At 68.0% G+C, this 455,561-nt stretch carries 427 protein-coding genes, 7 tRNA genes, 2 pseudogenes and 1 riboswitch (1 of these 437 running past the window's edge); of the genes and pseudogenes, 148 read left to right on the top strand and 288 right to left on the bottom strand.

The annotated features are described in order from the left end of the window. A protein-coding gene (locus OSC27_RS14345) for a sugar porter family MFS transporter (RefSeq protein ID WP_267182149.1) crosses the window boundary here: on the bottom strand, nt 1–860 show its 5' portion. It extends 538 nt beyond the left edge of the window; 860 of the gene's 1,398 nt are visible here — the first part of the coding sequence; it begins with the start codon at nt 858–860; its stop codon lies beyond the left edge, outside the window. 196 nt (nt 861–1,056) lie between these two features. Then, nucleotides 1,057–2,070 carry a sigma-70 family RNA polymerase sigma factor gene (locus OSC27_RS14340; RefSeq protein ID WP_267182148.1) on the bottom strand — a complete coding sequence of 338 codons (1,014 nt, stop codon included), beginning with the start codon at nt 2,068–2,070 and terminating at the stop codon, nt 1,057–1,059. Between the two features lie 216 nt (nt 2,071–2,286). Here OSC27_RS14340 and OSC27_RS14335 point away from each other — a divergent pair, with 216 nt between their 5' ends. Both OSC27_RS14335 and OSC27_RS14330 read left to right on the top strand, forming a co-directional pair. Further along, the gene (locus tag OSC27_RS14335) at nt 2,287–2,868 is read left to right on the top strand and encodes a TetR/AcrR family transcriptional regulator (protein ID WP_267182147.1); all 582 of its coding nucleotides are present in this window, start codon (nt 2,287–2,289) and stop codon (nt 2,866–2,868) included. 47 nt (nt 2,869–2,915) lie between these two features. Continuing rightward, on the top strand, nt 2,916–3,368 hold the full coding sequence (locus OSC27_RS14330) for a hypothetical protein (RefSeq protein ID WP_267182146.1): 453 nt from the start codon (nt 2,916–2,918) through the stop codon (nt 3,366–3,368). An 82-nt stretch (nt 3,369–3,450) separates the two neighbouring features. Here OSC27_RS14330 and OSC27_RS14325 read toward each other — a convergent pair whose 3' ends face one another. Continuing rightward, a complete protein-coding gene (locus OSC27_RS14325) occupies nt 3,451–3,702 on the bottom strand; it encodes a hypothetical protein (protein WP_267182145.1) in 252 nt (83 codons plus the stop codon). A gap of 156 nt (nt 3,703–3,858) precedes the next feature. Here OSC27_RS14325 and OSC27_RS14320 point away from each other — a divergent pair, with 156 nt between their 5' ends. Further along, nucleotides 3,859–5,004 (top strand): Vms1/Ankzf1 family peptidyl-tRNA hydrolase, encoded by a 1,146-nt coding sequence (locus tag OSC27_RS14320; protein WP_267182144.1) that lies wholly within the window; start codon nt 3,859–3,861, stop codon nt 5,002–5,004. An 87-nt stretch (nt 5,005–5,091) separates the two neighbouring features. On the opposite strand, the gene OSC27_RS14315 is transcribed toward OSC27_RS14320, so the two are convergent. From OSC27_RS14315 to OSC27_RS14295, 5 genes are all read right to left on the bottom strand, one after another. Further along, complete coding sequence (locus OSC27_RS14315; protein ID WP_267182143.1) at nt 5,092–5,451, bottom strand: TraR/DksA family transcriptional regulator; 360 nt, start codon at nt 5,449–5,451, stop codon at nt 5,092–5,094. Nucleotide 5,452: 1 nt separating this feature from the next. Then, complete coding sequence (locus tag OSC27_RS14310; protein ID WP_267182142.1) at nt 5,453–5,809, bottom strand: hypothetical protein; 357 nt, start codon at nt 5,807–5,809, stop codon at nt 5,453–5,455. Between the two features lie 67 nt (nt 5,810–5,876). Continuing rightward, complete coding sequence (locus tag OSC27_RS14305; protein ID WP_267182141.1) at nt 5,877–6,539, bottom strand: esterase/lipase family protein; 663 nt, start codon at nt 6,537–6,539, stop codon at nt 5,877–5,879. A gap of 104 nt (nt 6,540–6,643) precedes the next feature. Further along, nucleotides 6,644–7,450, bottom strand: a complete 807-nt coding sequence (locus OSC27_RS14300) for a family 1 encapsulin nanocompartment shell protein (RefSeq protein WP_267182140.1) — start codon at nt 7,448–7,450, stop codon at nt 6,644–6,646. Nucleotides 7,451–7,507: 57 nt separating this feature from the next. Next, complete coding sequence (locus OSC27_RS14295) at nt 7,508–7,897, bottom strand: hypothetical protein (protein WP_267182139.1); 390 nt, start codon at nt 7,895–7,897, stop codon at nt 7,508–7,510. A gap of 219 nt (nt 7,898–8,116) precedes the next feature. Here OSC27_RS14295 and OSC27_RS14290 point away from each other — a divergent pair, with 219 nt between their 5' ends. From OSC27_RS14290 to OSC27_RS14260, 8 genes are all read left to right on the top strand, one after another. Further along, nucleotides 8,117–8,596, top strand: coding sequence for a hemerythrin domain-containing protein (locus OSC27_RS14290; RefSeq protein ID WP_267182138.1), 480 nt, complete (start codon nt 8,117–8,119; stop codon nt 8,594–8,596). Next, nucleotides 8,593–8,940, top strand: coding sequence for a hypothetical protein (locus OSC27_RS14285; protein ID WP_267182137.1), 348 nt, complete (start codon nt 8,593–8,595; stop codon nt 8,938–8,940). The genes OSC27_RS14290 and OSC27_RS14285 overlap by 4 nt, the downstream gene beginning before the upstream one ends. 87 nt (nt 8,941–9,027) lie before the next feature. Continuing rightward, a complete protein-coding gene (locus tag OSC27_RS14280) occupies nt 9,028–10,425 on the top strand; it encodes a 3' terminal RNA ribose 2'-O-methyltransferase Hen1 (protein ID WP_267182136.1) in 1,398 nt (465 codons plus the stop codon). A gap of 2 nt (nt 10,426–10,427) precedes the next feature. Continuing rightward, nucleotides 10,428–12,968 (top strand): polynucleotide kinase-phosphatase, encoded by a 2,541-nt coding sequence (locus OSC27_RS14275; protein WP_267182135.1) that lies wholly within the window; start codon nt 10,428–10,430, stop codon nt 12,966–12,968. Nucleotides 12,969–13,040: 72 nt separating this feature from the next. Continuing rightward, nucleotides 13,041–13,529 carry a nucleotidyltransferase family protein gene (locus tag OSC27_RS14270; RefSeq protein WP_267182134.1) on the top strand — a complete coding sequence of 163 codons (489 nt, stop codon included), beginning with the start codon at nt 13,041–13,043 and terminating at the stop codon, nt 13,527–13,529. Then, nucleotides 13,526–13,846 carry a DUF86 domain-containing protein gene (locus OSC27_RS14265; protein ID WP_267182133.1) on the top strand — a complete coding sequence of 107 codons (321 nt, stop codon included), beginning with the start codon at nt 13,526–13,528 and terminating at the stop codon, nt 13,844–13,846. Before OSC27_RS14270 ends, OSC27_RS14265 begins: the two co-directional genes overlap by 4 nt. Before the next feature lie 452 nt (nt 13,847–14,298). Next, nucleotides 14,299–14,631 carry a DUF4234 domain-containing protein gene (locus OSC27_RS14545; RefSeq protein WP_416348862.1) on the top strand — a complete coding sequence of 111 codons (333 nt, stop codon included), beginning with the start codon at nt 14,299–14,301 and terminating at the stop codon, nt 14,629–14,631. Between the two features lie 94 nt (nt 14,632–14,725). Then, nucleotides 14,726–16,288 (top strand): DUF4041 domain-containing protein, encoded by a 1,563-nt coding sequence (locus OSC27_RS14260; RefSeq protein WP_267182132.1) that lies wholly within the window; start codon nt 14,726–14,728, stop codon nt 16,286–16,288. Nucleotides 16,289–16,344: 56 nt separating this feature from the next. On the opposite strand, the gene OSC27_RS14255 is transcribed toward OSC27_RS14260, so the two are convergent. Then, nucleotides 16,345–16,947, bottom strand: coding sequence for a TetR/AcrR family transcriptional regulator (locus OSC27_RS14255; protein WP_267182131.1), 603 nt, complete (start codon nt 16,945–16,947; stop codon nt 16,345–16,347). 109 nt (nt 16,948–17,056) lie between these two features. On the opposite strand from OSC27_RS14255, the gene OSC27_RS14250 reads away from it, so the two are divergent. After that, nucleotides 17,057–18,076 (top strand): aldo/keto reductase, encoded by a 1,020-nt coding sequence (locus tag OSC27_RS14250; protein WP_267182130.1) that lies wholly within the window; start codon nt 17,057–17,059, stop codon nt 18,074–18,076. A 469-nt stretch (nt 18,077–18,545) separates the two neighbouring features. Here OSC27_RS14250 and OSC27_RS14245 read toward each other — a convergent pair whose 3' ends face one another. From OSC27_RS14245 to OSC27_RS14225, 5 genes are all read right to left on the bottom strand, one after another. After that, nucleotides 18,546–21,914 carry a DUF499 domain-containing protein gene (locus tag OSC27_RS14245; RefSeq protein ID WP_267182129.1) on the bottom strand — a complete coding sequence of 1,123 codons (3,369 nt, stop codon included), beginning with the start codon at nt 21,912–21,914 and terminating at the stop codon, nt 18,546–18,548. A gap of 82 nt (nt 21,915–21,996) precedes the next feature. Beyond that, nucleotides 21,997–22,923: a hypothetical protein gene (locus OSC27_RS14240; RefSeq protein WP_267182128.1), complete on the bottom strand. Its 927-nt coding sequence runs from the start codon at nt 22,921–22,923 to the stop codon at nt 21,997–21,999. Beyond that, the gene (locus OSC27_RS14235) at nt 22,916–25,747 is read right to left on the bottom strand and encodes a DUF1156 domain-containing protein (protein WP_267182127.1); all 2,832 of its coding nucleotides are present in this window, start codon (nt 25,745–25,747) and stop codon (nt 22,916–22,918) included. Before OSC27_RS14235 ends, OSC27_RS14240 begins: the two co-directional genes overlap by 8 nt. A gap of 94 nt (nt 25,748–25,841) precedes the next feature. Next, on the bottom strand, nt 25,842–27,455 hold the full coding sequence (locus OSC27_RS14230; protein WP_267182126.1) for a DUF6119 family protein: 1,614 nt from the start codon (nt 27,453–27,455) through the stop codon (nt 25,842–25,844). Nucleotides 27,456–27,554: 99 nt separating this feature from the next. Further along, the gene (locus OSC27_RS14225; protein WP_267182124.1) at nt 27,555–31,004 is read right to left on the bottom strand and encodes a helicase-related protein; all 3,450 of its coding nucleotides are present in this window, start codon (nt 31,002–31,004) and stop codon (nt 27,555–27,557) included. A gap of 729 nt (nt 31,005–31,733) precedes the next feature. Here OSC27_RS14225 and OSC27_RS14220 point away from each other — a divergent pair. The 10 genes from OSC27_RS14220 to OSC27_RS14175 all read left to right on the top strand — a co-directional run bounded on the left by OSC27_RS14220 (nt 31,734) and on the right by OSC27_RS14175 (nt 42,294). Then, nucleotides 31,734–31,976, top strand: coding sequence for a hypothetical protein (locus OSC27_RS14220; RefSeq protein WP_267182123.1), 243 nt, complete (start codon nt 31,734–31,736; stop codon nt 31,974–31,976). A 331-nt stretch (nt 31,977–32,307) separates the two neighbouring features. Continuing rightward, nucleotides 32,308–35,034, top strand: a complete 2,727-nt coding sequence (locus tag OSC27_RS14215) for an AAA family ATPase (RefSeq protein ID WP_267182186.1) — start codon at nt 32,308–32,310, stop codon at nt 35,032–35,034. Nucleotides 35,035–35,541: 507 nt separating this feature from the next. After that, nucleotides 35,542–36,705: a tyrosine-type recombinase/integrase gene (locus OSC27_RS14210; protein WP_267182122.1), complete on the top strand. Its 1,164-nt coding sequence runs from the start codon at nt 35,542–35,544 to the stop codon at nt 36,703–36,705. Nucleotides 36,706–36,763: 58 nt separating this feature from the next. After that, nucleotides 36,764–37,888 carry an ImmA/IrrE family metallo-endopeptidase gene (locus OSC27_RS14205; RefSeq protein WP_267182121.1) on the top strand — a complete coding sequence of 375 codons (1,125 nt, stop codon included), beginning with the start codon at nt 36,764–36,766 and terminating at the stop codon, nt 37,886–37,888. Nucleotides 37,889–37,895: 7 nt separating this feature from the next. Continuing rightward, nucleotides 37,896–38,435, top strand: a complete 540-nt coding sequence (locus OSC27_RS14200) for a hypothetical protein (protein WP_267182120.1) — start codon at nt 37,896–37,898, stop codon at nt 38,433–38,435. A 185-nt stretch (nt 38,436–38,620) separates the two neighbouring features. Continuing rightward, nucleotides 38,621–39,082 carry a hypothetical protein gene (locus OSC27_RS14195; RefSeq protein ID WP_267182119.1) on the top strand — a complete coding sequence of 154 codons (462 nt, stop codon included), beginning with the start codon at nt 38,621–38,623 and terminating at the stop codon, nt 39,080–39,082. Between the two features lie 3 nt (nt 39,083–39,085). Beyond that, nucleotides 39,086–39,562, top strand: coding sequence for a hypothetical protein (locus tag OSC27_RS14190; RefSeq protein WP_267182118.1), 477 nt, complete (start codon nt 39,086–39,088; stop codon nt 39,560–39,562). After that, nucleotides 39,559–40,113 (top strand): hypothetical protein, encoded by a 555-nt coding sequence (locus OSC27_RS14185; protein WP_267182117.1) that lies wholly within the window; start codon nt 39,559–39,561, stop codon nt 40,111–40,113. The genes OSC27_RS14190 and OSC27_RS14185 overlap by 4 nt, the downstream gene beginning before the upstream one ends. Beyond that, nucleotides 40,110–41,474: a hypothetical protein gene (locus tag OSC27_RS14180; RefSeq protein WP_267182116.1), complete on the top strand. Its 1,365-nt coding sequence runs from the start codon at nt 40,110–40,112 to the stop codon at nt 41,472–41,474. Before OSC27_RS14185 ends, OSC27_RS14180 begins: the two co-directional genes overlap by 4 nt. A 157-nt stretch (nt 41,475–41,631) precedes the next feature. Further along, on the top strand, nt 41,632–42,294 hold the full coding sequence (locus tag OSC27_RS14175; protein ID WP_267182115.1) for a hypothetical protein: 663 nt from the start codon (nt 41,632–41,634) through the stop codon (nt 42,292–42,294). Nucleotides 42,295–42,671: 377 nt separating this feature from the next. Here OSC27_RS14175 and OSC27_RS14170 read toward each other — a convergent pair. Continuing rightward, nucleotides 42,672–42,743 (bottom strand) — tRNA-Arg (locus OSC27_RS14170). 60 nt (nt 42,744–42,803) lie between these two features. Between OSC27_RS14170 and OSC27_RS14165 the strand changes: the two genes are divergently transcribed. Further along, the gene (locus OSC27_RS14165) at nt 42,804–42,980 is read left to right on the top strand and encodes a hypothetical protein (RefSeq protein ID WP_267182114.1); all 177 of its coding nucleotides are present in this window, start codon (nt 42,804–42,806) and stop codon (nt 42,978–42,980) included. 47 nt (nt 42,981–43,027) lie between these two features. Here the strand turns inward: OSC27_RS14165 and OSC27_RS14160 are convergent, their stop codons facing one another. The 3 genes from OSC27_RS14160 to OSC27_RS14150 all read right to left on the bottom strand — a co-directional run bounded on the left by OSC27_RS14160 (nt 43,028) and on the right by OSC27_RS14150 (nt 45,716). Further along, nucleotides 43,028–43,525, bottom strand: coding sequence for an HNH endonuclease (locus OSC27_RS14160; RefSeq protein WP_267182113.1), 498 nt, complete (start codon nt 43,523–43,525; stop codon nt 43,028–43,030). A gap of 403 nt (nt 43,526–43,928) precedes the next feature. Then, nucleotides 43,929–44,816 (bottom strand): C40 family peptidase, encoded by an 888-nt coding sequence (locus tag OSC27_RS14155; RefSeq protein WP_267182112.1) that lies wholly within the window; start codon nt 44,814–44,816, stop codon nt 43,929–43,931. A 207-nt stretch (nt 44,817–45,023) separates the two neighbouring features. After that, entirely contained in the window at nt 45,024–45,716 is a 693-nt protein-coding gene (locus tag OSC27_RS14150; RefSeq protein WP_267182111.1) for a metal-dependent transcriptional regulator, read from the bottom strand. Nucleotides 45,717–45,871: 155 nt separating this feature from the next. Here OSC27_RS14150 and serC point away from each other — a divergent pair, with 155 nt between their 5' ends. After that, a complete protein-coding gene (serC, locus tag OSC27_RS14145) occupies nt 45,872–46,984 on the top strand; it encodes a phosphoserine transaminase (protein ID WP_267182110.1) in 1,113 nt (370 codons plus the stop codon). Between the two features lie 28 nt (nt 46,985–47,012). Further along, entirely contained in the window at nt 47,013–47,246 is a 234-nt protein-coding gene (locus tag OSC27_RS14140) for a DUF2530 domain-containing protein (protein ID WP_267182109.1), read from the top strand. A 117-nt stretch (nt 47,247–47,363) separates the two neighbouring features. Here the strand turns inward: OSC27_RS14140 and OSC27_RS14135 are convergent. Next, nucleotides 47,364–47,765, bottom strand: a pseudogene (locus OSC27_RS14135) (DUF3027 domain-containing protein); the annotation flags it as partial. Beyond that, entirely contained in the window at nt 47,758–48,138 is a 381-nt protein-coding gene (locus OSC27_RS14130; protein ID WP_267182108.1) for a cold-shock protein, read from the bottom strand. The pseudogene OSC27_RS14135 and the gene OSC27_RS14130, both read right to left, overlap by 8 nt. Nucleotides 48,139–48,192: 54 nt before the next feature. Between OSC27_RS14130 and OSC27_RS14125 the strand changes: the two genes are divergently transcribed. From OSC27_RS14125 to OSC27_RS14115, 3 genes are all read left to right on the top strand, one after another. Beyond that, nucleotides 48,193–48,468 carry a hypothetical protein gene (locus OSC27_RS14125; protein WP_267182107.1) on the top strand — a complete coding sequence of 92 codons (276 nt, stop codon included), beginning with the start codon at nt 48,193–48,195 and terminating at the stop codon, nt 48,466–48,468. 32 nt (nt 48,469–48,500) lie between these two features. Then, nucleotides 48,501–50,402, top strand: coding sequence for a helicase-associated domain-containing protein (locus OSC27_RS14120; RefSeq protein WP_267182106.1), 1,902 nt, complete (start codon nt 48,501–48,503; stop codon nt 50,400–50,402). A 113-nt stretch (nt 50,403–50,515) separates the two neighbouring features. Further along, nucleotides 50,516–52,156, top strand: a complete 1,641-nt coding sequence (locus OSC27_RS14115; RefSeq protein WP_267182105.1) for a DNA repair helicase XPB — start codon at nt 50,516–50,518, stop codon at nt 52,154–52,156. 22 nt (nt 52,157–52,178) lie between these two features. Here the strand turns inward: OSC27_RS14115 and OSC27_RS14110 are convergent, their stop codons facing one another. From OSC27_RS14110 to folE (OSC27_RS14095), 4 genes are all read right to left on the bottom strand, one after another. After that, nucleotides 52,179–52,925, bottom strand: coding sequence for a pyrimidine reductase family protein (locus OSC27_RS14110; protein ID WP_267182104.1), 747 nt, complete (start codon nt 52,923–52,925; stop codon nt 52,179–52,181). After that, the gene (folP, locus tag OSC27_RS14105) at nt 52,918–53,844 is read right to left on the bottom strand and encodes a dihydropteroate synthase (RefSeq protein ID WP_267182103.1); all 927 of its coding nucleotides are present in this window, start codon (nt 53,842–53,844) and stop codon (nt 52,918–52,920) included. Before folP (OSC27_RS14105) ends, OSC27_RS14110 begins: the two co-directional genes overlap by 8 nt. Nucleotides 53,845–53,914: 70 nt before the next feature. Next, nucleotides 53,915–55,138: an NAD(P)/FAD-dependent oxidoreductase gene (locus OSC27_RS14100; RefSeq protein ID WP_267182102.1), complete on the bottom strand. Its 1,224-nt coding sequence runs from the start codon at nt 55,136–55,138 to the stop codon at nt 53,915–53,917. Between the two features lie 77 nt (nt 55,139–55,215). Next, a complete protein-coding gene (gene folE / locus OSC27_RS14095; protein ID WP_267182101.1) occupies nt 55,216–55,842 on the bottom strand; it encodes a GTP cyclohydrolase I in 627 nt (208 codons plus the stop codon). A 113-nt stretch (nt 55,843–55,955) separates the two neighbouring features. Between folE (OSC27_RS14095) and OSC27_RS14090 the strand changes: the two genes are divergently transcribed. The 4 genes from OSC27_RS14090 (at nt 55,956) to OSC27_RS14075 (ending at nt 59,969) form a co-directional block, all read left to right on the top strand. Further along, nucleotides 55,956–56,822, top strand: a complete 867-nt coding sequence (locus OSC27_RS14090; RefSeq protein ID WP_267182100.1) for a helix-turn-helix transcriptional regulator — start codon at nt 55,956–55,958, stop codon at nt 56,820–56,822. Nucleotides 56,823–56,841: 19 nt separating this feature from the next. Continuing rightward, on the top strand, nt 56,842–57,534 hold the full coding sequence (locus OSC27_RS14085) for a response regulator transcription factor (protein ID WP_267182099.1): 693 nt from the start codon (nt 56,842–56,844) through the stop codon (nt 57,532–57,534). Nucleotides 57,535–57,564: 30 nt separating this feature from the next. Further along, entirely contained in the window at nt 57,565–59,280 is a 1,716-nt protein-coding gene (locus OSC27_RS14080) for a sensor histidine kinase (RefSeq protein WP_267182098.1), read from the top strand. 398 nt (nt 59,281–59,678) lie between these two features. Beyond that, complete coding sequence (locus OSC27_RS14075; protein ID WP_267182097.1) at nt 59,679–59,969, top strand: WXG100 family type VII secretion target; 291 nt, start codon at nt 59,679–59,681, stop codon at nt 59,967–59,969. Between the two features lie 121 nt (nt 59,970–60,090). Here OSC27_RS14075 and groL read toward each other — a convergent pair whose 3' ends face one another. From groL to OSC27_RS14055, 4 genes are all read right to left on the bottom strand, one after another. Next, the gene (gene groL / locus OSC27_RS14070; RefSeq protein ID WP_267182096.1) at nt 60,091–61,713 is read right to left on the bottom strand and encodes a chaperonin GroEL; all 1,623 of its coding nucleotides are present in this window, start codon (nt 61,711–61,713) and stop codon (nt 60,091–60,093) included. A gap of 195 nt (nt 61,714–61,908) precedes the next feature. Further along, nucleotides 61,909–62,112: a cold-shock protein gene (locus OSC27_RS14065; RefSeq protein ID WP_267182095.1), complete on the bottom strand. Its 204-nt coding sequence runs from the start codon at nt 62,110–62,112 to the stop codon at nt 61,909–61,911. A 114-nt stretch (nt 62,113–62,226) separates the two neighbouring features. After that, the gene (locus OSC27_RS14060) at nt 62,227–62,796 is read right to left on the bottom strand and encodes a LytR C-terminal domain-containing protein (protein ID WP_267182094.1); all 570 of its coding nucleotides are present in this window, start codon (nt 62,794–62,796) and stop codon (nt 62,227–62,229) included. Nucleotides 62,797–62,813: 17 nt separating this feature from the next. After that, on the bottom strand, nt 62,814–63,116 hold the full coding sequence (locus OSC27_RS14055) for a DUF3263 domain-containing protein (protein WP_267182093.1): 303 nt from the start codon (nt 63,114–63,116) through the stop codon (nt 62,814–62,816). Between the two features lie 245 nt (nt 63,117–63,361). Between OSC27_RS14055 and msrB the strand changes: the two genes are divergently transcribed. Next, the gene (gene msrB / locus OSC27_RS14050) at nt 63,362–63,781 is read left to right on the top strand and encodes a peptide-methionine (R)-S-oxide reductase MsrB (RefSeq protein WP_267182092.1); all 420 of its coding nucleotides are present in this window, start codon (nt 63,362–63,364) and stop codon (nt 63,779–63,781) included. A 75-nt stretch (nt 63,782–63,856) separates the two neighbouring features. Here msrB and OSC27_RS14045 read toward each other — a convergent pair. Together OSC27_RS14045 and OSC27_RS14040 are read right to left on the bottom strand one after the other, a co-directional pair. Continuing rightward, nucleotides 63,857–63,929 (bottom strand) — tRNA-Thr (locus OSC27_RS14045). A gap of 70 nt (nt 63,930–63,999) precedes the next feature. Beyond that, nucleotides 64,000–64,935, bottom strand: a complete 936-nt coding sequence (locus OSC27_RS14040; RefSeq protein ID WP_267182091.1) for a DsbA family protein — start codon at nt 64,933–64,935, stop codon at nt 64,000–64,002. A gap of 306 nt (nt 64,936–65,241) precedes the next feature. Between OSC27_RS14040 and OSC27_RS14035 the strand changes: the two genes are divergently transcribed. Then, a complete protein-coding gene (locus OSC27_RS14035; RefSeq protein ID WP_267182090.1) occupies nt 65,242–66,339 on the top strand; it encodes an ABC transporter ATP-binding protein in 1,098 nt (365 codons plus the stop codon). A gap of 70 nt (nt 66,340–66,409) precedes the next feature. Beyond that, the gene (locus OSC27_RS14030; protein ID WP_267182089.1) at nt 66,410–67,702 is read left to right on the top strand and encodes a DUF4032 domain-containing protein; all 1,293 of its coding nucleotides are present in this window, start codon (nt 66,410–66,412) and stop codon (nt 67,700–67,702) included. Between the two features lie 8 nt (nt 67,703–67,710). On the opposite strand, the gene rlmB is transcribed toward OSC27_RS14030, so the two are convergent. The 4 genes from rlmB to OSC27_RS14010 are packed head-to-tail and all read right to left on the bottom strand — an operon-like array spanning nt 67,711 to nt 71,900. Continuing rightward, the gene (rlmB, locus tag OSC27_RS14025) at nt 67,711–68,724 is read right to left on the bottom strand and encodes a 23S rRNA (guanosine(2251)-2'-O)-methyltransferase RlmB (RefSeq protein ID WP_267182088.1); all 1,014 of its coding nucleotides are present in this window, start codon (nt 68,722–68,724) and stop codon (nt 67,711–67,713) included. Beyond that, nucleotides 68,721–70,178, bottom strand: coding sequence for a cysteine--tRNA ligase (gene cysS / locus OSC27_RS14020; RefSeq protein WP_267182087.1), 1,458 nt, complete (start codon nt 70,176–70,178; stop codon nt 68,721–68,723). Before cysS ends, rlmB begins: the two co-directional genes overlap by 4 nt. A gap of 18 nt (nt 70,179–70,196) precedes the next feature. After that, the gene (gene ispD / locus OSC27_RS14015) at nt 70,197–71,357 is read right to left on the bottom strand and encodes a 2-C-methyl-D-erythritol 4-phosphate cytidylyltransferase (RefSeq protein ID WP_267182086.1); all 1,161 of its coding nucleotides are present in this window, start codon (nt 71,355–71,357) and stop codon (nt 70,197–70,199) included. A gap of 60 nt (nt 71,358–71,417) precedes the next feature. Then, entirely contained in the window at nt 71,418–71,900 is a 483-nt protein-coding gene (locus OSC27_RS14010; protein WP_267182085.1) for a CarD family transcriptional regulator, read from the bottom strand. 176 nt (nt 71,901–72,076) lie between these two features. On the opposite strand from OSC27_RS14010, the gene OSC27_RS14005 reads away from it, so the two are divergent. After that, on the top strand, nt 72,077–72,640 hold the full coding sequence (locus OSC27_RS14005) for a hypothetical protein (protein ID WP_267182084.1): 564 nt from the start codon (nt 72,077–72,079) through the stop codon (nt 72,638–72,640). A 187-nt stretch (nt 72,641–72,827) separates the two neighbouring features. Here OSC27_RS14005 and OSC27_RS14000 read toward each other — a convergent pair whose 3' ends face one another. After that, nucleotides 72,828–73,508 carry a response regulator transcription factor gene (locus tag OSC27_RS14000; protein WP_267182083.1) on the bottom strand — a complete coding sequence of 227 codons (681 nt, stop codon included), beginning with the start codon at nt 73,506–73,508 and terminating at the stop codon, nt 72,828–72,830. Continuing rightward, a complete protein-coding gene (locus OSC27_RS13995; RefSeq protein WP_267182082.1) occupies nt 73,505–74,668 on the bottom strand; it encodes a sensor histidine kinase in 1,164 nt (387 codons plus the stop codon). The genes OSC27_RS14000 and OSC27_RS13995 overlap by 4 nt, the downstream gene beginning before the upstream one ends. A 140-nt stretch (nt 74,669–74,808) precedes the next feature. Here OSC27_RS13995 and phoU point away from each other — a divergent pair, with 140 nt between their 5' ends. Next, nucleotides 74,809–75,462 carry a phosphate signaling complex protein PhoU gene (phoU, locus tag OSC27_RS13990; protein ID WP_267182081.1) on the top strand — a complete coding sequence of 218 codons (654 nt, stop codon included), beginning with the start codon at nt 74,809–74,811 and terminating at the stop codon, nt 75,460–75,462. Between the two features lie 55 nt (nt 75,463–75,517). On the opposite strand, the gene OSC27_RS13985 is transcribed toward phoU, so the two are convergent. Continuing rightward, nucleotides 75,518–76,285, bottom strand: coding sequence for a phosphoglyceromutase (locus OSC27_RS13985; protein ID WP_267182080.1), 768 nt, complete (start codon nt 76,283–76,285; stop codon nt 75,518–75,520). Between the two features lie 1,016 nt (nt 76,286–77,301). Here OSC27_RS13985 and OSC27_RS13980 point away from each other — a divergent pair. Beyond that, the gene (locus tag OSC27_RS13980) at nt 77,302–78,114 is read left to right on the top strand and encodes a class I SAM-dependent methyltransferase (protein ID WP_267182079.1); all 813 of its coding nucleotides are present in this window, start codon (nt 77,302–77,304) and stop codon (nt 78,112–78,114) included. Here OSC27_RS13980 and OSC27_RS13975 read toward each other — a convergent pair. From OSC27_RS13975 to OSC27_RS13965, 3 genes are all read right to left on the bottom strand, one after another. Further along, complete coding sequence (locus OSC27_RS13975; protein WP_267182078.1) at nt 78,111–79,232, bottom strand: YgfZ/GcvT domain-containing protein; 1,122 nt, start codon at nt 79,230–79,232, stop codon at nt 78,111–78,113. The genes OSC27_RS13980 and OSC27_RS13975 overlap by 4 nt on opposite strands. Continuing rightward, nucleotides 79,232–79,918 (bottom strand): FABP family protein, encoded by a 687-nt coding sequence (locus tag OSC27_RS13970; RefSeq protein WP_267182077.1) that lies wholly within the window; start codon nt 79,916–79,918, stop codon nt 79,232–79,234. The genes OSC27_RS13975 and OSC27_RS13970 overlap by 1 nt, the downstream gene beginning before the upstream one ends. 180 nt (nt 79,919–80,098) lie before the next feature. Then, nucleotides 80,099–80,392 (bottom strand): hypothetical protein, encoded by a 294-nt coding sequence (locus tag OSC27_RS13965; RefSeq protein ID WP_267182076.1) that lies wholly within the window; start codon nt 80,390–80,392, stop codon nt 80,099–80,101. A gap of 126 nt (nt 80,393–80,518) precedes the next feature. Between OSC27_RS13965 and OSC27_RS13960 the strand changes: the two genes are divergently transcribed. From OSC27_RS13960 to pstB, 8 genes are all read left to right on the top strand, one after another. Continuing rightward, nucleotides 80,519–81,214, top strand: a complete 696-nt coding sequence (locus OSC27_RS13960) for a response regulator transcription factor (protein ID WP_267182075.1) — start codon at nt 80,519–80,521, stop codon at nt 81,212–81,214. Beyond that, nucleotides 81,183–82,211 (top strand): mycothiol synthase, encoded by a 1,029-nt coding sequence (mshD, locus tag OSC27_RS13955; protein WP_267182074.1) that lies wholly within the window; start codon nt 81,183–81,185, stop codon nt 82,209–82,211. The genes OSC27_RS13960 and mshD overlap by 32 nt, the downstream gene beginning before the upstream one ends. Beyond that, nucleotides 82,211–84,388 carry an RNA degradosome polyphosphate kinase gene (locus tag OSC27_RS13950; protein WP_267182073.1) on the top strand — a complete coding sequence of 726 codons (2,178 nt, stop codon included), beginning with the start codon at nt 82,211–82,213 and terminating at the stop codon, nt 84,386–84,388. The genes mshD and OSC27_RS13950 overlap by 1 nt, the downstream gene beginning before the upstream one ends. Then, entirely contained in the window at nt 84,385–85,320 is a 936-nt protein-coding gene (locus OSC27_RS13945) for an NUDIX hydrolase (RefSeq protein WP_267182072.1), read from the top strand. Before OSC27_RS13950 ends, OSC27_RS13945 begins: the two co-directional genes overlap by 4 nt. A gap of 133 nt (nt 85,321–85,453) precedes the next feature. Next, nucleotides 85,454–86,566 carry a phosphate ABC transporter substrate-binding protein PstS gene (pstS, locus tag OSC27_RS13940; protein ID WP_267182071.1) on the top strand — a complete coding sequence of 371 codons (1,113 nt, stop codon included), beginning with the start codon at nt 85,454–85,456 and terminating at the stop codon, nt 86,564–86,566. Between the two features lie 42 nt (nt 86,567–86,608). Further along, nucleotides 86,609–87,547 carry a phosphate ABC transporter permease subunit PstC gene (gene pstC, locus OSC27_RS13935; RefSeq protein WP_267182070.1) on the top strand — a complete coding sequence of 313 codons (939 nt, stop codon included), beginning with the start codon at nt 86,609–86,611 and terminating at the stop codon, nt 87,545–87,547. Between the two features lie 32 nt (nt 87,548–87,579). Then, nucleotides 87,580–88,671: a phosphate ABC transporter permease PstA gene (pstA, locus tag OSC27_RS13930; protein WP_416348866.1), complete on the top strand. Its 1,092-nt coding sequence runs from the start codon at nt 87,580–87,582 to the stop codon at nt 88,669–88,671. A gap of 17 nt (nt 88,672–88,688) precedes the next feature. Beyond that, entirely contained in the window at nt 88,689–89,468 is a 780-nt protein-coding gene (gene pstB, locus OSC27_RS13925) for a phosphate ABC transporter ATP-binding protein PstB (protein ID WP_267182068.1), read from the top strand. A gap of 247 nt (nt 89,469–89,715) precedes the next feature. Here pstB and OSC27_RS13920 read toward each other — a convergent pair whose 3' ends face one another. Continuing rightward, nucleotides 89,716–90,345, bottom strand: coding sequence for a DNA-directed RNA polymerase subunit beta (locus tag OSC27_RS13920; RefSeq protein ID WP_267182067.1), 630 nt, complete (start codon nt 90,343–90,345; stop codon nt 89,716–89,718). 16 nt (nt 90,346–90,361) lie between these two features. Between OSC27_RS13920 and OSC27_RS13915 the strand changes: the two genes are divergently transcribed. Then, nucleotides 90,362–90,434, top strand: a tRNA-Lys gene (locus OSC27_RS13915). Nucleotides 90,435–90,499: 65 nt separating this feature from the next. Here the strand turns inward: OSC27_RS13915 and OSC27_RS13910 are convergent. Then, nucleotides 90,500–91,966: an MFS transporter gene (locus OSC27_RS13910; RefSeq protein ID WP_323374146.1), complete on the bottom strand. Its 1,467-nt coding sequence runs from the start codon at nt 91,964–91,966 to the stop codon at nt 90,500–90,502. A 139-nt stretch (nt 91,967–92,105) separates the two neighbouring features. Between OSC27_RS13910 and OSC27_RS13905 the strand changes: the two genes are divergently transcribed. Continuing rightward, a complete protein-coding gene (locus OSC27_RS13905; RefSeq protein ID WP_267182066.1) occupies nt 92,106–92,870 on the top strand; it encodes a TetR/AcrR family transcriptional regulator in 765 nt (254 codons plus the stop codon). A 140-nt stretch (nt 92,871–93,010) separates the two neighbouring features. Beyond that, a complete protein-coding gene (locus OSC27_RS13900) occupies nt 93,011–93,574 on the top strand; it encodes a YceI family protein (RefSeq protein WP_267182065.1) in 564 nt (187 codons plus the stop codon). A gap of 159 nt (nt 93,575–93,733) precedes the next feature. On the opposite strand, the gene OSC27_RS13895 is transcribed toward OSC27_RS13900, so the two are convergent. Together OSC27_RS13895 and OSC27_RS13890 are read right to left on the bottom strand one after the other, a co-directional pair. Continuing rightward, a complete protein-coding gene (locus tag OSC27_RS13895) occupies nt 93,734–94,660 on the bottom strand; it encodes an aldose 1-epimerase family protein (RefSeq protein WP_267182064.1) in 927 nt (308 codons plus the stop codon). Nucleotides 94,661–94,683: 23 nt separating this feature from the next. Further along, nucleotides 94,684–95,508 carry a DeoR/GlpR family DNA-binding transcription regulator gene (locus OSC27_RS13890; RefSeq protein ID WP_267182063.1) on the bottom strand — a complete coding sequence of 275 codons (825 nt, stop codon included), beginning with the start codon at nt 95,506–95,508 and terminating at the stop codon, nt 94,684–94,686. A 116-nt stretch (nt 95,509–95,624) separates the two neighbouring features. Between OSC27_RS13890 and galT the strand changes: the two genes are divergently transcribed. Continuing rightward, nucleotides 95,625–96,746 carry a galactose-1-phosphate uridylyltransferase gene (gene galT / locus OSC27_RS13885; protein ID WP_267182062.1) on the top strand — a complete coding sequence of 374 codons (1,122 nt, stop codon included), beginning with the start codon at nt 95,625–95,627 and terminating at the stop codon, nt 96,744–96,746. Further along, a complete protein-coding gene (gene galK / locus OSC27_RS13880; RefSeq protein ID WP_267182061.1) occupies nt 96,743–97,903 on the top strand; it encodes a galactokinase in 1,161 nt (386 codons plus the stop codon). The genes galT and galK overlap by 4 nt, the downstream gene beginning before the upstream one ends. Before the next feature lie 66 nt (nt 97,904–97,969). Here galK and OSC27_RS13875 read toward each other — a convergent pair whose 3' ends face one another. From OSC27_RS13875 to OSC27_RS13860, 4 genes are read right to left on the bottom strand one after another with little or no spacing between them, the layout of a single operon-like run. Next, nucleotides 97,970–98,932: a GNAT family N-acetyltransferase gene (locus OSC27_RS13875; protein WP_267182060.1), complete on the bottom strand. Its 963-nt coding sequence runs from the start codon at nt 98,930–98,932 to the stop codon at nt 97,970–97,972. Between the two features lie 43 nt (nt 98,933–98,975). Next, nucleotides 98,976–99,665: a PIG-L deacetylase family protein gene (locus tag OSC27_RS13870; RefSeq protein ID WP_267182059.1), complete on the bottom strand. Its 690-nt coding sequence runs from the start codon at nt 99,663–99,665 to the stop codon at nt 98,976–98,978. Continuing rightward, a complete protein-coding gene (locus tag OSC27_RS13865) occupies nt 99,658–100,656 on the bottom strand; it encodes a MurR/RpiR family transcriptional regulator (protein ID WP_267182058.1) in 999 nt (332 codons plus the stop codon). Before OSC27_RS13865 ends, OSC27_RS13870 begins: the two co-directional genes overlap by 8 nt. Next, nucleotides 100,653–101,888, bottom strand: a complete 1,236-nt coding sequence (locus OSC27_RS13860; protein WP_267182057.1) for a DUF1343 domain-containing protein — start codon at nt 101,886–101,888, stop codon at nt 100,653–100,655. The genes OSC27_RS13865 and OSC27_RS13860 overlap by 4 nt, the downstream gene beginning before the upstream one ends. Nucleotides 101,889–101,987: 99 nt before the next feature. On the opposite strand from OSC27_RS13860, the gene murQ reads away from it, so the two are divergent. From murQ to OSC27_RS13845, 3 genes are all read left to right on the top strand, one after another. Further along, a complete protein-coding gene (murQ, locus tag OSC27_RS13855; protein ID WP_267182056.1) occupies nt 101,988–102,935 on the top strand; it encodes an N-acetylmuramic acid 6-phosphate etherase in 948 nt (315 codons plus the stop codon). After that, the gene (locus OSC27_RS13850; protein WP_267182055.1) at nt 102,935–105,880 is read left to right on the top strand and encodes an FAD-binding and (Fe-S)-binding domain-containing protein; all 2,946 of its coding nucleotides are present in this window, start codon (nt 102,935–102,937) and stop codon (nt 105,878–105,880) included. The genes murQ and OSC27_RS13850 overlap by 1 nt, the downstream gene beginning before the upstream one ends. Before the next feature lie 99 nt (nt 105,881–105,979). Then, a complete protein-coding gene (locus OSC27_RS13845) occupies nt 105,980–106,519 on the top strand; it encodes a gamma carbonic anhydrase family protein (RefSeq protein ID WP_267182054.1) in 540 nt (179 codons plus the stop codon). A 214-nt stretch (nt 106,520–106,733) separates the two neighbouring features. Here the strand turns inward: OSC27_RS13845 and OSC27_RS13840 are convergent, their stop codons facing one another. From OSC27_RS13840 to OSC27_RS13810, 7 genes are all read right to left on the bottom strand, one after another. Then, nucleotides 106,734–107,615 (bottom strand): bifunctional methylenetetrahydrofolate dehydrogenase/methenyltetrahydrofolate cyclohydrolase, encoded by an 882-nt coding sequence (locus tag OSC27_RS13840; protein ID WP_267182053.1) that lies wholly within the window; start codon nt 107,613–107,615, stop codon nt 106,734–106,736. Nucleotides 107,616–107,618: 3 nt separating this feature from the next. Next, complete coding sequence (gene glyA / locus OSC27_RS13835; protein WP_267182052.1) at nt 107,619–108,944, bottom strand: serine hydroxymethyltransferase; 1,326 nt, start codon at nt 108,942–108,944, stop codon at nt 107,619–107,621. 85 nt (nt 108,945–109,029) lie between these two features. After that, nucleotides 109,030–109,158: riboswitch (ZMP/ZTP riboswitch) on the bottom strand. Nucleotides 109,159–109,189: 31 nt separating this feature from the next. After that, on the bottom strand, nt 109,190–110,092 hold the full coding sequence (locus OSC27_RS13830) for a carbohydrate ABC transporter permease (protein WP_416348865.1): 903 nt from the start codon (nt 110,090–110,092) through the stop codon (nt 109,190–109,192). Nucleotides 110,093–110,097: 5 nt separating this feature from the next. Next, on the bottom strand, nt 110,098–111,093 hold the full coding sequence (locus OSC27_RS13825) for a carbohydrate ABC transporter permease (protein WP_267182050.1): 996 nt from the start codon (nt 111,091–111,093) through the stop codon (nt 110,098–110,100). Next, nucleotides 111,090–112,484, bottom strand: a complete 1,395-nt coding sequence (gene ngcE / locus OSC27_RS13820; RefSeq protein WP_267182049.1) for an N-acetylglucosamine/diacetylchitobiose ABC transporter substrate-binding protein — start codon at nt 112,482–112,484, stop codon at nt 111,090–111,092. The genes OSC27_RS13825 and ngcE overlap by 4 nt, the downstream gene beginning before the upstream one ends. Nucleotides 112,485–112,658: 174 nt before the next feature. Further along, nucleotides 112,659–113,429, bottom strand: a complete 771-nt coding sequence (locus OSC27_RS13815) for an SIS domain-containing protein (protein WP_267182048.1) — start codon at nt 113,427–113,429, stop codon at nt 112,659–112,661. Beyond that, nucleotides 113,426–114,364, bottom strand: coding sequence for a MurR/RpiR family transcriptional regulator (locus OSC27_RS13810; protein ID WP_267182047.1), 939 nt, complete (start codon nt 114,362–114,364; stop codon nt 113,426–113,428). The genes OSC27_RS13815 and OSC27_RS13810 overlap by 4 nt, the downstream gene beginning before the upstream one ends. A gap of 157 nt (nt 114,365–114,521) precedes the next feature. On the opposite strand from OSC27_RS13810, the gene OSC27_RS13805 reads away from it, so the two are divergent. Further along, nucleotides 114,522–115,517 (top strand): N-acetylglucosamine kinase, encoded by a 996-nt coding sequence (locus tag OSC27_RS13805; RefSeq protein WP_267182046.1) that lies wholly within the window; start codon nt 114,522–114,524, stop codon nt 115,515–115,517. Here the strand turns inward: OSC27_RS13805 and OSC27_RS13800 are convergent. Both OSC27_RS13800 and OSC27_RS13795 read right to left on the bottom strand, forming a co-directional pair. Next, nucleotides 115,504–116,460: a 1-phosphofructokinase family hexose kinase gene (locus OSC27_RS13800; protein ID WP_267182045.1), complete on the bottom strand. Its 957-nt coding sequence runs from the start codon at nt 116,458–116,460 to the stop codon at nt 115,504–115,506. The two genes, OSC27_RS13805 and OSC27_RS13800, sit on opposite strands and share 14 nt — an antisense overlap. Beyond that, the gene (locus OSC27_RS13795; protein ID WP_267182044.1) at nt 116,457–117,488 is read right to left on the bottom strand and encodes a carbohydrate kinase family protein; all 1,032 of its coding nucleotides are present in this window, start codon (nt 117,486–117,488) and stop codon (nt 116,457–116,459) included. The genes OSC27_RS13800 and OSC27_RS13795 overlap by 4 nt, the downstream gene beginning before the upstream one ends. A 161-nt stretch (nt 117,489–117,649) precedes the next feature. Here OSC27_RS13795 and OSC27_RS13790 point away from each other — a divergent pair, with 161 nt between their 5' ends. Further along, entirely contained in the window at nt 117,650–118,717 is a 1,068-nt protein-coding gene (locus tag OSC27_RS13790; protein WP_267182043.1) for an amidohydrolase family protein, read from the top strand. Nucleotides 118,718–118,831: 114 nt separating this feature from the next. On the opposite strand, the gene OSC27_RS13785 is transcribed toward OSC27_RS13790, so the two are convergent. From OSC27_RS13785 to OSC27_RS13775, 3 genes are all read right to left on the bottom strand, one after another. Beyond that, nucleotides 118,832–119,461 (bottom strand): hypothetical protein, encoded by a 630-nt coding sequence (locus tag OSC27_RS13785; protein ID WP_267182042.1) that lies wholly within the window; start codon nt 119,459–119,461, stop codon nt 118,832–118,834. Nucleotides 119,462–119,612: 151 nt separating this feature from the next. Next, complete coding sequence (locus tag OSC27_RS13780) at nt 119,613–120,530, bottom strand: class II fructose-bisphosphate aldolase (protein ID WP_267182041.1); 918 nt, start codon at nt 120,528–120,530, stop codon at nt 119,613–119,615. Between the two features lie 167 nt (nt 120,531–120,697). Then, nucleotides 120,698–122,011 carry an MFS transporter gene (locus tag OSC27_RS13775; protein WP_267182040.1) on the bottom strand — a complete coding sequence of 438 codons (1,314 nt, stop codon included), beginning with the start codon at nt 122,009–122,011 and terminating at the stop codon, nt 120,698–120,700. Nucleotides 122,012–122,157: 146 nt separating this feature from the next. On the opposite strand from OSC27_RS13775, the gene purU reads away from it, so the two are divergent. The 3 genes from purU (at nt 122,158) to nagA (ending at nt 124,824) form a co-directional block, all read left to right on the top strand. Then, on the top strand, nt 122,158–123,033 hold the full coding sequence (purU, locus tag OSC27_RS13770) for a formyltetrahydrofolate deformylase (protein WP_267182039.1): 876 nt from the start codon (nt 122,158–122,160) through the stop codon (nt 123,031–123,033). 210 nt (nt 123,034–123,243) lie between these two features. Next, complete coding sequence (locus OSC27_RS13765; RefSeq protein ID WP_267182038.1) at nt 123,244–123,597, top strand: YrdB family protein; 354 nt, start codon at nt 123,244–123,246, stop codon at nt 123,595–123,597. Between the two features lie 54 nt (nt 123,598–123,651). Further along, a complete protein-coding gene (gene nagA / locus OSC27_RS13760; protein WP_267182037.1) occupies nt 123,652–124,824 on the top strand; it encodes an N-acetylglucosamine-6-phosphate deacetylase in 1,173 nt (390 codons plus the stop codon). A 37-nt stretch (nt 124,825–124,861) separates the two neighbouring features. On the opposite strand, the gene OSC27_RS13755 is transcribed toward nagA, so the two are convergent. The 6 genes from OSC27_RS13755 to OSC27_RS13730 form a co-directional block, all read right to left on the bottom strand. After that, complete coding sequence (locus OSC27_RS13755; RefSeq protein ID WP_267182036.1) at nt 124,862–125,647, bottom strand: glucosamine-6-phosphate deaminase; 786 nt, start codon at nt 125,645–125,647, stop codon at nt 124,862–124,864. After that, a complete protein-coding gene (locus tag OSC27_RS13750) occupies nt 125,640–126,554 on the bottom strand; it encodes an ROK family protein (RefSeq protein ID WP_267182035.1) in 915 nt (304 codons plus the stop codon). The genes OSC27_RS13755 and OSC27_RS13750 overlap by 8 nt, the downstream gene beginning before the upstream one ends. Then, the gene (locus OSC27_RS13745) at nt 126,551–128,161 is read right to left on the bottom strand and encodes a glycoside hydrolase family 3 protein (protein ID WP_267182034.1); all 1,611 of its coding nucleotides are present in this window, start codon (nt 128,159–128,161) and stop codon (nt 126,551–126,553) included. The genes OSC27_RS13750 and OSC27_RS13745 overlap by 4 nt, the downstream gene beginning before the upstream one ends. After that, nucleotides 128,158–128,994: a carbohydrate ABC transporter permease gene (locus OSC27_RS13740; RefSeq protein WP_267182033.1), complete on the bottom strand. Its 837-nt coding sequence runs from the start codon at nt 128,992–128,994 to the stop codon at nt 128,158–128,160. Before OSC27_RS13740 ends, OSC27_RS13745 begins: the two co-directional genes overlap by 4 nt. Then, nucleotides 128,994–129,962 carry a carbohydrate ABC transporter permease gene (locus OSC27_RS13735; RefSeq protein ID WP_267182032.1) on the bottom strand — a complete coding sequence of 323 codons (969 nt, stop codon included), beginning with the start codon at nt 129,960–129,962 and terminating at the stop codon, nt 128,994–128,996. The genes OSC27_RS13740 and OSC27_RS13735 overlap by 1 nt, the downstream gene beginning before the upstream one ends. A gap of 87 nt (nt 129,963–130,049) precedes the next feature. Beyond that, complete coding sequence (locus tag OSC27_RS13730; RefSeq protein WP_267182031.1) at nt 130,050–131,393, bottom strand: extracellular solute-binding protein; 1,344 nt, start codon at nt 131,391–131,393, stop codon at nt 130,050–130,052. A gap of 361 nt (nt 131,394–131,754) precedes the next feature. Between OSC27_RS13730 and OSC27_RS13725 the strand changes: the two genes are divergently transcribed. The 3 genes from OSC27_RS13725 to OSC27_RS13715 are packed head-to-tail and all read left to right on the top strand — an operon-like array spanning nt 131,755 to nt 133,227. Next, nucleotides 131,755–132,207 carry a GNAT family N-acetyltransferase gene (locus OSC27_RS13725; protein WP_267182030.1) on the top strand — a complete coding sequence of 151 codons (453 nt, stop codon included), beginning with the start codon at nt 131,755–131,757 and terminating at the stop codon, nt 132,205–132,207. Between the two features lie 33 nt (nt 132,208–132,240). After that, the gene (locus OSC27_RS13720) at nt 132,241–132,555 is read left to right on the top strand and encodes an MGMT family protein (RefSeq protein WP_323374141.1); all 315 of its coding nucleotides are present in this window, start codon (nt 132,241–132,243) and stop codon (nt 132,553–132,555) included. Nucleotides 132,556–132,594: 39 nt separating this feature from the next. Then, complete coding sequence (locus OSC27_RS13715; protein WP_267182029.1) at nt 132,595–133,227, top strand: GntR family transcriptional regulator; 633 nt, start codon at nt 132,595–132,597, stop codon at nt 133,225–133,227. A gap of 381 nt (nt 133,228–133,608) precedes the next feature. Here the strand turns inward: OSC27_RS13715 and OSC27_RS13710 are convergent, their stop codons facing one another. The 11 genes from OSC27_RS13710 to mdlC all read right to left on the bottom strand — a co-directional run bounded on the left by OSC27_RS13710 (nt 133,609) and on the right by mdlC (nt 144,906). After that, nucleotides 133,609–134,592 (bottom strand): VOC family protein, encoded by a 984-nt coding sequence (locus tag OSC27_RS13710; protein WP_267182028.1) that lies wholly within the window; start codon nt 134,590–134,592, stop codon nt 133,609–133,611. An 18-nt stretch (nt 134,593–134,610) separates the two neighbouring features. Next, nucleotides 134,611–135,681: a 4-oxalomesaconate tautomerase gene (locus OSC27_RS13705; protein ID WP_267182027.1), complete on the bottom strand. Its 1,071-nt coding sequence runs from the start codon at nt 135,679–135,681 to the stop codon at nt 134,611–134,613. Beyond that, the gene (locus tag OSC27_RS13700) at nt 135,678–136,475 is read right to left on the bottom strand and encodes a DUF1932 domain-containing protein (RefSeq protein WP_267182026.1); all 798 of its coding nucleotides are present in this window, start codon (nt 136,473–136,475) and stop codon (nt 135,678–135,680) included. Before OSC27_RS13700 ends, OSC27_RS13705 begins: the two co-directional genes overlap by 4 nt. Next, complete coding sequence (locus OSC27_RS13695; protein ID WP_267182025.1) at nt 136,472–137,179, bottom strand: 4-carboxy-4-hydroxy-2-oxoadipate aldolase/oxaloacetate decarboxylase; 708 nt, start codon at nt 137,177–137,179, stop codon at nt 136,472–136,474. Before OSC27_RS13695 ends, OSC27_RS13700 begins: the two co-directional genes overlap by 4 nt. Before the next feature lie 5 nt (nt 137,180–137,184). Next, a complete protein-coding gene (locus OSC27_RS13690; protein WP_267182024.1) occupies nt 137,185–137,913 on the bottom strand; it encodes a PIG-L deacetylase family protein in 729 nt (242 codons plus the stop codon). A 215-nt stretch (nt 137,914–138,128) separates the two neighbouring features. Continuing rightward, nucleotides 138,129–138,923, bottom strand: coding sequence for an ABC transporter ATP-binding protein (locus OSC27_RS13685; protein WP_267182183.1), 795 nt, complete (start codon nt 138,921–138,923; stop codon nt 138,129–138,131). Between the two features lie 43 nt (nt 138,924–138,966). Then, entirely contained in the window at nt 138,967–139,740 is a 774-nt protein-coding gene (locus OSC27_RS13680) for an ABC transporter permease (RefSeq protein ID WP_267182023.1), read from the bottom strand. Continuing rightward, on the bottom strand, nt 139,737–140,540 hold the full coding sequence (locus OSC27_RS13675; protein WP_267182022.1) for an ABC transporter permease: 804 nt from the start codon (nt 140,538–140,540) through the stop codon (nt 139,737–139,739). Before OSC27_RS13675 ends, OSC27_RS13680 begins: the two co-directional genes overlap by 4 nt. An 86-nt stretch (nt 140,541–140,626) precedes the next feature. Further along, the gene (locus OSC27_RS13670; protein WP_267182021.1) at nt 140,627–141,580 is read right to left on the bottom strand and encodes an ABC transporter substrate-binding protein; all 954 of its coding nucleotides are present in this window, start codon (nt 141,578–141,580) and stop codon (nt 140,627–140,629) included. Nucleotides 141,581–141,738: 158 nt separating this feature from the next. Further along, on the bottom strand, nt 141,739–143,289 hold the full coding sequence (locus OSC27_RS13665) for an aldehyde dehydrogenase family protein (protein ID WP_267182020.1): 1,551 nt from the start codon (nt 143,287–143,289) through the stop codon (nt 141,739–141,741). A 15-nt stretch (nt 143,290–143,304) separates the two neighbouring features. Next, on the bottom strand, nt 143,305–144,906 hold the full coding sequence (mdlC, locus tag OSC27_RS13660) for a benzoylformate decarboxylase (RefSeq protein ID WP_267182019.1): 1,602 nt from the start codon (nt 144,904–144,906) through the stop codon (nt 143,305–143,307). A 106-nt stretch (nt 144,907–145,012) separates the two neighbouring features. Between mdlC and OSC27_RS13655 the strand changes: the two genes are divergently transcribed. After that, nucleotides 145,013–145,927: a LysR family transcriptional regulator gene (locus OSC27_RS13655; RefSeq protein ID WP_267182018.1), complete on the top strand. Its 915-nt coding sequence runs from the start codon at nt 145,013–145,015 to the stop codon at nt 145,925–145,927. 420 nt (nt 145,928–146,347) lie between these two features. Here the strand turns inward: OSC27_RS13655 and OSC27_RS13650 are convergent, their stop codons facing one another. From OSC27_RS13650 to OSC27_RS13640, 3 genes are all read right to left on the bottom strand, one after another. Further along, a complete protein-coding gene (locus tag OSC27_RS13650) occupies nt 146,348–148,162 on the bottom strand; it encodes an ABC transporter ATP-binding protein (RefSeq protein WP_267182017.1) in 1,815 nt (604 codons plus the stop codon). After that, complete coding sequence (locus tag OSC27_RS13645; RefSeq protein WP_267182016.1) at nt 148,159–149,997, bottom strand: ABC transporter ATP-binding protein; 1,839 nt, start codon at nt 149,995–149,997, stop codon at nt 148,159–148,161. The genes OSC27_RS13650 and OSC27_RS13645 overlap by 4 nt, the downstream gene beginning before the upstream one ends. A 425-nt stretch (nt 149,998–150,422) precedes the next feature. Continuing rightward, the gene (locus tag OSC27_RS13640; protein WP_267182015.1) at nt 150,423–151,667 is read right to left on the bottom strand and encodes a dimethylarginine dimethylaminohydrolase; all 1,245 of its coding nucleotides are present in this window, start codon (nt 151,665–151,667) and stop codon (nt 150,423–150,425) included. Between the two features lie 214 nt (nt 151,668–151,881). Here OSC27_RS13640 and OSC27_RS13635 point away from each other — a divergent pair, with 214 nt between their 5' ends. Beyond that, nucleotides 151,882–152,361: an Lrp/AsnC family transcriptional regulator gene (locus OSC27_RS13635; protein WP_267182014.1), complete on the top strand. Its 480-nt coding sequence runs from the start codon at nt 151,882–151,884 to the stop codon at nt 152,359–152,361. 15 nt (nt 152,362–152,376) lie between these two features. Here OSC27_RS13635 and purH read toward each other — a convergent pair whose 3' ends face one another. The 3 genes from purH to OSC27_RS13620 are packed head-to-tail and all read right to left on the bottom strand — an operon-like array spanning nt 152,377 to nt 155,882. Continuing rightward, nucleotides 152,377–153,969, bottom strand: coding sequence for a bifunctional phosphoribosylaminoimidazolecarboxamide formyltransferase/IMP cyclohydrolase (gene purH, locus OSC27_RS13630; RefSeq protein WP_267182013.1), 1,593 nt, complete (start codon nt 153,967–153,969; stop codon nt 152,377–152,379). Further along, nucleotides 153,966–154,559: a phosphoribosylglycinamide formyltransferase gene (gene purN, locus OSC27_RS13625; protein WP_267182012.1), complete on the bottom strand. Its 594-nt coding sequence runs from the start codon at nt 154,557–154,559 to the stop codon at nt 153,966–153,968. The genes purH and purN overlap by 4 nt, the downstream gene beginning before the upstream one ends. 39 nt (nt 154,560–154,598) lie before the next feature. After that, on the bottom strand, nt 154,599–155,882 hold the full coding sequence (locus OSC27_RS13620) for a DUF6350 family protein (protein ID WP_267182011.1): 1,284 nt from the start codon (nt 155,880–155,882) through the stop codon (nt 154,599–154,601). Between the two features lie 662 nt (nt 155,883–156,544). Between OSC27_RS13620 and OSC27_RS13615 the strand changes: the two genes are divergently transcribed. Next, the gene (locus tag OSC27_RS13615) at nt 156,545–157,198 is read left to right on the top strand and encodes a UdgX family uracil-DNA binding protein (RefSeq protein WP_267182010.1); all 654 of its coding nucleotides are present in this window, start codon (nt 156,545–156,547) and stop codon (nt 157,196–157,198) included. A gap of 272 nt (nt 157,199–157,470) precedes the next feature. On the opposite strand, the gene sucD is transcribed toward OSC27_RS13615, so the two are convergent. Continuing rightward, on the bottom strand, nt 157,471–158,373 hold the full coding sequence (sucD, locus tag OSC27_RS13610; protein ID WP_267182009.1) for a succinate--CoA ligase subunit alpha: 903 nt from the start codon (nt 158,371–158,373) through the stop codon (nt 157,471–157,473). 60 nt (nt 158,374–158,433) lie between these two features. Continuing rightward, nucleotides 158,434–159,603 (bottom strand): ADP-forming succinate--CoA ligase subunit beta, encoded by a 1,170-nt coding sequence (gene sucC, locus OSC27_RS13605; protein ID WP_267182008.1) that lies wholly within the window; start codon nt 159,601–159,603, stop codon nt 158,434–158,436. Between the two features lie 272 nt (nt 159,604–159,875). Between sucC and OSC27_RS13600 the strand changes: the two genes are divergently transcribed. From OSC27_RS13600 to OSC27_RS13585, 4 genes are read left to right on the top strand one after another with little or no spacing between them, the layout of a single operon-like run. Then, complete coding sequence (locus OSC27_RS13600; RefSeq protein WP_267182007.1) at nt 159,876–160,961, top strand: cupin domain-containing protein; 1,086 nt, start codon at nt 159,876–159,878, stop codon at nt 160,959–160,961. Further along, the gene (locus OSC27_RS13595) at nt 160,958–161,806 is read left to right on the top strand and encodes a fumarylacetoacetate hydrolase family protein (RefSeq protein WP_267182006.1); all 849 of its coding nucleotides are present in this window, start codon (nt 160,958–160,960) and stop codon (nt 161,804–161,806) included. Before OSC27_RS13600 ends, OSC27_RS13595 begins: the two co-directional genes overlap by 4 nt. A 4-nt stretch (nt 161,807–161,810) precedes the next feature. Beyond that, nucleotides 161,811–162,563 carry a maleylpyruvate isomerase family mycothiol-dependent enzyme gene (locus OSC27_RS13590; protein WP_267182005.1) on the top strand — a complete coding sequence of 251 codons (753 nt, stop codon included), beginning with the start codon at nt 161,811–161,813 and terminating at the stop codon, nt 162,561–162,563. 38 nt (nt 162,564–162,601) lie between these two features. Beyond that, nucleotides 162,602–163,063: a MarR family winged helix-turn-helix transcriptional regulator gene (locus OSC27_RS13585; protein ID WP_267182004.1), complete on the top strand. Its 462-nt coding sequence runs from the start codon at nt 162,602–162,604 to the stop codon at nt 163,061–163,063. A gap of 12 nt (nt 163,064–163,075) precedes the next feature. On the opposite strand, the gene OSC27_RS13580 is transcribed toward OSC27_RS13585, so the two are convergent. Genes OSC27_RS13580 through OSC27_RS13555 form a run of 6 tightly spaced genes read right to left on the bottom strand, consistent with a single transcriptional unit; the run spans nt 163,076 to nt 168,137 of the window. After that, on the bottom strand, nt 163,076–163,567 hold the full coding sequence (locus OSC27_RS13580) for a MarR family winged helix-turn-helix transcriptional regulator (protein ID WP_267182003.1): 492 nt from the start codon (nt 163,565–163,567) through the stop codon (nt 163,076–163,078). Further along, entirely contained in the window at nt 163,567–164,592 is a 1,026-nt protein-coding gene (locus tag OSC27_RS13575; protein WP_267182002.1) for a branched-chain amino acid ABC transporter permease, read from the bottom strand. The genes OSC27_RS13580 and OSC27_RS13575 overlap by 1 nt, the downstream gene beginning before the upstream one ends. Continuing rightward, nucleotides 164,589–165,443, bottom strand: coding sequence for a branched-chain amino acid ABC transporter permease (locus OSC27_RS13570; protein ID WP_267182001.1), 855 nt, complete (start codon nt 165,441–165,443; stop codon nt 164,589–164,591). The genes OSC27_RS13575 and OSC27_RS13570 overlap by 4 nt, the downstream gene beginning before the upstream one ends. Further along, on the bottom strand, nt 165,440–166,126 hold the full coding sequence (locus tag OSC27_RS13565; protein WP_267182000.1) for an ABC transporter ATP-binding protein: 687 nt from the start codon (nt 166,124–166,126) through the stop codon (nt 165,440–165,442). Before OSC27_RS13565 ends, OSC27_RS13570 begins: the two co-directional genes overlap by 4 nt. Continuing rightward, complete coding sequence (locus OSC27_RS13560) at nt 166,110–166,883, bottom strand: ABC transporter ATP-binding protein (protein ID WP_267181999.1); 774 nt, start codon at nt 166,881–166,883, stop codon at nt 166,110–166,112. The genes OSC27_RS13565 and OSC27_RS13560 overlap by 17 nt, the downstream gene beginning before the upstream one ends. Nucleotides 166,884–166,925: 42 nt before the next feature. After that, nucleotides 166,926–168,137, bottom strand: coding sequence for an ABC transporter substrate-binding protein (locus OSC27_RS13555; protein ID WP_267181998.1), 1,212 nt, complete (start codon nt 168,135–168,137; stop codon nt 166,926–166,928). 197 nt (nt 168,138–168,334) lie between these two features. Between OSC27_RS13555 and OSC27_RS13550 the strand changes: the two genes are divergently transcribed. Genes OSC27_RS13550 through OSC27_RS13530 form a run of 5 tightly spaced genes read left to right on the top strand, consistent with a single transcriptional unit; the run spans nt 168,335 to nt 172,253 of the window. Further along, complete coding sequence (locus tag OSC27_RS13550) at nt 168,335–169,525, top strand: thiolase family protein (RefSeq protein ID WP_267181997.1); 1,191 nt, start codon at nt 168,335–168,337, stop codon at nt 169,523–169,525. Between the two features lie 51 nt (nt 169,526–169,576). Further along, nucleotides 169,577–170,050: a MaoC family dehydratase gene (locus tag OSC27_RS13545; RefSeq protein WP_267181996.1), complete on the top strand. Its 474-nt coding sequence runs from the start codon at nt 169,577–169,579 to the stop codon at nt 170,048–170,050. A gap of 2 nt (nt 170,051–170,052) precedes the next feature. Then, complete coding sequence (locus OSC27_RS13540; protein WP_323374155.1) at nt 170,053–170,955, top strand: SDR family NAD(P)-dependent oxidoreductase; 903 nt, start codon at nt 170,053–170,055, stop codon at nt 170,953–170,955. Further along, nucleotides 170,952–171,368: an acyl-CoA thioesterase gene (locus OSC27_RS13535; protein ID WP_267181995.1), complete on the top strand. Its 417-nt coding sequence runs from the start codon at nt 170,952–170,954 to the stop codon at nt 171,366–171,368. The genes OSC27_RS13540 and OSC27_RS13535 overlap by 4 nt, the downstream gene beginning before the upstream one ends. An 18-nt stretch (nt 171,369–171,386) precedes the next feature. After that, nucleotides 171,387–172,253, top strand: a complete 867-nt coding sequence (locus tag OSC27_RS13530) for a fumarylacetoacetate hydrolase family protein (RefSeq protein WP_267181994.1) — start codon at nt 171,387–171,389, stop codon at nt 172,251–172,253. 65 nt (nt 172,254–172,318) lie between these two features. Here OSC27_RS13530 and OSC27_RS13525 read toward each other — a convergent pair whose 3' ends face one another. The 4 genes from OSC27_RS13525 to OSC27_RS13510 form a co-directional block, all read right to left on the bottom strand. Further along, complete coding sequence (locus OSC27_RS13525; protein ID WP_267181993.1) at nt 172,319–173,536, bottom strand: FAD-dependent monooxygenase; 1,218 nt, start codon at nt 173,534–173,536, stop codon at nt 172,319–172,321. Further along, complete coding sequence (locus OSC27_RS13520) at nt 173,526–175,580, bottom strand: acetate--CoA ligase family protein (protein WP_267181992.1); 2,055 nt, start codon at nt 175,578–175,580, stop codon at nt 173,526–173,528. Before OSC27_RS13520 ends, OSC27_RS13525 begins: the two co-directional genes overlap by 11 nt. A 68-nt stretch (nt 175,581–175,648) precedes the next feature. Next, nucleotides 175,649–176,578, bottom strand: coding sequence for a PaaX family transcriptional regulator C-terminal domain-containing protein (locus OSC27_RS13515; protein ID WP_267181991.1), 930 nt, complete (start codon nt 176,576–176,578; stop codon nt 175,649–175,651). A 53-nt stretch (nt 176,579–176,631) separates the two neighbouring features. Beyond that, the gene (locus OSC27_RS13510) at nt 176,632–177,144 is read right to left on the bottom strand and encodes a MarR family winged helix-turn-helix transcriptional regulator (RefSeq protein ID WP_267181990.1); all 513 of its coding nucleotides are present in this window, start codon (nt 177,142–177,144) and stop codon (nt 176,632–176,634) included. 73 nt (nt 177,145–177,217) lie between these two features. Here OSC27_RS13510 and OSC27_RS13505 point away from each other — a divergent pair, with 73 nt between their 5' ends. Beyond that, nucleotides 177,218–178,444, top strand: coding sequence for an acyl-CoA dehydrogenase family protein (locus tag OSC27_RS13505; protein ID WP_267181989.1), 1,227 nt, complete (start codon nt 177,218–177,220; stop codon nt 178,442–178,444). A 38-nt stretch (nt 178,445–178,482) separates the two neighbouring features. Continuing rightward, on the top strand, nt 178,483–180,078 hold the full coding sequence (locus OSC27_RS13500; RefSeq protein WP_267181988.1) for an acyl-CoA synthetase: 1,596 nt from the start codon (nt 178,483–178,485) through the stop codon (nt 180,076–180,078). A 53-nt stretch (nt 180,079–180,131) separates the two neighbouring features. Here the strand turns inward: OSC27_RS13500 and OSC27_RS13495 are convergent, their stop codons facing one another. The 17 genes from OSC27_RS13495 to OSC27_RS13415 form a co-directional block, all read right to left on the bottom strand. Next, the gene (locus OSC27_RS13495; RefSeq protein WP_267181987.1) at nt 180,132–181,361 is read right to left on the bottom strand and encodes a sensor histidine kinase; all 1,230 of its coding nucleotides are present in this window, start codon (nt 181,359–181,361) and stop codon (nt 180,132–180,134) included. Continuing rightward, the gene (locus OSC27_RS13490) at nt 181,358–182,017 is read right to left on the bottom strand and encodes a response regulator transcription factor (RefSeq protein ID WP_267181986.1); all 660 of its coding nucleotides are present in this window, start codon (nt 182,015–182,017) and stop codon (nt 181,358–181,360) included. Before OSC27_RS13490 ends, OSC27_RS13495 begins: the two co-directional genes overlap by 4 nt. Nucleotides 182,018–182,252: 235 nt before the next feature. Beyond that, nucleotides 182,253–183,281 carry an FUSC family protein gene (locus tag OSC27_RS13485; RefSeq protein ID WP_267181985.1) on the bottom strand — a complete coding sequence of 343 codons (1,029 nt, stop codon included), beginning with the start codon at nt 183,279–183,281 and terminating at the stop codon, nt 182,253–182,255. A 46-nt stretch (nt 183,282–183,327) separates the two neighbouring features. Then, entirely contained in the window at nt 183,328–185,847 is a 2,520-nt protein-coding gene (locus OSC27_RS13480) for an ATP-dependent helicase (RefSeq protein WP_267181984.1), read from the bottom strand. Between the two features lie 141 nt (nt 185,848–185,988). Next, nucleotides 185,989–187,050, bottom strand: a complete 1,062-nt coding sequence (locus tag OSC27_RS13475; protein ID WP_267181983.1) for a glycerophosphodiester phosphodiesterase family protein — start codon at nt 187,048–187,050, stop codon at nt 185,989–185,991. Between the two features lie 455 nt (nt 187,051–187,505). After that, on the bottom strand, nt 187,506–188,327 hold the full coding sequence (locus OSC27_RS13470; protein WP_267181982.1) for a Bax inhibitor-1/YccA family protein: 822 nt from the start codon (nt 188,325–188,327) through the stop codon (nt 187,506–187,508). A 75-nt stretch (nt 188,328–188,402) separates the two neighbouring features. Further along, the gene (locus OSC27_RS13465; protein ID WP_267181981.1) at nt 188,403–189,077 is read right to left on the bottom strand and encodes a hypothetical protein; all 675 of its coding nucleotides are present in this window, start codon (nt 189,075–189,077) and stop codon (nt 188,403–188,405) included. 12 nt (nt 189,078–189,089) lie between these two features. After that, on the bottom strand, nt 189,090–191,066 hold the full coding sequence (gene acs, locus OSC27_RS13460) for an acetate--CoA ligase (RefSeq protein ID WP_267181980.1): 1,977 nt from the start codon (nt 191,064–191,066) through the stop codon (nt 189,090–189,092). A 12-nt stretch (nt 191,067–191,078) separates the two neighbouring features. Continuing rightward, the gene (locus tag OSC27_RS13455) at nt 191,079–191,711 is read right to left on the bottom strand and encodes an acetate uptake transporter (RefSeq protein WP_267181979.1); all 633 of its coding nucleotides are present in this window, start codon (nt 191,709–191,711) and stop codon (nt 191,079–191,081) included. A 108-nt stretch (nt 191,712–191,819) separates the two neighbouring features. Continuing rightward, entirely contained in the window at nt 191,820–192,137 is a 318-nt protein-coding gene (locus tag OSC27_RS13450) for a hypothetical protein (protein WP_267181978.1), read from the bottom strand. Between the two features lie 40 nt (nt 192,138–192,177). Next, nucleotides 192,178–193,749 carry a glutamine-hydrolyzing GMP synthase gene (gene guaA, locus OSC27_RS13445; RefSeq protein ID WP_267181977.1) on the bottom strand — a complete coding sequence of 524 codons (1,572 nt, stop codon included), beginning with the start codon at nt 193,747–193,749 and terminating at the stop codon, nt 192,178–192,180. A gap of 88 nt (nt 193,750–193,837) precedes the next feature. After that, nucleotides 193,838–194,365: a DUF3817 domain-containing protein gene (locus OSC27_RS13440; RefSeq protein WP_267181976.1), complete on the bottom strand. Its 528-nt coding sequence runs from the start codon at nt 194,363–194,365 to the stop codon at nt 193,838–193,840. 4 nt (nt 194,366–194,369) lie between these two features. Beyond that, nucleotides 194,370–195,164 (bottom strand): SURF1 family protein, encoded by a 795-nt coding sequence (locus OSC27_RS13435; protein ID WP_267181975.1) that lies wholly within the window; start codon nt 195,162–195,164, stop codon nt 194,370–194,372. Nucleotides 195,165–195,208: 44 nt separating this feature from the next. Continuing rightward, nucleotides 195,209–196,630, bottom strand: coding sequence for a cation:proton antiporter (locus OSC27_RS13430; RefSeq protein ID WP_267181974.1), 1,422 nt, complete (start codon nt 196,628–196,630; stop codon nt 195,209–195,211). A gap of 2 nt (nt 196,631–196,632) precedes the next feature. Continuing rightward, on the bottom strand, nt 196,633–197,172 hold the full coding sequence (locus tag OSC27_RS13425; protein WP_267181973.1) for a cation:proton antiporter regulatory subunit: 540 nt from the start codon (nt 197,170–197,172) through the stop codon (nt 196,633–196,635). 83 nt (nt 197,173–197,255) lie between these two features. Further along, complete coding sequence (locus tag OSC27_RS13420) at nt 197,256–198,980, bottom strand: glycerol-3-phosphate dehydrogenase/oxidase (protein ID WP_267181972.1); 1,725 nt, start codon at nt 198,978–198,980, stop codon at nt 197,256–197,258. Nucleotides 198,981–199,076: 96 nt separating this feature from the next. Continuing rightward, nucleotides 199,077–200,195, bottom strand: a complete 1,119-nt coding sequence (locus tag OSC27_RS13415; protein ID WP_267182182.1) for a GuaB3 family IMP dehydrogenase-related protein — start codon at nt 200,193–200,195, stop codon at nt 199,077–199,079. A gap of 90 nt (nt 200,196–200,285) precedes the next feature. On the opposite strand from OSC27_RS13415, the gene OSC27_RS13410 reads away from it, so the two are divergent. Then, nucleotides 200,286–201,434, top strand: a complete 1,149-nt coding sequence (locus tag OSC27_RS13410) for a MalY/PatB family protein (protein ID WP_267181971.1) — start codon at nt 200,286–200,288, stop codon at nt 201,432–201,434. A 79-nt stretch (nt 201,435–201,513) separates the two neighbouring features. On the opposite strand, the gene guaB is transcribed toward OSC27_RS13410, so the two are convergent. The 3 genes from guaB to groES all read right to left on the bottom strand — a co-directional run bounded on the left by guaB (nt 201,514) and on the right by groES (nt 204,650). Further along, complete coding sequence (gene guaB / locus OSC27_RS13405) at nt 201,514–203,016, bottom strand: IMP dehydrogenase (protein WP_267181970.1); 1,503 nt, start codon at nt 203,014–203,016, stop codon at nt 201,514–201,516. Between the two features lie 137 nt (nt 203,017–203,153). Continuing rightward, entirely contained in the window at nt 203,154–204,149 is a 996-nt protein-coding gene (rarD, locus tag OSC27_RS13400) for an EamA family transporter RarD (RefSeq protein ID WP_267181969.1), read from the bottom strand. A 204-nt stretch (nt 204,150–204,353) separates the two neighbouring features. Continuing rightward, complete coding sequence (groES, locus tag OSC27_RS13395; protein WP_267181968.1) at nt 204,354–204,650, bottom strand: co-chaperone GroES; 297 nt, start codon at nt 204,648–204,650, stop codon at nt 204,354–204,356. Between the two features lie 162 nt (nt 204,651–204,812). Between groES and OSC27_RS13390 the strand changes: the two genes are divergently transcribed. Continuing rightward, nucleotides 204,813–206,003: a THUMP-like domain-containing protein gene (locus OSC27_RS13390; protein WP_267181967.1), complete on the top strand. Its 1,191-nt coding sequence runs from the start codon at nt 204,813–204,815 to the stop codon at nt 206,001–206,003. 93 nt (nt 206,004–206,096) lie between these two features. On the opposite strand, the gene OSC27_RS13385 is transcribed toward OSC27_RS13390, so the two are convergent. From OSC27_RS13385 to OSC27_RS13345, 9 genes are all read right to left on the bottom strand, one after another. Further along, nucleotides 206,097–206,612, bottom strand: a complete 516-nt coding sequence (locus OSC27_RS13385) for a DUF4190 domain-containing protein (protein WP_267181966.1) — start codon at nt 206,610–206,612, stop codon at nt 206,097–206,099. 166 nt (nt 206,613–206,778) lie between these two features. Further along, the gene (locus OSC27_RS13380) at nt 206,779–207,171 is read right to left on the bottom strand and encodes a DUF4190 domain-containing protein (RefSeq protein ID WP_267181965.1); all 393 of its coding nucleotides are present in this window, start codon (nt 207,169–207,171) and stop codon (nt 206,779–206,781) included. A gap of 90 nt (nt 207,172–207,261) precedes the next feature. After that, a complete protein-coding gene (locus OSC27_RS13375) occupies nt 207,262–210,396 on the bottom strand; it encodes an alpha-mannosidase (protein ID WP_267181964.1) in 3,135 nt (1,044 codons plus the stop codon). Between the two features lie 25 nt (nt 210,397–210,421). Further along, complete coding sequence (locus OSC27_RS13370) at nt 210,422–210,577, bottom strand: hypothetical protein (RefSeq protein WP_267181963.1); 156 nt, start codon at nt 210,575–210,577, stop codon at nt 210,422–210,424. Beyond that, entirely contained in the window at nt 210,559–210,807 is a 249-nt protein-coding gene (locus OSC27_RS13365; protein ID WP_267181962.1) for a hypothetical protein, read from the bottom strand. The genes OSC27_RS13370 and OSC27_RS13365 overlap by 19 nt, the downstream gene beginning before the upstream one ends. Before the next feature lie 33 nt (nt 210,808–210,840). Further along, on the bottom strand, nt 210,841–211,152 hold the full coding sequence (locus OSC27_RS13360) for a transcriptional regulator (RefSeq protein WP_267181961.1): 312 nt from the start codon (nt 211,150–211,152) through the stop codon (nt 210,841–210,843). A 106-nt stretch (nt 211,153–211,258) separates the two neighbouring features. Next, nucleotides 211,259–211,471 (bottom strand): hypothetical protein, encoded by a 213-nt coding sequence (locus OSC27_RS13355; RefSeq protein WP_323374136.1) that lies wholly within the window; start codon nt 211,469–211,471, stop codon nt 211,259–211,261. Between the two features lie 661 nt (nt 211,472–212,132). Further along, nucleotides 212,133–212,492: a type II toxin-antitoxin system RelE/ParE family toxin gene (locus OSC27_RS13350; protein ID WP_267181960.1), complete on the bottom strand. Its 360-nt coding sequence runs from the start codon at nt 212,490–212,492 to the stop codon at nt 212,133–212,135. Further along, nucleotides 212,492–212,779 (bottom strand): type II toxin-antitoxin system ParD family antitoxin, encoded by a 288-nt coding sequence (locus OSC27_RS13345; protein WP_267181959.1) that lies wholly within the window; start codon nt 212,777–212,779, stop codon nt 212,492–212,494. The genes OSC27_RS13350 and OSC27_RS13345 overlap by 1 nt, the downstream gene beginning before the upstream one ends. A 75-nt stretch (nt 212,780–212,854) precedes the next feature. Here OSC27_RS13345 and OSC27_RS13340 point away from each other — a divergent pair, with 75 nt between their 5' ends. Continuing rightward, complete coding sequence (locus tag OSC27_RS13340) at nt 212,855–213,112, top strand: CopG family transcriptional regulator (RefSeq protein WP_267181958.1); 258 nt, start codon at nt 212,855–212,857, stop codon at nt 213,110–213,112. Further along, on the top strand, nt 213,109–213,486 hold the full coding sequence (locus tag OSC27_RS13335; RefSeq protein ID WP_267181957.1) for a PIN domain-containing protein: 378 nt from the start codon (nt 213,109–213,111) through the stop codon (nt 213,484–213,486). Before OSC27_RS13340 ends, OSC27_RS13335 begins: the two co-directional genes overlap by 4 nt. A 21-nt stretch (nt 213,487–213,507) precedes the next feature. Here the strand turns inward: OSC27_RS13335 and tsaD are convergent, their stop codons facing one another. From tsaD to glmS, 7 genes are all read right to left on the bottom strand, one after another. Beyond that, nucleotides 213,508–214,584 (bottom strand): tRNA (adenosine(37)-N6)-threonylcarbamoyltransferase complex transferase subunit TsaD, encoded by a 1,077-nt coding sequence (gene tsaD / locus OSC27_RS13330; RefSeq protein WP_267181956.1) that lies wholly within the window; start codon nt 214,582–214,584, stop codon nt 213,508–213,510. Next, nucleotides 214,581–215,174 (bottom strand): ribosomal protein S18-alanine N-acetyltransferase, encoded by a 594-nt coding sequence (gene rimI, locus OSC27_RS13325; RefSeq protein WP_267181955.1) that lies wholly within the window; start codon nt 215,172–215,174, stop codon nt 214,581–214,583. Before rimI ends, tsaD begins: the two co-directional genes overlap by 4 nt. Beyond that, entirely contained in the window at nt 215,174–215,794 is a 621-nt protein-coding gene (tsaB, locus tag OSC27_RS13320) for a tRNA (adenosine(37)-N6)-threonylcarbamoyltransferase complex dimerization subunit type 1 TsaB (protein WP_267181954.1), read from the bottom strand. The genes rimI and tsaB overlap by 1 nt, the downstream gene beginning before the upstream one ends. A gap of 10 nt (nt 215,795–215,804) precedes the next feature. Continuing rightward, nucleotides 215,805–216,284, bottom strand: a complete 480-nt coding sequence (tsaE, locus tag OSC27_RS13315; protein WP_267182181.1) for a tRNA (adenosine(37)-N6)-threonylcarbamoyltransferase complex ATPase subunit type 1 TsaE — start codon at nt 216,282–216,284, stop codon at nt 215,805–215,807. 62 nt (nt 216,285–216,346) lie between these two features. Beyond that, nucleotides 216,347–217,483, bottom strand: coding sequence for an alanine racemase (gene alr / locus OSC27_RS13310; protein ID WP_267181953.1), 1,137 nt, complete (start codon nt 217,481–217,483; stop codon nt 216,347–216,349). After that, nucleotides 217,480–217,839 (bottom strand): holo-ACP synthase, encoded by a 360-nt coding sequence (locus OSC27_RS13305; RefSeq protein WP_267181952.1) that lies wholly within the window; start codon nt 217,837–217,839, stop codon nt 217,480–217,482. The genes alr and OSC27_RS13305 overlap by 4 nt, the downstream gene beginning before the upstream one ends. 46 nt (nt 217,840–217,885) lie before the next feature. Then, the gene (glmS, locus tag OSC27_RS13300) at nt 217,886–219,736 is read right to left on the bottom strand and encodes a glutamine--fructose-6-phosphate transaminase (isomerizing) (RefSeq protein WP_267182180.1); all 1,851 of its coding nucleotides are present in this window, start codon (nt 219,734–219,736) and stop codon (nt 217,886–217,888) included. A 145-nt stretch (nt 219,737–219,881) separates the two neighbouring features. Here glmS and coaA point away from each other — a divergent pair, with 145 nt between their 5' ends. Beyond that, entirely contained in the window at nt 219,882–220,838 is a 957-nt protein-coding gene (gene coaA, locus OSC27_RS13295; RefSeq protein WP_267181951.1) for a type I pantothenate kinase, read from the top strand. 178 nt (nt 220,839–221,016) lie between these two features. Here the strand turns inward: coaA and glmM are convergent, their stop codons facing one another. The 4 genes from glmM to OSC27_RS13275 form a co-directional block, all read right to left on the bottom strand. Continuing rightward, a complete protein-coding gene (gene glmM, locus OSC27_RS13290) occupies nt 221,017–222,378 on the bottom strand; it encodes a phosphoglucosamine mutase (protein ID WP_267181950.1) in 1,362 nt (453 codons plus the stop codon). Nucleotides 222,379–222,400: 22 nt separating this feature from the next. Continuing rightward, the gene (rpsI, locus tag OSC27_RS13285; RefSeq protein ID WP_267181949.1) at nt 222,401–222,898 is read right to left on the bottom strand and encodes a 30S ribosomal protein S9; all 498 of its coding nucleotides are present in this window, start codon (nt 222,896–222,898) and stop codon (nt 222,401–222,403) included. A gap of 48 nt (nt 222,899–222,946) precedes the next feature. Then, entirely contained in the window at nt 222,947–223,393 is a 447-nt protein-coding gene (gene rplM / locus OSC27_RS13280; RefSeq protein ID WP_267181948.1) for a 50S ribosomal protein L13, read from the bottom strand. A 166-nt stretch (nt 223,394–223,559) separates the two neighbouring features. Further along, on the bottom strand, nt 223,560–224,555 hold the full coding sequence (locus OSC27_RS13275) for a tRNA pseudouridine synthase A (protein WP_267182179.1): 996 nt from the start codon (nt 224,553–224,555) through the stop codon (nt 223,560–223,562). Nucleotides 224,556–224,700: 145 nt separating this feature from the next. On the opposite strand from OSC27_RS13275, the gene OSC27_RS13270 reads away from it, so the two are divergent. After that, nucleotides 224,701–226,797, top strand: a complete 2,097-nt coding sequence (locus tag OSC27_RS13270) for an acyltransferase family protein (RefSeq protein ID WP_267181947.1) — start codon at nt 224,701–224,703, stop codon at nt 226,795–226,797. 324 nt (nt 226,798–227,121) lie between these two features. Here OSC27_RS13270 and rplQ read toward each other — a convergent pair whose 3' ends face one another. The 12 genes from rplQ to OSC27_RS13210 form a co-directional block, all read right to left on the bottom strand. Further along, nucleotides 227,122–227,796 carry a 50S ribosomal protein L17 gene (gene rplQ / locus OSC27_RS13265; RefSeq protein WP_267181946.1) on the bottom strand — a complete coding sequence of 225 codons (675 nt, stop codon included), beginning with the start codon at nt 227,794–227,796 and terminating at the stop codon, nt 227,122–227,124. A gap of 49 nt (nt 227,797–227,845) precedes the next feature. Then, entirely contained in the window at nt 227,846–228,838 is a 993-nt protein-coding gene (locus tag OSC27_RS13260) for a DNA-directed RNA polymerase subunit alpha (RefSeq protein WP_267181945.1), read from the bottom strand. Between the two features lie 185 nt (nt 228,839–229,023). Beyond that, a complete protein-coding gene (rpsK, locus tag OSC27_RS13255; RefSeq protein ID WP_055821293.1) occupies nt 229,024–229,422 on the bottom strand; it encodes a 30S ribosomal protein S11 in 399 nt (132 codons plus the stop codon). Between the two features lie 44 nt (nt 229,423–229,466). Further along, the gene (gene rpsM / locus OSC27_RS13250; RefSeq protein WP_267181944.1) at nt 229,467–229,841 is read right to left on the bottom strand and encodes a 30S ribosomal protein S13; all 375 of its coding nucleotides are present in this window, start codon (nt 229,839–229,841) and stop codon (nt 229,467–229,469) included. A gap of 206 nt (nt 229,842–230,047) precedes the next feature. Continuing rightward, on the bottom strand, nt 230,048–230,161 hold the full coding sequence (gene rpmJ, locus OSC27_RS13245; protein ID WP_267181943.1) for a 50S ribosomal protein L36: 114 nt from the start codon (nt 230,159–230,161) through the stop codon (nt 230,048–230,050). A 107-nt stretch (nt 230,162–230,268) separates the two neighbouring features. After that, a complete protein-coding gene (gene infA / locus OSC27_RS13240) occupies nt 230,269–230,490 on the bottom strand; it encodes a translation initiation factor IF-1 (RefSeq protein ID WP_021759551.1) in 222 nt (73 codons plus the stop codon). Between the two features lie 187 nt (nt 230,491–230,677). Continuing rightward, entirely contained in the window at nt 230,678–231,826 is a 1,149-nt protein-coding gene (locus OSC27_RS13235) for a mannitol-1-phosphate 5-dehydrogenase (RefSeq protein ID WP_267181942.1), read from the bottom strand. Continuing rightward, entirely contained in the window at nt 231,823–232,263 is a 441-nt protein-coding gene (locus OSC27_RS13230) for a PTS sugar transporter subunit IIA (RefSeq protein ID WP_267181941.1), read from the bottom strand. Before OSC27_RS13230 ends, OSC27_RS13235 begins: the two co-directional genes overlap by 4 nt. A 41-nt stretch (nt 232,264–232,304) precedes the next feature. Then, entirely contained in the window at nt 232,305–233,816 is a 1,512-nt protein-coding gene (locus OSC27_RS13225; protein WP_267181940.1) for a PTS mannitol transporter subunit IICB, read from the bottom strand. A 31-nt stretch (nt 233,817–233,847) separates the two neighbouring features. Then, nucleotides 233,848–235,500, bottom strand: a complete 1,653-nt coding sequence (gene ptsP / locus OSC27_RS13220; RefSeq protein WP_267181939.1) for a phosphoenolpyruvate--protein phosphotransferase — start codon at nt 235,498–235,500, stop codon at nt 233,848–233,850. Between the two features lie 20 nt (nt 235,501–235,520). Further along, on the bottom strand, nt 235,521–235,784 hold the full coding sequence (locus OSC27_RS13215) for an HPr family phosphocarrier protein (RefSeq protein WP_267181938.1): 264 nt from the start codon (nt 235,782–235,784) through the stop codon (nt 235,521–235,523). A 43-nt stretch (nt 235,785–235,827) separates the two neighbouring features. Beyond that, nucleotides 235,828–236,223 carry a PTS sugar transporter subunit IIB gene (locus OSC27_RS13210; RefSeq protein ID WP_267181937.1) on the bottom strand — a complete coding sequence of 132 codons (396 nt, stop codon included), beginning with the start codon at nt 236,221–236,223 and terminating at the stop codon, nt 235,828–235,830. Nucleotides 236,224–236,365: 142 nt separating this feature from the next. On the opposite strand from OSC27_RS13210, the gene OSC27_RS13205 reads away from it, so the two are divergent. Next, nucleotides 236,366–238,288, top strand: a complete 1,923-nt coding sequence (locus OSC27_RS13205; RefSeq protein WP_267181936.1) for a BglG family transcription antiterminator — start codon at nt 236,366–236,368, stop codon at nt 238,286–238,288. A 108-nt stretch (nt 238,289–238,396) separates the two neighbouring features. Here OSC27_RS13205 and map read toward each other — a convergent pair whose 3' ends face one another. The 56 genes from map to OSC27_RS12925 form a co-directional block, all read right to left on the bottom strand. After that, nucleotides 238,397–239,227, bottom strand: a complete 831-nt coding sequence (gene map / locus OSC27_RS13200; RefSeq protein WP_267181935.1) for a type I methionyl aminopeptidase — start codon at nt 239,225–239,227, stop codon at nt 238,397–238,399. A gap of 7 nt (nt 239,228–239,234) precedes the next feature. Further along, complete coding sequence (locus OSC27_RS13195; RefSeq protein WP_267181934.1) at nt 239,235–239,840, bottom strand: adenylate kinase; 606 nt, start codon at nt 239,838–239,840, stop codon at nt 239,235–239,237. After that, nucleotides 239,837–241,156 carry a preprotein translocase subunit SecY gene (secY, locus tag OSC27_RS13190; RefSeq protein WP_267181933.1) on the bottom strand — a complete coding sequence of 440 codons (1,320 nt, stop codon included), beginning with the start codon at nt 241,154–241,156 and terminating at the stop codon, nt 239,837–239,839. The genes OSC27_RS13195 and secY overlap by 4 nt, the downstream gene beginning before the upstream one ends. Before the next feature lie 117 nt (nt 241,157–241,273). Continuing rightward, nucleotides 241,274–242,071: a 50S ribosomal protein L15 gene (gene rplO / locus OSC27_RS13185; RefSeq protein ID WP_267181932.1), complete on the bottom strand. Its 798-nt coding sequence runs from the start codon at nt 242,069–242,071 to the stop codon at nt 241,274–241,276. Beyond that, complete coding sequence (gene rpmD / locus OSC27_RS13180) at nt 242,071–242,256, bottom strand: 50S ribosomal protein L30 (protein WP_267182178.1); 186 nt, start codon at nt 242,254–242,256, stop codon at nt 242,071–242,073. Before rpmD ends, rplO begins: the two co-directional genes overlap by 1 nt. Next, entirely contained in the window at nt 242,256–242,975 is a 720-nt protein-coding gene (gene rpsE / locus OSC27_RS13175; RefSeq protein ID WP_323374128.1) for a 30S ribosomal protein S5, read from the bottom strand. The genes rpmD and rpsE overlap by 1 nt, the downstream gene beginning before the upstream one ends. Continuing rightward, on the bottom strand, nt 242,972–243,343 hold the full coding sequence (gene rplR, locus OSC27_RS13170) for a 50S ribosomal protein L18 (protein ID WP_267181931.1): 372 nt from the start codon (nt 243,341–243,343) through the stop codon (nt 242,972–242,974). The genes rpsE and rplR overlap by 4 nt, the downstream gene beginning before the upstream one ends. Before the next feature lie 2 nt (nt 243,344–243,345). Continuing rightward, entirely contained in the window at nt 243,346–243,882 is a 537-nt protein-coding gene (rplF, locus tag OSC27_RS13165) for a 50S ribosomal protein L6 (RefSeq protein ID WP_267181930.1), read from the bottom strand. 7 nt (nt 243,883–243,889) lie between these two features. Next, on the bottom strand, nt 243,890–244,288 hold the full coding sequence (rpsH, locus tag OSC27_RS13160; protein WP_267181929.1) for a 30S ribosomal protein S8: 399 nt from the start codon (nt 244,286–244,288) through the stop codon (nt 243,890–243,892). Nucleotides 244,289–244,417: 129 nt separating this feature from the next. Continuing rightward, a complete protein-coding gene (gene rplE, locus OSC27_RS13155) occupies nt 244,418–245,011 on the bottom strand; it encodes a 50S ribosomal protein L5 (protein ID WP_267181928.1) in 594 nt (197 codons plus the stop codon). After that, a complete protein-coding gene (gene rplX, locus OSC27_RS13150) occupies nt 245,011–245,373 on the bottom strand; it encodes a 50S ribosomal protein L24 (protein ID WP_267181927.1) in 363 nt (120 codons plus the stop codon). Before rplX ends, rplE begins: the two co-directional genes overlap by 1 nt. A 3-nt stretch (nt 245,374–245,376) precedes the next feature. After that, the gene (gene rplN, locus OSC27_RS13145; protein ID WP_267181926.1) at nt 245,377–245,745 is read right to left on the bottom strand and encodes a 50S ribosomal protein L14; all 369 of its coding nucleotides are present in this window, start codon (nt 245,743–245,745) and stop codon (nt 245,377–245,379) included. A 35-nt stretch (nt 245,746–245,780) separates the two neighbouring features. Further along, nucleotides 245,781–246,098: a 30S ribosomal protein S17 gene (gene rpsQ / locus OSC27_RS13140; protein WP_267181925.1), complete on the bottom strand. Its 318-nt coding sequence runs from the start codon at nt 246,096–246,098 to the stop codon at nt 245,781–245,783. Beyond that, a complete protein-coding gene (rpmC, locus tag OSC27_RS13135) occupies nt 246,098–246,454 on the bottom strand; it encodes a 50S ribosomal protein L29 (RefSeq protein ID WP_267181924.1) in 357 nt (118 codons plus the stop codon). Before rpmC ends, rpsQ begins: the two co-directional genes overlap by 1 nt. Next, nucleotides 246,454–246,873: a 50S ribosomal protein L16 gene (gene rplP, locus OSC27_RS13130; protein ID WP_267181923.1), complete on the bottom strand. Its 420-nt coding sequence runs from the start codon at nt 246,871–246,873 to the stop codon at nt 246,454–246,456. Before rplP ends, rpmC begins: the two co-directional genes overlap by 1 nt. A gap of 2 nt (nt 246,874–246,875) precedes the next feature. Beyond that, nucleotides 246,876–247,646, bottom strand: coding sequence for a 30S ribosomal protein S3 (rpsC, locus tag OSC27_RS13125; protein WP_267181922.1), 771 nt, complete (start codon nt 247,644–247,646; stop codon nt 246,876–246,878). Further along, on the bottom strand, nt 247,646–248,011 hold the full coding sequence (gene rplV, locus OSC27_RS13120) for a 50S ribosomal protein L22 (RefSeq protein ID WP_267181921.1): 366 nt from the start codon (nt 248,009–248,011) through the stop codon (nt 247,646–247,648). The genes rpsC and rplV overlap by 1 nt, the downstream gene beginning before the upstream one ends. Before the next feature lie 25 nt (nt 248,012–248,036). Further along, a complete protein-coding gene (gene rpsS, locus OSC27_RS13115) occupies nt 248,037–248,318 on the bottom strand; it encodes a 30S ribosomal protein S19 (RefSeq protein ID WP_267181920.1) in 282 nt (93 codons plus the stop codon). 9 nt (nt 248,319–248,327) lie between these two features. Continuing rightward, nucleotides 248,328–249,167, bottom strand: a complete 840-nt coding sequence (rplB, locus tag OSC27_RS13110; protein ID WP_267181919.1) for a 50S ribosomal protein L2 — start codon at nt 249,165–249,167, stop codon at nt 248,328–248,330. Between the two features lie 26 nt (nt 249,168–249,193). Then, complete coding sequence (rplW, locus tag OSC27_RS13105; protein WP_267181918.1) at nt 249,194–249,493, bottom strand: 50S ribosomal protein L23; 300 nt, start codon at nt 249,491–249,493, stop codon at nt 249,194–249,196. Next, entirely contained in the window at nt 249,490–250,176 is a 687-nt protein-coding gene (gene rplD, locus OSC27_RS13100; RefSeq protein WP_267181917.1) for a 50S ribosomal protein L4, read from the bottom strand. The genes rplW and rplD overlap by 4 nt, the downstream gene beginning before the upstream one ends. Before the next feature lie 3 nt (nt 250,177–250,179). Next, nucleotides 250,180–250,839, bottom strand: coding sequence for a 50S ribosomal protein L3 (gene rplC / locus OSC27_RS13095; RefSeq protein WP_267181916.1), 660 nt, complete (start codon nt 250,837–250,839; stop codon nt 250,180–250,182). Nucleotides 250,840–250,863: 24 nt separating this feature from the next. Continuing rightward, nucleotides 250,864–251,172 carry a 30S ribosomal protein S10 gene (gene rpsJ / locus OSC27_RS13090; protein ID WP_005050520.1) on the bottom strand — a complete coding sequence of 103 codons (309 nt, stop codon included), beginning with the start codon at nt 251,170–251,172 and terminating at the stop codon, nt 250,864–250,866. A gap of 583 nt (nt 251,173–251,755) precedes the next feature. Next, nucleotides 251,756–254,347 carry an LPXTG cell wall anchor domain-containing protein gene (locus OSC27_RS13085; protein WP_267181914.1) on the bottom strand — a complete coding sequence of 864 codons (2,592 nt, stop codon included), beginning with the start codon at nt 254,345–254,347 and terminating at the stop codon, nt 251,756–251,758. 389 nt (nt 254,348–254,736) lie between these two features. After that, nucleotides 254,737–255,930 (bottom strand): elongation factor Tu, encoded by a 1,194-nt coding sequence (gene tuf, locus OSC27_RS13080; RefSeq protein ID WP_267181913.1) that lies wholly within the window; start codon nt 255,928–255,930, stop codon nt 254,737–254,739. Between the two features lie 111 nt (nt 255,931–256,041). Further along, a complete protein-coding gene (fusA, locus tag OSC27_RS13075; RefSeq protein ID WP_323374110.1) occupies nt 256,042–258,156 on the bottom strand; it encodes an elongation factor G in 2,115 nt (704 codons plus the stop codon). A 129-nt stretch (nt 258,157–258,285) separates the two neighbouring features. Beyond that, nucleotides 258,286–258,756 (bottom strand): 30S ribosomal protein S7, encoded by a 471-nt coding sequence (gene rpsG, locus OSC27_RS13070; RefSeq protein WP_267181912.1) that lies wholly within the window; start codon nt 258,754–258,756, stop codon nt 258,286–258,288. Beyond that, complete coding sequence (gene rpsL / locus OSC27_RS13065) at nt 258,756–259,130, bottom strand: 30S ribosomal protein S12 (RefSeq protein WP_086991139.1); 375 nt, start codon at nt 259,128–259,130, stop codon at nt 258,756–258,758. The genes rpsG and rpsL overlap by 1 nt, the downstream gene beginning before the upstream one ends. 306 nt (nt 259,131–259,436) lie before the next feature. Beyond that, a complete protein-coding gene (locus OSC27_RS13060) occupies nt 259,437–260,273 on the bottom strand; it encodes a hypothetical protein (protein ID WP_267181911.1) in 837 nt (278 codons plus the stop codon). A 29-nt stretch (nt 260,274–260,302) separates the two neighbouring features. Continuing rightward, on the bottom strand, nt 260,303–260,980 hold the full coding sequence (locus OSC27_RS13055; RefSeq protein ID WP_267181910.1) for a hypothetical protein: 678 nt from the start codon (nt 260,978–260,980) through the stop codon (nt 260,303–260,305). Then, nucleotides 260,977–261,609: a hypothetical protein gene (locus OSC27_RS13050; RefSeq protein ID WP_267181909.1), complete on the bottom strand. Its 633-nt coding sequence runs from the start codon at nt 261,607–261,609 to the stop codon at nt 260,977–260,979. Before OSC27_RS13050 ends, OSC27_RS13055 begins: the two co-directional genes overlap by 4 nt. Before the next feature lie 64 nt (nt 261,610–261,673). Beyond that, entirely contained in the window at nt 261,674–262,966 is a 1,293-nt protein-coding gene (locus OSC27_RS13045; RefSeq protein ID WP_267181908.1) for a putative T7SS-secreted protein, read from the bottom strand. A gap of 18 nt (nt 262,967–262,984) precedes the next feature. Continuing rightward, a complete protein-coding gene (locus OSC27_RS13040) occupies nt 262,985–263,314 on the bottom strand; it encodes a hypothetical protein (protein ID WP_267181907.1) in 330 nt (109 codons plus the stop codon). Between the two features lie 112 nt (nt 263,315–263,426). After that, nucleotides 263,427–263,723 (bottom strand): WXG100 family type VII secretion target, encoded by a 297-nt coding sequence (locus OSC27_RS13035; protein ID WP_267181906.1) that lies wholly within the window; start codon nt 263,721–263,723, stop codon nt 263,427–263,429. Nucleotides 263,724–263,792: 69 nt separating this feature from the next. Further along, a complete protein-coding gene (locus tag OSC27_RS13030; protein WP_267181905.1) occupies nt 263,793–268,325 on the bottom strand; it encodes an FtsK/SpoIIIE domain-containing protein in 4,533 nt (1,510 codons plus the stop codon). Nucleotides 268,326–268,453: 128 nt separating this feature from the next. Further along, complete coding sequence (locus tag OSC27_RS13025; protein WP_267181904.1) at nt 268,454–268,942, bottom strand: DUF6121 family protein; 489 nt, start codon at nt 268,940–268,942, stop codon at nt 268,454–268,456. A gap of 31 nt (nt 268,943–268,973) precedes the next feature. After that, entirely contained in the window at nt 268,974–270,002 is a 1,029-nt protein-coding gene (locus tag OSC27_RS13020) for a hypothetical protein (protein ID WP_267181903.1), read from the bottom strand. Between the two features lie 357 nt (nt 270,003–270,359). After that, nucleotides 270,360–271,121, bottom strand: coding sequence for a type 4a pilus biogenesis protein PilO (locus tag OSC27_RS13015; RefSeq protein ID WP_267181902.1), 762 nt, complete (start codon nt 271,119–271,121; stop codon nt 270,360–270,362). Then, nucleotides 271,118–271,783, bottom strand: coding sequence for a hypothetical protein (locus tag OSC27_RS13010; protein ID WP_267181901.1), 666 nt, complete (start codon nt 271,781–271,783; stop codon nt 271,118–271,120). The genes OSC27_RS13015 and OSC27_RS13010 overlap by 4 nt, the downstream gene beginning before the upstream one ends. Then, a complete protein-coding gene (pilM, locus tag OSC27_RS13005) occupies nt 271,780–272,829 on the bottom strand; it encodes a type IV pilus assembly protein PilM (RefSeq protein ID WP_267181900.1) in 1,050 nt (349 codons plus the stop codon). The genes OSC27_RS13010 and pilM overlap by 4 nt, the downstream gene beginning before the upstream one ends. A gap of 27 nt (nt 272,830–272,856) precedes the next feature. Further along, nucleotides 272,857–273,696: a prepilin peptidase gene (locus OSC27_RS13000; protein ID WP_267181899.1), complete on the bottom strand. Its 840-nt coding sequence runs from the start codon at nt 273,694–273,696 to the stop codon at nt 272,857–272,859. Continuing rightward, on the bottom strand, nt 273,693–275,291 hold the full coding sequence (locus OSC27_RS12995) for a ricin-type beta-trefoil lectin domain protein (protein WP_267181898.1): 1,599 nt from the start codon (nt 275,289–275,291) through the stop codon (nt 273,693–273,695). The genes OSC27_RS13000 and OSC27_RS12995 overlap by 4 nt, the downstream gene beginning before the upstream one ends. Beyond that, nucleotides 275,288–275,920 (bottom strand): type II secretion system protein, encoded by a 633-nt coding sequence (locus OSC27_RS12990; protein ID WP_267181897.1) that lies wholly within the window; start codon nt 275,918–275,920, stop codon nt 275,288–275,290. Before OSC27_RS12990 ends, OSC27_RS12995 begins: the two co-directional genes overlap by 4 nt. Then, entirely contained in the window at nt 275,913–276,557 is a 645-nt protein-coding gene (locus OSC27_RS12985) for a type IV pilus modification PilV family protein (RefSeq protein WP_267181896.1), read from the bottom strand. The genes OSC27_RS12990 and OSC27_RS12985 overlap by 8 nt, the downstream gene beginning before the upstream one ends. Before the next feature lie 82 nt (nt 276,558–276,639). Beyond that, a complete protein-coding gene (locus OSC27_RS14475; RefSeq protein ID WP_323374109.1) occupies nt 276,640–277,092 on the bottom strand; it encodes a prepilin-type N-terminal cleavage/methylation domain-containing protein in 453 nt (150 codons plus the stop codon). Nucleotides 277,093–277,269: 177 nt separating this feature from the next. Further along, nucleotides 277,270–278,496, bottom strand: coding sequence for a type II secretion system F family protein (locus tag OSC27_RS12975; RefSeq protein WP_267181895.1), 1,227 nt, complete (start codon nt 278,494–278,496; stop codon nt 277,270–277,272). After that, the gene (locus OSC27_RS12970) at nt 278,496–280,112 is read right to left on the bottom strand and encodes a type IV pilus twitching motility protein PilT (protein WP_267181894.1); all 1,617 of its coding nucleotides are present in this window, start codon (nt 280,110–280,112) and stop codon (nt 278,496–278,498) included. The genes OSC27_RS12975 and OSC27_RS12970 overlap by 1 nt, the downstream gene beginning before the upstream one ends. A 64-nt stretch (nt 280,113–280,176) precedes the next feature. After that, the gene (locus OSC27_RS12965; protein WP_267181893.1) at nt 280,177–281,847 is read right to left on the bottom strand and encodes a GspE/PulE family protein; all 1,671 of its coding nucleotides are present in this window, start codon (nt 281,845–281,847) and stop codon (nt 280,177–280,179) included. Nucleotides 281,848–282,145: 298 nt separating this feature from the next. Continuing rightward, nucleotides 282,146–286,024, bottom strand: a complete 3,879-nt coding sequence (locus tag OSC27_RS12960) for a DNA-directed RNA polymerase subunit beta' (RefSeq protein ID WP_267181892.1) — start codon at nt 286,022–286,024, stop codon at nt 282,146–282,148. A 47-nt stretch (nt 286,025–286,071) separates the two neighbouring features. Beyond that, a complete protein-coding gene (gene rpoB / locus OSC27_RS12955; RefSeq protein WP_267181891.1) occupies nt 286,072–289,563 on the bottom strand; it encodes a DNA-directed RNA polymerase subunit beta in 3,492 nt (1,163 codons plus the stop codon). Nucleotides 289,564–289,973: 410 nt separating this feature from the next. Beyond that, nucleotides 289,974–291,569, bottom strand: coding sequence for a mannitol dehydrogenase family protein (locus OSC27_RS12950; RefSeq protein WP_267181890.1), 1,596 nt, complete (start codon nt 291,567–291,569; stop codon nt 289,974–289,976). A 197-nt stretch (nt 291,570–291,766) separates the two neighbouring features. After that, a complete protein-coding gene (locus OSC27_RS12945) occupies nt 291,767–292,711 on the bottom strand; it encodes an ABC transporter permease (protein WP_267181889.1) in 945 nt (314 codons plus the stop codon). Next, a complete protein-coding gene (locus tag OSC27_RS12940; protein WP_267181888.1) occupies nt 292,711–293,652 on the bottom strand; it encodes an ABC transporter permease in 942 nt (313 codons plus the stop codon). The genes OSC27_RS12945 and OSC27_RS12940 overlap by 1 nt, the downstream gene beginning before the upstream one ends. Next, a complete protein-coding gene (locus OSC27_RS12935) occupies nt 293,649–294,791 on the bottom strand; it encodes an ABC transporter ATP-binding protein (RefSeq protein WP_267181887.1) in 1,143 nt (380 codons plus the stop codon). Before OSC27_RS12935 ends, OSC27_RS12940 begins: the two co-directional genes overlap by 4 nt. A gap of 2 nt (nt 294,792–294,793) precedes the next feature. After that, on the bottom strand, nt 294,794–296,020 hold the full coding sequence (locus tag OSC27_RS12930) for an ABC transporter substrate-binding protein (protein WP_267181886.1): 1,227 nt from the start codon (nt 296,018–296,020) through the stop codon (nt 294,794–294,796). A gap of 46 nt (nt 296,021–296,066) precedes the next feature. Continuing rightward, nucleotides 296,067–297,149 carry a LacI family DNA-binding transcriptional regulator gene (locus OSC27_RS12925; RefSeq protein WP_267181885.1) on the bottom strand — a complete coding sequence of 361 codons (1,083 nt, stop codon included), beginning with the start codon at nt 297,147–297,149 and terminating at the stop codon, nt 296,067–296,069. Between the two features lie 271 nt (nt 297,150–297,420). On the opposite strand from OSC27_RS12925, the gene uxaC reads away from it, so the two are divergent. Together uxaC and manD are read left to right on the top strand one after the other, a co-directional pair. After that, entirely contained in the window at nt 297,421–298,854 is a 1,434-nt protein-coding gene (uxaC, locus tag OSC27_RS12920) for a glucuronate isomerase (protein WP_267181884.1), read from the top strand. Between the two features lie 83 nt (nt 298,855–298,937). After that, a complete protein-coding gene (gene manD, locus OSC27_RS12915) occupies nt 298,938–300,170 on the top strand; it encodes a D-mannonate dehydratase ManD (RefSeq protein WP_267181883.1) in 1,233 nt (410 codons plus the stop codon). 98 nt (nt 300,171–300,268) lie between these two features. On the opposite strand, the gene OSC27_RS12910 is transcribed toward manD, so the two are convergent. Then, a complete protein-coding gene (locus tag OSC27_RS12910; RefSeq protein WP_267181882.1) occupies nt 300,269–300,559 on the bottom strand; it encodes a GIY-YIG nuclease family protein in 291 nt (96 codons plus the stop codon). Nucleotides 300,560–300,813: 254 nt separating this feature from the next. Continuing rightward, nucleotides 300,814–302,358, bottom strand: a complete 1,545-nt coding sequence (locus tag OSC27_RS12905) for a UxaA family hydrolase (RefSeq protein WP_267181881.1) — start codon at nt 302,356–302,358, stop codon at nt 300,814–300,816. A 265-nt stretch (nt 302,359–302,623) separates the two neighbouring features. Here OSC27_RS12905 and OSC27_RS12900 point away from each other — a divergent pair, with 265 nt between their 5' ends. Genes OSC27_RS12900 through OSC27_RS12890 form a run of 3 tightly spaced genes read left to right on the top strand, consistent with a single transcriptional unit; the run spans nt 302,624 to nt 305,339 of the window. Next, entirely contained in the window at nt 302,624–303,727 is a 1,104-nt protein-coding gene (locus OSC27_RS12900) for a LacI family DNA-binding transcriptional regulator (protein ID WP_267181880.1), read from the top strand. A gap of 14 nt (nt 303,728–303,741) precedes the next feature. After that, nucleotides 303,742–304,398, top strand: coding sequence for a bifunctional 4-hydroxy-2-oxoglutarate aldolase/2-dehydro-3-deoxy-phosphogluconate aldolase (locus OSC27_RS12895; protein ID WP_267181879.1), 657 nt, complete (start codon nt 303,742–303,744; stop codon nt 304,396–304,398). Beyond that, entirely contained in the window at nt 304,395–305,339 is a 945-nt protein-coding gene (locus OSC27_RS12890) for a sugar kinase (RefSeq protein WP_267181878.1), read from the top strand. Before OSC27_RS12895 ends, OSC27_RS12890 begins: the two co-directional genes overlap by 4 nt. Nucleotides 305,340–305,361: 22 nt before the next feature. Here the strand turns inward: OSC27_RS12890 and OSC27_RS12885 are convergent, their stop codons facing one another. The 3 genes from OSC27_RS12885 to OSC27_RS12875 form a co-directional block, all read right to left on the bottom strand. Then, on the bottom strand, nt 305,362–306,090 hold the full coding sequence (locus OSC27_RS12885) for a response regulator transcription factor (RefSeq protein WP_267181877.1): 729 nt from the start codon (nt 306,088–306,090) through the stop codon (nt 305,362–305,364). After that, on the bottom strand, nt 306,087–307,328 hold the full coding sequence (locus OSC27_RS12880) for a sensor histidine kinase (RefSeq protein ID WP_267182175.1): 1,242 nt from the start codon (nt 307,326–307,328) through the stop codon (nt 306,087–306,089). The genes OSC27_RS12885 and OSC27_RS12880 overlap by 4 nt, the downstream gene beginning before the upstream one ends. Nucleotides 307,329–307,508: 180 nt before the next feature. Then, a complete protein-coding gene (locus OSC27_RS12875; protein WP_267181876.1) occupies nt 307,509–308,018 on the bottom strand; it encodes a hypothetical protein in 510 nt (169 codons plus the stop codon). Between the two features lie 168 nt (nt 308,019–308,186). Here OSC27_RS12875 and OSC27_RS12870 point away from each other — a divergent pair, with 168 nt between their 5' ends. The 4 genes from OSC27_RS12870 to OSC27_RS12855 all read left to right on the top strand — a co-directional run bounded on the left by OSC27_RS12870 (nt 308,187) and on the right by OSC27_RS12855 (nt 311,810). Continuing rightward, the gene (locus OSC27_RS12870) at nt 308,187–309,059 is read left to right on the top strand and encodes a spermidine synthase (protein ID WP_267181875.1); all 873 of its coding nucleotides are present in this window, start codon (nt 308,187–308,189) and stop codon (nt 309,057–309,059) included. A gap of 58 nt (nt 309,060–309,117) precedes the next feature. After that, complete coding sequence (locus OSC27_RS12865) at nt 309,118–310,323, top strand: PQQ-dependent sugar dehydrogenase (protein ID WP_267181874.1); 1,206 nt, start codon at nt 309,118–309,120, stop codon at nt 310,321–310,323. A 230-nt stretch (nt 310,324–310,553) separates the two neighbouring features. Beyond that, nucleotides 310,554–311,087, top strand: a complete 534-nt coding sequence (locus OSC27_RS12860) for a hypothetical protein (RefSeq protein ID WP_267181873.1) — start codon at nt 310,554–310,556, stop codon at nt 311,085–311,087. A 228-nt stretch (nt 311,088–311,315) separates the two neighbouring features. Beyond that, nucleotides 311,316–311,810, top strand: a complete 495-nt coding sequence (locus OSC27_RS12855; protein WP_267181872.1) for a SprT-like domain-containing protein — start codon at nt 311,316–311,318, stop codon at nt 311,808–311,810. Nucleotides 311,811–311,840: 30 nt separating this feature from the next. On the opposite strand, the gene OSC27_RS12850 is transcribed toward OSC27_RS12855, so the two are convergent. From OSC27_RS12850 to OSC27_RS12840, 3 genes are all read right to left on the bottom strand, one after another. Continuing rightward, complete coding sequence (locus tag OSC27_RS12850; protein ID WP_267181871.1) at nt 311,841–312,143, bottom strand: DUF427 domain-containing protein; 303 nt, start codon at nt 312,141–312,143, stop codon at nt 311,841–311,843. Between the two features lie 26 nt (nt 312,144–312,169). After that, nucleotides 312,170–312,952 carry a 2-phosphosulfolactate phosphatase gene (locus OSC27_RS12845; RefSeq protein WP_267181870.1) on the bottom strand — a complete coding sequence of 261 codons (783 nt, stop codon included), beginning with the start codon at nt 312,950–312,952 and terminating at the stop codon, nt 312,170–312,172. A gap of 89 nt (nt 312,953–313,041) precedes the next feature. Then, a complete protein-coding gene (locus OSC27_RS12840) occupies nt 313,042–313,491 on the bottom strand; it encodes an EVE domain-containing protein (protein WP_267181869.1) in 450 nt (149 codons plus the stop codon). Nucleotides 313,492–314,017: 526 nt separating this feature from the next. Between OSC27_RS12840 and OSC27_RS12835 the strand changes: the two genes are divergently transcribed. Both OSC27_RS12835 and OSC27_RS12830 read left to right on the top strand, forming a co-directional pair. Next, entirely contained in the window at nt 314,018–315,547 is a 1,530-nt protein-coding gene (locus OSC27_RS12835; RefSeq protein WP_267181868.1) for a DEAD/DEAH box helicase, read from the top strand. A gap of 228 nt (nt 315,548–315,775) precedes the next feature. Then, a pseudogene (locus tag OSC27_RS12830) lies at nt 315,776–316,522 on the top strand (sigma-70 family RNA polymerase sigma factor); the annotation flags it as partial. Nucleotides 316,523–316,615: 93 nt separating this feature from the next. On the opposite strand, the gene OSC27_RS12825 reads toward OSC27_RS12830, so the two are convergent. After that, nucleotides 316,616–317,308, bottom strand: coding sequence for an ANTAR domain-containing protein (locus tag OSC27_RS12825; RefSeq protein ID WP_267181867.1), 693 nt, complete (start codon nt 317,306–317,308; stop codon nt 316,616–316,618). A 317-nt stretch (nt 317,309–317,625) separates the two neighbouring features. Continuing rightward, the gene (locus tag OSC27_RS12820) at nt 317,626–318,663 is read right to left on the bottom strand and encodes a glycosyltransferase family 9 protein (RefSeq protein ID WP_416348861.1); all 1,038 of its coding nucleotides are present in this window, start codon (nt 318,661–318,663) and stop codon (nt 317,626–317,628) included. A 99-nt stretch (nt 318,664–318,762) separates the two neighbouring features. Between OSC27_RS12820 and OSC27_RS12815 the strand changes: the two genes are divergently transcribed. The 5 genes from OSC27_RS12815 to OSC27_RS12795 are packed head-to-tail and all read left to right on the top strand — an operon-like array spanning nt 318,763 to nt 323,459. After that, the gene (locus OSC27_RS12815) at nt 318,763–319,377 is read left to right on the top strand and encodes a D-glycero-alpha-D-manno-heptose-1,7-bisphosphate 7-phosphatase (protein ID WP_267181865.1); all 615 of its coding nucleotides are present in this window, start codon (nt 318,763–318,765) and stop codon (nt 319,375–319,377) included. After that, nucleotides 319,374–320,447 carry a glycosyltransferase family 9 protein gene (locus OSC27_RS12810; RefSeq protein ID WP_267181864.1) on the top strand — a complete coding sequence of 358 codons (1,074 nt, stop codon included), beginning with the start codon at nt 319,374–319,376 and terminating at the stop codon, nt 320,445–320,447. Before OSC27_RS12815 ends, OSC27_RS12810 begins: the two co-directional genes overlap by 4 nt. Then, nucleotides 320,444–321,466 (top strand): glycosyltransferase, encoded by a 1,023-nt coding sequence (locus OSC27_RS12805; RefSeq protein WP_267181863.1) that lies wholly within the window; start codon nt 320,444–320,446, stop codon nt 321,464–321,466. The genes OSC27_RS12810 and OSC27_RS12805 overlap by 4 nt, the downstream gene beginning before the upstream one ends. Beyond that, nucleotides 321,463–322,722 carry a glycosyltransferase gene (locus OSC27_RS12800; RefSeq protein ID WP_267181862.1) on the top strand — a complete coding sequence of 420 codons (1,260 nt, stop codon included), beginning with the start codon at nt 321,463–321,465 and terminating at the stop codon, nt 322,720–322,722. Before OSC27_RS12805 ends, OSC27_RS12800 begins: the two co-directional genes overlap by 4 nt. A 38-nt stretch (nt 322,723–322,760) precedes the next feature. Further along, the gene (locus tag OSC27_RS12795; RefSeq protein WP_267181861.1) at nt 322,761–323,459 is read left to right on the top strand and encodes an SDR family oxidoreductase; all 699 of its coding nucleotides are present in this window, start codon (nt 322,761–322,763) and stop codon (nt 323,457–323,459) included. A gap of 83 nt (nt 323,460–323,542) precedes the next feature. On the opposite strand, the gene OSC27_RS12790 is transcribed toward OSC27_RS12795, so the two are convergent. The 4 genes from OSC27_RS12790 to OSC27_RS12775 all read right to left on the bottom strand — a co-directional run bounded on the left by OSC27_RS12790 (nt 323,543) and on the right by OSC27_RS12775 (nt 331,077). Next, nucleotides 323,543–324,691, bottom strand: a complete 1,149-nt coding sequence (locus OSC27_RS12790; RefSeq protein WP_267181860.1) for a glycosyltransferase family 9 protein — start codon at nt 324,689–324,691, stop codon at nt 323,543–323,545. 67 nt (nt 324,692–324,758) lie between these two features. Continuing rightward, nucleotides 324,759–327,317: a family 78 glycoside hydrolase catalytic domain gene (locus tag OSC27_RS12785; RefSeq protein ID WP_267181859.1), complete on the bottom strand. Its 2,559-nt coding sequence runs from the start codon at nt 327,315–327,317 to the stop codon at nt 324,759–324,761. After that, nucleotides 327,314–329,785, bottom strand: a complete 2,472-nt coding sequence (locus OSC27_RS12780) for a glycoside hydrolase family 3 N-terminal domain-containing protein (RefSeq protein WP_267181858.1) — start codon at nt 329,783–329,785, stop codon at nt 327,314–327,316. Before OSC27_RS12780 ends, OSC27_RS12785 begins: the two co-directional genes overlap by 4 nt. A 2-nt stretch (nt 329,786–329,787) precedes the next feature. Next, nucleotides 329,788–331,077 (bottom strand): MFS transporter, encoded by a 1,290-nt coding sequence (locus OSC27_RS12775; RefSeq protein WP_267181857.1) that lies wholly within the window; start codon nt 331,075–331,077, stop codon nt 329,788–329,790. A gap of 129 nt (nt 331,078–331,206) precedes the next feature. Between OSC27_RS12775 and OSC27_RS12770 the strand changes: the two genes are divergently transcribed. The 6 genes from OSC27_RS12770 to OSC27_RS12745 all read left to right on the top strand — a co-directional run bounded on the left by OSC27_RS12770 (nt 331,207) and on the right by OSC27_RS12745 (nt 334,906). Next, complete coding sequence (locus OSC27_RS12770) at nt 331,207–332,169, top strand: LacI family DNA-binding transcriptional regulator (protein ID WP_267181856.1); 963 nt, start codon at nt 331,207–331,209, stop codon at nt 332,167–332,169. Between the two features lie 131 nt (nt 332,170–332,300). Further along, the gene (locus OSC27_RS12765; RefSeq protein ID WP_267181855.1) at nt 332,301–332,681 is read left to right on the top strand and encodes a MerR family DNA-binding transcriptional regulator; all 381 of its coding nucleotides are present in this window, start codon (nt 332,301–332,303) and stop codon (nt 332,679–332,681) included. Nucleotides 332,682–332,696: 15 nt separating this feature from the next. Beyond that, on the top strand, nt 332,697–333,044 hold the full coding sequence (locus OSC27_RS12760; RefSeq protein WP_267181854.1) for a thioredoxin family protein: 348 nt from the start codon (nt 332,697–332,699) through the stop codon (nt 333,042–333,044). Between the two features lie 92 nt (nt 333,045–333,136). Next, nucleotides 333,137–334,159, top strand: a complete 1,023-nt coding sequence (locus OSC27_RS12755; protein WP_267181853.1) for a zinc-dependent alcohol dehydrogenase family protein — start codon at nt 333,137–333,139, stop codon at nt 334,157–334,159. A gap of 193 nt (nt 334,160–334,352) precedes the next feature. Beyond that, nucleotides 334,353–334,517 carry an NAD-dependent epimerase/dehydratase family protein gene (locus OSC27_RS12750; protein WP_267181852.1) on the top strand — a complete coding sequence of 55 codons (165 nt, stop codon included), beginning with the start codon at nt 334,353–334,355 and terminating at the stop codon, nt 334,515–334,517. Further along, nucleotides 334,514–334,906: a DoxX family protein gene (locus OSC27_RS12745; RefSeq protein WP_267181851.1), complete on the top strand. Its 393-nt coding sequence runs from the start codon at nt 334,514–334,516 to the stop codon at nt 334,904–334,906. Before OSC27_RS12750 ends, OSC27_RS12745 begins: the two co-directional genes overlap by 4 nt. Before the next feature lie 90 nt (nt 334,907–334,996). Here OSC27_RS12745 and OSC27_RS12740 read toward each other — a convergent pair whose 3' ends face one another. Continuing rightward, on the bottom strand, nt 334,997–335,185 hold the full coding sequence (locus OSC27_RS12740) for a hypothetical protein (protein ID WP_267181850.1): 189 nt from the start codon (nt 335,183–335,185) through the stop codon (nt 334,997–334,999). A gap of 190 nt (nt 335,186–335,375) precedes the next feature. Continuing rightward, nucleotides 335,376–336,359, bottom strand: a complete 984-nt coding sequence (locus OSC27_RS12735; RefSeq protein WP_267181849.1) for a hypothetical protein — start codon at nt 336,357–336,359, stop codon at nt 335,376–335,378. 282 nt (nt 336,360–336,641) lie between these two features. Here OSC27_RS12735 and OSC27_RS12730 point away from each other — a divergent pair, with 282 nt between their 5' ends. The 3 genes from OSC27_RS12730 (at nt 336,642) to OSC27_RS12720 (ending at nt 340,904) form a co-directional block, all read left to right on the top strand. Further along, nucleotides 336,642–338,033 (top strand): aldehyde dehydrogenase family protein, encoded by a 1,392-nt coding sequence (locus OSC27_RS12730; protein ID WP_267181848.1) that lies wholly within the window; start codon nt 336,642–336,644, stop codon nt 338,031–338,033. 145 nt (nt 338,034–338,178) lie between these two features. Continuing rightward, nucleotides 338,179–339,735: a D-glycero-beta-D-manno-heptose 1-phosphate adenylyltransferase gene (gene rfaE2, locus OSC27_RS12725; RefSeq protein WP_416348860.1), complete on the top strand. Its 1,557-nt coding sequence runs from the start codon at nt 338,179–338,181 to the stop codon at nt 339,733–339,735. Next, entirely contained in the window at nt 339,732–340,904 is a 1,173-nt protein-coding gene (locus OSC27_RS12720) for a glycosyltransferase family 2 protein (protein ID WP_267181847.1), read from the top strand. Before rfaE2 ends, OSC27_RS12720 begins: the two co-directional genes overlap by 4 nt. A 6-nt stretch (nt 340,905–340,910) precedes the next feature. Here OSC27_RS12720 and OSC27_RS12715 read toward each other — a convergent pair whose 3' ends face one another. Further along, nucleotides 340,911–341,720, bottom strand: coding sequence for an HAD family hydrolase (locus OSC27_RS12715; RefSeq protein ID WP_267181846.1), 810 nt, complete (start codon nt 341,718–341,720; stop codon nt 340,911–340,913). A gap of 91 nt (nt 341,721–341,811) precedes the next feature. Here OSC27_RS12715 and pip point away from each other — a divergent pair, with 91 nt between their 5' ends. Together pip and OSC27_RS12705 are read left to right on the top strand one after the other, a co-directional pair. Next, nucleotides 341,812–342,765, top strand: coding sequence for a prolyl aminopeptidase (pip, locus tag OSC27_RS12710; protein ID WP_267181845.1), 954 nt, complete (start codon nt 341,812–341,814; stop codon nt 342,763–342,765). A 253-nt stretch (nt 342,766–343,018) separates the two neighbouring features. After that, entirely contained in the window at nt 343,019–344,716 is a 1,698-nt protein-coding gene (locus OSC27_RS12705; protein WP_267181844.1) for a RecQ family ATP-dependent DNA helicase, read from the top strand. A gap of 3 nt (nt 344,717–344,719) precedes the next feature. Here the strand turns inward: OSC27_RS12705 and OSC27_RS12700 are convergent, their stop codons facing one another. Both OSC27_RS12700 and OSC27_RS12695 read right to left on the bottom strand, forming a co-directional pair. Next, nucleotides 344,720–344,917 (bottom strand): hypothetical protein, encoded by a 198-nt coding sequence (locus OSC27_RS12700; protein ID WP_267181843.1) that lies wholly within the window; start codon nt 344,915–344,917, stop codon nt 344,720–344,722. Between the two features lie 113 nt (nt 344,918–345,030). Continuing rightward, nucleotides 345,031–345,642 (bottom strand): NUDIX hydrolase family protein, encoded by a 612-nt coding sequence (locus OSC27_RS12695; RefSeq protein ID WP_267181842.1) that lies wholly within the window; start codon nt 345,640–345,642, stop codon nt 345,031–345,033. 189 nt (nt 345,643–345,831) lie between these two features. On the opposite strand from OSC27_RS12695, the gene OSC27_RS12690 reads away from it, so the two are divergent. Beyond that, the gene (locus OSC27_RS12690) at nt 345,832–346,584 is read left to right on the top strand and encodes an alpha/beta hydrolase (protein WP_267181841.1); all 753 of its coding nucleotides are present in this window, start codon (nt 345,832–345,834) and stop codon (nt 346,582–346,584) included. A gap of 132 nt (nt 346,585–346,716) precedes the next feature. On the opposite strand, the gene OSC27_RS12685 is transcribed toward OSC27_RS12690, so the two are convergent. After that, the gene (locus OSC27_RS12685) at nt 346,717–348,057 is read right to left on the bottom strand and encodes an APC family permease (RefSeq protein WP_267181840.1); all 1,341 of its coding nucleotides are present in this window, start codon (nt 348,055–348,057) and stop codon (nt 346,717–346,719) included. 375 nt (nt 348,058–348,432) lie between these two features. On the opposite strand from OSC27_RS12685, the gene OSC27_RS12680 reads away from it, so the two are divergent. The 4 genes from OSC27_RS12680 to OSC27_RS12665 all read left to right on the top strand — a co-directional run bounded on the left by OSC27_RS12680 (nt 348,433) and on the right by OSC27_RS12665 (nt 356,866). Next, nucleotides 348,433–353,268: a DNA glycosylase AlkZ-like family protein gene (locus tag OSC27_RS12680; protein WP_267181839.1), complete on the top strand. Its 4,836-nt coding sequence runs from the start codon at nt 348,433–348,435 to the stop codon at nt 353,266–353,268. Nucleotides 353,269–353,272: 4 nt separating this feature from the next. Then, on the top strand, nt 353,273–354,049 hold the full coding sequence (locus OSC27_RS12675) for a DNA-formamidopyrimidine glycosylase family protein (RefSeq protein WP_267181838.1): 777 nt from the start codon (nt 353,273–353,275) through the stop codon (nt 354,047–354,049). 128 nt (nt 354,050–354,177) lie between these two features. Further along, nucleotides 354,178–355,932 (top strand): class I adenylate-forming enzyme family protein, encoded by a 1,755-nt coding sequence (locus OSC27_RS12670; RefSeq protein WP_267181837.1) that lies wholly within the window; start codon nt 354,178–354,180, stop codon nt 355,930–355,932. 37 nt (nt 355,933–355,969) lie between these two features. Continuing rightward, nucleotides 355,970–356,866, top strand: a complete 897-nt coding sequence (locus OSC27_RS12665; protein ID WP_267181836.1) for an aminoglycoside phosphotransferase family protein — start codon at nt 355,970–355,972, stop codon at nt 356,864–356,866. A gap of 13 nt (nt 356,867–356,879) precedes the next feature. Here the strand turns inward: OSC27_RS12665 and OSC27_RS12660 are convergent, their stop codons facing one another. Then, the gene (locus OSC27_RS12660; RefSeq protein WP_267181835.1) at nt 356,880–357,569 is read right to left on the bottom strand and encodes a LysR family substrate-binding domain-containing protein; all 690 of its coding nucleotides are present in this window, start codon (nt 357,567–357,569) and stop codon (nt 356,880–356,882) included. Between the two features lie 35 nt (nt 357,570–357,604). Between OSC27_RS12660 and OSC27_RS12655 the strand changes: the two genes are divergently transcribed. Continuing rightward, complete coding sequence (locus OSC27_RS12655) at nt 357,605–358,003, top strand: DUF5997 family protein (RefSeq protein WP_267181834.1); 399 nt, start codon at nt 357,605–357,607, stop codon at nt 358,001–358,003. A gap of 121 nt (nt 358,004–358,124) precedes the next feature. Here the strand turns inward: OSC27_RS12655 and OSC27_RS12650 are convergent, their stop codons facing one another. Further along, nucleotides 358,125–359,189, bottom strand: coding sequence for an SDR family oxidoreductase (locus OSC27_RS12650; RefSeq protein ID WP_267181833.1), 1,065 nt, complete (start codon nt 359,187–359,189; stop codon nt 358,125–358,127). A gap of 201 nt (nt 359,190–359,390) precedes the next feature. Here OSC27_RS12650 and OSC27_RS12645 point away from each other — a divergent pair, with 201 nt between their 5' ends. Further along, the gene (locus tag OSC27_RS12645) at nt 359,391–359,759 is read left to right on the top strand and encodes a hypothetical protein (protein ID WP_267181832.1); all 369 of its coding nucleotides are present in this window, start codon (nt 359,391–359,393) and stop codon (nt 359,757–359,759) included. Between the two features lie 198 nt (nt 359,760–359,957). On the opposite strand, the gene OSC27_RS12640 is transcribed toward OSC27_RS12645, so the two are convergent. Genes OSC27_RS12640 through OSC27_RS12620 form a run of 5 tightly spaced genes read right to left on the bottom strand, consistent with a single transcriptional unit; the run spans nt 359,958 to nt 365,679 of the window. Then, nucleotides 359,958–361,067 carry an enolase C-terminal domain-like protein gene (locus tag OSC27_RS12640; protein ID WP_267181831.1) on the bottom strand — a complete coding sequence of 370 codons (1,110 nt, stop codon included), beginning with the start codon at nt 361,065–361,067 and terminating at the stop codon, nt 359,958–359,960. Between the two features lie 7 nt (nt 361,068–361,074). Continuing rightward, complete coding sequence (locus OSC27_RS12635; protein WP_267181830.1) at nt 361,075–362,910, bottom strand: thiamine pyrophosphate-requiring protein; 1,836 nt, start codon at nt 362,908–362,910, stop codon at nt 361,075–361,077. A 5-nt stretch (nt 362,911–362,915) separates the two neighbouring features. Further along, complete coding sequence (locus OSC27_RS12630) at nt 362,916–364,550, bottom strand: GMC family oxidoreductase (RefSeq protein ID WP_267181829.1); 1,635 nt, start codon at nt 364,548–364,550, stop codon at nt 362,916–362,918. After that, a complete protein-coding gene (locus OSC27_RS12625) occupies nt 364,547–365,212 on the bottom strand; it encodes a gluconate 2-dehydrogenase subunit 3 family protein (protein WP_267181828.1) in 666 nt (221 codons plus the stop codon). The genes OSC27_RS12630 and OSC27_RS12625 overlap by 4 nt, the downstream gene beginning before the upstream one ends. Beyond that, nucleotides 365,209–365,679, bottom strand: a complete 471-nt coding sequence (locus OSC27_RS12620) for a hypothetical protein (protein WP_267181827.1) — start codon at nt 365,677–365,679, stop codon at nt 365,209–365,211. Before OSC27_RS12620 ends, OSC27_RS12625 begins: the two co-directional genes overlap by 4 nt. A 136-nt stretch (nt 365,680–365,815) precedes the next feature. On the opposite strand from OSC27_RS12620, the gene OSC27_RS12615 reads away from it, so the two are divergent. Then, nucleotides 365,816–366,790, top strand: coding sequence for a DUF72 domain-containing protein (locus OSC27_RS12615; RefSeq protein WP_267181826.1), 975 nt, complete (start codon nt 365,816–365,818; stop codon nt 366,788–366,790). A 244-nt stretch (nt 366,791–367,034) separates the two neighbouring features. Here the strand turns inward: OSC27_RS12615 and OSC27_RS12610 are convergent, their stop codons facing one another. Further along, entirely contained in the window at nt 367,035–369,596 is a 2,562-nt protein-coding gene (locus OSC27_RS12610) for an ATP-dependent DNA ligase (RefSeq protein WP_267181825.1), read from the bottom strand. A 191-nt stretch (nt 369,597–369,787) separates the two neighbouring features. Here OSC27_RS12610 and OSC27_RS12605 point away from each other — a divergent pair, with 191 nt between their 5' ends. Continuing rightward, complete coding sequence (locus OSC27_RS12605) at nt 369,788–370,816, top strand: Ku protein (protein ID WP_267181824.1); 1,029 nt, start codon at nt 369,788–369,790, stop codon at nt 370,814–370,816. A gap of 11 nt (nt 370,817–370,827) precedes the next feature. Here the strand turns inward: OSC27_RS12605 and OSC27_RS12600 are convergent, their stop codons facing one another. After that, the gene (locus OSC27_RS12600) at nt 370,828–371,799 is read right to left on the bottom strand and encodes a DNA topoisomerase IB (protein WP_267181823.1); all 972 of its coding nucleotides are present in this window, start codon (nt 371,797–371,799) and stop codon (nt 370,828–370,830) included. Nucleotides 371,800–371,960: 161 nt separating this feature from the next. Here OSC27_RS12600 and OSC27_RS12595 point away from each other — a divergent pair, with 161 nt between their 5' ends. The 3 genes from OSC27_RS12595 (at nt 371,961) to OSC27_RS12585 (ending at nt 374,451) form a co-directional block, all read left to right on the top strand. Next, on the top strand, nt 371,961–372,761 hold the full coding sequence (locus OSC27_RS12595; protein ID WP_267181822.1) for an SDR family NAD(P)-dependent oxidoreductase: 801 nt from the start codon (nt 371,961–371,963) through the stop codon (nt 372,759–372,761). 27 nt (nt 372,762–372,788) lie between these two features. Next, the gene (locus tag OSC27_RS12590; RefSeq protein ID WP_267181821.1) at nt 372,789–373,628 is read left to right on the top strand and encodes a glucose 1-dehydrogenase; all 840 of its coding nucleotides are present in this window, start codon (nt 372,789–372,791) and stop codon (nt 373,626–373,628) included. Nucleotides 373,629–373,713: 85 nt separating this feature from the next. Further along, nucleotides 373,714–374,451, top strand: a complete 738-nt coding sequence (locus OSC27_RS12585) for a glutamine amidotransferase (RefSeq protein ID WP_267181820.1) — start codon at nt 373,714–373,716, stop codon at nt 374,449–374,451. An 89-nt stretch (nt 374,452–374,540) separates the two neighbouring features. Here the strand turns inward: OSC27_RS12585 and OSC27_RS12580 are convergent, their stop codons facing one another. The 7 genes from OSC27_RS12580 to melA form a co-directional block, all read right to left on the bottom strand. Beyond that, nucleotides 374,541–374,954, bottom strand: a complete 414-nt coding sequence (locus tag OSC27_RS12580; RefSeq protein ID WP_267181819.1) for a hypothetical protein — start codon at nt 374,952–374,954, stop codon at nt 374,541–374,543. A 294-nt stretch (nt 374,955–375,248) separates the two neighbouring features. Further along, nucleotides 375,249–375,926, bottom strand: a complete 678-nt coding sequence (locus tag OSC27_RS12575) for a hypothetical protein (protein ID WP_267181818.1) — start codon at nt 375,924–375,926, stop codon at nt 375,249–375,251. A 148-nt stretch (nt 375,927–376,074) separates the two neighbouring features. Next, nucleotides 376,075–376,968: a carbohydrate ABC transporter permease gene (locus OSC27_RS12570; RefSeq protein ID WP_267181817.1), complete on the bottom strand. Its 894-nt coding sequence runs from the start codon at nt 376,966–376,968 to the stop codon at nt 376,075–376,077. Next, the gene (locus tag OSC27_RS12565) at nt 376,968–377,930 is read right to left on the bottom strand and encodes a carbohydrate ABC transporter permease (protein WP_267181816.1); all 963 of its coding nucleotides are present in this window, start codon (nt 377,928–377,930) and stop codon (nt 376,968–376,970) included. The genes OSC27_RS12570 and OSC27_RS12565 overlap by 1 nt, the downstream gene beginning before the upstream one ends. Before the next feature lie 3 nt (nt 377,931–377,933). Further along, nucleotides 377,934–379,265, bottom strand: a complete 1,332-nt coding sequence (locus OSC27_RS12560) for an ABC transporter substrate-binding protein (protein ID WP_267181815.1) — start codon at nt 379,263–379,265, stop codon at nt 377,934–377,936. A gap of 34 nt (nt 379,266–379,299) precedes the next feature. Then, nucleotides 379,300–380,181, bottom strand: coding sequence for an SIS domain-containing protein (locus tag OSC27_RS12555; protein ID WP_267181814.1), 882 nt, complete (start codon nt 380,179–380,181; stop codon nt 379,300–379,302). 116 nt (nt 380,182–380,297) lie between these two features. Continuing rightward, a complete protein-coding gene (melA, locus tag OSC27_RS12550) occupies nt 380,298–381,605 on the bottom strand; it encodes an alpha-galactosidase (protein ID WP_267181813.1) in 1,308 nt (435 codons plus the stop codon). Nucleotides 381,606–381,704: 99 nt separating this feature from the next. On the opposite strand from melA, the gene OSC27_RS12545 reads away from it, so the two are divergent. Continuing rightward, nucleotides 381,705–382,517, top strand: coding sequence for a DeoR/GlpR family DNA-binding transcription regulator (locus OSC27_RS12545; protein ID WP_267181812.1), 813 nt, complete (start codon nt 381,705–381,707; stop codon nt 382,515–382,517). A 31-nt stretch (nt 382,518–382,548) separates the two neighbouring features. On the opposite strand, the gene OSC27_RS12540 is transcribed toward OSC27_RS12545, so the two are convergent. Next, nucleotides 382,549–384,582, bottom strand: a complete 2,034-nt coding sequence (locus OSC27_RS12540) for an aldo/keto reductase (RefSeq protein WP_267181811.1) — start codon at nt 384,580–384,582, stop codon at nt 382,549–382,551. Nucleotides 384,583–384,711: 129 nt separating this feature from the next. Between OSC27_RS12540 and OSC27_RS12535 the strand changes: the two genes are divergently transcribed. Together OSC27_RS12535 and OSC27_RS12530 are read left to right on the top strand one after the other, a co-directional pair. Then, nucleotides 384,712–385,689 (top strand): LacI family DNA-binding transcriptional regulator, encoded by a 978-nt coding sequence (locus tag OSC27_RS12535; protein WP_267181810.1) that lies wholly within the window; start codon nt 384,712–384,714, stop codon nt 385,687–385,689. Beyond that, nucleotides 385,686–386,270 carry a YdeI/OmpD-associated family protein gene (locus OSC27_RS12530; protein ID WP_267181809.1) on the top strand — a complete coding sequence of 195 codons (585 nt, stop codon included), beginning with the start codon at nt 385,686–385,688 and terminating at the stop codon, nt 386,268–386,270. Before OSC27_RS12535 ends, OSC27_RS12530 begins: the two co-directional genes overlap by 4 nt. A 19-nt stretch (nt 386,271–386,289) precedes the next feature. Here the strand turns inward: OSC27_RS12530 and OSC27_RS12525 are convergent, their stop codons facing one another. The 3 genes from OSC27_RS12525 to OSC27_RS12515 are packed head-to-tail and all read right to left on the bottom strand — an operon-like array spanning nt 386,290 to nt 388,262. Beyond that, a complete protein-coding gene (locus OSC27_RS12525) occupies nt 386,290–387,144 on the bottom strand; it encodes a DsbA family protein (RefSeq protein ID WP_267181808.1) in 855 nt (284 codons plus the stop codon). A 36-nt stretch (nt 387,145–387,180) separates the two neighbouring features. Then, entirely contained in the window at nt 387,181–387,822 is a 642-nt protein-coding gene (locus OSC27_RS12520) for a winged helix-turn-helix transcriptional regulator (protein ID WP_267181807.1), read from the bottom strand. 5 nt (nt 387,823–387,827) lie between these two features. Continuing rightward, nucleotides 387,828–388,262, bottom strand: coding sequence for a VOC family protein (locus tag OSC27_RS12515; RefSeq protein WP_267181806.1), 435 nt, complete (start codon nt 388,260–388,262; stop codon nt 387,828–387,830). Nucleotides 388,263–388,427: 165 nt separating this feature from the next. On the opposite strand from OSC27_RS12515, the gene OSC27_RS12510 reads away from it, so the two are divergent. Continuing rightward, entirely contained in the window at nt 388,428–389,090 is a 663-nt protein-coding gene (locus tag OSC27_RS12510; RefSeq protein WP_267181805.1) for a CDP-glycerol glycerophosphotransferase family protein, read from the top strand. A gap of 114 nt (nt 389,091–389,204) precedes the next feature. Here the strand turns inward: OSC27_RS12510 and OSC27_RS12505 are convergent, their stop codons facing one another. Next, on the bottom strand, nt 389,205–390,800 hold the full coding sequence (locus OSC27_RS12505) for an FAD-dependent oxidoreductase (RefSeq protein ID WP_267181804.1): 1,596 nt from the start codon (nt 390,798–390,800) through the stop codon (nt 389,205–389,207). A gap of 138 nt (nt 390,801–390,938) precedes the next feature. Here OSC27_RS12505 and OSC27_RS12500 point away from each other — a divergent pair, with 138 nt between their 5' ends. Next, nucleotides 390,939–391,514: a TetR/AcrR family transcriptional regulator gene (locus OSC27_RS12500; protein WP_267181803.1), complete on the top strand. Its 576-nt coding sequence runs from the start codon at nt 390,939–390,941 to the stop codon at nt 391,512–391,514. Nucleotides 391,515–391,543: 29 nt separating this feature from the next. Here the strand turns inward: OSC27_RS12500 and OSC27_RS12495 are convergent, their stop codons facing one another. After that, nucleotides 391,544–392,098 (bottom strand): TetR/AcrR family transcriptional regulator, encoded by a 555-nt coding sequence (locus tag OSC27_RS12495; RefSeq protein WP_267181802.1) that lies wholly within the window; start codon nt 392,096–392,098, stop codon nt 391,544–391,546. A 125-nt stretch (nt 392,099–392,223) separates the two neighbouring features. Between OSC27_RS12495 and OSC27_RS12490 the strand changes: the two genes are divergently transcribed. From OSC27_RS12490 to OSC27_RS12480, 3 genes are read left to right on the top strand one after another with little or no spacing between them, the layout of a single operon-like run. Beyond that, entirely contained in the window at nt 392,224–393,303 is a 1,080-nt protein-coding gene (locus OSC27_RS12490; protein WP_267181801.1) for a hypothetical protein, read from the top strand. Continuing rightward, nucleotides 393,245–393,826, top strand: a complete 582-nt coding sequence (locus OSC27_RS12485) for a helix-turn-helix transcriptional regulator (protein WP_267181800.1) — start codon at nt 393,245–393,247, stop codon at nt 393,824–393,826. Before OSC27_RS12490 ends, OSC27_RS12485 begins: the two co-directional genes overlap by 59 nt. Before the next feature lie 42 nt (nt 393,827–393,868). Then, the gene (locus OSC27_RS12480) at nt 393,869–394,060 is read left to right on the top strand and encodes a hypothetical protein (RefSeq protein ID WP_267181799.1); all 192 of its coding nucleotides are present in this window, start codon (nt 393,869–393,871) and stop codon (nt 394,058–394,060) included. 104 nt (nt 394,061–394,164) lie between these two features. Here the strand turns inward: OSC27_RS12480 and OSC27_RS12475 are convergent. Further along, nucleotides 394,165–394,254, bottom strand: a tRNA-Ser gene (locus OSC27_RS12475). Nucleotides 394,255–394,330: 76 nt separating this feature from the next. On the opposite strand from OSC27_RS12475, the gene OSC27_RS12470 reads away from it, so the two are divergent. Continuing rightward, a complete protein-coding gene (locus OSC27_RS12470; RefSeq protein WP_267181798.1) occupies nt 394,331–395,149 on the top strand; it encodes an SGNH/GDSL hydrolase family protein in 819 nt (272 codons plus the stop codon). Here the strand turns inward: OSC27_RS12470 and OSC27_RS12465 are convergent. Then, the gene (locus tag OSC27_RS12465) at nt 395,094–396,017 is read right to left on the bottom strand and encodes an alpha/beta fold hydrolase (RefSeq protein WP_267181797.1); all 924 of its coding nucleotides are present in this window, start codon (nt 396,015–396,017) and stop codon (nt 395,094–395,096) included. The two genes, OSC27_RS12470 and OSC27_RS12465, sit on opposite strands and share 56 nt — an antisense overlap. A gap of 149 nt (nt 396,018–396,166) precedes the next feature. Between OSC27_RS12465 and radA the strand changes: the two genes are divergently transcribed. Next, nucleotides 396,167–397,531, top strand: a complete 1,365-nt coding sequence (gene radA, locus OSC27_RS12460; protein WP_267181796.1) for a DNA repair protein RadA — start codon at nt 396,167–396,169, stop codon at nt 397,529–397,531. Nucleotides 397,532–397,606: 75 nt separating this feature from the next. Here the strand turns inward: radA and OSC27_RS12455 are convergent, their stop codons facing one another. From OSC27_RS12455 to OSC27_RS12425, 7 genes are all read right to left on the bottom strand, one after another. Further along, nucleotides 397,607–398,731, bottom strand: a complete 1,125-nt coding sequence (locus OSC27_RS12455; RefSeq protein WP_267181795.1) for a hypothetical protein — start codon at nt 398,729–398,731, stop codon at nt 397,607–397,609. After that, on the bottom strand, nt 398,724–399,602 hold the full coding sequence (locus OSC27_RS12450; RefSeq protein ID WP_267181794.1) for a hypothetical protein: 879 nt from the start codon (nt 399,600–399,602) through the stop codon (nt 398,724–398,726). Before OSC27_RS12450 ends, OSC27_RS12455 begins: the two co-directional genes overlap by 8 nt. A gap of 4 nt (nt 399,603–399,606) precedes the next feature. Beyond that, on the bottom strand, nt 399,607–400,911 hold the full coding sequence (locus tag OSC27_RS12445; RefSeq protein ID WP_267181793.1) for a putative T7SS-secreted protein: 1,305 nt from the start codon (nt 400,909–400,911) through the stop codon (nt 399,607–399,609). Continuing rightward, nucleotides 400,908–401,228 carry a hypothetical protein gene (locus OSC27_RS12440; protein ID WP_267181792.1) on the bottom strand — a complete coding sequence of 107 codons (321 nt, stop codon included), beginning with the start codon at nt 401,226–401,228 and terminating at the stop codon, nt 400,908–400,910. The genes OSC27_RS12445 and OSC27_RS12440 overlap by 4 nt, the downstream gene beginning before the upstream one ends. Before the next feature lie 179 nt (nt 401,229–401,407). After that, nucleotides 401,408–402,058, bottom strand: a complete 651-nt coding sequence (locus tag OSC27_RS12435) for a hypothetical protein (protein ID WP_267181791.1) — start codon at nt 402,056–402,058, stop codon at nt 401,408–401,410. A gap of 115 nt (nt 402,059–402,173) precedes the next feature. Further along, a complete protein-coding gene (locus tag OSC27_RS12430) occupies nt 402,174–402,686 on the bottom strand; it encodes an amino-acid N-acetyltransferase (RefSeq protein ID WP_416348859.1) in 513 nt (170 codons plus the stop codon). 323 nt (nt 402,687–403,009) lie between these two features. Then, nucleotides 403,010–405,535 (bottom strand): ATP-dependent Clp protease ATP-binding subunit, encoded by a 2,526-nt coding sequence (locus OSC27_RS12425; RefSeq protein ID WP_267181790.1) that lies wholly within the window; start codon nt 405,533–405,535, stop codon nt 403,010–403,012. Nucleotides 405,536–405,855: 320 nt separating this feature from the next. Between OSC27_RS12425 and OSC27_RS12420 the strand changes: the two genes are divergently transcribed. Genes OSC27_RS12420 through OSC27_RS12410 form a run of 3 tightly spaced genes read left to right on the top strand, consistent with a single transcriptional unit; the run spans nt 405,856 to nt 407,587 of the window. Beyond that, nucleotides 405,856–406,536, top strand: coding sequence for a hypothetical protein (locus tag OSC27_RS12420; RefSeq protein ID WP_267181789.1), 681 nt, complete (start codon nt 405,856–405,858; stop codon nt 406,534–406,536). Further along, a complete protein-coding gene (locus tag OSC27_RS12415) occupies nt 406,536–407,333 on the top strand; it encodes a hypothetical protein (protein WP_267181788.1) in 798 nt (265 codons plus the stop codon). The genes OSC27_RS12420 and OSC27_RS12415 overlap by 1 nt, the downstream gene beginning before the upstream one ends. Then, nucleotides 407,330–407,587, top strand: a complete 258-nt coding sequence (locus OSC27_RS12410) for a helix-turn-helix domain-containing protein (RefSeq protein ID WP_267181787.1) — start codon at nt 407,330–407,332, stop codon at nt 407,585–407,587. The genes OSC27_RS12415 and OSC27_RS12410 overlap by 4 nt, the downstream gene beginning before the upstream one ends. 3 nt (nt 407,588–407,590) lie before the next feature. Here the strand turns inward: OSC27_RS12410 and OSC27_RS12405 are convergent, their stop codons facing one another. The 3 genes from OSC27_RS12405 to OSC27_RS12395 form a co-directional block, all read right to left on the bottom strand. After that, nucleotides 407,591–408,034 carry a hypothetical protein gene (locus OSC27_RS12405; RefSeq protein ID WP_267181786.1) on the bottom strand — a complete coding sequence of 148 codons (444 nt, stop codon included), beginning with the start codon at nt 408,032–408,034 and terminating at the stop codon, nt 407,591–407,593. An 86-nt stretch (nt 408,035–408,120) separates the two neighbouring features. Continuing rightward, the gene (gene cls / locus OSC27_RS12400; protein WP_267181785.1) at nt 408,121–409,584 is read right to left on the bottom strand and encodes a cardiolipin synthase; all 1,464 of its coding nucleotides are present in this window, start codon (nt 409,582–409,584) and stop codon (nt 408,121–408,123) included. 70 nt (nt 409,585–409,654) lie between these two features. Then, nucleotides 409,655–409,834: a hypothetical protein gene (locus tag OSC27_RS12395; protein WP_267181784.1), complete on the bottom strand. Its 180-nt coding sequence runs from the start codon at nt 409,832–409,834 to the stop codon at nt 409,655–409,657. Between the two features lie 58 nt (nt 409,835–409,892). Here OSC27_RS12395 and OSC27_RS12390 point away from each other — a divergent pair, with 58 nt between their 5' ends. Further along, on the top strand, nt 409,893–410,810 hold the full coding sequence (locus OSC27_RS12390; RefSeq protein ID WP_267181783.1) for a cytochrome c oxidase assembly protein: 918 nt from the start codon (nt 409,893–409,895) through the stop codon (nt 410,808–410,810). A gap of 39 nt (nt 410,811–410,849) precedes the next feature. On the opposite strand, the gene OSC27_RS12385 is transcribed toward OSC27_RS12390, so the two are convergent. From OSC27_RS12385 to OSC27_RS12360, 6 genes are read right to left on the bottom strand one after another with little or no spacing between them, the layout of a single operon-like run. After that, nucleotides 410,850–410,984 carry a hypothetical protein gene (locus tag OSC27_RS12385; protein ID WP_267181782.1) on the bottom strand — a complete coding sequence of 45 codons (135 nt, stop codon included), beginning with the start codon at nt 410,982–410,984 and terminating at the stop codon, nt 410,850–410,852. 5 nt (nt 410,985–410,989) lie between these two features. Then, nucleotides 410,990–412,504 carry a lysine--tRNA ligase gene (gene lysS / locus OSC27_RS12380; protein WP_267181781.1) on the bottom strand — a complete coding sequence of 505 codons (1,515 nt, stop codon included), beginning with the start codon at nt 412,502–412,504 and terminating at the stop codon, nt 410,990–410,992. Next, the gene (gene panC, locus OSC27_RS12375) at nt 412,501–413,400 is read right to left on the bottom strand and encodes a pantoate--beta-alanine ligase (RefSeq protein WP_416348864.1); all 900 of its coding nucleotides are present in this window, start codon (nt 413,398–413,400) and stop codon (nt 412,501–412,503) included. The genes lysS and panC overlap by 4 nt, the downstream gene beginning before the upstream one ends. A gap of 17 nt (nt 413,401–413,417) precedes the next feature. Then, entirely contained in the window at nt 413,418–414,176 is a 759-nt protein-coding gene (locus OSC27_RS12370; RefSeq protein WP_267181779.1) for a Rossmann-like and DUF2520 domain-containing protein, read from the bottom strand. Beyond that, nucleotides 414,173–415,837, bottom strand: coding sequence for a PH domain-containing protein (locus OSC27_RS12365; RefSeq protein WP_267181778.1), 1,665 nt, complete (start codon nt 415,835–415,837; stop codon nt 414,173–414,175). The genes OSC27_RS12370 and OSC27_RS12365 overlap by 4 nt, the downstream gene beginning before the upstream one ends. Nucleotides 415,838–415,893: 56 nt before the next feature. Next, nucleotides 415,894–416,478, bottom strand: coding sequence for a PH domain-containing protein (locus OSC27_RS12360; RefSeq protein WP_416348858.1), 585 nt, complete (start codon nt 416,476–416,478; stop codon nt 415,894–415,896). Between the two features lie 93 nt (nt 416,479–416,571). Between OSC27_RS12360 and OSC27_RS12355 the strand changes: the two genes are divergently transcribed. Next, on the top strand, nt 416,572–417,192 hold the full coding sequence (locus OSC27_RS12355) for a biotin transporter BioY (protein WP_267181776.1): 621 nt from the start codon (nt 416,572–416,574) through the stop codon (nt 417,190–417,192). A 30-nt stretch (nt 417,193–417,222) separates the two neighbouring features. Here the strand turns inward: OSC27_RS12355 and OSC27_RS12350 are convergent, their stop codons facing one another. The 8 genes from OSC27_RS12350 to tilS form a co-directional block, all read right to left on the bottom strand. Further along, entirely contained in the window at nt 417,223–417,690 is a 468-nt protein-coding gene (locus OSC27_RS12350) for a DUF3180 domain-containing protein (protein ID WP_267181775.1), read from the bottom strand. Then, the gene (gene folK / locus OSC27_RS12345) at nt 417,687–418,325 is read right to left on the bottom strand and encodes a 2-amino-4-hydroxy-6-hydroxymethyldihydropteridine diphosphokinase (RefSeq protein WP_267181774.1); all 639 of its coding nucleotides are present in this window, start codon (nt 418,323–418,325) and stop codon (nt 417,687–417,689) included. Before folK ends, OSC27_RS12350 begins: the two co-directional genes overlap by 4 nt. Continuing rightward, a complete protein-coding gene (folB, locus tag OSC27_RS12340; RefSeq protein ID WP_323374108.1) occupies nt 418,322–418,813 on the bottom strand; it encodes a dihydroneopterin aldolase in 492 nt (163 codons plus the stop codon). The genes folK and folB overlap by 4 nt, the downstream gene beginning before the upstream one ends. After that, entirely contained in the window at nt 418,810–419,610 is an 801-nt protein-coding gene (folP, locus tag OSC27_RS12335; protein ID WP_267182171.1) for a dihydropteroate synthase, read from the bottom strand. Before folP (OSC27_RS12335) ends, folB begins: the two co-directional genes overlap by 4 nt. 116 nt (nt 419,611–419,726) lie before the next feature. Further along, entirely contained in the window at nt 419,727–420,308 is a 582-nt protein-coding gene (gene folE, locus OSC27_RS12330) for a GTP cyclohydrolase I FolE (protein ID WP_267181773.1), read from the bottom strand. Between the two features lie 23 nt (nt 420,309–420,331). Further along, nucleotides 420,332–422,338, bottom strand: a complete 2,007-nt coding sequence (gene ftsH / locus OSC27_RS12325) for an ATP-dependent zinc metalloprotease FtsH (protein WP_267181772.1) — start codon at nt 422,336–422,338, stop codon at nt 420,332–420,334. Nucleotides 422,339–422,497: 159 nt separating this feature from the next. Then, nucleotides 422,498–423,052 carry a hypoxanthine phosphoribosyltransferase gene (gene hpt / locus OSC27_RS12320; RefSeq protein ID WP_267181771.1) on the bottom strand — a complete coding sequence of 185 codons (555 nt, stop codon included), beginning with the start codon at nt 423,050–423,052 and terminating at the stop codon, nt 422,498–422,500. A gap of 47 nt (nt 423,053–423,099) precedes the next feature. Continuing rightward, nucleotides 423,100–424,320, bottom strand: a complete 1,221-nt coding sequence (tilS, locus tag OSC27_RS12315) for a tRNA lysidine(34) synthetase TilS (protein ID WP_267181770.1) — start codon at nt 424,318–424,320, stop codon at nt 423,100–423,102. 269 nt (nt 424,321–424,589) lie between these two features. Here tilS and ppa point away from each other — a divergent pair, with 269 nt between their 5' ends. After that, nucleotides 424,590–425,081, top strand: a complete 492-nt coding sequence (ppa, locus tag OSC27_RS12310; protein ID WP_267181769.1) for an inorganic diphosphatase — start codon at nt 424,590–424,592, stop codon at nt 425,079–425,081. A 164-nt stretch (nt 425,082–425,245) separates the two neighbouring features. Here ppa and OSC27_RS12305 read toward each other — a convergent pair whose 3' ends face one another. Both OSC27_RS12305 and OSC27_RS12300 read right to left on the bottom strand, forming a co-directional pair. After that, a complete protein-coding gene (locus tag OSC27_RS12305) occupies nt 425,246–426,544 on the bottom strand; it encodes a C40 family peptidase (protein WP_267181768.1) in 1,299 nt (432 codons plus the stop codon). Then, on the bottom strand, nt 426,537–427,802 hold the full coding sequence (locus OSC27_RS12300) for a peptidoglycan DD-metalloendopeptidase family protein (protein WP_267181767.1): 1,266 nt from the start codon (nt 427,800–427,802) through the stop codon (nt 426,537–426,539). The genes OSC27_RS12305 and OSC27_RS12300 overlap by 8 nt, the downstream gene beginning before the upstream one ends. Nucleotides 427,803–428,327: 525 nt before the next feature. On the opposite strand from OSC27_RS12300, the gene OSC27_RS12295 reads away from it, so the two are divergent. The 3 genes from OSC27_RS12295 (at nt 428,328) to OSC27_RS12285 (ending at nt 428,672) form a co-directional block, all read left to right on the top strand. Beyond that, nucleotides 428,328–428,400 (top strand) — tRNA-Glu (locus tag OSC27_RS12295). Between the two features lie 33 nt (nt 428,401–428,433). Continuing rightward, nucleotides 428,434–428,510: transfer RNA gene (locus OSC27_RS12290), tRNA-Asp, on the top strand. A gap of 86 nt (nt 428,511–428,596) precedes the next feature. Beyond that, nucleotides 428,597–428,672 (top strand) — tRNA-Phe (locus tag OSC27_RS12285). Between the two features lie 90 nt (nt 428,673–428,762). Here the strand turns inward: OSC27_RS12285 and OSC27_RS12280 are convergent. From OSC27_RS12280 to OSC27_RS12250, 7 genes are all read right to left on the bottom strand, one after another. Continuing rightward, nucleotides 428,763–430,796, bottom strand: a complete 2,034-nt coding sequence (locus OSC27_RS12280; RefSeq protein ID WP_323374106.1) for a glycoside hydrolase family 127 protein — start codon at nt 430,794–430,796, stop codon at nt 428,763–428,765. Next, nucleotides 430,786–432,792: a TIM-barrel domain-containing protein gene (locus tag OSC27_RS12275; protein ID WP_267181766.1), complete on the bottom strand. Its 2,007-nt coding sequence runs from the start codon at nt 432,790–432,792 to the stop codon at nt 430,786–430,788. Before OSC27_RS12275 ends, OSC27_RS12280 begins: the two co-directional genes overlap by 11 nt. A 69-nt stretch (nt 432,793–432,861) precedes the next feature. Further along, nucleotides 432,862–433,680: a carbohydrate ABC transporter permease gene (locus tag OSC27_RS12270; RefSeq protein WP_267181765.1), complete on the bottom strand. Its 819-nt coding sequence runs from the start codon at nt 433,678–433,680 to the stop codon at nt 432,862–432,864. Then, nucleotides 433,677–434,654 carry a carbohydrate ABC transporter permease gene (locus tag OSC27_RS12265; RefSeq protein ID WP_267181764.1) on the bottom strand — a complete coding sequence of 326 codons (978 nt, stop codon included), beginning with the start codon at nt 434,652–434,654 and terminating at the stop codon, nt 433,677–433,679. The genes OSC27_RS12270 and OSC27_RS12265 overlap by 4 nt, the downstream gene beginning before the upstream one ends. A gap of 50 nt (nt 434,655–434,704) precedes the next feature. Continuing rightward, nucleotides 434,705–435,964 carry a sugar ABC transporter substrate-binding protein gene (locus tag OSC27_RS12260; RefSeq protein WP_267181763.1) on the bottom strand — a complete coding sequence of 420 codons (1,260 nt, stop codon included), beginning with the start codon at nt 435,962–435,964 and terminating at the stop codon, nt 434,705–434,707. A gap of 91 nt (nt 435,965–436,055) precedes the next feature. After that, the gene (locus OSC27_RS12255; protein ID WP_267181762.1) at nt 436,056–437,060 is read right to left on the bottom strand and encodes a LacI family DNA-binding transcriptional regulator; all 1,005 of its coding nucleotides are present in this window, start codon (nt 437,058–437,060) and stop codon (nt 436,056–436,058) included. A 110-nt stretch (nt 437,061–437,170) separates the two neighbouring features. Beyond that, nucleotides 437,171–437,707 (bottom strand): TetR/AcrR family transcriptional regulator, encoded by a 537-nt coding sequence (locus OSC27_RS12250; RefSeq protein WP_267181761.1) that lies wholly within the window; start codon nt 437,705–437,707, stop codon nt 437,171–437,173. Nucleotides 437,708–437,824: 117 nt separating this feature from the next. On the opposite strand from OSC27_RS12250, the gene OSC27_RS12245 reads away from it, so the two are divergent. From OSC27_RS12245 to OSC27_RS12235, 3 genes are all read left to right on the top strand, one after another. Next, a complete protein-coding gene (locus OSC27_RS12245; protein ID WP_267181760.1) occupies nt 437,825–438,754 on the top strand; it encodes an SDR family NAD(P)-dependent oxidoreductase in 930 nt (309 codons plus the stop codon). Between the two features lie 170 nt (nt 438,755–438,924). Beyond that, a complete protein-coding gene (locus OSC27_RS12240; RefSeq protein WP_267181759.1) occupies nt 438,925–439,908 on the top strand; it encodes a cation diffusion facilitator family transporter in 984 nt (327 codons plus the stop codon). Between the two features lie 484 nt (nt 439,909–440,392). After that, entirely contained in the window at nt 440,393–441,937 is a 1,545-nt protein-coding gene (locus tag OSC27_RS12235) for a sugar transferase (protein ID WP_267181758.1), read from the top strand. Nucleotides 441,938–442,101: 164 nt separating this feature from the next. On the opposite strand, the gene OSC27_RS14540 is transcribed toward OSC27_RS12235, so the two are convergent. Next, nucleotides 442,102–442,719 carry a hypothetical protein gene (locus tag OSC27_RS14540; protein ID WP_416348857.1) on the bottom strand — a complete coding sequence of 206 codons (618 nt, stop codon included), beginning with the start codon at nt 442,717–442,719 and terminating at the stop codon, nt 442,102–442,104. A gap of 45 nt (nt 442,720–442,764) precedes the next feature. Here OSC27_RS14540 and OSC27_RS12230 point away from each other — a divergent pair, with 45 nt between their 5' ends. From OSC27_RS12230 to OSC27_RS12215, 4 genes are read left to right on the top strand one after another with little or no spacing between them, the layout of a single operon-like run. After that, complete coding sequence (locus OSC27_RS12230) at nt 442,765–444,051, top strand: hypothetical protein (RefSeq protein ID WP_267181757.1); 1,287 nt, start codon at nt 442,765–442,767, stop codon at nt 444,049–444,051. Next, nucleotides 444,039–445,526 carry a polysaccharide biosynthesis tyrosine autokinase gene (locus OSC27_RS12225; RefSeq protein WP_267181756.1) on the top strand — a complete coding sequence of 496 codons (1,488 nt, stop codon included), beginning with the start codon at nt 444,039–444,041 and terminating at the stop codon, nt 445,524–445,526. The genes OSC27_RS12230 and OSC27_RS12225 overlap by 13 nt, the downstream gene beginning before the upstream one ends. A gap of 17 nt (nt 445,527–445,543) precedes the next feature. Next, nucleotides 445,544–446,419 (top strand): hypothetical protein, encoded by an 876-nt coding sequence (locus OSC27_RS12220; protein ID WP_267181755.1) that lies wholly within the window; start codon nt 445,544–445,546, stop codon nt 446,417–446,419. Between the two features lie 5 nt (nt 446,420–446,424). After that, nucleotides 446,425–447,912, top strand: a complete 1,488-nt coding sequence (locus OSC27_RS12215) for a lipopolysaccharide biosynthesis protein (protein ID WP_267181754.1) — start codon at nt 446,425–446,427, stop codon at nt 447,910–447,912. A 10-nt stretch (nt 447,913–447,922) separates the two neighbouring features. Here OSC27_RS12215 and OSC27_RS14535 read toward each other — a convergent pair whose 3' ends face one another. The 7 genes from OSC27_RS14535 to OSC27_RS12180 form a co-directional block, all read right to left on the bottom strand. Further along, nucleotides 447,923–449,062: a Coenzyme F420 hydrogenase/dehydrogenase, beta subunit C-terminal domain gene (locus OSC27_RS14535; protein WP_416348863.1), complete on the bottom strand. Its 1,140-nt coding sequence runs from the start codon at nt 449,060–449,062 to the stop codon at nt 447,923–447,925. Nucleotides 449,063–449,160: 98 nt separating this feature from the next. Continuing rightward, the gene (locus OSC27_RS12210; RefSeq protein WP_267181753.1) at nt 449,161–450,270 is read right to left on the bottom strand and encodes a polysaccharide pyruvyl transferase family protein; all 1,110 of its coding nucleotides are present in this window, start codon (nt 450,268–450,270) and stop codon (nt 449,161–449,163) included. Beyond that, nucleotides 450,267–451,205 carry a DUF6492 family protein gene (locus tag OSC27_RS12205; RefSeq protein WP_267181752.1) on the bottom strand — a complete coding sequence of 313 codons (939 nt, stop codon included), beginning with the start codon at nt 451,203–451,205 and terminating at the stop codon, nt 450,267–450,269. The genes OSC27_RS12210 and OSC27_RS12205 overlap by 4 nt, the downstream gene beginning before the upstream one ends. A 59-nt stretch (nt 451,206–451,264) precedes the next feature. Continuing rightward, nucleotides 451,265–452,041: a CDP-alcohol phosphatidyltransferase family protein gene (locus OSC27_RS12200; RefSeq protein ID WP_267181751.1), complete on the bottom strand. Its 777-nt coding sequence runs from the start codon at nt 452,039–452,041 to the stop codon at nt 451,265–451,267. Further along, nucleotides 452,038–453,267, bottom strand: a complete 1,230-nt coding sequence (locus OSC27_RS12195; protein ID WP_267182169.1) for a DUF1972 domain-containing protein — start codon at nt 453,265–453,267, stop codon at nt 452,038–452,040. The genes OSC27_RS12200 and OSC27_RS12195 overlap by 4 nt, the downstream gene beginning before the upstream one ends. 237 nt (nt 453,268–453,504) lie before the next feature. Continuing rightward, nucleotides 453,505–454,677, bottom strand: a complete 1,173-nt coding sequence (locus OSC27_RS14470; RefSeq protein ID WP_323374101.1) for a glycosyltransferase family 4 protein — start codon at nt 454,675–454,677, stop codon at nt 453,505–453,507. After that, nucleotides 454,674–455,561: alkaline phosphatase family protein (locus tag OSC27_RS12180; RefSeq protein WP_267181750.1), on the bottom strand; the 888-nt coding region annotated here is incomplete at its 5' end. The genes OSC27_RS12180 and OSC27_RS14470, both read right to left, overlap by 4 nt.

Below are 455,561 nucleotides of genomic sequence, written 5' to 3'. Positions count from 1 at the left end.
AGACCGGTGTCTGAGAGGATCGTCGGAGCGTAGTAGATGACGGTGTTGACACCGACGAACTGCTGGAAGATGGCCAGGCCCAGCCCGACCCACAGCAGCGGGCGGATGTTCGCCTTCAGCAGGTCCTTGACCTTGGTCGACTTCTCTTCCTCGTCGGCCTTCTTGATGGCGTCGATCTCACCGTCGATGTCCGCCTCCGGGTCGCTGCCGCGCAGGCGCTTGAGCACGTCACGCGCCTCCTTCTCGCGCCCCTCACTCATCAGCCAGCGCGGGGTGTGCGGCACCGTGAGCATGCCGATCGCCAGAGCGGCGCCCGGGATGAGGGCGACTCCGAGCATCCATCGCCAGTCGCCCGGCACGTCTTTGAACAGGAAGTTCACGATGTAGGAGAGAAGGATGCCGGTGGTGACGGCCAGCTGGTTGAACGACACGAGCCCGCCCCTGATGCGCGGCGGCGAGACCTCGGAGATGTACAGCGGCGCCACGAACGATGCCGTGCCGACAGCGAGCCCCAGAACGAAGCGGAACCCGATGAGCATGGGCACGTTGATGGCGAAGGCGCAGCCCAGGGCGCCGACCACGTAGACACAGCCGGAGATGACCTTGGTCCACTTGCGGCTGATCTTGTCGGCGAGATAGCCCGAGATGAGCGCGCCGAGGATGGCGCCGAGCAGAAGCACGGAGACGATCCACTCCTGAGCGGTGTCACCCGCCTTCAGATCCTTCTTGATATAGAGGAGCGCGCCCGAGATCACGCCGGTGTCGAACCCGAAGAGAAGCCCGCCGATCGCCGCAATGATCGAGATGCGCACGAGGAGCCCGTTGCCGCTGGCTCTGATTCCTGAGATGAAGCCGCTCATGTTCCGCTCCTAACGCCCGTCACTCTGGTGGTTGTCGCCTGAGACTTTTTCACGCTACGCGCGAGGCGGAAATCTCGCCGGTCGCTCTCGCCGGTGGCTCGCGCCGCTCCCTCTCGCCGGCAGCGAGCACGGCGAGGGCGGGGCGCCCCCGAGCGCCCCGCCCCATCCGCTTCACACCTCATTCGTGAGGCGTCGTTCAGTCCTGCAAGTAGCCCTCGAGTTCGGGGCAGTTCAGCATGCGCAGGGCGCGTGCCTCGATCTGGCGCACGCGCTCCCGCGAGACGCCAAGCGCGTTGCCGACCTGTTCGAAGGTCATGGGCGTCTTGCCGTCGAGCCCGTAGCGGAAGCGCACGATGTCGGCCTCGCGCTGCGGCAGGGCCGCGACGCGCTTGTGCAGCTCGTCGTTGCGCACCCCGATGCTGACGATCTCGGCCACGGCCTCGGCGTCACCGTCTTCGATGAGATCGCCCAGTTCGGATGCCGCGTCGTCGCCCGTCGGCGCATGCAGAGAGACGGGCTCACGATCCACGCTCAGCAGACGCCGTACCTCTGCGACCTCGAACCCCGACTCCTCGGCCAGTTCCTCGGCGGTGGCGTCGCGCCCGAGCTCAACCGTGAGCTCACGCTTGATGCGGGCCAGCTTGTTGATCTTCTCCATGGTGTGCACTGGAACGCGGATGAGCCGCGAGCTGTCGGCCATGCTGCGCGTGATGGACTGTCGGATCCACCACATGGCGTAGGTCGAGAACTTGAAGCCCTGCGTGAAGTCGAACTTCTTGACTGCACGGTCGAGGCCCAGGTTGCCCTCCTGGATGATGTCCATCATGGGCACGCCCCGGCCCGAGTAGCGTTTCGCAACGCTCACCACGAGCTTCAGGTTGCAGCACACGAATCTGCGGTGCGCCACCTGCCCCTCGTGTACGAGCTGCTCAAGCTCTCCTCGCAATTCATCGTCGACATCGGGCTGCTCATTCAGCTTCTGCTGCGCGAAGAGGCCGACCTCGATGCGCCTCGCGAGGTCGATCTCCTCCTCTGCGGTGAGGAGCGGGTAGCGGCCGATCTGCTGCAGGTAATCGCGGACTCCATCGACGGAGCCGACTGCGCCTGACGAGGATCTCGTGGACCGGGCGGTACGGGGCGCCGGGGCGCCGACCGCCGACATCAGCGGGGTCTTCTGGTAGTGCTCGTTGATCAATGCGGTGTTAGACATGCCCTTGCCTTTCCTGCGCTGTGGAGACTGTTGTGATCTCGGTATCAAGCGTTCTAACCTTGTGGGAGAGAACGCCCTCTCTACATCAGTTGTAACTCCCCCCGTGTACCTCAAACAAGGGGATTGTTTTGCCCCCTTCTTCTGTGGTATTGCATTCCAGCTGGGAAATCAAGCACCGTTGCGAGTCCCCGCCCGTGGGGTACCGTGTGAGGCATCATGCAAGACTCAACCCGACCTCAGGCACGGGAGAGGATTCTGCAGGCGGCGTACGACCTGTTCTCCCAGCGCGGGATACGTAGCGTGGGCGTGGATCAGCTCATCGCGCAGTCCGGCGTCGCCAACGCAACCTTCTACCGGCACTTCCCTTCAAAGGACGATCTGGTTCTCGAGTTCCTCAAGCGCCGCGAGCAACTCTGGACCATGGACACCATCGTTCAGCAGGCGTTGCACCGTGAAGGCGAGCCGCGAGAACAACTGCTGGCGATCTTCGACGTTCTCGACGAATGGTTCCACCGCCTCGACTACGAGGGCGACACGTTCATCAACGTGCTGCTCGAGATGGGGCCGGAGCACGCGATCGGCAAGGCCAGCCTGCGGCACCTCGACACCGTGCGGCGCATGATCTGCGAGCGCGCGCATGAAGCGCGCATCCGCGAGCCCGAGGAATTCGCGTGGTCGTGGCAGATCCTCATGAAGGGCGCCATCATCGCCGCACGCATGGGCAATGTGGAGGCGGCCAAGCAGACGAAGACCATGGCTGCCCTGGTGATTGACAGCCGAGAGATCCTGCCCGACTGAACGACGCGCGACAACCTCAGCGGCATGATCAGGTAAGGAGGAACACCATGAGCAACCCCACCTTCGACGACCCGTCTCGCGGTGAGCGCAACGAGAACGTCGAGAGCATGGACCCGGATCTCAATACCAACGTCGACGATCTCGACGATGACATCGAACGTGACATCGACGACGAGCTCGCCGAAGAGGTCGACGACGAGGCCGGCGTGGACGAGCCCCTGAAGAACGACCGCATCGCCAACGACGAGCGGGAGAACGAGCTCGTCACGAACGACGCGGTCGCGGGCGAGACGGTGCTGCCTGGCGAGGGTTCGGGCAACCGCGGGCCCACCGGCGGCTCACCTCGCGAGGGAGAGCCGAACTTTGGGCCCGAGGCACCAGGCGCCGGCTCGATTCGGCTCGGCGACGACGACACCGCTCCCGCTGAGGCGCAGACCGTGCAGCAGGAGGACGAGCGCGAACACGAGCACAAGGGCCGAGGCGACGGCGAACTCGGCTGACCGCTCAGCGGGTTGAGGAGCGCCGCAGTCGCGGGGCTTCGAGACGGTCGGCTTCGCCGACCTCCTCAACCCGCGTTCACGCTCAGCGGCCCAGATCGACCTCGGGGTCGATGTCGTCTCCCGCAGAGGTCGCACCCGCGTCATCCGGCCCACCGGTGCCCGGCAGCACCTGCACGTCATCGCCGTCGTTCACGTCGTCGCGCTCGGCCTGCCTGTCGGCGCTCTCGTGCTGCAGCCGCTTGGTGTCGCGCCCGCTCGACGGGCTGTACGACGTGTCCTTCTCGGTCTGCGACTCGTCGCCGATGCCGTCGTCGTTCTGCGTGTGATCGGTCATGCCTCGCACGGTACGCCGTCGCCAGCACGCGGGGAAGGCTCGGACGCGGCTGGTTGCGAGCCCACGCGCCGCGAGTAGCGTGACAAACGCCGCCGAAGAAGATCAGGAACCGACGCGTTCAACGAAACCGTAGCGATCGACGAAAAGGTGAAATTCATGGCCGCACACTCCGCAGACGAGACCACCCTGAGCGAGCTGCTGCGCTCCGGGGGCAACTGGTCGCAGGTCTACCTCGACGTCTCCCTCGACGTGGAGGACCCACCTCAGCGCAGCCACCTGCAGTGGCGCACCATGCGCGACGGGCTGGTCGACGCGGGCGCACCCGGCGAGGACGTCGCCGCGATCGAGGCGGTGCTGGCCGAGACGCCGGGAGTGGGCAGCCCCGTCTCCCGCTACATTCTCGCGAAGAACGGCGAGATCGTGCTGAGCGAGGTCCTGCCCGGCCCGCAGGTGCAGGACAACACCATCGGCTACGGCCCGGTGCCCGACCTCGTGCCGCTTGTGAGGCACCGGCGCGCGCTGAGCCCATACATGATCGTTGAGGCAGGCCGCGACGGCGGCCGCATCCGTGTATATGGAACGCGGGGGCCGGATGCTGTGGTGGACACCACGACGGTCGGCCGCGGCGACAGCCTCAACAAGGTGCAGGCGGGTGGCTGGTCCAACCCGCGGTACCAGCACCACACCGAGGAGATCTGGAAGCAGAACGAGGCGGAGCTCGCCGACGAGGTGAACGCGCTCGTGTTGGTGCATCGGCCGCGGCTGCTGCTGCTCGCCGGTGACGTGCGCGCCGTGCAGTTGCTCGAGGGTGAGCTGTCGGCCGCCAGCCGAGACATTCTCTCGACCGTGTCGACGTATACGCGACCTGCCGGCGCCTCCGACCACGAGCTGCGCAGCCAGTTGGCTGCCGAGCTGGCGACGCTGGCCGACGACGAGCGGCGGCGGGCTCTCGACCGTCTCGGCGTGCAGGAGGGAGACGAGGGTTCGGGCGCGCAGGTCGGCGTGGGGGCCGTCGTGCACGCGCTGCAGCAGGGCCAGGTCGACACGCTGCTGCTCGACGTGCAGGCGCTCGGCGACCGGCACCTGCTCGCATTCGACGCCGAGCCGTGGCTCGCGAGCGTGCCGGAGGAGAGCCTCGGCGCGACGATTCTCGACAAGGTGGCGGCGCCCGTCGCGCTGGTTCGGGCGGCGCTGCTCACCGACGCCGACATCGTGTTCACGGATGCGCGCGACCTGCCCGAGAAGAGCGAGGTCGCGGCGGTGCTGCGCTGGCCAGCGGGGCCGCCGGTGCCCGGCACGTGAGCTGATGCGGAATGAGGAGCGCGAAGCGCGTCTCGAATTCCGGGCGCTGGGTTTCGAGACGGCCGCTACGCGGCCTCCGGGGCCCGCTTAGCGGGCGTCGCGAGCGCACGTGATGCAGAGCTCGGCGGTGGGGCGGGCCTGCAGTCGCTCGGGCGCGATCGGCCCGCCGCAGCGGGCGCACACGCCGTAGGTTCCGGCGTCGATGCGGGCGAGGGCGGCGTCGAGCGCGGGGATCTCGGCAGCGGCATCCGCTTGCAGTCCCGCAACACGCGACCACTCGAACGACATCGTCGGCCCCTCGGGGTCGTGTTCGTCGTCGGCTGACGCGCTCGAGCGTTCCGAGCGGATGCGGCGCATCGCCTCCTCGAGTTCCGCGCGCTTGCCGACCGCCTCGCGCCGTCGCGCCGTCAGGAGCGCCCGGAACCGCTCGCGTTCCGGCTCCTCCACCTCAGCTCATGTCGCTCGTGGGGCTGCCGGTCGCGGTGCTTCCCGGCGAGAGGGCGCCATCGGGCGCATCCGCTCGCGTGTTCTTCTCGTGACCGCCGGCTGCCGAGTCGCGGCGCGAGTCGGGGTCGCCGCCCTGCCCTGCGTCGTCTGAGTCGTCGTCCGGGTCGATCATCGACGTTCCGGGCGCACTCACGCCGAGCGGCGGAGTGCTCGTGTCATCGCCGGAGCCCGAGCCGCCCTCGCCGTGCGGTGCTCGGTTGCCGCCGGGAAGGACACCGGGCAGCACATCGGTGTCGGGGTCGGCCGGGTGCGCATCGGGGGTGACGGGCAGTTCGTCGTCGTTGGTCGGATCGCTCATGGCTTCACGCTACGCGTGAGCGACCTGTCGGGTAAGGCGAGTGCGGTCTCGATACGCGGCGCTGCCGCTACTCGAGAAGCGGGGCACCACGCTGCCCGTCGAGAACCCGCTCGAGCACGCGGTGCAGCCGCGCATCCGACAGAATGCGAAAGTGCCCGGGAACGGGCAGGCACACGTTGACCGCACCATCGAGCCGGCTGCCATCCGGTATCAGGTAGTCGTCGATGCCGAACACCGAGGTGATGCGCGCGTTGGCGTCGCGGTTGCTCGCCAGGGTGCGGGTCGTCTCGTCACCCGGCGCGAACTCGCGCAGCGTGGCTGTCGGGGCGTGCATGGCGTAGCGCGAGCCCGAGAACGGGGTCGAGACGGCGATGGTCATGTCGATCAGCTGCGGCGCGTTGACCATGAGGTACTTGGCGATCAGACCGCCTTTGCTGTGCGCCACGACCGCGATCGGGCCGAGGCCGCGGCTGACAATGAAACGCTCGACGACGGATGCTGCCTGCCGCACCTGCGCCCGATTGTGCCCCAGTTGCGGCACCACGTAGACGGGGTGCCCACGCTCATGCAGAAGCGTCGCGATCGGCCGCATGAAGTGCCACGTCTCGAAGACGCCCTGTAGTAACAGCACGGCACGGCGCTGGGCGACTCCCGGCGCCGGCCGCTCGTACATGCCGGGGTCGTCCCTCGAGAAGGTTCCCTCGAGCTGCGCGCGGCTCGCGTAGAGCATGTCGGCGGCCCAGCCCGCGAGGCGCCGCCAACGCGGCAGCGACGGTGGCGAGGCCGGTCTCCGCGGCTGAACCGATGAGGGGGTAGGCATGCCCGCGCTGGCGGTTACTCTGCGGCGAGCGCGATCGCCGCCTCGGGCGTTGCGACCCTGAAGCTGAAGCTCTCTTCGAGGTAGAGGTCGATGCTCGTCGCGTCGTGGTTGGCGTAGCCGATGGAGAGGTCCTCGCCGGATTCGAAGAGGAAGTCGCCGCCGCGGATGCTCACGACCACGCCGCCCGTGATGCCGGGCACCCACACGATCGGGCCGTCGAGAATCTTGTGCAGGTGAGTGAGAACCGGGTAGCCGCCGCGCTCGCCGCCCTCGATCACGTCGACCCAGTCGGCGGGGCCCACCGCGAGCCCGTACGGGCCGCCGATGCCGCTGCGCTTGAGGGTTGCCACGCCGCTCGCCACCTGCTGAACGTAGCGTGCGGGGTCGGCCTCGTGCGGCACCGGGTCGTGCGGTGATGCCTCAGTGATGCCGGTGATGCCCAGCTCGTCCCAGCCGTGGAAAACGGCCGCGTTCTCGACGGCCGCCATGCGCAGCGCCGCCGCGTCGAGGGCGCTGAGATCGGGGTCGACGGATCCGCGGTAGTGGTTGGCCAGCTCGTGCCGGCTGATCGAGAAGTCGGCGCGCACCTCGGCCAGGGGCAGCACCTGGCGCTGCCGGGCGATGACCGACTCGGCCGGCGCATCCACCACATCGCCGACGCGACCCAGGTTGGTGGCGGAGTACTGCCAGCCGAATGGGCCGTCGAAGTCGACGAGCTTGCGGGCGCCGAGCGCGACGGTGAGGCGCTCGGTGGCTTCGTCGTCGAGCAGCTTCCAGCCGGCATCCGTGATCGGTGCCTGGTTTCTGAGCAGATGGCTCATGCGTGTCGCTCCCTCTTCCTCGTCGCTTTAGTCCTCGTCGCTTCAGTCCTCGTCGCTTCAGTCTTCGTCGCTTCGCAGCGAGCCGATGCCGAGCGACGGCCCGCCGTCTTCTCCCCCGCCTGCCGGCGACTCGCCGCCCGCCGCGGCCTCGGCCGCCTCGCCGTTCGCCACAATGTCGCCACTCTTGAAGAGAATGCCCTGCGCGGTCTCGCGCCACAGCGGCTTGGCGCGGAACAGGAACTCGAGCTCCATGCAGAAGTGCTTGTACTCCTCGCCCAGGGAGTCGACCATGATGGCCTTCGCCACCTCGTCGCCCTCGACGGCGATGCGCTGCTCGTACCAGCCGATCGCCTCGGCTTCCTCAGAGAGGCTGGCGCACATGCGGGCGAAGGTGCGGGTCTCGGCAGAGAGTTCCGATGGTGGCTCGTGGTACTGGTCGGTCGGCATTCTCACTCCCCTTGGGTCGCGGTGAGGCGGCGGCCACCGCCCTTCTGCTGACACTACGCCGGGCGCTCGAGGGCAACAACGCGTGGGGCGTGACGGTGAGCGGATGGCCAGCTGCGCGCATCCGAGTCTCCGGCCTCTGCGGAGCGCTACTCTGGGTTTGGGCGATAAAAACTGATCGCTCTCCTTTCAACTCAGCTACGAGATCGAGGAACGTGACGCATGAGCACCCTGGCCGAGGCCCTGGAACGCGAACACCGCGACATTGACGGTGGCATCGAGCAGTACACGGCGCGTTTGGCGGCCGGCACCAACGACGTCGAGCCGCTGAAGCGGGCGATGGCGGGGCTGCGTCGCCACATCTACCTCGAAGAGCAGTTCCTGTTCCCGCCGCTGCAGGCCATGCTCATGATGCCCGTCATGGTCATGCTCAAGGAGCACGGCGAGCTGTGGCGCTCCATGGATTCGCTCGACGTGCTGCTGGCCGCGCCGCCCAGCGACGACGCGCTGCTCGAGGCCTGTCGCGAGCTGCTGGCCCAGCTCGACCGCCACAACTCGAAAGAGGAGCCCATCATCTACACGCGGGCCGACGACGTGCTGTCGGCCGAGGCGAGTGGCGAGCTGAGCGCGTTTCTCGATGAGGGGCGGATGCCGGAGGGCTGGTCGTGCGCGAAGGCAGCTGCCGGCCCGTCGTTGCCGTGACCAGGGAACGCCTCACGGAATTGCCTGCGTCGGCCGCCCTCGCGCGTCGCCGGCCGGGCGGAGCGGCAATGCCGGCCAAGGCCCACGCCCTCGAGGGCAACGCCCTCGGCATCGTGCACGGCGAGGGAACCACGGAGGAGAAGCTGGGCCGCCTCGTGGGCCTGGTGCCCATGGCGCTCGAAGTGGTCGACGAGGCGCGGGACACGATCGCCCGGCTGCGCGAGGAGAACGAGGGACTTCGAGCGGAAGCCGAGCGGCTGCGCGCCCAGGCCAGCCGCCTGCGCGAGGAGAACACGAGGCTGCGCGCCGAGAACGAGCAGTTACGCGCAGGGAACGACAGCTAGGTCGCCTGCGGCCTGTGGATAACCGCGACGCACGGTTTCCGTTCCCGTAGAGTTGCGGCACCCTTCCCCTCTCCTCATCGGAACGTCGTGCTCCTCACCATCACCTACTCGGGCCCCAACGCGAGTGATCTGGGGTACCTGCTCCACAAGCATCCCGGCAAGGTACAGAGCTTCGACGTGAGCGTGGGCGAGGCGCACGTCTTCTACCCCGAGGCAAGCGACGAGCGCTGCACCGCGGCCGTGCTGCTAGAGGTCGACCCGATCGCGCTCGTGCGCAACAAACGATTCGGCGGCAGCGATTCGTTCTCCCTCGGGCACTACGTCAACGACCGCCCCTACGCCGCCTCGTCCATGCTCGCGGTGGCGATGGGCAAGGTCTTCCGCACGGCGATGACCGGGCGCTGCGACGCGCGGCCGGAGCTTGTCGCGACGCCCATCCCCCTCGAGATCGGCCTGGCGTCGGTGCCGAGCAAAGGTGCCGATCGGCTGGCCACGAGACTCTTCACGCCGCTCGGCTGGCAGGTCGAGGAGACGGCCATCCCCCTCGATACGCAATTCCGCGAGTGGGGCGACTCGCGCTACACGAACCTTCGGCTGCACGGCACTCTCACCCTGGCTGAGGCCCTGCGTCAGCTCTACGTTCTGCTTCCTGTACTCGATGACTCGAAGCACTACTGGGTGAGCGACGATGAGGTCGCCAAGCTCCTGCGCGCCGGCGAGGGGTGGCTGGCCGAGCATCCCGATCGCGAGCTGATCACGCGCCGCTACCTGGCGCACCAGCGCACGATGATCGCCGATGCGACCGAGCGACTCGTCGAGGTGGGCGACGTGGAAGCGGCAAGCGCCTCGGCTGGCAGCACGGCTCACGGCACGGCCGCGCCGACCCCGCTCTTCTCCCTGCGTGCCGAGGCGGTGCTGGCCGCGCTGAGGGAGCTCGACGCCCACCGCGTCGCCGACCTCGGCTGCGGCGAGGGCGCGCTGCTGAAGCACCTCATGGCCGACCCCTCTTTCACCCAGATCCTCGGCGCCGACGTCTCGCACCGGGCGCTCGGCCTCGCCGAGGAGCGGCTGCACCTGCGCGACCTCAGCGATCGCCAGCGGGCTCGGGTGAAGCTCATCCGGTCATCCATCACCTACCTCGATGACCGCATGGCGGGCTTCGACGCGGTCGTTCTCATGGAGGTGATCGAGCACGTGGACCTCGACCGACTTTCGGCGGTCGAGGCATCCGTCTTCGCTCATGCGAGGCCGGGCGCGGTCATCGTCACCACGCCCAACTCCGAGTACAACGCCATGTACCCGACGCTCAGCGAGGGCGGCTTTCGGCATTCCGACCATCGCTTCGAGTGGTCGCGGGCCGAGTTCGCGGAGTGGGCGCAGGGCGTCTGCGGCCGCAACGGCTACAGCGTTGAGTTGCGCCCGGTCGGCGAGAACGACCCGGTCGTCGGCACCCCCACCCAGCTCGCACTGTTCAGAAGGGCCTGACGATGCCAGAACTCGCCATACCCGACATGTCGCTGGTGGTGCTCATCGGCTCGAGCGGATCGGGCAAATCCACGTTCGCACGCGAGCATTTCGGGCCGTTCGAGACCCTCTCGAGCGACTTCTTCCGCGGGCTCGTGTCGAACGACGAGAACGACCAGGCATCGACCGCCGACGCGTTCGAGGCGCTGCGATTCGTCGCAGGCAAGCGTCTGGACGCCGGGCTGCTCACCGTCGTCGACGCCACCAACGTGCAGCCGGAGTCGCGCAGGGCCTTCGTTCGGCTCGCTCGAGAGCACGACGTTCTGCCGGTCGCGATCGTGCTCGATGTGCCCGAGCGCATCTGCGTCGAGCGCAACGAGAGCCGCACCGACCGCCGGTTCGGCGCCAACGTGATCACGCGCCAGCAGGCCCAATTGCGACGCTCCCTGAAGTCGCTCGGCAGAGAGGGCTTCCGTCGCGTGCACGTGCTGCACGGCGTCGACGAAATCGCCGAGGCGAGCATCACCGTTGAGCCGCTGCTCAACGACCGCCGTTTCGAGGCGGGCCCGTTCGATGTCATCGGCGACATCCACGGCTGCCGCTCCGAACTCGAGACGCTGCTCGTCAGGCTGGGCTACGCCATTGAAGCGGATGCCGCGGGCCGGCCCATTGACGCGTCAAACCCCGACGGGCGTCGCGCCGTCTTCCTCGGCGACCTCGTGGACCGCGGGCCGGATACCCCCGGCGTGCTTCGCCTCGTCATGGGGATGGTGGGCAACGGCCACGCGCTCGCCGTCCCGGGCAATCACGAGGACAAGCTGGTGAAGGCGCTGCGCGGCAAGAAGGTGCAGACCTCGCACGGGCTTGCCGAGACCCTCACCCAGCTCGCGGGCGAGTCGGAGGAGTTCCGTGCCCAGGTGGAGCGATTCGCCGACGGCCTCGTCTCCCATCTGGTGCTCGACGGCGGCGACCTCGTCGTTGCCCACGCGGGCTTGCCCGAGTCGTACCAGGGCCGCGCCTCCGGCCGAGTCCGTGCGTTCGCGCTCTACGGCGACACGACCGGCGAGACCGACGAGTACGGTCTGCCGGTGCGCTACCCATGGGCCGAGGACTACCGCGGCAGCGCCACCGTTCTCTACGGCCACACGCCAACACTCGAGGCCGAGTGGGTGAACAACACCATGTGTCTCGACACCGGCTGCGTGTTCGGCGGCAAGCTGACGGCGCTGCGATACCCGGAGCGCGAGGTGGTCTCCGTGCCGGCCGAGCGCGTCTGGTACGAGCCGGTCAAGCCGCTGGCCGCACCGGCCACGGCCGATGCACCCGCGCGCGCCGCGGGGCTGCTCTCGATCGACGACGTACTCGGCAAGCACATCGTTGAGACCCGCACGCATGGGCGCATCGGCGTGCGCGAGGATTACGCGGCCGGCGCACTCGAGGTCATCAGTCGCTGGGCCATCGATCCCCGCTGGTTGCTCTACCTGCCGCCGACGATGAGCCCGCCGAGCACATCCGGCCGCGAGGGCCTGCTCGAGCATCCGGCGGAGGCCTTCGCGGCGTACCGAAAAGAGGGCATCTCCGACCTCATCTGCGAAGAGAAGCACATGGGCTCTCGGGCCGTGGTTCTGCTCACCCGAAACGCCGCTCGTTTCGACGCACCCGAGGGTTGGCGCGGCATCGTGCACACGCGCACCGGTCGCCCGTTCTTCGACGCGCAGCGTGCCGACGAATTTCTCGCTCGGCTCGATGCCGCATTCGAGAACGCAGGCCTGTGGCATGAGCTCGACACAGACTGGGTCATGCTGGATGCGGAACTGCTGCCGTGGTCATTGAAAGCCGGCGACATGATCCGCGGGCAGTACGCCTCGGTCGGCGCTGCTGCGACGGCCGCGTTGCCCCGGGCCGTGGCGGCACTGGAGCAGGCGGCGTCACGCGGCATCCCGGTCACGGAGCTTCTCGAGCGAACGCGTTCACGCGAGAGCAACGCCCGCGGCTACGTGCACGCCTACCGCAACTACAGTGCCCCCGCCGATGGGCTCGAGGGCGTGCAGTTGGCGCCGTTCCAGGTGCTCGCGACCGAGGGCAAGACGCACTCGGATGCCAGCCACCGGTGGCACCTCGACGTTGCCGATCGGCTCGCTGCCGTCGAACCGGCGCTGGTTCGCCCCACGCGATCGCTCGTCGTCAACCTCACCGACGACGCGTCGGTCGCCTCAGCGATCGAGTGGTGGCAATCGTTGACGGCGGAGGGCGGCGAGGGCATGGTCGTCAAGCCGCTCGCGAACCTCACCCGCACGGCGAAGGGCGTGGTGCAGCCGGGCATCAAGGTTCGCGGCCGCGAATACCTCAGGATCATCTACGGCGCCGACTACACCGAGCCGGAGAACCTCGGCCGGCTGCGCGACCGCAACCTCGCGCACAAACGGTCGATGGCGCTGCGGGAGTATGCGCTGGGGCTGGAGGCGCTCGATCGACTCGTTGCTGGCGAGCCGCTGTGGCGCATCCACCAGGCGGTCTTCGCGGTTCTCGCGATGGAATCGGAGCCGGTCGACCCGCGCCTCTGACGACACTTTCGCGCAGCGCCCAGAGTAGTGCAGTACGCGACGCGTCCCTTATCCGGTGATAGCATTTGCTATATGACGAGTGCGGCTGATACCTCAGAGCAACTTCGGGCCGATGGCCGAGCTGCGGACGAGCTGCATGAGCGGTCTCGGTTCCTCCTCGTCCAAGCGGTCCGCAAGGGCGCTGCCGCCGGGTTGTCACAACGCGAGATTGCGGATGCCGTTGGACGCAGCCAGCCCGAGGTGTCTCGCCTGTTGCGGTTCCATGGAACATCTGAGCTAGGTCGGCGGGTGGCCCGCAACCGCAAGAGCATTCTCAAGCGCGCCTCCGCGCATGGCGTGCGGAACGTACGCATATTCGGAAGCGTCGCTCGAGGAGTCGACGGCCCCCAATCCGACATAGACTTCCTCGTTGATGTACCTGCTGGAACGAGCCTGTTCTCGCTCGCTCGTCTGGAGAATGAGCTTGCAGAGTTGCTTGGCAGAGATGTCGACGTCGTGCCGGCAGGCACTCTTAGATACAACCTGTCCGAGCGCGTGCTAACCGAAGCAGTACCGCTGTGAAGAGATCAGACGAAGAGCTGGTTCGCGACGCCTTGGAACACATTGCCAAGCTGCGACGACACCTTTCACGGAGCAGCCTCGATGACGAGACAGTTGCGGATGCGGTAAGTCTCCGCCTCGCCGCCGCTATCGAATCCGTCTCGGAAACTAGCGACGAATTCCGCAAACGTACCTTCGGGAGCGACTGGAAGATCATCTGGGCCACCCGCAACCGCATTGCGCACGGCTACGCCTATATCGATCTGGCCATTATTCGTGACACCGTCGAACAGGATCTTCTCGAGTTCGAGCGTCGGCTCACCGACGCGATCAATTAGGTTTGCCAGCCGCAGAGGTGGCTGCGCAGTGAGCTGCGCTGCTGCCTGGGGCAGCGCGTCAGTCGACGTGACCGCATTCCGGGCACGACCACGTCTGTCCGGACTGACACAGCACGGTTCCGCACTCGGGGCACAGCTTCAACGCGTCCATGCTTCAAGCCTCGCACCGCCTCGCCCAAAACGCCAGAATGCACTGGATCGACGCGAGCTGGTCTTCACCGGCCGAACTGGCGCCGCGCGGCATCCGAGAGCCACGCCTCGTAGCGTTCCATTCTCCAGCCGCTCCGGAGCACGAGCTGCTGGTGACTCTCGGGTGACCACGGGAACGACAGCGTCGCGGGCGGCCAGATCGCCCCTGTTCCAGCCATTAAAACGAGAACGGCCCCTATCCGAGGGCTTCCTAAACTTCCCTCATCCTCGATACTGTCCAAGCAACTACCGACGGGATCCATATGAAACGCCGAAGCGCCGCAGCCGTGTTCTTTCTTCCGATCATCACGCTCGGGATCTACTGGTTGGTTTGGCTTGCGAAAACCCGTGGCGAGCTAAAAGGGCAGGGCGCGGCCGTGCCGACGACTTGGCTGTACATTGTGCCGATCGTCTCATTTTGGTGGTTGTGGAAGTTCTCCGCTGGGGTCACTCGCGTCACGGGCGGAAGCACTGGCGCATCATTCGTGCTCCTGCTGCTCTTGGGATCGCTCGGCGGAGCCATCGTTCAATCCGGCATGAACAGGCGTAGCGACACGACTATGAGTAGCACCGGACTCGCCACTGCCTCAGTTTGAACGTCAAAGGTCACGAGGTGCTCAAGCGTGTTTCCTCTCAACTAACGGAGGCCGCCGACGCTAGCATCGGCTGACGAGCGAGGGAGTTGTAGCCATGAGCGCCGGAGCGAACTGGTATGAAAACCCGGACGACCCGACCACTATCCGCTACTGGGATGGCTCCGCGTGGACGGATCAGATTCGGCCTAAAGTCGGGGCATCATCTGCTCCAGCTGGTTGGTACCCGGATGCAGAACGGCCTGGAGGCGAAAGATGGTGGGACGGCGCCAGCTGGACCACCAAACGTACGCTTCCCGAAGCCGCAGCCCCTCACAAAGCTGAAAAGCCAATAGAGCGACTCAGCAAAGCCGACGCCCGTCACCTTGCAACCGAACTCACTGCTAAGGTCGCAGAGCTTCAGTCCATCATCGACAAGCATGGATTGCGCTCATTCGCCGACATCGACGCCTACCGCGCCGAGCAGGAGGCTCAGCTCGCTGATGAACGTGGCCGCGCAGAGGCGGCAACCATGGCAGCACAGTCCGCCGCAAACCTGACGCTAGCGACAACGGAGAGCCGCCTGGCGGAGGTGCAGCGCCAACTCGACCAAGCCCAGCAGCAGCTCGACGAGATCAATCGACAACGAGCGGACGTCACAGACGTCGTCTCCCTGCAGGAAGTCGGCCTATTCGACTACGAGCACCCAGCTCAGTCATCCGCCGCCCTTGCAACGGAATTGGAGAGCATTAGGTCGCGAATCAAGAATCTCGTTCGCGAAAAGCGCGCTGTGACGACCACGAACGGATTCACTTTCAACAATTCCGCAGCTCAAGGCAAGAAGTTCATCAACGACATGACCAAGGTGCTGCTACGCGCATACAACGCAGAAGCGGAGAACGCAGTCAAAGCCACCAAGGCGGGCAACTTGTATTCAGCCCAGACACGCCTGACGAGGGCCGCCGAGCAGATCGCGAACGGGGGCAAGATGATCCAGCTTCGGGTCACGGACGAGTACCACCGCCTCCGCCTTAAAGAACTCGAACTGGCCAACACGCATCTCATGGCGCTACAACGCGAGCGGGAACTGGAGAGAGAGCGTCGCGCAGAGCTACGAGAGCAGCAGAAGGCCGAGGCCGAGCTCCGTCGCGAGAAGGAACGCCTAGAGAAGGAGCGCGCCCACTACGTCTCCACGCTTACTGCTCTCGAGGCTAACGGCGACGCCGAGGGCGCGGACCGCATCCGTTCCCAACTCTCTGACGTCGAGCGCGCGATCAACGATGTCGACTATCGCGCTGCGAACATACGCGCCGGTCACGTCTACGTGATCTCCAATATCGGTGCTTTCGGCGAGAATATAGTCAAAATTGGCATGACACGCCGCCTCGAGCCGATGGAGCGCGTCAACGAGTTGGGAGACGCCTCGGTCCCGTTCCGTTTTGACGTCCACGCGCTCTTCTTTGCTACTGACGCCGTGGGCATTGAGAGCTACCTCCACAAGCGGTTCGCTGAACAGCGCGTCAATAGGGTCAACCTCCGACGCGAGTTCTTTCGCGTTACCCCTGCTCAAGTTCTAGAAGCCTTGAAGGAACAAGCGGTCGAGGTGGTCGAGTTCACCACTGAACCGGCGGCTCCCGAGTACCGCGCAAGCACTGGGATGCCCGCACTACACTCCGCGTGATCACTCCTTGGGCAGGCTCTCGCGCCTAATGATCAGTAATCCGTGCGGTCGGGGAACTATAACGAGCGGGATTCTGGGCGGGCGACGGTAACCCCGTCGAGCAGCACGTCGATCATCCTGCCGGCACGGCCGTCGGCGTCGCCCGGGTGGTCATCGGCGAGCCTGGCGAGCGCTTGGATGAGGTCCTCCGCCCGAACATCCGGCCGGATGGTGCCGTCCGCCGCTCCCGCATCGAGGATGCGCTGCAGCCTCGGGGCGAGCGCGCCGAGGAACTGTCCAGGCAGGGGCGCATAGGCCGGATCGCCTGAGTGCAGCGCGCTCGCGAAGCCGCGCTTGGTCGCGACGAAGCGACCGAGGCTTGCTGCCCACAGCCGCAGCGCTTTGGCCGGGGGATGAGCGGCGGCGAGCCGTTCGGCCTCGCTAGCTGTGGCGTCGAGTTCGCGGCGGAACACCGCGATGATGAGGTCGGAGCGCCGGGGGTAGTTGCGGTAGATCGTGCCGACGCCGACGCCTGCGCGGGCACCGATCTCGCGCATCGGCGCGTCGACACCAAGCTCGGCGAACGCCGACTTGGCCGCCTCGAGCACGGCCTCCGTGTTGCGCATCGCGTCGGCACGCTTGCGCCGCTGTGGTGCGGGGCCTTCGACGGGCACGGTCATGGAGATCCTTGGGGTGATAAACGGAACGATGTTCCGTATAGTTATGGACGAGTGTTCCGCTTAGTCGATCCTACCGCGGTCGACACCCGGGCACCGACTGGAGGAGACCATGAAGTACCGTCCACTCGGCCGCACAGGCATCCACGTCTCGCCCTTCGCGCTCGGCACGATGATGTTCAGCTCGTTCGCCGACAACGACCAGGACGACGTGAACCGGATGATGGGCCGCGCCCTCGACGCCGGGATCAACTTCGTCGACACCGCCGACGCCTACGGCGACTCGGAGGAGATGGTCGGCCGAGCGCTCAAGGGGCGCCGCGACGACGTCGTGCTCGCTTCGAAGTTCGCACGCCCGATCGGCGAGGACGTCAACCACCGCGGCGGATCGCGCCGGTGGATCATGACCGCTGTCGAGAACTCGCTGCGCCGGCTGCAGACCGACCACCTGGACCTGTACCAGATGCACCGTCCCGACCCAGAGACCGACATCGAGGAGACACTCTCCGCACTCACCGACCTGGTCCGTAGCGGCAAGGTCCGCGCAATCGGGTCATCAGACATGCCCGCCTCGGAGATCGTGGAGGCACAGTGGTCCGCGGAGCGCCGCGGGCTTGAGCGCTTCCGGGTCGAGCAGCCGCACTACTCACTCCTCGACCGCACGGTCGAACGCGAGGTGCTTCCCGTCGCGCATCGGTACGGCATGGGAACCGTGATCTGGAGCCCTCTCGCCAGCGGCATGCTGACCGGCCGGATTCGTCGCGGGCAGCAGACCGACCTCCGCCGCGTCGGAATGTTCGCCGCCCTCCGGGACGAGCGCCGCATCGACATGGTCGAGCGCTTCATCCCCTTGGCCGAGGAGGCCGGTATCCCGCTCACCCACATGGCTCTCGCGTTCGTCATCGCCCACCCCGGCGTGACTGCGGCCCTGATCGGCCCGCGCACAATGGAGCAGCTCGACGACCTTCTCGCCGCGGCCGACGTGGAACTCTCCGACGACCTCCTCAACCGGATTGACGAGATCGTCCCGCCCGGCACCGGCGTCGGCCGCATGGACCAGGAGTACAACACGCCCCCGATCACCACTGCGACACTGCGCCGCCGGCCGGTACAGGAGCGTGGGGCATCGTGAGCGAGCGGGGCGGCTCTCCCCAATGCATTTCGACGCTCAGCCACGCAGAAATTAGTGACCGCGCAGACACCTACCAACCGATACCAGCGGTTTCAGTGCACCCGGAAGGTGCCCCTGGAGGGACTCGAAAACTGCGACCACCCTTTAAGCGCCGCCGCAGTGATGCCAAAATCCGCGGAATTCCGCGCTTTACGACCCCATGGAGATGACTGCGATCACATAGGAACTCACCCGATTGTGGGCAAATTGTGGGCAAATTGTGGGCAAAAACGGAATTCATCGAGCTCCGCTTAATGTGATGTCTCGGGACGTCGAGCTCCGCTTAAGCGTATCGGTCTACTGGTTCTCCTTGGCCTCCTAAACGTCGGCCCCAACTCATGTGCGACCCCACCGACTCGGATCGCCAACGCCTCTTCGCCGGGGGCGCTAGCTCCCGGCCCCCGACGAGCAGGCTGTCTGACGTCGATCGTTACTCCGCCTCGAACTCGTTGGTCGTGAACTTCAGCGTGGTGGCGTTCTCCCTGATGGTGCGGAGCTGCTGCTCGGTGAAACCGTCGGAGTGCACGGCATCGATGGAGAGCGAGATAGTGAGCTTCGCGCCGGATGCGGCGAGATTGGCGAGTACCTCGGTGGCGATCTTGGCGAAGTCCGCGGAGTAGCGTTCAGCGTTGATTGGTGCGCTGCCGACGTACCGGGTCGACGAAGGCTTCTTCGCCGGGGTGGGTGTAGCCGTCGCGTTGCCACCCGGTGAGGCCGCTCTTGCCTCGGCCGTCGCGGGAGCGTCCCCCCCAGCTTCGGATGCAATGCTGGTCGTCGTCGCCGCGACATCCTCGGCGCGCTGCGCTTCGGCGGGGGCGGGCTTGACGATCAGGGTGGCGTCGGTGATGGGGGCGCGTCCTGTGTCGCCGGGTAGCCAGAGGCCGCTGTAGCGGTCGGTCGCGTTGTCGTAGCGGTCGGCGAGGGCGAAGCTCTCGCTCTGCCATAGCAGCGGCTGGTTGTCGATGGCGTCGATGAGCACTTCGCGGGAGCGCAAGCGCGGCATGTAGGGGTACTGCGCGTATAGGCTCCACAGGTCGCCGACTGTTATGTGGCCCGCCGACCAGGCTGCGGGCACCTTCGTGTCGAGCGCGAGCCGGATCGAGCGTGCGGCGTGCTGGGTCGAGTACGCGCCCGCGCTGCCGAGCTTCTTGCCGACGCGCTCGGCGAGCGAGCCCGCCTGCCCCTCGGCCTTGACCTCTTCCAGCTCGAAAGGCGAGCCGGGGTCGGGTGCGACGGGGTTGAGCACCCACTGGTAGGTCAACGCGAGACGGTCATCGACGGTGCGGCCGAACTGGTCGCGCTTGTCCGTGGCCTGGGCGAGCTGTTGCGGCGTGAGGTTCAGCTCGTTCGCCTTCTCCGCGATCTCCTTCCACGCCAGGTACGAGCGAACGGATTGGTCGAGTTCGGCCAGGCGCTCCTCGTCGGGCGCGAGGAACACAACCATGTTGCGGTTCACCCGATTCGCCGTGCCGCGCCGCTCGGTCGCCTGCTGGGCGAAGTCGTGCGCGGGCGAGTCGCCCTTTTTGCGGCGGTGAGGGAACCTCGGGTGCAGAATGACGAGCCGGGCCTGATCGGTGTCGGGGATGTCGCCGGAGTCGGTCGGGCCGACGTGGACGCCTGCGAAGTCCGACCGTGCGCGTTCCTCGCCGCGCAGCCGCTTCACGATCTCGGCCCACACATCCTCGGGGTGCAGCGCCTCGGCGGCGTCCTTCGCACGGCGGGTGATGTTTGCGTGGGTGTCGTACCAGTGCTTGCCCGCGGACGAGTAGTAGTAGGTCGTCCGGTCGCCGAGCTGGGTGAGCGCGGAGTGGAAGTTTCCGACGACGTCGCCGGGGACGGCTGTGCCGATGAACACCCGCTGTGTATCGATGCCCTTGTGGGCGGTGCCGATGGTCGGTGCCGCGCCGAAGAAGACAGTGCGGGCTAGACGCTTGGTCACCGACCGCTGGCCGAGCACCGGTTTGTCGCTGTCGATGCGGGCGGGTTCGGAGTTGGCGCCGTCCACGTCGGCGTCGATGACGGCCTTCCATGAGTCCTGGAGGTACTGCGTCAGCTCGGCGTTCACCGAGGCGACCGACAGCGGGATCGAGCCGGGAAGGATCAGCGGTCCCTGGTCTTCGCCGACCCACAGCGCGTGGATGACGGCGTTCATCAGCCGTAGCACGCCTCGGGTGCGCTGGAACCGCTCCAGCGACGACCAGTCCTCGTAGAGCCGGTCGAACAGCTCCGGATGCAGAGGGTAGGTCTGCTGGATGCGCCGCGCGTACTGCGGGTCGCGGGCCTCTTTCGGGAACTCCCCCCCGTTGACCTGGTAGAAGTCGCTGAACGCCTTCGCGGTCGCGGCGATCTGAGCGAGCGCCTGCGCGTCCTCCGACTCGAACAGGCGCTGCTTCACGATCCGGTACGCTTCGTCGCTCGAGGCCGGCCGCCACTGGTCCGCCACCCGACGCACGACGTTCTGAAGACGCTTGAGCGCCTCCATGCCGTTCGATCCGCCGACTTCCTCGGCCGCGCCCGCGACTTCGCCGCTGTCGTCGCCGTCGTGCGACGCAGGGATCGAGATTGCCAGCAGCACGCCGGGGGTCGACTTCGCGGCCTCTGTCAGCGACTGGGCGAAGGTGAATTGGGTGTCGAAGGTGCCGCCCGCGAGATCCTCGCGGCCGTAGAGCTGCCGGGCGTAGGCGACCCACTCGTCGATCAGGATAACGGCGGGCGCGTACTTTGCCAGCAGTACGTGCAGGTCTCCCCCGGGGTTCGTACGCTTTTCGTCGTGTTCGCGCACGATCTCATACGCCTCACGCCCGCCGAGCTGCCAAGCCAGCTCACCCCACAGCGTGTTCACGCGGGTGCCGTCGTCCTTCGTCTCACCCTGCGGTGCGAAGTGGTTGCCGACGAGCGCGACCCGGCTAGCGGTGATGCCCTCCGCAGGGTAGCCATTGGCCGTCAGCAGCTCTTGAGCCTCCTGCGGGAACTTAGCGAGCGGCAGACCGCCGGCCAGGTGCCATAGCGCAAGCATCGAGTGGGACTTGCCGCCGCCGAAGTTGGTCTGAAGGTTCACCACGGGCGAGGCGTTCGTGTCCCCGGCCAGTCGCTTGACCGCGCGGCCGACCAGGTCGCGCAGACCTTCCGTGAGGTACGTGCGAGCGAAGAACCGTGCCGGGTTGGAATACTCCCCGCTGGTCGCCGCCGGGTCGCGAGCGACCTTGTAGAGGTCAGCGGCGAACTCGCTCGACTGGAAGTTGCCTGTGGCTACCTCGTCGCGCGGCTTCAGCACCTGCCGCCAGGGGGCTAGCCCCGACGCACCGGGCACCACCGTCGACGACTTCAGCGCCCGCGTGTCTTGCTTGTCAGTCGCGATGCGTCGCAGGTCGAGCCGGATCGCGTCCACCTTGTCAGCCGCATACGCCTGCCCCACCGCGGCCAGCAGCAGCCGGGCGTAGTCGAGCGCCCGCAGCGCCGCGTCATCATCGAACGAGGCGTTGTGCGCCCACTGATTTCGCGTCTCGCGCAGCAAGCTCGCATATGCCTCGTGCTCGCGCGTGACCGCGCCCTTGAACGGGTACCAGCCTTTCTTCACACGACCGGTGAGGCCCTCGGTGAGCATCCGAAGCTGCAAAGCAGGATCTTCCCGGCTGTATGCCTTGCCAGAAATGCCCTTTTCTTCGTCGGCGAGCTTGACCACCAGCGCCCAGTCGGACTCCCCGATCTGCGGCTCCAGCACCTCCGCGATGAATGGGTCGAGCGCCTCCGCCAGAATCTCGAACATCCGTCCAATGCGGTCACGATTTGATGTCGCCACTTGAAAGCCTCCTGGTTTCCTAGGCTACCGAGGCCAGAAGACTTCTGGCGGACGCAGGGCTCGCCGTCGGCGTGGCGCGAGGCTAGGAGTTCGGCCCCGCGACATGTGCGCGAGCACTTTCGGCGCCCTCGTCGGTATCCGGGTGATAAACCCAGCCTGTTTCGACCGACCAATGGAATACGTCGAGGCCGTTCGCAAGCCAGAGGTCAGTGACGCCATCGATTGGCGTGAACGTACCCCAGGTGAAGAGGCTCGGCGACAGCGCCAGCAGGTCACCGTTCTCACCGCTCCCGGCGATCGGGAGATAGAGATGGCTCCTGGGAGCGGCGAGCGTTGCGCTCTCGGCGCGCAGCTTTTCGACATGTCGGGCGATGTTCCCGTCAGTGGCCAGGTACTCGGAGAGCCGGTCCAGGTAGGGCGTCTCGGGGCGCTCGGCGATCTCTGCGTTGGCGCTGCTGAAGTACACGCCAGCGGGCCTCTCATCGCTTAGCGGCCAGGCGCTCAGCCCCGACCCCAGCTCGACTGTTCCCACCTCCGGGTCGGCGCTCCCAAGCAGCCCTGCCCAGACGGATGCCCGCTGTTGGAGATCGCGCTGGCTCGACGGCAGCTCGATGAAACGCTCGAACTGGAGCCCCCAGGGGTGGGTTCCGCTGTACGCCGCGTGGATGGCCGGAACGATGCGATCGCTCATCGTGACGAGCCGCCGCATGAACTCCGGATCGGTCGTCTGCATGACCTCGGCGGCCTCCAGGTAGTCGCCCTCTCCCCAGAGCACGAAGTCGACCAGACGCTGACCTGCCTCGGCACCGTCGCGCGGCTCCGGCCAAAGCCTCGTGTGCGCGGCGAGCGCCCATGCCGCCTCAAGTTCGCCGGAACGCAGCCCGGTCAGCGACTTGAGATGCGCATCGAGGCTCCGGATACGCGGGCCGTTCCCGAACGCTCGCAGACCTTCCGGGAAGGACCGACCGACGGCGCACCAGCCCTTGAGCAGATTGCGGGGCTCAGTCATCAAGCGCTTGGAAGTCGAGCGTCGCCGCGGTGCTGACTGGCACAGCCAACCGCCTAGAGTCGAGTAGCTCCGACCACGATGTGGCAATGCCGTTGAACGAGATGGCGTCTTTCGTCCAGCCGTTCTTCTCGGCGACCTGGAACAGCAGGTACGCCAGTTCCTTCACGAGGTCGAGGTCAACCGCGCCGTCGGATCGTCGGCTTGCGTTATGTAGGAATGCCCCCGCAGCTGGGATGCCAGTCGTCTCCTGGATACGGATCGTGTGCTGAAGTGCTTCCCAAGCGGACGTGTGCTGGTCGGAGGCTACGTCGTAGTCGTCCGGCAGATCGGTCGGGCGGTAGAGCTCCACCTTGCCGGCACGTGCGCTCAGGATGCCCTCGCGCTCCATCGCCGAGACAGCCGTGGCGCGCGCGCGAGCTAGGTTTTCGGCGTCACCGAACGCCCCTGCGTCGTAACCGTTGCTTCGATACCAGGCTATGGCGAAACGGGTGGTCGGGTCGAAGTCGCCTTCCTGCTCGGTCAGCAACTCGTCGAGCACCTCATTTATGCGCGCGAGAGCCGAACGCACCGACATTTCCGATCCGTCCGACTCAATGACTTTCGCGTATCGCGAGAAGACGGCCATGCCAGGCCCGATGGCCGACTGCGGGAGATCAACTGGTGCGATCCCGCCTTGCTGGAGCTCGCGGAGTGCCGGCCCAAGTTCGCCCTTCATCGCCGCGATGAAGCCACGCCGGTCGGTAATCGTTGCGTCGTCGGGGCGGGGGCGGAGCGCAAGCACAACCGAGGATGCAAGAGCGTTGGTGCCGATGCTCGTCATCCGACCAGCACGTTCGGACCGAACGGGCCATGTGGCCGTCACCGTCCACCCGGCGCGCACCATCGAGCCCAAGATGGTCTCCCATCCGGTAGATGCCTGACCCAGGACATCGGACTCCGCCTGCTTGAATGCGTAATACACAGCGATGGGGAATTCATCCCCTGCCGAGTCACGGGCGTGCCGAAAAACGGATTCAAAGCCAACTTCAAAGAACTTCTTCGCCCCGTCCGCACCGCCTTGCCGATATGGGTTGGCCACCAGTTCTTCAGCCTTGGGCACAAGCATGGTTCCGAGCAGTACTGGATGAATATCGCGTAGAGATCGTCGCAACCAGACGTAGAAGAAGTCTGATAGATCCGAGTAGCTGATGTTGTCGTAGTACGGCGGATCAGTTGTCACCAGGCCTGCGAGTGGTCGCGACGCGGCATCTGCTTGTGTGACAACTGAGGTTGCGCTTGCAGGAAGAACGTCGATGACTCGAGTCACCGCACGAACCATGATCGACAACCCGCCTGACGAACTACCGAGTGGATTCCCCTCTGCGAAGTCCCAAGCCATAGGCAAGGCCTGACGGGTGAAGACGTGAGCGACGATCTCCATCTGAGGCTGATTCGCCCATGTCGACAAGCTGGATTGGTAGTCGGTCATTCTGGACACGGCAAACCCGAGATAGGTAGCGACCGCGTCGGCGTAGGCTTCCGCACCGCCACCCCCCTGCTCAAGGCGGACGCCGTCAGGCAGACCTGCTGCGCGGGCGTCAGCGAGTACTCGCTGACGCGCCTCTACGACGAGGTCGCTAAATGTCGTGAGAGCCGTCAATTGCCGATTCGTGAACAGCGAGTCGAAAGAGTCAAGTCCGTATGACGGTGTCCACAAGTTGCGGGGATCATTGCCGAGCTTCTGATCCGGCACATCGTGCGGCCTTGCGACGTCCGCTGCCATTCTTTGTTCCTCGGAAGGAGCGACGTAAATCCGCTGACGATTCCCCTCAGCTACGGTCGCTATGAGGGCGGTTCCAAGACGACCCGCTAGTCCCTCGCCCTTGATGAAGTCGGTCGAGACGGCGGTTGCACAAGAAACACACACCGCACCCTTCCGGCCCGACATGGTGCCGTCAGCGTCCCCTGTCGGGCCGGCGTTTGCATCGTGTCCGATCCCGAACTCTACCCGTCCCTCAATTACCCGCGGCACGACGTAGGCTTCCTTGCCCTTCTTCTTGCCGAGCCACCACGTGCGCACGAGCGGCATCTCGATGCCGCACGCGGGGTTCGGGCAGGTGACGGTCCGCGCCCAGATCCAGGCGATCACGTTGGCCTCCCCGCCGCCCGGCAGCTTCGCCTTCGGGTAGAGGTGACCGATGCGCTTCTGCGCCTCATCGCGCATCCAGTGGCCATACCTACGCACGTCTTCCGCAAGGCCAGTCGCCTTCGGCCAGTCCGTACGCGTGTCAGCTGCGCCAGTGAACACCGGCTCGCGTCCCGCGAACTTCGGGGGAATCTCAATGAGCGCCTTGTTGATGAGGACCGCTACCGGGTTAAGGTCGCTCGCGTGGGATTCCAAGCCGAGGCGCTGGGCCTCCAGTGGGATGGTGCCACCTCCGGCGAACGGGTCGAGGATCGCAGGCGGGTTGCCATTCGTGGACTTCAGAATCTCGGCGCGCACGGCGTCGAACAGCGCCTCATCACCCAAATTATCCCAATCGACCATGCGCGTGATGAGGTCGAACAGTCGTTCGCGTTCCTCCTTGATGCGGTGGCCGGCCCAGCCTTCGGGGTCCTCGTAGCCCCGCTCGCGAGCCTCGGCGAGAAACTCGTCTTCTCGTACCGAAGGGTCGTCCACGAGCTGCGCGAACAGCACCGCTCGCGCCGTCGCCAGGGGTCGACGCGCCCACCACAGGTGGAGCGTGCTCGGGTGGCCATGACGGATCGACTTCTCGCGCGCCGACTGCTTGTTGATTTCGTCGAGCGGGATCGAGACCTCGATCAGCTTGCGCTTGACTGCCACTGGACTCCTCTCAGACGCGCTCTCACGCTTGTCATACTGCGACTTTCAACCCTACCGGCGGCGTAGGACAGCGCAGCGCGGTCCGGGGTGACGGCTACATCGACGGCACTGTTTCGACGGGCACCCGCGAGACAACGACAGTTGGGCCGAGGCTCTGTATCTGTTTGGCTGTCTGCATAAGGTTGAGCTTGCTGAAGAACGGCAGCCAACCAGCGCCAGTTCCCTTGGAGTTCGTCAAGACCGCGAAATGCACCGTATAGCGTGCCCTGTCAGGCCGGCCGTCGGAGCCCGGAACGAGCTCGAGCCATCGGGCCGAATCTTCACCCGCAATCTCGCCGAGTTGCAAGCGCACGGAATCTCGGAACGCACCGTCTCCAATGAGAGTGTTAGCTGAGATGTTGCCCTGGGCAAAGAGATGGCTACGCGTGGCCGACCGCGACTTGCGCTTGACATGGATGAGCTCAGCACCCACCGACAGAAGGTCGCAGAACTCGATGGAGCTTGTGGCGTCCGCAGCGCGAGCAAGCTGCTTATCGAGTAGGAGCAGGTCGGCCGACTGTCTTGCGACTCGTTCGTTGTAGGCGCCTTCGCTTTCACTCCTGTATGCGGGCGGCAGCGTGGTCTCGGCTTCGGGCAGGGATTCGAGGTAATTGTCAACCGCCGAAACCAGCGTCGCTGCGACTTCGAACCATCGGCCTTCGATCAGCGCGAAGAGCTTGCCATCGAAGTCTTGCTCCGAGACCAGTGCGTTATAGAGGCTCCAGCGGGTGTCGAAATTACCCGACTTGATCCACCCCACCTGTACTCGGCGAGACTTGAGGTGCTCCAGGCTGAGGTCGCCTCGTTCGTCGCCGAGTACCTCAAGATACTCGTCGAGGTCGAGGTCTTCGAACTGGCGTCGGCCAGCTCCGCCGATCTTGAATCCGGAAATCTCGTCCCAGCCGAAATTCTCCGGCATCGCGAGATGAGTCCTCGTTGTGTCGCCCGCCTGAAGCTGAACGACGAGCAGCGCATCGAGCGCCGCGATGTTGCTTGGATCTTTCACCTCGGCGAGGTGGTCGATCCACTCGAAGCGCGCCTTGTACGCGTCATCCTCGTAGGCAACGAGCAGTTCGGCGAGCAGAATCGGCAGCTCCTTCACCGCGAGCTTCGTGGTGAGAACGAGCGCATCCGATCCCGTGATGGTCCGCCCCAAAGACTCATCGGAGGGCTTGCCAGTGACAGCGCGGAGAAGGTCCCGAACGGCATCAACGCCGAAGTTTGAGAGTTCGGCGTTCTTGCTCGTCTGCGTAGTCTTCGAGACCACCATGTCCTCGAAGGTCTTAGTGTCGAGACTGCGGATCTGCTGGGTATCGATGCGGTTGAGCGCGACTTTGAGCCCGAATCGGCGCTCGATCTTCGACGGGTCAAGGAAACTGCGTCCGAACCCGAAGCTAAGCGCGAAGTAGCGGTCGGCAGCATTCAGGATTAGGAGACCTGATGCCGAGGCCGTCCTCACGTCGAGATTCGATTCCAGAACGGGTGAGACGTACTTCGCCCACTCCGGAAACCGAGGCTGGTTGTATTTCGAATAGAAGATCCCACTGAATCCCGCCGACGCCGAGACATCCTGCTCGGTGAAGGGCTGCTCGCCGCCAGTGTCGAGGGCATCGCCCGGCTCCATTACGTCCGTTGTCAGCAGAAAGATCGTTAGTCTCTGGCTCCCCATTGCGCCGCCCCTTGCTGTCTTTGCACATACTCCCGATGGTCGTCGACTCGCCCAGTCCAGCGCGCCGCAGCACCGTTGTGCACCCTCGAGCGAACGTTATCAGAACGGCTGCCCGCCGCGAGCCCACCAGTCGTTCCAGGAGAGGTTCTGAGAGACGACATCGAAATCGGTGAGCCAGGCGGGCTCGACACCCTCGAACGCGTTGCTGATGTAGCGCACCTCGTCGTGCTTCGCGCCCCTGGCGCTGACGCGCACGAGCGCGAGGCGGTGGTCGGGCGCGGCGTTAAGCGCGGTGAGCACCTCGGTGCGAGTGATTGTGAAGGTGTCGGCACCCTCGATGCGAGCTTTGACCTCGATGCGGATGCCCGCGCCTTCGACGGGTCTGGAGAGAACGTCGAAGCCGGGATTGTTGTGGGCCTGCTCCTCGGGGTCGCGGCCGAGGGCTCGCTCGATTCCGAGCACGGCGTCGACGCCACGACGCTCGACCTCGGCGCGGGCCAATGCACTCGCGGCCACATCGCCGGGAGCGCCAGGCTCAGCAGCAGCCGGCATGATTAGGGCGATGGCGGTGATGCGCGGCGCCATGGGCGACATAGCGAGCTGCCGGTCGATGAGCGCGAGCCGGGACTCGCGGCGCTGCTCTAGCTCCTCGGCGCGGCGGCGCAGGGTTTCGGCGGAGAAGCGCACCTTCTTGCCGGCGGCTGCATCCGCGTCGGTCCTCAGCGCTTCGGTGTAGAGACGGTTGACCTCGCGGGTCAGCCGGGTCGCGACGCGCTCGCGGACGCGCTCATACTCATGGGTGCGACGGGTTGTCACGTCGGCGGCGAACTTTGGGAGTTGCTCGGCAATGACCCAGGAGACGGCGTCCTTCTCGCGCTGTGTGAGCCACGGCGGGCTCGTGCCCTTGGTGCGCTGCACTTCATCCGCGGGCGCATAGTCGAGGTACGGCGCCGGGCCGGCCTCGCGAACGGCGCCGTCGGCGTCGACGACCGAGTAGCCGAACCGCTTGCTGACAGTCTGCCCGGTGGAGTCGCGCACTTCGTTGAGCACGCCGACGAGCAGGGTCGGCTCGGTCACCTTGTCGGAGGTGAGAACGGTGCCGCGGTCGAGTGCAGGACGGTACTCGTCGATGACAAGCTGCAGTGTGGCGTCGTGCAGCGGATGGCCGGGTGCGAGCAGTTCAGCGCGAGGCGTGCCCTGCACGCCGATGGTGGCGACGTCAAACGTGATGCGCTCGTAACGGCGGGCGACGGGCGCGCGCCCAGCCCGTTCCCGGATGCCTGCGGGGACGTGGGTGATCTCGTAACGGCCCTTCTCCCGCCGCTCGATGCGCCCGCCTGCACGGTCGAAGGCTTCCAGGAAGGCGTCGCGGATGAAGTGCGGCTGGAGGCGTTTGGCCCTCGCATCCTCCATCTGGCGCCGCAGCGCCTCCAGGTCAGTCGGCGCAAGTGCTTCGCTAGCGAGGGCTTCGTCGTCGAGCAATTCCTGAAGCCCGGCAGAAACGCCCTCGTCGATGACCTCCCACATCTTCGCCTTCACATCGGGCTGCTCTCCGTAGCGGATCGCTTCGCGCAGCACGCGAGTCAGCGACAGGTCACCGAGGGAGGTGCCTAGCACGTTGAAGATCTCGCCATCGTAGGCGGCGCGCTGCTCCTCGATCTTGTCGAGCAGGCGTATGAACACCTCGCCCTCGCGGGTGTCCTCAGCGACGAGGTTCCACAGCCGGCACACCTCGGTTTGCCCGATTCGGTGTATGCGGCCGAACCGCTGCTCGATGCGGTTGGGATTCCACGGCAGGTCGTAGTTGACCATCAAGTGCGCGGCCTGGAGGTTCAGCCCCTCCCCCGCGGCGTCGGTGGCGATGAGGATCTGCACCTCGGGGTTCGAGGTGAACTCAGCCGTTACACGGCGTCGCTCGTAGCGGGGCACCGCGCCGTGGATGGTGACCACGGCCTCGCGTTTGCCAAGGAGTTGGGTTATGCGCCGTTCCAGGTAGTTGAGCGTGTCGCGATGCTCGGTGAAGACGATGAGCTTGCGCGGCTTACCGTCGGGCGTCGTGAGCACCTGGCTCTCGATAACACCGCGAAGCTCGCGCCACTTCACGTCCTGCTGCGAATCCAGCAGCCTCCGAGCGTGCTCGGCGAGCCGCCGCAGATCGGCAATTTCGGTCTCCAGCTCGGCCGCGGTGCGCGCCGCAGTCGCGGCGTCGACGAGCTCCTCTTCGGCTTCCTCTAGCTCGGCGGCGTCCAGCTCATCGGTGTCGAAGAAGCCGTTGTCGGGGTCGTCGCCGAGCAGCGAGGCGGGGGCATCGCGGGGCAGAGCTTCGAGGATGCCGTCGAGAAGGCCGGCGCGAGTGCGCTCTAACCGGTCGGTGCGGCGGCGAAGCGACTGGAAGATCGCCTCGGGGCTCGAGGCGAGGCGACGCTGGAGGACTGTGAGCGCAAACCCGACGGTGTTCTTCCGCTTGCCTTCCAGCCTGTCGGCGAGGTTCATCCCGTTGCGGACGTACTCGGTCACCTCCTCGTAGAGGAACTGCTCATCCGGCGACAGCCGGTACGAGGCCGTCTCGGCGATCCGCTCGGGGAACAGTGGACGCCCCTCGAAGGTGACGAGCTTCTCCTTCACCATTCGACGCATCAGCCCGTCGGCCGTGCCGGCCTGCGCGTGCCGGTCACCGGGGCCTGCGAATCGGTCACGGTCGAGCAGCGAGAGGAAGGTCTGGAAGTCCTGTTCCTTGCCGTTATGCGGGGTCGCCGTCATGAGCAGGAAGTGGCGGGCGCGCTCACTCAGCAGCTCGCCGAGCTGGAATCGCTTTGACGCCTTCAGCTCGCCGCTGAACCACGACGCGCTCATGCGGTGCGCCTCGTCCACGACCACGAGGTCGAACTCGGCCTGCTCAACTTGCTCCAGCAGTACATCGTTCCGAGCGAGCTGATCCATGCGTGCGATGAGCAGACGCTTCTGCTCGAACACGTTTTTGTCTGGCGCTGTGTTCTCCGCGCCGGGCGCGAGGATCTCGAACTCCAGGCCAAACTTCAACGCCAGCTCGTCCTGCCACTGCTCCACCAATCCACCAGGGGCTACGACCAGACAAGTGCGCACATCGTCCCGGAGGATGAGCTCCTTGATATACAGCCCGGCCATGATCGTCTTGCCCGCGCCGGGGTCATCGGCCAGCAGAAAACGCAACGGCGTGCGAGGTAGCAACTCGCCATAGACCGCGCGGATCTGGTGGGGCAGCGGCTGCACATCGCTCGTAGCCACCGCGAGCATCGGATCGTGCAGTCCCGCTAGCATGATCCGCTGCGCCTCGGCAGCCAGTCGGAAGTCGCGCGGATCCGCATCGAACGGACGGCCGGACTCCAGGTGCGGCGCAATCCTCTCCTCATCGGCGCGGAAGAGCACTACCTGCCCGAGCGCGCCGTTGTCGTCCCGATAGGTAACTTCGACCGCGTTCGCCCCGTGCGTCTGCGCCGCCAACACTGTCACGGCGCGCCCCGGCACGATGCCTGCCAGCCGCGCAGTCGCGGCGATGTCTTCTAGCCGCACGGCGACCCTTCCGACTCGAAACCCGACTTCGAGACTATCGACAAGCACCGACGTTGCTGACTGCTAACTATCAGTTGTCACAAATCCGTTCCTCGCGCCCATCGACGCACAAGCAGGTGAAGGGTCGGAGCGAAGCCAGCTAGACCAAGTGCAAGAGATAGATGCGAGGACCAACGCAAAAGATAGAGGTGGAGATCAAGCAAAGGGACAGGGAAACCCAAGACCGAGAGATAAGACCAAGAGCCAATGCACGTAGGCACTTAAGTGGAACGGCCGCGCGGGCCCGGTTCCCAAGGCGTCTCATGTCAACTTGGTTGCGGCGATGTACGCGGTGCTCGGAGCATAATCTCCCGGGTTGCGGGACCACCTGCGCGCGGCCGAAGGAGTCTACCTGCGGCCGGGGAGATCTCATCTGTTGCTGATCATCGGCTCCCCGCGCGCGAGCCAGCTGTCACATTCGTTTCGGCCCTGGGCTCTGGTCGAAGACGCCGCCCGCGGCGCTGTCCTGCTGATGTTTGAGGGCCTTTCCGCCGCCCGATCGTAGCTCCCTCCCGGTGCTCCGTGCCGGGCTTTCGCGGCGTATCCTCCTCCGCTTCGCTCCCCCGCTACTCCACGGTCCCGGCACTACACACCTCCCACTCGCTCTCGATCACCCGCCGGAAAGGCACTCAACAACGATCGACCTTGGGAGTGAGTGAGATGCGGGTATTCATAATCGACACCAGAAACATGGCACTGGAACTGCAAGGCGGACTCATCGGCGTAGAAGGAACGTCGAACCCGACAGCTGCTGAGAAGCAGGAATGCATAGAGACCGTCAGCCAGTACGCGATCAACGGGTGGGCGGTCGCCGGCAACCCCAAGACGCCGATCGGATGGCTCGCCGCGCTCACCGCCGAGACCGCGTGCGTCCCCTTCGTCAACCTGACCAGACTCGCCGCGCACGCACAGCCCGAAGGAGAACCGGCTTAGCTCGCGGCGGCATCCCGCCGGAGTCTTTGCGGCGAACGGGTTCCAAAGAATTTGGGTTTTGCGCGTCGAAACCGGCTTGGAAACACAACGTGTAGGTATGAGGGCATTCGATCCGGAGGCAGTACCGCAGCGCAGCTCACCGGCGTGCCGGATGCGCTCGGTCGCCCACCGTTCCCGGAGGGAGCGGATTGGGGAAAAGCAGCAGCGCGCGCCAAATGCGCGCCAAAACGCCCGCCGAACCGGAAGTAGTAAGTAGAGGGCCATTTCGGACAAAGGATGAGCCTGCTCGATTTCGGAAGCCCGAAACGACGGGTGTGGGAGGTGAGTGCAGATGCGAGGCGGGGTAGCCAGATGGAAACGGGGACAGCAGTCCCACGGCGTCAAGCAAGCCGTCAGCTACGCCTTCAGCGGTGTATGTGACGCCACCCTCACCGCCAAGACCGCCGACGGCGTTATCGCCGCCGCCGGCTACGCCAACGCGGTGATGACCCGGTACATCATGCAGAACGGCGCCATCCGCGACGACCTCCTCACCCGCGACCAACTCAAGGACTGGGTCGACGGACTCGACCCCCTCACCGGGGAGCGCCGCGGGCGGGATCTCGAGTCGCCGGTCGCGGATCTGATTCTGGACGCGACGATCAACGCCCCGAAGTCGTTCTCGATCGCCGCCATGCTCGACCCCGACCTAGCCGCCGCCTACGAAGATCTCCAAGACCGGTTGCGGGACAGGATCATCAAGCTGTGGCAGTCAGAGCTCAACGCCCGCCGCGGCAGGGGCGGCGCCATCCGTGAGGACCTGGCGCGGATTGAGGTCGTCGAGCTCCGCCATGAACGCTCACGGTTCTTGGATCCGCACAAGCACCGCCACCTCTGGCTGAACGTCAAAGTTCAAGGCGTGGACGGCAAGTGGTCCAACATCGACACCCGGGTCGCGTTGCGGTTCCAGAATGTGATCAACGCCGAAGGCGACCTCGCCTCCCGCACCGACCCAGCATGGATAACTGAACTCGCCTCTAAAGGGTTCACTCTCAACGAGGACGGGGAGATCGCGCAGCTGCAGCACTTGGTGCGGCCCCTGTCGAAACGGTCCGCGCAGATCGAAGCCAACAAGCTCGCTCGTACCGCCTGGTGGAAGGAACAGCACCCGGGCCAAGAACCCTCCCACGATGTGCTCAGCCAGATCGACCACTGGGCGTGGGCCGTCGGCCGACCCAACAAACCAGGCGAGCTGAACGAAGAAGACTGGGCCGCGCTCGTCCGCGAAGAACTACATACCGCCGACCCTGGCCTCGGCATGAATCGCTCGCCGGCGCCGGTATCTACTGTCGGCGTCCAGGATCTCGACCTCGAGTTGCTGGCAGCGAAGGCGGTTGTCGACGCGGACGCCCGCTCGACCGGCACCGGTGGCCGCTTCAGCATGATGGACGTGTGGGCCGGCGCTGTCCGCGCGATCGCCGCAACCGGCGTCGTCGCTGACCGAGACGTGCTCATGACGCTCGCCGAGGGAGTCGTTGCGCACTCGCACACCGTGACGCTGATCTCCGAACCGGACGCCCCAAGACACGTCAAACACCTCATGGCGGTCTCCACCGCCACGTTGAAGGCCACCCTCGCCCAAAAGGTCGACGCCTTCTCCGAACCCGGACAGATCCTCAACCCTGAAGAAGTCTCCGCAATCGGTCGCGCAATCGAACCCAGGCGCGATCTGGACCGCGGGCAGCTCCATGGTGCCGCAGCTGTCGGTGGCACGTCCCGCAACGTCGTTGTTTCCGGCGCGGCGGGCACCGGTAAGACCACGATGCTCAAGGTTGCCGGCGCTGCTCTGCGTCGACGCGGCCGCAACATGATCATCGTCGCCCCAACCAAGAAGGCTTCCGCTGTCGCGGGACGCGAGACCATGAGTTCGTCCTCGTCGCTCCACCAGCTGCTTCACGATTTCGGATGGCGCTGGGCGACCGATGCGTCTGGCGCGACAGTGTGGAACCGGCTATCGATCGGTGAGAAGGACGCATCTGCTAACACGGTGTATGGCGGTCCAAGGATCCGCATCCATCCAGGTGACCGAATCGTCGTCGACGAGGCCGGCATGTTGGACCTCGAGGCCGCGTCCGCACTCCTGGACGTCGTGCACGCCACCGGCGCCGGACTCGCTCTCGTCGGCGACCAGCAACAAGCCCTGCCAGTCGGTCACTCCGGCGCAATGGCGCTCTTCTGGCACCGTTCCCCAGACCGCGTGGAGCTCGCGACCACCCATCGCTTCAACGACCCAGCCTGGGCGGACCTAACGCTTCGGCTCCGTCACCCTGACAGCGACGGCGAAAGGTACGGCGTCGCCGAGGACCTCATCCGAACGGATCATGTCGTGATGACCGATAACGACGTCGCCGCGCGCGAGGCGATGGTCGAAGGATGGTTGGATGCCGCACGGAATAGAGAGACGATCGCGCTAGTCACTGCAACACATGCCGAAGCGCAGGAGATCAGCGAAGCGATCCAACGCCGACGGGTCGAGGCCGGGGCGGTTCACGCCGACCAAGCGCTCACGGGGCAATCGGGCCAGGTTATTTTCGTCGGTGACGTAGTCCAGACCCGACGCAACGACAGCGCTTCTGACGTGCAGAACCGCCAGAACTGGATCGTTAAGAGCATCGGCAACGACCACGCGATCCTCGCCGCGAGCACCGACACGACTGATCTGAGAAAGGTCAGCATCGGCTATGCCGAGTCGCACATCCACCTCGCCTACGCCACAACGGTCTACGGCGTTCAGGGCGAGACGACTGACCGCGCCCTTGTCGGACCGAGAGTCGACGCCGCTGGCCTTTACGTCGGTCTCACTCGAGGGAAGCGGCACAACGCCGCGGTGCTGGTGGCTCCGACCGCGGACTCCGCGAAGTCCCAGCTGGTCGAGATGATGCAACGACGGCCGACGGAAGAGACCATGGGGAAGTCGCGAGCGGCAGCGCAGGCCGAGCTCCGGCGGGCTGCCCAGGACTCGGCCGGACTGATCGTCACTGCACCCGATGGCCGACGCACCGCGGTTGGCCTCAGATGATCAAGCCGAATTGTCTAGCCAACCAAGCCCGTCGCACACCACTCGCGGCCGACCAAATTGACTCCGTCCAGAGTCCCCCCTTCAGGATCGAAACCGAAGATCGCGATGCCAAGTTCGTCCGCCCTCACCCGAGCGATGGGACTCACGCCGTGGCGAGCGAAGATCAACCCCCAACGACCATCCGCTGCGGTGACCGCAGCCGCACGCTCAACGAGCTCCACTTCCAAGTTCCCGCGCTTGTTCTCGACCCAGCCGAGATAGCGAGACCCATACAGTTCGCATGTCTCCCGCGATTCGTTTGTTGCCACGACTGCGTCCGTCGCACCCAGGAAGTACATCCATTCGCGGCAAAGCTCGACGGCTTCAACGTCCGTCGCTCCTTGCGGTCTCGGCTCAGGCGTATCTCTCATAGCTCCAGAGTGCACCCGTCCTCAGATAACCGGGCATCTGGATCGCATTCCGCAGCCCGGCCGCGCTTCGTCGGTGGCGAGGGTTAGGTTTCTGCGAGTGGGAAGCATCGACGCTTATGAGTCGGCCAAAGGCCGGCGCTATCGCGTGCGCTGGCGCGACCCCGAACATCAGCAGCGCGAGAAGCGCGGGTTCCGCACCAAGCGCGAAGCGGAGCTCTACAACGCAACCGTCGAAGTGGCGATGATGAAGGGGACTTACTTCGAGGCGTCTCAATCCAAAATCACTGTAGGTGAGCTCGCCGAGGAATGGCTCGCCAACAAGGAGCAAGCCCTGAAGCCGTCAAGCTTCTCCCCCATCCGCATCGCCTGGCGCGTCTACGTCGAGCCGCGCTGGGCGGCGACACCGATCGGCGCGATCCGCCCATCCGCAGTCGAAAAATGGATCCGAGAACTGAGCCAGGGCAAAGCTGTCACGGTGCGTGTCCGCAAAGGCAACGCCGGTAAGCCACGATCGGCCGGCGTCGTGCTCCGCGCGGTCGGGATCCTCGCCGGGATCCTCGACGTTGCGGTACGCGACGGCAGGATTCCCGCGAACCCGGCGCGCGGCGCGAGCAACCTCCCGAGGAAGGCAAGCAAAAAGCGTCGCAGGTATCTGACCAACGAGGAGGTCTTCCGCTTCGCCCGCGCTGTACCTGACGACAAGCGCAGCGTCCTCGTGCTGACACTGGCCTACACCGGCGTCCGTTGGGGCGAAGCCGTCGCGCTCACCGTCAACGACATCGACCTAGAACGTTGCCGTCTGGCCATCCACCAGACCGCCACCGAAGTGGACGGGCTCATCCATGTCGGACCGCCGAAAAGTTGGGAAGCCCGTTCGGTACCCTTTCCTGCGTTCCTCGCCCCTCGCCTCGGGTGGCTGGTCGCCGGACGGAAGCGTGATGACCTCGTCTTTCCCGCCCGCGCCGGCGGTTACCTAGCGCGACCCGACACGGCCTGGAATCGGCAGTCCTGGTGGCTGACCGCACTGCGCGATGCCGGACTCGAGCACATGACGCCGCATGATCTCAAACACACCGCCGCGAGTTTGGCCGTGAGCGCCGGCGCCAACGTCAAAGCACTTCAGCGCATGCTTGGGCACAAATCAGCGGCGATGACGCTCGACACGTACGCCGATCTCTTCGAGGACGATCTGGGGTCGGTCGCCGAGCGGCTCCACGAGCGTGTCCTGTCGGAAAGCGGAGGAAGGCTGTGGAGCGACTGAGGTTTAGACTCGCTAGCACGAGATTGTGATTTTCGCAATTCTCTGCGAGGATGGATGCATGGCCGAGGACGAAGTAATCGCGCGCGTCAACGAAGTAATCGATCGCTCAAGCCTCAGTAAGAAGGACTTCGCGAGTGCAATCGGGATTGATGGCCCAAAGCTTGCCAAATCGTTGGCCGCAAAACGCCGATTTACGTCGCTAGAGTTGGCGCTTGCTGCTGAGCTCGGCAACACGACTGTCGATTGGCTGTTGAAGGGCGAATCCACGCGCGAGCTCATCCTCGCCCATCGAGCCGCCGAACATGCGATTGAGGCAAGTGATCTTGTCGGGCGAGAGACGATCGAAATGCTCGTCGAGAAGCTTGAGGGCCTTCAGTTCTTAGGCCGTCCGCTCCCGGTCCCGCCGCTTCCAGCCAAACCCACAGATGGTGGATACGTGAAGCAGGCCCAACAGCTCGCAGACCAGTATCTCCACGAGCTCGGCTCCCCTCTCGGGGGGCTAACGAACAACGAACTGATTGGGTTAATCGAGGAGAGCTTCGGCGTCGACGTTGTCGTGACGGAGCTACCAGAAGCTTGCGATGGGCTGTCCTTCTCGGATGGTGGCGTTCGCGCCATCGTCCTTGCCACCTCGGAAGCGCCGTTCCGGCAGCGATATACGCTTGCCCATGAGCTTGCCCATCTTGCTTTCGGCGACTCGCAGGACCAGGTGATCGAGGAACGGCTCGGATCGCACAAGTCACAAGCGGAAAGCCGCGCAGACTCGTTCGCGGCGAGCTTTCTGGCACCGCGCGCCGAGATCGTCAAACGAATCGCTGGAAAATCCGCCGTTGATGCGTTTGACGACCTTGTGCTGCACTTCCAGATGTCGCCAATCGCAATGTCGTGGCGACTGCTGAATGAGCAATTGATCTCACAGGAAGACCAGCGAAAGCTTGGTTCCCAGACAGCACGCGCCACAGCAATGCGTGCCGGCGAAGCGGCGGAGCACACAAATCGCGCGCGCCTCGCGAGCATAGCGAGGCCAGCACAGCGGCTAGTGGATGCTTATCTAGACGCCTATAGGGATGGGGCGACGACGCTACGGCCCGCAGCGAATCTGCTCGGGAAGCCCGCCGAGCAGCTCGAGGAATACTTCCTCGACGCCGTATCAGCAGACGACGGCGCTTTTCATTACGTCTAGGTAGCCCGTGCCGTTCCTATTTCCCGACAACTCGGTCATCGTCTGTTTTGCCCAGGCCCAAGGGTTGGAAGTCCTCGAGCAGTACCTGCGGGGCAATGGCCGCGTCGTGGAAGCGGTGTCCCGGGAGATCACTAAATCCGCAGCTCATGTCCCTGGTTTGAGGACCTTGGATCAAGATGCGTGGTTCGGAGACCCAATACCCGTCGTGGGCGCAGCGAACGTCCGCGCCGTAGAAGGCATCCGTGTGGCAGTCTTCGGCGGCGGCAAAGCCAAGCCCCTTGAGCACCTGGGCGAGAGCCAGACTCTACATCTACTTCGGGCTGATGAGAATTATCGGGACTCGATCTGGCTCACCGAAGACCGGGAAGCGTTCCGCTTCGCTCAACGTCAACACATCACCACTCGCGACACCTTCGGGATCCTTTGCGACATGGTTGGTTACCTCGACCTGTCGATCGAGCGGGCATACGAAATCGCTCAACACATCCTCGACGCTGGTGAGCCCATGCTCCACGAACCGAACTCCCCCCGCGACTTCCTTCTCTGACAGTTCCGCGGCGCTCGACCATCAGGACAGAGATCTGGCTTACTACCTCGGTCAGACCGAAGCGCCCCCGTGATTAGCGTCGCGAGAAACGTTACCCGTCCTTCTGGTTTGCGATTATCGCAATCATCCGATAGCCTTGCGATTATCACAACAAATAGGGCAAGCCCACAGAAAGGAGTCGCACGATGCGACTGCATGTTCACACTGGCCACGATGCCGAGGTCCGCACAATTCCCGACGCGGCCGAGGGCAGCTCGCTCGCCGATCATGTCCAGGTTACGGTCGATCTACTCGTCTTCAAGGTTGACGATGAGGGGCCCGAGCTCGACCCCAGCGCACGACTCTCTGACCTCTTCGACGGGCCCTCGGGGCGTGTTGTGACGCACCCCGGACGCCAGATCACTGTGGTGGTTGACTACGCTGGCGCTTCGGCGACGCTTACTGTTTCGCCCGGCACCCGCCTCAGCGCTGTCCGTGACCAGGCAATTTCTCAGCTGGGCATCGACTCCGCTTCGGCAGCTGACCTGGGGCTGCGCGCAGCGGGAGGTGCCGAGGACCTGCCCCTGGACAAGCCGATCGCGTCGATCGCAAAGGGCGCGGACCATGTCGACCTCGAGCTGATCGCGCTCGTTCGACCACAGGGCTGAATCGTGACCGACACCGTCGATCCGGCGCGGGCGGCAATCGAGGAGGACCTGCAGTCAGTACCGTTTCTCGATGGTGTCGAGAAACGGTACTGGCGGGTCGTTAGAGTCGATTTCCCCATGCTCTTGGTCGCTGTCACTACCGGCGATGGCCGCGAGCTTGGAATGCGACTAGACGTGTCCGGCTACCCAACTGATGCGCCTGCCGGCACGCCTTGGAACATCGGGACTAACGAGCCTCTGGAGCTAGCTGCCCTCCCGAGCGGATCGGCCGCACAGACTGTCTTCCGCTCGGAGTGGTCCAGGATCAACGGATGGACGCCCTATATGGCCACAGAACGACTGCTGATCCAAGGGGACCACCCGCAGTGGGGCTCGCAGCATCCTGAACGAGCATGGAATCCGAGCAGGACTATCACGTTCTATCTCTCCGAGCTGCACAAAGAACTTCGTTCCTGCACGATGCCGGAGACGGCTGCATGAATGACGCCACACCATTGCCGCTAATAATGTCCCCGCGGCGCTTCCGCCAAATGCTCAAAGAGCTACACCGGCGCGGACAGAACCGGCGTGAATCCGGCGCATTTCTACTCGGCCGCCGAAACGCCAAGCCGGTCGCGGGTGGGCGCGAGGTGACGAAGATTTACTACTACGACGACCTCGACCCAGAGAGCCTGACCGGCGGCATCACGATGCATGCCAGCGGCCTAAGCCTGTTGAACCAGCGGTGCCGCGCAGACCAATTGAGGGTCATCGGCGACATTCACACCCACCCGAGCACGCATGTCCGGCAGAGCGCCATCGATTCGAACCATCCCATGATCGCGTTGCCAAACCACGTCGCGTTGATCGCCCCCAATTACGCGTCCGGGAAGATTTCCCCCACTGACCTCGGCGCGCATCAGTTTCTCCGGGGCGGCCAATGGGACATCGCTTATGGCAACGACACGACTCGGATGCTTCGGATTCGACCCGCGGCGATCCTATTGCTGGCCCGCCTACACCGAGCCCTCCTTGAAAGGGGAACACGATGAAAATCCTCGATGCTGACGAGATAAGCCGCGTAGCCTTGCTTCACCTCGCGGACGGTTCGGCGCATTCCCTTGAGGATGCCGAGCACCTCGTCAGCAACCGCCAACTCATCATCTGCCCAGCACCGGCTACGATCACCACAGCGGAGGGGCAGGCCGCAGTTCTCACTGCCGCCGCGACCGGTGTACGGACGTTCGGCTCCGTCCTCGTAGATCTGCCCGGAGATGCGGACGTACATGACGGAGTCCATCGCGGGCGCCTGCTCAGCGACGCACTCAGCGATATAGGCGCCACCTTAGGATCGAGCGCGCATAGCCCCAACGTGACCGCGATCGTCTTCGGTTTCGACCCAGCCGATGTTCCGGCAATCTCGGCCGGAGTGATCCTCCATGCAAGTTGGGACGGCTGGACTGCGATCGTCTCGCCTCATGCGGAGCCCGTGAATTCATGCGGGAACGTGCTGGCCGCGGTCGCAGCGGCCGCTCTCGCTGTCGCGGAAGCCTTCGCGCATTCACGTGCGATCTCTGGCAGCGACGCCGGTTACCGCAAGATGGAATTGAACCTGCTCGGACCGACCGCCAGGTCAGCTCCGGAACTTCGCTTCGCCCCGGCGGCGTGGTGGCTAGTCGGGCTCGGGCACCTGGGACAGGCGTATGCATGGGTGCTCTCCCACATCCCGTATGCCGATCGAGCGTCCGTTGAGGTAACTGTGCAGGATGTTGATCGCACAGCTCCCGCCAATCACAGCACGAGCGTGCTTACCCCCCACGGCTCCAAGGGCGAGCTCAAGACACGGCTGGTGGCCGCGCGGCTTGAGGACGCCGGATTTCGCACCAGGATCATCGAACGCCGGCTCGACGCCGACTTTCACGTACGCGACGATGAAACCCATATCGTTGCCCTGGTTGGCGTCGACAACTTGACTGCAAGGCGAGCCCTCTCCGCTGTGGGATGGTCTCTCACGATTGACATGGGCCTGGGTGCTCGAGCGCACGACCACACTTCAATAAGCATGCATCGCTTCCCCGGATCCAACACGAGCGAGAACGTGCTCGCCTGGCTTGATCGGGGCGATGCCGTTATCGCCGTTCCGTCAACTCCTGGCTTCGATCACCTCAGTCGCAACTTCGATGATTGTGGAGTCGTCACTCTTGCAGGCAAGGCCATCGGCATCCCGTTCGTCGGGGTCATCGCCGCTACCCTCGCCGTCGCCGAGGCTGTAAAGCAGTTTCACGGTGTCCCCGGAGCAGAGGTCGCGAGCATCGACGTGGCGACCGGACGGCATGTGTCCGCGCCGGCAATCCGTCACCCGCGTATTGCCCAAGCCACGTTACGACAGTCGTCGTCAGCGGTTCGGACATGAAAGGCTTCCCTGCCATCGCCGCCCAGGCGGCCGGTGCAGCGCAAGTTCGACGGCCATCGACCCAATTGGTAGACGCAGCGGCTCCAAGCCATGTGCTCTCCGGGTTTGGAAGAGCCAGCTCGAATACAAGTCGTTTCGTCAGCAAGAAGGGCCATTCGTGAGAAGCATCGTCGATCGGTGGCGGGAAAGCCGAACACGGAATCGTCTCGGTCACGTAGCCGCGCGCGTCGTGACGTGGGTACACGACATACGCTTCGCGGACCCCGCTCAACGGGCAGCGATCGACCATGTCTACGACGATCTAAGGAACATGGACGACCGAATCCAGCGTTATATGTCAGCATCCGAACAAGTCCGGCACCAGGTTCGCCGCGAGTTGCAGCAACGGATCGAGCGCACCCGACCGGGTAACACCTCACCTGCGGTTATCGCCACACTCACCATTCTCGGCACGGCCATCACGCTGCTGTTGACCTACGTGCTCGGCCTGTTGAACGGCTGGTTCGTACTTGCGGCCGCCGCAACCGACCCCTCTACCGGTCAGACCAACGGTATAAACCAAAGCCAAGTAACGACCCTGCTAGGCGGCACCGGGAATGTCGTACTTCTAGCCGGAATCGGTCTAGCGTTCGTTTCGTGGATCGTCGTCTCGACCGCGCGAGACCGCGACCGTCTTCGCGCGACGCACCTGGTATGGCTCGACACCTACACGGATGTCGAGGTAACCCTCAAAAGGTCCAAGCGCTCGATCCAGTCCTGGTTGCATGCAAGGATGATCCGGACTCAGCCCGGAGCGCCGCCGAGCGGGCCGATGCGTTAGTAACCACGGCTTAAGTAACCCGCCGGTACTCAATTGATGAATGGCAGGCAACTGGGCTTCCTCGCCAACACCGAGTCGCCTTCGGATGGCGTTTTGGCGAATGCGCGTGTCAGGAAGAGCCATCAAACGCTCGACGGGTCTTAGGCAGATGGTGGTTGGTCGCGGACGATGCCGAAAGTTCTGGAGTTGCGACACTCCGAACGAAGCGAGCAACGCTATGACCGTCGTTCGGATCCAGTGACACGTTCAGGAAACGTTAAGAGTTCCTTAGAGTTTCTAACGGCTTGTGTGGGCAAATTGTGGGCAAATCGGGAAAGCGGCCGTTTCTCGCTCTTCCGAAATCCGCGCTGACCAGCGTTTTCGGCGCACCCCAAAGGTGCCCCTGGAGGGACTCGAACCCCCAACCCTTTCCTTAGGACGGAACTGCTCTTCCATTGAGCTACAGAGGCTGACCCGTCGAGTTTAGCGGACGGGTGTGCGAGGCAAGCGAACGCTCGTAGCGTGAGGGCATGGAACGCGATGAGGACAAGTCGACCATGGATGAGCGGCTCACCGGGGTGAGGGATCCGAAGGATCCGGATGGGCTGTTGACCGTGGAGCAGGCGGAGGATGCGGCCGAGCCGGAGCAAGGGGAGAAGGGGGTCGGTGAGAGTAGCGATGGGGTGCCTAGCGAGCCGACGGGGTAGGGGGCGCTGGGTTTCGAGACGGCCGCGAAGCGGCCTCCTCAACCCGCTCAGGCGGCGGGGGCCAGGTAGTCGCTCCACTGGGGCTGGGGGGCCTCGACGCCGCGCACCATCCACGGCAGGTCGCGCGGCATCCGCGGTTGTGACAACAGGCGCCAGCCCATCTCGGCGGGCGTGCGGTCGCTCTTCACGTTGTTGCAGCGCAGGCAGCACGCGACGAGGTTCTCCCAGCTGTCCGCCCCGCCACGCGAACGCGGCACCACGTGGTCGATCGTCGTCGCCGACCCGCCGCAGTAGGCGCACTGGTGCGCATCCCGCCGCAGTACTCCGCGTCTGCTCACCGGAACGTTCCTGCCCCGCGGCAGCCGCACGTAGCGCGTCAGCAGAATGACCGACGGCCGCTCGTACAACCCAGACGACCCCATGACGGGATGCGCGAGGTCGCTCTCGATGATCGTGGCCTTGTGCGTCATCACCAGCACGATGGCCCGCTTGAACGACACGACGGCGAGCGGCTCGTAGCCCGCGTTCAGAACCAGTGTTCGCATTGTCACCTCTCGAAACGGCTGGGTGGCTCCCAGGTATTCGGTGTTACGACAACGCTCGAGGCGCGGCAGCGGCAAAAAGAAAGGGCCCTGTCGACAGACAGCGCCCTTGTGAAGCCACGACAGCGTCGCAGCGTATTTGCACACAGAACCGATGGTCTTGATGCGACGGATGCCGCACAAACCCACGCACGCCCATGGTGTGGGCGGTGTGAATCTCGACCATCAGTACCCTGCCGTTCCTCTTACGGTGTCAAGGCCTAAAGGGTAACGCAGAAAACTGTGGCGGCGCACCCGAGGCGCGCCGAGGGAAGACAGCCATCGAGTCGGGGCATATGTGGGGTCGCCGCGCTGAGAGCCCACAATTTGGCCCGAGCCATGGCCGCGATCCGACGCGGCCACCGCGTCAGATGCCGATGCGGACGATGTAGTAGTTGCTGGTCCAGATGGGGCGAATCGAGACGTCGCCGCCGGTGCGGGGAGCGTCGAGAATGTTGCCGTTGCCCGCGTAGAAGCCGTCGTGGCCCGGCATGATCACCAGGTCGCCCGGCACGGCGTCGGCGAGCGAGATGCGCGTGCCCATGTTGCCCTGCGCCGTCGAGGAGTGCGGCATCGAGACGCCGAACTGTGCGTAGACGAACATGACGTAGCCCGAGCAGTCGAAGCCGGCCGGCGTCGAGCCGCCGTACACGTACGGGGTGCCGATGTACTGCTTGGCCACCGAGAAGACCGAGGCGAGGCTGAAGTTGGGGTAGGGCGGGTTGGCCAGGAAGTCGGAGACCGACGGGCCCGAGTACGCCTTGGCGTAGCTGGCGAGCTGCACGGCGGCCTTCTTGCGCGCCTCCTCGGCCTTCGCCTGCGCGAGGTCGGCCTCGCTGGTCGCGCTGACGGCGTCGCGCGTGACGACGGGCTCGGCGACGTCACGCGAGACCGCGAGACCCTGCGACTGGGCCTTCTTCAGGCTGGCCTCGGCCTGCGCCTGGGCCTGGTCTGACGAGTCATTGGGGTTGAACGCGTACGCGGGCAGAGCCATGGTGGCGACGAGACCGGCGGCGAACGTCATCACAACAATGTTGATGATGCCCCGGCGGCTCTTCTTGCGGCCGCGCGGCGCAGTGCCGGCACGAGCAGCGGATGCCGCGGGCACGGCCACGGCGGAGTGCGACCGCTTCGCGGAGCGCATCGCGTCTGCCCTCAGCGAGCGACGCGTGACGACGGTCGATGAGGCGTTGTTCGAGGTGCCGTTCGGGTTGTTCTGGTTCTCGTCCGAACCATTGGTACCTGCACGTGCCAAGGGTGACCTCCAGCGCCTCGACAGCACTAGGGAGCTGCCCCGTCTTAAGTGGTGTTGCTCGGCTTCGCGTCACAAGAGACGGGGAATGAGACGTCTTGTGACGGGCCCTTCGGCCGGCTTCTGACCTGTGGGCTCGTTCGAGGATACGGGACGCAGACCCCGTTTGTCACACTTTTCGACCGATTTCTAACAAATCGGTAACGGTCGCTACTCGGTGACGAAGATGTGCGCGGCCAGCTCGTTCGGCAGCTCGAGACCCTCGTCGAACCCGTCGATCTGCACGAGCACGTACGATCCGACAGCGGTGAAAGTGCCGGTGGAACCTGGAAAAACGCCGGCCTGGCGCAGCTGCAGCAGCAGCGCAGGGTCGATCTGCGCCGGCTCCCCGATGCGACGGATGCTGGCAGTTACCGCAGAGTCCGTTCCCTCGACCAGGCTCACCAGACTGCAGACACCGTGAGAGAAGACTCCTGCCGGCTCGTCGCCCAGCTCTTCGAGGCCGGGAATGGGGTTGCCGTAGGGCGATTCCGTGGGGTGGCCGAGCATGTCGAGCAGCTTGCGCTCCACCTGCTCGCTCATCACGTGCTCCCAGCGGCACGCCTCGTCGTGCACGTACTCCCACTCGAGGCCGATCACGTCGCTGAGCAGGCGCTCGGCGAGGCGGTGCTTGCGCATGACCGTGATGGCCTTGCGCCGGCCGCCCTCCGTGAGCTCCAGGTGCCGGTCGCCAGAGACGACCACGAGGCCGTCGCGCTCCATGCGGGCCACCGTCTGCGAGACGGTCGGGCCGGAATGACCGAGACGCTCCGAAATGCGAGCCCGAAGCGGGATGACGTTCTCCTCTTCGAGCTCGACGATCGCCTTGAGGTACATCTCGGTCGTGTCGACCAGGTCCGTCACAGCGCCTCCCTACGGTTCCGTGCGTGCCAATTCATAGGCAAGCCTATCTTGGCCCGCCATCCGCTCGCGGGAAGGCCGCTGACGAGGGCTCCCGAGCGCCCGGGAGCCTGCTGCGGCTGCTCTTTCGAGCACCGTCGCTCCCCTAGACTCGAGGCATGCCGGACGTGACGATTCCCCCTCACCTACTGCCCGCCGACGGTCGATTCGGCTGTGGCCCGTCCAAGATCCGCCCGGAGCAGGTGGCGTACCTCGCCGGTCCCGGCGCGGCCGTTCTCGGCACCTCGCACCGCCAGGCGCCCGTGAAGAATCTCGTCGGCCGCGTGCGCGAGGGCACGGCGCAGCTGTTCGCCCTGCCCGAGGGCTACGAGGTCGTGCTGGGCAACGGCGGCTCCACCGCGTTCTGGGATGCCGCGGCGTTCGGCCTCATCGAGCAGCAGAGCCAGAACCTGTCGTTCGGCGAGTTCGGCCAGAAGTTCGCGAAGGCGGCCGGCGCGCCCTGGCTGCGCGCGCCCCAGGTGATCAGCGCGCCCGCCGGCTCCAGAAGCGAGCCCGAAGCCGCCGAGGGCATCGACGTCTACGCCTGGCCGCACAACGAGACCTCGACGGGTGTCATGGCGCCCGTGCGCCGAGTGCACGGTGACGCGGATGCGCTCACCGTCATCGACGCCACAAGCGCCGCCGGCGGCGCACGCGTCGACGTGGCCGAGACCGATGTCTACTACTTCGCCCCACAGAAGAACTTCGGCTCGGATGGCGGCCTCTGGTTCGCCCTCATGTCGCCGGCCGCGATCGAGCGCATCGAGCGCATCGCCGCGAGCGACCGTTACATTCCCGAGTTCCTGAGCCTGAAGAACGCGGTCGACAACTCGCGGCTGAAGCAGACGCTCAACACGCCCGCGCTCGCCACGCTGCTGCTGCTCGAGAACCAGGTGGACTGGCTGAACGCCAACGGCGGCCTCGAGTGGGCGGCCTCGCGCACGGCCGAGTCGTCGTCGGCGCTCTACGAATGGGCCGAGGGCGTCTCCTACGCGACCCCGTTCGTCGCCGACCCCGAACACCGCTCGCAGGTCGTCGTCACGATCGACTTCGATGAGAGCATCGACGCGGCCGCGATCGCGGCCACGCTGCGCGCCAACGGCATCGTCGACACCGAGCCGTACCGCAAGCTCGGGCGCAACCAGCTGCGGGTCGCGACGTTCGCGTCGATCGAGCCAGACGACATCCGCTCGCTCATCGCGTCGATCGAGTACGTGCTGGAGCAGCGCTGAGCCCCGTCACGCGTGGCAGGCTGGACCCATGAGGATCTGGCTTCGAGACAGCGAGCGCCGGCCTGACCCGGAGCCGGTGCAGACCGACGACCGCAAGGCCGTGATCGTGGGCCTATGCCTCTGGCTGCTCGGCCTCGTCGCGCTGCTCATCTTCGGCGGCGGCCTCTACGGCCACGACCGTCTGTGGTGGGTCACCAGCGACCTTGTCGGCATCGCCCTCGGCGTCATCGGCCTCGTCTACCTGAGCGTCAAGCGCCGGTAGGTCGTCGGCGTCGAGCGGCTCGTCGCTCTCCAGCGGCTCGTCGGCGAGTTCGTCGATGTCGACGCCGTCGATGTCTTCGCCGTGCAGGTCTTCGAGCTCGTCGGCCTCATCGTCGTCATCAGCGTCGTCGTCATCGTCGGAATCGTCGTCGCTGTCGCTGTCGCCGTCTGCTTCGGCCTTGGCGGCCTCCTGCGCCGCCTGGTACTCGGCGAGGCGGTCTGACCACGGAACCCACTCGGGCGCGAGCAGCGCGTGCTCGCCCGGCAGCAGCTCGGCCTCGAGCACGGTCGGCTCGGATTCGTCGTCGGCGCGCGCCAGCGTCACCGTCCAGTGCCAGCCCGGGTAGCCGGGCAGCGCGCAGTCGAACTGCAGCGACAGCACGCGCTCGCCCTCGACGATGTGCCCGGCGGGCGCGCCGATCGCGTCGCCACTGGTGATCTCGAGCAGGGCGTCTCTGGCCACGGACACGGATGCGAGCAGCACCTCGTCGGGAACGACGCTCGACGGCGCCTCAGGCATCCAGATCATCCGCAACCCTGCGCAGCAGCGCAGCGATCTTGCGACCGTGCGCCGCCTCGGGGTACTTGCCCCGGCGCAGGCTCGTTCCCATGCCGTCGAGCAGCTTCACGAGGTCTTCCACGATGACGGCCATGTCGTCGGCCGACTTGCGGTTGCGCTTCGCGAGGCTCGGCGGCGTGTCGAGAACGCGCACTGAGAGGGCCTGGGCACCGCGCTTGCCTTCGGCGATGCCGAACTCCAGCCGGGTGCCGGCCTTCACGACGACGCCTGCGGGAACTGCGGAGGCGTGCAGAAAGACTTCCTGGCCGTCATCAGAGCTGATGAAGCCGAAGCCCTTCTCGTCGTCGTAGAACTTGACCTTGCCGGTAGGCATGGGAACCTCTTTCAGTGGGGGATCTCGTGACCAACCTCAATTATCCTTGATTTCGTGACCCAAGAGACCGATACCGGCGCAACCCGGCTGCAACGCACGCTCGCCTACATCTTCGCCGCCCTCATCGTGGTCTCGCTCGCCGCCGTCATTGCCGTGCTCATCGGCACCGCGGCGGGGGTCGGGCCGCACGACGGATTCAGCCAGGCACCATGGCCGGCGGTGTTCGGCGTGCTCATGGTGGGCTTCCCGCTCGCGTTCATCGCGCTCATCGCGCTCATCGTCGTCAGTTCCCGTCAACGCGCCCGCGACAACCGCCCGTCGAAGCGCTGATCGCCCCTGGTGAGCACAACGACGGAACTGTCGTGACCAACACGCTCGCGCTCGCCGCCCGGCTGCGCGCGCTCGACGACGACGCGCTGCACAGCGCGATCGGGCGAAGGGCGGCGGCGGCCACCGGCATCCGCGACTTCTTCGATCTTGCCGAGGCGTTGCTGCAGCCCGACTCCATTCAGCGGGCGCTGACCCCGCTCGACCGGTTCACGCTGGCGGCGCTGGCGGCTGCCGCGCAGCTCGGCAGTGCCGCGATCGACGAGGTGTCGGCCCTGCTCGTCGAGTGGGGGGCGAGCCCGCAGCCGAACCGGTCGCAGGTGGAGACGGCGTTGGGGGCGGCATCCGCTCTGCTGCTTGTCGACATCGACGGCGAGGGCGGCGCGAACGTGAGCGTGTACGAGCAGGTGCGTGCGCAGCTGGCCTCGTGGCCGGAGCACGACCTGCCGTCGGGCGAGCAGCTCGCCGGGGTCGCCGCGCCCGTGCTGCTGACGGCGCTGCCCGCCGCGCCGCAGGAGACGATCGACCGGCTCGGCGCCGAGCGCGCGTTCGATGCCGTCACCGCGGTCACCGAGCTGATCAGCGAGCTCATGCGGGAGCCGGCGCTCGAGTTGCAGAAGGGCGGGCTGGCGCTGCCGTCGGCGAAACGCCTGGCGACGGCGCTCTCGCTCGACGTGACGGCGGTCGCGCCCATGCTCTCGATCGCCCGCAGGGCGTGCCTCGTCACGCTGCGCGAGCGCAGCTGGCTCGCGACGGCGGCGACGACCGATTGGCTCGCGCTGCCGACCAGGGATCGCTGGGCTGCGCTGGCTGGCGCGTGGCTGGGTGAGCTTCCCGAGCAGATTCGGGCTCTGCTCGCTCGTCGATCCCGCTCGGGCTGGGGCGACGGGCTGCGCGCCCTCATCGAGTGGAGCAGCCCCGCCGCCGGTGACACGCTCGGCAAACGGCTCGACGAGTTCACGCGCGATGCCGAGATGCTCGGGCTCGCTGACGGTGCGGTGCCGAGCACGGCGGGCATCCGGCTGCTCGACCACGGCGTCGACGCGGCGGCCGAGAGCCTGGCGGGCCTCCTGCCCGATGAGGTCGACAAGGTGTACGTGCTGCAGGACCTCTCGATCGTCTCCCCCGGCCCGCTCGACCCCGCCGTCTCGGCCCGACTGCGCACATTCGCCGACGTGGAGGGGCGCGCGCTCGCCTCCACGTATCGGGTCTCCGAGTCGAGCATCAACCGGGCGATCGCGGCGGGGGCGCACGCGGCGGGCCTGCTGTCGTTCCTCGACGGGATTTCGCTGAGCGGCATTCCGCAGCCGCTCGAATACCTCGTGACCGAGACGGCCGAGCGGTTCGGTCGGGTGCGCGTGGGTCCGCTCGACGAGTCTGACGCGACGACGGTGGCGGGTGGGCGCATCCATGCCCGCAGTTATGTGCGCAGCGCGGATGCCGGCCTGCTGAGCACGCTCGAGGTCGACCAGTCCCTCTCGGCGCTCGGCTTCACCCGGGCGGGCGAGGGGCGGCTCGTGAGCCGTTTCGCCAGGGACGACGTCTTCTGGGCGCTCACCGATGCCCGCTACCCCGTGGCGGCCGAGAGCGCCGAGCGGGCGATCGTGCCGCTGCGGCGTGTCACGATCGCACCCGAACAGGCGGCGGCGGATGCGCGCGACGAGAAGGTCGACGAGTTGGTGCGGCGGCTGCGCGCCGCCGAGGCGGAGTCTGGGCCGGATGCCGAGCGCGCCTGGCTGCGCCGTCAGCTCGACATCGCCGTGAAGGCGCGCGTGGCGCTCACGGTGAGCGTGGCGATGCCAGACGGGCGCGAGGTGCAGTACACGCTCGAGCCCACCGGCGTCGGCGGCGGGCGGTTGCGGGGGCGGGATCGGGCGGCGGATATCGAGCGCACGCTGCCGCTCTCCAGCATCCGTTCCATTGAGTCGGCAGACTGAGCCGAAACGTCGGGCGTTCAGATCGGCCGAGTGCGCCGGAGCGGCAGGGCTCAGGTCGGCCGACCAGGCCGGAGCGTCGGGCGACTCAGCTTGCCCGAGTAGACTTGGCGGTTATGTCTGACGGCCCCCTGATTGTGCAAAGCGACCGCACCGTTCTGCTGGAGGTCGCACACCCGCAGGCCGAGGACGCCCGGCACGACCTCGGCGTCTTCGCGGAACTCGAGCGGGCGCCGGAGCACATTCACACGTACCGCATCACGCGGCTCGGGCTCTGGAACGCCCGCGCGGCCGGGCACACCGCCGCCGACATGCTCGGCACGCTCGAGCGGTACTCGAAGTTCCCGATTCCGCAGACCGTGACCGTCGACGTGACCGAGACGGTCGCGCGCTACGGGCGGCTCGTGATCGAGCGCGACGACGAGGGCGCGCTCGTGTTGCACTCCGACGACCTGGCGGTTCTGACCGAGGTGGCGAGTGCGAAGCGCATCGCTCCCCTGCTCGTGGAGCGGCGTGACGACACGTCGTTCTTTGTCGAGGCGTGGGCGCGCGGGCAGCTCAAGCAGGAGCTCGTGAAGCTGGGCTGGCCGGCCGAGGATCTCGCGGGGTACACGCCGGGCACACCGCATCCCATCGACCTGGTGCAGGAGGGCTGGCACCTGCGCGACTACCAGAACAAGGCGGTCGATAACTTCTTCGACGGCGGCTCCGGCGTTGTCGTGCTGCCCTGCGGCGCGGGCAAGACGCTCGTGGGCGCAGGGGCCATGGCGCGGGCGGGCACGACCACGCTCATTCTCGTCACCAACACCGTCTCGGCAAGGCAGTGGCGCGACGAGCTGCTGAAGCGCACGTCGCTGACGCGCGAGGAGATCGGCGAGTACTCGGGCCAGGTGAAGGAGGTCAAGCCGGTCACGATCGCGACCTACCAGATTCTCACCGCCAAGCGGAAGGGCGAGTACGCCCACCTCGCGCTGCTCGACGCGCTCGACTGGGGGCTCGTCGTCTACGACGAGGTGCACCTGCTGCCCGCGCCGGTGTTCAAGCTCACCGCCGAGCTGCAGGCACGTCGGCGGCTGGGCCTCACGGCCACGCTAGTTCGAGAGGATGGCCGCGAAGGCGACGTGTTCAGTCTCATCGGGCCCAAGCGTTTCGACGCCCCCTGGAAAGAGATCGAGTCGCAGGGCTTCATCTCGCCGGCCGCCTGCTACGAGGTGCGGGTCGACCTGCCGCAGTCCGAGCGGCTGTCGTACGCGGCGGCCGCCGACGACGAGCGGTATCGGCTGGCGTCGAGCGCGCCCGCGAAGCGTGACGTGGTGCGCCAGCTCGTTCGCCGGCACGCCGGCGAACGCATCCTCGTCATCGGTCAGTACCTGGACCAGATCGACGAACTCGCCGAAGAACTGAATGCCCCGAAGCTCACGGGGGCGACACCGGTGGACGAGCGCGAGCGGCTGTACCAGGAGTTCCGGGAGGGCACGACGCCGGTGCTCGTGGTGTCGAAGGTGGCGAACTTCTCGGTCGATCTGCCGGAGGCGACGGTGGCCATTCAGGTCTCGGGCTCGTACGGCTCACGGCAGGAGGAGGCGCAGCGACTCGGCCGGCTGCTTCGGCCGAAGGAGTCGGGGCTGTCGGCGAACTTCTACACGCTCGTCGCGCGCGACACCGTAGATCAGGATTTCGCGCAGAACCGCCAGCGGTTTCTCGCCGAGCAGGGGTACAGCTACACCATTCTCGACGCGGACGACATCGCGGCCTGAGCGCGCGTCGCACGCTGCCCGCCTACTCGCGCAGGTAGCGCAGCAGCAGGGTGTCGGCCGAGGCGAGCACGTGCGCGAGCCGCATGCCGAGCGGCGCCGCCTGGCTGCCGTCTGTGATGCGCTTCGCGGTGCCGCCCTCGAGCTGCGGGCTGAGCGTGAGGCACAGTTCGTCGACGGTGCCGTCGGCCACGAGCGCGCCGAACAGGTGTGGGCCGCCTTCGCAGTGGATGCGCCCCAGCCCGCGCGCGACGAGCTCGGTGATCATGGCGCGCGTGTCGACGAGGGCGTCGCCGCACGTCACGACATCAGCGACCGCCTCGAGCGCCCGGCGCCGGTCCGCGGCGGCCGCCGCGCCGGTGAACACGATCGGCCGCACCGGTGCGTCGGCGAACACCGGGCTCTCGGGGTCGAGATTGAGCGTGGCCGAGACGAGCGCGAACGTCGGCTGCGCGTGCCGGCCGTGTTCCGTACGCCAGCGGGCGGATGCCGCATCCACCCTCATCGCCCCATACCCCTCGATGCGCACCGTGCCGGCACCCACGACCACCACGTCGCACAGGCGGCGCAGGATATCGAACACGCGGTGGTCCGCGTCGTCGCTGAGGCCGGCCGAGCGCCCCTGATGCGTGGCCGCCCCGTCGAGGCTCGCGACGAAGTTGACCCGGGTCCAGGCCTCCCCCGCGGTCTGCTCGTCGTACCAGTCGGCCAGGTCATCGTCGGTTGCGGGGCCGGCGGCGGGCGTCGGCCACACGCGCGTGATCTCACTCATTTGCGTCTCCCATGTTGTGCCGCGTGTATGCGGGCTGGCGGAAGCCGAGGATGGCCTCGGTCATGCGCACGGCCGCGACCGACTCGCGCACGTTGTGCATGCGCACGATACGGGCGCCCTGCACGATGCAGAACACGGCGGCGGCGAGGGAGCCCTCGAGCCGGTCGCCGCGTTCGGCGTCGAGCGTCTCGCCGATGAAATCCTTGTTCGAGACGGCGGCGAGCGCGGGCAGCCCGAGCGCGGCGATCTCGGCGAAGCGCCGCGTGAGCTCCAGCGTCTGCAGGGTGTTCTTGTTGAGGTCGTGGCCCGGGTCGACGATGATGCGCTCTGCCGGCACGCCGAGGCTCACGGCCAGCTCGACGCGGGAGTGCAGGAACGCGGCGATCTCGCCCGCCACGTCGTCGTAGTGCGGCCTCGGGTACTGGGTGCGCGGGCTCGCGAGGCTGTGCGTGATCACGAGCGTCGCCTCACTGTCGGCCACCGCCTCGGCGAGCGCGGGGTCGTGCAGGCCCGTCGTGTCGTTCACCACGTCGGCGCCGGCCGCGATGGCACGCCGGGCGACCTCCGCCTGGAACGTGTCTACCGAGATCACCACGTTGCTTACCGCGCGGAGCCCCTCGATCACGGGCAGCACGCGCGCGAGCTCATCCTCGACCGGCAGCGCCGGGCCCGGGGAGAAGGGCACGCCGCCGATGTCGACCCAGTCCGCCCCCTCGGCCTCGGCTCGCGTGGCGGCCTCGATCGCCTTCTCGAGCGCGAACGTCGCGCCGCGGTCATAGAACGAATCCGGCGTGCGGTTCACCACGGCCATCACCGCCACCTGCCGCTCGAAGTCGAACGTGCGGGCGCCGATGCGCCGAATCGGATGCGCGAGCGCAGGCAGATACACGGCTGCCTCGCGGCGGCGTTCGTCGGTCATGCCTCCATGCTGCCCCACTGCGTGTCAGATCTCGCGTTCGGCGTCGCCAGGGACCGTCTCTGGCCCCGCCTCAGACCTCGCCGAGCGGCACGTTCGCGTCGCGCAACCGGGCGGCATCCACCTGGCGACCCGAGCGGATCAGCGCCTGCACATCCTCATTCACGTCCCACACGTTCACGTTCATGCCGGCGACGACCCGGCCTTCGCGAAGCCAGAACGCGATGAACTCGCGGGTCTCGAGATCGCCGCGGTAGACCACGTCGGCGCCGACCGTGAGCGGAATGTAGCCCGAGTACTCCATGCCCAGGTCGAACTGGTCGGTGTAGAAGTACGGAATGTCGTCGTACGACACGCTCTGGCCGAGCATGGCCTTCGCCGCGGCCTTGCCCTGACCGATCGCGTTGGCCCAGTGCTCGCTGCGCAGCCTGTCGTTCAGCACCGGATGCCACGTGTTGGCCACGTCGCCTGCTGCGAACACGTCCGGGGCGCTCGTGCGCAGAGACGCGTCCGTCAGGATTCCGTTCTGAACGTCGAGACCGGCCGCCAGGGCCAGGGAGGTCTCGGGGATCGCGCCGATGCCCGCGACGACGATGTCGGCGGGGAGGCTGCCGGCATCCGTCTGAACGCCGGTCACATGGTCGTCGCCCTCAATCGCCGTCACCGAGCCGGGCAGGCGCAACTCGACCCCGTTGTCGGTGTGCAGCCGGGCGAAGACGGCGCCGAGCTCGGGGCCGAGGGCGGATTCGAGCGGAACGTCACCCGTGCCAACCACGACCACGTCGTTGCCGTAGCCGCGCGCGGCCGCGGCCACCTCGAGGCCGATCCAGCCGGCGCCGACGATGACGACGCGGCGGCCGCCCTCGGCGAGCGCCGAACGCAGCCGCTCGCTGTCGTCGAGGGTGCGCAGGTGGTGCACGCCGGGCAGCTCAGCACCCGGTACGCTCAGCCGCCGGGCCGAGGCGCCGGTCGCCAGCAGCAGCCGGTCGTACTCGTGCGCCGTGCCGTCGGCAAGCTCGATGCGGTGCGCGGCGGGGTCGATCGCCGACACGCTCGTGGCGGTCACGAGGTCGATGTCGTGCTCGGCGTACCAGCCTTCGGCGTTAACGAACGCGGTCTCGGCCTCCGCCTGGCCGGTGAGGTATTCCTTCGAGAGCGGCGGGCGAATGTAGGGCTGATGCGCCTCACCCGCATACAGGCGGATGCGGCCGTCGAACCCCTCCTCGCGCAGTGTGGCGGCGGCGGTCGCGCCTGCGAGCCCGCCTCCGACGATCGTGAAGGTCTTCGTCTCTGCCATGGTGTCCACTCCCTGTTCTGTTCGTGTCTCGTCGTCTCCGTCGCCCGCCGCGGTCAGCGCCGTCGCGTGCGCCGCCGTCAGCCGCGCACGCCCGCCATCGCGAGAAACTCGGCACGCCTGGCCTCGTCGTCACGCAACGCGCCACGCAGCGCGAGCGTCGTCGTGCGCGCTCCGTGCGAGCGGACCCCGCGCACCGACATGCACTGGTGCTCGGCCTGCAGCACCACTCCGACGCCCTTCGGCGACAGCAGGCCCATCAGCTTGTCGGCGACCTGGACCGTGAGCCGCTCCTGCACCTGCAGGTCGCGGGAGAAGTACTCGAGCATGCGCGGCAGCTTGGAGAGCCCCACGATGCGCTCGCCGGGCAGGTACGCGATGTGCGCGACGCCGGTGAACGGAAGCAGGTGATGCTCGCACAGCGAGTGGAACGGGATGTCGCCCACGAACACGAGTTCGTCGTATGCCTGGTCGTTGGCGAAGGTCGTGGGCTGGAACGCCTCGGGCGTGAGCAGCTCGGCGAACGCATCCGCCACTCGGCGCGGCGTCTCGGCGAGATGCGGCGAGGCGGGGTCTCGGCCGAGGGCGACGAGCAGGTCGGCGACGGCCGCCGCGGCCGCCACCCGGTCGATGCGGCCGGTATCGAAGGGCGGCAGCGCGTGCAGCCCCGCACGCTCCGGCTGCGTCTCGGCGATGCTCAGTGACATGGTTTCGGTCCTCCCCGTGACAGCGCCTCGCCGCCACAGCCCTTGATGCCGACGTTAGGCCCGCTCAATTCTTTTGTCAAGCAATCTTCATTTTAGAGAGCTACACTGAGTACATGAGTTCCACGAATTCAGGATCGACGGCTGCAGGGCCAACGCGCGCGCCGTCGAACCGCGCCACGAATGCCGGCTCAGCGAATGCCAGACCAGCGGGTGCCAGCTCAGCGGGTGCCAGCTCCGCGGGTACCAGACCAGCGGGTGCCAGCTCCGCGGGTACCAGCTCCACGGATGCCGGATCCACGGATGCCGGGCTGCGCGCCGCCGCCGCCCTACGCGACCCAGCGAGGGCCGCCCTCTACGCCTACATCTCGGCCAGCGACGACGCCGTCGGGCGCGACGAGGCAGCGGGCGCCGTCGGCCTGAGCCGCGGAACGGCGGCCTTCCACCTCGACCGCATGGCCGACGACGGTCTGCTCGACGTCGAGTTCCGGCGACTCAGCGGCCGCACAGGCCCCGGCTCCGGCCGCCCCGCCAAGCTCTACCGCCGCGCGAGCGCCCCCATCAGCGTCTCGCTGCCCGCCCGGCGCTTCGACATCGTCGGCGAAGTGCTCGCCGAGGCGATCGAGCGAGCGGATGCCGCGGGCCTGCCCATTCGCACGGCCATCCAGCAGGTGGCCGCTGAGATCGGCGCTGACGCGGCAGCCGATTCACCCGACCTCACCGCCGCCCTCGAGGCGAGCGGCTACGAGCCGCGCACCGAGGCCGGCGGCGACGTCGTCTTCGGCAACTGTCCCTTCCACGAACTGAAGGCGAACCACACCGAGATGGTGTGCCACCTCAACGTCGAGCTCGTGCGCGGCATGGCCACGCAGAGCGGATGCGGGTGCCACGTCGAACAGGATCCTTCTGCCGGTCGATGCTGCGTCCGCATCCGCAATTCTGAAATGGCGCGCACCGACGACGCACAGGAGCAATTCAGCTAACGCGCAGATACTGGGTCGCATGAACGCTGGACCCCGCATTCTCATCGTTGACGACGAGCCCAACATCCGCGACCTTCTGACCACCAGCCTCCGCTTCGCCGGTTTCGCCGTGCGCGCGGTGGCGAACGGCGCCCAGACCATCTCCGCGGTCCTCGAAGAGGAACCCGACCTGATCATCCTCGACGTCATGCTGCCGGACATGAACGGCTTCGGCGTCACGAAGCGGCTGCGCGGCGCCGGATACACGGCGCCCATCCTGTTCCTCACGGCGAAGGACGACACGGAAGACAAGATCACCGGCCTCACCGTCGGCGGCGACGACTACGTGACCAAGCCGTTCAGCCTCGACGAGATCGTGGCCCGCATCAAGGCCATTCTGCGACGCACGATGCAGGCAGACGAAGACGCGGTGATCCGCGCGGGCGAGCTCACGATGGACCAGGACACGCACGAGGTCTTCGTGGGCGAGACGCCCATCGAGCTGAGCCCCACCGAGTTCAAGCTGCTGCGCTACCTCATGCTCAATCCCAACCGGGTGCTGTCGAAGGCGCAGATCCTCGACCACGTGTGGGAGTACGACTTCAACGGCGACGCGGGCATCGTCGAGAGCTACATCTCGTACCTGCGGCGCAAGGTCGACGCGCACTCGAGCGAGCCGCTCATCCAGACCAAGCGCGGCTTCGGTTACATGCTCAAGGCCGCCAAGGCTTAGCCCAGCATCCGCGCCTAGACTGACCTGGCTATGCATGAGTCACTGGTCGAGAAGTGGAACTCGGTCTCGCTGAGGACCAAGATCACCGGAGTCACGGTGCTCATGCTCACGCTCGGCCTGCTCGTCTCCGGCATCGGCACCATGGCCATGCTGAAGCCCGTGCTGATCAACCAGCTCGACTCGCAGCTGCAGGTCGCGTCACAGCCGAACAACCTCAACTCGTGCCTTGCCTCGACGACGAGCGGCAGTGACAAGGTGGCCTCGAACGGCACGTCGTGTGCGTACTTCGTGGCGCTCTACGACGCCGACGGCCAGCTCATCGCGCACAACTGGAAGAACGAGCCGGCGTCGTCACGACCGGTGATCGACAAGAGCATCGATCTCATCACCGGCCGCGCCATGAGCCGGCAGGGGTTCGACCTCATGAGCGGCGACGAGCAGACCGTGTACCGGGCGGCGGCGACCATCGTGCCATTGAACTCGCCCGAGGGCGCGAACGGCACGGCGGTCGTCGCCGCGCCCACGCGGCAGATCGACACGGTCATGTCGAGCTATCTCGCGATCTTCCTGGGCTTCGGCATTCTCGTCGTCACGGTAGGCGCGGCGCTCACCCGCATGCTGGTGACGACCACATTCGTGCCGCTGCGCGAAGTCGAGCGGATGGCCGCAGAGATCGCCGATGGTGACTTCAGTCAGCGGCTGGCCGGCGCGACCCCCAACACCGAGGTCGGCCGGCTGAACCGGTCGCTGAACACGATGCTGAACCGCATCGATCGGGCGTTCCGTGACCGCGCGCGCACGATCGAGCAGATGCGCCGGTTCGTGGGCGACGCCAGCCACGAGCTGCGCACGCCGCTCGTCTCGCTGCGCGGGTACGCCGAGCTGTACCGCATGGGGGCACTGCAGACGCCGGAAGAGGTCGCGCAGGCGATGGATCGCATCGAGCGTGAGGCGATCCGCATGGGTGTGCTGGTGGAGGATCTGCTCGAGCTCGCGCGGCTCGACGAGACGAAGCCGCTCGAGCTGGCGCCGGTCGATCTGGTGCCGATCGCGCGCGATGCCGCGCTCGATGCCATGGCCTCGTCACCCGAACGGCGGGTGACGGTGCTCACGCCGGAGCCGATCATGGCGGCTCCCCCGCCCCCGCTCGAGGTTGAGGCCGCCCCGCCCGCGGACACCAAGCCGCAGAGCAGCGCGAGCACGGCGACCGGGCCCATCGCCTTCGCCGGGGCGACGCTGGCCAGGCTGCGAAGCCGCAGGCCGCGCAAGCAGGACACGGGCGAGGTTCAGGTGCCGGCGCCCGCCACCGCACCGCCGCCGCCTCCCGCTGATCCGGCCATCGTTCTCGCCGAGGAGAACAAGATTCGGCAGGTCGTCACCAACCTCATGGGCAACGCCATGCGGTTCACCGACGCCGACAGCCCCATTGAGATCCGCGTGCAGGTCAACCATCAGACCGACCGAGCCGTGCTCGAGGTCATCGACCACGGCGAGGGGATCCCGCCGCAGATTCGCGAGAAGATCTTCCAGCGGTTCTGGCGGGCCGACACATCGCGTGCACGCGAGACCGGCGGCAGCGGCCTGGGGCTCGCCATCGTCTCCTCCATCATCGCGGCGCACGACGGCACGGTCGAGGCCGACGAGACGCCGGGTGGCGGCGCGACGTTCCGCGTGAGCCTGCCGCTCGCCGCATCGCCCGACCCGCAGCCGCAGCAGCTCTCCCCCGAGCGCTCCCCCGCGGCCTGAGTGCCGCCCTCGCCGCCTCCGGGCGCCGCTCCGCGCCTGCGCGCCCGCCCGCGCTCTTCACCCATCGTGCGCGCCCGCTCCCGGCGTGCCCGCTGCCCTCCCGGCCTGCATTCCTGCCTGCGCGCCCACCCTCCTGCCGTGGTCCCTTCGCGCGAACGAAAACGACGGTGATACTGCCTGATTTGGTCCCCAGCACCCCATTTCAGCGGATGCCGGGCGATATCACCGTCGTTTTCGTTCACCGCGGCCAGCGGTCGCTGGGCTGGGCGGTCGGTTCGCGTGTTCGCCCTCCACCAGGACGGATGCGCTCGCGGTGTCCACCGCTTCGCCAACGGTGCGGACGAAGCGTGCCGGCCATTCCTAGGGTCGAAGGCACACACCCCGAGAGAGGAACCGTTATGAGCAGATTTCAGGTCGACAGCGAGGCCGTACTCAGCACCACGGGCGCCGTACGCGGCTCGATGGACCGCATCAGGGCCGAGGTCGGCGGGCTGCACGGCCAGCTGACCAACCTGCAGGGCGCGTGGACCGGCCAGGCCGCCACCGCGTTCCAAGCCGTGATCACCGACTGGAACGCCACGCAGCAGCGCGTCGAGGAGAGTCTCGCCGCGATCAACCACGCGCTCGGCCAGGCCGCGCAGCAGTACGCCGAGATCGAGGCGGCGAACACCCGGCTCTTCTCGCGCTGACGGGTGCGGCGCACCCCGGCAGCGCGTCGCCACGCCCACGTCGCACGCGCCAATCCACGGCCCGAGCACGACGAAGGGGCGCCTCCTTGCGGAGACGCCCCTTGCGTTGTTCGGTTCGGACTTAGAAGTCCATGCCACCGGTCGGGTCACCGGCAGGAGCGGCAGACGCCTTCTCCGGCTTGTCGGCGACGACGGCCTCGGTAGTGAGGAACAGACCGGCAATCGAGGCCGCGTTCTGCAGAGCGGAACGCGTGACCTTGGCGGGGTCGATGATGCCCTGCGCGATCAGGTCGCCGTACTGGCCGGTGGCCGCGTTGAGACCGTGGCCGGCCTCCAGCTCCTTGACCTTGGCGGCGACGACGCCCGGCTCGAGACCGGCGTTGAGGGCGATCTGCTTCAGTGGCGCCTCGATGGCGACACGCACGATGTTCGCGCCGGTCGCCTCGTCACCCTCAAGCGAGAGCTTGCCGAATGCCACGTTGCCCGCCTGCAGCAGAGCCACGCCACCACCGGCGACGATGCCCTCTTCAACCGCAGCCTTCGCGTTGCGAACGGCGTCTTCGATGCGGTGCTTGCGCTCCTTGAGCTCCACCTCGGTGGCGGCACCGGCCTTGATGACCGCAACACCGCCGGCGAGCTTCGCCAGGCGCTCCTGCAGCTTCTCACGGTCGTAGTCGCTGTCAGTGTTCTCGATCTCCGCACGGATCTGGGCAACCCGGCCTGCGATCTGCTCGGCGTCGCCCGCACCCTCGACGATCGTGGTCTCGTCCTTGGTGATGACGACCTTGCGGGCCGAACCAAGAAGGTCGAGCGTGACGTTCTCGAGCTTGAGGCCGACCTCTTCGCTGATGACCTGGCCACCGGTGAGGATGGCGATGTCCTGCAGCTGCGCCTTGCGGCGGTCGCCGAAGCCCGGGGCCTTGACGGCAACCGACTTGAAGATGCCGCGGATCTTGTTGACAACCAGCGTGGCCAGAGCCTCGCCGTCGACGTCCTCGGCAATGATCAGCAGCTGCTTGCCCGCCTGGATCACCTTGTCGACGATCGGCAGCAGGTCCTTGATGTTCGAGACCTTCGAGTTGACGATCAGGATGTACGGGTCTTCGAACACGGCCTCCTGACGGTCAGGGTCGGTGACGAAGTACTGCGACAGGTAGCCCTTGTCGAAACGCATGCCCTCGGTCAGCTCGAGCTCGGTGCCGAACGTGTTCGACTCCTCGACCGTGACGACGCCTTCCTTGCCCACCTTGTCGATGGCCTCGGCGATGATGGCGCCGATCTCGGAGTCGGCGGCGGAGATGGATGCGGTGGCCGCGATCTGCTCCTTGGTCTCGACCTCCTTGGCCTGGTTCGTGAGCTCGGCCACAACGGCCGCAACGGCCTTCTCGATGCCCTTGCGCAGGCTGATCGGGTCGGCGCCGGCTGCGACGTTGCGCAGGCCCTCGCGCACGAGCGCCTGAGCGAGCACGACCGAGGTGGTGGTGCCGTCACCCGCGACGTCGTCAGTCTTCTTGGCGACCTCCTTGACGAGCTCCGCGCCGATCTTCTCGTACGGCTCTTCGAGCTCGATCTCCTTGGCGATGGAGACACCGTCGTTCGTGATGGTGGGAGCGCCCCACTTCTTCTCGAGCACGACGTTGCGGCCACGCGGGCCGAGCGTCACCTTGACCGCGTCGGCCAGGATGTTCAGTCCGCGCTCAAGGCCGCGTCGGGCCTCCTCGTCGAAAGCAATGATCTTTGCCATGGTTGTTTCTCGTCCCTCCCGGACGTTACGCGAAAGATTCAGTCCAATTAGCACTCCTCTAGAGCGAGTGCTAAATAGATTCTGGCACTCAGCCTATGAGAGTGCAAGATGGCGAGATGCCGGCGCCCTCTCACTGTTGGAGAAGACACCGGCATCGCGCGGTGCGGCCAGGAACGTCAGCCGCGCGGCGGACTCTCAGGCCAGGCGAACCGACTCTGCCTGCGGGCCCTTGGCGCCGCTGCCGACCTCGAAAACCACCTGCTGGCCCTCTTCAAGAACCTTGTACCCGCTCATGTCGATTGCGGAGTAATGAACGAAAACGTCCTGCCCCCCGTCGTCGACCGTGATGAATCCGTAGCCCTTTTCAGCGTTGAACCACTTCACGGTTCCGTTCGCCATAAATTACTCCCAGTGATCTGCATCTTTAACGCGCGCGACTGACGTGCGTGAAGCAGATCATAGTGGAGCCGCGTCACGCGAAAACAGCACATGACGCAATTGGTACACGCGCGCCTACCCGCCCGCGTAGTCCGACCCGACGACCACCGTCAAAGCGGCCCCGCTGTCGACATAGGCATCCGTCTTCACGATGCTCACCTTGGCGCCTTTGAGGGACTTCGCCGCACCCAGCGCCGCACCCTCGTTCGCGTCGTCTGAGTAGTACACAACCGTCTTGGTGATGTCGTTCTCGCTCGCGTTTCCGCGTGAGGCGATCGTCCAGCCCGCAGCCGAGAGCTGGTTGGCCACGTCACCGGCGAGCCCGGTCGTCGGCGTGCCGTTCAGCACCATGACGCTGAGCTTCGGGTCGATTGTCGGCGTGATGGTCGGCGTCGGCGTGCTCGTGGCGGTGGCCGTCGGCGTAGAGTCCGAGCCGAAGAAGCCGAACCCTTTGGGAACGTTGATGGAGTTGTTGACCTGCAGGATCCAGACGACGCCGATGCCCACCAGAATCACCGTCGCGAGAGCGGCCCAGGCGAAGCCGATCCAGCCGCGGCCCCGGCGCGCGGGTGCACGGTGAGCGCCGATGCGCGAGTGGCGCTCCGGCGCGGTGTCGAAGCGGTCTTTCGGGTATCTATGTGCCATTGCGGTGGGGCGAATCCTTATTCGTCAGGCGTGAGCGAGCGCGCGGCCCGGGCAGCGACTCGGGCGTGTCGCAACCGCTGCAGCCGCTTGACCAGCATGGGGTCGAATGCGAGCGCAGCCGGGCGGTCGATGAGCGCTCCGAGCACTTGATAATAGCGGGCCGCCGAGAGGCCGAACTCCTCGCGGATCGCCTTCTCCTTCGCGCCGGCGTGCTGCCACCATTGGCGCTCGAAGGCGAGGACCGACCGCTCGCGTTCCGAGAGCTCCGGCTCTGCGGCAGCGTGCTCGGCTTCGGGCAGGTGGCGCGTGGCGTGTGCCATTCGTTCCCACCTCTCGCTACGAGTCGGACTCCCGGACGATTTCTGCCTCCGGGTCAGGCACATCATATGGGCGGGCGGCTGTGTGCGCACCGAAGGGAGCGGGCAGGTCGCGAATGGGCGCCATCCGCTCGATTGATGCGTGTGTGGCCTTCGTAACGGCAGGTCACGGGGAATGTCAGATCCTCGACGCGCGTTTAGGCTGAGGGCGGGGTGCGTGTGCTCCGCAGGCGATGGAAGGGAATGCCATGAACGACGGTGCGATCAAGAGCGGTGGCGTGACGAAGACCGACGAGGAATGGCGCAAGACCCTCACGCCCGAGCAGTACGCGGTACTGCGCGAGGCCTCGACCGAGCGGCCCTGGACGGGCGAACTGCTCGACGAGCATCGAGCCGGCCTTTACACCTGTGCGGCGTGCGGTGCCGAACTGTTCAAGAGCGGAACGAAGTTCGATTCGGCATGCGGATGGCCCAGCTTCTACGAGTCGGTGCGGCCCGAGGCGGTCACGCTTACCGAGGACCGCAGCCTGGGCATGGTGCGCACCGAGGTGCGTTGCGCCAACTGCAATTCACACTTGGGCCACGTGTTCGACGACGGCTTCGGAACGCCCACGGGCGACCGCTACTGCATGAACTCGATCTCGCTGGACTTCAAGCCCGCCGAGTGAGCGGGCAGCGGTTGAGCGGGCACTGGTTGAGCGCGTGCCGACTGTCGAGGCTGTCGAGAGCCGAGTGAGCTGAAGAGCCGGCCACGGGACTCGAACCCGTAACCTTCGCTTTACAAGAGCGGTGCGCTACCAATTGCGCCAGGCCGGCAGGGGGAACACCCCATCATAATCGAGCGGCGGTCGCCGAAGTCAGTTCTGCGTCTCGGCGGTCGCGGAAGTCAGTCCTGCGGCTCGGCGGTCGCCGTCGGCGTCGGCACGGGTGAGGCGGTCGAGGCCTGGTACGTCTCGCCCGAGGCCTGAAGCACGAACGACTTGAAGTCCCTCGCGCTCGTCAGAGAGCCCTTGTAGTGCTTGCCGTTCACGATGACGAGCGGAGTCGCATCGAGCTTCGACGGCTTGAGATCGGAGTTCGGGATAGGCCCGGCCACGGCCCGGTCCGTGGCGGCTTGCACCCACGTCTTGAATCGCCCGTCGTCGATGCAACGCTCAATGGAGTGTCTGTGCGACGCACCCGACTTGGTCACGTACGACTTCAGCTGGTCGTCGGTGAGACCTGAGCTGCTCTCCTTCGGCTGGTGCTCGAACAGCAGCAGGTGGAACCGGTAGAACGAGTTCGGCGCCTTGTCCGCCACGCAGGCAGCCGCGTTGGCCGCACGCAGCGAATAGCGCGTGCCAGACGAGAGGCTGCTCAGCAGGGCGATGGGGTGCACCTCCACGGTCACGGCACCGGACTTCGCAAGCTCCCCGATCTCCTTGCCGTTCGCACGCGCGAACTGCCCGCACGTGCGGCAGAAATAGTCCACGTAGAGACGAATGGTCACGACGCTTCCCGTCGCGTCCGGCGTCGACGCGACCGGCTCTGCGGTCGGCGGCAGCGCCTGCGTCTTCTTAGCCTTGAGCCCCGAACCGATCACGATCCCGTCGCTGGCCATGTTCTTCGGGCCAGAAACCGGCGGCCGCACCGAGCCGACGATGATGATGGCGATGATCGCAAGCGCGGCGACGACCGCAACGGCGATGCCGCCCTGCAGGATCGCGCGCCCGCGCTTCTCCTTCTTCTTCTGCTTCTCGCGAAGCGTGCGCGCCTTGACTCTGGCTGCCTCGCGACCCCGGTTCTGGTTTTCGCGGTCGTCGCTTGGTGAGGCGTTGGTCATGGACCCTCACTTACGACGAGAACGGGATGAACGAGAAAAAGGGGGATCGCCTGCACGATGCAAACGCAACAAAGATACTAAGTCGGCATTCTGGGAATCAACCAGACGGCCGCTGTATGGCAAGCGGATGCGGCGCAGAGCGGCACCCCCGCACGCCGCCGCCGGCGCCCCCACCCCCGAATAGGCGGCGCCCTGCACATGCCCTACTATGAAGGTGATCACGAGGCGTTCGCGCAGCGCGATCGTATAAATCCATTCACTACGGATCGTCCGGCACGTACCTGCCGGTGAAGGAGTAATACCGCCATGGCTACCGTCAGTTTTGACAAGGCAACCCGTCTCTACCCGGGTTCCACCCGCCCCGCCGTTGACCAGCTCGACCTTCAGGTCGCAGACGGCGAGTTCCTCGTTCTCGTCGGCCCCTCCGGCTGCGGAAAGTCCACATCGCTGCGCATGCTCGCCGGTCTCGAAGAGGTCAACGAGGGCAACATCTTCATCGGCGACCGCAACGTCACCGACGTGCCGCCGAAGGACCGCGACATCGCCATGGTCTTCCAGAACTACGCGCTCTACCCGCACATGACGGTCGCCGAGAACATGGGCTTCGCCCTGAAGATCGCCGGCGTGCACAAGGAGGAGCGCGCGAACCGCGTTCTCGAGGCGGCCAAGCTTCTCGACCTCGAGCCGTACCTGAACCGCAAGCCGAAGGCCCTCTCCGGTGGCCAGCGTCAGCGCGTCGCCATGGGCCGGGCCATCGTGCGCAGCCCGCAGGTGTTCCTCATGGACGAGCCGCTGTCTAACCTCGACGCCAAGCTGCGCGTGCAGACCCGTACGCAGATCGCCTCGCTGACCCGCCGCCTCGGCGTCACGACCGTCTACGTCACGCACGACCAGACCGAGGCGCTGACCATGGGCGACCGCATTGCGGTTCTCAAGGATGGCGTGCTGCAGCAGGTCGGCACCCCGCGCGACCTGTACGCGCAGCCGCAGAACGTGTTCGTCGCCGGCTTCATCGGCAGCCCGGCTATGAACCTGTTCACGGCCGGCCTCACCGAAGGTGGCGTCAAGTTCGGCACCGCCGTCGTTCCCGTCGGCCGCGACACCCTTGCCGCCGCCAGTGGCAACGAGGTCACCATCGGTATCCGCCCGGAGGACGTGGTCGTCGCGAACGCCGAGGGCGAGGGCCTCAAGGTCACCGTCGACCTCGTCGAGGAACTCGGCGCCGACGGTTACCTGTACGGCCACAGCGAGATCGACGGCAAGCGCACCGACTTCGTCGCGCGCGTCGACGGTCGCGCCCACCCGAACGCGGGCGACACCGTGTACATCAGCCCGAAGGTGGGCCACCTGCACATGTTCGACGCAGAAAGCGGCAGCCGTCTCGGCGGCGCGGTCGTCGACTGACACCCGTTTCACCTCGCCGGTCGGGTTGCACTCATGGTGCAGCCCGGCCGGCATTAACGTTTAAGGCATTATGAGCGGCTCACTGAACATCACCTCGGCCACGGCCGACCCCGCCCTTCTCGACCTGCCGTGGAATGTGCCGCTCGACGACTGGCCGAAAGACCACATCGCCCTGCTTCCCAAGGGCATCTCGCGACACCTCGTGCGCTTCGCCAACCTCTCCGGCTACGTCATCGCCATCAAGGAGACCACGCTCGAGATGGCCCGGCGCGAGTACGAGATGCTGCGCACCCTGCAGCGCCTCGACATCCCCTGCGTCGACCCCGTCGCCGTCATCACGAACCGCACCGACGACGAGGGCGAAGAACTGAAGTCCGTGCTCGTCACGCGCCACCTCAAGTTCTCGCTGCCCTACCGCGCGCTGTTCTCCCAGACGCTGCGACCCGACACGGCCAACCGTCTCGCCGACGCGCTGGCCGTGCTGCTCGCCCGCCTGCACATCGGCGGATTCTTCTGGGGCGACGTCTCGCTGTCGAACACCCTCTTCCGTCGTGACGCCGGCGCATTCGCCGCCTACCTCGTCGACGCCGAGACCGGCCAGCTCTATGACGGCGGTCTCTCGAACGGCCAGCGGGAGAACGACCTCGAGATCGCGCGCGTCAACATTGCGGGCGAGCTCATGGATCTCGCGGCGGGCGGGCGGGCCGACGAGGATCTCGACCCCGTCGCCATCTCTGAGGGCATCGTCGCCGCCTACCACTCACTGTGGAAGGAGCTGACCGCCCGCGAGTCGTTCCCCACCTCCGAGCGCTGGCGCATCGCCGAGCGCGTGAACCGGCTGAACGAGCTCGGCTTCGACATCGAAGAGCTGGCGATCAAGACCGACGACAACGGCACGACGGTGCGCATTCAGCCCAAGGTGGTGGATGCCGGGCACCACCAGCGTCGTCTGCTGCGACTCACCGGGCTCGACGTGCAGGAGAACCAGGCCCGCCGCCTGCTCAACGACCTCGACTCGTACTCGGCGACCCTCGGCAAGGTCGGCAGCGACGAGGAGGCCATGGCGCACGAGTGGCTGATCCGCGTGTTCGAGCCCATCGTGCGCGCGATCCCCGCCGAGCTGCGCGGCAAGCTCGAGCCCGCCGAGGTGTTCCACCAGTTGCTCGATCACCGCTGGTACATGTCACAGAACGAGGGCAGGGATATCCCGCTGGCCGAGGCCGTCACCTCGTACGTCAACGATGTGCTGCGGCACCGCCGCGACGAGGCCACCGTGATCGGCCCCGTCACCGAGGCCGTCACCATGCCGAGCGACCTGATCGACGACGACGAGGATGCGGGCGACTGGCGAAGCCGCGTGTGACCCGCCTTCTACTCGGCTGAGCGGATGCGCGCGATCTCGTAGAGGGTGACGCTCGCGGCGATGCCCGCGTTCAGCGACTCGGTGGCCGCGCTGATGGGGATCGACACGATCGCGTCGCACGTCTCCGTGACCAGGCGTGAGAGGCCCTTGCCCTCGCTGCCCACGACGATCACGACGGGCTGGTCGGCGAGCTCGAGCCCGGGCAGCGACACGTCGCCGCCACCGTCGAGGCCGAGCACGAACACGCCCCGCTGCTTGAGCGCCTTGAGTGTCTGCGTGAGGTTCGGCGCCATCGCCACCGGTGTGCGCGCGGCGGCGCCGGCCGAGGTCTTCCACGCCGAGGCCGTCATGCCGACCGAACGCCGCTGCGGCACGATCACTCCGTGACCGCCGAATGCCGCGGTCGAGCGGATGATCGCGCCCAGGTTTCGCGGGTCGGTGATGCCGTCCAGCGCGACGAACAGCGGCTTCTGCCCCCGCCGCAGCGTCTCGTCGAGCAGCTCGAGCGGGTGCGCGTACTCATACGGCGGCACCTTGAGCGCCAGCCCCTGGTGCACCGCGTCGCGGCCGGTCATGCGATCGAGCTCAGGCCGCATGATCTCGAGAACCGGGATGCCGCGCCCCGTCGCAATCGACAGGATCTCTTTCACGCGGTCATCCATCTCGATGCGCGCCGCCATGTAGAGGGTCGTGGTGGGGATGTGCGCGCGAAGCGCCTCAAGCACCGAGTTGCGGCCCGTCACCAGTTCCGCCTCGTCGCCCGTCGCCCGCTTTCGGGGCGCGGGGCGCTGGGCGCCGCGCGCATCCGTGCCGGAGTTGGAACGTGCCCGGCCGCCGCCCGCCGCCGTGAGACGTTCCTGGGCGGCCTTGCGCTTGCCTGCCGGGTGGTAGGTGCGCTCCTCGGCCTTCGGGGTGGGGCCGCGGCCCTCGAGCGCCTTGCGCCCCTGACCGCCCGAGCCGACCTGCGGGCCCTTCTTGCTCTTGCGCACGGCACCGGCGCGGGGCTTGCCTGGGTTCTTCACGGTTCAACGCTCCAATGTGCACCCGAGGGGGTGTCTTCGATGGTGATTCCGGCCGCAGCGAGCTCGTCGCGAATGCGGTCTGCCTCGCCCCAGTCGCGGTCGGCGCGGGCCCGCTGGCGTGCAGCGAGCCTGTGTTCGACGAGTACGCCGAGGGCGGCATGCGCTGGCGCATCCGCCTGGGATGACCACTGCGGCGAGAGCGGGTTGATGCCGAGCACCTCGGTCATGGCGACCACGGCGCCCCGAGCGGATGCGGCCGCCGCCAGCTCCTCGCCATCGAGCGCCGCGTTGCCTGCCCGCACGGTGTCGTGCAGCACGGCGAGGGCCTCTGGTACGGCGAGATCGTCGTCCATCGCGTTCGCAAACGCGTCAGGGACCATCTGGGCGCCGGTGCCGGCGAACCGGGTGCCGGCCAGCCGGCGGTCGACGCGCTCGAGGAAGCCCGAGATGCGCTCGAGCGCCGCCTCGGCCTCGACGAGCGAGTTGTCGGTGAAGTCGATGGTCGAGCGGTAGTGGGCGGAGCCGAGGTAGTAGCGCACGACGATGGGCCGCGCCTTCGCGAACAGGTCGGCGGCGTAGACCGAGTTGCCGAGGGATTTCGACATCTTCTGGCCGTTCACGTGCACGAGCCCGTTGTGCACCCAGTAGCGGGCGAACCCGTCGCCGGCGGCCGCGGACTGCGCGAGCTCGTTCTCGTGGTGCGGGAAGCGCAGGTCGAGCCCGCCGCCGTGAATGTCGAAGGTCTCGCCGAGGTAGCGCACCGACATGGCCGAGCACTCGATGTGCCAGCCGGGGCGACCGGGGCCCCACGGGCTCTGCCAGGAGGCGGAGTCGGGCTCATCCGCTTTGCGCCCCTTCCAGAGGGCGAAGTCGCGCTCGTCGCGCTTGGCTCGCGGGTCGGCGTCGTCGGCGGCTTCCATGCGGTCCGGGCTCTGCCGGGTGAGTTCGCCGTAGGCCGGCCAGCTGGTGATGTCGAAGTAGACGTCGCCCGAGCCGTCGCCGGCGGCGTACGCGTGACCGCGCTCGATCAGGCGCGCGATCAGCTGCTGCATCTCGGGGATGTTCGCCGTCGCCCGCGGCTCGTAGGTGGGCGGCTGCACGCCGAGCGCCTGGTAGCCGGCGGTGAACTCGAGCTCGATGCGGTACGCGAGCGCCCACCACTCCTCGCTCGCGCCGCGCCCACCGCCCTGCGCGTCAGCCTCGGCGGCGGCCGCGCGGGCTCCGGCCAGAATCTTGTCGTCGATATCGGTGACGTTGCGCACCATGGTCACGTCGTACCCGCGATGCACCAGCCAGCGCCGCAACTGGTCGTAGACCAGCGCCGAGCGCAGGTGCCCGATGTGGGGCGACGACTGCACCGTGGGCCCGCAGACGTACAGACCCACGCGGTCGGGAATGAGCGGGATGAAGTCCCGCAGGGCCTGTTCCCTGGTGTCGTAGAGTCGCAGCGTCACTCCCCTAGCTTATTTGGCTCAGGGCAGGCGGCGGATGAGCGCCGACGCGATCGCGGTGACTCCCGCGCCGCTCCCCGTGAACCCGAGCCCATCAGTGGTCGTCCCGCTCACGCTCACGGGTGCACCCAGAATCTCCGAGAGCGCCTGCTCGGCTTCGTCGCGGCGCGGTGCGAAGCGGGGTCGCGTACCGACCAGCTGAACGGAGACGTTGCCGATGCGGCATCCGTTTGTCTCGAGCAGGCGGCGCGTCTCGACGAGAAACACGTCGCCATGCGCGTTCTCGAAGCGCGGGTCTGCCGTGCCGAAGACGCTGCCGATGTCGCCGAGGCCGGCCGCCGACAGCAGGGCGTCGACGATGGCGTGCGCCACCGCGTCGCCATCGCTGTGACCGGCGAGGGCGGGCTCGCCAGGCCAGGCCAGGCAGGCGAGGCGCAGCTCCCCCTCACCGCCGAAAGCGTGGGTGTCGGTGCCGAGGCCGATGCGAGTCGTGACGCGCTCGGCCAGCAGGCCCTCGGCCCGCTCGAGGTCCCAGACGGTGGTGATCTTGAAGGCGAGGGGATCGCCCTCGATCACGCGGGCCGGGTGGCCGGATGCCGCGGCGAGCGCCGCGTCGTCCGTGTACTCCGCATCGGCGGCGTCGTACGCGGCGCGCAGCTGGGCGTACGGGAAACCCTGCGGCGTCTGCACGGCGGAGAGCGCGGATCGGTCAACGGTCGCGAGGATCGTGCCCGCGGCATCCGTCTGCTTGATCGTGTCGGTCACCGGCAGGCCGGGGACCGCGGGGCCGGCCGTGTCACGTACTGCCGCGAGAACGCGGGCGAAGAGCGAGGCGGGAGCCAGCGCGCGGGCGGCGTCGTGCACGAGCACCGTCTCGGTGTCTGGGTCGACGAGCGCCAGCCCTGCAGCGACCGACGACTGGCGGGTCGCGGCGCCCGAGATGACCGTGACCGGCGAGGCATGGGCAGCGGATGCCGCAAGCGATCGCGCCTCGTCAAGGCGACCCGGCGGTGCGACGACCACCAGCTGCGCCGGCTCGCCCAGTGCGGCTGCGCCCTCGACCGCCCGCTCCAGCAGCGTGCGGCCGGAGAGGCGCACGAACGCCTTCGGCTGGCCCGCGCCCAAGCGCACGCCGTCACCCGCGGCGACGATGATGACAGCGACGCGCGGGAGTGGGGTCATGCCCTCTAGGGTACGGGGCTCAATACGCGCTTCGCGCTACTCGACCACCGTCGATACTGACTAGGAGGCAAGAACCTCGTCGAGAACGGTCGAGGCCTTCTCTTCGTCGGTCTTCTCGGCGAGCGCGAGTTCGGAGATGAGAATCTGGCGCGCCTTGGCGAGCATGCGCTTCTCACCAGCAGAGAGGCCGCGATCCTGATCCCGGCGCCACAGGTCGCGAACGACCTCGGAAACCTTGATGACATCGCCCGAGGCCAGCTTCTCGAGGTTCGCCTTGTAACGGCGCGACCAGTTGGTCGGCTCCTCGGTGAACGGCGCGCGAAGCACCTCGAACACCTTGTCGAGACCCTCTTTACCGATGACGTCACGAACGCCCACGAGGTCGACGTTGTCGGCCGGAACCTCGATAGTCAGGTCGCCCTGAGTGACATTGAGCTTGAGATAGAGCTTCTCTTCGCCCTTGATGATTCTCTTCTTGACTTCGGTGATCGTTGCGGCACCGTGGTGGGGGTAAACGACTGTCTCGCCAACCTCGAAAAGCATAGATTGAAGTCCCTTCAGCAACCTCCAGAATACCACAGCCGATCGGTGGTAAGGTTCGCCCTTCCCTCGCGGGCGGGCGGGAGCGCCTCTCATGCGTACGCTAAACTCAAAGCGAATTCTGCGCCGACGAAGGGCCGAGGAGGCCGTGGCGCGAACACCTATTCTTGGAGGGTCTCGTGAGGGGTCGTGTTGCGGCATCCATCGTTCTGGCCGCTGGACTGGTGCTCGGCACCGCCGGCTGCAACCTGATCGCACCGCAGGCCACCACGAAGAAGTACGACTCGAGTGACGGCGTGAACGGCAATGTCGGCGTCATCGGCGTGCGCAACGCCATGTTCATCGTGAACGACGACGACTCGGCCGCCAATCTCATCGTCACCCTCGTGAACACGAGCAACAAGAGCCACCGCGTCGAGATCCAGTCGCCGAACGACAGCGGCTCAACGAGCGAGTACGTGACCGTCGAGGCGCAGTCTTCGCGCAAGGTCGGCGAGGCCGGGCACCCCAGCCTCGTCATTCGTGACTTCGACACCAAGCCCGGCGCGCTGCACAAGGTGTTCTTCCAGTACGGCGACCAGACCGGCGTGCAGCTGAGGGTGCCCGTGCTCACGAACGCGCTCGAGGCGTACTCCACGCTCACGCCGAGCCCGAAGCCCACGCCGACCGAGACCCCGACCCCCGTCGAGACTGCGACCGACACACCGCAGCCCACCGACACCCCCGCTCCCACCAACGGCTGACCCCGCCAGGTACCAACGGCTGACGCCGCGTATGCACTGACTGCCGCCGTCGACAGGTACCAACGGCTGACCCCCGTGTGCACTGACTGCCGCCGTCGACCGTGGGTGTTCGCGACGAGATCGCGTGGTGGAGCACTGTGTCTCGTCGCGAACAGCCGCTTTCGGCGTTCGCAAGGTGCCCACGCGCTCAGCCGTTGAAGCGGTAGCCGAGTCCTCGCACGGTCACGAGCCGCTCGGGCACCGCCGGGTCGCGTTCAATTCGTGAGCGGATGCGCTTGACGTGCACGTCAAGCGTCTTCGTGTCGCCCACGTAGTCGCTGCCCCAGACGCGGTCGATCAGCTGGCCCCGCGTCAGCACCCGACCGGCGTTGCGCAGCAGCAGCTCGAGCAGCTCGAACTCTCGCAGCGGCATCGCCACCTCGACGCCGTCGACCGTGAGGGTGTGGGCGGCGACATCCATGCGCACGCCCGCCGCCTGGAGAATCGCCTCATCGTCGCGCTCCGGCTCGCCATGCCGGCGCAGCACCGCGCGGATCCGCGCGAGCAGCTCTCTGCTCGAGTACGGCTTGGTCACATAGTCGTCGGCGCCCAGCTCGAGGCCGACCACGATGTCAACCTCGGAATCCTTCGCCGTGAGCATGATGATGGGCACCGCGGAGCGCTCGCGAAGCTGCCGACAGACCTGCACTCCTGGCAGGCCGGGCAGCATGAGATCGAGCAGAACGAGGTCGGGCTCGCGCGCGTCGAACGCCGATACCGCCGCCAGGCCGTCGTCGACGCCCTCGACCTCGTACCCCTCCCGCTCGAGCAAGTAGGTGAGCGGCTCCCTGATGGCCGCCTCATCCTCCACGAGCAGTATGCGGGTCATGCGTCTCCCTCGATCACGGTCGCGGCCGGGCGAGGCGCGGCGGCAGCCAGCGGCAAGCGGATGGTGAACGTCGAGCCCTCACCCGGCTTCGACCACACGCTCACCTGCCCGCCGTGCTCCTGCACGGCGTGCTTCACGATCGAGAGCCCGAGGCCCGTCCCACCGGTCTGGCGCGAGCGGGCCGGATCGACCCGGTAGAAGCGCTCGAAGATGCGACTGTGCTCGTGCTCGGGGATTCCCTCGCCCTGGTCAGTGACGGCGATCTCGATGGCGCCATCCGCTGCCTTGACGCCGATGCCCACGCGGGAGTCGTCTGGCGAGTGCTGGATGGCGTTCACGATGAGGTTGTGCACTGCGGCGACGAGCACGCGTTCAACCCCGTAGACCGCGGTCTCGGGGATACGGCCCGCGACGAGGGAGATGTTGCGCGCCGAGGCGGCGACACCGTTGGCCTCGATGGCGGCGGCGACCACTGCTGCCACGTCGACGCGGCTGGGGTCGGTCAGGGCGTTCGCCGACTGCAGCCGGGAGAGCTCGATGACGTCTTCCGTGATGCGCTTCAGCCGCTGCGTCTCGTCAGCGAGGTGCTCGGCGAACCGCCGCACGCGCTCGGGGTCCGCGGCCGACCCCTCGATGGCTTCCGAGAGCAGCGCGAGCGAGGCGATCGGGGTCTTCAGCTCGTGACTGATGTTGGCGATGAAGTCGCGGCGCACCTCATCGAGCCGCACCGATTCGGTGCGGTCGTCGGCGAGCAGCAGCACGTAGCGGGAGCCGAGGCCGGCCGCCCGCGCGTGCAGAATAACGCTTCCGTGACCGAGGGGACCGCGCGCCAGCTCAAGCTCGCGCGTGAGTGTCTCGCCGCCCGAGCGCACGTCGTCGACCAGGCCGGCGAGCTCCGCGTGCACGAGCCGGTCGTCCCAGACGAGGGCGGCGGCGTAGGCGGCGGGCGATGCCGCGGCGACGTTGTTCGACGCGTCGAGCACGACGGCGGGCGACTCGAGCGCATCGAGCATGTGCCTGACTCCGTCTGGCACGCCAGAACTCGCGACGCTCGCGGCGTGCGAGCCGCGCCCCGACGCGAGGTTCAGGAGTACCACGAAGCCCGCGCCGACGATGAGCCCGAGCGCCGCTGACAGAAGCACCAGGCCGGTGGAGTCCATGGGGCAAGCGTAGCCAAGGCGACACCCTCTCTTATGCCGAAAGGGCGGCTGCTGGGGCATCCTTCAGTCAGAATTCACCCGGGCGGCACCGACTGTTAACCTTGCGCGGGCAGCATGGGGTGCAACGGGAGGAGAGGCGCATGCGGGACGTGTTCCAGCAGGAGCTCGGCGAGGTGCAGGAGCGGCTGGTCGAGATCGCCGAACTCGTGGCGTCGTCGATCCGCGACGCGACGCGGGCGTTCAGCGAGTCGGACGTGGCGCTGGCCGAGGGCGTGATCGCGCGGGACAACCAGATCGACGAGCTGGCTGTGCTGCTCGACGAGCTCTCCATTCAGATCCTCGCCAGGCAACAGCCGGTGGCACGCGACCTGCGCATCGTCGTCAGCGCCCTGCGCATCAGCGCATCACTCGAGCGGATGGGCGACATGGCGGAGCACATCGCCCAGCTGGCCCGGTACCGTTTTCCCGAGAAGGTCGTGCCGAAGAGCCTTCGGTCGACGTTTGCCGAGATGGGCCGGCTCGACGTGGTGATCGCCGAGAAGCTCGTGGAGCTGCTGCGAACCCAGGACTTCAGCCTGGCCGAGCAGATTCGCAACGACGACGACCTCATCGACGACCTGCACGTGAGCGTGTTCGACAAGGTGCTCGGCGAGACGTGGAAAGGCGAGGCGGTCGACACGGTGGATGCGACGCTCGCCTCGCGCTACCACGAGCGGTTCGCCGACCACGCGGTCTCGATCGCGAAGAAGGTGCAGTACCTGGGCACCGGCGACTGGGTTCCCGAAGACGCCTGACGCTGTGCCGCCCTCGGTGATCGAGTAGGCGGCGCAGCCGCCGTATCGAGATCCCCTACTTCGTGCCCTGCGCCGCCACGGCGGCGGCACCCGCCGCTGCGGCCTCGGGGTCGAGGTACTCCCCCGGGCCACGAGGGTTCAGGTCTTCGTCGAGTCGATAGACGAGCGGGATTCCGGTGGGAATGTTGAGGCCGGCAATGTCGTCATCGCTGATGCCCTCGAGCTGCTTGACCAACCCGCGCAACGAGTTGCCGTGCGCGGTCACCAGCACGGTCTTGCCCGCCTTCAGGTCGACCGCGATGTCCGACTGCCAGTACGGCAGCATGCGCTCGATCACGAGCTTGAGCGACTCGGTGCGCGGCAGGTCGTCACCGAGGCCCTCGTAGCGCTCGTCGTGCGCCTGCGAGAACTCGCTGTCGTCGTCGAGCGGGGGCGGCGGCACGTCGAACGAGCGCCGCCACGTCTGGAACTGCTCCGGCCCGTACTGCTCGAGCGTCTGCGCCTTGTCCTTGCCCTGCAGCGCGCCGTAGTGCCGCTCGTTGAGCCGCCACGACCGCTTGACCGGAATCCACAGCCGGTCGGCCACGTCGAGCGCGATGTCGGCCGTCTGGATCGCCCGCGACAGCACCGACGTGTAGAGAACATCGGGCTTCAGCCCGGACTGGGCCAGCAGTTCACCCGCGCGCTTCGCCTCAGCCACGCCCTGCTCGCTGAGCCGAACATCGACCCACCCCGTGAAGAGGTTCTTCTGATTCCACTCGCTGTTGCCATGGCGCAGCAGGATCAGGGTGTGAACGGCGGGCTTCGAAGAGGGCTCGGACATGGCATCCAATCTACCGGGTGCAGCAGAGAGCGGATGCGCGGGCCGCTCCTTGCGCCCGCTCACGCGACGAGCGAGCTGATCGCAACCGGCAGTCCCACGGCCGCGATACCGTTGATGGCCACCAACGACACGAAAGCCGTCCGCCACGATCGCACCAGAGCAGCGTGAATTAGGCGCCCGACACCCTCACTCCATACTCCTATTGCCGCTCCCACAATAGGAGCGACACCTAAGCTTCCGTCGATGGCAAAGCCCGCGATTGCAAACGGCACGGCTAAGAGGGAGCCTCCGAGTGCAAACACAAGAGCCTGCGCCAGTGCCGGAACTCGCCGAGCGTCAAGGGCACGAAGGAGCCAGTAGCCGACAGTCGACGCAAGGAGCGCCCCTGCGATGCATCCGTAGAACGTGTAAGTGAGCAGGCTTGAAAAGAATCCAGGAAAGCTGGGTCCAGGTGCAGCCAAGAGCCCGAACGCTCCGAGAAAGACCGTCAGCTCTACTGATGCTGTCAGCGCAAGTCGAGTTCGCATCTGAGTGGAAAAGCGATGCTCCTGCGTTCTTGTCATCGAGTCTGTGCTGCTGAGAAACTGTCGTTAGTGCAGCCCCCCCGACAAGCAATCGAATCCCTGATTGTCCCTTTGGAAGAGCTTCACCCATTGAGAGTAGATGTCCAGATTGTCGAATCGAGCGTATCCCTCGTGGTTAGGCACTGGGTATCGCGATGCTACAACCTCAACTGTTCCGCTTCGGTAGAAGTTGATGTTTGCGTTGTAGCTCGCCACACCGATAGAAACGATGGCGCGCTTGTACTTGAGTTGAATTCTCGACATTGAGGCCCCCGGTCTTCGATAGTTCGGCTCTGAACTCATCGATTCATTCTCACCTGATCGACGTCCGCCAAGCTCACTACATGTCGCGCTCGGAGTCAATGACAAAGCACCCGTATATCTACCCAAAGCGATTTAGGCCAAACATTCCGTTGCGCTGACACGCACAACTCGATTTGCGAGGATGGAGGGATGAGCGTCGGTACCGTCACGCGCGGCACAACGAACACGAACCGGCTGCGCCGCGTGGACCGCTGGCTCGCCGCGCAGCCCGTGCTGCGCCGGGCCGCGGACCCGCTCATCGTCGACCTCGGTTACGGGGCCAGCGCGGTCACCACGCTCGAGCTGCATCGGCGCCTCGCCCGGGTCAGGCCCGACGTGGAGATCGTGGGCATCGAGATCGAGCCATCACGCGTCGAGACGGCACGCGACCAGCTCGAGGAGGTACGCGCCGCCGGCACGAGCTTTGCGGCCGATGCGCGCATCCGCTTCGCTGTGGGCGGGTTCGAGGTGCCGCTGCCGGGCGGGCGGCGGGTGGCGGTGATCCGGGCGCTTAACGTGCTGCGCCAGTACCCCGAGGGCGAGGTGGCGGCGGCCTGGCAGCTGCTGCTGTCGCGGCTGCAGCCGGGCGGCGTGCTGATCGACGGCACGTGCAACGAGATCGGCCGGGTGGCGAGCTGGATCGACGTGACGGCTGACGGGCCGCAGCACCTGACCCTCTCGCTGCGGCTCGCCGACCTCGAACGGCCGTCGATCGTGGCCGAGCGGCTGCCGAAGGCGCTGATCCACCGCAATGTGGAGGGCGAGCGGGTGCACGCGTTCCTGGCCGAGCTTGACCGCCAGTGGCAGTTCAACGCCGCGCTGGCGACGTACGGCGCGACGCAGCGGTGGATCGCGAGCGTTCAGGCGATGAAGGACGCCGGCTGGCCGATCTCAGGCGGCCGCCGTCGCTGGCGTCTGGGCGAGGTCTCCGTCGCGTGGGCGGCGGTGGCGCCGGCAGGCTAGCGGGGCGGGCGGGTGACCGCGCCGAGGCGGGGCAGGCGCGGCACGTTCGCCTCGGCGCCCGCGGTGGGTGGCACGATGGGCTGCTGGGCGGCGGCCACGGTCACGTCGTCGGCGTCGATGAAGAGGGTCGCCGCGGCATCCGTGGTTCGCTTGATGACCGCCAGGGCGATGGGCCCCAGCTCGTAGTGGATGGCGCTCGACGTGACGGTGCCAACCCCGCGCCGCTCGCCGTCGCGCTCGAGCCAGACCTCGCTGCCGGCGGGCGGCAGCACGCCCTCGGAGCCGTCGAGGTGCAGCATCACCAGGCGCCGCGGAGGGTGCCCGAGGTTGTGCACCTTCGCGATCGTCTCCTGCCCCCGGTAGCAGCCCTTGTTCAGGTGCACCGCCGTGCGCAGCCAGTCGAGCTCGTGCGGGATCGTGCGCTCGTCGACCTCAGTCGCGAAGCGCGGCCGCCAGGCGGCGATGCGCAGGGCCTCGAACGCCAGCAGCCCCGCAGCGGATGCCTCGCCGGCGCTCACGCGCCCGGCGAGGTCGCCCAGCGCCTCTCGCGGAATGAGCGTCTCGCGCCAGCTCCACCCCGCGGCGGGGTGCTCGTCGGGGGCCGCATACTGATGGCCGCCCGCGACGACGGATGCCCAGGGGTCGCGCCAGCTTGTTGTCGCCGCGACCGGCAGCTCAGCGAATGACCCGATCGTCGCGAACTCGTCGCTGCGGTCGGCGAGCTCGACGCGCAGCATGAACCGCATCGAGTCGAGCCAGGCGAGAAGACCGGCGGCCTCCTGCCGCTCGACAAGCACCCACAGCAATTCGCCGTCGTCGATGAGCTTGAGCGCGTACTCAAGGCGGCCGGTCGGCGCGAGCAGCAGCGTCTCGGCGCTGTCGCCCGGCCGCAGACTCTTCAGGCTCTGGCTGCTCATGGAATCGAGCCAGGTCAGGCGGTCGGGGCCCGTGATGGTGAGCACCGCGTGGTGCGAGAGATCGACGAACGCCTCCCCCGCCGCGAGTCGACGCTGCTCGAGAAGCGGGTTACCGTAGTGCGCGGCGACGCCGGCATCGCGGCCGGTGCCCTGCACCGCGCCGGGCAGCGCGAGGAGCGGGTTCGTCGTCTGGTCGGTCATCAGTCGACCTTCGCCAGGCGTGCGGAGGCGTGCGTGCGCAGGTCCTGACCGAGCGCCGCGATGTCCCACGCCCAGAGCAGGTGGCCCTCGACCAGGCCGTACAGGCGAGTTGCCGCCGAGTACTCCTTTGCGCTCGGGCTGCGTAGCACGGCGTCGGTGGCGAGGTCGATGCGCGGGCCGGCGATCTGGCCGAGGTACAGCTCGCTCACGCCGTCCGGGTGCACGAGCGAGACCTCGATGTCGAAGCCGCCGGAGGCGTTGCGTAGCGTCTCCACGGACTCGGCGTTCGTGTATGGGCGCTCGCCCACGCCGGGCAGCATGGCCGGTCCCGCATCTGCGTCGGTCAGCGGCCGTGCGAGCCGCCAGTAGCCGCTCTCGGCGGCGAGGTGGCGGGCCGCGGCGGAGTCGTCGCCGAGCTCGAGGGCGGCAGCGGTGTCGCCCGGCTCGGTGGGTTCGGCGGAGGGCGCGGACGCGGCATCCACTTCGTCATCGCCGATCAGCCACGTGGACGAGCTGTAGTTCAGGTACGGCTGGCCGTCGTGACTGAAACTCACGCGCTGGCCGAACTCACGCTGGATGCGCCGCTCACCCACGAGATAGTCGAGCACGCCCGTGCCCTGCCACACGCCGAGCAGCCACGAGAGCGGCACCAGCTCGGCGGGCAACCCGGTGGGGATCTCGATCATGGCGTGCGCCAGCCGCTACCGCTGCCCCTGGAAGAGCCGGTAGACGACGAGCACCGAGACCGCCGCGATGGCGAGCGTTGCCAGCCCGAGAAGGCCGACGAAGAGAAGCTCCAGCGTGACAAGCATGGCCCCAGTCTATGCGACCGGCCGACGACGCGACGGATGCCGGTGGCGGGCCCCTCAGCGCGCCGCGACGAGCGCGAGCACCGCCGCCGCGACCGCGAGCACCACCACGGCGCCCGAGACGCTGCCGACGAGCCGGCCGACGAAGCCCTGCTTCTGCTGCGTCGCGAGCTGCACGCACATGGCGCAGACCATAGAGCCAGCGAGCGCGAGGCCCAGCCAGGTCGTGTCGTCTTCGGTCGGCGAGAACAGGCCGATCGCGACCGCGGCGAGGGCCGCGAGCACCCAGATCAGCACGATGCTCGCCCAGCGCCGGGCCGGGGTCAGCGTCGCGATCTGCGTCTCGGTCATGCCTCCATTCTGCCTGACCGGGGCGTTGCGCGGCCGCCGGTGAGGCCCGGATTGCGGCGGGCGGGGCCGCCGACGGGGCCGCTCTGGCCGTCCGATACACTGACTTACGCACATCAGGAGGCCGCCGTGGCGCAACTATTGATCCTGACTTCTGCGCCAGACGCGGAGGTTCTGCCCGGTCTCGCCCTGCTCAGCCACAGCGTCCGCCAGATTCCCGCCAGCCCCGCCTCGCTCGTGAACGCACCGTCGTGCGACCTGATCTTCCTCGACGCCAGGCACGACCTCGCCGGCGCCAAGTCGATGTGCAAGCTGCTGACGACGACCGGGTTGACCGCCCCGCTGCTGCTCGTGATCACCGAGGGCGGGTTCGCCGCGCTCACCGCGGAGTGGGGCGTGAGCGACGTCGTGCTCGCCGACGCTGGCCCTGCCGAGATCGACGCGCGCGTTCGCCTCGCGCTCGGCCGCCAGTCGATGGGCGACGACCAACCTAAGATCCAGACCTCCGGCGTGACGATCGACGAGGCCAGCTACTCGGCCAAGGCGCACGGCCGCACGCTCGACCTCACGTTCAAGGAGTTCGAGCTGCTGCGGTTCCTCGCCACGCACCCCTCCCGCGTCTTCACTCGCGAGCAGCTGCTGAGCGAGGTGTGGGGGTACGACTACTTCGGCGGAACGCGCACGGTCGACGTGCACGTTCGCCGCCTGCGCGCCAAGCTCGGCGACCTGGAATCGGTGATCGGCACCGTGCGCAACGTCGGTTACCGCTTCAACGTGCAACTCGATGAGGAAAATGAGCGCGTCACTCCGCCTGTCGGTAGCTGACCTCGGGCAGCCGGCGGCGGCATCCGCTTTTCATTCAGTAGCGGATGCTGCGCAGCTCGCCGACGGCGCCGACCCCTTCAACGAGCAGGCCCGCCTCGACGTGGCCGCGGGCAGGCGCGCGCCCGTGCTGCTCAGGGTCGCGGGCGGGGACGGCGCGACGGCGGGCGGCGATGGCGCGACGGCGGGCGGCGCGACGGTTGGCGGCGAGACGGTTGGCGCCGCGATCGCCGGCGACGGCGCGCTTGACCTCGTGGTCGACCCGCGGTTCCGCGGTCACGGGTACGCCACGGCGGCCCTCGAGCAGTTGCTGCCGGATCACCCCGGTGACCTCGTGGCGTGGTCGCACGGCGACCATCCCGCCGCCCGTGCCCTCGCGCCGCGCTTCGGCTTCGCGCTCGTGCGCACTCTGCTGCAACTGCGCCTGGCCCGGCTGCCCGCCGCGTCGACCGCCGCCCGATCGAAAACGACGGAGATTTTGCCGGGTACGGGGGCAGAAGGGGGCACGGATGCCGCATCCGCTTCACTTTCTCCGTCGTTTTCGATCGGGGCGTTTCGGCCGGGGGCCGATGAGGGCGAGTGGGTGCGGCTGAACGCCCGGGTGTTCCACGCGCATCCCGAGCAGGGGCGGGTGAGCGAAGCCGACCTCGCCGACCGCGAGGCCGAGCCGTGGTTCGACGCGGGCGACTTTCTGGTGGCTCGCGATGCCGCCGGTCGCATGGTCGGCTACAACTGGCTCAAGATCGAGCCCGGCAGCGACGAGGGCGAGATCTACGTGATCGGGGTGGATTCGGCCGCCGCGGGCAAAGGGCTCGGCAGGCGGCTGCTTGAGGCGGGCCTCGCCCGATTGTCGGCACGCGGATGCCGGTCGGCCACCCTCTACGTGGAAGGCGACAACGAGCCCGCACTGCGCCTTTACCGCTCCAGCGGCTTCATCGACCACATGATTGACGTGCAGTATCGACGTGCAGTTTCAGCGCACGATGCCATGATGTTGTGATGGACGGCGAGAACATCATGCTCGATTCGGGCATGGCGAGCGATTTCGACGACGACTTCGCCCCCTTCGTGTACGAGAACGATCCGACGCTGCCGGAGGATCGGTACCTGGACCGCGAACTGAGCTGGCTGGCGTTCAACCAGCGCGTGCTCGAACTCGCCGAAGATCCCGACGTTCCCATTCTCGAGCGGGCCAACTTTCTCGCGATCTTCGCCAGCAACCTCGACGAGTTCTTCATGGTGCGCGTGGCCGGCCTCAAGCGGCGCATTCTCACGGGACTCGCCGTGCCGACCAACGTGGGCCGCGCGCCGCTCGACGTTCTCGCCGACGTGAGCGACAAGGCGCACGAGCTGCAGGCGCGTCACGCCAGGGCGTACCAGGACTCGGTGAAGCCGACCCTCGCCGATGCCGGCATCGAGATCGTGAGCTGGGAGAGCCTCGACGACGCCGACCGTGTGCAGATGCGCGAGATCTTCTCGAGGCGGATCTTCCCGGTGCTCATGCCGCTCGCGGTGGACCCCGCGCATCCGTTCCCCTATATCTCGGGCCTCTCGCTCAACCTTTCCGTGCGCGTTCGCCACCCCAAGACCGGCAAGGAGCAGTTCGCCCGGCTCAAGGTGCCGCAGATGCTGCCGCGGTTCATGCGCATCGACCAGCGCGAAAGCGTCGACCAGATGCGCTTCATCATGCTCGAGGACCTGATCGCGAACCACCTGGGCGACCTTTTTCCGGGCATGGAGGTGCTCGACCACCACATCTTCCGTGTGACGCGCAACGAGGATGTCGAGGTCGACGAGGATGAGACGGAGAACCTGCTGCAGGCGCTCGAGAAGGAGCTGCTGCGCCGCCGGTTCGGACCGCCCATTCGCCTCGAGGTGACCGACGACATGGACGAGGTCACGCTCGGGCTGCTCGTGCGCGAGCTCGACGTGAGCGAGCAGGAGGTGTACCGGCTGCCGGCGCCGCTCGACCTCGGCGGCCTGTTCGACCTGTCGAAGATCGACCGGCCAGACCTGCACTACCCCACGCACGTGCCCACAACCGCGGCGGCCCTCATGGCGCGCGAGCCCAACGCCAAGCCCGACGTCTTCGCCGCCGTCGCCCGGCGCGACGTGCTGCTGCACCACCCCTACGAGTCGTTCGCGACCAGCGTGCAGGCGTTCCTCGAGCAGGCCGCCGCCGACCCCAACGTGCTCGCCATCAAGCAGACGCTGTACCGCACCTCGGGCGACAGCCCCATCGTCGAGGCGCTCATCGACGCCGCCGAGTCGGGCAAGCAGGTGCTGGCCCTCGTGGAGATCAAGGCCCGCTTCGACGAGCAGAACAACATCTCGTGGGCGCGCAAGCTCGAGAAGGCAGGCGTGCACGTCGTGTACGGCCTCGTCGGGCTGAAGACGCACTGCAAGCTGGCGCTCGTGATTCGCAACGAGCCGGGTGGGCTGCGGCACTACAGCCACATCGGCACCGGAAACTACAACCCCAAGACGAGCCGCGTCTACGAGGATCTCGGGCTGCTGACGGCCGACGACCAGGTGGGCAAGGATCTGACCCGTCTCTTCAACGAGCTGAGCGGCTACGCCATCGAGAAGAAGTTCAAGCGGCTGCTCGTCGCGCCGCTGCACCTGCGCAAGGGGCTGCTGAAGCGCATTCAGGTGGAGACGCAGAACGCGCAGGAGGGGCTGCCCAGCGGCATCCGAATCAAGCTCAATTCGATCGTCGACGAGGCGATCATCGACGCGCTCTACCGGGCGAGCAACGCGGGCGTCACGGTCGACCTGTGGGTGCGCGGCATCTGCGGGCTGCGGCCGGGCGTGCCGGGACTCAGCGAGAACATTCGGGTGCGATCGATCCTCGGCCGCTACCTCGAGCACTCGCGCATCTTCTCGTTCGTGAACAACGGCGACCCGCAGGTGTACATCGGCAGCGCCGACATGATGCACCGCAACCTCGACCGACGCGTCGAGACGCTCGTGCGCCTCACCGATCCGGGCCAGATCAGGGAGCTCGACGCGCTCGTCGACCAGGCGTTCGACGAGAACGTGTCGGCCTGGTCGCTCGACTCCGACGGCGTCTGGAGCCGGCACAGCAAAGACGAGGCTGGACACCCGCTCGTGGACCTGCAGAATAGGCTCATGCAGCAGATCACGCACCGGCCGCGCACGGGCAGCCGCCGGTGACGACCGCAATCTACGCCGCAGGCGCCGTCTGCTGGCGCATCGTGGGGGGCAAGCTCCTCGTTCTCGTGATCCACCGCACGCGCTACGGCGACGTGACGATCCCCAAAGGCAAGGTCGACGCGGGCGAGACCCTGCCCCAGACCGCGGTGCGCGAGATCAAGGAGGAGACCGGGCTGTCGGTGACCCTCGGCGTGCCGATCGGCGTCTCGAACTACCGCCTCGAGAGCGGTCGCGAGAAGTTCGTGCACTACTGGGCGGCGCAGGTCGATGACGATGCGGTTGCACGGTCGACTTTCGTGCCGAACGGCGAGGTCGCCGCGCTCGAGTGGGTGAGCATCAAGAAGGCCCGCAAGTACCTCACGTACGAGCACGACGTCGAAATCATCGACAACTTCGCCACGCTTCTCGACGACGGCGTCACCGAGACCTTCGCCCTCATCGTGCTGCGGCACGGCAAGGCCACCCCGGCAGGCGAATGGTCGGGAACGGATGCCTCGCGGCCGCTCACCGATCGAGGGGCCAAGCAGGCGGCAGGCAACGTGCCCACCATCGCCGCGTGGAACCCGCGGAAGCTCATCACGAGCACGGCGGTGCGCTGCGCCGCGACGGTCGCGCCTCTCGCGGCGGCCTTCGGGCTGAAGCCGGTGCGCGAAGAGGGCATCAGCCAGGACGCATATGAGAACGGTGCCGCAACCGTGCGCGAGATCGTGGGCAAGCGCGTGCGTAAGCGCCGCACCGTGGTGCTGTGCTCGCACGGGCCGGTGCTGCCGGTGATCCTGCGTGAGATCGCGCTCGCCACGGGCACGACGAGTGGCCCGTATCTGCGCGAGGCGGCGGCGCTCGAGACCGGCGCGTTCTCGGTCGTGCACCTCTCGGCCACCAATCCCAGCTCGGGCATCATCGCCATCGAGACGCACAGCCCGCGGCTGTAGCGCCACAACCTTCTCCTCCTGTTCACCTCCGGTTCACCGGCGTGCGCAACGCTGGTAACGCCTCGGGAATAGCGTCGCAGACGGGCCGACCCGGCCCACCTGCACACGATCCCCAGGGAAGGGAACAGCCACAGTGACATTCACTCGCTTCACCGCATCGGCCCGCATCACCGCACCCGTCGCCGCGCTGGCGATCGCCACGATCGCGCTCAGCGGATGCGCGGCGAACGAGCGCGGTACCGGCGCGGCCGACGCCGCGCCGGCATCCGCTCTGAAGGGCACGCTCAGCGCCGTCGGCTCGTCGGCGCAAGGAGCCGCGGAGACCGTCTGGGCCGCCGGCTTCCAGACCGACAACCCCGACGTCACGGTCAACTACGACCCGCAGGGCTCCGGCGCAGGCCGCAAGTCGTTCATCTCGGGTGCGGCCGATTTCGCCGGCTCGGACGCGGCGCTTAGCGACGACGAGCTCGGCGGCGACTTCGCCCTGTGCACGCCGGGCTCGGGCGCCATCGACCTGCCGGTGTACATCTCGCCCATCGCGGTCGCGTACAACGTGGACGGCGTCAGCGACCTGCGCCTCGATGCCGACACCATCGCCGGCATCTTCAAGGGCTCGATCACGCGCTGGAACGACAAGGCGCTCACCGCACTCAACCCCGACGCGAAGCTGCCCGACGCCGCCATCACAGTCGTGCACCGTTCCGACGACTCCGGCACCACGCAGAACTTCACCGAGTACCTCGCGGCCAACGCGAAGAGCGTGTGGGATGCCCCCGCCTCGCAGACGTTCCCCTACCAGGTGGGCGACGCGGCCAAGGGCACCTCGGGTGTCGCCGACGCCACGAAGAGCGCGTCGAACAGCATCACGTACGTCGACGAGTCCGGCTCAGCGGGGCTCAGCATCGCCCAGCTCAAAGTGGGTGACGCGTTCGTGACGATCAACGCGAAGGGCGCCGCGGCCGTGGTCGCCGCCTCGCCACTCAAGTCAGGCCGCGCCGACCACGACCTGGCCGTCGACATCGACCGCACCATCACCGACGCCGACGCCTGGCCGCTCGTGCTCGTCAGCTACGTGATCGCCTGCCAGCAGTACAAGGATTCGGCGAAAGCCGACCTGGTCAAGGCGTACGCGGGCTACCTTGCCACGGATGCTGCGCAACAGGCCTCCGCCGAGCAGACCGGTTCGGCGCCGCTCAGCGCGGAACTCGCGACGAAGGTTCAGGCCGCCGCCGCGAGCATCAAGTAGCACGACAACCCCACGCGAAGACCCAACGAGATCGAGAGGCCCATGACGACTGACACGGCACGCCGCGGCGGAATTCGCCTGGGCGATCGGGTCTTCGCTGGCAGCGCCGCGACCGCGGGAGCACTGATTCTCATCGTGCTCGCCGCGGTCGCGGTGTTCCTCATCGCGCAGAGCCTGCCCGCCCTCGGCGCCGGCCCCGGCGAGCTTCCAGGTACGGCGCAGAACTTCTGGGTGTACGTCTGGCCGCTGGTCTTCGGCACGATCTGGTCGGCGTTTCTCGCGCTCCTGGTGGCAACGCCGCTGTCGATCGGCATCGCCCTGTTCATCTCGCACTACGCGCCGCGCCGGCTGGCGCAGGCGCTCGGCTATGTGATCGACCTGCTCGCGGCGGTGCCGTCGGTGGTCTTCGGGCTCTGGGGCATCGTCGTGCTGGCGCCGTTCGTGCAGCCGATGTACTCGTGGCTGGTGGCGAACCTGGGCTGGATTCCTCTCTTCGCGGGCCCGGTTTCGGGCACAGGGCGCACGGTGCTGACGGCATCCGTCGTTCTGGCGGTCATGGTGCTGCCGATCATGACGGCGATCTGCCGCGAGGTCTTTCTGCAGGCGCCGCGGCTGCACGAGGAGGCGGCTCTCGCGCTGGGGGCGACGCGGTGGGAGATGATCCGCATGGCGGTGCTGCCGTTCGCGCGGGCAGGCATCGTGTCGGCGATCATGCTTGGGCTCGGCCGCGCGCTCGGCGAGACGATGGCGGTGGCCATGGTGCTCTCGCCCGCACTGGTGGTCAATATGTTCCTGCTGACCTCGATCAACCCGAACACGATCGCGGCCAACATCGCGCTGCAGTTCCCTGAGGCGACAGGCGTCTCGGTGAACGCGCTCATCGCGTCGGGGCTCGTGCTGTTCCTCGTGACGCTCGGCATCAACATGATCGCCCGATACATCGTGGGCCGGCGCCGCGCCTTCTCGGGAGCCAACGCATGACGACCACGACCAGCACGCCTAGTGCCACGACGATGCCGGGCGCGGGCGCGGTCGCGGCGCGGCGCGGCGGCCTCTATGCGGCGGCTCGGCTGCCGCGCGGCACCGCCTGGGCGACGCTCGCGGCGAGCTGGCTGGTCACGGGCGGCCTGTTCGGCATTCTCGACGCCGCGGGCGCGAGCGACGGCTTCAACCTGGTGGGCACCATCTTCTTCGGCACCGTGCTCTTCGACGTCGCCATCTGGAGCCTCGCCCTGCTGGTCGAGGGCCGAAGGCGGGCACTCGACCGGCTCGTGACCTCGCTCGTCTCGACCGCGTTCGTGATCGCGCTGCTCCCCCTCGTCTCGCTCGTGGCGACCGTGCTGCAGAACGGCCTCGCCCGGTTCGACACCGCGTACTTCACCGAGTCCATGCGCAATGTGATCGGCGCGGGAGGAGGAGGCCTGCACGCCATCGTGGGCACGCTCGAGATCACCGGCATGGCGACGCTGATCTCGGTTCCGGTCGGCCTGCTCGCGTCGATCTACCTCGTGGAGTACGGCCGCGGGGCGCTGGCGCGCGGCATCACCTTCTTCGTCGACGTGATGATGGGCATCCCCTCGATCGTCGCGGGACTTTTCGCGTTCGCCCTCTTCGCCCTGGCCACCGGCAACCCGGGCATTCGCAGCGGCTTCGTCGGGGCGGTCTCGCTGAGCGTGCTCATGATCCCGGTGGTCGTGCGCTCGAGCGAGGAGATTCTGCGCCTCGTGCCGAACGAGCTGCGCGAGGCCTCCCTCGCCCTCGGCGTGCCGAAGTGGCTCACGGTGCTGAAGATCGTGCTGCCCACCTCGATCGCCGGGCTCGTGACGGGCGTCATGCTCGCCATTGCGCGGGTGATCGGCGAGACGGCGCCGCTGCTCATCGTGGCGGGATTCACCGCCAGCATGAACTACGACCTCTTCTCGGATCGCATGATGACCCTGCCGGTCTTCGTCTACACGCAGTACACGCAGGCTGCGGGGCTGCATGCTCAGGCGGCGGTCGACCGCGCATGGGCCGGCGCGCTTACGCTCATCATCATCGTCATGGTGCTGAACCTCGCCGGCCGCGTCATCGCCCGCATCTTCGCCCCCCGTTACGGCCGTTAGCCCAAGGAGCCTCACCGTTGTCCAAGCGCATCGAAGTCACCGATCTCGACGTCTACTACAGCCGCTTCCTCGCGGTGCAGAACGTCTCGCTCACCATCGAGCCCCGCACGGTGACGGCGTTCATCGGCCCGAGCGGCTGCGGCAAATCCACCCTGCTGCGCACCCTCAACCGCATGCACGAGGTCGTGCCGGGCGCCCGCGTCGAGGGCCGCGTGCTGATCGACGGCGACGATCTCTACGCGCCCGACGTCGACCCGGTTCTCGTGCGCAGGCAGGTGGGCATGGTGTTCCAGCGCCCCAACCCGTTCCCCACCATGTCCATTCGCGAGAACGTGCTCGCGGGCGTTCGTTTGAACAATCGACGGATGCCGCGGGCCGACGCGGATGACCTGGTCGAACGTTCCCTGGCCTCTGCCAACCTGTGGAACGAGGTGAAGGACCGGTTGAACCTGCCGGGCTCGAGCCTGTCGGGCGGCCAGCAGCAGCGCCTGTGCATCGCGCGCGCGGTGGCCGTCGCGCCCGACGTGCTGCTGATGGACGAGCCGTGCTCGGCACTCGACCCGATCTCGACGCTCGCGATCGAGGATCTCATCGAGGAGCTCAAGCAGCAGTACACGATCGTGATCGTGACCCACAACATGCAGCAGGCCTCGCGCGTCTCAGACCGCACCGCGTTCTTCAACATCTCTGGGGCTGGCACCCCCGGCACGCTGATCGAGTACGACGACACCGCCACGATCTTCTCGAGGCCGTCTGTGCAGGCGACCGAGGACTACGTCTCGGGCAAGTTCGGCTGAGTCGACGCTGCACTCACAGCGCCACGCCCCGGGCGTTACGCAGTTCTCGCGTGACGCCGCTCTCGCGTGGAGATGATGGTGGCCAGGCCGCGGAACGCCTCTCGGCGCGAGGCCGCTCGAAGCGGCGAATATTGGAGCCCGGGGTTACCACGGCCCGGCCACGCCCAGTGTAACCGAGCGAGCCGTTCCTGCATTCCCGGATGCTCACGGGACTCTCAGGGTCAGGTGACGCGGGCAACGTGGGCCGCTATTCGAGGGAATCGCTGCGCCAGAGGCGCGCGCATCCGGCAAGCTCGTTGGCGGTCTCGGAGAAGCGCAGGGCGCGCGTAGTGAGCTCGGCGGAGCGAGCGGGTTCGGTGACGTCGTGGTCGTCGGCGATGCTCGCGCAGCCGGCGGCGACAACGCGGCAGAACGCGGCGGCCCTCTCGAGCGCGATGGCGAAGTCGCCCTCGAAGGCGCCGCGAAGGATGCGGTCGGCGAGCTCGGTGATCTCGGCAGGGCCGGTGGGGATGGGGGCTCCGGCGACGACGGGATCGATGGTGGTGCTCACCTCGGTGCCCCGCTGGAAGAGGTAGCTGGTGGCCTGCGGGTCCTGTCGGATCAGCACGCGCAGCAGGTAGATGCGCCAGAGCGCGCCCGGGAGCGAGCGGGGCAGGGAACGCGACCAGAGTTCGGCGATGGCATCGATGCCGTGCTCGTCGGTGAACGTGACGAGCCGGCCGACGACGGCCTCGGTGGGGTCGGCGCGCACGCGGGCGAGGAGCGCCTGCGCGGTCTCGTGTGCGATGCGGCTCGTCTCGGCGGGGTCGTCGCCGCCGTGGAACGCCTCGAACCGGCCGCTGGGGAACTGAGTGGGCTTGTGGAAGTTGTCAGGCATGTAGATTTAAGCTTACGGGCCTGTAGCTCAGTTGGTAGAGCATCGGACTTTTAATCCGCGGGTCGAGGGTTCGAGCCCCTCCGGGCCCACCGTCGCAGTGAGTTCCCGGGAGTTGCTTGAGGACGCACGAGGCAACTGGTGACGGTGATGCCGCTCAGCCCCGCTCGGCAGCGGCGGGTCGAGTCCGAGCGATCCCCCAGGCCACGAGAGCCGCGGCCAGCACCGTGAGCACGAACCCCGCCGTCGACACTCCCGACTGGAATTGCGTGGCTTGCACGTGGCTCCAGTTCGATGCGGTGATGCTTCCCGCGAACAGCGCGGCAAGGATGGTGCCTGCTGCCGCGATGCCCACACCGTTGGCCACCTCGGTTGCCGTGTCGGAAAGCGCCGCGCCGATCGTGGTGCGGTTCTCGGGCAGTCCACTGAGCACATTCGTGGCGGCGACGACGCCGACGACGCGAAGACCAGCGGCCACCAGCGCGAGTGCGACCGCGATCCACACATATCCGAAGCCGTTGAAGAGGCTGTAGATGGCGAGGCCGGCCACGACAGCGATGGCGCTCAGCCATGCCGCTCGAACCAGCCCGATCCATCGCACGAACGGATCGACGAATGCGCCGCCTGCGATCAGAACGGCAACCTGCGGCAGCATTCCAATCGAGGCGAGCGCCGGCGGCCAACCCCACTGAAGCTGGAGTTGCAGCGTGACCAGGTAGCCCAGCCCGGCCGTCGCGAGCCCCGCTGCCGCCTTGAACGCCAGTCCGCTTGAGACCAGGGGGTGCGCGACGAGCTTGAGGTCGAGCAGCGGATAGCGGGCCGACCGCTGCCTGAGCACGAAGAGGATCAGGCCGGCGACGGCGGCGGCCGTGGCCGCCCACGGCTCCCACGAGGCGACGCCGGACTCCACGAAGAGCGTGGGTGCGACAAGCGCAAAGACGATCGTCGCCGTGCCGAGAGCGGCCCCGAGCACGTCGATCGGATCGCGATGGAGGTCGGCAGCAGCATCCGCTGCGATGCCGAGACGAATGCCGACGATTGCCAGCGCCGCGATCGGCACGTTCACGAGTAGCAGCACCTGCCAGGGCGCGAATGCGAGCACCAGGCCGCCCACGGTCGGGCCGATCGCGAGCCCGACGAGCCCAACGGTGGAGATGAGGGTGATGGCACGAACGCGAAGTCGATCGGTGTCGAACAGCCGGAAGGCGAGCGCCATCGACCCTGGCGTCGTCATCGCGGCGGCGGCCCCCATGACAGAACGGACGGCGATCAACTGCCCCTCTGTGCTGACGAACAGGGTCGCAAGGCTGGCGACGCCGAGCAGGGCCAGGCCGATGAGCATGATGCGCCGTCGGCCGAAGCGATCGGCGACGGCGCCGAAAACCAGCATCAGGGAGCCGAACACGATGGAATACGAGCTCGTCACCCACTGGAGGCCCGTGGTCGACGCGTGCAGGTCATGGCCGATCGTCGGCAGAGCGACGTTCAGGATCGAGTTGTCCAACATCTCGAACAGGAAGACGGCGGAGAGGCCGGCGAGAGCCATCCAGGCGTCCCGCAGCGTCCGAGGCCGATATCTGCTCTGAAGCTCCGTTGCCGCGGCTTCGTCGTTCTGGGTGATCATGTTCACTCCTTCTCTGCGGGTGATCTACCAAGCGGTAGGCGATCGACTTCCGAACACCGCTCGATTCTCGAACGTCGTTCCGATGTCGAACACCGTTCTACGCTCAAACGCCGTTCGTGTCAACTGCTAGAGTGACGACATGGCCGAGAAGAATGCGAAACGCGGTGACGACTCCCGCCAGCGCTGGATCGCTCAGATCGCTGCGCTCGAGAATCCACCGACCCCGGCTCGCTCTCGCAAAGCCCCCCTCACCGTCGAACGGATCGTGCACACCGCCCTTGAGCTCATCGAGGCCGAGGGCTTTGAGGCCGTGACGATGCGGCGTGTTGCCGCGGCCCTGCAGACCGGCGCGGCATCGCTCTACGCTCACGTTCGCAACAAGGCCGCGCTCGACGACCTGCTGATCGGAGAGCTGTGCTCTCACGTGATGCTGCCGGAGCCGGACCCGAAGCAGTGGCAGGCGCAGATCATGAACGTCTGCGGGCAATTGCGCGATCAGTTCCTGCGGTACCCGGGCATCGCGACTGCGGCGATGGCAGCGACACCGACCAGCCTGGAAACGCTTCGAATCAACGAGGGGCTGCTGACGCTTCTGCTGGCGGGAGGCGCTCCCCCTCAATTCGCCGCGTGGGCGATCGACGCCGCGTATCTCTACGTCGCCGCATACAGCCTGGAGGCGTCACTGCGCAGCAGGCCGGGGAATGGCGAAGAAGGAGGCGACCACGACAACGAACACGAACACGACAACGACAACGACGAGATCGTCGAGCGGCTGCGCATGCTGCCGACGAGCCTCTTCCCCAACACCGTCGCGCACGCGCGGGAGCTCAGCACAGGAGACGGGCACGAGCGTTTCGACTTCACCCTTGGGCAGCTTTTCAGGCTTCCCTCCTCGGCCGAGTAGGTCTTTCGTCGGTGCGATCGCGTCGGTGCGATCGCGCTTTCCGCGCATTTTGCGTCGGCGGGAATAGCCGGGATATCTATGCAGTTGCATGCATCGAGGGCGCGGCCCTCACCTCCACTTCTAACCTTCGAGGAGAATGCATGTCTGAGACCACACTCACCACCACGATTCCCGGCTACCGCGCCGGCACCTGGACCATCGACCCGGCGCACAGCGAGGTCGGCTTCAGCATTCGGCACCTCATGGTGAGCAAGGTCAAGGGCCGTTTCGCCGAGTTCGATGCCACATTCGTGACCGGCGAGGACCCGCTCGACTCCAGCGTCACCGCCCACGCCACGGTCACTTCGGTCGAGACGCGCGACGCCAACCGCGACGCGCACCTGCGCACGGGCGACTTCTTCGAGGCCGAGACCTACCCGACCATCGACTTCGTGTCGACCGGCGTGCGCGAGAACAAGGGCGACTTCTTCGTCGACGGCGACCTGACCATCAAGGGCGTCACCAAGAAGGTCACCTTCGCCTTCGAGTTCGGCGGCTTCGCCCAGGACCCCTACGGCAACTACAAGGCCGGCGCGACCGCCACGACCGAGATCAACCGCGAGGACTTCGGCCTCACCTACAACGCCGCCCTCGAGACCGGCGGAATGCTGCTCGGCGACAAGGTGACCATCACCCTCGAGCTGCAGGCGACGCTCCAGCAGTAGTCGCAGCAGGTTTTAGCGAGCGGATGGCGGGCTCGGCGCACAGCGCCGGGCCCGCTTTGCGTGGGCTGGGTTTCGAGACGCCGGCCTGCGGCCGGCTCCTCAACCCGCGTTCAGTCGGCTCCTCAACCCACGTTCAGTCGGCTCCTCAACCCGCGTTCGTCAGAAGCCGGTGTGGCGCATGCCCCAGCGCACGGTCCATGTGTCGCCCGGCTCCAGCCACGTGAGCGAGCGGCCGGTGTTCAGCGCGTTCGTCGGGGCCGTCATGGGCTCGATCGCGATCGCCACCTCGCCGTCGGCGAGCGTGGGCAGGCTGCGCGAGGTGAACACCTGCACGTAGCCGAAGTGCTCATCGCTCCACATCGAAACCGTGCGGCCGTCTGGCGCGGTGAGCGTCTGCTCGCCGCGGCCATCCGTGATCGTGACGTCGGCCCAGCCGTCGTCGAGCGTGAGGTCGCCGACCCGCTTGCCGCCGCGCAGGTCGTACTTCGTGCCCTCGACCGGGTGCTCGCCCACGATATTGAGGCGGTCGTCGACCTCGAAGTGCGTGTCGGCGCGCACGGTGATCGTGAGGTCGGCCGTGGGCACGTCGCCGATCTTGAAGTACGGATGCGTCCCCACGGCCACCGGCGCGGCCTCGGTTCCGGCGTTCGTGATGGTGTGCGTGACGGTCAGTCCGTCGTCGACGATCTCGTAGGTCACGGACGTGTCGAGCAGGAACGGGTAGCCCGCCTGCGGGAACACGGTTGCGTGCAGCGTGACCGCCGACGCGCTGCGCTCGCCCGCCGTGTACGGGCTGTACCGGAGCAGGCCGTGGATCGCGTTGTCGCGGTCCGGCTCGGTGAGATCGAGCTGCTGCGTCTGCCCGTTCAGCTGCCACCGGCCGTCTTTCACGCGGTTCGGCCAGGGCACCAGCACGATGCCGACGCCCGACGGCGGAGTCGCGTTCTGCGGGTACGGCTCGGTCAGGTCGACGCCGCCGAGCGTGAACTGCCGCAGCGACGCGGCGACCTCGGTGATGACCGCGCGGGCCTCGCCTGCGGGCGTCTGACGGGTGAGTTCGAACTGTTCTCCGGTGGGTGCACGCATTCGCCCAGCTTAACCCTCTCGTCTCAGTCGCGGCGGTCGCCATCGGCAGTGGCGACGAGCACCTCGAGGCCCGCCTCGCGCAGTTCACGAACCTGATCGAGTGGCGCGGATGCGCCCGTCACGAGCGCGCTCAGCTCCCCGAGAGCGGCCACCCTGCCGAGGCTCCGCGACCCGACCTTGCTGCCGTCGGCGACCACCACCGCGCGGGCCGCGCTGGCGACCATCAGCCGCTTGAGCTCGGCCTCGGGCAGGTTGACGTTGGTCACCCCATAGCGGGCCGAGACGCCGTTGCAGCCGATGAACGCAATGTCTGCGGTGACCCTGGCGAACAGCGTCGAGGCAAGCGGGTCGACGAGCGAGTGCTGAAGCGGGCGCAGCGTTCCGCCGGTCACAACGACCTGCAGGCGGCCGATCGCCTTCTCGAGTTCGAGGGCGAGGGCGAGGCCGTTGGTGATCACGGTGAGGTTCGTGAGGTCGTCGCGGGCCACGATCTCCCGCGCGAGGGCGGCCGTGGTGGTGCCGACGTCGAGAATCACGCTCATGCCCGACTCGATCAGGTCGACCGCGCCCCGCGCGATCGCGCGCTTCTCGGGCGCGGATGCGGCGAGCGATTCCTCGAACGACGACTCGCGCTCGGCGGTCGGCGAGCTGACGACGACGCCGCCGTGCACCCGGCGGATGGGCTCGTACTCGATCAGCACGTCGAGATCGTTGCGGATCGTGACATCCGACACACCGAATCTCTCGCCGAGCTCGCTCACGGTGGCGAACCCGTCGGCGACAATGCGCTCGAGCATGCGGCTGCGACGAACGGATGCCGGCAGTTGCTGTTCGTTCGCATCAGGCATGGCCCGATCTTCGTTCTCTTTCGTTCTCTTGTCAATACGTAAATGTGCGACGCTCGAGGCGGGGCGAATGTGTAGAATCGCTTTCACATTCGCAAGCGAACGGCAGGGGAACACCGATGGGAAAGATCACCCGTCACTCGACGACACTGGCCGACGGTCGCGAGCTCATCTACTTCGACGACGCCGACAGCACGCTCGGCCCCGATCGCAAGCCCGACCTGCGCGAGCTCGACCCGCGGCCCGCCACGGCAACCATGCGCCAGGACCCGCTGACCGGCGAATGGGTGTCAATCGCGGCAGCTCGACAGAACCGGGTGTTCCTGCCGCCCGCCGAACTCGACCCGCTTGCGCCGGCCTCGCCCACCAACCCCTCGGAGGTTCCAGACAACTACGACGTCGCCGTCTTCGAGAACCGCTCCCCCTCGTTCGGTCCGCTGCTCAACGACGAGAACGCGCCACAGGGCCTTGACGACCTCGCCGAGATCGGCCTCGGCCGCACCCGCACCTCGGTGGGCCGCTGCGAGGTCGTGTGCTTCAGCCCGAAGCACGAGGGCGCGTTCGGCAGCCTCTCGGTCTCGCGCGCGCGAACCGTGATCGAGGCATGGGCCGATCGCACATCCGCTCTCAGTGCCATGGAGGGAATCGAGCAGGTGTTCCCGTTCGAGAACAGGGGCGAGGCGATCGGGGTGACGCTGCGTCATCCGCATGGCCAGATCTACGCGTATCCATACGTGACGCCGCGCACGAGCCGGCTCATCGACTCGATCGAGTCGTACGGGCCGACGCTGTTCGACGACATTCTCTCGTTCGAGCGAGGCGGCGAGCGGCTGGTACTCAGCGGTGAGCACTGGAGCGCCTTCGTGCCCTTCGCCGCGCGCTGGCCCATCGAGGTTCACATGCTGCCGCACCGTCACGTTGCCGACTTCGCCGAGACGAACGAGGCCGAACGCGACGAGCTTTCGGCGCTTTACCTGCGGCTGCTGCGCGGCATCGACGCGCTCTACGACACCCCGACCCCCTACATCGCCGCATGGCACCAGGCACCGGTGCGCGTGAAGCGTGACGAGATCCGCCTCATGCTGCAGCTGACGAGCCCGCGCCGCGCGGCGGATAAGCTCAAATACCTGGCCGGAAGCGAGGCCGCGATGGGCGCGTGGATCGGCGATGTGCCGCCCGAGAAGCAGGCGGCGATGGTACGCGAGGCCATCGCACGAGCAGACGAGGAGAACCCGGTATGAGCGACCTGCGTGACGAGGTACAGGCCGGGTTCCAGCAGCGCTTCGACGAGGCCCCCGACGGTGTCTGGTCGGCGCCGGGCCGCGTGAACCTGATCGGCGAGCACACCGACTACAACGACGGTTTCGTGCTGCCGTTCGCCATCAACAGGCGCACGCTTGCGGCGCTTCGGTTGCGCGACGACCGGCGCATCAGGCTCGCCACCTCGTTCGCCGACGACACGGTCGAGATCGAACTGGACACGCTCGCACCGAAGACGATCGACGGATGGGCCGCATACCCGCTCGGGGTGGCCTGGGCGCTCGGCCAGGGCAACGCCGACCTCGGTGCGGTGCCCGGCTTCGACCTCTACCTCGACTCGGACGTGCCCGTCGGCGCGGGGCTCTCGTCGTCGGCTGCCATCGAGTGCGCCGTCGCCGTGGCCCTCAACGACGTATGGCGCCTCGGCCTCGACCGCCGCGCGCTCGTCGACGCCGGCCACCGCGCGGAGAACGACTTCGTGGGGGCACCCACCGGCATCCTCGACCAGTCGGCATCGCTGCTCGGCCAGGCCGATTCCGCCCTCTTCATCGACTGCCGCAACTTCGACACCGAGGTGATCCCGCTCGGCCTCGAGGCGGCCGGCCTCGACGTGCTCGTCATCGACACGCGCGTGAATCACGCGCACGCGGATGGCGGCTACGCCTCCCGGCGCGCGTCATGCGAAGCCGGTGCGGCGGCGCTCGGGGTCGCCTCGCTGCGCGAACTCACGAAAGACGACCTTCTGCGCGCGCGCGACACCCTCGACGGCGAGACGTACCGCCGGGTGCGCCACGTGGTGACCGAGAACGACCGCGTGCTCGAGACCGTGCGTCTGCTGCGCACCGAGGGGCCGGCCGCGATCGGCGACCTGCTCGATGCCTCACACCGCTCGCTGCGCAACGACTTCGAGGTGTCGGTGCCCGAGCTCGACCTGGCCGTCGAGACGGCCCAGAACTACGGGGCGCTCGGCGCGCGCATGACGGGCGGCGGCTTCGGCGGATCCGCGATCGCGCTCGTGCCGCGGCACCTCATCTCGCACGTGAAGGTGGCCGTCGACGGCGCCTTCGCCGAGCACGGCTACGCGCATCCCGACATGTTCACGGTGGTCGCAGACGAGGGCGCGCGACGCGACGTGTAGCGGCGACGGCGACGCCGGCGGCGGCGGCGGCATCGGCACCGGCGCCGGCGCCGATAGCGCTCAGGGTCAGCGCGTCGAGAGCGAGCGCTGCATGACGTGGAACGTGCGCGTCGTCGTGTAGCCCGCCTGACGGTAGAGCCAGCCGGCGGGGCTCTGCTCGTCGGTCCACAGGAACCAGGCGCTGTGCGCGCCCTCGCTGCGCATCTGCGCCATCGTGCGATGCAGCAGGATCTTGCCGAGGCTGCGCCCGCGCTGACCCTCGTCGACGCCGAACGGCCCGAACCGCTCGATGAGCCCGCCGTACGAGCCGTAGGTGGCGAAGCCGACCACGGCGCCCCCCGCGTCGCGGGCGAGCAGCACGCGTTCGGGGTGCCCCTGATGCAGAACCGACTCGCGCATGACCTGGCCCCAGTCGGGCGCCAGCCGCTCGGCCGCGAAGGCGATCGCCTCCGGCAGGTCGCCGTACCCGGCCGGCGCGAACGAATACCCCTCGGCCTCGCGCGCGCTGATCAGCTCACGCACCTCGTCCGGCATCCGGTAGGCGGCGATGCTGAGATCCATGGCGGATGCGGTGTACAGCACCTCGAAGCCGGCTCGCGTCAGCACCCGCATCGCCCGCGGATACCGCTGCTCGTCGAGGCCGGGCAGGAAGTACGCCGGGGCGTACCCGGAGAAGTTCGCCCAGGTGGCGCCGCGCTCGGCAAGCCAGGCGAGCGCCGCCTCGAGAAGTGCCGAGCCGATGCCGCGGCCCTGCCACTCGGGGTGCACGTAGAAGAAGCTGATCCAGCCGCCGTCTGCAGGGATCGGCGTGGCGGCACCGCGGGAGACGACGGCATACAGGGCGCCGACGACTCGGCCGCCTGCGACGGCCACCATGAGCCCGCCGGGCTGAAAGTTGACGTCGAGCAGCACGTTCTCGGCGAAACGGTCGACGCCGACAGCATCCGTCGGCGCTGCCAACGCGAGGCCCGCAACGAGCTGCCCGAGGTCGTGCGGCTGAAACGGCCGCAGCTGCCAGTTCTCTTGCATGTGAGTGCCTCCTCGCACTGCTCCGGGCTCTTCTCGACGGCTCTCAGAGCCTCGCCATAGCGGGCTCGCTCGCGGCGAACGCGACCGCCCGCGGTACGTCGTTCAGGCAGCCGCGCGTGATCTGCTGCGCGCTGTAGAAGTCGATGTAGCGGAAGCCGTACGTCTCGCCGCGCGCGAACGCCTGGCCGCTGATGCCCGCAAGCCAGCGCTCGTATGCGTCGGCTGAGATCGCGGCGATCGTGTCGGCTCTGAAGCCGTCGGCGTCCTCCCAGTTCTCGGTGTACAGCAGCCGCGCGACGCCGTGGCGCTCGCTCGTGTCGGTCTGCCAGCCGGGCAGCCCGGCGAGGTAGCGGGCGCGGTCGGCGATCCATGACGCGTTCTCGTGGTCGGTGTGGATGCTGCGCTTCCAGTGCGCCAGCACCATGCTCGGCCGATAGCTCCTGATGAGCCGGGCGACGCGGCCCGCGACCGCATCGTCGGCGCGCAGCATCCCATCGGACTCGTCGTCGAACACCTCGAATCTCGCGCCGATCGCCTCGGCCAGGGCTGCCCCCTCGGCGATCTTCTGCCGCCGGTACTCGTCGATCGGCAGCCGCGGGTGCCCGCGCTCGCCCGGGGTGAGGGCCAGCAGCATGCTCTCGCCGCCGTCGAGCACGTTCTGCGCCAGGTACGGGCCCGCCGCCAGATCCATGTCGCCGATGTGGGCGCCGATCGCCAGGATCCTCTCAGCCATGTCGTTCCTCCTCGGGTGCCGTGGTGCCGCGTCTCGCCGGCTCGGTCGTGGTGGTGCCGCGCCTCGCCGGCTCGGTCGTGGCGGTGCCGCGCCTCGCCGGCTCGGTGGTGGTGCCGCCGCGCCGCAGTGGCTCGGTCGCCTCGTGCGTGGCCTTCAGCGCGAGGGTCGTCTCGTCGTGTCGGCGCTGCGCCACGCCGACGAACAGGCAGTCGACCAGCGTGAACTGCGCGGTGCGGCTCGCCATGGCGGCGGCCCGAAAACGCGTCTCACGCGCCGCCGTGAACAGCGCGATATCGACAGCGGATGCCAGGGGCGAGCCCCGCCCGTTGGTGACGGCGAGCGTGGTCGCGCCCGTGGAGCGCGCCAGGCGCACGAGCTCCACGGGTTCGAGCGTGGTGCCGCTGTGTGAGAAGGCCACCACCACATCCTCGGGCGTGGCGAGCGACGCCACCGCCATCGCGTCGTGCGCGCCGGCAAAGGTGAACACGGTGCGGCCGATGCGCAGCAGTTTGGCCTGCAGATCCTGGGCCGGCAGCGCGCTGGCCCCGATGCCGAAGACGATCACGCGCCGCGCTCGGTCCAGCGCATCGACGGCGAGCGCGAGCGCACCGACGTCGAGGCCGCCTACCGTCTCTTCAATGCTGAGCCGCTGCGAGAACGCCACCTTCGCGATGGCGTCGGCGAGGTCGTCGTTGTGGCTGATATCCGAGCCATAGCGCTCGTCACCCGCCACGCTGCCCGATGCGGCGCGTTGGGCCCGTTCGCGACCGAGCTCGGCGGCGAGGGCGATGCGCAGGTGCGCGTAGCCGGCCATCCCCATGCTGCGACAGAAGCGCACGACCGAGGTCTCCGAGGTTTGGCACAGCCGGGCCAGCTCGCTGATGGTCTTCTCCATGACCAGTTGCGGGTCGGCGACGATCGCGTCGGCGACGCGCCGCGACGAGGGCGGCAGCGCGTCAGCGCGAGCCTGAATGGTGCTCTGGATGCTCAATACAGCCGCACCGCCTCGGGCACCTCGGGGGCGACGGGGCTCGCCTCGAGCAGCGCGGCGAGCGCGGCGGCCGGGTCGAGCGGATGCGCGCCGACGCCGCCCGCGCCCGCGTCGCCACCGCCGCCGACCGCGCCGGCGGCGCCGAGGCTCTGCCGCAGAGCGTCGCTGCCCCACAGCAGATCCATGAACGGCCTCTCGCCCGGCGTCGCTGCGGGCAGAACGCGCAACTCCCCCGGGTACAGCCGGGCCAGCTCGCCCAGCATCACGACCGCCGTGGCGAGCGGGTCGAACGCCCGCTCGTCAGTGATGTGCAGCTGCACCCCGCGAACGCGCTCTCCGGCGCCCTTGCTGAACGTGGGCACGAAGACGACGTCGCGAAAGAGCACGCCGGGCAGCGGCGTCTGGCGAAGGGATGCCGCGAAGCGCGCATCCGCCCATGGTGCCCCGATGAGCTCGAACGGGTGCGTCGTGCCGCGCCCCTCCGACACGTTGGTGCCCTCGAACAGCACCGTGCCCGCGTAGGCGAGCACGCTCGCGGGCGTGGGCAGGTTGGGCGAGGGCGACACCCAGGGGCGGATGCTGCCTGCCGCCCCCGCACCCCGCTGCCAGCCGTGCACCGTGATCACCCGCAGCTCGAGCTCGTGGCCGGCCCGCGCCGGCACGTGCTGCTCGGCGAACAGCCGGGCGAGCTCGCCGAGGGTCAGCGCGTGCAGGAACGGGATCGATACGCGGCCGACGAAGCTTGAGCACGAGGGGTCGAGGCCGGGGCCGCGCCGCCCCAGACCCGCGAGAGGGTTGGGGCGGTCGAGCACCGTGACGGGCAGGCCGACGCGCGCGGCCGAGACCATGAGGTCGAAGAGCGACCAGACGTAGGTGTAGCTGCGCACGCCGATGTCCTGCAGGTCGACGAGCAGCGCGCTCACGCCCGAGTCGCGCAGCAGGGCGTCGAGCGCCGCTCCCTCGACGCCGTACGTGTCGTGCACGGGCAGCCCGCTCGCCTCGTCGATGCCGCTCGTCTCGCTCGCGCCCGCCTGAGCGCTGCCCCAGAGGCCGTGCTCGGGCGCGAAGAGAGCCGTGATCGACAACCCGGCGGCGCGAAGCGCGTCGATGCTGCGCGAGAGGTCGGGCATGGTGCCCGTGACATTGGTGACGAGGCCGAGCGCATCGACCGGCCCGCGCAGCAGGGAGGGGTCGCGGCGAAGGCGGTCGGCTCCCGTTCTCACCTCGATCATGCTGCGAGCCTAGGCAGTGGCCGCGCGTTGGTCAATCATTTACACTGGCGTGAGCGAAGCCGTCATTCAGCTACGCACGGTCAACGGAGAGGTTGCCAGATGGGCCAGAGCGACGATCGGGCGCAGCTGCGCTCGCAGCTGGCCGGGCTGTCGACTGAATCGGTCAACGACGAGCTGCGCGATCTCGACACTCTCCCGACCTCGCAGCTCGTTGCGTCGATGAACGCGCAGGACGCCGAGGCGCCCGTCGCGGTCGCCCGGGAGTCCCAGAACATCGCCACCGCGATCGACGGCATCAGCGAGCGCCTCGCGCACGGCGGACGCCTCATTTACGTGGGCGCCGGCACTCCCGGCCGCCTCGGCGTGCTCGACGCGAGTGAGTGCCCCCCGACCTTCGGCACCGACCCCTCGCTCGTCGTCGGGCTCATCGCCGGCGGCGACGCTGCGCTGCGCACCGCCATCGAGAATGCCGAAGACGACGGCGCCGCGGCGATCCGGCAGCTGAGCGAACTGCGGTTGAGCCACGCGGATGCTGTCGTCGGCATCTCGGCGTCCGGTCGCACCCCGTACGTGGTCGCTGCCCTCGGGCACGCCCGCGAGGTCGGCGCCTTCACCGTCGGCGTCGCCTGCAACCGTCACTCGCCCGTGGGTGAGGCGGCCGAGGTGCGCATCGAGGTCGAGGTCGGGCCCGAGTTCATCACGGGTTCCACGCGCCTGAAGGCCGGCACCGCCCAGAAGCTCGTGCTCAACATGATCAGCACCATCACGATGGTGCGGCTCGGCAAGACGTACGGCAACACCATGGTCGACCTGCGCGCCACCAACGAGAAGCTGCGTGCCCGAGCGGAGGCCACCGTGATGCGGGTGGCGGAAGTCGACGCGGCACCCGCCGCACGCGCGCTCGCCGAGGCCGACGGCTCGCTCAAGGAGGCGATCATGATGCTGAGAACCGGCCTGCCTTACGCCGAGGCGCGCGCCGTGCTCGCGGCCCATGGCGGGTATCTGCGCCGTGCGATCGAGGCGGCGCAGCGCAGCGGGGAGGCGTGATGAGCGCGGCCGGCGCCCTGCGTTCGAGCCTGGCCGAGGCCGCGGGCACCGACGCCGTCACCGACCGCGAGATCGACCGACTCGCCATGGCCCACGACGCGTCGCACTACCTGCTCGTGCCGGACGCCGTCGTCACGCCGACCTCGGCCGACCAGGTAGCGCGCATCATGGCCGCCGCGGCGCGGCTCGACCGACCTCTCACGTTCCGCTCCGGCGGCACCTCGCTGAGCGGACAGGCGCTGACCGACAGCATCCTCGTCGACACCCGCTCCCGCTTCCGCGGCATCGAGATCCTCGACGGCGGCGAGCGGGTGCGCGTCGAGCCGGGGATCACCGTTCGGCAGGTCAACGCGCACCTGGCGCGCCACGGCCGCCGGCTGGGGCCCGATCCGGCAAGCGAGATCGCGTGCACCATCGGCGGCGTCATCGCCAACAACTCCTCCGGCATGGCGTGCGGCACCGAGCTGAACACCTACCGAACCCTCGAGTCCATGGTCGTGGTGCTGCCGAGCGGCACCGTCATCGACACCTCCGCCCACGATGCGGATGCGCGCCTCGCCGCCCTCGAGCCCGATATTCACGCGGGCCTCACCCATCTGCGCGACCGCGTGCGCGCCGATCCCGCGTCGGTGGCCACTATTCGGCGTCTCTTCTCGATGAAGAACACCATGGGCTACAGCCTCAACGCGTTCCTCGACTTCGACGCACCCGCCCAGATTCTGGCGCATCTCCTGGTCGGCTCCGAGGGCACGCTCGGCTTCGTGGCCTCCGCCGTCTTCCGCACGGTTCCGATCCTGCCGCGCGCCGCGACCGGGCTGCTCACCTTCCCGAGCCTGTCTGCAGCCACGGCCGCGCTGCCGCAACTGGTCGAGACGGGCCTGGCAACCATCGAACTGATGGATGCCGCGTCGCTGCGCGTCGCGCAAGCCGACCCCGGTGCGCCCCGATGGCTTGCGCAGCTCCAGGTGCACGAGCACGCGGCGCTGCTGGTCGAGCAGCAGGCGGGAGACGACGAGACGCTTGAGCGCACGCGTGCGGAGACGGCATCCGTCGCCCGTGGCCTCGAACTGGCCACGCCCTTCGCACTCACGACCGAACCCGAGACAAGGGCCGCGCTCTGGCACCTGCGCAAGGGGTTGTACACGGCTGTGGCGGCGAGCCGGCCGAGCGGCAGCAACGCGCTGCTCGAGGACATCGCGGTGCCGGTGCCCGCCCTGCTCGCCACGTGCCGCTCGCTCACCGGGCTGTTCGCGGAGCACGGCTACCGCGACAGCGTGATCTTCGGCCACGCGAAGGATGGCAACATTCACTTCATGCTCGCCGAGCGGTTCGACGACGCGAGCATGCTGCGGCGGTACCGCGCGTTCACCGACGACATGGTCGACATGGTGCTTGAGGCCGGCGGCGTGCTGAAGGCCGAACACGGCACGGGGCGCATGATGGCACCCTTCGTCGAGCGGCAGTACGGCGCGGAGCTGTACGACGTGATCCGCTCGGTGAAGACGCTGATCGACCCCGGTGCGCTGCTGAACCCCGGCGTCATCGTCGCCGCCGACGGCGCTTCGTACACCGACGATCTGAAGACGGCACCGAGCGTCGAGGCCGAAGTGGATCGCTGCGTCGAGTGCGGCTATTGCGAGCCGGTGTGCCCCTCGAAGGATCTGACGATGACGCCGCGGCGGCGCATTGTGATCCGCCGCGAGATCGCCGCCGCTGAGGCGCGCGGCGATACCGGCCTGGCGGGCCGGCTGCGCCAGGACTACCAGTACGACGGCGTTGACACGTGCGCCGTCGACGGCATGTGCCAGGTGGCCTGCCCGGTGCTCATCAACACGGGAGACCTGGTGCGGCGGCTGCGGGCCGAGCAGAGCGGGTCAGCCCAGAACAGCGGATGGGCCGCAGCCGCCGAGCACTGGGACGCCGCCGGGCGCGCCATCGGCACGGCGCTCACTGTGGCGAAGGCGCTGCCCGCGCCGGTCGTGACCGCGGCAACGCGGGTGGCACGCGCGGCGCTGGGTGCCGAGAACGTGCCGCTGTATGAGGCGGGGCTACCGGGCGGTGGCGCGCGGCGCAGCCGGGTGGCGCGCTCGCGTGGCGCATCCGTGCTGGCGCGCTCGCGTGGCGCATCCGTGATGGGGCCCGCTTCTGGCGACGCCGACGCGGCAGGCTTGGGGCAGGTGGCGCCGGTCGCTGTCTACTTCCCCGCCTGCATCGGCACCATGTTCGGGCCGGCCGAGGGCGGCGAGGGCGTGATGCCGGCGCTGCTCTCCCTCTGCGAGCGCGCCGGGGTGCGGCTCGTCATTCCCGACGGGATCGACGGCCTGTGCTGCGGCACCCCCTGGAAGTCGAAGGGCATGCTCGATGGCTACCGCAGCATGACCGAGCGGGTTCTTGAGCGACTGTGGGCGGCGAGCGGCAACGGCGCCCTGCTTGTCGTGTGCGACGCATCGAGTTGCACCGAGGGCCTGGTGACGATGCTGCGGCTGGCGGCCGATGGCGGCGGCGACACGCGTGCTCGCTTCTCCTCGCTGCGGTTCGTCGACTCCGTCGACTTCGCCGTCGAGCACCTGCTCGACCGGCTGACCGTCACGAACCCCATCGACTCGCTCGCTCTGCACCCCACGTGCTCATCGACCCAGCTCGGCAGCGTGGCCGCCCTGCAGACCATCGCCGAGACGATCAGCGACGACGTGGTCGTGCCCGTGGAGTGGGGCTGCTGCGGCTTCGCCGGGGACCGCGGCCTGCTGCACCCCGAGCTCACCGCGTCGGCTACGGCGGCCGAGGCGGCAGAGATCGCAGCGCGCGACGTCGCCGAATACGCATCGACCAATCGAACCTGCGAGCTGGGGATGACGGGCGCCACCGGGCGCCCGTACCGGCACGTGCTCGAGCTGCTCGAGCGGGCGACGCGGCCGAACGTGGGTGTTCGCGACGAGGGTGAGTGATCCACCGCCCACATTCGTCGCGAACACGCGTTCTCGGCGACGTGGCCGGCCACCGGCATCCGCTCGGTTGGGGCTTGTGACGCTCGGTAGGCTGTCGGCATGACCGTCGACGCTCAGGCCCGCATCATCTCCCTCGGCGAGAAGGGCAGCCCCTCGGTCGCCGAAAGCGCCTGGGTGGCGCCTGGGGCCGTGCTGGTGGGCAACGTGAGCCTCGGCGAGCGCGCGAGCGTCTGGTACAACTCGGTGCTGCGGTCGGAGGGCGTACCGATCGCGATCGGCGCCGATTCGAACCTGCAGGACACCGTGTCGTGCCACGTCGATGTCGGATTCCCGCTGACGCTCGGGCGCGGTGTGTCGGTGGGGCATGGGGCTGTGCTGCACGGCTGCACGATCGAGGGCGACGTGCTCATCGGCATGGGCGCCCGCGTTCTCAACGGCGCCGTGATCGGCGCGGGCTCGCTCGTCGCCGCCGGCACCGTGGTGCTCGAGGGCAGCCGCATCCCACCGCGATCACTCGTGGCCGGCGTGCCGGGCAAGGTGCGGCGCGAGCTCACCGACGATGAGGTGGCGGGCATCCGCCACAACGCCGAGGTCTACCGGGAGCACACGGCTCTGCACCGCGCCGCCAACGCCGGTTGAGGAGCGCGAAGCGCGTCCCGAAACCCGCTCCGCGACCGAACGCTGGTTGAAGAGCGCGAAGCGCGTCTCGAAACCCGCTCCGCGACCGAACGCTGGTTGAAGAGCGCGAAGCGCGTCTCGAAACCCGCTCCGCTTCTCAACGCGAGGGTTTCGAGACGGCCGCGACGCGGCCTCCTCAACCCGCACAACGGGCTCCTCACTCGGCCTCGGTGCTCTACGCAGTGAGGCGCTCCGCGGCCGTCACCACGTTCTCGAGCAGCATCGCGCGCGTCATGAGGCCGACGCCGCCGGGCACGGGCGAGAGGTACCCCGCCACCTCGGCGACCGCCGGGTCGACGTCGCCCGCGAGCTTGGCCTTGCCGCTCGGCGCCGTGCCCACGCGGGTTACGCCCACATCGATCACCGCCGCACCCGGCTTCACCCAGTCCGGCTTGACGAGCCCCGGCTTCCCGACCGCGGCGATCACCACATCGGCACGCCGCACCTCGGCCGCGAGGTCGGCCGTGCGCGAGTGCGTCAGCGTCACGGTGGCATCCACGCCCTTGCGCGTCAGCAGCAGGCCGAGCGGCCGGCCCACTGTGATGCCGCGGCCGATCACCACCACGTGCTTGCCTGCGAGCGGCACGTCGTAGCGACGCAGCAGCTCGATCACGCCGGCGGGCGTGCATGGCAGCGGCGTGGCGATCTCGCCCGAGACGCCGAGCACGAGCTTGCCCAGGTTGGTGGGGTGCAGGCCGTCGGCATCCTTGGCCGGGTCAACGCGCTCGAGCATCTCGTGCTCGTCGATGCCCGCCGGCAGCGGCAGCTGCACGATGAACCCGGTCACCGCCTCACTGGCGTTCAGCTCATCGATGGCGGCGCGCACGTCGTCCGCACTGGCGCTGGCGGGCAAGTCGATGCGGATCGACTCGATGCCCACCTCGGCGCAGTCGCGGTGCTTTCCGCCCACGTACGACACCGAGCCGGGGTCGTCGCCCACGAGCAGGGTTCCGAGGCCGGCACGGATGCCGCGCTGGCGCAGCACCTCCACGCGCGCCGCGAGCTCGTTCTTCATCACGGCGGCCGTCGCCACGCCGTCAAGGCGGATCGCGGTCATCGGCTACCTCACGCTCGAATCGAGCTCGACAGCCGGCTCCGGCTGGCCGAACGGGTTCAGCCCGGCGTACAGCGGGAACGCCTCGGTCAGCGAACGCACGCGGGCACGCAAGCCGGCGATATCGGGCTCAGGCTTCAGCGCGGCGGCGATGATGTCGGCGACCTCGGTGAACTCCGGGTCACCGAAGCCGCGGGTCGCCAGCGCCGGCGTGCCGATGCGCAGGCCAGAGGTCACCATGGGCGGGCGCGGGTCGAACGGCACCGAGTTGCGGTTCACGGTGATGCCCACCTCGTGCAGCACATCCTCGGCCTGCTTGCCGTCGAGCGGCGAGTTGCGCAGGTCGGCCAGCACTAGGTGCACGTCGGTTCCACCGGTGAGCACGTCGACGCCGCCGGCCTTCGAATCCTCGGCGGTCAGCCGATCGGCGAGGATTCTCGCGCCGCTCACCGTGCGCCGCTGCCGGTCCGCGAACTCCTCGGTCGCCGCAAGCTTGAACGCGGTGGCCTTCGCCGCGATCACGTGCATGAGCGGACCGCCCTGCTGGCCAGGAAACACGTTGGAGTTCAGCTTCTTGCCGAGATCCGTGTCGCGGGAAAGAATGAAGCCGCTGCGCGGGCCGCCGATGGTCTTGTGCACGGTCGATGAGACGACGTCGGCATAGGGAACGGGCGACGGATGCAGCCCCGCCGCGACCAGGCCCGCGAAGTGCGCCATATCGACCCACAGCCGCGCGCCCACCTCGTCGGCGATCTCGCGGAACGCCGCGAAGTCGAGCTGGCGCGGGTATGCGGACCAGCCGGCGATGATGACCTGCGGCCGGTGCTCGAGCGCCTTCTCGCGCACCACGTTCATGTCGACCAGGAACGTCTCGGGGTCGACGCCGTACGCGACCGCGTTGTAGAGCTTGCCGGAGAAGTTGAGCTTCATGCCGTGCGTGAGATGCCCACCGTGCGCGAGCTCGAGGCCCAGAATAGTGTCGCCCGGGGTCGCGATGGCCGAGAGCACGGCCGCGTTGGCCGACGCGCCGGAGTGCGGCTGCACGTTCGCGAACGCCGCGCCGAACAGGCTCTTGGCGCGCTCGATGGCGAGCGACTCGGCGATGTCGACGAACTCGCAGCCGCCGTAGTAGCGGCGGCCGGGGTAGCCCTCGGCGTACTTGTTCGTGAGCACCGAGCCCTGCGACTCGAGAACGGCGCGCGGAACGAAGTTCTCGCTCGCGATCATCTCGAGGTAGTCACGCTGACGGCCGAGCTCCAGCTGCAGCACCTCGGCGATCTCAGGGTCGACCTCGGCGAGCGGCGCGGTGAAGGTGGAGAAAGTGTCGTTCAAGACGGGGCTCCTTGTGTCTGACGGGCGCGAACGGCTAGTAGTTCCGTTGGCGAGCGTCGATTTTCTCGACGCCACCAACGCTATCCGTTTCGGCCCAGGCGCGCGGCCGATCTCGCCCTCGTGAACTCAAGGGTCAGCGTCGTTCCCCGATGGTGAACCATCTACGGGCGGCCTCCTTGCGGCCACCGCCCATACGCCAGTCGCGACAGGCAAATCATATCAACGGATGCTGGCGCATCCGCCTGTCACTTCATGGTTCCGGCCGACACCGAACCCTGCAGCTGGCGCTGGAAGAACACGTACACGATGAGCACGGGAACGACCGTGATGACGACCGCCGCGTAGAGCGCGCCGAAGTCGATGGAGTAGCCGGCCTGCGATGCGAACGACGCCATGCCCTGAGTGAGCACGTAGTGGCTCTGATCGGAGTTCAACGCCACCGGCAGCAGGAACTGGTTCCAGAGGCCGAGGAAGTTGAAGATCGCGACCGATGCCATGCCGGGCCTGGCCATGGGCAGCATGACCTGGAAGAACGTGCGCCACTCGCTCGCACCGTCGACCTGCGCCGCCTCGTAGATCTCATCTGGCAGGGTCTGGAAGAACGAGTACAGGAAGAAGACCGTGAACGGCAGCGCGAAGGCCACGTAGGTCAGGATGAGGCCCGGCAGTGTGTTCAGCAGCCCGATGTTGCGCAGGATGAAGAACAACGGAACGATCGCGAGAAACACCGGGAACGTGAGCCCGGCGAGCATGAGGTAATAGATGGCTCGCGCGCCGAAGAACCTGAACCGCGCCAGCACGTATGCGCACATGGCCCCGAGGATCATGACGATCACCAGCGCGCAGCCGACCACGATGAGCGTGTTGACGAAGTAGCTGCCGATACCGGCGCCGTTCCACGCGTTGACGTAGTTGTCGAGGTGGAAGCTCTTGGGCGGGGCGAATGGCGAGGAGAGGATCTCGTCTGTCGTCTTGAACGACGACATGAGAACCCACACCAGGGGAACGACGACGATGACCAGCCAGATGATCAGCAGGGTGTGTGAGGATGCGGCGACGGCGACGTCGCCTCGGGACTGCTTCTGCGACCGGCCGCCGGGCGCCACAGGGGTCTGGGCCGGGCGATCGGTCACGGGGCTTGTGGTCACGGTCATCATCGACCTTCCTCACGGCCTCGGCTGAGGCGAACGACGATGAATACGATCGCCGCGAACAGCAGGGTCACTGCGGCAAGCACAACACCCATGGCCGTCGCGTAGCCGAACTGGCCCTTGCGGAAGGCCGTGTTGAACAGCTCCTGGCTGATGACGAGCGTGGTGTTCGCCGGGCCGCCCGCGTTCGGGAACAACGCCGACATGTAGACGAAGGAATCCAGGGCGGCGATGCCCAGATAGATGTATGCGGTCTGCACGCTGTCGCGGATAAGAGGGATCGTGACCGACATCGCCGTGCGGAACCGGCCGGCTCCGTCGAGCCGCACCGCCTCGTACGTCTCGGCGGGGATTCCCTTGATGGCGGCGACGAACAGCACCGTGTAGAAGCCGATGAAACCCCAGATGATCACCCACATCGAGGCGGGCATGGCGGTCGTGACGTTGCCGAGCCACGGGAAGTTCTCGAACTGGTGCAGCCCGATCGAGGTGAGGAACCCGTTCAGCAGGCCGGAGGAGGGGTCGTACACCTGCGCCCAGATGAGGCCGATGACGATCGCGGGGATGCAGTACGGGAAGAACGAAACGGCACGGTACAGGCCGGCACCCTTGATGCCGCGCACGGTGCCCTTGCTCGGGCCGGCCACCGTGACGACGCTCGCGATGATGAGGGCGATCGCGATCGTGACGAACGGCACGATCACACCGAGCAGGATGCAGTTGATGACGGCACGAATGAAGGTGTCGTCCTGCAGCAGCCTCTCGAAGTTCTTGAGCCCGACGAAGTCCATGCTCGGCGAGAAGCCGTTCCAGTCCGTCATCGAATAGTAGAGCGCCTGCACGAACGGCGAGATCACGAAGATCAGGAAGATCGCCAGGGGGACTCCGAGGAACACCACCATGAAGCTGACCTTGTCGAAGGTCAGCTTGCGCCGGTGGCGCCGGGGGGCGCGCTTGACTGCGCCCCCCGGCGTCACGGTGTCGGTCGAACTGGTCACTTGTTTGCCGCGGCCTTGTCCGTGATCTGCTGCAGGCCCGTGGTGAGGCCGGCGGCATCCGTTCCCCCGGAGAGGAACGAGTTCCACACGACCAGCTGGTCCTGGTTGAGGCCGTAGAGGTCGACGAACTGGTAGTTGAAGACGTTGTCGCCAGCGCCATCCAGCATCTTCGTCTGCGACACCAGCGCGGTCGAGCCGAAACCGTCGTCGGGAACGAGGCCCTTGACGATCGTCGGCGCCAGACGCGTCTTCGAGAAGTTCGTGGCCGCATCCTTCGACAGCATGGCGCGCAGGATCTCCTTGCCACCCGCCACGTTCTTGCCCTGCTTCGGAACGATGTATGGCTCACCGGCGGCGCTTCGCAGCGCCTCGTACGGCATCTTCGAGCCCGAGGTGACCGTCGGCTCGGGAGCGCCGGTCATCTTGAAACCGTCCTTCGTCGCCTTCTTCATCTCGTTCTCGATCCAGCCGCCCGAGGGGTACAGGATCGCCTGCTGATCGTTGCTCCACTGCGCCTGCGCCTTGGTGAACTGGGTTCCCGCGCCGCCGGGCACGAAGTAGCCGGCCTTCACGATCTGTTCCAGCGCCTTGAACACGCCCTGGATCGCCGGGTGCGACCAGCATTTCGGGTCGAGGCTCTCCAGAGCGTTCAGAACGTCATCGCCACCCTCCTTGATGGCCGAGTCCATGGCCATGGTCTGGTAGTAGGTCGCCGCTTCCTTGCCCCAGACGAAGAGGTACTTGCCCTTCGTCTTCGCCTTGGCGCCGAGCTCGATCGCCTCGTCCCACGTCTTGGGCGGCGTCCATCCGTTCTCCTGGAACAGACTCTCGGAGTACCAGAGGGCGTAGACCGTCATCACGTAGTTCAGCGCAAGGAACTTGCCGTTGAACGTGCCGGGATCCTTGACGTGCGGGTACACGGTGTCGGAGATCTTCGTGCCCTCGAGGTTGTTCGACGCGAGAACGTCGTCGAGCTCCGAGAGCTGGTCGAGAATCGTGTTGAACCCGATTGCGCCGGCGCCCGAGTTGTCGATGAGGTCGGGCGGGTTGCCGCCGACGAAGCGCGGCTGCAGCTGCTGGCCGATCTGCGTCGACGGGGAGACCTTGGCCTTGACCCCCTTGTGGTTCTTCTCAACGATGTTCGCCGCGAAGGTCACGTAGTCGTAACCGTAGCCACCGTTGAAGATGACCGCGTCGACCGTGGAGTTGTCGGCGAGACCGAAGGGGTTCTTGGCCGACTTCTTGCCGGTGGCGCCCCCGCTTCCGTTGTCGCCGCCACCTCCGCCGGCGGCGCACGACGCGAGCGTGGCGCTGAGCGGCACGCCGACACCGAGCACGAGAGCTCCCCGCAGGAAGTCGCGCCGGACCATGGGCTTGTCTTGGATTGTCATGTGTTGCTGCCTTCCGTTCGTGGCGTCATTGCCGTGATCGCGACCGGTGTGTCGCGGCCTGACATCTGGTGCGTGAGGTTTGTTGCCTTTCTTGCCTTTCTTGCTTCCTGTCTGACTGAGAGTGCGTAGCGTGTGCGCCGGTTACGTGTAGTGGTTGTCATGAGGTCTCGCGTCTCATGCCGTCCGCGTGATCTTTCCGCGGTAGAGCTCTTCGAGCGCCCTGTTGTGCTCGTCGCCACCCGGGATGTTCGCCGAGATGTAGAGCGGTGGGGTGACGCCGCGTTCCGCAATGCGCTCCGCGGTGCCGATGGTGAGCAGCTGGGCGATGAAGGCGGCGGTGATCGACGACACGGCGCCGACCGGGGTGCCCCCGGCCAGTTCGAGCGTCGCATCGCCGAACGGCGCCAGGTTGTCGATGACGACGTCGGCGACGTCGGCGAGACGCTTGCCACTGGGGTGCTTCGGCTGCACCCGGTTGGTGTGCTCAAGGCTCGTCACGGCGATGAGCTTGTGGCCCCGCTCCTTGACGAGCAGCGCAAGGCCGACGATGGAGCCGTTGACCCCCGAGTTCGAGGCGATCAGAAACACGTCGTCTTCGCCCACGGGCGACAGCGCGAACAGCTCATCGACGATCGCTGGGTCGCGTTCAAGCTCCGAGCCGCCCAGGATCTCGGGGCTCTTGCTGCCCCAGACGACGACGTCGCGCAACGCGATCTTGTTGGTGGGAATCAGCCCGCCGGCCCGACCCGCGATCTCCATGGCGAACGCCTCGGAGTGCCCGGTGCCGAACGCCTGAATGATTCCACCCTTGTCGATGGCCTCGACCATGAGGTCGATCGCGTCATCGAACGCACCCGACTGCGCCTGCGCAGCGAGCTCCTGCACACGCGGCACCACCTCGGCCAGGTAACGCCGGGTGAGGTCGGAAAGAGCGGACTCTGTCATTTCTTCTCCTGAGCGGCCACGACGATGCGCGCGCGATGCGCGCGCCTGTGTCCGGATACGGCGACGGCCGAGGCCGCCAGGTTCGACGTGGTCTGCGTGAAGTTCTCCTGTGCCACAAGCAGGTACAGCAGGTCGAGCACAAGCAGCTGCGCGTGCTTGGCCGAGAGATCGTCCGGCTGCAGAAAGCGTTCGTAGACCGAGGTGATGATGCTGAGATCGGCGATCTCGGCCAGAACCGACTTCGGGTTGTTGCTGATCGCCACGGCGAGCGCGCCGGCGTCGCGAGCCTGGCGCAGCATCTGGATCGTCTCTTCGGTCATGCCCGTGTTCGAGATGCCGATGGCCACGCAGTCGTCGCCCTGGATCGCGGCGCTCGTGAGCCCCGCGTGCACCTCTGACCAGTGGTGCGAGTTGATGCCGATGCGGTAGAAGCGCGCCTGCAGTTCCTCGGCCAGCGTCGAGCTGCCGCCCACCCCGTAGATGTCGACGTGCCGGCCGGAGGCGATGCGCATGGAGATGTTCTGCATGACGGCGAGGTCCATGGTCGCCGCGGTCTCCTGAAGAGAGCGGATGTGCGCATTCAGCAGCGTGCTCAACACGTCGCGCGGGGCATCATCCGGCCCGAACTCCCGCCCGATGTCGGCCTTCCACGTGTCTCGCGCCGAGGCCCGCCCCATGTCGGTGGCGATGCTCACGCGGAAGGGGACGTACCCCGAGTAGCCGAGCAGTCGGCAGAAGCGCGTGACCGTGGCGGGCGAGGTACCGGCCTTCAGCGCCAGCTCGCCGATCGACATCTCGAGCGGGGCGTGCGGGTGCTCGATGAGCACGGTCGCGATCTTGCGCATCGTGCCTGACATGGAGGGCAGGTGCGTGAGGATGCGGTTGGCGACCCAGCTCGCTGGGGCGCCATCATCCACAATCGGCGACACTGCCACTTCTGAGACTCCGTTTCAGCTCCGGCGGAGAATTTCAAAATTCACTCTCATCTATTCGGTGCACGGTGTCAAGAGCTTTCGCGCAATCGTTGCCTGCGCGTTACGAAGCTCACCGCGGTACTGTCGATCGACCACGACAGGGACGAAGGGCGGTCGCGTGCAGCACATTCTCGCCATCGACGCGGGCGGCACTCACACCAGGGCAGTGCGAGCGGATGCCGCGGGCCACTGCCTCGGCTACGGAGTCTCGGGCCCGGGCAATCCCATCTCCGCGGGCACGGAAGGCGCGCTGGCTTCTTTCACCGAGGCGGCGCTTCAGGCGAGCGGCGGCGGGAACGTGCCACCGTTCGCGCGCATCGTGTTCGCGATGGCAGGACACGGCGCCGGACTCCCGCTCGAACGCATCAGCGCGTCGCTGGCTGCGGTCGGCATCCACGGGCCGGTCAGCGTCGAATCGGATCTGCTGGCCATGTTCTGCTCCGGCACGCCCTCGCCCGACGGGTACGCGCTGGCCGCTGGCACCGGCTCGGTCGCCGCGCGCATCGTGGGTCACCGCCTGGATCGCGTAGCCGACGGCACCGGCTGGCTTCTCGGCGACGCCGGCAGCGGCTTCTGGATCGGCCGGCGCATCGCCCGCGCGGCCGTTGCCGACCTCGACGGCCTCGGCCCGGCGACGGCGCTGACCGACCTGCTGCTCGCCGAGCTCGGCCTCGGGCGCACCGGCGGGCGCGCCACGGGCAGGCCGCGCGAGCTGCTGCAGCTCATCGAGGCGCTCTACGCGCTGAGACCGGTGCAGCTCTCCCGGTTCGCCCCGCTCGCGTTCGCCTCTCGAGCGGATGCGGTCGCAGCATCCATTCTGCGTGACGCCGCCGCTGAGCTCGCCGCCTCGCTCCGCGCCGTGCGGGAGGAGGGGGTGACCGGCCCGCTCACGATCGGAGGCAGCGTGCTGAGCGCGCTGCTGGACACCGGGGCGCTGAACGCCGAGGCGCTGGGCGCGGGCGGTGCCGGAGGTGGCGATGGCGGCTCGCCGATCCGCGTGCGCGACGGGGCGGTCGGCGCGGTGGTACTCGCGCTCGTCCGCGGCGGGGTGCCGGTCGACCAGGGTGTCTTCGATCGCATCGTCGCCGACGTGGAGCGGCTCAGAGCGCCGTAACCTCGAGCTCCCCCGCGATCTCGCGCGCCTTGTCCGCGTCGAAGACCGCCGCACCGGGCGCCAGCGCGTTGGCCGTCGCGCACGCCGCCGCGAGCCGCAGTGCGTCGGGCAGCGCGTTACCGTGGTCGAGGGCGGCGACGAGGCCGCCGAGGAACGAATCCCCGCTGCCGGTGGGGTAGTGCCCGCGACGCGCGCTCGGCTGCACGCGCCAGGCGGCGGCGCGGCCGGCATGAGCGGCGGCACTGCGCGAATCGAGTGCCACCGAGCCGTGCTCGCCATCCGTGATGATGACGATGCCTCCCGTGCGGCGCTGCACCTCACCGGCGGCCTCCACGAGGTCGAGGGAGCCGTCGGCCGCAGCCACGAGCTCCATCGCCTCGGACCGGTTCACCTTCACGACATCGGGCCGCGCGTCGAGCGCCGTCGCCAGGGCCGGGCCGTGGCTGTCGATGGCGATGCGATGCCCGCTCTCGTGCGCGAGCCGCACCACGCGATCGAGCCCGCCATCGGCGAACGCCGCGGGCATACCGCCGGAGACCAGCACCCACCCTTCGCCGCCCGCCAGCACCTCGCGCACGCTCTCGATCGCCGCCTCGCACTCGGCCGCGCTCACCTCGGTCGGATGCTCGTAGATCTCGGTCAGCAGTCCACTCGTCGCAGAGGCCACGGTGACGCAGGTGCGGGTCGGCATCGCACCCTGCACGACATGCGTGCGGATGCCGGCAGCCGCCAGTTCACGCGCGATGAATGCGCCGGTGTCGCCACCCAGCATGGCCACCGCGCGCACGTCGGCGCCCACCGTGGCCGCCGCCCGCACCGCGTTCAGCGCCTTGCCTCCAGGCAGACGGTGCACCGCGGTCGGCCGGTGGATGCGGCCCTCCTCGAACGCGTCGACAAGGTACATCACATCGACCGCCGCGCTGAGCGCGACCGCCGTGATCATGCCTGCAGCCCGGCCTCGAGCCCACTCTCGAGCCCGCTGTCGAGCCCGCTGTCGAGCCCGTCGTGCAGCCTCGCCTCGAGCTCGCCTCGCGTGGCCTGCGCGCCGGTGCCGCCGACGCCGAGCGTCGAGAGCGAGCCGGCCACCGTGGCCCAGCGCAGTCGCTGAGCCTCGCTGCCGACGCCCGCCACCAGGGCGGCGAGGTAGCCTGCGTCGAAGCTGTCCCCCGCGCCGGTCGTGTCTGTGACGTCGACGACCAGGCCGGGCGCGCGCTCGAGCCGACCATCCGGCCCCACGCTGAAGCCGCCGTCTCGGCCGGCCTTCACGACCACGCGGGGACCGAGCGCGGCGAGGTGCCGCGCGTGCTCGATGTCGTCGGCGCCGCCCGCGCCGCCGAGGGCCAGCGAGATCGCCCGCAGCTCCTCGAGGTTGGGCATGAGAATGTCGAGCTGCGGCAGCACCGCGTCGAGTCCGGCCCACTGCTCGGCGGGGTCCCAGTTCGTGTCGAGGCTCGTCGTCACTCCCCGCGAGCGCAGCCGCGCGAGCAGCGCCGGTAGCTCGGCGGCAAGCGGCGCGAGCAGAAAGTATGAGGCGAAGTGCACATGCCCAGCGGATGCGGCAGCGGCCTCCACGGCCGCCGCCGTCAGCGCCGGGATCGCCCCCGTGAGCGTGAGGATCGCGCGGTCGGCCGGCGCCGACAGGATCACCGAGACGCCTGTGGGAGCCTCCGGGTGCACGATGACGGCGCTCGTGTCGACGCCCGCCTCAGCCAGTCGCGCCAGCGTGAACCGACCGAATTCGTCGTCGCCGACGCAGGCTGCGAGCGCGGTTGGCACTCCGAGGCGCGCCAGCCCGTGTGCAACGATGCCGGCCGAGCTGCCAAGCGTGAGGTCGGCGGCGCTCAGCAGCTGCTCGGCCTGGCCGAAGCGGGGCACGACGTCACCGCGCAGTACGAGGTCGACATTGGCGTCGCCCGCTACGAGAATCCGCGGCGGCTCGGCCGCGTCACGGTCGGTGCTCTGCGCGTTCATGCTCTCCATTCTCGCCGCCCGGCACTGCGCCGCCGCGATGCGGGCATCGACGGTGCGCCGCCCCTATATCTGTGCAATAGTGCATCCAGAACTGTTCATATGACAACAAACGTGCGATTACCGCTCACTTAAAGTGAGCGCTCGTGAGAAAGGTACCGCGGATGCCGCAGCCCGACTGGTCCCGAATGGCGACCCTGCCCCTCACCGCCTGGCACCCGCGCAGCCAGCTCTCGTTGCCGGCGACACCTGTTCCGCGCAGCGCCGTGCCCGCCATCGACATCCACAACCACCTGGGCCGCTGGCTCAGCGACGGCGAATGGATGATCGACGACGTCGATGCCCTGTTGCGGGTCATGGACGAGCGAAACATCCAGGCCATGGTCAACCTCGACGGCATGTGGGACGACGAGCTGCGCGCCAACCTCGACCGCTACGATCGGGCGCACCCCGGCCGCTTCCTCACGTTCTGCCAGCTCGACTGGGAGCAGCTTGCAGAAGGCGCGGGAGAAGAACGGCTTCTCGCATCCCTCGAGGAGAGCGCAGCGCAGGGCGCGCGCGGGGTGAAGGTGTGGAAGAATCTCGGGCTCAGGGTGCACGACGAACAGGGGCGGCTGGTCATGCCGGACGACCCGCGGGTGGTGCGGGTGCTCGGCCGCGCCGGCGAGCTGGGGCTGCCCGTGCTCATTCACACGGCCGACCCGAAGGCGTTCTTCGAGCCCGTCGACGAGAAAAACGAGCGACTTGACGAACTGCTCGTCGAGCGCGATTGGTGGTTCGGCGACACCGACCGGTTCCCGACGTTCGAGACGCTCCTGGCCGCGCTGCGCGCGCTCGTGCTCGCCACCCCGGGCACGACCTACATCGGCGCGCATGCGGGCTGTGCCGCAGAGGATCTCGACCTCGTCGAGGCGCTCATCGCCGACGCGCCGAACTTCACGATCGACATCGCCGGGCGCGTGGCCGAGCTCGGCAGGCAGCCGCGGCGGTTCCGGCGCCTCATCGAGGCATGGCCCGACCGGGTGCTGTTCGGTACCGACATCTACCCGATCACCTCGGAGCAGTTCGAGCTGCACTTCCGCTTTCTCGAGAGCACCGACGAGGCCTTCGAGTATGCGCCCGGTGAGGCGGTGCCGCCGCAGGGCCGCTGGACGGTCTCGGGCCTCGGCCTCGACGCACCCGAGCTCGCCGCGATCTACCATGACAACGCCGCCCGCGTGCTCGGCCTCTAGGCGATCTTCCCCGCTGACGTTGTGGGCGCGGTCGATGGGTTGCTTGCCTACCGAGTGCGGCATGGCATCGCGCCTTTACCAGGCAGCGAGCGGTAACGAACCAGAGGCGACCGGTTACCGGGACTTCAGAGATTTCCGGCTATACAGCTGTCGGTCCGGAAGTATGCAGCCTTCGATCAGGAAAATGGCTCCGATTATGAGAAGGGCAACGGCCAAGACCTCAGCGGCATGAATCGTGGACAGGAAGATGGCTATCCCGATAACGGGCACCACGGACATTGCGCTGGCGGCGGCATAGACGATCGCCACGATCAGAAACACGGTACTCGCAACGCGTGAGACGACTCGAGCACGTGTCACCTGTATTGCTGCTACCAGCCCCACCACGGCAAAGAATACCGAAAGGCTGTTCCCGATGATGATCGCTGCGGACATAGCACCGTGATCAACGACGATTTGAGTGAAGGCCCACAGCACGAGGTTCCGGAGACCGAAGAGGATCAGGGCGATTTTGCCGGTGGCTGAGCGCCCGACAACGCCTGAGTTCTTACCCACGCCCATAGCCAGGAGGATCATGCCGGCTAGCACGATGATGGCCGCCGTCGCTGAGGGGCCCGAATCGGAGAAGTTGAGTGGAGCCCGCACGTGGGACGCTCCGAGGATCCAGAACCCGCCCCCGACGAGGAGACCAACTCCACCGGCAATCCTTGCGACTCGGCTGCGCACGGCGGAAGTCGTGTTCATAGGAGATCCCTCCTTCGGTCTGCTCTGGTCCCTCAGATCCAACTCGGTTCATGCGGTGACTCACTTGGTCTGAAATGTTGTCTTAGAAACCTGGTGAGTCTACCCTGAGGAGGTTACCGTAAGCCCTGTTGAAGGTGGGTTCTGACCCGCCCTACAGTTTCGTATCTCGCGAATAGCCTTCGAGACCGTCGACTGCGGCAAGCCCAGGTGATACGCGATGGGGTACTGCGATCACCCCGCACAGGTGCTCCACCAGCTCGGCCACCGCCTCGCGGGCTGGCCCGAGATACCTACGCGGGTCAGTGAGGGCGGCGTCGCCGTCGAGCACACGTCGCACCTCGGCACTCCAGACGACATTCAGAGCGGTACCAACGTTCACCTTGCGGATGCCGGCTGCCACCGCCCGTCGCAGGTCGTCGTCGGCCACCCCCGACGAGCCATGCAGCACGAGCGGCACGGGCACGGCAGCGGCCAGTCGCGCGATGAGCTCGAGGTCGAGGTGGGCCGTGCGGGTCGTCATGGCGTGCGACGAGCCGACCGCCACGGCGAGCCCGTCGACCCCGGTGGCCGCGACGAACGCCGCTGCCTCGCGAGGGTCCGTGCGCACGCCGGGGGCGTGCGCACCATCCTTGCCGCCGACCTCGCCGAGCTCCGCCTCCACCCACAGGCCCGCCGCGCGCGCGCGCACCGCAGCCTCAGTCGTCGCCCGCACGTTCTCGTCGTACGGCAGCGTGGAGGCGTCGATCATGATCGAGCCGATTCCGGCGGCGCTGCCCAGGTCGATGGTCTCGTCGATGAGCGCAGGCTCGCGCACGTGATCGAGGTGCAGGGCGACGGGCACGGATGCCGCTGCCGCCAGCTCGCGGCAGGCCGCGACGAGCGGGCGCATCCGCCTGCCGTGGTACACGACGGCGTTCTCGCTGAGCTGCAGCAGCACGCCGGTGCCCGCCCGCTCGGCGCCCGCGACGATGCCCTCGGCGTGCTCCAGGGTGATGACGTTGAAGCCGAGCACCGCCGTGCCGCGAACGACGGCCTCATCGACGAGGTGCCGGGTGCTGACGGCGCTCACTGCGCGGCTCGATACGGGCGCGGGCGGGGGCGGGGGCTGGCGTTCAGGCGTGTACTCATGCCCCGATCTTCGGCCACAGTGATCGAATCGTGCAATGTTCTGCGCGATATCGCACCAAACCGATCAGTTGCGATGAGCGAGCGCACGGCTGCGGGACTGGGAGACTGTCAGGCGCGGCGGGCCCTCGCCGATCGTGTGGTCGCGAGGACGATGACGAGCGAGAGGCCGAGGATGCCCGCGAAGACCCAGGCGAGACCGCCGAGGCCGGTGATGCCGAGAAGCACGGCGCCGAGCAGCGCTCCCCCGCCGATGCCCACGTTGAACGCCGTCGTGTAGATCGCGCTCGCGGTGTCGCGGAACGCCGCCGACGAGGTGTGCAGCAGGCGGGTCTGCAGCAGCGGCGGGATCGCTCCGAAGCCCAGGCCCCACAGCACCATCGCGCCGATCGCGACGAACGGCATGCTCGCGAACGCAGCGAGCGTCGCGACGGCGGCCCCCGTGACGAACACTCCAACGATGAGGGCGCTCGTGGGGCGCCGCCCGAGAACGCCGGCCAGTAGCAGGCCGGCCGCGCCCGCGATCCCGTAGAGGAACAGCAGGCCGCTCACGTCGCCGTCGGCGACGCCCATCTGCTGGATCATGAACGGCGCGATGTAGGTGTAGAAGCTGTATTGGCCGGTCATGATGACCGCCGTCACCACGCAGACGACGAGCACGGCGCCGAAGGTGGGGTCGAGGCGCGCGCGGCCGCGTGACCTGGCGGGCACGCTGGCGGCGGCGGCATCCGCTGTGCTGTCGGAGTCCGTGCGGCTGTCGGAGACCGTGCCGCCGTCGGAGGCCGTGCCGCTGTCGGAGACCGTGCCGCCGCCGGTGCCCGCCTCGCCCGCCCTCGCGATGCGGGGCAGAAAGCGCCAGATGAGCACGGCCGCACCCACCATGAGTCCGCCGACGATGGCGAACGCGAGGCGCCAGCCGAAGACGTGACCGAGCGCGGTGCCGACCGGCACGCCGAGCACGATCGCGACCGTGCCGCCGCCGAGGGTGATGGCGACGGCGCGCCCGATCTGCTCACGCGGCACGAGGTGGCCGGCATAGGCGCCCACGAGCGCCCAAAACAGCCCGTGTGCGATGCCGCCGAGAACACGCGAAGCGACGACGAGCTCGTAGGTGGGGGCGAGGGCGGTGAAGACGTTGCTGATCGCCAGCACGGCAAGGATCGCCATCATGAGGCCGCGGCGATCCCAGCGGCGGGTCAGCGCCGACAGCGGTGTGCTGGTCACAACCACGGTGAACGCGAAGATCGTGACGAGAATGCCGATCTGCGGCTTCGAAGCATCGAGCGAGCGGCTCATGTCGGGCAGCAGGCCGGCAGGCAGCATCTCGCTCGTGACCGAGAGGAACACGGCCGAGGCGAGCACGATGAGACCGGCCCACGGGAAGCGGGTGGCGGCGCGCGGCTGCCGACGTTCAGTGACTGTCATACGTGAGTGGCCAACGTACGGCGTTCCCCGCTCATTCCGCGCGACGCGGAATCGGGAGCGGGTCGACTACGCGCTGATGTGCGCGCCCAGGGCCGAGCGGGATCCGCCGACCACGCCCAGTCTACGCGATTCGGTACGCTGATCAGGTGAGTTCCGTCAGCGGCAGTACCACCGCATCCACCCACTGGGTTCTGACGCTCGTCTGCGCCGACCAGCCCGGAATCGTGCACGCAGTCAGCGGGGCCATCGTGTCGTCGGGCGGCAACATCACAGAGAGCCAGCAGTTCTCGAGCGCCGACACCGGGCGCTTCTTCATGCGTCTCCAGGTGGAATCGCCCGCCGAGCGAGACGAGATCGAGGCGGCGCTGGCCCCCGTGACTCGCCGGTACGACATGACGTGGAGCCTCGACGTCGTCGGCCGCCGCATGCGCACGCTCGTTCTCGCCTCGACCGCCGCGCACTGCCTCAACGACCTGCTGTTCCGCCAGCGTGCCGGCCAGCTGCCCGTCGAGGTGCCGCTCGTGCTCTCGAACCACGACAGCCTGCGCGAGCTGGCCGGCTTCTACGGAGTGCCCTTCGAATCGAGAAGCATTACGGATGCCGCGGGCAAGGCCGCGTTCGAACGTCGCATCCTCGACGTGGTCGACGAGCACGACATCGAGCTCGTCGTGCTCGCCCGCTACATGCAGATTCTCTCCCCCGAGCTGTGCGAACGGCTGGCGGGGCGGGCCATCAACATTCACCACTCATTCCTGCCGGGCTTCAAGGGCGCGAACCCGTACAAGCAGGCGCACGCGCGCGGGGTGAAGCTCATCGGTGCGACGGCGCACTTCGTGACGAGCGACCTCGACGAGGGGCCCATCATCGAGCAGAACGTCGTGAGAGTTGACCACAGCCGCACAGCGTCTGAGCTCGTCTCCATCGGCCAGGATGAGGAGAGCCGCACGCTCACCCAGGCCGTGCGCTGGTTCGCGGAGCACCGGGTGCTGCTCGACGGGGCGCGCACGATCATCTTCCGCTGAGTTCCGACGAACCCACCACTCTGTGCATCTATTCAGGAGGAATTGCACGACACACCGCTGCAGCCGAGTGCGGTGACGGCGTGTCGCGCGATTCCTCCTGCAGAACTGCACTGTTGGGGCGAGACGGGTTTCGAGACGGGCGCTTCGCGACCTCCTCAACCCGCGTCTGAGCGGGCCAGGCTGTGGCCGAGCCGCCGATACGATGGAAGCGTGAGTGAGACGCGCGCCCCGGCATCAATCGGAATCAACGACGTCGTGCGGTTCGTGCTCGAACTGTTCGCGTTCGCCACACTCGCGTTCTGGGGCTTCGTGGCGTGGCCGCTGCCGTGGAACATCGTGGTCGGCATCGGCGCACCGGTGATCGCCATCGTGCTCTGGGCGCTGTTCCGCTCGCCCAAGGCCGTGTTCCACATCGACACGTTCGGGCGGGCGATCGTCGAGATCATCGTGATGGCCGCGGCCGCGCTCGCCTGGTGGGATCTCGGTCAGCCGATCGTCGCGCTCGTCTTCGCCGTCATCGCGATCATCAGCGGAATCGTGAATGGCCTCAAGGAACTGAGCTGAGCCGCCGATCGATGGCACGCGACACCAGGCGGCAACACGACGAGGGAGTCTGACATGAATGACACGACCGACGTGCAAACCGGCATCCTCATCCACAGCGCACGCAAGCTCGACGTCGACGGCATCGTGGACGACTTCTGGCTTGCAACCGACGGCGACCGCATCACCGCCACGGGCGACGGCGTCGGCTGGCACGCGCACCGCGAGGGCCGCACCGAGCTCGACGCGCACGGCCACTGGCTCACCCCGGGCTTCATCGACCTGCACTGCCACGGCGGCGGCGGCCATGGTTTCGACGACGGCCCCGAGGAGATCCTCGGCGGGCTTGCTACCCACCGCGCCCACGGCACCACCCGGTCCGTCATCAGCCTGGTGACGAACCCGCTCGCTCAGCTGCGTGAGAGCCTCGGCTACATCGCCGACCTCACCGAGCTCGACCCGCTCGTACTCGGCTCCCACCTCGAGGGTCCGTTCCTCTCGATCGAGCGCCGTGGCGCGCACAACCCGGCGTTCATTCGCGACCCTGGCCCCGAGATGCTCGACGAGCTCATCGGCGCCGCCCGCGGCACGCTGCGCCAGATGACCATCGCACCCGAGCGGCCGAACGCCATCGAGTCGATCGAAGTTCTCGTCGAGGCCGGCGTGGTCGCCGCGGTCGGCCACACCGAGGCCGACGACGCGCAGACCCGGCGGGCCTTCGACGCGGGCGCTCGCCTGGTGACGCACCTCTTCAACGCGATGGAAGGCATCCATCACCGCAACCCCGGCCCCATCATCGCGGCCTTCGAAGACGAGCGCGTCACGGTCGAGCTGATCCTCGACGGCATGCACGTGCACCCCGATGTCGCCCGCGTGGTCTTCGGACAGGCGAAGGGTCGCGTGGCGCTCATCACCGACGCCATGGCTGCAGCGGGGGCGGATGACGGGGACTACCAGCTCGGTTCCCTCAATGTGACCGTGACCGACGGGCGCGCCCTGCTTTCCGGCACCTCGTCGATCGCCGGCTCGACGCTGACCCTCGACACGGCGCTGCGGCTCGCGGTGACGAAAGCAGGCGCCGAGCTACCGGAAGCGGTCGCCGCGCTGACCCACACGCCCGCGCGCGTGCTCGGGATCGACCACGAGTTCGGCCGACTGCGCCCTGGATATGCCGCCGACGCGGTGCTGCTCGACCACGAGTGGAACGTGCGCGGCGTCTGGGCCGCGGGCGCCGAGATCGCCGCGTAGGGCGAGCGCTAACGCTCGTCCCGCGTCACGTACGCCCTCAGAGCCCCTGCCAGCGCGGCTTGTTGTTCCACGCGTAGCGGTAGTAGTCGAGGTTCTGCAAGCGGCCGGCCGCTGCCTCGTCCACGATCACCGTCGCGTGCGGGTGCAGCTGGATCGCGGTGCCGGGTGAGCTGGCGCTGATGGGCCCTTCGACGGCGGAGGCGACGGCATCCGCTTTGCCTCCACCGAACGCGAGCAGTAGCAGGTGCCTGGCGCGCAGAATGGTGCCGAGGCCCTGCGTGATGCAGTGCATGGGCACGTCATCGGGCGAATCGAAGAAGCGCGCGTTGTCACGCCGCGTCTGGGCGGTGAGCGTCTTCACGCGGGTCGCCGAGGCGAACGACGAGCCCGGCTCGTTGAAGCCGATGTGGCCGTCGGTGCCGATGCCGAGAATCTGCACGTCGACTCCGCCGGCGCGCTCGATGGCGAGTTCGTACTGCTCCCCCGCATCGCTGATGGTCTCGAGCGCCCCATTCGGCACGTGGATGCGGTGCGGGTCGAGCCCGAGCGGCTGCACCACCTCACGTGCGATCACCGACCGGTAGCTCTCGGGGTGCCCGGCGGGCAGGCCGACGTACTCGTCGAGGGCGAAGCCACGCAGGCTGCTCACGTCGATGCCGCGAGAGCGAACGCCCTCGGCGAGCGCGCGATACACCGGCAGCGGCGTCGAGCCCGTCGCGAGGCCCAGAACCGCGTCTGGCTTCGCCGCAATGAGATCGAGGATGCTGCCTGCCGCCAGCTCGCCCGCCCGTGCTTCGCTCTCGACCACAACCACTTCAGCCAACGGTCACTCCTTCTTCGACGGTACCGACCAGCCCCGCACCGATCGCGGCCACCGGCACGCCCTCGGGGATGAGCCGCAGCCGATCGGCGAGGTGCAGGGACGCGAGGAACGCCGACGACGACGCCCATTCCGCGAGCACGCCCGAGACGCCGGCGACGAGCGCATCACCCAGGTGGCTGAGGCCGCCACCGATGACCACCGTGTCGACATCGACCGTGAGCACGAGCACGCGCACGGCCGAGGCGATGCCCTCGAACAGCCGCCGGGCGACGATGAGCGCCTCCTCGTCGCGCGCGAGCGCCGCCGCCATGAGCGCCCGGGCCGGGTGCTCGTCGTCGGTGCGCCACAGACGGGCAACTCCCGAGCCCGACGCGACCGTCTCGAGACAGCCGTGCTGCCCGCACGCACACAGCACACCGGCCGGGTCGATGGGAATGTGCCCGATCTCGCCGGCGGTTCCGTACGCGCCGCGCCACAGACGGCCGTTCACGACGAGGCCCGCGGCGAGCCCGGTGCCGAGGTTCAGGTACGCCATGGAGCCCTCGAGGCCGAGCACGTGGTAGGCGCCGAGAGCCGCCGCCTTCACGTCGTTCTCGACGACCGTGGCCACGCCGAACCGCCGGCTGACCGCACCGCCGAGGTCGAGCGATTCGACACCGAGGTTGACCGCGTGATGCACGAGGGAGCCGCCCTCAACGAAGCCCGGGATGCCGATGCCGATCGACTCGAGCGCGGCCGCATCCGTTCCGGTCAGCTCGCACACCTGCACGATCGAGGCGATGGCGCTGGCGGTCACGGCCTCCGGGCCGAAGCCGGTGGCGAGGCGGATGCGCGTGCTCGTCGTACCGTCGTCGAGCACGGCGACGGCGTCGGTCTTGGTGCCGCCGATGTCGATGCCGAGCCTCACGAGGCCGCCCCGGCGAGCCACTGAAGCACCGCGCGGCCGACGAGGCGTGACGCGCCGAAGGTGGCGACGTCGGCGTACGCACGATCGTCGGAGGGCCACCCCATGTCGACCACAAGCACATCGTCCCGCGTCGCCCGCAGCGCGTCAACCGTCTCGCGCACGAACGCGTGCCGATGATTGTCGCGGCCGATCACCAGCACCGGCGCGTCTGGGCGCCCCACGCCCTGCGGCGCCTGCGCCAGGCAGGTCACAACGGGGTTCGCGGCAAAGAGCGCCGACGCCGTGCTCGCGGGATCGCCGACGACCTCGGCGAACGGGCCCCACGGAGCCGTTCCCACCGCCACATTCACCTCGGATTCCATGCGGTACACCACGTAGCCGCCGGCAGCAGCGCGACGCCAGGCCTCGGCTCGTTCGCCGATGTCGAAGGCGTCCAGCACCGCCTGCGCGTCCACCGCCGTCTCACCGTCGCTCTCGAATGCCGCGTCCTTCCCCAGGGCCTCACCAGCGGATGCCGCCCCGGCCACAGCCGGGCCGGTCACGGGCCGCTCCCGTCGTGCGTACGCGAGCGCGTCGGCGAGCCCGTGTACGCGAGCCGCCGCGTCGGCGACGCGTGCGGCATCCAGAGCACCGCTCGCGACCGCGGCGAGGACAGCGTTCTCGATGTCACCCAGCTGCTCGTCCGTGTTCTTCGTGCCGATGCACAGCAGGTCGCAGCCGGCAGACAGCGCACGCGCCGCCGCCGCGGGAATGCCGATGGTGCCGCTCGCCCCGCGCATGTCGAGAGCGTCGCTGACGATGACGCCGTCGAAGCCGAGCTCGTCGCGCAGCAGCCCCTGCAGGATGCGCGGGCTGAGGGTGGCGGGGTTCTCGGCGTCGAGCTGCGGCAGCAGAATGTGGGAGGTCATGATCGTGCGCGTTCCCGCGGCGATCGCCGCCTGGAACGGCTTCAGTTCGCGCTCGCGAAGCTCGGCAAGCGAGCGGTCGACGACGGGAAGCGCGAGGTGCGAATCCTGCGCGGTGTCGCCGTGGCCCGGAAAATGCTTGGCACTGGCGGCGACGCCCTGCGACTGCAGCCCGCGCACCCAGGCGGCGCTGTGCCGGGAGACGGCGTCGGCGGTCGCGCCGAAGCTGCGCACGCCGATCACGGGGTTCAGAGGGTTCGAGTTGATGTCGACGTCGGGGGCGAAGTCGACCGTGCAGCCGGCCTCGCGCAGGGCGTGACCCACCTGCCGGGCGACCGCCTCGGTCGTGGCCGCATCGTCGAGGCGGCCGAGCACGGCGTTGCCAGGGTAGGGCGAGCCGGTCGCGAAGAAGAGGCGGGTGACGTCGCCGCCCTCCTCGTCGATGGCGATGACGGCGCGCGGGTTGGCCTCGAGAATCGCATCGGTCAGGGCGCGCAGCTGCGGCACCGAGACGATGTTCTCGCCGAAGATGCACACGCCGCCGAGGCCGTCACGCAGCCGGGCGGCGAGCCAGTGGGGCAGCGTCGTTCCGGCAAAGCCGGGCAGCAGCGTGGCGGCCACGAGGCGTCGGAACGCGGGCTCTGTCGTGTCTGGGGTGTCGGCGGCGGCGCCCATCCGCTTGTCGTTCGTACTCGCGCTCACCCCTTCACCGCCCCGCTGACGAGGCCGCTGGTCATGCGGCCCTGAACGAACAGGAAGAAGATGATGACGGGAACGGCAACGAGGGTGGAAGCGGCCATGACCTGGCCCCAGTCGATGGCCTTGCTCGCGCTGGCCTGGATGAAGCCGCGCAGCCACAGCGGCAGCGTCGCGCTGGCGTTGTCCGGCAGCAGCACGAGGGCGACCGTGAACTCGTTCCACGCCTGCAGGAACGCGTACACGCCGGATGCCACGAGGCCGGGCGCGAGCAGCGGGAACGTGATGCGCATGAACGCCTGCGTGCGGCTGAGGCCGTCGACCATGGCGGCCTCCTCGAGGTCGGCGGGGATTCCGGCGACGAAGCCGCGCAGCATCCAGATGGTGAACGGCACGACCGAGGCGATGTAGATGACGCTCACGCCGATGACCGTGTTGAGCAGGCCGAGGCCAGCCATCATCTTGTACTGGGCGATGAAGAGGCCCTCGGCCGGCAGCATCTGCACCAGCAGAATCGCGAGCACGAAGGCCGTGCGGCCGCGGAAGCGGAACCTGCTGATCGCCAGCGCGGCGAGGAACGCGAAGAGGAGGCACACGACGACCGTGATGAGGGCCACCGTCACGCTCATGCCGAGCGCGGGCAGGAACGTGCCGCCCGCGAAGACCTGCGTGAAGTTGTCGAACGAGCCGCCGAAGGGCAGGAACGTCGGCGTGAGCAGCTGCAGCTGGGCGTTCGGCAGCATCGACGAGTTCACCATCCAGTAGACGGGGAACACCCAGATGAGGGCGACGACGACGCCGAGCACGCCGAGCAGCGTGCGGCGGGTGCGGGCGGGCATCAGGCTCCTTCCTTCAGCATTTGTCGAACGTAGAACCAGCTGAGCGCAATGGTGATGATGAGAACGAAGACCGACACGGCCGAGGCCATGGCGAAGTCGCTCGAGCCGGTTCCGAGCTGGTAGATGTAGGTGCCGAGCAGGTTCGTCTCACTCGCGATGGAGCCGCGATCCTGCAGCATCTTGATCTGCGTGAACACCCGCAGATCCCAGATGATCTGCAGCAGCATCACGATGGCGATGACCGGCCGCACCATGGGCAGAATAATGCCGCGCAGCCGCTGCCAACCGCTCGCCCCGTCCATCTGGGCCGCCTCGAGCACCTCGTCCGGCACCTGGGTGAGGCCCGCGAAAATCGAGAACGCCACGAACGGCACGCTCATCCAGACCACGATGATGAGGGCGACCGCGAAGAACGAGAGGGGGTTGGCGAGCCAGTTGTGGCCCTCGAAGTCGAGGCCCATCCGGGTGAGCAGCCAGTTGACCACGCCACGGCGCCAGTCGAACAGCCAGGTCCACACCGTCATGGCGGCGACGATCGGCATCGCCCAGGCGAGCAGCATCGAGACCTGCAGAATGACACGCACCACCCGGCCCACGGCCTTCATGAGCAGCGCCATCAGCACGCCGACCACCATGGTGATGGCCGCCGTCAGCAGGCAGAAGAGAACGGAACGGCCGACCACGGTCCACATATAGGGATCGGTGACGAGCTTCGCGTAGTTCTCCAGCCCGACGAACGGGGCGGGTTTGCCGAACTGCTGGGCGAGCCCGAAGCTCTGCATCGACGTGATGATCTGCCACACGAGCGGGTAGCCCATGGCGGCGGCGAGCACCACGATGGAGGGCACGAGCAGCAGCCAGGCCGTGAGCGTGAGCCGGCGTCGCCCTCGGCGAGCCGGCGCATCCGTTCTCTGCAGCTGACCGGATGCTCGGGGCGGGGTCGTCGCCGGCAAGGTGTCGATGGCCATGGCGCGACCTCCTTTCGCGTGCGATGAGTATGACGGATGGTGCCGGCCGGGCGATACCCGGCCGGCACCCGCGGAATGCGTCGAACGCTAGTTCTTCGCGTTCAGCATCGGCGTGATCTTCTCGTCGTACTGCTTGGCGAGAGCGGTCAGGTCGGGCGCGCCCGCAATCTTGCTGAAGAACTCCTCGAGCACCTTCGATGCCTCGACCGACGCCCAGCCGGGAGCGGCCGGGGTGAGCTTCGAGTTGGAGGCCGACGCGATGAGCGCCTTGGCGAACTCGTCGTCACCGAGGGAGGAGACGTACTTCTGGTTGGCGGGGCCGAGGCCGTTCTTGCCGAGCAGCTCCTGGTACTTCTTCGAGAAGATGATCTTCATCAGCGTCTTGGACAGACCCGGGTTCTTGGTCGTGGCCGAGATGCCGATGTTGGAGCCGCCGGCGAACACGGGAGCGGTGTTTCCGTCGTTGCCGGGCAGGGCGAAGACGCCGAACGTGTTGTCGTCCCAGGTGCGGGTGACCTTGCCGTCGTCGCCGGTGCCCTTGACACCGATGGACCAGTGCGCCCAGCTCGGGGCCATGATCGTCGCCGCCGACAGCGAGACGGGAGTGGCCTTGTCGCCCTCCTTGGCCGCCGGAATCTCGTCGTCATCGTTCAGGTAGATGTACTGGTTGCTGTCCTGCGCATCGTTCGGCGCCTTCGAGGCGTCCTTGTAGATCGCCTGCAGCTGCTCGAGACCCGTGAGCGTCTTGGGGTCGTCGAGCGTGGCGACCCACTTGTCGCCCTTCTTCTTGGCGATGTCGCCACCGTTGGCGAAGATCCATGAGATGCCATCGCGCCAGTCCTGGCCGCCGAGGTAGAAGCCCGAGAGGGTGGGCTCTGCCTTCGCGATGGTGGCGACATCCTTGTTGAACTCGTCAAGGGTGGTCGGCGGCTGCGTGATGCCCGCCTTCTGCCAGACATCCTTGCGGTAGAACACGTAGCGCGAGCCGAAGTAGTAGGGCAGGGTGAAGTTCTTGCCGTCCACCGTGCCGGCGTCGACGAACGACTGCAGCAGGTCGCTGCCGCCGAGCTCCTTGTACATGTCGGAGATGTCGAGGAACGCGCCGACGTTCGTGAAGGTCGGCGACTGGGTGTTGCCGATCTCGGTGACGTCTGGCGTGTTGTTGGCGTCGGGCAGCGCCGTCGTGAGCTTGGTGACGAGGTCTCCCCAGTCCTGCTGCTGGATCTTCAGCGTGGCGCCGGTCTCCTTGGTGAACTCGGTCTTCAGGTAGTCGCGCAGGGCGTCGGGGGTGTCAGAGCCGGCGAGCCAGAGCGTGATGGTCTTGCCCTTGCCGTCAGTGCTGGCCTTCTCGGCCGGCGTGCTGGAGCATCCGGCGAGAACGAGGGCGGAGGCCGTCGCCAGGGCGGCGATGCCTGCGAGCTTTCTCTTCATTGCTGTTCCTTTCAGGTGGCGATGTCTCACGAAGTGTGCGTGCGCAACACCGTTGGTGCGGTTGTACGGGCGGAAGGCGGCGCTTCGGGTGCGGCCCCGCGCATCCGCCCGTTCTTGTTTTGTTAGTAAAGCTTACGAACAATCAAAGCGCAAGTGCTTCTCGCTTCGGTGCGCCCATAACTCCGGCAGGACGGGCAGCTGCCCGGAAGGACGGGCCTGCCACGGGCCTGCCACGGGCCTGCCTCCGCGAGGCGCTGGCGTCCTGCAGGAGTTATGCGCACGCGGTAGCGCGCAGGCACGCTGGGCCGCGGCTTGTGAACTCTCGGGTGCACCTGCGGCGGTACTCCGTTACCCTGATGCCATGGCGGAGATGAAACTTGAAGAGTTGTCGGCGTCGAACATCGTGGCGGCGAACAGCCTCACTCTGAAACCGGGGCAGGAACAGTTCGTGGCTCCCGTTTCGTACTCGGCAGCAGCATCCGTCGTCAATCCGAACACCTCGTGGCAACGCGTCGTCACGATCGACGACGAGGTCGTGGGCTTCATTCACGGCAACTTCGACCCCGACAGCGAGCACGAGGAATTCCGCGCGTGTCTGTGGCGCATCAACGTCGACGCCGACGCTCAGGGCAAGGGCGTCGGCACGTTCGCGACCCGCGCGCTGGCCGAAGAGGCACGCAAGCGCGGCTTCGACCGCGTCACCGTCATCTGGGAGCCGGGCGAGGAGGGCCCTGAGGCGTTCTTCCACCGAATCGGGTTCACGGATGTCGGCGAGACCCAGTACGGCGAGACCATCGGCGCGCTCACGCTCTGAGGCGTGGGTGCCGCCGCGTGAGCCCTGACCACCGTGAACCCTGACCACCCGTTCGTCGAGCAGGTGCTCGGCGTGGTGGAGGAGATCCCGGCCGGGCGCGTCATGACCTACGGCGGCATCGCGGCCGTGCTCGGCTCGCGGGCCTCGCGTCAGGTCGGGCAGGTCATGGCGCGCTACGGCAGCGACGTGCCCTGGTGGCGGGTGATCCGTTCTGACGGCAGGCCGCCCGAGTGCCACGAGGGCCGCGCGCTCGAGCACTACCGCGAGGAGGGCACGCCACTTCGAACCGCGGATGCCGGCTACCGCATCGATCTGCGCGTGGCGGCCTGGTCGCCGCACGCGCTCTGACGCCGCGCCTGTTCCCGCTTCGGCGATAGCATCGAGACGATGAACGAGGACGTGGTCTACGAGAAGGTCCGCGACGCCATCGCGTCGGGCCGGCTGCACCCCAACGAGCGCCTCGTCGAGGCCGACCTCACCGCGGCGTACAACGTGTCGCGCTCCGCGGTGCGCACCGCCCTGGTACGCCTCGAGCAGGAGGGACTCGTCGAGCACGAACGCAACCGCGGCGCGAAGGTGCGGCTCATCGACGAAGACGAGGCCGTCGAGATCTACGAGACCCGCAGCGCCCTCGAAGCCCTCGCCGCGCGCAAGGCCGCCGAGCGGGCGACAGCCGACGACGTGCAGAGGTTGCGCGACCTGTTGCTGCGCATCGGGCAGCATCTCGACGACGGCGAGCTCATGGCGGCATCCGATCTGAATATGAGCCTGCACGCGGCGATCCTCGACATCGCGGCCCACCGTACGGCGCTGCGGCTCGTCTCCACGCTCAACTCGCACCTCGTGCGGTACCACTATCGCACGATCATGCAGCCCGACCGGCCGCGGCGCTCGTTCGAGGAGCACACCGCCGTCGTCGACGCGATCGCCGCCCACGACGCGGATGCGGCCGAGTCAGCCATGCACTCGCATTTGCGCACCGTCACCGCCACGCTGCGCGAGCCGCTGCCGCCGGAGTAGGTCGCGCTCGCGAGTTCGCCCTCGTGCTCGCGAGTTCGCCCTCGTGCTCGCGAGTTCGCGCTCACCGCGGCGTGCTCGCCCTCACCGTGCGTGCTCGCCCTCACCGTGCTCGCCCTCACCGTGCTCGCCCTCACCGTGCTCGCCCTCACTGTGGGCGCGCTTCAACAGGAGGAATCGCACGGCACGCCGATGAGAGCGCGCACTCTCAGCGCGTGTCGCGCGATTCTTCCTGAATTGGTGCAGGGTCTGCTGCAGAGGCTGGATTGGCGCAGAGCGCGACCGTTCGCGCAATGGCGCGGGTTTCGAGACGCGCTTCGCACTCCTCAACCCGCCTCGAGGCGACACACAGTGGCGCGGGTTTCGAGACGCGCTTCGCACTCCTCAACCCGCCTCGCTGGGGGCGTCGTCGATCACCGGGGTGCCATGCGTGTGGAACGTCTCGATGGTCTTCAGCCCCCACGCCTGCCCCTTCGCGCGCTCGGCCGGCGACCAGGTGACGGGCTCCCAGTCCGGCTGCAGGATAAGGCGCGCACCGGGGTTGTGCAGCTCGATGCGGTTGCCGCCTGGCTCCCACACGTACAGGAAGAACCCCTGCTGGATGGTGTGCTTGTGCGGACCCGTCTCGATGTGCACGCCCGCCTCGAGGAACACGTCGGCTGCGCGCAGGATGTCCTCGCGCGTGTCGGTGGCGAACGCCACGTGGTGCAGCCGGCCCTTCGCTCCCAGCCAGTCCTTCGTGTAAACGAGGTCGTACGACTTGTTGCACACCGAGAACCACACCCCGTCGTAGCCGCCGTCGTCGCGTGAGATGCGCTCGGTGCAGCGGGCGCCCAGCTGGTCCGAGAGAAACGCCGTGACGGCGGCAACGTCGTTTGTCAGATAGTTCACGTGATCGAGCCGGCGCACGTTCGCCCCGCGCCCGGGGAACGCCGCGGCCTGGTTCTTGAGCTTCGGGGTGTCGGTGTCATCCGGTTGATAGCGGTCGACGTCCCAGTACACGCCCATCTGGTGCCCGTCCGGGTCGTCGAACAGGTAGACGCGGCCGAGCCCGTACTCGCTCTCGCTGAAGCCCCGACCGTACCCGGTCGCCTCGATCGCCTCGACGAGGCGGTCCATCGCCGGCTGGCTCGACGCGCGCACGAATGTGCGGCCGACCCCGGCCGACTCGCGCTGGATGAGCCGCACCGTGTAGCTCTGGTAGTCGTCCCAGGTGTGCAGCCACACGGAGTCCGCGTCGCGGCGCACCTCGCGCAGCGCCATCTGGTTCACGAAGAAGTCGCGGCTCGCCTCGAGCACGGGCGTGTAGAGCTCGACCGGGCCGATGTGGGCGATATCGCGCGGGCGCGCGGGGTCATGTTCGATCATGGGTCTCCTTCGGGCGAATCATTCGGCTCCTGACCGGGGCCACACCGTGCCGTCGAACAGCTTTCGTGCAGTGCGGATGACGGCGCTGCGCGCCACCCGCGGCGAGCCGCCGTTCGTCTCGAGCTCGATCTCGACGTCGAAGAACCCGGTCGGGTGCTCGATTCGCACCCGCGATCCCGTGCGAGCACTGCCGAGAACCCCGCCGCCCACCGAGCCAGGAACGAGTGCGCCCGCCGCGACCGAAATGGCACCGACGACGCCGATGGAGGTATGTACGCGGCGCGGAATGAACGTGCGGGTGGCGATGTCGCCGCCGTTAGAGGCGGGCGAGACGATCGAGATCTTCGGCACCGTGGTAGCGCTGACGTCACCGAGGCCCATGGCACTGCCCGCCGCCAGCCGCAGCGCCTCGACGCGCCCGCGCAGGGCCGCATCGCCCTCCAGCTCGGCCGGCGTCTCGTCACCCGCGATCCCGAGCGCGTCGGCGGTGACGAGCACCACCGGCATCCCCGCGTCGACGCAGGTAACCGTGAGCCCGGCGAGAACGTCTGTCGCGTGCCCGGTGGGCAGCAGCGGGCCGGATGCCGGCGGGAACTCCAGCGACACGGCGGCGGCCGCGAACGGCACGCCCGAGATACGCACGTCGCCGGCGTACTCGACGCGCTCGCCGGGGGTGGCCACGTGCGCGATGGCGGTGCCGCCGTGGCCGTTCATGACGCGGATGCGCACATCCGTCGTCTGATCTCTTGCTTCAACGAGCCCGCGCTCGATCGCGAACGGCCCGACGCCCGCGAGCAGGTTGCCGCATGTCTGGCTGTCGCTCACGATGGGCTCGTCGACCTGCACCTGCAGAAAGAGGTAGTCGACGTCGGCTCCCGAGTCGGCCGAGGCGCTCACCACCGCGACCTTGCTCGTGAGCGGATGACCGCCACCGATGCCGTCGATCTGCCTCGCGTCGGGCGAGCCGAGAACCCGCAGCAGCAGGTCGTCGCGCTCTGCCCGGTCGCCGGGCAGGTCGTCGGCGAGAAAGTATGCGCCCTTCGAAGTACCGCCCCGCATGAGCATGCAGCGGATTCCGTCGGCGCTCATAGCGCGCTCCCGCGTGGAATTCCGGTCTCGCCGACGCGCTCGAGCACCTCGACGGTGGCGCGGGTCATGGCCGCCTCGACGCCGGCCCCCTCAACCAGTTCGACGGCGGCCTGCATCTCGTGAACGCGGCGCACGCTGTGGGTGAGCGTGCCGTCGAGCAGGCGGGTGAGCAGTTCAGGCGTGATGTCGGTGAGGGTGGAGCGGATGTGCTCGGTGTACCACTCGAGCTCGCCCGTCGCCTCGGCCGCGCGCAGCGATTCGACGAGCAGCGCCGTCATGCCCTTCATCACGATGCTGCGCAGCAGCTTGCGCGTCGCGGCTTCGCCCGCCTGCGCGCCGACCACCGTGACCTGCATGCCGAGGGGCGTCATGGCGTCGGCGAATGCGGTGGCGCCCGGTCCCGACGCGAGCAGGGGCGTGGCAGAGCGGCGGGCGGGCACGGTGGCGACGAACACGCCGTCAACGAAGCGCAGGCCGGCAGCCTCGGCGGTCGCCGCCAGACGGCGCTTCAACGCGGGGCTCGAGCTGGAGAGGTCAGCGTAGATCGTTCCCGCCTGCGCGACCCCGGCAGCGGAAGCGAGCGCGCCCTCGGCGTCGTGCCCGGCGGTGAGCGCGATGATCACGTCGGCATCGGCGACGGCCATGGCACCCGAGGCCGCGCGCTCGTAGGCACCAGTCGGCCGAGTGACGAGCGGGTCATAGCCCGAGACGGATGCCGCGCCCGCGAGGTCTTCCGCGACGATCGACCCGGCCTCGCCGAGGCCGAGAAGCGCGATGCGCAGCGGCTCGCTCACGGCTGCCCGCCGCTCTCGTCGAGCCGGTCGACGTACTCGACGCCGAGATCGGCGAGCAGGGGGCGCAGGTTGTAAAGGTCGAGGCCCAGCGCTCCCGCCTCGAAAACGGCACGCTTCTCCTCCTCTTTCGCGGCGCGTGCCTCGGCCGCGGCGCGCACGGCCGCCGCCTCGGCGCGCGGCACGCACACGACGCCGTCGTCGTCTGCCACGATCACGTCGCCCGGCACGACCGCCTGACCCGCACACACGACGGGCACGTTGACCGAGCCCGGTGTCGCCTTCACCGTGCCCTGCGCGTGCACCGCCCTCGACCAGACGGGAAAGCCCATGGCGCGCAGCGTGGCAATGTCGCGCACGCCGGCATCGATGACGATGCCTCGCACGCCGTGCGCCTTCAGGGAGGTGGCGAGCAGGTCGCCGAACATGCCATGCACCGAGGGCGAGGTCGTCGTGACGACGAGAATATCGCCCGGCCGGCATACCTCGACGGCGGCGTGGATCATGAGGTTGTCACCGGGATGCGACGAGACGGTCACGGCGCTGCCGGCAATGGCGACGCCCTGCTGTCGGGCCGCGACCTCGGGCCCGACGAGCCCCGTGCGGCCAGCCGCCTCGTGCACCGTCGCGACGCCTGCCGTGGCGAGTGCGTCGATGTCTGCGGCATCCGCTCTGCTGATCTGCCGAACCACCACGTTGCGAGCCATGTCGGTCAGTCCAGTTCGTTCGTGACCTGCGGGTACACCCGTTCATACGCCTCGGCGTATGTATCGACGGGAAGGCCCAAGTTCGGGCCGCTGTTGCGCTTGGCCTGCACCCCGCGGCGCCTGCCGAGGTCGGTGTAGTACTCGATGAGATGCCCCTGGGCGCTCATGACGTTCATGGCGTCCACCTTTCTCTGCCACACAGCGGTGATGTCAAGCAGCACGTTTGGCTTGAAGTCGCAGACCTCGCTCTGGTGCGGTTCGAAACAGAAGACGGGCGGGGCTCCGATGACCTCGCCCGGCCCGGCCACGCCGGGAGCCTGGGCGAGAATGCGGGCCCTGCGGGCGATCTCGCCGGCGGTCGGGTGGTCGACGTTGTACGGGTCTTTCGGGGCGTGGGTCAGCACCGCGGCCGGCTGCAGCTCGCGGTAGAGGTCGATCAGCTGCTGCAGCAAGCCGTCGCTCTCGGGCAGCGGGTAGTCGCCGGCGTCGAAGAACCGCACCTCGGCGCCGAGGGCGGCAGCGGCGGCCTCGCCCTCCTCGCGGCGGGCGGCCTTGATCTCGTCGAGCGTCTTGCCTGCGCGCCACAGCCGCGCGGATTCGCCCCGCTCGCCGTAGCTCAGGCACGCGATGACGGCGCGGCGTCCCGCCTGCGAAGCGAGCGCGAGGGCGCCTCCCGCACGCCACACGAAGTCGCCGGGGTGCGCGGTCACGGCGAGCAGGGGTGCTGTTGTCATGCGAAGGCTCCTGAAATGAAGTGGGGCGGATGAGTCGGCCGCTTCGCGTCCTCCCCCATCCGTTCCTCCACGCTACAAAGTGCTAACAAGATTGTCAACAATCGTCCGGCCCGGCCGAGGAGCGGGTTGAGGAGGCGCGAAGGGCGTCTCGAAACCCCGTCGCCGCGCTGGGTTTCGAGACGACCTTCGCGGTCTCCTCAACCCGCATGCAGGGCTCACTTGACGCGGACCGCGCCCGTCTGCGCCTTCGACTTCGCCAGCTGGATCTGCTCGTATACGTGCCCGCGCAACTCGCCGAAGCGCGCGCTGGAGCGTGTGCTGAGCTGGTCGCGCTCATCCGGCAAGTCGATCGCCAGGTCCTCCTGCACCACGGTCGGCGAGTTGGAGAGCACGATCACGCGCTGGCCCAGGTACACCGATTCGTCGATGTCGTGCGTGACGAAGAGGATCGTCACCCCCAGCTTCTTCCAGATGCTGCGGATGAGGTCTTCGAGGTCGGCACGCGTCTGCGCGTCGACGGCCGCGAAGGGCTCGTCCATGAGCAGCACCTGCGGTCGATAGGCCACCGCGCGCGCGATCGCCACGCGCTGCTGCATGCCGCCGGAGAGCTGCCACGGGTAGCTGTCCGGCACGTGCCCGAGCTCGACCGCGGCGAGCGCCTCGTTCACGAGCGTCTCACGCTCGGCGCGCGGCACGCGCTGGTTCTTCAGCGGCAGCTCGACGTTGTCGCGCACCGTCATCCACGGGAACAGGCTGCGCCCGTACTCCTGGAAGACGACGGCCATGGCCTTCGGCGGCTCGGTGACCTGCTTGCCCGCAAGCGTGACCGTGCCCGCGGTCGGAGCCAGCAGCCCCGAGATGCACTTGAGCAGGGTGGTCTTGCCTGCACCCGACGGCCCGACGATGCACACGAGCTCGCCCGCGTCGATGTCGAACGTGAGGTTGCGCACCGCCTCGATCTCGCCCGCGTCGACCTGATACACCTTCTTCAGGCCGGAGACCGAGAGCATGGGCGCTCCCGCATCGGGTTCTGCGCCCCTGTCGACGGATTCTCTAATTGTCACGTTGTACCTCTCTCAATCCGTGGTACCAGCGCAGCACCCGGCGTTCGACAAGCTGGAAGATGGCGGAAAGTCCGATGCCGACGAGACCGAGCACCGCGATGCCGCTCCACATCTCGGGCACCGCGAAGGCGCGCTGGAACAGAACGATCGTGAAGCCCAGGCCGGCCGATGAGCCGAACATCTCGCTGATCACCATGAGGATCAGCCCGATCGACAGGCACTGCCGCACGCCCGTCATGATCTGGGGGCTCGCACCGGGCAGCACGAGGTAGCGCAACCGGGCCATGCCGGTGATGCGGTACGTGCGGCTCGTGTCGCTGAGCACCTGGTCGACCGCGCGCACGCCCTCGACGGTGTTGAGTAGAACGGGCCAGATGGCGCCCGAGATGATGACGACGATCTTCATCTGGTCGTTGATGCCGATGAGCAGCATGAGCAGCGGAACCAGCACGGGCGGCGGCACCGCGCGGAAGAACTCGAGCAGTGGCTCGAAGAGACTACGCAGCCAGCGGAACGAGCCGATCAGCACACCGAGCACGACACCGAGCACGATGGTAGCGGCAAGGCCGATGAACAGGCGGATGATGCTCGGCATGAAGTCCGTGAAGAACCGGTTGCTTATCCACACCCGCCAGAACGTCTCGACGAGCTTTCCCGGCGTGGGCACGTAGAAGTTCGTCGATCCCAGCGTCGCCGCCCACCACACGAGAATGAGCAGGATCGGCAGGCCGAGGAAGTACGCGATGCGCTTTCCCGTGCTCATACGACCACCTCGCTTCGCACCGAGGCGTGCCATTTCAACACGCGCTTCTCGAGAATGCGCACACCGACGTTGATGAGAACTCCGATCATGCCGGTCGCCAGAATGAGCGCGTACATCTCGACGACCGCGCCGCCCGACTGCGTGAGCCCGATCTGGTAACCGAGGCCCGGGCTGCCGATGATGAGCTCCGCTGTGATCGCGAGAATCAGGGCGACAGCGGATGCGAGGCGAATTCCCGTCATGAGGTACGGCAGCATGGTGGGCCACACCACATACCTCATGCGGGCGAGGCGCCCGAGACCGTAGCTTCTGGCCGTGCTGTCGGCGACCGGGTCGACGTCGGCCACGCCATAGAGCACCTGGAGCAGAACCTGCCAGAACGACGCGTAGACGACGAGCAGCAGCGACGACTCGAGCTTGGCGCCGAAGAGCAGCACCGCAAGCGGGATGAGCGCGACCGACGGGATCGGCCGCAGAAACTCGACGGTGGAGTGGGTGGCCCGGCGAAGGAAGGTACTCGAGCCGATGATGAGGCCGAGAACCACCGCCGCCACGATGGAGATGGCGAGGCCGAGCGCCCACGCCGTCATAGTCTCGCCCACGTCGTGCCAGAAGCCGCCCTGGCCGAGGTACTGCCCGAGGGAGACGAGCACCGTGCTCGCTGGCGGCAGGAACTTCTCCTGCACCAGGCCGAGCCGGGGCACCGCCTCCCAGGCGACGAGGAACAGCAGGATGCCCGCGGCACCCAAGAGGGGACCGGTCACCCGCCTGCTCGGCATCCTGCTGTTCGTACTCGCCATCGGGTACTACGCCTTTCTTACGACAGTTCGATCGAGCCTAGGTCAACAGGCCCAGCCACGCGCGGTGGTGCGGGCCCGGCACAGGCCTAGGGCAGCAGCTTGTCCAGGTCAGGCGCCTTGCTGATCGTGCCGTACTTCGCGGCCGCCTCGCCCAGCTTCTTCAGCGCGTCCTTGTTGAAGCCAGAGGAATAGGTGGGCAGCACCATGTCCTTCAGCATGTCGGCCGACATCTTCGTGTACGTGGTGATGATCTGGCGCACCTCATCCGGGTGCTCCTGCGCGTAGTCGAGCGACTTGTTCATGGCCTTGGTGAACGCCTTCACCAGCTCGGGCTTGTTCTTGATCGTGTCGCCCTTGGTGAAGTAACCGGCCACGTCGAGCTTGGGATCGAAGCCCGAGAAGTTGAACGTGATGACGCGGTAGTCCTTCGACATGGAGCCGAGGTACGGGTTCACGGTGGCCGCATCCACCTGCTTGTTGGCCACGGCAGCCTCGGCGTCAGGGAACGCGACCTCGACGAACTTGATCTTGGACGAGTCGCCGCCGTCCCGGTCCACGATGGCACGAATGGTCGTGTCGTTGATGTTCGCCAGGTTGTTCACGGAGACGCGCTTGCCCGACAGGTCGGCGGCCGTCTTGATCGGCGAATCCTTCGGCACGATCACCGCTTGGAAGCCCGGGTCGCCCGTAGCCGCGTTGCCATTCGCCACGTACGAGAGGTCGAGGCCCTTGTCCTCGGCGACCATGACAGACACGTAGTTGCCGAAGGCGAAGTCGTACGTGCCCGAGACCACGCCGGGAACGGCGGCCGCACCGCCGGTTGTCGGCTGGATGGTGAGGTCGATTCCCTCGTCGGCGAAGAAGCCCTTCTCCTTGCCGAGGTACGCGGGTGCCGTGTCGGGAATGGGAATGACGCCGAGCGTCACCTTTGTCGGCTCGCTCTTGCTCGGGCCCTTATCGTCGCTGTTCGATCCGCCCGTACCGCCCGATGAGCAGGCGCTGAGCGCGAGTACGGCGGCAGCCACGATGCCGATCGTCATTGATCTTCTCATTGTGTGTCTTCTCTCTTGTGTGATTAACGCGTGTCACTCTTGCCGCAGCGGGTGCCTGTGGAGCTGTGTGGCATCCGTCACGCTTGTGTCGCCAGGCCGCGCCGAAGGAGACGCTGCACTAACGCTATAAATCCGCAACATGATTGTCAACAATCTTGCCCTGCGGTCTCGGCCCCGGGGAAGTGCCCAAGGTCGGCCTTCGCCCGCGTCGTGCGCCAGCGCACCGTCGTGAACATGTCGACGTTCGACTCCCCGCCGAAGCGGCCGCCCGAGCCCGATGCTCGCACCCCACCCATCGGCGCCCACGGGTTGTCGTTGATCGGCTGACCGTTGATGTGCACCATGCCAGAGCGGATGCGGTCCGCCACCCGGTTCGCACGGTCAATCGAGGCGCTGTGCACCGAGGCAGAGAGCCCGTACTCGGTGTCGTTGGCGATACGCACCGCCTCGTCGTCCCCGGCCGCCGTGACCACGACGGCCACAGGGCCGAAGATCTCCTCGGCGTAGGCCCGCATGCCGGGACGGACGCCCGCGAGAACCGTCGGCTGCACGAATTGGCCGCGCACCTCGCCGCCGGCCACGACCGTCGCGCCGTTCGCCCGCGCATCCTCGATGATCTCGGCCACGCGCTCGGCCTGCGCCCGGTTGATGAGCGGCCCGAGGTCCACCTCGCCCTGGGCCGGGTCGCCGACGCGCAGCGACCTGGCCCGCTCGGCGAGACGGGTGACGTAGCGCTCTGCCACGGACTCGTCGACCACGTGCCGGCCCGCCGCCATGCAGATCTGGCCCTGGTGCAGGAACGTGCCCCACGCGCCGGACTCCGCGGCACCCTCGACGTCTGCGTCGGCGAGCACCACGTGCGGGCTCTTGCCGCCGAGCTCCAGCGCCACCTTCTTCAGCAGCGGAGCCGTCATCGCCGCGATCTGGCGACCCACCCGGGTCGAACCCGTGAAACTGACCATCGAGACATCCGGATGCTGCACCAGCGCCTCGCCCACGCTCGGCCCCCGCCCGGGCACGACCGAGAACACGCCGGCGGGCAGGCCCGCGAGCTCCAGCACGCGGGCGAGGAGCAGGCCGCCGCTCACCGGCGTCTGGTGATCCGGCTTGAGCACGACGGCGTTGCCGAGCGCGAGCGCCGGTGCGACCGAGCGCATCGCAAGCACGAGGGGCACGTTCCAGGGGGTGATGACGCCGACGACGCCGTGCGGCACGCGTTCGGCCACGCTCGCGTCCTCCCCCGTCGTCGGCAGAATGCGGGTGTGATCGGCGCGCGCCAGGTCGGCGGCGGCCCTGAACTCGTCGAGCGCCTGCGCGATCTCGGACTGCGCCTTCGGCACGGCACTGCCCGCCTCGCGCACGAGCCAGCGCACGTACTCCTCCCGATGGGCCTCGAGCACGTCGGCCGCGTGCTCGAGCACGCGTGCGCGCTGCTCGGGCGCATCCGCTGCCCAGGCGCGTTGCGCGCCGACCGCGAGCGTGACGGCGTTGTCGAGTTGCGCCCGCGAGGCCTCGGCCAGCCGCGCGAGCGTCTCGCCTGTCGCCTTGTCTTCAACCGTCAGGCTCTCGCCCTCGCCCGCGGCCCAGCCGCCGATGTAGACGCCGCTGTCATCGCCTGCCGCGCGCAGCGTCGCTGCCGCGCCCTGCGTCGCTGCCGTGTCGTGCGTCGCGCCCGTGCCCTGCGTGGTGTCCGTCATGATTCTGCTGCTCCTTCACTCGAAGGGATTGGTGGTCGATGTGGGAATCTCGATGAGCGTGGGGCCGTCGCTCGCGAGAGCCTCGGCGAGCGCCGCTTCGAGCTCGTCACGGCTTCGCGCCCGGCGCGCCGCCACCCCGTAGCCCTCGGCGAGCGCGCAGAAGTCGATTCCGTCGAGATCGAGCCCGGGCGCATCCGGAACCCCCATGACACCGGCGAACGATTTGAGCGCGCCATATGTACCGTTCTTGAGCACCAAGAAGACGACCGGCGTGCGGTAGGTCGCGGCGCTCCACAGGGCGGTGATTCCGTAGTTGGCCGAGCCGTCGCCGATGATCGCGACGACACGGCGGTCGGGATGCGCGAGCTGCACGCCGACCGCCGCGGGCATGCCGAAGCCCAGCCCGCCCGCAGCCGGGAAGAAGTAGCTGCCGGGCCGGCTGATGTCGATGCGCTCCCAGAAGACGCTGGTGGTCGAGGTCGATTCCTTGACGTAGATCACGTCGTCGGGTGTGCACTCGTTGAGCACGTCGAAGACCTCGGCAGGGTCGAGGCTCGTGCCATCCGTCGCCCTGGCAGCCAGAGGCGCGATCGTGCGCGGGTCGGGCATCGAACGGCCGTCGGCCTCAGACAACGTGGCAAGAACCGAATCGAGGATGGCGCGAACATCGCCGATGAGGGCGTCACCCATCGGCGCCCTCGCCGCCTCGTCCGCGTCGGAGGTGAGGTGCACGAGCTCGGCACCCGCCGGCAGATACTCCCCCGGCTCGTATTGGTGGTAGCGGAACACGGGAGCCCCGGCGACGATGACGAGGTCGTGGCCCGCGAGCAGCTCGCTGATGCCGCGAACTGACGCGGGGAGCACGCCGCGGAACGACGGGTGCCTCGTGGGGAACGGGCAGCGAGAGGCGGAGGGCGCGATCCAGGCCGGCATGCGCAGCCGCTCCGCCAGGGCGACGGCGAGGTCGTTTGCGCCGGTCGCGTCGATGTCTTCGCCGACCACGAGCACGGGGTTCTGTGCGCGAGAGAATCGGTCGACCAGTGCCGCGACCTGGGCGGCCGACGGCGAGGCGGCCTCGCTCACCGTCCGCAGCGCGACGTGCGCGCTCTCACCGGTGGCCTCCCGCGCCCAGTCGTCATAGGGAATCGAGACGTACACGGGGCCGCGGGGGTGACTCGTGGCGGCGTGAACGGCCTGAGCCATCACGCGCGGCACGTCTGAGGCCGAGGCGGGCTCAGCGCTGAAGCGAACGAGCGGTTTCGGCAGCTGCGCGGCATCCGTGTTGGCGAGCAGCGGCTCGACGCCGATGGTGGCGCGCACCTGCTGGCCCGCCGAGATGACAAGGGGGCTGTGCGAGGCCCACGCGTTGGCGAGGGCGCCCATGGCGTTGCCGGTGCCGGCCGCGGCGTGCAGGTTGACGAACGCGGGCCGGCCCGTGGCGAGCGCGTAGCCGTCTGCCATGCCGACCACCACGCCTTCGTGCAGGCCGAGTATGTAACGGAAGTCGGCGGGCAGCCCGGCGAGAAAGTGCAGCTCATTCGACCCCGGGTTGCCGAAGACGGTTGTGAGCCCGTGGGCCCTCAAGACCTCGAAGGTCTCGTCACGTACGCTCGACATCCATCGTCCTTTGCCTCGTTGCTGTGCGGCCAGCTTAGGAAGACAAGTAAAAACATTCAAATCAATCTTTCGCCCCTGCTGTATAGATGTTCTCTATGATTGCGGCATGACGGGAATGGACCTCAACCTCCTTCGCACCTTCGTAGCGATCCACGAGACGGGCAGCCTCACGCAGGCCGCAGACGCGCTCACGGTGACCCAGCCGTCGGTGAGCTACGGCCTCGCCCGGCTGCGCAGCCGCTTCGACGACCCCCTGTTCATTCGCCGCAAGCACGGCATGCAGCCGACGGTTCTCGCGGACGAGCTCTACGGCGTCTTCAAGCAGTCGCTCGTGCGCATTGACACCACGCTCGACAGCACCGCAGCCTTCGACCCCGCAACCTCACGCCGGCGGTTCCGCATCTGCCTGACCGACGTGGGCGAGATGATCCTGCTTCCACCGATTCTCGAGCGGATGGCGGCGCAAGCGCCGCACGTCGAGCTCGAAGTCGTGCCCATGCAGATCGATCTCGTGCCGGAATGGCTGGCCGTTGGCCGCGTGGATGCGGCGATCGCGAGCACGCAGCTCGCCGGCGACCTGAAGAGCGACACGGTGCTCATGCACGAGAGCTACTGCGTGCTGGTGCGCGACGACTTCCCTCTGGCGGATGGGCGGGCGATGAGCATGGAGCAGTTCCTGGCTGCCCGGCACGCCGTCGTCACGCAGGGCTCGGGCCACTGGCTGGCTGAGAACGCGATCGAACAGCTGGGGCTCGTGCGGCGCTCGACCGTGGTGCTGCACCACTTCTCGGTGCTGCCGCACCTCATCGAGCGGTGCGGACTCGTGGCCATCGTGCCGCGCGGCGTCGCCGACTCGGTGATCGAGCGCTGGCCGCTGGCCGCGGCGGAGCTGCCGTTCGAGGTGCCGTCGTTCCCGGTGAAGCTGTACTGGCAGGTGCGCGACCGCGAGTCCCCGGCGATCCGCTGGTTCCACGAGACGATCATCGCCGCGCTGCGCGCCGACGCCCCCGTCGAGGGTTGAGGGCGCCGGTTGAGGGAGCAGGTCGAGGGAACGGGTGAGGAAGCGGGTTGACAAGTAGGTTGTCGAGCGGATTGAGGAAGCGGGCCGAGGAAGCGGATTGAGGAAGCGGGCTGAGGAAGCGGATTGAGGAAGCGGGCTGAGGAAGCGGGTTGAGGAGCGCCAAAGGCGCGTCTCGAAACCCTCCCCCTGCACGTCAACAGGAGGAATCACGCGACGCGCCGCTCGCGCCCGCCGCTCGGCGGGCGCGTCGCGTGATTCCTCCTGAATTAACGCACGCTTGCTCGGATAGAGGGTTTCGAGACGGCGCGTAGCGCCTCCTCAACCCGCGCTCTCGGCGCGTAGCGCCTCCTCGACCCGCGCTCTCGGCGCGTAGCGCCTCCTCGCCCCGCGCTCTCGGCGCGTAGCGCCTCCTCAACCCGGCTACACGAGCGAGTCGCGCCAGGCGGCGTGCAGCTGTGCGAACCGCCCCGTGCCCGCGATGAGTTCCTCCGGCGTGCCGTCCTCCACGATGCGCCCGTGCTCCATCACGAGCACGCGGTGCGCGATCGCCACCGTCGACAGCCGGTGCGCGATGATCACCGCGGTGCGGTCGGCGAGCAGCGTCTCGAGCGCCTGCTGCACGAGCCGCTCGCTCGGGATGTCGAGCGAGCTCGTCGCCTCGTCCAGAATGAGCACGGCCGGGTTCGCCAGGAACGCCCGCGCGAACGAGATCAACTGCCGCTGCCCCGCCGAGACCCGCCCGCCGCGCTTGTTCACGTCGGTGTCGTAGCCATTCGGCAGGCCCTGAATGAACTGGTCGGCGCCGACAGCGCGCGCGGCGGCCTGGATCTCATCAAGCGTCGCATCCGGTTTGCCGATGGCAATGTTGTCTGCCACCGACCCGCTGAACAGGTACGCCTCCTGCGTGACCATCACGATCGCGCGCCGCAGGTCTTTGGGGTGCAGCTGCCGCAGGTCCACGCCGTCGAGCGTCACGCTGCCGCTCGACGGGTCGTAGAACCGCGAGATCAGCTTGGCCAGCGTCGACTTGCCTGCCCCCGTCGAGCCAACGAGCGCGATGGTCTGGCCCGCGGGAATGTCGAGCGTGAAGTCCGGCAGAATCTCGCGATCCTTCTTGTACGCGAACCGCACGTCGTCGAAGCGCACGTGCCCGTGGGCTTCCCACAGATCGACCGGATGCGCGGGGTCCGGCACACTCGGCGCCTCTTCGAGCACCCCCGAGATCTTCTCCAGGGCCGCCGCCGCCGACTGGTAGGAGTTGTAGAACATCGCCATCTCCTCCATCGGGTCGAAGAAGCGGCGCGTGTACAGCAGGGCGGCGAGCAGGGCGCCGACGGCCAACTGCCCGTCGGCCACCCGGAAGCCGCCGATGAGCAGCACGATGCCCACCGTGACGTTGCCGATCATGACGAGGCCCGGATCGAAGATGCCGAACAGCTGGATCGTGCGGTTGTTCACGTCGCGGTAGTCCTCGACGAGGTCGCCGAACTCCTTCTCGTTGCGCTTCTCCTTGCGGAACGCCTTAACCGCGCGGATGCCCGTCATGGTCTCGACGAACTGCACGATCACCTTCGCGCTTGCCACGCGCGAGACGCGGAACAGGCTCTGCGACCGCTTCTGGAACCAGCGCGTGAGCAGCGCCAGCGGCACGAGCGAGCACAGCAGCACGACGCCGCTCACCCAGTCGAGCGTGAAGAGCGCGATGGCGAGGAACAGCATGTACAGGAACCCCTGCACCAGCTGGTTGATGCCGGAGTCGAGAAGGTCGCGGATGGAATCCAGGTCGCTCGTCTGCCGCGAGATGATGCGGCCCGACGTGTACGACTCATGGAACTCGAGGCTCAGCCGCTGGGTCTGCAGGAACACGCGCTTGCGCAGGTCGATGAGGATCGCCTGGCTGATGCGGGCCGAGAGCACCTGGTACCACGCGATGAGCGCGGCCCCGGCGATGCCCGCCGCCAGGTACGCGACGCCGGCGAAGGCCAGCGGCATCCAGTCCTGCTTGAGAAGGGCGGGCAGGCCTTTATCGATGCCGAATGCGATGAGCATCGGCCCGACCACCTGCGAGGCCGTGCTCACCACGACAACAAGCATGCTGAGCACGACCCGCAGCCGAAGCGGGTGCAGCAGCGAGCCGAGCAGTCTCAGGGAGCGCTGGCGGATCTGCCGCGACTCCTGCTTCGTGAAGTCGTCGCGTTCCTCACCCTCGACGCCGAGTACGGTTGCGGTGCTCACAGGTTCACCTCCTGCATGATCTGCTGGTCCTGTTCGTCCTCCAGGCTGGAGATGACGAATCGATAGTGCTCACTCGTGGCAAGCAGCTCGCTGTGCGGGCCCACCGCCGTGATGCGGCCGTTCTCCATCAGGGCCACGCGGTCGGCGAGCATGACGGTCGACGGCCGGTGCGCCACGATCAGCGCGGTGGTCGACGCGAGCACGCGGCGCAGGGCCGCCTCGACGAGGGCCTCCGTGTCGACGTCGAGCGCCGACAGGGGGTCGTCGAGAACGAGAACGGTCGGATTCGCGGCCACCGCACGAGCGAGCGCCAGGCGCTGCCGTTGCCCGCCCGAGAGGCTGAGGCCCTCCTCGCCGACCTTCGTGTCGACGCCGTCGGGCAGGTCGTAGACGAAGCCCGCCTGGGCGATCTCGAGCGCCTCGGTGAGCAGCGCATCCGCTTCTGGCGATGAGAGGTCGAGGCGGTCGCGGCCCAGCAGAACGTTCTCGCGCACCGAGGCCGAGAACAGGGTCGCATCCTCGAACGCCATGGCGATGCCCGCCCGCAGTTCCTGCCGGGGCAGGTCGCGCACGTCGACGCCGTCGAGCCGCACCGAGCCGCCCGTCACGTCGTACAGGCGCGTCGTGAGCGCCGTCAGCGTGGTCTTGCCGCAGCCGGTGAGGCCCACGAGCGCCATCGTCTCGCCGGGCTCGACCCTGAGGTTCACGCCGTTCAGCAGGTCGCCGAAGCGCTCGGGCGAATCCTTGTACCTGAAATGCACGTCGTCGAAGACGAGCTCGCCGCGCGGGTTCTCGATGTGCTTCGGCTGCTCGGGGTCGACGATGGTGTTGACCTCGTCCATGACCTCGAAGAAGCGGTCGGCGGCGGTTCGGGTGTCGAAAGTCATCGAGAGCAGGAAGCCGATCGACTCGACCGGCCAGCGCAGCACCGTGGCGGTCGCGAAGAACGCCACGAGGTCGCCCGTGGTCAGCTCGCCCTGCGCCACGAACCACACGCCCACGAAGAGGCAGATGCCGAACGCCACGTCGGGGATCAGCAGCAGCCACAGCCACAGGTTCGCGATGGCCTTCGCCTTCTCGATCTCGGTGCCGCGCAGCTGCTCCGCCTGCGACGCGAAGTTCTTCAGCGCGTACTTGCCGCGGCCGAAGGCCTTGAGAACGCGGATGCCGTGCACCGACTCTTCGACCGATGTCGCCAGATCACCCGCCTGGTCCTGGCTGCGTCGGGCGATGGTCGAGTACTTGCCCTCGAAGACGAAGCCGAAGATCCACAGCGGCACCGAGCAGACGAGAAAGATGACGCCGAGCACCCAGTTCCACGAGACCAGCACGGCGAAGCCGATGACGATCGTGACCACGTTGACGGCGAACAGCACCATGCCGAACGACAGCCAGCGGCGAATGAGGTTCAGGTCGCTCACGGCGCGCGAGAGCAGCTGGCCGCTCGGCCAGCGGTCGTGGAAGTTCACCGGCAGGTCCTGCAGCCGGGCGTAGAGCGCGTTGCGCATGTTCGCCTCGATATGCGTGCCGGGCGTGAGCACGAACCATCGGCGAAGGGCGATGAACACCGCCTCTGCGGCGCCGAGGCCGATCACGATGGCGACGGCCGGCCACACCTGGGCCGAGTCGCCCGTCGCCAGCGGCCCGTCGACGAGCCAACCGAGCACCTGCGGGATCGCGAGCGCGACCAGGCTCGCGAGCAGCGCGGCGATCATGCCGAGCACAAAGCGCGAGATGGCCTGACGGGCATACGGGAAGATGCGGGCGAGCGTGCGCATGGTGCCCGGCCGCTGGGTGGGAGACGGTTGGCGTTGCTGGTGCGCGGAGGCAGACATAGGTGAACCGTGTTCTGTCGATGATGAAGATGAAGAAGAGATTGCCGCCTGCGGTCACTCAAGGGTGCCGATCAGAGCGGTATTCGAGAGGTCGGATGCGCGTCGCGCGCGAGCCGACAGTCGGTTACGGCGCGTCGCGCCGCCTGGGTGGGCCGGTGCGGTCAGCCGGCCGGGACGATGGTCGGGCCGCCGTAGACAGCGCCCCGAACCGCAGACACCGCGGTCTGGAACTTCTCTGTCTTATACATGGCGCATCTCCCGGTTTCGCTCATCCCCACAGCGCGGCACCTCCGTCGCGCGGCGGCCGCGGCGACGCCCTCGGGGCGTCTCACTCACGGCAGCCCTACAGGCTATACCTGAGAATGTTTCGTGCGCAAGAAGTGAGCAGACGAAATGATGGGCAACGTGCTCGCCCGAGAAGGATCTCAGCCCAGGCGCACCGAGAGGGCGTCGACGCTCGCGCCGAGCTTCTCGAGCTCGCTCACGTCGACCGTGACGACCGTGTATCCGAGCTCTGCGGCGAGCGCTGACGTGGCGGGCGACGCGGCCGAGACAAGCACCGTCGCCTCGTCGAGGGCGATCAGGCGCGGCGCTTCCGTAACCTCTGCGGGCAGCGGCAGGAAGCGGGCGAAGACCGAGGGGGCGCCGACGAGCGAGGGCGAGCCGATGACCGTGCCGTCCGGCAGGGCGGCGACGGCATCCGTCAGCTGTGCGGTGCCGGAGAGCGGAACCGCCACCACACTCAGCCCCAGGGGCGCCGCGATGGCGCGCAATGCGGCGACGCCCTGCGCGTTCGTGCCCGCACCGACGCCGACGTAGACGAGACTTCCGGCGACCAGAACGTCGCGGCCGTCGAGCGTCGCGGGCGCCTCGATGCGTTCGATGGCGAGACCGTTTTCACGCAGACGCAGCTCGATCGCGGCGCGCTCGCGGCTGCGCGCATCCGTGCCGGGGTTGGTCATGACGGCGACGTCGCCGAGCACGACGGCCAAATCACCCACGAACATGGCGTGGGCCTCGTCGTCGGCTGCCTCGACCTCGAGAACCGACCAGCCGGCGGCCGTGAACGCGGCGACGTAGGAATCCCACTGCTGGTCAGCGGCGTCCTGTTCGATGGCGGCGCCGGCCGCCTCGTTCGAGGCCAGGTTGCCGGCAGGCAGGCGCACATACGCCACGCGCTGCACCGCGGCACGCCCACCCGACGTGACGGCGCGGTACACGAGCGGGCCGAGAAGCGTCGCGGCGACGGTGGTCGTGACCCAGAAGATGAGGTTGATGCCGACGAGTGTCTGCACGATCTGCCACAGCAGGTCGCCGGTGACGGTGCCGCCGGAGCCCGAGACCATGAGCACCGTGCCGATCACTGCACCGAGCACGCCGCTGGCCACGCCCGCGATCAGGGCGAAGTACCAGCGCGTGAACGAGCGGATCACCGCCGCAATGAGAAGCAGCACGGCGGCAATGACGGTGGCGAGCGCGAAGTAGTCGCTGAGGCTCGCGAGCGCCTGCACCGATGCCCCATTCGCGGCGAAGAGCATGAGCACGGTCACGGCGTACGCTGCGAACGCGACCACCACGGCCGTCGCGACGGAGGCGATGAGGTGGCGTGCGAGGCCGGGCGCCTCGGCCTGGGAGCGGAACGCGGGCGAGGGCATGGCGGTTTCGGTCACGCTGCGACATTACCGGACGCCGCCTATGAGCGGGCCGAGCCGACAACGGCGAGCGGATGCCGGTGCACGACGCCGAGAGCACCGCCAAGCCGAACCGCCCGCACCGCCGAGCCGAACCCTCCGCGCCGCCGAGCCGAACCGCCCGCACCGCAATAGGCTCGAGAGTCAACGGCGCTGCTGTGCGCCGCGTCTCGAACGCATTGGACGGGGTACCATGCCGACGCTTGATGGAACCGATCGACGCATTCTGCTGGCCCTCGAGGACGACCCGCGCATCCCGGTCGTGCTGCTCGCGCAGCATCTGGGCCTCGCCCGGGGAACCGTGCAGGCCCGGCTCGAGAAGCTCGCAGCCGCCGGCGTGCTTCTGCCCAACAGCGTGCGCGTGCCGCCCGAGCTGCTCGGCCGCCCGCTGCGCGCCATCATCACGGCCGAGCTCGATCAGATGGAGTTCACGGGTGCCATGCGTGCGCTCGCCCTCATTCCCGAGGTGCTCGAGTGCGCCGCGATCTCAGGGCAGAGCGACCTGTTCCTTCAGGTCGTCGCCCGCGACCCCGACGACATGTACCGGGTGAGCCAGGAGATCCTGGCGTGCCCCGGCATCCGTCGCACCTCGACCTCGCTCGTGATGCGCGACCTCATCCCGTTCCGCACGACGGCGCTGCTCGACTCGCACGAGACGCCGCGGGTCGAGTAGTCGCGCCTCGCCGAATCAGTGGTAGAAGTGGCGCTCGCCCGTGAAGTACATGGTGACGCCGGCTTCTTTCGCCGCCGCGATCACGTCTTCGTCGCGGATCGACCCGCCCGGCTGCACGATGGCGCGCACCCCGGCAGCGGTCAGCACCTCGAGCCCGTCGGCGAAGGGGAAGAAGGCATCGGATGCCGCAACCGACCCCGACGCCCGCTCGCCCGCGCGCGTCACCGCCAGCGTGCACGAGTCGACCCGGTTCACCTGGCCCATGCCAACGCCGACCGACGCACCGTCGCTCGCCAGCAGAATGGCGTTGGACTTCACGGAACGGCAGGCCCGCCATGCGAACTCGAGGTCTGCGCGCGTGGCGGCATCCGCTTCGTCGCCGCTGACAAGCTGCCAGCCGTCTGACGAGAACGTGTCGAAGTTGTCGCGGGTCTGCACCAGAAGGCCGCCCGAGATCTGCTTGAGCTCGGTGCGGGCGCGCCCGTAACCTTCCGGCAGTCGCAGGATGCGCAGGTTCTTCTTGGTCTTCAGCAGTTCGAGCGCCTCCGGCTCGAAGTCGGGCGCGATGAGCACCTCGGTGAAGATGCCCTTGACGGTCTCGGCCATCTCAAGCGTGACGGTGCGGTTGGCGGCGATGACGCCGCCGTACGCCGAGACCGGGTCGCACGCGTGCGCCTTGCGGTGGGCGTCGGCGATGGTCTCGCCGACCGCGATTCCGCACGGGTTGGCGTGCTTGATCACGGCGACGGCCGTCTCGCTGAAGTCGTAGGCGGCGCGCAGGGCGGCGTCGGCGTCGACGTAGTTGTTGTACGACATGGCCTTGCCGTGCAGCTGCTCGGCCTGGGCGATGCCGGGCAGGCCGGCGCCGTCCTGGTAGAGCGCGCCACGCTGGTGGGCGTTCTCGCCGTAGCGCAGAATGCTGGCGCGGCTCCAGTAGCCGGCGAACCAGGTGGGGAACCCGGTGCCGCCGTCATCGGGGGCCACTGCCTCGCCGAGCCAGCCGGCGACCGTCACGTCGTACGAGGCCGTGTGCCGGAACGCCGCGACCGCGAGCGCCTTGCGCTGCTCGAGCGTGGTGCCGCCGGCCTTCAGCGCAGACGCGATCTCGCCGTACCCGCTCGGCGAGACCACGACCGCGACGTTGGCGTAGTTCTTGGCCGAGGCGCGCACCATGGCGGGCCCGCCGATGTCGATCTGCTCGACGGTGTCGTTCTCGCCGGCACCGGATGCGACAGTCTCGGCGAACGGGTAGAGGTTGACGACGACGAGCTGGAACGGCGCGATGCCGAACTCGGCAAGCTGCTGCTCGTGCGAGGCGAGGCGCAGGTCGGCGAGCAGGCCTGCGTGCACGACCGGGTGCAACGTCTTCACGCGGCCGTCGAGCATCTCGGGAGAGCCGGTGAGTGCCGCCACGTCGGTGACATCGAAGCCCGCGTTGCGAATGGTCGACGCGGTCGAGCCGGTCGACACGATCTCGACGCCCGCCGCGTCGAGGGCCGCAGCCAGCTCGACGAGCCCGGACTTGTCGCTCACCGAGACGAGGGCGCGCGTGATGGGAACGACATCGCGTTCCCGATAGAGGGCGGGGTCGTGGCTGGGGGCGCTCATCTGGCGGCTGGCTCCTTCAGGTCGATGCGTTCGGTGGCAATGTCGCGAACGGCCTGGATCAGCAGGCGTCGTTCGACGGGCTTGATGCGCTCGTGCAGGGAATCTTCGGTGTCGCCGGGCAGAACGGGAACGCGTTCCTGGGCGATCACGGGGCCATCGTCGATGCCGTTATCGACGACGATGATGCTTGCGCCGGTACGCTCGACGCCGGCGGCGAGCGCATCCCTCACGCCGTGGGCGCCTGGAAACTCGGGAAGGTACGCGGGGTGGGTGTTGATGAGTCGCGGTGAGAGTGCGTCGACGACCTCGGGCGGCAGCAGGCGCATGAGCCCGGAGAGCACGACGAGCCCGGGCTGGAACCGCTGCACCTCGGTCAGTAGCGCATGCCCCCACTCGTCGCGGCCGGCGAAGTCGCGGTAGCGCACGACGAAGGTGGCGATGCCGCGCTCCTCGGCGTGCTGCAGGCCGGCGGCGTCGCGATCGGCGCCCACGGCCACGACGTGCGCCGGGTAGTCGGCCTGCTCGCAGGCCTGAAGAAGGGCCTGCAAGTTGGACCCCTGCCCCGAGATGAGCACGACGACCGAGAGCACGACTCCAGCCTAGTGGTGCTCAGATGAGCAGCAGGAACGTCACGCGGATGCCGGGCGAGACGCACCCGATCTCCTGCCCTGCAGCCCGATCGCCATGCCGACCGCGACCTCCACCGCGACGCAGGCGCCGACCAGCCACGGATTGGGGCCCACACTCGCCAGTCGCCCCGGCCCTGCCGCGCCGCCCGACCACCACGCCAGCAGCGCGAACGCCGCGCCCGCGACAACGCCACCGCCGCATGCCGTCAGCAGCGCCCAGCCGAGCCCCCGCCGGCTGCCCGGAACCGGCGCGAGACGGCGAGCAACCAGGCCCCCGGCGGCGAACCCCGCCAGCACAGGCACGATCACGCCGAGGAACCCGAAAAGCAGCTCCCCCTGGGGCAGCGCACCGAAGACCGGGAGCCCCGGAACCGGCCCCAGCTGCGTGCCGAGCGGGCCGACCGCTGAGCCGGTGCCGATGGCGAAGCCCGGCCCGGCAAGCCAGCTGGCGGTGAAGATCACCAGGTTCGGCAGCAGGGCGAGCTGCGCGAGGGTGAGCACCACTCCCCCGAGCACGCCCGCGTGCAGCCCCTCATACAGCCCGATCACTGCGCCGAAATGGGTCACGATCATCAGCCCCGTCACGACGGACGCGGCCGCCAGCAGCAGCGCGGCCGCCGCCCCGCCGCCGCGAAGCGAGGCGGCCAAGGCGTCTTGGTTCGCGGGGGTGAGGCCCGAATACCAGGCACGGATGCGGCCCGCGGGGGCATCCGCTGGGAAGGGGGCGACGCGCTCTGACGCAACCATGCCGGGCTGCGCGGCGACCCGCCTGCGGGTGTCGGAGAGGGCGGAGCCGACCAGGCCGGCGACCACCCCGAGCGCGAAGACGAACGGGGGTAGCAGCATGCCCTGCCAGTCCGAGGCGGAGACCGCGCCGTTGTCGGCGGTGAGGGTGATGGCGGCGCCGAGAGCACCGTAGACGATGACCGCGGTGACGCCGCCGAGCACGGGGCTGCCCTCGATGGCGGCGCGCCTGCCGGTGCGGGCGCCGAGCAGCACGGCGAGCATGCTGAAGCCGAGCAGGGCGATGGTGCCCGAGAACGAAGCGGATGCGCCGCTCAGCCCGAGCGACGTGGCAAGCGCGGCGGGCAGCGTGATGGTGAGGTCGACGCCGTGGCCGAGGAGCCAGATGTCTGCCGACGCGTGCCAGAAGACGGACCAGTCGGTCGCACCGAACTGCACCGCCCAGAGCACCGTGAGCGGCACGAGCGCGATGCCGATACCAATGGCCACCGCGATGAGCGCGTCAAGCGCGGCGAGCAGGGCGACGGTTATGCGGTTCATCTTCGGTGCGAGCCTACCCGGCGGTGCGGGCGGGGCCGGTTCGCCGCGCAGGTGGGGCCGGTTCGCCGCGCAGGCGCCGCGCACCTCGGCCGAGCAGCGACGAACGACGGAGCAGTGACGCCGGAGCAGCAGCGACGGCGGAGTAGTAGCGACGGCGGAGTAACCACGAAGGAGCAACCACGAACGAGTAACCACGAAGGAGCAACGACGAACGAGCAACCACGAACGAGCAACCACGAACGAGCAACCACGAACGAAAACGACGGTGATTCTGTCGATTCGGGCACGCGTGGGCCGCCCTCGAACCGTTTCGGCGAGAATGACCGTCGTTTTCGTTCGGGTGAGCCGAGCGTTCGGGGAGGCGGACAGTCGTAGGTCCTGGCAGCCGATGCGCGGCCGCGGATCCGATGCCGCCCTCGCAGGACCGATACGCGCTCGCGGGACCCGATACATACTCGGGGGACCCCTCGTATGCGGTCCCCCGAGCCGGTTTCGGGTCCCGGGAGCAGAGTGTAGAGGTGAGGTGAGGTGAGCAGAGTGCAGAGGTGAGCGGAGCAGAGTGCAGAGGTGAGCGGAGCAGAGTGCAGAGGTGAGCGGAGCAGAGTGCAGAGGTGAGCGGAGCAGAGTGTAGAGCTGGGGTGAACAGCACAGGGAGGGTGAGCATGGCCGACGAGGAGCGACCGGGCGCGCAGTTGTGGGTGCCTGACAAGCACACGGTCTCCGCCCTGCGCGAGGCGGCACCAGACTGCCGCGGCTGCGAGCTGTGGAAGAACGCCACTCAGGTAGTGTTCGGCGTCGGCTCACCGCGCGCTCGGCTCATGCTCGTCGGCGAGCAGCCGGGAGACCGGGAAGATCGCGAGGGCGAGCCGTTCATCGGCCCGGCCGCGCGCGTGCTTGATGACGCCCTCGACGCCGCCGGCATCGACCGCGACGACGTCTACCTCACGAACGCGGTCAAGCACTTTCGCTTCTCGCCCGCCTCACGTGGCAAGCGGCGCATCCACGAGAAGCCGGCAGTGGCGCACATCGAGGCGTGCCACCCCTGGCTCGCTGCGGAACTCGATGCCGTGACGCCCCGGCTCGTCGTCGCTTTGGGCGCAACGGCCGCGCGGTCGCTGCTCGGCCGCACCGTTCGCATCACCGCAGAGCGCGGCCACGTGATCGAGGGGCCGGCCACGCATGCGGGCGAGCCGACGCGCGTGCTCGTAACGACGCATCCGTCTGCCCTGCTGCGGTTGAAGGGACACGGCGGGTGGGATGAGGCGTTCGACGCCTTCGTGGCCGACCTCGAGGCCGCCCGTGCCCATCTCGGCTGACCCACCTGCCCCCGGGCACGGCGAAAGTGGGTGTTCGCGACGAGATCGCACGGTGGGCGTGCATATCTCGTCGCGAACACGCACTCTCGGTGGCGATCGCTGGGTTTCGAGACGCGCCGTCGGCGCTCCTCAACCCGCTGCGGCGACCCACTGCGGCAACCCGCTGCGGCAACCCGCTGCGGCAACCCACTGCGGCGACCCACTGCGGCAACCGGCAGCGGCGACCCCCTCAGGCGGCCTGCTGCAGGGAGGCGGGGGGCACCAGGGGGGCGCTACAGAGCCGCGTATGCCTCACGCAGCAGCGCGGCGGTCTCGCTGGGCGTCTTGCCCACGCGCACACCGGCCGCTTCGAGGGCCTCCCTCTTGGCCTGCGCGGTGCCCGCCGAGCCCGACACGATGGCGCCGGCGTGGCCCATGGTCTTACCCTCGGGGGCGGTGAACCCGGCGACATAGCCGACAACCGGCTTCGTCACGTTGGCCTTGATGAAGTCGGCCGCGCGCTCCTCGGCGTCGCCGCCGATCTCGCCGATCATGACGATCGCCTTCGTTTCGGGGTCGGCCTCGAACGCGGCGAGCGCGTCGATGTGCGTCGTGCCGATGACCGGGTCGCCGCCGATACCGATGGCCGTGGAGAAGCCCAGGTCACGCAGCTCGTACATCATCTGGTAGGTCAGCGTGCCCGACTTCGAGACGAGCCCGATGGGGCCGGCACCCGTGATGGTCGCCGGCGTAATGCCCACGAGCGATTCACCGGGCGTGATGATACCGGGGCAGTTCGGGCCGATGATGCGGGTCTTGCCGCCCTTAGCCTTCGCGTGCGCCCAGGCCTCGGCCGCGTCCTGCACCGGGATGCCCTCGGTGATCACAACGAGCAGCGGGATCTCGGCATCGATCGCCTCCACCATGGCGCTCTTGGCGTGTGCCGGCGGCACGAAGATGATCGACACATCGGCGCCGGTCTGCTGAATCGCCTCGACGACGGTGCCGAACACGGGCAGCTCGACGGCCGAACCATCTGCCGCCGTGTGCGAGACGGTCGTTCCGGCCTTGCGGGCGTTGACGCCGCCCACGACCTGCGTGCCGGCCTTCAGCATGAGCGCGGTGTGCTTGGTTCCCTCACCGCCGGTGATGCCCTGCACGATGACCTTGGAATCCTTGTTGAGGAAGATTGACATGTTTCTAATCCTTCACGTTGTTTCGGTTGCAGGTGTCGAGACGCTCGCGGCGCTCGCTCCTCAACCAGCCACCGATGCCAACTCGGCCGCCTTGTCAGCGCCCTCATCCATGGTCGCTGCCAGGGTGACGAGCGGATGCGCTGCCTCGGCCAGAATGCGCCGCCCCTCTTCTACGTTGTTGCCGTCGAGCCGCACCACGAGCGGCTTGTTCGCGTCGTCGCCGAGAATCTCGAGCGCCTTGACGATGCCGTTCGCGACCGCGTCGCACGCGGTGATGCCGCCGAAGACGTTGACGAACACGCTCTTGACCTGGGGGTCGTTCAGGATCACGTCGAGGCCTGCCGCCATGACGGATGCCGAGGCGCCGCCGCCAATGTCGAGGAAGTTGGCGGGCTTGACTCCCCCGCGCTTCTCGCCGGCGTATGCGACGACGTCGAGCGTCGACATGACGAGGCCTGCGCCGTTGCCGATGATGCCGACCTGACCGTCGAGCTTCACGTAGTTGAGACCGGCTGCCTTCGCCTTCGCTTCGAGCGGGTCGGCGGCAGCAGCATCCTCAAGCGAGGCGTGGTTCTCGTGCCGGAAGTCGGCGTTCTCGTCGAGCGTGACCTTGCCGTCGAGGGCGATGATGTCGCCCTCCTCGGTGAGCACGAGCGGGTTGACCTCGACGAGCGTCGCATCCTCACCCTTATAGACGTCGTACAGCTTCACGAAGACGGGGGCGACCGTGCCGACCAGGTCGTCGGGGAAGCCGGCGGCGCGGGCAATCTCGGCGGCCTTCGCGTCGTCGATGCCGGTCTGCGGGTCGACCTCGACGCGGGCGAGCGCTTCGGGCTTCTCGACCGCGAGCTGCTCGATCTCCATGCCGCCCTCGACACTCGTCAGCGAGAGGTAGGAGCGGTTGGCCCGGTCGAGCAGCACCGAGAAGTAGAACTCGCGAGCGATGCGTGCACCGCCGGCGACCATGACGCGGCGCACCACGTGGCCCTTGATGTCGAGGCCCAGGATGTCGCGGGCCGCCGCCTCGGCGTCCGCTGGCGTCTTCGCGACCTTCACGCCGCCGGCCTTGCCGCGGCCACCCACCTTGACCTGCGCCTTCACCACCACGACGCCGCCGAGCTTCTCGGCCGCCTCGCGCACCTCCTCGGGGGTGTCCGCGATGATCCCGGGCAGTACGGGAACGCCGTACTTCTCGAACAGATCTCTGGCCTGATACTCGTAAAGATCCACACTTATCCTTTTCCGCTTGTGGCGTCACACTTGTGGCGTGCTGTGGTGAGCTGTCGGTACCTCGAGGCGAGCGGTCGAACGCGAGATAGCTCGACGTCGAGAGAATTCGCCACCTAGCACTCTACCGACACTCGCTTGACGGTGACGGGCCGCTCTTCCGCTCCGTGGAATTGCGCTGAGCCATTCGGGTCTGGCGCATGGCGGCCGAAGTCAATATAGTTGGCACACTGACTATCTCGTGACGCAGGCGTCACCCCAGAGAGGAAACTGCAATGCAGCAGATGGACGGCACCGCCGATACCCCGGAACTCGAGCAGCTCTACCGCGACTTCGACGCGAATAACATGTCACCGCTCTGGACGCAGCGCGACGACCTCATGCCGATGACTCCCTCGCCGAAGGCGATCCCGTACGTCTGGCGCTGGAAGACGCTGTACGACATCGCCCGGCGCTCCGGCGACCTCGTTCCGGTCGGTCGCGGCGGCGAGCGCCGCGCCATCGGGCTCGCCAACCCGGGACTGCCAGGCACCGCATATGCCAGCCCCACGCTCTGGTGCGCCATCCAGTACCTGGGTGGTCATGAGACTGCCCCGGAACACCGTCATGCACAGAACGCGTTCCGCTTCGTCGTCGAAGGCGAGGGCGTCTGGACCGTTGTCAACGGGGACCCTGTGGCGATGCGCCGCGGCGACCTGCTGCTGACACCCGGCTGGAACTTCCACGGGCACCACAACGACACCGCGAACCCCATGGCCTGGATCGACGGGCTCGACGTGCCGTTCTCCAACTACACCGATGTCGGCTTCTTCGAGTACGGCTCCGAGCGGGTGACCGACGAGGCCTCGCCAGACGTCTCTCGTGCCGAGCGCCTATGGGCGCATCCGGGCCTGCGCCCGCTGTCGGCTCTGGACGACCGCACCAGCTCGCCACTGTCTGCATACCGCTGGGAGCACACGGATGCGGCGCTCCGCGAGCAACTCGCGCTCGAAGACGAGGGGTACCCCGCAACCGTCGAGCAGGGGCACGCGGCGATTCGCTACTCGAACCCGACGACCGGCGGCGACGTCATGCCGACGCTGCGCTGCGAGTTCCACCGCCTGAGGGCAGGGGCCGAGACGCCTACGCGGCATGAGGTCGGGTCGTCGGTCTGGCAGGTGTTCGAGGGCGAGGGCAGCGTCGTGCTCGGCGGCGAGGAGCACCGGCTCGAGACCGGCGACATCTTCGTGGTGCCCAGCTGGGTGCCGTGGTCGCTGCACGCCTCCACGTCGACGACGTTCGACCTGTTCCGGTTCAACGACGGGCCGATCATCGACCGCCTGTCGTTCACGCGCAGCTACGTTCCCGAGGAGCAGAAGTGAGGCTGGGCACGCTGCGCCTCGCGGGCAGCGCAGCCCCCCGCGACACCGTCGCCGTGCGCATCGACGATGACGCCGCCGTCGAGATCACCGGGTTCACCGACATCGGAGCCCTGCTTCGCGCACCCGGGTGGGAGGATGCGGCGCGGGGCGCATCCGGTCCGTCGCATTCTCTCGGCGAACTGGAGCCAACCGATTGGGCGCCTGTCGTGCCCCGCCCGGGAAAGATCGTGTGCGTCGGGCTGAACTACGCGAACCACATTCGTGAGATGGGGCGCGAGCTCCCCGAGTTCCCCACGCTGTTCGCCAAGTATCCGGAGGCGCTCATCGGGCCGTACGATGCAATCGAGCTGCCGCCGGAAGCGGCCGATGCGGTGGACTGGGAGGGCGAGCTGGCCATCGTGATCGGTGCGTCCGCGCGGCGCACCCCGGCAGCAGAGGCCGCCGAGGCGATTGCCGGCTACGCCGTGATCAACGACGTGACCATGCGCGATTTCCAGTACCGCACGCCCGAGTGGTTTCAGGGCAAGACGTTCGAGGGCACCACTCCGTTCGGGCCGCACCTCGTCACCCGCGACGAATTCTCACCCGGGCCAGAGCTGCTCACCGACGTCGACGGGGAACTCGTGCAGCACACGCCCACCGACGACCTGGTCTTCGGGCCGGAGGCGCTCGTCGAGTACATCTCGAGCATCTTCACGCTGAACCCCGGCGACGTGATCGCCAGCGGCACCCCCGGCGGCGTCGGCCACGCCCGCAAGCCCCCGCGCTATCTGCGCGACGGCTCGGTGCTGACGACGACGATCGACGGCATCGGCACCCTCACCAACCCGGTTCGAAAGGCATAGCGCCATGGTCGCACGCACCGACAAGGTGACCGATCCCGGCATCGCGGCGGACCTGCTGCTCGCCCGGCGCGGCAGCGCCTACTTCTCCCGCAAGCTCAACGAGCTGCACGATGACGAGTACGACGGGCCGTCGCTGCTGCCGGGGTGGAGCCGACGGCACGTCATCGCGCATGTCGGCTACAACGCCCGGGCGCTCACCCGGCTCACCGAATGGGCGGCGACGGGCGTCGAGACGCCCATGTACGCATCCCCTGCCCAGCGCAACGAGGAGATCGAGTTCGGCGCGACGCTCAACGTTCTCGCGCTGCGCAACCTCTCGGACCACGCCATCGTGCACCTCAACGTCGAGTGGCGCGATCTGCCGGCCGAGGCGTGGAGCAACCAGGTGCGAACCGCCCAGGGGCGCGTCGTGCCGGTGTCGGAGACGGCATGGATGCGCGCCCGCGAGGTCTGGCTGCACGCGGTCGACCTCGACAACGGCGGGCGCTTCGAGCACTTCCCGCCAGAGTTCGTCGACCGGCTTCTCGCCGACATCACCGGCAATTGGTCGAGACGCCAGAGCGCGGAAGGCGTCCCGTCCCTGCGACTGCAGCCCAGCGACCGCGACGCGGCCCTGACGGTCGGCGATCAGGACGCCGACCCGGTGTCATTGACGGGCACGGCCGCGCAGCTCGCGCGCTGGGCATCAGGGCGCGGCACGACCGGGGTTGTGACCGTGGGCGGCGGTCCCACGCCAGCGGCACCGCGCTGGTTGTGACCGGGCGAGATCGCCGCGCCATGCGACAATCGTCGCCTATGGGCTCCCTCGACCTCACCACCTTCACCGGCTTCCTCATCCGCCGCGCGCAGCAGGCGCACATGGCAGCGTGGCAGCGCGAGGTCTCCTCCGACGTCACGAGCGTGCAATTCGGCGTGCTCAACCTGCTGCACGACTCCCCCGGCTCCAGCCAGAAGGATCTCTGCACCGCCCTCGACGTCGATCGCTCGACCATCGCTGACATCGTGGCACGCCTGCAGTCGCGGGCGCTCATCGAGCGCGTGCGCGACACGCAGGACAGGCGCCGCAACATCCTGCACCTCACCGAGCGCGGCGAGCGCGAGTGGCTCGAGCTGATCCCGCGCGTGTACCGGGTTGACCAGGTGCTGACCGACACCCTGGAAGACAGCGATCGCGCCGAGCTCCAGCGCCTGCTGACGCTCATGCTGCAGGCGCCCAAGGTACGCAAGGTCATGCGCGAGAGCCCGCATCCGCTCTGACCTCGCCTCGCGTCAGTGCGCCTGCACGCCGCCGATCGCCACGCGGCAGTACCGCAGAGCGCGCCGAAACGCCGCGATCTCGCTGTCATCAAGCCCCGCGACCATGCGCCGTTCGATGTCGGCGACCGGCTCACGCAGGCGATCGAGCACCCTGGCCCCGTCGTCGGTGAGCGAGAGCAGGTACTGCCGTTTGCTGGCCGGGTCGCGCAGCCGCTCGATCAGGCCGCGCTCGTCGAGCGCGTTGACCATCTGTGCCGTGGTCTGGGCGCGCACGAAAGAGTTGCGCGCGAGTTCCGCCGACGTCAGGCCCGGGTGCCGCTCGAGCACCGTGAGCGCCGTGTACTGCAGCGACGTGAGGCTCTCCGCCGAGACGACCTCGTCAAGCTGTGAGCGCACGGCCAGCTCGAGCTGCTTGGTCAGGTACAGCAGCGTGACGCCGCCCGCGGACCTCTCGCCCACATCGCCTCCGAACCCCGGCGCATCCGCCGCACCTGTCTCAGTCATTATCCCTGCACGGATGCCCAGGGCTCGACCGCCACGTCGGTCGGTGCGGCCGCATCCGCACGCCGGTCACGCCGCCGGCGCATCGCCTGCGCGATCGTCGGCACGATGCCCTTCGGAATGAAGAGCAGCGCGAGGATCAGCACGAGGGCGTACGCGCCGTACTGCAGCACGGGCCCGGTCGTCGCCGGAAGGCCGGGCTGGTTGCTGACGGCGTTGAGCACCTGCACGAGCAGCGAGACGAGCACCGCGCCGATGACGCCGCCCCAGAGCGAGCCCAGGCCGCCGATGACCGCCATGATGATGTATGCGATGGAGGTGGCGACGGGGAACGACTCGCTCGAGACGTAGGGCGTGAAGAACGCCATGATGCCACCGGCGAGGCCCGCGAACGCCGCGGACAGGGCGAAGACCGCGAGTTTGGTGCGCAGAACAGGAACACCGGATGACGCTGCCGCCGACTCGCTGCCGGCCAGCGCCCGCACGCCCCGCCCGAAGCGGCTGCGAATGACGTTACGGGAGATGAGGAGCGCAAGCGCGAGCACCGCCAGCGACAGGTACACGTAGGGAAGCTGCCCGCTGATCACCGCGTCGCCGACCCCGAGCGGGGGAACGCCGAAGATGCCGAGGCCGCCGCCGAAGAACGGCACCGTCGCGATCACCGCCTGCACGATGAGCAGCAGCGCGAGGGTGCCGAACGCGAGGTAGTGCCCGCGGAGGCGCAGCAGCGGCAGCCCGACGATGTAGGCGAACACCGCGGCGAGGATCGGTGCGCAGATGAGGGCCAGAAGTGGTGGAAGGCCGAGCCGCACCGTCATCACCGCGACGGTCAGGGCGCCGACGGCCACGAAGGCGCCGTGGCCGAGCGACGCCTGGCCGGCGTAGCCCATGAACAGGGAGAGCCCGGTGACGATCACGGCCGCGAGGATCATCTGAATATAGAAGGAGAGGTCGGGCAGGAACAGCGGCACGACGAGGGCGATGACCGCCGCCACGCACACCACGAGTGCCGGAATGCGTCGAGTCATTTCGCCTCCTCCGCCGACAGGCTCTTGTATCGCACGATCATGATCGCGAGCATCATGAGCAATGCCACCTCTGTTTGATAGGAGCCGCTCAGATAGCCGGCGACGAGCTGCCCGACCACACCGAGCACGATGCCGCCGAGAAGCGTGCGCCACACGCTCACCAGCCCGCCGAAGACCGCGGCGGCGAACCCTCCGAGCGCGAGCGGCAGGTCAGAGGCGAACGAGACGGCGTTGGTGGGGGCGATGAGCACACCGGCGAGGCCGCCGAGCACACCGGCGATGCCGAACGACAGGAATCCCATCCAGCGCACATTGATGCCGACGAGACGGGCCGCTCTCGGGTTCGAGGCCGCGGCCGTCAAGCCCTTGCCGACGTACGAGCGGTCGAAGAACAGGCTCAGCACGACGAACGCGATGACGGTCACGACAACGACCAGAAGACGCTGTGTCTCGATCCTCGCCCCCAGCACATCGGTCGCGCCGCCGATACCGGGCGGCGAGATCGGATTCTGCCCCCAGAACAGAATGAAGAATGCGGCTGAGAGGGTAGAGAGCCCGAGCGTGATCAGCAGGGAGATCAGCGGCGGAGTGCCTCGCTTTCCGGTCGCGATGAAGCCGAAGATCAGGCCGATGACGCCCGCAGACAGCACCGCGACGATCTCAGCAATGCCGTGGGGCAGGGCACCCTTCAACAGGGTGGAGGCGATCAATCCACCGAAGACGGCCAGCGTGCCCTGAGTGAAGTTGACCACGCGGGTCACTCGATGCACGACGACGAACCCGCTGCCGATGAGCGCGAACGCGCAGCCGATCGCCACGCCGGAGACGAGGTACGTGATGAAGTCGTTCACGAGGCATCCTCTCGTCGTGGGGTGCCGCCGACTTCGCCGCCGAGGTATGCGTCGCGCAACGCCGGGTCCAGAGCCAGCTCGGCGGATTCGCCGGAAGCAACGATGCGCCCGGCCTCGAGCACGTACGCCCGCTCGCACAGCCGGAACGCGAGCGCGATTTCCTGCTCGATCAGCAGGATCGTCGTGCCGTGCTCCCGATTGAGCTTCTGCAGGTGATCGGCCAGGCCCGCCACCACGAGCGGGGCCAGGCCGAGGGAGAGCTCGTCGATCAGCAGCAGTTCCGGCTTGGCCATGAGCGCGCGGCCCACGGCGACCATCTGCTGCTGGCCGCCGGAGAGCGTTCCCGCCTTCTGGCGGCGCAGTCGCTGCAGGTCGGGAAGCATCTCGTAGATCGGTGCGGGGTCGCGATCCTTCGACTTCCAGGCTCCGAGGCGCAGGTTGTCCTCGACAGACATGTCGGCGAACATCTGTCGCCCCTCCGGCACCTGAGCGCTGCGCGCGTCGAGGCGGATGCTGCCGGATGCGACGGGCACGACGCCGCTGATGGCATTCACCAGCGAGGACTTGCCAGCGCCGTTCGGGCCCACGAGAGCGACCATCTCACCGCGCTCCACCGACAGACTGACGCCATCGACCGCGACGGCCGAGCCGTAACGAATCACCACGTCATTCAGCGTCAGCATGCGCAGCCTCCCCACCGAGGTAGGCGTCAATGACGCGTTGATTGCGCCGGATCTCGGCCGGGGTACCCTCCGCGATCACCTCGCCCAGATCGAGAACGGTGATCTTGTCGGCAAGGCGCATGACCATGGAAACATCGTGCTCGATCAGCATGATGGTCATCCCCTCCCTGTGCAGTTCTGTGATGAGCTCGGAGAGGTCCTCGCGTTCTGCGGCTCGCAGCCCCGAGGCCGGCTCGTCAAGCAGCAGGAGCCTGGGCTCCCCCATGAGTGCTCGCGCGACCTGCAGGCGGCGCTGCTGCCCCAGGGGCAGGGCCTCGGCATCCCGCTCGGCCCACGCCGCAAGCCCGACGCGGCCGAGAGCCGCGAACGCCCGCTGACGGATCCCCCGCTCCTCGTTCCGTTGCGACGGCAGGCGAAGGGCCGCCGCCACCGCCCCGGCGCGAGTGGCCGCGTTCGCGCCCACCATCACGTTCTCGAGCACACTCATCTCGGGAAACAGCCGTGCGCCCTGGAACACGATGGCAATGCCGAGTCTCGCCCGGCGGTGCACGGGGAGACGATCCACCCGCGCACCGCCGAACTCGATGCTTCCTGCGTTCGCCCGCAGGTGCCCGCCGATGAGGTTAAACAGTGTCGACTTGCCGGCACCGTTCGGCCCGATCACCCCGCGCAGCTCCCCCTCGGGAACCGTGACACTCACATCCTTGGTGGCATAGACGCCGCCGAAGGCGCGTGAGAGAGAGGTAACAGTGAGCACCGTGCGTCCTTTCGAATGTCCCGCTGTCGTGCGAGGCCGCGCCTACTTCGGCAGCGACGTGGCGAAACGGTCCTTCGTGAAGTCAGACGCCGTGAACTGGCCGTCCTTCACAATGACCACCGCGAGAGCATCCGTGGTCAGCCCCGTGTGGTTCGACGGGCTGTACCTGAAGTGCCCGTTCACGGTGAGCACGTCGATGTTCTCCAGCGCGTCGCGAATGGCCTCGCGGTCACTGGAGCCGGCCTTCTTGATCGCTGCCACCGCGAGCTGAATGCCTGCGGCACCGTCGAACGCGAACTGCGGCGGGTACACGCCGTCGTTGTTCGCCTTGTACGTGTCGGCGAAGTCATCGATCATCGTCTTGAACGGTCCGGCCGGCATCGCCGCGCCCGCCACTCCGGCAGCGCTCGCGATGGCGACGCCCTCAGCGGCGGCTCCCGCCGGCTGTGTGTACAGGGTTGTCGCCTCGGAGCCCGTCATGAAGAGCTTGATGCCGCCAGCCGCGGCGACGGCCTTCGTGATGATCACGGGCGCTGGTCCCGAACCCCAGATCAGCAGGCCATCGGCGTGCGAGTCCTTCACGTGCGTGATCAGCGGCGTGAAGTCGGTGGCGCTCGAGTCGTATGGCTCGTCCATCACGACGTCGATTCCGGCCTTCTTCGCGGCCGCCTTCGTGGCGTCGTTTCCGGTGGTTCCGTACACGTCCTTACCGTCGAAGCCGATCGCGAGCGTCTTGAGCCCCGTCGACTTCAGGTAGTCCACCATCTCCTGCGCGTACAGCTCAGGGGTGGCGGGAACCGTGAAGGCGTACTTGTTGCTCCCGTTGGCGAAGGCGCTCACCGGCCCGAGCGCGAGGATCGGCATCTTCGCGCTCTCCGCGCTGGATCCGACGGCGACGGAGGCGCTCACATTCGACGAGCTGAGCACGATGGAGACGTCCTTGTCGGCCGCCATCTGGTTGAACAGCGTCACGGACTGCGTCACGTCGGTCTTGTCGTCCTGAACCGTCAGTTCGATCTTGCGGCCGTCGACGCCACCCTTGTCATTTATGGTCTTCACCATCTGTTCCGCGGCCGTCTTGTCGCCGGCGCCGAGCGCCGCGTAGCGCCCGGTCAGCGGGATGACCATGCCGATCTTGATCGGCCCGGTCTCCGCCTTCGGGCTGTCTGACGTGGTGCCGCCTTGCCCTGACGAGCAACCGGTGAGTGCGAGTGCGGCCGCGACCGCGGCGGCGAGGAGGACCTTGTGCTTCATTGCAGACTCCCTGTGTTTCGGCGCTGAAAGTGGGTGGTGTGATGCAGATCACCTGATATTCAGGAAACCTGTTGGTTGATTATGGGTCGTTTCCACATTTTCGTCAACCATTGACAGTTGCAACTGACAGGGAACCTGATAATCTTCAAGAGCGCGGCACCGTCGGTACCGCCGTCAGTGACGACACGGGAGATGCGATGCGGTTCACGAATGCCTTCGTTCCCATGGGCTTTGCCTGGGCAACACCGTTCGCAAAATGGCAGGGACCGCTCGCCAATCTGAACAGCCTCGACATGGCGGAAGACGTGACCCGGCGTGCACTCGAGGAGCGCGGCCTTCCGGCGAGCGAGATCACCGAGTGGGCGCTCGGCTGCACGGTCCCGCAGCCGACGGGCTTCTTCGGGGTTACCGTCATCTCGCGCCGGCTTGGAGCGGGCGACTACGCCGGGCCGTGGATCTCGAGGGCGTGCGCCACCTCCGCTGCCGTGATCGAGCACCTGGCGGCCCAGGTCGAGCTCGGTGCCCACGACACGGCCATCGGGGTTCTCACCGACCGCACGAGCAACGGCCCGCTCATGGTCTTCGCGAGCCAGACCACCCCCGGTGCCGCGCCGGTGACCGAGCACTGGGTCAACGACCCCATGAAGCTCGACCCGACAACGGGCCAGGGCATGAATGCCACCGCCGAGAACACGGCGGCCGACGCCGGCTTCTCTCGCGCGCAGGTCGACGATCTCACCCTGCTGCGCTATGAGCAGTACACGGCGGGCCTCGCGGGCGATCGAGAATTCCAGAAGCGTTATATGGTTCCGGTGCGCATCCCGGGCCGCAAGGGCGACACCTGGCTCGAGCAGGACTACGGCATCTTCCCCACCACCGCTGAAGGCCTCGCCGCTCTGAAGCCGGTGCAGGAGGGCGGCGTCGTCACCTTCGGCTCCCAGACCCACCCAGCGGATGGCGCCGCCGGCATCGTGGTCGCCTCCCGCGACCGCGCGCGCGAGATCGGCCAGGGTGGCGCCAGCGTGCAGATTCTTGCCACCGGCTTCAGTCGGGCGCAGCCCGCGTACATGCCCAAGGCGCCGGTGGGCGCGGCGCGGCGAGCGCTGTCGGATGCCGGCATGGAGATCTCCGACGTCGACCTCGTCACGAGCCACAATCCCTTCGCCGTCAACGATCTCTGGTTCTCGAAAGAGACCGGGTTCCCCCTCGAGAAGATGAACACCTACGGATCTTCTCTCATCTTCGGGCACCCGCAGGGCCCGACCGGCGCGCGCTCCGTGGCCGAACTCATCCACGCACTGCACCAGCGCGGCGGCGGCGTCGGGTTGTTCACCGGATGCGCCGCGGGCGACGCGGCCGGAGCCGTGCTCATCAGGGTCGGCGACTAGGCCGACTCGATTCTCGCCAGACACATCCCCAGAATGAAAGAGGAAGCATCCGTGAGTACTGAGACCGCCGTCGCGAAGACGCAGACGACCATCGCCGGCCTGAAAGACCTGGTGGGCACCACCATCGGCCCCTCGAGCTGGCGCACCGTGACGCAGGAGCAGGTGAACCAGTTCGCCGACCTCACCGGCGACCACAACCCGGTGCACATCGATCCCGCTTTCGCAGCGAACACGCCCTTCGGCGGCACCATCGTGCACGGCTACTTCACCCTCGCGCTCGTCGTGCCCCTCATGGACGAGTACATCGAGGTCACCGACCTCGGCACCGGCATCAACTACGGGCTCGACAAGCTGCGCTTCCCCGCCCCCGTGCTCGTCGGCGCACGCATCCGCGTCTCGTCGGTCGTCGCAAGCGTCACCGATGTCGCCGGCGGCGTGCAGGTCGTCTACGAGAACACCTTCGAGGCGGAGGGCCAGGCCAAGCCGGTCGCCGTCTCGGTCATGATTGTGAGGTACTACGCATGAGCATTCGACTCGACGGCAAGGTCGCCATCGTCACGGGCAGCGGGCAGGGCCTGGGGCTCGCGTATGCCAAGGCGCTGGCTGCGGCAGGAGCATCCGTCGTCGTCAACGACGTGAACCCCGAGACGGCCGCCACTGCGGTCTCCGCGATCACGGATGCCGGTGGCAGGGCCGTTTCGGTCGTCGCCCCCGTCGGCCCCACCGAGACCGCCGAGCGGCTCGTCGCGACCGCGATCGACGAGTTCGGCCGCCTCGACATTCTCGTGACCAACGCGGGCGTGCTGCGCGACACCGTCTTGTGGAAGATGAGCGACGACGACTTCGACCTCGTCATCCAGACCCACCTGCGCGGCACGTTCACCACCGCCCGCGCCGCCGCAATCCGCATGCGTGAGCAGGGCGAGGGCGGCCGCATCATCGTCATCGGCTCCCCGGCCGGCGAGCACGGCAACTTCGGTCAGACCAACTACTCGGCGGCAAAGGCCGGCATCGTGGCGATGGCGCGTACCTGGTCGCTCGAGCTCGCACGAGCGAACATCACGGTCAACGCCGTGGTGCCGACCGCGCTCACCGCCATGACCGCGACCATCCCGATCTACAAGGAGGTCTTCGCGGACTTCGAGGCAGGCAAGCCCCTGCCGAAGGTGGTGCGTCAGGAGCACGCGCTCGGCAGCCCCGACGACGTCGCTCCGGCCCTCGTGTGGCTGGCCTCGGACGACTCGGCCGACGTCACCGGTCAGGCCATCGGGATCGGCGGAGACAAGCTCTCGCTTTACTCGCACCCCGACGAGATCGTTCTGCAGTACCAGGAGGGCGGCTGGAGCCCGGAGGCCATCTCGAGCGCGTGGCCTGACGGCTTCGCGGGTCACCTGCAGTCCTCCGGCATCGTGCTGCCGCCGCTCGAATGACCGACACCGCGCTGCCGACGCCGGGCAACCGGCGCGTGAGCGTGCCGCTACGGGTGCAGTGGGTCGACACGGATGCCGGCGGCCGCATCCACTTCACGGCGGCGTTTCGCTGGGCCGAGCTGGCCGAGCACGAGCTGCTGCGCGCGGTGGGTGCAACGGATCTCACCCAGTTCCCACGCCGACACGTCGAGGCCACGTTCCACCGCCCGCTGCGCTTCGACGACCAGTTCGAGCTGCAGATCGAGGCCACGCGCGTCGGCTCGTCGTCAGTCACTTATGCCTGGCGGGCCATGCGCGACGACGCCGTCTACTTCGAGGGCACGACCGCGGCCGTGCACGTGGATGCCGAGGGCACGCCGACGCCCATACCCGACTCCGTGCGAGACGCCCTCACCGCGCCCCTCGCCGACTAGCTCACGAAAGGCACCGTCATGCGACTCGCCACCAGCCAGGACTCCCGCCTGCTCGTCATCGAGCAGGAGAACGCCATCGACGTCACCGCAGCCCTCGGGCTCGAGAACACCGGGAGCGGCGGCCCGCTGCTCGCCCTCCTCGAATCAGGCGCGCAGCACCGGCTGACCCAGCTCGACCTTTCCGAGCTTCCACTGCTCCCGTTGGCGGATGTACAGCTCGCCGCTCCCCTGCCCCGACCGGGCAAGATCGTCGGCGCCCCCGTCAACTACCTCGACCACAAGATCGAGATGAGCGAGCAGAAGACCATCGCCGAATACGGGGTGTTCCTCAAGGCGAACTCCTCCGTGATCGGCCCTGGCGACGACATCCGCCTGCCGTACAGTGACATGCGCACCGACCAGGAGGGCGAGCTGGGCATCGTGATCGGGCGCACCGCCCGTAACGTCAGTGCAGCGGATGCCCTCGACTACGTCTTCGGGTACTCGCCCATCCTCGACATCACCGTTCGTTCCACTGAGGACCGCTCGACCCGCAAGTCGTTCGACACCTTCTCACCGATGGGGCCGTGGATCACCACGGCCGACACGGCGGGCAACGCCGACGCGCTCGACCTCACCTGCTGGGTCGGCGGGGAGGAGCGGCAGCGCACAAACACGCGTGAGCTGATCTTCAGCATCGCCGACCTCGTCGCGTACACGAGCCATGTGATGACGCTGCACCCCGGCGATGTGATCGCCAGCGGCACGCCGGCCGGCGTCGGCCCCATCGTTGCGGGCCACCGCGTGGTCGTCGAGATCGAGGGTCTCGGGCGGCTCGACGTGGGGGTGAGCGACGAGGGCGCCATCCGCTATGCCGATCGCCCCGGCGCGACGCGTAACGCGTAACGCGTAACGCGCAACACTCGTACGCCGAGGCAGCCTCGCCCACGCTCGCGCTCGGGTGGGGTGACTCAGTATCGGTAGACCGTCTCAGCCGTCGGCACCCCACGCGGCCCGTACGGCGCCTTCTCGAGCCACGCGGAGGCCTCGGTGTCTTCCGGGGCGCGCTCGGCGGCGGCGGCAATGCGCGTGGCCGTGGCGTCGTCCGGGCGCAGGTGAGTGAGGGCCTCGGCCGCGGCGCCGCGGTTGAACAGCGCGGCGGCACGGCGAGCACGGCTGAACGACTCGACGGCGCTGGCGGCGAGCGCCGGGTTGGTTGCGCAGAGGGCGGTGTTGACGGCCAGGGCGGCGCTCTCGGCGTCCGGTACTCCGGAGTTGAGGCCGCGGGCGCCGAACGGGGCGAAGAGGTGCGCAGCCTCCCCCACGAGAAGCACTCGGCGAGCAGGGTCGGCGAAATCGTGCGCCACGAGCTGCATGAACTGGTACGTGGAGACCCACGTGATGCGCTCGGCGTACGCGGGCGGCATCACCTTCGCGAGCCAGGCCTTCACGCTCTGCTCGCCGCTGAACTGCTCAGGGTCGTCTTCGGGCAGGCACTGCAGGTCGACGCGCCACCCGCCCGCGAACGGCACGATCAGAATGTTCCGGCCGCCGACGGCCGGGTGCTCGTAGTGGAAGATCCGTTCCGTGGTGAGCGCCGGCTTCTCGAGCTCGGCCACATCGACCACGACGTACCAGCCGTCGTCTTTGTCGCCCTCCATGCGCGCGCCGATCTGCTTGCGCACGACCGAGCGCGCGCCATCCGCCCCGATCACATACTCGGCGTGCCAGGTGGTGCCGCCGTGCGTCGTGATCGTGACCCCGGCATCGCCCGACTCGACGCCTGTCACCTCCTGCGACCACTCGAACTGCACGCCTGAAGCGATGGCCCTCTCGAGCAGGTACTTCTCAATGTGCACCTGCGGCAGGCTCGTGAAATGCGGCCGCGTGCCCGGTGCGGGATCGGGGTAGGTCTTCGCGTAGACCTCTTTGCCGCGATGGAAGGTGCGCTGCGTGTTCCAGTAGTCGCCGTGCTCGCTGAGCTCGTCGGCGAGACCGGGGCTGAGCCGGTCGAGCACATCGAGCGTGTTGGTGTGCGTGAAGATGGCGCGGCTGCCGGGGCGGCCCCGGCCCTCGGCGCCTGCCTCGAGCACCGTCACGTCTCGGCCCAGCGCGCGCATCGCGAGCGCGGCGGTCAGGCCGACGGGTCCGGCGCCGACGATCAGGGTTTCGCGGTGTTCAGTTGGCATGATTCTCCTGCGGTGCTGTCACGACGAGGGCGTCGAGAACGGTGGGGCCGGCGCTCGTGAGGCGCACGGGGTTGAGGTCGATCTCCTGAATGTCGTCGTGGCGCGCCATCACGTCGCCCACGGCGACCAGCACCCGGGCGAGCGCGTCGCGATCCACGGCCACACCGCCGCGGTGGCCGGCACGGATGCTCTGCGGCAGCCGGTCGATCGCGTCCAGCGCCTGTTCACGGCCGAAGGGCGCGACCGTCAAAATCGGCTCGCCGCCCAACTCCACGTCCACCCCACCGACGCCCAGCAGCACGACCGGGCCGAACGCGGCATCGCGCGTCGCACCGACGATCAGCTCGACACCACGCTCGGCCTGCGCCTCGATGAGGTAGCGGCGAGCGCCGGGTGCGCCCGGAATGCGGTCGATCGTTTCGAGCGCCTGCGCGAGCTCGGCCGCGGTACGCACGCCGACGTGCACGCCGCCGACATCCGACTTGTGGGTGATGGCGGCGTCGAGCACCTTCACGACCACCGGGCCACCGAGTTCGGCGAGCGCCCGCTCTGCGGCGGTGTGGTCGGCGGCAACGCGACGGGCCGGCAGCGTGAGGCCCTCCGCCTCGAACAACTGCTTGCTCTCGTTCTCGTCGAGAACATGACCGAGCGGGCGACCATGCTGCCACACGTCGTGCTCGGCGACCGCGTATCGCAGCCGCAGCCGCGCCCTCGCGTCGTCGACAACCGCGGCCGCACCGCGCGCGAGCGCATCCGGTGAATCGAAGAGAGGTATGCCCATGGCGCTCAGCGCCGCTCGGCGCCCGTCGAGCGCGGCGATCGTGCCGCCCGAGGCGAACAGGGCCGGAACGGCGGCGCCGGCGAGCGCACCGGCCGGGTCGAGCGCTCCCGGCTCGTCGAGGGCGTAGACCGCGAGCAGGTCGATCGCGGGATCGCCGGCGACCGCGGTGACGATGGCGGGGAAGGTCTGCCCCGGGCGGCCCGTGTCGACCGGGTTCTTCTGGTACGTGAGCGGCGGCAGCAGGTGAGAGACGGCGGTGAGCGTCGCGGCCGCGAGGGTCGGTACGGCGACGTGCCGCGAGGCGAGCGAGTCCGCGATGATGAGGCCGGGGCCCGCCTGGCCGGTGATCACGCCGACGCCGGGGGCCTCGACGGCAGGCAGCCGCACCTGGCTGAGCGCGGTCAGCGCGTCGACAAGCTCCGTTGGCGTCTCGACGACCACGGCGCCACTCTGCGCGAGCGCCTGCCGCGCAACCTGGTACGAGCCGGTGAGGGCGCCCGTGTGCGACTTGGCGAAGTCGCCCACGTCGTTCCTGCCCACCTTGAGCACGACGATCGGCTTGAGTTCGGCGACGCGGCGCACGGCCGCCATGAGGGCCCGGCCGTCGCTGACGCCTTCGATATGCAGCCCGACCGCCGTGGTCGCGTCGTCGGCGGCGAAGTGGTCGAGAACGTCGACGAAGCCGACGTCGACGGCGTTTCCGAGGCCCGCGGCGATCCGCAGCCCCACGTTCGCGCGGGCAAGCATGAACGAGAGCGCCAGGTTGACGCCGCCGCTCTGCGCCACAATCGACACGCCGCCGGCCGCCAGCTCCGTGACCGACGGCATGAAGTTGGCGCAGACCGCGTCGGCCGCGTTGATGAAGCCCGAGGTATTCGGGCCGAGAACACGGATGCCGGTGGTGCGGGCGATCTCGGCGACCCTGTTCTGCAGCGCCTCGCCTTCCGCACCGCTTTCGGCGAAACCGCCCGAGCAGATGACGGCGCCGCGCACGCCCGCGGCCGCGCACTGCTCGAGAGCGGCGGGAACCGCAGCAGGCGGCACGACGAGCACGGCGAGGTCGGGCGCCTCCTCGACGTCGCCGACGCTGGCGTACGCCGTGTGGCCGAGGACCTCACCAGCCCGCGGGTTGATCGGATACAGCGGCCCGGCGAAGGTCGACAGCGACTGCATCATCGCGTATCCGGCCTTCTCGGGCGACGCACTCGCGCCGATCACGGCGACGCTCTTCGGCGCGAAGAGCGGGTCGAGAGTACGAGTCATGGGGATGCTGCTCCTGCCGCCGTCGGTTAGATGACACTATCATCAACGCTCGGCACGGCAAGTGTCAACTATTGAATTCCGGAGACCGTGTGCGCACTCACGTGCTCGGCGAATTCGGGCGCGTGGCACGAGACGATCTCACGCACGCGGGCCGCGGCGGGCTCGCCGAGACCGTCGTACACGCTACGGAAGAGCGCCCGCGCATCCGCTCTGGGCCACTCGCGCGGCAGGAGCTCGTCAGGCAGCTCGGGGTCGGCGTTCGGCATCCAGCGCCACTCGTCCATGACCCGGGTGCGCGCCTGAAGCGCCTCGGACCCGGAAACGTCGCCGGCGGCGAGCCGGGAGCGGATCGGCCGCATCCGCTCGATGAACGCCAGATACTGCTCGCGCACGCCCGAGAGGTCCCAGGCGTCGATCGGTCGCCCGTACTCGGTGCCGGAGGCCAGTTCGGGCCCGACGAGAACCGTGGCCGCACCGACGCTCAGCTCCTCGAGCACCGACGTGGCCTCGCCGGCCCGCGAGCGCGGCGACACCCAGACGCCGTCATACAGCGGCGCGAAGCCGAGCCAGCGCAGCCGCACGCGCAGCTGATGGCGGCGGGTGCGCTGCTGCTCGGGAACGGAGAACGCGACACAGGTCCACTGGCCATCCCAGGGCTGCGGGTCGGCGCCGAACGACACGATGCGCTCGAGGCCCGTCGTCAGCACGTGCCTGGCATGCTCGGTGAGCCGATAGAAGGTGCGCCGGCCCTCCTTGTTCGACGAGAGCAGGCCTCGCTTCGAGAGCCGGCTCAGGGCGGCGCGCGCGCCGGTCTGCGTGATGCCGAACTCGGAGAGCAGATCCACGAGCGCGCCCGAGGGAACGATCGCGCCATCAGACATCCAGTAGTCGCCGAGCAGCGTCAGCAGAAGATGCTGGGGGTGCTGGGAGTCGGCAGAGCCCGAATCGGCGACGACGGCCTGCGCCGTCGAATCCGGAACCACGCGTGCGGAAGCCACGAGTGGAGCCTATCGCCGGGCATCTGCTGATTTCGGATGCCGGGGGCCGCCCCTCACGCCTCGCTCGCGCCGAACACCAGGGAGCGCAGGATCTGCCGCAGTGCCTCGCGCTGCGCTTCGGAGAGCGGACCAAGCGAGATCTCCTCGGCCTCGCGGGTGAGCGCGGCCGCCTTCTCGCACAGCTCTTCGCCACGCGACGTGCCGCGGATCACCTTCGTGCGCCGGTCTTTCTTGTCGACCACGCGGCGAACAAGGCCGCGCGATTCGAGCTCATCCACGAGCGCGACCACCTGGCTCGGGTCGAGGTCGAGGAAGTCGGCGAGCATGCGCTGCGACGGTGAAATGCTGCTGCACGCCAGCGACAGCACCGCGTAGTGACGCACCTTCAGACCGAGTGGCGCCAGCATCTGGTTGGCCCGCCGCGTGCCGTTGGCCGCCGCCTTGACGGCGAGGAACTCGATCTCGTGCGCGAGGTCGCAGTCCACGATGTCCTGCGCATCCCCCTGAACCACGGTCGACGACTGCGCCATCCGCTCGCCCCCACTCGTAATGATTGAAATCGACAACAGTTGAATTATATTAGCTATTGCGATAGTTGTCGGCGATCTTGGTTCGGCGCGTGCAGTGAAGGAGCTGTTCATGAAGAGTGACGCGTACGGCGAGCGCCTCTATGACGCAGACCTCTACGACTTCGCACGCGTGCTGCCCGGCACCGAGCGGGATGCGCTGCGGCGATTGCGCGCGGTTCTCGACCAGCGGGTCGCCCCACTGCTCGCCTCCTCATGGGAGCGTGGGGAGTTTCCCCGCGAAATCATCGAGCCGCTCGTCTCGCTCGACCTCATGGACCCGAACCGCGACTCAGGGCGGGTCAGCCCGCTGTATGCGGGGTTTCGCAACTTCGAGCTGGCTCGAACGGATGCCTCCATCGCCACCTTCTACAACGCTCAGTCCGGTCTGTTCCGCACCGCGGTCGCGCTGGGTGGGTCGCCCGGGCAGGCGCAGGAGTGGGACCCGCTGATCCGGCGCTGGGAGCTGACGGCAGCCTTCGCGCTGACCGAACCGAACCACGGATCCGATATCGCCCGCGGCCTCAGCACCACGTGCCGACGGGCGGGCGACACCTGGACGATCGACGGCCGCAAACGCTGGATCGGCGCGGCCGACACCGCCGCGAACCTGCTCGTGTTCGCCAGGGATGCGGCCGACGGCGAGGTGAAGGCCTTTCTCGTGCCGCGTGACGCTGACGGCGTCTCGCTCACCCGGATCGAGGGCAAGACATCGCTGCGCATCATGCAGAACTTCGACATCGAGCTGACCGCCGTGACGGTGGACGACCACTGGCGCCTGGGCGGCATCTCGTCGTTCGCCGACGTCTCCGCGTGCCTGAGAGCCATGCGCTCGGACGTGGCGTGGATCGCCACCGGGGCCGCGTGCGGGGCGTTCGAGGCGGCGCGACGCTACGTGCTCGACAGAGAGCAGTTCTCCTCGAGCCTGGCCGGTTTCCAGCTGGTGCAGGAGAAGCTCGCGCTCATGGCCGCCGACGTGACGGCGAGCCTCGCCCTCGTCACAAAGCTCTCGCAGCAACAGGCAGAGGGGATCTGGCGCGACGAGAACTCCGCCCTCGCGAAGATGTTCACCGCGAGAGCGCTTCGCACGACCGCCGCACTCGCCCGCGAACTGTGCGGCGGCAACGGGATCACCCTGGAGACCGACGTGGCCCGCTTCCATGCCGACGCCGAGGCGATCTATTCGTACGAGGGAACGCAGGACATCAACGCGCTCATCCTCGGGCGGGCGCTGACCGGGTACAGCGCATTCACCCGCACCCCGCTGCGGGGCGCGGCCGCAGCATCCGCTGCGTCGTAAGACGAGAGAACAGTGTGACCATCGTGGAGAGGGATTCGATGAGGAATCAGGGTCTGGGCATCTGGATCGAGGGGCGCAGGGTCAAGTCGGCCGGGCTGCCCGCGCTCATCCACCGCGAGCGCGTCGTCACGTACGACCAGCTGGCGAGCCGCGTGGCACGGCTCGCCGACGCGCTCGTCGCCCGCGGCGTCGGCTTCGGGGATCGCGTGGCCTACCTCGGCAACAACCATCCAGCGTTCGTCGAGACCCTCTTCGCGTGCGGGCTCGTCGGCGCCGTCTTCGTGCCGCTCAACACCCGGCTGGCGGCGCGGGAGATCGCGTACATGCTGACCGACTCGGGCGCGCGCGTGCTTGTGAACGCGCGCAGCCTGGAGGATGTCGCGGCGGCCGCCGCCGCTGACGTACCAATCGAGCTCCGCATCATCGTCGACGACACCGACACCGGCGTGACGGGAACCGACGGCGCCAGCGGCAGCGTCGACTACGAACCCCTGCTGCGCAGCGGCGCCGCCAGGCTGCCGGACGCCCCGGTGACCCACGACGATGCCGCCATCATCATCTACACCTCCGGCACGACGGGCCAGCCGAAGGGCGCGGTGCTCACGCACGGCAACGTCATCTGGAACAGCCTCAACGTGCTCGTCGACTACGACATCACCAGCACCGAGCGATCCCTGATGATCGCTCCCCTCTTCCACGTCGCATCCCTGGGCATGGGCTGCCTGCCGACCCTGTTGAAGGGCGGCACGGTCATTCTGGAGGAGAAGTTCGAGCCCGGCCGCGCGCTCGCGCTCATCGAGAAGCATGGGGCGACCGCCGTCAGCGGAGTGCCGACCACGTTCCAGATGCTGAGCGAGCACCCCGACTGGGCGTCCACCGACATCTCGAGCCTGCGCAACCTCACGTGCGGCGGGTCAGCGGTGCCGATGCGTGTGCTCGAGGCGTTCGAGAAGCGCGGCCTGTCGTTCTCGGGCGGCTACGGCATGACCGAGACGGCTCCCGGGCTGACCTCCCTGCAGCCGCGTTACTCGCGCCTGAAAGCCGGCTCCTCGGGGCTCCCGCACTTCTTCTCCGCCATGCGCGTTGTGAACGAATCCGGGGCAGACGCGGCGCCGCACGAGCCGGGCGAGATCCTGGCCCAGGGGCCGAATGTGATGCGCGAGTACTGGAACCGGCCCGAGGCGACGGCCTCCGCGTACACCGACGACGGCTGGTTCCGCACCGGCGACGTGGGCTACGTCGACGACGACGGATTCCTGTACATCTCCGACCGCATCAAAGACATGATCATCTCCGGCGGCGAGAACATCTACTCGGCCGAGGTCGAGGCCGCCATCATGCAGCTCACCGAGGTCACGGGCGCCGCCGTCGTCGGCATCCCGGACGAGCGCTGGGGCGAGGTGCCGCACGCCATCCTGACGCTGGCGGCCGGAGCCGAGCTCGACGCCGAACGGTTCCGGCACCACATGGTCGAGCATCTCGCGAGGTACAAGGTGCCCAAGTCGTACCAGATCGTCGATGAGCTGCCTCGCACCTCGAGCGGCAAGATCCAGAAGCAGGTGCTGCGCGCGACGCTCCCGGCAACCGCGATCGTGGTCGTGCCGAACGGCGTTCAGAGCGCGCCCACCGCCTGACTCCGCCTGATTCGCGGGCGGTCACGGGCGGATGCGCGACTCCGGCGCCGTCGTCAGCCTCGGTCTGCGAGCATGACCTGACGCGGCATGGGCACGGCGGCCCGCACCCGCGCGCCACCGGCCGGCCCGTTCGCCAGCGTCAGCTCCCCGCCGAGAGCGCGGATGCGGTCTGCGAGCAGCCCGAGGCCGTTCAGCGTCGGCTCACCGTCTGGCAGACCGGGGCCGTCATCGTCGATCGTGAGCTCGACCACGCCCGGCTTCGGCCGCGCGAAGGCGACCTCGAGTGCCGAGGCGTGCCCGTGCCGCAACGCGTTGGAGATCGCCTCCTCGAGCACGCGAAGCAGCAGCAGCCGGCGGCCGACGCGGTCGGCGTCCGCCTCGCCGACGCCGTGCAGGGAGCGCAGCTCCTCGGCCACCGTGAACTTCACGGCGATCTCCGGCGGCACCCGGCGCAACATGATGCGCGCCGCCTGCACCGCCCCCACCTGCACACCGGCCGGGTAGAGCATCTGGCTGAGCTCGCGCACATCGACCTCGCGCATGCGGTCGAGTTCGTCGGCGAGCTGCCTCAGCTCGCGCACCGCGTCTGCCGCGGGGTCGTGCACGCCGTGTGCGGCATCGCCCTCGGCACCCGGATGCACCTCAACCAGCGTTCCCGCCAGGTCGCCGACCCTCGCCGCGAGCAGCACGAGCCGGTTCTGCAGCGTGCCGTGCAGCCCTTCGGCCAGCTGCCGGCGCACCCGCAGCTCTTCGGACTGCAGAGCCGAAAGCGCCGCCGCCGCCCGCAGCCGCTGGTTCATGTTCGCCAGCTCCTGGTAGCGCAGCCGTCTGGCGGAGGTCACGAAGATGAGGCCAAGAGTGAGGCTCAGCGCGATCACGACGACGCCGGCACCGAAGTCGATCGACAGCAGTCGCAGCGTGTCGTTGCTGTAGAAGCCGAACAGCAGCTGCGCCGCGGCCCGCACGGCCGCGCCGCCGATGGCGATGACGGCGAACGCGGCGACGAGGCCGGCTCCGCGTCTCCGCTCTGGGGCGAACAGGGCGGCCAGCAGGAGCGCCGCGACCACGCACGCCGCGTTCGCGACGAGGCGGGGCACGAGGGTGTTTGCGCCGGCATCCGCTTGGTAGTCAAAGTCTTCGCTCATGCGGTAGATCGTTGCGGTCTGCACCGCGGCGCCCATCGCGTAGAGGCTCATCACGGCACCCGAGGTGAGCAACAGTATGAAGCGCTCGCGACGAAGCGAGAGAGCGGATGCCGCTGGTGGCTCCGTGCGGTCGCTCATCGCGCCGTTCCTCGAGCCGTGTCTTCGATGAGCCGCAGCACAGCGGCGACGCGGGAGTTGTGCGCCGGCGGCAGGTCGAGCGCCGCGTAGATGGCGCCGAGATGGTTCTCGACCGAGCGGGCGGAGAGGCCGAGCTGCTCGGCGACGCCCTGGTTCGAGAGGCCACGGGCGACCAGTGTGAGCACCTCGTATTGGCGGGCGCTGAGCGAGGCGAGCGCCGAGCCGGCGCGCACGGTCGCGGCCTCGACAAGGGTCGGGTCGAGCACGACCTCGCCGCGGGCCGTCGCACGGATGGCCTGCAGCAGCGTCTCAACGGAGGTGGCTGACGACTTCGAGAGGTAGCTCCAGCCGCGGCGCACGTCTTCCGGCAGGTCGAGCAGCAGCTCCATGACGTCCTGGCTCGAGAGCAGCACGATGCCGATGTGCGGGTCGGCACGGCGAAGGGCGACGCCGAGGCCGACCCCGTTGCCGTCGGGCAGCTCGACGTCGAGCAGCGCGACATCCGCTCCTCCTGGCTTGATGCGCCGGCGCGCCTCCGCGGCGCCGGCCGCTTCGGCGACGACGCGCATGCCGGACTGCGTGTTCAGGAGACCGGCGAGCATCTGCCGGTAGAGCGGCTGGTCTTCGACGACGGCCAGTCGCAGTTCGTGGGTCATGGATCTCTCCCCGTGAGCGGGAAAACCCCTACCGACAAGTCGGTGGTGTTTGTCACTATTGTTGCGCGCCCCGTAGGCGGGCGTGGTTCCTGCCCCGGCGGAAGGCGAGAGGGCTGACCCGAACAGCGCGCTCACCCGTGAGACGCCAGAGCAGGAACCACGCGTTGAAAGCGTACGTCATGCGCGCCCTCTCGAGGTGTCGCGCCGCGCTTCCGCGGCGGTTCGACGAACCGGTTCAGGCTCTGACGGCACGGCCGCGGTCGAGGGCTCGCGTCGCGAGAACGATCAGCAGGCCGATGCTCGCGCCGAGCGCGGTTTCGATCACGCGATCGAGCAGCAATTGCGGCACAGGCACGGGCGTTGCCAGATGCGAGACGCTGATGGCCAGCGGCGTGATGAAGAGGAGCGCCGCCCCATAGTGCCGGCCCACCAGGATCTCTGCGCCGAATTGCGCCAGGGCGATCACGATGACCACCACGAGAGGCGGCGGGCCCGGCAGCAGCACGAGCGCGGTCACCACGACGCCGAGCGCCGTGCCGACGATGCGGTGAACCGAGCGCGCGATGGAATGCGCCGCCCGCGGCGGTGGCAGAACCGCGACCACGCTGACCACCGCCCAGTACGAGTGACCGGCCCCGATCAGGGTGGCAAGCCAGCCTGCGACGATCACGCCGACGAGGTTCTGCGCGATTGAGAGCCAGAGCCGCCCGTCGCGCCAGGCGGCCGGCCGGTAGCGCGAGCGGCGCGGCAGCGTCTTGAACAGGGTGGGTCGGCGCACCCCGGCGGTGCGGCGCAGCATCCACCCCGACATGACGAGCAGCCAGGCGAACGTCGCCGAAGCGATGGCGAGCAGGATGCGCCACCCCAGCTCCGCGGTCGGCGTCGGCTGCAGCGAGCACACCGTGAATGCGAAGACGAAGAAGATGGGAGTGGGCGGGAACAGGCCGAACGTGGCGGCCGCGAGCATGCCGAGCGTGATCACCACGAGCAACGACACGGCGACGACGAGGATCGGCGCGTGCACGGCGGCCATCGACGCCCCGAACGCGATGCTCACGACGAGCCCGATGCCGGCGCAGGTGACGGTGCGCAGGCGCGTGCGGTATGGCTCGCTGCGGCCGTAGAGCGCGGTCATGCCGCCGAACGAGGCGTAGGCGGCGAGGTCGATGCGCCCCAGAACCAGCAGCACGACGAGCGGCAGGCCGGCGGCGACCGCGGCGCGCGTCGCGACCTCGACGTCAAGCGCCCGCAGCAGCGGCCTCATGCGGCTGCGTGCGGGAGACTCACGCGGCTCACGAGACTCACCAGGCTCACAAAATCTTCTCGATCGGAGCTATCTTGATGAGCAGTTTCTTCGACCCGGCCGTCTCGAACTGCACGTGCGCGACGCGCTTGTTGCCCTCGCCCGTCACCTGGTTGACGCGCCCCTCACCGAAGTCGGTGTGGCGGATGCGGTCACCGGCCGTCAACTCGAGGGCGCTGTTGTCGCGCACCACCCCGGTGACACGGTTCGGCCACTCCGCCTTGGGCCGGCCCGGGGCAAGCGCCGGCGCGTCACCGCTCGACCGGCGGCCCTCGGAGCCGCCGCCGCGCCCGTAACCCGACCCGCCGCCGGCACCGCGCCGCGCGTTCAGGGCCCGCGGCTGCGTGCCGCCCCGGCTCGTGGCCATGCCGGGCGACTGCTTCCAGTCGATGAGATCGGCTGGGATCTCCTGCAGGTACCGGCTCGGCATCGCGACGGCCGTCTCGCCGTACTGCGCCCGTGTCATGGCGAGCGAGATGTACAGCCGCTGGCGTGCCCGGGTGATGCCGACGTAGAACAGCCGTCGCTCCTCGGCGGGCCCGCCGGGCTCGGTCGCCGACATGCGGTGCGGCAGCAGGTCTTCCTCAACGCCGGTGAGGAACACGGCGTCGTATTCGAGGCCCTTCGCGGTGTGCAGTGTCATGAGCGAGACGGTGCCGCTGGCGTCGTCGATCTCATCGGCCGCCGCCACGAGCGTGACCTCGGTGAGGAAGTCGATGAGGGTGCCGTCTGGGTTGTTCTTGGCGAACTCCTTCGTGACCGCGATGAGCTCTTCCACGTTCTCGGCGCGCGCCTCATCCTGCGGGTCACGGCTGGCGCGCAGTGCGTCGATGTACCCGCTCTTCTCGAGCAGAAAGGTGAGCACGTCGGCGGGCGGCTTGGTGCCGCCGGGCGCATCCGGGTCGATCATGGCGGCGGCCTCGTCGAGCAGGGCCGCGAGCTGCAGAATTGCACCGGTGACTTTGGGCCCGAGGCCGAGGGCCGAGGCATCCCTCATGGCCTGTCTGTAGGTGACCTGGTTGTCTTCGGCCCAGTTGTTCAGCTGGGTCTCGGTGGCGGGGCCGATGCCCCGCTTGGGCGTGTTGAGGATGCGGCGCAGCGCCATGGGGTCCTGCGGGTTGGCGACCGCGATCAGATAGCCCATGGCGTCCTTGATCTCGGCCCGCTCGTAGAACTTGGTGCCGCCCATGATGCGGTAGGGCAGCGCCGAGCGGATGAAGATCTCCTCAAGCGCACGGGTCTGCGCGTTGGTGCGGTAGAAGACGGCGATGTCACGGTAGTCGGTGCCGGCGTCGTGCAGTTTCTCGATCTCGTCGGCGACGAACTGCGCCTCGTCGTGGCCCGAGTAGCCGGTGAAGCCGATGATCTTCTCACCGTCGCCGACCGAGGTCCACAGGTTCTTGTCTTTGCGGTCGAAGTTGTGCGAGATGACGGCGTTGGCGGCCGAGAGGATGTTCTGGGTGGACCGGTAGTTCTGTTCGAGAAGCACCACCTTCGCGCCAGGGTAGTCGCGCTCGAACTCGGAGATGTTGCGAATGTCGGCTCCGCGGAACGCGTAGATCGACTGGTCGGAGTCGCCGACGACGGTGAGCGACGCGGGCGGGATGCGGCCCGCGGCATCCTGCATGCTGCGAACGTGCAGCCCCTGCGCCTCCATCTCGTCGGCGAGGTCGGGCTCGACCGGCCGCGTCAGCTCGCGGATGAGCGAGTACTGCGCGTGGTTCGTGTCCTGATACTCGTCGACGAGAATGTGCCGGAACCGCCGCTGGTACAGGGCCGCGATCTTCGGAAACGCACGGAAGAGGTAGACCGTCTCTGCGATGAGATCGTCGAAGTCGAACGCGTTGGCCCGCCGCAGCTCCCTCGTGTACTGCCGGAAGATCTCGAGGAACATGACCTCTTTGGGGTCGTTCAGGTTGGCGTTGCGCGCATACGTCTCGACGTCGCTGAGCTCGTTCTTCAGCTTCGAGATCGTGCCGGCGACCGACGCCACCGTGAAGCCGAGCGTGTCGGCCTCGAGCGACTTGACGATGCGCTTCAGCAGCGCCCGCGAGTCGCCGGAGTCGTAGATGGTGAAGCTCTGCGTCTTGCCGATGTTCTCGGCCTCGCGCCGCAGAATGCGCACGCACGCGGAGTGGAACGTTGAGATCCACATGCCCTGAGCCGACTGGCCGATGAGCTGCTGCACACGCTCGCGCATCGCGCTCGCGGCCTTGTTCGTGAACGTGATGGCGAGGATCTGGCTCGGCCACGCCTCCTGCCCGTAGAGCAGGCTCGCGACGCGATGCGTGAGCACGCGCGTCTTGCCGCTGCCCGCTCCCGCGACGATGAGCAGCGCCTGGCCCCGGTATTCGACGGCCTCGCGCTGTTCGGGGTTCAGCCCCTCAAGCAGAGCATCGGATGCCGTGCCCGGCGCCTGCGGCCCCGCGCCCGGACCGCGGCCCGCCCCCGCCGTTGGAGACACGATGATCGGGGTCGACGACGATCGTTGTTGCGTTGTGGAGCCGGCGGCCGGGAGATCGCTCATATCGGGGTCAATTGTAGGCGGTGCCCCTGACACCGCTGCGGGCGGAGGAGCGTCAAAGGGCATGCGGGCTGAGGAGCGCCGAAGGCGCGTCTCGAAGCCACCCCGTGAGCACGGGGTTTCGAGACGGCGCTTCGCGCGTCCTCAACCCGATTCGTCGCGGGCGGCGACGGCCAGGTCGGGCTGGTCGGCGAACACGCCGTCCACGCCGAGACCGAGCACGAACTCGAACTGCCCGCGCCAGTCTCCGATCGCCGCCTCTCCGTCGCCCGAGCGGAAGGGCTCGGCGAGAAAGCGGTTCTCCGCCCGCAGTGTCCAGCAGAACACTCCGAGACCGACGGCGTGGGCGTCCGCGACGACAGGCGCAGGTTCGAGGAGCACCGGCATGGCGGGCCCGCCCCCGGCATCCGATTCGTCTGTGTTGCCACCCTGCACGAGCAGGCGCGCGTTCACGCTCACGCCGTGCACCTTCTTGTCACCCTCACCCGCCGCAATCGACGCGAGCCCGGCCGGGGCGATGTCGCGCGCGTAGCCGACCGCTGCCGAGCCGTCGCGCGCCACCCGGTCGGCGGGCGCCCCGCTCGCCTCGATCAGGTACACGCTCTCGCTCGCCACTCCCCGCCGCCGCACATCGGCGAGCGCGCTCTGCTCGAAGCATTCGACGATGAGCGCGTCCTGCTCCCAGCCCGAGTCGGCGAGTTCGGCGGCGAAGAGCTCGTCGAGCGGCAGGCCGAGGCCCGCGAAGTAGGTGGGGTGTTTGATCTCGGCCACGATGCCGATGGGTCTCTCGGCGCGCAGCGCCGCCGCATCCGCTATCTCGAACAGCTCGGAAAGCCGCAGGATCGGGTAGCAGCCGTCGAACGAACGGCTCAGAGAGCGCAACTCGCCCAACCGTTCTCGGGCGCGCAGGGTCGCGAGTTCGGCCCAGGTGAAGTCCTCGGTGAACCAGCCGATCACCTGCTGCCCGTCGATCTCCTTGGTCGTGCGGCGGTCAGCGAACTCGGGATGCTGCGCAACATCCGTCGTCGAGGAGATCTCGTTCTCGTGCCGAATCACAAGCACGCCGTCGCGCGTCGCCACGATGTCGGGCTCGACCGCATCGGCGCCCAGGGCGTAGGCGAGCTCGTAGGCGGCCCGCGTGTGCTCGGGGCGATAGCCGCTCGCCCCGCGGTGCCCAATGACCAGAGCAGACGGATGCTGTGCCATCCCCCGATCCTACGCAGCGCCTCGCATCACGCGCCCTCGCCACCACCGCCACTCTCGCCGCCGCCCCCGCGAACGAAAACGACGGACATTCTGCTCAGAATCGCGATTTCAGCCCCAGATCCGCACGTTCCAAACACTTTCACCGTCGTTTTGGTTCGGGCAGGACCGTGAAGAGCGGATGCTGCGGGTGCCCCCGGCCGAGTCGGGCCACTTTGCGGGTGCTCGCGCCGCAGACCCGCGGTTCGCCCCGAGTCGATGCAGACGCGCGGCGGCGGGGCAGTATTCTGCTCGGCCAGCCGTGGCCGGGAGTAGTCGTGCGCACGCACGGCGGCGGGGCAGCGTTCTGCTCGGCCAACCGTGGCCGGGTCTGGCGGGCGCGCCCGAAGGGCGCGTGGGATGGCTGGCCGAGCAGAACGCTGCCCCGACGCCACCCCCGCCCCAGCGCAGGCGGGACCCTAGTTGCGCGAGATTGCGAACATGCGCAGGAACTCGATGTACAGCCAGATGATCGTGACCATCAGCCCGTATGCCCCGTACCACCCGAACGCGCGCGGCGCCCGGTTGGCCACACCGTTCTTGATGAAGTCGAAGTCGAGCACCAGCGAGTACGCGGCCATGAGCACCGCGAGTACACCGATCACGATGCCGAACGGAATGCCGAGGCCCGGGATCGGCGCCGAGCGCAGCCCGAACGCCATCGAACTCGTGTCCACACCGCCGAAGATCATCAGGCCGACGTTCACGAGGCTGAACACCGCGTAGCCGATCATGGCCACCAGGAAGATCTTGGTCGCCCGCTTCGAGGCCCGCACCTTGCCGCTTGCGAACAGTGCAAGCGTCACGCCGAAGACCACGAGCGTGGCGAGCACGGCCTGCATGACCACGCCGCCCCACGTCTCCTCGAAGAAGCGGGAGATGCCGCCGACGAACAGGCCCTCGGCCGCGGCATACGCGATGATGAGCGGCGCGGACGGCTTCTTCTTGAACGCGTTGACCAGCCCGAGAACGAGCCCCACGACCAGTCCCGGCAGAAGCAGGATCGGCGCGAACCAGCCCACGCCCGCGGCCAGCAGCAGCACGATGAACAGAACGACCGTCTTGCCGATCGTGTCTTCGTACGTCATGCGGTCGGTCTCGGCAGCGGTCGCCGCCGGCGCGTTGTAGAGCTCCTGCAGCCCCTCGGCACTCGAGAGCTGCGTCGACTGCTGGGCGAAGGCCGCGCCATTGCCGGGGCGGAACGCCGGGTTGTTCGAGAGAGCGGGGTTACGCGATGCCATGGTTCCTCTGTTCTCCGGGCCGTCACGGCCACTATGCACGAATCGGCCGCGTGCGAGGCGGCCGTTCACCTCAATCTAGCCGATTCCGTCTTCAGTTCCGCTGACAGTTTTCGGTGCACCGGTCGCGATGTCGGGGCGATGGGTTTCGAGACGCGCTTCGCGCTCCGGGGCCCGCAAATCGGCGACGGTTTCGAGACGCGCTTCGCGCTCGTCAACCCGCCGGAACGCGGCGTACCCTCGCGCCGCCCACGCGCACGCCACCGTGAGCAGTGCCGCGACAAGGTACGCGACCCATGCGTACTCGTACTCCACGACCATGCCGCCCGGCACCAGCCCGCTCACACTGACCCCGAGCGCGATCGGCACGAGCAGCAGCAGGTAGGTCCCTCCGGGGCGGCGGCGCACGAGCAACCACCCCCAGAGGATCACGGCGAACGCGCCGAGGTACCCACCGCCGGCGAGCAGCAGGCAGGAGGCGCCGACGGCGGGGAAGATGGCTGCGAGCCTGCGCCATCCGCTGGTCGGAATCACGACCCAGCCCACGCCCTGCAGCAGCGTTCCCCAGGCGAGGAACTCGAGGCTATACGCCGTGGTGACCTGCACGAGGGTGATGCCGACCGCAATGGCGGCAATGCCGACGAGAAGGCGCGGCCGGTAACCGCCCCAGCGCAGCGACCGGCGGGAATCGGGCTCGATCCAGCGGCCGTGCCCCCGAGCACTGGGCTGCGGGGGCACGGTCTGCTGGGTCACGCCACGATTATCTCAGTCGTCGTGCGCGCCCGTGCGCATGCCCTCCTGAATGAGATCCATGACCGACGAGTCGGCCAGCGTGGTGACGTCGCCGATCTCGCGGTGCTCGGCAACGTCGCGCAGCAGGCGCCGCATGATCTTGCCGCTTCGCGTCTTCGGCAGCTCCGGCACGACCATGATCTGCCTGGGCCTTGCGAGCTTGCCGATCTCCTTGGCCACGTGCTCGCGCAACTCGGCCACGACATCGGGCCCGCCGTTTCCGGCCTCACTGCGCAGGATCACGAACGCCACGACGGCCTGCCCGGTCAGCTCGTCCGAGGCCCCCACGACGGCCGCCTCCGCGACCTTCTCGTTCGAGACGAGCGCCGACTCGATCTCCGTCGTCGACAGCCGGTGGCCCGAGACGTTCATCACGTCGTCGACACGGCCCAGCAGCCAAATGTCGCCGTCCTCATCCTTCTTGGCGCCATCGCCTGCGAAGTAGAGGCCGGGGAACCTGGACCAGTACGTGTCGATGTAGCGCTGGTCATCGCCCCAGACGGTGCGCAGCATGGCAGGCCACGGCTCGGTCAGCACCATGTAGCCGCCCGACCCGTCTGGCACCGACTTGCCCGCGTCATCGACCACATCCGCCGACACGCCCGGCAGCGCCTTCATGGCCGCACCCGGCTTGCCCGCCGTCACGCCGGGCAGCGGGCTGACCATGATCATGCCGGTCTCGGTCTGCCACCACGTATCGACCACCGGAGTCTTGTCATGGCCGATGTGGTGCCGGTACCAGACGTACGCCTCAGGGTTGATCGGCTCGCCGACCGACCCGATCAGCTTGAGGCTCGACAGGTCGTACTTCGCCGGCACCTGGGCGCCCCACTTCATGAGGGTGCGGATCGCGGTGGGCGCGCAGTAGAGCTGGGTCACCTTGTACTTGTCGATGATCTCCCACCAGCGGCCCTGGTGCGGCGAGTCGGGCGTGCCCTCGTACATGACCGAGGTCGTGCCGTTGGCGAGCGGCCCGTACACGATGTAGCTGTGGCCGGTGACCCAGCCGATGTCGGCCGCCGTCCAGTACACATCGGTCTCGGGCTTGAGGTCGAACACCGCCCACTGCGTGTACGCGCAGCCCACCATGTACCCGCCGGTCGTGTGCAGAATGCCCTTGGGCTTGCCGGTCGTACCCGAGGTATACATGACATACAGCGGATGCTCGGCGTCGAACGCCTCGGCCTCGTGCGTGGTCGACGCCTTCTCGACGGTGTCATGCCACCACACGTCGCGTCCTTCGACCCACTCGACGTCGTCGCCGGTGCGCTTCACGACGAGAACGGTGTCGACGTCGGCTCCGTCGGCGATGGCCTGGTCGACGGCCGGCTTCAGCGGCGAGGTGTTGCCCTTGCGGAACCCGCCGTCGGCCGTGATGACGACCCTCGCTTGGCAGTCATCGATGCGACTGCGCAGCGCGTCGGCCGAGAAACCGCCGAAGACGACGGTGTGCGGGGCGCCGAGCCGGGCGCACGCGAGCATCGCAACGACGGTCTCGGGGATCATCGGCATGTAGATGGCGACGCGGTCGCCCTTCTTCACGCCCAGCTCCGTGAGCGCGTTCGCGGCCTGGCACACCAGCGCCGTGAGCTCCTGGTATGTGATGGTTCTGGTGTCGCCGCGGTCGCCCTCGAAGTAGTAGGCGACGCGGTCGCCGATGCCGGCCTCCACGTGCCGGTCGAGGCAGTTGTACGCGGCGTTGAGCTTGCCGCCCACGAACCACTTCGCGAACGGCGCGTTCGACCAGTCGAGAGTCTGCGTCCACGGCTCGTTCCAGCTGAGTCGCTTCGCCTGCTTGTCCCAGAACGCGAGACGGTCTTCGGATGCCTCGGCATACGCATCCGCTTTCACATTCGCCTGCGCGGCGAACGTGTCACTCGGCGCAAAGCGCCGGTTCTCGCGGAGAAGGTTGGCGAGGGTGGGTTCGGGGGTCGTTGCTTCGTCAGTCATTGTGCGCCTTTGCTACTTGCTTGCAGGACCGACGGGGAGGACGATCCTCTTGAACGTGAAGTTTGTTACCGTTGCGAACGAACCATACCAAGCTAGCAGCGCGGTAAGGATACCGAGGTAACCGCCGAGCATCGACAGGCCCTTCACCCCCGCGAAATCGCCGAACGCCAGGGCGAAGTAGGTCAGGGTCAGGAAGACGAAGACGAAGAAGACGATCCAGTTGGTGCGGAACGCTGCGATGGTCATATAGAGGGTGAAGATGCCCCACGCCAGAAGGTAGAGGCCGACCGCGGCGCCGGCGTCGCTGCCGGGCAGCTTGACGAACGTCTCAAGGTACCAGAATGACAGCCAGAACGCTCCATATGAGCTGAACGCCACGGCGCCGAACGTGTTGCGGTTCGCGAACTCCCACATGCCGGCAAACAGCTGCGCCACGCCGCCGTAGAACAGAGCGAGACCGAGAACAGCACCGACCGCGCCGCCGGCGACCCAGCCGGCGTTGACGACGCTCAGCACGAACGTCGTGAGCGCGAAGGCGCCGAGTCCGAGGCCTGCCGGATCGCCGAACCCTGCGACGACTGCGGTGGCGGGAGAGGCGGGCGCCTCAGGGACGACCGGAAAACCGGTGCGGGAATCATTCGACATCGTTGTCAACTCCTTCTGCGATCGGCCCTTGCGCCGGTCTGCGAGTGTCACGCTACTCTCTCGGGGGTCAGTCAGAAAAGACCCAGATTCGTCAGCACGAGCGCGTGATCACGTCGCCACCCGGCTCGCGCCCGCAATGATGAGAACGCAGACGAGAGCGGATGCCGCGAGGCATCCCATCCCGATCGCCATGACGGCGAGTCGACGCCGCCCCGGCCCGATCGCGAGCCGGGCGATCACCATGGCGGCGTAGAACACGACGACGGCGATGAGACCGCCGATCGCGACCCCGGGCGCGGCGCTCCACAGCAGCGCCACGAGCACGCCGGCGCAGATGATGCCGAGCAGCCCGCCCATCACCAGCCAGCGTGCGCCGCCCGACGTGGTCAGCGCCGCCTGCTCCCGCACCCTCGTTCGATCGCGCATGCGGCCCACCGTACCCGCTGACCGATCGGGCTGCGCCCCGCTACTCCCACTCGATGGTGCCCGGCGGCTTCGACGTCACGTCGAGCACCACACGGTTGACGCCCTCGACCTCGTTCGTGATGCGGTTCGAGATGCGCGCAAGTACGTCGTAGGGCAGGCGCGTCCAGTCTGCCGTCATCGCGTCTTCGCTCGACACCGGCCGCAGCACGATCGGGTGCCCGTAGGTGCGCCCGTCGCCCTGCACCCCCACGGAGCGCACGTCGGCGAGCAGCACCACCGGGCACTGCCAAATTTCGTCGTCGAGACCGGCGGCCGTCAGCTCGGCGCGAGCAATCGCATCCGCCTGTCGCAGCAGCTCCAGTCTCTCTTCGGTGACCTCACCCACGATGCGAATGCCGAGGCCCGGGCCGGGGAACGGCTGGCGCCCCACGATCGCCTCGGGCAGCCCCAGCTGGCGACCGATGGCCCGCACCTCGTCTTTGAACAGGGTGCGCAGCGGCTCGACGAGCTCGAACTGCAGGTCTTCCGGCAGGCCGCCCACGTTGTGGTGGCTCTTGATGTTGGCGGTTCCGCTGCCGCCGCCCGACTCGACGACGTCGGGGTAGAGCGTGCCCTGCACGAGGAACCGAATGGGGTCGCCCTCCTCCGCCGCCTCGGCGATGAGGTCGACCTGCGCCTGCTCGAACGTGCGAATGAACTCGCGCCCGATGATCTTGCGCTTCTCCTCCGGGTCGCTCACGCCGGCGAGCGCGCCCAGGAAGCGCTCCCGCGCATCGACCGTGACCAGACGGATGCCGGTGGCCGCGACATATTCCTCCTCGACCTGCCTGCGCTCATCCTGCCGCAGCAGCCCGTGGTCGACGAACACGCACACGAGTTGGTCGCCGACGGCCTGGTGCACGAGCGCGGCCGCGACGGCGGAGTCGACGCCGCCGGAGAGCCCGCAGATGACCTTGCCGCCGCCGACCTGCGCACGGATCTGCGCAACCTGGTCGGCGATCACGTTGCCGCTGTTCCAGTCGGCCGGGATCCCGGCCGCGCGGTGCAGGAAGTTCTCGAGCACCTGCTGCCCGAACGGCGAGTGCTTGACCTCGGGGTGCCACTGCACGCCGTAGAGCCGGCGCTCGTCGTCGGCGAACGCGGCGACCGGCGTCGAGTCGCTTGACGCGAGCACGCGGAACCCGGCCGGCGCCTTCGCGACCGAGTCGCCGTGGCTCATCCACGCGGTCTGCTGCGCCGGCTGGCCGTCGAGCAGCACCCCGGCCCCCGTCACCGACACGTCGGTCGAGCCGTACTCGCGACGGCCGGTATGCGCGACCTCGCCGCCGAGCGCGGTCGCCATCACCTGGAAGCCGTAGCAGATGCCGAGCACGGGCACGCCCAGCTCGAAGATGCCGGTGTCGAGGCTCGGCGCCCCGGCCTCGTACACACTCGACGGGCCGCCCGACAGCACGATTCCCGCCGGGCGCTTCGCCGCCACCTCGTCTGCGGTGATGGTGTGCGGCACGATCTCGGAGTAGACCGATGCCTCGCGCACCCGCCGCGCGATGAGTTGCGCGTACTGGGCCCCGAAGTCGACGACGAGCACCGGATGCGCGGCGGCATCCGTCACCGCGGTGTCGACACCGTGCGTGCCGCTCTCGGCAGGCGCGCTGCTCTCGGAAGGAGTGCCGGTCTCGGAAGGAGTGCTGCTCTCGGCGCTAATGGGAGGCCTCCACTTTCATCTTCTCCTTCGCCTCGCGCGAGGCGAGGTAGTCGCGCACCTGGCGCGTGATGATGTGCTCAACGATGAACGACATGAACGGAATAACCCCGCCGAGTGCGATCTGCACGAACTTGGTGAACGAGAGTCGCATGAGGCTCCACAGCCGGAAGTCGGCGAAGAGGTAGAGCACGTAGAGCCAACCATGGGCGATGAGGATGCCGGTGGAAAGGTCGATGCCGTGCAGGTTGTGCACGAGCGGGTTGTACTGCACGAACTGCAGCACGCCGCCGCCGGGCACGAACGCGTAGAGCGAGTAGCCCATGCCGTACTTGACGATCATCTCGGCCACGAGCAGCAGCAGCATGATGCCGGTGATGTACGCGGTGACGCGGTAGAGCCGCAGCGCACCCGGGATCTTCGGCACGTCGACGGTGCGCGGGCGGGCCGACGACGCCGACGAGAGCTGGGTGAGAATGCGGCGAAGAAGGGACGCGTCCTCGTCGGATTCGGGTGTGCGCGGCATGGCCTCAGTCTACTTTCTCGTCGATGTCACCGGATTGGGCGGCCGCCTCCTCGGCGTCCTCGATCTCGCGTTCCCACACGTCGCGAACGATGCGGTACCAGAGATACAGGGCGAAGCCGGCGAAGACCGCCCACTCGACCGCATAGAAGATGTTGAGCCAGTTGAGCGTCGTCTGCTCGATGGGCGGCGGCGAGTAGATCTCGTCGAGCCCGGCGGGCGGGTGGTGGTCGACCACATAGGCCGAATACACGTCGGCGCCGTCGACCCCCGACCAGCGGTTGTAGAGCGCGGCAACCGACATCTGGTTCAGCGTCTGCGGGTCCAGGCCCTGTTTGGGCGTCTCGGGTGCCTCTGTGGGAAGCAGCCGCCCCGTCAGCGTGACCTGCTCGGCCGGCTGCGCGTTCAGCTGTCGGATCACGGCAGCGGCCTCGTGCTTTGTGGGCGCCCACCCTCGGGCGACGGCCAGCGCGACCGGCTTGCCCGCGGCATCCGTGTCGTCAAGCGCGAAGTGCGCTGCCACCCAGTAGCCCGTGGCCGAATGGTTGAGCCGCTGCTCGATGATCTGGTAGTCGTGCGGTACATATGAGCCCGTGGCGCGCACCAGCTGCCCTGTCACGTCGTCGCGGATCGGCCCGTTGGGTTTCGCCACGGCGGAGAGCGGCTTCACGTGCTCGGTCGGCAGCACCGTGGGCTGGCCCGACTCGATGGCCCGGCCGAGTTGCCACTGCCCGAGCCAGGCGAATCCGGCGGCGACGACCATGGCGAACACGAGCGCGCCGATCCACTGGGGGCGCAGCATGGTGCGAAGCAGGCCCCGCTGGGCCGCCGGTGTCTCGTTGATCGTCAGTCCTGTTCTCTCTTGCGTTGCTGTGTCTGAGCGCCGCTTGGCGCGTCGCCCTCGACACGAGCCGCGGATGCGTCGCGGCCGCCTGGCGCCCGCTCCGTCGACGTGTGCGGCTGGCTCTGCCGCATCGCTTCCTCGATGACGCGATCCACGGCGGCCCGCGTCTGCTGCCCGTCGGAGGAAGCGGCGGTCGCGGCGTCGACCAGGGCGATCTCCTCATCGAGCATCGGATTGCGGGGCTTGGCCGGTGCGGCAGGGGCGCCCCGTCTCAGTAGACCACCGATCCGCTCGGAGTTCGCTGCGAACAGCGGCCCGAGCACGGCCATGATGAGCACGTACAGGCCGGCGAACGGCGTGAGCCGGCCGTCGAGGCCCGCCGCGAGTGCGAGGGTGGCGAGAATCAGGGTGAACTCGCCCCGGTTCACGAGAATGCCGGCGGCGTTGATGCCCTCGACGACGCCGAACCGATGCAGCTTGGCGATGAGCAGACCGGTGACGAGGTTGAGCACGAACGTCATGCCGACGGCGATGAGTACGACGCCGATCACCTGCGGGAACTGGGCGACGTCGAGCTCGAGGCCGAAGTTGAGGAAGAAGAAGGCGGCGAAGACGTCGCGCAGCGGTACCGTGACGCGCTCGATGCGGGCGCGGAAGCGCGTGGCACCGAGCACGAGGCCGATGAGGAACGCGCCGATAGCGTCAGTCACGCCGATGATCTCGCCAATGCCGGCGAACAGCACCGCGAGACCGAAGAACAGAATGGTGAACAGCTCGTCGTCTTTGGTGCGCACGAGCCTCGAGACGACTCGCCCGCCCCATCTCGCAACCGAGAACATCACCACCAGGAACAGGAACGAGATGGTCAGCTGCACGACGATCGGCCACGGGTCGCTCTTGCCGCTGAGCACGACCGAGACGATCGCCAGGTAGATGGCGATGAAGATGTCGCCCACGACCGTGACACCCAGGATCATCGGGGTCTCTTCGTTGGGGAGGCGCCGCAGCTCGATCAGCAGCTTGGTGATGATGGCGCTCGACGATGTGCCCGTCATGCCCGCGATGACGAGCGCCTCTCTGGTGCCCCAGCCCACCATCATGCCGAAGGCGAACCCGATGCCGACGTTCAGCAGAATGTAGAGCCCGCCCGAGATCATGAGCTTGCCGGCGTTGCCGAAGAACTCCTCCTGGTCGAACTCGAGCCCGAGGCTGAACAGCAGAAGCACGAGCCCGAAGATCGCGATCAGCTCGATGTAGTGGGCCTCGAAGTTGAGGGGGAACCAGCCGGTGTGCGGGCTCGCCAGCAGCCCGACGAGCATGTAGATCGGGATTGCGGGAAGGCCGATCAGCTTGCCGAGACGCCCGAGTACATACGCGACGAGCAGCAGGATGCCGAGGACGATGAGGTCTTCACCGGGGCTCATGCTCAGATCCCGGGCGGCGCGTCGGTGGAGATCGCCGACGTCGCTGTCGGGAGTTCGCCTGTGCGGTAGAACGTGAACGCCTTCGCGACCTTCTCGGGCGAGCCGGCGACCACGAGCGTGTCGCCCGGGAACACCTTGAAGTCCGCCGACGGCGCGGGGTTCGCCGATTCGCCGCGAACGACGGCCACGACGGTGAGACCGACGAAGCCGCGGTCGCCCGGCTTGCCCAGCGTCTGCCCGGCGATGTGGTCGTCATAGTCGACCGTGAACCAGTCGATGGAGAGCCCGGGAATCTGATCGAGTGCGGTCAGCGACTCGGTGATCTGCGTGCCACCGAGCAGCTCGGCGAGCGTGTGCGCCTCGTCTTCGTTCAAACGAAGGGAGACTTTCGTGACGTCGGCGGTGTCGGTGTCGTCAGAGAAGCTGATGAGGTCGCTGTGACCCGAGCGGTGGGCGATGACGCCCACCTTTCCTCCGTCGTCTGTGACGAACGTATGCAGAACCCCGACCCCGGGGAGCTTGACCCGTCGAACATCGACCATGGTTCACGTCTCCTTGCGGCTCGATTGCTCCTCGACAATCCTATCGAAGCCGCGGGGAACGCCCGGGGTGCGTCACTCGGAGATCACGTCGACTGGATGTCGGGAGCCTCCAGCCGCACGCGCTCGGCCGACTCGTCGTCGGGCTGCTGCTGGCTCGCGCGCTCGGCCGCGACCCGCTCGAGGTAGAAGGCCACCTCGCGGTCACGCCGCTCCTCGTCCCACCCGAGCACCTCGCCCATCAGCTCGGCTACCACGGGGGCGGCGGAGACGCCCCGATCCCATGCCTCGATCGAGATGCGGGTGCGCCGGGCGAGCACGTCGTCGAGATGCATGGCGCCCTCGTGCGACGCCGCATACACCACCTCGGCGCCGAGGTAGTCGTCGGCGCCCGGCAGCGGATCCGCGAGCTCGGGGCGCTGCTGGATGAGCTCGAGCAGGTCCTCCGTGAGCGTTCCGTATCGGTTGAGCAGGTGCTCGACGCGTGCCGGGTGCAGGCCGGAGCGCGACGCCAGCCTGGCGCGCTTGTTCCACGCCGCCTGGTATCCCTCGGCGCCCACGAGCGCCACGTGCTCGGTCGTCGACTCGGGGATCTTGCCGTCGATGGCGGAGACGGCAGCGTCGATCGCATCCTTCGCCATGACCCGGTACGTGGTCCACTTGCCGCCGGCGATCACCACAAGCCCCGGCACGGAGTGCGCCACCAGGTGCTCGCGTGAGAGCTTGGAGGTCTCCTCGGATTCGCCGGCGAGCAGCGGACGCAGGCCCGCATACACGCCCTCGACATCCTCCCGCGTGAGCGGCACCGCCAGCACCTGGTTGACGTGCTCGAGCAGGTAGTCGATGTCGGCGGCGGTCGCGGCCGGATGCGCCTTGTCGAGATGCCAGTCGGTGTCGGTCGTGCCGATGAGCCAGTGCCTGCCCCAGGGAATCACGAACAGCACGCTCTTCTCGGTGCGCAGAATCAGCCCCGATTTCGATTGGAAGCGGTCGCGCGGCACGACGAGGTGAATGCCTTTCGAGGCCCGCACCTTGAACTGCCCGCGCTCGCCCACCATCGACTGCGTGTCGTCGGTCCACACGCCGGTCGCGTTCACCACCTGCTTGGCATGGATCTCGAACGTCTCGTCGGTCAGCAGATCCCGCGCCTCGACACCCACCACGCGCTCACCCACCTTGAGGAACCCCTCGACGCGCACACGGTTGGCGACGTGGGCGCCGTAGTAGGCCGCCGTTCTGGCGAGATTCGCGACATAGCGTGCGTCATCCACCTGCGCGTCGTAGTAGGTGATGCCGCCGATGTACGCGTCACCCGACAGGCTCGGCACCAGCTTGCGCACCTGGGATGCCGAGAGGTGGCGGTGGTGCGGAACGCCCGGCGAGCGCCCTCCGGTGTACGAGAAGGCGTCGTAGAGCAGCATGCCTGCGCCGATGTAGGCCCGCTCGATGAGCCGCTGCTTGAGCGGGTAGAGGAAGCGCACGGGCTTCACGAGGTGCGGGGCGATCCGCTGCAGCAGCAGACCGCGTTCGATGAGCGCCTCGCGCACCAGGCGGAAGTCGAGTTGCTCGAGGTAGCGGATTCCGCCGTGCACGAGCTTGGAGGAACGGCTCGACGTTCCCGACGCCCAGTCCCTGGCCTCGATGAGCCCCACCGTGAGCCCGCGCGTCACGGCATCGACCGCCGAACCCGTGCCCACGATGCCTCCGCCGACGACGAGCACGTCGAGCTCGCCCTGCTTCAGCGCGGCAATCGCGTCAGCCCGCTCGCTCGGGCCCAGCTTGGACGAATAGGTGACAGGCTCAGGCGTCATCAGCGCTCTCCCCACACTTGGTGCGGCGGGGAGGCGAGCACCGCCGAGACTTGCGAGCCCCTGCTCGGGAGCCTCCGGGGCCGTCTACCTCAGAGGCTAGCCCACGTGGTAGGGAGCCACCACTACCTCGACCCGCTGGAATTCCTTGAGGTCCGAGTAGCCGGTCGTCGCCATCGAGCGGCGCAGCGCGCCCATGAGGTTGGCGGTGCCGTCGGCGACCGGGGCGGGGCCGTACAGCACGCCCTCGAGGGAGGCGACCTGGCCCACCTGAACGCGGTTGCCGCGAGGCAGCTGGGAGTGGTGCGCCTCGGCGCCCCAGTGCCAGCCGCCGCCCGGCGCATCCGTCGCCCGAGCGAGCGCAGTACCGAGCATGACGGCGTCGGCGCCGCACGCGATGGCCTTCACGATGTCGCCGGAGGTTCCGAGGCCGCCGTCGGCGATGACGTGCACGTAGCGGCCGCCCGACTCGTCGAGGTAGTCACGGCGGGCACCGGCGACATCCGCTACCGCTGTTGCCATGGGGGCATGGATGCCGAGGGTCGCCCTCGTCGTCGATGCCGCGCCGCCGCCGAAGCCCACGAGCACGCCGGCCGCGCCCGTGCGCATGAGGTGCAACGCGGCGGTGTACGTGGCCGCGCCGCCGACGATGACGGGAACGTCGAGCTCGTAGATGAACTTCTTGAGGTTGAGCGGCTGCTGCTCGCTCGAGACGTGCTCGGCCGAGACGGTCGTGCCGCGGATGACGAAGAGGTCGACGCCGGCCGCGACCACGGTCTCGTACAGCTCCTGCGTGCGCTGGGGCGAGAGGGCGCCCGCCACCGTCACGCCGCCCGCGCGGATCTCGGCGAGCCGCGCGGCGACGAGCTCGGGCTTGATCGGCTCGGCGTAGAGCTCGCGCATGCGCGCCGTGGCCCGCTCGCCCGGCAGCTCGCGGATCTCGGCGAGCAGCGGCTCGGGGTCTTCGTAGCGCGTCCAGAGACCCTCGAGGTCGAGCACGCCCAGGCCGCCCAGCTGGCCCATCATGATGGCCGTCTTGGGGCTCACGACCGAGTCCATGGGTGCCGCGAGCACGGGCACGTCGAACTGGTAGGCGTCGATGGCCCAGGTCGTCGAGACGTCTTCAGGATTGCGCGTGCGGCGGCTCGGCACGACCGCGACGTCGTCGAACGAGTAGACCCGGCGGGCGCGCTTGGAGCGGCCGATCTCAATTTCCATGCTCACCCGGCCAGCCTACCGGTGTGCGAGCGGGCCAAGCCTTGTCGGCAGCAGGTGCGCGAGTGACCCTCGACAGGGCAGGCTGGGGCTATGGAGATGAACGCCGACCCACTCGAGAAGCTGCGTACGCGCACGAGCGAGAAGTGGCGCGAGTTCGGCGACGACGTGCTGCCCCTCTTCGTCGCCGAGATGGACTACCCGCTGGCCGAGCCGGTCGCGGACGCGCTCGTCGCGGCGATCGGGCGCAGCGACACCGGGTACGCGGGCGCCGGCAGCGACCTGCCGGACGCCTTCGCCCGGTTCGCCCTCGACCGCTGGGGCTGGCAGGTTGACCCGGCGCAGGTCTCCACGACGACGGATGTCAGCGTCGTCATCGTCGAGGCGTTGCGCCTGGTGCTCGAGCCGGGCGACGGCGTCATCGTGATGCCGCCCGTCTACCCGCCGTTCTTCGACCTGCCGCGCGAGGCCGGCGGCACCGTTGTCGAGGTTCCGCTCGTCGACGACGGCCACGAGTCCTCGATCGATCTCGAGGGAATCGAGCGGGCTTTTTCGACGGGCGCGCGGGCGGTGCTGCTGTGCAGCCCGCACAACCCGCTCGGCCTGGTGCACTCGCGTGAGCAGCTGACCGCTCTCGCCGAGATCGTGGACCGGCACGGCGGCTTCGTCGTGAGCGACGAGATCCACGCCCCGCTCACACACCGCGACGCGCGCTTCACGCCGTACCTCACCGTCTCGGATGCCGCGCGCGAGCACGGCATCGCCGCCGAGTCGGCGAGCAAGGCCTTCAACCTGGCCGGCTTGAAGTGCGCCATGTTCGTCACAGCAGGCGAGCGGATGGCCCGGCTCGTGCACGCCCTGCCAGAAGAGGTGCACTTTCGTACCAGCCTCTTCGGCCGCATCGCGAGCACGGTCGCCCTCACCGAGGCGACGGGCTGGCTCGACAGCGTGATCGACGCGATCGAGCTGAATCGTCGACTGCTGACGGGCCTGCTCTCGGAACACATGCCGTCCGTGGAATATCGCGAGCCGCACGCCAGCTACCTGGCCTGGCTGGGCCTCGAGCCTCTCGGCTGGGGCGACGATCCGGCGCGCCGCGCTCTCGCGGATGCTCGCGTCGCTCTGAGCAACGGCCCGACCTTCGGCGCAGAGGGCCGCGGCTTCGCCCGCCTGAACTTCGCGTGCTCCGCGGACGTGCTGCGCCAGGCGATCGAGCGCCTGGCAGCAGCATCCGCTCGCTAGCCCGCTCCCCTGCCCTGCCCTGCCCTGCCCTGCCCTGCCGTCTCTCACGCAGCAGGAGCGGACGGCAGCGGGCGACCGGTCAGCGGCGGTAGTTCGGGGCCTCGACCACCATCTGGATGTCGTGGGGGTGCGACTCCTTCAGACCGGCGGGCGTGATGCGCACGAACTTGCCGCGCTCGCGCAGCTCGGGGATCGTGCGGGCTCCCACATAGAACATGGACTGCCGCAGCCCGCCCGTCAGCTGGTAGGCGACCGCTGACAGCGGCCCGCGGTAGGGCACTTGGCCCTCGATGCCCTCGGCGATGAGCTGCTCGTCGCTCGGCACATCCGCCTGGAAGTAGCGGTCACGCGAGTACGAGGTCTTCTTGCCGCGGGTCTGCAGCGCGCCGAGCGAGCCCATGCCGCGGTACTTCTTGAACTGCTTGCCGTTCACGAACACGAGGTCGCCCGGGCTCTCGTCGCAACCGGCGAGCAGCGAGCCGAGCATGACGGTCTCCGCACCGGCGACGAGCGCCTTCGCGATGTCGCCCGAGTACTGCAGGCCGCCGTCGGCAATGACCGGCACGCCACTCTCGCGAGCGGCGAGGGAGGCCTCGTAGATGGCAGTGATCTGCGGCACCCCAACACCCGCGACGACGCGTGTGGTGCAGATGGAGCCCGGCCCGACGCCCACCTTGACCGCGTCGACACCGGCGTCGATCAGCGCCTGCGCCCCGCTACGGGTCGCCACGTTGCCGCCGATGATGTCAACGTGTGATGCCCGCGGCTCGGCCTTCAGCCGGCGCACGATGTCGATCACTCCGGCGCTGTCGCCGTTCGCGGTGTCGACGACGAGCACGTCGACGCCGGCATCCACCAGCGCCATTGCGCGGTCCCACGCGTCGCCGAAGAAGCCGATCGCGGCGCCGACCCGCAGCCGGCCCTCGTCGTCCTTCGTCGCGTTCGGGTACTGCTCGCTCTTGTCGAAGTCTTTGACCGTGATGAGCCCGCCGAGCCGGCCGTCGGCATCGACCAGGGGAAGCTTCTCGATCTTGTGCTCGGCCAGAATGGCGATGGCCCCGTCGGGGTCGATACCGATCGGGGCTGTGATGAGGGGCGTGCGCGTCATGACGTCGCGCACGAGGGTCGTCGACTTCTCGAACGACGAGACGAACCGCATATCACGATTCGTGATGATGCCGACCAGTCTGCCGTCGCCCTCGACCACCGGAAGTCCGCTCACCCGGAACTGCCCGCACAGCGCGTCCACATCGGCGACAGTGGCGTCTGGCGTGGTGGTCACCGGGTTCGTGATCATGCCCGATTCGCTGCGCTTGACCTTGTCGACGTGCGCCGCCTGGTCGTCGATCGAGAGATTGCGGTGAAGAATCCCGATGCCGCCGTTGCGCGCCATGGCGACGGCCATGCGCGACTCGGTCACGGTGTCCATGGCCGACGAGAGCAGGGGCGAAGCGACCGTGATGCGCTTCGTGAGGCGAGACGATGTATCCGCCTCACTGGGAATGACGTTGGTATGCCCTGGCAGCAGCATCACATCGTCATAGGTCAAACCGATGAAACCGAACGGATCCGTCTGATCCATTTCACCCCTTGCGCGTCGAGTCGGTGGATACTCCATGCTAACGGCAGAACGCTTGGCGTATTCCGAGCCGTCGCCCCGGATGCCCGGTGGTCGAGTAGCGCCGCAGGCGCGTGTCGAGGCCGGATGCCGCAGCCCGCCTACTCCGGCAGCGGATCCGCCGTCGGGGTGCCGCCCGGCTCGCACCCGTCGGCTGCGACCCGCCCGGCGCGACGCTGCCGCCGCATCGAGCGCACCATGTCGAGCGTGAGGATCACGAGCGCCAGCCACACCAGCGAGAACCCGAACCAGCGCTCCGGCGGCATGGACTCGTGCAGCAGGAGCACCCCGACGAGGAACTGGATGAACGGCGCGAAGTACTGGATGAGCCCGAGGTAGATGAGCGGCAGGCGCCGCGAGGCGGCGGCGAACAGCAGCAGCGGCACCGCGGTGATGACGCCGGTGCCGAGCATCGCAATGGTGTGCCACGTGCTCACCGTGCCGAACACGATTCCGCTCGTGGAGCCGACCACGATCAGCTGGATCACCGCGACGGGCGCCAGCCAGACCGTCTCGAGCGTGAGCCCGGAAACGGCGTCGACCGTGCCGCCCACCTGCTTCTTCACGAGCCCGTAAAGGCCGAACGAGAACGCGAGCACGAGCGCGATCCACGGCAGCGAGCCGTAGCCGACCGCGAGCACCACCACCGCGAGAATGCTGATGCCCACCGCGATCCACTGCGTCATGCGCAGGCGCTCTCGCAGCACGATGACGCCGAGGAACACCGTGACGATCGGGTTGATGAAGTAGCCGAGCGCCGCCTCGACCACGCGCCCGGATTCCACGCCGATCACATACGTCTGCCAGTTCACGTAGATGAGGGCCCCGGCCAGCCCCATGATGAGCACGACGCGCGGGCGACGCAGCACGCCGACGAGAGCGCGCCAGCTGCGCGTCACGGCGACGATGATCGCGCAGAACACGAGCGAGAACAGCACCCGCCAGGCGACGATCTCGAAGGCACCGGCCGGCTGCAGAATGATGAAGTAGATCGGCAGGAAGCCCCAGAGGCAGTACGCGCCGATCGCGTAGAGAATGCCGGAGCGCGCGGGGGCGGCAGCGGACACGCTCTGGGCCGACTCGGTGCTGCGCGTCACCGACCAAGCCTAAGCCAGGGCGCGCGGCTCGAGGTGCGCTGCTCGAGACCCGCGGCTCGAGGCGCGCTGCTCTGCGGGCGCTGCACAGGCGCGCTGCTCTGCGGGCGCTTCACAGGCGAGCGGATGCGGCGCAGCATCCGCTCGCTTAAACGAACGGAAGCCCGGGGTGACTCACCCAGGGCTTCCGTTCGTCGCTACAGAGCTTTAGTGCTCGACGACCGCGAGAACGTCGCGGGCCGAGAGCACCAGGAACTCGTCGGCGCCGAACTTGACCTCGGTTCCGCCGTACTTGGAGTAGAGCACCTTGTCGCCGACCTTGACGTCGAGCGGCACGCGGTTGCCGTTGTCGTCGATGCGGCCGGGGCCCACCGCGACGACCTCGCCCTCCTGGGGCTTCTCCTTCGCGGTGTCCGGGATGACCAGACCGGATGCAGTGGTCTGCTCAGCCTCGACCTGCTTGATGACGATGCGATCCTCGAGCGGCTTGATGGAGACCGACACGGTTGACCTCTTTCTTAGACGAAGACTGGAGTTAGCACACTCACACCGAGAGTGCTAAGTAAGAGTTTAGAACGTTCGTTGGCACTCCTGCAAGGCGAGTGCCAACGAACCGGGCGGCTGGCGCGAACCGGGTGCCCGGCTTCGTCGCGATAGGTTGGCGGCATGGAGAGAGCCGAACTGGTCGAGTTGCTGTCGCCCGAGGGGTTGCGGCTGCTCGACTCGCTGCCGCCGTACGAATCGGCGGCAGACGTCGTGCGACTCGTCACGACGCTGCGCAGGCAGGGCCACTCCCCCTCGCTGGTCGCGACGGTGCTCACGCAGGCCCGGCTGCGCCAGCGCGCCCTCGACAAGTTCGGCGACTTCGCCCGCCGCATGCTGTTCACCGAGGCCGGCCTCGAGCAGGCCACCCGGCTGCGGGTCGCGGCGCTGCACGCAGGGCGATTCCGCGACGCGGGCCTCACGCACGTCACCGATCTCGGCTGCGGCATCGGCGGCGACGCCATGGCCATGGCCGCGCTCGACCTCGACGTCACGGCCGTCGACGCCGACGAGGTCACCGCCACCGTCGCCAGCTACAACCTCGCGCCGTTCCCCCGCACGCGCGTGCTGCACCAGAGCGCCGCCGACACAGACCTCAGCGCAGCGGATGCCGTGTGGCTCGACCCTGCGCGTCGCACCTCCGGTCACACTGACACCCGGCGGCTGAACGATCCGAGCGACTTCTCGCCGCCGCTCGACTTCGCGTTCGGCCTGGCCGACCGGCTGCCGGTCGGCGTCAAGCTCGGCCCCGGCCTCGATCGTGCGCTGATCCCGACCGAGGCGGAGGCGCAGTGGGTGAGCGTCGACGGCCAGGTGGTCGAACTCGGCGTGTGGTTCGGCCCGCTGCGACGCGCGGGCGTTCGCCGTGCCGCCCTGGTGATCAGCGCAGACGGCACGGCCGAGCTGACCGCCGCCGCCGACAGCGACGACGAGCCCGTCGGCGCCCTCGGCGAGTACCTCTACGAACCGAATGGCGCCGTGATCCGCGCGAGACTCATCGGCGACCTCGCCCGCAGTCTCGGCGGCCGCATGATCAGCGAGGGCATTGCCTGGCTGACGACGGATGCCGCCGCCCTCACCCCGTTCGCCACCGGTTTCCGTGTGCTCGAGGAGCTGCCGTTCGCCACGAAGGAGCTCGCCCGGGCCCTGCGCACGCGCGACATCGGCACGCTGGAGATCAAGAAGCGCGGCGTCGACGTCGACCCGGCCGCGTTGCGCAAGCGGCTGGCGCTGACCGGCTCGCAGAGCGCGACCGTCGTGCTCACCCGGGTCGCCGGCCGGCACACGGCGCTGCTCGTCGAACGCCTCGGCTGACAGGACTCACTCGTCGAACGCCTCGGCCGACACGACACGAAGGGCCGGGAGGGTGCGTTTCGCGCCCCACCCGGCCCTTGCTGTGCTGAGGGATCAGTACGTGTACGAGTTGTTCAACGCGCCCGAGGCGGCAATGATGACCCAGAACACGAACCCAAGCACCGCGATCACGAGGCCGACGAAGCCCAGAATGATGCCCGTGAGCCACATGCCCTTTGCCGTGGGCTCCTTCTTCTTGCCCAGGAAGCCGAGCACGACGGCGGCGGCAGGGATGAACAGCTGCATGATCGAGCCGACGAACGGGATGAACACGACCCAGAAGCCGAGCAGCCCGACAATACCGGCGAGGAGCGAGATGATGCTCAGCACGGGCGCCTTGCGGGGCGCGGGCGCCTGGGCGTACGGGTTCTGAGGCGCGCCGCCGTACGGCTGGCCATACGGCTGCTGGTCGGCACCGGGAGCGGCCGGCTGGCCGTACGGCGTTCCCACGGGCGGCGCGGCCGGAGCCTGCGGCGGGGCGACCGGAGCCTGCGGTGGCGTGGGCGGAACCGGCCCGCCCTGGCCGGGGCCGCCCGGCTGCTCCTCGTTGGGGACGTTCGGATCGGTCATCGACCAATCTCCTCTCGGTGTGTGAGTGCTCGTGCACGAACGCATGATCGTTCCGGCATGAACACTGTTGCCTTCGCGCCCATAGTGACACGGCCCCCGAGGGGCGTCAATGGAGAGGACTCCCCATGGCGGTCAGCCGACGACGGCGGTGCGCCGCGGCATCCGCTCAGGAATTCACGTAGCTGTGCTCGAGACCGCCTGTGGTTCCGAGCAGGAACAGGGGAATGAACAGGGCGATGATCCATACGGCGATGGCGATGAGCCAGAAGGCGCAGCCCACGTAGCCGATGATGAGGCCGGCCACCGCCATGCCGTGGCCCTGCTCGGCGGTCTTGCGGATCTGCGAGAGCGAGATGTGGCCCGTGATCACGGCGCCGATGCTGACGCCGACGAGCGAGAGCACGAGGGTGATGATCGAGAGCACGTTGGTGGGGCGAGGCGGGGCGTAGCCGTACGGCGCCTGACCGTATGGCTGGGCCTGTCCATACGGCTGCTGCTGCCCGTACGGCTGGGCCTGCGTGGAGGGCTGCGGGGTCTCGGGCGGGGGAACGGAGCTCATGCACAGAGACTATCGGCCGCCTGCCCGCGCGGGAAAGCCGCTGTGCATGCCGGCTTCCGACACGACGAGCGGATGCGCCCCGCCGCGCCCTCACCCGACTCGCGCGCGCAGCGTCACGAGCTGGAACGGCCGCAGCGCGAGCGATGCCGTCGCACCGTCGACGGCAGTGAGCGCCGGCGGCTGGGATAGCTCTCGCTCGAGCAGGTCGGTCTCGACGATGTCGCCACCCGCCGCCGCGTCGATCGTCACCGTCGCCGCGGTGCGCCTGCCGTAGGCCTCGTAAAGCCGCACGATGATGTCGCCCGAGCGGTCCTCGGCGAGCTTCACCGCCTCGACGAGCACGCCGTCGCCCTGAACGCGAACGAGCGGATCGACGCTGCCCCCGCCGCTGCGCAACGGCAGATTCAGGCGGTAACCCTCGCGCACCGCATCCGCTATCTCGGCACCCGCAACGAGCGACGAGCGGAACACGTGCTCGCCCTGATCGGCCTCGGGGTCGGGGTAGAGCGGCGCCCGCACGAGCGATTGGCGCACGAGAACCATGGTGCCGCCGCCTGCGCGCGGGTGCCGTGTGATGTCGTGGCCGTACGTTGCGTCGTTGGCGAGGGCCACGCCGAAGCCGGGCTCGCCCACGTGCACCCAGCGGTGCGCGACGGTTTCGAAGCGGGCGGCATCCCACGACGTGTTCTGGTGGATGGGCCGCCGCACGTGACCGAACTGCACCTCTGAGGTGGCGGAATCGGCGTGCACGTCGAGGGGGAACGCGAGCTTCAGCAGCTTCTGCCGCTCGTGCCAGTCGACGCGTGTGGTGATCTGAAGCGCCGCGTGGCCGGCCTCGAGCGCGAACTCCTGGCTGATGCGCGACGCCCCGAACTCGCGGTCGACGCGAACGGCCACCCGCTCCGGCCCCTCTGCGACCACCTCGAGCGCCGCCGGCTCGCCGAGCGCCTGGCCGTGCCGGCGATAGTGCTCGTCGATGTCCCACGCGTCCCACTGGGTCGGCGTATCGCGGAACACCTGCAGCTCGGCGGCCGCCTCGCCCGGCGCGATCGCCTCGCGACCGCTCGCCAGATCAACGGCAGAGCGGATGCGCCCCGACCCGTCCAACTCGACCCGCACGCGGTCGTTCGCCATCACGAGCCCATCCCCCGCACGCTCGAGCCGTACGGCGGCGCCGCCACGCTCGGCCGCGCCCGCGCCCAGCGGTGGCACCCCGTCCACCTCGAACGGCGAGGCGTTGTACCGGGCGCTGCGGGGCGCGTCGCCGGTGGCCGCAGGGTCGCCGCCACCGGCATCCGCTGCCTCTGGGCTCGAGCCCTCGGCGAGCGCGCCGATCGCCCGCGCGATGACGCGCTCGAGCTGCTCGGCCACGCGCGCGTAGGCAGCCTCGGCGTCGCGATACACCCAGGCGATCGCGGTGCCGGGCAGGATGTCGTGGAACTGCCCGAGCAGCACCTGCCGCCACGCCTCCTCGAGCTCGTCGTACGGGTAGGGGGCGCCGAGCCGCACGGCCGCGGTCGTCGCCCACAGTTCGGCTTCGCGCAGCATCCGCTCGCTGTCGCGGTTGCCGCGTTTGGTGCGCGCCTGCGAGGTGTATGTACCGCGGTGGAATTCGAGGTAGAGCTCGCCCGACCACACGGGCGGGTTGCGGTACTCGGCTCGCGCCTCGTCGAAGAAGCGCTTCGGGGTCTGGATGCGCACGGCAGGCGAGCCCTCGAGCGACGCGGTGCGGGCGGCGGCCGCGAGCATCTCTCGCGTCGGCCCGCCGCCCCCGTCGCCGTAGCCGAACGGCACGAGCGACGAGTTCGCGGCGCCCTTGTCGGCGAAGGTGCGTTCGGCGTGGGCGAGATCGGCAGCCGAGAGGTCGGAGTTGTACCTGTCGACCGGCGGGAAGTGCGTGAAGATGCGGGTGCCGTCGATGCCCTCCCACTCGAAGGTGTGGTGCGGGAAGGCGTTGGTCTCGTTCCACGAGATCTTCTGAGTGAGGAACTCGGTGATGCCGGCGGCGGCCATGATCTGCGGCAGGGCGCCCGAGTAGCCGAACGAGTCCGGCAGCCAGCCGGTGCTCGAAGCGACGCCGAAGGTGCGCAGAAAGTAGCCGGAGCCCATGACGAACTGGCGCGCGAGCGCCTCGCCGCCCGGCATGTTGGTGTCGGATTCGACCCACATGCCGCCCACCGGGATGAAGCGCCCCTCGGCCACGCGCTGGCGAATGCGTTCGAAGAGCTCGGGGTACGCCTGCTCGACCCACGCATACTGCTGGGCAGAGGAGCACGCGAAGACGAAGTCGTCGTGCTCGTCCATGAGGTCGAGCACGTTCGAGAAGGTGCGGGCGCACTTGCGAATGGTCTCGCGCGTCGGCCACAGCCACGCCGAGTCGATGTGGGCGTGCCCCACTGCGGTGATGCGATGGGCGCCGGATGCCGCGGGCGCGGCCAGCACTCCCGCGAGCGCCGCCCGTGCCGTCACCGCCGTGCCCGCCACGTCGTCGGGATCGACCGCGTCGACCGCACTCTCGAGTGCGCGCAGGATCTGCGCGGCTCGCGTCGAATCGCGGGGCAACTCGCCGAGCAGGCCCCGCAGGCTTCGGATATCCGCGTCGAGCCGCCACACGGTCTCAGCGCGCAGCGCGAGGTCGATCCGACGCAGCACGTAGATCGGTGCGGTGCCCGCGGTCGCCTTGTCGCCCATGGGTGTGGGCGCGAATGCCCAATCGCTGCCCATGTCGGGGTTCGAGGCCGCCTCGATGTAGAAGTCGATCGCGTCGCCGCTGGGGCCGAGCGTTTCGAGCGCCTCGAGCGCCTCGAGCGTCTCGACCGCCTCAAGCCGAATGTGCCTGTTCAGGGGCTCGACCGCCTTCACGATGCGGCCGTTTCGCGTGTACACGAGTCCCTCCGCCTGAAAGCCGTCCTTCACCGACGAGAAGCCGAGGTCGACGATGACCTCGGCACGCAGCCCCTCGGCTCGCAGCCGTTCACCTCGCCACTCGGCCGGCACGCTCCCTGTCACGTGGAACCAGGTCGTGCCCCACGGCTTGCCCCAGGCGGTGCCTGTGGCGAATGGCTCGAACCGCTGGGGCACGGCCTCGGCGAACGGCACCGGCTCGTCGGGAACCTCCCATGCCGTCACTTCGAGCGGCCGGGCCTGCCGGTACAGCGCAGGCTCGATCCGCTCGCGCACGAACCGGGCGACGCGCTTTTCGACGAGTTCCGCATTGTGATGCACGGGGGTCCCCTTGATTGAATGAACGCTACGTGAAGCTCTCCCCAGCATCCGGTCGCTGCAGCCGCGTCGACCATTCGATCAGACGCGCCTTGATGCCGGTTAGCTGGTCGGCATCCACGCCGTACCGACTCACCTGACGTTCCGTGAGCTCACGCACCCTATTCAGCTGCGCGGCGAACATGGGTCGCTCGAATCCTGCATCCCGCTCGGCGACGAGCTCAGATACCCGGCGTCCTGCAATGCCTTCGTTCCCCGCTCGATGGCTCGGGCGAAGCTCTCCAGACCGACACGTGACGTAAACAGATCGACGTCTTCCGTCGGCCTCGACGTCACGCCATGCTCGCGGATCGCGCCCGAGCCGGCCAGGGCGAACCCAGCGTCGCCGACAATGGAAAGCAACAGCCGGGTCACGTCCCGCTGGTGCTTGGTCGAATCAGCCAATGGTCAGACGGCCAATTCAGGAAATCGGGACTCCCACGCCGCGCGGCAACGTGCCGGCAGACGTAACGACGGCCACAACCCTAATAGCAAGCCGGCGTTCAGCAACTCGGCTTGTTGGGCAGCGGTTCCCTCTCGCACGATCGCCTGATACGCCATTGATCGGTCATCAACCGCATCGAGGTTCATGGCGGGCTCTGGACCCCAGTAGATCGAGTGTGGCAAGAGCATCCATCCGGATGCCGGCCCGCGCAGTTCGGCGAGTGACGAAGGCACGTCGTAGGGGATGACGTCCTGGAACAGCACGCGATCGCTCATCTGGCTCGCCCTCCCCTGCTCACTGCTTGCATCTGATGTCGCCATTCTACCGGCGGCACAGCGCCCAGAACTTCGTGGCGTGCGTCCTGAGACACGAGTGGCGAGCTCAGCTCGCGGGGTACTGCTCCTTCGCGAGCAGGCGCGCGAGGTGGGTCGCGTTGGCCGCCATCGACGCCGTGGTGCTTGCGACAGCATCCGGTGTCTTGTCGAGGTCGTTGTAGTTCACGGTCTTCATGGCCTCGCCGTTCCAGTAGTTGCCGGCCTGCGCGGGGATCGTTATATGCGTTGATTCGGAACCCGACGCCGACCTGGGGAACATAGCCGCCGGGCCACACACATCCGGAGCCAGTGCCGACGTTGTACGCGATCGGTCCGCCAGGCTTCCCGAGCGCTGGCGGAGGCGCGACGACGGAGATGTGGGCGCTTCTCACGCCTAACCATGGCCCGGTGGTCCAGTTTGTGTAGCAGTAGGCGTGCGAGTAGTAGTTGACGGATGTCGGGTTCGGCCAGTAGTCGCTGGTGTAGAACGCGGCGCCTGGTGCGACGTTCCCGTCGGATGGCGCCTGCGAATACGTGTTGTACAGGTCGTAGTGGGTTGATGTCCCGGCCGGGCATACCGCTCCGGATGGGCCGGTCGAGATGGTGAATCGTGGTCCGGCGACGGCGGATGCTGGCACGCTCAGCCATGGCGTGCCGGGTGCGGTCGTAATCGCGTGCACCGCTTGGGCGTGCGCGGCTGCCGGTGACGGGCCGACGTGGGTCGCGTTGGTGCATCGTGTTTGTGCGTTGACCTCGAACAGGGATCCCTGGTTCAGGCCACGCGACATGGATTGTGAGCCGCCCCACCCGGACCAGCCGGACCATCCGCCGTTCATCGCGCTCTGGTACCGGTACTGCAGGGTGGTGCATGCAGGGCATCCGGAGCCGGGCCGCGCGGCGACACCGGTGGGATCGCTTCTCACGGCATGACCCGCGGGCGGCTAGTCCCAAGCGTGTTGTGGATCGACGTGTCGTCGCAGTTCCATCGCGTCATGAAGCAGTCGGCCGATGACGAGCACGTCGCCGTCGCGACGACAGAGGAGGAAGTGTCGCGGTCGGTGGACGGTCTTTCCGGGGGCGCGCGTGCGGCTCTGCGCCAGATGCCAGGAGAACACGCCGTCGCCCAATTCAGGTCGCAGGGTATGCCCGATGTTGTCGGTGCGCGACGCGGCGTCGCGGATGTCAGTGGCGATCAGTACCTCGTAGCGGTTTCGTGCTTCCATGCCGAACTGTTCCTGGGACCATGCGAGGATCGCGACGATATCGGCCTGGGCGGCATGAGTGAGGCGATATTTCGCCATCACAGGGCGGGGTGATCCTGCGCCGCGCGGAGGCCGAGTTGCCCGATGAAGTCGTCGAGGTTCTCATCGGCAATGTCGTCGTAACGCCCCCCGGCGAGATCTGACCAGCCTTTTTGAGCCGCATCGCGCAGCGCAGCAAGCTTGGCCGCATCCTCCATCTCCTGGCGTTCCAGGAGCCGAAGACCTTCGCGCAGCACTTCGCTGGCATTCTGATAGCGCCCGGACTGCACCCACGACTCGACGAGTTCGTGCTGGTGTTGACTCAGAACCACGTTCCTCGTTGCCACGGCAACCACCTCCATTGGCAGTTTATGCCATCACACACTGTTCGGAAGGCTCGTCGTGTGATGTAACATTACATCATGCTGCGCACTCAGATTTCGCTCACCCCCGAGGAGCGTCGACTCCTTGACGCAGAGGCGGCGCGCACGGGGCGCTCGATTTCCGCGCTCATCCGTGATGCCGTCACCAAGACATACAGCCCTGCACGGTCTGTCGAAGATGACCTGCGGGCGATCGATGCGGCACACGGGATCTGGAATGGGCGCGAATTCGATGGCGAGGGCTACGTCGAGAACCTTCGCTCCGGCAGTCGGCTGGGCGAAGCAGCCGACACATGACGGTCGTCGTCGACACCTCGGTCATTATCGATGTTCTCCGAGGCAATCCGGCCGCCGTCAGGGTCCTCCATGACGCGCGCTCTGCCGGCCCACTGCACGCAAGCGAGATGACCCGTCTGGAAGTGCTGGCCGGCATGCGGCGCAGCGAGGAAGACGCTACACGAGGGCTTCTCCGGGTTTTCACCTGGCACCCGCTGGGCGAGCAGCTCGCCGAGATCGCGGGCGAACTCGGACGGCAGTGGTTGCCTTCTCACCGCGGAATCGATTCCGCAGATCTCGCTATCGCCGCGACGGCACTCGCGCTTGACGCTCGATTGCTCACGCGAAACGTCAAGCATTTTCCGATGTTCGCGACCCTGTCGTCACCGTATTGAATCGGCAGGAGTAGCGCTGAACTACTCGCCGGCCGCCACCTGGATCTCGGTGACGGGCAGCGTCGAGTCTGCGCCAAAGTCGAGGCCGGAAGGCTCGTGCCCCGCCATGATCAGTTGCGCGCCGAGCGCCGCGATCATCGCCCCGTTGTCGGTACAGAGCGATAGGGCGGGGATGCGCAGGGCGATGCCCGCCGCCGCGGTGCGCTCTGCGGCGAGCTGCCGCACGCGGGCGTTCGCGACGACGCCGCCGCCGAGCAGGAGCCGGGGCACGCCGCGCTCCACGCACGCGTTCACAGCCTTCGTCAGTAGCACGTCGGCGACGGCCTCGCGGAAGCTCGCGGCGACGTCTTCGGCTGGCACCGGCTCACCGGCATCCTGCCTCTGCTCCACCCACCGGGCGACGGCCGTCTTCAGGCCCGAGAACGAGAAGTCGTAGCGGTGCTTCGCCATGTCTTTCGGCAGGCTGAGGCCGCGGGGGAAGCGGATGGCCTTCGGGTCACCCTCGGCCGCCAGCCGGTCGATCTGCGGGCCGCCCGGGTATGGCAGTCCCAGAACACGTGCCACCTTGTCGAAGGCCTCCCCCGCCGCGTCGTCGATGGTCTCGCCGAGCAGCTCGACGTCGCTCACCAAATCGCGCACGTGCAGCAGCGACGTGTGCCCGCCCGAGACGAGCAGCGCGATAGTCGGCAGCTCGATGGAGCGGCCCGGGCCGCCGTCGGCATCGAGCAGGTCGGCGCCGACGTGGCCGACGAGATGGTTGACGGCGTAAAGCGGCTTGCCGAGCGAGAGGGCGAGCGCCTTGGCCGCGCCGACGCCCACCATGAGGGCGCCCGCCAGGCCGGGGCCGCTCGTCACGGCCACCGCGTCGATGTCGGCCAGGCGGATGCCCGCGTCCGCGACGGCCGCGTCGAGCGCGGGCACCAGTTCCTCGAGGTGTGCGCGCGCGGCAACCTCGGGCACGACGCCGCCGTAACGGGCGTGCTGCTCCATTGACGACGAGATGGTGTTGGCGAGCAGGCGGGTGCCGCGAACGATGCCGATGCCGGTCTCGTCGCACGAGGTCTCGATGCCGAGAACGAGGGGCTGCTCGCGGTTCATGCGCGAGCCTCCGGGCCGCTGGCCGTGGAGGCCGTCGCCGCGTGCGCGGTGGCGTCGTGCGCCGTCTGCGCGCTTGCGTGCGCTGCCGCGTGCTCGTTGCTGGCCACGGTCGTTACCGGCTCAGGGATGCGCAGCCGCATCACGATCGCGTCGATGTTGTCCGGCTGGTAGTAGCCGCGCCGTACGGCGAGCTTCTCGAAGCCGAACGAGTGGTAGAGATGCTGCGCCGGCGGGTTGTCGGCGCGCACCTCGAGGAACAGGTCCCGCACGCCGCGACGGCGGGCAACGTCGACCAAGTGGGCGAGCATGGCGCGGCCGAGCCCACGCCGCCGCGCCGTCTCGGCTACCGCGATGGTCTGGATGTCGCCGTCGGTACCACCTCGCGGGGCGAGGAGGCCCGCGTAGCCGGCCACCGCATCCGCCTCTTCTGCGTCGAACGCCACGATGTAGCGGGCGTGCTCGTTCGCGAGCTCGGCGGCCATGGACTCACGCGACCAGGCGTCACTCGTGAACGTCGCCGTCTCGATGCCCATGATGGCGTCGAGGTCGTCGGGCGTCGCGTAGCGCAGCTGCCAGATGGTGTCGCGCATCAGCTATTCACCCGCTTCGGGCCGGTCGAGAGCGTGACGTCGGGCGAGCGCAGGTAGAGCGGCTCCTCTCCCGCGAACGGGCGGCCGTGCGCGTAGAGGCTCTCGGCGAGCATGCCGAGCGCGCCTGCCGAGACGGTCGCGGCATCGAATCGCGCGAGGCCGGCGTGCGGCACGTCGTCGGGCTTGGCGAGGCCGGGGCCGTCCTCGCGAAGCGGCAGGCCGACGTCGTCGACGCCGACGTAGGCCGACCAGTAGAGTTCGCGACGCCGGGCGTCGGTGACCACGAGCAGGCCGCCGTGCGCGCCGTCCCGGTACTTCTCGAAGGCGATCGCGTCGTGGCTCACCACCGGTATGACCGGCTTGCCCGCACCGAGTGCGAAGGCGCGCGCCGCGGCGATGCCGACGCGCAGACCGGTGAACGGCCCGGGCCCCATGCCGACCGCGACCCCGGAGAGCGCCGACACAGCGACGCCCGACGCGTCGAGGCATTCGCGGATCAGGGAGCCGATGACCTCGGCGTGCCGCATCGTGTCGGCAACGGATGCCTCGGCGAGAACCCCGCGGTCACGATCGACGACCGAAACGGCCGATCCTGCGGAGGTGTCGATGGCGAGAAGCACGTCTTCCAGCCTAATTGCCCGAGCGCCAGCGGGGGCCGTGCCCGGTGATGGTGACGGTGCGGGGCTCGGGAGCGTCAAGAGCGACGTCGGCGCCTGTGGCGCCGGTCGGCCGCGCGATCGCGACGTCGAGCCACGACTCCGCGACGCCGTCGAGCAGCCCATCGCCCCACTCCACCACCGTGATCGAGCGGGCGAAGTCGATGTCGAGGTCGTCGAGTTCCATGGCGCTGCCGAGCCGGTAGGCGTCGACGTGCACGAGCGGGGCACCGCCCACGAGGCTCGGATGCGTTCGGGCAAGCACGAAGGTGGGGCTCGTGATGGGGGTGCGCACGTTCAGGCCCTCGCCCAGCCCGCGGGTGAGGGTGGTCTTGCCCGCGCCGAGCGGGCCGGTGAGAACGACGAGATCGCCGGGCTCCAGCCAGGCGGCGAGGCGGCGGCCCAGCTGTTCCATCTGCTCGGGAGTGGCGACGGTGTTGGCCCCCTGCGGCATCCGCTCGTCCCGCGCGCCTTCGTCGCGCATCCGCTCGTCGTGCGCGCCCTCGTCGTGCCCGCTCATCGGCCCACGTACCGCCGCTCGACGCGGGGGCCGATGCGCGTGACGATCTCGTAGTTGATGGTGCCGGCCGCGCGCGCCCATTCCTCAACCGCGGGCACCCCGGTCGCCGGATCGCCGAAGAGAACGGCCGCGTCACCCACGCTCACCTCGGCGTCACCCACATCGAGAACGAACTGATCCATGGCCACGCGCCCCGCGACGGCATACGTTCGACCGTTGACCCACACGGCACCGCCATTGGATGCCGCGCGCGGAATACCTTCCGCGTAGCCGAGGGGAACAAGCGCCAGCGTCGTCTCCCGTGATGTGCGGTACGTGTAGTCGTACGAGACGCCCGCGCCCGCCTCCACGCGACGCACCGCGGCAATGCGGCCGCCGAGCGTCATGGCCGGGGTGAGGCCGAGCGAGGCCGAATCCGCGTCATCGAAGGGCGAAAGCCCGTAGATGCCGATGCCGAGTCGCACCGTGTTGTAACGCGCCCGCGGCAGGCGCAGCGCGGCGGCCGTCGCGGCCACGTGCACCAACTCGGGGGCGAGCCCGGCCGCGCGGGCCACACCCAGCCCGGCATCGAAACGGTCGAGCGCCCGGTTGTCGTCCTCTGCCGACGCGTTCGAGAGGTGGCTGAAGACGCCCCGCACCCGAACGACGCCGGTCCGCTCCAGCGCGGCCGCCTCAGCGCACACGGCCGCCCAGTCCTCGGGCGAGACCCCGTTGCGGCCGAGCCCCGTCTCGAGTTTCAGGTGAACGAATGCCGGCGGCCGGTCCACGACCGCACCGCGCACCCGCTCGGCCGCATCCGCCGCCTGCCGCAGCTGCCGTGCCGAGGAGACGCCGATGTCGATGCCCGCGGCGACCGCCTCGCCGAAGTCGGCATCGGGTTCGTGCAGCCAGGCGAGGATCGGGGCGTCCACGCCGCCAGCCCGCAGCTCAAGCGCCTCTGTCACATCGGCGACACCGAGCCAGTCGGCGCCCCCGGCGAGCGCCGCCTGCGCGCTCGGCACGGCGCCGTGCCCGTACCCGTTGGCCTTGACGACGGCCATGGTGTGCTCGGTGCCGATGGTGCGGCGCAGCTGCTGCACGTTGCGGCGAATCGCCGCGAGGTCGATGCTCGCCTCGCGGAACCCGCCGCTCACGGCGCATCCCGTTCGGCGACAACGAAGGCGCAGGCCACGCCCGCGTCGTGCGTCATGCTCAGGTGCAGCCGGGTGATGCCGCGAGCCGCGAGCAGGTCGGTGAGCGCGCCGTGCGTGCGGAACCCCGGGTCGCCCTCGGCGTCGGCGACGACCTCGACGTCGTGCCAGTGCACGCCCTCCGAGCCGCCGAGCGCCTTGATGAGGGCCTCCTTCGCCGCGAAGCGCGCGGCAAGCGAAGGAAGCGGTCGTTCGCGTTCGGCAGCGACGAAGAGACGCTCGGAGAGGCGCGGCGTACGCGAGACCGCGCGGTTGAAACGCGCGAGATCGACGATGTCGATCCCGATGCCCGCGATCACGCGCTGCCCCTTCCTGGCCGTCGGCGCTGCCGCCGCACCGCCTCGATTACTCGACCGTGACCGACTTCGCCAGGTTGCGCGGCTGGTCGACGTCGAGACCCTTGGCCGCGGCGAGCTCCATGGCGAAGATCTGCAGCGGAATCACCGCGAGCAGCGGCTCGAACAGAGGCGCTGCGAGCGGGATCGCCACGACCTCGTCGGCGAACGGCAGCACCGCGGCGTCGCCCTGCTCGGCGATGGCGATCACGCGGGCGCCGCGCGCGCGGATCTCCTGGATGTTCGAGACGACCTTCTTGTGCATCTCCGCGGAGCCACGCGGGCTCGGCACCACGACGAAGACGGGCTGACCCGCCTCGATGAGCGCGATCGGGCCGTGCTTCAGCTCGCCCGCGGCGAAGCCCTCGGCATGAATGTAGGCGAGCTCCTTGAGCTTCAGCGCGCCCTCGAGGGCGATCGGATACCCGACGTGCCGGCCGAGGAACAGCACGGCGCGGGAATCGGCCATCCATTTGGCCAGGGGCTCGATGACTTCGGAAGCCTTGAGCGTCTGCGCGAGCTTGGCCGGAATGGCCGTGAGCTCGTCGGTCGCGGCGGTCAGCTGGGCCTCGCTCATGGTGCCGCGCACGCGCGCCAGGTGCAGGCCGAACAGATAGAGGGCCGTGATCTGCGCAACGAACGCCTTGGTCGAGGCGACCGCGACCTCGGGGCCGGCGTGCGTGTACACGGCGGCATCCGACTCGCGGGGAATCGTCGCGCCCTGCGTGTTGCACACCGAGACGGCCACCGCGCCGGCCTCCCGCGCGTACTTGACAGCCATGAGCGTGTCCATGGTCTCGCCGGACTGGCTGATCGAGATGACCAGCGTCGTGGGCGTGAGCACCGGCTCGCGGTAGCGGAACTCGTGGCTCAGGTCGACCTCGACGGGCACGCGCGACCATTTCTCGATGGCATAGCGGCCCACCATGCCGGCGTAGGCGGCGGTGCCGCACGCCACGATGATGATGCGGTCGATTCCGGCGAGCACCCCGTCGCCCAGGGCGTCGAGCTCGGGCACACTCACGTGGCCATCCTCGATGCGGCCGCGGATGGTGTTGGCCACCGCCTCGGGCTCCTCGCTGATCTCCTTGGCCATGAAGCTCGACCAGCCGCCCTTCTCGCTGGCCGAGGCGTCCCAGGCGACATCGAACGCGTCGACCTCGACGCTCTCGCCGGCGAAGTCGGTGACGGTGACCGATTCCGGCGTGATGGTGACAATCTGGTCCTGCCCGATCGCGACCGCACGGCGGGTGTGCTCGACGAACGCGGCGACGTCGGAGCCGAGGAAGTTCTCGCCGTCGCCCAGCCCGATCACGAGCGGCGAGTTGCGGCGAGCGCCGACGACCACGCCCGGCTGCTCCTGGTGGGTGGCGAGAATGGTGAACGCGCCCTCGAGCCGCCCCACGACGCGCCGGAACGCCTCGACGAGGTCACCCGTTGCCCGGTACTCACGACCGAGCAGAATGGCCGCGACCTCGGTGTCGGTCTCGCTCTCAAACGTCTCGCCGGCAGCGAGCAGCTCCTCTTTCAGCGCCGCGAAGTTCTCGATGATGCCGTTGTGGATCACGGCGAGCCTGCCCTCGTCGCCCAGGTGCGGGTGCGCGTTGACGTCAGTCGGGCCGCCGTGCGTCGCCCAGCGCGTGTGGCCGATGCCGGTCGCGCCGTCGCCGATCGGGTGCGCGCGCAGCTCGTCGGTCAGCGCCGACAGCCGGCCCGCCTTCTTCGCCACGTGCAGGTCGCCGGCGGGGTCGATGACCGCGACGCCAGCCGAGTCGTAGCCCCGGTATTCCAGCCGCTTGAGCCCGCCGAGAAGCACCTCGAGGGCTCGCTCATGACCCACGTAACCCACGATTCCACACATGAATACAGAGTTTAGACGTACGGGCGGCCGGCTCTCTGACGATTGCCTGATGCGCGAATGCTCGAGCCCAGACACGAGCGGATGCGCGAGCGACGCGCGCATGCCCGGCAGGGCATGCGGCATCCGCCCCATAGAATGGTCGCCTATGGCTGAGACAGGCTCAGGCGCCGACAACGGCCAGACCACCCCGTTCGTCGAGATCGGGCGTGCGGAATGGTCAGAGCTGGCGCAGAGCGCACCACTGCCGCTCACCGAAACCGAGCTGGTTCAGCTGCGCGGGCTGGGCGATCCGCTCGACATGCGCGAGGTCACCGAGGTGTATCTGCCGCTCAGCCGACTGCTCAACCTCTACGTCTCGGGCACGAAGGCGCTGCACAGGGTCACGAGCGACTTCCTCGGCGAGCGGGCGAAGAGCACCCCGTTCGTCATCGGCGTCGCGGGCTCGGTCGCGGTCGGCAAGTCGACCATCGCGCGCCTGCTGCGCGAACTGCTCGCTCGGTGGGAGGAGACCCCGCGCGTCGAGCTCGTCACGACCGACGGGTTCTTGCTGCCGAATGCCGAGCTCGAGCGTCGCGGACTCATGGAGCGCAAAGGCTTCCCCGAGTCGTACGACCGGCGGGCCCTGCTGCGTTTCGTGACCGCCGTGAAGTCGGGGGCACCCGAGGTGCGTGCGCCGTTCTACTCGCACCTGAGCTACGACATCGTGCCGGGGGCGCAGGTGGTCGTGCGCCAGCCCGACGTGCTCATCGTCGAGGGGCTCAACGTGCTGCAGCCGGCGGGTGGCGGCGGCAACCGGCTGGCCGTGAGCGACCTGTTCGACTTCAGTGTCTACGTGGATGCGCGCACCCGCGACATCGCCACCTGGTATGAAGAGCGGTTCCTGAAGCTGCAGCGCGGCGCGTTCGCCAACCCGAAGTCGTACTTTCACCGCTACGCGAGCTTGACGGAGGCCGAGGCGCGCGAGCGCGCGAGCGAGATCTGGCGCAGCATCAATGAGCCGAACCTCGTGCAGAACATTCGGCCCACGCGCTCGCGCGCCAAGCTCGTGCTGCGCAAGGGCGCCGATCACACGGTGAGCTCGGTCCTCCTCCGCAAGCTCTGAGAGAGTGGGTTGAGGAGGCGCGAAGCGCCGTCTCGAAACCCCTGCGCCGCACGATTTCGAGACGCTCGCTGCGCGAGCTCCTCAATCTCCACGCAGGTTGAGGAGGCGCGAAGCGCCGTCTCGAAACCCCTGCGCCGCACGATTTCGAGACGCCCGCTGCGCGAGCTCCTCAATCCGCTCAGGAACCGAGGGCGCCGCGCACCACGTCCGCGAGGCGGTGCGCGATGCGGTCGCTTGTCTCGGTGGCCTCCGCCTCGACCATCACGCGCACCATCGGTTCAGTTCCGGATGGCCGCAGCAGCACGCGACCGGATGCGCCCAGCTCGCGCTCGGCATCCGCCACGGCGGCGGCGATCGTCTCGTCGCCCTCGAGCCGGTGGTGGTCGACGTCGCGCACGTTCACCAGCGTCTGCGGGAACACCGTCATGACCGACGCGAGTTCGGCGAGGCTCTTGCGGGTGCGTGCCATCTGGCTCACGAGCTGGATTCCGGTGAGGATGCCGTCGCCCGTGGTGGCGAAGTCGCGCATGATCACGTGGCCGCTCTGCTCGCCGCCCAGCGAGTACTCGTGCTCGTTCATCTCCTCGAGCACATACCGGTCGCCCACCTTGGTCTGCACGGTGCGGATGCCGTGCTGCTCCATGGCGACGCGCAGGCCCAGGTTGCTCATGACGGTGGTCACGAGCGTGTTGTCCCGCAGGGCGCCTCGCTCCGCCATGCCGAGCGCGAGAATCGCCATGATGCGGTCGCCGTCGACGATGTTGCCCTCGGCGTCGATGGCGAGGCACCGATCGGCGTCGCCGTCGTGGGCGATGCCGATATCCGCTCTCGCTTCGACGACGGCGGCGGCGAGGCGATCGAGGTGCGTCGAGCCCACGCCATCGTTGATGTTGAGGCCGTCCGGCTCGTCACCGATGATCGTGAGCCTTGCGCCCGCCACGCGGAACACCTCGGGCGAGACGCCGGCGGCGGCGCCGTTGGCGCAGTCGAGCACGACGTGCAGGCCGTCGAGCCGGTGCGGCAGGCTGGCGAGCAGGTGCAGTACGTAACGGTCTTCGGCGTCGGAGAAGCGGCGGATGCGACCCACGTCCGCGCCCGTCGGCGTGAGGTTGGGCAGGCCGAGGTGCTCCTCGATGCGGTCCTCGACGATGTCGGGCAGCTTGCGGCCACCGCGCGCGAAGATCTTGATGCCGTTGTCGGGCGCCGGGTTATGGGATGCCGAGACCATCACGCCGAAGTCGGCGTCGATGTCGGCGATGAGGAACGCCGCCGCCGGGGTCGGGATGACCCCGGCGTCGAGCACATCGATGCCTGAGGAGGCCAGCCCGGCCGCGACGGCGGCCGAGATGAACTCACCCGAGATGCGCGGGTCGCGAGCAACGACAGCCGTGGGCCTGCGGCCCTCGGCCCGGCGCGCCTCCGCGCTGCGACCCTGCGTGAGCACGACCGCTGCCGCCTGGGCGACGCCGAGCGCGAGGTCGGCGGTCAGCGGGCCGTTGGCCAGGCCGCGAACGCCATCCGTTCCGAAGAGTCGAGGCATGGATCGGTACGCCGGGTGCCGATCAGCGCTTCGAGAACTGAGGAGCCTTGCGCGCCTTCTTGAGACCGGCCTTCTTGCGCTCCTTGACGCGGGCGTCACGGCTGAGGAAGCCGGCCTTCTTCAGCGATGCGCGGTTGTTCTCAGCGTCGATCTCGTTGAGCGCACGCGCGATGCCGAGGCGCAGCGCGCCGGCCTGGCCCGAGGGGCCACCGCCGGTGATGCGGGCGATCACGTCGTAGCTGCCGAGCAGGTCGAGCACCTTGAACGGGTCGGTGATCAGCTGCTGGTGCAGCTTGTTGGGGAAGTAGTCGGCGAACTCACGGCCGTTGACCGTGATGGTGCCGCTGCCGGGAACGAGGCGCACGCGGGCGATGGCCTGCTTGCGGCGGCCCACGGCCGCGCCGGGAACGTTGAGTACGGCGCGGGGGGCCTTGGTCTCGGCCGCCGCCGGGGTCTCGGTTGAGAAGCCCTGTGCTGCGTCGGCCTGGGGAGTGTCGAGCTGGTCTGCGATCTTCGCCACGGTGGTGTGAATCCTTTGTCTAGAGTCTGTGTCTGCGGTGCCGGGCGCTTACTGCGCGACCTGCTCGAAGGTGAACGGCTTCGGCTGCTGTGCAGCGTGCGGGTGCTCCGGGCCGGCGTAGACCTTGAGCTTGGTGAGCTGGGCGCGACCGATCGAGTTCTTCGGCAGCATTCCGCGAACGGCCTTCTCGACGGCGCGAACCGGGTTCTTCTCGAGAAGCTCGGCGTAGCTGACGGCGCTCAGGCCGCCCGGGTAACCCGAGTGGCGGTATGCCTTCTTCTGCTCCGCCTTGGCGCCGGTGAGGGCGACCTTGTCGGCGTTGACGATGATGACGAAGTCGCCGGTGTCCATGTGGTTGGCGAAGGTGGGCTTGTGCTTGCCGCGAAGCAGGATCGCCGTCTGGCTGGCGAGACGACCGAGCACGACGTCGGTCGCGTCGATGACAATCCAGTCGCGCTGGATCTCGGCTGCCTTGGGGGTGTAAGTGCGCGTCACGATAGTGGCTGCTTTCTCATGTCGAACGGAGGTGTTCGTGAATCCCACTCCATGGCTGTTCGAGCGGCGATGCCGTCGAGCGAACCGGCGGAGGGCTCACGTTCGTGTGTCGCGCCACAGGAGCGCAGACACCAAGGGTCTATGTTACGGCACCCTCAGGCACCGGTCAAACTACGGATGGCAGCACGCGCAGAGCGCGCGTCTGCGCTGCCCGCGCGGCCAGCGCGTCATCCGGCGGATACCCGACCTCCATGAGGGTGAGCCCACGCGCGGGCATGACGGTGAACGCGCTGGTGCGCTCGGCGACATCCCGCAGCAGAACCACGTCACGCACCTCGAGCTTGCCCTCGCCCACCGCCACGCATGCGCCGACGAGCGCACGCACCATGCTGTGGCAGAACGCGTCCGCCTGCAGCCTGGCCACGAGAACGCCGTCGTCGTCGCGGCTCCAGCCGAACTCCTGCAGTGTCCGGATCGTCGTGGCGCCCTCGCGTGGCTTGCAGTACGACGCGAAGTCGTGCAGGCCGACGAGGCTCGCCGCCGCGGCGTTCATCGCGCCGGCGTCGAGCGCGGCCGCGTGCCACGCCGTGCGATGCCGATCGAGCGGGTTCCGGCCCGAGACGGCGTCGGCAATGCGATAGCGGTAGCGGCGCCACACCGCGGAGAATCGCGCGTCGAAGCCGTCGGGCGCGAATGAGCCGCGCGTGACCACCACGTCTGAATAGGCGCCGAGCACCCCGTTGAGGCGGTGCGCGAGCACGTGGGCCGCATCACTCGGCGTCGCAACGTTGGGCGCGATCCGCTCTTCCGGCGCCGCCTCAGCCCGCTCGCCCGTCGACGGGTCGGCAGCCTCGGCCCGCTCGCCCGTCGACGCACCGGCCGACTCCCCCGCCGGACCGCGGTCCCGAGCCCCGGTGCCACCCCGCCGCCGCAGGGCGCCGAGCTGTGCGGGGTCGAGGTCGACGTGGGCGACCTGACCGACGGCGTGCACTCCGGCATCCGTACGCCCCGCCACCGTCAGCGTCGGCGTCGGCTGCAGCCGGCGGAATATGGTCGCCAGCGCTTCCTCCAGTTCGCCCTGCACGGTGCGCAGATTCGGCTGGCGGCCCCAGCCCCGAAACCCGGTGCCGTCATAGGCGATGTCGAGACGGATGCGCCGCAGCGCCCGGTCGGCGGCAGCATCCGTCGCCTCAGCGCCCCGCGCCCGCGCCTCGCTCCCAGCCCGCTCCTCGCTCACGGTAGTCAGTCTAAAAGGTCAGGAACGGTTGTTATCGTGGAGTCTCCTCACCGCCTCGCCCCACGTATTCATGACGACTTCTTCGCGCGCCCTCGTCGCCGGCAGTGCCCTGCCGCGCCCGGCTTCCGCGCACCCCAGACGGCACCTCGCCGGCCTCGACGGGCTGCGTGCCCTCGCGGTGATCGCGGTGATCGTCTACCACCTCTTCCCGGATGCGCTGCCGGGCGGGTTCATCGGCGTCGACGTGTTCTTCGTGATCAGCGGGTTCCTCATCACCTCGCTGCTGGTGGACGAGCGGGACCGCTCGGGGCGCATCAGCCTGCGACGGTTCTGGTCGAGGCGAGCCAGACGCCTGCTGCCGGCACTCGTCGCCCTCGTTCTTGCCTGCTGCACGGCCGCGTGGGCGCTCGGCGGCGATGTACTCGTGGGCATCGGCAGGCAGGTTATCGGGGCCGCGACCTTCAGCAGCAACTGGATCGACATCGTCTCGGGCGGCAGCTACTTCTCTCAGGACGCGCCCGAGCTGTTCCGCAACCTCTGGTCGCTCGCGGTCGAGGAGCAGTTCTACCTCGTGTGGCCGCTCATCATGATCGGGCTGCTCGTGCTGCGCGCTCCGTGGCTGCGAGCGGGTCTGGTTGCCGCGCTCGGTGTGGCGTCGGCGGCCGCGATGGGCCTGCAGTTCGTGGTCGGCGACGACCCCACCCGCGTCTATTTCGGCACCGATGCGCACAGCTTCGGCCTGGCCGTCGGTGCGACGCTCGCCCTCTGCCTCGGGCGCCTGCGGCCGTTCGACCTCGACGCTGGAGAGACGCGGGTGCAGGAGTTCGTGCGCCGGCGCCTGCCCATCGTCGGCGTTCTCGCCCTCGCCGTCGTCGGCTTCGCCGCATGGTGGCTGCACGATGACGCGGCGCTCACCTACCGCGGCGGCCTCATGGCCGTCAGCATTCTCACGGCACTCGTCATCTGGGCCTCCGTGACGCCGCGTTCCAGTCTTGGGCGCGCGCTCGACATCGCACCTCTGCGCGTCATCGGCGAGCGTTCGTACGGCCTGTATCTCTGGCACTGGCCGGTGCTGCTTCTCGTCGGTGCGGCGATGGGGCTGCCGCCGAGTAGCCGCGGCGAGGGCCGGCTGGCGGCGGGCGTGCTCACAATCGCGATCACGGCCGGCGCCGCGTTCCTCTCGTATCGCTACCTCGAACAGCCGATCCGTCGGCGCGGCCTGCGCCGCTCCGTTCGCGCGCTGCTTCGGGTTCTGCGGGCCCCCGCGCGCCGGCCGCTTGCGGCGGTGTGCGCACTGGTGCTCATCGCGGGCCTCGCCGGCACCACGGTCGCCGTCGCCACCGCTCCACGCATGACGCAGGCACAGGCGCTCGTCGAGAGAGGCATGAGGGCGATTCACGACCATCAAGCGGATGCGCCGGCATCCGCTCGCCACGGAACCTCGCCGGGCGATCGCGGTGCCGGCTCCCCCAGCCCCGGCGCAGGCGCCTCGAGCGCGGCGCCGACGCCAGGAACGGGCGGCGCGGCGTCGCAGACTGACGCTGCCGCCGACGGCCATCATCCGCTGCCGCCCGGCACCGACATCTCGGCGATCGGGGACTCAGTGATGCTCGCCTCGACGCCGGAGCTCGCCGAGACGTTCCCGGGCATCTCGATCGATGCGGTCGTCTCGCGCCAGATGCGAGCGGCGCCAGACCTGGTGCGCGCGATGGCGGCTGCCGGCACGCTGCGGCCGGTTCTGGTTCTCGGACTCGGCACGAACGGGCCGATCTCTGAGCAGTCGCTCGATGAGGTGAGCCGCGCCGCCGGCCCCGAGCGCAAGATCGTTCTCGTCACAGCGCAGGCGCCGCGCAGCTGGACGGACGGTGTCAATTCGGCCCTCGTCGACTTCGATCGTCGGCGCCAGCAGGTGGCTGTCGCGGACTGGCACGCGGCCATCGCGAGCCACATCGACCTGCTCGCCCCCGACCAGATCCACCCCGGGCAGGCGGGCGGGCGCATCTACGCCGCCACCGTGCGAGACGCGCTGCAGCGGCTGGTCGACCAGCCACCGGCGCGCTGGTTCCTGATCGACCCGCACGTGCCGGCCGCGCGTCCGGCCTCTGCGGCGCCCACCTCAACGCCTGCTCCCACTCGGCCCCAGACACCCGCCCCGCCCGCCGGCTGAGGCGAGCCGGGCCGTGCTGCTCGCGCCCGAACGCCTGCCCACCCGCCGGCCAGCCGCAGCCGAGCGTGCCGTCCACCCGAGCACCCGCCCCGCCCGCCGAGCACGCCACCCACCCCGAGCACGCCACCCGCCCGCCCGAGCACGCCGCACACCGGCCCGAGCGCTCGCGAGCGGCCAAAAATTGCCCTCAAAACGTGAAATGAGGGCGACTTTTGGCCACTCACGGCTTCGGGGGCGGTTTGGCGGCCAGCGAAGCGCGGCAACCGAGCGGATGCGAAAAGCCCCGGCCGCCAAGGGCGGTCGGGGCTTTTCGTTCGGCTGGTGTTACTCGGCCGCGGGCTTCGCGTCTTCGGCAGCGGCATCCGCCTCGGCGGCGTCCGCGTCAGCGGCGGCGTCGGCCTGCGCGGCCTCCACCGGAGCCTCCTCGACGGGGGCGTCGGCCTCAGTCGCGGCGGCGGCATCCGCATCAGCGGAATCCGCGGCGGCACCCGCAGCGTCCGCGTCAGCAGCACCAGCGGCATCCGCGTCACCAGCAGCAGCAGCATCCGCGGCAGCTGCGGCCTCGGGCTCAGCCGCGGCCTCCTCGGCCGGCTTCTGGGCCTTCGGCGCGGCGGCCTTGGCCGGCTTGCGCTTGGGCGCCACGGGCTCCAGAACGAGCTCGATCTGCACCATGGATGCGTTGTCGCCCTTGCGGAACCCGAGCTTCGTGATGCGGGTGTAGCCGCCCTCACGCTCGGCGACGAGCGGCGCGATCTGCGTGAACAGCTCGTGCACAACCGTCTTGTCGCCGATGGTGGCAAGCACGCGGCGGCGCGAGTGCAGGTCGCCGCGCTTGGCGAACGTGATCAGCCGCTCAGCGATCGGGCGCAGGCGCTTGGCCTTCGTCTCGGTCGTCTTGATCGACTTGTGGGTGAACAGGGCGGCGGCCAGGTTGGCGAGCAGCAGGCGCTCGTGGGCAGGACCGCCTCCGAGGCGGGGACCCTTGGTCGGCTTAGGCATTGGTTTTCTCCAGTACTAAAGGTGGTCAGTCAGGCGGGGATACCAGCGCCTAGTTGGTCTCTTCTTCTTCGTAGCCGCTGTAGAAGTGCGCCCCGTCGAAACCGGGAACCGAGTCCTTCAGCGTCAGGCCCATCTCGGTGAGCTTGTCCTTGACCTCGTCGACCGACTTCTGACCGAAGTTGCGGATGTTCATCAGCTGCGTCTCTGAGAGCGACACGAGCTCCGAGACGTTGTTGATGCCCTCACGCTTGAGGCAGTTGTACGAGCGAACCGAGAGGTCCAGGTCTTCGATCGGCATCGACAGCTCAGAGCTGAGAACCGCGTCGACCGGCGCCGGGCCGATCTCGATGCCCTCAGCCTGATTGTTCAGCTCGCGCGCCAGACCGAACAGCTCGGTCAGGGTGCGGCCTGCGGATGCGATTGCATCGCGCGGGCTGATGGCCGGCTTGGTCTCCACGTCGACCACGAGGCGGTCGAAGTCGGTGCGCTCACCGGCACGCGTGGCCTCCACGCGGTAGGTGACCTTGAGCACGGGCGAGTAGATCGAGTCGATCGGGATCTGACCGGCCTCGCTGTACTCGTTGCGGTTCTGGGTCGCCGAGACGTAGCCGCGGCCGCGCTCGATGGTCAGCTCGACCTCGAACTTCGCCGAGTCGTTGAGCGTCGCGATGACGAGCTCGGGGTTGTGGATCTCGACACCCGCGGGAGCGGAGATGTCGGCCGCCGTCACCTGACCGGCACCCGTCTTGCGCAGGTACGCGGTGATCGGCTCGTCGTGCTCGCTCGAGACGACGAGACCCTTGATGTTCAGGATGATCTCGGTGACATCTTCCTTCACACCGGGAACGGTGCTGAACTCGTGCAGCACGCCGTCGATGCGGATGCTGGTGACCGCAGCGCCCGGGATCGACGAGAGCAGGGTGCGGCGCAGGGAGTTGCCGAGGGTGTACCCGAAGCCGGGCTCGAGCGGCTCGATGATGAACCGCGAGCGGAACTCCGAGATGTTCTCTTCGGCGAGCGTTGGACGCTGTGCAATGAGCACTGTTGATTCCTTTCGGCCAAGTGTCCGCTATATGACACTTGCGTGAGTGAGGTATTGAGTTATGAAAGCTGGGTGGGTTGAGGAGCGAGGTACGAGGGTCTCGAAACCGCGATGCTCCTCCTGTCGGCGCAGAGGCGTTTCGAGACGCTCGCTGGCGCTCGCTCCTCAACCAACATGAAGAGCGTTCAGACGCGACGACGCTTGGGCGGCCGGCAGCCGTTGTGCGCCTGCGGGGTGACGTCGTTGATCGAGCCGACCTCGAGGCCAGCGGCCTGAAGCGAGCGGATAGCGGTCTCGCGGCCCGAGCCGGGGCCCTTGACGAAGACGTCGACCTTCTTCATGCCGTGCTCCTGCGCCTGGCGCGCGGCTGACTCGGCGGCCAGCTGTGCGGCGAACGGGGTCGACTTGCGCGACCCCTTGAAGCCAACTCCACCGGAGGACGCCCAGCTGATGACCGCACCGGTGGTGTCGGTGATCGAGACGATGGTGTTGTTGAAGGTCGACTTGATGTGGGCCTGGCCCACGGCGATGTTCTTCTTTTCCTTCTTGCGCGGCTTGCGAACGGCCGACTTGGGTGCTGCCATGATTTCTCCTGAATCCTAAGGGCGTGAGGACGCTGGCCGGGGGCCTAGCGCGCCTTCTTCTTGCCGGCCACGGTGCGCTTCGGGCCCTTGCGGGTACGAGCGTTGGTCTTGGTGCGCTGACCGCGAACCGGGAGGCCCTTACGGTGGCGGATACCCTCGTAGCTGCCGATCTCGACCTTGCGACGGATGTCGGCGGCGACCTCGCGACGGAGGTCACCTTCTACCTTGAAGTTGCCCTCGATGTAATCGCGAAGGGCGATGAGCTGGTCGTCGGAAAGATCCTTGACGCGGATGTTCCCGTCGATCGCGGTGTCGGCGAGGGTCTTCAACGCCCTCGTGCGGCCAACACCGTAGATGTACGTCAGTGCAACTTCCACGCGCTTCTCGCGCGGGATGTCGACGCCGGCTAGACGTGCCATAGTGGCTTCTCCTGTGAGTGAGTGGAGGTAATGGACGGCTCCGGTGCCAAGGCCTCCAACCTTGGGTGTCCCTCGCCAAGGCGAGTTCCTGGTGCCGCTCTGTTCGTATGTTCAGTTATGAAATCGAGTTGTGCAATCCACGGGACCGGACGACCCGGACGGTCGTCCGCGTCACGGCTGCGAAGGCCAGAAATGACCTTCGCTGATCAGCCCTGACGCTGCTTGTGGCGTGGGTTCTCGCAGATGACCATCACGCGGCCGTTGCGGCGGATGACCTTGCACTTGTCGCAGATCCTCTTGACGGAGGGCTTGACCTTCATGTTCTTTCCTTTTCGCTGTCCTCGTACCCGCGTCCCCGTGGTCGAGTAGCGCGCATAGCGCGTGTACCGAGACCCAGGAGCAGGCCGTTACTTGTGCAGCAGACGTATTACTTGTAGCGATAGACGATCCGGCCGCGGGTCAGATCGTAAGGGCTCAACTCCACGATCACGCGGTCCTCAGGAAGGATGCGGATGTAGTGCTGGCGCATCTTGCCCGAAATGTGGGCGAGAACCTTGTGACCGTTGGTCAACTCAACGCGGAACATCGCGTTGGGCAGAGCTTCGACCACTGAGCCTTCGATCTCAATGACACCGTCTTTTTTGGCCATAGCCTCACTGTCGCTAAAAGTTTTTGTCTGCTGGTCATGCGGGGATTGTGGCGCTTCGTTCGGCCCGAGGCATCCGAAGACGGCGGGCGCACGCAAACGTGCACAAAGCACCAAAGATCAATCTTATGCCTCTGCCCCCATACTCGCAAACCGAGCGGAGCACAACCCGACAGGCGGCGCGCCGGGCTCAGGCCGCGGCGCGGGCGGCGGCCACGACATCGACGACGCGGTCGAAGAGCGGATGCTGCGCATCCAGCCCGGTCACCTGCTCAGTGAAGGCACGCGGTGAGGCGCTCACCAGGAGTGCACGAAGCTCGACGCTCTCGAGGTCGCTCTCCACGTCGAAACGCAGGGCGGCGCCGATGGCACGAAGGAGGGCGTCGACACCGAGGTTCCTCTCGGCGAGCTCGGCCGCCGGACCGACGAACCGTTCGTGCCGAGAGAGCTTGCGCAGCGGCTGCCGGCCGACGCGCTCCGGAGTGTCCGGCAGGTGCGGGTTCGCGAACCGGGCGAGGTTGCGATCGACGTACTCCTGCTGCACCGCCTCAGCGAAGCCGTGCTTGGCCACGAGCAGCGCCTTCGTCTCACCCAGCACGGCGCGCACCTCGTCGGCGACCGACGGGATCGTCATGGCCTCGGCGAGCGTCGCGGCTCCCGCTGCGGCCGCGTGATACGCGAGGGTGGCGTGACCCGTGTTCACGGTGAAGAGCTTGCGCTCGATGTACGGCGCGAGGTCGTCAACGAAATGAGCGTCGGGGATGAGCGGTGGTGCGCCGTCGAACGGGCCGGCCTCGACCGCCCACTCGAAGAAGTCCTCGACCGTGACGTCGAGGCCCGCCGAGGGGTCCTGGTTCGGCACGATGCGATCGACGGCGGTGTTCGCGAAGATCGCGCGGCCGGTGACGGCCGCGGCATCCGCCTGCGCGTTCTCGAGAACGTGGGCCTTCAGTGCGTCGGTGGCGTTGATGGCGTTCTCGCACGCCATGACGGTGAGCGGCGGCAACGAGGAGTCGCGCGCCAGGATGCCGGAGGCGATGACCGGCGCGATGAACCGCAGAATGTTGGGGCCAACCGCACAGGTGACCACGTCGGCCGTGGCGACCTCGGCCACCACATCGCTCTCGTGGGTGGAGCTGTTGAGCGCCCGGAAGCCTGTGACACTCCAGTCGCGCGAGTTGGCGCCGACCTCGTGCACCCGGTACGAGTCGGCGGCGGCGAGCGCGTCGATGAGCTGCTCGTTGACATCGGCGAACACGAGATCGTAGCCGGCCTTGTGCAGGATGAGCCCGACGAAGCCGCGGCCGATGTTGCCTGCGCCGAAGTGAACGGCCTTCATGACTCGTTGACGTCGCCGAGCAGGGCGAAGATCTCTTCGGCCGAGTCGGCGTCGAGCAGCTTCGCGACCTCGTCCTCGTCGCTGAAGATGATGGCGATCTTCGACAGGATGTCGAGGTGGCCGTTCTCCTTGCCGGCAATGCCGACCACGAAGCGCACCTCGTTGCCGTCCCAGTCGATGGGAGACGGGTAGCGCACGAACGAGAGCGCGGAGGCGAGGATCGTCTCCTTGCCCTCGTTCGTGCCATGCGGAATGGCGAGGTAGTTGCCCATGTAGGTGGAAACAGAAGCCTCACGTTCGAGCATGTAGTCGACGTACTCGGGTGTCACCGCCCCCGCGGCCACGAGCGCTCTGCCCGCTTCGCGGATGGCGTCGTCGCGGCTCGTCGCCGTGCCCGTGACGCAAATCGACCCGAGTGACAATACGTTCTCGCTCATGAGGCTCCTGCCCTTCTCTTCACCTATTCCTGAAGCATGCCCTACTGGTCGTGCTGCTGCTTGACCAGTTCCACGATCTCGTCATACCTCGGCGAGTTCATGAAGTTGTCGACAGAGACATGCCGAGCGCTCGGCGTGTACGGCTTCGCCCGATCTGTCAGATCCTTGTGCGTGACCACGAGGTCGAACTCGTCCTCGAGGTTCGCGATCGACTTATTGACGACCGTGACATCGCTGATGCCGGCCTTCTTGATCTTGTTTCGCAGAACGGATGCGCCCATCGCGCTCGAGCCCATGCCGGCGTCGCACGCGAACACGATGCTCTGCACCCGCTGCTCGGTCACCGTCGCGGTGCCCTCGGCCACACCGGCGGCCCCGGCGACCGTCTCGCGGTCCTCCTCACGCAGGTTGCCAAGAACCGAACTCTTCTTGCCCTTGTTGGCCTCGGTCTGCGCCACGGCGGCGCCGAAGGTGTCGGCGTTGCCGGCCGCCTCGGCCGCGAGGTCCTTCTTGCGGCTTGCACGCAGGATGATCGCCGCGATGATGAACGACACCGCCGCCGCACCGACCACCGAGAGGATCACGCCGACGTAGCTGTCGCTCGCCGTGTTGATGAGAACCGCGATGATGCTGCCAGGAGAGGCAGGAGCGCGAAGGCCCGAGCCGAACGCCACGTTGATCGCCACACCGGTCATGCCACCGAAGATGACCGACAGCACCAGGATCGGCTTCATGAGCACGTACGGGAAGTAGATCTCGTGGATGCCGCCGAAGAACTGGATGATGATGGCACCCGGCGCGCTGGCCTTCGAGAGGCCGACGCCGAAGACCGAGAACGCCAGAAGCAGACCGAGGCCGGGGCCGGGGTTCGCCTCGAGCAGGAACGCGATCGACTTGCCGGTCTTGTCGACATCCTGAATCCCGATGGCGTCGAGCACGCCGTGGTTGATGGCGTTGTTCAGGAACAGCACCTTGCCCGGCTCGATGAAGATGCTCACGAGCGGAAGCAGGCCGGCGTTGATCAGCCAGTGCACAGCCTCGGAGAGAATATTGCTGATCCACGTGACCGCGGGCGAGATTCCCAGCCAGGCGAGGATCGCGAGAATGGCCCCGAGGATGCCGGCGGAGAAGTTGTCGACGAGCATCTCGAATCCGGGCTTGATCTTGCCGTCCCAGATCGCGTCGATCTTCTTCATGAGCCACGCGGCGATCGGGCCGACGATCATGGCGCCGATGAACATGGGGATGTCGGCGCCCACGATCACGCCCATCGTCGCGATCGCGGCGACCACGCCGCCTCGCGTGCCGTAGACCATGCGGCCCGCGGTGTTGGCGATGAGCAGCGGCAGCAGGTACGTGATCATCGGGGAGACCATGCTGCCCAGAGCCTCGTTCGGCGTCCATCCGGTGGGGATGAAGAACGCCGTGATGAGGCCCCAGGCGATGAAGGCCGCGATGTTGGGCATGATCATGCCGCTCAGGAAAGCTCCGAAGCGCTGGATGCCGACTCTGGCTCCACCGCCCGCTTTCGTCGCTGGGGACGTCGTTGTCATGATGTGATGCTCCATTTCATCAGTGGTACTGCTATCGGGTGAGTGCCGCACGCACGGCGGCGTGTGCTTCCTCCGCACTCGCGGCAGCGAGAGCGACGGACGACAGGTTCCTGGCCTCATCGAGCGAGACCGCGGCCAGCTGGGCGCGCACGTCGGCGAGCGCGGCCGGCGACATCGACAGGCTCGTCGCGCCGAGCCCCACGAGCACGACGGCCAGAAGCGGATCGGCGGCCGCCTCGCCGCAGATGCCGACGGGCTTGCCGAGCCGCGCACCCGCCGCACCGACCTCGGCGACGAGGCGCAGCACAGCCGGGTGCCAGGGGCTCTGGTACGACGAGACGGTGCCGAGCATCCGATCGGCGGCCATTGTGTACTGCGTGAGGTCGTTCGTGCCGATGCTCGCGAAGTCGCACACGGCGAGCACGCGCTCGGCCAGCAGCGCCGCCGCGGGGATCTCGATCATGACGCCCGCCGTCGCGAGGCCGAGCTCGTGGGCGAGGTCGGCGAAGTACGCGGCCTCCTCGACGGTGGCGACCATGGGGGCCATGACCTGCACGTCGGCCTCGTTCGCCGCCGCAGCCTCGGCCAGCGCCGTGAGCTGGTCGCGCAGAATCTGCTCGCTCGCCCGCAGGGACCGCAACCCGCGCAGGCCGAGAGCAGGGTTCTCCTCGTGCTGGTCGTTCAGGAACTTCAGGGGCTTGTCGGCCCCGGCGTCGAGGGCCCGCACGACGACCTTGCGGCCGCCGAACGCGGCGAGCACCTGGGAGTACTGCTCGCGCTGCGCCTCGACGCTCGGCGCCTCGGCGGCGTCGAGGAAGAGGAACTCGGTGCGGAACAGGCCGACACCCTCCGCACCCTTCGCCACCGCATCCGCCGCACCTGCCGCGCTGCCAAGGTTGGCCAGCAAGGGCACCGGCGTGCCGTCGGCGAGAGCGCCCGGTGTCACCGGCGCCTCGGCACGCGTGCGGCGCTCGGCGATGGCCCGCTCAGCCTCGTCGCGCCGCGCGTCGTCCGGGTCGACTGTGACCAGCCCGGCCGCGGCGTCGACGACCACGGTCGCGCCCTCCTCGATCTGCAGCGCGCCGGATGCGCCGACGACAGCGACGATCGACTTCTCCCGGGCGAGAATTGCGGTGTGCGAGGTCGGCCCGCCATCGCTCGTGACGAGCGCGAGCACCTTGTCGAGATCGAGCAGCGCGGTATCCGCCGGCGCCAGATCGCGGGCGACCAGCACGAACGGGGTCGGCGACTCGGGCACGCCGGGGGCCGGAACGCCGCACAGGCGCGCGATCACGCGCTGCGAGACGTCGTCGAGGTCGGTGGCTCGCTCGGCCATGTAGCCGCCGAGGCCGACGAGCATGTCGCGAAAGCCGGCGAACGCCTCGAACACGGCGCGCTCCGCCGTCGAGCCGCCCTCGATGCGCGCGTTGACATCCTCGAGCAGCGACGGGTCAGCGGCCATCATCGCCTGCGCCTCGAGCACCTCCTTGGCGGCACCGCCCGCCTCAAGACCCCGGGCGGTGATGTGCTCGCTCGTCTCGCTCAGCGCCGTCGCCGCCCTCGCCTTCTCCTCGTCGGCGTCGGCCGTGCGCGGCTCGTTCCGGGGCTCGGGCAGAGGCTCCGGCATCCGCAGTACCGGCCCGAGCGCAACGCCCGTGCCGATCCCTGATCCCTGGTAGTCCATTCTCACCGTCTCCGCTCGCGTCAGGCGTCGTGGTCGGTCGTGAGCAGACCGACCAGCTCGTCGAGAACCGCCTCGGCGTTTTCGCCGTCGGCGCTCAGGCGCACCTCGTCGTCCTTGTCGATGCCGAGGGAGATGACACCGAGGATGCTCGCGGCGTTGACCGCCTTCTCGCCCTTGCCGATCTCCACGGGCATACCCGCCCGCGCCACCGCCTGCGTGAACAGCGACGCAGGCCTCGCGTGCAGTCCGTGAGCGGATGCGATGCGAACCGTTCGTTCAGCCATGATGTACTCCCTCGTGTAGCCGGTATGGTGCAGCGTTTACCGTCTACTCTGCCCTGCTTGTGTGGTCGGGGCCGCTGGCGCGGTCGCCGTCGTCGTGGTTGTCACTGTTCTCGTCGTTGTCGTCGAGGTCGGCGCTCGCGATCAGTCCGTCCGCGATCGAGAGGGCCTCCTCGTCGCCGCCCGGCCCGTAGATGGTGGCCGGCAGCAGAGCCGTGTACGCGTGCCGCTCGTGCGCCCGCTCGGTGATCTCATCGAACTGTGCACCGAGCTGGGGCCCGACGAGCAGCACGTCGCCGTCGGCGAGCCTCAGCAGGTAGTCGGAGGCCGTCGCGGCCTGTGCGCTGAGGCTCAGATGCGCGGCACCGGCGCGTCGGTTGATGCGGTGGGCGAGGAACGTGCTTGACGCTCCGGCGCCACAGACGACGATGATCTTCGTCATGGGCGCCTCCTCGCGTTGATCGGTCATCTCATGATGCGTGAGGGTGCGGCGGCGTCTCCAACAGACCTTCTTCCGCACCCCCGGAAGGGGGTGTGCGGGCACGCCGGCGGCCCAACGTGGTTAACTCGTCGCAGGGAGAGCGATGAGCGACAGACATGACCGCCTGCTGGAGCACCTCTCGCAGGCCGACGGCTGGCTCACCGCTGCCGAGTTGGCTGGCCGGCTGGGCGTGACGACGCGCAGCGTGCGCAGCTACGTGACCGCGGTGAAGTCGATGGCCGCGCCGCTCGAGGTGATCGAGTCGTCGACGGAGGGCTACCGCCTCGACCGAGAGTCGTACGCGGCTTTCCTCGCACAGGCTTCTGGCCGAGAGGCCTCGCCTGATACACCGCAGGAGCGCATGTACCACCTGACGAGGCGGCTCGCTGACGCGCCCGAGGGCCTCGACGTGCACGACCTCTCGGACAGCCTGTTCGTGAGCGAGTCGACCATCGAGGCAGACCTGCGCAAGGTCAAAACCCTCGCCGAAGAGTGCCGTCTCTCGCTCGTGCGACACGGCAGCACCGTGACGCTCGCCGGCGGCGAGTACGACCTGCGGCGCATGCTGAGCCGCATCTTCCGGGACGAGAACGCGCAGCGCTTCGTTCGCCTCAGCAGCATTCAGGAGGAGTTCACCTCGGTCGACCTCGGCGCGTTCAAGACCGACCTCATGGCGATGCTCGACGAGAACGGCTACTTCGTCAACGAGTACGGCGTCGACAACGTGCTGCTGCACGTGGCCATCGCGGTCGACCGGGCAGCCATCGCGCCGTCAGGGCCGGGGCGACCTCGGGCGGAGGTGCCGCCGCGCGTGGTGGAGATCTCGGGGCAGCTCGAGGCGCTCATCCGCCGCCATTTCGCGGTGGAACTCAGCGGTGCCGACCTCGACTACCTGGCCATGCTGCTGACGACGCGGGTGGTGACGCCCGGGCACGGTGCACCGGTGCAAACCGTCGTCGACGAATACGTCACCCCGGAGCACCTTGGCGAGGTGCGGCGCATCGTGAAGCGCGTGAACGAGGAGTATCTCGTCGATCTCGACGACGAGGATTTCATGGTGCGGCTCTCGCTGCATGTCGCGAACCTCATCGCCCGCGCCAGGGACGACAGCTTCTCACGCAACCCGATGACGCGGTCGATCAAGACCGGTTTTCCCATGATCTACGAGCTCGCGGTCTTCATCGCGAGCGAGCTGCAGGGCTACGCGCACATTGATGTGAACGACGACGAGATCGCCTACATCGCCCTGCACGTCGGCTCGTACCTCGAGCGGCAGGCGCGGCGTCGCGAGCGTGTCACCTGCGCGATCGTGTGCCCCAACTACTACGACATGCACGTCGATCTTCGCCGGCGCATCGAGGAATCGCTCGGCGACGAGCTGCAGGTCGAGATCGTGATCACCCGCACCGACGTCGAGTGGGCGCAGCTGGCCGCAGACCTCGTGGTGACGACGCTGCCGGGGGCGCCGATGAGCGACCGGGTGGTGGTGATCCAGCCGTTCCTGACGCAGGCCGACGTCGAGGCGCTGCGCCGGGCCGCCGCACGTGTGCGGCGCATCCGTCACCGGGCCAGGATCAAGGAACAGCTGCTGCAGTTCTTCGACCCGTCGCTGTTCCTGCGCAACTTCCACGCGGAGGACGACGCCGCCATGATCCGTGCCTTGGGCGAGCGGATGCGCGTGGCCGGCATCGTCGATGATGCGTACATCGAGTCCGCGGTCGCCCGCGAGGCCCTCTCGTCGACCGCCTTCACGGACGACCTGGCCGTGCCGCATTCGATGACGATGACGGCGAGCCGCACCGCCATCGCGATCGTGGTGAACGAGCAGCCCATGCCGTGGGGCGAGAACCGCGTGCACGTGATCGCGCTCATCGCGTTCAGCGCGAGCGGGCGCAGCGCGTTCCAGGCGGTGTTCGACCAGTTCGTCGACGTGTTCTCGGACCGCGACGTGGTGCGGCGCATCATCGCGCGCGCGGTCGACTTCCCCACGTTCATCGAGGAGCTCGTGCGCGGCATCGACAGCTGAGCGCGCGGCCGGTCTCGCTACGCGCGTGCCACGCTACTCGACCACCGGGGTCGATCACTTTTCGCCGGTCGACTAGCTCGTGCCGCGAGCGCGTCGAGACCCGAGCGGTTAGGCCACGGGAACGGGCGTGATGCCGAACGGCGCGAGCCCCGCGGCGCCGCCGTCAGCCGCCGTGAGCACCCAGATGCCGTCCTTGTGCACGGCAACGCTGTGCTCCCAATGGGCGGCCGCGCCACCGTCGTCGGTCACGACGGTCCAACCGTCCTCGCGCACCGAGGTGTCCGGGCTGCCGATCACGATCATCGGCTCGATCGCCACCACGAGCCCGGGCCGCACCTCGGGCCCCTTCTGACGGACCCGGTAGTTGAACACGGGCGGGTCCTCGTGCATGCGCCGGCCGATGCCGTGCCCCACGTAATCGGTCAGGATCCCGTAGTCGGACTCGCCGCGCACGGAATCCTCGATCGCAGCGCCGACCTCATTCAGGTGCGAGGCGCGGGAGAGCGCGGCGATGCCATGCCACAGCGAGCGCTCGGTCACGTCGTTGAGACGGTTGCGCTCGGCGACGACCTGCGGATGCGCGGGGTCCGGCACGACGAAGGTGCGCGCCGCGTCGCCGTTCCAGCCCCCGAGGATCGCCCCGCTGTCGATCGAGACGATGTCGCCCGGCTCCAGCACGCGCTCGCCGGGGATGCCGTGCACGACCTCCTCGTTGACCGAGGCGCACACGGTGTGGTGGTAGCCGGGCTCGAGCATGAAGTTCGGTGCGCCGCCGCGGGAACGGATGGCCTGCTCGGCCAGCGCATCCAGCTCGGCCGTCGTGACCCCCGCGCGGATCGCCCCAGCCACCGCGTCAAGCGAGGCTGCCGTGGCCAGGCCCGGCTCGAGCATGAGGCGAAGCTGGGCGGGCGACTTGTAGATCGAGTGACGCAGGCTCACGACGCCCCTATCGCGTGGCGCCGATGCCACGCGCGGTAAGCGCGTCGGCGATGCGGCCCGAGACGTCATCGAGAGTGCCGAGACCGTTGACCTCGGCGAGCAGGCCGCGGGTGCGATAGACGTCGACGAGCGGCGCCGTCTCGCGGCGGTAGATGCCCTGCCGGTGCCGGATCGCCTCCTCGGTGTCGTCGGAGCGGCCCTGCTCGTGCGCCCGATGCGTGAGCCGACGAACCAGCTCGTCTTCGTCTGCCGTCAGCTGGATCACGAGGTCGAGTGCGGTTCCGGCCTTCTCGAGCAGCTGGTCGAGGAAGTGCACCTGCTCGAGTGTGCGCGGGTATCCGTCGAGCAGGAACCCCGTCTGGGCATCGGGCTGCTCGAGTCGCGAGGCCACGAGCGCGTTGGTCAGCTCATCCGGAACATAGTCGCCCGCGTCGACGATGGCCTTGACCTTGACGCCGAGTTCGGTCTGCTCCCTGATGTTCGTGCGGAAGATGTCGCCCGTCGAGATGCTCGGGATGCCGAGCAGGTCGGAGACCTTCGCCGCCTGGGTGCCCTTGCCTGCCCCCGGCGGACCGACGATCAGCAGGCGCGCGCCGCTTCGAGCGGCACTCATCGAAGCAGCCCCTCATAGTGCCGCTGTTGCAGCTGCGAATCGATCTGCTTCACGGTCTCGAGGCCGACACCGACGATGATCAGAATGGACGCGCCGCCGAACGGGAAGTTCTGGTTGGCGCCGATCATGACGAAGGCGATCAGTGGGATGAGCGCGATCAGGCCGAGGTAGATCGAGCCGGGCAGCGTGACCCGGGTGAGCACGTAGTCGAGGTACTCGGCCGTGGGTCGGCCCGCGCGGATTCCGGGAATGAAGCCGCCGTACTTCTTCATGTTGTCTGCGACCTCTTCTGGGTTGAAGGTGATCGCGACGTAGAAGTAGGTGAACCCGATGATCAGCAGGAAGTACAGCAGCATGTACATCGGGTGGTCGCCCTTGGTCAGGTAATCGTTGATCCACTGCACCCAGGGTGCGGGCGATCCCTTTGCGGGCTGGTTGAACTGGGCGATGAGCGCCGGCAGGTACAGCAGCGACGAGGCGAAGATGATGGGGATCACGCCCGCCATGTTCACCTTGATGGGAATGTACGTGTTGTTGCCGCCGTACGTTCGCCTGCCCACCATGCGTTTGGCATATTGCACGGGGATGCGCCGCTGCGACTGTTCGACGAAGACGACGAGGCCGACGACGATGAGGCCGATCGCGATGACCACGACCAGCACCTCGGGGCCCTGCACCTGCTCGATGGCCCAGAGCGAGGTGGGGAACTGCGCGGCGATCGACGTGAAGATCAGCAGCGACATGCCGTTGCCGATGCCCTTCTCGGTGACGAGCTCGCCCATCCACATGATGACGCCCGTACCCGCGGTCATCGTGATGACCATGAGGGTGACGGCGTACCAGGAGTTGTCGGTGATGAGGCCGCTGCAGACCTCCGAGTTGCTCGAGCCGAAGAGGGCGCCGCTGCGGGCGACCGTGATGAGGGTGGTCGACTGCAGGATGCCGAGCGCGATGGTGAGGTAGCGGGTGTACTGGGTCAGCGTGGACTGGCCGGCCTGGCCCTCTTTGTACAGGGTCTCGAAGTGCGGGATGACCACGCGCAGCAGCTGCACGATGATCGACGCAGTGATGTACGGCATGATGCCGAGCGCGAAGACGGAGAGTTTCAGCAGGGCGCCGCCGCTGAACAGGTTCACGAGCTGGTAGAGACCCGCCGTATCCTGCGAAGCGCTGAGGCAGGCCTGCACGTTCTGGAAGTCGACGAATGGCGTCGGAATGAAGGAGCCGAGGCGGAACAGGGCGATGACCAACAGCGTGAACCCGACCTTGCGGCGAAGATCGGGGGTGCGGAAGATCCGTACGACGGCGCTAAACAAAGGGCGTCCTGCTTTCCTTTAAGAAGTCAGTCGGGTGACCTGACGTGACGGCCACCCGACTGCACTACTTTACGGCGGCGACCGGAGGGGTTGCTCCGGCCACCGGTCGTGTCAAGTTCAGTTGACGGAACCGCCGGCGGCGACGATCTTCTGCTCCGCAGAGCCGGAGACCTTGTCGACCGCAACGTTCAGCTTAACGGCAATGTCGCCTGACCCGAGAACCTTGACCTTCTCGTTCTTGCGAACGGCGCCCTTCGCGACCAGGTCGCCCACCGTGACGTCGCCGCCATCGGGGTAGAGCTCCGCGAGCTTCTCGAGGTTCACGACCTGGTACTCCACGCGGAACGGGTTCTTGAAGCCGCGAAGCTTCGGCGAACGCATGTGGAACGGCAGCTGGCCACCCTGGAAGCCGGGGCGCACCTGGTAGCGCGCCTTGGTTCCCTTGGTTCCACGGCCGGCGGTCTTACCCTTCGAGCCCTCACCGCGTCCGACGCGGGTGCGCTCCTTCTTGGCGCCGGGCGCCGGGCGAAGGTGGTGCACCTTGAGCACGTGCTCACGGGTCCCCGCCTCGGGGTCGGGCGCCGTGGCGGCCTTCGACGCGGCCGGCTGAGAAGCGGCAGACGACGCGGATGCTGCGGCAGCATCCGTCTTCGTCGAGTCGCTCTTCTTCGCGGTCGCCTTCGCAGCGGTCGCCTTCGCAGTCGGAGCCTTCTCAGCGGCAGCCTTGGCCGGCGCCTTCTCGCTCGCGTCGGCCGCCTTGGCAGGCGCCTTCTTCGCGGCAGTCTTCGCCGGAGCCTTCTCGGCGGCGGCCTTGGTCGCCGGCGTCTTCTCGGCGGCGGCCTTGGCGGTCGTCTTCTTGGCGGCGGCGGGCTTGGTCGCAGCCTCTGCGGCGTCGACCTTCTTCTCGTCAGCCATTAGTCAATCTCCTCGACCTTCACCAGATGCGCGACGGTGTTGACGTATCCGCGGTTCTGCGGGTTGTCCTCGCGAACAACGACGTCGCCGATGCGCTTGAGCCCCAGGCTGCGAAGCGTGTCGCGCTGGTTCTGCTTCTCACTCACTTTGGACTTGATCTGGGTAACCTTCAGGCGCGCGGCCATCATGCACCTGCCTTCGCGGTTGCGGCGGCTTCGGCCGCCCGTGCCTCGGCCTGCAGCAGCTTGGCCGGTGCGACGCGGTCGTAGTCGAGACCACGACGGGCGGCGACGGCGCGGGGCTCTTCGAGCTGGCGCAGCGCCTCGACGGTCGCATGCACGATGTTGATCGTGTTCGACGAGCCGAGCGACTTGCTCAGCACGTCGTGGATGCCGGCGCACTCGAGCACGGCGCGCACGGGGCCACCGGCGATAACACCGGTACCTGCTGCGGCCGGGCGAAGCAGAACGACGCCGGCTGCCGCCTCACCCTGCACGGGGTGCGGGATGGTCTTTTCGACGCGCGGCACGCGGAAGAAGTTCTTCTTCGCCTCTTCGACGCCCTTCGAGATCGCCAGGGGCACCTCGCGGGCCTTGCCGTAGCCGACGCCGACCAGGCCGTTCCCGTCGCCGACGACGACGAGCGCGGTGAAGCTGAAGCGACGACCGCCCTTCACGACCTTCGACACGCGGTTGATCGTGACGACGCGCTCCAGGAACTGGCTCTTGTCTGCGTCACGACCGCCACGGTCGCGTCCCTGGTTGCGATCGCGACCGCCTCCGCGGCGACCGTCACGCGCCGAGTCGCGACTCGTCGTGTCGGTGCCCGCGGCGGTCTCCACCGGCTTCTCTGCAGTGGGCTGCTCTGCGGCCACGTCCTGCTCCTTCTTGGTTTCTTCGCTCACAGGTTCAATCCGCCCTCTCGAGCTCCCTCGGCGACAGCAGCCACGCGACCCGCGTACTTGCTGCCACCACGGTCAAATACGACGCCGTCGATGCCGGCTGCCTTCGCACGCTCGGCAACGATCTCGCCGACCCGGTGGGCCTTGGCGGTCTTGTCACCCTCGAAGCCGCGAAGCTCCGACTCCATGGTGGACGCGGATGCGAGGGTACGACCCTTGCTGTCGTCCACGACCTGGACGAAGACGTGGCGCGCCGAGCGGGTGACGACGAGGCGCGGACGCACCTCGGTGCCCACGACCTTCTTGCGAAGGCGGGCGTGCCTACGATCCCGCGCAGCGGACTTGCTCTTCCCTCTGGTTGCGAGAGCCATGATTACTTACCAGCCTTTCCGGCCTTGCGACGGACGACCTCGCCGGCGTAGCGCACACCCTTGCCCTTGTAGGGCTCGGGCTTGCGGATCTTGCGGATGTTGGCGGCAGCCTCTCCGACGGCCTGCTTGTCGATGCCGCTGACCATGAGCTTGTTGTTGCCCTCGACGGTCAGCGTGATACCTGCAGGTGGCTCGACGGTGACGGGGTGCGAGAAGCCGAGCGCGAACTCGACGCCGCTGCCCTTCTGCGCCACGCGGTAACCGGTGCCGACGATCTCCAGACCCTTCGAGTACCCCTCGGTCACACCGATGATCTGGTTGTTGATGAGCGTGCGGGTGAGCCCGTGCAGCGAGCGCGACTCGCGCTCGTCATCCGGCCTGGTGACGAGCACCTGGTTGTCGGCCAGCGCGACCTCGATGGGGCGCGCGACGGTGAGCGAGAGCTCACCCTTCGGGCCCTTGACGGTGACGGCCTGGCCGTCGATCTTCACATCGACTCCCGCGGGAATGTCGATGGGCAGTCTTCCAATACGCGACATGACGTGGTTACCACACGTAGGCGAGGACTTCCCCACCCACGCCCTTCTTCTCGGCCTCACGGTCGGTCAGCAGACCGGAGGAGGTGGACAGGATGGCAACGCCGAGGCCCCCGAGCACGCGGGGAAGCTCGGTCGAGCGTGCGTACACGCGCAGGCCGGGCTTGGAGACCCGCTTGATGCCGGCGATCGAACGCTCGCGGTCGGGGCCGAACTTGAGGTTCAGCGTGAGCGTCTTGCCGACCCTCGCGTCTGCCACCTCCCAGCCGGCGATGTAGCCCTCGGTCTTGAGGATCTCGGCGATGTTCGCCTTCAGCTTCGAGTGCGGCATGGAGACGCTCTCGTGGTGGGCCGAGTTGGCGTTGCGCAGTCTGGTCAGCATGTCTGCGACCGGATCTGTCATTGTCATGTGTTGTTTCCCTTGTTCATCAGGTTTCAGCAGCCGTTACACGAGTACTGACCGTCGATGGTTGGAGTGGGCGGATGCGCGCTCCGGTGATCGAGTGGGCCGCGAGCGGCCGTATCGAGATCTCTTCAGTTATGCGTTGTCGTTCGAGCGGAACGGGAAGCCGAGCGCCTTCAGCAGTGCGCGGCCCTCGTCGTCGGTGTTCGCCGTGGTCACGACCGTGATGTCGAAGCCGCGAACGCGGTCGATCCTGTCCTGGTCGATCTCGTGGAACACGCTCTGCTCGGTGAGACCGAACGTGTAGTTGCCGTTGCCGTCGAACTGCTTGTCGCTCAGGCCACGGAAGTCCCGAATTCGAGGCAGCGCGAGCGAGAGCAGGCGGTCGAGGAACTCCCACGCCCTGTCACCGCGGAGGGTGACGTGAGCGCCGATGGGCTGCCCCTCACGCAGCTTGAACTGCGCGATCGACTTGCGGGCCTTGGTGACCTGCGGCTTCTGGCCGGTGATCTTGGTGAGGTCGGCAACGGCGCCATCGATGATCTTGCCGTCGCGAGCCGCCTCGCCCACACCGGTGTTCACGACGACCTTGACCAGGCCGGGAACCTGGTGCACGTTCGTGAAGCCGAATTCCTTGGTCAGAGCCGGGACGATCTCGTTCTTGTACTTCTGCTTCAGGCGCGGCTGGATTTTGCCAGCCTGGGCGCTCGCAGTTGCAGTGTCCGTCATTACAGGTCCTTACCTGACTTCTTTGCGTAGCGAACGCGGACCGTCTTGCTGACGCCGTCCTTCACCACGGTCTCGTTGCGGAACCCGACGCGGGTCGGCTTCTTGGTCTCGGGGTCGACGAGCGCCACGTTGGAGATGTGAATCGGCGCCTCGCTGGTCTCGAGGCCGCCGGTCTTGGTGCCGCGCTGGGTCTGACCGACCTTGACGTGCTTCGTGATGAAGTTGACGCCCTCGACGAGCACGCGGTTCTTCTCGGTCTGCACCTCGATGACGCGACCCTGCTTGCCCTTGTCGCCGCCGCGCGCCTGCGAGGCGCCCGTGATGACCTGGACGAGGTCGCCCTTCTTGATGTTGTTCGCCATGACTTAGATAACCTCCGGTGCCAGCGAGATGATCTTCATGAACTTGCGGTCGCGCAGCTCACGGCCGACCGGCCCGAAGATGCGGGTACCGCGGGGGTCACCGTCGTTCTTCAGGATCACAGCGGCATTCTCGTCGAATTTGATGTATGAGCCGTCGGCGCGACGGGTCTGCTTGACCGTGCGCACGATGACGGCCTTGACGACGTCGCCCTTCTTGACGTTTCCGCCGGGGATCGCGTCTTTCACCGTGGCGACGATGACGTCACCCAGGCCCGCGTAGCGGCGGCCGGAACCACCGAGAACGCGGATCGTCAGGAGCTCCTTGGCGCCGGTGTTGTCGGCAACCTTGACTCTCGATTCCTGCTGAAGCATTTATCTGTCCTCTTCTGTAAGCAAGCCGTCGCGGCTTACTTGGCCTTCTCGAGAATCTCGACCAGGCGCCAGCGCTTCGTGGCGCTCAGCGGGCGCGTCTCGGCGATCACGACGAGGTCGCCGATGCCGGCGGTGTTGTTCTCGTCGTGCACCTTGCGCTTCTCGGTGCGGCGAATGACCTTGCCGTACAGCGGGTGCTTCACGCGGTCCTCGACCTCGACGACGATGGTCTTGTCCATCTTGTCGCTGACGACATAGCCGCGCTGGGTCTTGCGGTAGCCGCGGGCGAGCTCCTCGGTCGCTGAGCCGGCCGAAGCGGTCTTCGACCCGCTCTTCTTCGTCTCAGTAGCCATTACTTGCTCTCCTCCGTGGTCGCGTCCGTGGATTCGGCGACCGTCTCGACCGATGCGTCAGCGTCGGCCTTCTTGCTCTTCGTCGTCTTCGCCTTGGTCTTGGCCTTGGGCGCCTGACCCGAGACGGCCTCGGGCGTGGCACGGATGCCGAGCTCACGCTCGCGGATCACCGTGTAGATGCGGGCGATGTCTCGCTTGACCGCACGGAGGCGGCCGTGGCTCTCGAGCTGGCCGGTGGCCGACTGGAAGCGCAGGTTGAACAGCTCTTCCTTCGCCTTCCTCAGCTCTTCGGCGAGACGCTCATTTTCGAAAGTGTCGAGCTCAGCGGGTGCTAGCTCCTTGGAACCGATCGCCATTACGCGTCGCCCTCCTCGCGCTTGATGATGCGTGCCTTGAGGGGCAGCTTGTGGATTGCACGGGTGAGCGCTTCGCGAGCAACGGTCTCGTTGACGCCGCTGAGCTCGAAGAGCACGCGTCCCGGCTTGACGTTCGCGACCCACCACTCGGGCGAGCCCTTACCGCTACCCATGCGGGTCTCGGCGGGCTTCTTCGTGAGCGGACGGTCGGGGTAGATGTTGATCCACACCTTGCCGCCACGCTTGATGTGACGCGTCATGGCGATACGAGCGGACTCGATCTGACGGTTCGTCACATATGCGGGGGTGAGGGCCTGGATGCCGTACTCGCCGAAGCTGACCTTCGTGCCGCCGGTGGCCTGGCCACTGCGCCCCGGGTGGTGCTGCTTACGGTGCTTGACTCTGCGTGGAATCAACATGGTTATGCCTCAACTCCTGATGCGACGGGCGCAGCCTGCTCGGCCTTCGGCGCGGAGCCGCGGCCACGGCGGTCGCCATCGCGACGCTCGGGGCGGCTCGACCGTGCGCCGGCCTGCTCGCGAGCGAGTTCCTTGTTCGTGATGTCGCCCTTGTAGATCCAGACCTTCACGCCGATGCGGCCGAAGGTGGTCTTGGCCTCGTAGAAGCCGTAGTCGATGTTCGCGCGAAGCGTGTGCAGCGGCACACGGCCCTCACGGTAGAACTCGCTTCGGCTCATCTCGGCGCCGCCGAGGCGGCCGGAGACCTGGATGCGAACACCCTTGGCGCCGGCGCGCTGCGCGCCCTGCAAGCCCTTACGCATCGCGCGGCGGAAAGCCACACGTGCAGAGAGCTGCTCGGCGATGCCCTGGGCGACGAGCTGAGCGTCGGCCTCGGGGTTCTTGACCTCGAGGATGTTCAGCTGGATCTGCTTGCCCGTGAGCTTCTCGAGGTCGCCGCGAATGCGCTCGGCCTCGGCGCCGCGGCGCCCGATCACGATGCCGGGGCGTGCCGTGTGAATGTCCACGCGGACGCGGTCACGGGTGCGCTCGAGCTCGATACGCGAGACGCCGGCGCGGTCGAGAGAGGTCTCGAGCAGGCGGCGGATCTTGACATCCTCGGCCACATAGTCGGCGTAACGCTGACCGGCCTTGGTGCTGTCTGAGAACCAACGCGACACGTGGTCGGTGGTGATACCCAGACGGAAACCGTACGGATTGACTTTCTGGCCCATTAGTTCGTCCCCTCGTCAGGAGTTGCCAGCACAACGGTGATGTGGCTCGTGCGCTTCAGGATCTTGAAGGCACGGCCCTGGGCGCGCGGCTGGAAACGCTTGAGGGTCGTACCCTCGTCAACGAAAGCGCGGCTCACATAAAGGTCCTGCTCGTCCAGGAAGCTGTTCGACGCATCCGCCTTGACTCGCGCGTTGGCGATCGCGGAAGCGACCAGCTTGTAGACCGGCTCGCTCGCACCCTGCGGCGCGAACTTCAGGATGGCCAGGGCCTCCTGAGCCTGCTTGCCGCGGATCATGTTGACGACGCGACGAGCCTTCTGGGGGGTCACGCGGATGTGTCGCACGCGTGCGATCGACTCCACCATTTCTCTCCTCCTTCACGCCCCCGCGTCAGCGGCGGCGGCCCTTCTTGTCGTCCTTCACGTGTCCACGGAAGGTGCGGGTCGGCGCAAACTCGCCGAGCTTGTGCCCGACCATCGACTCGGTGACGAACACCGGGATGTGCTTGCGACCGTCGTGCACGGCGATCGTGTGGCCGAGCATGGCCGGAACGATCATCGAGCGGCGCGACCAGGTCTTGATCACGTTCTTGTTGTTGGCCTCGTTCGCCGTCACGACCTTGCGAAGCAGGTGGTCGTCGACGAAGGGGCCCTTCTTGAGACTGCGTGGCATCTTCTTCTCCTACTTACGCTTCTTGCCGACGGTACGGCGACGCACGATGAGCTTGTCGCTTTCCTTGTTCGGGTGACGGGTGCGGCCTTCCTTCTGACCCCAGGGGCTGACGGGGTGACGACCACCGGACGTCTTACCCTCACCACCACCGTGCGGGTGGTCGACCGGGTTCATCACGACACCACGAACGGTCGGGCGGATGCCCTTCCATCGGTTGCGGCCGGCCTTGCCCCAGTTGATGTTCGACTGCTCCGCGTTGCCGACCTCGCCGATAGTGGCGCGGCAGCGCGCATCCACGTTGCGAATCTCGCCCGAGGGCAGACGCAGCTGGGCGTACGGGCCGTCCTTCGCCACGAGGCGAACGGATGCGCCGGCCGAGCGCGCCAGCTTGGCGCCCCCGCCCGGCTTCAGCTCGATCGCGTGCACGACCGTACCGGTGGGGATGTTCTTCAGCGGCAGGTTGTTGCCCGGCTTGATGTCGGCACCGGCACCCGACTCCACGACGTCGCCCTGCTTGAGCTTCTCGGGAGCGAGGATGTAACGCTTCGTGCCGTCCACGAAGTGGAGCAGCGCGATGCGTGCGGTGCGGTTGGGGTCGTACTCGATGTGCGCGACCTTGGCGTTGACGCCGTCCTTGTCATTGCGACGGAAGTCGATGACGCGGTACTGGCGCTTGTGGCCACCACCGATGTGACGCGTCGTGATGCGGCCCTGGTTGTTGCGGCCACCGGTCTTCGACAGCGGGCGGAGCAGCGACTTCTCCGGGGTCGAGCGCGTGATCTCTGCGAAGTCCGCAACAGACGCACCGCGGCGACCCGGGGTCGTGGGCTTGTACTTACGAATAGCCATTTCTTATTCCTCTAATCCGCTCGCGCTCAGCCGACGGCCGTGAAGATGTCGATGGAGCCGGACTTCAGCGTCACGATGGCGCGCTTCGTGTCCTTGCGCTTGCCGATGCCGAACTTGGTGCGGCGGGTCTTGCCCTGACGGTTCAGGGTGTTGACCGATGCGACCTCGACCTTGAAGATCTTCTCGATGGCGAGCTTGATCTCGGTCTTGTTCGAGCGGGGGTCGACGACGAAGGTGTACTTGCCCTCGTCGATCAGGCCGTAGCTCTTCTCGGAGACGACGGGCGCGATGATGACGTCGCGGGGATCCTTGTTGATCGAACTCATGCGTCGACCTCCTCAGCTTCGTTCTGGGTCGCGGTTGCCTTGACCGACTTGCCCTTGGCGGGGCCCGCGACGAAGGTGTCGAACGCGGCCTTGGTGAAGACGATGTCGTCGGAGACGAGAACGTCGTACGCGTTCAGCTGGTCAGCCGGCAGCACATGCACGGTGGGGATGTTGCGCACGCTCTTGCGGCCGATTTCGTCGCTGCGCTCGATGACGACGAGCACGTGCTTCGAGCTCGCGACCGAGCTGAGCAGCTCGAGCGTGGCCTTCGTCGACGGCGTCTCGCCGGTAGCGAGGGCCGAGACGACGTGCACGCGGCCGCCACGAGCACGGTCGGAGAGGGCACCACGCAGAGCGGCGGCGATCATCTTCTTGGGGGTGCGCTGGTCATAGCTGCGGGGCGTCGGGCCGTGCACGATGCCACCGCCGGTCATCTGAGGGGCGCGGATCGAACCCTGACGGGCGCGACCGGTTCCCTTCTGCTTGAACGGCTTGCGGCCGGCGCCGGAAACCTCGCCACGACCCTTGGTGCTGTGCGTGCCCTGGCGCGCTGCGGCGAGCTGGGCGACGACGACCTGGTGGATCAGCGGGATGTTGGTCTGGGCGTCGAACAGCTCAGCGGGCAGCTCGACCGAACCGGCCTTCTTGCCCTGAGCGTCGACGATGTCGAGAGTGGCAGCCATGAGCTACGCCCCCTTCACTGCGTTGCGGACGAAAACGATGCGGCCGCGGGCACCGGGAACGGCGCCCTTGACCAGCAGCAGGCCCTTCTCGGCGTCGATCGCCTGCACGGTCAGGTTGAGCACGGTGACGCGCTCCCCGCCCATGCGACCCGCCATGCGCATGCCCTTGAAGACACGGCTGGGGGTGGACGATGCGCCGATGGAACCCGGCTTGCGGTGGTTGCGGTGCGCACCGTGGGACGCCGAGACGCCCTTGAAGTTGTGGCGCTTCATGACGCCCGCGAAGCCCTTGCCCTTGGAGGTGCCGACGACGTCGACACGAGCGCCGGGCTCGAAGACGCTGTCGGCGGTGAGCTCCTGGCCGGGGGCGTAGTCGCCGGCATCCGCAGTACGGATCTCAGTGAGGTGACGACGCGGCGTCACGCCTGCCTTGTCGAAGTGGCCCGACGACGGCTTGTTCACCTTGCGGGGGTCGATCTGGCCGTACGCGATCTGCACGGCGTTGTAGCCGTCGACCTCGGGGGTGCGGATCTGCGTGACGACGTTCGTGCCGACCTGGATGACGGTGACGGGAACGAGCTTGTTGTTCTCGTCCCACACCTGGGTCATGCCGAGCTTCGTGCCGAGCAGACCCTTGGACGTCTTGGTCTCAGTAGTAGACATGGATTACCTCTGCCTCAATCCAGCTCAGAGCTTGATCTCGATGTTGACGTCGGCGGGGAGGTCGAGTCGCATGAGCGAGTCGACGGCCTTCGGCGTCGGATCGATGATGTCGATCAGCCTCTTGTGGGTGCGCATCTCGAAGTGCTCCCGGCTGTCCTTGTACTTGTGAGGCGAACGGATGACACACACCACGTTCTTCTCGGTCGGAAGCGGCACCGGCCCCACCACGGTCGCGCCGGCACGGGTCACCGTGTCGACGATCTTGCGTGCGGAGGTGTCGATGACCTCGTGGTCATACGACTTAAGCCGAATGCGGATCTTCTGTCCCGCCATGTCGAACTCACTCTCTGTTTCTGGCGTCGTACGGCCGGTGTGGCCGCATTGGACGCGTGCGTTACGAAAACGCTGGTCACCCCAGTTGTCGCACCGCTGTTCTTCTATCAATTCCGTTGGAGCACAGGACTCTTCGCGATCACGATCACGAGGATTCCGGCGGCTCCGCCGGACCGACCCCCGCGCTCGGGCGTGTCGCCCGCGCACAAGGCAGCGAAAACCTAGGTCTTCTCTGATTGTCGATTAAGCTTTTCTCCCACCGCTGCCATGGCTGCAGGGGATCCAAAGTGCTCTGCTGCCCGCGGCCTAACCTGAACCTCGTGAGAATGAACTCGCGAACGAATTGATTCTGTGGGAGCGGCTATGCACTGCCTGGCAGTGATTCGAGCGCGGCACGCAGGGCATGCTCGGCACGAAATGTTGAACTCATCGAGTTTGCCACAATCTTGAGGCGTCTGCAACCCGGGCGTGTCGCGCGCGAAGGGGCCGGGCGCAGTGCCCGGCCCCTTCTGTTCAGAGCGATCGTCCGACCTCGTCCGCCCTGGTCTTAAGCCGCGGCTCTGCCGCGGTCATCCGCCCCTCGCTATGAGCGCTCGCGAAGGCGACGGCGTCGCACCCAGATGCTCATGAGCACACCGGTGAGCAGCAGGAATCCTGCCACGGCCAGGCCGGGAGTGTCGTCTGAACCCGTCACCGCGAGCGCGGTCACGTGCCCGGCCGTGTGGTACCGCGGGGGCATGGGGTCACAGTTGGGCGAGGGCGGTGGATAGGTGATGGTGGCGCCGGTCGTTGGGTTGATTCGCACCTCGACCACGGCGTTGTTGCGCAGGTTGTAGAACGGCGTCGATGGGTCGAGCACCCACTGGCCGGTCGACAGCTGGCGCCAGCCTGGCCATGCCGTGGGGTTGCCGTTGGCGTCCACCGCCGCGCCCGGCCACAGCTGGGTGCCGCTGATGGTCTCGCCACTCGTCCAGCCTGCAGGGACCGGCACGTAGTTCACCTGCTCAGCCCCATTCGCCAGCAGCGCCGCCTTATTCGACGCGTCGATGCTCGGATCGCGGTGTGCGTAACCGTCGGTTGTCCACCAGATGATCGCGACGGTCGGCAGCGTGGCCATGTTGTACGGCGTGAGCGAGTACCGCACGACCGGGGCGTCGGCCAGGCAGATCGCGTCTGCCGTGACGGCCACCGACTTCACCTTGGTTCGGTCGGTCGAGCAGTTGTCACGCAGGTCGGAATCGGCGTTGCTGCTCTTGACGCACGCGGTGTTCTCGATGTCCGGGAAAGGCACGTCGCCACCGGAACGCGAGAGGGTGCCGACCTTCACCGTGTAGCTGATCTCGGCCGTGGCGCCCGCGGCGAAGTTGCCCGCGTACGTGGCCGTCATGACGCCGGCGACGACCTGCGCACTCCACCCCGTCGGAGCGGTGATGGCGCCATCGAGGCCGAGTCCGGCAGGCAGCGGGTCGCTCACGGTCACGCCGGTCGCGGCATCCGCACCATTGTTCTCGATGGTCAGACGGTAGAGGAGCGTGCTGCCTTCACCAGAATCGACCGCGTCGCCCAGCACGGGGTCGTGCGTCTTGACGATGCTCAGGTTGACCAGCGGAACGCGATGCACCGTATCGCAGCGCGGGTTCGTGGAGTTGTCGGGCAGGCCCGTCGAGTAGCTGGGGCAGAAGCCGCCGAGGCTCGGGGTGACGACGTTGCGGAGGCCGACGCCGGCGGCATCCTTATCGATGACGACCGAGTAGCTGATGTCGGCCGAGTCGCCCGATGCCAGGTTTCCGATGGACCACGTGAGGTGGTTGGTCGCCGTGTCGAAGGCGAGGCCTGCGGGAAGCGGCGAGACGAGCGCGGCGTGTGCGAGCACATTGCTGAGGTCGTCGGTCGCTATGGCGCCCGTGACCGTACCGGCGGAGCTGTTGTCAGCGTGCAGCGTGTACGTCACCGTCTCTCCCGGCTGCACGAGGCTGCCGGTCACGGGGTTCGATGTCTTCGACAGGTTCCACTTCGGGGTGAGGTGGTCGGTGACGCAGACGCCGACGCAGGTTCCGCCCGGCGGAACGATCAGGGCGTTCCTGATATCGACACCGTATGCGCCCTTGTTCACACGCATCGTGTACACGAGCGTCTGGGTCGTGGAGAAGTCGGTGACGGTCCACAGCAGGTTGTTGCCACTGAAGGCGTACGTGCCGTTCGATGCGAGCGGAACGCCGTCCATGGCCGCTGAGGTGAATGCCTTCGAGAGGTCGTCGGTGAGCACGAGTGACGCCGGCGTCGAGCCGCCTGTGTGGGTGAGCGTCAGCGTGTACGTGATCGTGTCACCGGGAACGACGGTTGATCCCGCTGGCGGGTTGCTCGACTTGGAGACGGTCCAGGAGGCGGGCGTGCTCTTCACGTTGGTGATGGTGCAGGTGATGTTCTGCCCGCCGCCAACAGCGAGGGAGAAGCCGTTGAGACCGACGTTCGTCACGGTGGGCTGGAACGAATTGCCGCGACACTGCGCGTTCTCACCAGTCTTCAGGGGTTTCACGGCGTAGCCGGAGCGCGCGGTCTCCGCGATCGTCACGGTGCTCGTGGCGCCGTTGGTGACCGGCACGGAGAACGAGGCCGTGCCCGAGGCATCCGTGTTCAGGCTCTGGTTGTCGGCCGGTGCAGTCGCATTGAGGGTGAACTGCCAGCCGGCGAGCTCGGACGACAGCGTCGCACCCGACTCGTCAACGACGTTCTTGACGATCGTGATCGTGGAGGACATGGTGCCGCCCTGGTAGCCACCCTGGCCGGAGGTGCCGGGGCTGGGCGGTGCGGTGCTCGTGAGCGCCTGACGGGTGGACGTGAGGGCCGAGTCCACATGAGGGGGTGTGCTCGCCGCATCCGCACCTGAGGTGTCTGTGCCCGGCGCAGGGGGCTGCGAGGCGGACGGAGCGGGCGTCGACGTGGGCTGGGCGTCGCCCGGCGGCGTCGTTGCGGGCGCACTTGAGGTAGTGGACTGCTCAGGGGCGGCAGGGTCAGCGGATGCCGGTGCGGGTGCGAAGCCCGTGAGGGCGACGCCGACGATGAGTGTAGGGGCGAGGACGCGTGCGGTGTACCGGGTGAGCCTGTTGAAGGGGCCGGAGCGGTCGTGCCGTGCTGCGCGGAACGCAGCGAATAGTGTTTTCTTGAGACTTCGCATGTTGGTCGGAACTCCTTTTCAGGCGCGACGTCATGCCTCTTCGGGTAATGAGGCTTCCTCAGTTTGCCACAACCCTGTGCAAAAGTCTCTACTTATTGAGTTTTTCTCATTCTATGTGAAGGGGCGCATCGGCTGACTGGCGGGGCCTCGGCGTGTCGGGAGGTCTCGATACGCGCTTCGCGCTACTCGACCGGCGGGGGCGCCGCGCGACGCGCTACTCGACCGGCGGGGGCGCCGCGCTTCGCGCTACTCGGCCGGCGGGGGCGGCGCGCGACGCGCTCCTCGACCGGCGGGGCGGCGTTAACAGCAGAAGGGCCGGGATGAACCCGGCCCTTCCGTTCACGATGAGGCTCTGCACATCGCGGTGCGTGGCGCTGCCACGCGAGGTACTACTTGATGACCTTGGTCACCGTTCCGGCGCCGACGGTGCGGCCACCCTCGCGGATGGCGAAGCCGAGGCCCTCCTCCATGGCGATCGGCTGGATGAGCTCGACCGTCATGTCGGTGGTGTCGCCGGGCATGACCATCTCGGTGCCCTCGGGCAGCGTGATGACGCCGGTGACGTCGGTGGTGCGGAAGTAGAACTGCGGACGGTAGTTCGCGTAGAACGGGTTGTGACGCCCACCCTCATCCTTGGACAGGATGTACGCGGTGCCCTCGAAGTTCGTGTGCGGCGTAACCGAACCCGGCTTCACGACCACCTGGCCGCGCTCCACGTCTTCACGCTTCGTGCCACGGAGCAGGAGACCACAGTTCTCGCCCGCCCACGCCTCGTCGAGCTGCTTGTGGAACATCTCGATACCGGTGACCGTGGTCTTCTGCGTCGGGCGGATGCCGACGATCTCGACCTCGGAGTTGATGGCGAGGGTTCCACGCTCGGCGCGGCCCGTGACGACGGTTCCACGACCGGTGATCGTGAAGACGTCCTCGATGGGCATGAGGAACGGCTTGTCCTTGTCGCGCACAGGGTCGGGGATCGACTCGTCGACGGCTTCCATGAGCTCAACGATGCTGTTGACCCACTTCTCGTCGCCCTCGAGAGCCTTCAGGCCCGAGACGCGCACCACGGGAGCGTTGTCACCGTCGAAGTCCTGGCTGGAGAGCAGCTCACGGACCTCGAGCTCGACGAGCTCCAGGATCTCCTCGTCGTCGACCATGTCGGACTTGTTCAGCGCGACCAGCAGGTAGGGAACGCCGACCTGCTTGGCGAGCAGCACGTGCTCGCGCGTCTGCGCCATCGGGCCGTCGGTGGCGGCGACCACGAGGATCGCGCCGTCCATCTGTGCGGCACCGGTGATCATGTTCTTGATGTAGTCGGCGTGACCCGGGGCGTCGACGTGCGCGTAGTGGCGCTTCGGCGTCTCGTACTCGACGTGCGAGATGTTGATCGTGATGCCGCGCTGGCGCTCCTCGGGTGCGGAGTCGATCGAGGCGAAGTCGCGCTGCACGTTGACGGCCGACGGGTACTTGTCAGCAAGCACCTTCGAGATCGCGGCGGTGAGCGTGGTCTTGCCGTGGTCGACGTGACCGATCGTTCCGATGTTTACGTGCGGCTTGGTCCGCTCGAACTTGGCCTTGGCCACTGTGGGTCCTCCTCAGGACTCGGTTGCAGGCATCCGAAGATGTGCCGGATGCATACGGATGGAGTGTTTTCCTATGTTACGCGACCCGGGCGGGACGCGTATTTTCGGGCGTTATTCGCCCTTGTTCTTCTGGACGATCTCGTCGGCGACAGCCTTCGGGACCTCCGCGTAGCTCTCGAATGACATCGAGTACACCGCGCGCCCGGAGGTCTTGGACCTCAGGTCGCCGATGTAGCCGAACATCTCCGACAGCGGGACGTGCGCGCGGATCACCTTGACCCCGCTGGCGTCCTCCATGGACTGGATCTGGCCGCGGCGCGAGTTCAGGTCGCCGATGACGTCACCCATGTATTCCTCAGGGGTGCGCACCTCGACGGCCATCAACGGCTCGAGCAGAACCGGGTTCGCCTTGCGAGCAGCCTCTTTATAGGCCATCGAGCCGGCGATCTTGAAGGCCATCTCCGAAGAGTCGACCTCGTGGTAGGCGCCGTCAAGCAGGGACGCCTTCACGCCCACCGTCGGGTACCCGGCGAGAACACCGACCTGCATGGCATCCTGGATGCCCGCATCCACCGACGGAATGTACTCGCGCGGGACGCGACCACCGGTGACCTTGTTCTCGAATTCGTACGACTTCTCAGCCGTGACCTCCATCGGCGTCAGCGCGATCTGCACCTTTGCGAACTGACCGGAACCACCGGTCTGCTTCTTGTGGGTGTAGTCGTGCTTCTCGACCGTGCGCTTGAGCGTCTCGCGGTAGGCGACCTGCGGCTTGCCGACGTTCGCCTCAACGTGGAACTCGCGCTTCATGCGGTCCACGAGGATGTCGAGGTGGAGCTCGCCCATGCCGCCGATGACGGTCTGGCCGGTCTCCTGGTCGAGCTCGACGCGGAACGTCGGGTCCTCCTCGGCCAGCTTCTGGATAGCCGTGCCGAGCTTCTCCTGGTCGGCCTTCGTCTTCGGCTCGATGGCGACCTTCAGCACAGGCTCGGGGAACGTCATGGACTCGAGCACGATCTGCTGGTTCGGGTCGCACAGCGTGTCGCCGGTCGTGGTGTCCTTCAGACCGATGACGGCGTAGATGTGCCCGGCCGTGACCGAGTCGACGGGGATCTCCTTGTTGGCGTGCATCTGGAAGATCTTGCCGATGCGCTCCTTCTTGCCCTTGGTCGAGTTGATGACCTGGGCGCCGGAGTCGATGTGGCCCGAGTACACGCGAACGTAGGTGAGGCGGCCGAAGAACGGGTGCACCGCGACCTTGAACGCGAGCGCCGAGAACGGCTCGTTGCGGTCGGCGTGACGCTCAAGCACAACCTCGGGGTCGCGCACGTCGTGGCCCTGGATCGACGGCACGTCGGCCGGCGACGGAAGGAAGTCGACGACGGCATCGAGCATGGGCTGCACGCCGCGGTTCTTGAAGGCGGAGCCACACAGAACCGGGTAGATCTCGTTGTTGACCGTGAGCTTGCGGATCGCGCCCTTGATCTCATCGAGCGTGAGCTCCTCACCGCTGAAGAACTTCTCCAGCAGCTCGTCACTCGTCTCCGCAACGGTCTCGAGCAGCGCGTTGCGATACTCCTCGGCCTTCTCCTTGAGCTCAGCCGGGATCTCCTGGATCTCGTACTTGGCGCCCATCGTCACGTCACCCTTGGCGTCGCCCGGCCAGACCAGGGCGCGCATAGTGAGCAGGTCGACGACACCGACGAAGTCGCTCTCGGAACCGATCGGCAGCTGCAGAACGAGCGGCTTGGCACCGAGGCGCTTGATGATGGTGTCGACCGTGAAGTAGAAGTCAGCGCCCAACTTGTCCATCTTGTTGATGAAGCAGATGCGCGGCACGTTGTACTTGTCGGCCTGTCGCCACACGGTCTCGGACTGGGGCTCGACGCCCTCCTTGCCGTCGAACACGGCGACCGCGCCGTCGAGCACGCGGAGCGAGCGCTCTACCTCGACGGTGAAGTCGACGTGGCCCGGGGTGTCGATGATGTTGATCTGGTTGTTGTTCCAGAAGCAGGTCACGGCGGCAGACGTGATGGTGATGCCGCGCTCCTTCTCCTGCTCCATCCAGTCTGTGGTCGAGGCGCCGTCGTGCGTCTCGCCAATCTTGTGGTTGACGCCCGTGTAGAAAAGGATGCGCTCGGTCGTCGTCGTCTTACCAGCATCGATATGCGCCATGATGCCGATATTGCGGACCTTTTTCAGGTCTGTGAGCACGTCTTGTGCCACGGGGTTCCTCCGAAAGGGGTTGTATGTGAGTTCTTTGCCGGTTGAGGAGCGCGAAGCGCGTCTCGAAGCCCAGCACGGGTTTCGAGACGGTCGCTTCGCGACCTCCTCAACCAGCGGACAAGAGTTGATCTACCAGCGGTAGTGCGCGAATGCCTTGTTCGACTCGGCCATCTTGTGCGTGTCTTCGCGGCGCTTGACCGCGGCGCCCAGACCGTTCGACGCGTCGAGGATCTCGTTGGTGAGACGCTCGGTCATGGTCTTCTCGCGACGCCCCTTGGCGTAGCTGGTCAGCCAGCGCAGCGCAAGCGTGTTGGCGCGGTGCGGCTTGACCTCGACGGGCACCTGGTAGGTCGAACCACCGACACGGCGCGAGCGGACCTCGAGCGTGGGGCGCACGTTGTCGAGCGCCTTCTTGAGGGTGGCCACGGCATCCTGACCGTTCTTGGCGGCGACTCCGGCGAGTGCATCGTAGACGATGCGCTCGGCGAGGCCCTTCTTGCCGTCCTGAAGGATCTTGTTGACGAGCTGGCTGACGATGGGAGCACCGTATACCGGGTCGGCGACCACGGGGCGCTTGGGAGCGGGACCCTTGCGAGGCATTACTTCTTCTCCTTCTTGGCGCCGTAGCGGCTGCGGGCCTGCTGACGGTTCTTCACGGCCTGGGTGTCGAGGGCACCACGGACGATCTTGTAACGCACGCCGGGGAGATCCTTCACACGCCCGCCGCGCACGAGCACCATCGAGTGCTCCTGCAGGTTGTGGCCCTCGCCGGGAATGTAGGCGGTGACCTCGGTGCCGTTGGAGAGCTTGACACGGGCGACCTTGCGCAGAGCCGAGTTCGGCTTCTTGGGCGTGGTCGTGTAGACGCGGGTGCACACTCCGCGCTGCTGCGGGTTGGCCTTCAGGGCGGGCGCCTTGGTCTTCGTGACCTTGGGGCTACGGCCCTTCCGAACCAACTGCTGAATTGTTGGCACTGAATTGCTCCTTATATGTACTGCACGGTGACAGGTGTTGCTGTGTTGCTTTGTGCTCGAGAGCCGAGGCGCACGAGCTCAAACTGAACCCACCGGCGTACACAGGAAAGGAATTCATGAGTTCGCTGGCAGATATGCCGTGGGGGCGGAATGAACAGCCCTACATGGATCAGTGCGTATACGCGCACTCGTTCGTGATTTCAGGCACGACTCGAGCGCACGACAAAGCGCACACTCGAAAAATTCTAACTTCCTTCGAGGGCGCGGTCAAATGCCGCCGACCGGCGGGCATTGCCGCCCCGCGCGTCAGGCGAATGACTCGCCCACGCCGAGCGGCGCACCTGCCCGCCAGTAGTTGCAGGCAGCCCAAAGCCCGATCGCGAGCAGCGCCGCGCCAGCCACGATCGCGGCAACGGCGACGCCTGCATCGCCCGACGAGAGCGGCAGCGAGGATGCCGCGAGCACGAGGAGCCCGACGCCGCACAGCCACAGGTCGAATCGCCAGCGCAGGGTGAACCACGCCCAGAACGCCTGCCCCGGCGCGCCGGAGAGGGCCGCCTCGCCGCGGCGGCGCACGACGCTCGCGTACACCGACTTCTTGACGAACGAGCCTAGGGTGGCCCCGGCGACCCCGACCAGAAGGAGTCCGTATGCGAGCAGGGAGCCGAGCACCGTGTACGCGCCCTCGTGCTCGACGGATGCGGGCCACGTGCCCGACGACGCAGAGAAGGCGGCGAGGAACGTGACGGTGAGCGAGACGACGACGAGGGCGATCATCCACGCGGCGTGCACGCCGAGGCCGATGGGCCGGAAGACGGCGACGAGCGAACCCTGAGGCAGCAGGGTGCCGCGCGGCTCTCCCCGCCCCGCCCCGATGCCGCCGCGGCGCAACAGCTCCCCCGGGATCAGCGCGCACATCGCCAGCAGCAGAATGATGCCCGGTGTGGCCAGCGTGTTGTCGGCGGCGGCCGAGACCCAGGAGGCAAGCGACGGGTCGCTCGCCGCGGCATCCGCTCGTGACGCCCAGGTGACGCCGATGGCCTGGGCTGTGATCATCGCGACCGCTATGGCGACGAGGGCGCCGCCGATCGCGTCGAGGACGACGCCGGCACGGTGCGAGGATGCCTGTGCCGATTCACTCACTGCGGCCGGCGCCTGGTATGCGTGTGACATCATTCCTCGATCTGGGTGGGTATCGGCTCGTTCGAGAACGTGACCGAGTCGACGATGGAGTCGAACAGCTGGGTGAAGAGATCGGGCTCGGGCACGGTGGGCGCGCTGATCGTGATGCCGAGCAGCCGAGAGCCGTCCGGCACGGGCAGCCAGTACTCGCAGCGAAGCGTCGGCGCCTGCTCGGCTCCGATACGTTGCTGGAAGAACTCGGCCGTGCGGGCGACGCTGCCGGTGCGCTGCTCGAGGATGGTCGCGGCAGGGAAGGAACGGGCCAGGCGCGCGCGTACCACGGCGGCGGCGGCCTCGTCGTGGTCGACAGTCGCACCTCGTGCGGCCTCGTCCTGCGGGGCGGCATCGGCCTGCGGGGCGGCATCGGCCTGCGGGACCGGCCACTCGCGCGAGGTCGTGAGGAGCGACGCCGGGAACGGCACCCCGGGCACCAGCTCAAGCGACAGGGCGAAGGATGCCGCGCCGACCGCCTTCGCCCGTGCGGCCGTCTGCGTCAGCTCGTCGACCGCCTGGCGCCGCCTGGTGGCCAGCCGATCCGCCCTTCCGACCTGCGCCTTCACGAGGGCGACGATGCGCTTACGCATCTCCTGGTCGTCGGCGAGCGGGATCCACGCCCACGTGCCCGGCAGGATGAGCGAGAGTTCGTGCTCGGTGGCCGCCGCGCTCATGCCGCGCCTTCCAGCGTGACCTCGAGCGAGGCCACAAGCTGCTCGGTCGCCTCGGCCATGTCGTCGAAGGCGTTGAGATTCTGCGTCGAGAACACGAACTGCACGAGCTGCGCCGCGCTCGGCGGGAATACCCCGAAGACGGTGCGCTGCTCGACATGCTCGTCGGGCGCACCCGGCTCGCGATGCGAGATGAGGCTCTCGGAGCCAACGAGTTGCCCGGCGTCGACCGGCCGCAGCCACGTGCGATTGGCGCGGAACACCATTCCCGGCTGCCACTCTGCCGCCTCGTCGTTCAGGCTCTGCTGCATGCCCTCCGGCGACTCGAAGACCTCGAGCGCGGTCAGCTCGAAGGCGAGGGCGCAGCTGATCTCGCCGAGCTGGGGCCAGGGCACGTAGACCGCGGCGGTCGCAGTGATGTCGCCGGCGCGTTGCAGGCGTGCCTGCAGCGCGCTCATCCGCTCTCTTAGTGCTGCGGATGCCGCGGTATCCGCCGTGAGCCGACTCGACAGGTCGGTGGCCCACGTGTGCGCCTCGTCACCGTCGCCGAGTGGCACCGGGTACCAGTGTGCAGGCAGCCGGATCTGAAAAGACGAGACGTCTCGGGATGGCGCGGGTCGCTGCTCGCTCACGCTGCACCTTTCGAACTCGTGCTCATCGAAGACCACCCTAGCCGGAGCGGTATTTCGGAGGGCCTCACTTGTCGGATGGCGCGAACTGGCTCTCGACCACATGCGCACCGCCGGCGAGGATTCCGGTGTTCACCATGGCGTTGCCGTAGCCCGCCACGACCGTCAAAGCCTTCTCACCCGTGGTGAAGAGGCCGATGGAGTTCTTCGCGGTGCTGCCGAGCGCCCATGCGTCGTCACCGGCGAAGCCCTGCGGCGTGAACTTCTTGACCGACTCCTGCAGAGACTTCTTGACCACGTCGCCCGCGCCGGTGAAGTGGAAGCCAGCGCCGGTGTCTGCGAGGTCGAGCGGGTCCTTGAAGAACTGCCGGAACGTCAGCTTGTTCTGCGCCAGACGCGACGCAGCGCGCTTGCCGACGGCCAGCTCGCCCTGCAGTGCCTTGCCTGCCTTGAGGTCGCCGCCCGCCTTCGAGAACGCCTTCATTGCGACGACGCCACGCACATTCTTTCCGATGAGCGCGAAGATCTTGCCGCCGAAGCAGGTGAGGACTCCCATGCCGACGGCCATGAGCAGGTCGCCCCAGCCGCCGTCGCCGTTGATGAGGTTCACGGTGGCCTCGATGACCGAGAGCACGGCGCCGACCGCGGCGAGCACGATGAGCACCTGACCGAGAATCGGCACCCACGAGAGGAAGATGGCGAGCACGCCGGCCCAGTCGCAGATGGTCTTGAAGACATCGTAGATGCCGGTCAGGACGTCGCCCCAGTCATCCCAGAATCCGTCTTTCAGACCGTGGTTCTTCTTTCCGTCGACGACCTCGACGATCGCGGTGATCGCCGTCGACGCCGCGGCGTTTTTGGCGTCGCGGGCCGCGCGCCATTCCTCGTGTGCGGCCTCGAGCGCCTTGTCGGCGTCTGCCGCGGTGCTGTCGGCCGTGTCGGCTTTGTCGATCGCCGTCTTCGCGGCATCCGGGTCGTCGCCGGCGAGCGACGAGTGCACCTTCTGCCCAGCCTGATACGAGGCATAGTGGGCGGCGGATGCGGCCTCCTGCTTCTCGTTGATGTGCGAAATGGCCGTATCGGCCTCGTCCTTCGCTGTGCGCAGTTTCGTCGCGTAGACCTGCAGCGCGTCGGCCGTGACGGCGTATCGGTCGCGCGCCTTGTCAATGTCGTCCGCGACCTCCTTCGCCTTCTCGCGAACCGCGTCGACGGCCTCGCTCGTCATGTCGTCGACATCGTGCACTTTGCGCAGCGTGACCACAGACCGCGCGATCGCGCTCGCGATCTGTGCGTAGTGCTTCGCTTTCGTCTCGAGCAGGTCGGGGTCGCCCTTGAGGGGCTGGAACTCGTGGTCGCTCATCGTGTCGCCTTCGTCGCCCTACCGGGCTTTCGCCGCGGTCGTCTGTGGCTTGGGCGCATCTTCCGCGCCCTCGCGGAGCGCCTTCGCGAGCCCCTCATCGACCTTCGTGAACCCATCGGTGATTGCGGCGATCTGCTCGTGCAGCGCCTTCACGTCGTCCGTCATGTCTTTGCGCTTGTCGTTCCACTTGTGGGCGAAGTCCCGCACATGACCGCGCAGGTCGTCGTGACCGGTTGCGTCTGCGACGGTGTCGCTGAAGTCGTCGGCGTTCGTGAACTCGGCCGAGACGGATTCCAGATCACTCACGAGCTGCGCGAGCAACTCGAGATCGAGCTTCAGGTCGGGCATGGCGTCTCCCCTCGTCTTTTACGCTGCGGATGGCCGCTTTCTCGTTTCATGGGCGAGGGTGCGGGCCGGCCCGCCAGGAGCCGGGCCGCACCCTCGTCGACGATGCGCCGATTCAGCCGCCGATGCCCTTCGCAAGCTCGCTGTCGACGTTCTGCAGTGCGTCTGCCGCCTTCGTCAGGAACTGCGACATTCCGTCGAGGCCGTTCACGGCCTCGGTGGTGCCCTTGGTGAACTGCTCGTACGAGGTGTGGAACGCCCCGGATGCCGCGTCGGTGACGAAGCCGCCCTGAACCAGGCCGTTGACCAGGTTCTGCAGTTCGTGAAGCTTGGACGTGATGTCGTCCTTGCCCGTGATGAGACGGTTGGCAGCATCCGTCATCTCGCCGTAGGTCACATTCATGTTGGCCATGAACAACAACTCCTCAATATCTCTTCGGTGGTCCCGGAAGCCCCCTGGGGCCGACCGGCTACATACAAACTAACGGGACGATGGGGTGGGATGGAATGGGGAGTACTCCCCATCGGGCTGCGGCAGCTGCACCTTCGCGAAGCGGCCCTTGGCAATGTAGACGCCGCGACCGGGCGGGAACTCCGAGCGGTTCATGCGCGGCAGCGCCGTCTTCAGCAGGATGTCGCCCTCGACCGCTTCGGGCTGCAGCAGGATGCCGCGGCGGCCGTTCTTGACCTCGCCGAGCAGCGGCCACGACGACCCCCAGGCGCTCGTCTCGGCCTCGGCCAACATGAAGTGGTCGCTGCGCCGCGCGGCCTTCGTGAGCTCGACGATCGCCGAATCCGCTGGCGTCTGCAGGAAGTCGCCGATCGACTCGATGAATACTGCGATGTGGCCATCGGTGTCGGGGTCGGCGATCGCCGCGGCCAGGTCTTTGGCCAGCGCCGCGACGGTCTCGACGGTCGTTGCCGCTTCGGTCCACAGCGGCGAGCGCGACTGCGGCGAGCGCGCGTTGCCGAGGTAGTAGAGGCGTATGGCGGGGTCGAATCGATGAACGGATGCCGCGATGGCCGCCAGTGCGGTGCTTCGACCGCTCGCGGGCGGGCCCGCGAGGAGCATGGTGCCCGTCGGATCGAAGCCGTACGGGCCGAGGTCGATGTCGCTGATGCCGAGCACGGGCTCCTCCCCCACGCGCTCGGGCAGCGTCGCCAGCCCGTACTCCTTCGGCAGGGAGCCGATGGCCGGCGCGTCGGGTACGCCGGCGCGACGCATCGCATCCGCGAGCCTGCCCATGGCGGCCGACTGGTCGGAGACCGATGACGACCCGCCCAGGATGGCGATCTGCGTCTCGAAACCGTCGACGATGGCGCGGCCGGGAGGGGACTTGGCGCCCAGGACGTCGCTGGGTACATCGAGCATGCCGTAGCCGTCGTCGGCGAGACGCAGCACGACCTTGCGCTGAATGCTCGACGAGATGGATGCCGGCACCGCGCCCGCGCGATCGGCTGTGAGCGCGACGTGCATTCCCAGCTGCCTGCCGTCGGCGAGGATGTCCTTGAAGACGTCGTACCAGATGGAGCGGCCGGCCGGGATCTCGAAGTCGTTGCGGAAGTTCGCGAAGCCGTCAATGAGCAGAAGGATGCGCGGCTCGCCGGGGCGGTTCGTGAGCCGGCGGTACTCGCTGATCGACGACGCGTTCGCCTCGGCGTAGCGCGGCTTGCGATCGTTGAGCACGCCCTGAAGCATGCGGAAGAGGCGGATGACGCGCTCGGCATCGTCGCCGCCGATGACGGAGCCGACGTGGGGCAGCTGCTCCAGCATCCGCAGGCTGCCGGAACCGAAGTCGAGGCCGTACACCTGCACGGGTCCGCCGCGCGGGGTGATGGCGGCCGACGCCGCGAGCGTGCGCAGCACGGCCGACTTGCCCGAGCCGCCGGTGCCGAAGATGGAGATGTTGCCGTCGACATCTGGCCGGAAGTAGACCGGAACCTGCTGCTGCCGCTCGGCGATGTCGGAGACGCCGAGCAGCAGTTCGGAGTCGGTGCGCTGGCGCAGCAGCCCCAGATCGTAGGTGGCGGCGAGCTCGTCGAGCCACGGCCTGCGTGGCGGCGGGATCTCGGCCGCGCTCTGTGCGGCGATGATGTTCGCGACGAGGCGCTGCTGGTCGGTGGGGCCCAGGTCGCGGTGCTCGTCGACGTCGGTGCGGCCCTGCTCCTCCCAGCGGTTCTCGCCGCCGAAGCGCAGCTCGGCCACCTCGATGTCGGGGCGCTCGGGCTCCCTGGTGGTCCAGCCGCCCGCGTAGCCCGACTGGAACTGCACGAGCCGGCCCGGCCCGGTCTTCGCCACCCCGCGGCCCGGGATTCCCGGGTCGAAGTGGGCGGCATCCTTGATGCCGACGACATCCTGACTGTCGGACTCATCGGCCATGCGCAGCGCAATGCGCATGTTGGTGTTGGCGCGCAGGTTGTCCTTGATGACGCCCGCGGGCCGCTGCGTGGCCATGATCAGGTGGATGCCCAGCGAACGCCCGCGCTGGGCGATGTCGACCACGCCGTCGACGAACTCGGGAACCTCGCCCGCGAGCGCCGCGAACTCGTCGATGACGAGCACAAGCGCGGGCGGGCTGTCGGGATCGCCGCGCTTCTCGAGCTCGAGCAGATCCTTGGCCTTCTTGCGATTCAGCAGGTGCTCGCGGTGGTGCAGCTCGGCGCGCAGGCTGGTGAGGGCCCGCCGCACAAGGTGCGGGCTGAGGTCGGTGACGAGGCCGACGCAGTGCGGCAGGTTGACGCAGTCGGCGAAGGCCGAGCCTCCCTTGTAGTCGACGAAGAGGAACGTGACGCGGTCGGAGCTGTACTCGGCGGCCATGCCGAGCACCCAGGCCTGCAGGAACTCGCTCTTGCCCGCGCCGGTCGTGCCGCCGACAAGGGCGTGCGGGCCCTGGGTGCGCAGATCGAGGTGCATGGCGTCGACGCCGGCCGAGCCGATGATGGCGCGCAGCTTGCCAGCCCGGCGCGGAGTCAGCGGACCGCCGGAGCGGTCGTGGATGGAGGCGTTCTGCCGCCAGCGGTCGATGACGGCGTCGCTCGTCTCGATCATGTCGTGGCCCAGCAGCGTGACAAGCGAGACCGAGCGTGGCAGGTCGCTCGAGTCGGCGACGAGGGCGCCGGCGTCGATGACGGGCGCCATGCGCCGGGCGAAGTCGAGGGCCATCGTCGAATCGACCTGCTCGGTGACCACGTTTTCGATCGTCTCGCCGAGACGCACGAAGCCCACGGTTGCGCGGCCAGGCTCGTCGCCGAGCGCCAGGTAGGTTCGGCACACGGCGGGCAGGGCGGGCACATCCGACGCGATCCAGATGGGGTACACCCCGGCATCCGCCGCGGTCTCCGAGAGTTGCACGAGCCGGGCACGATCGACGGCGACGTCGTCGGAGATGAGCACCACGATCGCGGGGATGGGGGACGGCGTGCCCTCGCCCGTGCGGGCGCGGCCCACGTCGGCGCCGCGCTCGAGCGCGGCGTCATCCTGCACCATCGCTCCCCTGCGCTGCGTGCGTGCGCGCTCGGCCGCCAGGCGCGCCTCGACCACACCCTCGATGGCCGAGAGCACGCTGGCGCCGCTCGTGGCGCTGTCGGCGAGGTGGCTGCCGTCGACGGGGCTGTGCGGGGAAGAGGTGTGCGGGATCCACTTGAGCCACTCGAGCTCGCGCGACCAGCGCGGCGTGACGAGTGAGGCGACCACCAGCTCGGCCGGCGAATGCAGGGCCGTGAGCTGCACGAGGATCGAGTTGAGCGAGCCGATGGCCTGCTCAGGCGTACCCGCGATGCCAAGCGCCCCCGAATCGTAGAGGTTGTCAATGAGCGGCACGCCCTCGACGCGCTTGTGCGCCTCGATGACAGCCTCGAGCCGCTCGTGGAACTCGGGCAGCATGTCGCCCCGCGAGTTCGACTGCACGACGTTGCGCGACGTCATGGAGCCGATGCCCAGGCGCACGTTGAGGAACGACCAGTGCTCGGGCCTCCTGGTCCACAGCAGCGGGCCGCGCCGCATCGCCGCGTCATACGCGTCGCGAGTGGATGGCGATTCGCCGAGCCGCAGCTCGTACTCGCGCACGTGCTCCTGCTCGAGCTGGCCCGTGAGCACCGTCAGCCGCTTCTCGAAGACGGCGATCGCCTTCTTCAGGCGACGCTTCTCCCGCTGCTTCGTGGTGACGAAGTTGCCGATCATCATGACGGGCGAGAGCAGGCAGAACAGCAGCGTGGTGGCGTTGCCGGTGAAGAAGAACATGGCCCCGCCCAGCAGGAACGGTGTGATCATCGCGAGCAGCGGGAAGGGCGGCTCGTCTTTCTCGGCGGGCACCTCGGGCGCCACGTACTGCTTGCCCGCGTAGCGCTGCTCGACCTTCGGCGAACGGTTGAAGAAGATAGGACCGGCCTTCGGCACCACGCCAGACGGCGCCACGCTGCCCGCGACGGTGACCAGCACTTCAGAGTCGCCGATGAGCAGCGTCTCACTCTTGGCGATGCGCAGACGCGTGACGATGCCGCCGTCGACGACAACGCCGTTGGCCGAGCCCAGATCGACGACCTCGACCTGCTCACCGACCTCGAAGCGCACGTGCCGCTTGGAGACCAGCCGGTCGTTCAGCACGATGTCGCAGGTGGACTCGCGGCCGAGCACCGTCGTGCCCGCCGTCAACGGGAACTCGGCGCCAGCATCCGGCCCGCTGATCACCCGCAGGCTGGCGAGAGCGGGCGCCCTGCCCGTGGAACTCGGCGAGTAGTAGACCCCGGCGTCAGCAAGGGCGACGGTGGCGCCGCTGCCGATCCACGCCTCGCCAACCGGCGCATCCGGAGGCAGGATGAGCGCCTCGGCCTGGCCTGGCAGGGTCGCGGCAAGCGTGAGTCCGCGGTCGTCGACGGCGGCGGGCGCTGCGGCGGCTCTGGGGTCGAGCCTGCGGATGGCGGTGGCGACGTCGGCGATGCTCGCCGCGGCATCCGTCGTAACGACAATGTCGTCTGGTTCACCCGCGGGCCGTCTCAGCGTGAGCTTGAGGCGCATTGATCCCCCTTCGTCGGCCAGGCGGATTCCGCCCCGACAGACACCCTATCGAGCCGATGGGCGACGGATGCCGCGGGCAGACCCGCTGTGGAAAGTGCGACGCGGCCGGCGAATGGTGAGGGCCGGCCTCATTCGCCCCGGCGTTCCCACGGCCAGCGCGGGCCGCCGTTGTCGCCCACATGCGTCGCGAGCACGAGCATATAGAGGAACGCGACGATGGCGGCGAGTGCGGCGGCTCCGAGGGCGAACGGCGAGATGAGGTTGCGTGCGGCGAAGAGCACGAAGGCGATCGGGTCGCCTCGGCCCGCCGCGTAGACCGCGCTGCCGATGCCGACGTAGCCGATGAGGGCCGCGATGCCCACGCCCACGGAGCCGCCGATGGAGATGCGCTGACGCTCGGGCGGGATGCGCACGCCGATGGAGATGAGTGAGACGAGCACGACGACGGCGCTCGTCGCGACCATGACCGGGCCGACCACGACGCCGGCGTCACGCTCGCCGATGACGTCGACGTTCGCCGCGAGGCTGATGAAGCCGAACGCGGCGATGACGAGGGCCACGTAGAGAACGGCGGCGAAGATCGCGACGCCGAGAGCGTAGCGCTGGAATTCCTTCACGTCGCGCAGCGCCGTTCTTTCGCTGCCCGCGCTACTGCTGCGGTGCGGCAGGGTGCAGTTGCGGCGCGTTCGACAGCTCGCGGTCGTACGCCTCGCGCGCCTCGATGTTGCGGGCGCGCACCCGGCGGCCGCGGGCGGCGATCCAGGCGCCGAACCACACCGTCACCTCGCGGGCGACGATCGCGGCAGCGAACGTGAGCGGATTCGCCCACAGGCGCGAGACGAACGATTCGACCTGGCCGGGCGAGATCTCCCACGCGTTAGTGAGCAGCGTGGCCGCGACGAACGCGAAGTAGACGATGACGCCGACGAAGAACCCGCCGATGACGTACCACCACCAGCCGCCGCGGTTCGCGATGGCGGCGAGCAGGAACAGGGCGAGCGTGAAGATGATGGCCGTGGCCCAGTACGCGGGCGTGCCCATGTAGTGCACGAGCCGGTCGAGAATGTCGCTCTGGTTGGTGATGGCGAAGATCCCGAGCACCACCAGGGCGTCGACGATGGCGAACACAATGCCCGCGAGGATCGAGATGAGGATACCGGCGGCGCGGTTGCCCTTGTTGCGCGGCGGCGTGGGCGTGGAGACGTAGATCGGGCCGGCAGGGGCGGCGACGGTGTCCGCCGGCGGAGCAGCCGGTACCGCCCCGGTCTCCGCTGATCGAGTAGCCGGCTCGGCCGGCGTATCGAGTTCCGCCGCCGCCTGCGCGCTCGGCTCCGGAGCCCAGGCGGGAGTCGCCGGCTCGGCGTACACATCGGTGACCGGATGCTCGTTGCCGGTCTCCCCGGCCGCCTCCACGCGCTCGGGCTCGCTCTGCGCAGCCGCGCCGCCGCCAGTCTCGTCGTCGACGGCCGCACCCTGGCCCGTGTTCACGTGGCCACTCGCCGATCGCGGCTCGGCCGGAACGTCGACCTCACCGGTGTAGGTGTCTTCCGGGGCGGGCGGCGCGGGTGGGGTCGTACCGTTCTGCTCGGCCGACTCGGCGACCTCGTCGAACACGGGCGCCTCGCCGGTGCTGGCAGCCGGCTCGTTCTCAGGGGACCGGGGCGTGTCGTTGCTCATGGTGCCACTCCTCATCGAAGCCCGCACGGGCGTCTCTGGTGACACTGTAGCAACGGGGGCGGCTCGCGCCCGGGAGCGCGGACGGCTTGCCTCCGCGTGACCGGCGACGTGCCTCCGCGTGACCGGCGACGTGCCTCCGCGTGATGGGCGACGCGCCGAGAGTGGGTGTTCGCGACGAACGTGGGTGGTCGAGCACCCGATCTCGTCGCGAACGGCCACGCTCGAGGAGGGGGAGGAGGAGGAGGCGGAGGAGGGGGAGGAGGAGTCGGGGGAGGAGGATGAGGAGGAGGAGGGGTTTCGAGACAGCCAGCAGAGCCGGCTTCCTCAACCCGCGTCGGCTGTCAACCCCGGGGCGGCTCAGCCGGCGGCGGCGTTCGACTGCGTGGCGGTGGAGGCGGGTACCGGCGCGGTGGTCGACGTCAGCACGTACGTGAGCCCGGCCAGGTTCGCGTCGACGGAGCCCGGCGGCAGCTCCGTTGCCCCCGACGCCTTCGCCTCGGTGGTCGAGAACGTCGTCACAAGGAACAGCCGCTTGCCCGTCTGCACCCCCTTCACGAAGTTCAGCACGTTCGCGTACTGTCCCGTCACCGTCACCTGGATCGGGATCGCCGCGAAATTGTCTGCCGTGATGAGGGCGTTCGTCACGGGCGGCATTCCGGCGGCCGGGGTCTCGGCGGCGGCGGGCACGGGAGCGTCGGTCGGCGCGGGTGTCGCCGTGGCATCCGCGCTCGTCGTGCCTGACGTGCTCGATGCCGGCGGCGCAACCGACTTGTACGGCTGCGCGTCAGAGACGGTGAGTCCGGAGATGGTGACACCCGCCTGCGCCGCGAGGGCGTCGAGTTCGTTGACGAGGGCAGGCATCTGCGCGTCGGTCGGCACGGACTGGCCGAGCGCCGCGAGCTGCGCCTTCATGTCGTCGAGCGAGGCCGAATCCGACTTGAGTTTCGCGAGAGCCGCGCGGTTCTTGGCGTTCGTCGCCTCGACGTCGGCACGTTGAGCGGATGCGGACGACACGGCATCGAGTTGCGGCTGCACGCCGACGAACCATCCGAGCACGGCGATGACGACCATCGCGAGACTCGCCCCGATGACCCACAACCTGTTGGAATTCATCGTCATTTCTCCTTCGTGACGAAGCGCTTATCGAACGCGGCATCGTTGATGTGCATCGTGATGTCGACCGTGTAGGTGCCGGTTGCCGGGTCGAGTGCGACCGACCCGGGGGTGGCGTCAGCGAATCCCGTGAGGCTCGAGAGCCCCGTGAGCCAGGCGGGCACCTGCGGCAGCGTCGGGCTGGTCGCGGCGAAACTGAGCGTCGCAACGCGGGCGCCCTGCAGGGGGGCGGTCGGCTGGCTGTACTGGGCGAGAGGCGAGGCCGAATCCACCGTGACGCTCGTGATCGTCACGTTCGCCGGCAGGGTCGCCTGCACCTTTTCGAGGTAGGCCTTCCAGTCGATCTCGGTCGAGGCGCCGACCTGCTGGGCGGCCTGCACGAGGCTGACCTGCTGCTGCACGGTGCGCACGTCTGAGAGCTTCGACTGCTGGGAGAGCAGCTGAACCGTGGTATCGCGCTCGGCCTCGAGCTGCGACTGCGCCTCGTTCGCCACGAGGGTGGCGGCACCGGTGGCGGCCACGATGATGACCAGCACGCCGACCACGCCGAGGCCCAGCGCGCGCCGCACGCCGCGCGCGTGACGTTGCGCGAGCACTTCGGGCGGCAGAAGGTGTACGCGCGGCTCGGCACCGAGAATGAGCCTGTCGTTGGTGCGGGCGTTGCTCATGCTGCACTCCCCAGGGCGAGACCGAGCGAGACGGTGAGGGCGGATTGGCTGGCGCGAAGCTCGTCGGCACGGAGGCTGCGCCCCAGGCCGATGCTGGTGAACGGGTCGGCCATGAGCACCGGGATGCGGGTGAGCTCGCCGAGCGCGTCGGGGAGACCCTCGAGCTTCGCGCCGCCGCCGGTCAGCACGATCTGCGCCACCGGGTTCTGCGGCCGAGTGTTCATGAAGTAGTTGATCGTGTTGCGCAGGCTGTTGAGCAGTTCGCTGGTGACCTGGAAGATGATCTCGGCGTGACGGCGGTCGAGGTCGCTTGTGACGGTGGTGTTCAGCCCGCGCATCCGCTTCAGCTTCTCCGCCTCTGCGTGCTCGATCTCGAGCCGGTCGCGCAGCGCCGCCGTGAGGTCGTCGCCGCCCGCCGGAATGATGCGCACGAACTGAGGAACGCCCTTCTGGGCGATGACGACGCTCGTGGTGTTCGCGCCGATCTCGATGACCGCGGTTGTGCCCTCGATCTCGTCTCGCTGCAGCAGCGCGCGCGTGATGGCGAACGGAATCAGGTCGACGTCGACCGGCGTGAGGCCGGCGAGCTGCACGGCCTTGATGTTGCCGAGCACCGCGTCCTTCACAGCGGCGATGAGCAGCCCGTTGGCCATGAGCCCGTTCTCGCCCTGGGTCTCCGAGATGGGGTAGAAGTCGAGAAGCGCGTCGGCCACCGGCACCGGCAGCAGTTCCTGCACATGGAACGGCAGCGATTCACGGATGCGCTCGATGGGCATCGAGGGAACGCTCACGTCACGCGCGAGCACCCGCTGGTTACCCATGCCGAGCACGACGTTCTTCGAGCGGAAGCGACCCTTCGCCCACAACTGCTTGAGCGCGGCGGCGACGGTGTTCGGCTCGAGCACCTCACCGCGGCTCACCGCCCCCTCGGGCAGCGGCACCTCGAAGAAGCCCACGAGAGTCTGCCTGCCGCGGCCCGAACGCCTCACCTCCGCCGCGCGCACGGTGGAGCTGCCGATGTCGACACCGACGATGCTCTGAGCCATGTGATTCTCCTTCTGTCGTTCTGACTGCTAGCTCAGGCCCGCGCCCGAGAAACCGAAAAGGGCGAGGTAGCCCGCCGAGATGCTGTTGCCGAACACGATGCCGACCCAGGCGCCCACCAGCATCCAGGGGCCGAACGGAATGCCGCTCGTGCGCTTGGCGCGACGGGCGAGAATGAGCGCGCAGCCGTAGAGGCCGCCAAGCACGAACGCCGCGAGCGCTCCCACGGCGAGCGCACCCCAGCCGACGAAGCCGAGGTAGATGCCGAGCACTCCGGCGAGCTTGACGTCGCCGAGGCCCATGCCGCCGGGCACGGCGAGCGCCATGACGAGGTAGGCCACGACGAGGGCGGCCATGGAGATGCCGGCACGGATGAGCGCGCCCCCGTCGCCCGCCAGCGCGCCTGCGACGCCGAGCAGCGCGGCCGCCACCAGGTATGACGGCAGCACGATCGCGTTCGGCAGCACGTGCGCGTCGAGGTCGATGAGGGCGAGCGCGACCGTGATTGCGACCAGGTAGAGGAACGCGACGAGCACGAGCGCGGCGGCGATGGCGGCCTGCGGTGTCGTTGCCGTCAGGAGCGGCGGGCCGAAGACGACGGCGACGAGCGCGAAGAGCACGGCCGTTCCGAGCTCGACGAGGGGGTACCTGGCCGAGATGGGGTTGCCGCACGAGCGGCAGCGACCCCGCAGCGCGAGCCACGAGACGACCGGAATGTTGTCATACCAGGCGATTCGGGATGCGCAGCCCGGGCATGCGCTCGGTGGCGACACGATGGAGCCGCCGTTCGGCACGCGGTACACGACCACGTTGAGGAACGAGCCGATGAGCAGGCCGAAGAACCCGGGCACGAGAAGGAGGGCGGTCATGGGCTGACCTCCCGGTATCCGCCGAAGGTGGAATCGGTGTACGTCGGCGGGGCGTTCCATTTCTGGGCCAGCGATCCGTTGCAGGCGGCGACGTCGACCTTCGAGAACTTCGCTCCGCCTGTTCCCGAGAACAGGTCCGCCGAGTCGGCTTGTAGGCAGCGCCCATAGTGGTCGATGAAGAGGTAGCTCGACGCGTAGTCACCCGTGTTGTAGACACGAACCCACTGTTGGTTCTGGCTGCCACTGCCGTGGGAGCCATGGCAGGCGTCGAAGACCACATAGGCCTTGGCTGTTCCGTTCACGGGAGTCAGGCAGTACTTCGTGCCGTTGTCCAAGGTGACGCTGATGGTCTGGTCACCCGTTTTTGTCTCTCCCGGGTCCGGTTCCGTGTAGTACCACTTGTGGTTCCATTTCAGCTGCGTGCCGGTCCCTGTGGGGTCCTGCTTGCACGGGTACGAGATCATGTACGACGCGTCAATGTTCTCGCCGGTGACGTCGGCGCAGCGGCCGAACTCCTGGTAGTTGACCATCTGATGCGTGTTGTAGCCCGCCGCACCCGCGCCCACTTGGGCTGACGGCGAGAACGAGCCGTAGCACCCCTCTTTGCGCACCTGCAGGTAGCGGCCGCTCAGGTCGCTGCCGTCACTCGCGCCGCTGGAAAGGCAGTATCCGCTGAAGCCGCTCGCGATGTTCTGCTGCTGACCGACCCAGGAGTAGGAACCGGTCCAGCTCCAGAGCTGGTTCCAGCGAGCGGAATCCGTCGAGGCGTGGCAGGTCTGAAGCGTCGCGTTCTGGGACGGCTGGTTGTTCACAGCCGGGCCCGTGATGCACAGGCCGGGCGATGTGTCGGACATGGTGCTCGCGAGCTTTATCTCGTAGTCGGTGTCGTAGACCCACAGTTGAAGCGCCGAGCTTCGGCAGTCGACTGCCTTGGTGAAGTTGACCAAAGCTCCGACGGTCGCCGTGACGGCCGTAAGGCAGAAGGCAAGGTTCGAGTTGTAGATCATGCCGCCGGCGATGTTGACGTTGGTGACCTTGAACTTGTAGATCGCCGAGAGGGCGCGGTCGCCGTACGTGGGGTCGTCGTCGTGGCCCGGTACGGCGGATCCCTTGCCCTCCGCGAAGATATACGCGTACTTCGGCACGATGGAGACGCCGTGGGCCGACGAGCAGGCGAGCTGGTTGGCCGTGCGCCAGGTGGCGCTCATGTTCGTCGGGTCGCTCGTGAAGTACTGCACGGTGACGCCGTAGGAGGAACCTGCGTCTTCAGCTGTCACCCGCCCGTTCACGGAGCAGGGCAGCTTGTTCGGAGCTCCATAGACCTGCCCAGACGCATCCGCTGCGGCCGCTGCCGTGCGAACGAGGCCGAGCGCGGCCTGCAGACCGGCCTGCGCCGAGTACACGGTGCGGGTGTTCTTCTGCGCAGTGAACGCCGGAGCCGCTTGGCTGAGGATCGCGGCGAGCAGCACAACGGAGAGGCTCGCGACGAGCACGATGAAGAAGATGGCGCTGAGGAGCGCGGCGCCGGCCTCGCTGGCGTTCGGCGCCAGTCGGCTGAGAAGGGAGTCACGCCAGTGGCGCGCGAGTCTGGTCATGGCCGGTGTCCTAACGCGTCGCATACCAGGGTGCCCGTGTTGCTTGGCGACTGGGTAGAACTATTGCGGGCGACGAAGGTGGTGCTCATATTGGTACCAGCGTTGAGCTTCACGTTGCCGGCGTGGATGGAGATGCTGAGTTGCTGCATCGCCGAGCCGGTGAGGCTGGCCGGGATGAGCGAGAACGGGTAGTTGGTGCCACCGTCGTCGATGACGCCGGTCATCTTGGTCGACCACGGGCTCGCTGTGGAGCCGGGAAGGTCGTTCCACTGCCGCGATTCGATATGGCCGGTGCCCGGAATGAAGCGCCACTGCGTGCACGTCGTCACGCCGCTCGCCGAGCTGTTTCCCGGTGTGCGGAATTCGATGTAGCGGGCGCCGCTCGGCCCGACGCCCGCGGGATTCACGGAGTCGGCGTAGCGGGCCTGGCGGTCGAGCGACCCGAACACGGCCAGCGTCGCGTTGGATGATTGCGCGATGAGGCTCGTGCGGGAGGCGTTCTGGGCGATGGTCACGGTGGTTCCAAGAATCAGAGCGATGAAGAGGGAGAAGATGCCCATCGACACGACGAGTTCGATGAGCGTGTAGCCGGCCTCGCGGGACCCCCTGTCGCGATCGATGTCACTCATGCGTGTTCCACTCGAGATCGCTGTGGGAATCGATGAGGGTGCTGGTCTGGTACGAGCAACCGCCCGCTCCACAGCCGGCGCTCCAGCGCACGACCACCATGACCCGGATCAGCGCAGTCCGCCCCGCCGGAGCGACGCTCGGTGCCATGGCCTGTCCCGCGATTCGCGTACAGTCGCCACCGCTCGCGGGCTGGTAACACACGCCAATGAGCGTGTGGGCGGTGTAGTTCGTGCCGCTGTGGGGGTAGACCTTTGTGATCGGGATCTCGGGAGTCGAACTGGCCGTGGCCGTTGGATCCCATGCGGCATAGGTGGCGCCTGTACCGGCGACGCCGGTGTTCGCCGCCCAGTTGGTTTGCACCGGCGTTTTAGCCCGGCCGTTGTAAAGCGCGCTGACCCCGGTGGCCCCGTTGACGGAAGAGGCGTGGGCGCTGACGACTTCCATGGCCTGATTGGCCACCGTTACGGCAAGTTCCTGACGCTGCTGCTTCGCGGCCGATTTCATGCTCGAGATGCTGAGACCGATCGCCGCCGTGGCGACGATGGACATGAGGCTGATGGCGACGATGACCTCGATGAGAGACATGCCGGATGCGTCGGCCGCGCGCGCCCTGAGGCGCTGGACGATTCGCTTCACAGCAGCATCTCCTTTCGGGTATCGGAGCGTTATGCCTGTGTGCGAGGCGCCGCTGTCGCGGCGCCTCGCACAGGGTTTACTTCTAGCTGTGCGCCTGCGTGTCGCTCCACTTTTGGATTCCACCGCTACCGCTCAGATACTGCTGACCACCGGTTGAGATGTTGTCATTCCAGCCCGTGATCGTGTAGCTGTTGGCGTCTACGACGTGCACCTTGATGTGATTGCCTCCGGACACCTTGATCAAGGTGTCACCGGGAGAGTCAAGTACCGTGTCGTTGTCCGTGAAGCCTGTGTAGCTTCCGTTGTTGCCCGTTCCATACGTCTCCACGGCAACAGCCGCGTTCTTCAGGTCTGACTCGACCGACGACTTCCACGCGCTCGTGCGCTGGTTGAGGAAGACGGGGATCGCGATGGCGGCGAGAATGCCGATGATGATGATGACGACGAGGAGCTCGATGAGCGTGAACCCCTTCTCGTCTTCGGCCAGGAGGCCGTTGCGCCGAGCGTTGAGCTTGGCCATGGTCTTGAAGTACATGGTGAGGGTTCCAATCCTTGGATGCGTTGGTCGGGACGCCGGGTGATTCAACCCGTCTGAATTGATGGTAGGGAGAGCGCTTCAGGGCCGGAATCCCACCAATAGGGGGTTTTGGGCCCGAAAGTTACCCCAGTTCAGGGGCAAAAAACGCGACACGGCACCCGTTTGGGAGCCGAATTACTTAACGGCTGTGGAAATCTCGAAGATTGGCATGTAGAGGGCGATCACCATGCCGCCGATCACCACGCCGAGGAACGCGATCATGATCGGCTCGATCATGGCCGTGAGCTGCTCAGCGGCCGCCTCGACCTCCTGGTCGTAGAAGTCGGCGATCTTCGAGAGCATGGTCTCGAGCGAGCCGGAATCCTCACCCACGGCCACCATCTGCGTGACCATGTCGGGAAAGACGGGCTGCTGGCTGAGCGGGCCGGCGATCGACTCGCCCTTGCGCACCGATTCGCGCACCTTCTCGAGCGCGTTCTCGACGACCCAGTTGCCCGAGGTCTCCCCCACGATCTGCAGCGCCTGCAGAATGGGCACGCCGGCGCCGATCATGTTGGAGAAGTTGCGGCTGAATCGGCCGATGGCGATCTTCTTCATGAGCGGCCCGAAGACGGGCAGCTTCAGTTTGATGGGGTCGATCACCTTGCGCACCGACTCTTCGTGCTTGTTCCTGCTCCACCACACGGCCGTCAGAATGATCGCCACGACGAGGATCGGGCCGATCCAGACCATGGAGTGCGAGAGGACGACGAGAACCTGGGTGGGCAGAGGCAGCTGGCTGCCGAAGCCCTTGAACATGTTCTCGAACGTCGGCACGATGAAGATCAGCATCGCCACGACCGAGATGAGCGACATGATGAGAACGAGCACGGGGTAGGTCAGCGCCGACTTGATGGTGCTGCGCAGCTTGACATCCTTCTCGAAGTTCGCGGCAAGCGACTCGAGCGAGCGGTCGAGGAAGCCGCCGGTCTCGCCGGCCCGCACCATGTTCACCATGATCGGGGGGAACACTCCGGAGTGCTTGCGCATCGCATCCGACAACGCCACACCCGACTCCACGTCGTCGCGCACTTCGCCAAGAATCTTGGCGAGCTTCGGGTTCTCGGTCTGCTCGGCGAGGATATTGAGCGTGCGCAGCAGCGACAGGCCCGAGACCAGCATGGTCGCCATCTGACGGCTCATGACCGCGAGATCCTTGAGCTTGACGCCGCTGCCGAAGCCGATGTTGATCTCGCGATGCAGGCCGGTGCCGGCCGGCGCCTCGGAAATCGCGATGGGCGCGATGTTCATGGTGCGCAGCCGCGCGGTCACGGCGCCCTCGCTTGCGGCGTCGACGCGGCCCTTGACGATCTTGCCGTTCTCGTCGCGGCCGGTGTAGGCGAAGGCCAGGGTGGCAGCCATCAGTGCACCCCGCCTGAGAAGGAGTCGCCGAAGTCGATGCCGCCCACGGCCAGCGCCCGCGCGGAGGCCTCGGTGGGCGAGTCGACGCGGTCGACCAGGCGGTCGAATCCGCCCGGATCGTGCACCTTCTCGAGCGCGGCCGCGTGCGTGACCTTGCCGGTGTTCACGAGCTCGGCCAGGTGCTGGTCCATGGTGTGCATGCCCAGCTCGCGGCCCGCCTGCATGGCCGACGCGATCTGGTAGGTCTTGCCCTCGCGGATGAGGTTGGCGATGCCCGGCGTGGTCATCATGACCTCGGTGGCGACCGCCCGGCCCTCCCCCGTGGCACGGGCGACGAGGGTCTGGCAGACAACGCCCTGCAGGGTGGCGGCGAGCTGCGCGCGCACCTGCCCCTGCTGGTGGGGCGGGAACACGTCGATCATGCGATCGATGGTCTGCGGCGCATCCTGCGTGTGCAGGGTCGCGAAGACCAGGTGGCCCGTCTCAGCTGCCGTCAGCGCCACCGAGATGGTCTCGAGGTCACGAAGCTCGCCGATGAGAATGACATCAGGGTCCTGGCGCAGCACGTGCTTGAGCGCCGCCGCGAAGCTGTGCGTGTCGTGGCCGACCTCGCGCTGGTTCACGATGGACTTCTTGTGCGGGTGCAGGAACTCGATGGGGTCCTCGACCGTGACGATGTGGTCGGTGCGCGTGCTGTTCACCAGGTCGATGAGGGCCGCGAGTGTAGTCGACTTTCCCGAGCCGGTGGGGCCGGTCACGAGCACGAGACCGCGGGGCAGGCCGGCGAACTTGCCGATGCCCTCGGGAACTCCGAGCTCTTTCAGCTGCCGGATTTCGGTGGGAATCAGGCGGAACGCCGCCCCGATCGCGTCGCGCTGCTTGTAGTAGTTGACGCGGAAGCGGGCGTTCGCCGAGACCGTGTAGGCGAAGTCGAGCTCGTACTCGCGCTCGAACTGCTTCTGCTGCTCGGGCGAGATGAGAGTGCGTAGGGCGCTGGCGACGCGCTCGCGATCCCATGGCTGGCCGCCGGGAACGGCACGCAGGCCGCCGTCAACGCGCATCATGGGCGCCGCGTTCGCCGTGACGTGCAGGTCTGAGGCCCGGCTGTACACGACCTCCTGCAGCGCCGCGATCAGCTCGGGGTCTGCTGCCTGGCGGGATGCGCGGCGCTCCTCAGCACCCGCGCTCGCTGCAGCGGCCGCCGGTCGCACGGGCGGTGCAGCCGCGCTCGGCTGCGCGGCTGGCGCGGCGGCCTGCTGCACGGGCGGAGTCGCGGCGAGGGCCGCCTGCGGTGCGGCGGCCTGCTGGGCTACGGATGGCTGGCCCGCAGCTGGCACCGGGGCCTGCATCGACGGCATGGCCGCCTGCACGGCGGCACGCGGCGCGGCGAAGGACGGGCCGGCGTCGTCGCCGACGGTCGGCATCAGCTGCGTGGGCTGCGTGTATGACGGGGCGTCGGCCGGTGCGTGAACCGGTGACGCTGGCGGCTGGGCCGCATCCGTCGCCGGGGTCGCGAGGGAACGCCGCGCCGCCTCTTCGGCTTCTTCGCCGAGGCTCCAGCGCCGGCTGCCCTGCGCCGGCGGTGTCACCGGGATCTCGTAAATGGGATCGTCCATGCCTAAAGCCCCTCTTCGAATGTCTCGCGTTGTGCGCTCCATAGCGCCTCGTCACGGCCGGGCATCACGCCACGACCCGCATGATCTCGTCGATCGACGTCATTCCGAGCTGCACCTTGGCCCAGCCGTCTTCGCGCAGCGTCAGCATGCCCTGCGCACGGGCGAGGCGGCCGATCTCGGCGCTCGAGGCGCGCGCCACGGCCAGGCGCTCGATGTCTTCGGTCACGATCATGACCTCGTGCAACGCGAGGCGACCGCGGTAGCCGGTGTTCGAGCAACTGGGGCATCCGACGGGCTCGTAGATGACCGGCGTCTCGTGGCCAGGGTCGATCGTGAGGTTCAGCTGCAGCAGGCGCTGCGGGTCGAACTCGGAGGGCCGCTTGCAGCGGTCGCAGAGCCGGCGCGCCAGGCGCTGGGCGACGACCGAGTCGAGGGCGGAACCGACGAGGAACGGCTCGATGTTCATCTCGGTGAGGCGCGTGATGGCGCTCGGCGCGTCATTGGTGTGCAGGGTCGAGAGCACGAGGTGGCCGGTGAGCGACGCCTCGATGGCGATCTGAGCGGTCTCGTGGTCGCGGATCTCGCCGAGCAGCACCACGTCGGGGTCGCTTCGCAGAATGGAGCGCAGGGCGCTCGCGAACGTGAGGCCCGCCTTCGGGTTGACCTGCACCTGGTTGATGCCGGCCATGCGGTACTCGACCGGGTCTTCGACGGTGATCACGTTGATCTCGGGGCGCGAGACGGCGTTGACGGTGGCGTAGAGGGTGGTGGACTTGCCCGAGCCCGTGGGGCCCGTGACGAGGATCATGCCGTACGGCTTGGAGTACGACGTGCGGAACACGTCGAAGTTGCGGTCGAGCATGGCGAGGTCGCGCACGTCGAGGCTCGTGTTCGTGTTGTCCAGAATTCGCAGCACGATCTTCTCGCCCCACACGGTGGGCAGCGTGGCCACGCGCAGGTCGATCTGGCGGCCGCCGTGGCTGACCGACATGCGACCGTCCTGCGGCTTGCGACGCTCGGCGATGTCGATGTCGCTCATGATCTTGAGACGGCTGATGACACCGTTCTGGATGCTCTTCGGCGCAGCCTGCATCTCATGCAGCACGCCGTCGATGCGGTACCGCACCCGCACCTCGTGCTCGCCAGGCTCGATGTGGATGTCGGACGCCGCATCCTGGATGGCCTGCGAGACGAGCAGGTTCACGAAGCGCACGATCGGAGCGTCGTCATCGCCGCCGTCGCCGACGCCGAAGGCCGAGGCCTCGGTGGGCGCGTTCTCCTCCTCGAGCGTGGAGGTGAGGTCGCTGAGCTCGTCGTCGGCGCGCAGGTAGCGGTCGATGGCGCCGAGCAGGTCGCTGCGCTCGGCGACGACAGGGTCGACCTGCATGCGCGCGGCAGCGCGCACGTCGTCGACTGCGAAGACGTTGCCGGGGTCGACCATGGCGAGCACGATGCGGCCGTCTTCGAGACCGATGGGCAGCACCTCGTGCCGGCGACAGATGCCGGGGGCGACGAGGGCGACAGCCGTGCGATCGATGGGGTAGTCGAGCAGCTCGACGAACGGCAGATTGGCCTGGGTCGCGCGCGCGCTCGCGAGCTGCACCGGCGTGATCGCGCCCTTCTCAACGAGGGAGCGGATCACCTGCTCCTCTTCTGCCACGCCCATCTCTGCCGCATCAAGCTGCTCAATGGGCAGCAGGCCGTGCAAAATCAGGATCTCCGTCATCGACGCCACAACTACCACCCCCTCGAACAAGCCGGACTGCGACGGTCGGATGCCGCAGAGAAACTGGACCGCTTGCCAAGCCTTGTCACGTTATCCCGCGCTTGACATGGGGCGCATGACCCAGATATGGGGGCACACGAACGGGGTGCGCCGTGAGGTGGGTTGAGGAGCCGCGAAGCGGCGTCTCGAAACCCGGGGTCTTGGAGGGCGTTGGGTTTCGAGACGGCCGCTTTGCGGCCTCCTCAACCCGCAAGCGCAGGAGGGGCCCGGCGTTAGCCGGGGCCCCTCCTTACTACGTACCTACAGATCAGTTATAGGTGCCGGGCGTGTAGTCGTCTGAACTGAAGCTGTCGAAGTCGACGAAGCTCAGATCATTCTCGGTGAACGCGCCGTCGTCGGCGAAGATGCGGTTCGGGTAACGCTCCGCCTTCGCCTCCTCGGTGGCCTCGACCGTCACGTTGCGGTAACGCGGCAGGCCGGTGCCGGCAGGGATCAGCTTTCCGATGATCACGTTCTCCTTGAGACCGATCAGCGGGTCACGCTTGCCCTCCATGGCCGCCTGCGTCAGAACGCGGGTGGTCTCCTGGAACGACGCGGCGCTCAGCCACGACTCGGTCGCCAGCGACGCCTTGGTGATACCCATGACCTCCTGACGAGCCGACGCGGTCTTCTTGCCCTCGGTCAGCGCGGCACGGTTCAGCTCGTTGTACTTCGAGCGGTCCACCAGCTCGCCAGGCAGCAGGTCGGTGTCGCCGTGGTCGACGACGGTGACCTTGCGCAGCATCTGGCGCACGATGACCTCGATGTGCTTGTCGTGGATCGGCACACCCTGCGACCGGTAGACGCCCTGCACGCCGCCCACGAGGTGCTCCTGCACGGCTCGGACACCCTTGACGCGCAGCACCTCCTTCGGGTCGACCGTGCCGACGATGATCTGCGTGCCGAGCTCGACGTGCTGGCCATCCTCGACGAGAAGCGTCGAACGCTTCAGCACCGGGTAGGCGTGCGGCTCGTCGCCCGAGTCGGGAGTGAGAATGACCTTGCGGCTCTTCTCGGTCTCCTCGATCGTGATGCGACCCGCGGCCTCGGCGATCGGGGAGGCACCCTTCGGGGTGCGCGCCTCGAACAGCTCCTGCACACGAGGCAGACCCTGCGTGATGTCGTCAGCGGATGCCGAACCACCGGTGTGGAACGTACGCATCGTCAGCTGGGTTCCGGGCTCACCGATCGACTGCGCCGCAATGATGCCCACAGCCTCGCCGATGTCGACCAGCTTGCCGGTGGCAAGCGAGCGGCCGTAGCAGGCGGCGCAGACGCCGACAGCGGACTCACACGTGAGCACAGAGCGCACCTTGATGTTCTCCACGCCAGCGGCGACCAGCTTGTCGATGAGCACGTCGCCGACATCGCTACCCGCCGGGGCGATGACGGCGCCAGAGGCATCGACAGCATCCGTCGCCAGTGACCTTGCGAACACCGAGTTCTCGACGTTGACGTCGCGAACGAGCGTGCCGGTCGAGTCGGGGGCGGCGATGACCTGGTCGAGACCACGGGTCGTGCCGCAGTCCTCCTCGCGGATGATGACGTCCTGCGACACGTCCACCAGACGACGGGTCAGGTAACCCGAGTCGGCGGTACGCAGCGCGGTGTCGGCCAGACCCTTACGGGCACCGTGCGTAGCGATGAAGTACTCGGCCACGCTGAGGCCCTCGCGGTACGACGAGATGATCGGGCGCGGGATGATCTCACCCTTCGGGTTGTTCACCAGCCCTCGCATACCGGCGATGTTGCGCACCTGCAGCCAGTTACCACGGGCGCCGGACGACACCATGCGGTAGATGGTGTTGTCGGCCGGGAAGTTCTCCTGCATGGCCTTGGCAACCTCGTCGGTCGCATCCGTCCAGATCTTCACCAGCTCCTGGCGACGCTCGAGCTCGGTCGTGAGACCCTTGTCGAACTCCGCCTGAACCTTCGCGGCCTTCTTCTCGTAGCCGGCGATGATCTGCGGCTTCGTGGGAGGCGTGAGGATGTCGGAGAGCGCGACCGTCACACCGGAACGCGTGGCCCAGTAGAAGCCCGCATCCTTGATGTTGTCGAGCGCCGCGGCGACCTCGACCTTCGGGTAGCGCTCGGCAAGGTTGTTCACGATGCTCGAGATCACGCCCTTGTCGGCGACCTGCTCCACGTAGGGGTAGTCGGCCGGGAGCGCCTCGTTGAACAGCGCGCGACCCAGCGTCGTCTCCTTGATGACCGGACCGCCCTCGTAGCCCTCGGGCGCCGGGGCGTCACCGAACACGACGTTGTCGAGACGGATGCGCACCTTGGCGTTGAGGTCGAGCGAGCCCTGGTCGTTCGCCAGGATCGCCTCGGCGATCGACGCGAACGCGCGGCCCTCACCCTCAGCGCCCTCCTTGAGGGAGGTCAGGTGGTGCAGACCGATGATCATGTCCTGCGAGGGCAGGGTCACCGGGCGGCCATCCGACGGCTTCAGGATGTTGTTGGACGCCAGCATGAGGATGCGCGCCTCAGCCTGTGCCTCCACCGAAAGCGGCAGGTGCACAGCCATCTGGTCACCGTCGAAGTCGGCGTTGAACGCGGCACACACGAGCGGGTGCAGCTGGATGGCCTTACCCTCGACCAGCTGCGGCTCGAACGCCTGGATGCCCAGGCGGTGCAGGGTCGGAGCACGGTTCAGCAGCACGGGGCGCTCACGGATGATCTCCTCGAGCACGTCCCACACCTCGGGACGGGCACGCTCGACCATGCGCTTGGCGGCCTTGATGTTCTGGGCGTGGCTCAGGTCGATCAGGCGCTTGATGACGAACGGCTTGAACAGCTCGAGCGCCATGTCCTTCGGCAGACCACACTGGTGCAGCTTGAGCGTCGGGCCCACGATGATGACCGAACGGCCCGAGTAGTCCACGCGCTTGCCGAGCAGGTTCTGGCGGAAGCGACCCTGCTTTCCCTTGAGCATGTCGCTCAGGGACTTCAGGGCGCGGTTGCCGGTACCGGTGACAGGGCGACCACGGCGACCGTTGTCGAACAGGGCGTCGACGGCCTCCTGCAGCATCCGCTTCTCGTTGTTCACGATGATCTCGGGAGCACCGAGGTCGAGCAGACGACGCAGGCGGTTGTTGCGGTTGATGACGCGGCGGTAGAGGTCGTTCAGGTCGCTTGTCGCGAAGCGGCCACCGTCGAGCTGCACCATGGGGCGCAGCTCCGGCGGGATCACGGGGACGACGTCGAGCACCATGGCGGCGGGCGAGTTGCCCGTCTGGATGAACGAGTTGACCACGCGAAGGCGCTTGATGGCGCGGATCTTCTTCTGACCCTTGCCGTTGGCGATCTGGTCGTGCAGCAGCTCGGCCTCGGCGACCAGGTCGAACGACTCGAGGCGCTTCTTGATCGCCTCGGCGCCCATGTAGGCCTCGAAGTACAGACCGAAGCGGTCGACGAGCTCGTTGAAGTCGGCATCCTCAGGCTTGAGGTCGCCCACCTTCAGCGTGCGGAACGACTCCCAGACACGCTCCAGACGCGCGATGTCCTCGTCGAAGGACTTGCGGATCTGGTTCATCTCCTTCTCGGCGCCGTCCTTGGTGCGACGCTTCTGGTCGGCCTTCGCGCCCTCGGATTCGAGCGCGGCGAGGTCGCCCTCGAGCTTCGTCAGACGGTCGGCAATGCGCGCATCCCTCTGGTCACTCAGGGTCTTGATCTCGAGACGCAGCTCGTTCTCAAGGCCCGGCATGTCGGCGTGACGGCCGTCCTGGTCGACATCGATGACCATGTAGGCCGCGAAGTAGATGACCTTTTCAAGGTCTTTCGGCGCCATGTCGAGCAGGTAGCCCAGACGGGAAGGCACGCCCTTGAAGTACCAGATGTGCGTGACGGGCGCGGCCAGTTCGATGTGGCCCATGCGCTCACGGCGCACAGACGACTTCGTGACCTCGACACCGCAGCGTTCGCAGACGATGCCCTTGAAGCGCACGCGCTTGTACTTACCGCAGGAGCACTCCCAGTCCCGCGAGGGGCCGAAGATCTGCTCGCCGAAAAGGCCGTCCTTCTCAGGCTTCAGCGTGCGGTAGTTGATGGTCTCGGGCTTCTTGACCTCACCATGTGACCAACGACGGATGTCGTCAGCGGTGGCCAGGCCGATGCGAAGCTCGTCAAAAGTTGTAACGTCGAGCAATTTGTACTCTCTCCTTGTGAAGATTCGTCAGTAGGGTCTGGCCGCGCTTAGATCTCGTCGATCGACGACGACTCGAAGCGCGAGGAGATGTTGATGCCGAGCTCTTCCGCCGCACGGAACGCCTCGTCGTCCGTGTCGCGCAGGCTCACGGCCTGCCCATCGGCCGAGAGCACCTCGACGTTCAGGCAGAGCGACTGCATCTCCTTGATGAGCACCTTGAAGGACTCCGGGATGCCCGGCTCCTGGATGTTCTCACCCTTGACGATGGCCTCGTAGACCTTGACACGACCCAGAATGTCGTCGGACTTGATGGTCAAGAGCTCCTGCAGGGCGTAGGCGGCACCGTATGCCTCGAGCGCCCACACCTCCATCTCGCCGAAGCGCTGGCCGCCGAACTGCGCCTTACCACCGAGCGGCTGCTGGGTGATCATGGAGTACGGGCCGGTCGAACGTGCGTGGATCTTGTCGTCTACCAGGTGGTGCAGCTTGAGGATGTACATGTAGCCGACCGAGATCGGGTACGGGTACGGCTCACCGCTGCGGCCGTCGAACAGCTGCGTCTTGCCGCTGGCGCCGATGAGCTGCTCACCGTCACGGTTGGGCAGCGTCGAGTCGAGCAGGCCCGAGATCTCGACCTCGGCCGCGCCGTCGAACACCGGCGTCGCCACCTTGGTGTTCGGCTCGGCGCTGAACGCCTCGGTCGGCAGCTTCTTGGCCCACGCCGGCTTGCCCTCGACCTTCCAGCCCTGCTTGGCGATCCACCCGAGGTGAATCTCGAGCACCTGGCCGAAGTTCATGCGGCCGGGAACACCGAGCGGGTTCAGGATGACGTCGACAGGCGTTCCGTCGGCGAGGAACGGCATGTCCTCAACAGGCAGGATGCGCGAGATGACGCCCTTGTTGCCGTGACGCCCGGCGAGCTTGTCGCCCGCCGTGATCTTGCGCTTCTGGGCGATGTAGACGACCACACGCTGGTTGACGCCCGAGCCGAGCTCGTCGTCACCGTCTTGCGCGTCGAACACCTTGACGCCGATGATCGTGCCCTGCTCACCGTGCGGCACCTTGAGCGACGTGTCGCGAACCTCGCGGCTCTTCTCGTTGAAGATCGCGCGCAGCAGGCGCTCCTCGGCGCTGAGCTCGGTCTCGCCCTTCGGCGTGACCTTGCCGACGAGGATGTCGCCGGGGCGAACCTCGGCGCCGATGCGGATGATGCCGCGCTCGTCGAGGTCGGCCAGGAGGTCCGGGCTGACGTTCGGCAGGTCGCGCGTGATCTCTTCCTTGCCCAGCTTGGTGTCGCGGGCGTCGACCTCGTACTCCTCGATGTGGATCGAGGAGAGGGTGTCGTCCTTCACCAGGTTCTGGCTGAGGATGATCGCGTCCTCGTAGTTGTAGCCTTCCCACGGCATGAAGGCGACGAGAAGGTTCTTGCCGAGCGCGAGCTCGCCATTCTCGGTAGCCGGGCCATCCGCGATGACCTCGCCGACCTCAACCCGCTCACCCTCGTTGACGATGACGCGGTGGTTGTAGCTGTTGCCCTGGTTGGAGCGAACGAACTTGTTGAGGTAGTAGGTCTGCGTGCCGCCCTCGTCGAGCTGCAGGGTGACGGCGTCGGCCGAGACCTGCGAAACGACGCCGGCCTTGTCGGCCGTGACGACCTCGCCCGCGTCGATGGCCGCGTACGTCTCCATACCGGTACCGACGAACGGCGACTCGCTGCGCAGCAGCGGCACAGCCTGACGCTGCATGTTCGCGCCCATGAGCGCGCGGTTCGCGTCGTCGTGCTCGAGGAACGGGATGAGCGACGTGCCGACCGACACCATCTGGCGGGGCGAGACATCCATGTAGCCGATGTCTTCTGCGGGAACGAGGTCGACCTCGCCGCCCTTCTCACGGGCGAGCACGCGCTCCTCAGCGAAGCGGTTCTCCTTCGTGAGGGGAGCGTTCGCCTGAGCGATGATGAAGTCGTCTTCCTCGCTTGCGGTGAGGTAGTCGATGGTCTCGGAGACCTTGCCGTCGATCACGCGGCGGTACGGCGTCTCGATGAAACCGAACGAGTTGATGCGTGCGAACGACGCCAGCGAGCCGATGAGGCCGATGTTCGGGCCTTCAGGGGTCTCGATGGGGCACATGCGGCCGTAGTGGCTGGGGTGCACGTCGCGCACCTCGACGCCGGCACGGTCGCGGCTGAGGCCACCGGGGCCGAGCGCCGACAGGCGACGCTTGTGGGTCAGGCCCGCGAGCGGGTTGTTCTGGTCCATGAACTGGCTGAGCTGCGAGGTGCCGAAGAACTCCTTGATCGCGGCGACGACGGGGCGCACGTTGATCAGGGTCTGCGGCGTGATGGCCTCGATGTCCTGCGTGGTCATGCGCTCGCGAACGACGCGCTCCATGCGGGAGAGACCGGTGCGCACCTGATTCTGGATCAGTTCGCCCACGGCGCGGATGCGACGGTTGCCGAAGTGGTCGATGTCATCGACGTCGAGGCGGATGTCGACCTCCTTGCCGTCGCGCACCCCCTTGACCGTCTTCTGCTCGTCGTGCAGCGCAACCAGGTACTTGATGGTCGCGATGATGTCCTTGGTGGTGAGGACCGAGTCGCTGAGCGGCGCGTCGATGCCGAGCTTGCGGTTGATCTTGTACCGACCGACCTTGGCCAGGTCGTAGCGCTTCGGGTTGAAGTAGAAGTTGTCGAGCAGCGCACGCGCGGCCTCGGCGGCAACCTGCTCACCCGGGCGCAGCTTGCGGTAGATGTCCTTCAGCGCCTCTTCCTTGGTGAGGATCGCGTCCTTCTCCAGGGTGAGAGCGATGGACTCGTAGCCAGCGAACTCCTCGAGGATCTCCTCGCTGGTGAGGCCGAGAGCCTTCAGGAACACCGTGACCGACTGCTTGCGCTTGCGATCGATGCGCACGCCCACCTGGTCGCGCTTGTCGATCTCGAACTCGAGCCAGGCACCGCGGCTCGGGATGATGCGAGCCGAGTAGATGTCCTTGTCGCTGTTCTTCTCGGGGCTGCGGTCGAAGTAGACGCCGGGTGAGCGAACGAGCTGGGAGACGACGACACGCTCGGTGCCGTTGATGACGAACGTGCCCTTTTCGGTCATGAGCGGGAAGTCGCCCATGAAGACCGTCTGGGTCTTGATCTCGCCCGTGAGGTGGTTCATGAACTCGGCCTCGACGTAGAGAGGCGCGGAGTACGTCTTGCCCTTCTCCTTGCACTCGTCGATCGAGTACTTCTTCTCTTCGAGGAAAGGATTCGTGAAGCTCAGCTGCATCGTTTCGCCGAGGTCTTCGATCGGAGAGATCTCCTCGAAGATCTCCTCGAGACCGGACTGCACGGCGATGTCGGTGCGGCCCTTCGCCTCTGCCTCGGCGAGACGCTGCTTCCACTCGTCGTTACCGACGAGCCAGTCGAAGCTCTCAGTCTGGAGGGCGAGCAGATCAGGAACCGTCAGAGTGTCCTGGATCTTGGCGAACGAAAGACGGTGGAAGTTCCGTCCGTTCTTGGGTGAGTTGGTGGTTGCGTTGCGCGCAGCAGCCAAGGAAATAACCTCCGTGGGCCCTGTTTCAGGCCTCAGTCACTTGTCGGTCAGTATCGGAACTGGTAGTCGGAACTGTTAGGACGAGAGCTCCCACAGGAAATCGCGCCGATATATGACCCGTTCGCACGGGACCAGGCGCGCAGAGCCGACCGCAATATGAAGGCATGAAGAAGTGGGGAGCGCAAAGAACCACTATATGCGACAAAGACGCGCCGTGTCCACTTGATTCTTGACCGAATTCGAATTCTCCGGTATAACCCAGGTTTCTCACTGGGTGGGCGATGGGCGGGCGGTACGCGGTAGCGCTGACCACACGGGTCGGGCCGAATCGTGAGTGCGCCCGCAGAAGACCCGCAAAACGGCCCGACCCACGAGAAAGCAGTTGCGTCGGACGACAGGCGCGAACGGGATTAGCCGGCCTGCGCGGGGGCGCCGGCATCGGCGAGGGCGCGCACGACGGGGAGCTGCGCGACGACCGCGGCGCGGAAATCCGGGTTGTCGCGCAGGTCGGCGGGGAAGACCGAGTCGAGCGCGAAGAGGCGAGCCACGACCGCGTCGGGGTCGAGCTCGAGGGCGTCGATGGACGGGACTGCGGCGTGCAGCTCGTCGGCGAGAGGGTCGTCGAGGGGCGGGCTACCGGCATCCGCTGTGCTGGCAATGAAGGTGACCCACGCTGCGACCGCAAGCGCCAGGCCACGTGGCATGTGGCCGGCGGCGATGCGGTCGCGGGCGGCGCTGAGAATGCGGATGGGCAGCTTCTGGGAACCGTCCATGCCGACCTGCCTGGTCGTGTGCGCGAGGCTCGGGTTGGCGAAGCGCGCCAGCACGGTGTCGCGGTAGCGCGCGAGATCGATGCCAGGCGGGGCCGTGAGGGTGGGCAGGATGTCGTCGTCGAGTACGGCGAGAACCGCGTCGCGAAGGGTCGGGTCCGCGACCGCTTCGGCGATGGTCTCGTGGCCGCGGAGGGCGCCGAGGTAGGCGAGCATCGAATGGCTCGCGTTGAGCACGCGCAGCTTGACGCGCTCGTAGGGCGCGACGTCGTCTGTGAGGATGGCGCCGGCCTTCTCCCAGGCAGGGCGGGGGCCGGCGAAGTCGTCTTCGATGACCCACTGGGCGAAGGGCTCTGCGACCACGAGGGCCTCGTCGCGCAGGCCGAGCAGCGCCTCGGCGGCGTCGCGGTCGGCCTCGGTTGTGGCGGGGGCGATGCGGTCGACCATGGTGGAGGGGAAGGTGACGGAGGTGTCGAGCCAGGTGGCGAAGGCGACTGCGGGTGCCGGGTCGGTGGCTTGCGACGAGTCGGGGGCGCCGGCATGTACGGCGTCGGGGGCATCCGCGAGCGCCGCGACGAGCGAGCGCACGAGGCGGCGAGTGGTGGGCCCGTTGTCGGCGAGGTTGTCGCACGGCACGACGGTAAACGGGGCACCTCCCCGACGGAAACGACGGGCGAGGCCGCGCACGAGCAGGCCGATCGGTGTAGCGGATGCCCCGGCCGGCGCGGAGACGGAAGCGTCAGCCAGTTCGGCCGCGATCAGGCGCAGGTCGGACTGCACCGAGTCTCGCGTCAGGTCGATGTTGCCATTCGTGCCCCGCAGGTACCCCTTCTCGGTGATCGTCAGCGTCGCCAGATGCGTGGCCGGCGCAGCGATCACCTCGGCGATGCGGTCGGACTCCTCCCCAGGCCACGCCACATCGCGAACGGATGCGACGAGCCGCAGTCGCGTCTCGTCGACCCCGCGCACCAGCACCCCGTACAGGCAGTCCTGCGGCCGCAACTGGCGCACGACCGAGTCGCTGCGGCCGGTCACCCCGAGGATGCCCCAGCCGGACGCGCCGGTCGCTGCGGCAGCATCCTCGGTGAAGACCGCCTGGTGGGCACGGTGGAACGCTCCGATGCCGAAGTGCACGATGCCGATGGTGGGAGTGCCGGCCTCGACCGCGGGGCCGGTGACGCGCTCGCGGTTCGGCTGAGCGGCGGCGAGGGTCGCTGCGGAGAGGCGGTCGTGCACGAGGGGGTGCTCCTGGTTCTTGGTTGGGGCGGGTGGGCGAGTATGGGTTTCGAGACGCGCCTTTGGCGCTCCTCAACCCGCGTTCGGTGGCGAGTATGGGTTTCGAGACGCGCCTTTGGCGCTCCTCAACCCGCGTTCAGTGGCGAGTCTGGGTTTCGAGACGCGCCTTTGGCGCTCCTCAACCCGCGTTCGGGCGGTCAGTCGTCGGGGTTGTCACGCACGCGCGCCACCAGCTGGGTGGGGTTCACGAAGCGCAGGGCGATGACCAGGATCACCAGCATCATCACGGTGTACATGACCGCCATGGCAGAGACCAGCGGGCGCGGCTCGGCGCCACCCGCAGACGTCATCGCCCGGTAGATCGCCACCACGAGCGTGTCGCTCGGCGGCCCCGACACGAGGAACGTCAGGTCGAACATTCCGACCGTACGCACCAGCACGAGGATGCCCGCCGCGAGAATGCCGGGCACCAGCAGCGGGCCGAGCACCCTCAGGAACACGCTACGCATACCGGCGCCGCACATGCGCGCAGCGTTCTCGATGGTCGGGTTGATCTGCTCGATGAACGGCGTCATCGTGATGATGACGAACGGCACGGATGGCACCAGGTTCACGAGAATCACCGCAATGAGCGTGCGCCCCAGACCGAAGTTGTACATGACGGTCGCCAGCGGAATGCCGAACGTGATCGGCGGGATCAGCACGGGAAGCAGGAACAGCCCCATCACGACCTGCTTGCCCGGGAACTTGCTGCGCGCCAGCACGTACGACGCCGGCACGCCGATGAGGATCGAGATGATCACGACGCTGAACGCCACGATGAGCGTCACCCCGATGACGTGCGCGAGCTCGAACCTGCTCCACGCCTCGCCGTACCACGAGGCCGTGAACTCGGTGGGCAGCCAGTTCGTGAACCAGGACTTGCCGAGCGAGTCGACGAGCACGCTGATGAGGATGCCGAAGAGGAAGAGGAAGAATGCGACGATTCCGGCCCACACGAACCACGTGCCAGGCGAGGCGACGAGTGACCTCTCGCCCGGCATCCGATTGGCTGGGCCCGAGCCCTTGCGCCTCTTGCTGTAGATCTTCTCTGCACCGCGAACCGCTGGGCGGCCCGCGTCGATGACGGGTGTATCGGCCATCAGCCCTTGCCTCCTGTCGAACCCTTATAGAAGAAGGAGCGCCCGAGTAGAACGAACGCGATGACCACGAGCTCGATGACGCCCATCATGATGGCGATCGTCGAGGCCATGCTGTAGTTCTGCTGCTCGCCGAATGCGCGGTAGGCCATGAGGGCCATGACGCGCGTGTCGCCGCCCGGGTCACCGACCAGCCTCGCCGACGGGAACACGCTGAACGCGAGCACGAAGGTGAGGATGAAGGTGGTCGCCAGCCCGGGAGCCAGCAGCGGCAGCGTCACGCGACGGAACCGCTGGCGCCAGTTGGCCCCGAGCGTTCTGGCCGCCGCCTCGATCGACGGGTCGATTCCCGACAGGTAGGAGGAGACGAGCAGGAACGCGAACGGGAAGCCCGAGATGATGAGCGAGAACATGACGCCCAGGTAGTTGTTCACGAGCTGCAGCGGCTGGTCGATGATGTGCGTGTCGAGCAGGAACCGGTTGAGCCAGCCCTGGCGCCCGGCGAAGATCAGCAGGCCCTGCGCGGTGAGCACCGTGCCGAGCGTGATGGGCAGAACCAGCAGCGTCGAGAGGAACCGCTTGCCGCGGAACCGGTGCCGCAGCTTGAACGCCAGCGGGATCGACACGATCACGTTGAACAGTGCCGCCGGCAGCGCCAGCTTCATGGTCAGCCACACCGACTCGAACGTGAACGGGTCCTTGAAGAACTCCACGTAGTTGGCGAACGGTCCGCCGCCCCACTGCTCCGTCGTGCGCGCGAGCGGCTGGAACGTGAGCCCGATGCCGTACGCGAACGGGTACACGAACAGCGCCACGATGAACACCAACGCCGGCGCCAGCAGCCACAGCCGGGCGTCGATGCCGCGCTCGGCGAGCCGGTGCGCGAGGCTCGCCGTGCTCTTCACGCGGGTGCGCGACTGGCGTGACTGGATGGCCGAGCTCACGACGCCACCGACTCGAGAGGCGTCTGGGTCACCGGGCTCCCGGCCTCCGCGGCGAGGTCTGCCTGGTAGATCAGCACGCGGCTCGGGGCGACTCCGAGGGTGACCCTGTCGCCTGGGCGCGGGGCCGATGAGGCGTGCACGAACAGGTTCTGCCCGGCATCCGTCACCGCTTCGACCGCGAACTCACGACCTTGGTACTCGACGACCTGCACGGTCGCCTCGACCGTGTTGAGGCCCGAGGTCGAAGCACCTGGCTCGACGACCGTGAGGTCATGGGGGCGGATGGCGACGCGCACAGAGTCTGACGCGGCCGCGTGGTGCACGATATGACCCGCCAGCGACAGGCCGCGACCCGAGACGCGCGCCTCGGAGCCGTTGACCGTCTCGACCGTGAGATCGAGGAGGTTGCGGTAGCCCATGAAGTCGGCGACGTGCCAGTTGGCCGGGTTGTCGTGCAGTTCCTGCGGCGTGCCGATCTGTTGCACGTGGCCCTCGCGCAGCACGACGAGGCGGTCGGCGAGTGAGAGCGCCTCCTCCTGGTCGTGCGTGACGTAGACCGTGGTGAGGCCGAGCGACTGGTGCAGGCGCCGGATCTCGGTGCGCATCTCGAGGCGCAGCTTGGCGTCGAGGTTCGACAGCGGCTCGTCCATGAGCACGAGTCGGGGCTCGAGCACGACGGCGCGAGCGATGGCAACGCGCTGCTGCTGGCCGCCCGAGAGCTGGCCGGGAAGCTTGGTGGCGTGCTGCTCGAGCCGCACCAGTGCGAGCGCCTCGGCGACCCGGCGCGTGATCTCGGCGCGCGGCACGCCACGCATCTGCAGGCCGAACGCCACGTTCTTCTGCACGCTCAGGTGCGGGAACAGCGCGTAGTTCTGAAACACCATGCCGAAGTCGCGCTTCTCGGCGGGCAGCACATCGACGCGCTTGTCATCGATGAGGATCTGCCCGTGGGTGAGGGGCAGCAGGCCGGCAAGGCAGTTGAGCGCCGTCGACTTGCCGCAGCCCGACGGTCCGAGCAAGGCGATGAACTCGCCCGCCCGGATCGTCAGGTTGAGGTCGACCAGCGCATCCTGCCCACCGAAGCTACGCCCGACGTTCTTCAATTGCAGGGCGTCGAAGGAGGAGGCTGAAATGGTCATGTCTACTTCGATTCGAACTTTCCGACTCCCACGGTGCGGTCCCAGATGTCAAAGGCCTTGACCATCTGATCCGGCGTGAGCGGAGTCTCCTTGGGCATCTTCTCGATCAGGGCGTCGTACCAGTCACGGCCGAACTCCTTCACGACGTCCTGGCTCTTCTGCGGTGCCTTGTCGAGGGTCGCGCCCTTGATCGCGGGGCCCGGGTAGAAGTAGCCGGTGTCGTACGCCATGGCGTTCACCTTCGGCGTCAGCATGTACTGCAGAAGGTTGAGGATGGCCGACATCTTTTCCGCCGACTGGCCCTTGGGCACGACGGCGTAATGCGCATCCGTCACCCAGGTGAACTTGTCGAACGCGGCGGCCTTGATGGTCTTCGGTTCAGTGCCCTCGGCGCGCGGGTTGATGTCCCACCCGGTGGTGGTGGGGATCATCGACCAGGTGCCGTCAGCCATGTTGGAGATGACCTGGCCGGTGCCCGTGGGGTAGTTCGACACGTACTGGCCGAGCTCCTTCAGGTACGCCCACGTCTTGTCCCAGCCGTTGGTCGGGTCCTTGGGGTCGGAGTCGCCGAGCATGTACGGCAGGCCCATGATGAACGTGCGGCCGGGGCCCGAGTTGGCGGGGCGCGCGTAGCCGAACTTGCCGGGGTGCGCCTTGGCCCACGCGAGCAGCTCCTGCGGGTTCTTCGGCACGTCGGTCACCGCGTCGGGGTTGTACTGCAGCAGCGGGCCCGAGGGGTAGTAGGAGACGACCGCGCCGAAGCCGTCGGCCAGCTTCTGCATGTTCGCCGCCGGCTCGATGTAGTTCTTCTGGTTCGAGAGACGGTCGCCGTAGTCCTTGATGAGCGGCACCCACAGCTTCTGGCCGATACCGGCCGAGAGCCCGTCGTTACCCGTGAAGACCAGGTCCACCTGCAGGTCACCGCTGTCGACCTGCGGCTTGATCGTGCCGACGAGGTCGGGCGCGCCGCCGCTCTCCCAGTTGACCGAGGAGATGATGTCGGAGTGCTTCTTGACGAAGTCGGCCACCATGTCGCCGACCTCCTTCTGAGCGCCCGCGACATCGAGAATATTGAGCGTGACCGCCGCCTTCGGCTTGTCTGGCACGTCGCCGCTTGAGGCCGCCTTCTGGCCGCCCTCGTTGCCGGAGTTCGGTGCCGTACAGCCTGTGATCGCGAGCGCGAGCACGGCAACCGAGGACAGAAGGACTGTCCGGGTGCTGATGCGCATGTCGTGTTCCTTCCTTATCTGTCTTGCGTGTGTCTTGTGCGTGCCTCTAGACGCCGGCGTCGAGAAGCTGGTGTGTTGCCCCACGGCCGCCTGGGCCGGAGGGCACCCCCGTTGACTGCCTGACCATGAGGTCGACGGCCAATTCCTGAAGAACACCGGATGCCGCATCCGCGGCCTGCTCCGGCATGCTCTCGTTCGTGCTCGCCTGACTATCGCGCAGCACCAGGTCGAGAAGAGCGTCCACGCTCATGCGCCCCATCTGCTGGCGCGGAAGGTCCACCGTCGTGAGGTTGGGCCGCACGAAGGTGGAGACCGCGACGTTGTCGAAGCCGGTGACGCTCATGTCCTCCGGCGCGCTGAGCCCGCGCTGGCGCAGGCGGTCGAGGATGCCGAGAGCCACCAGATCGTTGTAGCCGACGACTGCCGTCGCGCCGGACGCGACGGCGAGGTCGGCCGCCTGCACGCCGCCCTCGAAGTACGGCGGGAAGTTGCCCAGGTCGATGAGCTCGAGCTCGCCGTGCACCTGCTCGTCGGCGAAGACACGGAACGCCGCCGCCCGCTGCGCGTTCGACCAGGAGGCACGGGGGCCGCCCGCGTATGCCACCCGGCGGTGCCCGAGGGCGATGAGGTGGCGCATGACGGCCACGAGGCCGCCGCCGTTGTCGAAGATGATGGACGGCACGCCGTCGAGCCTGCGGTTGGCGAGCACGAGAGGCGTCTCGGTTGTGAGCGCACGGATCTCGTCGTCGGTCGTGCGGGGCGAGCAGAGAATGACGCCGTCGACCTGCTTGATGAGGCTGCGGGCGATCTCGGACTCGACTGTCGGGTCTTCATCGGTGTCGGCCACGAAGACGGTGTAGCCGGCGGCGCGGGCGCGGGCCTGCACGCCCTTACAGACGGAGCCGAAGAAGGGGTTCTCGAGGTCGGGCACGACCAGGCCGATGCTGCCGCTGCGGCCGGTGATGAGGCTGCGCGCGTTGCGATTGGGGCGGTAGCCCATGCGCGCCGCCGTGGCCTGAACGTGGATGCGCGTCGCCTCGGCCACCTGTTCCGGGCTGGCGAGGGCACGTGACACCGTCGAGATCGAGACGCCGGACTCACGGGCGACATCCCTGATCGTCACTGCCATGTCACACCACCTCGTGCGAATCGTGAGCGGCGTACCGCTGCTGTGCCGGAGCTGCCTCGCGCTCCGGTTCCGCCATTCTGCAAACCTTTTCATTGTTTCGTCAAGCCCTCGACGCAGTTTCATTTTGTTTCATGCTTCGACGGTCGCCGCCGGGCGTGACTTCCGCGATATTCCGGCGCTATAGTGGCCTCCAATGCGTGGCGCCCGTCGCCCAGACGCGCGTGATCGAGTGCAAATCGATCACGTTTTTGTTTCAAGGAGGAGGCAGCAGATGGCCGATGTGTGGAAGCTTGACCCCGACCGGGCGCTGCCCGCCGATCCCGCCATGCGGGTCGTCGCGCGCGAGCTCTACGACTCGGTCGCCGACCTGCCGCTCGTCTCCATGCACGGCCACGTCGAGGTCGAGGCGATCCGGGACAACCTGTCGTTCGGCGACCCCGCCGAGCTCTTCGTGATTCCCGACCACTACCTGCGCCGCATGCTCGTCTCGCAGGGCTACACCAACGAGCAGCTGGGCGTCGCCCCGGTTGACGGTTCGGGTGGAGAGGAGCGCGACCACCGCACCATCTGGCGGCGCTTCTGCGAGAACTGGAAGCTGTTCCGGGGCACGCCGACGCGGTACTGGCTCGAGCACGAGCTCGTCGAGATCTTCGGCATCACCGTGCGACCGAGTGCCCAGACGGCTGACGAGATCTACGACCAGCTCGTCGACACTCTTGGGCGGGATGAATTCCGCATCCGCCCCCTCTTCGACCGGTTCAACATCGAGATCCTCTCCACGACCGATTCGCCCCAGAGCGACCTTGCCGCGCATGCCGACCTCGCCGCGGAGGGCTGGGGCGAGCGCGTGGTGCCCACCTTCAGGCCGGATGCGCTGTTCTACCCGGATCGGGAGGGCTGGGCCGGCGGCATCCGCTCGTTGTCGGCGGCAAGCGGGATCGAGGTGCGCGACTACACGTCGTTCCTCGATGCTCTGCGACAGCGGCGGTTCGCGTTCGCCGCGGCCGGAGCGCGAGCGAGCGACCACGGTCACGTGTCGGCCGACACGACACCGCTGGACGCTGCGGATGCGCAGCGCGTCTTCGACGCCGCGCTGCGGGGCGACGTGAACGCGACGCGCGCGACCGCCTTCGCCGCCAACATGCTCTTCGAGAGCGCGCGCATGTCGCTCGACGACGGGCTCGTCATGCAGCTGCACCCCGGCGTCTCACGAAACCATTCGGCCGAGGTGCACCGCAGGCTGGGCGCCGACCAGGGTTTCGACATTCCCGTGCAGACCGAGTACACCCGCTCGCTGCAGCCGCTGCTTGACGCGTTCGGGCTCGACCCGCGGTTCCGCATGATCCTGTTCACGGTCGACGAGAACGCCTTCTCGCGCGAGCTGGCTCCGCTCGCCGGCGCGTACCCGTCGGTGCTGCTCGGCGCGCCGTGGTGGTTCCTCGACTCGCCGGGCGGCATGTCGCGGTTCCGCTCGCTCGTGACCGAGACGGCCGGCTTCTACAACACGAGCGGGTTCGTCGACGACACGCGCGCCTTCGCCTCGATCCCCGCCCGGCACGACCTGGCCCGCCGCATGGACGCGGGCTACCTCGCGCGGCTCGTGGCCGAGGGGCTGCTGGATCTCGACGAGGCCAGGGAGACCGTGCACGACCTCAGCTATACGCTGCCGAAGAAGGCGTACGCGCGGCGGGACGCGCTCGCGTAGGGCGGGCCGCGCATCCGCTCGCTGTATTTCGATTCGCGTCAACCGGCTGCGCACGCCGCGGCCCGAAGCAGAAGAGAGAGATCATGGCAACCATCGAACGTGCCGAGGTGCTCGTCACGAGCCCGGGCCGCAACTTCGTCACGCTGCGCATCACCACGTCTGACGGCGTGACCGGGCTCGGCGACGCGACGCTCAACGGGCGCGAGCTGTCGGTGGCCGCATACCTGCGCGAGCATGTGGCGCCGATTCTGGTCGGGCTCGACCCGCAACGCATCGAGGACACGTGGCAGTACCTCTACCGCGGTGCGTATTGGCGGCGCGGGCCGGTGACGATGGCGGCGATCGCGGCCGTCGACGTGGCGCTGTGGGACATCAAGGGCAAGGTCGCCGGCATGCCGGTGTACCAGTTGCTGGGCGGCCAGTCGCGGCGCGGGGCTCTCGCCTATGGGCACGCCTCGGGCTCGGACCTGCCGTCGCTGTTCCAGTCCATTCGCAACCACCTCGACGAGGGGTTCAAGGCGATTCGCGTGCAGACGGGCGTGCCCGGGCTCGGGCAGGTCTACGGTGTCGCCACCGACCAGAAGCCCGGTGCGCGCTACGACTACGAGCCGGCCGGCCGCGGCGTCGCGCCCGCCGAGGAAGCCTGGGACACGCGATCGTACCTGCGGCACATCCCGACGATCTTCGCCGCCGTGCGCGAGGAGTTCGGTTACGACCTGCCCCTGCTGCACGACGGGCACCACCGCATGACGCCGAACCAGGCGGCCATTCTCGGCAAGTCGCTCGAGCCGTACGACCTGTTCTGGCTCGAGGACTGCACGCCCGGCGAGAACCAGGAGGGGCTGCGGCGCGTGCGCTCGCAGACGACCACCCCGCTCGCGATCGGCGAAGTGTTCAACACGGTCTTCGACTACCAGACGCTCATCACCGAGCAGCTCATCGACTACGTGCGCTCGGCGGTCACGCACACCGGCGGCATCACGGCGCTGAAGAAGCTCATGGACTTCGCCGCGGTGTACCAGATCAAGTCGGGCTTCCACGGGCCGACCGACGTCTCGCCCGTGGGGCAGGCGGCTGCGCTGCACCTCGATGTCTCCCTGCCGAACTTCGGCATTCAGGAATACATGAAGCATTCGGATGACACGCTGCGCGTGTTCCGCACCGGCTACACGTTCGAGGATGGGCTGCTGCACCCCGGCGACGCGCCAGGCCTCGGCGTGGAGTACGACGACGAGCTGGGCGCCACGTTCGAGTACTCCCCCGCGTACCTGCCGGTGAACCGGCTGCAGCTCGACGGCTCGATGCACGACTGGTGAGGAACGCGGGTTGAGGAGCCGGCAACGCCGGCGTCTCGAAACCCAACACCCGCACGCGGGTTGAGGAGCCGGCAACGCCGGCGTCTCGAAACCCACGCCTACGGTTGCACCCTGCTCCCCCTCTCGCTCATTTTCGGCAACCGCTGGTATTCGCCTCGGATGAGCGCCTCCCGTTTTCGCCGTGACCAACCCTGGATCTGCTTTTCGCGCGCATACGCTTCGTCGATGCGGTTGTACTCTTCGGCGAAGACGAGGGTCACGGGCAGGCGTTTGCCGGTATAGCTCGATCCGGCGCCGGAGGCGTGCTGCTCCATTCGATGATCGAGGTTGCGCGTACTGCCGACGTAATAGCTGTCGTCACTGCATCGAAGAATGTAGACGAAGGGCATTGACCGATTGTGGCCGGAAGCACGTGAGAGGCGCTGACGATTTCCACAGGAGCGCCCGTGCGGGTGTTGGGTTTCGAGACGCCGCCGAAGGCGGCTCCTCAACCCGCGAGCACGAGCGAGTGTTGGGTTTCGAGACGCCGGCGTTGCCGGCTCCTCAACCCGCGAGCACGAGCGGGTGTTGGGTTTCGAGACGCCGCCGAAGGCGGCTCCTCAACCCGCGAGCAGTGGCGGCTCCTTAACCCGGATGCACGGGGTCAGGTGACGGTGCCGAACTGCCAGGGGACGAACTCCTCCTGGCCGATGCCGAGCTCCTCGCTCACGGTCTGCTCGCCCGACGCCACGCGGATGATCTTCTCGAAGATCTCCTCGCCCACCTCGGCGAGCGTCGCCGTGCCGTCCACGATGCGGCCGGCATTGAGATCCATGTCGTCGGCCATGCGCTCGTACGTCTCGGTGTTGGTCGCGATCTTGATGGACGGCGTCGGCTTCGCCCCGAACACCGACCCGCGGCCGGTCGTGAAGCACACGACCGTCGCGCCCCCCGCCACGATGCCCGTGACCGAGACCGGGTCGTAGCCCGGCGTATCCATGAACGTGAAGCCGCGCTCGGTGACCGGCTCGGCATACTCGTAGACGGCGGCGAGATCGGCACGGCCGCCCTTCGCCACGGCCCCGAGCGACTTCTCGAGAATCGTGGTCAGGCCGCCCGCCTTGTTGCCCGGCGACGGGTTGTTGTCGAGGCTGCCGCCTCCCGCCGCCGCGTACTGCTTCCACCACTCGATGCGGTCGAGCAGCTTCTGGCCGACCTCGGGCGCCACCGCGCGACGCGTCAGCAGATGCTCGGCCCCGAACACCTCCGGCGTCTCGGCCAGGATCGATGTGCCGCCCCACGCGACCAGCCGGTCCGATGCGACGCCGAGAGCCGGGTTGGCGGTGATGCCGGAGAAGCCGTCGGAGCCGCCGCAATTGAGGCCGAGCACGAGCTCGGAGATCGGCACATCCACTCGCTCACGCTTGTTCAGTTCAGGCAGCATTTCGCGGATGCGCGCCACGCCCTCCTTCACCGTGGCACGTACGCCGCCCTCGCTCTGGATGTTCATGGTCGTGATCAGCGTGTCGTCGGGAATGCCCTGATTATCGACGAGCGACTGCACGGGAACCATCTCGCAGCCGAGGCCCACGACGAGCAGAGCGCCGAAGTTGGGGTGCCTGGCGTAGCCGTGGAGGGTGCGCAGCAGCGTGCGGCCTCCCTCGCTGGTGGGCACCAGCCCGCATCCGCTCTGGTGTGTCAAAGCCATGACGCCGTCGACGTTCTCGAACTCGTCGAGCGCGAACCCGCGGAACTGGTCGGCGATGAGGTTCGCGGCCGTCGCGGAGCAGTTGACCGAGGTGAGGATGCCGATGTAGTTGCGGGTGCCGGTCGTGCCGTTGGCGCGCGGGTAGCCGCGGAAGGTGGGCATCTCGCCGTCGGGACGCACCGAAGGCGAGAGTGCGGTGCCGAACTCATGCTCGCGGTCGGCGTCATCCATGCCGAGGTTGTGGCTGTGCACGTGGTCGCCCGGCGCGATGGCGGCGGTGGCGCGGCCGATGGACTGGCCGTACTTGTGCACCTGGGCGCCGGGCGCGACGGCGACAAGCGCGAACTTGTGGCTGCGCGGGATGTCGGCGGCCAGCGTGATCTCGCCCAGGCTCGGGCCGGCGTCGATGGTCGTGCCGGCGTCGAGGGCGCGCAGGGCGACCGCCACCTCGTCGTGTGGATCGAGGTGCAGAGAGATGTCGGCCAGCGCGAGTGGGGTCATGGTGGCGCGAGGCCTCCGTTCTGCGTTAGTGTCGAATGTAACCGGTTACATGGGACGTGTTCATTCTCCCTCGCGTGTGGGCGGGAGGTCAAGCGCGGGCGGTGGGGTGGGGGTTTCGAGACGGCGGCTGCGCCGCCTCCGGGGCCAGCAGTGCGGGGGTCGGTTTCGAGACGGCGGCTGCGCCGCCTCCTCAACCAGCGAGACGGGGCAGGGTGTCGCGACGGCGGCTTTGCCGCCTCCGGGGCCAGCGGAAGGAGCGGATGCTGTGGCGACGACGATCAGGCAGGTGGCGGCGGCGGCCGGCGTCTCGATCGCGACCGCCTCTCGCGCGCTCAGCGGATCCGACGCGGTCGTGGCATCGACCAAGCAGCGCGTGCTCGAGGTGGCGCAGCGGCTCGACTACCTGCCGAGCCGCCTCGGCCGCAGCCTCGCCACGGGCACGACCGGCAACGTCGGCGTCATTCTGCCCGACGTGACCAACCCCTTCTATACGGAGTTCCTCGCCGAGCTCGAGTCGGCGCTTGGCGCCCGCGACATCGGCGTGCTCGTGGGCGACTCCCATGAGACGCCGGAGCTGGAGCGACGGCTCATCCAGCGGATGGCGACGCAGGTGGACCAGCTGGTGCTCGCCTCGAGCCGGCTCGACGACGGGGATGTTGCGCAGGCATCCGCTCGTCTGCCCGTGCTGCTCGCCAACCGCATGCTCGGCGCCGAGACCCCGGCCCCGGCGACGCTGAGGCAGGTGACGATCGACGTGGAACCGGGGTTCCGCGAGGCCGTCCACCACCTGCGCGAGCTCGGCCACGCGGCCATCACCTACATCGACGGCCCGCCGCAGTCGTGGTCGGGCCGGCAGAAGGCGCGCGTGCTCGAGACCGTGTGCGGCGAGCTGAGCATGCCCCTCACGACCGTGCAGCTCGCCCGCCCCGACTTCGGCGGTGGTCGCGACGCCGGGGCCCGCGTTCTCGAGGGGGCGCCGAACACGACCGCCATCATCGCGTTCAACGACCAGGTGGCGCTCGGGCTGCTCTCGGCTCTGCGCGAGCGCGGCCTCGACGTGCCAGGCGACGTGAGCGTCGTGGGATGCGACGACTCGCTTCCCGAGGGCATGGCCTGGCCCGCACTCACCACGGTCGACAGTTCATCGCGGATGCTCGGGGCCCGGGCCGCCGCCGCCATTCTCGAACCGGGCGCGCCCCAGCCGGGCAGCGTGCCGACGCGCCTCATCGTGCGGGCCTCGACCGGCCGATCCCACACCGCCGGTATCGCGAACGTCGCCGGTCGAGAAGCGAAGCGTATCGAGAGCGCATCCGCCCCACCACCGGTCGAGAAGCGAAGCGTATCGAGACCACATCCACCCCATCACTGAGGAGTCCCCTTTTCATGACAGAACAAGACCATCCAGCCCAGCCGGGCAGGACCGCGCCCTCCGAGCTGCTGCGTGCCAACCCCGTGATCGCGGTGCTGCGCGCGAGCGACCCGCACGACTACGACCGCGTCATCGACGTGCTTGCCGACAACGGCGTGCGCTCCGTCGAGCTGACACTGAGCACGCCGGGCACGCTGGAGCACCTGCCCACGCTTGCCGGAAGGGAGGGCGTCGAGATCGGCATCGGCACCGTCACCACGGTGGACCAGGCACGGCAAGCCATCGACGGCGGCGCCGCTTACCTGGTGACGCCGGTGACGCGCCTCGAGATCATTCGCGTCGCGCTCGAGGCCGACGTGCCGGTCTATCCCGGCGGCCTGACGCCGACCGAACTGTTCTCCGCGTGGGAGGCGGGCGCGACGGCGGTCAAGATCTTCCCGGCCGAGACGGTGGGCCCGCAGTACGGCTCGCACCTGCGCGGTCCATTCCCCGACCTGCAGTTCGTGCCGTCGGGGGGCATCGGGCTCGAGGATATCCCGCGCTGGCTCGGCGCCGGCGCGGTCGCGGTGAGCATGGGCGGCCCCCTCATCGGCGACGCCCTGAAGGGCGGGTCACTGGATGCGCTCGCGTCGCGCGCGCGTCGCGTCGTCGAGGCGGCGAGCGAGCGATGAGCGGCGTGGTGACAATCGGCGAGACCATGGCGCTCATGGCCGGTACTCAGCCCGGGCCGCTGCAGCACAGCCCCACGATGTCGCTCGGCATCGGCGGCTCCGAGAGCAACGTGGCCATCGCGCTCAGCCGGCTCGGCGTCGAGACCACCTGGATTGGCAGAGTGGGGGCGGATGCGCTCGGCGATCTCGTGCTGCGTGAGATCGGCGCCGAGGGTGTGCGCGTCATCGCCTCTCGCGACCCGGACGCGACGACCGGGATCATGATCAAGGAGCGGCGCTCGGCGCTCGACACCCGTATCTGGTACTACCGGGTGGGCCTCGCGGGGTCACGCCTCTCGGTCGACGACGTGGACTTCTCGATCGTGCGCGACGCGGCCCTGCTGCACGTCACGGGCATCTCGCCCGCGCTGTCGCCCAGCATGTCGACCGTCATCGACGAGGCCATCCGTGTGGCACGCAAGGCAGGCGTGCCGGTGTCGTTCGACCTCAACTTCCGGGGCAGGCTCTGGTCGCGCGAGCAGGCGGGCGAGGCGTATCGGCGCATCATCCCCGAGGTCGACCTCGTGTTCGGCGGCGACGACGAGGCCGCCATCGCGCTCGGTCACACGGCCGAGCCGCTGGCCCTGGCGCACGACCTCGTGGAGCTCGGCGCCGGCCAGGCCGTGGTGAAGCTCGGGGAACGCGGCGCGGTCGCGGCCGTCGAGGGGCAGGAGTACGAGCGGGCCGCCATCCGCGTGCCTGTCGTCGACACCGTGGGGGCCGGGGACGCCTTCGTCGCCGGATACCTCGCCGAGTATCTCGCGGGCGAGAGCGTCGAGACGCGGCTGACGACCGCGGTGACGGTGGGAGCGTACGCATGCCTGACGCCCGGCGACTGGGAAGGGCTGCCGCGCCGCGCCGAGCTGGCGGCACTGACAGCGACGGAGCCGGTGACCCGGTAGGGGCGCCGGCGGGCCTGGCAGCTCAGCGGGAGCGCACGAGGGCGATGGCCTGGGCGCGGTCGCGCACGGCGATCTTCGCGAAGATGGCGTTGATGTGCGACTTCACAGTGGCGACGCCGATGTAGAGGCGCCCGGCGACCTCGGTGTTGCTGAGGCCCTCGGCTACGAGTCCGAGCACCTCGGCCTCGCGCTCGGTGAGTGTGGGGAAGCGGGTGCGGAGGGAGGGGGATGACGGGGATGGGGACGGGGACGGGGATGGGTCTCGATACGCGCTTCGCGCTACTCGACCAGCGGAGGTGGCGGCGGTCGGACCAGCGGAGGTGGCGGCGGTGAGGCCCTCGATGAGGCGGGCCCCGATGCCGGCGGCAAGCGTGGTCTGCCCGCTTGCGACCGCGCGCACAGCCGTGGCGACCTCGGTGCGACCGGCATCCTTGGTCAGATAGCCCCGGGCGCCGGCACGCAACGCCCCCATGATCGAGGCGTCGTCGGCGAACGTCGTGAGCACGAGCACGGCCGCGCGCGGGCACTCGCGCGCGAGGCGCTCGGTCGCGGCGGCACCGTCGAGCACGGGCATGCGCAGGTCCATGAGAACGACGTCAGGGTCGAGTTCGGCCGTGAGCCGGCACGCCTCCTCGCCGTCAGCGGCCTGCCCGACGACCTGCACGTCGTCGAGCAGATCGAGAACCGTGACGAGGCCGTCGCGCACGATCGCCTGATCGTCGGCCACCAGCACGCGAATCGGATCGCTCATCGCACCTCCAACTCGACCTGCACCACGAAGTCATCCTCTCGCACGCCCGCACTGGCGCTGCTGCCGCCAAGTTCCGCGAACCGCTCGCGCATGCCGCGCAGGCCGTGACCGCCGCCAACCGCGGGCCCGGAGGGAACGTCGTCGGATGCGCGCCGCGCCGGCAACGGGTTGCGCACCTGAAGCGTCACGCGCTCGGCGCCCCAATCCACCCGGACACCGGCCGGCTGCCCCGGCGCGTGCCTGCGCACGTTGCTGAGCGCCTCCTGCAGCGCACGTCGCAGAGCGGCCGCGGCATCCGCATCGAGCGCAACCGGGCTGCCCGTCTCGGTGAACTCGAGCGCGAAGCCCAGCCCGCGATGCGCGTCGACCAGGTCGTGCAGGGTGCGGGCGATCTCCTCACCGGCGACGGCACCCGCCCGCCGGCTCGGCTCGCGCAGGGTTTCGACCGCCCGCCGAGCGTCGGCGAGACCCGAGGCCGCGAGGGCTCGGGCATCCGTCACCCGGGTCGCCGCCTCGTCGACCCGGCCCGACTCGAGCAGCGCCTCGACCGCGTCGAGCTGAATGACGAGTCCGCCCAGACTGTGCGCGAGCACGTCATGAATGTCGCGGGCCGCGCTCTGGCGGGCCTGAAGAGCGGATGCGCGGGCGTGCTCCTCACGCGCAGTGATCGTGCTCTGCACCAACGCGCGCTGCCGGCGCGCTGCCTGATGGGCCTGCCGTCGGTTCGCCCCGCCGAGCACGCCGAGCACGATTCCGCCTTCGAGGCTGAGCAGGCCGGTGGGCGAGATGTCGGTGCCGATCGCGCCGATGACGACGAGCAGGCCGGCGAGGAGCGCGGCGACCGCACCGAACCAGACGCGGAGGCGCAGGTCGGTGAGCAGCCGCATGACGCCGACTGCGGCAGGCACGATGAGCGCACCGTCGCTCGGGGCCGCGGCGAGTGCGGCGGGAAGGATCATGGCGGCAGCGGCGGGCAGCATGACGCCGACGGCGGGGCGGCGCCACAGCGCGGAGCAGAGCCAGCCGGCCAGAGCCACGAGACTGAGCGCGAAGATCGCGGTGCTCGTGTAACCCACGACAAATTGGTGGACCACGAAGTAGCCCACGATGACCACGCCGAGAATGCCGACCAGAAGGCCCAGAGAGTTCGATCGCTCGTCGCCGACGTTCCACGGGCCGGCGGCGGGCTCGTCGCGGCCGCTCGGACCGACCGCGCCTTCCCTCTCGCCGTTCGTCATCTGCACTCACCCATCATGCTGCGATCTGCCCCGCCGGCCCCGAACGAAAACGACGGTGATTTTGCTCGAAGCGGGCTGCTGAGCGTCGAAAACGTGCGACACAGTCGGAATCACCGTCGTTTTTGTTCGGGGCGGCGCTCCCGCCGGGTGGGGTGCGCTCCCGGATGTTCGGGCGGGCACTCAGGCCGTGGTCGGCGCGAGGCTCTGCACCCGCGTGACGAGAACGAACGCGCGCGCCAGGCGGTTCGCCGCGATCATCACGAGGATCACGCCCGTCGCCGTCGCCAGCACCGAGCCCATGCTCGACGCCGCCACGTCGATGCCCACCCGCACGGCGATCATGACGATCCACAGGGCGAGGCCGACCCAGCCGGTGCGGCTCTGGAAGGCGGGCTGGTCGGGCTCCTGCCCATCCGCTCGTGAAGAGGGGCGGATGACGGCCACCGCGCCCATCAGCGCCCCGACGCCGAGCGAGACGAGAAGCTCAACGACGAGCGCGCCGATGTCGAGGGTGGAGAGCCGGTGCAGATCCTTCATCTGCGACAGCTGGAACACGCCGATCGCGCCGAGGATGAGCGGCATCTTCCACATGCGGCCCATCGAAATCGCGCGCCAGGTCATCTGGCGGTAGATGATCCAGGCGAGGGCGAGGATGCCGAGGGCGACGTCTGCGAGCTGTGCGATGGTCATTTCTTCCTTCTTTCGTCGCGGCCTGTCGTGACGGCCTGTCGTCGCGGTCTTTCGTGACGGCCGGTCGTGACGGGCTCTCAGGGTCGCTTCCAGCGTCGCGGCTGCGGCCATCCGGCGGCACCGCCCTGGGGTGGAGACGCGGGTGGAGATGTGCGGGATGATCGAGGGGTGAGCGAGAGCGACGAGACGGCATCCGCGATTCTGAAGCACAGCGGGTACCGCGCGGTGATCGAGCCCGACCGTTTCGTGCCGGGCGCGTTCCAGCTGGTGGTCGACGGCACGCCGCAGTCCCACGTGAACCTCGACGACCCGAGCGAGCTGTTCTTCGAGTACATCCAGCGCATGGGGCACGTGATCGACCTGCTGCGCATGCCGGGCCAGCCCATCACGGCGGTGCATCTGGGCGCCGGCGCGCTGACCCTGCCCCGCTACATCGCCGCCACCCGGCCCGATTCGCGCCAGCAGGTCATCGAGCTCGAGAGCGAACTCGTCGACCTGGTGCGCCGCGAGTTGCCGTTGCCGCGGTCGGCGCAGATCCGCATCCGCCACGGCGACGCGCGCGAGGTGCTCGGCAAGCTGCCGGCGGGCCTGCGCGGCTCGGTCGACCTCGTCGTCATCGACGTCTTCAGCGGCGCGCGCACCCCCGCGCATGTCACGAGCGTCGAGTTCTACCGCGAGGCCGCCGCGCTGCTCGCCCCCGACGGCATCGTGCTGGTCAACGTCGCGGATGGCCCGCCCCTCGCCTTCGCTCGCGGCCAGGCTGCCACGCTGGGCGCCGCGCTCGAGAACGTCGCCGTGCTTGCCGAGACCCAGGTGCTGAAGGGCCGCCGTTACGGCAACTTCGTGCTCGTGGGATCGAACGCGCGGCTGCCGCTGGACTGGCTGCCGCGGCTGCTCGCCGGTGGCCCGCACCCCTCGAAAGCTGTGGCGGGTGCCGAACTCGACGCGTTCACGGCGGGCGCGGCGATCGCCACCGACGCCACCGCGATCCCGTCACCACCACCCTCGCGCAGCATCTTCCAGGTGAGGCGCGGGTCGTAGACGCTGCGAGGCTGGGCAGGTGAGGCGCGGGTCGTAGGCGCGTGGCAGACTTGCCTGCATGAGCCGGATGCGGCACACCGCCGCGGCTGCCGCCACGGCGGCGGCCGTCGCGTTGTGCGCCTCGCTCGCCGGGTGCACCCCGCCCGAGCCAGCCCCCAGCCCAACGCACGCCGCTCTGTCGCCGCCGGCGAGCGCGGAGCCGAGCGCATCCGCGAAGCCGCTTCTGCCACCTGTGCAGCCCGTGGGTGACACAGCCGACGTGCAGACCGGGCTCGAGGCGCCGTGGTCGATGCTGCGACTGCCGAGCGGGTCGACGATTGTGAGCGAGCGGGATTCCGGCACGATCATTGAGGTGCTGCCCGGCGGCCAAGGCACGCATTCGGTGGGCCGCGTGCCCGGGGTCGTGCACGAAGGCGAGGGCGGGCTGCTCGGCCTGGCGGCGCCGAAGCCCGCGCCGGGTGGTGACCCCGACTACATTTACGCGTACCTCACGACCGCGCGCGACAATCGGGTGGTGCGCATGCGGCTGCACGGTGTGCCCGGCAGCTACACGCTCGGGCGCCCCGAGGTGATCGTTGACGGGATTCCGAAGGCGGCGTTCCACGACGGCGGCCGCATCGCGTTCGGGCCGGACGGCCTGCTCTACGTCACCACGGGAGACGCGACCGGCCACGACAACGCCCAGAACCTCGGCTCGCTCGGCGGCAAGATTCTGCGGGTCACGGCGACCGGTGACATCCCTGCCGACAATCCGTTCCCGGGCTCGCCCGTCTATTCATATGGGCACCGCAACCCGCAGGGCATCGCGTGGGATTCGCAGGGGCGGCTGTGGGCGAGCGAGTTCGGGCAGAACACGTGGGACGAGCTCAACCTCATCCGCCCGGGCGGCGACTACGGCTGGCCTGTCGTGGAGGGCATCGCGCACGACAAGCGCTTCATCGACCCGGTGCACGAGTGGGCGACGAGCGACGCGAGCCCGAGCGGCATCGCCATCACGCACGACACAATCTTTATGGCGGGCCTCGGCGGTGCTCGGCTGTGGGTCATCTACCCGGATGCCGCGGGCGCGTCTTCTGCGGCGGTCGACGCCGTGCCCTATCTCGTCGGCGCGCCGGGGCGGCTGCGCGACGTGCTGGTCGACAGCAGTACCCGCGACGGCGGCACGCTGTGGCTGCTGACGAACAACACGGACGGGCGGGGGCAGCCCCGCGCCGGCGACGACCGCATCGTGTCGCTGCGCGTGCACACGCTCGTCGAGGGCTGAGGGGCGCTGCCCCGCTGGATGAGTAGCGCGCAGCGCGTATCCCCGCTGGTCGAGTAGCGCGCAGCGCGCAGCGCGTATCGAGACCCTCGGCTGGTCGAGTAGAGCACAGCGCGTATCGAGACCCTCGCGCGGTGCGCCCCCACTGTCCCGACTGTTCCCCGAGTTAGGGTGAAGGAGTCCCGCAGCGCGGCGCATCGGCCGCGGCTACGTCACTTCTCTGGAGTACCTCGGTGAGCATCATCCTCGGTTACGACCCCGTCACATTGCGCGAGCGGGTCGACCTGCTCGCCGCGGGCAAGCGGCTCGACGAACTCGGCGAGATGCGCAGTCTGTCGGCGCTCAACGAAAAGGTCGGCCTGCTACGCATGGTGGAGCGTCTCGACGAGGCGCTCGACGTGGCGAATCAGGCCCTGCGCCAGGCGCGCTTCACGGGCGACCGCGAGGAGGTCGCCCTGGCTCGCGCACGCCGCGCCCAGGTGCTGCAATACTCGGGGCACCTCGATGACGCGCTCACCGAACTCGCCGCGGTCGCCGACGAGGCGCACGCGCACGAATGGCAGCGCACCGAGGCGTACGCGCTGCAGCATCGCGGTCGCGTGCTTTTCGACCAGGGCGAATGGGATGCGGCGCTGCGCGACTTTCGCGCCGCTGCCGATCTGCGCAGACGGCTTGAGGTCGCAGAAGACGAACTCGAGTCCTCCCTTATCGCGGTTGCCGTTGTGGAGTCGTTCCTCGACGAGCGCCGCCGCACCTCGCGCGCCTAACCTCAAGCGGGCCCGGAGCGGCCGTCTCCAAGCGGGTTGAGGAGCGGCCCTCGGCCGCGTCTCGAAACCCACCTGAGCGGCCGTCCCGACGCGGGCCCGGAGCGGCCCTCGGCCGCGTCTCGAAACCCGGCACGCCCGCTCCCCCTCCACAGCTCGCGCCGCCACGCGCGCTCCCCCACCCCGCCCAGCCTCGGCCGCCCCGTCGGTCGTGCGGGATATTCTCGGATCATGGCGGATCTGACACGCGTGCGGCGGTGGGCCGAGGCACTCATCGCGCTGCATCTCGATCCCGCGGTCTGGTCGTTCGGCTTCGACAATGCCAAGACCCGGGCAGGGCTCTGCAATTACACGCAGAAGCGCATCACGGTCTCGCGCTACCTTGCCGCGCGTTACGAAGACGACGAGATTCACCAGATCCTGCTGCACGAGGTCGCTCACGCCCTGGCCGGTTCTCGGGCCGGGCATGGTCCGCGCTGGCGGTCCGTCGCGACCGACCTCGGCTACGAGGGCAAGCGACTGCACCAGGGCGCGATCGCCGATGAGCTCGCGCCGTGGGTCGGCACATGCCCGCGGGGGCATCAGCACTTCCGTTATCGAAAACCCGCCCGCACGCTCGCGTGCGGGGCCTGCTCGCGCCGCTTCGACGCGGCGAACCTCATTGCGTGGGAGCGACGGGAGATCAGCCCGGCAACGCGTCAGCGCGCCGCGGCCGCAGTCGGCTGACCGCTAGCCGCCTGCCGGTCGGCTCAGCGCCTACTCGCCCACCTGCACGTCGGGCGCGAACGCCACGAAGCCCGAGAAATCGCGGCCCACCCGGTCGAACGCGCTCGCGTACGGATTCGGGTAGCTCCACGCGCGATCTTCGAGCAGCATGTCGCCCTGCTTCACGCTGAAGTACTGGCACTCGCCCTTCCACGGGCACGTGTACGGGGTATCGCTCGGGGCGAGCAACTCGCTGTTCACACTCTCGGGCGGAAAATACCAGTTGCCCTCGATACGAATCAGGTCTTCGGTCGGCGCTTCAGCGATGATGACGTCATTGATCACGGCTTTCATGAGAATTCCTCCTGCCGTATCAAACGCTACGCGACAAACCCGGATTCCCCCAGCACCGGCACCACGCTCGACGCATCGATCGCCCCCGCGAGCTCCACATCGGCGCGCGCACCGGCATCGATCAGTTGCTGCCCTGTCACGGATGCGGTCAGCAGGTGCCCGGTCGCGCGCCTGAGACCGACGAACGCCGCGCAGGCTGCCGCCGCCTCGGGCGAGGAATAGTCGATACCGACGGCGGCGAGCGCATCGATGATGGCTCCGGCGGCAAGAAGATCCTCGACCGCGAACCGCGTCGTCCCGTCGCTGCGCTCCTCGCCCGCGGCCACGATCGCCACTCGCAGGCGGTCGCCCGTCTGCACCTGCTGCGCGAGAATCCACTCGGCCACAGCCGTGCGGTTGCGCAGCGAGGCTGCCAGCACGGGCACGCCCAAATCGGCCGCGGCCGCGCTCAGGCGCGAGCCGTTCACCGACGACACGACAAGGCGGGTCACGGGCGCGATCGCTGCCACGTTCTCCGGCGTGATGCTAGATGGCGAGAGGGTGAGGCCGTCACCACCGCGAGGGCCGGCGAGGACCGCATCGATGCGGCCTGCGGCATCCGCTGCGGTGGCTCTATCGGTGCTGGCGAACGGAACGACCTGCAGCCCGTGCTCGACCGCGAGGCCGACTGTGGTGGTGAACGAGATGGTGTCGATAACGACGATCACGCCCGCTCCGGGCGAAATGCTCGCGAGCCCTTCGCGGCCCCAGTCGAACCGCACCTCGTACTTCGTCTGCGTGGGGGTGTCGGGGGCGAGGAGTTCTTTCACGCTGCAATCGTATCGACGCCCTGCGCGCAGGTTTCGGCGCGTGACGGCGCCACCTGCGCGCCGTTTCGGCCCGTGATGGCGCCTTCGAGTTAAGGCTCGCGCCGCATCTGCGCACGCACGAGGTCGAAGTCGTGGCGCGAGATCTCGAGGAGTCCGCGGCGCAGCTGATAGCCCCAGTTGGTGTTGCCGCGCGTCAGATCGAGCGCGTTCAGCAGCGGCCGGATCGGCGCCTCGACCGTGTCAGCGTCGTAGTCGACGCGTCGGCGCCAGGGGCGGAAGTCGCCGGCAGGGCCCCGCATTGCCGGCCCCTGCGTCGCCTGGTAGACCTCGCCTTCGGCCACGCGACCGACGGCCGTGAAAGCCCGAAGCGGCTCGCCGTCGGGGAACGTGACCCGCGGGGAATAGTAGACGAAGCCGTCGCTTGGGCGCATCCGCTCGAGGGGTGCTCGGGTGCCGTGGTTGACCTGCGCGATGCCGAGCGCGACACCCCGCAGCGCGTGATCGCGCTGAACCACGCCGAGCCAGTAGCGGATCGCCATGCGACATGTCTATCGCACGCCAACGACGAAAACGACGGAGATAACGGCACAAAGGGCGCTGAGAAGGCGAGCGGATGCCGTTTGCGGCGACATCACCGTCGTTTTCGTTCGTGCCGCGCGGGGTGTCGGGGCTGACGCCGCGCGGGGTATCGCGGGCTTGCGCCGCGCGGGGTGTCGGGGCTGACGCCGCGCGGGGTGTCGGGGGCTTGCGCCGCGCGGGGCCGGCTCACAGGGGCGATGCGCTAGGCTGGGTGTGCAGGCGCGAGGTCGCTGCCTGCTGCGTCGTAGATCGACCCTCTTCTCCTCCCGGCCACGGCCGCGGCGGAATCACAAGAAACTTTCTTACGGCGAACGGATGTGCCAGTTGGCACCTTCGCCACTTTTATCCCTGCACTGGACGTTTGCGTCCGCCTGCGTCCCCAACCTCGCGAGCAAGCTCGCTCGGCGCCGGCGTCGCGGAATTGCCACGCAATTCCCCGCTCCAGCGCGCAGAGATTCTGATGCCACGAAAGGCACCACACAACACATGTCAGAAACCACCTTCGCCTCACTCGGCGTGCCCGCTCCCCTGATTGCCGCGCTGACGGCCGAGGGCAAGACGGAGCCGTTCCCGATCCAGGCAGACACGCTGCCAGACACGCTCGCCGGGCGCGACGTGCTCGGCCGCGGCAAGACCGGCAGCGGCAAGACGCTCGCCTTCTCCATTCCCATGGCCACCCGCCTCGGCGGCGTGCTCGCCGGCGGCAAGCGCCGCCCCGGCCGCCCGCTCGGCCTCGTGCTCGCCCCGACGCGCGAGCTCGCCACGCAGATCGATGCCGTGCTCGCGCCGCTCGCCGCCATCTACAACCTGAAGACCACCACCATCTTCGGCGGCGTCAACCAGAAGCGTCAGGTCGACGCCCTGAAGGCCGGCGTCGACATCGTCGTCGCCTGCCCCGGTCGCCTCGAAGACCTCATGCAGCAGGGCTTCGTCACGCTCGACGCCGTCGAGATCACCGTGCTCGACGAGGCCGACCACATGGCCGACCTGGGCTTCCTGCCTGTTGTTACGCGCATCCTCTCGAAGACGCCGGAGAACGGGCAGCGCCTGCTCTTCTCGGCCACCCTCGACAATGGCGTGGACAAGCTCGTCAAGCGGTTCCTGCACAACGAGGTTCTGCACTCGGTCGATGACGAGACGAGCCACGTCGACGCCATGACCCACCACGTCTTCGAGGTCGAGAGCCCCGAGGCCAAGACCGCGCTCGTGCGTGCGCTGGCGAGCGGCACCGGCCGCCGCATCCTCTTCATGCGTACCAAGCACCACGCCAAGAAGCTCGCCAAGCAGCTCACCGAGTCGGGAATCCCCTCGGTCGACCTGCACGGCAACCTCTCCCAGCCGCAGCGCGACCGCAACCTTGCGGCGTTCGGCGACGGGTCGGTCAAGGTGCTCGTGGCCACGGATGTCGCCGCCCGCGGCGTCCACGTCGACAACGTCGAGCTCGTGGTGCACGTTGACCCGCCCACCGAGCACAAGGCGTACCTGCACCGCTCGGGCCGCACGGCGCGCGCCGGCAGCTCAGGGGATGTCGTCACGGTCGTTCTGCCCGCCCAGCGCGGCGACGTGCGCACGCTGCTGCGCAAGGCCGCGATCCAGGTGGCCCCGCAGCAGGTGAGCGCTACCTCGGCTGCCGTCACGACGCTCGTCGGCGACGTGGCCCCCTACGTCAAGCCGGAGCCGAAGCAGGCTCAGCCTCAGCGCGGCCAGTCGCAGGGCGGCCGGTCGCAGGGTGCGAATGCGCAGCGCAAGCGCGCGAACCGAGACGCACGCGGCGGCACGGATGTCGCAGCCACGGCGCGACCGCGCCGCGACCGCTCTGGCCGCCCGGTTGCCGCCGACGGCGGTGCCGGCCAGGCTCGTGGTGGCCAGGCCCGCAGCGGCCAGACTCGTGGCCAAGCCAGCGGCCAGACCCGTGGCGGCCAGCAGGATCGCTCCGGCGGTCTGCGGGTCGGCAGCCTGGTCGGCGGCAACTCGGGTACCTCGCGTGGCCGCGGCAGCCGCCGCGCCCACGGTTGAGGCCCGCGCGGGGCGGGCAGTTTACGCCTGCCCCGCGTGAAAAGCAGCCCCCCTCCCTCGAGCCTGAGAAGCAGCACAGAGAGGCTGGGGAAGAAGCGCTCCTCGTGCTTGCCTCGAAGAGAGGCGCAGTGATGCGCTCGCCTTCACGCCCGCATCGCGGGTGAGGTATCCCCACGTGGTCAAGCAGAGTGCCACCGAAACCCCTGAAAAGCGGGATGAGGTCAGTCTGTGCGCACACGAAATGAGAGTTGCGAGCCACCTGAGAAGACGCGCCGCGCGGTGGTGCGCGAGGCATCGAGCGCGAGCCTCACTCCGCGAGCACGCGACAACGTGGAATCGCTCGTGCTCGCGCACCTCTCGGTTGCGGAGTCGCTTGCGCGGCGTTACGCCCACGGGTCGAACACCGATGACCTGCGGCAGGTGGCGTATGTGGGGCTCGTCAAGGCGGCGCGAGGGTTCGACCGTTCGCGCGGCGAGCAGTTCGTGTCGTTCGCCGTACCCACGATCTGCGGCGAACTCAAACGCTACCTGCGCGACTACGGATGGTTCGTGCGACCCCCGCGCGCGGTTCAAGAGCTGCGCGGCAACCTCAAGTCAACAGAACCGCGCCTCGCCCAGGAACTCGGCAGGCAGCCCTCCCCCGAAGATCTCGCCGCAGCCCTCGGGGAAGATCTCGCCCGCGTGCACGAGGCGCTGGGCGCGGGCGCAGGACTACGCCCGTCATCCATCGACTCGCCTGAGCTCTGCGACGGTGCGTCCGGTCTCGCCGACACGCTCGGCTGCGATGACCCCGAACTCGAACGCGTCGAGACCCTCGCCGCCGTCAGCGCCGCCTGCCGCAGCCTCGAGCCGCGCGAGCGCCGCATCGTCTACCTGCGCTTCTTCGAAGAGAGGACCCAGCAGGAGATCGGGAGCGAACTCGGCGTGACCCAGATGCAGATCTCACGTCTGCTCACCCGCATTCTCGACACCCTGCGCTCGCGCCTGACGGCGCTCGGCCTCGCCCCTGTCACGGCTGCGGTTGCGGCCGGGCAACGGCAGCGGCCGGGGCCGCGGCTCAGGACACCATCACCGCTCGGGCAGGCGACGCGTCTCAACCACCCGCTCCGCGAGCGCACGCAGCTTGACGTTGCGATCCTGCGAGTAGCGCCGCAGCACCTCGAAGGCGCGCTCGGGGGTGAGCGCATACGTCGCCATGAGCACGCCCTGGGCCTGACCGACGACCGTGTGTGCATCGATGGCCTGGTTGAGGTCGTCGTGCAGGGCGGCGGCGGCGAGCGCGATGGCCGCGTGCTTCGAGAGAACCGTGAGGGCCTCACGAGCGGATGCCGCAAACGCGTCCCGTCGCCCCGAATACACGCTCGTGACCCCTCTCATGGCCCCGCGTGCGTGCAGGCTCACGCTCAGTACGCTTCGGAATCCGGCCGCGCTCGCCGCCACCCCCCACGTCTGCCAGCGGGCGTCCGATGCGAGGTCGCCGCTCGAGACCGCGGCCGGCTCGGCGTCACCCGCCAGGGAGGACAGCACGGGCGCACCCTCGCCGCACTCGACCGCGAGCAGGTCGACGCGGCTCGCCCGGTAGGTCGTGGCGGCCGCGCTCTGCAGGGTGCCGCGTCGGCGCAGCAACACGCTTGCCTCGCACGACTCGCCAGCCGTCGCTGCGGCCGTCTCGGCGATGATGCGAAGCAGGTCGGCCGCGTCGCTTGCGGCATCGAGGCGCGCGGCGACGTCGGCGAAGTATGCCGCATCCGGTCGCTCCACGTGCCCTCCCGGCTTCACGGTAACCGCGGGGAGGCGGCCCTGCCAGCGGGACAGCGCTCACCACACCGGCGCATCGGCCTACCGGCCTACCGGCCCACCGGCCCACCTGCCCACCGGCCCACCGGCCCACCGGCCCACCGGCCCACCGGCCCACCGGCCCGAGCATCGGGCCACATCGCGAGTGATCACGCAGATTACCCGCGATTCGACCCGACCCACGAACTACGCTCGACCATCCGACACGAGCATCGGGCCACATCGCGAGTGATCCGGCGTCGGACCGACACTATGGCCCGACCCTCGGAGTCGTTCCTGTGCTAGGCGGCGCGCTGGCGCACGGTGTCGGCGGCAGCGAGCACGTCGGCCACGGATACGGCCAACAGCGCGGGATCGGGCTCGTCGCCGAAGGTGTCGCCCCGGCGCAGCCGGGCATCCGTGAGGGCGATGTGCGGGCCGGGCGGCGGTCCCCATTCCTCGACAGGGGCCGGGCCGAAGATGACGACCGACGGGGTGGCGAACGCCGAGGCGAGGTGGGCGGCGCCGGTGTCGGCAGAGACGACGAGCTCGGCGTGGGCGACGACCGCCGCGAACGCGCGCAGGCCGATGCGGCCGGCGAGCACGTGGTCGTCACCGAGGCGGGCGAGTTCGGCGACGGCCAGGGCCCGCTCGCGTTCGGCGGTGCTGCCCGTGAGCACCACGTCGGCTCCGTCGGCGGCGAGCGCGCGTACCACGCTGGCGAAGCGCTCGACCGGCCAGCGGCGGCATCCGTAGAACGCGCCCACGTGCACGACGACGGCGCCCGGGCGCGCGCTTGGGCCCGGATCGTTGAGCCACACCTCGTTCGGATCGGCTGGCATGCCGTGCCCCTCGACCAGGCGGGCCCAGCGCACGCGCTCGTGGATTCCGTCGACCCAGTCCGGGCCCTGCCACGTGGGGGACCGGGGGGCGGCGGGTGCGGGCGGGACGGACGCGCCGGACGCGGTAAGCCCGGCGTCGGTGGCAGTCGATGCCGGCCAGCGGTGCCCGATGCGGTGCGGGGCCTGCAGCGCATCGAGGATCCCCCGCGACTCGGGCCCGTTTCCGTGCAGGTTCACGACCGTGTCGATGCGTCCGGCGGGCAGCGGAAGCGGGTCGTCGAGCCCCGGAGTGGGCAGCAACGCGTCAACGCCGTCGACGACGTCGACGATCTCGTCGAGCCAGGCGGGCATGGCGAGCACGAGGCGATGCTCGGGCCGCGCCCGCCGGATGGCGTGCAGCGCGGGCACCGCGACGAGCAGGTCGCCGAGCTTCAGGGCGCGCAGGGCGAGCAGCTCGGGCGGGTCGCCGGCCGCGCGCGTATCGGAGAGGATCTTCACGCCACCAGCCATACTCCCGAACGGTGGCGCGCGGGAGTTGGGGCGCGAGACGACGCTGCCCCACGTTTAGCGAGCAGCGCTTCGGGGAACTGCTCGAGTGTGACCGACACCATGCACGAGGCCTTGCGCGGCGTTTCGCGCGCCGACGCCCTCGACGCGATCCTCTTCGATCGCGACGGCACGCTCATTCGCGACGTGCCCGGGATCGCCGACCCTGCCGCCGTCGAGCCCATGCCCACCGCAGCGGATGCGGTGCGTCTCGCCCGCGACGCCGGTCTCGCCACCGGCGTGGTCACCAACCAGGCGGCGCTCGCCCGCGGCGTCGTGAGCGCGGCCGAGCTCGACGCCGTCAACGCGCGCGTCGACGCCCTGCTCGGCCCGTTCGACGTGTGGCAGGTCTGCCCGCACTCCCCCGAAGACTCCTGCGACTGCCGCAAGCCCCGACCGGGGCTCGTGCTCGAGGCCGCCCGACAGCTCGGCACCGCGCCGCAGCGCGTCGCCGTCATCGGCGACATCGGCACCGACATGGATGCCGCCCGGCACGCCGGCGCGGTCTCGGTGCTCGTGCCGACGCCCGTGACCCGCCCCGACGAGGTCGCCGCCGCACCGCTTAGCGCCCGCACGCTTGCAGAGGCGGTTCGCCTGCTGTTGCACGACCGCGGCGATGCGGTGGCAGAACACGCGCACACCACCGCGGCAGGAGCGCCCTCGTGAGGCGGCGCATCCTCGTCGTGCGCCTCGACAGCGCCGGCGACGTGCTCGTGTCGGGACCGGCCGTTCGGGCTGCCGCGGCGCACGGCGAGGTGTGGATGCTGTGCGGGCCGCGCGGCGTGGCCGCCGCGCGCATCCTGCCGGGTGTTGCCCGCGTACTCGAGTGGGAGTGCCCCTGGATCGTCGACCCCGCCCCACCCGCGACCATGGAAAACACGGGCGCCCTGCTCGACCTGGTGCGCGAGTGCGCGCCAGAGACCGCCCTCATTCTGACGTCGTTCCACCAGTCGCCGCTGCCGCTCGCGCTGCTGCTGCGCCTTGCCGGCGTTCACGAGATCGCGGCCGCGTCGGTCGACTACGCGGGCCGCCTGCTCGACACCCGCATCAAGCCGGGCGAGGACATGCCCGAAGACCAGCCCGAGCCCGTTCGCGCCCTCACCATCGCGCGCGCGGCCGGGTTCGAGCTGCCCGAGGGCGACGACGGGCGGATGCGCGTGGCCGCCCCACCCGACGTGACATCGCTCGTGGGGCCCGGCCCGTATGTGGTGGTGCACCCCGGCGCGGCGGTGCCGGCCCGAACGTGGCCCGCCCTTCAGCACCGTCAGGCCGTGTCGCTGCTGGCGAAGGCCGGCGTGAGGGTGGTCGTGACGGGCGCCGAGGGCGAGCGCGCGCTGACCAGCCGCGTGGCGGGATCGAGCGGCATCGACCTGGGCGGACGCACCGACTTCCGCACGCTCGCGGGCGTGCTCGCGGGCGCATCCGTGCTGATCGCGGGCAATACCGGGCCCGCGCACCTGGCGGCGGCCGTGGGGACCCCCGTGGTCAGCCTGTACTCCCCCGTGATTCCCGCCGAGCGCTGGGCGCCGTACGGCGTGCCCGTTGCGCTGCTGGGCGACCAGCACGCGGCATGCCGGGGCTCGCGCGCCAGGGAGTGCCCGATCGCGGGGCATCCGTGCCTGGCGAGAGTGACACCACAGCAGGTGGTCGACGCGTGCCTCGCGCTGGCGGGCGGCGCGGGCGCGCATCCGCTCGGTTATCGAGACGATTCACACGAGGAGGAGGTCTCAGCATGAGAGTTCTGGTCTGGCATGTGCACAGCGGGTGGATGGACGCATTCGTACGCGGCCCCCACGAGTACCTGCTGCCGGTCGATGACGACGGCAACGGCGGCAAGACCGGCTACGACTGGCCCGAGCAGGCCATCGAGGTGCCCAAGGATCGGTTGCGTGACGAAGACGTCGACGTGGTGGTGCTGCAGCGGCTCGAGGACATCGACGCGACCACGGCGCTGCTCGGCCGCACCCCGGGCAAGGACGTGCCCGCGGTGTTCGTCGAACACAACACGCCCAAGGGCGATATTCCCAACACGGTGCATCCTCTCGCCGACCAAGAGGACATTCTGATCGCCCACGTCACCTACTTCAACCAGCTGTTCTGGGACAACGGCCGCGCGCCCAACACCGTGATCGAGCACGGCATCGTCGACCGCGGCGAGCTGTACACGGGCGAGCTGCCGCGCATCGGTGCGGTCATCAACGAGCCGGTGCGCCGCTGGCGCGTGACCGGAAGCGACTTGCTCGGCGGCTTCTCGCTCATCGGCCGCGTCGACGTGTTCGGCATGCAGGCCGAGGGGCTCGCGAAGAAGCTGGGCGTGCGCGACGACCAGGTGGCGGCGGCCGGCGACCTGCCCACCGAGCAGCTCTTCAGCGAACTCGCGAAGCGGCGCCTCTACCTGCACCCCGCCCGCTGGACCTCGCTCGGTCTTTCGCTGCTCGAGGCCATGCACCTGGGGATGCCGGTGGTCGCCGTCAACGCGACCGAGATCGGCCGGGCTGTGCCACCCGAGGTGGGCTTCGTCTCAGACAACGTCGCCGAGCTGCACGCGGCCGCGCGCCGCCTGCTCACCGAGCCCGAACGGGCGACGGAGTACGGCAAGCGCGCACGGGAATTCGCGCTCACCCACTACAGCCTCGACTACTTCCTCGAACGCTGGAGCCAGGTGCTCGAGGACCAGGTGGAGGCGCACGGCGCGAAACACGGCACGAAACACGGCACGAAAGGCACGACACACGGGAAGGGACGCACGAAATGAGAATCAGCATGGTCTCCGAGCACGCCAGCCCGCTCGCCGTTCTCGGCGGCGTCGACGCCGGTGGGCAGAACGTTCACGTCGCGGCACTCTCCACGGCGCTGGCCAGGCGCGGGCACGAGGTCTGCGTCTATACGCGGCGCGACGACGCAGCCCTGCCTGAGCGCGTGCCGCTCGCCGACGGTGTCGAGGTCGTGAACGTCACGGCAGGCCCGGCGCGCCCGGTGCCGAAGGACGAGCTGTTCCCCTACATGAACGATCTGGCCACCGGCATCCTCGATGACTGGAGAAGAAGGCGACCGGATGTTGTGCACGGCCACTTCTGGATGTCCGGCCTCGCGGCCCTCACCGCTTCGTGCACCGAGCACCTGAACCACGGCGGCGACCGCGTGCCGGTCGTGCAGACGTTCCACGCGCTCGGAACCGTGAAGCGCCGGCACCAGGGGGCGGATGACACGAGCCCCGCCGAACGCGAACGCGTCGAGCCCTGGGTTGCCCGCACCGTCGACACCGTGCTCGCCACGTGCAGCGACGAGGTGGCCGAGCTCGAGGCGATGGGCGTGGATCTGGCGAAGGTGTCGGTCGCGCCGTGCGGGGTCGACACGACGCTGCTCGCGCCGCACGGTCCCGCCGAGGCGCGCGGGCGGGTCCACCGCATCGCCGTCGTGGGGCGGCTCGTGCCGCGCAAGGGAACCGACCTCGTGATCGAAGCGCTCGCCCAGTTGACCGCCGCCGGCCGCGACGACGTAGAGCTTGTGATCGTGGGCGGCTCGGGTGGCGCGAGCGCCGCGGAGGATCCGGAGTGCCTGCGGCTCGCGGCGCTGGCGAAGGCGGCCGGCGTCGCCGAGCGGGTGAGCCTGCGCGGCAGCCTCGCGCACGATGACCTGCCCCAGTTCTTCCGCTCGTGCGACGCGGTCGTGTGCGCGCCCTGGTACGAGCCGTTCGGCATCGTGCCGCTCGAGGCGATGGCGTGTGGCGTGCCCGTGATCGCGGCGCGCGTGGGCGGCCTCACCGACTCGATCGTCGACGGCGTGACGGGCCTGCACGTGCCTCCGCGCGACCCCGCGGCGATCGCCGCGGCCCTGATCCGCATTCTCGATGACGCCCCCTTCGCGCGCGCGCTCGGGAAGGCAGGGCGCGAACGCACCGAGCGCCTCTACACCTGGGATCGTGTGGCGCAGCTGACCGAGGAGGTCTACGACCGGCTGCTCGGCGCGTCGATGGCGCGCATCGAACCGGCGGCGCTCGTCGGGCTCTGAGCCCGACGCATCCGTTCATGACGACGAAAGGAACACCCATGCCTGAAACGACGAACAACCCGGGCCGCGTGCTGATCTCGGGCGGAGCCTCCGGGCTCGGCGCCGCCGTCGCGCGAGCCGTGCACGACGCGGGAGGCACGCCCATCGTGCTCGACCGCGACGCGGGCGCAGACCTCGGCCCCGAATACCGCGTCGACGTGAGCGACAGCGGCCAGGTCGCCGAGGTCGTCGGCCAGGCGATCGAGGAGGCAGGCGGGCTGGATGCGGTGGTCACCGCCGCCGGCATCGACCGGCCCGGACGGCTCGACGAGACGCCGACCGACGCGTGGGAGGCCGTGATCGCGGTCGACCTGCTCGGCACGGTCTCCGTGGTGCGGGCCGCCATGCCGGCGCTGATCACCTCCCGCGGCCGGGTCGTGACGGTGGCGTCGTCGCTCGGGCTGCGCGCCCTGCCCGAGGCGACCGCGTACTGTGCGGCGAAGTTCGGCGTGGTCGGGTTTTCGCGCGCCCTCGCCGCCGAGACCCGCGGTCAGATCGGCGTGACCACGCTCGTGCCCGCCGGCATGAAGACGCACTTCTTCGACGGGCGCGACGAGCAGTACAAGCCGCAGGACGATTCCCGGCTCAATGACCCGGCGAACGTGGCGAACGCGGCCCTGTTCGCGCTGTCGCAGCCTGCAGGGTGCGAGGTGCGCGAGCTCGTCATCTGCCACGAGCTGGAGGACTCGTGGCCGTGACGCGCGCCGTTCGCGGTCCCGGCGTCTGATGGGCGCCGTTCGCGGTCCCGGCGCCTGATGCGCGCCGCACGCACTCGCGCGGCTTAAGGGGCGGCCGGGCGGGCCAGCTCGGCGACGTCGGCCCAGACATCCGCTGCGGGCACCTCTGACACAAACGAGTCGTCGTGCTCGCAGCGCCCGTCGTCGCCGCGCACCTGCTCGCGCCCGCACACCGGGCACGTCGTGCGCCACGCGATGTGGATGCGGTGCCGACTGCGCGAGAGCGGCCCCGCGTTGATCACGTTGCCGAACCAGAACACGCCCACCGTGGGGCAGCCGACCGCGAGCGCCAAATGCCGCGGCCCGCTGTCGTTGCCCACGAACACGTCGGCCTCGCGCAGCAGCCCCGCGAGTTCGCCCAGCCGCAGGTGACCGGCCAGCGAGCGGATGCGGCCTGCGGCGCCGCCGCCGGCCGTTCCGGAGCCGCCGCCGGCCATCCGCACGATGCGCTCGGCCGCCTCCCCGTCGCTCGCGTCGCCCACCACCACGACCTTCATGCCGGCGGCGAGCGCCCGCTCGGCCACCTCGGCGAACCTCTCGGCGGGCCAGCGGCGGCGTGGATCCGTGGCGCCGGGGTGCACCACCAGGAGGGGTGCGGGCGTCGACGATGCGGACCGGCCGAGGAGGTTTCGCGCGCGCTGGCGCTCCGCATCCGTCACCTGAAGTCGCGGCTCGAGCCGCACCGGAGCCGCACCGACCAAACCAACCACCTCGAGCGCCCGCAACATCTCGTGCTGGTAGTAGCGGTACGGCACGGTGCGGTCCAGCGGGGGCGCGCCCGGCGCCTGCAGGCCGACGGTGTGCGCCGCACCGAGCTCGAGCACGAACGGGTTGGAGTTGCCGCCACCTCCGTGCACCTGAACGGCCAGGTCGAAGGAGCGCTCGCGCATCCGCTCAAAGAATTGCGAACGGATGCGCCCCGCGTCGCCGCTCGGCTCCGCCTCGAAGATTCCGGGCGCGGGCGGCAGCAGCTCCACGCCCGCGACGGGACCGGGCCTGCCGTTCAGCAGTTCCGCGTGCAGTGGCGTGCCGAGCATAGTGATGCTCGCGCCGGGGTAGGCGGCGGCGAGCGAATCCACGGCGGGCATGGCGAAGAGCAGGTCGCCGAGGCCGCCGCCGCGCAGCACCGCGATGGAGCGCACGCCCGGGATGCGCTCGCCGAGCGGACCGATGGAAAGCGCGTCGTCACTCACACCCTGCCAGTGCCCAGCGCGGCGAGTCGCCAAACGGGGCGGAGGTGGCAGGCCCGGCTCACGAGTCTCAGACCGGGGTTCGGACACCCATCGCACAGGAGAATTCGTGCGAACCGCTTTCGCGCGTGTGTCGACTGCCGTCGGGGAGAACGACCTCGCAGACCGTTGAGACAGGAACGTCGATCCGAAGGCTGAAGACGCCGTCATCGAGCCGCCAGCTCGAGGTCGCCCGCCCATACGGCGTCTCAACCGCCCCTTCTGCGAAGGTCAGGCCGCCGCCGACGAGCGGCGCGACAGTGAATGTGCGATACCCGCCGCTGGTCGGTTCGATACCAGCGACTCGCCGGTACAGCCAGTCGCCCACGGCACCCGCCGCGTAGTGGTTGAACGACACCATTCCCCCACCAGAGCTCTCATCCGATGTCCCCGGTCTCAGGTCAGAGATGTTCACAGTGCCGTCGGGGCGCAGCGCGTCCCACCGTTCCCAGATGGTCGTGCCTCCGGCCTCGACCATGTAAAGCCACGAGGGGGGAGCCGTCTGCATGAGCAGATCGAACGCCTCCTTGACGCGGCCGTTGTCGGAGAGGGCGAACAGGATGTACGGGGTTCCCGGGAACCCCGTGCGCAGGTGGCCATCTGCGTCGTCGATGAGCCGCACGAGATTGTCGACCATCGCGTCGGTCTCCGCGCCCGCCGTCATGCCGAAGTGAAGAGGGAGCACGTATGCGGTCTGAAACTCGTTCTTCAGCCGGCCGGCGCCGTCGGTAAAGACGTTGCGGTAGGCGGTGACGACCTCGTCTCGCAGCCGGCGGTAATACGCGGCATCGGCTTCCTCGCCGAGGATGTCGGCGATTCGTGCGACCAGGTGGGAGGAGTTGGCCAGGTATGCGGTTCCGATCCACTTTCCCTTCTGGATCCACTCCTTCGCGGCTCCGTCGGGCGAGGTCCAATCGCCGAAGTGGAACGGCCAGCGCCAGATGCGGCGACGGTCGCGTCGGACGGACCCGAGGGCCGACCACCACTGTGCCGCCTTCAGGAATCGTTTCATCGTCGCGTAGTTACGGCGAAGCAGCTCGACGTCTCCGCGGGCGAGATACTCGGCCCAGGGGCCGAGTATGCACACGTCGCCCCAGCAGGAGGTCGCCATGACGGGGAACGGATTGCCTGCCCTGGGCACGACCATCGGAATACCGCCCCCCTTTGCCTGTTCAGCGGTGACGTCCCGCATCCACTTTGCAAGAAAACGCGACATGTCGAAGTTGTAGCTAGCGGTCGCGGCGAACACCGCGTAGTCGCCGGTCCACCCCTCCCGTTCGTCGCGCTGGGGGCAGTCCGTTGGGATGTCCACGAAATTGGACCGCCCACCCCACTCGATAGCGTGCTGCAACCGGTTCACGAGTTCATTCGAGCAGGAGAATTCGCCCACCTTCGGAAGGTCGGAATGGAGCACAAGCGCGCTGAGTTCGAGATCAGCGGGGTCGATTCCACGTACGCCGACGTAGCGGAAGCCCATGTAGGTCAAGCGCGGCGAGTACTCCTGCTCTCCATCGAGGCAGGTGTACGTGGCCGTCGCCTTCGCGGTTCGCAGCGACTTCACAAAGAGCTCGCCGTCGACGACGACCTCAGCGTGGCGGAACACGATCTGCCGGCCCCTCGCCCCGCGCAGGCGCGCGCTGATGACCCCGGCGAAGTTCTGCCCGAAGTCGAAGATCAGCTCACCGCTCGGGCTGGTCGACCACGAAACCGGGCGCAGAACCCGCTGTACTCGCACCGAGGGGCCGTACTGCGCCACAAGCGCCGGCTCACCCTGGGGCTCGGTGATGTCGGCGGCACGGAATGACGGAGCGGAGTCGAAGGTCGCGTCATAGTTCTCGCCGTCGTACCACTCGGCCATGCGGAAGCGAGACTGTGAGCTCACCTCCCAGCCGGAGCCGGTGGCGACGACCTCGCGTGAGCCGTCGTCGTACTCGAGGTGCAGTTCGCACAGGAACGCCTGCCGATCCGCGTAGATCTTGTTCTTGCGCTTGTGCGTGAACGACCCGACAGCCCAGCCTCCGGCCACGGTGGCGGTGAGCACGTTCGAGCGTGCCAGCGCACCGGTCACGTCGTACGTCTGATATTGGATCTGGTGCCTGTATGACGTGAAGCCCGGGGCGAAATAGTCTTCGCCTACCTTGACCCCGTTAAGTTCCAGCTCGTAGACGCCGAGGGCCGTGGACTCGATCCACGCGCGCTGCACACCTCGCTGCACGGCAAATCGGGTGCGGAACTCCATCGGGGCCGGAGACTGCTTGACGGGCGTCTCGTACGCGGCATCCGTGATCCACTTGGCAGTCCAGGGGGTGCCAAACCGGCCGGTTCGGAACGTGGTGGACGCCTCGGCGACGGCACCGCTGGTGCCGGTGGCCGTGACGTGCACCGTGTATTCGGTGAACGGCGCAAGCGGGCCGCCGTAGCGAATCCCGATCTGGTCGCGCGTTGTGATCTCCCACTCGCCCACGACAACACGCGCCGAGGCCAGCGCCTCACCGGGCGTGTCCGACGCCAGTGCGAATCCGATACGAGGAGGCTCATCGACGACCAGGCCGGATACAACGCCGTCGACGTGCAGGCGAGAGATCTTCACGAGTCTTCTCCGTTCGCAGTCTCGGCAGCGCGCGCGGCGAGCATTCTGCGCACGCCGCGGATCGGATGGAAGGCGGCGATGTCGGCCAGGCCTGCAGCCACAGCGTATGGCAGCTTGCCGCCCGACGACATCGCCATGCTCCGCAATGAGTTGAAGGGCATCATGCGAACAAGGAAGTGCATGTTCTTCACTCGGGTGTCGCGTTCAAGTGAGTCGGGCATCGCGAGCGCGGCCGCGTAGTCCTTACGAACACGAGACAGAACGATCGCGTGCATGATTCGGCCCGTCAATGACCGACGTGCGTCGCTCAAGCGCGTTTCGAGAGTGAGCCGCCGCGATCGCGACGACCGCGGGATGGGGGCACCCAGCAGCTCGGCAAACGCGGCCGGGATCGCTGCGGGAGGCATGTCGTAGGCGGCATCCACCGCCGCCGAATACGGCGATGCAGGCGCGCGGCCCTGAGTCACCCGAAAGGAAGCCGACAGTCGCACATCCGCGACCGACGCTGCGATGAGCACGGCGTATTCGCCGTTCTCCAGGACCCAGCCGTGCTCACGGATATCCCAATAGGCGAGGTCGCCGAGCGCGAAGTGCAGGGTAACGGCTCGGCTCTCGCGGGGCGCGAGTCGCACCTTGTCGAAGGCGCGCAGCTCCTTCTCGGCCTTGAACACGGGGCCCGCGTTGTTGCGAACATAGAGCTGGACGGCCTCCGCACCCGCCCGATCTCCCGTGTTCCTCACGGTGAATGACGCCTCGACGCGCTCGCCCACTACGATCACGCGAAGGTCGCTGTATGCGAACGAGGTGTAGGAAAGGCCGTACCCGAAGGGGTACTGCAGCGGCGTCGCTGCCTTGTCGTAGAAGCGGTAACCCACGTAAATCGACTCGTAGTACTGCGAGATCCTGTCGCGATCGTAATCAGCGGCGGAACTTGCCGTATCCGCAGACGTGGTCCAGCTCTCTGTGAGTTTGCCCGACGGGTTGGCCTCGCCGAACAACAAAGCGGCAGCCGCATCCCCGCCTCGCATCCCAGGCAGGTACATGTCGAGCACTGCGGCGAGCTCGCCGGCGAACGGCACTTCCAACGGCGCGCCGGCGAAGAGCACGAGGACCACCCGCGCCCCCGCGTCAAGCAAGCCGCGAAGAAGCGACCTCTGCGCACGCCCGAGCGTCATCGTCTGGCGGTCGAACCCCTCGCTCTCTTCCAGATCGCCCAACCCTCCGAAGAAGAGGGCCGTCTCGCCGCGGCGCGCGGCGCGAATTGCCGCCCGCTCAAGGTCAGCATCCGGTTCGGCGGCCAGAGAGCGATATCCGCGCTCGTAGCGGTAGGAGACTCCTCGGTCGTCGAAGGCGTCTCGTGGAGTGACGACGTTCGGGGGATTAATCAAGGAAGAGCCGGCACCCTGAAACCGCATCTTCTCGAACATCTCCCCCACGACGAGAAGCTGGCTGCCGCTCGCATCGAGCGGCAGTGTTCCGTCGTTCGCGAGCAGCACCGCTGCGTCGATCGCGATGTCGCGCGCGAGAGCAGCATGCGCTTCCTCGTCGACGCTGGGCTTCGGTCTGTCGGCACCGGCGCAGCGATCCACGAGTCGCAGCACTCGTGTGACCGCCTGATCAAGCGTGTCGTGGCTTATTCGACCGTCGAGGAGCCCGGCACGAATCTGCGCGCGGTTGTGCTCGACTTGGCCTGGCATGTCGAGTTCGCAGCCGGCGTTGATGCTTGCGACTCGGTCATGTGTCGCGCCCCAATCGGTGACGACCACGCCGTCGAAGCCCCACTCCTCGCGAAGAATGCCGGTGAGTAGCGCGCGGTTATCAGACGAGAAGGTGCCGTTGATGGCGTTATAGGCGCACATCACAGTGGACGGCTTCGCCCGTGTGACGACACGTTCGAACGCAGGCAGATAGATCTCCCGAAGCGCCCGCTCGTCGACAAGGCTGTCGCCGACGAAGCGGAAGTCCTCGTTCGAGTTCGCCGCCAGATGCTTGACGGACGTTGCGACCCCCTCGCTCTCGACTCCGGAAACGAATGCCGCACCGAACTCCCCAGAGACAAGCGGGTCCTCCGAGTAGTACTCGAAATTGCGCCCGCACAGAGGGTTGCGTTTGATGTTGACACCGGGAGCAAGCAGTACGTCGACGCCACGCTCGGTGCTCTCCCGCCCGATCGCCCGACCAATGAGCCTGGCGTTCTCGGGATCCCACGAGTTCGCGACGGTGGCAGCGGTCGGGAACGCTGTTGAGTGCTCGGTGTCCGTCAGAGCGAACGCACCCGAGTTGCTGCGCACCTTGCGCACGCCGTGCGGGCCGTCGGTCACCAACAATGATGGGATTCCCAAGCGCGGAATGGCGTTGGTATTCCACGACTCGACACCTTCGAGCAGAAGGATCTTCTCTTCGACCGTCATGGCGGCCACAAGGCCTTCGACCGCCGCGAGAGGCGCCCGCAGGGAACCGGACCGCATCGTCAGCGCACTCCTCGAATGAATGACGTGACGATCCCGGTGCCGAGTGCGATGACAGCCCCGGCAAGGAAGAGGGCCGTGTAGTTGGTCCCGTTGGCGGAACCGATCAGCAGGAGACCGGATCCGAGCAGGGGCGCGATGGCGCCTGGGAGCGACGCAGCGAGATTATAGATGGTCATCCACCGGCCGGACTGCTCTCGTTCCGGCACGAGGTCGCTCGCCATCGCGACGTCGACGGCACCGAACATGCCGGCCGCACCGAGAATGCAGAGCACAGCCGCGAAAAAGAGCGTGAAGCCGTCTGCGAAGGCCATCAGCACCAGGCCGACCGCGGTGACGAGCGATGCCACAAATATGAAGGCTCTGCGCCGCTTGAGCTTGTCAGACAGCGTGCCGGAGACGACGGCGAATGCCATCGTCACAACGATGCCGATGCCCCCGACAAGCGCAAGCTTTTGGCCTGCCTCCTCGGCGGAGAAGCCGAGCCGGTCCGCCAGATAGTAGAGCTGATAGGTGGTGAGAAGGGCGAGCGCAACCTGCATGAGGAACTTGCCAAGCCACACCAGGGAGAAATCACGGTGGCGCCTGGGGTTGAAGATCATGAGCCGGAAGGTCTGTCGGATTGTCGTGAGCGGCAGCGGCACCAGTGGGTCGGAAACCACCACCATGTACACGATCGCGAGGGCCGCGAGCACGATGACCGGTGTAGCGAAGAGCAACACGATGTTGAAAGTCAGCAGGCCGCCGATCGTATAGCCGAGGACCCCGCCCAGCTGTGTTGCGACGCCGACAATCGCGCCGACCGTTCCTCGCTGGGACTCCGGCACTTGCTCGGCCACGACTGGCGTGATCGCCGCTGCCGGGCCGGCACCGCCGACGCAGACGACCATCCACCCGAGGATGAGCGCGGGGACGTTTGGGGCGAGTGCAACCATGACGGAGCCGACGATGAGCACGAGGATTCCGCCCACAAGCCATGGGCGGCGCCGGCCCCAACGGGTGCGGGTGCGGTCGCTGAGGACGCCGGCCATCGGTCCCGAGATGATTGTCACGACAGCGCCGATGGCCGCGACGACGCCCAGCACGATGGCCTTGTTGCCCGGCGCGAGTTGCTGCACCTTGTACGGCAGGCTGAACAGGGCCGGCATCATCACCGTCAGATAGAGGCCGAAATTCAACAGACCGAAGACGATGAGAAAGCCTGCACCCTTCTTCTTCGTCGGCTGCACGGAGGGAATCATCGGCTCGGTCGGGACGGCGAAGTCTGGTTCTTGCTCTATGGGGCTGGTCATGTGGACTCCATTGTCAACTAGCGCGGGCTAGTTGCTGAGCATAGATGAGTCGACTAGCGCGCGCAAGTGCGATGTGTGAGAGTTGGTTGCATGGGTCCGGACCGAGCTGCGACAAAGCGGGTGACGGCAGTGGATGTCGCCCGCTCCCTCGGGCTCTCTCGAGCCACAGTCGGATTCGTCCTCAATGACACGCCGGGCCAGACCATCCCGGAGTCGACACGACAACGGGTCCTGAACGAGGCGAAGCGCCTGGGCTACCACCCGCACAGCGCGGCGCGCGCCCTGGCGAGCGGACGAAGTCACATTGTTCTCCTGGTCCTCCCGGACTGGCCCCTGGACTACAGCATGCGCACGCACCTCGACGAGGCCTCCGCAACGCTCGATCGGGCCGGCTATGCACTGGTGACCATGGTGCCGCACCCCGACGGACAGGCACAGCCGTTGTGGGAGACTCTGCGCCCGGACGTCGTCATGGGGATGACCCCGTTCTCGCCTCGCGAGATCGCCGACATCCGCGCCAGCGGCATCAATCACGTGCTGACTCCCGCTCAGCGCGAAGGCCCGCTTCCCGGCGAGGAAGGGCTCCTCTTCGCCGACGGGCCACGGGTGCAGGTGGAACACCTCGCCGCCCAAGGGCGCCGCACGTTGGCGTTTGCAGCACCGGCAGACCCACGCCTGGCCCAGCTGTCGGCCGAACGGAGCGGCCTCGCCGCGCGGACCGCCACGAGGATGCCGGGAATCACATGGGCAGGCGACTGGACCATCGATGAAGGCTCCGTCGCAACCGCGGTAGCCGAATGGCTTTCAGCCGGCGTCGATGGCGTCGTGGCGTACAACGACGACGTCGCCGCGCGGATCGTCGGGCACGCGGTGCGGACGAGACTACGGGTCCCCGACCGGCTCGCCGTAATAGGCCACGACGACACCCCGCTCGCCCGGCTCTTCGTCCCCGCGCTCTCAACGATTCGCGTCGACACAGCAGGCCTCGGTCGCTACCTTGCTGAGCTCGCTCTGAGTACCGTGAACCAATCCGCCCCGCCTGTAGCGACGCCCGAGATGCAGGCGCATCTCGTCGCGCGGGAGACAACGTGAGAGAACGTCGTCACTCACGCGCCAGCAGTGCCCACCACGTCGGGTGGCCGCACGCGCACTCCGTCGCAGGCGTCGCCGCTTGACCTTGACCCATGGGGCAGGGTTTAGCGTTGCCTGCGTGAGGTGCGCGAATGCGAATCGGTGAGGTTGCGGCCCGCGCGGGCGTGTCGACGAAGACGGTGCGGCACTACGAATCGGTGGGGCTGATCGCCTCGACACGCCTGGCGAACGGATACCGCGAGTACGACGAGAGGTCGGCGCGACTGGTTGCCGAAGCTCACCTGCTCGGCACACTCGGCATCCGGCTTGACGCGACGCGCCCGTTCCTCGACTGCCTCGTCGAGGGCAAGGAGCGGGCCGACGATTGCGCTGACTCGTTGCGTGCGTACCGTTCGGCGATCGCCGACCTCGACGGCCGAATCGCTGAGCTCGCCGCACGGCGCGACGCATTGGCGGCGCTGCTGACCGAGGCAGAGACGCGCGGCGCCGTTCCGCGCTGCGAATTCAGTTGAGTTGAGGAGCACAAAATGAGCACACCGGATACCGCCACCGACGCCGTCGTTCACGCCGACGACACCGACTTCGAGGCCCAGCTGCACGACCCGCGCACCGTCATCGCCTACTTCTGGGCAGAGTGGTGCCCGCCGTGCCGCATGCTCGGCCCCGTCATGCAACAGCTCGCCGCCGAGCACCCCGAGACGCTCAAGGTCATCAAGATCAACTCGGACCTCAGCCCCCGCACCTCGGCCGCCCACCAGATCCTCGCCGTTCCGACGCTCAAGGTCTTCGTCGGCACGGAGCCGGTGCGCACTATCGTGGGGGCGAAGCCGAAGGCCGCGCTCGAGTTCGAGCTGGCACGCTACCTCGCGCGTTAGCCGAGGGCTGGCACGCCAGGGCCTGCCACAATGCCGGCAAACGTGGTGTCGTTGAGGGGTAGCACTCACTTTTGAGAGATTGAGGAGCATCCATGCGAGCCGTTGTCATGCACGCACCGGGAGACGTTCGCGTCGAGAACGTCGAGAATCCGAGCATTGTCGAGCCGACGGATGCCGTCATTCGCGTCACGGCGACATGCATCTGCGGTTCTGACCTGTGGCCATACCGCGGCATCGAGCGCGTGAAGCGCCCCATGCAGATGGGCCACGAGTACATCGGTGTCGTCGAGCAGATCGGCGACGAGGTGCACGAGATTCGGGTGGGCGACTACGTGGTCGGCTCGTTCGTCGCGTCGGACAACACCTGCGAGATCTGCCAGGCGGGGTATCAATCCCGCTGCATCCACAACGTGATGATGGGTGGCATCGGCACGCAGTCCGAGTACGCGCGCATTCCGCTGGCCGACGGCACTCTCGTGACGGTGCCGGGCGAGCCGAACGAGAAGCAGGCGCGCAGTCTGCTTGCCGCCTCAGACGTGCTGGGCACGGGCTGGTTCGCGGCCGTCGCCGCCGAGGCCGGGCCGGGCAAGACGGTCGCGGTCGTCGGCGACGGTGCCGTCGGGCTGCTGGCGATCCTCGCGGCGAAGCGGCTCGGTGCCGAGCGCATCATCGCAATGTCGCGTCACGCCGACCGCCAGGCTCTGGCGAAGACGTTCGGCGCGACCGACATCGTTGAGGAGCGGGGCGACGAGGGGGTCGCGAAGATCAAGGAGCTGACCGGCGGCTACGGGGCGCACTCGACGGTGGAGGCCGTCGGAACACAGGAGTCGATGCTGCAGGCCATCCGCGCCACCCGAGCCGGAGGGCACGTCGGGTTCGTCGGCGTCTCGCACGGTGTCGAGCTCGACGGGCAGGAACTGTTCTTCTCCGAGGTGCATCTGCTTGGCGGGCCTGCCCCGGTGCGCCGCTTCCTGCCTGAGCTCATCGAGCTGATCATGACCGACCAGATCGACCCCGGCGTCGTGTTCGACCTCACCCTGCCGCTCGACGAGGCCGCCGAGGGCTACAGGGCCATGGACGAGCGTCGCGCCACCAAGGTGCTCCTCACGGTGTGAGGCCACGCCGCTCCTCCAGCCGCGCGGCCCGAACGAAAACGACGGAGAAAGGCGAGCGGATGTGCGCAGACGCGCGCGCTTCCGCCGCTCGTGACAGCAACACCGTCGTTTTCGTTCGGTCACGCCGGCGAGCACGACCCGGTACCCGCCGACCGGTAGATTCGTCAGACGGAGCGGCGAAGGGAGCGCGGAAATGCGGGTTCTGCTGGCCGGGGCAACCGGCGTGATCGGAACGCGGCTTCTGCCGATGCTGCTCGCCACAGGCCACGAGGTCGTCGCGGTCTCGAGCGCCCTCGCCGCGTCGCGGGGCTGGGAGCCGGCGCATCCCACCTGGCGCGACGGATTCACGACGCTGTGACGGGCTGGGCGATCGCAGCGCTGGTGCTGCGCATCCTTCTCGCACTCGCGTTCATTGGCATGGGCGCGCTGCACTTCCTGCCCGCGTCCCGGCGCACGATGGCGGCGATGATTCCGCCGCGGCTGCGGTTCGATGGCCTGTTGCGGCCCGCGCTTCTCGTCGCGTTCACGGGGGTGTGCGAGATCGCGGGAGGTCTCGGGCTTCTGTACCCGCCCACCCGGCTGGCGGCCGGCATCTGCCTCGCGGTGTTCCTGGTCGCGGTCTTCCCCGCCAACGCGTATGCGGCCCGGCGCCGTGACCGGTTCGGGTCGCTGGCCGTGCCGCTTGTGCCGAGACTGGTCGGTCAGGTCGTACTCATCGCGCTCTGCCTAGTGGCCGCGTTGGCGTAGCCGGCCTGCGTTTGGTGCAATGAAGGCATCGGCAAGCCGGAACCCCTCGAGCACGGATCCCAGGGATGTTGGTCGATCGTTGACAACCGTTTAGTGCGTGAGCGTCGCCACGATGATGACGACCACGAGCGTGCCGACCACCCCTGTCGTCATGCCGAGCCCGAACCAGCGCAGCCGGCCGTGAGCGCGCGGGGGCGGCGTCGGCAGGCCTGACGTCGGGCCACCACCGTTTCCCATCGTCACCGGCCCCGGGTTTCCTGGCCCCATTCCCATGCTCATGGCCCCCACCGTACCCCGGGCCGCCTGCCCTGAACGAAAACGACGGAGAAAGGCGAGCGGATGTGCGCAGCCGCGCAGTCTTCGACGGTTTTCGACAGCAACACCGTCGTTTTCGTTCGCGGTGGCGCTACGGCCGGCTCAGCGCACCGTGGCGCTACGGCTGGCTCAGTTCGGTGGCGCTACGGCCGGCTCAGCGCACGGTCGCCGCGCGGTCGTCGGCGAGGGCGCGTCGTCTGCGGGCCTCGCGGCGCACGACGAGGCCGATCGCCGCCACGGCCACGGCGACGAGGATCGGCGGGAGCGCAACCGACGGCGTCGTCAGCGCAAGCACGATGACGCGCGACGCGAAGTCGACCATGTCGGCAGGGCGCGGGCCGAGCACCCTGCTGCCGACCGCCGCGCTGGCGCCGGTGAGTAGGGCGGGACCGGTCCACAGAAGCAGCAGGGCAACAACGGCGGCGATCACGCGCCCGATGCGTCCGATGCCGCACCACGCGATGGCCGCCCCGACGAGAATCGCCGGCACGAATCGCACCAGGTCGACCAGCCAGGTCACACCCGCAAGCCCCGTTCCAGGGATCGCGTTGATCGGCGAGATGAACCCGCTCAGCCACGGCGCCACGAGAACCGACACCAGGCTCATGCCCACCAGCGCGCCCGCCCGCGGTGCACGCGCCACCAGCCAGAGCACCAACGCCCCGACCGCGATTGCCAGAACGATACCGACGACGATCACCACGAGATACAGCGCCGACTCGACACGGTTCTGCAGCCCGCTCGCAACAACGGTCGCGGTCTGTGCCAGCGCGAACAACTGCACCGCGAGCACGCCGCACAGAATCGCGACGACGCTTCGCCTGCCCTGCCGCGCCCGCGTCGCCCGTGCGACGATCCCTGCCGCCGCCGCGCCCACCACGACGAGGGCTGCGATGAGGGTGATCTCGTACTGGCTGAACGGCAGCAGCACGAGGGGCGCTGGCGCAGCGAGCGGATCGGTGTTCCACAGATTCTGGATCGGCAGCCGCATCCCGGTGACCAGCCATGGCAGCAGCCCGACGACCGCAGACGCCGCGCCGATGCCGAGCCAGGCCCACGCGCTCAGCCGACGCGGGGCCGCGCCACCGTCTCCGTCGCCCGCCGCCTGCGGCGCCTGCGTCTCAATCGATTCCGTCAAGTTCAGCCTCCGCGCAGGTTCCATTCGGCTGCCCGCGCAACCGCCGGCATCCGTGACACCGGCACAGTCTAGGGCCACGAACGAAAACGACGGAGAAAGGTGAGCGGATGTGCGCAGCCGCGCAGTCTTCCGCCGTTTTTGACAGCAACACCGTCGTTTTCGTTCGCGCGGGCGGGTGCGACGCGCTCAGTCGGAGGAGGTCGGGCGCGGGCAGGTGTAGAGATCGCCGCAAGCGGGTACTGCCTCTGCAGAGCACAGGTCACGTGAGCTGAGGGAGGACGCATGTCGCTCATCCATCTGATGGGGACGGACGCGCACGACGCGCCCATGACGATCGTCGATCCGCGCGACGGCAGCCCCGTCGGCGCGATCGAGAGCCTCACGCCGCTGGACATTCCGCCCCTGGTCGGCCGCGCGAGCGACGCGTTCGCGTGGTGGTCGCGAGTGCCGCCCGGCGAACGCGGCGCCATGCTGCGCCACGCGGCCTCGCTCGTGGCCGACCGCGCGCCCGCCTTGGCCCGCATGAACACGCGCGAGACGGGCCGCCCGCAGGATCAGGCGCTCGAGGGCGTGAACGCCGCGGTGCAGACCCTGCTGCAGTACGCCGAGCTCGGCCCGCTGCACCGAGGCGAGAGCCTGCGGGGCCCGGTCGACGCCACCGACTACAGCGTGCCGGAGCCGCGTGGCGTGGTACTCGTGCTCACCCCGTGGAACGACCCGGTCGCCGTGGCCGCCGGGCTCATCGGCGCGGCCGTCGTGAGCGGCAACACCGTCATCCACAAGCCGAGCGAGCGGTGCCCGCACCTCGGCAGCCTGCTCGGCGAGGTGCTCGCCGAGGCGTTCCCCGCCGACGTGGTGCAGACGGCGATGGGCGGCTCGGCCGTCGGCAACCTGCTCGTCGAACAGCCGGGCGTCGATGTGATCGCGCACGTCGGCTCCACCCGAACCGGCGAACGCATCGCTCGGGCGGCCGCGCTGACCGGGGCCCACGTGATCCGCGAGAACGGCGGCAACGATCCGCTCGTCGTCGACCAGGGCGTCGATCCCGTCTGGGCCGCAGAGCAGGCCGCGCTCGGCGCCTTCGCCAACGCGGGCCAGCTGTGTACCTCGGTGGAGCGCATCTACGTGCACGAGCGCGTGGCCGACCCATTCGTGCTCGCCCTCGTCGCCGAGGCCCGGCACCGCGAAGAGACGGGAGAGCTTGGACCGCTCGTCGATCGCCGCCTTCGTGAGGCGGTGCATCGCCAGGTGAGCGCATCCGTCGGCCAGGGCGCTCAGGTACGCGCCGGGGCCTACGTTCCCGACGGCGCAGGCTCGTACTACCCCGCGACCGTGCTCACGGAGTGCGCGCCCGGCATGCCGGTCATGACAGAGGAGACGTTCGGGCCGGTCGCGCCCGTTCAGGTCGTCGGCGGCTTCGACGAGGCGCTCGAGCTCGCCGGGCGCGACCGCTACGGGCTCGCCGCGACCGTGCTGACCTCGTCGATGGAGAACGCGCAGAGGGCCGCTTCCGAGCTGCCGTTCGGCACGGTGAAGATCAACGACGTATTCGGCGGCGCACCGGGCGGTTCGGCAGAGCCCCGGCGCGACAGCGGTTCCGGCTACGGCTACGGCCCGCGGCTGCTCGACGAGATGACGACGACCAAGGTCGTGCACCTCGGGCTGCCGGCCTGAGGCAGGCGAGCCAGCGCCAGACAAGCCAGAGCCAGACGGCCAGACGAACCAGAGCCACACGGCCAGACGGCCAGACGGCCCGACGGCCCGACGGCCAGACGGCCAGACGACACAACCGGTCGCGGCGACACGGAAGGACCAACCGATGACGAAGACCATTCTCTCCTCGCACCAGGCGCTCACGCCCGACCTGCCGCTCACCATGCGGCATCTCTCGCCGCGCGTCACGGTGGTCGGCGATCCCATGCTCGACGGCTGGTGGCGGGGCACCAGCAACCGCATGGCGCGGGAGGCTCCGGCGCCCATCGTCGCGCTCGACGCCCGGCAGTATGTGCCGGGTGGCGCGGCCAACACCGCCATGAACCTCGCGGCGCTCGGCGCGCGCGTGCGCTTCGTCGGTCTGGCAGGAGACGACGACGCGGGCCGCCGACTGCGCGACCTGCTCGCATCCGCTGGGGTGAACGTCGACTCTCTCGTGCTGCACCCCGAGGTCACCACCGTGACCAAGACGCGCATTGTGGTGGGCGACCAGGTGATGGTGCGGCTCGACGACGGCCAGCACGGCGCTTTTCCCGCGGATGCGCTCAGCGCGCTCGCGCACGAGGCAGCGCGGGCGGCTCACGGTGCCGCCGCGCAGGTGATCTGCGACTACGGAACCGGCACGCTCGTGGGCCCGGTGCGCGAGGCACTGCTGTCGCAGCGCGAGCGCCCGGGCTTCACCATCGTCGACGCCCACGACCCGGTGCCCTGGGCGCCGCTGCGCCCCGATCTCGTGACGCCGAACACCGAGGAGACCGCGCGGCTGCTCGGCTGCGGGCTCGAGCGCGAGTCTGACCGCACCGAGACGGTCGGCGCCCGCGCCGCAGACCTGCTTGAGGCGACGGGCGCGGCGAACGCCGTGGTCACGCTCGACCGCGACGGAACGGTGCTGCTGGGGCCGGGCGGCATCCTGCACCGAACCTGGGCGCGGCCTGCCGCAGACAAGCAGGCGTCGGGCGCGGGCGACACGTTCGTGGCCGCCGTCACGCTCGGGCGGGCGTGCGGCCTGCCACTGACGACGAGCGTCGATCTCGCGCAGTCGGCGGCGGATGTTGTGGTCGAGCGATTCGGCACGTCCGTGTGTTCCACGGGCGACCTCGTCGGCCGGCTCGCGGAGTTCGCCGACAGCGCGCTCGAGCATGACGAGCTGGTGCGTCAGCTGGAGCAGGAGCGCGCGAACGGCCGCCGCATCGTCTTCACGAACGGCTGCTTCGACGTGCTGCACCGCGGCCACACGGCTTGCCTCAATCAGGCGAAGCGGCTCGGCGACGTTCTCGTCGTCGCCATCAACAGCGACGACTGCGTGCGCCGGCTGAAGGGCTCAAGCCGCCCGATCAACCCGGCGAGCGACCGCGCGAGCGTGCTCGCGGCCCTCTCGTGCGTCGACTATGTGACCGTGTTCGACACGGACACGCCCGTGCCGCTGCTCGAGCGGGTGCGGCCCGACATTTACGCCAAGGGCGGCGACTACAGCGCCGATGACCTGCCCGAGGCCGAGGTGGTGCGCCGGCACGGCGGCCAGGTGCGCATTCTCGAGTACCTGCCGTCGCACTCGACGACCGCGGTCGTGCGCAAGATCCGCGGCGATGTGGGGCGCGAGGCGCAGGTCGATGGGGAACCCGGCCCGTTCGCCGAGCCTTCGCGTGCCATGGGGTCGGCGTGAGTGAGCCGTCGCGCCGCTGGTCGGGCGAGTGGGGGGCGAGCGTGCTGGGGGGGCTGAGTGGGCTGGGCGGTCTGAGTGGGCTGGGCGCGGGCGAGCCGCCGGGTGCGGCCGATTCGGCCCAGACGCCCAGGACAGCGGATGCCGGCGCCACTGTCGCGGGTGCCGGCGCCACCGTCGCGGGGGCCGCCGCCACCGTCGCGAATGCCGGCGCCACCGTCGCGGGGGCCGCCGCCACCGTCTCGGGGGCCGCCGCCACCGTCGCGAATGCTGGCCCAGCCGTCGACGTGCTCATCCCGACCGCCGGGCGCATCGCCGAACTCGCGGTCACCCTCGCCGGGCTCGCCGCGCAGGACGACCCGCCGTTCCGGGTGATCGTGAGCGACCAGACGGAGGCCGACAACGAGGGCCGGAGTGCGGGGCTGGTCGAGGGCGGCAACGCAGGCGGGGAGGCCGACGACGAGGGCGGGAGTGCGGGAGGGGTCGCATCCGCCCCGTCGGTTCAGGCGATGCTGCGGGTGCTCGAGGCGCAGGGCAGGCCCACTCGGGTGCTGCGGCACCTGCCGCGACGCGGGCTGGCGGAGCAGCGGCAGTTCCTGCTCGAGCAGTCGAGCGCCGAGTTCGTGCTGTTTCTCGACGACGACATCTGGCTGGAGCCTGGCACCATGGCGCGCATGCTCGACGCGCTCGGCGAGCTCGGCTGCGGCTTCGTCGGGAGCGCGCCGGTTGGACTCTCGTACCTCGACGATGACCGGCCGCACCAGCGCACGGCGTTCGAGAGGTGGGCGGGACCGGTGCTGCCCGAACGCCTGCGATCGGATGCGCCCGAGATCGAACGCGCCGCCCTGCACATGGCGGCGAACCTCGCTCACGTGGCCGCGGAGAACCCGGTGCCGCGCGACGGCTGGCTCGCGTACCGGGTGGCGTGGGTGGGGGCGTGCGTGCTGTATCGGCGCTCGGCGCTCGTGGAGTGCGGCGGCTTCGACTTCTGGCCGCAGCTGCCGCCGGTGCACGCGGGCGAGGATGTCGCCGCCGAGTGGCGCGTCATGGAGCGCTTCGGCGGCGCGGGCATCTTGCCGAGCGGCGCCGTGCACCTGGAATCGCCGACGACGGTGGAGGACCGCCGCATCGAGGCCCGCGACGTGGTGTTCGGCACCCGCGACGCGGGTTGAGGCCCCTCACAACCCCAGCAGCTCCCGCAACTCCTGCGCACTGCCCGCCACGGGCGTTCCTGTCGGCGCGGCCCCGCATGGATTCGACCACGTCACGCGGATGGCGCGCAGGCCGAGCCTGCGCGCCGCATCCAATTCGCCGCCGACGCCGTCTGCGACGTAGGCCGCGTCGTGTGGGTCGACGCCAAGCTGATCGAGGGCGTGGCGGTAGATCGCCGGGTCGGGTTTGGCGAGCCCGACATCGCAGGAGAGCGTCATGCCGTCGACGAGGTGTTCGATGCGGGCGGCGGCGAGGGTGTGCACGACGCTCGGGGAGCAGTTGCTGAGAATCCAGGTGCGGATGCCGCGCTCGCGCAGCTCCCGCAGTAGGGAGGGAACGCCGTCGACGGGCCGCGTGGCCTGGGCGAGGAAGCCGTGCTCGAGGTCGGCGAGTTCGGCGGCCAGGGCGCCCTCTGCTCCACCCGACTCACCCGGCTCCCCGGCGAGCGCGAGTTCACCCTCACGCCCACTCCGCCCCTCGGCGAACGTGGGTGTTCGCGACGAGAGCGCGTGTTCCACCACCCTCGTTCGTCGCGAAAGCCCACGCTCGGCGTCGCGGGCGCCGCGCTCCATGACCCAGCGCACCCGGTCGGCGGTCGAACCGAGCGTGCCGAGGTTGCTGGCTGGGCTCGACTCCTGCCACAGGGCGAGGAACCGCTCTACGGGCAGGCGGAGTCGGGAGGCGAGCTGGCGCTGGTGCTGCAGCCGCGCATCCGCTGGGACGCTCACGAGGGTGTCGTAGAGGTCGAACAGCACGGCGGCGGGCGGTCTCGGCATGCCCCCAGAGTGACATGAAGCAGGAGTTGTGCGCGGGCCACGGGACCTCGAGCTCGACTATGGGACCCAAACAGCGTCATAAGCTGAGCGGATGTCTCCTGCCGAACCCTTCGCGCACGGCCTGCTCGCCGTCGAGCACGACAACGAGATCTACTGGGAGTGCTGGGGAAACCCCGACGGCAAGCCCGCGCTGTTTTTGCACGGCGGGCCCGGTTCGGGCATCGGCACGCACCATCGCACCTACTTCGAAGCGAACGACTACCTTGTCGTCTCGCTCGATCAGCGCGGATGCGGGCGCAGCCGGCCGCTCGCCAGTGACGACCCGGCCGGCCTTCCCGCCAACACCACGCAGGCTCTCATTCGCGACATCGAAGCGCTGCGCGAGCACGTCGCGGTCGGCTCCTGGCTCGTGGTTGGACTGTCGTGGGGCGCCACCCTCGCCCTCGCATACGCGCAGGCCCACCCCGAGCGCGTCACCGAGATGGTGCTCGGCGCCGTGACCAGCACGAGCAGCGCCGAGGTGGAGTGGATCACGCAGGACATGCGACGGCTCTTTCCACGCGAGTGGGACGACTTCGCGCGCGAGTCCGGCGCTCGTGAAGGTGAGAGCCTCATCGATGCGTACTACGGCAGGATCACCGACCCCGATCCGGCCGTGCGCGAGGCGGCAGCGCGGGCATGGTGCGCGTGGGAAGACGTGCACGTGTCGCTCGAGAACGCGCACACTCACGACTCCCGCTACGACGACCCGCAGCAGCGACTGCTGCTGGCCACGCTTGTCATCCACTACTGGAAGCATGCCGCCTTCATAGAACCACCCGGGATTCTCGGGGGCATGGGGCGTATCGCGCACATCCCGGCGGTGCTGGTTCACGGTCGCCTCGACGTCAGCTCCACGCTCTCCGTGCCGTGGGAGCTGCACCGAGAGTGGCCGGCCAGCAGACTGATCGTCGTCGACGACGAGGGCCACTTCGGTGGCTCGATCTACCGCGAAGTGAAAGACGCGATCGCGGGCTTTGCAACTGGGGGCACGCACCGAGGATGACGCGCTCTCTGGTGCGAGTCCTGATCAGGAGGAATTGGGCGACGCGCTGGTGGAATCGGAGCCTGGAGCGGGGTGTCGGCCGATTCTTCCTGCTGAAGCGCAGCGGCGGGGAGCGATGACAGGGGCTCGGGGCAGCGAGCCGGCTGCGGCGAGCGGGCAGCAGCAGGCGGGGCAGCAGCGAGCGGGCAGCAGCAGGCAGCAGCAGGGGTCCGCAGCACGGGCGATATCGGGCCGCCCGACCTAACCTCAGGGAGTGGGCAGGGAACAGACGCCAGGCAGCACGCAGAACACGACGAGCGGGCGCGCTGCGGCACGACAACAGCACACGCGCGACGCGCTCAGCGCCGCCCGCGACCGCTTCGGCTGGGAGCGCCTGCGCGCCGGTCAGCGCGAGGCCATCGAGGCCCTCGTCGACGGCACCGACGTGCTCGCCGTCATGCCGACCGGCTACGGGAAGTCGGCGATCTACCAGGTCGCGGCGCTGCTCGTCGAGGGCCCGACCGTGGTCGTCTCGCCGCTCATCGCGCTGCAGTCCGACCAGGTGTCGGGCATCGAGGATGCCGACGACGCGCCGGAGGCGGTCGCCGTGAACTCGAGCCAGTCCGATGGCGCAAACGAGCGAGCCTGGGACGCCGTCGACGACGACGACGCCGAGTTCCTCTTCCTCGCCCCCGAGCAGCTGGCCAAGGACGAGGTCGTCGAGCGTTTGCGCGGCATGAACGTGCGCCTGTTCGTCGTCGACGAGGCGCATTGCGTCTCCGCCTGGGGCCACGACTTCCGCCCCGACTACCTGCGCCTGGGCGACGTGATCGCCCGGCTGGGTCACCCGACGACGGTGGCGCTGACCGCGACGGGGTCGCCGCCTGTACGGGACGAGATCGTCGAACGGCTCGGGATGCGGCATCCGCTGGTCTTGACCCGGGGGTTCGACCGGCCGAACATCCGACTGGAGGTGAGGCGGCACGCCGAGCCCGAGCGCAAGCGGCAGGCTATCGTCGAGCAGGTGCGCGACCTGCCGAAGCCCGGCCTGCTTTACGTGGCGACGCGCCGCGAGACCACCGAATACGCCGACGTGCTGAGCGCGGAGGGCGTGACGGCAGCGGCCTACCACGCCGGGCTGAAGGCGAGCGAGCGGCGCGAGACGCACGAGCGGTTCCTGGCCGACGAGCTCGAGGTCGTGGTGGCGACCAGCGCGTTCGGCATGGGCATCGACAAGCCGAACGTGCGCTTCGTGGTGCACACGTCGGTGACCGACTCGCTCGAGAGCTACTACCAGGAGATCGGCCGGGCCGGGCGCGACGGCGATGAGGCGCTGGCCGCGCTGCACTATCGCGCAGAGGATCTGGGCCTGCGCACCTTCTTCGCTTCGAGCACACCCGACGCCGGCGAGCTGCGGCGGCTGTTCGAGGCGTTGCGCTCCGCCGACGGGCCGCTTCGCGTCGCCGAGTTGGCCCGCCGGCTCGATCTCTCCACGCGCAAGACGACCGGGCTGCTCAACCCGCTGCAGCAGGCGCGGGTGGTCAGCAGCGGCAGGCGCGGGGTTGTCGCCGCGGCATCCGTGACGCCAGAGGATGCCGCCGAGCGGGCAAGCGAGGCCGTCGAGGCACGCGAGCGCATCGACCGCTCCCGCATCGCGATGATGCGCGGCTACGCCGAGACCGGGCAGTGCCGCAGGCAGTTCCTGCTCGGCTACTTCGGCGAGGAACTCGACGAACCCTGCGGCAATTGCGACACGTGCACCTCCGGCAGTGCTTATGAGGCGGATGCCGCCGCGCCCGCGGCGCGCCGGGACCCGTTCGCGCTCGACACGGCCGTGCGGCATTCCGAGTGGGGCGAGGGTGTGGTGATGCGCGCCGAGGAGGACAGGATCACGGTGTTCTTCGAGTCGGAGGGGTACAAGGTGCTGTCGCGCGCCGACATCGCCGAGCGCGGGTTGCTCGAGGAGGCGTGAGGCTCACTCGTCGCGGTCTGGGCAGTCATGCCTGCCTCGGCGTCGCACGAGCGAACCCTTGCCCGCGTCGGCGGTGATCGCGATGGCGGCGCACGTGCCCACCGAGATGAGCGCGGCGACGTTGGCTCCCGCGCGAACGAGCAAATAGGCCACCCCGACGAGCACGACGATCATGAGCAGCACGAGCAGCGGCTTCTTCATCCATTAAGCCTTGCCGACGGCGGGGAGGCCCGACTCCCCAGAGCGATGGAGAGGGTTCCGTCGCGTGATGGAGATTGGGTGGGTCGCAGGGCGCTACTCGGCCGCCTGTCCTCTTACGGCAGCACGCCGACCGCCGCAAGTGCCGCCCGCAGCAGCGACCCGCGGCCGCCTTCCATCTCGGCCGCCACCTGATCGGAAGCCGCTTCCAGGGGCGTCATCCACGTGAGCTCGAGCGCATCCTGCCGGGGATCGCAGGTGCCGGTGACGGGCACGACGTAGGCGAGGGCGACGGCGTGCTGCCGGTCATCCGTGAAGGCAGAAACACCGGGCATCGGGAAGTACTCCGCGACATGGAACGGCACGGGCGAGGCGGGCAGCTGCGGGAACGCCATGGGCCCGAGGTCCTTCTCGAGGTGGCGGAAGAGCGCGTCGCGCAGCGTCTCGCCGTACAGCACGCGGCCCGAGACGAGCGTGCGCGTCATCTCGCCCATGGGGGTCGCGCGCAGCAGCACACCGACCGAGACGACGCGCCCGAGCCCGTCGACCTGCACGGGCACCGCCTCGACGTAGAGGATCGGCATGCGCTCGCGCACCTGCTCGAGCTCGATGTCGCTGAGCCAGCCCGGCCCTACCGGCGGAACGACGCCGGGCAGGTCGTCGGGGTCGGGGCGGTCGTCGGGGTCGCGCCCCTCCTCGGGGTCGGGGTCGGGCGTGCGCACGGTCATTCCTTGATCATACGGATGCGCCCGGCAAGCCGAGCGGTCACACCGCGCCCTTATCGGTGCGGATGAGGGCGACTTGTGACCTCTCACGAACGCGGGCAGGGCAGGATGGAGGGGGTGCCGCGAACGGCGGCAACCACGCGCTGCGGCAACCACTCACGGCCGCAACCACGAACCCCAGGGAGGCGCGGCATGGCGAACGAGGACGAGCGGGGCGAGCCTGCGGCATCCGCTCTGCGTATTGCCGGCGAGGCGGTGCTGTGGTCGGCCAACGAGCGCGACCGTGCGGGGAGACCGCTGCTCGTGCTCATGCACGGGTACGGCTCGCACGAGGGTGACCTGTTCGGGCTCTCCCCGTACCTGCCGCTCGGGCCGGCGATCGCCTCGGTGCGCGCGCCGATTGCCGAGGCAGGCGGGCACGCGTGGTTCCCGCGCGGGGGCGAGCCTGCGGTCAACCCGCCGGGGAACCCCAGAGCCGAGATAGCGGATGCCGCCGTCGCCGCCATGCTCACCTGGCTCGACGGCGTTGCGCCCGCGGGCTCAGGCGGCGCGGAGCCCGGTGGGTCAGGCCAAGTCGGGTCGAGTGCGGGCGGCACGGGCCCCGCGCCGCGGGTGGGGCTGCTCGGGTTCTCGCAGGGCGGCGCGATGGCGCTGCAGCTGATGCGGCACGCGCCCGGCCGCTTCGCGTGCGCCGTGAACCTTTCGGGGTTCGTGGTCGAGGGCGCGGCCGAGGGCGACGACGAGCTGGCGAGGCGGCATCCGCCGGTCTTCTGGGGGAGAGGGACCGACGACGAGGTTATCCCGCACGATGCGATCGCCCGCACCGACGCGTGGCTGCCGAAGCACGCCGACCTCGACGCGCGCATCTACGAGGGGCTGGGGCACGCGGTCTCGCCGCAGGAGCTCACCGACGTCGCAGCGTTTCTGCGGGTGCACCTGGGCTGAGAAGCAGTGCCGAACCCGCGCGAGCGAGTGCGCGGGTCCCCTCGCCCCAAAGCCTGCGCTTCATCAGGAAGAAGTGGGCGACACGCGGCTTGGATGCGCGTGCCGGAGGGCGCGTCGCCCGATTTCTCCTGTTCAACGACCCGCACCCATCCGGCGCCGGCGCCGTCGGCCCACGAACCGCGCGAGCAGGTACAGCACCGCCCCGCACGCCACGAGGATCGCCCCGAAGAGCCACACCCTGCCGCTCTGCTGGGTGAGCAACAGAATGCAGGATGCTGTGCCAAGCACGGGCACGACGGTCCAGACCCTGAAGTGCTTGTGTTCCACGCGGTCGCGCCGCAGCACGAGCACGGCGACGTTCGTGCTGATGAACACGAAGAGCAGGAGGAGCACGACGGTCTCGGCCAAGGTCTGCAGGTCGGCGAGCGTCGTGAGGATCATCGCCACGATGGTGGTCGCGACGATCGCGACCCACGGCGTCTTGCGTCTCGGCAGCACGCGCCCGAGCACCGACGGCAGCAGGCCGTGCTCGGCCATGCCGAACGCCAGCCGGCTCGACATAATCATGGTGAGCAGGGCGCCGTTGGCCACGGCGATCAGCGCGATCAGGCTGAACACCCAGTCGGGCACGGCCACGCCGCTCGCTGAAACGACGGCCAGAAGCGGTCCGCTCGAATCCGAGAGCGCGCCAGCGGGCAGCGCGATCGCGCTCGCGAGGCCGACGAGCACGTACACGATGCCCGCGGTGATGAGCGCCCCGAACAGCGCTCTCGGGTACACACGCGTCGGGTTGCGCACCTCCTCGGCGACGTTCGCGGACGTCTCGAAGCCGACGAACGAGTAGTACGCCACAATGGCAGCGCCGAGAACGGCCAGCGCCGGCACCGAATCGGTCGGGAAGTGCCCGATGCGCGACACGTCGCCGCCACCGCCACCCATCATGAGCGCGACGACGACCACCACGATCACGAGGCCGCCGACCTCGATAACCGTCATGACCACGTTGCTCTTCACCGACTCCTTGATGCCCCGCGCGTTCAGGCAGCCGACGAGCGCCAAAAAGATGATGGCGGCCGGCACCGAAGGCACGTCGATGAAGGTGGCGAGGTAGTCCCCGGCGAAGGCGAGCGAAAGCCCTGCCGCGCTCGTCACGCCGGCGGCGAGCATGCAGAAGCCGACCAGGAACGCGATGATCGGCGACCGATATGCTCGCTCGGCGAACACAGCTGCACCGCCCGCCTTCGGGTACTTGGTCACGAGCTCGGCATATGAACCGGCCGTGAAGAGCGCAAGGATGAGCGCGAGCACCAGCGGCGCCCACAGCACCCCGCCCACCTGCTTCGAGAGCACGCCCATGAGCGCGTAGATGCCGGCGCCGAGCACATCGCCGAGGATGAACAGGAACAGCAGCGGCCCCGTGATTCCCTGCCTCAGTTTCGAGGCCGGCTCGGCGGGTGTGGTCTCGGTGGTCATGGTGGCCTTTCCGCGCGGCGTGCTCGCCGCGGCATCCTCTGCCTGCACAATATGCGCGGGCGGCCATATGGCAAGGGGGTTGCGCAGGCGGCCATATGGCAAGGGCCTGCGCCGGGGCTGGTCGCTGTGCCTGCCCGAGCCGCACGTGCACCTTTTCAGGAGGAATCGCACGACACGCCGATCACCAAGCGCTCGACGCGGCGTGTCGCGCGATTCTTCCTGAGTACTGACACAAGATCAGCTCGGCCACCGACACTCAGAGCTGCGGATGCCGGTGGCCCGGCCCGCGCGTCGGTCAGCTGTCGCCGGGCACCGGGCGACCGCACGCAGCGACCGCGTCGGGCGACTGTCGGCGGGGTGTGCTGTGATGGTCGGGTGAGCGACGGGCTCGAACAGTTCTCCCCGGCGACCCGGCAGTGGTTCCGCGGGGCGTTTGCCGCGCCCACCGAGGCGCAGCGCGGGGCGTGGCAGGCCATCTCGAGCGGGTCGCACGCGCTCGTGATCGCGCCGACCGGCTCAGGGAAGACGCTCGCCGCGTTTCTCTGGGCGATCGACCGGCTGGCGGCATCCGCGGGCACGGTGAAGCGTGGAGAATCGCGCGACGATTCCGCGGTGATGCGCACAAGAGTCCTCTATATCTCGCCCCTCAAAGCGCTCGGCGTCGACGTGGAACGCAACCTGCGCTCGCCGCTCGTCGGCGTCACCCAGACGGCACGGCTGCTCGGCTCCGAACCGCCCGCCATCACCGTCGGCGTGCGCTCGGGCGACACCCCCGCCGCAGACCGGCGCGCGCTGCTGAAGAGCCCCCCAGACATCCTCATCACGACGCCCGAGTCGCTGTTTCTCATGCTCACCTCGGCGGCGCGCGAGACGCTGCGCGGCGTCGAGACCGTGATCGTCGACGAGGTGCACGCCGTCGCCGCCACGAAGCGCGGCTCGCATCTGGCCGTCTCGCTCGAGCGACTCGACGCGCTCCTCGCCCGGCCTGCGCAGCGCATCGGCCTCTCGGCCACGGTGCGCCCCGCCGAGGAGGTGGCGCGGTTCCTCGGCGGCCGCGCGCCAGTCGAGATCGTCGCGCCGACGGCGACCAAACGCTTCGACCTCCGCGTGGTCGTGCCGGTCGAAGACATGAGCGAGCTGGGCGCCCAGACGACGGATGGCGACGGGGAGAGAACGTCCGGCTCCATCTGGCCGCACGTCGAGGAGGCCATCACCGACCGCATCCTTCAGCATCGTTCGACGATCGTGTTCGCCAACTCACGCAGGCTCGCCGAGCGGCTCACGTCGCGCCTGAACGAGATCTACGCCGGGCGGCTTGCGTGGGGTTCGACCGAACCGCCTCATGACTCGGCACCGGTTGCCGGGTCGGGCGAGCATTCGCGGGACCCGAAAATGGTCGGCGGGACCCGAAAAGAGGGGTCCGGCGAGCGCACGTGGGGTCCCGGGACCCAAACCGGGCCCGCCGCGACGGCAACCCGCGCGCCGGCCGAGATGATGGGCGGCTCGGGGCAGAGCGGCGGCAGCAATCCCGACGCACCGATCCTGGCCCGCGCGCACCACGGCTCCGTCTCGAAGGAGCAGCGCGCCCAGATCGAGGACGACCTGAAGACCGGCCGCCTGCGCTGCGTTGTGGCGACATCAAGCCTCGAGCTCGGCATCGACATGGGCGAGGTCGACCTGGTGGTGCAGGTCGAATCCCCGCCCTCGGTCGCAAGCGGGCTGCAGCGGGTAGGCCGCGCCGGCCACCAGGTCGGTGAGGTCTCGCGCGGCGTCCTTTTCCCCAAGCACCGCGCCGACCTGGTGCACACCACCGTCGCAGCCGAGCGGATGGTGGCCGGCCTCATCGAGCAACTCGCCGTGCCCGCGAACCCCCTCGACATCCTCGCCCAGCAGACCATCGCGGCCGTCGCGCTCGACGAGGTCGACGCCGACGAGTGGTTCGACACGGTGCGCCGCAGCGCCCCGTTCGCCACACTCCCGCGAAGCGCCTTCGACGCCACACTCGACCTGCTCGCCGGCCGTTACCCGTCAGACGAGTTCGCCGAGCTGCGGCCGCGCATCGTGTGGGATCGCGACACCGGCACGCTCACCGGCAGGCCCGGCGCCCAGCGGCTCGCCGTCACCAGCGGCGGCACGATCCCCGACCGCGGCCTGTTCGGCGTCTTCATGATCGGGGGCGAGGGGGCGGCCAGCGGCGGACGGGTCGGCGAGCTCGACGAGGAGATGGTGTACGAATCCCGCGTCGGCGACGTCTTCGCCCTGGGCGCGACGAGCTGGCGCATCCAGGAGATCACGCATGACCGCGTGCTCGTCACGCCAGCCTTCGGCGAGCCGGGCCGGCTGCCGTTCTGGAAGGGCGACAGCCAGGGCAGGCCGGCCGAGTTGGGCGCAGCGATCGGCGCGTTCCTGCGCGAGGTGAGCGGCGCGGGCGAGAGCGAGGGGATCGCGCGCTGCGAGGCCGCCGGGCTCGACGAGCGCGCATCCGCTAATCTGCTGGCCTTCGTCGCCGAGCAGAAGGAGGCCACGGGCCACGTGCCGACCGACCGCACGCTGGTTGTGGAACGCGTGCGCGACGAGCTCGGCGACTGGCGGGTGATCTTACATTCCCCGTACGGCATGCAGGTGCATTCGCCGTGGGCGCTCGCGGTCGGCGCCCGCGTGCGCGAGCGCTTCGGGCTCGACGGCAGTTGCGTGGCCAGCGACGACGGCATCATCGTGCGCATTCCCGACACCGAAGCCGAGCCGCCGGGCGCCGAGCTGTTCGTGTTCGCCCCCGAGGAACTCGAGGCCGTCGTGACGGCAGAGGTCGGCGGCTCGGCCCTGTTCGCCTCACGCTTCCGCGAGTGCGCGGCCCGGGCTCTGCTGCTGCCCAAGTACAACCCGGGCAAGCGGTCGCCGCTCTGGCAGCAGCGGCAGAAGGCGTCGCAGCTGCTCGACGTGGCGCGCAAGTACCCGAGCTTCCCGATCATCCTCGAGACGGTGCGCGAGTGCCTGCGTGACGTTTATGACCTGCCGGGTCTCATCGCGCTGGCCAGGCAGCTGGGCGAGCGGCGCATCCGCATCACCGAGACCACGACGCAGACCGCCTCGCCCTTCGCGCGCACGCTGCTGTTCGGCTACGTCGCCGCGTTCATGTACGAGGGCGACAACCCGCTCGCCGAGCGGCGGGCGACCGCGCTCACCCTCGACGCGGGCATGCTCGCCGAGCTTCTCGGCCGCGTCGAGCTTCGCGAACTGCTCGACCCCGCCATCATCGACACCGTCGAGAGCGAGCTGCAGCGCCTGGCCCCCGAGCGGCGGATGCGCGCCGACGCCGAGGGGGCCGCCGACCTGCTGCGAATCCTGGGTCCGCTGACGAGCGCCGAGGTGGCCGCCCGCCTCGCCCCCGCTGCCTCCCCCGCCGGTCGAGCAACGAGCGGTAGTGAGCGTGTCGAGACCGCGCAGACGGATCTCGATACGGCCGCTGCGCCACCCCCTCAATCAGCGGAAGAGGCGACGGCGCTGCTCGACGGGCTCGTCGCGGCGAGGCGCGCGCTGCGGGTCGGCATCGCCGGCGACGAGCGCTATGCCGCCATCGAAGACGCCGCCCGCCTGCGCGACGCCCTCGGCACTCCCCTGCCCATCGGCGTTCCGGTGGCGTTCATCGAACCGGTCGACGATCCCCTCGGTGACCTCGTGAGCCGTTACGCCAGAACACACGGCCCCTTCACGACAGCGGATGCCGCAGCCCGCCTCGGCCTCGGCGTCGCCGTGGTCGCGGCCGCCCTGCGCCGGCTCGCGCACGAGAGGCGCGTCGTCGAGGGCGAGTTCCGTGCCGAGGCCCAGGGGTCTGAGTGGTGCGACGCCGAGGTGCTGCGGCGCATCCGTCGTCTGTCGCTTGCCGCGCTGCGGCACGAGGTCGAGCCTGTCGAGCCGCAGACGCTCGGGCGGTTCCTGCCGGCGTGGCAGCACGTCGGCGGGTCCCTGCGCGGAATCGACGGGGTCGCCTCCGTGATCGAGCAGCTCGCCGGCGCCCGTATTCCGGCATCGGCATGGGAGTCGCTCGTGTTGCCCAGCCGCGTCGCCGGCTACAGCCCGGCCATGCTCGACGAGCTCACCGCCACCGGCGAGGTCGTCTGGGCCGGCGCCGGGGCGCTGCCGGGCCGTGACGGCTGGGTCACGCTGCACCTGGCCGAGACCGCGCCCCTCACCCTGCCGCTGCCGACCGAGCACGACACCGATGAGCTGCAGCGCGAGATTCTGGTGGCGCTCGGCGCAGGCGGCGGCTTCTTCTTCCGCCAGCTTTCGGATGCCGTGGGCTCCACCGACGATGATGCACTCGTGACCGCGCTGTGGGATCTGGCGTGGGCCGGCCTTGTCACGAACGACACGTTCGCGCCGCTGCGCGCGCTGACCGGCACGGGCGGCGGAGCACACAAGCGCCGCGCCGCGCCGCCCCGCAGCCGGCTGTACCGTGGCCGCGGCTACTCCCGACCCACCATGCCGACCCGGGTCGGGCCGCCGACCGCAGGCGGTCGCTGGTCGATCCTGCCGGTCGCCGAGACCGACGGCACGGTGCGGGCGCACGCGCACGCCGAGACGCTGCTCGAGCGCTACGGCGTGGTCACGCGCGGCGCCGTCATGAACGAGGGCGAGCCCGGCGGCTTCGCCCTGGCATACAAGGTGCTCACGGGCTTCGAAGAGAGCGGGCGCTCGCGCCGCGGCTACTTCGTCGAGACCCTCGGCGCCGCACAGTTCGCCACCGCCGCGACCGTGGACAGGCTGCGCAGCTTCGCCGCCGAAAGCACGAACCGCGGCTCCGGTGCCGACCACGACGGCACCGGCACGGGCCCTGGCAGCACCGGCCTCGGCGCCATCGCTCTCGCCGCCACTGACCCTGCGAACCCCTACGGCGCCGCTCTTCCCTGGCCGTCCGAAACGGCGACCGGCCACCGCCCCGGGCGAAAGGCGGGCGCCCTCGTCGTGCTCGTGAACGGCGCCCTCGCCCTGTACGTCGAGCGGGGCGGCAAGACCGTGCTCACGTTCGCCGACGATCCCGCCAGCTACGCCGCGGCCGCACATGCCCTCGCCCGGCTCATCACCCTCAAGCACGTCGACCGGCTCACCATCGAGACGATCGACGGCGAGTTCGCGATCGGCACGGCGCTCGGCGACGCACTCGAGGTGGCCGGGTTCGCCGCCATCCCCCGCGGCCTGCGCATGAGGCGCTGAGCGCATGCCCGAGGGAGACACCGTCTACCAGGCCGCCCGACGCCTCGACTCGGCGTTGCGCGGCGAGGTCGTCACCCGATCCGACTTTCGCGTGCCGACGTTCGCGACCGTCGACCTCTGCGGGGAGACGATGCACGAGGTCGTCAGCCGCGGCAAACACGTTCTCATGCACATCGGGGAATACACCGTGCGCAGCCACCTCAAGATGGAGGGCACCTGGCGCCTCTACCGCCCCGGGGAGCGATGGCAGCGGCCCGCCCACGAGGCGCGCCTCGTGCTCGAAACCGAGCGGTGGCAGGCCGTCGGCTTCGCCCTCGGCGAGCTCGACGTCGTTGCCCGCCGTCACGAGGGTCAGCTGGTCGGGCACCTAGGCCCCGATCTTCTCGGCCGCGACTGGGATGCCGACGAAGCCTTGCGCCGCGTCGCCGCAGCCGCCGACGCGCCCATCGCCGTGGCCATGCTCGATCAGCGCAACCTCGCCGGCCTCGGCAACGTGTACGTGAACGAACTGTGCTTTCTGCGCGGGATGCTGCCCACGCGCCCCGTACGCGACGCCGACCTGCCGGCCACCATCGACCTCGCGCATCGACTCATCGTGGCTAATCGCAACCGCGTCTCCCGCACAACCACCGGGGATGACCGCCGGGGACGGCGGCTCTGGGTGTACGGACGCGCGGGAGAGGCGTGCCGCCGCTGCGGCACGCGCATCCGTCATTCGCGTCTGGGGCCGACGCCGAGCGAAGAACGGGATGCATACTTCTGCCCGCACTGCCAGAGTTGAGGAAGCGAGCGGATTGAAGAAGCGAGCGAAGGCGAGCAATTGTGCCGAAGCGTAAGCTACCGCTCGGCAGTTTCGACCCGAGCCGGCAATGACGCCGGCCGTGGCCGCCTTTGAGAAGAGAGGTTTCCATGACGATCCAGGTTTCGGACGAGGAGCAGGCAGCCGCGTCCCAGGAAGGCAGCGCAACGCGGACGGCCCGTGCAGCGCAGGCCGCGCACCCCGAGCGCAACAGCGACTTCGACCCGAGCGCGTTCCGTGCCGTCTTCGAGAGCCGCTTCACGTGGGCCGCCGCCTTCGAGCGCAACACGCACCGCTACGGCAACCGCACGGCGCTCACCCACTCGACGACCGGCGAGTCCTGGACCTACCGCGAGCTCGGTGAGGTCACCGGGCGCCTGGTCGCCGGCCTGGCCGAACGCGGCGTCGGCGTCGGCGACGTGGTGGCGTACCAGCTCATGAACGTACCCGAATTCGCGTTCCTGTACGTTGCCGCGCAGGGGCTGCGCGCGGTGAGCTCGCCCATGAACTTCAGGCTGGCGCCGGCAGAGACCGCGCACATCCTGAACACCACTCGGCCGCGCATCTTCATCTACGACAGCAACGCGGCAGACGAGACGGCGAAGGCGCTGCGCATCGCCGAGTTCACGCCAGACGTGATCGTGGCGGTGGGTGAGGGCGAACGGCTCGACGGCGCGATCGGCTTCGACGAGCTGCTCGCGAACGACGGCCCGACGTTCCGCACACCCGACGGGGCGACCGTGTGGGACGAGACCTCGCGCCTCTACACCTCGGGCACCACCGGCATGCCGAAGGCGGTGCCGCTCACGAGCCTCAACGAGACCCTGAGCGCGCACGACGTTGTCATGCACTTCCCGCTCGGCCCGCACGACAAGTCCATGAACATGTCGCCGTGGTTCCACCGCGGAGGCAACTACTGCGCCGGCCCGAACACCATGTTCTTCGTCGGCGGCGAGGTCGTCACACTTCCGCAGTTCACCGCGGATGCCGTGCTCGACAACGTCGAGAAGTATGGCCTCACGTACGTGATCGGCGCCCCGACCAACCTCGAGCGGCTGGCCGATGCGCAGGAGGCGAACCCGCGAGACCTCAGCTCGCTCAGCGGCATCGTCACCATGGGTGCCCCGCTCGACCGGGCTGCGGCGCTGCGCTACCAGCGCGTGCTGACGCCGCGCATCGCCAATGGTTACGGCACCACTGAGGCGTTCTGGAACACATACCTCAGACCAGAAGACCTGCCGGATGCTGCGGGTGCGGCCGGTCGCGCGTGCCTCGACGACGACGTCGCCGTGGTGCGGGTGTATGCCGATCGCATCGCCACCCCCGACGACCACGCCGCCAAGAACGGGCAGGAGATCGGCGAGGTCATCATGCGTTCGGTGAAGAGCGGCTACGGCTACATGGACAATCCCGAGGAGGTCAAGGCGAAGTTCCACGACGGCTGGCTGTACCCGGGCGACCTGGCCACGTGGGACGAGAACGAGATGGTGACGGTGGTCGGCCGCAAGGACGACATGATCATCTCGGGCGGCGAGAACGTGCACCCGGTGCAGGTCGAAGAGGTGCTCTCCGGGCATCCGGACGTGGCCGACAGCATCGTCGTCGGCATGCCGGACGAGGAGTGGGGCCAGCTGGTGGTCGCGTACGTGCAGCCGAGGGCGGGCAAGTTCACCGACCCGCAGGCGGCCGCGACGGCGCTCGACGCGTTCTGTCGCGCAAGCGACGCCCTCGCGGCATACAAGAAGCCGCGCCGCTACGCGTTCGTCGACGAGCTGCCCTACACCGCCACGGGCAAGAAGCAGCACTTCGTGATGAAGGAGCGCACGACCGCCGACAACGAGGCCGGCCTCTTCACCAAGCCGTAGCGCCGCGAGTAGCGCCAACACTGAGAGTCGCCTCGCAATGGACGCCCCCGCCGCCGAAGTCCACATCGACGCCGCGCTGGTCGAGCGCCTCATCGAGGCGCAGCACCCCGACCTCGCGGCGCCGGTGCGGCTCGTCACGAACGGCTGGGACAACGCCCTGTTCCGACTCGGCGACCGCCATGCCGTGCGGCTGCCACGCCGGGAAGCCGCGGCCGAGCTCGTCGTGAACGAGCAGCGCTGGCTGCCGGACCTCACCAAGCGCCTCCCGGTACCGGTGCCCGTGCCGGTCAGACGCGGTGCGCCCGGCATCGGCTACCCCTGGTCGTGGAGCATCACCGACTGGTTCGACGGCACGGATGCCGACCTCGTGCCCGCGGCCGAACGCGCCGCGGTCGCCATCGAGCTCGCCGAGTTCCTGGCCGCGCTGCATCACGAGGCCCCGACGAGCGCGCCCTTCAATCCCGTTCGCGGGGTTCCGCTGCCCACCCGCTCGGCCGCGATGGTGGGCCGGCTGGATTCCGGCTCACTTCCCCGTGTCGACGACCTGCGCGCGCTGTGGAATCGTCTCGTCACCACGCCGCCCTGGGGCGCCCGCCCGGTCTGGCTGCACGGCGACCCGCACCCCGGCAACGCCATCATGACCACGGATGCCGCAGCCGCGCCCCGTCTCGCCGCCATCCTCGATTTCGGCGACATCACCGCGGGCGACCCGGCCACCGACCTCGCCGCCGCCTGGATGTGGTTCGAGCCGGCAGGGCGCGCACTCTTCCGCGCCCACATCGACGAGCTGTGCCACGTGGATACCCACACGTGGCAGCGCGCCCGGGGCTGGGCGCTCAACATGGGCGCGGCGATCGCCGCAGCCTCAGACGACAACCCCCGCCTCGCGGCGATCGGCGCCCACACGCTGACCCAAGTGCTGCTCGACGACTGAGCGCACCCGCGTGTCAGCGGCGGCGCCGGCGTCGTGACCGGGCGGTAGAGGCGGCCTTGCCGCCGCGCCTCGCGGCGGGCGCGCCGCCGGCCGTGCCGCGCGCCTTGCCGCCGGCCGCCTTTTGGGGCGCGGTGCCGTCGGCGGCGGGCGCATCCGCTCTCGTGCCGCGCGAGCTGCGGGCGGTGCGTCCGCGCACGATGCCCACGAACTCCTCAACGAGCGGGGTCGTGCGTTCCGCGGGCCAGACAAGCGCGACCGTGGTGGGGGCGGCATCCGTCACCGGGCGGTAGGTGACCTCTTTGCGCGCGTGCAGTCGGGCCAGCGACTGGGGCACGATCACGACGCCCTGGCCTGAGGCGACGAGCGCGATGGTCGCAGGCACGTGCCCGCTCGCATCGAGCATCTCGTCGGCGTCGAGGTCGGCGAGCGCGACCTCGTCGAACGCGGTGACGGCGTGGTCCTTCGGCACGACGACGACCGCGGCCTCCTGGTAGAGCGGGATCACGCTCAGCCCCTCGGCGGCGACGGGCAGCCGCACGAAACAGGCGTCGGCCTCGCCGTGCCAGAGCGAGTCGACGGCCACCGTGGGGTCCACGGTGAACGACTCGAGACGGATGCTCGGCACACGTTCGCGCCAGACCCGCTGCCATTTCGAGAGGGTCACCCCCGGTACGAACCCGACGCGGAAGGATTCGTCGGCCATGCTGCTCAGGCTACTGCAGCGGATACGCTGGGAGGATGGCGAAGAGCTCCGATCAGACGATGAAGGCCGAGACGGCCGCGAAGAAGCTCGGCATTCTGCTGGCGGCGGCACCCGAGGAGTTCCGCACGCGCCCGATCTCGCGCAGTGAACTCACCGAACTGAACGCCAACCCGCCAGCGTGGCTCGAGGAGCTGCGCCAAGACGGCCCGCACCCGCGCCAGGTGGTCGCGGGCAAGCTGGGCGTCTCCACGTCGGGGCTCGCCCGCGCGGGCATCACCGAGCCGCTCACCACCGCGCAGATCACCGAGCTGCTGCAGAGCCCGCCCCCGTGGCTCGTGCGCGAGCGTGCCACGCAGGCCGAGGTGCGCGCCGAGAAGGTGCGCATCAAGCAGCGCGACGCCGAGCGCCGCGCCCGCACCCGCGCCGACAGCTAATCCCGGCTCTCCGTCCAACTCACAGTCACTGGGTCGGGCCACATCGCGAGTCTCCACGCGCGCAACCCGCAAAATGGCCCGACGCAGCGAGCAAACCCTGACTCAGCGAGCAACCCTTGACTCAGCGGCGGGCCGCGCGCAGCGCCGTCAGCCCCACCATCGCAGCGCCGAGCGCGGCGAGCGGCGCCAGCGTGTTGCGGTGGCGCGCCAGCCACGCCTGCGCGCTCCACGAGGCCGAGCGCGAATCGAACTGCCCGTGCGTGCCGAAGTCGCGATCCTGGTCGGCCGGATTCCACAGGTTCACGGGCTGGTCGGGGTCACGCGGCTGGTCGGTCTGCTGCCCCTTGTAGCCGGTGCGGGCAAGGTAGTGGTCGAGCAGCCCGGGAACGATCTTGTTGGCGATCAACGTGTACACGGTGCTGCGCCCCACCCAATATTCGCGCCTGCGCGGATGCGCCGCCGCGTGCACCACGGCACGCGCGGCGACCTCGGGCTGGTAGATGGGCGGCACCGGCTGCGCCTGGTTCGGCAGCCGCGAGAGCACCCACGAGAACTGCGGCGTGTTCAGCGCGGGCATCTGCACCATGGTCACGTTGATGCCGCTCCTGTCGTGCAGCAGCTCGCAGCGCAGCGATTCCGTGAAGCCCTGGATGGCGTGCTTCGACGCGCAGTACGCCGCCTGCAGCGGTATTCCCCGGTAGGCCAGCGCCGAGCCGACCTCGACGATCGCCCCGCGATCGCGCGGTCGCATCCGCTTCAATGCCGCCTGCGTGCCGTACACGAAGCCGAGGTAGGTCACCTCGGTGGTGCGCTTGAACTCGTCTGAACTGATCTTCGCGACCGGCGCGAACACCGACGAGAACGCCACGTTGACCCACACGTCGATGGGGCCGAGCTCGTTCTCCACGCGCTCGGCGGCGGCATCGACGGCGTCGGCGTCGGAGACGTCGAGCGGGATCGTCAGCGCCCTGCCGCCGGCCGCCTCCACCTCCGCGGCCGCGCCCGCGAGGCCCGCCTCACCGCGGGCGATCAGCGCGACCGTGTCGCCGAGCCGCCCGAACGCGATCGCGCTCGCCCGCCCGACGCCGCCGCTCGCACCCGTGACGACCACCACCCGCGGCCTCGCCACGCTTCCCGCGTTCTCGCGCACCATGGCCTCGGTCGGCAGGTCGTTCACGTCGCTCACCCCTCGTTGTCGTCGTCTCGGTCACATCTGCCCACACGCTACGCGCGGGCTTTGCAGGCGACAAGACAAGCGGATGCCGGGCCGGGCAGCACCCAGCGGACTGCCAGATGTGCGCACCAGACGTACACTGTGCGCAGAAGCGCCCGGGCGCAGAAGTGCCCAGCGCAGAAGCACCCAGCGCGACGCAAAGGAGTCACTCGAATGACAGACGACATCGTCGAACCCGTTGCACCACAGCCCGCCCAGCCGAACACCACCCAGCGGATGCCGCATATCAGCCAGCCGCCGGGCGACGAGTTCCAGCTCGGCGAACGCGCCGTGTTCGAGCACCGCGGTGTCGACTACACCGTGCACCTCATCGACGACGACAACTGGGTGATCCGCAGCGCCGATGGTCGCACCATGGGCTCGATCTACATCATCTCCCTCGCCGGTGAGGAGGGCGAGCCGGTCTACGGCGTGCGCGAGCCCGGCAGCCTCGACACCTACAGCGAAGGCACGGATTGGCGCGGGATCGCGGCCGCCGTGATCAACGAGGTGCTCGACGAGCCGAGCCCGGAGAACGACTGAGGCAGCAGCATCCGTACCCACCCATCGGCTGCAAGACCCCGGCGAGCGTGCGGCTATTCAGGAGGAACTTCGCGACACGCCGATGCCTGCAGTGGCGAACACGGCGTGGCGCCCGATTCTTCCTGAGTTAGCGCACGCGTGACAGTAGCGCAGGCGTGACAGTAGCGCGGGGTGTGACGACCCATACTCGCGCAGCAGTCAGCCGACGCGGTAGCGGTCCGCGTCCTCACGACGCAGGGTGAGACCGAGGCCGGGGGCCGAGGCATCCGGTTCGACGCTGCCGCCCTGTGGGTCGAGGGTTCCGTCGAAGAACATGCGCTCGATGCGCACATGGTCGTGGAACCACTCGAGGTGCCGCGTGTTCGCCGCGGCCAGCGCCGCCTGCACGTGCACGTGCGGCGCGCAGTGCCCCGAGATCTGCAGGTGAAAGGATGCCGCAACGCCCGCCGCAGCCAGCCAACCCGTGATTCCTCCGCACCGCGTGGCGTCGGCCTGCATGCAGTCGACCGCGCCGGCCTCGCACATGCGCCGCACGTAGCCGGGCGAGGAGGCGTACTCCCCCGCCGCCACGTCGGCCGCGACCGCCGCCCGCACCTGCCCCAGCCCGACGAGGTCATCTGACGACACCGGCTCCTCGAACCAGCGGATCTCGAGGTCGGCCGCCTCGCGCATCACCCGGACGGCCTGCTTCGCGGTGTAGCCACCATTGGCGTCGACGAACAGCTCGGTGTCGCTGCCGATCACCTCGCGCGCCTGCCGCATGCGCTCCAAATCGCGCGAAACCCGCTGCCCCCACGATTCGCCGATCTTGATCTTGACGCGAGGAATGCCCTGCTCATGCGCCCAGCCGCCGAGCTGGTCGCGCAGCTGGCCGGGGTTGTACGTCGTGAATCCGCCGCTGCCGTACACGTCGACGCTCTCGTGCGCGGCGCCGAGCAGCGACTGCAGCGGCAGCCCGAGCAGCTTCGCCTTGAGATCCCACAGCGCGATGTCCACGGCCGAGACGGCGTAGCCGGCGATGCCGGAGCGACTCATGTTGCGCACGGCAGCGGCCATGAGCCACGCCGCGCGCGGCACGTCGAACGCCGAGAGCCCGACCACGACATCGGCCAGCGTCTCGCGGGCGACCGACGCGCAGGCCGGCGGCCCGTAGGTGTAGCCGAGGCCCGTGACGTCACCCGAGCGCACCTCAACGAGCACCATGGTCGTCTTGTCCCAGGCGTAGGTTCCGTCGCCCTCGGGCGCGTCGGTCGGAACGGTGTAGACCGAGGCGTCGAGCGCGTCGATGCGCGGCTCGCTTGCGGTCACCAGCGCATCATTCCTTCTTCTCGTCGTCGTCCTGGCCGATGTTCAGCTTGCCCTTCACGCGCTCGATGCCCTCCGAGACGAGCGCCTCGGCCGAGTCGCGAATCGTGTTGGCACCGTACGGGTCGCCCTTGAGCAGCGCCACGGCCACGTTCTTCGCGAACTTCTTGGTGATATCCGGCGGCAGCGGCGGCACGTTCTTGCTCGTGTACGCGTCGATCACGGTGATGCCCTGGTTGGCGAATGCGGTGTCCCACGCCGCCGCCACATCGTCATCGCTCCTGACACGGATGCCGGTGAACCCGAGCAGTTCGGCCCAGCCCGCGTAGTCCACCGACTCCACCACCTGCGACGTCTTCCACACTGGGTTCGCGTCTTCCGTGCGCATCTCCCACGACACCTGTGTGAGGTCGTCGTTGTGCAGCACCATGATGATGAGCTGCTTGTTCTCCCACTGCTCCATGTACTTCTTGATGGTGATCAGCTCGTTCATGCCAAGCATCTGGAACGCGCCATCGCCGATCGTGCAGATGACGCTGCGGTCCGAGAACGCGAACTTCGCCGCCTCCGCATACGGCATGGCGGCGAGCATGCTCGCCAGCCTTCCGGAGAGATCACCCATCATGCCGCGGCGCAGACGGATGTGATGCCCGTACCAATCGGCGGTGGATCCGGCATCCGCTGTCACGATCGCCCGCGGTGGCAGGCGCTTGTTGAGCTCGTAGTAGACGCGGCGCGGGTTGACGCCGTCGTCGTAGTGCAGCATGGCCTGGGCCTCCATCTCGTTCTCCCACTCGACCATGCCGTCGGCGACCTCCTGCTGCCACGAGAGGTCGGTCTTCTGCTCGAGATGCGGGATGAGGGCTTCGAGCGTGGCCTTCACGTCGCCCCACAGGTTCAGCTCGGTGGGGTAGCGCAGGCCCATCTGCTCGGGCTTCAGGTCGACTTGGATCGCCTTCGCCTGGCCCGTCTTCGGCATGAACTCGGAGTACGGATAGTTGGTGCCGAGCAGCACAAGGGTGTCGCAGTCCTGCATCTGTTTGGCGCTCGGAAGCGAGCCGAGCAGTCCCAGCTGCTGCGAGTGGTACGGCACGTCAGACGGCACGACCTGCTTGCCGCGCAGGGCCGTGATGAGGCCGGCGCCCGCGAGTTCCGCCGCCCGCAGCACCTCATCGGTGGCGCCGTTCGCGCCGTGCCCGACCATGAACGTGACCTTCTTGCCCTCGTTGATGATCGCCGCAGCCTTCAGAATGTCGCTCTCGGGCGGGGTCACCGCAATCGACGGAGCGACGGCGCTCGAGCGCGACACCCAGTGCGCCACCGCGGGCTCGGCCATCTTCATGGCCTGCACATCGTGCGGCAGAACGATCACGGCCGGGCCGAGGCGAACGCGCGCAGTGCGGAACGCGGTGTCGATGACCACCTGCGCCTGCTCGGGCGACACGATGGTCTGCACGTACACCGCCACGTCGGCGAGCGCCCGCTCCAGGTTGCTCTCCTGCTGCGCGAACGTGCCGAACGCGTTCAGGCCCTGCTGGCCCACGATGGCGACGACCGGCTGGTTGTCCATCTGCGCGTCGTACAGCCCGTTGATCATGTGGAACGCGCCCGGGCTCGAGGTGGCGATGCAGACCCCGACCTCGCCGGTGAACTTCGCGTGCGCGGTGGCCATCAGCGCGCAGATCTCCTCATGCGTCGGGCGGATGTAGCTCAGCCCCTCGCCCTCGCGTTCGGCCTTGCCGAGCGCGCCATCGAGCGCGCCAACGCCGTCTCCCGGGAACCCGAAGACCCGGCTGACCCCCCACTTCTGCACTCGGTCGATCAGGAAATCGCTGACGGTTGTCATCTCTTCTACCTCTCTGTGCCTGCGTTGATGAGTCGGTCGGCGGCCCGTGCCGCAACGGCCATGATCGTGAGGGCCGGATTCGCGCTGCCCTGCGTCGGCAGCACGCTGCCGTCCGTGATGAGCAGGTTGGGCACCGCGAACGTGCGGCAGTACTGGTCGACAACGCCGTCCTTCTCGTTTGTCGCCATGCGCGCGCCGCCCACCAGGTGGGCGAAGCGCTTGATCGTGATGACCTCGTCGGCGCCGGCCGCCTGCAGAATCGTCTCCATACTCTGCCGTGCGGCATCCACGAGCATGCGGTCGTTGTCGCATTGCGAGTAGCTGAACCGGGCCACGGGGTTGCCGTTGCGGTCCTTCTCGTCGGCGAGCGTCACCCGGTTGTCGGCCTGGGGCAGAAACTCGCACAGCGCGCCGAGAACGGCCCAGTGCACGTAGTCCGTCATCCGCTCGCGAAGGTCGTGACCCCAGTGACCCTGCGCAGCCTCGTGCTCCGCCCAAGTGATGGGCAGCGGCGAGACGGTCTGAATGGAGTAGCCACGTTTGTACGGCTTCGTCGGGTCGGTCTCGTAGAACTCCTCGCTCGAGACCTCGGGAGGGGGCGCCTTGAACATGCGCACCTCGTCGTCGAAGCGGCCGCCGGTCTGCGGCGCGCCCTGCACCATGAGGTAGCGGCCGACCATGTCGAAGTCGTTGCAGAGCCCGTCGGGGAACCGCTTGCTCGCCGAGTTCAGCAGCAGCCGCGGCGTCTCGATCGAGTAGCCGGCGATGGCGACCATGCGCGCCTTCTGAAAGTGCTCGCGGCCGTCGCGAATGTAGTGAACGCCGGTGGCGAGGCCGGTGCGGTCGTCGACCTCGACACGGGTGACCATGCTGTCCGGGCGGATCTCGGCCGAGTGCGCCAGGGCATCCGGCACGTGCGTGATCAGCGGCGACGCCTTCGCGTTCACCTTGCAGCCCTGCAGGCAGAAGCCGCGGTAGATGCAGTGCGGGCGGTTGCCGAAGACTCCGTTGGTGATGGCGACCGGGCCAACACGTGCCCCGATGCCCGCGGCGAGTGCCCCGCGCAGGAAGATCTCACCGTTGCCGCCGACCGGATGCGGCGAGTACGGGTACGAGTGCGGGTCGCCCCACGGCCAGTCCTCGCCCGCAACCGGCAGTTCCTCTTCGATCAGGCCGTAGTAGTCGGCCAGATCGCTGTACTCGATGGGCCAGTCGGCGCCGACGCCGTCGCGCGTGTGCGTCTCGAAGTCGCTCGGATGGAACCGCGGCGTGTAGCCCGCGTAGTGCACCATCGAGCCGCCCACGCCACGGCCCGAGTTGTTCGAGCCGAGCGGGATCGGGTCGTCGCCCGTGATCACGCGGGGCTCGGTCCAGTACAGGGTGTGCGAGCCCGCCTCGTCGCTCACCCAATCCTCGTCCGGGTCCCAGAACGGCCCCGCGTCGAGGCCGACGACGCTCCAGCCCGCGCGCGCCATGCGCTGAATCAGCGTCGAGCCGCCCGCGCCGCAGCCCACCACGACCAGGTCGACCTCGTCCTGATCGGCGTAGCGCCGCATCCGGTCTCTCAGGCTCTGGTTCGTGCGCGTTCCGTCGGTGGGCAGCAGCCATGCGGACTCGTTGCGTTCGCGCACCGTGCTCATCGTCTGCCCTCCCTCGCCGGGTCGTCTTTCGGCATTGCGTCGTGCACCTCGTACGGTTCGAGCGTGCCGACGTGCGCGTTCTTGTAGCCCCGCGGATACGCCGGGCCCGAGAAGCCGATCTCGTTCCAGGCGGCGGGGTGCGAATAGAAGGCGGTGCAGGCGTAGCGCATCCAGAGGTTCCAGGTGCGGTTCGCGTTCATGCCGTGCCATTCGCCTTCCGGGTCGGCCTTGTGGATGGCCGTCAGGATCGCCTGCTGCTGGTCGGAGTCGCAGTCGGCGAAGGCCTTGCCGTGGGCGGCGTGCGCGTCGTCGTCGAGCCCGTGCACAGTCGCCTTCCAGACGTCGTGGTCGCGCGGCATCCCCTCGAAATGCCAGCCGTCGGTGCTGTCGTCGGCCATGCGGATGTCGATCATCTGCGCCACCGGCACGATGGGGTCGTCGATCTGGCCGGTGAGCTGGTCGAGCAGGGCCGCCGCGGTCAGGAACTCGGTGGCGGTGAAGAAGCGCAGGTGCGGGTCGGGGTTCAGCCGGTTCACGATGAGTTCCCGCGTGACGTCGTCCCACGCGCCGGCCTGGCCGAGCACGTCGAAGCCCGGGAAGCGTGGGTGGTCTGCTCCGTAGCCGTGGCGGTGCTGGCTGCCGAAGTCCTTCTCGGCGTTCACTTCTCTCGCCTCAGCACGGCGGCAAGCAGCCCCATGCCGCCCACCAGCGTCACCAGCAGCGGCGCCAGCAGGGGCGGCCCCATCTCGATGTTGTAGAGCAGGTTCTTGCGTAGGCCGCCGGGCTTGCGGGCGATGCCGCGCACGTGCAGCCAGGTGCCCTGAAGGCCGTTGGCCACAATGACAGCGGATGCGATGGGAAGCGCCGTCTTCGCAAGCCTCTTGCTCACCACACCGCCGACGCCCGCCGCCGCGCCCACAGGCCCGAGCGCCACGGGAATCCACATGAGCTTGTTGCCGAAGCTCGCGCGGTCATGCTCGAAGAAGATCTCGGCCGCGGTGATGAGCGAGCCGATCGCCGTGAGCCCCGAGAGGCTGCGCTCGAACCGTCCCGTGCGCACATTGCGCACCATTCGATCGACCCCGTAGATCGCCTCTGCCGCCCTCTTCTTCGCTCGCCGCCGTGCCACAGCGCTCCCTTCGGCGACCGACTGCCGGTCTGGCTTGCGCGCGGGCCTCTCGGGCCGGCCTCGCGCGCCGCCGGTCTGCCTCCCACGTATACTCGCCGTTTGCCACCTCGCAAGGATGCGACGAGACTCGCAGGTCATGAGCAGGTTGGCTGCCGGCCGCATCATCGTGGGCACCTCAGGGTGGCGTTACCCGTCGTGGCGCGGCGATTTCTACCCCGCCGGGCTTCGCCAGCGCGATGAGCTGGCGTACATCGCGGACCGTCTGGACTCGGTCGAGATCAACGGCTCGTTCTACTCGCTGCAGAAGCCGGCGAGTTACCTGTCGTGGTCGGCGCAGACTCCGCCGGGCTTCGTGTTCGGCGTGAAGGGTGGGCGGTTCATCACGCACATGCTGCGGCTTCGGGGCGTGGAGACGGCACTCGCGAACTTCTTCGCCTCCGGGGTGCCGCTGCTCGGCGAGAAGCTCGGGCCGGTGCTGTGGCAGCTGCCCGAGCGGCACACGTTCGATGCCGAGCAGCTCGACGCATTCTGCGCACAGCTGCCGCGCACCCTGGCCGCCGCCCGCGAGCTGGCCGCCCGCCACGACGCCCGCGTCGACGCCTCCTGGCTCGACGACGACGCCCCCACGCCCGTTGAGGGGGCCGCCCCGCGGCCGTCTCGAACCCCAGCCTCCGCCCCCACGCCGGTTGAGGAGGCCGCCCCGCGGCCGTCTCGAAACCCACCCCCCGCGCCGCCGGACACCCCCATCCGCTACGCGCTCGAGCCCCGCCACCCGAGCTTCGACACCGACGCGTGCGCCGCCGTGCTCGCCCGCCACAACATCGCGCTCGTGGCCGCGCATTCCGGCGACCGCTGGCCGCTCATGCGCCGTCTCACCGCCGACTTCGCGTACGTGCGCCTGCACGGCGGCCCCGAGCTCTACGCGAGCGGCTACACCGACGGCGAGCTCGAGCGGATGGCGGAGCAGGCGCATGCCTGGTCGACGGGAGCGCCGGACGGCATCCGTCGTGACGTGTTCTTTTACTTCGACAACGACGCCCGCGGCCATGCCCCGCACGACGCGCAGGCGCTCATGCGCCTGTGCGCCGAACCGCCTACCGCGCGCGCATAATCACTCTCACGCACGCCTCACCCTCTCGGGCCGTGCCGAAAGTGGGTGTTCGCGACGAGACGCGCAGGTATAACACCCGACTTCGTCGCGAACCCCCACTCTCGGCGCCGGGCTGCTCAGCGGCCCCCACTCTCGGCGCCGCGTTACTCAGCGGCCGGTTGCGTCTGCGCCCCGGACAACCTCACCACGCCACGCGCCGGTCTCGAAGCCGTTCGCCTCGATGCGGTCCTTGAAGGTGCGCAGGTCAGCTCTCGACGACCACCTGGTCGGGCGCCTTGTCGGGCCGCCAGCCGCGCCACGACGGCTGCCGCAGCCGCCCCGTCGATGTCCACTCGGCGAACTGCACCTCGCCCACCAGGTTCGGGGTGACCCAGGTGACCCCGGCAGCATCCGCTCTGGGCACGTCTGCGAAGGGGGACGTCTTGCGAACCCGCTTGCCGAGCCGCGCCGCCAGCTCGTCGAGCTCGCGGTCGCCGAAGCCGGTGCCTACCTTGCCCACGTACCGCAGCGAGCGCCCCTCGGGAATGCCGAGCAGCAGCGAGCCGACGCCGCCCGAGCGGCGCCCCTTGCCGGGGCTCCAGCCGCCGATGACCACCTCCTGCGTGCGGTGGTGCTTCACCTTCACCCACGCCTTCGACCGCCTGCCGACGCTGTACGTGCTGTCGCGGCGCTTCGCCATGACGCCCTCGAGACCCAGCTCGCCACTGCTGCGCAGGGCGACGTCGAACCCATCGTCGATCTCGGGCGGCACCTGGATCGCGCCCGCCGGCTGCACCGTGTCGAACAGCCGCGCCCGGCGCTCGTCGTACGTCTCGCCCGTCAGCCGCTCACCTTCGTGCTCGAGAATGTCGAACAGCAGGTACTGCACGGGGGCCTTCGGCGCCGCCTTCGCCACATCCGCCGCTCGGGTGAGGCCCATGCGTGTCTGCAGCAACCCGAAGTCGGGCCGGCCTGCACGGTTGACCGCCACGATCTCGCCATCGAGCATCGCGCTGCCTGCGACGCGTTCCGGCAGCGCCTCGACGAGCTCGGGGTACGTGCCCGTCACGTCGTTGCCGTTGCGTGTGGTCAGCCGCACTCCGCGATCGTCGACCGTCGCGATCGCGCGGATGCCATCCCACTTCATTTCGAACGCCCATTCGGCCTCGTCGGCGTGCGCGAAGTCGGAATCGCGGCCCAGCGTCGCGAGCATGGGAGACAGAGCAGCGGATGCGCGGGCCGATGCCCGTGCCGAAGACGCGCGTCTCCAAGCCGAGGGGGCGCTGGGTTTCGAGACGCCGCTGCGCGGCTCCTCAACCCGCGTGGAGGGGGCGCTGGGTTTCGAGACGCCGCTTTGCGGCTCCGGGGTCCGCGTGGAGGAGGTGCCGGGCGAGTCCTTCATCAGGTGGATCAGCCAGTTCTTCTCGCCGTCGCGCCCACCGCCTCCGGTGTGGATCAGCGCCACCTTGCGCGGCCCGCCCAGCCCGCCGTCGCCCCGCCCATGCAGCGTGACGATCACCTCTTTGCCATCGCGCCACTTCTCGAGCTCGTATTCCCCGGAATCCCAGATCGTCACCTCGCCCGCGCCGTACTCACCCTTCGGAATAGTGCCCTCGAAGCTGCCGTACTCCAGCGGGTGGTCCTCCGTCTGCACGGCCAGGTGGTTCTTCTTCGGCTCGGTCGGCACGCCCTTCGGCAGCGCCCAGGAGACGAGCACGCCGTCGTGCTCGAGCCGAAAGTCCCAATGCAGGCGTCGGGCGTGATGCTCCTGAATCACGAAGCTCTGCCCGGTCGTGGGTAATGCCGCCGCGCTCGGCACGGGTTCCGGCGTCTTGGCGGCATCCCTCATCGATCGGTACGTCATGAGGCGGTCGACCGCCGCGGGCTCCGAGGTTGCGAGCACCTTTTCGCGCACCTCCTCCGGCGTGCCGACGTGTCCCTCGCTGAGCGCCGCGAGCGGGTCTGCGCGCCGCTTCATGCGCCGCAGCACCTCGTCGTACTCGAGGTGGGCGAGGTCGGGCGACGACAGCTCACGCCAGGTGCGTGGCACCGCAACCGTGGGGCGGAACCGCCCGCGCAGCGAGTACGGCGTGATGGTGGTCTTGGCGCCATTGTTCTGGCTCCAGTCCACGAGCACCTTGCCCACGCGCAGCGACTTCTTCATGTCGCTCACGACCAGGTCGGGGTGGTCCGCCTCCAGCGCCCGGGCGAGCTCGTGCGCGACCGCCGAGATGGCGTCGCTCGTCTGCGACCCGTCGAGCGCGCTATAGAGGTGGATCCCTTTGCTGCCGCTCGTGACCGGCATGGGGTCGAGGCCCATATCCTTCAGGATGCCGCGGGCCAGCCTCGCGACCTCGGCACAGTCGGCCAGGGTCGCCCCCTCGCCCGGGTCGAGGTCGAGCACGAGCCGGTCCGGGTTGCGCCGCTTGCCGTGCGGGCCGAAGCGCCACTGCGGCACGTGCAGCTCGAGCGCGGCGATCTGCGCCAGCCACGTGAGAGTGGCCCGGTCGTTGAGCAGGGGGTACTCGTTCGTGCGGCTCTTGTGCTCGAGGCTGCGGCGCTTGACCCACGAGGGCGCGGAGTCGTCGAGGTTCTTCTGGAAGAAGACCTCGCCCGGCTTCTCGGGCGTGCCGACCCCGTTGACCCAGCGCTTGCGGGTGAGGGGGCGGTCGGCGGCATGCGGGATGAGCACGTCGGCGATCTCGGCGTAGTACGCGAGCACGTCGCGCTTCGTGGTGCCGGTGACGGGGTACAGCACCTTGTCGAGGTTGGTGAGCGTGATGCGGTGCCCGTCGACCGACACCGTCTGCTTCTTCGGCTGCGCCATGGCCCCAGCATGCCCCGGGTTTCCAGACAGCGCTTCGCGCTTCCTCAACCCGCACCCCCTACCGGCCTGCAGCTCTGCAGGAGAAGTCGCACGACACGCCGTCACCGCACGCGCCTCGAGCGGCGGGTCTCACAATTCGTCCTGCAGAACTGCAGATGGTGGTGCAGGCAAGCGGGGTGTTCACTGGGGCCATGAGGTCTATCTGGAAGGGATCGATCGCGTTCGGCCTGGTCAACGTGCCGGTGCGGCTCTACAGCGCGACCGAAGATCACGATGTGTCGCTGCACCAGGTGCACGACCTGGATGGCGGGCGCATCCGCTATCAACGCCGCTGCGAGATCTGCGGGCGCGTCGTCGACTACGAGCACATCGACAAGGCGTACCAGGAGGACGACCGCACGGTCATTCTGACCGACGAGGATCTGAGCACCCTGCCCGAGGAACGCAGCCGCGAGATCGAGGTGGTCGAGTTCGTGCCGAACGAGCAACTCGACCCGATCATGTTCGACCGCAGCTACTTTCTCGAGCCCGATTCCAGCTCGCCCAAGGCGTACACGCTGCTGCGCCGCACCCTCGAGGAGACCGACCGCACCGCCATCGTGCACTTCTCGCTGCGGCAGAAGACGCGGCTCGGCGCCCTGCGTGTACGTGGCAAGGTGCTCATGCTGCAGTCGCTGCTGTGGAACGACGAGGTGCGCGAGGCCGACTTCCCCTCGCTCGAGACGAGCGTGCGCATCTCGGCGCAGGAGCTGAAGATGTCCGGCTCGCTCGTCGAGTCGTTCGCCAGCGATTTCGAGCCCGAGAAGTTCACCGACGAGTACCAGGAGCAGCTGCGCGAGTTGATCGAGGCCAAGCTCGAGCAGGGCGACGCGGTCGACACCGAGGCCACGTTCGGCAAAGAGACCGAGGAGGCCGAGGGTGGCGAGGTCATCGACCTCATGGAGGCGCTGCGCCGCAGCGTCGAGAAGAACCGCGGCACGTCGAGTGGCGGCGGGGCCTCGAAGCGAACGGCGAAGAAGACAGCGGATGGCGGCAATCCCGCCGCCACCAAGCGCTCCACCGCCGATAAACCTGCCGCCAAGAAGCCCGCGCCGAAGAAGAAGCCTGCCGCCAAGAAGCCCGCGCCGAAGAAGAAGGCCGCCGCCAAGAAGCCGACCGCCAAGAAGCCGACCGCGAAGAAATCGGCGCCCAAGAAACCCGCCGCCAAGAAGTCCGCCTAGGTCGGCGGCCCTCAGTCTGCGGCGAGCATGGCGCGCAGCTCGCTTTCCGCTGCGTCCAGACGGTGCGGGTCGATGGTCTCACCGTCGTTGTAGTGGTCGACGACCCGCGGGTCGACGTAGCTCGTGCGCGCAATGGTCGGCGTGTTCCCGAGCACGTCAGAGGCGTCGTGCATGGCCTTGGTGACCGCCGACGTGCGCGCCTTCTTCGTCGCCTGCGGCCCGCTGCGGGCGAGCGAGACGGCGGCGGCGACCGTGCCGTGCAGCGTGCGGAAATCCTTCGCGGTGAAGTCCCCGCCCGTGCGCTCCTTGACGAACGCGTTGATCTCCGCCGGCGAGAGCGAGCGCCGCCTCCCCCGCTCGCTCCACGACAGCAGCGGGCCGTCGCCGCCACGACGCAGGCGGCCCCGCACGTACGCGGCGAGGTCGGCATCCACGATGTCGCTCTCCCACAATTGCCCGCTCTTGGCCGGGAAGTGCAGCGTCACGGTGTTGCCGTGCAGCGAAGCGTGCGTGCACAGCAGCGTCGAAAGGCCCCGGCTGCCGTTCGTCTCGGCGTAGCGCTCGCTGCCGATCCGCAGGGAACCGGTGTCGAGCATCCGAAACGCGGCGGCGAGCGCCCTGGCCCGCTTGTCCTCGCGCTGCCGCAGCGCCCGGGTGACCTGCCCGCGCGCTCCCGGCAGCGACTCGGCGAGCGCGAGCGCCCGATCGAACTTGTCGCGGTCCTTCCGCTCGCGCCACACCGGGTGGTAGAGGTACTGCTTGCGCCCGGCGGCGTCGATGCCCACGGCCTGGATGTGGCCGTTGGGGTACGGGGCGATCCACACGTCGGTCCAGGCGGGCGGGATCACCAGGGCGTCGAAGCGGTCGCGCAGCTCGGCATCCGTCACCGTGTTGCCCTGGGGGTCTCGGTAGGTGAAGCCGCTGCCGGCGCGAAGACGGTGGTAACCGCGGCCGGAAGGGTCGCTGCGGCGCAGACGGGTCACGGCAAGCCCCCTTCCTTCACGGTGGCGTGTGGACGAGCCGCAAGGGCCGCCTGCTCGCACCGTACCGCCGCGCGCCGAACCGTCGCCACACCGGGCCTGCCCACCTGAGCGGGCCCTGAGCAAACCGGGCATGGCGCGGGCGCCGGTGGTAGACCGGCGGCATGGATCTCGGCATCGACGGGCGCGTCGCGTTGGTGAGCGGCGCCGACTCCGGCATCGGCTGGCACACCGCGCGGCGTCTGCTCGCCGAGGGCGCCACGGTGGTCATGACCGACATCGATCGCGAGAAGCTCGACGCGGCCGCCCTGCGCCTCGACGCCCCGCCTGGCTCGCTGCACGCGTTCGCCGCCGACATCACCGACGAGGCCTCGGTCGCCGCCCTCGCCGAGCACACGCACAACGCGGTGGGCGAGATCGACATTCTGGTGCAATCGGCGGGCATCACGGGCGCGCAGGGGCTGTTCCATGAGATCGATCAGAGCGGATGGGCCCACACCATCGACGTGGACCTGCTGGGGCCGGTACGACTCGTTCGCGCGTTCCTCGACGACCTGCGCAGCGGCGGGTGGGGCCGGCTGGTGTTCCTCGCCTCGGAAGACGCGGTGCAGCCGTACGACGACGAGCTGCCGTACTGCGCGGCCAAGGCGGGAATCCTCGCGCTGGCGAAGGGCCTCTCGCGCTCATACGCGTCAGAGGGGTTGCTCGTGAACGCGGTGTCGCCCGCGTTCATCGACACCCCGATGACCGACGCCATGATGCACAAGCGCGCCGAGAAGCTCGGCACCGACCTGGACGGCGCCATCGCGTCGTTCCTCGCCGAGAAGCGGCCGTTCATCGAGCTCGGGCGCCGGGGTGCGCCCGAGGAGGTCGCGAATGTCATCGCGTTCCTCTGTTCCGACCGCGCATCCTTCGTCGTCGGTTCGAACTACCGAGTTGACGGCGGGTCGGTCGCGACGATCTAACGAAAGACCTACAGGAAAGGACGCATCATGGGATTCCAGCCCCAGCATCAGGACACACCGGGCCACATGTCGCGCATGACGCCGGTTCCCGATTGCGGCGAAGAGAGCTACAAGGGCAGCGGCAAGCTCGAGGGCAAGGCCGCCGTCATCACGGGCGCCGACAGCGGCATCGGCCGCGCGGTCGCCATCGCGTTCGCGCGCGAGGGCGCCGACGTTCTCATCGCCTATCTCAACGAAGACGAGGATGCCGAAGAGACCGCGCGCTGGGTTCGCGAGGCGGGGCGCAAGGCGGTTCTCGTGGCCGGCGACCTGGCCAGCCCTGAGCACTGCCGCGAGGTCATCGACACGGCCGTGAGCGAGTTCGGGCGCGTCGACGTGCTCGTCAACAACGCGGCGTACCAGATGACGCACGAGACCATCGAGGAGATCAGCGATGAGGAGTGGGACTACACGTTCGACGTGAACATCGGTGCGATGTTCCGGCTCATCAAGGCGGCGCTTCCGCACATGCAGCCGGGATCGTCGATCATCGGCAGCTCGTCGATCAATTCGGATTCGCCGAGCCCCACTCTCGCCCCCTACGCGGCTACGAAGGCGGCGATCGCGAACCTGAGCGCGAGCCTCGCGCAGCTGCTGGGCAAGCGCGGCATCCGCGTGAACAGCGTGGCGCCCGGTGCGGTGTGGACCCCACTCATCCCCTCGACCATGCCAGACAAGAAGGTTGAGCACTTCGGCGACAACGCCGCGCTCGGCCGCGCCGGCCAGCCAGCCGAGCTCGCGCCCGCCTACGTGCTGCTCGCCTCGGACGACGGCAGCTACATGTCGGGGTCCCGCGTGGCCGTCACGGGCGGCCGCCCCATTCTGTAAGCCCGGCGCTGGCCCCGGAGCGCCGAAGGCGCGTCTCGAAACCTCCGCTCCCGCCGGTCGAGCAGCCGCCCGCTAGCCTGGTGCCGTGAAGCCGTTCCTGCTGCTCGCCACCCGCGACGAAGACGCGGTCGCCGACGACGAGTACGGGGCGTTCCTGCGACTCGCCGGGCTTGAGCGCGGGCAGCTGCGGCGCATCCGTCTGGAGCGTGAACCCATGCCGGCGCTCGAGCTGACCGACTACTCGGGCGTGTTCGTGGGCGGCAGTCCGCTCAACACGAGCGACCCGGCTGAGACGAAGTCGCCGGTTCACGTGCGCGTCGAGCGCGAGATGGCGGCGCTGCTCGACGAGGTGGTCGCCCGCGACGTGCCGTTCCTCGGCGCCTGCTACGGCATCGGAACCCTCGGCGTGCACCAGGGCGGCACCGTGGACCGGCGCTTCGGCGAGGCAGTGGGTGCGGTGCGCATTTCGGTGACGGATGCCGGGCAGAGCGACCCTCTCTTCGCCGGCATCCCCCCGGCCTTCGATGCCTTCGTCGGGCACAAGGAGGCGTGCAGCACGGCCCCGCCGAACGCGGTGCTGCTCGCGAGCGGCGCAGCCTGCCCGGTGCAGGCGTTCCGGGTGGGTCGCAACGTGTACGCCACCCAGTTTCACCCCGAGCTCGAGCTCGACGGGCTCATCGCGCGGGTGCATGCGTACCGGGATCACGGCTACTTCGCCCCAGACGAGACGGATGCGGTGATCGCCGCCGCACGGGCAGCCGCGCCGGTCACGTGGCCGGCACGAATCCTCTCGAACTTTGTGGCCCGCTACGCGAAGCCATAGCCGACACGCCGGGGAGTCTGACGAGGCGCGAAGGAGCCGGTCGCATCAGCGTCGACGCTCTGCGGCGAGCGGCGGGCGCTCGGCGGTGATCAGCGGCCGACCGCGGCCTTCAGAATCTCCGCGATCCTCTTCTTCTCAGCGCTGCCAAGCGCCGTCAGGGCGAAACCGACCGGCCACAGGCTGCCGTCGTCCAATTGGGCGGCGTGCTGAAACTCGAGGGTCGCGTAGCGCGTCTTGAACTTCAACGCGGGCTTGAAGGCGACGACAACCTTGCCGTCGGCATCAGCGTATGCAGGCATCCCGTACCAGGTCTTCGCCGCCAGCGACGTGTTCTCTTTGACCAGCTGGTGAAAGCCCTCGGCAAGTTCCTTGTCGGTGCCGGTCATCGCGTCGATCGCGGCGTCGCACGCGGCCTCCGCCTCCGCACCTTCCTGCGCTGCCTTGCGCTCGGCGTTGGCAGCCTTCATGGCCGCCCGTTCCTCTTTGCTGAATGTGCTGGCCACGATGACCCCTTTCCGTGTGTGAACTGCGACCAATCTACGGTTTGGCGGCCGCGGGCGCTTCTTGATTTCTGCTCTCTTGCCCAACGGATGTCGTCTGCGTGCGCGCGACCCCCTTGCGCGGGGTAGAACGCACGGGTTACCCTACTGGCACAGAACGTTCGCACGCTGGACTGTATGAGTCAGGCAGCAATGTGCCGGGAAGACGGGTCTGTGACACGGAGTTCTGGCTACCGGGAATGGCTTCGCCCGGTAGCCGGACTCCGATTCCGCATCGGGATCCGGTTCCCGATCACCTCACCACGCCGAAGCGGGCGCCTTCACGATCTCGACCGGAGCCGAACTCCAGTGCGTGCCATTCGCGTAGTGGCTGCTCGACCAGGGCGACGCCCAGATGGCCTTGGCCGTGACATCGGGCGAGGCGCTCGAAGCGAGACCGGCGACGATGGCCGGGTAACCGCGATGCAGGTTTGCGGCCGCATACTCCGCAGCCGAGACAAGGCTCGGGTAGCTGCCGAGGCCCCCGCCGCCGCCCGAGCCGTAGCCGTTGTTCAGCGGGTTGTTGCGCAGCCACCAGCTGCGCGGGCCGTTCTCCTGCCGCATCCAGCGCAGCATGACGGTGACGTTGTTCTCCGATTGCGGCCAGCCGCCATACATGAGCACCATCTTGGCCCAGTCGGCGTTCGTGGCGTTGGCGGCGAGCGCCTGCACGCCATCGGTCGCGCTCACGTCGTCTCGCGAGACGGGCACGACGGCCACGTTGGCGTCGACGGTGAACGCCTGCGCCGGCCCCACCTGCTGAGGCCGCGCGGTCGACGCCTCAGCGGGCCCGGTCGGCGCAATGATGAACCCGGCGACCAGCGCGAGCGCGGCGAGCCCGATGCCGAGGTGCAGCCGAATCGACGCCTGGGCGGCCGACGCGTGCGTGCCCGCCACCGGTACCGCGTGGCTCGTGTCGCCTGCCAGCGCCGCCACGCGCGGTGCCGAGGCGCGGGCGCCCGCGGGTGGCGTCACCCGACGGCCCGCCGAGCGGCGGCCGTGCTGAGGTGCGGAAGAGGCGGGCTGCATACCCGTTCGAGGGTAGCAAGCGAGTGGCCGCCGCGACAGGGTGTGCGCTGAGAATTCAGCCCTTGAGCCCCGAGAACGTCATGGTCGCGATGAACTGCCGCTGCGCGAACAGGAAGAACAGGATGAGCGGCATGGTCGCCACGACGTTGCCGGCCATGACGAGGCTCCAGTCGGTGAGGTGCGCGCCCTGGAAGTTTGCGATGCCGAGCTGCAGTGTGAACGCGTGCTGGTTGTTGATGGCGATGAGGGGCCAGACCAGGTCGTTCCACGCGCCGAGCAGGGTGAAGATCGCGAGGGTCGCGAGGGCAGGGCGGGCAAGCGGCAGCACGATGCGGAAGAAGATCTGCCAGCGGTTGCAGCCGTCGATGGCGCCCGCCTCCTCGAGCTCGGCGGGCAGGGCGAGGAAGAACTGGCGCATGAGGAAGATGCCGAACGCGGTCGCGAGCCACGGCACGATCGCGGCGCCGAGGCCGTTCAGCAGGCCGAGCTTCGAGAACAGAATGTAGGTCGGGATCATCAGCAGCTGCGTCGGGATCATGATGGTGGCGAGGATCATGAGGAACCCGAAGTTGCGCCCCGCGAACTTCAGGCGCGCGAACCCGTAGCCGGCCAGTGAGCACAGCACGATATTCGACACGATCGCTGCGAGCGAGACGATCACGGTGTTGCCGAGCCACAGCAGAATGTCGGTCTGGCTGAAGAGCTTGACGTAGCCGTCAACGGTCAGGTGCGAGGGGATGAACGGCGGCGGGAAGCCCACCAGCTCCTTCGCCGGCGAGAACGAGGCCAGCACCATCTGCGCAAACGGGATGAGGAACAGGATCGCGATGGGCAGAAGCACGAAGTGCCATCCGCTCAGCCGGCGACGTCGACGACGGCCCGCGCCGACCGGCTCCGCCGCGACCTGTTCAGACGAGGTCACGACCTCGTTCAGAACGTTCGCGCTCATCAGAAGGCCTCCAGACCTTTCCGTCGCGAGTACACGACGACGCCGATGGTGATGATGAGGGTGACCGCGAACAGCGCGTACGCCGCCGCCGACCCGTACCCGAACTGCAGCGTGTGGAACGCCTTCTCGTAGAGGAAGTACACGATGGTCTTGGTCGCGTCGAGCGGCCCGCCTCGCGTCGTCGTGTAAACGAGGTCGAACAGCTGCACCGCCTCGATCGTCTGCCAGATCGCCACAAACATGGTCACGGGCGCAAGCTGCGGCCAGATCACTCGCCAGAACGCCTGCCAGGGGCTCGCACCGTCGATGCGCGCCGCCTCGATCAGCTCGGTCGGAATGTCCTGCAGCGCGGCCAGGTAGATCACGGTCGTGAACGCCGCCGACCCCCACAGCGACATGATCGCGATGACGAGCATCGCCTGGTGCGGATCGTCGAGCCAGCCCTGCTGCGGCAGGTGCAGCACCCGCAGCACGTTGTTGACGAGCCCGAACTGCGGGCTGAAAAGGTAGGTCGAGAGGATGCCGGTGGAGGCCGCCGATGCCACGAACGGCACGAAGATGGCCGTTCTGTAGAAGCCCATGAGCCGGATGCGCCGGTTGAGCGCGACGGCCAGGAACAGCCCGAGCAGAACCGACGCCGGCACGAACAGCACCGTGTAGCCGAACGTGTTTCGCACCGCGTTCCAGAAGTCGGCGTCGGTGATGAGCTCGGCGTAGTTGGCGCCGCCGACGAACGTGGCCGCACTGAAGCCGTCCCAGCTCTGCAGCGACAGCAGGAACGCCCAGCCCGCCGGGAAGATCGAGAGGCCGAGAATGATGATCGTCGCCGGGGCGACGAATCCCCATCCGGTCACCGCCGACTTCATGCCGAGCAGACGCCGAACGCGACGCTTGGTCGCCGCGTCCGGCGTGCTGCCCGGTGTGCTGCCCGGCGCCGCCGGGAGCGTGGTGGTGTCGTCCATGTGCTACTTCGAGAGCTGGGCGTCCGCGGTCTTCGCGGCCTGCTCGAGCGCGGACTTCGGGTCGCCCTGGCCCTGAAGCACGTGCGAGATGGCCTTGCCGATCGCGACAGAGAGCGCCGCGTAACCCTTGGTGGTCGGCCGGGCGTGCTTGACGTTGTCCGAGTTCTTCACGAAGACCTCATAGCCGGGGTATTCGCTGGTCTCCTTCTCGACGGCCGCGGACGAATTCTCGGACGTGCGCAGCGGCAAGTTGCCGAGCGCCACGTTGAAGCGCTCATCCTGCGCCGACGACGTGAGCCACTTCGCGAACTGGTAGGCCCAGTAGGCGCGGTTCTTGTCGTGGTGATCGAAGAGTGCCCAGATGTCCGGGCCGGATACCGTCTGGTGGTCGCCGTCGACGCCAGGAAGCTGAACGACGCCGTAGCTCGTGCCGCCCGTCTTCAGGTCGGAGAGTTCCCAGGGTCCCGAGGTGATCATGCCGATGCGGTTGCTGACGAAGAGCTGGCCGAACTTCTCGTCGGTCTGGTCGAGGAACACGCTCTTGTCATCGACGGCCATGCCACGCAGGAACTCGAGGGCCTTCACACCTGCGTCTGAGGCGAACTCGGCCTTCGTCTGATCGTCGTTCACGATCGAGCCACCGTTCTGCCACAGGTGCGGCCAGAACTGCCAGGTGGTCTCCTCACTGCCCGAGACCGAGTAGCCGTAGCCGTAGATGTGGTTGGCCGAGTCGGTCAGCTTCTTGGCCGCGGCCCGGAAGTCGTCCCAGCTCCAGTCGTTCGTGGGATAGGCGATGCCGGCGCGGTCGAACAGCGTCTTGTTGTACATGAGGCCGATGTTGTCGACGACGGCCGGGAATCCGATGACCTTCTTGCCCGACGGCTGAGCGGTCTCCTTCGCGGCCTCGGTGAACTCATCCCACTTCACGTCGGAGTTCTTGATCTTGTCCGAGATGTCGAGCGTGCGGCCGGATGCCTCGAGCTGGCCCGCCCATGAACCGAACGCGTACGACACGTCGGGGTACTGGTCGCCGGCGAACCCGGCCGAGAGCTTCTGCAGCAACTGGTCGGTCGACGACGCTCCGGGCGACATGTCGATCTTCACGTTCGGGTGATCCTTCTCGAACTCCTTGCCGAGCTTCTCGATGATGTTCTCGGCCTGGTCCGCCTGGCCCGTCCACACCTGGATCGTGACCTTCGCCTTGGTGTCGAGCATCGAGGCGCCCTGCGATCCGCTGCAGCCGGCCAGCGTGATGGCGACGGTCGCTGCTGTTGCGAGCCCGGCCACGCGGAGCGCGAGCCGGCCTCGCCGTGCTGTGTTTCCTGGAGTAATCATCATTGGTTCCTCTCGTGGTGCGTGCCGTCGCCTCTCAGCTGAGAACGATGGATCGTGTCAGGTTTCGCGGCTCGTCGGGGTTGAGCCCGCGGTGTGCGGCAATGTCGACCGCCAGACGCTGGGCGTTCGCGAGCTCGATCAGCGGGTCGTCACCGCGCGCGATGACGGTGGCGCCCACACGCTCGACGTCGTCGATGAGGGTCTGCTCGGTGCGGCCGATCATCCAGACGAGCGATCGCTCGTCGGCGACGGCGAGCGGGCCGTGCCGGTAGTCGAGCAGCGGGTACGACTCGGCCCACGCCTGCGCCGCCTCGCGGATCTTCAGCGCTGCCTCCTGGGCGAGCCCGTAGGTCCACCCTGTGCCGAGGTAGACGAAGTGCGAGTACGCCGCGGTGTCGATGCCGAGCGGCTCGCCCAGCGCACGCTCGGCGCGGTCGGGCAGGTCGTCGACATCCTCACCGAAGGCGGCACGCGCAAGCAGCAGGAACGTGGTGGGGAACCGCGTCTGCACCACCGACTTCTCGTCGGCGAAGTCCAGCAGCAGCACGTCGTCGACGCGGTCGGCGACCGGCGAATCGGGGACACCCGTGACGGCAATCGTGCGCACGCCCTTCGGCAGTGCGTCGAGGGCGGCGATCACCTCGGTCGTGGTGCCGGAGCGGCTGAGCGCAATGACGGCGTCGTAGTCGCGCCAGGGCCACGGCTCCGATGCGTATGCGGCATCCGTCACTCCGAGGCCCGCGCTCTCGCGAAGAGCGGCGAACGACTCCGCGACGAAGGCGGAGGTGCCGCAGCCGAGCACGAGGACGCGCGCGCCCGGCATCCGCAGCAGGTCTGCCGCGCGGCCGCGATGGCTCGCCAGTGCCTCGCGCCAGATCCCGGGCTGGCTGGTGATTTCGTCGGATGTCAGTGACACGGTCGTTGCTCCCTGGCAGAAGAAGTGCGGATGCACGGTTGGTAATGACTCATCATTGGCGCAGGTGTGAGCGTTTGACAAGAGAACTGCGCGGTTCGCTCACTCTGGCTGATCGGCTACTGCTCGAGGCGTCCACCGAGTGACACCGGCAGCAGGTCCGCGTGCGCGGCCGTCATGTCGTCGCACAGCGCCCAGATCTGCTCGGGGGTGAGCGACGAGGCGGCGTTGGGGTCGGCGAGCACCGCCTGCCGCACCCGCTCGGGATTGCCCGTGCGCGCGGCCTCGATCGTGAGCTCGGCGACCGAGAGGTAGCTGCGGTTCAGCGCTGCGCCCTGGGTCGGCACATCGCCGAAGGGCAGCGGATGCACGCCCTCGCTGTCAACGCGAGCCGGCACCTCGACGACCGCGCCCTCTGGCAGGTTGCCGATGAGCCCACGGTTCACGACGTTGGCATGGATGACCCGCTCGGTGCCGGTCAGGATCGAATGGATCACCTGGGGCGCGTACTCCGCAGCGCCCTCCTCGAGCTCGAGCTCACCGCCGGCCGCGAGCGTCGCCTTCGCGTGCTCGAACTCGGCCACGTTCTCCTCCGAGATGCCGATGTACTCGAGCGGCCGCAGGCGGTATCGCTCAATCTGCTCGTCTGAGTGCAGGAACCACGGCAGGTACTCGGAAGAGTGTTCGCTCGTCTCGGTGGGGTAGAAGCCGATGCGGCTGAAGATCTCCACGCGCACGCGCCGGCGCAGCTCGGGGTCGGCCTCGATCGCCGCGCGCAGCTTCGGGTAGAGATCCTTGCCATCGCGCGACAACTCGGTCAGCCACGCCTGATGGTTCACACCGGCCGCGCGGTAGTGCGTGCCTTCCATCGGCACGCCGATCAGCTCGCACAGGTCGTGCACGGTCCAGTAGACGCTGTGGCAGAGGCCGACGACCTTCAGCTCGGGGGCGACCTGCGACATCCACCACACGTTCATTGCCATGGGGTTGGTGTAATTGAGGAACCAGGCGTCGGGGCAGAGTTCGCGCATATCGGATGCGATGGCCGAGAGCACGGGGAACGTACGCAGGGCGCGGAACACGCCGCCGACGCCGGTGGTGTCGCCGATCGTCTGGCGCAGCCCGGCCGCCGCGGGCAGCTCGAGGTCGACGCGAGTGGCATCGATTCCGCCCACCTGGATCATGTTGATGACGAAGTCGGCGCCGGTGAGGGCGTCGCGGCGATCGAGCGTTGCCACGATCTCGGCTGTGCGGCCGAAGCGGGAGACCAGCTGGTCTGCGGTCGCGTGAGCGACGTCGAGGCGCTCGGGATTGATGTCGTGCAGAACGATGCGCAGGTCGGGCAGGTCGTCGAAACGGAAGAGGTCTGAGAGCAACTGGCGGGTGAAGACGACGCTTCCCGCGCCGAGAAAGACAATCTGAGGCATGCAGCGATCATCTGACGCAAAGCGACGATCGCGCAATAGAATGAGCGAATTGCACTCGAAACGATCACGTTGAATGAGTGGTTTGAAGAAGGGACCCGGATGGTTGCGCAGCCCACGGAGACGATGCTCGCCCGCACAACGTCTCGCCGGCGGTCGAAGCGCCTGGTGCAGATTCTCGACCTGATCGCCGAGCGGGGGTCGATCGGGCTCACCGAGCTGTCCGAGACGCTCGCGATCTCGGCCGCCACCGCGCGGCGCGACCTCACGGAACTCGCTGATCAAAAGCTCATTCTGCGCACCCACGGCGGCGCATCCATGCTGGATCACGGGCGCGAAATCCCGGTGGCGCTGCGCGACAGCCGGTTCAGCGACGCCAAGCGAGCCATCGCGCGCGCCATGGTGGAGCGCCTGCCCGCCCAGCGGCACGTCGTCGCGCTCGGCGGCGGTACCACCACGGCAAGCGTCGCGCGCGCCCTCGCGAACCACGCCGACATCGCCGTCGTGACCAACTCGCTCACCATCGCCGACCTGCTGGCCGGCTACGCGGGCGTGCGTGTCGTGATGACGGGCGGATTCCTGCGCCCGCAGTCGCTCGAGCTCGTCGGCGCACTGGCAGAGAGCACCTTCAACTCGGTCAACGTGGGCACGGCCATCGTCGGCGCCGACGGCATCAGCGCGACCGCGGGCATCACCACGCATGACGAGACCGAGGCGCGCACCAACCACGCGATGGTGGCGAAAGCGCAGCGGGCGGTCGTGGTGGCCGACGGCTCCAAGATCGGCGCCGTCGCGCTCGCCCGCCTCGCCGACATCGATGAGGTGGCCATGATCATCACGGACGACACTGCCGACCCCGCCGAGCTCGACCGAATCCGCGCCGCGGGCGTCGAGGTCGTGGTCGTCGCCGGCTGAGTGCGTCGAGCGACGCCTTCCGTGAGTGCGGTCAGTCGCGGCGCTCGGCGCGCAGGTCGAGCCAGCGCACCTGCTGGTCGCTGAGCACGATGTCGAGGCCGGCCATCGACGTGCGGGTCTCCTCGATCGAACGCGGCCCGATCAGCGGGAACGTGGGGAACGACTGCGCAAGAACGTATGCCAGCGCGACGGCGGTCGGCGCGACCCCCAGCTCCTCCGCGAGCGAGCGCGCCCGCGCGAGCCGCTCGAAGTTGTCGTCGCTGTAGTAGCAGCGCACCAACTCCGCATCCGAGGTGTCGGCACGGTCGGCACGCGCGAAGAAGCCGCGCGCCTGCGACGACCACGGCAGCAGCGGCGTGTTCGTGCGCTCGAGCCACTCGCGGTCGGCCGGGTCGGTGACGTGCTCGCAGCCCGCCCACGGCACGTCGAGCGCGCGGGCGAGGCCGAAGTGGTCGCTCAGAGCCGAGAACGCCTGCCTGCCGTTCGCCTTCGCGTACGACTGCGCCTCCTCGAAGCGCGCGATGCTCCAGTTCGAGCCGCCGAAGGCACGGATGCGCCCGGCTCGCGCCTCGGCGTCGAGCACGTCCACGAACTCGCCGACGGGAACCTCGGGGTTGTCCCGGTGCATCAGGTACAGATCGAGGTGGTCGCTCTGCAGCCGGTCGAGGGATTCGCCGAGCTGGCGCACGAGCGATTCGGGGTCGCAATACGGTGTGTGCGCTCCCTTGCCGATGATCACGACGCTCTCGCGCACCCCGCGGTTGGCGACCCACTGGCCGAGAAGGCGCTCCATGAGCCCGCCCCCGTAGATGTACGCGGTGTCGAACGCGTTTCCGCCACGCTCCACGAAGTCGTCGAACATGGCCGACGCGTGGCCGAGCGTGAGCTGGTTGTCGCACCCGAGCACGAGACGCGAGACCGGCTTCTCGATTCCCGCGATGGTGCCGTACGGCATCCGTGAGTCGTCTCGTCGTGCGAGGGAGCGCCCGCTCGCCGTCGGAATGTTCGCCGTCGCCGCCTCGAACGGGTACTCGAGCCCGATCGCCTCGCGCCAGCGGTCGAGCGTGCGCGCGTTGCCGAGGCTGTCGGCCCAGCTGAGCAGCGGGCTCTGACCGGCGTCGGCGAACTCGGCGAGGGCATCCGCCTGGATGGCGTACTGCCACGCCGGCTCGATCGTGACCGTCTCGAGCGGCTCGCCCGCGCGCTGCACCTCGATCGTCGAGGGTTCCGTGACGCTCGGCAGCCACGGCTCGCGCACCGTGATGCGCCCGGCTGACCCGTACACGACCACGCGGCTCTCCTCGGCGAGGCCGACGCCGCAGGTGAGGTGAGCGGTGATGCCAGAACCGAAGACGACGGATGCGCTCGCCCACTCGTCCACGCCGCTCGCCCCGATCGTGCCGCGTGCGGTGAGCGAGACCGGGTCGGCGAAGGGCGCGCCGATCGCGGCTCCGGCGATCAGGCGCGCGGCCGAAGCCGGATAGCCGCCCACGTCGAGGATGCCGCCGCCCGCGAGCGCCGGGTTCTTGAGCCGGTGCTCGGCAGGCAGGTCGGCGGCGAACGAGAACGCCGCGTCGATGTGCTGTACCTCGCCGATCGCACCCTCGGCCACGAGCCGCGCGAGCCGCTGCGTCTGGGGGTGGAAGCGGTACATGAACCCTTCCGCCAGATACACGCCCGCCCGCCGCGCCGCCTCCACGAGCGCCATCGCGCCCGCGTGGTCCACCGAGAGCGGCTTCTCGCAGACGACGTGCTTGCCCGCCTCGACCGCGTGAATGGCGGCGCGCACATGCTCGGTGTGCACGGTCGCGATGTAGACGGCGTCGACCGCAGGGTCGGCGAACAGCTCGGCATAAGACCCATACGAGCGGATGCCGGTAGCCGCCCCCGTCGCCGCCTCAGCGCCGCCCGCCTCGAACTCCGCGGCGAACGCCTCGGCCCGCTCGAGCGAGCGGCTCGCGACGGCGACGAGCGTACCGGTGCGGCTGTGGACGAGCTGCTCGGCGAAACGGTGGGCGATCGAGCCCGGCCCCACGATTCCCCAGCGTACGTGCTCCATTGCCATGGTTCTTGCCTTCCCGATACGTCTGCCCGTTACGTCTACTGGGCATGCCTTCTCGACGTCACCGCCATTCCACCGTGAACGTTCACGGTCGAGCGTAGCAGCATCGCGCGGCCCAGTACCATGCAAGGTATGCGGGCGCCCACGATCAACGACGTCGCGAGCGCCGCCGGCGTCTCGCGCCAGACCGTGACGCGTGCGCTGAACGACCTGCCCGACGTGAGCGCGGCCACCCGGCAGCGCGTGATCGACGCGGCCCGCGCCCTCAACTACCGGCCGAACCGTGCGGCGCAGGGCCTCGTGCGCGGTCGCCAGATCGCCATCGGCCTCGTGGTGCGCGACCTGCGCAACCCGTACTATCCCGAGCTCGCCTCCGAGCTGACCCGACGAGCGGCCTCCCGCGGCTGGAGCGTCGTGCTCTGCGACCTGGGCGCCGAGCCCGCCGACGCGCGCCGCCGCCTCGAGACCATCGCTCACCGCGTGGATGCCGTGGTCGGCCACCTCTCGGCCGGCGACTGGACGCAGGCGCTGGCCGGCATCCCCACCGTCATCCTCGACGGCTCGCCCGACGACCACGCCCACGCGGTCATCACGGTCGACTACGAGTCAGGAATTCGCTCCGCAGTGACGCACCTGGCAGCATCCGGTCGTTCACACATCGCCATGGTGGATGCGAGCGACACACCCTCCCTGCGACGCACGCTGTATCGCCGCATCCTCGAGGAACAACGCCTGCCCTGGTCGCCGGCCTCGGAGCTGTTCGCCGCCGACACCCACGCCGGCGGCATCGACGCGGCGGCCCGTCTGCGGCGGCAGTACCGACAAGCGGATGCTGTGCTCGCCTTCAACGACGTCATGGCGGTCGGCGTGTTGAAGGGCCTCGCGCGGTCCGGCATCCGGGTGCCGCAGGAGATCGCCGTCGTCGGCATCGACGGGCTCGACATCGGCACCCTCGTCACCCCCGAGCTCACGAGCATCTCGATCGACAAGGCGGCCCTCGCCGACGAGGCGCTCGAGCTCGTTGCCGCCCTGCTCGACGGCGCCGCCCCACCCGACCCGCGCCTGCACCGTCGCGCGCAGCACAGCCTCGTCGTGCGGGAATCCTCGTGACCTACGACATCCTGTACTGCTCCGACGACGCCGCCTGGGAATCCTGGCTCGAGGCGAACCACGCAGCATCCGCCGGCATCAGGCTCGCGATCGGCAAGAAGGGCGGCGCCCACCCCAGCGTCACGTACCCGCAGGCCGTCGAGACGGCCCTCTGCTTCGGCTGGATCGACGGCCCGAAGGCCAGGCTCGACGACGACCATTACCTGCAGACCTTTACCCCGCGAACCGCCCGCAGCATCTGGTCGCAGATCAACCGAGACAAGGCGCTCGCCCTCATTGAAAGCGAGCGGATGCGCCCCGCCGGTCTCCGCGAGATCCAGCGCGCGAAGGAAAACGGTCGGTGGGATTCCGCGTACGGCTCGACCCGCACGGCCGAGGTGCCGGCGGACCTGGCATCCGCTCTGCAGGCGAATGCCGAGGCAAGCGCATTCTTCGCGACGCTCAGCAGCCAGAACCGGTTCGCGATTCTGTTCCGCATCGGGACCGTGAAGCGCGCCGAGACTCGGGCCCGCAAGATCGCGCAGTACGTCGAGATGCTCGAGCGCCACGAGACGATCTACCCGCAGCGGCCCCGCTCGTAGAGCCGGTGGAGGTCGAGACTCAGCCGTTGCCCTTCAGAAACGCGTCGAGATCTGACGTACGGTCCCAGGCGGTGCCGTTCACGACGATGGTCGGGGTCGAGAAGCCCCTGAGTCCGTTTGTCGTCAGCATCAGAGCATCGTCGCTCGCGACCCGCCCCGTCTGCGCGGCGACCCACGCGGCGAAGCTCGTTCCCCTGATACAAGAGTCGACATCGCTGCTCGAGAGGCCAGCACTGTGGACGAGCTTCAGAATGTTGTCGGTCGAGAGGCCCGCAGACCCCTCCTCGGCCTGATGCTCGTACATGACGTTCTGCACGCTGAGAAACTTCTCGGGGGCGTCGTTGGCAACGCATGCCGCGGCGTTTGCCGCGCGGGTCGAGTAGTTCGTCGTGTAGTTGCGGTCGAGTATGGCGACAGGAAACACTTCAAGGGTTGCCTGCCCGCTGCTGACCATGCTCTGCAACGTCCCCGCATACTGCGCCTCGAAAGCCCGGCATGCGGGGCATGTCCAGTCGATGTAGGTCTGGATGTGGGCCCGTGTGTCATTCGACGGCCAGCTCGTCGGCCGGGGCTCCTCGGCCTTCTTCAGAGCCGCCGTCTCAACCGGCGCGAGCTGACCGTTCTTGCCCGTGAAGGCGATCCCGCCCGAGATCATGTTCTTCGGTCCGTTCGCCGTGGCGGCCGCGGGCGCGCTCTTCGGCTGAAGTGCGAGCACCACCAGAATTCCGGCGACCACCACCAGCACGCCGAGCGTCGCCACGAGCGGTATGAGGACCTTGCGGCGGCGCGCCTTCCGCTCGCGGAGCTCCCGGGCCGTCCTGGCCGCCTCCCGCGCTTCCGCTATTCGCTGCTGCTTCACAGGCCCTTGTCGCATTGTCCAAACCTACCGACAACCACTGACGCGCCAGTCTCACGCGGCCAGATGGAACGTGCTCGCGAAGCGGTCGAGCAGGTCGTCCGGCCCGCGCAGCACCTCGACCACGCCGGTGGCGATCGCGCGAGCCGGGGCAAGCTCGCCCGAGATCACGCGGCGTATTCCCGGGCCGGCGGCGAAGGCAAGATCGACCGGACCGTCTCCCTGCGCCACCTCGAGGGCCGACCCGGCTACGCGAACGAGCAGTTCGGCCGGCCCGAAGTGCGCCGCGTAGGCGGTCGCCGGCAGACCCGCCGCAACGTCCGGCCGAAAGGCGGTGCGCAGGGCCATCGTCATCGAATCGGCTGTGACGATCTGCTCGTCACGCGGCTCACCCATCGCCTTGAATCCCCAGGCGCCGAGGGCGAGCACGACGGGTTCGAGCTCACGCCCATATGGTGTCAACTCGTAGACGATGACGCGTGAGCGCGGCATCCGTCTGATAATGCCCGCCGCCTGCAACTCTTTGAGCCGCGCCGCCAGAATGTTGCTCGGGATGCGCGGCAGCCCCGCGGCGAGCTCTCCATAACGACGCGGCCCAACGAGCAGGTCCCGCACGATGAGCAGCGCCCAGCGCTCGCCCACCAGTTCCAGGGCGCGCGTGACGCCGCAGTACTGCCCGTACTCGCGTGCCGCCATGGGCCTCAGGCCTGCTGCGCGGCGAACGCCTCGGGGCCCTGTTCGGCGGCGGCAGGATCCATCCAGCCGAACTCGAGAATGTTGCCGTCGGGGTCGGTGAGCTGGCGCTGGTACATGAAGCCGTAGTCGGAGGCCGGCTGTGCCTCCGTGCCGCCCGCGGCGAGCCCGTCGGCAACGGTCGCATCGACCTCGTCGCGGCTGTCGAAGAACATGGCCACGGTCACCGAGGGATTCGTCTTCGGATCGCCGATCGGCAGGTCGGTGAAGGTCTGGAAGAAGTCTCGCGTGAGCAGCATGAAGTAGTTGTGATCGTCCTCGACCACGATGCAGGCAGCGTTGTGATCGGTGAAGAGCGGATTGACAGTGCCGCCGATGGCCGTATAGAACGCCTTCGCGCGCTCCAGGTCGGTTACCGGCAGGTTGACGAACATCGACGTCATTGTGATCTCCCTCGTGTGGGTCCAGTTTGTGGATGCGTCTACACTTGCAAAAAACAAGTACCACGTCAATACCCTCTTGAACAGACAGGATGCCCGGACTCAAAGCACACCCGAGTGCGCGGCAGAGAAGGCACACAGAAAATCAATAGCTGGTACTTTCTGTGCATGCCCTCCCGTGCGCGTCGCCTCTCTTCGCGCGTGCGCGAATCGTGGTGGAAGGTGCCCCGAGCGCGTCGGCTCGAGGTCTACGCGTTCTGGCGATCGCGGCCCATCGTGGCGAATCAGGTCCTCTACGAATCGTTCGGAGGCAACGGCGCTCTCTGCAACCCGGAGGCGATCTTCCGGGGCCTCCGCGCCGACCCTGACTTTGCCCGACTCACGCACGTATGGGTGCTGTCGCAGCATCCCGACGACAACGCCTCGTTCGTGGCAGAGTTCGCCGGCGAGCGCAACGTTCGCTTTGTGAAGCCGGGAACGAGCGGCTACTACCGCGCGCTCGCCACCAGCGGCTACCTTGTCAACAACGCGACCTTCCCGGTCGAGTTCAGCAAGCGCGCCGGGCAGGTGTATCTCAACACCTGGCACGGAACACCGCTGAAGCGCATGGGCTACGACATCGGGGATGCGGCGGCGCGCGTCGCCAACGTCATCCGCAACTTCCTCGCGGCCGACTTCCTGCTCACGACCAGTCCGTATATGACGCAGCGCCTGTACGAGGAGTCGCATCTGCTGCGCAACATCTATCGTGGGCGCGTGATCGACGAAGGGTATCCGCGCGTCGACCACCAGTTCGCGGATGCGCCCTTGTCTCGACGACGCCAGAACTGAATGAGGCCAACGCGCGACAGCTCGCGGAGTATGCACAGCCGTCGGCGTTCGTCTCTGCGTCCGAGGTCGACTTCATCACCGCACTCCTGCCGGAGTGACGCCGCTCAGCGGCCCTTATATTCGCTGAAGATCAGGTAGCCGCACTGGGCTCTGGCTGGCTCCCGGCTGCACGTCGCCGGATGCGAACCCGAGGAGGTAACGGCTCACGGTGTCGGAGTCGCCTGCGTCCGAGATGAGGCCGATGTACCCGTCAGGTCGGATCACGACGAGGGTGTTCTGGGCCGCCTCGTAAGAGCGGACGAGATTGCGCCCGTCATCCGCTATTTCGCCTTCGCGCTGTGGCTCGGGCACGACATGAAGTATTCGCAGTCCCGGGATCGAGAGGCCGGCCAGCGTCGTGGGGCCGAAGGACAGCAGGGTGAACAGGCCGCCGCCGATCAGGTCGAATAGCCGGCGACGTCCGCCGGTCGTGGTCAGCCCTGTCGCGTCTGGCGCGCGGTCTCCCGCACGCAGCGAGCTCTGATCATTCCGGTCGTCCGAGGCGAGCTCCGAGCCCCGATATCCGACGTCGAGTTCGATCGTGCTCGCGTCCCGCTTCACGGGGAGACCGTTGGTCTTGATCGTCTCGGCCAGGCGCGCGTTGGACTGGGCCAGCACGTGCATGGCGACGGGCCGCCGCTCCGACTCGTACGTGTCCAGCAGCTCCACCGGTGCGTTATTGCCTACAACGGCGGCGAGCTTCCAGGCCAGGTTGTAGCCGTCCTGGACGCCCGTGTTCATGCCTTGTCCGCCAGCCGGCGAGTGGATGTGCGCGGCGTCGCCTGCGAGGAACACGTTACCGACGCGGTAGTGCTCGACCAGGCGAACGTTCGCGCGCCACACCGACGTCCACACCGGCTCGTGCAGGCGAATGTCGCTGCGACCCGTTCTCCTCTCCAGAGTCGCTTGCAGGCCGGGAAGGTCCAGACGGGGCTCGGCCCCAGGGGCGAGACTCGCGATGTATTGGAACAGATCGGTGGACGGCAGAGGGGACAGGCTCAGGAGCCCCTCCGGATGGCGCCAGGTCTCCCACGCTTCCCTGCTCAGGCCGGTTACGGGAAGATCCGCGATCGTCACTCTGACGTCCTCACGCGTTTCGCCGACAAAGGTCGCACCGATCTGCTTGCGGGTGACGCTGTGCCCGCCGTCGGCTCCGACCAGCCACCGCGACGTAATAGTCGACGTCACTCCGCCGGAGACGATCTCGGCCTTCACGCCGTCGTCATCCTGTGACAGGCTCACCAATTCGGTGCCGAACTCCACCCGGCCGCCCAGCTCTTCCAGACGGAGCCGCAGCGCCTCTTCGACACGCCACTCGGGTGTGATGAGGCTTGCCGCGTATGGAATATCTGGCCGGTCGCGCAAGGACTCCGGGATCGCTCCGCCGTGGACAACGCGGCCGTCTGGGCCGGTCGAGTTCATCGGCATCGCCAGCTGGCCGTTCGCGATGACCCTGCTCGCGATGCCCAGATCCTCGAAGATTTCCAGAGAGCGCGGCTGCACGCCCTTGCCACGCGAACCCGGGCGCGGGCCCGGCTCCGCATCGATCACACGGAACGGGATCCCGCTGCGCGCCAGGGACACTGCCATTGTCAAACCCGTGGGACCGGCACCCACGACCAAGACCGCCGTGGAATCCTGCCCGACAACGTTCCTCTGGTCCTTCTGCACGACAACTCCTCAAGATAGGTTCTTCTGTCTTGAAGACTAGGAGCAGTTGCCAAGAAAGTCAAGTCTTTCTATAGTGAGTGCGTGACAAAAGGTGAATCAGAGCCCGCCCCGGCACGGCAGCGACGCTACGGAGCCGAGTTGGAAGCGGCGATCCTCGATGCGGGATGGGATGAGCTGGCCGCGCGCGGTTACGAGCGCCTCACCGTCGGATCGGTCGGTGCCCGCGCCCGCACCAGCGAACCTGTGCTCTACCGCCGCTGGGCCAACAAACACGAACTAGTTTTGGCGATCCTCACCCACTACCGAGACACACACCCGATCGCCGTTCCTGACACTGGCGACCTGCGAGACGATCTCATCGAGCACCTCACCGCGAGCAGCGACGCCCGCGCCCCGTTCTTCGCCATCGCTGCCGCCGCAACCTTCAACGGCCTCTCTGTGGCAACGGGGCTCTCCCCGATGCAACTGTACGAAGGCGCGATGGGCGAGGAAGCGCAATCGGAAAACCGACCCGTGTACCAGCTCGCAGCACGCCGCGGCGAACTCGATCTCGCCACTGTGCCGCCGGCGATACTCGCCATGCCTTACGACCTCATCCGCCTCGACATGCTGATGAACCCCGTACCCGTTCCAGCCGAGCGCATACGCTCGGTCGTTGACGAGCTGTTCCTCCCCCTGATCCAGCCCTATTTGACAGCAGCGCGCAGCAAATAGGGCTCGCGACATACGGCCCGCGACCGTCGCTAGCTCGAAGGCGTGCCGCTGACGGCCTTGAGCAGCGGGATCACGACCTCATCGACGATGGTCACGATTGTCTCCGCGCCGAATTCGCGGACAAGGAGCGCGCCGTGCCGGATCAGCGACACCGGCGCCGCGGCCACCTGCTCGGAGATCGGTGCGGGGCCAAGTTCACCACGCTGCCGTGCGGCGTCGAACAGGTCGAGCATGGCCTCGTGGTTCACCGTGCCGACGGTCTCGAGGGCGTCCCCGATCAGGTTCTCGTCGGCCTCTGAGAGGAGGCCGAGATAGGTGTCACCGCCGAAACGCTCGAACTGATCGGCGAGACCACTCAGGAGTGCGATCAGATCTCCGCGCAGTGACCCGGTCTGCTTCCAGGCCGTTTGGTCCGCCGCGGATTGAAGCACGGCATCGGTGACCAGGTGCGCGCGGGACCGGTAGCGGCGGTACAGCACGGGCTTGCTGGTGCGAGCCCGCCGCGCAACACCCTCGAACGTGACGCCGGCGTAACCGTGGTCATGCAGTTCATCGAGCACGGCGGCATGGATCGCCTCGAGCAACTCCTCGTTTCGCCGGCGCGTTCGGACCTGAGCCATTCGAACCTCCTAGATACGAACCGTACTTAGTGTGCTAGCCTAGCAGCCAGTGACTAGATACGGCTCGTATTCTATTGAAAGAGAAGATCATGGTACTCACGGCATCGCCGACACCCACCGCGCCTGTCTCGACCTGGCGACGGATGCTCGTGGTCGGGGTGATTCTCATCGCCATCATGGCCGGGCTGGTGCTCGCGTTCACCCTTCCGAACGTCCACTCGAGCGCGCACGATATTCCGATTTCCATCGCCGCGACGCAGGCGCAACGAACTGAGCTGGAGGCCGCGCTCGACAAGGCAGGACCAAAGGACTGGGACTTCCACACCGCCTCGTCAGAGGGTGAGGCGATCACGCAGATCAGGGACCGCACCGTCTACGGCGCGTTCGTGGTCACCACAACGGGAACGCGGCTGGACTACGCGACGGCAGCCAGCCCCGCCGTCGCGAACATTCTGAAGCAGACGGCGCAGCATCTCGGCGTCGGCGCGCACACGGCGGTAACCACGACCGATGTCCAGCCATTCACCCACCGCGACCCGAAAGGCGTCGGGCTTGCGGCCGGCGCACTCCCGATCGCACTCGGCGGGTGGATCGCCGCTGTTGGAATCATGGCCATGATCCTCGGGGTCTGGCGGCGCATCCTCACGATCGGCGGCTTCACGATCTTCGGAGGGTTCGGCCTGGTCGGCACGCTCTTCGCCGTCGGAACCTTCAACGAGCACTATCTGCAGCTGTCGCTGTCCGCCATGCTCGGGATCGCGGCGACAGCGCTCCTGGTGCTCGGGCTCGAACGGGCCCTCAAGGGGATCGGCATCGGGATCGCGGGCGTGCTTCTGATCGCGCTCGGAAACCCGCTCTCCGGAGTCACCAGCGCACCGGAGCTGTTGCCGCAGCCGTGGGGCCAAATCGGCCAGCTGCTTCCGCCGGGAGCCACGGGAACACTGCTGCGCGACGTCGCGTTCTTCAACGGCCACGGCATCGCCGAGCCCGTAGTCGTACTGGTCGGGTGGCTGCTCATCGGCATCGGGCTCTTCGCGATCGGGAGCCTGCGCCACCGTTCGGCGGCATTGCGCGGTAGTATCGAATTCGACACTAACAAAGAGGTGAGCGATGAGTATCCAGAGCTCGCTGAAGCAAGCCCGCGTTCGCGCCGGCCTCAGCCTCACTGACGCCGCAAAGCACAGTGGCATCCAGCGCTCGAATATCGCGGCGATCGAGAACGGCCGCCGCGATCCCACCGCCTCCACGATCGAGAAGATCGCGAGCGCGTCACGCGTTCGCCTCATCCCGGTCAAGAGCGACGGCCGGACATCGGTCGCGGAGGCGGCGACCACGCTGGCCGACGCAGTGCGTCACAACAACATCAGGCGGGCCTATCGCACGCTCATCCAGGTTGCCGACGACCTCACCACACCGAATCCCGCCGATCGATTCGTTCTCGCGCTCGAGCCACCGGCGCACGTGAGCCCCGAGTGGGATGCGGCGCTCGCCGGCATCGCGGAGTGGTGCCTCAGCCAAGCTCACCTACCCCTCCCAGCCTGGATCACCAGCGAGCGCGGCAACCGCGACTGGGACTGGACGCCGCCGCTTCACTCCGCCGCCGCAGCGATACCTGTCCAGATCGAAAACGTGCCCAAGCCGCTTCGGGAACGTGGCGTACTCATCGAAGCCGACGACCTGGCCAGCGTATGAGCGCGCCTGCACCCAGGCCGGCAAAGGCCGCCCACATTGCGCGTGATCCGTCCGTTCCGCGAGCACTTCGCCGATCTGCCAGTTGAGCCGGATGAGCTCAGTGTTGGCCTGGCGCTGAGCACGAAAGCGCGCTTCGCGGACCCGTTGCTTGAGCCCGGCGACGACGATCGCGTAATCCTCCGGAAGCGCCAGATCACTCATGCAGCGAGCCTATCCAGCACCACTGACCTCTGACTCGGGCAGCCGCCTCGCCTTTCGAGTGTGGGCAAATGGCCCATTTTGCCAAAGCAAAAACCCCCGGATCCCGTGTAAACACGGGGCTCGCGGGGGCTTGCACGTGGCGGTACCGGTGGGATTTGAACCCACGGTGGGCTCTCACCCACACAACTTTTCGAGAGTTGCACCTTCGGCCGCTCGGACACGGTACCGCGGGAAAGTTTACTGCACGGCACAAGAGCCGCATAATTCAGCGGTGGCGCGATCCGGCGGCGTACAGTGCGCGACATGACACGTTCCGAACACGAGCGGATGCGCACCGCCGCCGCTCTCGCGGCGACCGTGCTAGCGAGCGCGGGAGCGCTCGCGGCCGCACGGGCCACTCGTGCCCGGATGCGCCGGAACTCGGCCATCCTGAACGAGACGCTGCCGGTCAACTCGAAGTGGTGGCGCGACTACGCCAAGGAGAAGGGCACGCTGCTGTATGTCGCCATCGGCGACAGCGCGGCGCAGGGCATCGGTGCGAGCAAGCCGGAGCACAGCTACGTCGGGCTCCTCGCCGAGCGGGTGCGTGAGCTGACTGGGCAGAGCGTGCGCGTCGTCAACCTGAGCGTCTCGGGGGCGACGGTGGCGCTGGCGGTGGCGAACCAGCTGCCGAAGTTCCGCAAGCTGAAGCCCGACCTCGTGACGGTGGCGATCGGCGCGAACGACATCGCGACGTTTGATGCGGTGGTGTTTGAGGGCGGCATCCGGGAGGTGTTCAACGCGCTGCCGAAGCACGCGATCGTCGCCGACCTGCCGTGCTTCTACCTTCCGTGGAACGAGCGGATCGTGGCCGTCGCCAACCGCATCGTGCGCGAGGTTGCGGCGGAGCGCGGGCTCACCATCGTGCCGCTGCACGAGGTGACGCGACGGCGAGGGCTGCGCGGCATCCTCACCGAGTTCGCGGCGGACTTCTTCCACCCCAACGATCTCGGGTACCGGGTGTGGGCGTCGGCGTTCCTGCCCGCTGTGAGCACCTCGGTGCGGCGACGTCTCGTGCCGTCGGAAGTCAGCGTTGAGCCGGCTCCGCCAGAAAGTCGAGAATCCGCTTCCACGCCGGAATGATCACCAGGTGCCCTACCTCGGGCACGGTCTCCATGTGCGCGCTGGCGAGGTGGTCGCGGTACCAGCCCCCGTGCTCGGGCGGCGCGACAGCATCCGCTTCTCCGTACACGAGCAGGGTCTCCGCCTGCACGTCCGAAAGGTCGAAGCCCCACGGCCTGGCCGTATAGCTCAGGATGTCAGTGGCGAGCCCCACCGCACCCTGGCGGAACGCGTCGCGCAGCATGCCGTCGAGGCGCTGTTCGACGCCGGGGCGCGCGAGCGCGGCGGCGTCGGCATCCGTCACCCCAAGCTGACCGAGCGGCACGGGCTGCTCCGGGTCTTCGCCGGGCAGCTGGTCACCCATCTGGTGCGTGATGTCGGCGCCCAGCTTCGACAGCGCCTGGCCGGCCGGCATCGCGGCGAGTTTCTCGCTCATCGCCACGAACTCGGGCGGGATCCACTCGACCTCTTCATTGGGCGCGGGCGTCGCCACGACGGCCACCTTGTCAACCAGATCGGGATGCCGCGCCGCCAGCGCGAGCGCCACGCGTCCCCCGGCGGACCACCCCACCGCTGCCACCGAGTCGAACTCATGCGCGCCGAGCGAGGTCGCCGTGTGCTCCGAGGAGCGCAGGTAGTCTGCGATGTCATCGGCGGCCTGCGCGACGCTCGGCCACTCGCCCTCCGGCAGCGGATCGGATGACCCGTAGCCGGGCCTGTCGATGCCGATCACGTGCACGTCGGAGCGCGACGCGGGAGGGTCCGGGTCGAAGTGGGCCGAGCCGGGCGCCGGGTGGCAGAAGACCACGACACGCGTTGCGGTCGGGTCGCCGGAGGCGGTGAGGCCGAGCCTGCGGCCGGAGGTCAGCGTGAACTGCACGTTAGACATGACCCCAGTGTGCGCCGGGCCCCTGACATTCGCAGGCTGGGTGAGCGGGATGGGGTTTCGAGACGACCGCTTCGCGGTCTCCGGGGCCCACATCGGAGCAGTGTCGGAGGCGCCATCTACAGTTGAACCCAGAGAGTGAGGAGGTGCGCGTGGCGAAGCCACAGGTGAACTATCGCTGCACGGAATGCGGCTGGACCGCTGCGAAGTGGGTCGGCCGCTGCGCCGAGTGCCAGGCGTGGGGCACGGTCGTCGAGAACGGTGGCGGCACCGGCATCCTTCGCTCGCTCAAGCCGGTGCAGCTCGCCGAGTCGCGCGCCGCGCGCCCCATCACGGCGTTCACGACGACGGATGCCGTCACCCACTGGCCGAGCGGAATCGACGAGTTCGACCGAGTGCTCGGCGGCGGAATCGTGCCGGGCGCCGCCATTCTGCTGTCGGGTGAGCCCGGGGTGGGCAAGTCCACCCTGCTGCTCGAGGTGGCCTCGAAGGCTGCCGCGGCGAAGTCGCGCGTTCTGTACGTGAGCGCCGAGGAGTCGGTGAGCCAGGTGCATCTGCGAGCCGAGCGCACCGGCGCTCTGCACGACAACCTGTACCTTGCGGCCGAGACCGACCTGGCCACGATCCTGGCCCAGATCGACGCGACCGACCCCCAGCTCGTCATCGTTGACTCGGTGCAGACCGTCTCGAGTTCGCTCTCGGACGGGCTCGCCGGCCAGCCCAGTCAGGTGCGTGAGGTTGCGTCCACGCTCATCCGGGTCGCGAAGGAACGCAACCTGCCCGTGCTGCTCGTCGGCCACGTCACGAAAGACGGCTCGATCGCGGGCCCGCGACTGCTCGAACACCTGGTCGATGTGGTGTGCCAATTCGAAGGCGACCGGCAAACCGCCCTGCGGTTCGTGCGCGCTCTCAAGAACCGCTTCGGACCAACCGACGAGGTTGGGTGTTTCGAGATGACCGGCGACGGCATCGCCGAAGTCGCCGACCCGAGCGGGCTGTTCCTCAGCCGCGGCGGCAACCCGGTCTCGGGCACGTGCATCACGATCGCGATGGAGGGCCGCCGCCCGCTGCCCGTCGAGGTGCAGGCCCTCGTGCTGCCCACGAGCGCGCCCAATCCCCGGCGGGTAACCAACGGCGTCGACTCCTCGCGCGTCGCCATGCTGCTGGCCGTGCTCGAGAGTCGTGCGGGCACGAAGCTCAGCGACAAAGACGTCTACGTCTCGACCGTCGGCGGTGTGCGCCTCACCGAACCCGGCGCCGACCTCGCGATCGCCCTCGCCGTCGCATCCGCCGAGAAGGGTGAAACGATCGCGCATACCACCGTCGCATTCGGGGAGATCAGCCTGGCCGGCGAGATTCGCCCGGTCTCCAGCTCGAAGCAGCGCGCCGCTGAGGCAGCCCGCCTGGGCTTCCGCACCCGCGTCGACGACTCGGCTGAGGATGTGCGAGAAGCCATGGATCGGGCATTCATTCCGACGAGTGATCGCGATCGCGGTCGCGACATCCCCGAGTTCTAGAGGACCTGTCGCGCGCATCAGCCAACACCCGACGCGCAACGCGCCGCGCTGCGCTGCGCCGCCCTGCGAACAGCCCTACGAGCCCGCCGCCGACTCGAGCACCCACGCGCCCCGAAGCACGATGTTGTCGGCGAGCCGCTGCAACTCAGCGCGCTGCTCCACGTGCGGGCTCGAGAAGCTGAGCAAGCTGAGCCCGCGAGAATCCGGGAACGCCAGCCAATAGTCGATGACGACGAGCGGCAGCTCGGAGCCCCCCACCTCGCCCGCGCCCCGCGTCACCCGCGTGTGCCGCACGAACGGCCCCGCATCCGACTCCGCGCCCAGCAGTTCGTCGTCGTTTTCGAGCTCACCGCGAAGCCGCTGCGTCATGCGCTCCAGATGACTCGTATCACCGATCGCGGGCCCGAGCTCGTGCCAGTACATGGCCACATTGAGCGCGAGGGCGGCCTCCCGGGTGCGCTGCAGCAGGAAGGCGAGGAACCGCCCACCACCGGATGCCGCGCGCTGGCACGCCGATCGCAGCCACCGCTCGAGCTCCGCACGAAGCCGCCGCGCCGACTCCACCCTCGCCAGCTGCTTCTTCACCAGCGCTGCAATCTGCGCGTCGCGCTCCTTCTCATCGGTGAGCGTGATGACGAACCAGTCGCCCGAGAGAGCGATGTCGAGGCCGACGACGCGCGAGCGGGTCGGATCCGCGTCTGCGGGGAACTCGTCGAGGCTCTCGCTCTCGCGAGCGGGCGCGCCGACCGACGCCGCCCACGCCACGTCGTCGTCGCCCGGCTGCGGCCGAAGCGAGAGCAGAACGTCTTCCGGGCTCGCGGCGATCGGATGCGGACCCGCTGGGTCGAAGACCACACGGTCGATGACACTCGCGTACTGCTCCAGAAACGGCTGGAGCGACGCGCCGCGGCGCAGGGCGAACTGACGGATTTCGCTCTCGCCGAGATACAGGGCGAGTGCGGCGGTGGAGGAGAACAGGCAGAGGTCGTACGGCGCCGGGCCACCGGTATCCGCTGATTCGAAAACGCGGATCTGCGAGTCGCCGCTCTGCTGGGGCAGCAACGGCACGACCACCATGTCGTGCCGGAGCGCCTGGCCGATTGCCGCCACGTCCTGCGCCGCGAGGGCGGAGGCGAGACGCTGCGATCCGACGTCGTCGGTAGCGGCAACCGAGATCTCGGTCTCCTCGCCGTCAGCCACGCTCCCCCGCCTCTCGCACGATGTCGGCTCGCGCCCCGAGTTCGAGAATACGCGAGGGCGCGCGCGTGCCCGCCGCGATCTGCGCGCTCACCGCGCGGCGGTCATCGCCGGGCGCGAGCGGGAACGCGCGCACCTGCACCGGCGACGGGGGAAGAACCGGGAACTCCCCAGATCCTGCAAGTTCCGGCGGCAGAGCGGCGGTGAGCATCAGGTCACCGCCGCGCAGGGGCGCGAGGATCGGCATGAGGGGCGGGGGCGTGCCGGTGCCTGTGCCGGTGCCTGTGCCGGTGCCGGTGCCTGTGCCTGTGCCTGTGCCTGTGCCTGTGCCTGTGCCTGTGCCTGTGTTCGCGCCGGTGTTCGCGCTGTCGTGCAACGCCACGGGAAACGGCTGCCCCGCCTCGGCGTCCCTCGCCCACAGCGCCTGCTCGTAGTCGCCGCTGTACGAGGCCCCGAGCAGCCAGGGCGCGCGGGCCGCGACAGCGGCCGAGCGCTCATCCGTCGCCCGCTGCTGCTCGAGCGCCTCGGTGAGCGTTCCCCGCACGAAATAGCCGCCGAATTCGCCGGCATTGCGTGCATCGCGGATGCGCGTGGTGGCGTCACGCACCGTGTCGCCCCCGTCCACCGGGAACAGCGCGATCTCGGCGTACAGGCTCGACGGGTCGCCGCGCGTCAGGTACTCGGCGAGCAGCACGGTGCCCGCGAGGTAGCGGCCAGGAACGTCTGAATCGGGCCAGGCATCGTTTCGCACGAACACCTCGCGGCCCCGAACGGGCGCGGCGGTCAGGTGCAGTGCCTGGGCACGGAACGGCTCGTCACGATACACGCCGACCGTGAGGGAGAACTCGAGCGTCGAGACAACCGTTCTGCGCACCACGTCAGCGTACCGAGAAGGGCACGTCGGCGAGTGGCGTGTAGATGCCCTTGTTCACGCCATCGAAGATGAGGTATTCGGGAGCGCCGCCGAGGTTGCCGTTGTACGGCAGGGCGTGCCGCACCGTGAAGACCTGCGACGGGTCTCTCAGTTCGGCGGTTACGACGTTGTCCATGGTGTTTACGTCGGGGAGACCGAGTTCCATGCGCGGGTTCGCGAGCGCGCGCGGGTCGGTGGGCGCCCACGAGCCGCCGATGCGCTGCGAGCCGCCGCCATACGTGCGATAGAGCATCTGCCCCTCATACGGTTCGGGTACGGGCGTGCGCATGTCCTTCGCCCACTTTGCCCAGTCGCCCTTGCTGATCTTCATCGCCTGCCGCACCGTGATCTGCTCGCCGTACTTCATGGCGAACGACTTGGAACCCTTGAGCAGAACGCCGACGCCCTTCGCCGCCGCGCCCATGCCCACGCATGACAGAACCGCGCCCGCGATGCTGGCGATCGCCTCGCCCCATGACCGGTCTCCGGTAGAGGCCAGCACGATGTTGCCGATCGCGTTCACGATGGCCGCGATGCCGGCCACCACCAGCAGCGCCGCCGCGAGCACCTGCCCGACGACCGGGATCCACGACACCACGAGCGCGAGCACGCCGGCGATGGCCGACACCCAGCCGGCAACGTCGGTGATGACCGAGAGCAGGTCTTTGCCCCAGTTGTCCCACCAGCTGTCGTGCAACCCGTCGTGCTTGGTGATGTTGTGGATGTGGTCGATGGCGCTCTCCGCCGCACGGTCGCGTGCGGTCGTCGCCTCAGTGAGCTGGCTCTGGGCCGATGCGAGCGTCGAGTGGGCGTCAGCGGCATCCGCTTGGCTGTTGTCTGCCAGGTTGCGGTAGGTGATGGCCTGCTGCTCGTCGGTCTCGTCCTCGGCAAGGCGCACGTAATGGCGCTGCGTGCTGGTGGCGTCGTCTGCGCTCTGCCGGGCGGCGCGGGCGAGCGAGAGCGCCGACTCGGAGTCGGTCTGAGCGCTCTCGAGCACGGGCGCGTAGCCCACGAGCGCCTCGCCGGTCGCCCGGTAGCGCGCCTCGGCCTTCGCGATGTTCTCGGCGACCTTGCCTGCCGTCTCGGTGAGGGCGTCGACCGCGTCCGAGACCACGGCGCTGCCGAGGTCGATCGAGCGCAGCCGACGGCTGGCGGCGCCGATCGCGTCGGCCACCTCGAGGTAGCTCTGGCCGCCGGCGAGCACGTCGCCCGGCTCACCCGGGACCGGGTCTGAGCCGAGGCCGAGGGGGCTCCAGTCGGTCGGCCTCATTGGGCCACCGGGCCATGCTGGGCACCGGGCGCCGGCGGGTCGGTGAGTGCCTTCGCGAGCTGGCCATCCGTCTGATCGAAGCCGTCGGCGATGGCGATCGCGGCCTTCGAGAGCGTCACGATGTCGTTGACCATGCCCTCGCGAGTGTCGTCCCACTCGTGCGCGAAGTCATGCACAGCATCAGAGAGCCCGGAGTGGCCGACGGCGCCGGCGATGCGATCGCTGTGCGCGTTGGCGCCCGTGAACTCGCGGCCGACCGAGGCGAGCTCGGTGCCGAGATCGCGAACGGCGGTGGTGTCGATCTTCAGATCTGCCACGGACGCACCCTCCCCTGCCTTGCCAGCCCTTGCTGGTCACGGCCGTCACGACCGCGCGACACGATTCTATGGTGGTCCCCCGCGCCCGCACGATGGGGAGGACTCCCCATGGCTGTTGCGCCCCGCTGCCGCTGCCGCTGCGCGGCCGCTGCCGCCGCGCGGCTGCTGCCGCCGCCGAGTCAGTACAGCAGGAACTGCTTCGTGGTCGTCGATGCGACGTCGCCCAGCTTCACCTTCAGGTGGTACGAGGCGCCGCCCGCCGGTACCGCGGGCCGGTCCGCGTCGCACGTCTTCGGGTCGCTGCGGGTGCGATCCCACTCGAACGGCTGCGACGTGACCGTCTTGTGCGGGGCCAGCAGAATCTCGGTCTTGGTCGAATCCTTCTGGCAGTCGGTCGAGACCCAGTACTGCTCGGTGCCGCTCGTGATCGTGTACACCTGATTGTCGGTCCCGGCGTCGATGCGGCACGCCTTGGCGCCCGTGTTGGTCAGGCTCAGTGACAGCAGCGGATGCCGGCCGGAGGCGTAACTCGTCGCATCCGTCTTCGCTTCGAGCGCAATGTTCGCAGCCTTGCACGCCGCACCGTCTGCCGTCGTCGCGTCGGTCGGAATGGTGGTGCTATCGGACTGCGCGTTCGGTGTGGAGGAGTTGCTCGCCCCCGTCGTGGTCGCCGGCGGCGTCTTGGCCGGCTCGCCGTTGCCCGCGCCGGGACGCACGATGATGAGCACCACCACGACGATCACCGCGAGCAGGCCGATCAGAACGGCCGCCCGTCTGCGCCAGTACACCCTGCCCGATTGCGGGCCGACCGGGTGCTTCAAGGTCGACATGCCACAAGATTAGCCAGCGGATGCGGCCGCCCCGCGCAGGCGCGCTGCGTGCCGCCCTACCCCAGCAGGTTGAGGAGCGGCCGAAGTCCGCGTCTCGAAACCCGCGACGCTTGCCCTACCCCAGCCGCTTCAGCATGCGCGTGTTGCCGAGCGTGTTCGGCTTCACCCGCGCGAGGTCAAGGAACTCGGCAACGCCCTCGTCGTGCGACCGCAGCAGCTCGTAGTACACCTCGGGGTCGACGGTCTCGTCGCCCATGTCGACGAAGCCGTTGCGCTCGAAGAACGGCACCTCGAAGGTGAGGCAGAAGAGCCGGCTGAGGCCCAACTCGAGCGCGGTCTGCTCGAGCGTGGTCAGCAGGGCGTGGCCCACCCCCTTGCCGAGCCACTCGGGCGCGACGGCGAGGGTGCGCACCTCGGCGAGGTCCTGCCACATGACGTGCAGGGCGCCGCAGCCGATGAGGGTGTCGTTCGCGTCGACCGCCACGCGAAACTCCTGCACCGCCTCGTAGACCACGACGAGGTCTTTGCCGAGCAGAATGCGGCGCTGCACGAGCGGTTCGACGAGTGCCTGGATGGCGGGCACGTCGCTTGTGCGCGCGCGGCGGGTGCGGAATGCGGGTTCACTCACGCCATTCAGTCTAGGGATGCGGGCGCAGCGCCCTCTCCCGATGCGCCCGACACTCGCTGGACACGACACCCACTGGACCCGACACCCACTGGACCCGACACCCACTGGACCCGACACGCACTGTGTCGGGCCGAATCGCGGGTGTTCGGTCGTATCACCCACGATTCGGCCCGACCCAATGAAGTTGCGCTCTGGGCACACGAACGGGTCGGGCCATATGTGGGGTTCCGCTGAAGGAAACCCACGATATGGCCCGACCCGCTGGGCTTCGAGACGCGCTACGCGCTCCTCAGCCCGCTCACGCTTCTCGGGAGGCTCCCCGCCTACTCGCTCGAGGCGGCGATGTGGTCGGCTGTCGCGGGCCCGGCACCGATGGCGCCCGCGCCGATACCGGCAGCGACCGGCTCCTCGCGAGGCGTGGTCGTGAACACGAACTTTCCGTCGACGAAGTCCACGTGAACGTGATCCCCGGCGTTGAGCTCGCCCTGCAGAATCTTCTCGCTCAGCAGATCCTCGACCTCGCGCTGCACGGCACGGCGTAGCGGGCGCGCACCGAGCGACGGGTCGAAGCCCACGTCGATCAGGCGTTCCTTGGCGGCGGTGGTCAGCTCGACCGTCATGTCGCGGTCCAGCATCCGGTCGCCCAAACGCTTGATGAAGAGGTCGACGATCTGCAGCAGCTCGGGCTTGGTGAGCTGCGGGAACACGATGGTCTCGTCGACGCGGTTCAGGAACTCGGGCTTGAAGTTCTTCTTCAGCTCCTCGTTGACCTTGCCGCGCATGCGGTCGTAACCGGTGGCCGAGTCACCCTCGATCTGGAAGCCGACGGGGCCGCCGGTGATGTCCTTGGTACCGAGGTTGGTGGTCATGATGATCACGGTGTTCTTGAAGTCGACGACGCGACCCTGGCCATCGGTCAACCGGCCCTCCTCCAGAATCTGGAGCAGCGAGTTGAAGATGTCGGGGTGTGCCTTCTCGATCTCGTCGAACAGCACGACGGAGAACGGCTTGCGGCGCACCTTCTCGGTGAGCTGGCCGCCCTCTTCGAAGCCGACGAACCCGGGAGGGGCGCCGAACAGCCGCGAGACGGTGTGCTTCTCGCCGTACTCGCTCATGTCGAGCGAGATCATGGCGTTCTCGTCGTCGAACAGGAACTCGGCGAGCGCCTTGGCCAGCTCGGTCTTGCCGACGCCGGTGGGGCCGGCGAAGATGAACGAACCGGATGGGCGGTGCGGGTCCTTGAGGCCGGCACGCGTGCGGCGAATGGTGCGGGAGAGCGCCTTGATGGCCTCTTCCTGACCGATGACGCGCTGGTGCAGCGCCTTCTCCATGAACACGAGGCGAGCGGATTCCTCCTCGGTGAGCTTGAAGACGGGGATGCCGGTGGCCTGTGCCAGAACCTCTGCGATCAGGCCCTCATCGACCTCTGCCGTGGTCTGCACGTTGCCGCTGCGCCACTGCTTCTCGAGGCGCAGGCGCTCACCGAGAAGGTTCTTCTCCTCGTCGCGCAGGGAGGCGGCCTTCTCGAAGTCCTGCTCCTCGATCGCGGCCTCCTTGCGACCACGCACGTCGGCGATCTTGTCGTCGAACTCGCGCAGCTCCGGCGGTGCCGACAGGATCGACAGGCGCAGGCGGGCGCCGGCCTCGTCGATCAGGTCGATGGCCTTGTCTGGCAGGAAGCGGTCGCTCACGTAGCGGTCGGCGAGGTTCGCGGCCGCGACGATCGCGCCATCCGTGATGGAGACCTTGTGGTGCGCCTCGTAGCGGTCGCGCAGGCCCTTCAGAATGTTGATGGTGTGCGGCAGTGATGGCTCCGCGACCTGGATGGGCTGGAACCGGCGCTCCAGCGCCGCATCCTTCTCGAAGTGCTTGCGGTACTCGTCGAGAGTGGTCGCGCCGATGGTCTGCAGCTCGCCGCGGGCCAGCAGTGGCTTGAGGATGGAGGCCGCGTCGATGGCGCCCTCGGCGGCACCGGCACCGACGAGGGTGTGGATCTCGTCGATGAACGTGATGATGTCGCCGCGCGTGCGGATCTCCTTGGTGACCTTCTTCAGGCGCTCCTCGAAGTCACCGCGGTAACGGCTGCCGGCGATGAGCGAGCCGAGGTCGAGCGTGTAGAGCTGCTTGTCCTTCAGCGTCTCGGGCACGTCGCCGCGCACGATCGCCTGGGCGAGCCCCTCGACGACGGCGGTCTTGCCGACGCCGGGCTCGCCGATCAGCACGGGATTGTTTTTGGAGCGGCGGGAGAGGATCTGCATGACCCGCTCGATCTCCTTCTCGCGGCCGATCACCGGGTCGAGCTTGTTGTCGCGCGCGGCCTGGGTGAGGTTACGGCCGAACTGGTCGAGGATCTGGCTGCCGGCGCTCGTGCCGGACTGCTCATTGGCGCCCACCTGAACCTGCTCCTTGCCCTGGTAACCGGAGAGCAACTGGATAACCTGCTGGCGCACGCGGTTGAGGTCGGCGCCCAGCTTGACGAGAACCTGCGCGGCCACGCCCTCACCCTCGCGGATGAGACCGAGCAGAATGTGCTCGGTGCCGATGTAGTTGTGGCCGAGCTGAAGCGCCTCGCGCAGGCTCAGCTCGAGAACCTTCTTGGCGCGCGGGGTGAACGGAATGTGGCCCGTCGGCTGCTGCTGCCCCTGGCCGATGATGTCCTGCACCTGCTCGCGCACGGCGTCGAGGGAGATCCCCAGAGACTCAAGCGACTTCGCGGCGACACCCTCACCCTCGTGAATCAGCCCAAGCAGAATGTGCTCGGTGCCGATGTAGTTGTGGTTGAGCATCTTGGCCTCTTCCTGGGCCAAAACGACGACGCGACGAGCTCGGTCGGTAAATCTCTCAAACATATGGTCTGACTCCTTCGGCGCCGGCCGGTATGGCGCCGTTACAAAGAGAGTAACGAGCGGATGCGGGGAAGTGGGCTCCTGTTCGCCGTAGGCGTGACCGGCTGGGAGTCTGCTGCGTGGTGGGCCGCGCGCGGCCGCCGAGCGTGGGTTTTCGCGACGAGAGTGGGTGGCCCACGATGCTGTCTCGTCGCGAACACCCACTCTCGGCGTGATGCCGGTCAGCGTGTCGGGCTCCATCAGCGACGGCATTGCTTGACGGGGTGCGCACCGATCGCTACCTTTATCGATATTCGTTGTTATCGATTTTCGTTAGGGCGGCCATGAAGCGCAAGACATTCGGGTTCGACGACGAGCGCGCGCGCCCGCGATGGCCCAGCCGTGGCAATCTCACCGCTATCTCGTTCGCTGCATTCCTCGTGGGGGCGACCACGTTGGGCGGTGGCGCGATCCGCATCGCTGAGACCTTCGGCGACGAGGTGCATGTGCATCTCAGCGCGGCCACGCAGGTCGCAGCGGATGCCGCCTCGGGGCCGGCCGCCATCCTCAACGGCACCTACTCCGCCGCTGATCTCGCCGTCACCGGCCTCAGCGCCGGGCCGCGCTTGATGCTCGCGGGCGGAATACTCGTCACCGTGCTGACGGTGATGGCGGTCGCGGCATCCGTCATGTATCTCTGCTTCAGACTGGGGCAGGGCCGCCCCTTCGTCGCGTCGCTGACTCGCGCTCTCTCGATCTCAGCGTGGGCGCTCATCCTGGGTGGCATCGCGGGCCAGGCGCTCGTCGGCTACGGCGGTTGGATGGTTGCGGCCGAATTGAATCCGAATCCTGCGGTGTCACCATTCCCGTTCGCAGCAGACCTCGACGTGTGGCCGTTCGCAATCGGCATTGTCCTTCGCTTGGTCGTCGCCGCATTCCGAATCGCCGAACGTGTGCAGAGTGAGAGCGACCGCTCGGCGCGACAAGCAGCCCGACTGCGGCTCGACGTGGACGGGCTCGTCTGATGCGCGCCAAGGCACCCCGCACCTCGATCGTGCGGCGACCGTCGCAGATGTCCCGATCTCTGCGCCGCGGGACGTTCACCGAGCAGCCGGAACTGAATCGGGGCCGCGGCCTCCTGTGGGCCACCACAGTCGTCGCGATGCTCTACGCGGGGTTGCAGACGATCGGCTCACTCGGGTCGGCCCTCGTGACGCTTCTCGCACCGACGGTGTCGGTCGCCTTGCCTGTGCAGGAATTCTGGCCGAAGCTGAAGCCCTCGGTACACATCACCGACGGGCCGACTGCACACGTCATCGGGGGCGGCATCTCGAGCGCGGAGGTCTCGGTCTCCGGACTCAACACCGCCTCACGCGTCTGGCTGGCGGCCGGCGACGTGCTTGTCGGTATCACGGGCGTGATCATCGCCGCCTCCATAGCGGCGATGTGCCTGCGCCTGCTGCGCGGTGGAGTACTCGGCAACCGCGTGGTCCGCTCGCTGTTCCTCGCGTCAGGAACGCTTGCCGTTTGCGGAATCGCCTGGCAGATCTGCTACAGCATCGGCGATGCGAGCGCCTCGCGCCAGGTGCTTCAGGTCACCGGCTGGTCGATCGCTGACAGCGAGCGTGCCGGGGGCATCTCCGAGATCGGCTGGCCGGGACCGAGCTCGTCCTTCCAGGTACAGTTCTGGCCGCTCGCCATCGCGCTCGCCCTCGCCGCGGTCGGCGTCGCCCTGCGACACAGCACATTGCTGCGGCACGAGAGGGATGCGGCGATTCAGCGCGCCCGGGCACTGCGGCGCGACGTGGACGGGCTCGTATGACCGAAGCGGATGGCGGCAGCAGCATCCGCTGCCGCCTCGACGAGCTGCTTGCCGAACGCGAGATGACCCTCACCGAGCTGAGCCGCCAGGTCGGGATCAGCATCGTCAACCTGTCAGTGCTGAAGAACGATCGTGCCAAGGCGATCCGCTTCTCGACCCTCGAGGCGATCTGCGCGGCGCTTAACTGCGACGTCGGCGACCTGCTCACAACCCGCCGCAGCGAGCGTCAGCGTCAGCGTCAGCGTCAAGACTGAGCCCTAGTCGTGCCCGTACGGCGGCAGCACCATCTTCGTCGGGTCGCCCGTGCCGTCGGCGCTCGCCACCGTGATCTTCACCGGTGACCCGATGCGAATCGCGCTCGGCGTCGCGAACACGCTCGTGAACGGCGCATAGTCGGCCGTGCACGCCTTCTGAGTCACCTTCGCGCGCGTGAGCTTCACCTCGTTGCCGCCGGTCACCTCGAACGTGTCGACCGTGGGTGGGCAGGATGAACTGCCGTACAGCGTCACAGCGAACCGTGCGCCCTCTTTCAACCAGACCGCGAACGCGGCGCCGCCCGCACTGCGCGCCGGCGCCTCTACGCCCTTCGGCTCACCGGCGTACTGCTGCACCGGCCCCGCCGGCTGCTGTGTGCACGCCACCAGCAGAGCGGATGCCGCGAGCGCCCCCGCAGCAGCGAAAACTCGAACCCTCTGCCTCACCCGCGCCACGCGACAAATCTACCGGCAGGTGGCGCAGATGCCGGCGCGAATGCGCGTCGCGTCTGTGCGGATCCGCGACAGTCGCATCACTGCAGCGCCGACGTGAGCCGGGCAAGGTTGTCGAGAATGGTCTTCCAGAATGGGCGCTGCTGCCACTCCTCAAGAGTGAGTTCGCGGCTGTCGGCGCGGTAGCCGTCTTCGACCTCGCGCAGCGCGGAGACGAACGTGCGGCCGCGCACCATGAGCGAGAGCTCCATGTTGAGCTGAAACGAACGCATGTCCATATTGCTGGTGCCGATGACGGCCACGTCGTCGTCGATCGTGAAGTGCTTGGCGTGCAGAATGTAGGGCTTCTTATACATCCAGATGCGCACGCCGGCGTTCAAGAGAGCCTCGTAATACGAGCGCTGCGCGTGGTAGACCATGGGCTGGTCGCCGATCTCAGAGACGAAGAGCTCGACCGTGAGGCCGCGGCCGACCGCAGTGGTGATGGCCATGAGCATGGAATCGTCTGGCACGAAGTACGGGCTCGTGATGACGATGCGTTCCTGCGCGTAGTAGAGCAGGGCGAGGAAGAGGCGCAGATTGTTCTCGCCTCGAAAACCGGGGCCGCTCGGCACGACCTGGCAGTCGATCGTGCCGGGGCCGGAGATCTCGGGCGAGATCTCGACCTCGCGGCCGAGCAGCGTGTCTGTCTCGATGTACCAATCCGTGATGAAGATGGCGTTGAGCCCGGCCACGACCGGCCCTTCGACGCGGGTGACGAGTTCCTTCCACTTGAGGCCGCGTCGCAGGTTGCGCCGCTTGTTGTAGCTGCGGTCGATGACGTTCTGCGAGCCCGTGAACCCGACGGAGCCGTCGACGACGAGAAGCTTGCGGTGATTGCGCAGGTCGGGCCGCTGGTACTTGCCGCGAAGCGGCTGCACGGGCAGCATCAGATGCCACTCGACCGGCATGCCCTCGAGCCTGCGGATCATCCTGCGATACCCCTTCGCCCGGCGCGAGGCGATGTGGTCGAGCAGCACGCGCACGACCACGCCGCGTCGGGCCGCCGCCTCCAGCGCGTCGAAGAACGGCGCCGTCGTCGTGTCGAGCGCGAGAATGTAGAACTCGACGTGCACGTACCGCTTCGCATGCTCGATCTCGACGATCATGGCATCGAGTGAGCCCTGGTATGCCCCGATCAGCTGGGCACGGTTGCCGCCGACCAGCGGCATGGCGCCGAGGTTGCGATTGAGCTCGACGACCGAGTCGAGCCACGCGGGCCACGGATGCTCGCGAGTCACCCTGTCCATGCCCTCGGTGCTCTCCAGAATGAACCGGTTGATCTCCTCCTGCTTGTCTCGACGCCGCTTGGGCAGCTTGTAGCTGCCGATAAGCAGAAAGAACAGCACGCCCAGGTACGGGATGAAGAAGATGGCGAGCAGCCAGGCAGTAGCGGATGTCGGTCGCCGGTTTCGTGGCACGACGATGATGGCGACCACACGAATGATGAAGTCGACGACGAGCGCGAAGATGACGATGAGTTCGCTGATCAGCGCGGCGCTCATGGCGCACCCCCGATCCGCTCTGTGGCCTCTTCGCTACCGTAGCCGGTCGGGGTGACACCGGCAGGAAGGCTCAGCGCGCGGTCTTCGGCGGCATTCCGCGCCGCGCGCGCTCCTCGGCCTCGAGGCGAGCGTACGCCCGGCGCTCCGAGCGATCGGCGCGCACGACGGCGCGCAGGATCACCCAGAAGATCAGCCCGACCAGCACGGTCGGCGCAAGCGACCACACAATCCCAGCCCACACACCGTCCATAGTGTGACAATCGTAGCGCCCGCACCTGAAGGGAGACCCCACGCCTGACATCCTGACTTTGCTCACGACCTGGCGCCTTGATCCGGTCGCGCTCGTCGCCATCATCCTCGCCGCGGGGCTCTACACTGCGGGGGTCGTCGCCGCACGACGGGCCGGAGTGCGCTGGGGAGCGCTGCGCATCCTTGCCTTCTTCGCCCTCGGCCTGGGCTCGTATGCGTGGATCTCGTTCGGGTTCCTCGGCGCCTGGAGCCACGACCTTCGCTGGGCCTTCACGACCCGCGTCGCCCTGCTGCTGTTCGTGGTGCCGTCGCTCATTGTGCTCGGCAAGCCGGTGACCCTCGCTCGTGCCGCTCTGAGCGGGCTGCCTCTTCGCACCCTGGACCGCGTGCTGAACTCGTGGCCCGTGCGCCTCATGGGCAACGCCGTGTTCGCACCGCTCTTCGCTCTCAGCGCGTTCCTGCTCTTCCTCACTCCCGTCGCCTACGTGCTGCGCGACAACCTCTGGAGCGAGTGGACGATCACGCTTCTCGTCCCGCTGCTCGGACTGCTGATGGTGCTGCCCATCATTGAGCAGAGCATGATGCGCACCAGCTTCTTCATCACGATCGAGTTCATGCTCGCGTTCGTCGAGCTCATCATGGATGCGATTCCCGCCATCCTGCTTCGCCTCAACACGCACGTGCTCGACCATGCGCCCGCGCTCGTCGGCGCGTTCCCGGGCTGGTTCCCGAATCCGCTACGCGATCAGCAGCTCTCGGGCGACCTGCTCTGGCTCATCGCCGAGGTCACCGACGTTCCGGTGCTCATCATTCTTCTCATGCGCTGGATGCGAACCGACCGCCACGAGGCGAAAGCCATGGACGACCTGAGCGATGAGCAGATGGATGCCCTCATGCAGCAGCACCTGCGCCGCATGAACATGGTGCAGGCGGCATCCGCGTCTGAGGACAGCGAAGCGGATGACGCTACTTCGTGAGGAAGCGGATGACGCTACTTCGTGAGGTTGCGGATGACGCTACTTCGTGAGGATGCCGTAGAGGCCGGTGCCGATGAAGTAGAGGGCGATTGCCGCGACGACGATCCAGATGGTGACGCGCGCCTTCGAGGGGCCGCCTTTGTCGTCGTCGCCGGGCAGCTTGTTGTCGCTCATGTCGCTCATTTCACCAGGGGGAACAGGATGGTCTCGCGGATTCCGAGGCCGGTCAGCGCCATGAGCAGGCGGTCGATGCCCATGCCCATTCCGCCCGTGGGCGGCATGCCGAACTCGAGGGCGCGCAGGAACTCCTCGTCGAGGCGCATGGCCTCCTCGTCGCCGCGGGCCGCGAGCTTCGCCTGCTCGACGAAACGCTCGCGCTGCACCACAGGGTCGACGAGCTCGGAGTAGCCGGTGGCCAGCTCGAAGCCGCGAACGTAGAGGTCCCACTTCTCAACCACGCCCGCGATGCTGCGGTGTGCGCGCACGAGCGGGCTCGTCTCGACGGGGAAGTCTCGCACGAACGTGGGCCGCTCGAGGGCGCCCTTCACGAAGTGCTCCCACAGCTCCTCGACGAACTTGCCGTGGGTCGGGTGGGTGACCTCGAGCCCCTCCCCCGCGGCCATTGCACGCAGGTCTTCCACGGATGTCTCGGGCGTGACCTCTCGCCCGCTGGCCTCTGACAGGCTCTCGTACATGCTGATCCGGTCCCACTCGCCGCCGAGGTCGTACCGGGTGCCGTCGGCCCAGGTCACGCTATGGCCGCCAGAGATCGCCTGCGCGGCGTTCTGGATCATGGTCTGCGTGAGGTCGGCCATCACGTTGTAGTCGGCGTACGCCTGGTAGAGCTCGAGCATGGCGAATTCGGGCGAGTGCGTGGAGTCTGCACCCTCATTGCGGAAGTTGCGGTTGATCTCGTAGACCTTCTCGATACCGCCGACGACCGCGCGCTTGAGGAAGAGCTCGGGGGCGATGCGCAGGTAGAGCTCAGTGTCGAAGGCGTTCGAGTGTGTCACGAAGGGCCGAGCGGATGCCCCGCCGTGCACCACCTGGAGCATCGGGGTCTCCACCTCGACGAAGCCTCGCTCGGCGAACGTCTGGCGCAGGCTCGAGACGACCTTGGCTCGGTCGAGCACGTTCGTGCGCGCCTGCTCGCGGGCGATGAGATCGAGGTAGCGGCTGCGAACCCGGGTCTCCTCGTTGAGCTCGTTGTGCAGGTTGGGCAGCGGCAGCAGGGCCTTGGAGGCGATCTGCCACTCGCTCACCATGATCGAGAGCTCGCCGCGTCGGCTCGAGATGACCTCGCCCTTCACGAACACGTGGTCGCCCAGGTCGACGAGTTCCTTCCACTCGGCGAGCGACTCCTCGCCGACCTCGGCGAGCGACACCATCGCTTGAATACGGCTGCCGTCACCGGCCTGCAGGCTCGCGAAGCACAGCTTGCCCGTGTTGCGCGCGTGCACCACGCGAGCCGCGATGCCGACGACGACGCCGGTCTTCGCGTCGGCCTCGAGGTCGGCGAAGCGACGGCGAAGAGACGGGATCGAGTCGGTGATCGGCAGGGTGACCGGGTACGCGCCGCCTGCGGGGCTCGCGCTCGCCTCGATCAGCCGCTCCCGCTTCGCGAGCCGCACAGCCTTCTGCTGGCTGATCTCCTCGGCGCTCGGCTCGACGTTCTCTTCAGTGCTGTCGGTCATGACGTCTTTCGGTCTTCTCGATCGGGGAAGGTGATGCGCCCGTTGTCGATCAGCCGGGTTTCGCCGACCCGCGCCGCCACAAGCACAAGGGCCGCACCGCGATGGTCGGCACCGACCGCCTGGAAGGTCGCCGGATCGACGACAACGAGATAGTCCAGCTTAACGGCTGGCTCGGCGTGCATCACGTCGAGAGCCGCCTGCCTCGCGTCCTCCGGGCCGAGCAACGAAGCGGATGCCGCTGCCGCCACCGCGCGCGAGAGCACGACCGCGGCCGCACGCTCCCCACCACCGAGGTACCGGTTGCGGCTCGAGAGCGCCAGCCCATCCGCCTCACGCACGATCGGCGCAACCTCGATGCGCAGCGGCATGTTGAGCTCGCGCACCATGCGTTCGACGAGAAATGCCTGCTGCGCATCCTTCTGCCCGAACAGGGCCACATCGGGCTGCACGATTCCGAAAAGCTTGCTGACGACCGTGAGCATGCCGTCGAAGTGGCCGGGGCGGGCCGCACCTTCGTACTGCGACGCAACCGTTCCGGCGGCGACGCGGGTGGATGAGGGCCCGTCGGGGTACATCTCGGCCACGCTCGGCGCGAAGACGAGATCGGCGAGCCCGGTGAGAGCCGCGACGTCGGCGTCGAGGGTGCGCGGGTAGCGATCGAGGTCTTCGTTCGGCCCGAACTGCAGGGGGTTGACGAAGATCGAGACGACGACGACGTCGGCCAGCTGACCCGCCCGTTCCGCGAGCGCACGATGGCCATCGTGCAGCGCACCCATCGTCGGCACGAGCGCGAGCGTGCGACCTCGCCCGCGCTGGTCGGCCACGGCACGGCGCACGTCTGCGATCGTGTTGAGCACGATCGGCCGGCGGCTTCCGCCTTCATGGGGCTGTTCCATCCCCAGGCCCGCTTCGCTCACGGCCGCTCCTCTCCCTCATCCTCGCCGTCGCCGAGCTCCATCTCGAACCCGGGCAGCAGCGGCTGCTCGGGCGAGACGTGACGCAACGCCTCATCGACGGCCGAGCGCACGAGCGAGCCGAGGTATCCGCCCGGGTTCTCCACGCCGATCCGCGAGAGGATCTCGGCCGCTTGCCCCACGATCGAGCGCGAGAACGCGGTCGCCGTCGAGATCGCCTCGGCGTAGGCGGGCCGATCGGCCTCGGCGATCACGACCGGCTCGCCCCCCATCTCCACGACGAGTGCCTGGCCGATCGGCAGCACGGGCGCCGGTGCGGTCACGGCAAAATATGTCTCGGTGAGGCGGCCGATATCCATGCTGGTTCCGCTGAAGGCCATGGCCGGGTGCACGGCGAGCGGGATGGCGCCGGCGGCGAGCGCCGGCGCGAGCACATCCACGCCGAACTCGGCGGCCGTGTGCAACACGAGCTGGCCCGCCTGCCACACGCCCGCGGAGGCGAGACCGGCGACGAGCTCGGCCAGTTCGCTCGCGGGAACCGCGAGGATCACCAGCTCGCTGCGCTCGATGACCTGCGGGATCTCGAGAATGGGCACAGCCGGCAGCATCGCCTCGGCGCGCTCCCGGCTGCGCTCGGAGACGGCGGAGATGCCGACGACGGCGTGCCCGGCGCCGGCGAGCGCCGCGCCGATGACCGGGCCGACGTGCCCTGCCCCGATGATGCCGACGCCGAGGCGGCCGGAACGTTCAGCGATCATGCCGGGGTGTTCCAGCGATGGCTGCGGTCGCTCTCCGCGGCGTCGATCGCTCCATCGGCGACCGCGGTGAAGAAGGGGAACGCGTCGCTGTCCGCGATCACCGGCAGGCTCGTGGCAACCGGGCCGTAGACCGTATGCAGGCGCGCCTGCGCAAGGTGCAGCGAGCGACGCAGCGGCCCCTGACGCACCTCGACGCTCTGCAGGCGCGCGAGGGGCACGATGACGAGCCGGCGCCAGACGGCCCCCGTGCGCAGCAGCACGATGCCGTCGGCGATGCGGTAGCCGGTTCGCCGCCACGAGAAGGGTCGCAGCACGGCGGCCGAGCGCGGGGCAGCCGAGAAGAGGGGGCCGGCGCCGGGGGCGGGCGCGTCGGCACGGGCCGTCATCCCTGCCTGGATCAGAAGGCGGTTCTGCTCGGTGGCGAATGCCGACAGCGCCAGCGCGAGCACGCGCGCGACGTCGTCGGCGTTGCCAACGGGCAGCATGGTCGTGTTCGGCTGCCCGGCCGCGCCCTTCTGCTTCGACTTGCCAGCCGTATCGATGCGGATCTGCCACCAGCCGAACGGCCGCCACAGGAGCGGCTGCATCACCTCGAGCGCGTGGATGCGACCGGGAGGCAGCGTCTCGTTGCTCGTCGAGAGCATGCCGAAGCCGACGCGCACGCCGTCCGGCGTGCCCGCGATGCTGTAGTTGATCGACCGGGTGAAGCGCCGCAGGTAGAAGCTGGCCGAACCGATGACGCCGGGCAGCACCGCGACGAGCAGCCAGTAGCGGCCGGTCGAGGCACCGGCGACGACCAGGCCGACGGCGATCAGCAGGAACACCGTGAACTCGCTGATCACGATGGAACCGATGAGGCGAGCGGGCGGGATCGAGACGACGGAGTGCGGCGGCGCGGCATCCGGGTCGAGCTCGGGGCGCACGAACTCGTTGAGGCGCCGCGTGATGAGTTCGCTCGCACGGTTCTGCGCGGACGCCGGCCCGGCAGGCTGCAGCGATTGGCCCGGCGCGGCAGGCTGCTGCGACTGGCCCGGCGCGGCAGGCTGCAGCGACTGGCCCGGCGCGGCAGGCTGCAGCGACTGGCCCGAGGCGGCCGCCGCTGCACCGGATGCGCGCAGCAGAATGTCGCGCCGGAGCCCGTCGGCGAGCTGCGAGCCGAGATAGGCCAGTTCGACGTTCGCATCCTGGCCCGCGACGCTCACCTCGAGTTTGGCGGTGCCGAAGATGCGCGGAAAGAGGGGCCGAGAGACGTTGACGCCCTGAATGCGATCGAGCCTGGCCTTCCGGTGGCGCCGGTTGATGACCCCGCTGCGCACCTCGACGGCGTCGTCGCCGATGCGGAAGCTGTGCATGCGCCAGGCGAGATAGAAGAGGGCGATCGCGAGCACGAGAAGCACGGCGAGCGCGAGCAGCGCCCAGCCGACGAGCCCGTGCTGGTAGATCTGGTCGATTGGGTCGCCCGCGTAGTCGTTGCCGCCCTGCTGCGACTCGTCGACGCCGAACACGCTGAGGAACATGTCGACGAGGCGCTCGCGCAGGTTGGCGAGCACGATGCCGAGCACGGCGACGAGCCCGATGCCGCCGCGAAGCAGGGGGGTGAGCGGATGCAGGCGGTGCCACTCGCCGTCAGCCATGCGGGCGACCGCAGGCGCGTCTGTCACGGGCACTCTCGTCCCCGGCGCTGCCGAGCCGGGATCCGCTCCGCCCAGCGGTACGCTCACAGCCCCGCCCGGCGGCTCTCGGCGAGTTCTACCAAGCGATCGCGCAACTCACCGGCATCCGCTTCGGGAAGCCCGGGGATCGCGACCGCCGTCGATGCCGCCGCCGTCACGAACTTCAGGTCGGCGAGGCCCAGGGCGCGGCCGACCGGCCCCCGCGTGATGTCGATGAGCTGCATGCGCCCGTACGGCACCGCCACGAAGCGCTGGAACATGATGCCCCGGCGAAAGAGCAGGTCGTCGTCGCGCAGCGCGTACCCGATCGACCGTGCGCGGCGCGGCGCCACGATGAGCGTCACGACGGTCACGATGCCCACCGCGACGAGCAGCAGCCAGCCCCACGAGACCTGCATGATGAGCCAGATCACCGCGGCGATGGCCCCGGCGACGACGCCAGAGACCAGGGAACTCACGAGCACGACAAGCACGTACTTGGGCGAGACGCGATGCCATTCGGCCTGCACGTCGAGTCGTCGCGACACGGTACCCCCGGGATGAGCGGATGGGCGCCGGCTTCGCGCCCTGCTCCATGGTAGCCGGGGCGCCCGCCTGTACACATCGCACAGGAGATCGGGGCGACCCATGTCGACGCTGTGCAAAAGACACGGGGGCGAAGTGGCTCTAATCTGAATAGTGCGAGCGGAGAGTCCGCTCGGTCCACAGGAGCAAGGGGTTCCATGTCTTCCACGACCATCGCACTCTCCCGCCCGACACTGGCCGACCGTGTCATTCCGCGCAGTGCCGTCAACAACGCGCTGCTGATCGTCTCGGGAACGGCGATCGTCGCTGCGCTCGCCCAGGTCGAGGTGCCCATGTGGCCGGTGCCGATCACGGGCCAGACGCTCGGCGTCATGCTCGTGGGCGCGGCGCTCGGCTCGTGGCGCGGCGCCAGCTCGATGATGCTCTACCTCGTACTCGGCCTCGCCGGCCTGCCCATCTTCGCCGGCGGTGCCGGTTCCATCGCGGCGGTCGCCACGCCCAGCTTCGGCTTCATCATCGGCTTCGTCTTCGCGGCCGCCCTCATCGGCTGGCTCTCCGAGCGCCGCTGGGACCGCCACCCGCTGCTCTCCGGCCTCGGCTTCCTCGGCGCGAGCCTGGTGCCGTTCCTCTTCGGAGTGCCCTACATGGCCTTCATTCTCGGCACCCTCGGCATCCCGAACGACATTGGCACCGTGCTGGCGCTCGGCGTCTACCCGTTCATTCTCGGCGGCGTCGTGAAGTGGGCCATCGCCGCTTCGGTGCTGCCCGCCGCATGGCGCCTGGTGCGTGCGGTCGACGAGCACAGCTCGAAGAAGTAGCCGGCGCAGGCTGGCGGAAGCGCCCGAGGTTCAGTGAGCCTCGGGCGCTTCTTTGTCGTCACCGGGCGGCGGCAGGGTGCACAGATGTTCGGCCACAAGACCGGCAATCAGCAGGATGACGGCCGCCGCCGTCGCCCCCACCGCGAGCCCGATCACATCGCCGCCTGGCAGCATCCGCCGGCTCACCATGTACGCGAGAACGCCGACGCCGGCCCCGCCGAGGATCGCACCAGCCAGACTCGACGCCTTCGCGAGCACGGCCACTCGCATGGCCTGGAACGGGTCGATGCGCCGCTTCGTGTGCCCGTGCACCGCACGGTAGATGGGAATCGCGAACGCGACCACGATGATCGCGATGGCCACGAGCGTCACCGGCAGCGTGAGCGGCGGCACCAGCATGGGCAGGCTGCTCGCGACGAGCGCCACTTCAAGCAGGAACCCGGCCACGGCACCGGCGAGGGCCAGGCCGAGCAGCGGGGTCGCGTGCGTGCGCTTCATCGACCGCTCACCTCGCCTGCCTCACGAACGTCGGCAGCGGCGGCGGCGCTGCCTGCTCCGCCTTCCTCACGAACCTCGCGCACCAGCCGATCCCAGCTCTCCGACACGTACGGCGCAACCTCGTCGGTCGCCGCAGCACGCAGGGCGCCGACGGTGCCGCGTCCGGGCACGGCTGCTTGCGGCGCCACCTCGAGCCAGGGCGCGAGCACGAACGCACGCTCGGCCGCGCGCGGGTGCGGCAGCGTCAGCTGCCCATCCGCCTGAATGCGTCCGTCGTAGTCGATCACGTCGATGTCGAGCGTGCGGTCGCCCCAGCGCTCCTCGCGCGTGCGCCCGTGCGCCGCCTCGATCGCATTGGCGATGCCGAGCAGGGCGAGCGGGTCGAGCACGGTCTCCACGAGCGCCACTGCGTTCAGGTACGCGGGCGCGCTGCGGTCTACCCCGTCGAGCTTGATGGCCGGCGTCTCGACCAGGTGCGAGAGCGCCACGACACGGATGCCGCCGGCAGCCCCCAGCGCCGCCACAGCCGAGCGCAGCGTCGCCTCGCGGTCGCCGAGGTTGCTGCCGAGGGCGAGCACCGCGGATCCCCGCGGTCGCAGCCGCTCGGGCCGCGGCGGCCGTGGGGCGGCCGTCACGCGAGCTCCCCTTGGGCGCCGGGCGCGGCATCCGTTGCCCTGGCCTGTGCGGCGAAGCCGACGACGCGGGCACCCGGGCGCCGTTCACGGGCCCGTTCGATGGTCACGGCAACATCGCCGAAGGGCACCTCGATGGGCGCGTCGGGCTTGTGCACGGTCACGCGCACGGCGTCGGCGGCCTCGTGAGCGAGCACGACGTGCGCCACACGCTCGGCGACCGTTTCGATGAGGTCGACGGGGTCCCGGCGCACGGCATCGGCGACCTGCTCGGCCAACTCACCGTAGTGAATGGTCGCGGCGACGTCGTCGCTCGACGCCGGGGCGGCGAGGTCGAGCCAGACGGTCACGTCGATAACGAATTCCTGCCCGGCCTCGCGCTCGAAGTCGTACACGCCGTGGTGGGCGTGCACGCGCAGGCCGGTGAGCGTGATGCTGTCCCCGCCTGCCATCGCGCGCCCCGGCCGGGTGCCCTGTTCTGCCTCGTTCATGCGTCTCCGCCTCCCTCTCCAGCGTGCCATGCCTCGACCACGTCGAGTGCGAGCCGGGTCGCTGCCACGTTGTGCACACGCACCGCCCAGGCGCCGGCCCGTGCGGCGAGCGCACTCACGACCGCGGTCGGCGCGTCCCTCGCGGCCATGGGGGCGTCGGCCGGCAGAAGCGCGCCCAGGAACCGCTTGCGCGACGCCCCGACGAGCACGGGGAACCCGTGCCCGACGAACGCGTCGAGGTGGCCGAGCACCCGCCAGTTGTGCTCGGCGTTCTTCGCGAAGCCGAGGCCGGGGTCGAGAATCAGCTTGCCGGGCTCGAGCCCCTGGCCGAGCAGGGTGTCGACGCGGGCGAACAACTCGTCGCGCACCTCGGCGGCCGCATCCGCGTAGACGGCCTGGTGGTTCATGGTGATCGACTGGCCCCGCCAGTGCATGACCACGAACGGCAGCCCGCTCTCGATCACGGCGGCGGCCATGGCGGGGTCGGCGAGGCCGCCCGAGACGTCGTTGAGTATCGCCGCGCCCGAGGTGGCGACGGCCCTCGCGGTCTCGGCGTGCATGGTGTCGACACTCACACGGATGCCGCGATCGGCCAGCTCTCGTACAACCGGAAGAACCCGTCGCTGCTCCTGGGCCGCACCCACCCGCACCGCTCCGGGCCTCGTGGACTCGCCGCCGACATCGATGATGTCGGCGCCCTCGGCGACGAGTTCGAGCGCGTGCGCGATGGCCGCATCCGTCTGGGCATAGCGGCCGCCGTCGCTGAACGAGTCGGGGGTCACGTTGACCACGCCCATGATCAGGGTGCGGCCGTCGCCGAAGCCCGGAACGCCACTAGAACTCGGAACGCCGGCGCCCTGGTCGCCGCTGCCGCCATCGGCTCCCGCGTCGGGCTCGCCGCTGCCGCCCTCGTTCACCGCTCGCTCCCGCCCGAGCTCATGAGAGCCATGATCTCGGCGCGTGCCGCGGGGTCGGTGAGGTCACCCCGGCTCGCGACGGTCACGGTGGAGCTGCCGGTCTGGCGGGAGCCGCGGGCGACGACGCAGCCATGCACCGCGTCGAGCACCACGAGAACGCCGCGGGCGCCGAGCCCATGCTGCAGCGTGTCGGCGATCTCTTCGGTGAGGCGCTCCTGCAGCTGCGGGCGCGCGGCGAGCGTCTCGACCACGCGGGCGAGACGGCCGAGGCCGACCACCCGCTCCCCCGGCAGGTATGCGACGTGCGCGGTGCCGAGGAACGGCAGCAGGTGGTGCTCGCACACGGAACGGAACGCGATGCCGCGCACGACGACCGCCTCGGTGTCGTGCTCGCCGGCGGGCACGCTGTCGCTCAGCAGGGCGAGCGGATCGCGCCCCAGCCCGTCGAAGAACTCCGCGTACGCGTCAGCGACGCGCTCCGGCGTGCTCGCCAGGCCGGGGCGGCTCGGGTCTTCGCCGATGGCAAGCAGGAGCTCGCTCACCGCGCGCTGGATGCGTTCCCGATCGACTCCGCCCACGGGCGCCACCGTGACGGCTCTGCCTACGCCGTTGCCGGGCGGGCCTTGGGCGCGCGGGCGCGCTTCGGCTTCGATGGCGGCTCGGAATCGATGCCGCCGTCTGTCGCTCCGGGGTCGACCGGCGCGCTCTCGCGCGGGATCGAGATGGGCGGCACGTTCGAGATGGGCCGGTTGTCACTGGAGAGCCACTGCGGCCGCTCCGGCAGCTTGGTGATGTCCTTGAAGATGTCGGCGATCTGGTTGTGGTCGAGCGTTTCCTTCTCGATCAACTGCCCGGCGAGCCGGTCCAGGATCTCGCGGTTCTCGTTGAGCACCTGCCACGCCTCATCGTGCGCCTTCTCGATGAGCGCCCGCACCTCGGCGTCGACGCGCTCGGCGATCTGCTCGGAGTAGTCGCGCTGGTGCCCCATGTCACGGCCGAGGAACATCTCACCGGACGACTGGCCGAGCTTCACGGCGCCAACGTCGGCACTCATGCCGTACTCGGTGACCATCTTGCGCGCGATGCCCGTGGCCTTCTCGATGTCGTTCGAGGCACCCGTGGTCGGGTCGTGGAACACGATCTCCTCGGCGACGCGGCCGCCCATGGCGTAGGCCAGCTGGTCGAGCAGCTCGTTTCGGGTGATGGAGTACTTGTCTTCCAGCGGCAGCACCATCGTGTAGCCGAGCGCCCGGCCTCGCGGCAGAATCGTGATCTTCGTGACCGGGTCGGTGTGGCGCATCGCGGCTGCGGCGAGGGCGTGGCCGCCCTCGTGGTACGCGGTGATGAGCTTCTCCTTGTCCTTCATCACGCGCGTGCGCTTCTGCGGGCCGGCGACAACGCGGTCGACGGCCTCGTCGAGCGCCCGGTTGTCGATGAGTTGGGCGTTCGAGCGCGCCGTCAGCAGCGCCGCCTCGTTCAGCACGTTCGCCAGGTCGGCACCCGTGAACCCCGGGGTCTTGCGGGCGAGCACGTCGAGGTCGACGCTCTTCGCGAGCGGCTTGCCCCGCCCGTGCACCTCGAGAATCTTCTTGCGGCCAAGCAGGTCAGGCGCGTCGACGCCGATCTGCCGGTCGAAGCGGCCGGGGCGCAGCAGCGCCGGGTCGAGGATGTCGGGGCGGTTCGTCGCCGCGATCAGAATGACGTTGGTTTTGACGTCGAAGCCGTCCATCTCAACGAGAAGCTGGTTGAGCGTCTGCTCGCGCTCGTCGTGGCCGCCGCCCATGCCGGCACCGCGGTGGCGGCCGACGGCGTCGATCTCGTCGACGAAGATGATGGCGGGGGCGTTCTCTTTCGCCTGCTGGAACAGGTCGCGAACGCGGCTCGCGCCGACACCCACGAACATCTCGACGAAGTCAGAACCCGAGATGGAGTAGAAGGGAACGCCGGCCTCGCCCGCGACGGCACGCGCGAGCAGCGTCTTACCGGTTCCGGGAGGGCCGTAGAGCAGCACACCCTTGGGGATGCGCGCGCCGACCGCCTGGAACTTCGCCGGCTCTTTGAGGAACTCCTTGATCTCCTGCAGCTCCTCGACGGCCTCGTCGGCCCCCGCGACATCCTCAAACGTGACCTTGGGCGTCTCCTTCGAGACGAGCTTGGCCTTGGACTTGCCGAACTGCATGACCTTGTTGCCGCCACCCTGCATGCTCGACAGGATGAACCAGAAGATCAGGCCGAAGATGGCCACGGGAATGAGGAACCCGAGCATCGAGAGCAGCCAGCTCTGCTGCGGCACCTCGTCGTTGAAGCCGCCGGGAAGGTCAGCGTTGTCGATCGCCTTCACGATGTCGGCGCCGCGCGGCTGCACGTAGTTGAACTGAACCTGCTTGCCGTCCTTCTTGTCGGCATGCGTAAGCGTGAGGTCGACCCGCTGGTCGCCATCGATGACCTTCGCGCTCTGCACCTGACCGCTCTTCAGGTACTCGAGACCCTTCTCGGTCGAGATGTCCTTGAAGCCAGACATGGTGATCAGGCTGGAGCCGATCCACACCGCGATCAGGGCCAGCGCGATATAGAGGATCGGACCGCGGAAGATCTTCTTGAGGTTCATGGTGCTGTAAGGTTATCGCCCTCCCGCTGGGCGAGAACTGCGTGTTCGCCAAGAGGCGAATTGCGAACGAGGCGGATTGAGGAGCGTGCGAAGCACGCGTCTCGAAATCGCAGCCAGCTGGGTTTTGAGACGCGCTCCGCGCTCCTCAACCCACAGACGTCAGTGCTCGTACACCTTGGGGGCGAGAACGCCGATTCCGCGTAGGTTGCGGTACCGCTCGTCGTAGTCGAGGCCGTACCCGACAACGAACTTGTTCGGGATCTCGAAGCCCACATACTTCACGTCGATCGAGACGCGGGCGGCATCCGGTTTGCGAAGCAGTGTGCAGATTTCGACGGATGCCGGTCCGCGCGAATTCAGGTTGGCGAGAAGCCATGAGAGCGTCAGCCCGGAGTCGATGATGTCCTCGACGATAAGCACGCGCCGACCGGTGAGGTCGGCGTCGAGATCTTTGAGGATGCGCACCACTCCGCTCGACGCCGTGCCGCTGCCGTACGAGCTGACCGCCATCCAGTCCATGGTCACGGGGATGCGCAACTCACGAGACAGGTCGGCCATGACCATGACCGCGCCCTTCAGCACGCCCACGAGCAGAACGTCGTCGCCCGCATAATCTCGCTCGATCTCGCGAGCAAGTTCCGCGAGTCTCGCCCGGATCTCCTCCTCGCTGATCAGCAGTTCGGTCAGGTCCTCCTGTGCGTCGGAGAGTTCCATGTCGGCGGGTTCGATCCTTCTGTTTCGCGTCGTCAGGTGGTTCGTCGTCAGGCCCGCGTGAAGATCAGGCGGCTCCCCTGCCTGACCACTCTAACGCCTGGCAGATCGAGCGCGCCCTGCCCGTGCCAGTCGGTCACGAGGCGCAGGGCGGCGAGGGTGTGACTGCGGTGCAGCGACACCCCGAACTCGCTGTGCACCACATAGCGGATGATGCGACCCCTCAACGCCGCCGGGTTCGCCGCGAGCGCCCCAACCAACACCGCGATGCCCGCCTCGGCAGGCTCACAGATGTCCTCGATCGTCTCGACGATCATGGCGTCGAGCGCCTCGGAATCCTCGCGCAGCTGCTCGGCGGTGCGGGCGAGAGCGTCGGCGATGCCGGGGCCGAGCTCGCGTTCGAGCGTCGGCAGCACGCTCTCGCGCACCCGCACGCGCGCGAACGCGTGGTTGCTGTTGTGCGGGTCCTCCCAGGGCTCAAGCCCGCAGTCGCGGCAGAATGCCCGGGTCGTCTCACGGCGGATGCCGAGCAGCGGGCGCACATACGGCCCGTTCTGCGGTGCCATGCCCGACAGACTGGTCGCGCCCGATCCGCGGGCCAGCCCGAGCAGAACCGTCTCGGCCTGGTCGTCGAGGGTGTGAGCGAGCAGGATGCGCGAGGCGCCCGTCTGCGCGAGCGCCTCGCGGAACGCCCCGTACCGCGCGTCGCGCGCCGCCGCCTCCGGCCCACCCCCGCCGCCGCCGCGGGTTGAGGAGGGCGCACCAGCGCCCGTCTCGAAACCCCCACCCCTTGTGCGGGTTGAGGAGGGCGCACCAGCGCCCGTCTCGAAACCCCCACCCCTTGTGCGGGTTGAGGAGGGCGCACCAGCGCCCGTCTCGAAACCCCGATCACCTGCGCAGGTTGAGGAGGGCGCACCAGCGCCCGTCTCGAAACCCCCACCGACGGTCACCGTCTTCACCATCACGGGATCAAGCCCGAGCGCACGCGCCTGGGCTGCGGCGGCGGCGGCGACATCCGCTGAATTGGGCTGGAGCCCGTGGTCGACGATGATCGCTCCGGCCCGCAGCCCCGCGCGCGGCGCCTCGAAAGCGGTCGCCGCGGCGAGCGCGAGCGAATCCGCGCCGCCGCTCAGCCCGACGAGCACAAGTTCGGAATCGGCGCTGCCTGCCCTGACGCTGTCGGCCTCGAGCACCGAGCGCACGGCGCGGCGCACGTCGGCGATCGCCGGCGTCAGACGGGGGCGGCGCGTGGCACCGTGCTCAGAGGCCATGCCGCAACGCTATTACGTCAGCTTCCTCACGGCACTACTCGCTGCGTCGGGCCGAATCGCGGGTCCCAGCGCCCACTACGCGCAATCTGCCCCGAACCCCAGTCTCCGCCGCGCACTCCTCACGGCACTACTCGCTGCGTCGGGCCGAATCGCGGGTTCCCGCGCTCACCACCCGCGATCTGCCCCGAGCCATGACCATGACGCGCGGCACGAGCGCTGCAGCACACGGGTAGATTTGTCGCGAGAACTTTCACGCGAGGAGAAGAGTCATGGCAGAGTACGACGTCGTCGTAGAGATCCCCAAGGGCAGCCGCAACAAGTACGAGGTTGACCATGAGACCGGTCGCGTGTACCTCGACCGCGTGCTCTTCACGAGCTTCGTGTACCCCGTCGACTACGGCTACTTCGAGAACACGCTCGGCCTCGACGGCGATCCGGTCGACGCCCTCGTGCTGCTCGAGTACCCGCTCTTCCCGGGCGTCGGCGTGAAGGTGCGCCCCGTGGGCGTGCTCAACATGAGCGACGAGGCGGGCAGCGACGCGAAGGTCGTCGTTGTACCCCACAAGGACCCGCGCTGGCAGCACATCCAGGACGTCGACGACGTGCCAGAGCAGACGCGCAAGGAGATCGAGCACTTCTTCGCCCGCTACAAGGACCTCGAGCCGAACAAGTGGGTCAAGATCGAGGGCTGGGGCAACGCGGCCGAAGCCGAAGAGATCGTGCAGGCCGGCCTGAAGAAGCTGGCCGAAGAGGGCCACTGAGCGGCACGCTCATCGGCAGCCTTTGGCGCGGACCGCGCAAACTCCGCCGAAAACGAGTGTTCGCGACGAGATAGGGCGGTCGACCTCTCACTCTCGTCGCGAACACCCACACTCGGTGGCGCGGCGAGCTGAACCGGAGCCGGCCGCTCCCGGCGCGGAGCGGCTCAGCCGGTGGGGCGGCCCACAACCCCCATGAGGTCGCCGCCGTAGCCCCACACGGGCTGGATCTTCACCACGTCACCGGCCTTCGGCGCCGCGATCATCATTCCGCCACCCAGGTAGATGGCGATGTGGTACGCCCCGCCGCCACTGCTCCAGAACAAGAGGTCGCCGCGCTGCCGCTGCGAGTACGGCACGAGCCGGCCCTGCCGTTGCATCGTCGCGTACTGGCTGGGCACATAGTGCCCGCCGATGTTCACCCCCGCGTAGCGGTACGCCATCATGGTGAGCCCCGAGCAGTCCCAGACCGAAGGGCCCTCGCCTCCGAGCACGTACGGTTCGCCGAGCTGCTGTTCCGCGTACCAGATCGCGCGCTCCACCTGGCTGCCGTTCGGAGCCGACGGAGCCGACGGCGCCGCCGACCCTCCGCCCCCGCCGTGATTCGCCGCCGCGGCAGCCGCAGCAGCCGCAGCCTCGGCCTGGCGTCGCCTCTCGGCGGCAGCAGCAGCAGCCGCAGCGGCCGCAGCCTTGCGCTCGGCCTCGCCCTTCAGGTACCCGGCCTCGACCTCGACCGACGTGTTCTTCAGCGTCGCCAGCTGCGAGATGAGCTCCGTCGACTTCTCCTGCTCGGTGGCGACCGCGGCGCGAGAGGCGGCCTCGGCGGCATGCGCCTTCTCAAGGGCAGCGGATGCGGCATCCGCTCTCTGCTGCCTCTCCTTCTGGGCCGCCTCGGCCTGCGCGGTCAGCGACTCGGCGTTGTTGCGGTCGCTCTCGGCCTCGGCGTAGATGCGCTGGGACTGCTGCGTCAGCTTGCTCATGGTGCCCAGCTGGTACAGCAGGTTGTCGGCGGACTTGCCCTCGCCCCCCTTGATGAGCAGGTCGACCGAGAGGTTCTGCCCCCCGCTGCGCGCCAGGTGCGAGGCGAGCAGGCCCGCACGCATCTGTGACGTCTTCGCCTTCTCGGCCGCGGCCTGCGCCTGCTTCTCGAGGTCGGCGGCCTTCTGCGTGGCTGATTCCAGCGCGGCCTTGGCCTCGAGGTACGCCTCGTCGGCCATCATCGACTGGCGGCCCGCCTCGTCGGCTGCCTTCTGCAGCCCCTCGATCAGCGTGGTGATCTGCGAGATCATGGCCTGCTGCTTGGCGACGTTTGCCTTCGCCTGCTGAACGTCGTTCCACGACGGGTAGTCGGTTGCGTACGCGGGGGCCGCGATGCCGAAGGATGCGGTGACGGCGCCGATGACGCCGACACCGACCGCGCTCACCGCCGCCCGCCGCGAGCCGTGCCGTCGAGTCTTCTCAGCCAAGTGGTGCTCCTCGTGCTCTCATGAAGGTGATCGGGTTGACCTTCGATCCGTTGACGCGCACCTCGAAGTGCAGGTGCGGGCCGGTCGAGTGCCCCTGCGAGCCGACGCGGGCGATGGCCTCACCCGCGACGACTCGCTGGCCGATACCGACGAAGATCTGGTTGCGTTCCATGTGCCCGTAGGCGGTGACGATGCCGCCGCCGTGGTTGATCAGAATGAGGTTGCCGTAGCCCGAGGCCGGGCCCGCATATGAGACGACGCCCGCAGCCGCGGCGTAGATGCCGGCGTGGTAGCCGGCGCCGATGTCCACACCGAGGTGATAGCTCGAGCAGCCGTAGCAGGGTGCGGGGCGGGCGCCGTAGCTGCCGGTGATCGGGCCGCGCGCGGGGATCGCCCAGCCCTGCGAGCCGACCCAGCCGCCCGGAAGTCCCGCGCCGCCTGCCGCCGCTGCCGCCGCTGCGGCCGCGGCCGCGCGGGCGGCCACGCCGGCCTGGTACCCGGCAACCGTCGTCGCGGTCTTGTCGGTGAGCGCCGCCAGCTGCGCCTGCAGCACCACCTGCTGCTTCTGCTGCTCGGCGAGCTTGTCCTGCGCCGCCTTCGCGGCGGCGGCAGCAGCTTCGAGCGCCTTCTGCGCGGCCACCCGCAGCGTCTCGCGCTCGGTCTTGGCAACGGCAGCCTGCGCGCTGAGCGCGTCCGCGGAGTTGCGGGCGGTGACGGCCGTCTTGTAGACGCCACTCGAGTGCTCGACGAGTTTCGTCATGCTGCCCAGGTCCGAGAGCAACTGGTCAGGCTTCTTCGATTTCGTGCCGGGCCCGGCACTCAGGAAGATGTTCATCGTGAGGTTTGCGCCGCCGGTGCGGTACAGCTGGGCAGCGAGCCTGCCAGCCTGAGCGGTGGCGGCATCCGCTTCTGCTCGGCTCTTGTCTGCCTGGGTCTGCAGGTCGTTCGCACGGATATCGGCCTTGTCGAAGGCGTCCTGCGCGGCGCTCAGCTCGTCGCCGCGCTTGACGGCCTCGGCCTGTGTCTGCGCGACCTCGGCATTGAGGTTGGCGATGAGCGCGTTGATCTTGGAGACCTCCGCGGAGGCCGCGGCCTGGTTGGACTTGGCGTTCTGAACGTCCTGCCAGGAGGGGTAGTCGGTGGCCCACGCGGGCTCGGCCACGAGACCGACGGTCGCGAGCGCGATGACGGTGGCAATGGCCATGCCGAGGCGGCCTCGCGCCCGAGCACGCCCTGTGGTCGGTTCAGTGCGTTTCATTGTTCCTCGAACCCGTCTGCTCGTGACCCCCCACAGGTCACACCAGTCACACGGATACCGTTGTCAACGGCGTTAACAGTAGCAACAGGGGGCTCGCGGTCCCTCCGGTTGCCCCGAACTGGGGGTTCCGTGGCGCGGCGACGCGGTTCGACCGCCGCGGCACGAATCTAACCCGCGGATGCCGGGATACGGCGCCCATCCGCCGCCCGTCGCGGAATCGCCGCTCGCGCGTGGTCGCTCCCGGCCGCCCGTGGTCGCTGCTGCCCGGCTCGTGCGTGGCCGCTGCCGGCCGCCCCGTGCGTGGTCGCTCCCGCGCCCACCACAGCTCGCCCTGTCCCCCTCCGAGATCGCTGAGAGGCCAAATATCGCCCTCAAATCCAAGAATGAGGGCACTTTTTGGCCACTCGCGTGTGGCCGAAGACGGGGCGAGCGCGGAAGCGCCAGAGCGAGGCCGCTCGGTTTGGCAATTCACGTGGGCGCATCGTATGCTTGTGCGTCGGTAGTCATGCAGGTCTTGGCCCGCCAGGCCCCATCGTTTAGCGGCCTAGGACGCCGCCCTTTCACGGCGGTAGCACGGGTTCGAATCCCGTTGGGGTCACCGAATAATTGAATATACTGGTTCAACACTCTTGGCCCTGTAGCGCAGTTGGTTAGCGCGCCGCCCTGTCACGGCGGAGGTCGCCGGTTCAAGTCCGGTCAGGGTCGCCACGGTTTGAAGGCCTTCCGAGAGGGAGGCCTTTTTACCGAGATGGGTCAGTTTGCGCTGACCCTCCAGGTCGGTTCGCCGGCCGCACGGCTCTGTAGCTCAGTTGGTAGAGCGTTCGACTGAAAATCGAAAGGTCACCGGATCGACGCCGGTCGGAGCCACCACGTACATCCAGCACGGATCACACACTCGCGTCCGACCTCGCTAACGGAGGCGGGCAATCAGGTCCGAAACGCCAAAGGCTCGGTCGGGCCTCAGCGAGCGTCCACCGGCAGCCAGACGCGCATGGTCGACGGGCCGCGGTTCGCCCAGTGGAAGTAGGGGATGAGGTCGACTTCGTCGACCTGCGCGCGTGTACCAGCACGGCCAGCCGTTGCAGATGCAGGAGCGCCATACGGCCACTCCTCACCCACTGGCGGCAGTCCCCGCCCCAGCCGCACCCGCGCACCCGACGGCGTCGTCTCAATCCCGGCGGCGATGTCGACGCTCAGGCCGTTAACGCTGCGGCCGCCCGGCAGGTCGGTCGACTCCATCGCGAGAACCAGGGGGCCGCGCTCGATGGCGACCGTTCCGCGCACCGCGTCGACGCGCGGGTCGGGGGTCGTGATGCGTGCCGCCATCGGCAGTTCCAGCGTGATCCTGTCTCCGGCGGCGAAGCGCCTGCGCACCAGCGCCGTGCTCGCGCGGCCCGAGGCTGGCAGCGACCCGGGAACCGGTAGCGGCGCCTCATCGTTCACCCGCACCGACGCGGCACCCGCCGCCCAGCCAGGCACCCGCAGCGCGAGACCGACCTCCGCGTCCGGCGCTTCGTCGACTGTCACCGCGACGCGCCCCTCGAACGGATACCCGGATGCGACGCGCACGCCCAGCGTGCCGGCCTCCAGCTCGGTGCGCACCTCGTAGTCACCGTATTGGTGAAGCTGCACAGCATCCGCTGTCGCTGTTGCGAAGTACAGGCCGACGCTCGCGAGCGTTCTCGCCACGTTCGTCGGGCAGCAGGACACCTCGAACCAGGGCGCGCGCATGCTCGACTCCGCCCGTTGGCTGAGCGCGTCGTCGTCGGGAGCCGTTCCCGCCGTGCGCTGGTGCAGCGTGTTCGCATAGTAGAAGGCGCGGCCGTCTTCCCGCGGCGACGCGAGAACGTTGTTGAGCAGGGTGCGTTCGATCAGGTCGGCATAGCGGCTCTCGCCCGTCTCGAGCAGCAGCCGCCAGCTCAGCATGACCGAGCCGATGCCGGCGCACGTCTCCGAATACGCGCGGTCGGGCGGCAGCTCGTAGTCGTCGCCGAACGCCTCGTCCTGGTGGTGCGACCCCATGCCGCCCGTGATGTAGGTGCGGCGGTGAACCGTGTTGGCCCACTGCCTTCGAACAGCGGATGCGAGCTGCGCGTCGCCCGTCTCGACGGCCACATCCAGCGCCCCCGACGCCAGGTACAGCGCCCGCACCGCGTGGCCGCGCAGCACGCTCGCCTCGCGCACGGGCATGTCGTCGAGGAAGTACTCGTGCCCGTGCTGGATGGTGGTGCGAAGCATGCCTCGCCCTCGCCTCTCGACGAAGAGGCGGGCCAGCTCGAGGTACCTGGGCTCGCCGGTCGCCCTCGCGAACTCGGCGAGCGCCGGCTCGATCTCGGGGTGCCCGCACACGGCGTCCCGGCCGTGCGGCCCGAACTCGCGATACACGTGGTCGGCAAGCCGGCGCGCGACGCCGACCAGCCGGTCGTCATGCCCCGTGCGAAGCCGCGCCACCGCCGCCTGAATGAGGTGGCCGAAGCAGTACAGCTCGTGCCCCCACTCCAGGTTCGTATACCGCGCCGGCTGCCCGTGACGACCGAAGCTCGTGTGCAGGTAGCCGTCGTCCTCCTGGGCGGCCGCCACGCGAGCCACCAGCGCCTGGTACCGGCGCTCGAGCGCGGCATCGCTCCGCCGCCCCAGCTCCCAGGCCATCGCCTCAAGCAGCTTGTAGATCTCAGAGTCGACGAACTCGATGCCCGCGTGGCGCCCCACGATGCTGCCGTCAGCCGCGTGGTCGAAGTTGGCGATCCAGCCGATGCGCTCCATCCAGCTCTCGCAGTGCCCGAGAATCGTCGACGCGTTGAGCTCCTGCCGCTCACCCCAGAAGCCGCCCGTGATGCGGATCTCGTCTGGTCCGAGCGGCCGCAGGGCCGAGCGCGAGGGCGAGACCGGTCCGCCGAGCGACGAGAGGTGCCCGGCGTGCCTGGCGTGCCCGGCGCGCACGGCGCGTTCGACGCGCTCAGCCCGCTCAGCGCGCTCAGCCCGCTCAGCCGGCAAGGGGCACCTCGGCACCTTCGCGCACATAGACGGGGATGCGCGACAGCGGCGCATCCGCCGTCACAACCCGGCCGCCATCGACGACCGTGCCGTCGAACGCGTCGACCCAGCGGCACCCACTCGGCAGGTACACCTCGCGCGAGCGCTGGCCCGCCCGCATGATCGGCGCCACGAGAATGTCGGGCCCGAAAAGGAACTGATCCTCGACGGCCCACGCACGCGCATCGCTCGGGAAGTCGACGAACAGCGGCCGCATGGGGGGCAGACCGGCCGCAGACGCCAGGTGCATCTGCTGGTGGATGTATGGGCGCATCCGCTCTCTCAGGTGCAGCAGCTCGGAAATGATGCCGTATGCCTCGTCGCCGTACGACCACACCTCGTTGGGCCCTCCGGTCTGCGAGTAGCCGGTGGGCGTGCGCGGCTCCCTGTCGCCGTGAAGGCGGAAAAGCGGGCAGAAGACGCCGTACTGGAACCAGCGGATCATGAGCTCCTGGTACGCCGGATCGCTCGCGTTGCCGCCGTGGAACCCGCCGATGTCGGTGGTCCACCACGGAATGCCCGAGATCGCCACGTTGAGGCCGGCCCGAACCTGCTGCTCGAGCGACCGCCAGGTGGCGGGGATGTCGCCAGACCAGACGGCCGCACCGTACTTCTGGGCGCCGGCCCACGCCGAACGGCACAGCAGCACGGTCGGCGGCTGCCCGGCTGCGGCCATGCCCTCAGCGAAGAGCCGCGCGTTGGCCGACGGGTAGATGTTCGCCACCTCGGCACCCGGCCCGGCGTAGAACGTCATATTCGACGGATGCGCGGGGTTCAGCTCGGGCTCGGAGGCGTCGAGCCAGAACACGCGGATGCCGTGCTCCAGGTAGTTGCGCCGCACAAGCTCCCACACGTACTCGCGCGTCTCCGGGTTCGTCGGGTCGTAGAACGCCAGGGGCATGGGCGTGGTCATGCCCTTGTCCTGAATGGTCTGCTGGAACTCCACCCCCTGGTCGGCGCCGACAAGCAGGCCGCGATCCCGGTAGTCGGCGAAGTTCTCTGACAGCGGCGAGATGGTGGGCCAGATCGAGACCATGAGTTCGACGCCGAGCTCGCGCAGCTCGCGGACCATGCCGGCCGGGTCCGGCCACTCGGCCGCATCGAAGCGGTAGTCGCCCATCGCCGACCAGTGGAAGTAGTCCGAGACGATCACGGACAGGGGCAGTCCCCGTCGCTTGTGCTCGCGGGCGACCGACATCAGCTCCTCCTGGTCGCGGTAGCGCAGCTTGCTCTGCCAGAATCCGCTGGCCCACTCGGGAAGCTCGGGAGAGTGCCCGGTCGCGTCGGCGTAGCGCGCGAGAATGCCGGCGGGGCTGGGCGCGGCGGTGATCCAGTAGTCGATCTCGCGCGCCTGAGGCGCCTGCCACCGGGTGGCGTTCGAGGCGAACTCGACGCGGCCGACGGCCGGCACGTTCCACAGCATCCCATAGCCTCTGCTCGAGAGAACGAAGGGAATGTTCACCTCACCATTGCGCTGAACCAGGTCGAGCGAGAGCCCCTTGATGTCGAGCCGCCCGTGCGTGCGCTGGCCGAGCCCGTACAGTTTCTCGCCCTCGTACGCCTCGAACTGCTGATGGATCTCGTACGCCCCCGAACGATTGCCGAGGAACACGCGAGCTCCGGGCATCCAGAAATGCTCGCGGCTCTCGGCCAGCAACTCGTCGCCCGTGCTCGTGCGCGTGAAGCGCAGCTGCGGCTCGGGGTAGGCGAGCGCGGTGTCGAAGAGAACGGTGACGGTCAGCTCGCCGTTGACGACCGTGGCACGGTTCGGCTCGAGCTGCACCGCGGCTCTCGAGCCACCGGGGGCGACGGCATCCAGCGCCCCGACGCTCTCGGTCGGCAGCCGGTACTGCGCCGCCCGAACGCGCACGCTGTCGGCGCCCCACACCTCGATTCGCAGAACCTCGTGCCGGTGCCGCACCTCGAGTGCGTTGTCGAACTCCTGAAATGTCACCACGTGCAGACGTCTCCCGTCATGAGCTGAAGCTGAACTGAAAATATGCAGAGCGGATGCGCGTGGCCGCCCTCAATCCTTGACGGCGCCCGCCGTCACCCCTGCCGCGACGTAGCGCTGAGCCAGTACGAGCAGCACCGCCGCGGGAATGGAGGCGACGACGGCCGTGGCCATGATCGAGTTCCACTCCTGGTTGTTGTTGCCGATGTAGGCGTAGATGCCGAGCGTGATCGGCTTCGAGGAGCCGCCGCTGTCGAGGGTGGAGGCGAAGATGAAGTCGGACCATGCCCAGAGGAACGCGAACAGCGACACCGTCACGATCGAATTGCGACTCACGGGCATCACGACCGAGCGGAACGTTCGCCACGAGCCGGCGCCGTCGATCTTCGCCGCCTGCATCAGCTCGTTCGGGATTCCGGACATGAACGCCGTGAAGATCAGCACGCCGAACGGCACGGCGATGGTCGAGTCGGCGAGGATCAGCCCGGGGATCGTGTTGAGGATGCCGAGGTTCAGGTAGATGGCGTAGAAGCCCATCGCCATGATGATGCCGGGGATCATCTGCGCGATCAGCAGGATGAAGTTCAGCGCGCCGCGTCCGCGCGGTCGCAGCTTGGCGAGCGAGTATGCGGCGGGCGCCGCCAGCGCCACCGTCAGCACGACCGTTCCGAGCCCGACCACGAGGCTCGTCGCGAGGAACGGCAGCTGCTGGCTCAGCACGGCCTGATAGCCCTCGAACGTGGCGTTGACCGGGAACCATGCCGGGGGCGACTTGCGCATCTGCGTCGCGGGGGTCAGCGAGACGTTGATCATCCAGTAGACGGGGAAGAGCATGGCGGCCGTCAGCACGATGCCGATCGCCGTCTTCCACCAGGGTCGTTTGCCGTTCATGTCAGGTCTTGCTTTCGCTGCGTGCGGATATAGATGAGCCCGAAGATGAGAGCCAGGATGATCAGCAGGTTGCCCACGGCCGCGGCCGGGCTGAAGTCGGGCAGCACCGAGCCGAAGCCGAGCTGGTACGACCAGGTGGCGAAGGTGGTCGACGAGTTGGCGGGGCCGCCGCGCGTCATGATCCAGATGATGTCGAAGACCTTGAGCGTGTAGACGAGGCCGAGCAGGATCGTGATGGCCGAGACGGGCCGCAGCAGCGGGAAGGTGACGCGCCAGAATTTCTGCCATCCGTTCGCCCCATCGAGCGCGGCAGCCTCGTAGATGTCACCCGAGATGTTCTGCAGGCCGCTGTACAGAATGACGAGGTTGAAGGGGATGCCGATCCAGATGTTCGCGATGATGACCGAGGTCAGCGCCCATTGCGGCGAGGTGAGCCAGTTGACCTGGCCGACGCCGAACGCCTCGAGCACCGAGTTGACGACGCCGGACTCGCTGTTGAGCATCCACGACCAGGTGGAGGCCGAGACGATGAGGGGCAGCAGCCAGGGCACCAGGAACAGGGCACGAAGCGTCGCCGAGAGGCGGAAGTTCTGGAAGAAGAACACGGCGAGCGCCATGCCGAGGCCGAACTGGAACACGATGGAGATCACCGTGAAGAGCGCGGTGTGCAGCAGCGCCGGCCCGAAGGTGGGGTTCTGGAACACCTTCACGTAGTTGTCGAACCACACGAACGGGGCGTTGCCCTCGACGAAGGCGCGAACCGTGTAGTCCTTGAGACTGAGCTCGAGGTTTCGGTAGAGCGGATACGCGTAGAACGCGACCATGTAGATGACGACGGGCGCGAGGAACGCCCACGCCGCCCACTGGCCCGACCGTCTGCGCCGGGGCCTGCTCCCGCGGCCGGGTGAGGCGGATCGCGCCGCCCCACCCGTTCCGCGCACAGACCGCGTGCCGGCTGCCTGTGTCACTGCCATGTCAACCTCGTCGTTGTTGCGTTACTCGTCGTTGTTGCGTCGTTGCCGTGCTACTTGAGAGCGGCCGCTGCTGCGGTCTGTGCTTCTTTGAGCGCATCCTCTGGCGACTTCGTGCCGCTCAGCGCATTCTGCACCGCGCCCCACAGCTGCTGCGAGATCTTCGGATACTTCGTGCCCAGGTTGTCGCTCGTGCGACCCTTCGCCGCGGCGACGGCCTTGACCCAGGGGCCGAGCTCGGGGTTCTGCTCGACCTGCTGCTTCTGCGCCGCCTCGGTCGGGGCGATGTAGGAGAGCGTGTTGTCGGTCTTCACGAAGTTCGCGGTGCTGGTGAGGCACTTGGCGATCTTGGCCGACGTGGCGTACCGGGCGGTGTCCTTCTGCACCGGAATGGTCATGAACTCGCCGCCGGTGGGCACCGGAGCATTCGGCCCGCTCGCACCCGGGATGTTGAGAATGCCGTAGTCGATGCCGGCCTTCTTCACGTTGCCCAGCTGCCACGTGCCGTTCTCACCGAACGCGAAGTCGCCCGTGGCGAACTCCTGCCAGCTGGTCGTCTGGGTGTTGTTGATCACCGAGTTGGGCGCGTAGCCCTTCTGCACCCAGTCGGTCCAGAGCGCCAGAGCGGAGACGGCCTTGCTCGAATCGAGCTTCATCAGGTCGGCCCCAGATCCCCAGAACCAGGGCAGGAACTGGAAGCTGCCCTCCTCGGTGCCGATGGCGCTGAAGGTGATGCCCTTCTTGCCCGCGGCCTTCACCTTGGCCAGGGCCGCGGTCAGCGAGTCCCAGTCGGTGATCGAGGCGACATCCACGCCGGCTGCGCTGAGCACGGCCTTGTTGTAGTAGAGCGCCAGCGTGTTCGCGCCGATCGGCACACCGTATGTCTTGCCGTCGACGATTCCCGCGTTGATGATGTTCTTCTGGATGCCGGTGGTGTCGAGCTTCGACTCCTCGGTCGTCGTCAGGATCCCGGCATCCGCCAGAGTGGAGACCACGGGGTTGTCGACGAGAAGCAGGTCGGGAGAGTTGTGCTGCTGTCCGGCGAGCAGCGCCTTGTTGGTGAGGTCGGTCGTGTCGTACCCCGTGCGTTTGATCGTGACACCGGCATCCGAACCGCACTGGTCGATGAGCTTCGCCCAGTCGCTTGATGCGTCGAACTGCGGGTACGGATCCCAGAACGTGTAGCTTCCGCCCGAACTGCTGCTGTCGCCGCCACTACCGCCGGACGACGAACAGCCGGCGAGGCTGGCGACGACCGCGGCGGTGACGACTGCCGCGCCGATGAGACGGCCCTTCCTAACTCGCGTGATCACAGTATTCCTCCTTGAATCAGTGCTGAATGGTGCGGTTTTCGAACCGGTTCGACTTCGGCCCGGAATAATCCGAGGTCTCTCCTGCTCTTTGTTAGTGCGTGCTCCCCCGGTTCACGAGTTCGGGTGCGATGAATCGGGTCACCGGCGCGCCGGCGGCCTCAGGGTTCAGAATTCGTCGCACCAGCTGCTGAACCGCCTGGCGGCCCAGCGAATCGGGCGAGGTCTCGATCGCCGTGTACGGCAGCGAGAACGATCGTCCGAAGTCCTTTGAGTAGAGGCTGACGACCGAGAGGTCGTCTGGAGCGCTCACACCTCGCTCAGTGAGCACCGAGGGCAGCGCCGCGATCGACGCGTCATTGTGAACGATGAGAGCGGATGCGTCGGGCCGGGCATCCAGAATGGCATGCAGACTGCGCGAGATCGCCGGCTGCTGCGACTCGCCGTAATACGGGAAGATCTGGATGCCGTACCGGGCAGCGCGCTCCAGCGCCGCGTCGCGGAATCGCCATCCGTAGGCCCCACCGCGGTCGAAGACGTGCTTGGGCGGCGAAATGAGCACGATCTCCCGGTGGCCGAGCCCATAGAGGTGATCGACGAGCATGCGGGCGGCCTCGCCGAAGTCGAGGTCGAACACGTCGAGGCCCTCGGTGTCGCCGGGCAGGCCGACCAGGGCGCCGGGCTGGGGGGCGGCGCGCAGGGCCTCGAGCCGCGGGTCGCGGTGCGTGACGTCGAGCAGAACGACGCCGTCGACCATGCCGGAGCCGGTGATGCGCTTCAGCGCCGCGGGGCCGTCGGTCTCGGTCACCATGAGAATGTCGTAGCCGAGCTCGCGGGCCGTGTCGGAGATGGGCAGAACGTACTGCAGCATGGCGGGCGCGAACTCGTCTTTGTGGAACTGCAGGAGCAGGCCGAGAACCATGGTCTGCGATGTCGCGAGGGCGCGAGCGCCGGCGTTCACGGTGAAGCCGAGCGCGGCGATGGCCCGCTCGATGCGCTCGCGGGTCTCGCGCGAGATGGTGCGCTTGCCGCTGAGGGCGTACGACACCGTGCTGCGCGAGACGCCTGCCTCACGGGCCACATCGCTGATCGTCGCCATTGCCGCCGTCGCTCTCTTTCGAACCGGTTCGATAAGAATAGGGCAGTCTGGTCGCGCGCACAAGTCGAACCGCTTCGATTGCGCACATGCGGCAGCAGCGCCGGGCCGGGCTACGGCCGCAGGCCGGCGAGCAGGATGCGCAGGAACGGCTCGCGGTCGGCCGGCGATCCCACCCGCACCGCGTGCTCCACGCCGCAGATGAGGTGCTCGATCTGCGTCACCGTGAGGTCGGGGCGAACGGCGCCGGCGGCTCGGGCTCGGTCGAGCACGGTCGTGAACGTCGTGAAGATCTCGCGCTTGGCGTCTCGCACGCCCTCGGCCTCGTCATCAGGGGCGAGCAGCACCGACTGCAGGCCGCCGTCTTCGAGTTGCAGCTCGAGCGCCGACCCCAGGAACCTCTCGAGGGCGGCGGAAGCGTCGGGCTCGGCCGATGCATCGCGGCTGAGCTGCAGCATCCGCTCGAGGGTCTCGTACGAAAGCGCCTCAACGAGCGAGTGCACCGTCGGGAAGTGGCGGTACACCGTGCCGACGCCGAGGCCCGCTTCTCGGGCGACGTCGTTGAGGCGAAGAGCGCCGCGGTCACACGCGCGCGCGGCCTCGAGGATGCGTTCGCGGCTGCGAGCGGCGTCAGAGCGGAGTGCGCGCATGCCTCCAGCTTAGTGCACTAAGCGGATAGGCGATCCGGTTGTGCTAGCGTTCAACCGGATAGATATTCCACTTAGCATTCGAGCGCCCGCGCACGGCACTCGCACCAAGGAGGACGCATGACCTGGGATCCCGCCCACCTGCCCGACCAGACGGGCCGCACTCTCGCGGTGACCGGCGCGACCGCCGGCATCGGCTACTTCGCCGCCGAGCAGTTGGCGGCGGCCGGGGCCCGCGTCGTGCTCGCCTCCCGGTCCGCAGCGAAGCTCGAGACGGCGCGCGCCTCGATTCTCGAGCACGTGCCCGGTGCCCGGCTCGAGACCGTCGTGGTCGACCTCGCGTCGCTGGCGTCGGTCGCGCGCGCCGCCGAGCAACTGAGCGCACTCGACCGGCTCGACGGCATCCTTCTCAATGGCGGGGTCATGACCGCGCGCCGGCGCGAGACGACCGAAGACGGCCTGCCGCTCATGATGGGCACCCACGCGGTGGCGAACGTCGCACTCGTGGCCGGTGTGCTGCCCGCCCTTGCCGAGGCCGGCCGGCGCGGCGGCACACCGGCACGCATCGTGCACACCTCAAGCGGCTTCGTGCACCGCTACTCCGCCCCCGTCGACGACCTGCTGCGCACACCCCGGCTCGCCATCGCGGCGTACACCCAGGCGAAGACGGCCACCGAGATGTTTGCCTTCGAGCTCGACCGCAGACTGCGTGCCTCGGGAGCGCCGGTCGCATCGATCGTCAGCCGACCAGGTGTCGGCGTGGATGCGCGAACGCCGGCTCGCGCCGGCATCCGCGACGCGACCACCCGCTACCAGCGCAATCCGTACACCCCGTGGGCGCAGGGCAAGGACACGGCCGCCTGGTCGGCCGTGCGCGCCCTCACCGACCCGAGCGCGCAGGGCGGCGAGTACTACGGGCCGGCGGGCGCGCTGCGCGGGCTGCCCGTCCTCGTCGAGCCGAACGCGAGAACCGCGATGCCCGAGGGCGATCTCGCCGAGCGTGTGTGGACCCAGCTCGAGCAACTGGCTCACGTGTCACTCGTAAGGTGAGGCGCGCGGCCGCTGCCCGTCGGTGAGCCACCTCGCCTCGGGCGAGAGCGCGGGTTCCCGCCCATTACACCCGCGATGTGGCCCGACTCGCAGCCGCTGACCCAACTCTCGACCTGGGCGCCGCCGCGCCGTCGCTTGCCGGGAGCGCTCGGCAAGGGTAAACGGGACTCATGGGCACGAGTCAGAAGAGCAGTCTCTTCGCTGTCGTCGTCGCCTTCTCCGCGAACCTGCTCATCGCCATCGCCAAGTCCATCGCCGCCACGCTCAGCGGCTCCGCCTCAATGGTGGCCGAGGCGGCGCACTCCTGGGCGGACACCGGCAACGAGGTCTTCCTGCTGATCGCCGAGCGTCGGTCTGCGCGCGCGAGCGACCGCCGGCATCCGCTCGGTTATGGCAAAGAGGCGTACGTCTGGTCGATGTTCGCGGCCATGGGCCTGTTCACGGCCGGCGCGGTCGTCTCCGTCATGCACGGGGTCACCGAATTGACGGCCCCAGAAGCGGATGCCGACTACCTGCTCTCCTACATCGTTCTCGCGGTCTCGGCCGTTCTCGAGGGCACCTCGTTCGTGCAGGCGTACCGGCAGGCGCACGCCCGCGCGTCGAAGCGCGGCCTGGGCACGCTCGAAGGGGTCCTCGGCAGCTCGAACCCGACGCTGCGCGCGGTGTTCGCGGAGGACGCGGCGGCCCTCATCGGCCTCGTTCTCGCGGCAGCGGGCATCCTGCTGCATGAACTGACCGGCTACGCGGTCTTCGACGCCATCGGCTCGATTCTGATCGGTGTGCTGCTCGCCATCGTCGCCCTCATTCTGATCGACCGCAACCGCCGCTTCCTGGTGGGGCAGACGACCACGCCCGAGATCCGCTCGGCCATCATGGGCAAGCTGCTCGAGCACGACGAGGTGGCGCGCGTGACCTACCTGCACCTCGAGTACGTGGGGCCGGAACGCCTCTACCTGGTGGCCGCCGTCGACATGGTCGGCAACGAAGATGAGGAGCACGTGGCGCACGCCCTGCGGCGCGTCGAGCGGCAGATCGAGCTCGACGAGCATGTCGCCGAGGCGGTGCTGACGCTGGCGCACCCCGACGACCCCTCCCTGACGACGGATGGCCCTGCAGACGACACGGAATCAGACACCGTGGGCCGTCGCGACTGACGCCGAGGCTCGAGTAGCGCAGAAGGCACGACTCGACCGCCGATAAGCTGAGTTTATTTCAGTTAGAGACCGAATCGGCTTGACGGAACACCCCTCGGCATGCGTAAATGAATAATCGTCACTTTGGGCGGAAGGCGCTTCCGTCTTCGCCTCGGGTTGGCGAATGAGAACACCAGCACCTGTAACCCGACATGCAGGGAATGACCACCGTGAACGCGCTGCCCGTGCGCCGAGTCTTGGCTCGGCGGCTTACCCCCTTTGACGCCATCCGTGCGTCGACGGGCGTGCGCGTCTCGCGAGTCATGCCCTGCATGTCACAACAGCGCCCCTGCACCAGAACCGGCGACGGCGTGGCCGTCCGAGAGCACGGCAACCCCCCCACCGCCGTCGCCGGTTCTCACTCTCGTCGTACGCGTCACCTGGCTCGACGCGTCGGCGCACGGTTCACTGCCGTGCGCCACCCCTCTTCGCGGCCGGCCCTGCCATGACCGAGATCAAGTCGCGCCTGCCGGTCTCCCCCGGCTTCGGCTTCCGCCACCGCCCGATGCGCATCGTCGAGTCGGCGCGTGCGGCGCCGCCCGTGAAGGCGGCGGCCGCATCCGCTCGTCATTCGTGGGCACGTCGCTACCGCTCACGCCTGCTCATTACCGACACGGCCATCGTGCTCGCGGCGGTGTTCGTCGCGTATGTGGCGCGCTTCGGGTTCGTCGACAAGCCGCTGCGCACGGCGGGCACGACCAGCGCGTACGCGGTGCTGCTCGCGGTGATCACCCTGACATGGATGTTCTCGCTCGCCGCCGCCCACAGTCGCGACTCGCGCATGGTCGGCCTCGGCTCCACCGAGTACAAGCGCATCGTGAACGCCAGTGCGCTCACGTTCGGGTTGCTGGCGATCGTGTTCGTGGTGGCCAAGGTCGACGTGGCACGCGGCTACTTCGTGCTGGCCCTGCCGCTCGGCACGGTCGGGCTGCTCGGCAGCCGCTGGGCCTGGAGGCAGTGGCTGCTGCGCGAGCGGCGCCACGGGCGCTACCTCTCGCGGGCCCTCGTGGTCGGTCGGCTCGAAGACGTGAGTTATGTGGTCGACCAGATCGAAACCAAACCCGGCACCGCGTTCACCGTCGTCGGTGCGTCGCTCTATGACGAGAAGATCACCCAGGTCGACGTCGGGCATCATCCGGTGCCCGTCGTCTCAACGTCATTGGAGGGCGTGCCGGCGGCGGCTGCCGAGGTCGGGGCCGAGACGGTCATCGTGGCGGGGCAGCCGCATTCGGACGGCGACTTCATCCGCGGCCTCGCGTGGCGACTCGAGGGCACGGCGACCGAGCTCGTGCTGGCGTCGAGGCTGACGGATGTCGCGGGCCCGCGCATTCACTTCCGCCCTGTCGAAGGGCTGCCGCTCATCCACGTGGAGATCCCGCAGTTCGAGGGCGGAAAGCACATCGCCAAGCGGGCCATGGACATCGCGATCGCGGGCCTCGCCCTCATTGCGCTGCTGCCCGTGATGCTCGTGCTCGCCGTGCTGATTCGCGCGGATAGCCAGGGGCCGGTGCTGTTCCGCCAGGAGCGGGTGGGCCGCGGCGGCGAGCCGTTCATGATGCTGAAGTTCCGCTCGATGATCGTGAACGCCGAGAGCGCGCTTCCGGCGCTGCTGGCGAAGAACGAGGGCAGCGGCGTTCTCTTCAAGATGAAGGATGACCCACGCGTCACACGCATTGGTCGCGTTCTGCGCAGGTACTCGCTTGACGAGCTCCCCCAGCTGTGGAACGTGTTCATCGGCGACATGAGCCTGGTGGGCCCTCGCCCGCCGCTCGAGCGCGAGGTCGAGGCATACGACGGCCACGTGGGCCGCCGCCTCTACATCAAGCCAGGCCTCACGGGCATGTGGCAGGTGAACGGCCGCTCCAACCTCTCATGGGACGAGAGCGTGCGCCTCGACCTCTACTACGTGGAGAACTGGTCGGTCATGGGCGACCTGGTACTGCTGTGGCGCACCGCCAAGGTCGTCCTGCGGTCGGAAGGCGCGTACTGATGCTGACTCAGGTGGCGATCCTTATGAAGACGAAGACGTCGACTTCCGACCAGATTCGGTGCGGCGAGATGGGAGTCGATCTCGACTGAGACCGATCGCACGCGAAGCACGAATTGACTCGAGGAAGCGACAATGCTGAAGACCGACCTCTTCACTGCATCTCACTACCCGGACTCAGCGAGGCCGGGCGCAGCCGCATGCCATGCGAGCAACGCTGCACCCAGTTCCGCTCCAGCGTCGAGCGACATTCTCACGGTCGCCCTGTGTCGCTTCTCCCGGCGGTCGTTGTGCGCGTCCGGCAGGTCGAACGGGTCACTCGCGTCGCGCACCCATCGGCTTCTCGCACGAGGCGCAGCTACACTTCCGCGCCGCGCCGCCAATACTGTGGCCGGGCCGTACTCGAGTAGCGAGTATGCCTCGCCAGCAGTGAGCGAGTACTGTCCCAGTGCCGCCGCCTCCCGAACGGTGAAGATGCGACCGCGAAGCAGAGGATTCGACCTGATCAATTCCGCACGCATCGCTCTCGTTGCCGTGAACACCAGATCGAATTCGTTCACGTCGAGGCCCTGCACGGTTCGCGAGCGAAACGATTCCGCATACGCTTGTCCGCCCTCGAATGACGCGATGCTCAAAGCTGCCATGCGACACATGGCTGAGCCGGATCGAGCCCGCATTCCCGCGCTCGTGGCTCGCACCGCACCGCTCTGCCCTGCCATGAACGCCAAAGTGGGAGATCGGCAGATGTTCGCCGTGCAGACGAACAAGGCCGAAACGCCCGTCATGCTGCCTCGGCGTTCTGACGGCACCAGAGGGAGACGGGTGCGGCGATGACTGAGGAGGCCATTCGCACCTTTCTTTACGCGAGTATTGCACTTGCCGCTCTTGTCGGCGCCTTCTTCTTCTTCCGGTGGTCCCCGAAGATGCTCATGGCGGTGTGGGCGCTAACGCTCTTCCTGATTCCGATCTGGGTCGGGGTGCAAGCGGGCGTGTTCTACTCCGCGATCACGGTCATCACAATACTGGTGATTGCGACATCGACCCTCAAGGGAGCGCGCCTCTCCATCGTCGATCTGCTGCTGCTGACGTTCACGGTGCTGCTCATCGCTGCCCGACTGCTTGGCTGGATCACCTGGGGACACCTTCTCATCGCACTTGTCGGGTGGATGGTGCCGTACCTCGGTGGACGTCTCATATCGTCGCGAGTAGCGGTCGAGTGGATCCACACCTGCCTGGCAGGGGGTGCGGTGGTCGCTTCGTTGCTCGCGATCGTGGAGTTCCTCACTGGGTTCAACTTCTTCGTGTTGCTTCGATTCCCGAACGGCATCTACACAACGTGGGGCACGCTGCAATACCGCGGCGGCCTGCTGCGTGTTGAGGGCGCATTCGGCCACTCGATCGCCCTGGGAGCCACCCTCGCAATGTGCTCTGTCTTCATCCTCGTGGCCCGGTGGCCGCTTTGGCTGCGAGTAGTGTCGCTCCTCGTTGTCGCCATCGCGACTGGCCTCACGTTCAGCAGAATCGGCCTGATCGGCCTTGCGATCACCGTCGTCGTTTCTCTCATCCTTCTTCGCCGAGAAATCACTCGGGCCTTGAGAACTGCTGTCACCGTCATCATGGCTGTCGCCGCGATCATCGGGATCCCTCTGCTCGTTGATGTGTTTACTGAAGCCGGGCAGGAAGCGGCCGGGAGCGCCGAGTACCGCACAGATCTCCTCTCGCTTGTGCATGACATGTCGCCGCTCGGCATCACCTCAAGCTGGGACGTGCTGCCGAATGGCGAGACGTATTACGGTTCATTCCAGTCAATCGACAGCGAGCTCATTCTCACCGGGCTGCGGTTCGGCCTGATCCCGCTGCTCTTGATCATCGCCGCGTTGGTGTGCTGCCTGATCGCAGCGCTCCGGGGACGAGCGACGCCGTCATCTATCGCGCTCATCGGTCAGATCCCCGCCTTTGCGACCGTCGCGCTCATCACCCAATACGCCAGCGTGGCGTGGTTCGTCGCCGGGCTTGCCGTTGCGACCTATCAGACGTCCCCCGGCATCCGATTCTCTGAGGTGCCACTGGTCGCCTCACGTGAGCAGCATCGAGAGGAACAACTATGGCTGTCATGACCAACGCGGGCGCCACCCGATCCGCGCGCATGATCGCGGCGCTCCGGAAGCGGTGGTACATCATCGTTGCCGCCGGCATTATTGCCGGCATGGGCACATACGCGCTCTCCACGTTGATCACGCCGATCTATCACTCCACAGCGTCGATGTTCTTCTCCTTGAGGGCGGGCGACAGCGGGTCGGACATCAATCAGGGCTCGACGTATACCCAGAACCAAATGCTCTCGTTCGCGCAGCTCGCAACATCGGCAGTTGTGCTCGACAGGGTGGTGAATGACCTTGACGACACCGTTTCGGAGCGCGAGCTGCGTCGGCTCGTGACCGTGACGACACCGCAGAATACCGTCATCCTCGACGTGGGAGCCGACACTGCAGATCGCGACCTTTCGGCCAAGATCGCGAACAGTGTCGCCGAGAATCTCACCAAGGTTGTGGCAGAGGTCGCGCCCGTCGACAGTGCAGGCAAGTCCACCGTCGCCGCGCGAGTCATTGAACCCGCCGTGCGAGCAGAGTTCCAGTCGTCGCCGAACAAGCAGAGGAATGCCTTGCTTGGTGCGCTGCTCGGCGTTGCGCTCGCGTTTCTCGGCTTCTTCCTCTCGATCGTCTTTGACACGCGAGTGCGTTCAGTGGCGGCACTCAGGTCGATGACCAATCGGCCGCTGTTGGGTATCGCCGAGAGAACGTCTCACAAGGATGACGCAAGGCCGGTGACGGTTCGCTCGCCCAACGGATCGGCTGCGGAACGGTTCCGGCAGATACGCGCGGGGCTTCGATTCGCCGCGGCAAGCCACGAGATGTCCATTGTCGCTGTTACGTCGTCCGTGCCCGGCGAGGGCAAGACGATGACCGCTTTGAATCTGGCGCTCGTCATGGCTGAATCCAAAGACCGCATTCTGCTCATCGACGCCGACCTGCGCCGGCCCCGTGTTGCCGACTATCTCGGCCTTGAGGGAACGGTTGGCCTCACGACCGTTCTCGTAGGCGGCGTCACAGTCGAGGACGCTGTGCAGCGATTCGGCCACACGACACTTGACGTCCTGGCCGCGGGCGAAGTTCCGCCCAATCCGGCGGAGCTGCTTGCGTCAGGCCCCATGAGGGAACTGATCGACCAGACGCGCGGGGAGTACGACTTCGTTGTCGTCGATACCGCACCTCTGCTCTCGGTGGCGGACGCATCGGTCATCGCCCAGCAGGCCGACTCAACGGTCGTCGTCGCTGATTCATCGAAGGTGCATCAGGCCCAACTGATGCAGACGTTGGACCTGCTCGATTCGAGTGGCGCCCACGTCTCCGGCGTCATCCTGAACCGGGTTAAGCCCTCAAGCCGACGCGACAGCTACTATCGCGAGTACCACCAGGAGCCGAGCAAGACGAAGACCGGAATTCATCATCGGGTGTGGGACAAGTTGTGGGAGCGCATCCATCTGGCGTGGTCGATCAGCGCCGAGCGTGAGAGAGCGGAGCGCCTCGATTGACGACGAACGTGCGAGACGTGACATCGGTGCTGCGAGATCCCACCGTCATTGCGTGCACCGGGAAGTACCACGGTTTAGGAAATCGGATGCGTGCGGTTCTCGGCGCACGGGTGCTTGCGCGGGTCGAAGGTAGAGGGTTCGCCTACACGTGGCCGACGGGTCGCCTTTTCGGGGCCCGCCTCGACGTGCTATGGGACTTCGACGAGAAGGTCGTTTCAGCCGCCGCATCCCGATTGCTGTCCCGCAAGTATCCGTACCGCGGCAACGAGCTCAACTGGCTCGGCGAGAACGCGCGCAGTCAACGCATCTGGCAGATTCGAACGCCGCACGCGCTCGTATTTCCCCCGGGATATCCGTCGTGGGAATCAGAGCTTCGCACCCTCACTCCTTCCGACCGCGTACGCACGGGTATCCGGCACGCATTCGACGATGGGCCAGCGGGGGTGCCGTATGTCGGAGTCATGATTCGCACGGCTCCCAACGCGCACGATGAAACGCTTCGCCACTCACCGCTCGAGTGGTATCTCGCTCGCATGAACCAGATCAGAGATGCCTGGCCTGACGTCCCGTTCTACGTGGCCGCGGATACGCCCGAGGCCTTCCACGCCGTACGACAGGCGTTCGACCGCTGCTACGGCACTCTGGATAAGGGTCGATACAACAGCAAGAGGGCACTGGTCGCTTCCGTTGTCGACCTTTACCTGCTCGCATCGTCGGCGCACCTCATCGGGCCACACTTTTCCAGCTTTCCGCAGCTCGCGCAGCGCTTGGCCGGCGCAGAACTGCGCTTGGAGACGTCCATGTCGGCAACCGACAGCGTCATGCTCACATCTCGCGGCCTCACATTCGCGCCGGATCCCATCCGACCTTTCAACCGACGACTGGTGGGATAACGAAAATGGTAACGAGTCTTGATCAGACGGCGGCAGGAGATGGGCTCGGGCGCCGGGCCGTACGTGGGGCGACGGTCACAATCGTCGGCCAGGTGGGCCGGGTCGTTGTACAGACCCTTTCCGTCGTGGTGTTGGCGCGGTTGCTCACCCCGAACGACTACGGGTTGTTCGCGATGGTCGTCTCGGTGGCAGGCATCGCTGAAGTGTTCAGAGACTTTGGGCTCTCACAAGCGGCCGTTCAGGCGAAGACGCTCTCTACCGCCCAGCGGGACGCGCTGTTCTGGGTCAATTCCGCTATCGGCGTCGCACTGGGACTCATCATCTTTTTCGGATCGTGGACGATCGCGGGTTTCTTCAGGCATCCCGAGCTCGTTCCGCTTACCCAGGCTATCTCCGTGGTATTCGTCATCAACGGTGTCGCCACGCAATTTCGGGCGAGCCTCACTCGGTCGCTTCGCTTCACGGCACTGGTCCTCATCGATTTCGGCTCCACGCTAGCGGGCCTCGGGCTTGCTATCGTGCTCGGAATTTTGGGATTCGGAGTGTGGGCGCTCGCCTTCCAGTTGATCGTTCAGTCTGCGGTAGTACTCGGCGCGGCGGCCGCGATCTGCCGCTGGCTCCCCGGCCGCCCCAGGCGCGGCGTGGGTGTGAGAAGCTTCCTGCGGTTCGGCTCGCATATGGTTGCGACCCAGATCATCACGTACGCGGGGAACAACGCCGACACCGTTACGATTGGCCTGGCGTTTGGTGCGGCGCCCCTCGGCATCTACAACAGGCCGTACCAGTTGGTGATGAACATCGCCAATCAGTTGCGAGCGCCGATTACCAACGTTGCCATTCCCGTTCTCTCGCGTCTTCAGGATGCCCCGAAGCGATACTGGGAATTTGCACGGGTCGGTCAGCTCGCGCTCGGATACACGATCGTCGCCGCGCTCTCAGTGGCGACCGGGGCGGCCGGGCCCCTCACAGAAATCTTGCTCGGCCACAAGTGGCTCGAGTCAGCCCCTGTGCTGAGTTTGCTCTCGGCTTCTGCTGCACTTCAGACGCTCGGGTACTTCGGTTATTGGGTGTACGTATCAAAGGGAATCACGAAGGCCCTCTTCAATTTCAACCTGGTGAGCGTGATCCTCAAGATCGCATTCTTGGTCGTTGGCGCCTTCTGGGGCGTAACAGGAGTTGCAGCAGGCTATTTCCTCTCCACGTTGATCAAGTGGCCGCTCTCACTCGCTTGGATCGCCCGCGCGATCGACGGGGTGCCTATTCGTGTTTTCGTATATGGTTTCGTTCGCATGGCGACCTTGGCGGGACTCGGCGCAGGAGCAGCCTTCTTGGCCACTCTTTTGACTGAACCATATGGCCACTGGCTGCAAGCAATCGCGGCTTTGTGTGCCGTCCTCTGTACGTATGCACTCGCGCTGCTGCTACCGGCGGTACGTCGAGACGTGGCCGATCTCGCAGCCGCCGCTCGTATGCTCAAGCGCGAGCCAATTTGAGCCCATCCATTCAACGGAGGCGGGTCCGCCCCATCGCTCTGCGGCGTCTGAACGCGCCCTTTGCTGTGCGGTACACAGCACGCAAGCGGGGAAGCGCTAGGCGGACCAGGCCGAACCCACGGAACGTCGGAATCCGCCCTCCCGCCACAACAGTCCCGGTGAGCCTGCCGGAAAGCGTCTCGCGGCGTTGCCGCTGCAGGGGCTGCACGGCGGCGAGACTATCGATATCCATCGGCGCGAGGGTCAGCACCCCCTCTGCAGCCGCCCTCAGAATGAGGTCGCGACCCCGCGCAGTTCGCGCGATGAGAGCGCTGATGCCGGCCTGATCTGAAAATGCAGGGTAGCCGCGCTCGTCCGCGCGCCAAAAGTCCGCGGCAGTAATGTCTGAACTCTCGCCGACCCCGTCAGGGCAGATCTTGCATCGCCATTGGGTTGCCGGCCCCAAGTGCGTGCCCCAGGAATCGTCGTAGCTCGTTGCAACGGAGCTACCATCCGAACGGACAATTGTGAACGCTCCTGGCCACCCGTTACCCCGATAGCGCAGAGCTTCGATGTGTTCGTCTTCGGGAACCCCCAACGAGGCGGCAAGACGGTTGGTCGCGTATTGGCTTGGCGTACCCGCGCAAAAGAACGACAGCAGTATCGGTCCCTCCTCCGAACCCAATCGGCTCGAACTAAGCGCGCGTAGCGCTGAGACCTCACACGGCTTCCCGACGAAGGCAGTAGTGGGCTCCAGCGCTGTTGGCTCTGCGGCGTTAGAGACCGGCGCATAGCGAGACCCCGCCGCAGCCACCGCATCGTTCCGATTGAGGATCCGAACGCTGACACTTTGCCGAGCGTTAGCAGGGTTAGCTCGAGCGCCGACGACTCGCGATGCCTGCCCGGTCTCGACGAGCCAGGCCGACAACGCAGTCAACGTGCCGCCGCTGCTGCCTGCGAAGCGTATCTCTGGATCTGTTGCCCATGCCTCCCACACTGCGACGACCGGGCCGAGTAGGGGATGCCGCTGAGATCCAACCGGCCGCTGCGCCCGCACACCAACTCCCGGGCAAGCGTCGCGAAACTCGTTGACCACCGAGCTCTCGCGCACAGCTTCTTGTAGAGGATCCCGACGAATCGGCCGCGCGAAGCCTTGCGCGTCGATCTCCATCTTCAAACCGGGGTCCAGCAAGGCGCACGCTCCACAACCGGAGCAGTTTCCTGAATTTACAACTCGTGCAATTGCTGCATCCAGCCTCGCCTCGTCGTTCATAGAACTTCTCGCAATGAATGCTCCGCACGAGTCAACGAGGAATGCGCCCTTCTGAGCAATGCTGGCACGTCGTTGCTCAGTTCTGGATCGTCCAAGTGTCGCAACGCAGACTCGACAGGGTCTGCATCATTGCGGAGATCTACCGTGTGTACCCAGCCGAGGTCTTGAAGTAGAGGCTCGAACTTGCGGGAGTACGCCAATGGAATCGCCGGGGTTCCAACAGAGAGCGCGTTGAGGCACGCGTGCATTCGAGAGCCGAAGACGACTCGGGCGGAAGCGACGATCTCGCGTACCTCGTCGAGTCCGCTCGGAACCACAACCTCGACGTCTCGCGGAAGTGACTTCGCGAAGTCTTGAATCGCGGGCACATCGTTGTCGACATTGCCGGAATCAAGGACGTGGGCCAACAGGGTTACCTCGCGATTGCGGACCATCAGTTGGTCATACAGCCGTCGCACCGTCCGGCGGTAAGCGCGATAGTCAACGTGGGAGTTCCGGTTCCATAACAAGCCAGAAATGTTGAAGACGACATCGCGGCTTTTGCTCACGCGCGGCACCTCAATGGCGAACACGACGTCTGTAGTGAGTAGATCGACGGCGCGGCCCAGCTTTTTGGCTTCGAGCGCACTACGCTCATCCCGAGCCATTACGAGCATTGCACGCTTCAGCGATAATCGTGCAAGCAGTCGTCCGCGTCGCGTCTCAAATGGACCTACCGTCTGTGGGCCAAAAACTATCGGCACTCCGGCTTGGTCGGCGCACATAGCTACTGCGCTCATGATGGCGTGCCGATGCAACCCGTAAATGTCGGCGAAGCTGTCACCGGACCTAGTGTCGATTGCCAGATCAAAACTCGAAAACCATTTCTGCATTCCCAGCCTGCCGGTTACGCGCTCGCGCAGCAACGACCGCAGCAGTCCGAATGGCAGGTGCGGCGAGCGATGGCCGTAGTTTTGAAAAGTGACTTCGACATCGGGCCAAACGCGGCGCAGCAATGCTTCAGTTCCCCGGCCCAGAGCGCGCACTCCGAGGTTAGGAGACGAGTCGTCCGCCCAAAGGACTAACGCGCGCACTACGGCCTTTCCCTGCCTGGAGGATGCTTTCATCGGATACCTCGCCGCCCTAACTCGCGCATCTTCTTGTTGATCATGGCCGGATAGTACGCGCGGCGAAATCGGCGTATGAACGCATGCGCTTCCTGCAATGAGGTGAACAGTTCGCGTTCGCACCAAAACTGGGCCAGCTGATCGCGAGCGGCCGCGCTCATTCGTGCCAATGCTGTGCGGTGGACAGCCAGGGACGCTACTTTCGAGCTGTGCGTGGCTGCTAGGACGTGAGCGACCTCGTTCGAGGTTCTCGAACCGGGCCAGATTGTGGCGCTCTCGATAGATTCTCCCGTTGTGAGGGTGCTGAGCTGCTGACCCTGCGCAAGCTGCCACGCTGTGTACAAGAAGTACTCCGTCAATGCCGCTCGCTCGAATTCGGCCGCAAAGCCACCAGGGTTTCGACGACCGATGTCTGACATGAGGCAGCGAACCGTCTCGGCGCGAAGCAGAAATGGCGTCGCAGTGGAGGTGAATCCGTCAACGAACGCATCGGGGTCTAAATCCAAGTAGTTGAGGACCGATTTGAGCATCGGAAGCAGTGGGTGCCGTCGGTACGAATGCACTCCCCCCCTCGGCAAACCGTGGTTACCGAAGAACGATGCTGCGCTCGTGTCGCCGATAAAATGCACTTTCGCGTCGAGCGTGAGGTACCACGACGTCGAAACATTGTCCGCGACGAGGAGCTTCAAAGCTTGCTGCGCTCGCCACCCGGACACCGCTACGATTCTGCCTATTTCGTTCGGGCGAATGAATCGGACAACAGGAGCGAATCGGCCGTAAGCGCCTGTCAATCTCTTCTTCCACCGGCGGGACAGCTTTGCCGAGGTGTTGTCGATAACAAGGATTTCTTGAATGCCGCTTGGACTCACGTACTTGGAGATCGACAGCGCTTGAAGCCGCAGAAGCTCGAGTTCTGCTTCGAACACTACAGTCACGAGAGTCAGGGTGTTCGTGTCATCGTTTGCAACGAATTCGCGGGCATCTTCAGACCGTGTCACGATTTCGTGCGTTCCGCGCCGAGGTCGCTCATCTCACGAAACCACTTGACGCTGGCCATCAACAAGTAGGCTCCATTTGCCAGGAATAGCAGCGTGTACACGGTGAAGAAGACCAACGGCCAGCCGATAAGGATGAAGCTCAGGCACAGAACTCCGTAATCAGTTGGAGCCCCTAGCAGCGATCGGACCAGAGAGCTCTCTTTCGAACCTCCGAGTGTGAGTTTTGAGCGATATCGGCTTCGGAGCTGGTCGTTCAATATGCTCGCGAAGAACGAAATGGCGGCGACCGCGGAGAAGCCCAGGGGCACGAGATACCAGGCAGCATCAGACAGATCGAAGTGAAGAAAGGCGGTAATCAAGACGGCGAGGTGCAGCGTCGAGGTTTTCACGCTGTCAAGAACATGGTCAAGCCACTCGCCGGAGGCCGTTCCGCCCCCTCTCAATCGCGCAAGTTGACCGTCTGCCGAATCGAAGGCGTACCCGATCACCAAGAGCGCCGCGATGAGCACACCTGTCCACAGCGCTGTCGGTAAAATCGCGATAACAACTATGGCACCAAACGTGAAAACTGCGCTGACTGCGCTGACACCGTTCGGTGTCAGCCCGGCCAGAAAGGCGAGCGCCGCGAGGCGTCTTCCGATCGGACGGTTGATGTACACCGAGTACGCCGGCGCTCCGCGCGCCCTCTTCTTCTGCGCCGAACCGAGGCGCGAGACGACGTCTCTGTAGCTCTCTCGTGGGAACCCGGAGGAAGGCGCGATAGGGGCCGTCATGTGAGCCGCCTCTCACTCATGGGTAGCTCGGTGGGCGAACCCGTGCGCTTCGCCTTTCGGCGGTGGCCAAGCCGCTTTGAGCTGTATCCACCACGTAGCCGCATGGCCAGCTCCTCGTACGCAGAGCTCACCGCATCCCAGCGATAGTTCGTCGCTGCCCTCAGTTGCAGGGCAGCCCCGTACTTCGACGTCGTTTGTGGACTGGCTTCCGCCGCTTCGATAAGGCGCGCCAGATCTGCGCTAGATGAGAAGTACGATGCCGAAGGGCCAGCGACGTCATGATTGAACACGACGTCCCAAGCCATCACTGCGGTGCCTGCCCCCATCGCCCGAAGCAGAGAGGGGTTTGTGCCGCCCACGGAATGGCCGTGCAGGTAACTGAAAGCGTTCGCGTAAAGCTGATCGAGAAGGCCCTGATCGTAGATGGCGCCAACGAGACGAATTCGTGAGTCGACCGCCGTCGAAGCTATGCGTCTTGAATGCTCGGCGGCGTATGGCGCTGCGCCGACCACGACAAGTGGAAGTGACGCAGAGCTCAGTCTGAAGCCTTCAGTGATCACATCGACATGGTTCTCCGGTTCGAAGCGAGCAACGACGAGGTGATACCGACCGGGTTCGAGTCCCAACTCATGCAGTCGATCACGTGGAGCGTTACGCAAGACTTTTGCTCCATAAGAAATGAGTTCCGTTGGGACGCCAAAGCTCTCGCGGTAGTAGTCCGAGATGCCCTGCGCGTCTGCGATCAAGGCATCGGCCCAACGCACGGCGTGTCCTTCAGCCCAACGGTAGTAGGCCTTGCCGAGCGTGCCCCACTTGTCACGTTTCCATTCCAGTCCGTCGACGTGGACCACTACCGGAATACGACGGGAACGAAGCGGAAGTAGAAATGGGGCGTTCGCTGCATTAAAGACGAATGCCACATCCGGCTTCTGATGCAAAAGAGTATGAGCCACCGAGAGAGCGCTGTGGCTTAGGGTCTCTGCTGCTTTGAGACGTAGCGCTGGCTTGTAGATGAGCCTCATGCCTAGAAACTCAGCAGCGCGCAAGCCTTCCACCGATCGGCAGTAAACGGTGACATCGTGCCCCGAGCGCGCAAGTCTCGAGCCGATCTCCTCGATGGCCGTCTCGAAGCCTCCATATGCTGCGGGCACGCCTCGAGTTCCGATCATCGCGATCCGCAATCGTGCTCTTTGGCCGTCGTCGCCGCCGGCGCCCTGCCCAGGCATTGTGCCGATCCCCGTGGATTGTGCTTTGGAGGATTCTGACGAGCGTGTGAAGAGGTCGGTCTTCCGCATTGTCTTTCCTTGAGTTGAGTCCTGGTCTGTCTAGGAGCAAGTCCTTCGAGTCGTTCCAATCTCACTGGTTCGTCGGCGATTCAATTCATTGGGCGAATGCAGAAGTGCGATTTACTGACAAATTCTCAGATTCTAGATTAGCTTGTTATGCGTCGGACTGCATACTGCTCAACGTAACGCAGGCGACGGCTGGTCGACGCCGACCAGCAAGTCGACCAGCTCGACGATCTGCTTTTGATAGGAGTCGGCGCTGTGTCGAGAATGCGCCAACTCTTGGTTCGACTCGATGACCGTCGTGATGTTGCTCCATTCCGCAACCAGCTCCTGCACGGCGGAAGCGACGGCCTGCGGATCATTGGGTCGCACCATGCGTGCCGAGCTATAGCCCGCGGCTGCCTCGATCAAGCCGGAAGTGTTACTTACAATGATCGGCCGTCCGGCAAGAATTCCTTCCACCGCTGTGTTGCCGAATGGCTCGTCGCCGCGCGAAGGAACAACGACAATGTCGCCATCACCAACTGAGGCCCAAATCGACGGCTGGAAGCCGTTGAAGCGGACTCTTCCTTCGAGCCCATTTGCGGCTATCTGCTCACGAAGTTGCCGCTCGTACCACTCATAACCGGGATAAACGTCTCCGATGAGATCGAGCTCAGCGACTATTCCTCGTCGCGCGAGCAGGGCGAGCGCCTCAACGGCAACGTCAACGCCTTTTCGCGGCGAGAGGCGCCCGATGTAGGTGAGCCGAATAGGGCTCTGGAGAGCGTCACGCACTGGGGCGATGCTCACTGGTCCGGGCACCGCGTTGTAGATAACACGAGCCCGACGGCCCAGGCTCTTGAATGACTGCGAGAGTACTCCGACACTGAACTGGCTGTTAACTATTAGGGCGTTTGCCGATAACAGCGGGAACGCAAGAGCGAAGCGAAGCAGGGGAGAAGCAGACGCCTCGCCTTCATGAACATGAACGATCAAGGGAACCCGGTGCAGCTTCGAAAGGAGACTCCAGAGAGGGACGGTCACCGTATTCGCATAGATGAGTCCGGGTCGTTCTCGGCGAATGAGACGAGAGCCGGCACGGGCGCCAGCTACGCTACTTCGAATCAGCCGACCGAAACCGCGCAGCGATAACATGCTCTTTCGCAGCACCGGAGTCTCGCAAATTTCTACCTGAGCGCCCCTCCTGGTCAACTCGGCCACGAGCGGCCCCTGAACCGGAAGTGCTACGACGACGCGAGCGTGCACGGCAACAAGTGCGCTGACGCTCTCCATGAATACCCGATCCGATCCGTAGAGATCGGCCGTTGGGTGAGTGAGGAGAACCGTGTGGCTTTTGGCACTCACTGCGACCAGATATCCGTCAGCGGGGTTGCCGCGGCACTCCCGTCGTTTGGGGTTAATCCATACGCGTCTTGGAGCGTTCGCAGCACGTTATAGTGATTGATCCTCTCGGAATACTGACCCGGCTTCACCTTCTGCCCGACGATAATCGTGGGGATCTGGTTGTTGTCGTTGTTGTCGTCTTCGTCCCATGTGAGGATCAAAACGCTGTTGTGCTGCTGCGCCCATGTCGCGTAAGCAGCGAGGTTTGCCTCGAGCCAAGCATCACCCTGCGCGATGGTGCCGTCATGCATGTCGTGCTGCAGGTTTGGAATCACGAATGACAGAGTCGGCAATGTCGAGTAGTCCGTGGGAAAGGCAGTAAAGGGCTGATTCGCCGCCGCCGGAATAGACGCCCAGTTGGTCCAGGGACTGTGCTTTCGTGCGTAGTTGCCGCTCTGGCATCCAGTGAAGCCGACACTCGGCAGATCCTCCGCATATCCGGTGAATGTCAGCCCTGCCGCCGAGAGCTGGTCCGCGATGTTGGTTGAGGTGTAGTTGAGCGGGCAGTTATCGGTAGTGAGACCCTGCGTCGATCCTGAGAATAGCGCAAGATAATTTGGCTGACTCGGATGGGTCTCGGCAAACGATTGAGTCATCGAGGCACCCGACGCCGCCAGCGAATTGATGTATGGAGCATTGGCGTTACCAAGAATGTTTTCCGACGAGTGGTTTTCCATCACAACAACCACTACGTGATCCGGCGTGGGCACTGTGCCTACTGCTGGCGCGGTGACGGTGACGGGCTTCGTTACCGCGGTCGAGACCGCACCCTTGTTATCGGTCACCGTCAACGTCACCGTATAAGTGCCAGCCGCCGAATACGTGTGCGTGGCCGTCTTACCCGT

This window comes from Microbacterium sp. STN6 (assembly GCF_026410545.1).
In the GTDB taxonomy this organism is placed as follows: domain Bacteria; phylum Actinomycetota; class Actinomycetes; order Actinomycetales; family Microbacteriaceae; genus Root112D2.
This window is presented reverse-complemented; position numbering and strand designations above follow the sequence as displayed.

What these genes read in the sequence shown, in the direction of transcription:
- OSC27_RS14340 (WP_267182148.1), bottom strand. Translation starts at nt 2,070, where the DNA reads ATGTCTAACACCGCATTGATCAACGAGCACTACCAGAAGACCCCGCTG.
- OSC27_RS14335 (WP_267182147.1), top strand. Translation starts at nt 2,287, where the DNA reads ATGCAAGACTCAACCCGACCTCAGGCACGGGAGAGGATTCTGCAGGCG.
- OSC27_RS14330 (WP_267182146.1), top strand. Translation starts at nt 2,916, where the DNA reads ATGAGCAACCCCACCTTCGACGACCCGTCTCGCGGTGAGCGCAACGAG.
- OSC27_RS14325 (WP_267182145.1), bottom strand. Translation starts at nt 3,702, where the DNA reads ATGACCGATCACACGCAGAACGACGACGGCATCGGCGACGAGTCGCAG.
- OSC27_RS14320 (WP_267182144.1), top strand. Translation starts at nt 3,859, where the DNA reads ATGGCCGCACACTCCGCAGACGAGACCACCCTGAGCGAGCTGCTGCGC.
- OSC27_RS14310 (WP_267182142.1), bottom strand. Translation starts at nt 5,809, where the DNA reads ATGAGCGATCCGACCAACGACGACGAACTGCCCGTCACCCCCGATGCG.
- OSC27_RS14305 (WP_267182141.1), bottom strand. Translation starts at nt 6,539, where the DNA reads ATGCTCTACGCGAGCCGCGCGCAGCTCGAGGGAACCTTCTCGAGGGAC.
- OSC27_RS14300 (WP_267182140.1), bottom strand. Translation starts at nt 7,450, where the DNA reads ATGAGCCATCTGCTCAGAAACCAGGCACCGATCACGGATGCCGGCTGG.
- OSC27_RS14295 (WP_267182139.1), bottom strand. Translation starts at nt 7,897, where the DNA reads ATGCCGACCGACCAGTACCACGAGCCACCATCGGAACTCTCTGCCGAG.
- OSC27_RS14290 (WP_267182138.1), top strand. Translation starts at nt 8,117, where the DNA reads ATGAGCACCCTGGCCGAGGCCCTGGAACGCGAACACCGCGACATTGAC.
- OSC27_RS14275 (WP_267182135.1), top strand. Translation starts at nt 10,428, where the DNA reads ATGCCAGAACTCGCCATACCCGACATGTCGCTGGTGGTGCTCATCGGC.
- OSC27_RS14270 (WP_267182134.1), top strand. Translation starts at nt 13,041, where the DNA reads ATGACGAGTGCGGCTGATACCTCAGAGCAACTTCGGGCCGATGGCCGA.
- OSC27_RS14545 (WP_416348862.1), top strand. Translation starts at nt 14,299, where the DNA reads ATGAAACGCCGAAGCGCCGCAGCCGTGTTCTTTCTTCCGATCATCACG.
- OSC27_RS14260 (WP_267182132.1), top strand. Translation starts at nt 14,726, where the DNA reads ATGAGCGCCGGAGCGAACTGGTATGAAAACCCGGACGACCCGACCACT.
- OSC27_RS14255 (WP_267182131.1), bottom strand. Translation starts at nt 16,947, where the DNA reads ATGACCGTGCCCGTCGAAGGCCCCGCACCACAGCGGCGCAAGCGTGCC.
- OSC27_RS14250 (WP_267182130.1), top strand. Translation starts at nt 17,057, where the DNA reads ATGAAGTACCGTCCACTCGGCCGCACAGGCATCCACGTCTCGCCCTTC.
- OSC27_RS14240 (WP_267182128.1), bottom strand. Translation starts at nt 22,923, where the DNA reads ATGACTGAGCCCCGCAATCTGCTCAAGGGCTGGTGCGCCGTCGGTCGG.
- OSC27_RS14230 (WP_267182126.1), bottom strand. Translation starts at nt 27,455, where the DNA reads ATGGGGAGCCAGAGACTAACGATCTTTCTGCTGACAACGGACGTAATG.
- OSC27_RS14220 (WP_267182123.1), top strand. Translation starts at nt 31,734, where the DNA reads ATGGCACTGGAACTGCAAGGCGGACTCATCGGCGTAGAAGGAACGTCG.
- OSC27_RS14215 (WP_267182186.1), top strand. Translation starts at nt 32,308, where the DNA reads ATGCGAGGCGGGGTAGCCAGATGGAAACGGGGACAGCAGTCCCACGGC.
- OSC27_RS14205 (WP_267182121.1), top strand. Translation starts at nt 36,764, where the DNA reads ATGGCCGAGGACGAAGTAATCGCGCGCGTCAACGAAGTAATCGATCGC.
- OSC27_RS14195 (WP_267182119.1), top strand. Translation starts at nt 38,621, where the DNA reads ATGCGACTGCATGTTCACACTGGCCACGATGCCGAGGTCCGCACAATT.
- OSC27_RS14185 (WP_267182117.1), top strand. Translation starts at nt 39,559, where the DNA reads ATGAATGACGCCACACCATTGCCGCTAATAATGTCCCCGCGGCGCTTC.
- OSC27_RS14180 (WP_267182116.1), top strand. Translation starts at nt 40,110, where the DNA reads ATGAAAATCCTCGATGCTGACGAGATAAGCCGCGTAGCCTTGCTTCAC.
- OSC27_RS14165 (WP_267182114.1), top strand. Translation starts at nt 42,804, where the DNA reads ATGGAACGCGATGAGGACAAGTCGACCATGGATGAGCGGCTCACCGGG.
- OSC27_RS14160 (WP_267182113.1), bottom strand. Translation starts at nt 43,525, where the DNA reads ATGCGAACACTGGTTCTGAACGCGGGCTACGAGCCGCTCGCCGTCGTG.
- serC (WP_267182110.1), top strand. Translation starts at nt 45,872, where the DNA reads ATGCCGGACGTGACGATTCCCCCTCACCTACTGCCCGCCGACGGTCGA.
- OSC27_RS14140 (WP_267182109.1), top strand. Translation starts at nt 47,013, where the DNA reads ATGAGGATCTGGCTTCGAGACAGCGAGCGCCGGCCTGACCCGGAGCCG.
- OSC27_RS14130 (WP_267182108.1), bottom strand. Translation starts at nt 48,138, where the DNA reads ATGCCTACCGGCAAGGTCAAGTTCTACGACGACGAGAAGGGCTTCGGC.
- OSC27_RS14115 (WP_267182105.1), top strand. Translation starts at nt 50,516, where the DNA reads ATGTCTGACGGCCCCCTGATTGTGCAAAGCGACCGCACCGTTCTGCTG.
- OSC27_RS14110 (WP_267182104.1), bottom strand. Translation starts at nt 52,925, where the DNA reads ATGAGTGAGATCACGCGCGTGTGGCCGACGCCCGCCGCCGGCCCCGCA.
- folP (WP_267182103.1), bottom strand. Translation starts at nt 53,844, where the DNA reads ATGACCGACGAACGCCGCCGCGAGGCAGCCGTGTATCTGCCTGCGCTC.
- OSC27_RS14100 (WP_267182102.1), bottom strand. Translation starts at nt 55,138, where the DNA reads ATGGCAGAGACGAAGACCTTCACGATCGTCGGAGGCGGGCTCGCAGGC.
- folE (WP_267182101.1), bottom strand. Translation starts at nt 55,842, where the DNA reads ATGTCACTGAGCATCGCCGAGACGCAGCCGGAGCGTGCGGGGCTGCAC.
- OSC27_RS14090 (WP_267182100.1), top strand. Translation starts at nt 55,956, where the DNA reads ATGAGTTCCACGAATTCAGGATCGACGGCTGCAGGGCCAACGCGCGCG.
- OSC27_RS14085 (WP_267182099.1), top strand. Translation starts at nt 56,842, where the DNA reads ATGAACGCTGGACCCCGCATTCTCATCGTTGACGACGAGCCCAACATC.
- OSC27_RS14080 (WP_267182098.1), top strand. Translation starts at nt 57,565, where the DNA reads ATGCATGAGTCACTGGTCGAGAAGTGGAACTCGGTCTCGCTGAGGACC.
- OSC27_RS14075 (WP_267182097.1), top strand. Translation starts at nt 59,679, where the DNA reads ATGAGCAGATTTCAGGTCGACAGCGAGGCCGTACTCAGCACCACGGGC.
- groL (WP_267182096.1), bottom strand. Translation starts at nt 61,713, where the DNA reads ATGGCAAAGATCATTGCTTTCGACGAGGAGGCCCGACGCGGCCTTGAG.
- OSC27_RS14065 (WP_267182095.1), bottom strand. Translation starts at nt 62,112, where the DNA reads ATGGCGAACGGAACCGTGAAGTGGTTCAACGCTGAAAAGGGCTACGGA.
- OSC27_RS14060 (WP_267182094.1), bottom strand. Translation starts at nt 62,796, where the DNA reads ATGGCACATAGATACCCGAAAGACCGCTTCGACACCGCGCCGGAGCGC.
- OSC27_RS14055 (WP_267182093.1), bottom strand. Translation starts at nt 63,116, where the DNA reads ATGGCACACGCCACGCGCCACCTGCCCGAAGCCGAGCACGCTGCCGCA.
- msrB (WP_267182092.1), top strand. Translation starts at nt 63,362, where the DNA reads ATGAACGACGGTGCGATCAAGAGCGGTGGCGTGACGAAGACCGACGAG.
- OSC27_RS14040 (WP_267182091.1), bottom strand. Translation starts at nt 64,935, where the DNA reads ATGACCAACGCCTCACCAAGCGACGACCGCGAAAACCAGAACCGGGGT.
- OSC27_RS14035 (WP_267182090.1), top strand. Translation starts at nt 65,242, where the DNA reads ATGGCTACCGTCAGTTTTGACAAGGCAACCCGTCTCTACCCGGGTTCC.
- OSC27_RS14030 (WP_267182089.1), top strand. Translation starts at nt 66,410, where the DNA reads ATGAGCGGCTCACTGAACATCACCTCGGCCACGGCCGACCCCGCCCTT.
- ispD (WP_267182086.1), bottom strand. Translation starts at nt 71,357, where the DNA reads ATGACCCCACTCCCGCGCGTCGCTGTCATCATCGTCGCCGCGGGTGAC.
- OSC27_RS14010 (WP_267182085.1), bottom strand. Translation starts at nt 71,900, where the DNA reads ATGCTTTTCGAGGTTGGCGAGACAGTCGTTTACCCCCACCACGGTGCC.
- OSC27_RS14000 (WP_267182083.1), bottom strand. Translation starts at nt 73,508, where the DNA reads ATGACCCGCATACTGCTCGTGGAGGATGAGGCGGCCATCAGGGAGCCG.
- OSC27_RS13995 (WP_267182082.1), bottom strand. Translation starts at nt 74,668, where the DNA reads ATGGACTCCACCGGCCTGGTGCTTCTGTCAGCGGCGCTCGGGCTCATC.
- phoU (WP_267182081.1), top strand. Translation starts at nt 74,809, where the DNA reads ATGCGGGACGTGTTCCAGCAGGAGCTCGGCGAGGTGCAGGAGCGGCTG.
- OSC27_RS13985 (WP_267182080.1), bottom strand. Translation starts at nt 76,285, where the DNA reads ATGTCCGAGCCCTCTTCGAAGCCCGCCGTTCACACCCTGATCCTGCTG.
- OSC27_RS13980 (WP_267182079.1), top strand. Translation starts at nt 77,302, where the DNA reads ATGAGCGTCGGTACCGTCACGCGCGGCACAACGAACACGAACCGGCTG.
- OSC27_RS13975 (WP_267182078.1), bottom strand. Translation starts at nt 79,232, where the DNA reads ATGACCGACCAGACGACGAACCCGCTCCTCGCGCTGCCCGGCGCGGTG.
- OSC27_RS13970 (WP_267182077.1), bottom strand. Translation starts at nt 79,918, where the DNA reads ATGATCGAGATCCCCACCGGGTTGCCCGCCGAGCTGGTGCCGCTCTCG.
- OSC27_RS13965 (WP_267182076.1), bottom strand. Translation starts at nt 80,392, where the DNA reads ATGACCGAGACGCAGATCGCGACGCTGACCCCGGCCCGGCGCTGGGCG.
- mshD (WP_267182074.1), top strand. Translation starts at nt 81,183, where the DNA reads ATGAGCGCGTCACTCCGCCTGTCGGTAGCTGACCTCGGGCAGCCGGCG.
- OSC27_RS13950 (WP_267182073.1), top strand. Translation starts at nt 82,211, where the DNA reads ATGGACGGCGAGAACATCATGCTCGATTCGGGCATGGCGAGCGATTTC.
- pstC (WP_267182070.1), top strand. Translation starts at nt 86,609, where the DNA reads ATGACGACTGACACGGCACGCCGCGGCGGAATTCGCCTGGGCGATCGG.
- pstA (WP_416348866.1), top strand. Translation starts at nt 87,580, where the DNA reads ATGCCGGGCGCGGGCGCGGTCGCGGCGCGGCGCGGCGGCCTCTATGCG.
- OSC27_RS13920 (WP_267182067.1), bottom strand. Translation starts at nt 90,345, where the DNA reads ATGCCTGACAACTTCCACAAGCCCACTCAGTTCCCCAGCGGCCGGTTC.
- OSC27_RS13910 (WP_323374146.1), bottom strand. Translation starts at nt 91,966, where the DNA reads ATGATCACCCAGAACGACGAAGCCGCGGCAACGGAGCTTCAGAGCAGA.
- OSC27_RS13905 (WP_267182066.1), top strand. Translation starts at nt 92,106, where the DNA reads ATGGCCGAGAAGAATGCGAAACGCGGTGACGACTCCCGCCAGCGCTGG.
- OSC27_RS13900 (WP_267182065.1), top strand. Translation starts at nt 93,011, where the DNA reads ATGTCTGAGACCACACTCACCACCACGATTCCCGGCTACCGCGCCGGC.
- OSC27_RS13895 (WP_267182064.1), bottom strand. Translation starts at nt 94,660, where the DNA reads ATGCGTGCACCCACCGGAGAACAGTTCGAACTCACCCGTCAGACGCCC.
- OSC27_RS13890 (WP_267182063.1), bottom strand. Translation starts at nt 95,508, where the DNA reads ATGCCTGATGCGAACGAACAGCAACTGCCGGCATCCGTTCGTCGCAGC.
- galT (WP_267182062.1), top strand. Translation starts at nt 95,625, where the DNA reads ATGGGAAAGATCACCCGTCACTCGACGACACTGGCCGACGGTCGCGAG.
- galK (WP_267182061.1), top strand. Translation starts at nt 96,743, where the DNA reads ATGAGCGACCTGCGTGACGAGGTACAGGCCGGGTTCCAGCAGCGCTTC.
- OSC27_RS13875 (WP_267182060.1), bottom strand. Translation starts at nt 98,932, where the DNA reads ATGCAAGAGAACTGGCAGCTGCGGCCGTTTCAGCCGCACGACCTCGGG.
- OSC27_RS13870 (WP_267182059.1), bottom strand. Translation starts at nt 99,665, where the DNA reads ATGGCTGAGAGGATCCTGGCGATCGGCGCCCACATCGGCGACATGGAT.
- OSC27_RS13860 (WP_267182057.1), bottom strand. Translation starts at nt 101,888, where the DNA reads ATGATCGAGGTGAGAACGGGAGCCGACCGCCTTCGCCGCGACCCCTCC.
- murQ (WP_267182056.1), top strand. Translation starts at nt 101,988, where the DNA reads ATGGGCCAGAGCGACGATCGGGCGCAGCTGCGCTCGCAGCTGGCCGGG.
- OSC27_RS13850 (WP_267182055.1), top strand. Translation starts at nt 102,935, where the DNA reads ATGAGCGCGGCCGGCGCCCTGCGTTCGAGCCTGGCCGAGGCCGCGGGC.
- OSC27_RS13845 (WP_267182054.1), top strand. Translation starts at nt 105,980, where the DNA reads ATGACCGTCGACGCTCAGGCCCGCATCATCTCCCTCGGCGAGAAGGGC.
- OSC27_RS13840 (WP_267182053.1), bottom strand. Translation starts at nt 107,615, where the DNA reads ATGACCGCGATCCGCCTTGACGGCGTGGCGACGGCCGCCGTGATGAAG.
- ngcE (WP_267182049.1), bottom strand. Translation starts at nt 112,484, where the DNA reads ATGACAATCCAAGACAAGCCCATGGTCCGGCGCGACTTCCTGCGGGGA.
- OSC27_RS13815 (WP_267182048.1), bottom strand. Translation starts at nt 113,429, where the DNA reads ATGACAGAGTCCGCTCTTTCCGACCTCACCCGGCGTTACCTGGCCGAG.
- OSC27_RS13800 (WP_267182045.1), bottom strand. Translation starts at nt 116,460, where the DNA reads ATGATCACGGCGGTCGCGCTCAGCGCGGCGGTCGATGTGATGTACCTT.
- OSC27_RS13795 (WP_267182044.1), bottom strand. Translation starts at nt 117,488, where the DNA reads ATGAACGCGCAGAGCACCGACCGTGACGCGGCCGAGCCGCCGCGGATT.
- OSC27_RS13790 (WP_267182043.1), top strand. Translation starts at nt 117,650, where the DNA reads ATGCCGCAGCCCGACTGGTCCCGAATGGCGACCCTGCCCCTCACCGCC.
- OSC27_RS13785 (WP_267182042.1), bottom strand. Translation starts at nt 119,461, where the DNA reads ATGAACACGACTTCCGCCGTGCGCAGCCGAGTCGCAAGGATTGCCGGT.
- OSC27_RS13775 (WP_267182040.1), bottom strand. Translation starts at nt 122,011, where the DNA reads ATGACAGTCACTGAACGTCGGCAGCCGCGCGCCGCCACCCGCTTCCCG.
- nagA (WP_267182037.1), top strand. Translation starts at nt 123,652, where the DNA reads ATGAATGACACGACCGACGTGCAAACCGGCATCCTCATCCACAGCGCA.
- OSC27_RS13740 (WP_267182033.1), bottom strand. Translation starts at nt 128,994, where the DNA reads ATGCCCGCCCGCACCCGCCGCACGCTGCTCGGCGTGCTCGGCGTCGTC.
- OSC27_RS13735 (WP_267182032.1), bottom strand. Translation starts at nt 129,962, where the DNA reads ATGGCCATCGACACCTTGCCGGCGACGACCCCGCCCCGAGCATCCGGT.
- OSC27_RS13730 (WP_267182031.1), bottom strand. Translation starts at nt 131,393, where the DNA reads ATGAAGAGAAAGCTCGCAGGCATCGCCGCCCTGGCGACGGCCTCCGCC.
- OSC27_RS13725 (WP_267182030.1), top strand. Translation starts at nt 131,755, where the DNA reads ATGGCGGAGATGAAACTTGAAGAGTTGTCGGCGTCGAACATCGTGGCG.
- OSC27_RS13715 (WP_267182029.1), top strand. Translation starts at nt 132,595, where the DNA reads ATGAACGAGGACGTGGTCTACGAGAAGGTCCGCGACGCCATCGCGTCG.
- OSC27_RS13710 (WP_267182028.1), bottom strand. Translation starts at nt 134,592, where the DNA reads ATGATCGAACATGACCCCGCGCGCCCGCGCGATATCGCCCACATCGGC.
- OSC27_RS13705 (WP_267182027.1), bottom strand. Translation starts at nt 135,681, where the DNA reads ATGAGCGCCGACGGAATCCGCTGCATGCTCATGCGGGGCGGTACTTCG.
- OSC27_RS13695 (WP_267182025.1), bottom strand. Translation starts at nt 137,179, where the DNA reads ATGGCTCGCAACGTGGTGGTTCGGCAGATCAGCAGAGCGGATGCCGCA.
- OSC27_RS13690 (WP_267182024.1), bottom strand. Translation starts at nt 137,913, where the DNA reads ATGACAACAGCACCCCTGCTCGCCGTGACCGCGCACCCCGGCGACTTC.
- OSC27_RS13685 (WP_267182183.1), bottom strand. Translation starts at nt 138,923, where the DNA reads ATGCTCTCGGTCTCCGGCCTGAAGAAGGTGTATCAGGTCGACGCGGGC.
- OSC27_RS13680 (WP_267182023.1), bottom strand. Translation starts at nt 139,740, where the DNA reads ATGAGCACGGGAAAGCGCATCGCGTACTTCCTCGGCCTGCCGATCCTG.
- OSC27_RS13675 (WP_267182022.1), bottom strand. Translation starts at nt 140,540, where the DNA reads ATGGCGAGTACGAACAGCAGGATGCCGAGCAGGCGGGTGACCGGTCCC.
- OSC27_RS13670 (WP_267182021.1), bottom strand. Translation starts at nt 141,580, where the DNA reads ATGACGATCGGCATCGTGGCTGCCGCCGTACTCGCGCTCAGCGCCTGC.
- OSC27_RS13665 (WP_267182020.1), bottom strand. Translation starts at nt 143,289, where the DNA reads ATGACGGACACCACGCAGGGCACGGGCGCGACGCACGACACGGCAGCG.
- mdlC (WP_267182019.1), bottom strand. Translation starts at nt 144,906, where the DNA reads ATGTCGAGCGTACGTGACGAGACCTTCGAGGTCTTGAGGGCCCACGGG.
- OSC27_RS13655 (WP_267182018.1), top strand. Translation starts at nt 145,013, where the DNA reads ATGACGGGAATGGACCTCAACCTCCTTCGCACCTTCGTAGCGATCCAC.
- OSC27_RS13645 (WP_267182016.1), bottom strand. Translation starts at nt 149,997, where the DNA reads ATGTCTGCCTCCGCGCACCAGCAACGCCAACCGTCTCCCACCCAGCGG.
- OSC27_RS13635 (WP_267182014.1), top strand. Translation starts at nt 151,882, where the DNA reads ATGCCGACGCTTGATGGAACCGATCGACGCATTCTGCTGGCCCTCGAG.
- purH (WP_267182013.1), bottom strand. Translation starts at nt 153,969, where the DNA reads ATGAGCGCCCCCAGCCACGACCCCGCCCTCTATCGGGAACGCGATGTC.
- OSC27_RS13620 (WP_267182011.1), bottom strand. Translation starts at nt 155,882, where the DNA reads ATGAACCGCATAACCGTCGCCCTGCTCGCCGCGCTTGACGCGCTCATC.
- OSC27_RS13615 (WP_267182010.1), top strand. Translation starts at nt 156,545, where the DNA reads ATGGCCGACGAGGAGCGACCGGGCGCGCAGTTGTGGGTGCCTGACAAG.
- sucD (WP_267182009.1), bottom strand. Translation starts at nt 158,373, where the DNA reads ATGTCAATCTTCCTCAACAAGGATTCCAAGGTCATCGTGCAGGGCATC.
- OSC27_RS13600 (WP_267182007.1), top strand. Translation starts at nt 159,876, where the DNA reads ATGCAGCAGATGGACGGCACCGCCGATACCCCGGAACTCGAGCAGCTC.
- OSC27_RS13590 (WP_267182005.1), top strand. Translation starts at nt 161,811, where the DNA reads ATGGTCGCACGCACCGACAAGGTGACCGATCCCGGCATCGCGGCGGAC.
- OSC27_RS13585 (WP_267182004.1), top strand. Translation starts at nt 162,602, where the DNA reads ATGGGCTCCCTCGACCTCACCACCTTCACCGGCTTCCTCATCCGCCGC.
- OSC27_RS13580 (WP_267182003.1), bottom strand. Translation starts at nt 163,567, where the DNA reads ATGACTGAGACAGGTGCGGCGGATGCGCCGGGGTTCGGAGGCGATGTG.
- OSC27_RS13575 (WP_267182002.1), bottom strand. Translation starts at nt 164,592, where the DNA reads ATGACTCGACGCATTCCGGCACTCGTGGTGTGCGTGGCGGCGGTCATC.
- OSC27_RS13565 (WP_267182000.1), bottom strand. Translation starts at nt 166,126, where the DNA reads ATGCTGACGCTGAATGACGTGGTGATTCGTTACGGCTCGGCCGTCGCG.
- OSC27_RS13555 (WP_267181998.1), bottom strand. Translation starts at nt 168,137, where the DNA reads ATGAAGCACAAGGTCCTCCTCGCCGCCGCGGTCGCGGCCGCACTCGCA.
- OSC27_RS13550 (WP_267181997.1), top strand. Translation starts at nt 168,335, where the DNA reads ATGCGGTTCACGAATGCCTTCGTTCCCATGGGCTTTGCCTGGGCAACA.
- OSC27_RS13535 (WP_267181995.1), top strand. Translation starts at nt 170,952, where the DNA reads ATGACCGACACCGCGCTGCCGACGCCGGGCAACCGGCGCGTGAGCGTG.
- OSC27_RS13530 (WP_267181994.1), top strand. Translation starts at nt 171,387, where the DNA reads ATGCGACTCGCCACCAGCCAGGACTCCCGCCTGCTCGTCATCGAGCAG.
- OSC27_RS13525 (WP_267181993.1), bottom strand. Translation starts at nt 173,536, where the DNA reads ATGCCAACTGAACACCGCGAAACCCTGATCGTCGGCGCCGGACCCGTC.
- OSC27_RS13520 (WP_267181992.1), bottom strand. Translation starts at nt 175,580, where the DNA reads ATGACTCGTACTCTCGACCCGCTCTTCGCGCCGAAGAGCGTCGCCGTG.
- OSC27_RS13505 (WP_267181989.1), top strand. Translation starts at nt 177,218, where the DNA reads ATGAAGAGTGACGCGTACGGCGAGCGCCTCTATGACGCAGACCTCTAC.
- OSC27_RS13500 (WP_267181988.1), top strand. Translation starts at nt 178,483, where the DNA reads ATGAGGAATCAGGGTCTGGGCATCTGGATCGAGGGGCGCAGGGTCAAG.
- OSC27_RS13495 (WP_267181987.1), bottom strand. Translation starts at nt 181,361, where the DNA reads ATGAGCGACCGCACGGAGCCACCAGCGGCATCCGCTCTCTCGCTTCGT.
- OSC27_RS13490 (WP_267181986.1), bottom strand. Translation starts at nt 182,017, where the DNA reads ATGACCCACGAACTGCGACTGGCCGTCGTCGAAGACCAGCCGCTCTAC.
- OSC27_RS13485 (WP_267181985.1), bottom strand. Translation starts at nt 183,281, where the DNA reads ATGAGGCCGCTGCTGCGGGCGCTTGACGTCGAGGTCGCGACGCGCGCC.
- OSC27_RS13480 (WP_267181984.1), bottom strand. Translation starts at nt 185,847, where the DNA reads ATGAGCGATCTCCCGGCCGCCGGCTCCACAACGCAACAACGATCGTCG.
- OSC27_RS13475 (WP_267181983.1), bottom strand. Translation starts at nt 187,050, where the DNA reads ATGGCACAGCATCCGTCTGCTCTGGTCATTGGGCACCGCGGGGCGAGC.
- OSC27_RS13470 (WP_267181982.1), bottom strand. Translation starts at nt 188,327, where the DNA reads ATGGCATCGCGTAACCCCGCTCTCTCGAACAACCCGGCGTTCCGCCCC.
- acs (WP_267181980.1), bottom strand. Translation starts at nt 191,066, where the DNA reads ATGACTGACGAAGCAACGACCCCCGAACCCACCCTCGCCAACCTTCTC.
- OSC27_RS13455 (WP_267181979.1), bottom strand. Translation starts at nt 191,711, where the DNA reads ATGTCGAATGATTCCCGCACCGGTTTTCCGGTCGTCCCTGAGGCGCCC.
- OSC27_RS13450 (WP_267181978.1), bottom strand. Translation starts at nt 192,137, where the DNA reads ATGCGCGATCGAACGAGGGTGCGGGAGCAGGCGGCGCTGACCACGTCG.
- OSC27_RS13440 (WP_267181976.1), bottom strand. Translation starts at nt 194,365, where the DNA reads ATGCCGCGCACACCCGAATCCGACGAGGACGCGTCCCTTCTTCGCCGC.
- OSC27_RS13435 (WP_267181975.1), bottom strand. Translation starts at nt 195,164, where the DNA reads ATGCTGCGCCCCCAGTGGATCGGCGCGCTCGTGTTCGCCATGGTCGTC.
- OSC27_RS13430 (WP_267181974.1), bottom strand. Translation starts at nt 196,630, where the DNA reads ATGAGCCCCGGTGAAGACCTCATCGTCCTCGGCATCCTGCTGCTCGTC.
- OSC27_RS13425 (WP_267181973.1), bottom strand. Translation starts at nt 197,172, where the DNA reads ATGGTCGATGTTCGACGGGTCAAGCTCCCCGGGGTCGGGGTTCTGCAT.
- OSC27_RS13420 (WP_267181972.1), bottom strand. Translation starts at nt 198,980, where the DNA reads ATGACGCCTGAGCCTGTCACCTATTCGTCCAAGCTGGGCCCGAGCGAG.
- OSC27_RS13415 (WP_267182182.1), bottom strand. Translation starts at nt 200,195, where the DNA reads ATGGAAATTGAGATCGGCCGCTCCAAGCGCGCCCGCCGGGTCTACTCG.
- OSC27_RS13410 (WP_267181971.1), top strand. Translation starts at nt 200,286, where the DNA reads ATGGAGATGAACGCCGACCCACTCGAGAAGCTGCGTACGCGCACGAGC.
- guaB (WP_267181970.1), bottom strand. Translation starts at nt 203,016, where the DNA reads ATGGATCAGACGGATCCGTTCGGTTTCATCGGTTTGACCTATGACGAT.
- OSC27_RS13390 (WP_267181967.1), top strand. Translation starts at nt 204,813, where the DNA reads ATGGAGAGAGCCGAACTGGTCGAGTTGCTGTCGCCCGAGGGGTTGCGG.
- OSC27_RS13385 (WP_267181966.1), bottom strand. Translation starts at nt 206,612, where the DNA reads ATGACCGATCCGAACGTCCCCAACGAGGAGCAGCCGGGCGGCCCCGGC.
- OSC27_RS13380 (WP_267181965.1), bottom strand. Translation starts at nt 207,171, where the DNA reads ATGAGCTCCGTTCCCCCGCCCGAGACCCCGCAGCCCTCCACGCAGGCC.
- OSC27_RS13370 (WP_267181963.1), bottom strand. Translation starts at nt 210,577, where the DNA reads ATGTTCGCCGCGCAGCTGAATAGGGTGCGTGAGCTCACGGAACGTCAG.
- OSC27_RS13360 (WP_267181961.1), bottom strand. Translation starts at nt 211,152, where the DNA reads ATGAGCGATCGCGTGCTGTTCCAGGACGTCATCCCCTACGACGTGCCT.
- OSC27_RS13355 (WP_323374136.1), bottom strand. Translation starts at nt 211,471, where the DNA reads ATGTTCCCCAGGTCGGCGTCGGGTTCCGAATCAACGCATATAACGATC.
- OSC27_RS13350 (WP_267181960.1), bottom strand. Translation starts at nt 212,492, where the DNA reads ATGGCGAAATATCGCCTCACTCATGCCGCCCAGGCCGATATCGTCGCG.
- OSC27_RS13340 (WP_267181958.1), top strand. Translation starts at nt 212,855, where the DNA reads ATGCTGCGCACTCAGATTTCGCTCACCCCCGAGGAGCGTCGACTCCTT.
- OSC27_RS13335 (WP_267181957.1), top strand. Translation starts at nt 213,109, where the DNA reads ATGACGGTCGTCGTCGACACCTCGGTCATTATCGATGTTCTCCGAGGC.
- tsaD (WP_267181956.1), bottom strand. Translation starts at nt 214,584, where the DNA reads ATGAACCGCGAGCAGCCCCTCGTTCTCGGCATCGAGACCTCGTGCGAC.
- rimI (WP_267181955.1), bottom strand. Translation starts at nt 215,174, where the DNA reads ATGCGCGACACCATCTGGCAGCTGCGCTACGCGACGCCCGACGACCTC.
- tsaE (WP_267182181.1), bottom strand. Translation starts at nt 216,284, where the DNA reads ATGCCGCAGGGGGCCAACACCGTCGCCACTCCCGAGCAGATGGAACAG.
- glmS (WP_267182180.1), bottom strand. Translation starts at nt 219,736, where the DNA reads ATGTGTGGAATCGTGGGTTACGTGGGTCATGAGCGAGCCCTCGAGGTG.
- coaA (WP_267181951.1), top strand. Translation starts at nt 219,882, where the DNA reads ATGGCTGAGACAGGCTCAGGCGCCGACAACGGCCAGACCACCCCGTTC.
- glmM (WP_267181950.1), bottom strand. Translation starts at nt 222,378, where the DNA reads ATGCCTCGACTCTTCGGAACGGATGGCGTTCGCGGCCTGGCCAACGGC.
- OSC27_RS13270 (WP_267181947.1), top strand. Translation starts at nt 224,701, where the DNA reads ATGACGACTTCTTCGCGCGCCCTCGTCGCCGGCAGTGCCCTGCCGCGC.
- rplQ (WP_267181946.1), bottom strand. Translation starts at nt 227,796, where the DNA reads ATGCCTAAGCCGACCAAGGGTCCCCGCCTCGGAGGCGGTCCTGCCCAC.
- rpsK (WP_055821293.1), bottom strand. Translation starts at nt 229,422, where the DNA reads ATGGCAGCACCCAAGTCGGCCGTTCGCAAGCCGCGCAAGAAGGAAAAG.
- rpsM (WP_267181944.1), bottom strand. Translation starts at nt 229,841, where the DNA reads ATGGCACGTCTAGCCGGCGTCGACATCCCGCGCGAGAAGCGCGTGGAA.
- rpmJ (WP_267181943.1), bottom strand. Translation starts at nt 230,161, where the DNA reads ATGAAGGTCAAGCCCTCCGTCAAGAGGATCTGCGACAAGTGCAAGGTC.
- infA (WP_021759551.1), bottom strand. Translation starts at nt 230,490, where the DNA reads ATGGCCAAAAAAGACGGTGTCATTGAGATCGAAGGCTCAGTGGTCGAA.
- OSC27_RS13235 (WP_267181942.1), bottom strand. Translation starts at nt 231,826, where the DNA reads ATGAAGGCCGTTCACTTCGGCGCAGGCAACATCGGCCGCGGCTTCGTC.
- OSC27_RS13230 (WP_267181941.1), bottom strand. Translation starts at nt 232,263, where the DNA reads ATGAGCGAGAACGTATTGTCACTCGGGTCGATTTGCGTCACGGGCACG.
- OSC27_RS13225 (WP_267181940.1), bottom strand. Translation starts at nt 233,816, where the DNA reads ATGACAACGACGTCCCCAGCGACGAAAGCGGGCGGTGGAGCCAGAGTC.
- ptsP (WP_267181939.1), bottom strand. Translation starts at nt 235,500, where the DNA reads ATGGACTACCAGGGATCAGGGATCGGCACGGGCGTTGCGCTCGGGCCG.
- OSC27_RS13215 (WP_267181938.1), bottom strand. Translation starts at nt 235,784, where the DNA reads ATGGCTGAACGAACGGTTCGCATCGCATCCGCTCACGGACTGCACGCG.
- OSC27_RS13210 (WP_267181937.1), bottom strand. Translation starts at nt 236,223, where the DNA reads ATGACGAAGATCATCGTCGTCTGTGGCGCCGGAGCGTCAAGCACGTTC.
- OSC27_RS13205 (WP_267181936.1), top strand. Translation starts at nt 236,366, where the DNA reads ATGAGCGACAGACATGACCGCCTGCTGGAGCACCTCTCGCAGGCCGAC.
- OSC27_RS13195 (WP_267181934.1), bottom strand. Translation starts at nt 239,840, where the DNA reads ATGAGTGCCGCTCGAAGCGGCGCGCGCCTGCTGATCGTCGGTCCGCCG.
- rplO (WP_267181932.1), bottom strand. Translation starts at nt 242,071, where the DNA reads ATGGCTGACGAGAAGAAGGTCGACGCCGCAGAGGCTGCGACCAAGCCC.
- rpmD (WP_267182178.1), bottom strand. Translation starts at nt 242,256, where the DNA reads ATGGCCGCGCGCCTGAAGGTTACCCAGATCAAGTCCAAAGTGAGTGAG.
- rplR (WP_267181931.1), bottom strand. Translation starts at nt 243,343, where the DNA reads ATGGCTCTCGCAACCAGAGGGAAGAGCAAGTCCGCTGCGCGGGATCGT.
- rplF (WP_267181930.1), bottom strand. Translation starts at nt 243,882, where the DNA reads ATGTCGCGTATTGGAAGACTGCCCATCGACATTCCCGCGGGAGTCGAT.
- rpsH (WP_267181929.1), bottom strand. Translation starts at nt 244,288, where the DNA reads ATGACAATGACAGATCCGGTCGCAGACATGCTGACCAGACTGCGCAAC.
- rplE (WP_267181928.1), bottom strand. Translation starts at nt 245,011, where the DNA reads ATGACGGACACTGCAACTGCGAGCGCCCAGGCTGGCAAAATCCAGCCG.
- rplX (WP_267181927.1), bottom strand. Translation starts at nt 245,373, where the DNA reads ATGGCGAACAACATCAAGAAGGGCGACCTCGTCCAGGTCATCACGGGC.
- rplN (WP_267181926.1), bottom strand. Translation starts at nt 245,745, where the DNA reads ATGCTTCAGCAGGAATCGAGAGTCAAGGTTGCCGACAACACCGGCGCC.
- rpsQ (WP_267181925.1), bottom strand. Translation starts at nt 246,098, where the DNA reads ATGGCTACTGAGACGAAGAAGAGCGGGTCGAAGACCGCTTCGGCCGGC.
- rpmC (WP_267181924.1), bottom strand. Translation starts at nt 246,454, where the DNA reads ATGGCGATCGGTTCCAAGGAGCTAGCACCCGCTGAGCTCGACACTTTC.
- rplP (WP_267181923.1), bottom strand. Translation starts at nt 246,873, where the DNA reads ATGTTGATTCCACGCAGAGTCAAGCACCGTAAGCAGCACCACCCGGGG.
- rpsC (WP_267181922.1), bottom strand. Translation starts at nt 247,646, where the DNA reads ATGGGCCAGAAAGTCAATCCGTACGGTTTCCGTCTGGGTATCACCACC.
- rplV (WP_267181921.1), bottom strand. Translation starts at nt 248,011, where the DNA reads ATGGTGGAGTCGATCGCACGCGTGCGACACATCCGCGTGACCCCCCAG.
- rpsS (WP_267181920.1), bottom strand. Translation starts at nt 248,318, where the DNA reads ATGCCACGCAGTCTCAAGAAGGGCCCCTTCGTCGACGACCACCTGCTT.
- rplB (WP_267181919.1), bottom strand. Translation starts at nt 249,167, where the DNA reads ATGGCTATTCGTAAGTACAAGCCCACGACCCCGGGTCGCCGCGGTGCG.
- rplW (WP_267181918.1), bottom strand. Translation starts at nt 249,493, where the DNA reads ATGAGTTCGATCAACAAGGATCCCCGCGACGTCATCATCGCGCCCGTC.
- rplD (WP_267181917.1), bottom strand. Translation starts at nt 250,176, where the DNA reads ATGGCTGCCACTCTCGACATCGTCGACGCTCAGGGCAAGAAGGCCGGT.
- rplC (WP_267181916.1), bottom strand. Translation starts at nt 250,839, where the DNA reads ATGTCTACTACTGAGACCAAGACGTCCAAGGGTCTGCTCGGCACGAAG.
- rpsJ (WP_005050520.1), bottom strand. Translation starts at nt 251,172, where the DNA reads ATGGCGGGACAGAAGATCCGCATTCGGCTTAAGTCGTATGACCACGAG.
- OSC27_RS13085 (WP_267181914.1), bottom strand. Translation starts at nt 254,347, where the DNA reads ATGCGAAGTCTCAAGAAAACACTATTCGCTGCGTTCCGCGCAGCACGG.
- rpsG (WP_267181912.1), bottom strand. Translation starts at nt 258,756, where the DNA reads ATGCCTCGCAAGGGTCCCGCTCCCAAGCGCCCCGTGGTCGCCGACCCG.
- OSC27_RS13055 (WP_267181910.1), bottom strand. Translation starts at nt 260,980, where the DNA reads ATGAGCGCGGCGGCCACCGAGCACGAACTCTCGCTCATCCTGCCGGGC.
- OSC27_RS13045 (WP_267181908.1), bottom strand. Translation starts at nt 262,966, where the DNA reads ATGAGCGACCACGAGTTCCAGCCCCTCAAGGGCGACCCCGACCTGCTC.
- OSC27_RS13040 (WP_267181907.1), bottom strand. Translation starts at nt 263,314, where the DNA reads ATGCCCGACCTGAAGCTCGATCTCGAGTTGCTCGCGCAGCTCGTGAGT.
- OSC27_RS13035 (WP_267181906.1), bottom strand. Translation starts at nt 263,723, where the DNA reads ATGGCCAACATGAATGTGACCTACGGCGAGATGACGGATGCTGCCAAC.
- OSC27_RS13030 (WP_267181905.1), bottom strand. Translation starts at nt 268,325, where the DNA reads ATGCGCCTCAAGCTCACGCTGAGACGGCCCGCGGGTGAACCAGACGAC.
- OSC27_RS13020 (WP_267181903.1), bottom strand. Translation starts at nt 270,002, where the DNA reads ATGAGCAACGACACGCCCCGGTCCCCTGAGAACGAGCCGGCTGCCAGC.
- OSC27_RS13015 (WP_267181902.1), bottom strand. Translation starts at nt 271,121, where the DNA reads ATGACGATGAATTCCAACAGGTTGTGGGTCATCGGGGCGAGTCTCGCG.
- OSC27_RS13010 (WP_267181901.1), bottom strand. Translation starts at nt 271,783, where the DNA reads ATGAGCAACGCCCGCACCAACGACAGGCTCATTCTCGGTGCCGAGCCG.
- pilM (WP_267181900.1), bottom strand. Translation starts at nt 272,829, where the DNA reads ATGGCTCAGAGCATCGTCGGTGTCGACATCGGCAGCTCCACCGTGCGC.
- OSC27_RS13000 (WP_267181899.1), bottom strand. Translation starts at nt 273,696, where the DNA reads ATGACCGCCCTCCTTCTCGTGCCCGGGTTCTTCGGCCTGCTCATCGGC.
- OSC27_RS12995 (WP_267181898.1), bottom strand. Translation starts at nt 275,291, where the DNA reads ATGACCAGACTCGCGCGCCACTGGCGTGACTCCCTTCTCAGCCGACTG.
- OSC27_RS12990 (WP_267181897.1), bottom strand. Translation starts at nt 275,920, where the DNA reads ATGAGTGACATCGATCGCGACAGGGGGTCCCGCGAGGCCGGCTACACG.
- OSC27_RS14475 (WP_323374109.1), bottom strand. Translation starts at nt 277,092, where the DNA reads ATGTACTTCAAGACCATGGCCAAGCTCAACGCTCGGCGCAACGGCCTC.
- OSC27_RS12975 (WP_267181895.1), bottom strand. Translation starts at nt 278,496, where the DNA reads ATGGCTGCCACCCTGGCCTTCGCCTACACCGGCCGCGACGAGAACGGC.
- OSC27_RS12970 (WP_267181894.1), bottom strand. Translation starts at nt 280,112, where the DNA reads ATGGACGATCCCATTTACGAGATCCCGGTGACACCGCCGGCGCAGGGC.
- OSC27_RS12945 (WP_267181889.1), bottom strand. Translation starts at nt 292,711, where the DNA reads ATGGCCGATACACCCGTCATCGACGCGGGCCGCCCAGCGGTTCGCGGT.
- OSC27_RS12935 (WP_267181887.1), bottom strand. Translation starts at nt 294,791, where the DNA reads ATGACCATTTCAGCCTCCTCCTTCGACGCCCTGCAATTGAAGAACGTC.
- OSC27_RS12930 (WP_267181886.1), bottom strand. Translation starts at nt 296,020, where the DNA reads ATGCGCATCAGCACCCGGACAGTCCTTCTGTCCTCGGTTGCCGTGCTC.
- OSC27_RS12925 (WP_267181885.1), bottom strand. Translation starts at nt 297,149, where the DNA reads ATGGCAGTGACGATCAGGGATGTCGCCCGTGAGTCCGGCGTCTCGATC.
- uxaC (WP_267181884.1), top strand. Translation starts at nt 297,421, where the DNA reads ATGGCCGATGTGTGGAAGCTTGACCCCGACCGGGCGCTGCCCGCCGAT.
- manD (WP_267181883.1), top strand. Translation starts at nt 298,938, where the DNA reads ATGGCAACCATCGAACGTGCCGAGGTGCTCGTCACGAGCCCGGGCCGC.
- OSC27_RS12910 (WP_267181882.1), bottom strand. Translation starts at nt 300,559, where the DNA reads ATGCCCTTCGTCTACATTCTTCGATGCAGTGACGACAGCTATTACGTC.
- OSC27_RS12905 (WP_267181881.1), bottom strand. Translation starts at nt 302,358, where the DNA reads ATGACCCCACTCGCGCTGGCCGACATCTCTCTGCACCTCGATCCACAC.
- OSC27_RS12895 (WP_267181879.1), top strand. Translation starts at nt 303,742, where the DNA reads ATGACAGAACAAGACCATCCAGCCCAGCCGGGCAGGACCGCGCCCTCC.
- OSC27_RS12890 (WP_267181878.1), top strand. Translation starts at nt 304,395, where the DNA reads ATGAGCGGCGTGGTGACAATCGGCGAGACCATGGCGCTCATGGCCGGT.
- OSC27_RS12885 (WP_267181877.1), bottom strand. Translation starts at nt 306,090, where the DNA reads ATGAGCGATCCGATTCGCGTGCTGGTGGCCGACGATCAGGCGATCGTG.
- OSC27_RS12880 (WP_267182175.1), bottom strand. Translation starts at nt 307,328, where the DNA reads ATGACGAACGGCGAGAGGGAAGGCGCGGTCGGTCCGAGCGGCCGCGAC.
- OSC27_RS12875 (WP_267181876.1), bottom strand. Translation starts at nt 308,018, where the DNA reads ATGACCATCGCACAGCTCGCAGACGTCGCCCTCGGCATCCTCGCCCTC.
- OSC27_RS12865 (WP_267181874.1), top strand. Translation starts at nt 309,118, where the DNA reads ATGAGCCGGATGCGGCACACCGCCGCGGCTGCCGCCACGGCGGCGGCC.
- OSC27_RS12855 (WP_267181872.1), top strand. Translation starts at nt 311,316, where the DNA reads ATGGCGGATCTGACACGCGTGCGGCGGTGGGCCGAGGCACTCATCGCG.
- OSC27_RS12850 (WP_267181871.1), bottom strand. Translation starts at nt 312,143, where the DNA reads ATGAAAGCCGTGATCAATGACGTCATCATCGCTGAAGCGCCGACCGAA.
- OSC27_RS12840 (WP_267181869.1), bottom strand. Translation starts at nt 313,491, where the DNA reads ATGGCGATCCGCTACTGGCTCGGCGTGGTTCAGCGCGATCACGCGCTG.
- OSC27_RS12835 (WP_267181868.1), top strand. Translation starts at nt 314,018, where the DNA reads ATGTCAGAAACCACCTTCGCCTCACTCGGCGTGCCCGCTCCCCTGATT.
- OSC27_RS12805 (WP_267181863.1), top strand. Translation starts at nt 320,444, where the DNA reads ATGAGAGTTCTGGTCTGGCATGTGCACAGCGGGTGGATGGACGCATTC.
- OSC27_RS12800 (WP_267181862.1), top strand. Translation starts at nt 321,463, where the DNA reads ATGAGAATCAGCATGGTCTCCGAGCACGCCAGCCCGCTCGCCGTTCTC.
- OSC27_RS12795 (WP_267181861.1), top strand. Translation starts at nt 322,761, where the DNA reads ATGCCTGAAACGACGAACAACCCGGGCCGCGTGCTGATCTCGGGCGGA.
- OSC27_RS12780 (WP_267181858.1), bottom strand. Translation starts at nt 329,785, where the DNA reads ATGCGGTCCGGTTCCCTGCGGGCGCCTCTCGCGGCGGTCGAAGGCCTT.
- OSC27_RS12775 (WP_267181857.1), bottom strand. Translation starts at nt 331,077, where the DNA reads ATGACCAGCCCCATAGAGCAAGAACCAGACTTCGCCGTCCCGACCGAG.
- OSC27_RS12765 (WP_267181855.1), top strand. Translation starts at nt 332,301, where the DNA reads ATGCGAATCGGTGAGGTTGCGGCCCGCGCGGGCGTGTCGACGAAGACG.
- OSC27_RS12760 (WP_267181854.1), top strand. Translation starts at nt 332,697, where the DNA reads ATGAGCACACCGGATACCGCCACCGACGCCGTCGTTCACGCCGACGAC.
- OSC27_RS12755 (WP_267181853.1), top strand. Translation starts at nt 333,137, where the DNA reads ATGCGAGCCGTTGTCATGCACGCACCGGGAGACGTTCGCGTCGAGAAC.
- OSC27_RS12750 (WP_267181852.1), top strand. Translation starts at nt 334,353, where the DNA reads ATGCGGGTTCTGCTGGCCGGGGCAACCGGCGTGATCGGAACGCGGCTT.
- OSC27_RS12740 (WP_267181850.1), bottom strand. Translation starts at nt 335,185, where the DNA reads ATGAGCATGGGAATGGGGCCAGGAAACCCGGGGCCGGTGACGATGGGA.
- OSC27_RS12730 (WP_267181848.1), top strand. Translation starts at nt 336,642, where the DNA reads ATGTCGCTCATCCATCTGATGGGGACGGACGCGCACGACGCGCCCATG.
- rfaE2 (WP_416348860.1), top strand. Translation starts at nt 338,179, where the DNA reads ATGACGAAGACCATTCTCTCCTCGCACCAGGCGCTCACGCCCGACCTG.
- OSC27_RS12715 (WP_267181846.1), bottom strand. Translation starts at nt 341,720, where the DNA reads ATGCCGAGACCGCCCGCCGCCGTGCTGTTCGACCTCTACGACACCCTC.
- pip (WP_267181845.1), top strand. Translation starts at nt 341,812, where the DNA reads ATGTCTCCTGCCGAACCCTTCGCGCACGGCCTGCTCGCCGTCGAGCAC.
- OSC27_RS12700 (WP_267181843.1), bottom strand. Translation starts at nt 344,917, where the DNA reads ATGAAGAAGCCGCTGCTCGTGCTGCTCATGATCGTCGTGCTCGTCGGG.
- OSC27_RS12695 (WP_267181842.1), bottom strand. Translation starts at nt 345,642, where the DNA reads ATGACCGTGCGCACGCCCGACCCCGACCCCGAGGAGGGGCGCGACCCC.
- OSC27_RS12690 (WP_267181841.1), top strand. Translation starts at nt 345,832, where the DNA reads ATGGCGAACGAGGACGAGCGGGGCGAGCCTGCGGCATCCGCTCTGCGT.
- OSC27_RS12685 (WP_267181840.1), bottom strand. Translation starts at nt 348,057, where the DNA reads ATGACCACCGAGACCACACCCGCCGAGCCGGCCTCGAAACTGAGGCAG.
- OSC27_RS12675 (WP_267181838.1), top strand. Translation starts at nt 353,273, where the DNA reads ATGCCCGAGGGAGACACCGTCTACCAGGCCGCCCGACGCCTCGACTCG.
- OSC27_RS12670 (WP_267181837.1), top strand. Translation starts at nt 354,178, where the DNA reads ATGACGATCCAGGTTTCGGACGAGGAGCAGGCAGCCGCGTCCCAGGAA.
- OSC27_RS12665 (WP_267181836.1), top strand. Translation starts at nt 355,970, where the DNA reads ATGGACGCCCCCGCCGCCGAAGTCCACATCGACGCCGCGCTGGTCGAG.
- OSC27_RS12660 (WP_267181835.1), bottom strand. Translation starts at nt 357,569, where the DNA reads ATGGCCGACGAATCCTTCCGCGTCGGGTTCGTACCGGGGGTGACCCTC.
- OSC27_RS12655 (WP_267181834.1), top strand. Translation starts at nt 357,605, where the DNA reads ATGGCGAAGAGCTCCGATCAGACGATGAAGGCCGAGACGGCCGCGAAG.
- OSC27_RS12645 (WP_267181832.1), top strand. Translation starts at nt 359,391, where the DNA reads ATGACAGACGACATCGTCGAACCCGTTGCACCACAGCCCGCCCAGCCG.
- OSC27_RS12635 (WP_267181830.1), bottom strand. Translation starts at nt 362,910, where the DNA reads ATGACAACCGTCAGCGATTTCCTGATCGACCGAGTGCAGAAGTGGGGG.
- OSC27_RS12630 (WP_267181829.1), bottom strand. Translation starts at nt 364,550, where the DNA reads ATGAGCACGGTGCGCGAACGCAACGAGTCCGCATGGCTGCTGCCCACC.
- OSC27_RS12615 (WP_267181826.1), top strand. Translation starts at nt 365,816, where the DNA reads ATGAGCAGGTTGGCTGCCGGCCGCATCATCGTGGGCACCTCAGGGTGG.
- OSC27_RS12610 (WP_267181825.1), bottom strand. Translation starts at nt 369,596, where the DNA reads ATGGCGCAGCCGAAGAAGCAGACGGTGTCGGTCGACGGGCACCGCATC.
- OSC27_RS12605 (WP_267181824.1), top strand. Translation starts at nt 369,788, where the DNA reads ATGAGGTCTATCTGGAAGGGATCGATCGCGTTCGGCCTGGTCAACGTG.
- OSC27_RS12595 (WP_267181822.1), top strand. Translation starts at nt 371,961, where the DNA reads ATGGATCTCGGCATCGACGGGCGCGTCGCGTTGGTGAGCGGCGCCGAC.
- OSC27_RS12590 (WP_267181821.1), top strand. Translation starts at nt 372,789, where the DNA reads ATGGGATTCCAGCCCCAGCATCAGGACACACCGGGCCACATGTCGCGC.
- OSC27_RS12570 (WP_267181817.1), bottom strand. Translation starts at nt 376,968, where the DNA reads ATGAGCGCGAACGTTCTGAACGAGGTCGTGACCTCGTCTGAACAGGTC.
- OSC27_RS12565 (WP_267181816.1), bottom strand. Translation starts at nt 377,930, where the DNA reads ATGGACGACACCACCACGCTCCCGGCGGCGCCGGGCAGCACACCGGGC.
- OSC27_RS12560 (WP_267181815.1), bottom strand. Translation starts at nt 379,265, where the DNA reads ATGATTACTCCAGGAAACACAGCACGGCGAGGCCGGCTCGCGCTCCGC.
- melA (WP_267181813.1), bottom strand. Translation starts at nt 381,605, where the DNA reads ATGCCTCAGATTGTCTTTCTCGGCGCGGGAAGCGTCGTCTTCACCCGC.
- OSC27_RS12545 (WP_267181812.1), top strand. Translation starts at nt 381,705, where the DNA reads ATGGTTGCGCAGCCCACGGAGACGATGCTCGCCCGCACAACGTCTCGC.
- OSC27_RS12540 (WP_267181811.1), bottom strand. Translation starts at nt 384,582, where the DNA reads ATGGCAATGGAGCACGTACGCTGGGGAATCGTGGGGCCGGGCTCGATC.
- OSC27_RS12535 (WP_267181810.1), top strand. Translation starts at nt 384,712, where the DNA reads ATGCGGGCGCCCACGATCAACGACGTCGCGAGCGCCGCCGGCGTCTCG.
- OSC27_RS12525 (WP_267181808.1), bottom strand. Translation starts at nt 387,144, where the DNA reads ATGCGACAAGGGCCTGTGAAGCAGCAGCGAATAGCGGAAGCGCGGGAG.
- OSC27_RS12520 (WP_267181807.1), bottom strand. Translation starts at nt 387,822, where the DNA reads ATGGCGGCACGCGAGTACGGGCAGTACTGCGGCGTCACGCGCGCCCTG.
- OSC27_RS12515 (WP_267181806.1), bottom strand. Translation starts at nt 388,262, where the DNA reads ATGACGTCGATGTTCGTCAACCTGCCGGTAACCGACCTGGAGCGCGCG.
- OSC27_RS12510 (WP_267181805.1), top strand. Translation starts at nt 388,428, where the DNA reads ATGCCCTCCCGTGCGCGTCGCCTCTCTTCGCGCGTGCGCGAATCGTGG.
- OSC27_RS12490 (WP_267181801.1), top strand. Translation starts at nt 392,224, where the DNA reads ATGGTACTCACGGCATCGCCGACACCCACCGCGCCTGTCTCGACCTGG.
- OSC27_RS12485 (WP_267181800.1), top strand. Translation starts at nt 393,245, where the DNA reads ATGAGTATCCAGAGCTCGCTGAAGCAAGCCCGCGTTCGCGCCGGCCTC.
- OSC27_RS12470 (WP_267181798.1), top strand. Translation starts at nt 394,331, where the DNA reads ATGACACGTTCCGAACACGAGCGGATGCGCACCGCCGCCGCTCTCGCG.
- OSC27_RS12465 (WP_267181797.1), bottom strand. Translation starts at nt 396,017, where the DNA reads ATGTCTAACGTGCAGTTCACGCTGACCTCCGGCCGCAGGCTCGGCCTC.
- OSC27_RS12445 (WP_267181793.1), bottom strand. Translation starts at nt 400,911, where the DNA reads ATGAGGCCGACCGACTGGAGCCCCCTCGGCCTCGGCTCAGACCCGGTC.
- OSC27_RS12435 (WP_267181791.1), bottom strand. Translation starts at nt 402,058, where the DNA reads ATGTCGACCTTGAAGCACCCGGTCGGCCCGCAATCGGGCAGGGTGTAC.
- OSC27_RS12425 (WP_267181790.1), bottom strand. Translation starts at nt 405,535, where the DNA reads ATGTTTGAGAGATTTACCGACCGAGCTCGTCGCGTCGTCGTTTTGGCC.
- OSC27_RS12420 (WP_267181789.1), top strand. Translation starts at nt 405,856, where the DNA reads ATGAAGCGCAAGACATTCGGGTTCGACGACGAGCGCGCGCGCCCGCGA.
- OSC27_RS12415 (WP_267181788.1), top strand. Translation starts at nt 406,536, where the DNA reads ATGCGCGCCAAGGCACCCCGCACCTCGATCGTGCGGCGACCGTCGCAG.
- OSC27_RS12410 (WP_267181787.1), top strand. Translation starts at nt 407,330, where the DNA reads ATGACCGAAGCGGATGGCGGCAGCAGCATCCGCTGCCGCCTCGACGAG.
- cls (WP_267181785.1), bottom strand. Translation starts at nt 409,584, where the DNA reads ATGAGCGCCGCGCTGATCAGCGAACTCATCGTCATCTTCGCGCTCGTC.
- OSC27_RS12395 (WP_267181784.1), bottom strand. Translation starts at nt 409,834, where the DNA reads ATGGACGGTGTGTGGGCTGGGATTGTGTGGTCGCTTGCGCCGACCGTG.
- OSC27_RS12385 (WP_267181782.1), bottom strand. Translation starts at nt 410,984, where the DNA reads ATGAGCGACAACAAGCTGCCCGGCGACGACGACAAAGGCGGCCCCTCG.
- lysS (WP_267181781.1), bottom strand. Translation starts at nt 412,504, where the DNA reads ATGACCGACAGCACTGAAGAGAACGTCGAGCCGAGCGCCGAGGAGATC.
- panC (WP_416348864.1), bottom strand. Translation starts at nt 413,400, where the DNA reads ATGGAACAGCCCCATGAAGGCGGAAGCCGCCGGCCGATCGTGCTCAAC.
- OSC27_RS12370 (WP_267181779.1), bottom strand. Translation starts at nt 414,176, where the DNA reads ATGATCGCTGAACGTTCCGGCCGCCTCGGCGTCGGCATCATCGGGGCA.
- OSC27_RS12360 (WP_416348858.1), bottom strand. Translation starts at nt 416,478, where the DNA reads ATGGGTCGCCCCGATCTCCTGTGCGATGTGTACAGGCGGGCGCCCCGG.
- OSC27_RS12355 (WP_267181776.1), top strand. Translation starts at nt 416,572, where the DNA reads ATGTCTTCCACGACCATCGCACTCTCCCGCCCGACACTGGCCGACCGT.
- OSC27_RS12350 (WP_267181775.1), bottom strand. Translation starts at nt 417,690, where the DNA reads ATGAAGCGCACGCACGCGACCCCGCTGCTCGGCCTGGCCCTCGCCGGT.
- folB (WP_323374108.1), bottom strand. Translation starts at nt 418,813, where the DNA reads ATGAACGAGGCAGAACAGGGCACCCGGCCGGGGCGCGCGATGGCAGGC.
- folP (WP_267182171.1), bottom strand. Translation starts at nt 419,610, where the DNA reads ATGGGCGTGGTCAACGTGACCCCCGACTCGTTCAGCGACGGCGGCCGC.
- ftsH (WP_267181772.1), bottom strand. Translation starts at nt 422,338, where the DNA reads ATGAACCTCAAGAAGATCTTCCGCGGTCCGATCCTCTATATCGCGCTG.
- hpt (WP_267181771.1), bottom strand. Translation starts at nt 423,052, where the DNA reads ATGGAACTCTCCGACGCACAGGAGGACCTGACCGAACTGCTGATCAGC.
- tilS (WP_267181770.1), bottom strand. Translation starts at nt 424,320, where the DNA reads ATGGCCTCTGAGCACGGTGCCACGCGCCGCCCCCGTCTGACGCCGGCG.
- ppa (WP_267181769.1), top strand. Translation starts at nt 424,590, where the DNA reads ATGGCAGAGTACGACGTCGTCGTAGAGATCCCCAAGGGCAGCCGCAAC.
- OSC27_RS12300 (WP_267181767.1), bottom strand. Translation starts at nt 427,802, where the DNA reads ATGAAACGCACTGAACCGACCACAGGGCGTGCTCGGGCGCGAGGCCGC.
- OSC27_RS12270 (WP_267181765.1), bottom strand. Translation starts at nt 433,680, where the DNA reads ATGAACGGCAAACGACCCTGGTGGAAGACGGCGATCGGCATCGTGCTG.
- OSC27_RS12265 (WP_267181764.1), bottom strand. Translation starts at nt 434,654, where the DNA reads ATGGCAGTGACACAGGCAGCCGGCACGCGGTCTGTGCGCGGAACGGGT.
- OSC27_RS12255 (WP_267181762.1), bottom strand. Translation starts at nt 437,060, where the DNA reads ATGGCGACGATCAGCGATGTGGCCCGTGAGGCAGGCGTCTCGCGCAGC.
- OSC27_RS12250 (WP_267181761.1), bottom strand. Translation starts at nt 437,707, where the DNA reads ATGCGCGCACTCCGCTCTGACGCCGCTCGCAGCCGCGAACGCATCCTC.
- OSC27_RS12245 (WP_267181760.1), top strand. Translation starts at nt 437,825, where the DNA reads ATGACCTGGGATCCCGCCCACCTGCCCGACCAGACGGGCCGCACTCTC.
- OSC27_RS12240 (WP_267181759.1), top strand. Translation starts at nt 438,925, where the DNA reads ATGGGCACGAGTCAGAAGAGCAGTCTCTTCGCTGTCGTCGTCGCCTTC.
- OSC27_RS12235 (WP_267181758.1), top strand. Translation starts at nt 440,393, where the DNA reads ATGACCGAGATCAAGTCGCGCCTGCCGGTCTCCCCCGGCTTCGGCTTC.
- OSC27_RS14540 (WP_416348857.1), bottom strand. Translation starts at nt 442,719, where the DNA reads ATGACGGGCGTTTCGGCCTTGTTCGTCTGCACGGCGAACATCTGCCGA.
- OSC27_RS12230 (WP_267181757.1), top strand. Translation starts at nt 442,765, where the DNA reads ATGACTGAGGAGGCCATTCGCACCTTTCTTTACGCGAGTATTGCACTT.
- OSC27_RS12225 (WP_267181756.1), top strand. Translation starts at nt 444,039, where the DNA reads ATGGCTGTCATGACCAACGCGGGCGCCACCCGATCCGCGCGCATGATC.
- OSC27_RS12215 (WP_267181754.1), top strand. Translation starts at nt 446,425, where the DNA reads ATGGTAACGAGTCTTGATCAGACGGCGGCAGGAGATGGGCTCGGGCGC.
- OSC27_RS14535 (WP_416348863.1), bottom strand. Translation starts at nt 449,062, where the DNA reads ATGGAGATCGACGCGCAAGGCTTCGCGCGGCCGATTCGTCGGGATCCT.
- OSC27_RS12210 (WP_267181753.1), bottom strand. Translation starts at nt 450,270, where the DNA reads ATGAAAGCATCCTCCAGGCAGGGAAAGGCCGTAGTGCGCGCGTTAGTC.
- OSC27_RS12200 (WP_267181751.1), bottom strand. Translation starts at nt 452,041, where the DNA reads ATGACGGCCCCTATCGCGCCTTCCTCCGGGTTCCCACGAGAGAGCTAC.
- OSC27_RS12195 (WP_267182169.1), bottom strand. Translation starts at nt 453,267, where the DNA reads ATGCCTGGGCAGGGCGCCGGCGGCGACGACGGCCAAAGAGCACGATTG.